Annotated in this window: 419 protein-coding genes, 8 tRNA genes, 4 pseudogenes and 1 riboswitch (2 of these 432 only partly in view); of the genes and pseudogenes, 181 read left to right on the plus strand and 250 right to left on the minus strand. The window is 60.6% G+C overall.

What is annotated here, in order from left to right:
• Positions 1-136 carry the 5' portion of a FliM/FliN family flagellar motor switch protein gene (locus tag BLL36_RS00265; RefSeq protein ID WP_076949495.1) on the minus strand. The gene continues 89 nt to the left of window position 1, outside the view, so the window shows 136 of its 225 coding nt (coding positions 1-136); the start codon lies at positions 134-136; its stop codon lies beyond the left edge, outside the window.
• A 15-nt stretch (positions 137-151) separates the two neighbouring features.
• Entirely contained in the window at positions 152-1,591 is a 1,440-nt protein-coding gene (sctC, locus tag BLL36_RS00270; RefSeq protein ID WP_076949983.1) for a type III secretion system outer membrane ring subunit SctC, read from the minus strand.
• A 273-nt stretch (positions 1,592-1,864) separates the two neighbouring features.
• On the opposite strand from sctC, the gene BLL36_RS00275 reads away from it, so the two are divergent.
• From BLL36_RS00275 to cobA, 5 genes are all read left to right on the plus strand, one after another.
• Complete coding sequence (locus BLL36_RS00275; protein ID WP_076949496.1) at positions 1,865-3,091, plus strand: CmpA/NrtA family ABC transporter substrate-binding protein; 1,227 nt, start codon at positions 1,865-1,867, stop codon at positions 3,089-3,091.
• Between the two features lie 13 nt (positions 3,092-3,104).
• Positions 3,105-3,680 (plus strand): ANTAR domain-containing response regulator, encoded by a 576-nt coding sequence (locus BLL36_RS00280; protein WP_076949497.1) that lies wholly within the window; start codon positions 3,105-3,107, stop codon positions 3,678-3,680.
• Between the two features lie 244 nt (positions 3,681-3,924).
• A complete protein-coding gene (locus BLL36_RS00285; protein ID WP_076949498.1) occupies positions 3,925-5,136 on the plus strand; it encodes a nitrate/nitrite transporter in 1,212 nt (403 codons plus the stop codon).
• Positions 5,136-6,806 (plus strand): bifunctional protein-serine/threonine kinase/phosphatase, encoded by a 1,671-nt coding sequence (locus BLL36_RS00290; RefSeq protein ID WP_076949499.1) that lies wholly within the window; start codon positions 5,136-5,138, stop codon positions 6,804-6,806. Before BLL36_RS00285 ends, BLL36_RS00290 begins: the two co-directional genes overlap by 1 nt.
• A gap of 26 nt (positions 6,807-6,832) precedes the next feature.
• Positions 6,833-7,576, plus strand: a complete 744-nt coding sequence (cobA, locus tag BLL36_RS00295; RefSeq protein ID WP_076949500.1) for a uroporphyrinogen-III C-methyltransferase — start codon at positions 6,833-6,835, stop codon at positions 7,574-7,576.
• Between the two features lie 331 nt (positions 7,577-7,907).
• Here the strand turns inward: cobA and BLL36_RS00300 are convergent, their stop codons facing one another.
• The 8 genes from BLL36_RS00300 to ppsA form a co-directional block, all read right to left on the minus strand.
• A complete protein-coding gene (locus BLL36_RS00300) occupies positions 7,908-8,888 on the minus strand; it encodes an OmpA family protein (RefSeq protein WP_076949501.1) in 981 nt (326 codons plus the stop codon).
• 107 nt (positions 8,889-8,995) lie between these two features.
• The gene (gene sigX / locus BLL36_RS00305; protein ID WP_076949502.1) at positions 8,996-9,586 is read right to left on the minus strand and encodes an RNA polymerase sigma factor SigX; all 591 of its coding nucleotides are present in this window, start codon (positions 9,584-9,586) and stop codon (positions 8,996-8,998) included.
• An 85-nt stretch (positions 9,587-9,671) separates the two neighbouring features.
• Complete coding sequence (locus BLL36_RS00310) at positions 9,672-10,496, minus strand: mechanosensitive ion channel family protein (protein ID WP_076949503.1); 825 nt, start codon at positions 10,494-10,496, stop codon at positions 9,672-9,674.
• Positions 10,497-10,498: 2 nt separating this feature from the next.
• Positions 10,499-10,744, minus strand: coding sequence for a hypothetical protein (locus BLL36_RS00315; protein WP_025854229.1), 246 nt, complete (start codon positions 10,742-10,744; stop codon positions 10,499-10,501).
• An 86-nt stretch (positions 10,745-10,830) separates the two neighbouring features.
• On the minus strand, positions 10,831-11,826 hold the full coding sequence (locus tag BLL36_RS00320) for a zinc transporter ZntB (protein ID WP_076949504.1): 996 nt from the start codon (positions 11,824-11,826) through the stop codon (positions 10,831-10,833).
• Between the two features lie 13 nt (positions 11,827-11,839).
• Positions 11,840-12,331, minus strand: a complete 492-nt coding sequence (gene rraA, locus BLL36_RS00325) for a ribonuclease E activity regulator RraA (protein ID WP_010208490.1) — start codon at positions 12,329-12,331, stop codon at positions 11,840-11,842.
• A 188-nt stretch (positions 12,332-12,519) separates the two neighbouring features.
• Entirely contained in the window at positions 12,520-13,509 is a 990-nt protein-coding gene (locus BLL36_RS00330) for an alpha/beta fold hydrolase (RefSeq protein WP_076949505.1), read from the minus strand.
• Between the two features lie 106 nt (positions 13,510-13,615).
• Positions 13,616-15,991 (minus strand): phosphoenolpyruvate synthase, encoded by a 2,376-nt coding sequence (ppsA, locus tag BLL36_RS00335; RefSeq protein WP_076949506.1) that lies wholly within the window; start codon positions 15,989-15,991, stop codon positions 13,616-13,618.
• Between the two features lie 178 nt (positions 15,992-16,169).
• Between ppsA and ppsR the strand changes: the two genes are divergently transcribed.
• Entirely contained in the window at positions 16,170-16,988 is an 819-nt protein-coding gene (ppsR, locus tag BLL36_RS00340) for a posphoenolpyruvate synthetase regulatory kinase/phosphorylase PpsR (RefSeq protein ID WP_076949507.1), read from the plus strand.
• A gap of 109 nt (positions 16,989-17,097) precedes the next feature.
• Here the strand turns inward: ppsR and BLL36_RS00345 are convergent, their stop codons facing one another.
• Positions 17,098-18,522: an aminotransferase-like domain-containing protein gene (locus BLL36_RS00345; protein ID WP_076949508.1), complete on the minus strand. Its 1,425-nt coding sequence runs from the start codon at positions 18,520-18,522 to the stop codon at positions 17,098-17,100.
• A gap of 160 nt (positions 18,523-18,682) precedes the next feature.
• Between BLL36_RS00345 and BLL36_RS00350 the strand changes: the two genes are divergently transcribed.
• The 5 genes from BLL36_RS00350 to BLL36_RS00370 are packed head-to-tail and all read left to right on the plus strand — an operon-like array spanning position 18,683 to position 24,166.
• Positions 18,683-19,576, plus strand: coding sequence for a DMT family transporter (locus BLL36_RS00350; RefSeq protein WP_162279255.1), 894 nt, complete (start codon positions 18,683-18,685; stop codon positions 19,574-19,576).
• A gap of 35 nt (positions 19,577-19,611) precedes the next feature.
• Positions 19,612-21,474: a molybdopterin-synthase adenylyltransferase MoeB gene (gene moeB, locus BLL36_RS00355; protein WP_076949510.1), complete on the plus strand. Its 1,863-nt coding sequence runs from the start codon at positions 19,612-19,614 to the stop codon at positions 21,472-21,474.
• 16 nt (positions 21,475-21,490) lie between these two features.
• Positions 21,491-22,405, plus strand: a complete 915-nt coding sequence (locus tag BLL36_RS00360) for a PLP-dependent cysteine synthase family protein (RefSeq protein ID WP_076949511.1) — start codon at positions 21,491-21,493, stop codon at positions 22,403-22,405.
• A gap of 37 nt (positions 22,406-22,442) precedes the next feature.
• Complete coding sequence (locus BLL36_RS00365; protein WP_076949512.1) at positions 22,443-23,435, plus strand: serine O-acetyltransferase; 993 nt, start codon at positions 22,443-22,445, stop codon at positions 23,433-23,435.
• Positions 23,436-23,437: 2 nt separating this feature from the next.
• Entirely contained in the window at positions 23,438-24,166 is a 729-nt protein-coding gene (locus BLL36_RS00370) for an alanyl-tRNA editing protein (protein ID WP_076949513.1), read from the plus strand.
• Between the two features lie 129 nt (positions 24,167-24,295).
• On the opposite strand, the gene prpD is transcribed toward BLL36_RS00370, so the two are convergent.
• The 6 genes from prpD to BLL36_RS00400 all read right to left on the minus strand — a co-directional run bounded on the left by prpD (position 24,296) and on the right by BLL36_RS00400 (position 32,851).
• Positions 24,296-25,780 (minus strand): 2-methylcitrate dehydratase, encoded by a 1,485-nt coding sequence (prpD, locus tag BLL36_RS00375; protein ID WP_076949514.1) that lies wholly within the window; start codon positions 25,778-25,780, stop codon positions 24,296-24,298.
• 204 nt (positions 25,781-25,984) lie between these two features.
• Positions 25,985-27,175: a 2-methylaconitate cis-trans isomerase PrpF gene (prpF, locus tag BLL36_RS00380; RefSeq protein WP_076949515.1), complete on the minus strand. Its 1,191-nt coding sequence runs from the start codon at positions 27,173-27,175 to the stop codon at positions 25,985-25,987.
• Positions 27,176-27,184: 9 nt separating this feature from the next.
• Positions 27,185-29,779, minus strand: a complete 2,595-nt coding sequence (acnD, locus tag BLL36_RS00385; RefSeq protein ID WP_076949516.1) for a Fe/S-dependent 2-methylisocitrate dehydratase AcnD — start codon at positions 29,777-29,779, stop codon at positions 27,185-27,187.
• 207 nt (positions 29,780-29,986) lie between these two features.
• Positions 29,987-31,114: a bifunctional 2-methylcitrate synthase/citrate synthase gene (prpC, locus tag BLL36_RS00390; RefSeq protein ID WP_076949517.1), complete on the minus strand. Its 1,128-nt coding sequence runs from the start codon at positions 31,112-31,114 to the stop codon at positions 29,987-29,989.
• Between the two features lie 133 nt (positions 31,115-31,247).
• Positions 31,248-32,141 (minus strand): methylisocitrate lyase, encoded by an 894-nt coding sequence (prpB, locus tag BLL36_RS00395; protein WP_076949518.1) that lies wholly within the window; start codon positions 32,139-32,141, stop codon positions 31,248-31,250.
• Positions 32,138-32,851 carry a GntR family transcriptional regulator gene (locus BLL36_RS00400; RefSeq protein WP_076949519.1) on the minus strand — a complete coding sequence of 238 codons (714 nt, stop codon included), beginning with the start codon at positions 32,849-32,851 and terminating at the stop codon, positions 32,138-32,140. Before BLL36_RS00400 ends, prpB begins: the two co-directional genes overlap by 4 nt.
• Positions 32,852-33,123: 272 nt before the next feature.
• Here BLL36_RS00400 and rloA point away from each other — a divergent pair, with 272 nt between their 5' ends.
• From rloA to BLL36_RS00430, 6 genes are all read left to right on the plus strand, one after another.
• Positions 33,124-33,657 carry a retropepsin-like aspartic peptidase RloA gene (rloA, locus tag BLL36_RS00405; protein WP_076949520.1) on the plus strand — a complete coding sequence of 178 codons (534 nt, stop codon included), beginning with the start codon at positions 33,124-33,126 and terminating at the stop codon, positions 33,655-33,657.
• A 5-nt stretch (positions 33,658-33,662) separates the two neighbouring features.
• The gene (gene rloB / locus BLL36_RS00410) at positions 33,663-35,192 is read left to right on the plus strand and encodes an osmotic stress tolerance membrane protein RloB (protein ID WP_076949521.1); all 1,530 of its coding nucleotides are present in this window, start codon (positions 33,663-33,665) and stop codon (positions 35,190-35,192) included.
• Positions 35,192-36,178 carry an alpha-L-glutamate ligase-like protein gene (locus BLL36_RS00415; RefSeq protein ID WP_076949522.1) on the plus strand — a complete coding sequence of 329 codons (987 nt, stop codon included), beginning with the start codon at positions 35,192-35,194 and terminating at the stop codon, positions 36,176-36,178. The genes rloB and BLL36_RS00415 overlap by 1 nt, the downstream gene beginning before the upstream one ends.
• Positions 36,179-36,387: 209 nt before the next feature.
• Complete coding sequence (gene pabB, locus BLL36_RS00420) at positions 36,388-37,731, plus strand: aminodeoxychorismate synthase component I (RefSeq protein WP_076949523.1); 1,344 nt, start codon at positions 36,388-36,390, stop codon at positions 37,729-37,731.
• 228 nt (positions 37,732-37,959) lie between these two features.
• Positions 37,960-38,262 carry a type II toxin-antitoxin system HigB family toxin gene (locus BLL36_RS00425; protein WP_076949524.1) on the plus strand — a complete coding sequence of 101 codons (303 nt, stop codon included), beginning with the start codon at positions 37,960-37,962 and terminating at the stop codon, positions 38,260-38,262.
• Complete coding sequence (locus BLL36_RS00430) at positions 38,262-38,618, plus strand: helix-turn-helix domain-containing protein (RefSeq protein WP_076949525.1); 357 nt, start codon at positions 38,262-38,264, stop codon at positions 38,616-38,618. Before BLL36_RS00425 ends, BLL36_RS00430 begins: the two co-directional genes overlap by 1 nt.
• A gap of 129 nt (positions 38,619-38,747) precedes the next feature.
• Here BLL36_RS00430 and thrH read toward each other — a convergent pair whose 3' ends face one another.
• Positions 38,748-39,365, minus strand: a complete 618-nt coding sequence (thrH, locus tag BLL36_RS00435; protein ID WP_076949526.1) for a bifunctional phosphoserine phosphatase/homoserine phosphotransferase ThrH — start codon at positions 39,363-39,365, stop codon at positions 38,748-38,750.
• Between the two features lie 154 nt (positions 39,366-39,519).
• On the opposite strand from thrH, the gene BLL36_RS00440 reads away from it, so the two are divergent.
• The 3 genes from BLL36_RS00440 (at position 39,520) to BLL36_RS00450 (ending at position 43,008) form a co-directional block, all read left to right on the plus strand.
• On the plus strand, positions 39,520-40,254 hold the full coding sequence (locus BLL36_RS00440; RefSeq protein WP_076949527.1) for a phosphoadenylyl-sulfate reductase: 735 nt from the start codon (positions 39,520-39,522) through the stop codon (positions 40,252-40,254).
• 481 nt (positions 40,255-40,735) lie between these two features.
• Positions 40,736-42,265, plus strand: coding sequence for an NCS1 family nucleobase:cation symporter-1 (locus BLL36_RS00445; RefSeq protein ID WP_076949528.1), 1,530 nt, complete (start codon positions 40,736-40,738; stop codon positions 42,263-42,265).
• 14 nt (positions 42,266-42,279) lie between these two features.
• Positions 42,280-43,008: an aspartate/glutamate racemase family protein gene (locus BLL36_RS00450; RefSeq protein WP_076949529.1), complete on the plus strand. Its 729-nt coding sequence runs from the start codon at positions 42,280-42,282 to the stop codon at positions 43,006-43,008.
• Positions 43,009-43,147: 139 nt separating this feature from the next.
• Here BLL36_RS00450 and BLL36_RS00455 read toward each other — a convergent pair whose 3' ends face one another.
• Positions 43,148-44,071 (minus strand): LysR family transcriptional regulator, encoded by a 924-nt coding sequence (locus BLL36_RS00455; RefSeq protein WP_076949530.1) that lies wholly within the window; start codon positions 44,069-44,071, stop codon positions 43,148-43,150.
• A gap of 126 nt (positions 44,072-44,197) precedes the next feature.
• Between BLL36_RS00455 and BLL36_RS00460 the strand changes: the two genes are divergently transcribed.
• Positions 44,198-44,944 (plus strand): 3-oxoacyl-ACP reductase family protein, encoded by a 747-nt coding sequence (locus BLL36_RS00460; protein WP_076949531.1) that lies wholly within the window; start codon positions 44,198-44,200, stop codon positions 44,942-44,944.
• A gap of 125 nt (positions 44,945-45,069) precedes the next feature.
• Here BLL36_RS00460 and BLL36_RS00465 read toward each other — a convergent pair whose 3' ends face one another.
• Positions 45,070-45,762, minus strand: coding sequence for an HAD-IA family hydrolase (locus tag BLL36_RS00465; protein WP_076949532.1), 693 nt, complete (start codon positions 45,760-45,762; stop codon positions 45,070-45,072).
• A 229-nt stretch (positions 45,763-45,991) separates the two neighbouring features.
• Here BLL36_RS00465 and BLL36_RS00470 point away from each other — a divergent pair, with 229 nt between their 5' ends.
• Positions 45,992-46,570, plus strand: coding sequence for a DUF4337 domain-containing protein (locus tag BLL36_RS00470; protein ID WP_076949533.1), 579 nt, complete (start codon positions 45,992-45,994; stop codon positions 46,568-46,570).
• A 213-nt stretch (positions 46,571-46,783) separates the two neighbouring features.
• Here BLL36_RS00470 and BLL36_RS00475 read toward each other — a convergent pair whose 3' ends face one another.
• Complete coding sequence (locus BLL36_RS00475; RefSeq protein WP_076949534.1) at positions 46,784-47,152, minus strand: hypothetical protein; 369 nt, start codon at positions 47,150-47,152, stop codon at positions 46,784-46,786.
• 213 nt (positions 47,153-47,365) lie between these two features.
• Here BLL36_RS00475 and BLL36_RS00480 point away from each other — a divergent pair, with 213 nt between their 5' ends.
• Together BLL36_RS00480 and BLL36_RS00485 are read left to right on the plus strand one after the other, a co-directional pair.
• Positions 47,366-47,701 (plus strand): hypothetical protein, encoded by a 336-nt coding sequence (locus BLL36_RS00480; RefSeq protein ID WP_076949535.1) that lies wholly within the window; start codon positions 47,366-47,368, stop codon positions 47,699-47,701.
• A gap of 456 nt (positions 47,702-48,157) precedes the next feature.
• Entirely contained in the window at positions 48,158-48,427 is a 270-nt protein-coding gene (locus tag BLL36_RS00485; RefSeq protein ID WP_076949536.1) for a short-chain dehydrogenase, read from the plus strand.
• An 84-nt stretch (positions 48,428-48,511) separates the two neighbouring features.
• Here BLL36_RS00485 and BLL36_RS00490 read toward each other — a convergent pair.
• A tRNA-Ser gene (locus BLL36_RS00490) sits at positions 48,512-48,601 on the minus strand.
• 338 nt (positions 48,602-48,939) lie between these two features.
• Here BLL36_RS00490 and BLL36_RS00495 point away from each other — a divergent pair.
• The 3 genes from BLL36_RS00495 to BLL36_RS00505 all read left to right on the plus strand — a co-directional run bounded on the left by BLL36_RS00495 (position 48,940) and on the right by BLL36_RS00505 (position 51,744).
• The gene (locus BLL36_RS00495; protein WP_076949537.1) at positions 48,940-49,632 is read left to right on the plus strand and encodes a crotonase/enoyl-CoA hydratase family protein; all 693 of its coding nucleotides are present in this window, start codon (positions 48,940-48,942) and stop codon (positions 49,630-49,632) included.
• 213 nt (positions 49,633-49,845) lie between these two features.
• The gene (locus tag BLL36_RS00500) at positions 49,846-50,568 is read left to right on the plus strand and encodes a 1-acylglycerol-3-phosphate O-acyltransferase (protein WP_076949538.1); all 723 of its coding nucleotides are present in this window, start codon (positions 49,846-49,848) and stop codon (positions 50,566-50,568) included.
• 204 nt (positions 50,569-50,772) lie between these two features.
• On the plus strand, positions 50,773-51,744 hold the full coding sequence (locus BLL36_RS00505) for a magnesium and cobalt transport protein CorA (RefSeq protein ID WP_076949539.1): 972 nt from the start codon (positions 50,773-50,775) through the stop codon (positions 51,742-51,744).
• Here BLL36_RS00505 and BLL36_RS00510 read toward each other — a convergent pair.
• A complete protein-coding gene (locus tag BLL36_RS00510; protein ID WP_076949540.1) occupies positions 51,741-52,466 on the minus strand; it encodes an amidotransferase in 726 nt (241 codons plus the stop codon). The genes BLL36_RS00505 and BLL36_RS00510 overlap by 4 nt on opposite strands.
• A gap of 696 nt (positions 52,467-53,162) precedes the next feature.
• Between BLL36_RS00510 and BLL36_RS00515 the strand changes: the two genes are divergently transcribed.
• On the plus strand, positions 53,163-53,969 hold the full coding sequence (locus tag BLL36_RS00515) for a c-type cytochrome (protein ID WP_076949541.1): 807 nt from the start codon (positions 53,163-53,165) through the stop codon (positions 53,967-53,969).
• Between the two features lie 121 nt (positions 53,970-54,090).
• Here the strand turns inward: BLL36_RS00515 and BLL36_RS00520 are convergent, their stop codons facing one another.
• The 14 genes from BLL36_RS00520 to BLL36_RS00585 form a co-directional block, all read right to left on the minus strand.
• Entirely contained in the window at positions 54,091-54,894 is an 804-nt protein-coding gene (locus BLL36_RS00520; protein WP_076949542.1) for a transglutaminase family protein, read from the minus strand.
• Positions 54,891-55,841, minus strand: coding sequence for an alpha-E domain-containing protein (locus BLL36_RS00525; RefSeq protein WP_076949543.1), 951 nt, complete (start codon positions 55,839-55,841; stop codon positions 54,891-54,893). The genes BLL36_RS00520 and BLL36_RS00525 overlap by 4 nt, the downstream gene beginning before the upstream one ends.
• Before the next feature lie 4 nt (positions 55,842-55,845).
• Entirely contained in the window at positions 55,846-57,255 is a 1,410-nt protein-coding gene (locus tag BLL36_RS00530) for a circularly permuted type 2 ATP-grasp protein (RefSeq protein ID WP_076949544.1), read from the minus strand.
• A gap of 458 nt (positions 57,256-57,713) precedes the next feature.
• The gene (locus tag BLL36_RS00535; protein ID WP_076949545.1) at positions 57,714-58,055 is read right to left on the minus strand and encodes a ribonuclease E inhibitor RraB; all 342 of its coding nucleotides are present in this window, start codon (positions 58,053-58,055) and stop codon (positions 57,714-57,716) included.
• Positions 58,056-58,269: 214 nt separating this feature from the next.
• Positions 58,270-58,530, minus strand: a complete 261-nt coding sequence (locus BLL36_RS00540; protein ID WP_076949546.1) for a hypothetical protein — start codon at positions 58,528-58,530, stop codon at positions 58,270-58,272.
• Between the two features lie 79 nt (positions 58,531-58,609).
• Positions 58,610-59,215, minus strand: coding sequence for an START domain-containing protein (locus tag BLL36_RS00545; protein ID WP_076949547.1), 606 nt, complete (start codon positions 59,213-59,215; stop codon positions 58,610-58,612).
• 41 nt (positions 59,216-59,256) lie between these two features.
• The gene (locus tag BLL36_RS00550) at positions 59,257-59,511 is read right to left on the minus strand and encodes a YkgJ family cysteine cluster protein (RefSeq protein ID WP_076949548.1); all 255 of its coding nucleotides are present in this window, start codon (positions 59,509-59,511) and stop codon (positions 59,257-59,259) included.
• 162 nt (positions 59,512-59,673) lie between these two features.
• Entirely contained in the window at positions 59,674-60,150 is a 477-nt protein-coding gene (locus BLL36_RS00555; protein WP_076949549.1) for a translation initiation factor 2, read from the minus strand.
• Between the two features lie 112 nt (positions 60,151-60,262).
• On the minus strand, positions 60,263-61,705 hold the full coding sequence (locus BLL36_RS00560) for an aminotransferase-like domain-containing protein (protein WP_076949550.1): 1,443 nt from the start codon (positions 61,703-61,705) through the stop codon (positions 60,263-60,265).
• Positions 61,706-61,873: 168 nt separating this feature from the next.
• The gene (locus tag BLL36_RS00565) at positions 61,874-62,722 is read right to left on the minus strand and encodes an OmpA family protein (RefSeq protein ID WP_076949551.1); all 849 of its coding nucleotides are present in this window, start codon (positions 62,720-62,722) and stop codon (positions 61,874-61,876) included.
• Entirely contained in the window at positions 62,719-63,081 is a 363-nt protein-coding gene (locus BLL36_RS00570) for a DUF4398 domain-containing protein (protein ID WP_076949552.1), read from the minus strand. The genes BLL36_RS00565 and BLL36_RS00570 overlap by 4 nt, the downstream gene beginning before the upstream one ends.
• 9 nt (positions 63,082-63,090) lie before the next feature.
• Positions 63,091-63,906: a substrate-binding periplasmic protein gene (locus BLL36_RS00575; RefSeq protein ID WP_076949553.1), complete on the minus strand. Its 816-nt coding sequence runs from the start codon at positions 63,904-63,906 to the stop codon at positions 63,091-63,093.
• A gap of 76 nt (positions 63,907-63,982) precedes the next feature.
• A complete protein-coding gene (locus BLL36_RS00580) occupies positions 63,983-64,912 on the minus strand; it encodes an electron transfer flavoprotein subunit alpha/FixB family protein (protein ID WP_076949554.1) in 930 nt (309 codons plus the stop codon).
• A 2-nt stretch (positions 64,913-64,914) separates the two neighbouring features.
• Positions 64,915-65,664 carry an electron transfer flavoprotein subunit beta/FixA family protein gene (locus BLL36_RS00585; protein WP_076949555.1) on the minus strand — a complete coding sequence of 250 codons (750 nt, stop codon included), beginning with the start codon at positions 65,662-65,664 and terminating at the stop codon, positions 64,915-64,917.
• Between the two features lie 517 nt (positions 65,665-66,181).
• Here BLL36_RS00585 and BLL36_RS00590 point away from each other — a divergent pair.
• Positions 66,182-67,846, plus strand: coding sequence for an electron transfer flavoprotein-ubiquinone oxidoreductase (locus tag BLL36_RS00590; RefSeq protein WP_076949556.1), 1,665 nt, complete (start codon positions 66,182-66,184; stop codon positions 67,844-67,846).
• Positions 67,847-68,024: 178 nt separating this feature from the next.
• Here BLL36_RS00590 and BLL36_RS00600 read toward each other — a convergent pair whose 3' ends face one another.
• On the minus strand, positions 68,025-68,918 hold the full coding sequence (locus BLL36_RS00600; RefSeq protein ID WP_076949557.1) for an AraC family transcriptional regulator: 894 nt from the start codon (positions 68,916-68,918) through the stop codon (positions 68,025-68,027).
• Between the two features lie 180 nt (positions 68,919-69,098).
• Here BLL36_RS00600 and BLL36_RS00605 point away from each other — a divergent pair, with 180 nt between their 5' ends.
• On the plus strand, positions 69,099-70,151 hold the full coding sequence (locus BLL36_RS00605) for an NAD(P)-dependent alcohol dehydrogenase (protein ID WP_076949558.1): 1,053 nt from the start codon (positions 69,099-69,101) through the stop codon (positions 70,149-70,151).
• On the opposite strand, the gene BLL36_RS00610 is transcribed toward BLL36_RS00605, so the two are convergent.
• The 6 genes from BLL36_RS00610 to BLL36_RS00640 form a co-directional block, all read right to left on the minus strand.
• Complete coding sequence (locus BLL36_RS00610) at positions 70,152-70,955, minus strand: IclR family transcriptional regulator (RefSeq protein WP_076949559.1); 804 nt, start codon at positions 70,953-70,955, stop codon at positions 70,152-70,154.
• 219 nt (positions 70,956-71,174) lie between these two features.
• Positions 71,175-72,140, minus strand: coding sequence for an L-arabinose ABC transporter permease AraH (gene araH, locus BLL36_RS00620; protein ID WP_076949984.1), 966 nt, complete (start codon positions 72,138-72,140; stop codon positions 71,175-71,177).
• A 17-nt stretch (positions 72,141-72,157) separates the two neighbouring features.
• Positions 72,158-73,657: an L-arabinose ABC transporter ATP-binding protein AraG gene (araG, locus tag BLL36_RS00625; RefSeq protein ID WP_076949561.1), complete on the minus strand. Its 1,500-nt coding sequence runs from the start codon at positions 73,655-73,657 to the stop codon at positions 72,158-72,160.
• The gene (locus BLL36_RS00630; RefSeq protein WP_076949562.1) at positions 73,654-74,634 is read right to left on the minus strand and encodes a substrate-binding domain-containing protein; all 981 of its coding nucleotides are present in this window, start codon (positions 74,632-74,634) and stop codon (positions 73,654-73,656) included. The genes araG and BLL36_RS00630 overlap by 4 nt, the downstream gene beginning before the upstream one ends.
• Before the next feature lie 35 nt (positions 74,635-74,669).
• Positions 74,670-75,491, minus strand: a complete 822-nt coding sequence (locus tag BLL36_RS00635; protein ID WP_076949563.1) for an SDR family oxidoreductase — start codon at positions 75,489-75,491, stop codon at positions 74,670-74,672.
• 268 nt (positions 75,492-75,759) lie between these two features.
• Complete coding sequence (locus tag BLL36_RS00640; protein WP_076949985.1) at positions 75,760-76,239, minus strand: GNAT family N-acetyltransferase; 480 nt, start codon at positions 76,237-76,239, stop codon at positions 75,760-75,762.
• 190 nt (positions 76,240-76,429) lie between these two features.
• Between BLL36_RS00640 and BLL36_RS00645 the strand changes: the two genes are divergently transcribed.
• The 4 genes from BLL36_RS00645 to BLL36_RS00660 all read left to right on the plus strand — a co-directional run bounded on the left by BLL36_RS00645 (position 76,430) and on the right by BLL36_RS00660 (position 78,805).
• Positions 76,430-77,626, plus strand: coding sequence for an MFS transporter (locus BLL36_RS00645; RefSeq protein WP_076949564.1), 1,197 nt, complete (start codon positions 76,430-76,432; stop codon positions 77,624-77,626).
• Positions 77,627-77,711: 85 nt separating this feature from the next.
• Positions 77,712-78,056, plus strand: a complete 345-nt coding sequence (locus BLL36_RS00650) for a hypothetical protein (protein WP_076949565.1) — start codon at positions 77,712-77,714, stop codon at positions 78,054-78,056.
• 51 nt (positions 78,057-78,107) lie between these two features.
• The gene (locus tag BLL36_RS00655; RefSeq protein ID WP_076949566.1) at positions 78,108-78,374 is read left to right on the plus strand and encodes a hypothetical protein; all 267 of its coding nucleotides are present in this window, start codon (positions 78,108-78,110) and stop codon (positions 78,372-78,374) included.
• A 50-nt stretch (positions 78,375-78,424) separates the two neighbouring features.
• The gene (locus tag BLL36_RS00660) at positions 78,425-78,805 is read left to right on the plus strand and encodes a Rho termination factor N-terminal domain-containing protein (protein ID WP_076949567.1); all 381 of its coding nucleotides are present in this window, start codon (positions 78,425-78,427) and stop codon (positions 78,803-78,805) included.
• Between the two features lie 112 nt (positions 78,806-78,917).
• On the opposite strand, the gene BLL36_RS00665 is transcribed toward BLL36_RS00660, so the two are convergent.
• The 20 genes from BLL36_RS00665 to BLL36_RS00760 all read right to left on the minus strand — a co-directional run bounded on the left by BLL36_RS00665 (position 78,918) and on the right by BLL36_RS00760 (position 96,562).
• On the minus strand, positions 78,918-79,835 hold the full coding sequence (locus BLL36_RS00665; protein ID WP_076949568.1) for a PfkB family carbohydrate kinase: 918 nt from the start codon (positions 79,833-79,835) through the stop codon (positions 78,918-78,920).
• Positions 79,828-81,294: a purine-cytosine permease family protein gene (locus BLL36_RS00670; protein ID WP_076949569.1), complete on the minus strand. Its 1,467-nt coding sequence runs from the start codon at positions 81,292-81,294 to the stop codon at positions 79,828-79,830. Before BLL36_RS00670 ends, BLL36_RS00665 begins: the two co-directional genes overlap by 8 nt.
• Before the next feature lie 85 nt (positions 81,295-81,379).
• Positions 81,380-82,381 carry an ADP-ribosylglycohydrolase family protein gene (locus BLL36_RS00675; RefSeq protein WP_076949570.1) on the minus strand — a complete coding sequence of 334 codons (1,002 nt, stop codon included), beginning with the start codon at positions 82,379-82,381 and terminating at the stop codon, positions 81,380-81,382.
• Positions 82,378-83,091, minus strand: a complete 714-nt coding sequence (locus BLL36_RS00680) for a GntR family transcriptional regulator (RefSeq protein WP_076949571.1) — start codon at positions 83,089-83,091, stop codon at positions 82,378-82,380. Before BLL36_RS00680 ends, BLL36_RS00675 begins: the two co-directional genes overlap by 4 nt.
• Before the next feature lie 70 nt (positions 83,092-83,161).
• Positions 83,162-83,722 carry a DUF1285 domain-containing protein gene (locus BLL36_RS00685; protein ID WP_076949572.1) on the minus strand — a complete coding sequence of 187 codons (561 nt, stop codon included), beginning with the start codon at positions 83,720-83,722 and terminating at the stop codon, positions 83,162-83,164.
• Between the two features lie 15 nt (positions 83,723-83,737).
• Positions 83,738-84,343: a DUF4823 domain-containing protein gene (locus tag BLL36_RS00690; protein ID WP_076949573.1), complete on the minus strand. Its 606-nt coding sequence runs from the start codon at positions 84,341-84,343 to the stop codon at positions 83,738-83,740.
• Between the two features lie 218 nt (positions 84,344-84,561).
• Positions 84,562-85,530 carry a GTP 3',8-cyclase MoaA gene (locus BLL36_RS00695; RefSeq protein WP_076949574.1) on the minus strand — a complete coding sequence of 323 codons (969 nt, stop codon included), beginning with the start codon at positions 85,528-85,530 and terminating at the stop codon, positions 84,562-84,564.
• Between the two features lie 116 nt (positions 85,531-85,646).
• A complete protein-coding gene (locus tag BLL36_RS00700; RefSeq protein WP_076949575.1) occupies positions 85,647-86,300 on the minus strand; it encodes a TetR/AcrR family transcriptional regulator in 654 nt (217 codons plus the stop codon).
• 444 nt (positions 86,301-86,744) lie between these two features.
• Complete coding sequence (locus BLL36_RS00705; RefSeq protein ID WP_076949576.1) at positions 86,745-87,530, minus strand: TatD family hydrolase; 786 nt, start codon at positions 87,528-87,530, stop codon at positions 86,745-86,747.
• 63 nt (positions 87,531-87,593) lie between these two features.
• Positions 87,594-88,583: a DNA polymerase III subunit delta' gene (locus tag BLL36_RS00710; protein ID WP_076949577.1), complete on the minus strand. Its 990-nt coding sequence runs from the start codon at positions 88,581-88,583 to the stop codon at positions 87,594-87,596.
• On the minus strand, positions 88,576-89,208 hold the full coding sequence (gene tmk / locus BLL36_RS00715; RefSeq protein ID WP_076949578.1) for a dTMP kinase: 633 nt from the start codon (positions 89,206-89,208) through the stop codon (positions 88,576-88,578). The genes BLL36_RS00710 and tmk overlap by 8 nt, the downstream gene beginning before the upstream one ends.
• A 17-nt stretch (positions 89,209-89,225) precedes the next feature.
• Positions 89,226-90,362 (minus strand): endolytic transglycosylase MltG, encoded by a 1,137-nt coding sequence (mltG, locus tag BLL36_RS00720; protein WP_076949579.1) that lies wholly within the window; start codon positions 90,360-90,362, stop codon positions 89,226-89,228.
• A gap of 1 nt (position 90,363) precedes the next feature.
• A complete protein-coding gene (gene pabC, locus BLL36_RS00725) occupies positions 90,364-91,179 on the minus strand; it encodes an aminodeoxychorismate lyase (RefSeq protein ID WP_076949580.1) in 816 nt (271 codons plus the stop codon).
• Entirely contained in the window at positions 91,179-92,423 is a 1,245-nt protein-coding gene (fabF, locus tag BLL36_RS00730; protein ID WP_076949986.1) for a beta-ketoacyl-ACP synthase II, read from the minus strand. Before fabF ends, pabC begins: the two co-directional genes overlap by 1 nt.
• A gap of 129 nt (positions 92,424-92,552) precedes the next feature.
• Positions 92,553-92,789 carry an acyl carrier protein gene (gene acpP, locus BLL36_RS00735; RefSeq protein ID WP_003175607.1) on the minus strand — a complete coding sequence of 79 codons (237 nt, stop codon included), beginning with the start codon at positions 92,787-92,789 and terminating at the stop codon, positions 92,553-92,555.
• Between the two features lie 191 nt (positions 92,790-92,980).
• Positions 92,981-93,724, minus strand: coding sequence for a 3-oxoacyl-ACP reductase FabG (gene fabG, locus BLL36_RS00740; RefSeq protein ID WP_076949581.1), 744 nt, complete (start codon positions 93,722-93,724; stop codon positions 92,981-92,983).
• Positions 93,725-93,755: 31 nt separating this feature from the next.
• On the minus strand, positions 93,756-94,694 hold the full coding sequence (gene fabD, locus BLL36_RS00745) for an ACP S-malonyltransferase (RefSeq protein WP_076949582.1): 939 nt from the start codon (positions 94,692-94,694) through the stop codon (positions 93,756-93,758).
• A gap of 126 nt (positions 94,695-94,820) precedes the next feature.
• On the minus strand, positions 94,821-95,831 hold the full coding sequence (gene plsX / locus BLL36_RS00750) for a phosphate acyltransferase PlsX (protein WP_076949583.1): 1,011 nt from the start codon (positions 95,829-95,831) through the stop codon (positions 94,821-94,823).
• Positions 95,832-95,835: 4 nt separating this feature from the next.
• Positions 95,836-96,018 carry a 50S ribosomal protein L32 gene (gene rpmF, locus BLL36_RS00755; protein WP_003179396.1) on the minus strand — a complete coding sequence of 61 codons (183 nt, stop codon included), beginning with the start codon at positions 96,016-96,018 and terminating at the stop codon, positions 95,836-95,838.
• A 13-nt stretch (positions 96,019-96,031) separates the two neighbouring features.
• On the minus strand, positions 96,032-96,562 hold the full coding sequence (locus BLL36_RS00760) for a YceD family protein (protein ID WP_076949584.1): 531 nt from the start codon (positions 96,560-96,562) through the stop codon (positions 96,032-96,034).
• Between the two features lie 105 nt (positions 96,563-96,667).
• Here BLL36_RS00760 and BLL36_RS00765 point away from each other — a divergent pair, with 105 nt between their 5' ends.
• Positions 96,668-97,246 (plus strand): Maf family protein, encoded by a 579-nt coding sequence (locus BLL36_RS00765; RefSeq protein WP_076949585.1) that lies wholly within the window; start codon positions 96,668-96,670, stop codon positions 97,244-97,246.
• Positions 97,247-97,377: 131 nt separating this feature from the next.
• On the opposite strand, the gene BLL36_RS00770 is transcribed toward BLL36_RS00765, so the two are convergent.
• From BLL36_RS00770 to rluC, 3 genes are read right to left on the minus strand one after another with little or no spacing between them, the layout of a single operon-like run.
• Positions 97,378-98,361, minus strand: a complete 984-nt coding sequence (locus tag BLL36_RS00770) for a S49 family peptidase (protein WP_076949586.1) — start codon at positions 98,359-98,361, stop codon at positions 97,378-97,380.
• A gap of 21 nt (positions 98,362-98,382) precedes the next feature.
• Positions 98,383-99,045, minus strand: coding sequence for an HAD-IA family hydrolase (locus BLL36_RS00775; RefSeq protein ID WP_076949587.1), 663 nt, complete (start codon positions 99,043-99,045; stop codon positions 98,383-98,385).
• Complete coding sequence (gene rluC, locus BLL36_RS00780; RefSeq protein ID WP_076949588.1) at positions 99,032-99,991, minus strand: 23S rRNA pseudouridine(955/2504/2580) synthase RluC; 960 nt, start codon at positions 99,989-99,991, stop codon at positions 99,032-99,034. The genes BLL36_RS00775 and rluC overlap by 14 nt, the downstream gene beginning before the upstream one ends.
• Positions 99,992-100,750: 759 nt before the next feature.
• Between rluC and rne the strand changes: the two genes are divergently transcribed.
• Positions 100,751-103,921, plus strand: coding sequence for a ribonuclease E (gene rne / locus BLL36_RS00790; protein WP_455566859.1), 3,171 nt, complete (start codon positions 100,751-100,753; stop codon positions 103,919-103,921).
• Between the two features lie 357 nt (positions 103,922-104,278).
• Here the strand turns inward: rne and BLL36_RS00795 are convergent, their stop codons facing one another.
• From BLL36_RS00795 to BLL36_RS00820, 6 genes are all read right to left on the minus strand, one after another.
• Positions 104,279-104,869 carry a nucleotidyltransferase family protein gene (locus tag BLL36_RS00795; protein ID WP_076949591.1) on the minus strand — a complete coding sequence of 197 codons (591 nt, stop codon included), beginning with the start codon at positions 104,867-104,869 and terminating at the stop codon, positions 104,279-104,281.
• Complete coding sequence (locus BLL36_RS00800; RefSeq protein WP_076949592.1) at positions 104,866-105,852, minus strand: XdhC family protein; 987 nt, start codon at positions 105,850-105,852, stop codon at positions 104,866-104,868. Before BLL36_RS00800 ends, BLL36_RS00795 begins: the two co-directional genes overlap by 4 nt.
• 140 nt (positions 105,853-105,992) lie before the next feature.
• Positions 105,993-107,324, minus strand: coding sequence for a dicarboxylate/amino acid:cation symporter (locus BLL36_RS00805; RefSeq protein ID WP_076949593.1), 1,332 nt, complete (start codon positions 107,322-107,324; stop codon positions 105,993-105,995).
• Between the two features lie 458 nt (positions 107,325-107,782).
• Positions 107,783-109,129 (minus strand): ATP-binding protein, encoded by a 1,347-nt coding sequence (locus tag BLL36_RS00810; protein WP_076949594.1) that lies wholly within the window; start codon positions 109,127-109,129, stop codon positions 107,783-107,785.
• Complete coding sequence (locus BLL36_RS00815; protein ID WP_076949595.1) at positions 109,126-109,803, minus strand: response regulator; 678 nt, start codon at positions 109,801-109,803, stop codon at positions 109,126-109,128. Before BLL36_RS00815 ends, BLL36_RS00810 begins: the two co-directional genes overlap by 4 nt.
• A gap of 18 nt (positions 109,804-109,821) precedes the next feature.
• Positions 109,822-110,130 carry a hypothetical protein gene (locus BLL36_RS00820; RefSeq protein ID WP_076949596.1) on the minus strand — a complete coding sequence of 103 codons (309 nt, stop codon included), beginning with the start codon at positions 110,128-110,130 and terminating at the stop codon, positions 109,822-109,824.
• A gap of 128 nt (positions 110,131-110,258) precedes the next feature.
• Here BLL36_RS00820 and BLL36_RS00825 point away from each other — a divergent pair, with 128 nt between their 5' ends.
• On the plus strand, positions 110,259-110,975 hold the full coding sequence (locus BLL36_RS00825; protein WP_076949597.1) for a 4'-phosphopantetheinyl transferase family protein: 717 nt from the start codon (positions 110,259-110,261) through the stop codon (positions 110,973-110,975).
• Positions 110,976-111,057: 82 nt separating this feature from the next.
• Here the strand turns inward: BLL36_RS00825 and BLL36_RS00830 are convergent, their stop codons facing one another.
• A complete protein-coding gene (locus BLL36_RS00830; RefSeq protein WP_076949598.1) occupies positions 111,058-112,668 on the minus strand; it encodes an ATP-binding protein in 1,611 nt (536 codons plus the stop codon).
• Positions 112,665-113,390, minus strand: coding sequence for a response regulator (locus tag BLL36_RS00835; protein ID WP_076949599.1), 726 nt, complete (start codon positions 113,388-113,390; stop codon positions 112,665-112,667). Before BLL36_RS00835 ends, BLL36_RS00830 begins: the two co-directional genes overlap by 4 nt.
• Before the next feature lie 683 nt (positions 113,391-114,073).
• Between BLL36_RS00835 and BLL36_RS00840 the strand changes: the two genes are divergently transcribed.
• The gene (locus BLL36_RS00840; RefSeq protein WP_076949600.1) at positions 114,074-116,971 is read left to right on the plus strand and encodes a ribonucleoside-diphosphate reductase subunit alpha; all 2,898 of its coding nucleotides are present in this window, start codon (positions 114,074-114,076) and stop codon (positions 116,969-116,971) included.
• An 89-nt stretch (positions 116,972-117,060) separates the two neighbouring features.
• Here BLL36_RS00840 and BLL36_RS00845 read toward each other — a convergent pair whose 3' ends face one another.
• The 7 genes from BLL36_RS00845 to BLL36_RS00875 all read right to left on the minus strand — a co-directional run bounded on the left by BLL36_RS00845 (position 117,061) and on the right by BLL36_RS00875 (position 123,327).
• Positions 117,061-118,110: a hypothetical protein gene (locus BLL36_RS00845; protein ID WP_076949601.1), complete on the minus strand. Its 1,050-nt coding sequence runs from the start codon at positions 118,108-118,110 to the stop codon at positions 117,061-117,063.
• Between the two features lie 173 nt (positions 118,111-118,283).
• Positions 118,284-119,591, minus strand: a complete 1,308-nt coding sequence (flgE, locus tag BLL36_RS00850) for a flagellar hook protein FlgE (RefSeq protein WP_076949602.1) — start codon at positions 119,589-119,591, stop codon at positions 118,284-118,286.
• Between the two features lie 31 nt (positions 119,592-119,622).
• Positions 119,623-120,348 carry a flagellar hook assembly protein FlgD gene (gene flgD / locus BLL36_RS00855; protein WP_076949603.1) on the minus strand — a complete coding sequence of 242 codons (726 nt, stop codon included), beginning with the start codon at positions 120,346-120,348 and terminating at the stop codon, positions 119,623-119,625.
• Between the two features lie 16 nt (positions 120,349-120,364).
• A complete protein-coding gene (flgC, locus tag BLL36_RS00860; RefSeq protein WP_076949604.1) occupies positions 120,365-120,808 on the minus strand; it encodes a flagellar basal body rod protein FlgC in 444 nt (147 codons plus the stop codon).
• Positions 120,809-120,811: 3 nt separating this feature from the next.
• The gene (flgB, locus tag BLL36_RS00865; RefSeq protein WP_049711905.1) at positions 120,812-121,219 is read right to left on the minus strand and encodes a flagellar basal body rod protein FlgB; all 408 of its coding nucleotides are present in this window, start codon (positions 121,217-121,219) and stop codon (positions 120,812-120,814) included.
• A gap of 302 nt (positions 121,220-121,521) precedes the next feature.
• Complete coding sequence (gene cheR, locus BLL36_RS00870; RefSeq protein WP_076949605.1) at positions 121,522-122,349, minus strand: protein-glutamate O-methyltransferase CheR; 828 nt, start codon at positions 122,347-122,349, stop codon at positions 121,522-121,524.
• A gap of 45 nt (positions 122,350-122,394) precedes the next feature.
• Positions 122,395-123,327, minus strand: coding sequence for a chemotaxis protein CheV (locus tag BLL36_RS00875; protein ID WP_076949606.1), 933 nt, complete (start codon positions 123,325-123,327; stop codon positions 122,395-122,397).
• Positions 123,328-123,409: 82 nt separating this feature from the next.
• Between BLL36_RS00875 and flgA the strand changes: the two genes are divergently transcribed.
• The 4 genes from flgA to BLL36_RS00895 all read left to right on the plus strand — a co-directional run bounded on the left by flgA (position 123,410) and on the right by BLL36_RS00895 (position 126,002).
• Positions 123,410-124,174, plus strand: coding sequence for a flagellar basal body P-ring formation chaperone FlgA (gene flgA, locus BLL36_RS00880; RefSeq protein ID WP_076949607.1), 765 nt, complete (start codon positions 123,410-123,412; stop codon positions 124,172-124,174).
• 141 nt (positions 124,175-124,315) lie between these two features.
• Complete coding sequence (gene flgM / locus BLL36_RS00885) at positions 124,316-124,636, plus strand: flagellar biosynthesis anti-sigma factor FlgM (RefSeq protein ID WP_076949987.1); 321 nt, start codon at positions 124,316-124,318, stop codon at positions 124,634-124,636.
• Positions 124,637-124,684: 48 nt separating this feature from the next.
• On the plus strand, positions 124,685-125,155 hold the full coding sequence (locus tag BLL36_RS00890; RefSeq protein WP_076949608.1) for a flagella synthesis protein FlgN: 471 nt from the start codon (positions 124,685-124,687) through the stop codon (positions 125,153-125,155).
• Between the two features lie 97 nt (positions 125,156-125,252).
• Positions 125,253-126,002, plus strand: coding sequence for a flagellar brake protein (locus BLL36_RS00895; RefSeq protein WP_076949609.1), 750 nt, complete (start codon positions 125,253-125,255; stop codon positions 126,000-126,002).
• A 57-nt stretch (positions 126,003-126,059) separates the two neighbouring features.
• On the opposite strand, the gene BLL36_RS00900 is transcribed toward BLL36_RS00895, so the two are convergent.
• Positions 126,060-127,445, minus strand: a complete 1,386-nt coding sequence (locus tag BLL36_RS00900) for an MFS transporter (RefSeq protein ID WP_076949610.1) — start codon at positions 127,443-127,445, stop codon at positions 126,060-126,062.
• A 267-nt stretch (positions 127,446-127,712) separates the two neighbouring features.
• Positions 127,713-127,789, minus strand: a tRNA-Arg gene (locus tag BLL36_RS00905).
• A gap of 325 nt (positions 127,790-128,114) precedes the next feature.
• Between BLL36_RS00905 and BLL36_RS00910 the strand changes: the two genes are divergently transcribed.
• From BLL36_RS00910 to BLL36_RS00920, 3 genes are all read left to right on the plus strand, one after another.
• Entirely contained in the window at positions 128,115-128,342 is a 228-nt protein-coding gene (locus BLL36_RS00910; RefSeq protein ID WP_076949611.1) for a hypothetical protein, read from the plus strand.
• 11 nt (positions 128,343-128,353) lie between these two features.
• Positions 128,354-128,533: a PA3371 family protein gene (locus BLL36_RS00915; RefSeq protein WP_076949612.1), complete on the plus strand. Its 180-nt coding sequence runs from the start codon at positions 128,354-128,356 to the stop codon at positions 128,531-128,533.
• A 380-nt stretch (positions 128,534-128,913) separates the two neighbouring features.
• Positions 128,914-129,240 carry an Arc family DNA-binding protein gene (locus tag BLL36_RS00920; RefSeq protein ID WP_003193592.1) on the plus strand — a complete coding sequence of 109 codons (327 nt, stop codon included), beginning with the start codon at positions 128,914-128,916 and terminating at the stop codon, positions 129,238-129,240.
• Between the two features lie 190 nt (positions 129,241-129,430).
• On the opposite strand, the gene mgtE is transcribed toward BLL36_RS00920, so the two are convergent.
• The 8 genes from mgtE to ltaE form a co-directional block, all read right to left on the minus strand.
• Positions 129,431-130,873: a magnesium transporter gene (gene mgtE, locus BLL36_RS00925; RefSeq protein ID WP_076949613.1), complete on the minus strand. Its 1,443-nt coding sequence runs from the start codon at positions 130,871-130,873 to the stop codon at positions 129,431-129,433.
• A gap of 340 nt (positions 130,874-131,213) precedes the next feature.
• Positions 131,214-131,290 (minus strand) — tRNA-Arg (locus tag BLL36_RS00930).
• 72 nt (positions 131,291-131,362) lie between these two features.
• A tRNA-Arg gene (locus BLL36_RS00935) sits at positions 131,363-131,439 on the minus strand.
• A 108-nt stretch (positions 131,440-131,547) separates the two neighbouring features.
• Positions 131,548-131,638: transfer RNA gene (locus BLL36_RS00940), tRNA-Ser, on the minus strand.
• A 62-nt stretch (positions 131,639-131,700) separates the two neighbouring features.
• The gene (csrA, locus tag BLL36_RS00945; RefSeq protein ID WP_003175645.1) at positions 131,701-131,889 is read right to left on the minus strand and encodes a carbon storage regulator CsrA; all 189 of its coding nucleotides are present in this window, start codon (positions 131,887-131,889) and stop codon (positions 131,701-131,703) included.
• A 174-nt stretch (positions 131,890-132,063) separates the two neighbouring features.
• On the minus strand, positions 132,064-133,305 hold the full coding sequence (locus tag BLL36_RS00950; RefSeq protein WP_010208327.1) for an aspartate kinase: 1,242 nt from the start codon (positions 133,303-133,305) through the stop codon (positions 132,064-132,066).
• 95 nt (positions 133,306-133,400) lie between these two features.
• Complete coding sequence (alaS, locus tag BLL36_RS00955; RefSeq protein WP_076949614.1) at positions 133,401-136,019, minus strand: alanine--tRNA ligase; 2,619 nt, start codon at positions 136,017-136,019, stop codon at positions 133,401-133,403.
• A 146-nt stretch (positions 136,020-136,165) separates the two neighbouring features.
• Positions 136,166-137,170, minus strand: a complete 1,005-nt coding sequence (gene ltaE, locus BLL36_RS00960) for a low-specificity L-threonine aldolase (protein ID WP_076949615.1) — start codon at positions 137,168-137,170, stop codon at positions 136,166-136,168.
• Positions 137,171-137,361: 191 nt separating this feature from the next.
• Positions 137,362-137,531, plus strand: a riboswitch (FMN riboswitch).
• A gap of 96 nt (positions 137,532-137,627) precedes the next feature.
• On the opposite strand from ltaE, the gene BLL36_RS00965 reads away from it, so the two are divergent.
• Positions 137,628-138,137, plus strand: coding sequence for a 6,7-dimethyl-8-ribityllumazine synthase (locus BLL36_RS00965; protein WP_065874001.1), 510 nt, complete (start codon positions 137,628-137,630; stop codon positions 138,135-138,137).
• A 145-nt stretch (positions 138,138-138,282) separates the two neighbouring features.
• Here BLL36_RS00965 and astE read toward each other — a convergent pair whose 3' ends face one another.
• From astE to BLL36_RS01000, 7 genes are all read right to left on the minus strand, one after another.
• Positions 138,283-139,287, minus strand: a complete 1,005-nt coding sequence (gene astE, locus BLL36_RS00970) for a succinylglutamate desuccinylase (RefSeq protein WP_076949616.1) — start codon at positions 139,285-139,287, stop codon at positions 138,283-138,285.
• 11 nt (positions 139,288-139,298) lie between these two features.
• A complete protein-coding gene (locus BLL36_RS00975; RefSeq protein ID WP_076949617.1) occupies positions 139,299-139,586 on the minus strand; it encodes a topoisomerase II in 288 nt (95 codons plus the stop codon).
• Between the two features lie 26 nt (positions 139,587-139,612).
• Positions 139,613-140,959, minus strand: coding sequence for an N-succinylarginine dihydrolase (astB, locus tag BLL36_RS00980; protein WP_076949618.1), 1,347 nt, complete (start codon positions 140,957-140,959; stop codon positions 139,613-139,615).
• Positions 140,960-141,143: 184 nt separating this feature from the next.
• The gene (gene astD, locus BLL36_RS00985) at positions 141,144-142,613 is read right to left on the minus strand and encodes a succinylglutamate-semialdehyde dehydrogenase (protein WP_162279256.1); all 1,470 of its coding nucleotides are present in this window, start codon (positions 142,611-142,613) and stop codon (positions 141,144-141,146) included.
• Complete coding sequence (astA, locus tag BLL36_RS00990; RefSeq protein WP_076949620.1) at positions 142,610-143,635, minus strand: arginine N-succinyltransferase; 1,026 nt, start codon at positions 143,633-143,635, stop codon at positions 142,610-142,612. Before astA ends, astD begins: the two co-directional genes overlap by 4 nt.
• Before the next feature lie 50 nt (positions 143,636-143,685).
• Positions 143,686-144,705 carry an arginine/ornithine succinyltransferase subunit alpha gene (gene aruF, locus BLL36_RS00995; RefSeq protein ID WP_076949621.1) on the minus strand — a complete coding sequence of 340 codons (1,020 nt, stop codon included), beginning with the start codon at positions 144,703-144,705 and terminating at the stop codon, positions 143,686-143,688.
• A 198-nt stretch (positions 144,706-144,903) separates the two neighbouring features.
• Positions 144,904-146,124: an aspartate aminotransferase family protein gene (locus tag BLL36_RS01000; protein WP_076949622.1), complete on the minus strand. Its 1,221-nt coding sequence runs from the start codon at positions 146,122-146,124 to the stop codon at positions 144,904-144,906.
• 290 nt (positions 146,125-146,414) lie between these two features.
• Between BLL36_RS01000 and BLL36_RS01005 the strand changes: the two genes are divergently transcribed.
• On the plus strand, positions 146,415-152,285 hold the full coding sequence (locus BLL36_RS01005) for a dermonecrotic toxin domain-containing protein (protein WP_083735247.1): 5,871 nt from the start codon (positions 146,415-146,417) through the stop codon (positions 152,283-152,285).
• Between the two features lie 2 nt (positions 152,286-152,287).
• Here the strand turns inward: BLL36_RS01005 and BLL36_RS01010 are convergent, their stop codons facing one another.
• From BLL36_RS01010 to acs, 7 genes are all read right to left on the minus strand, one after another.
• A complete protein-coding gene (locus tag BLL36_RS01010; protein ID WP_076949624.1) occupies positions 152,288-153,268 on the minus strand; it encodes a GlxA family transcriptional regulator in 981 nt (326 codons plus the stop codon).
• A 249-nt stretch (positions 153,269-153,517) separates the two neighbouring features.
• Positions 153,518-154,282 (minus strand): ABC transporter ATP-binding protein, encoded by a 765-nt coding sequence (locus BLL36_RS01015; protein WP_076949625.1) that lies wholly within the window; start codon positions 154,280-154,282, stop codon positions 153,518-153,520.
• A gap of 27 nt (positions 154,283-154,309) precedes the next feature.
• Complete coding sequence (locus BLL36_RS01020) at positions 154,310-155,422, minus strand: succinylglutamate desuccinylase/aspartoacylase family protein (RefSeq protein ID WP_076949626.1); 1,113 nt, start codon at positions 155,420-155,422, stop codon at positions 154,310-154,312.
• 1 nt (position 155,423) lies between these two features.
• Positions 155,424-156,122, minus strand: coding sequence for an ABC transporter permease (locus tag BLL36_RS01025; protein ID WP_076949627.1), 699 nt, complete (start codon positions 156,120-156,122; stop codon positions 155,424-155,426).
• Positions 156,119-156,808, minus strand: a complete 690-nt coding sequence (locus BLL36_RS01030) for an ABC transporter permease (protein WP_057723729.1) — start codon at positions 156,806-156,808, stop codon at positions 156,119-156,121. Before BLL36_RS01030 ends, BLL36_RS01025 begins: the two co-directional genes overlap by 4 nt.
• Positions 156,809-156,901: 93 nt before the next feature.
• A complete protein-coding gene (locus BLL36_RS01035) occupies positions 156,902-157,687 on the minus strand; it encodes an ABC transporter substrate-binding protein (protein WP_076949628.1) in 786 nt (261 codons plus the stop codon).
• An 884-nt stretch (positions 157,688-158,571) separates the two neighbouring features.
• Complete coding sequence (gene acs / locus BLL36_RS01040) at positions 158,572-160,527, minus strand: acetate--CoA ligase (RefSeq protein ID WP_076949629.1); 1,956 nt, start codon at positions 160,525-160,527, stop codon at positions 158,572-158,574.
• Between the two features lie 400 nt (positions 160,528-160,927).
• Here acs and BLL36_RS01045 point away from each other — a divergent pair, with 400 nt between their 5' ends.
• Positions 160,928-161,197, plus strand: a complete 270-nt coding sequence (locus tag BLL36_RS01045; protein WP_076949630.1) for a DUF2790 domain-containing protein — start codon at positions 160,928-160,930, stop codon at positions 161,195-161,197.
• Between the two features lie 192 nt (positions 161,198-161,389).
• Here BLL36_RS01045 and BLL36_RS01050 read toward each other — a convergent pair whose 3' ends face one another.
• Both BLL36_RS01050 and vapB read right to left on the minus strand, forming a co-directional pair.
• A complete protein-coding gene (locus BLL36_RS01050; protein WP_076949631.1) occupies positions 161,390-161,803 on the minus strand; it encodes a type II toxin-antitoxin system VapC family toxin in 414 nt (137 codons plus the stop codon).
• On the minus strand, positions 161,800-162,030 hold the full coding sequence (gene vapB / locus BLL36_RS01055) for a type II toxin-antitoxin system VapB family antitoxin (RefSeq protein ID WP_076949632.1): 231 nt from the start codon (positions 162,028-162,030) through the stop codon (positions 161,800-161,802). Before vapB ends, BLL36_RS01050 begins: the two co-directional genes overlap by 4 nt.
• 480 nt (positions 162,031-162,510) lie before the next feature.
• Here vapB and BLL36_RS01060 point away from each other — a divergent pair, with 480 nt between their 5' ends.
• Positions 162,511-163,761 (plus strand): ribonucleotide-diphosphate reductase subunit beta, encoded by a 1,251-nt coding sequence (locus BLL36_RS01060; protein ID WP_076949633.1) that lies wholly within the window; start codon positions 162,511-162,513, stop codon positions 163,759-163,761.
• A gap of 163 nt (positions 163,762-163,924) precedes the next feature.
• On the opposite strand, the gene BLL36_RS01065 is transcribed toward BLL36_RS01060, so the two are convergent.
• The 5 genes from BLL36_RS01065 to BLL36_RS01080 all read right to left on the minus strand — a co-directional run bounded on the left by BLL36_RS01065 (position 163,925) and on the right by BLL36_RS01080 (position 170,873).
• Entirely contained in the window at positions 163,925-164,947 is a 1,023-nt protein-coding gene (locus BLL36_RS01065; protein WP_130925945.1) for a PD-(D/E)XK motif protein, read from the minus strand.
• The gene (locus BLL36_RS01070) at positions 164,938-167,604 is read right to left on the minus strand and encodes a Z1 domain-containing protein (protein WP_076949635.1); all 2,667 of its coding nucleotides are present in this window, start codon (positions 167,602-167,604) and stop codon (positions 164,938-164,940) included. Before BLL36_RS01070 ends, BLL36_RS01065 begins: the two co-directional genes overlap by 10 nt.
• A 5-nt stretch (positions 167,605-167,609) precedes the next feature.
• Positions 167,610-168,245, minus strand: coding sequence for a hypothetical protein (locus BLL36_RS30245; RefSeq protein ID WP_130925946.1), 636 nt, complete (start codon positions 168,243-168,245; stop codon positions 167,610-167,612).
• Positions 168,246-168,319: 74 nt separating this feature from the next.
• Entirely contained in the window at positions 168,320-168,970 is a 651-nt protein-coding gene (locus BLL36_RS01075; RefSeq protein WP_076949636.1) for an ATP-binding protein, read from the minus strand.
• Between the two features lie 244 nt (positions 168,971-169,214).
• Positions 169,215-170,873: a DNA cytosine methyltransferase gene (locus BLL36_RS01080; RefSeq protein ID WP_076949637.1), complete on the minus strand. Its 1,659-nt coding sequence runs from the start codon at positions 170,871-170,873 to the stop codon at positions 169,215-169,217.
• A 29-nt stretch (positions 170,874-170,902) separates the two neighbouring features.
• Between BLL36_RS01080 and BLL36_RS01085 the strand changes: the two genes are divergently transcribed.
• From BLL36_RS01085 to BLL36_RS01095, 3 genes are all read left to right on the plus strand, one after another.
• Entirely contained in the window at positions 170,903-171,322 is a 420-nt protein-coding gene (locus tag BLL36_RS01085) for a very short patch repair endonuclease (protein ID WP_076949638.1), read from the plus strand.
• Between the two features lie 362 nt (positions 171,323-171,684).
• Positions 171,685-172,209: a BRO-N domain-containing protein gene (locus BLL36_RS01090; RefSeq protein WP_076949639.1), complete on the plus strand. Its 525-nt coding sequence runs from the start codon at positions 171,685-171,687 to the stop codon at positions 172,207-172,209.
• 275 nt (positions 172,210-172,484) lie between these two features.
• Complete coding sequence (locus tag BLL36_RS01095) at positions 172,485-173,132, plus strand: HAD-IB family hydrolase (protein WP_076949640.1); 648 nt, start codon at positions 172,485-172,487, stop codon at positions 173,130-173,132.
• A gap of 257 nt (positions 173,133-173,389) precedes the next feature.
• Here the strand turns inward: BLL36_RS01095 and BLL36_RS31210 are convergent.
• Positions 173,390-173,561: pseudogene (locus BLL36_RS31210) on the minus strand (Fic family protein); the annotation flags it as partial.
• A 326-nt stretch (positions 173,562-173,887) separates the two neighbouring features.
• On the opposite strand from BLL36_RS31210, the gene BLL36_RS01100 reads away from it, so the two are divergent.
• From BLL36_RS01100 to BLL36_RS01115, 4 genes are all read left to right on the plus strand, one after another.
• Positions 173,888-174,835, plus strand: a complete 948-nt coding sequence (locus tag BLL36_RS01100; RefSeq protein ID WP_076949641.1) for a hypothetical protein — start codon at positions 173,888-173,890, stop codon at positions 174,833-174,835.
• A 160-nt stretch (positions 174,836-174,995) separates the two neighbouring features.
• Positions 174,996-175,316: a helix-turn-helix domain-containing protein gene (locus BLL36_RS01105; RefSeq protein ID WP_076949642.1), complete on the plus strand. Its 321-nt coding sequence runs from the start codon at positions 174,996-174,998 to the stop codon at positions 175,314-175,316.
• Between the two features lie 68 nt (positions 175,317-175,384).
• The gene (locus tag BLL36_RS01110) at positions 175,385-175,726 is read left to right on the plus strand and encodes a type II toxin-antitoxin system RelE/ParE family toxin (RefSeq protein ID WP_267903510.1); all 342 of its coding nucleotides are present in this window, start codon (positions 175,385-175,387) and stop codon (positions 175,724-175,726) included.
• On the plus strand, positions 175,701-176,039 hold the full coding sequence (locus BLL36_RS01115) for a helix-turn-helix domain-containing protein (protein ID WP_076949644.1): 339 nt from the start codon (positions 175,701-175,703) through the stop codon (positions 176,037-176,039). Before BLL36_RS01110 ends, BLL36_RS01115 begins: the two co-directional genes overlap by 26 nt.
• Before the next feature lie 13 nt (positions 176,040-176,052).
• Here the strand turns inward: BLL36_RS01115 and BLL36_RS01120 are convergent, their stop codons facing one another.
• From BLL36_RS01120 to BLL36_RS01135, 4 genes are all read right to left on the minus strand, one after another.
• On the minus strand, positions 176,053-176,598 hold the full coding sequence (locus tag BLL36_RS01120) for an AAA family ATPase (protein WP_076949645.1): 546 nt from the start codon (positions 176,596-176,598) through the stop codon (positions 176,053-176,055).
• A 22-nt stretch (positions 176,599-176,620) separates the two neighbouring features.
• Positions 176,621-178,123 (minus strand): amidase family protein, encoded by a 1,503-nt coding sequence (locus BLL36_RS01125; protein ID WP_076949646.1) that lies wholly within the window; start codon positions 178,121-178,123, stop codon positions 176,621-176,623.
• Between the two features lie 97 nt (positions 178,124-178,220).
• Positions 178,221-179,144, minus strand: coding sequence for a hypothetical protein (locus tag BLL36_RS31215; protein WP_231998924.1), 924 nt, complete (start codon positions 179,142-179,144; stop codon positions 178,221-178,223).
• Positions 179,107-180,156 carry an MBL fold metallo-hydrolase gene (locus tag BLL36_RS01135; RefSeq protein ID WP_076949648.1) on the minus strand — a complete coding sequence of 350 codons (1,050 nt, stop codon included), beginning with the start codon at positions 180,154-180,156 and terminating at the stop codon, positions 179,107-179,109. The genes BLL36_RS31215 and BLL36_RS01135 overlap by 38 nt, the downstream gene beginning before the upstream one ends.
• Before the next feature lie 122 nt (positions 180,157-180,278).
• Here BLL36_RS01135 and BLL36_RS01140 point away from each other — a divergent pair, with 122 nt between their 5' ends.
• Together BLL36_RS01140 and BLL36_RS01145 are read left to right on the plus strand one after the other, a co-directional pair.
• Positions 180,279-180,905: a TetR/AcrR family transcriptional regulator gene (locus BLL36_RS01140; RefSeq protein WP_076949649.1), complete on the plus strand. Its 627-nt coding sequence runs from the start codon at positions 180,279-180,281 to the stop codon at positions 180,903-180,905.
• Between the two features lie 283 nt (positions 180,906-181,188).
• Positions 181,189-182,508 (plus strand): methyl-accepting chemotaxis protein, encoded by a 1,320-nt coding sequence (locus BLL36_RS01145; RefSeq protein WP_076949650.1) that lies wholly within the window; start codon positions 181,189-181,191, stop codon positions 182,506-182,508.
• Between the two features lie 173 nt (positions 182,509-182,681).
• On the opposite strand, the gene BLL36_RS01150 is transcribed toward BLL36_RS01145, so the two are convergent.
• Positions 182,682-183,587: a LysR family transcriptional regulator gene (locus BLL36_RS01150; protein WP_076949651.1), complete on the minus strand. Its 906-nt coding sequence runs from the start codon at positions 183,585-183,587 to the stop codon at positions 182,682-182,684.
• An 80-nt stretch (positions 183,588-183,667) separates the two neighbouring features.
• Here BLL36_RS01150 and BLL36_RS01155 point away from each other — a divergent pair, with 80 nt between their 5' ends.
• Complete coding sequence (locus BLL36_RS01155; RefSeq protein WP_076949652.1) at positions 183,668-184,369, plus strand: CTP synthase C-terminal region-related (seleno)protein; 702 nt, start codon at positions 183,668-183,670, stop codon at positions 184,367-184,369.
• Positions 184,366-184,686 carry an antibiotic biosynthesis monooxygenase family protein gene (locus BLL36_RS01160; protein ID WP_076949653.1) on the plus strand — a complete coding sequence of 107 codons (321 nt, stop codon included), beginning with the start codon at positions 184,366-184,368 and terminating at the stop codon, positions 184,684-184,686. The genes BLL36_RS01155 and BLL36_RS01160 overlap by 4 nt, the downstream gene beginning before the upstream one ends.
• 136 nt (positions 184,687-184,822) lie before the next feature.
• Here BLL36_RS01160 and BLL36_RS01165 read toward each other — a convergent pair whose 3' ends face one another.
• Positions 184,823-185,146: a DUF2025 family protein gene (locus tag BLL36_RS01165; protein WP_076949654.1), complete on the minus strand. Its 324-nt coding sequence runs from the start codon at positions 185,144-185,146 to the stop codon at positions 184,823-184,825.
• Positions 185,147-185,380: 234 nt separating this feature from the next.
• Between BLL36_RS01165 and BLL36_RS01170 the strand changes: the two genes are divergently transcribed.
• Both BLL36_RS01170 and BLL36_RS01175 read left to right on the plus strand, forming a co-directional pair.
• The gene (locus BLL36_RS01170; RefSeq protein ID WP_076949655.1) at positions 185,381-186,508 is read left to right on the plus strand and encodes a glycerophosphodiester phosphodiesterase family protein; all 1,128 of its coding nucleotides are present in this window, start codon (positions 185,381-185,383) and stop codon (positions 186,506-186,508) included.
• Between the two features lie 98 nt (positions 186,509-186,606).
• Positions 186,607-186,915, plus strand: a complete 309-nt coding sequence (locus BLL36_RS01175; protein ID WP_057723750.1) for a PepSY domain-containing protein — start codon at positions 186,607-186,609, stop codon at positions 186,913-186,915.
• Positions 186,916-186,981: 66 nt separating this feature from the next.
• Here BLL36_RS01175 and BLL36_RS01180 read toward each other — a convergent pair whose 3' ends face one another.
• Positions 186,982-188,655, minus strand: coding sequence for a methyl-accepting chemotaxis protein (locus tag BLL36_RS01180; protein WP_394329466.1), 1,674 nt, complete (start codon positions 188,653-188,655; stop codon positions 186,982-186,984).
• Between the two features lie 212 nt (positions 188,656-188,867).
• On the opposite strand from BLL36_RS01180, the gene BLL36_RS01185 reads away from it, so the two are divergent.
• A complete protein-coding gene (locus tag BLL36_RS01185) occupies positions 188,868-189,887 on the plus strand; it encodes a transporter (RefSeq protein ID WP_076949657.1) in 1,020 nt (339 codons plus the stop codon).
• Between the two features lie 228 nt (positions 189,888-190,115).
• On the plus strand, positions 190,116-191,732 hold the full coding sequence (locus BLL36_RS01190) for an inorganic phosphate transporter (RefSeq protein WP_076949658.1): 1,617 nt from the start codon (positions 190,116-190,118) through the stop codon (positions 191,730-191,732).
• 123 nt (positions 191,733-191,855) lie between these two features.
• Here BLL36_RS01190 and BLL36_RS01195 read toward each other — a convergent pair whose 3' ends face one another.
• The 3 genes from BLL36_RS01195 to BLL36_RS01205 are packed head-to-tail and all read right to left on the minus strand — an operon-like array spanning position 191,856 to position 194,519.
• Positions 191,856-192,830, minus strand: a complete 975-nt coding sequence (locus BLL36_RS01195) for a 5-oxoprolinase subunit C family protein (protein WP_076949659.1) — start codon at positions 192,828-192,830, stop codon at positions 191,856-191,858.
• Complete coding sequence (locus BLL36_RS01200; RefSeq protein WP_076949660.1) at positions 192,827-193,705, minus strand: 5-oxoprolinase subunit B family protein; 879 nt, start codon at positions 193,703-193,705, stop codon at positions 192,827-192,829. Before BLL36_RS01200 ends, BLL36_RS01195 begins: the two co-directional genes overlap by 4 nt.
• A gap of 55 nt (positions 193,706-193,760) precedes the next feature.
• Positions 193,761-194,519, minus strand: a complete 759-nt coding sequence (locus BLL36_RS01205) for a 5-oxoprolinase subunit PxpA (RefSeq protein ID WP_076949661.1) — start codon at positions 194,517-194,519, stop codon at positions 193,761-193,763.
• A 112-nt stretch (positions 194,520-194,631) separates the two neighbouring features.
• Between BLL36_RS01205 and BLL36_RS01210 the strand changes: the two genes are divergently transcribed.
• The gene (locus BLL36_RS01210) at positions 194,632-195,549 is read left to right on the plus strand and encodes a LysR family transcriptional regulator (RefSeq protein WP_076949662.1); all 918 of its coding nucleotides are present in this window, start codon (positions 194,632-194,634) and stop codon (positions 195,547-195,549) included.
• On the opposite strand, the gene BLL36_RS01215 is transcribed toward BLL36_RS01210, so the two are convergent.
• Positions 195,546-196,442 carry a LysR family transcriptional regulator gene (locus tag BLL36_RS01215; RefSeq protein WP_076949663.1) on the minus strand — a complete coding sequence of 299 codons (897 nt, stop codon included), beginning with the start codon at positions 196,440-196,442 and terminating at the stop codon, positions 195,546-195,548. The two genes, BLL36_RS01210 and BLL36_RS01215, sit on opposite strands and share 4 nt — an antisense overlap.
• Before the next feature lie 106 nt (positions 196,443-196,548).
• Between BLL36_RS01215 and BLL36_RS01220 the strand changes: the two genes are divergently transcribed.
• On the plus strand, positions 196,549-197,307 hold the full coding sequence (locus tag BLL36_RS01220; RefSeq protein ID WP_076949664.1) for an SDR family NAD(P)-dependent oxidoreductase: 759 nt from the start codon (positions 196,549-196,551) through the stop codon (positions 197,305-197,307).
• Here BLL36_RS01220 and BLL36_RS01225 read toward each other — a convergent pair.
• On the minus strand, positions 197,206-197,718 hold the full coding sequence (locus BLL36_RS01225) for a multidrug/biocide efflux PACE transporter (protein WP_076949665.1): 513 nt from the start codon (positions 197,716-197,718) through the stop codon (positions 197,206-197,208). The genes BLL36_RS01220 and BLL36_RS01225 overlap by 102 nt on opposite strands.
• Before the next feature lie 88 nt (positions 197,719-197,806).
• On the opposite strand from BLL36_RS01225, the gene BLL36_RS01230 reads away from it, so the two are divergent.
• On the plus strand, positions 197,807-198,661 hold the full coding sequence (locus tag BLL36_RS01230; protein WP_076949666.1) for a LysR family transcriptional regulator: 855 nt from the start codon (positions 197,807-197,809) through the stop codon (positions 198,659-198,661).
• Between the two features lie 173 nt (positions 198,662-198,834).
• On the opposite strand, the gene BLL36_RS01235 is transcribed toward BLL36_RS01230, so the two are convergent.
• From BLL36_RS01235 to BLL36_RS01250, 4 genes are read right to left on the minus strand one after another with little or no spacing between them, the layout of a single operon-like run.
• Positions 198,835-200,058 (minus strand): RNA polymerase sigma factor, encoded by a 1,224-nt coding sequence (locus BLL36_RS01235; RefSeq protein WP_076949667.1) that lies wholly within the window; start codon positions 200,056-200,058, stop codon positions 198,835-198,837.
• Positions 200,055-200,534, minus strand: a complete 480-nt coding sequence (locus tag BLL36_RS01240; protein ID WP_076949668.1) for an SRPBCC family protein — start codon at positions 200,532-200,534, stop codon at positions 200,055-200,057. The genes BLL36_RS01235 and BLL36_RS01240 overlap by 4 nt, the downstream gene beginning before the upstream one ends.
• Before the next feature lie 34 nt (positions 200,535-200,568).
• Positions 200,569-200,913: a YciI family protein gene (locus BLL36_RS01245; RefSeq protein ID WP_076949669.1), complete on the minus strand. Its 345-nt coding sequence runs from the start codon at positions 200,911-200,913 to the stop codon at positions 200,569-200,571.
• A gap of 42 nt (positions 200,914-200,955) precedes the next feature.
• Positions 200,956-201,375: a YybH family protein gene (locus tag BLL36_RS01250; protein WP_076949670.1), complete on the minus strand. Its 420-nt coding sequence runs from the start codon at positions 201,373-201,375 to the stop codon at positions 200,956-200,958.
• A gap of 155 nt (positions 201,376-201,530) precedes the next feature.
• Here BLL36_RS01250 and BLL36_RS01255 point away from each other — a divergent pair, with 155 nt between their 5' ends.
• Positions 201,531-202,031: a GNAT family N-acetyltransferase gene (locus tag BLL36_RS01255; RefSeq protein ID WP_076949671.1), complete on the plus strand. Its 501-nt coding sequence runs from the start codon at positions 201,531-201,533 to the stop codon at positions 202,029-202,031.
• Between the two features lie 58 nt (positions 202,032-202,089).
• Positions 202,090-202,344, plus strand: a complete 255-nt coding sequence (locus BLL36_RS01260; protein WP_076949672.1) for a helix-turn-helix transcriptional regulator — start codon at positions 202,090-202,092, stop codon at positions 202,342-202,344.
• Between the two features lie 57 nt (positions 202,345-202,401).
• On the opposite strand, the gene BLL36_RS01265 is transcribed toward BLL36_RS01260, so the two are convergent.
• A complete protein-coding gene (locus BLL36_RS01265; RefSeq protein WP_076949673.1) occupies positions 202,402-202,884 on the minus strand; it encodes a GyrI-like domain-containing protein in 483 nt (160 codons plus the stop codon).
• Positions 202,885-203,079: 195 nt separating this feature from the next.
• On the opposite strand from BLL36_RS01265, the gene alaC reads away from it, so the two are divergent.
• Positions 203,080-204,291, plus strand: coding sequence for an alanine transaminase (gene alaC / locus BLL36_RS01270; protein WP_076949674.1), 1,212 nt, complete (start codon positions 203,080-203,082; stop codon positions 204,289-204,291).
• A 152-nt stretch (positions 204,292-204,443) separates the two neighbouring features.
• On the opposite strand, the gene BLL36_RS01275 is transcribed toward alaC, so the two are convergent.
• Positions 204,444-205,796 (minus strand): GntP family permease, encoded by a 1,353-nt coding sequence (locus BLL36_RS01275; RefSeq protein ID WP_076949675.1) that lies wholly within the window; start codon positions 205,794-205,796, stop codon positions 204,444-204,446.
• A gap of 82 nt (positions 205,797-205,878) precedes the next feature.
• A complete protein-coding gene (locus BLL36_RS01280) occupies positions 205,879-206,412 on the minus strand; it encodes a gluconokinase (RefSeq protein WP_076949676.1) in 534 nt (177 codons plus the stop codon).
• 212 nt (positions 206,413-206,624) lie between these two features.
• Between BLL36_RS01280 and gntR the strand changes: the two genes are divergently transcribed.
• From gntR to BLL36_RS01315, 7 genes are all read left to right on the plus strand, one after another.
• Positions 206,625-207,656, plus strand: a complete 1,032-nt coding sequence (gene gntR / locus BLL36_RS01285) for an HTH-type transcriptional regulator GntR (protein ID WP_162279257.1) — start codon at positions 206,625-206,627, stop codon at positions 207,654-207,656.
• A 383-nt stretch (positions 207,657-208,039) separates the two neighbouring features.
• Positions 208,040-208,270, plus strand: a complete 231-nt coding sequence (locus BLL36_RS01290; protein ID WP_076949678.1) for a DUF6124 family protein — start codon at positions 208,040-208,042, stop codon at positions 208,268-208,270.
• A gap of 174 nt (positions 208,271-208,444) precedes the next feature.
• Positions 208,445-209,077, plus strand: coding sequence for a glutathione S-transferase family protein (locus BLL36_RS01295; RefSeq protein WP_076949679.1), 633 nt, complete (start codon positions 208,445-208,447; stop codon positions 209,075-209,077).
• Positions 209,078-209,093: 16 nt separating this feature from the next.
• Positions 209,094-209,831, plus strand: a complete 738-nt coding sequence (locus BLL36_RS01300; protein ID WP_076949680.1) for an NAD-dependent epimerase/dehydratase family protein — start codon at positions 209,094-209,096, stop codon at positions 209,829-209,831.
• A 140-nt stretch (positions 209,832-209,971) separates the two neighbouring features.
• On the plus strand, positions 209,972-211,387 hold the full coding sequence (locus BLL36_RS01305) for an MFS transporter (RefSeq protein ID WP_076949681.1): 1,416 nt from the start codon (positions 209,972-209,974) through the stop codon (positions 211,385-211,387).
• A gap of 133 nt (positions 211,388-211,520) precedes the next feature.
• Positions 211,521-212,012, plus strand: coding sequence for a hypothetical protein (locus BLL36_RS01310; RefSeq protein ID WP_076949682.1), 492 nt, complete (start codon positions 211,521-211,523; stop codon positions 212,010-212,012).
• Between the two features lie 431 nt (positions 212,013-212,443).
• Positions 212,444-212,866, plus strand: a complete 423-nt coding sequence (locus tag BLL36_RS01315) for a GNAT family N-acetyltransferase (protein WP_076949683.1) — start codon at positions 212,444-212,446, stop codon at positions 212,864-212,866.
• A 99-nt stretch (positions 212,867-212,965) separates the two neighbouring features.
• Here BLL36_RS01315 and def read toward each other — a convergent pair whose 3' ends face one another.
• The 3 genes from def to BLL36_RS01330 all read right to left on the minus strand — a co-directional run bounded on the left by def (position 212,966) and on the right by BLL36_RS01330 (position 214,820).
• Entirely contained in the window at positions 212,966-213,505 is a 540-nt protein-coding gene (gene def / locus BLL36_RS01320) for a peptide deformylase (protein WP_076949684.1), read from the minus strand.
• Positions 213,502-214,458: a YihY/virulence factor BrkB family protein gene (locus tag BLL36_RS01325; RefSeq protein ID WP_076949685.1), complete on the minus strand. Its 957-nt coding sequence runs from the start codon at positions 214,456-214,458 to the stop codon at positions 213,502-213,504. The genes def and BLL36_RS01325 overlap by 4 nt, the downstream gene beginning before the upstream one ends.
• A 176-nt stretch (positions 214,459-214,634) precedes the next feature.
• Positions 214,635-214,820, minus strand: a complete 186-nt coding sequence (locus BLL36_RS01330) for a CsbD family protein (protein ID WP_043051227.1) — start codon at positions 214,818-214,820, stop codon at positions 214,635-214,637.
• A gap of 201 nt (positions 214,821-215,021) precedes the next feature.
• On the opposite strand from BLL36_RS01330, the gene BLL36_RS01335 reads away from it, so the two are divergent.
• Positions 215,022-215,399, plus strand: coding sequence for a hypothetical protein (locus BLL36_RS01335; RefSeq protein ID WP_076949686.1), 378 nt, complete (start codon positions 215,022-215,024; stop codon positions 215,397-215,399).
• 171 nt (positions 215,400-215,570) lie between these two features.
• Here BLL36_RS01335 and fadD1 read toward each other — a convergent pair whose 3' ends face one another.
• Positions 215,571-217,262, minus strand: coding sequence for a long-chain-fatty-acid--CoA ligase FadD1 (gene fadD1, locus BLL36_RS01340; RefSeq protein WP_076949687.1), 1,692 nt, complete (start codon positions 217,260-217,262; stop codon positions 215,571-215,573).
• Positions 217,263-217,601: 339 nt separating this feature from the next.
• Complete coding sequence (fadD2, locus tag BLL36_RS01345) at positions 217,602-219,290, minus strand: long-chain-fatty-acid--CoA ligase FadD2 (protein ID WP_076949688.1); 1,689 nt, start codon at positions 219,288-219,290, stop codon at positions 217,602-217,604.
• A gap of 221 nt (positions 219,291-219,511) precedes the next feature.
• On the opposite strand from fadD2, the gene BLL36_RS01350 reads away from it, so the two are divergent.
• Both BLL36_RS01350 and BLL36_RS01355 read left to right on the plus strand, forming a co-directional pair.
• A complete protein-coding gene (locus tag BLL36_RS01350; RefSeq protein WP_076949689.1) occupies positions 219,512-220,456 on the plus strand; it encodes an alpha/beta hydrolase in 945 nt (314 codons plus the stop codon).
• A 56-nt stretch (positions 220,457-220,512) separates the two neighbouring features.
• Positions 220,513-220,983, plus strand: a complete 471-nt coding sequence (locus tag BLL36_RS01355; protein WP_003175719.1) for a MaoC family dehydratase — start codon at positions 220,513-220,515, stop codon at positions 220,981-220,983.
• Between the two features lie 145 nt (positions 220,984-221,128).
• On the opposite strand, the gene BLL36_RS01360 is transcribed toward BLL36_RS01355, so the two are convergent.
• Positions 221,129-221,596 carry a ferritin-like domain-containing protein gene (locus BLL36_RS01360; protein ID WP_034139096.1) on the minus strand — a complete coding sequence of 156 codons (468 nt, stop codon included), beginning with the start codon at positions 221,594-221,596 and terminating at the stop codon, positions 221,129-221,131.
• 204 nt (positions 221,597-221,800) lie between these two features.
• Here BLL36_RS01360 and BLL36_RS01365 point away from each other — a divergent pair, with 204 nt between their 5' ends.
• Together BLL36_RS01365 and BLL36_RS01370 are read left to right on the plus strand one after the other, a co-directional pair.
• Positions 221,801-222,037, plus strand: coding sequence for a DUF3820 family protein (locus tag BLL36_RS01365; RefSeq protein ID WP_076949988.1), 237 nt, complete (start codon positions 221,801-221,803; stop codon positions 222,035-222,037).
• 10 nt (positions 222,038-222,047) lie between these two features.
• Positions 222,048-223,223, plus strand: coding sequence for an aminotransferase class V-fold PLP-dependent enzyme (locus BLL36_RS01370; protein ID WP_076949690.1), 1,176 nt, complete (start codon positions 222,048-222,050; stop codon positions 223,221-223,223).
• Positions 223,224-223,425: 202 nt separating this feature from the next.
• Here BLL36_RS01370 and BLL36_RS01375 read toward each other — a convergent pair whose 3' ends face one another.
• From BLL36_RS01375 to zwf, 3 genes are read right to left on the minus strand one after another with little or no spacing between them, the layout of a single operon-like run.
• Complete coding sequence (locus BLL36_RS01375) at positions 223,426-224,091, minus strand: bifunctional 4-hydroxy-2-oxoglutarate aldolase/2-dehydro-3-deoxy-phosphogluconate aldolase (RefSeq protein WP_065949399.1); 666 nt, start codon at positions 224,089-224,091, stop codon at positions 223,426-223,428.
• 17 nt (positions 224,092-224,108) lie between these two features.
• Positions 224,109-224,822: a 6-phosphogluconolactonase gene (gene pgl, locus BLL36_RS01380; RefSeq protein WP_076949691.1), complete on the minus strand. Its 714-nt coding sequence runs from the start codon at positions 224,820-224,822 to the stop codon at positions 224,109-224,111.
• Positions 224,809-226,275 (minus strand): glucose-6-phosphate dehydrogenase, encoded by a 1,467-nt coding sequence (zwf, locus tag BLL36_RS01385; RefSeq protein ID WP_076949692.1) that lies wholly within the window; start codon positions 226,273-226,275, stop codon positions 224,809-224,811. The genes pgl and zwf overlap by 14 nt, the downstream gene beginning before the upstream one ends.
• Before the next feature lie 219 nt (positions 226,276-226,494).
• Between zwf and BLL36_RS01390 the strand changes: the two genes are divergently transcribed.
• A complete protein-coding gene (locus tag BLL36_RS01390) occupies positions 226,495-227,355 on the plus strand; it encodes a MurR/RpiR family transcriptional regulator (protein ID WP_170039859.1) in 861 nt (286 codons plus the stop codon).
• 166 nt (positions 227,356-227,521) lie between these two features.
• Here the strand turns inward: BLL36_RS01390 and BLL36_RS01395 are convergent, their stop codons facing one another.
• The 10 genes from BLL36_RS01395 to BLL36_RS01440 all read right to left on the minus strand — a co-directional run bounded on the left by BLL36_RS01395 (position 227,522) and on the right by BLL36_RS01440 (position 239,393).
• A complete protein-coding gene (locus BLL36_RS01395; protein ID WP_076949693.1) occupies positions 227,522-228,367 on the minus strand; it encodes a D-hexose-6-phosphate mutarotase in 846 nt (281 codons plus the stop codon).
• A gap of 134 nt (positions 228,368-228,501) precedes the next feature.
• Positions 228,502-229,848: a carbohydrate porin gene (locus tag BLL36_RS01400; protein ID WP_076949694.1), complete on the minus strand. Its 1,347-nt coding sequence runs from the start codon at positions 229,846-229,848 to the stop codon at positions 228,502-228,504.
• Between the two features lie 85 nt (positions 229,849-229,933).
• Entirely contained in the window at positions 229,934-231,094 is a 1,161-nt protein-coding gene (locus tag BLL36_RS01405) for an ABC transporter ATP-binding protein (RefSeq protein WP_076949695.1), read from the minus strand.
• A gap of 2 nt (positions 231,095-231,096) precedes the next feature.
• Positions 231,097-231,942 (minus strand): carbohydrate ABC transporter permease, encoded by an 846-nt coding sequence (locus tag BLL36_RS01410; protein ID WP_076949696.1) that lies wholly within the window; start codon positions 231,940-231,942, stop codon positions 231,097-231,099.
• A complete protein-coding gene (locus BLL36_RS01415) occupies positions 231,935-232,843 on the minus strand; it encodes a carbohydrate ABC transporter permease (protein ID WP_076949697.1) in 909 nt (302 codons plus the stop codon). Before BLL36_RS01415 ends, BLL36_RS01410 begins: the two co-directional genes overlap by 8 nt.
• A gap of 156 nt (positions 232,844-232,999) precedes the next feature.
• The gene (locus BLL36_RS01420) at positions 233,000-234,286 is read right to left on the minus strand and encodes an ABC transporter substrate-binding protein (protein ID WP_076949698.1); all 1,287 of its coding nucleotides are present in this window, start codon (positions 234,284-234,286) and stop codon (positions 233,000-233,002) included.
• Positions 234,287-234,390: 104 nt separating this feature from the next.
• Complete coding sequence (locus tag BLL36_RS01425; protein ID WP_076949699.1) at positions 234,391-235,650, minus strand: D-mannose isomerase; 1,260 nt, start codon at positions 235,648-235,650, stop codon at positions 234,391-234,393.
• An 847-nt stretch (positions 235,651-236,497) separates the two neighbouring features.
• Positions 236,498-237,334 (minus strand): ATPase, encoded by an 837-nt coding sequence (locus tag BLL36_RS01430; RefSeq protein ID WP_076949700.1) that lies wholly within the window; start codon positions 237,332-237,334, stop codon positions 236,498-236,500.
• A gap of 114 nt (positions 237,335-237,448) precedes the next feature.
• Complete coding sequence (locus BLL36_RS01435) at positions 237,449-238,447, minus strand: NAD-dependent epimerase/dehydratase family protein (RefSeq protein WP_076949701.1); 999 nt, start codon at positions 238,445-238,447, stop codon at positions 237,449-237,451.
• 52 nt (positions 238,448-238,499) lie between these two features.
• Positions 238,500-239,393 (minus strand): LysR family transcriptional regulator ArgP, encoded by an 894-nt coding sequence (locus BLL36_RS01440; RefSeq protein WP_076949702.1) that lies wholly within the window; start codon positions 239,391-239,393, stop codon positions 238,500-238,502.
• 91 nt (positions 239,394-239,484) lie between these two features.
• Between BLL36_RS01440 and BLL36_RS01445 the strand changes: the two genes are divergently transcribed.
• From BLL36_RS01445 to BLL36_RS01465, 5 genes are all read left to right on the plus strand, one after another.
• On the plus strand, positions 239,485-240,084 hold the full coding sequence (locus BLL36_RS01445) for a LysE/ArgO family amino acid transporter (RefSeq protein ID WP_076949703.1): 600 nt from the start codon (positions 239,485-239,487) through the stop codon (positions 240,082-240,084).
• A 178-nt stretch (positions 240,085-240,262) separates the two neighbouring features.
• Positions 240,263-240,859 carry a superoxide dismutase gene (locus BLL36_RS01450; protein WP_003212997.1) on the plus strand — a complete coding sequence of 199 codons (597 nt, stop codon included), beginning with the start codon at positions 240,263-240,265 and terminating at the stop codon, positions 240,857-240,859.
• 530 nt (positions 240,860-241,389) lie between these two features.
• Positions 241,390-243,441 carry a putative bifunctional diguanylate cyclase/phosphodiesterase gene (locus BLL36_RS01455; RefSeq protein WP_076949704.1) on the plus strand — a complete coding sequence of 684 codons (2,052 nt, stop codon included), beginning with the start codon at positions 241,390-241,392 and terminating at the stop codon, positions 243,439-243,441.
• A gap of 127 nt (positions 243,442-243,568) precedes the next feature.
• Complete coding sequence (locus tag BLL36_RS01460) at positions 243,569-244,912, plus strand: imelysin family protein (RefSeq protein WP_076949705.1); 1,344 nt, start codon at positions 243,569-243,571, stop codon at positions 244,910-244,912.
• A gap of 248 nt (positions 244,913-245,160) precedes the next feature.
• Positions 245,161-246,615 (plus strand): TrkH family potassium uptake protein, encoded by a 1,455-nt coding sequence (locus BLL36_RS01465; protein WP_076949706.1) that lies wholly within the window; start codon positions 245,161-245,163, stop codon positions 246,613-246,615.
• Here the strand turns inward: BLL36_RS01465 and BLL36_RS01470 are convergent.
• Positions 246,572-247,630, minus strand: a complete 1,059-nt coding sequence (locus BLL36_RS01470) for an AraC family transcriptional regulator (RefSeq protein WP_076949707.1) — start codon at positions 247,628-247,630, stop codon at positions 246,572-246,574. The two genes, BLL36_RS01465 and BLL36_RS01470, sit on opposite strands and share 44 nt — an antisense overlap.
• Positions 247,631-247,791: 161 nt before the next feature.
• Here BLL36_RS01470 and BLL36_RS01475 point away from each other — a divergent pair, with 161 nt between their 5' ends.
• The 3 genes from BLL36_RS01475 to BLL36_RS01480 all read left to right on the plus strand — a co-directional run bounded on the left by BLL36_RS01475 (position 247,792) and on the right by BLL36_RS01480 (position 249,884).
• Positions 247,792-248,103 (plus strand): DUF962 domain-containing protein, encoded by a 312-nt coding sequence (locus BLL36_RS01475; RefSeq protein ID WP_076949708.1) that lies wholly within the window; start codon positions 247,792-247,794, stop codon positions 248,101-248,103.
• 317 nt (positions 248,104-248,420) lie between these two features.
• Positions 248,421-248,591: a hypothetical protein gene (locus BLL36_RS30930; RefSeq protein ID WP_165448100.1), complete on the plus strand. Its 171-nt coding sequence runs from the start codon at positions 248,421-248,423 to the stop codon at positions 248,589-248,591.
• A gap of 96 nt (positions 248,592-248,687) precedes the next feature.
• On the plus strand, positions 248,688-249,884 hold the full coding sequence (locus BLL36_RS01480) for an MFS transporter (protein ID WP_076949709.1): 1,197 nt from the start codon (positions 248,688-248,690) through the stop codon (positions 249,882-249,884).
• Here the strand turns inward: BLL36_RS01480 and arfB are convergent.
• From arfB to BLL36_RS01495, 3 genes are all read right to left on the minus strand, one after another.
• Positions 249,881-250,294 (minus strand): alternative ribosome rescue aminoacyl-tRNA hydrolase ArfB, encoded by a 414-nt coding sequence (gene arfB / locus BLL36_RS01485; RefSeq protein WP_076949710.1) that lies wholly within the window; start codon positions 250,292-250,294, stop codon positions 249,881-249,883. The two genes, BLL36_RS01480 and arfB, sit on opposite strands and share 4 nt — an antisense overlap.
• 12 nt (positions 250,295-250,306) lie before the next feature.
• A complete protein-coding gene (locus tag BLL36_RS01490; RefSeq protein WP_076949711.1) occupies positions 250,307-250,990 on the minus strand; it encodes a pentapeptide repeat-containing protein in 684 nt (227 codons plus the stop codon).
• A gap of 97 nt (positions 250,991-251,087) precedes the next feature.
• Positions 251,088-252,509, minus strand: a complete 1,422-nt coding sequence (locus tag BLL36_RS01495) for an amino acid permease (RefSeq protein WP_076949712.1) — start codon at positions 252,507-252,509, stop codon at positions 251,088-251,090.
• 640 nt (positions 252,510-253,149) lie between these two features.
• Between BLL36_RS01495 and BLL36_RS30935 the strand changes: the two genes are divergently transcribed.
• Both BLL36_RS30935 and BLL36_RS01500 read left to right on the plus strand, forming a co-directional pair.
• Positions 253,150-253,287, plus strand: coding sequence for a hypothetical protein (locus tag BLL36_RS30935; protein ID WP_003175756.1), 138 nt, complete (start codon positions 253,150-253,152; stop codon positions 253,285-253,287).
• A 73-nt stretch (positions 253,288-253,360) separates the two neighbouring features.
• The gene (locus tag BLL36_RS01500; RefSeq protein ID WP_076949713.1) at positions 253,361-254,320 is read left to right on the plus strand and encodes a M29 family metallopeptidase; all 960 of its coding nucleotides are present in this window, start codon (positions 253,361-253,363) and stop codon (positions 254,318-254,320) included.
• A 204-nt stretch (positions 254,321-254,524) separates the two neighbouring features.
• Here the strand turns inward: BLL36_RS01500 and rluB are convergent, their stop codons facing one another.
• The 6 genes and pseudogenes from rluB to BLL36_RS01525 all read right to left on the minus strand — a co-directional run bounded on the left by rluB (position 254,525) and on the right by BLL36_RS01525 (position 259,295).
• Positions 254,525-255,736 carry a 23S rRNA pseudouridine(2605) synthase RluB gene (gene rluB / locus BLL36_RS01505; protein ID WP_076949714.1) on the minus strand — a complete coding sequence of 404 codons (1,212 nt, stop codon included), beginning with the start codon at positions 255,734-255,736 and terminating at the stop codon, positions 254,525-254,527.
• A 179-nt stretch (positions 255,737-255,915) separates the two neighbouring features.
• Positions 255,916-256,002: pseudogene (locus tag BLL36_RS31220) on the minus strand (outer membrane lipoprotein carrier protein LolA); the annotation flags it as partial.
• A 40-nt stretch (positions 256,003-256,042) separates the two neighbouring features.
• Entirely contained in the window at positions 256,043-256,957 is a 915-nt protein-coding gene (gene scpB, locus BLL36_RS01510; RefSeq protein ID WP_076949715.1) for an SMC-Scp complex subunit ScpB, read from the minus strand.
• Positions 256,958-256,969: 12 nt separating this feature from the next.
• A complete protein-coding gene (locus tag BLL36_RS01515) occupies positions 256,970-257,668 on the minus strand; it encodes a segregation and condensation protein A (RefSeq protein ID WP_178115112.1) in 699 nt (232 codons plus the stop codon).
• 120 nt (positions 257,669-257,788) lie between these two features.
• Positions 257,789-258,418: an L-threonylcarbamoyladenylate synthase gene (locus BLL36_RS01520; RefSeq protein WP_090220074.1), complete on the minus strand. Its 630-nt coding sequence runs from the start codon at positions 258,416-258,418 to the stop codon at positions 257,789-257,791.
• Between the two features lie 13 nt (positions 258,419-258,431).
• On the minus strand, positions 258,432-259,295 hold the full coding sequence (locus BLL36_RS01525; protein ID WP_076949718.1) for a PHP domain-containing protein: 864 nt from the start codon (positions 259,293-259,295) through the stop codon (positions 258,432-258,434).
• A gap of 87 nt (positions 259,296-259,382) precedes the next feature.
• On the opposite strand from BLL36_RS01525, the gene BLL36_RS01530 reads away from it, so the two are divergent.
• The 7 genes from BLL36_RS01530 (at position 259,383) to BLL36_RS01560 (ending at position 265,010) form a co-directional block, all read left to right on the plus strand.
• Positions 259,383-259,979: a septation protein A gene (locus tag BLL36_RS01530; protein WP_076949719.1), complete on the plus strand. Its 597-nt coding sequence runs from the start codon at positions 259,383-259,385 to the stop codon at positions 259,977-259,979.
• Between the two features lies 1 nt (position 259,980).
• Positions 259,981-260,280 carry a YciI family protein gene (locus BLL36_RS01535; protein ID WP_076949720.1) on the plus strand — a complete coding sequence of 100 codons (300 nt, stop codon included), beginning with the start codon at positions 259,981-259,983 and terminating at the stop codon, positions 260,278-260,280.
• Between the two features lie 106 nt (positions 260,281-260,386).
• Positions 260,387-260,794: a translation initiation factor 2 gene (locus BLL36_RS01540; protein ID WP_076949721.1), complete on the plus strand. Its 408-nt coding sequence runs from the start codon at positions 260,387-260,389 to the stop codon at positions 260,792-260,794.
• 7 nt (positions 260,795-260,801) lie between these two features.
• The gene (locus BLL36_RS01545) at positions 260,802-261,479 is read left to right on the plus strand and encodes a response regulator transcription factor (RefSeq protein ID WP_076949722.1); all 678 of its coding nucleotides are present in this window, start codon (positions 260,802-260,804) and stop codon (positions 261,477-261,479) included.
• A gap of 264 nt (positions 261,480-261,743) precedes the next feature.
• Positions 261,744-262,208 carry an LTXXQ domain protein gene (locus tag BLL36_RS01550; RefSeq protein WP_076949723.1) on the plus strand — a complete coding sequence of 155 codons (465 nt, stop codon included), beginning with the start codon at positions 261,744-261,746 and terminating at the stop codon, positions 262,206-262,208.
• A gap of 68 nt (positions 262,209-262,276) precedes the next feature.
• Positions 262,277-263,620: a sensor histidine kinase gene (locus BLL36_RS01555; RefSeq protein WP_076949724.1), complete on the plus strand. Its 1,344-nt coding sequence runs from the start codon at positions 262,277-262,279 to the stop codon at positions 263,618-263,620.
• Positions 263,621-263,660: 40 nt separating this feature from the next.
• A complete protein-coding gene (locus tag BLL36_RS01560; protein ID WP_076949725.1) occupies positions 263,661-265,010 on the plus strand; it encodes a CoA transferase in 1,350 nt (449 codons plus the stop codon).
• Positions 265,011-265,110: 100 nt separating this feature from the next.
• On the opposite strand, the gene arcD (BLL36_RS01565) is transcribed toward BLL36_RS01560, so the two are convergent.
• Complete coding sequence (gene arcD, locus BLL36_RS01565) at positions 265,111-266,538, minus strand: arginine-ornithine antiporter (protein WP_076949726.1); 1,428 nt, start codon at positions 266,536-266,538, stop codon at positions 265,111-265,113.
• 449 nt (positions 266,539-266,987) lie between these two features.
• Between arcD (BLL36_RS01565) and arcD (BLL36_RS01570) the strand changes: the two genes are divergently transcribed.
• From arcD (BLL36_RS01570) to BLL36_RS01625, 12 genes are all read left to right on the plus strand, one after another.
• Positions 266,988-268,415 carry an arginine-ornithine antiporter gene (arcD, locus tag BLL36_RS01570; RefSeq protein WP_076949727.1) on the plus strand — a complete coding sequence of 476 codons (1,428 nt, stop codon included), beginning with the start codon at positions 266,988-266,990 and terminating at the stop codon, positions 268,413-268,415.
• A gap of 20 nt (positions 268,416-268,435) precedes the next feature.
• On the plus strand, positions 268,436-269,692 hold the full coding sequence (arcA, locus tag BLL36_RS01575) for an arginine deiminase (RefSeq protein ID WP_076949728.1): 1,257 nt from the start codon (positions 268,436-268,438) through the stop codon (positions 269,690-269,692).
• A gap of 12 nt (positions 269,693-269,704) precedes the next feature.
• Positions 269,705-270,715, plus strand: coding sequence for an ornithine carbamoyltransferase (locus BLL36_RS01580; RefSeq protein WP_076949729.1), 1,011 nt, complete (start codon positions 269,705-269,707; stop codon positions 270,713-270,715).
• Between the two features lie 155 nt (positions 270,716-270,870).
• The gene (gene arcC, locus BLL36_RS01585; protein WP_076949730.1) at positions 270,871-271,800 is read left to right on the plus strand and encodes a carbamate kinase; all 930 of its coding nucleotides are present in this window, start codon (positions 270,871-270,873) and stop codon (positions 271,798-271,800) included.
• A gap of 18 nt (positions 271,801-271,818) precedes the next feature.
• Complete coding sequence (locus tag BLL36_RS01590) at positions 271,819-272,181, plus strand: DUF5064 family protein (RefSeq protein ID WP_076949731.1); 363 nt, start codon at positions 271,819-271,821, stop codon at positions 272,179-272,181.
• A gap of 162 nt (positions 272,182-272,343) precedes the next feature.
• Entirely contained in the window at positions 272,344-273,852 is a 1,509-nt protein-coding gene (locus BLL36_RS01595) for a sigma-54-dependent transcriptional regulator (RefSeq protein WP_076949732.1), read from the plus strand.
• A 415-nt stretch (positions 273,853-274,267) separates the two neighbouring features.
• Positions 274,268-274,651, plus strand: coding sequence for a glycine cleavage system protein GcvH (gene gcvH, locus BLL36_RS01600; protein ID WP_076949733.1), 384 nt, complete (start codon positions 274,268-274,270; stop codon positions 274,649-274,651).
• Positions 274,652-274,661: 10 nt separating this feature from the next.
• On the plus strand, positions 274,662-277,499 hold the full coding sequence (gene gcvP / locus BLL36_RS01605; protein ID WP_076949734.1) for an aminomethyl-transferring glycine dehydrogenase: 2,838 nt from the start codon (positions 274,662-274,664) through the stop codon (positions 277,497-277,499).
• 186 nt (positions 277,500-277,685) lie between these two features.
• Positions 277,686-279,062: an L-serine ammonia-lyase gene (locus BLL36_RS01610; protein ID WP_076949735.1), complete on the plus strand. Its 1,377-nt coding sequence runs from the start codon at positions 277,686-277,688 to the stop codon at positions 279,060-279,062.
• Positions 279,063-279,101: 39 nt separating this feature from the next.
• The gene (gcvT, locus tag BLL36_RS01615) at positions 279,102-280,226 is read left to right on the plus strand and encodes a glycine cleavage system aminomethyltransferase GcvT (protein WP_076949736.1); all 1,125 of its coding nucleotides are present in this window, start codon (positions 279,102-279,104) and stop codon (positions 280,224-280,226) included.
• A 393-nt stretch (positions 280,227-280,619) separates the two neighbouring features.
• Entirely contained in the window at positions 280,620-280,832 is a 213-nt protein-coding gene (locus BLL36_RS01620; protein WP_014339904.1) for a cold-shock protein, read from the plus strand.
• A gap of 95 nt (positions 280,833-280,927) precedes the next feature.
• Positions 280,928-281,416 carry an RDD family protein gene (locus BLL36_RS01625; RefSeq protein ID WP_076949737.1) on the plus strand — a complete coding sequence of 163 codons (489 nt, stop codon included), beginning with the start codon at positions 280,928-280,930 and terminating at the stop codon, positions 281,414-281,416.
• Between the two features lie 134 nt (positions 281,417-281,550).
• Here the strand turns inward: BLL36_RS01625 and nadA are convergent, their stop codons facing one another.
• Both nadA and BLL36_RS01635 read right to left on the minus strand, forming a co-directional pair.
• Positions 281,551-282,609, minus strand: a complete 1,059-nt coding sequence (nadA, locus tag BLL36_RS01630; RefSeq protein ID WP_076949738.1) for a quinolinate synthase NadA — start codon at positions 282,607-282,609, stop codon at positions 281,551-281,553.
• Positions 282,610-282,848: 239 nt separating this feature from the next.
• Entirely contained in the window at positions 282,849-284,426 is a 1,578-nt protein-coding gene (locus tag BLL36_RS01635; protein WP_231998925.1) for a lactate dehydrogenase, read from the minus strand.
• A 182-nt stretch (positions 284,427-284,608) separates the two neighbouring features.
• On the opposite strand from BLL36_RS01635, the gene BLL36_RS01640 reads away from it, so the two are divergent.
• Together BLL36_RS01640 and BLL36_RS01645 are read left to right on the plus strand one after the other, a co-directional pair.
• Positions 284,609-285,013, plus strand: a complete 405-nt coding sequence (locus BLL36_RS01640) for an antitoxin Xre-like helix-turn-helix domain-containing protein (RefSeq protein WP_076949739.1) — start codon at positions 284,609-284,611, stop codon at positions 285,011-285,013.
• Complete coding sequence (locus BLL36_RS01645) at positions 285,007-285,699, plus strand: RES family NAD+ phosphorylase (protein WP_076949740.1); 693 nt, start codon at positions 285,007-285,009, stop codon at positions 285,697-285,699. Before BLL36_RS01640 ends, BLL36_RS01645 begins: the two co-directional genes overlap by 7 nt.
• Before the next feature lie 119 nt (positions 285,700-285,818).
• Here BLL36_RS01645 and BLL36_RS01650 read toward each other — a convergent pair.
• From BLL36_RS01650 to BLL36_RS01735, 18 genes are all read right to left on the minus strand, one after another.
• Positions 285,819-285,894 (minus strand) — tRNA-Lys (locus tag BLL36_RS01650).
• Between the two features lie 63 nt (positions 285,895-285,957).
• Positions 285,958-286,632, minus strand: a complete 675-nt coding sequence (gene queC / locus BLL36_RS01655) for a 7-cyano-7-deazaguanine synthase QueC (RefSeq protein ID WP_162279238.1) — start codon at positions 286,630-286,632, stop codon at positions 285,958-285,960.
• Positions 286,633-286,648: 16 nt separating this feature from the next.
• The gene (gene queE / locus BLL36_RS01660; RefSeq protein WP_065873595.1) at positions 286,649-287,296 is read right to left on the minus strand and encodes a 7-carboxy-7-deazaguanine synthase QueE; all 648 of its coding nucleotides are present in this window, start codon (positions 287,294-287,296) and stop codon (positions 286,649-286,651) included.
• 164 nt (positions 287,297-287,460) lie between these two features.
• Positions 287,461-288,294, minus strand: coding sequence for a tol-pal system protein YbgF (gene ybgF / locus BLL36_RS01665; RefSeq protein ID WP_076949742.1), 834 nt, complete (start codon positions 288,292-288,294; stop codon positions 287,461-287,463).
• A 6-nt stretch (positions 288,295-288,300) separates the two neighbouring features.
• Entirely contained in the window at positions 288,301-288,801 is a 501-nt protein-coding gene (gene pal, locus BLL36_RS01670) for a peptidoglycan-associated lipoprotein Pal (protein WP_003209827.1), read from the minus strand.
• 55 nt (positions 288,802-288,856) lie between these two features.
• Complete coding sequence (gene tolB, locus BLL36_RS01675) at positions 288,857-290,137, minus strand: Tol-Pal system beta propeller repeat protein TolB (RefSeq protein WP_178115237.1); 1,281 nt, start codon at positions 290,135-290,137, stop codon at positions 288,857-288,859.
• A gap of 17 nt (positions 290,138-290,154) precedes the next feature.
• A complete protein-coding gene (gene tolA, locus BLL36_RS01680) occupies positions 290,155-291,228 on the minus strand; it encodes a cell envelope integrity protein TolA (RefSeq protein ID WP_076949744.1) in 1,074 nt (357 codons plus the stop codon).
• Positions 291,228-291,680, minus strand: coding sequence for a protein TolR (gene tolR / locus BLL36_RS01685; protein WP_162279258.1), 453 nt, complete (start codon positions 291,678-291,680; stop codon positions 291,228-291,230). The genes tolA and tolR overlap by 1 nt, the downstream gene beginning before the upstream one ends.
• Positions 291,681-291,703: 23 nt before the next feature.
• Complete coding sequence (gene tolQ / locus BLL36_RS01690; protein WP_076949746.1) at positions 291,704-292,399, minus strand: protein TolQ; 696 nt, start codon at positions 292,397-292,399, stop codon at positions 291,704-291,706.
• A 1-nt stretch (position 292,400) separates the two neighbouring features.
• Complete coding sequence (ybgC, locus tag BLL36_RS01695; protein WP_076949747.1) at positions 292,401-292,856, minus strand: tol-pal system-associated acyl-CoA thioesterase; 456 nt, start codon at positions 292,854-292,856, stop codon at positions 292,401-292,403.
• A 247-nt stretch (positions 292,857-293,103) separates the two neighbouring features.
• Positions 293,104-294,162 carry a Holliday junction branch migration DNA helicase RuvB gene (ruvB, locus tag BLL36_RS01700; protein ID WP_015885611.1) on the minus strand — a complete coding sequence of 353 codons (1,059 nt, stop codon included), beginning with the start codon at positions 294,160-294,162 and terminating at the stop codon, positions 293,104-293,106.
• Positions 294,163-294,774: a Holliday junction branch migration protein RuvA gene (gene ruvA / locus BLL36_RS01705; protein ID WP_003175802.1), complete on the minus strand. Its 612-nt coding sequence runs from the start codon at positions 294,772-294,774 to the stop codon at positions 294,163-294,165.
• A gap of 68 nt (positions 294,775-294,842) precedes the next feature.
• Entirely contained in the window at positions 294,843-295,367 is a 525-nt protein-coding gene (gene ruvC / locus BLL36_RS01710) for a crossover junction endodeoxyribonuclease RuvC (RefSeq protein WP_076949748.1), read from the minus strand.
• A 141-nt stretch (positions 295,368-295,508) separates the two neighbouring features.
• A complete protein-coding gene (locus BLL36_RS01715; RefSeq protein WP_076949749.1) occupies positions 295,509-296,255 on the minus strand; it encodes a YebC/PmpR family DNA-binding transcriptional regulator in 747 nt (248 codons plus the stop codon).
• Between the two features lie 134 nt (positions 296,256-296,389).
• Complete coding sequence (gene aspS / locus BLL36_RS01720; RefSeq protein WP_076949750.1) at positions 296,390-298,165, minus strand: aspartate--tRNA ligase; 1,776 nt, start codon at positions 298,163-298,165, stop codon at positions 296,390-296,392.
• Positions 298,166-298,273: 108 nt separating this feature from the next.
• Positions 298,274-298,495: an FmdB family zinc ribbon protein gene (locus BLL36_RS01725; RefSeq protein ID WP_016975453.1), complete on the minus strand. Its 222-nt coding sequence runs from the start codon at positions 298,493-298,495 to the stop codon at positions 298,274-298,276.
• 165 nt (positions 298,496-298,660) lie between these two features.
• Positions 298,661-299,005, minus strand: coding sequence for a ribbon-helix-helix domain-containing protein (locus BLL36_RS01730; protein ID WP_076949751.1), 345 nt, complete (start codon positions 299,003-299,005; stop codon positions 298,661-298,663).
• Between the two features lie 180 nt (positions 299,006-299,185).
• Positions 299,186-299,659, minus strand: coding sequence for a Dps family protein (locus BLL36_RS01735; protein WP_076949752.1), 474 nt, complete (start codon positions 299,657-299,659; stop codon positions 299,186-299,188).
• 393 nt (positions 299,660-300,052) lie between these two features.
• Here BLL36_RS01735 and BLL36_RS31450 point away from each other — a divergent pair, with 393 nt between their 5' ends.
• Positions 300,053-300,655: a cold-shock protein gene (locus tag BLL36_RS31450; RefSeq protein WP_076949753.1), complete on the plus strand. Its 603-nt coding sequence runs from the start codon at positions 300,053-300,055 to the stop codon at positions 300,653-300,655.
• 77 nt (positions 300,656-300,732) lie between these two features.
• Here the strand turns inward: BLL36_RS31450 and BLL36_RS01745 are convergent, their stop codons facing one another.
• The 3 genes from BLL36_RS01745 to BLL36_RS30940 all read right to left on the minus strand — a co-directional run bounded on the left by BLL36_RS01745 (position 300,733) and on the right by BLL36_RS30940 (position 301,952).
• Positions 300,733-300,939 (minus strand): SlyX family protein, encoded by a 207-nt coding sequence (locus tag BLL36_RS01745; protein WP_076949754.1) that lies wholly within the window; start codon positions 300,937-300,939, stop codon positions 300,733-300,735.
• A 3-nt stretch (positions 300,940-300,942) separates the two neighbouring features.
• Positions 300,943-301,368, minus strand: a complete 426-nt coding sequence (locus BLL36_RS01750) for an HIT domain-containing protein (RefSeq protein ID WP_076949990.1) — start codon at positions 301,366-301,368, stop codon at positions 300,943-300,945.
• Positions 301,369-301,805: 437 nt separating this feature from the next.
• Complete coding sequence (locus BLL36_RS30940; protein ID WP_162279239.1) at positions 301,806-301,952, minus strand: hypothetical protein; 147 nt, start codon at positions 301,950-301,952, stop codon at positions 301,806-301,808.
• A gap of 286 nt (positions 301,953-302,238) precedes the next feature.
• On the opposite strand from BLL36_RS30940, the gene BLL36_RS01755 reads away from it, so the two are divergent.
• Positions 302,239-303,564, plus strand: a complete 1,326-nt coding sequence (locus BLL36_RS01755) for an OprD family porin (RefSeq protein ID WP_076949755.1) — start codon at positions 302,239-302,241, stop codon at positions 303,562-303,564.
• A 185-nt stretch (positions 303,565-303,749) separates the two neighbouring features.
• Here the strand turns inward: BLL36_RS01755 and BLL36_RS01760 are convergent, their stop codons facing one another.
• Together BLL36_RS01760 and BLL36_RS01765 are read right to left on the minus strand one after the other, a co-directional pair.
• On the minus strand, positions 303,750-304,592 hold the full coding sequence (locus tag BLL36_RS01760; protein WP_076949756.1) for a mechanosensitive ion channel family protein: 843 nt from the start codon (positions 304,590-304,592) through the stop codon (positions 303,750-303,752).
• Between the two features lie 135 nt (positions 304,593-304,727).
• Positions 304,728-305,213 (minus strand): YajQ family cyclic di-GMP-binding protein, encoded by a 486-nt coding sequence (locus tag BLL36_RS01765; RefSeq protein ID WP_076949757.1) that lies wholly within the window; start codon positions 305,211-305,213, stop codon positions 304,728-304,730.
• 123 nt (positions 305,214-305,336) lie between these two features.
• Between BLL36_RS01765 and BLL36_RS01770 the strand changes: the two genes are divergently transcribed.
• The 3 genes from BLL36_RS01770 to BLL36_RS01780 are packed head-to-tail and all read left to right on the plus strand — an operon-like array spanning position 305,337 to position 308,917.
• Positions 305,337-306,254 (plus strand): putative 2-dehydropantoate 2-reductase, encoded by a 918-nt coding sequence (locus BLL36_RS01770; RefSeq protein WP_076949758.1) that lies wholly within the window; start codon positions 305,337-305,339, stop codon positions 306,252-306,254.
• Between the two features lie 45 nt (positions 306,255-306,299).
• Positions 306,300-308,336, plus strand: coding sequence for a sensor histidine kinase (locus BLL36_RS01775; RefSeq protein ID WP_076949759.1), 2,037 nt, complete (start codon positions 306,300-306,302; stop codon positions 308,334-308,336).
• A 2-nt stretch (positions 308,337-308,338) separates the two neighbouring features.
• Entirely contained in the window at positions 308,339-308,917 is a 579-nt protein-coding gene (locus BLL36_RS01780) for a cob(I)yrinic acid a,c-diamide adenosyltransferase (RefSeq protein WP_076949760.1), read from the plus strand.
• A 698-nt stretch (positions 308,918-309,615) separates the two neighbouring features.
• On the opposite strand, the gene BLL36_RS01785 is transcribed toward BLL36_RS01780, so the two are convergent.
• The 3 genes from BLL36_RS01785 to secA all read right to left on the minus strand — a co-directional run bounded on the left by BLL36_RS01785 (position 309,616) and on the right by secA (position 314,776).
• The gene (locus BLL36_RS01785; RefSeq protein ID WP_076949761.1) at positions 309,616-310,560 is read right to left on the minus strand and encodes a Nudix family hydrolase; all 945 of its coding nucleotides are present in this window, start codon (positions 310,558-310,560) and stop codon (positions 309,616-309,618) included.
• A gap of 140 nt (positions 310,561-310,700) precedes the next feature.
• Positions 310,701-311,918 (minus strand): bifunctional glutamate N-acetyltransferase/amino-acid acetyltransferase ArgJ, encoded by a 1,218-nt coding sequence (gene argJ, locus BLL36_RS01790; RefSeq protein ID WP_076949762.1) that lies wholly within the window; start codon positions 311,916-311,918, stop codon positions 310,701-310,703.
• Positions 311,919-312,040: 122 nt separating this feature from the next.
• The gene (gene secA, locus BLL36_RS01795) at positions 312,041-314,776 is read right to left on the minus strand and encodes a preprotein translocase subunit SecA (RefSeq protein ID WP_076949763.1); all 2,736 of its coding nucleotides are present in this window, start codon (positions 314,774-314,776) and stop codon (positions 312,041-312,043) included.
• 305 nt (positions 314,777-315,081) lie between these two features.
• Here secA and BLL36_RS01800 point away from each other — a divergent pair, with 305 nt between their 5' ends.
• Positions 315,082-315,537: a DUF721 domain-containing protein gene (locus BLL36_RS01800; protein WP_076949764.1), complete on the plus strand. Its 456-nt coding sequence runs from the start codon at positions 315,082-315,084 to the stop codon at positions 315,535-315,537.
• Between the two features lie 4 nt (positions 315,538-315,541).
• Here the strand turns inward: BLL36_RS01800 and BLL36_RS01805 are convergent, their stop codons facing one another.
• Entirely contained in the window at positions 315,542-317,020 is a 1,479-nt protein-coding gene (locus BLL36_RS01805; RefSeq protein ID WP_076949991.1) for a helicase HerA-like domain-containing protein, read from the minus strand.
• A gap of 204 nt (positions 317,021-317,224) precedes the next feature.
• On the opposite strand from BLL36_RS01805, the pseudogene BLL36_RS31575 reads away from it, so the two are divergent.
• The 5 genes and pseudogenes from BLL36_RS31575 to BLL36_RS01825 form a co-directional block, all read left to right on the plus strand.
• Positions 317,225-318,256, plus strand: a pseudogene (locus BLL36_RS31575) (cache domain-containing protein); the annotation flags it as partial.
• 93 nt (positions 318,257-318,349) lie between these two features.
• Complete coding sequence (locus BLL36_RS31580; RefSeq protein WP_370879639.1) at positions 318,350-319,114, plus strand: methyl-accepting chemotaxis protein; 765 nt, start codon at positions 318,350-318,352, stop codon at positions 319,112-319,114.
• A gap of 137 nt (positions 319,115-319,251) precedes the next feature.
• On the plus strand, positions 319,252-320,373 hold the full coding sequence (locus BLL36_RS01815) for a glycosyltransferase family 4 protein (RefSeq protein WP_076949766.1): 1,122 nt from the start codon (positions 319,252-319,254) through the stop codon (positions 320,371-320,373).
• The gene (locus tag BLL36_RS01820) at positions 320,366-321,109 is read left to right on the plus strand and encodes a DUF2334 domain-containing protein (RefSeq protein WP_076949767.1); all 744 of its coding nucleotides are present in this window, start codon (positions 320,366-320,368) and stop codon (positions 321,107-321,109) included. Before BLL36_RS01815 ends, BLL36_RS01820 begins: the two co-directional genes overlap by 8 nt.
• Positions 321,106-322,224 carry a lysylphosphatidylglycerol synthase transmembrane domain-containing protein gene (locus BLL36_RS01825; protein WP_076949768.1) on the plus strand — a complete coding sequence of 373 codons (1,119 nt, stop codon included), beginning with the start codon at positions 321,106-321,108 and terminating at the stop codon, positions 322,222-322,224. The genes BLL36_RS01820 and BLL36_RS01825 overlap by 4 nt, the downstream gene beginning before the upstream one ends.
• A gap of 126 nt (positions 322,225-322,350) precedes the next feature.
• Here BLL36_RS01825 and purU read toward each other — a convergent pair whose 3' ends face one another.
• Positions 322,351-323,199, minus strand: a complete 849-nt coding sequence (purU, locus tag BLL36_RS01830) for a formyltetrahydrofolate deformylase (protein WP_076949769.1) — start codon at positions 323,197-323,199, stop codon at positions 322,351-322,353.
• Positions 323,200-323,549: 350 nt separating this feature from the next.
• On the opposite strand from purU, the gene mvaT reads away from it, so the two are divergent.
• A complete protein-coding gene (gene mvaT, locus BLL36_RS01835; RefSeq protein WP_005790963.1) occupies positions 323,550-323,924 on the plus strand; it encodes a histone-like nucleoid-structuring protein MvaT in 375 nt (124 codons plus the stop codon).
• 91 nt (positions 323,925-324,015) lie between these two features.
• Here mvaT and sbcB read toward each other — a convergent pair whose 3' ends face one another.
• Positions 324,016-325,443, minus strand: coding sequence for an exodeoxyribonuclease I (sbcB, locus tag BLL36_RS01840; protein ID WP_076949770.1), 1,428 nt, complete (start codon positions 325,441-325,443; stop codon positions 324,016-324,018).
• Positions 325,444-325,609: 166 nt separating this feature from the next.
• Here sbcB and BLL36_RS01845 point away from each other — a divergent pair, with 166 nt between their 5' ends.
• The 6 genes from BLL36_RS01845 to BLL36_RS01870 are packed head-to-tail and all read left to right on the plus strand — an operon-like array spanning position 325,610 to position 332,292.
• Positions 325,610-326,302, plus strand: a complete 693-nt coding sequence (locus tag BLL36_RS01845; RefSeq protein WP_076949771.1) for an RDD family protein — start codon at positions 325,610-325,612, stop codon at positions 326,300-326,302.
• Positions 326,299-327,279 (plus strand): stage II sporulation protein M, encoded by a 981-nt coding sequence (locus BLL36_RS01850; RefSeq protein ID WP_076949772.1) that lies wholly within the window; start codon positions 326,299-326,301, stop codon positions 327,277-327,279. The genes BLL36_RS01845 and BLL36_RS01850 overlap by 4 nt, the downstream gene beginning before the upstream one ends.
• Positions 327,266-328,795 (plus strand): DUF4129 domain-containing protein, encoded by a 1,530-nt coding sequence (locus BLL36_RS01855; RefSeq protein WP_076949773.1) that lies wholly within the window; start codon positions 327,266-327,268, stop codon positions 328,793-328,795. Before BLL36_RS01850 ends, BLL36_RS01855 begins: the two co-directional genes overlap by 14 nt.
• Entirely contained in the window at positions 328,792-329,961 is a 1,170-nt protein-coding gene (locus tag BLL36_RS01860; protein WP_076949774.1) for a DUF4350 domain-containing protein, read from the plus strand. The genes BLL36_RS01855 and BLL36_RS01860 overlap by 4 nt, the downstream gene beginning before the upstream one ends.
• A complete protein-coding gene (locus BLL36_RS01865) occupies positions 329,958-330,953 on the plus strand; it encodes an AAA family ATPase (protein ID WP_076949775.1) in 996 nt (331 codons plus the stop codon). The genes BLL36_RS01860 and BLL36_RS01865 overlap by 4 nt, the downstream gene beginning before the upstream one ends.
• A gap of 7 nt (positions 330,954-330,960) precedes the next feature.
• Positions 330,961-332,292: a DUF58 domain-containing protein gene (locus tag BLL36_RS01870; RefSeq protein ID WP_076949776.1), complete on the plus strand. Its 1,332-nt coding sequence runs from the start codon at positions 330,961-330,963 to the stop codon at positions 332,290-332,292.
• A gap of 69 nt (positions 332,293-332,361) precedes the next feature.
• On the opposite strand, the gene BLL36_RS01875 is transcribed toward BLL36_RS01870, so the two are convergent.
• Together BLL36_RS01875 and BLL36_RS01880 are read right to left on the minus strand one after the other, a co-directional pair.
• A complete protein-coding gene (locus tag BLL36_RS01875) occupies positions 332,362-332,721 on the minus strand; it encodes a PilZ domain-containing protein (RefSeq protein WP_076949777.1) in 360 nt (119 codons plus the stop codon).
• Between the two features lie 228 nt (positions 332,722-332,949).
• Positions 332,950-333,324, minus strand: coding sequence for a tol-pal system YbgF family protein (locus BLL36_RS01880; protein ID WP_076949778.1), 375 nt, complete (start codon positions 333,322-333,324; stop codon positions 332,950-332,952).
• A gap of 173 nt (positions 333,325-333,497) precedes the next feature.
• On the opposite strand from BLL36_RS01880, the gene pyk reads away from it, so the two are divergent.
• A complete protein-coding gene (gene pyk / locus BLL36_RS01885; protein ID WP_076949779.1) occupies positions 333,498-334,949 on the plus strand; it encodes a pyruvate kinase in 1,452 nt (483 codons plus the stop codon).
• Positions 334,950-335,706: 757 nt separating this feature from the next.
• Here pyk and BLL36_RS01890 read toward each other — a convergent pair.
• Positions 335,707-336,456, minus strand: a complete 750-nt coding sequence (locus BLL36_RS01890) for an enoyl-CoA hydratase-related protein (RefSeq protein WP_076949780.1) — start codon at positions 336,454-336,456, stop codon at positions 335,707-335,709.
• Positions 336,457-336,486: 30 nt separating this feature from the next.
• The gene (locus BLL36_RS01895; protein WP_076949781.1) at positions 336,487-337,419 is read right to left on the minus strand and encodes an iron-sulfur-binding ferredoxin reductase; all 933 of its coding nucleotides are present in this window, start codon (positions 337,417-337,419) and stop codon (positions 336,487-336,489) included.
• Between the two features lie 207 nt (positions 337,420-337,626).
• On the opposite strand from BLL36_RS01895, the gene BLL36_RS01900 reads away from it, so the two are divergent.
• The 5 genes from BLL36_RS01900 (at position 337,627) to BLL36_RS01925 (ending at position 345,122) form a co-directional block, all read left to right on the plus strand.
• On the plus strand, positions 337,627-339,150 hold the full coding sequence (locus tag BLL36_RS01900) for a fumarate hydratase (RefSeq protein ID WP_076949782.1): 1,524 nt from the start codon (positions 337,627-337,629) through the stop codon (positions 339,148-339,150).
• A gap of 471 nt (positions 339,151-339,621) precedes the next feature.
• Entirely contained in the window at positions 339,622-341,388 is a 1,767-nt protein-coding gene (locus tag BLL36_RS01905; RefSeq protein ID WP_076949783.1) for an ATP-binding protein, read from the plus strand.
• Complete coding sequence (locus tag BLL36_RS01910; protein ID WP_076949784.1) at positions 341,382-342,707, plus strand: sigma-54-dependent transcriptional regulator; 1,326 nt, start codon at positions 341,382-341,384, stop codon at positions 342,705-342,707. The genes BLL36_RS01905 and BLL36_RS01910 overlap by 7 nt, the downstream gene beginning before the upstream one ends.
• Before the next feature lie 287 nt (positions 342,708-342,994).
• Positions 342,995-344,314 carry an MFS transporter gene (locus tag BLL36_RS01915; RefSeq protein WP_076949785.1) on the plus strand — a complete coding sequence of 440 codons (1,320 nt, stop codon included), beginning with the start codon at positions 342,995-342,997 and terminating at the stop codon, positions 344,312-344,314.
• 175 nt (positions 344,315-344,489) lie between these two features.
• A complete protein-coding gene (locus tag BLL36_RS01925; protein WP_076949787.1) occupies positions 344,490-345,122 on the plus strand; it encodes a flavin reductase family protein in 633 nt (210 codons plus the stop codon).
• Between the two features lie 123 nt (positions 345,123-345,245).
• Here BLL36_RS01925 and BLL36_RS01930 read toward each other — a convergent pair whose 3' ends face one another.
• Together BLL36_RS01930 and BLL36_RS01935 are read right to left on the minus strand one after the other, a co-directional pair.
• On the minus strand, positions 345,246-345,521 hold the full coding sequence (locus BLL36_RS01930) for a hypothetical protein (RefSeq protein WP_076949788.1): 276 nt from the start codon (positions 345,519-345,521) through the stop codon (positions 345,246-345,248).
• An 8-nt stretch (positions 345,522-345,529) separates the two neighbouring features.
• Positions 345,530-345,871 (minus strand): putative quinol monooxygenase, encoded by a 342-nt coding sequence (locus BLL36_RS01935; RefSeq protein WP_076949789.1) that lies wholly within the window; start codon positions 345,869-345,871, stop codon positions 345,530-345,532.
• A gap of 327 nt (positions 345,872-346,198) precedes the next feature.
• Here BLL36_RS01935 and BLL36_RS01940 point away from each other — a divergent pair, with 327 nt between their 5' ends.
• Positions 346,199-347,128 (plus strand): AraC family transcriptional regulator, encoded by a 930-nt coding sequence (locus tag BLL36_RS01940; protein ID WP_076949790.1) that lies wholly within the window; start codon positions 346,199-346,201, stop codon positions 347,126-347,128.
• Positions 347,129-347,170: 42 nt separating this feature from the next.
• Here BLL36_RS01940 and BLL36_RS01945 read toward each other — a convergent pair whose 3' ends face one another.
• The 4 genes from BLL36_RS01945 to edd form a co-directional block, all read right to left on the minus strand.
• Entirely contained in the window at positions 347,171-348,598 is a 1,428-nt protein-coding gene (locus BLL36_RS01945) for an ATP-binding protein (protein WP_197678487.1), read from the minus strand.
• A 31-nt stretch (positions 348,599-348,629) separates the two neighbouring features.
• Positions 348,630-349,364 (minus strand): response regulator, encoded by a 735-nt coding sequence (locus BLL36_RS01950; protein WP_015885655.1) that lies wholly within the window; start codon positions 349,362-349,364, stop codon positions 348,630-348,632.
• 136 nt (positions 349,365-349,500) lie between these two features.
• A complete protein-coding gene (locus BLL36_RS01955; protein ID WP_076949792.1) occupies positions 349,501-350,457 on the minus strand; it encodes a glucokinase in 957 nt (318 codons plus the stop codon).
• Positions 350,454-352,280: a phosphogluconate dehydratase gene (gene edd / locus BLL36_RS01960; protein WP_076949793.1), complete on the minus strand. Its 1,827-nt coding sequence runs from the start codon at positions 352,278-352,280 to the stop codon at positions 350,454-350,456. Before edd ends, BLL36_RS01955 begins: the two co-directional genes overlap by 4 nt.
• A gap of 221 nt (positions 352,281-352,501) precedes the next feature.
• Here edd and gap point away from each other — a divergent pair, with 221 nt between their 5' ends.
• The 8 genes and pseudogenes from gap (at position 352,502) to BLL36_RS31590 (ending at position 361,641) form a co-directional block, all read left to right on the plus strand.
• Positions 352,502-353,503: a type I glyceraldehyde-3-phosphate dehydrogenase gene (gene gap, locus BLL36_RS01965; RefSeq protein ID WP_076949794.1), complete on the plus strand. Its 1,002-nt coding sequence runs from the start codon at positions 352,502-352,504 to the stop codon at positions 353,501-353,503.
• Between the two features lie 201 nt (positions 353,504-353,704).
• On the plus strand, positions 353,705-354,223 hold the full coding sequence (locus BLL36_RS01970) for an RNA polymerase sigma factor (protein WP_076949795.1): 519 nt from the start codon (positions 353,705-353,707) through the stop codon (positions 354,221-354,223).
• Between the two features lie 75 nt (positions 354,224-354,298).
• Complete coding sequence (locus BLL36_RS01975) at positions 354,299-355,267, plus strand: FecR family protein (RefSeq protein ID WP_076949796.1); 969 nt, start codon at positions 354,299-354,301, stop codon at positions 355,265-355,267.
• A 115-nt stretch (positions 355,268-355,382) separates the two neighbouring features.
• Positions 355,383-357,947, plus strand: a complete 2,565-nt coding sequence (locus BLL36_RS01980; RefSeq protein WP_076949797.1) for a TonB-dependent receptor — start codon at positions 355,383-355,385, stop codon at positions 357,945-357,947.
• 133 nt (positions 357,948-358,080) lie between these two features.
• On the plus strand, positions 358,081-358,689 hold the full coding sequence (locus BLL36_RS01985; protein ID WP_076949798.1) for a biliverdin-producing heme oxygenase: 609 nt from the start codon (positions 358,081-358,083) through the stop codon (positions 358,687-358,689).
• 274 nt (positions 358,690-358,963) lie between these two features.
• A complete protein-coding gene (locus BLL36_RS01990) occupies positions 358,964-359,365 on the plus strand; it encodes a YbaN family protein (protein ID WP_076949799.1) in 402 nt (133 codons plus the stop codon).
• Positions 359,366-359,643: 278 nt separating this feature from the next.
• A pseudogene (locus tag BLL36_RS31585) lies at positions 359,644-360,783 on the plus strand (PDC sensor domain-containing protein); the annotation flags it as partial.
• 102 nt (positions 360,784-360,885) lie between these two features.
• Positions 360,886-361,641: a methyl-accepting chemotaxis protein gene (locus BLL36_RS31590; protein ID WP_394329467.1), complete on the plus strand. Its 756-nt coding sequence runs from the start codon at positions 360,886-360,888 to the stop codon at positions 361,639-361,641.
• 129 nt (positions 361,642-361,770) lie between these two features.
• On the opposite strand, the gene BLL36_RS02000 is transcribed toward BLL36_RS31590, so the two are convergent.
• Positions 361,771-362,334 carry an NAD(P)H nitroreductase gene (locus tag BLL36_RS02000; protein ID WP_076949801.1) on the minus strand — a complete coding sequence of 188 codons (564 nt, stop codon included), beginning with the start codon at positions 362,332-362,334 and terminating at the stop codon, positions 361,771-361,773.
• Positions 362,335-362,472: 138 nt separating this feature from the next.
• Between BLL36_RS02000 and BLL36_RS02005 the strand changes: the two genes are divergently transcribed.
• From BLL36_RS02005 to BLL36_RS02025, 5 genes are all read left to right on the plus strand, one after another.
• Complete coding sequence (locus BLL36_RS02005) at positions 362,473-363,912, plus strand: di-heme oxidoreductase family protein (protein ID WP_076949802.1); 1,440 nt, start codon at positions 362,473-362,475, stop codon at positions 363,910-363,912.
• 31 nt (positions 363,913-363,943) lie between these two features.
• Entirely contained in the window at positions 363,944-365,008 is a 1,065-nt protein-coding gene (locus BLL36_RS02010; RefSeq protein WP_076949803.1) for an imelysin family protein, read from the plus strand.
• 2 nt (positions 365,009-365,010) lie between these two features.
• Complete coding sequence (locus BLL36_RS02015; RefSeq protein WP_076949992.1) at positions 365,011-366,108, plus strand: DUF1513 domain-containing protein; 1,098 nt, start codon at positions 365,011-365,013, stop codon at positions 366,106-366,108.
• A gap of 220 nt (positions 366,109-366,328) precedes the next feature.
• The gene (locus BLL36_RS02020) at positions 366,329-367,486 is read left to right on the plus strand and encodes an efflux RND transporter periplasmic adaptor subunit (protein ID WP_076949804.1); all 1,158 of its coding nucleotides are present in this window, start codon (positions 366,329-366,331) and stop codon (positions 367,484-367,486) included.
• On the plus strand, positions 367,483-370,560 hold the full coding sequence (locus tag BLL36_RS02025; RefSeq protein WP_076949805.1) for a multidrug efflux RND transporter permease subunit: 3,078 nt from the start codon (positions 367,483-367,485) through the stop codon (positions 370,558-370,560). The genes BLL36_RS02020 and BLL36_RS02025 overlap by 4 nt, the downstream gene beginning before the upstream one ends.
• Before the next feature lie 71 nt (positions 370,561-370,631).
• Here BLL36_RS02025 and BLL36_RS02030 read toward each other — a convergent pair whose 3' ends face one another.
• From BLL36_RS02030 to BLL36_RS02075, 10 genes are all read right to left on the minus strand, one after another.
• On the minus strand, positions 370,632-370,859 hold the full coding sequence (locus tag BLL36_RS02030) for a hypothetical protein (RefSeq protein WP_076949806.1): 228 nt from the start codon (positions 370,857-370,859) through the stop codon (positions 370,632-370,634).
• Positions 370,856-371,575, minus strand: coding sequence for a lipopolysaccharide kinase InaA family protein (locus BLL36_RS02035; RefSeq protein ID WP_076949807.1), 720 nt, complete (start codon positions 371,573-371,575; stop codon positions 370,856-370,858). The genes BLL36_RS02030 and BLL36_RS02035 overlap by 4 nt, the downstream gene beginning before the upstream one ends.
• A gap of 4 nt (positions 371,576-371,579) precedes the next feature.
• A complete protein-coding gene (locus tag BLL36_RS02040; protein WP_076949808.1) occupies positions 371,580-372,260 on the minus strand; it encodes a class I SAM-dependent methyltransferase in 681 nt (226 codons plus the stop codon).
• 190 nt (positions 372,261-372,450) lie between these two features.
• Positions 372,451-373,731: a sensor histidine kinase gene (locus BLL36_RS02045; protein ID WP_076949809.1), complete on the minus strand. Its 1,281-nt coding sequence runs from the start codon at positions 373,729-373,731 to the stop codon at positions 372,451-372,453.
• Positions 373,721-374,404 carry a two-component system response regulator ColR gene (colR, locus tag BLL36_RS02050; RefSeq protein ID WP_026136965.1) on the minus strand — a complete coding sequence of 228 codons (684 nt, stop codon included), beginning with the start codon at positions 374,402-374,404 and terminating at the stop codon, positions 373,721-373,723. Before colR ends, BLL36_RS02045 begins: the two co-directional genes overlap by 11 nt.
• Positions 374,405-374,826: 422 nt before the next feature.
• Positions 374,827-376,473 carry a chaperonin GroEL gene (gene groL / locus BLL36_RS02055; RefSeq protein WP_076949810.1) on the minus strand — a complete coding sequence of 549 codons (1,647 nt, stop codon included), beginning with the start codon at positions 376,471-376,473 and terminating at the stop codon, positions 374,827-374,829.
• Between the two features lie 50 nt (positions 376,474-376,523).
• Positions 376,524-376,817 carry a co-chaperone GroES gene (locus tag BLL36_RS02060; RefSeq protein WP_057723898.1) on the minus strand — a complete coding sequence of 98 codons (294 nt, stop codon included), beginning with the start codon at positions 376,815-376,817 and terminating at the stop codon, positions 376,524-376,526.
• A gap of 247 nt (positions 376,818-377,064) precedes the next feature.
• On the minus strand, positions 377,065-377,541 hold the full coding sequence (locus BLL36_RS02065) for an FxsA family protein (protein ID WP_076949811.1): 477 nt from the start codon (positions 377,539-377,541) through the stop codon (positions 377,065-377,067).
• Positions 377,542-377,607: 66 nt separating this feature from the next.
• Complete coding sequence (locus BLL36_RS02070) at positions 377,608-378,339, minus strand: HugZ family pyridoxamine 5'-phosphate oxidase (protein ID WP_076949812.1); 732 nt, start codon at positions 378,337-378,339, stop codon at positions 377,608-377,610.
• A gap of 106 nt (positions 378,340-378,445) precedes the next feature.
• Positions 378,446-379,453 carry a DUF481 domain-containing protein gene (locus BLL36_RS02075; RefSeq protein ID WP_076949813.1) on the minus strand — a complete coding sequence of 336 codons (1,008 nt, stop codon included), beginning with the start codon at positions 379,451-379,453 and terminating at the stop codon, positions 378,446-378,448.
• A 188-nt stretch (positions 379,454-379,641) separates the two neighbouring features.
• Between BLL36_RS02075 and BLL36_RS02080 the strand changes: the two genes are divergently transcribed.
• The 4 genes from BLL36_RS02080 to BLL36_RS02095 all read left to right on the plus strand — a co-directional run bounded on the left by BLL36_RS02080 (position 379,642) and on the right by BLL36_RS02095 (position 384,994).
• On the plus strand, positions 379,642-379,956 hold the full coding sequence (locus BLL36_RS02080) for an MGMT family protein (protein WP_394329468.1): 315 nt from the start codon (positions 379,642-379,644) through the stop codon (positions 379,954-379,956).
• A 43-nt stretch (positions 379,957-379,999) separates the two neighbouring features.
• Positions 380,000-381,532 (plus strand): AmpG family muropeptide MFS transporter, encoded by a 1,533-nt coding sequence (locus BLL36_RS02085; RefSeq protein ID WP_076949815.1) that lies wholly within the window; start codon positions 380,000-380,002, stop codon positions 381,530-381,532.
• Positions 381,533-382,304: 772 nt separating this feature from the next.
• Positions 382,305-384,020: a proline--tRNA ligase gene (locus tag BLL36_RS02090; RefSeq protein WP_076949816.1), complete on the plus strand. Its 1,716-nt coding sequence runs from the start codon at positions 382,305-382,307 to the stop codon at positions 384,018-384,020.
• 20 nt (positions 384,021-384,040) lie between these two features.
• On the plus strand, positions 384,041-384,994 hold the full coding sequence (locus BLL36_RS02095; RefSeq protein ID WP_076949817.1) for a hypothetical protein: 954 nt from the start codon (positions 384,041-384,043) through the stop codon (positions 384,992-384,994).
• 133 nt (positions 384,995-385,127) lie between these two features.
• On the opposite strand, the gene dinB is transcribed toward BLL36_RS02095, so the two are convergent.
• Entirely contained in the window at positions 385,128-386,186 is a 1,059-nt protein-coding gene (gene dinB / locus BLL36_RS02100; RefSeq protein ID WP_076949818.1) for a DNA polymerase IV, read from the minus strand.
• 278 nt (positions 386,187-386,464) lie between these two features.
• On the opposite strand from dinB, the gene BLL36_RS02105 reads away from it, so the two are divergent.
• The 4 genes from BLL36_RS02105 (at position 386,465) to BLL36_RS02120 (ending at position 391,088) form a co-directional block, all read left to right on the plus strand.
• Positions 386,465-386,541 (plus strand) — tRNA-Met (locus BLL36_RS02105).
• Between the two features lie 268 nt (positions 386,542-386,809).
• A tRNA-Met gene (locus BLL36_RS02110) sits at positions 386,810-386,886 on the plus strand.
• A gap of 279 nt (positions 386,887-387,165) precedes the next feature.
• Positions 387,166-389,808, plus strand: coding sequence for a bifunctional lysylphosphatidylglycerol flippase/synthetase MprF (gene mprF / locus BLL36_RS02115; protein ID WP_076949819.1), 2,643 nt, complete (start codon positions 387,166-387,168; stop codon positions 389,806-389,808).
• Positions 389,808-391,088: a virulence factor family protein gene (locus tag BLL36_RS02120; RefSeq protein WP_076949820.1), complete on the plus strand. Its 1,281-nt coding sequence runs from the start codon at positions 389,808-389,810 to the stop codon at positions 391,086-391,088. Before mprF ends, BLL36_RS02120 begins: the two co-directional genes overlap by 1 nt.
• A 148-nt stretch (positions 391,089-391,236) precedes the next feature.
• On the opposite strand, the gene recJ is transcribed toward BLL36_RS02120, so the two are convergent.
• Complete coding sequence (gene recJ / locus BLL36_RS02125) at positions 391,237-392,946, minus strand: single-stranded-DNA-specific exonuclease RecJ (protein ID WP_076949821.1); 1,710 nt, start codon at positions 392,944-392,946, stop codon at positions 391,237-391,239.
• Positions 392,947-393,119: 173 nt separating this feature from the next.
• Positions 393,120-393,662, minus strand: coding sequence for a YaeQ family protein (locus BLL36_RS02130; RefSeq protein WP_076949822.1), 543 nt, complete (start codon positions 393,660-393,662; stop codon positions 393,120-393,122).
• A gap of 148 nt (positions 393,663-393,810) precedes the next feature.
• Between BLL36_RS02130 and BLL36_RS02135 the strand changes: the two genes are divergently transcribed.
• Positions 393,811-395,010 (plus strand): CaiB/BaiF CoA transferase family protein, encoded by a 1,200-nt coding sequence (locus tag BLL36_RS02135; RefSeq protein WP_076949823.1) that lies wholly within the window; start codon positions 393,811-393,813, stop codon positions 395,008-395,010.
• 186 nt (positions 395,011-395,196) lie between these two features.
• Here BLL36_RS02135 and BLL36_RS02140 read toward each other — a convergent pair whose 3' ends face one another.
• A complete protein-coding gene (locus BLL36_RS02140; RefSeq protein WP_076949824.1) occupies positions 395,197-395,481 on the minus strand; it encodes a DUF3509 domain-containing protein in 285 nt (94 codons plus the stop codon).
• A gap of 313 nt (positions 395,482-395,794) precedes the next feature.
• On the opposite strand from BLL36_RS02140, the gene BLL36_RS02145 reads away from it, so the two are divergent.
• On the plus strand, positions 395,795-395,995 hold the full coding sequence (locus tag BLL36_RS02145; protein ID WP_057723913.1) for a hypothetical protein: 201 nt from the start codon (positions 395,795-395,797) through the stop codon (positions 395,993-395,995).
• Positions 395,996-396,078: 83 nt separating this feature from the next.
• On the opposite strand, the gene thrC is transcribed toward BLL36_RS02145, so the two are convergent.
• The 4 genes from thrC to xerD form a co-directional block, all read right to left on the minus strand.
• Positions 396,079-397,488 carry a threonine synthase gene (thrC, locus tag BLL36_RS02150; protein WP_076949825.1) on the minus strand — a complete coding sequence of 470 codons (1,410 nt, stop codon included), beginning with the start codon at positions 397,486-397,488 and terminating at the stop codon, positions 396,079-396,081.
• A 66-nt stretch (positions 397,489-397,554) separates the two neighbouring features.
• Positions 397,555-398,859, minus strand: coding sequence for a homoserine dehydrogenase (locus tag BLL36_RS02155; RefSeq protein WP_076949826.1), 1,305 nt, complete (start codon positions 398,857-398,859; stop codon positions 397,555-397,557).
• 128 nt (positions 398,860-398,987) lie between these two features.
• Positions 398,988-399,719 carry a thioredoxin fold domain-containing protein gene (locus tag BLL36_RS02160; protein ID WP_076949827.1) on the minus strand — a complete coding sequence of 244 codons (732 nt, stop codon included), beginning with the start codon at positions 399,717-399,719 and terminating at the stop codon, positions 398,988-398,990.
• Between the two features lie 141 nt (positions 399,720-399,860).
• Positions 399,861-400,757, minus strand: a complete 897-nt coding sequence (gene xerD / locus BLL36_RS02165) for a site-specific tyrosine recombinase XerD (protein WP_076949828.1) — start codon at positions 400,755-400,757, stop codon at positions 399,861-399,863.
• 107 nt (positions 400,758-400,864) lie between these two features.
• Between xerD and BLL36_RS02170 the strand changes: the two genes are divergently transcribed.
• Positions 400,865-402,679: a cation:proton antiporter gene (locus BLL36_RS02170; protein ID WP_076949829.1), complete on the plus strand. Its 1,815-nt coding sequence runs from the start codon at positions 400,865-400,867 to the stop codon at positions 402,677-402,679.
• A gap of 57 nt (positions 402,680-402,736) precedes the next feature.
• Here BLL36_RS02170 and rplS read toward each other — a convergent pair whose 3' ends face one another.
• From rplS to ffh, 5 genes are all read right to left on the minus strand, one after another.
• The gene (rplS, locus tag BLL36_RS02175) at positions 402,737-403,087 is read right to left on the minus strand and encodes a 50S ribosomal protein L19 (protein WP_003175895.1); all 351 of its coding nucleotides are present in this window, start codon (positions 403,085-403,087) and stop codon (positions 402,737-402,739) included.
• A gap of 45 nt (positions 403,088-403,132) precedes the next feature.
• Positions 403,133-403,906, minus strand: coding sequence for a tRNA (guanosine(37)-N1)-methyltransferase TrmD (trmD, locus tag BLL36_RS02180; protein WP_197678437.1), 774 nt, complete (start codon positions 403,904-403,906; stop codon positions 403,133-403,135).
• Positions 403,888-404,424, minus strand: coding sequence for a ribosome maturation factor RimM (gene rimM, locus BLL36_RS02185; protein ID WP_076949830.1), 537 nt, complete (start codon positions 404,422-404,424; stop codon positions 403,888-403,890). Before rimM ends, trmD begins: the two co-directional genes overlap by 19 nt.
• 5 nt (positions 404,425-404,429) lie before the next feature.
• Positions 404,430-404,681, minus strand: coding sequence for a 30S ribosomal protein S16 (gene rpsP, locus BLL36_RS02190; RefSeq protein WP_003175899.1), 252 nt, complete (start codon positions 404,679-404,681; stop codon positions 404,430-404,432).
• 251 nt (positions 404,682-404,932) lie between these two features.
• Positions 404,933-406,309 (minus strand): signal recognition particle protein, encoded by a 1,377-nt coding sequence (gene ffh / locus BLL36_RS02195; protein ID WP_076949831.1) that lies wholly within the window; start codon positions 406,307-406,309, stop codon positions 404,933-404,935.
• 234 nt (positions 406,310-406,543) lie between these two features.
• On the opposite strand from ffh, the gene BLL36_RS02200 reads away from it, so the two are divergent.
• From BLL36_RS02200 to BLL36_RS02215, 3 genes are all read left to right on the plus strand, one after another.
• Positions 406,544-407,356 carry a cytochrome C assembly family protein gene (locus BLL36_RS02200; protein WP_076949832.1) on the plus strand — a complete coding sequence of 271 codons (813 nt, stop codon included), beginning with the start codon at positions 406,544-406,546 and terminating at the stop codon, positions 407,354-407,356.
• Positions 407,357-407,368: 12 nt separating this feature from the next.
• Positions 407,369-408,607: a transporter associated domain-containing protein gene (locus tag BLL36_RS02205; RefSeq protein WP_076949833.1), complete on the plus strand. Its 1,239-nt coding sequence runs from the start codon at positions 407,369-407,371 to the stop codon at positions 408,605-408,607.
• Between the two features lie 275 nt (positions 408,608-408,882).
• Positions 408,883-410,193: an MFS transporter gene (locus BLL36_RS02215; protein ID WP_076949835.1), complete on the plus strand. Its 1,311-nt coding sequence runs from the start codon at positions 408,883-408,885 to the stop codon at positions 410,191-410,193.
• 94 nt (positions 410,194-410,287) lie between these two features.
• Here the strand turns inward: BLL36_RS02215 and purT are convergent, their stop codons facing one another.
• From purT to BLL36_RS02240, 5 genes are all read right to left on the minus strand, one after another.
• Positions 410,288-411,469: a formate-dependent phosphoribosylglycinamide formyltransferase gene (gene purT / locus BLL36_RS02220; protein ID WP_076949836.1), complete on the minus strand. Its 1,182-nt coding sequence runs from the start codon at positions 411,467-411,469 to the stop codon at positions 410,288-410,290.
• A 69-nt stretch (positions 411,470-411,538) separates the two neighbouring features.
• Positions 411,539-412,006 (minus strand): VUT family protein, encoded by a 468-nt coding sequence (locus tag BLL36_RS02225; RefSeq protein WP_076949837.1) that lies wholly within the window; start codon positions 412,004-412,006, stop codon positions 411,539-411,541.
• A 152-nt stretch (positions 412,007-412,158) separates the two neighbouring features.
• On the minus strand, positions 412,159-412,374 hold the full coding sequence (locus BLL36_RS02230) for a DUF1289 domain-containing protein (protein WP_076949838.1): 216 nt from the start codon (positions 412,372-412,374) through the stop codon (positions 412,159-412,161).
• On the minus strand, positions 412,371-412,895 hold the full coding sequence (locus tag BLL36_RS02235) for a gamma carbonic anhydrase family protein (protein WP_076949839.1): 525 nt from the start codon (positions 412,893-412,895) through the stop codon (positions 412,371-412,373). The genes BLL36_RS02230 and BLL36_RS02235 overlap by 4 nt, the downstream gene beginning before the upstream one ends.
• 36 nt (positions 412,896-412,931) lie before the next feature.
• Positions 412,932-413,534 carry a CoA pyrophosphatase gene (locus tag BLL36_RS02240; protein WP_076949840.1) on the minus strand — a complete coding sequence of 201 codons (603 nt, stop codon included), beginning with the start codon at positions 413,532-413,534 and terminating at the stop codon, positions 412,932-412,934.
• A gap of 146 nt (positions 413,535-413,680) precedes the next feature.
• On the opposite strand from BLL36_RS02240, the gene BLL36_RS02245 reads away from it, so the two are divergent.
• From BLL36_RS02245 to nagE, 7 genes are all read left to right on the plus strand, one after another.
• On the plus strand, positions 413,681-414,229 hold the full coding sequence (locus BLL36_RS02245) for an NUDIX hydrolase (RefSeq protein WP_076949841.1): 549 nt from the start codon (positions 413,681-413,683) through the stop codon (positions 414,227-414,229).
• Positions 414,230-414,249: 20 nt separating this feature from the next.
• Entirely contained in the window at positions 414,250-414,753 is a 504-nt protein-coding gene (locus BLL36_RS02250; RefSeq protein ID WP_076949842.1) for a L,D-transpeptidase family protein, read from the plus strand.
• A 263-nt stretch (positions 414,754-415,016) separates the two neighbouring features.
• Entirely contained in the window at positions 415,017-415,775 is a 759-nt protein-coding gene (locus BLL36_RS02255; protein ID WP_076949843.1) for a GntR family transcriptional regulator, read from the plus strand.
• A gap of 10 nt (positions 415,776-415,785) precedes the next feature.
• The gene (gene nagA, locus BLL36_RS02260) at positions 415,786-416,892 is read left to right on the plus strand and encodes an N-acetylglucosamine-6-phosphate deacetylase (RefSeq protein ID WP_076949844.1); all 1,107 of its coding nucleotides are present in this window, start codon (positions 415,786-415,788) and stop codon (positions 416,890-416,892) included.
• Entirely contained in the window at positions 416,885-417,895 is a 1,011-nt protein-coding gene (locus BLL36_RS02265; protein ID WP_076949845.1) for an SIS domain-containing protein, read from the plus strand. The genes nagA and BLL36_RS02265 overlap by 8 nt, the downstream gene beginning before the upstream one ends.
• 36 nt (positions 417,896-417,931) lie before the next feature.
• Complete coding sequence (ptsP, locus tag BLL36_RS02270) at positions 417,932-420,442, plus strand: phosphoenolpyruvate--protein phosphotransferase (RefSeq protein ID WP_076949846.1); 2,511 nt, start codon at positions 417,932-417,934, stop codon at positions 420,440-420,442.
• 26 nt (positions 420,443-420,468) lie between these two features.
• Positions 420,469-422,166 carry an N-acetylglucosamine-specific PTS transporter subunit IIBC gene (gene nagE / locus BLL36_RS02275; protein WP_076949847.1) on the plus strand — a complete coding sequence of 566 codons (1,698 nt, stop codon included), beginning with the start codon at positions 420,469-420,471 and terminating at the stop codon, positions 422,164-422,166.
• 111 nt (positions 422,167-422,277) lie between these two features.
• On the opposite strand, the gene BLL36_RS02280 is transcribed toward nagE, so the two are convergent.
• The 6 genes from BLL36_RS02280 to purL form a co-directional block, all read right to left on the minus strand.
• Complete coding sequence (locus BLL36_RS02280) at positions 422,278-422,547, minus strand: DUF6124 family protein (protein WP_076949848.1); 270 nt, start codon at positions 422,545-422,547, stop codon at positions 422,278-422,280.
• 356 nt (positions 422,548-422,903) lie between these two features.
• Positions 422,904-423,191, minus strand: a complete 288-nt coding sequence (locus BLL36_RS02285) for a HigA family addiction module antitoxin (RefSeq protein ID WP_057013199.1) — start codon at positions 423,189-423,191, stop codon at positions 422,904-422,906.
• Between the two features lie 13 nt (positions 423,192-423,204).
• Complete coding sequence (locus BLL36_RS02290; protein WP_076949849.1) at positions 423,205-423,483, minus strand: type II toxin-antitoxin system RelE/ParE family toxin; 279 nt, start codon at positions 423,481-423,483, stop codon at positions 423,205-423,207.
• A 346-nt stretch (positions 423,484-423,829) separates the two neighbouring features.
• Positions 423,830-424,282: a hypothetical protein gene (locus BLL36_RS02295; protein WP_076949850.1), complete on the minus strand. Its 453-nt coding sequence runs from the start codon at positions 424,280-424,282 to the stop codon at positions 423,830-423,832.
• A 297-nt stretch (positions 424,283-424,579) separates the two neighbouring features.
• The gene (locus BLL36_RS02300) at positions 424,580-424,891 is read right to left on the minus strand and encodes a hypothetical protein (RefSeq protein ID WP_057723934.1); all 312 of its coding nucleotides are present in this window, start codon (positions 424,889-424,891) and stop codon (positions 424,580-424,582) included.
• A 4-nt stretch (positions 424,892-424,895) separates the two neighbouring features.
• Positions 424,896-428,792, minus strand: a complete 3,897-nt coding sequence (gene purL, locus BLL36_RS02305; RefSeq protein WP_076949851.1) for a phosphoribosylformylglycinamidine synthase — start codon at positions 428,790-428,792, stop codon at positions 424,896-424,898.
• 286 nt (positions 428,793-429,078) lie between these two features.
• Between purL and mltF the strand changes: the two genes are divergently transcribed.
• Positions 429,079-430,539 (plus strand): membrane-bound lytic murein transglycosylase MltF, encoded by a 1,461-nt coding sequence (gene mltF / locus BLL36_RS02310; RefSeq protein WP_076949852.1) that lies wholly within the window; start codon positions 429,079-429,081, stop codon positions 430,537-430,539.
• 134 nt (positions 430,540-430,673) lie between these two features.
• Here the strand turns inward: mltF and BLL36_RS02315 are convergent, their stop codons facing one another.
• The 5 genes from BLL36_RS02315 to treP form a co-directional block, all read right to left on the minus strand.
• On the minus strand, positions 430,674-430,946 hold the full coding sequence (locus tag BLL36_RS02315; RefSeq protein WP_076949853.1) for a PTS transporter subunit EIIB: 273 nt from the start codon (positions 430,944-430,946) through the stop codon (positions 430,674-430,676).
• 2 nt (positions 430,947-430,948) lie between these two features.
• Entirely contained in the window at positions 430,949-433,465 is a 2,517-nt protein-coding gene (ptsP, locus tag BLL36_RS02320; protein WP_076949854.1) for a phosphoenolpyruvate--protein phosphotransferase, read from the minus strand.
• Positions 433,466-433,649: 184 nt separating this feature from the next.
• On the minus strand, positions 433,650-434,870 hold the full coding sequence (locus BLL36_RS02325; RefSeq protein WP_076949855.1) for a maltoporin: 1,221 nt from the start codon (positions 434,868-434,870) through the stop codon (positions 433,650-433,652).
• A 68-nt stretch (positions 434,871-434,938) separates the two neighbouring features.
• The gene (treC, locus tag BLL36_RS02330) at positions 434,939-436,585 is read right to left on the minus strand and encodes an alpha,alpha-phosphotrehalase (RefSeq protein WP_076949856.1); all 1,647 of its coding nucleotides are present in this window, start codon (positions 436,583-436,585) and stop codon (positions 434,939-434,941) included.
• Positions 436,586-436,706: 121 nt separating this feature from the next.
• Positions 436,707-438,149, minus strand: coding sequence for a PTS system trehalose-specific EIIBC component (treP, locus tag BLL36_RS02335; protein WP_076949857.1), 1,443 nt, complete (start codon positions 438,147-438,149; stop codon positions 436,707-436,709).
• Positions 438,150-438,401: 252 nt separating this feature from the next.
• On the opposite strand from treP, the gene treR reads away from it, so the two are divergent.
• The 3 genes from treR to BLL36_RS02350 all read left to right on the plus strand — a co-directional run bounded on the left by treR (position 438,402) and on the right by BLL36_RS02350 (position 442,943).
• Positions 438,402-439,106, plus strand: a complete 705-nt coding sequence (gene treR, locus BLL36_RS02340) for a trehalose operon repressor (protein WP_076949858.1) — start codon at positions 438,402-438,404, stop codon at positions 439,104-439,106.
• Positions 439,107-439,331: 225 nt separating this feature from the next.
• Complete coding sequence (locus tag BLL36_RS02345) at positions 439,332-440,171, plus strand: alpha/beta hydrolase (protein ID WP_076949994.1); 840 nt, start codon at positions 439,332-439,334, stop codon at positions 440,169-440,171.
• Between the two features lie 468 nt (positions 440,172-440,639).
• A complete protein-coding gene (locus BLL36_RS02350; protein WP_076949859.1) occupies positions 440,640-442,943 on the plus strand; it encodes an autotransporter family protein in 2,304 nt (767 codons plus the stop codon).
• Between the two features lie 87 nt (positions 442,944-443,030).
• Here BLL36_RS02350 and guaA read toward each other — a convergent pair whose 3' ends face one another.
• The 4 genes from guaA to BLL36_RS02370 form a co-directional block, all read right to left on the minus strand.
• Positions 443,031-444,608 (minus strand): glutamine-hydrolyzing GMP synthase, encoded by a 1,578-nt coding sequence (guaA, locus tag BLL36_RS02355; protein WP_076949860.1) that lies wholly within the window; start codon positions 444,606-444,608, stop codon positions 443,031-443,033.
• An 81-nt stretch (positions 444,609-444,689) separates the two neighbouring features.
• Complete coding sequence (guaB, locus tag BLL36_RS02360) at positions 444,690-446,159, minus strand: IMP dehydrogenase (protein WP_015885726.1); 1,470 nt, start codon at positions 446,157-446,159, stop codon at positions 444,690-444,692.
• A gap of 248 nt (positions 446,160-446,407) precedes the next feature.
• A complete protein-coding gene (locus tag BLL36_RS02365; protein ID WP_076949861.1) occupies positions 446,408-446,956 on the minus strand; it encodes a sugar ABC transporter ATPase in 549 nt (182 codons plus the stop codon).
• A gap of 137 nt (positions 446,957-447,093) precedes the next feature.
• Positions 447,094-447,861 carry a sulfite exporter TauE/SafE family protein gene (locus tag BLL36_RS02370; protein ID WP_076949862.1) on the minus strand — a complete coding sequence of 256 codons (768 nt, stop codon included), beginning with the start codon at positions 447,859-447,861 and terminating at the stop codon, positions 447,094-447,096.
• Between the two features lie 99 nt (positions 447,862-447,960).
• On the opposite strand from BLL36_RS02370, the gene BLL36_RS02375 reads away from it, so the two are divergent.
• The 4 genes from BLL36_RS02375 (at position 447,961) to leuA (ending at position 453,174) form a co-directional block, all read left to right on the plus strand.
• Entirely contained in the window at positions 447,961-448,851 is an 891-nt protein-coding gene (locus tag BLL36_RS02375; RefSeq protein ID WP_076949863.1) for a LysR family transcriptional regulator, read from the plus strand.
• 10 nt (positions 448,852-448,861) lie between these two features.
• Complete coding sequence (xseA, locus tag BLL36_RS02380) at positions 448,862-450,241, plus strand: exodeoxyribonuclease VII large subunit (RefSeq protein ID WP_076949864.1); 1,380 nt, start codon at positions 448,862-448,864, stop codon at positions 450,239-450,241.
• Positions 450,242-450,244: 3 nt separating this feature from the next.
• Entirely contained in the window at positions 450,245-451,066 is an 822-nt protein-coding gene (locus BLL36_RS02385; RefSeq protein ID WP_076949865.1) for a M23 family metallopeptidase, read from the plus strand.
• A 428-nt stretch (positions 451,067-451,494) separates the two neighbouring features.
• Positions 451,495-453,174, plus strand: a complete 1,680-nt coding sequence (gene leuA, locus BLL36_RS02395; RefSeq protein ID WP_076949866.1) for a 2-isopropylmalate synthase — start codon at positions 451,495-451,497, stop codon at positions 453,172-453,174.
• 164 nt (positions 453,175-453,338) lie between these two features.
• On the opposite strand, the gene BLL36_RS02400 is transcribed toward leuA, so the two are convergent.
• Together BLL36_RS02400 and BLL36_RS02405 are read right to left on the minus strand one after the other, a co-directional pair.
• Positions 453,339-454,130, minus strand: coding sequence for an amidohydrolase (locus tag BLL36_RS02400; RefSeq protein ID WP_076949867.1), 792 nt, complete (start codon positions 454,128-454,130; stop codon positions 453,339-453,341).
• Positions 454,118-454,421: the 3' end of a pyridoxal phosphate-dependent aminotransferase gene (locus tag BLL36_RS02405; protein WP_076949868.1), read on the minus strand. 845 nt of this gene lie beyond the right edge of the window; only the last 304 of its 1,149 coding nucleotides appear in the window; its start codon lies beyond the right edge, outside the window; the stop codon is at positions 454,118-454,120. Before BLL36_RS02405 ends, BLL36_RS02400 begins: the two co-directional genes overlap by 13 nt.

The raw sequence follows: 454,421 nt of genomic DNA on the forward strand, positions 1-454,421 counted from the left end.
CCAGTAATTGCCCGTTCACCCGAACTTCCACGCAATGGATTATCTGTGGCGTCAACGGCAACACCTTTCCGGGCGCAAAGGCTGCCAGGCGCCTGCGGCTGATCAGTTGTTCCTGTAGAAGAATTTCCAGATGCATGGGTTAACGCCTTGTTTACGGTGGGAGATCGTGTTCCGGACGTACAAACGCACGTTGCACTCGCTCGTATTGCGCAGCCGTCAAGGGTGGCGGCCCTGCGTCCTGGTCCTGTCCCTTCAATTCGCTGCCCACCGCCCTGGCCTGGATCACAAACAGACGCACCTGAGCCGGACGTCCAGCCCCCCGTCCTTCAGGCTCCCGTGGAAACGCGCCCAGCCATAGGCGCCTGCCTTGCGGTACACGCACCACGCTGTTGATGCCCACTCGCCCCACCGCCGCGCTTTTTTCGCGACGCCCCGCCTCGGTTATCTGGCGGCCTTCTTCAACCTCAAGGCGCATCTCGACCTGGTTGGCCTCGACAAAACGCGGCAGTACGCTGACCTGGGTGCCATAACGCAGCGGTTTCCAGTCAGCCTGGTCGCCTCCGGGCGGTGGCAGATAGAACGTGTGGCTATCCTGGAAAACCGCCGGCACATTTTCCTGCGTGAGGATTACCGGCAAGGTCGTCACCCTCGCGCGTCGACGACGCTCCAATGCGCCGATCCTGGCCATCAGGTGGCTGTCATCCAGCGGGGCCAGGACTCGCGTGGCCGTCATCTGCACGTCCCCATCCTCGTTCAGGCCCAGTTTTTTCAGTTCGTCGCGTTCTACATCCACCAGCCACAACGAGACCTCGATCGCACGCTTGGGCAGGTCGAGTTCCGCCACCAGTTTCTGTAGGAAGCTCACCTGCGCCGGCTTGCCCTTGATCAGCAGACTGTTGCTATCCGGGTAGGCGATCACGCCAAGGCTTTTGTCGGCCAGCAACCCCTTATGTTCATTGGCCAGCAGGGTCTCGATCATCGAGGCCATCCCCGGAACGGTAACCGGGCTGTCGCTTGTGCCGTACTGGCGGTCCGTCACGTCGGTGTTGAGCACCTGGACCACGCCGAAAGCCTGCGCCCCTATCCGTAATTCGGCCCGTTGGCGGTCCATCAACTGGGCCAGGCGCAGCACCTGGTCGACATAGTTGGGTGGGCCAGACACATAGAATGTGCGTCCGCCGCTTTCACGCAGCGGATAGCGTGACTCATCCAGGCCCGAGCGGCGCATGAGCGCGCGCAGCCTGTCGACGGTTATATGCCGCAATGTCACCGCTGAGCTTTTCGCCTCGCTCGCGTCATACACATAGAGCGCTTGACCGTCGCTGTACCAGATCAACCCCTGTTGCATAGCGAGCGTCTCCAGGGCCTGTTGCGGGGCATCGAAGTCGAGCGCAACGCTGAGTCGCTTGCGGGCCACTTCGCGGCTCACAACGATAGCCAACCCCAGGGGTTCCGAGAGTGCGGTAAACACGGTGTGCAGGCTTTCGTCCTGTGCCAGGTAAAGCTCGCCCCAGGCAAGCGCACTCCCCGATACCAGCGCGGCAAACAGCGCAGCAAGAAAAAGCCGGCGGCACAGCCAGAGGCAGGGCATCGTTGCAAGGAAGTCGGCGTACACCGTGGGGTTTCCTGGGCGGTCGGGCAGTAAGAGTGCGGCCATACTGAAAGGCCGCCCGGTTTCAATCTTGATGGAAAGTTGACGGCCATTCAGGCCTTGCCACCCGTGGCATGTGCCTTGCTATGAACTCTGTATCAGAGCACGCACCAACGGCGGAGCGGGCTACGGACAAAGGCGTCGTTACCCGCATTGGCCTACAGCGCCATCTGAGGGAACGACGCTTTTTTTTGAAAGAAAAGGTAGGTGTTGATGAACGATTCGGTTGGCAACAGCCCGATGAACGACCCGCTGGCTTGGGTCAACGGCAGTGATGCCCCGGAAAAGAGCAGCCTGGACCTTGGCTTCATGGCCTTGAGCGACTGCGCCTCGCTGGTCGTGGCCGCCACCCAGGGCTTCGCGCAACCCCATGGCCTGACCTTGAACCTCAAGCGCCAGTCGTCCTGGGCCAACCTGCGCGACAAACTGGTCAGTGGTGAACTGGATGCCGCCCACAGCCTGTACGGGCTGATCTATGCCGTGCACCTGGGCATCGGCGGCGTCGCGCCCATCGACATGGCTGTACTGATGGGGCTCAACCAGAACGGCCAGAGCATCAACCTGTCGCACGGTCTGCAGCAACAAGGGGTGATCACTCCTGAGGCACTGGACCGCCACGTGCACCAAAGCCGAACAAAACTGACCTTCGCTCAAACCTTTCCCACAGGCACCCACGCCATGTGGCTGTATTACTGGCTGGCAAGCCAAGGCATCCACCCGTTGCAGGATGTGGACAGCGTAGTGGTCCCGCCGCCGCAAATGGTTGCGCACCTGCAAGCCGGGCGCATCGACGGGTTTTGCGTCGGTGAACCCTGGAGCGCCAGCGCGGTGCGGCAAAACCAGGGGTTTACCTTGGCGACGACCCAGGCGATCTGGCCGAACCATCCGGAGAAGGTACTCGGCTGCACCCAGGCGTTCGTGGAGCAGTATCCCAACACCGCGCGGATACTGGTGATGGCCATCCTGGAAGCCAGTCGGTTTATCGAGCAAAGCCGCGAAAACCGCCGCTCCACAGCACAGTTGCTCAGTGGCCGCGAGTACCTCGACGCCCCGCTCGACTGCATCGAGCCGCGCCTGCTGGGCGCCTACGACGACGGCCTGGGCAACCAGTGGCAGGACCCCCACGCCCTGCGTTTTTTCGCCGGTGGCGAGGTGAACCTGCCCTACCTGTCCGACGGCATGTGGTTCATGACCCAGTTTCGGCGCTGGGGCCTCTTGCGCGAAGACCCGGACTACCTCGGCGTCGCGCGTCAGGTGCAGCAATTGGCGTTGTATCGCCAGGCAGCCGACGCGCTGGGTATCCCGGCCATAAACCAGGACATGCGCAGCAGCCAGTTGATCGACGGCAAGACCTGGGACGGTTGCGACCCTGCCGGTTATGCCCGAAGCTTCCGCCTGCACGCCCTGGCCGATACCACTCACCGCCAAGCCTGGCGCTGACAGGAGGACCTCCATGCTGCGAATCCTGCTGATCAATGACACCCCGCGCAAGGTCGGGCGCCTGCGCACGGCACTGGTCGAGGCGGGCTTTGAGGTGATCGATGAGTCCGGCTTGATCATTGACCTGCCCGCACGCGTCGAAACGGTGCGCCCGGACGTGATCCTGATCGATACCGAGTCACCGGGGCGCGATGTGATGGAGCAAGTGGTCCTGGTCAGCCGCGACCAACCCCGGCCCATCGTGATGTTCACCGATGAGCACGACCCGGACGTGATGCGCCAGGCGATCAAATCCGGGGTCAGCGCCTACATCGTCGAAGGCATCCAGGCCCAGCGCCTGCAACCGATCCTGGATGTGGCCATGGCCCGCTTCGAAAGCGACCAGGCCTTGCGCGCCCAGCTTCAGGCCCGAGACCAGCAACTGGCCGAGCGCAAGCGCATCGAGCTGGCCAAGGGCATGTTGATGAAAATGAAAGCCTGCAATGAAGAAGAGGCCTACACCCTGATGCGCCGCCAGGCCATGAGCCGCCAGCAGAAACTGATTCAGGTGGCGGAGCAGATTATCGCCATGAGCGAATTGCTTGGCTGATGATCGTTCCCACGCTCCCGCGTGGGAATGCCGCCTGGGACGCTCCGCGTCGCGCCCTCCACCTTATTGGCTCAGCTTTTGCTAAGTAAACATCACAGGTAGCCAACGGCGGTTGCCCCTCCACGACAAAGACGTCGCACACCCGGTTTGCCCTCGCGAACCCGGTGGCGGCGTTTTTTCGTTTTGGCCCCAGTCAGTGGGGCCCCCCGGCCTTCTTACAAGACCCCAACCGTTGAGGTGCGTGATGAAATCAAGCTTCTGGAAATCCGGGCACACCCCGACCCTGTTTGCCGCGTTCCTGTATTTCGACCTGAGCTTCATGGTCTGGTACCTGCTGGGCCCGCTGGCGATACAAATCGCCGCCGATCTGCACCTGACCACCCAGCAGCGCGGGTTGATGGTGGCGACGCCTATCCTCGCCGGTGCGATATTGCGCTTCCTGATGGGCATGCTGGCCGACAAGCTGTCGCCCAAGACCGCTGGGCTGATCGGCCAGGTGATCGTGATTTGCGCGCTGTTCGGCGCCTGGAAACTGGGGATTCACACTTACGAGCAAGCCTTGCTGCTGGGCCTGTTCCTCGGCATGGCCGGCGCATCGTTCGCCGTCGCGCTGCCGCTGGCATCCCAGTGGTACCCGGCCGAACACCAGGGCAAGGCGATGGGCATCGCCGGCGCGGGGAACTCCGGCACCGTGTTTGCCGCGTTGCTGGCGCCTGTATTGGCGGCCGCATTCGGTTGGAGCAACGTGTTCGGCTTTGCGCTGATCCCGCTGGTGCTGACCCTGATCGTGTTTGCCTGGCTGGCGCGCAATGCCCCTGAACGGCCAAAAGCCAAATCCATGGCCGACTATTTCAAAGCCTTGGGCGACCGTGACAGCTGGTGGTTCATGCTCTTCTACAGCGTGACCTTCGGCGGCTTCATCGGCCTGGCAAGCGCCCTGCCCGGTTACTTCAACGACCAGTACGGCCTGAGCCCGGTGACCGCCGGCTACTACACTGCCGCCTGTGTGTTCGGCGGCAGCCTGATGCGTCCCTTGGGCGGCGCGCTGGCAGACCGCTTCGGCGGGATCCGTACGTTGCTGGGCATGTACAGCGTGGCAGCGATCTGCATTGCTGCGGTGGGTTTCAACCTGCCGAGTTCATACGCCGCGCTGGCCTTGTTCGTCTGCACCATGCTCGGCCTGGGTGCCGGCAATGGCGCGGTATTCCAACTGGTGCCCCAGCGTTTCCGTCGCGAAATTGGCGTGATGACCGGCCTGATCGGCATGGCCGGCGGTATTGGCGGCTTCGCCCTGGCGGCGGGCATGGGGGCGATCAAGCAAAGCACCGGCAGCTATCAAATGGCGCTCTGGCTGTTTGCCAGCCTTTGTGTGCTGGCCTGGTTCGGCCTGCATGGCGTGAAGCGCCGCTGGAGAACCACCTGGGGCTCGGCTGCCGTGACGGCTGCGCGGGTCTGATGAGCCTGCAACTGAGCGTCGCCCAGGCCAGCGCCATCGGCCCGCGCACGGAAAACCAGGACGCGCTGCGGGTCGTCACACCCGTGGCCGAACTGGCGGCAAGCAAAGGTTACCTGTGCGCCATGGCGGACGGCGTGAGCCAGTGCGCCGACGGTGGCCTGGCTGCGCGCTCGACCTTGCAGGCCCTGGCCCTGGATTACTACGCCACGCCGCAAACCTGGGGCGTGGCCCAGGCCCTGGAACGTTTGCTGCTGGCACAAAATCGCTGGCTGCAGGCCAACGGTGGGGGCCAACCCTTGCTCACCACCCTTAGCGCGCTGGTGTTTCGCGGCCAGCGTTTTACCCTGGCGCATGTCGGCGATTGCCGCGCCTATCGCTGGTTCGATGACCAATTGCAGCGCATCAGTGAAGACCACGTGTGGGAGCAACCGGGCATGCAGCATGTGCTCAAGCGCGCACTCGGCCTGGATCAGCACCTGGTGGTGGATTTTCTGGATGGCCAATTACGCGAAGGCGAATGTTTCCTGCTGCTCAGTGACGGTGTGTGGGCCACCCTTGGCGACCACAGCATCCGTGGGATTTTGCGCGAACAAACGGACTTGGCGCTGGCGGTCAACACGCTGGTAAGCGCCGCACACCTGGCCGGCAGCCAGGACAATGCCAGCGCCCTGCTCATACGCGTCGACACGCTTGGCGCCGCCACGCTCGGCGATGCCTTGGTGCAGCTGCAACAATGGCCGTTGCCACCGCTGCTCAAAGCCGGGCAACACTTTGAAGGCTGGCAGGTGGAAAGCGTTCTGGCGCAAAGCCGACAGTCGTTACTGTATCGGGTGCGCGACGCCCAGCAACAATCCTGGCTGCTGAAAACCCTGCCGTTGAGCCACGACGACGACCGCGAAGCCGGCCAGGCGTTGCTGTCGGAGGAATGGTTTCTACGCCGGGTTGCCGGGCGGGCGTTTCCTGAAGTGCATGTCGGCAGCGGTCGCCAGCATTTGTACTACGTGATGCGTGAGTACGCCGGCCAGACCCTGGCCGAACTGTTCGAGCGTGGAGGTCCGTTGTCCCTGGCGCAATGGCAGTCGGTGGCCGAACGCTTGCTAAGGGCGGTGGGCATGCTGCATCGGCGGCAGATCCTGCACCGCGATATCAAGCCGGAAAACCTGTTGCTGGGCGACGATGGCGAATTGCGGGTGCTGGATTTCGGCCTGGCGTACTGCCCAGGCTTGTCGCAGGACCGCGATCATGAACTGCCAGGCACGCCGAGTTTTATCGCACCCGAGGCGTTCAATGGCGACCGTCCTACAGCCCAGCAGGATCTATATAGCGTCGGCGTTACCTTGTATTACCTGCTGACAGGGCATTACCCCTACGGTGAAATCGAGGCTTTCCAACGGCCGAGGTTCACCCAACCTGTCAGCGCCAGCCGTTATCGCCCCGATCTGCCGGACTGGCTGCCGCTCAGCCTGGAGCGCGCCGTGGCCGCACAGCCTGGGCATCGCTATGAGACCGCCGAAGAATGGCTGCTTGTGCTTGAACAGGCTGACCGGCAGGAGCTGAGCGTGCGCCCCAGACCGCTATTGGAGCGTGAACCCCTGAAGGTCTGGCGCGCGCTGGGGTTGATCTCGATGCTGATCAACCTGGCGCTGTTGTACTTACTTTTTCACAGCTGACGTCATCCCTGGACGAGGAAAAACCCATGAACGCAAAAGTCTGGCTGGTAGGTGCAGGTCCTGGCGACCCGGAGCTGCTGACCCTCAAGGCTGTACGCGCCCTGCGCGAAGCCGACGTGGTGCTGATCGACGACCTGGTCAACCCGGCAGTGCTGGAACACTGCGTTGAAGCGCGGGTGATCACCGTGGGTAAACGCGGCGGCTGTCGCTCGACCCCGCAGGATTTTATCCACCGCTTGATGCTGCGTTATGCGCGCCAGGGCAAGTGCGTGGCGCGCCTCAAAGGCGGTGACCCGTGCATTTTCGGGCGTGGTGGCGAAGAGGCGATGTGGTTGCGCGAACGGGGCGTCGAGGTGGAGTTGGTCAACGGGATTACCGCCGGGCTGGCGGGGGCTACCAATTGCGCTGTGCCGCTGACCCTGCGCGGGGTAAGTCGTGGCGTGACGCTGGTCACGGCGCATACCCAGGACGACAGCAGCCTCAACTGGCGCGCGCTTGCAGAGGGCGGGACGACCCTGGTGGTGTACATGGGGGTGGCGAAACTGGAGGAAATTCGCCAGCAATTGCTGGACGGCGGGATGGCGGCGGACATGCCGGTGGCGATGATCGAAAATGCGTCTTTGCCGCAGCAGAGGGAATGCCGTAGCGAGCTGTCGCGCCTGTACGAAGATGCGCAGGCGTTTGCCTTGAAGAGCCCGGCCATCCTGGTGATCGGTCGCGTCGCCGCGCCTGGACAGGTCGCCTGCCTGGCGCAAGCCGTCAGTGCCTGAGGCACAGATATCTACACAACTCTGTAGTGAGCGGGCTTGTCGAATCGTCGCACCGCCCGCGCTGGGTGGCGAAGCCGCCCCAGTAAAGACACCGCCGAGTTCCAGATAAAACCGAGTCGCCTGGTTTGGGGCGGCTTCGCCACCCAGCGCGGGCGGTGCGACGATTCGACAAGCCCGCTCACTACAAATGCTCCTGCATCGCAGGCAAGCCAGCGCCCGCAGATAAGCCGATCGGCGCAATGCCACACACCAATCAATGCATGCACCTTGAGGCAAATCCCAGGCGAAAAAAAGCCCGGCCTGAGCCGGGCTTTTTTCTACTACTCAGTAATTACTGAGCTTGAGCTTCAACCGACGCTTCTACGCGACGGTTAACAGCACGACCAGCTTCAGTTGCGTTGTCAGCAACTGGGCGGGATTCGCCGTAACCTACTGCGGTTACACGGCTTGGAGCAACGCCGTCTTTAACCAGGACTTGCTTGACAGCGTCAGCACGACGCTGGGACAGCTTCTGGTTGTAAGCGTCTGGACCTACGGAGTCAGTGTGACCAGCAACTTCTACGTTGGTAGCTGGGTACTGAGCCATGAAGTCGGCCAGGTTTTTCACGTCGCCGTAGCTGTTAGGCTTAACAACGGCCTTGTCGAAGTCGAACTTAACGTCCAGCTCAACACGTACAACCTGAGCAACTGGAGCTTCTGGCTCTGGAGTTGGCTCTGGAGCTGGTGCTGGGGTAGGAGCTGGAGCAGCTGCGCCAGCGTTACCGCCGAAGTTCACGCCCAGGCCGACCAGTGCGGAGTAGTCCCACTTGCCGTTGTCCAGACCGTAGTCAGCTTCAACACCGGCACGAGCGTACAGGTTGTTGGTGAAGTAGTACTTCACGCCAGTACCGACGGTAGCGAAAGTGGTCTGATCGCGACCGCTGTGGCCGTCAGCAATAACGTTGGTACGGCTCTGGTGACCGAAACCGCCTTCTACGTATGGACGCAGGCTGTCTACGCCAGCTTGACCGAAGTGATACTGGGCAACGAGGCTGCCGGTATCGCCTTTGATCTTCTGGTTACCAGTACCGTCGTTCGAACGGGTGTGGTTGGTTTTGTCGTAGGACAGGTTCAAGGACAGGTCGTCGGTCAGGAAGTAACCGATGCGAGCGCCAGGATTGAAGCCGTCTTCGATGTGCTTGACGCTATCGTTGTACTGCTTCTTGTAGAACAGCTCGCCTTCAACTGCGCCTTGGCCTTGTGCCAGAACGCCGAAAGAAGTAGCGGCAATAAGAGAACCAATGGCCAAGCCCAAGGTGTTTTTCAGTTTCATCCGTTAAATCCCCATCTGGTGATTGTAAAGCAGTCCCACAAACCGGGGGACAACTCGGCGACAAGTCTAACAGAACTTGCCTACACGTAAGAGATATTTGCCACGCACTAAGTTTCAGTCTCGCCCGCAAATTTCTCACGTAATTTATCTAGAGCACGCTTGTAACGCATTTTTGTAGCACTCAAACCCATGTGCATGATGTCAGCGATTTCCTGAAATTCCAGCTCTGCGACAAATCGTAGCACCAGAATCTCGCGGTCAATCGGGTTCACATACACCAGCCAGCGATCAAGCCCGCCCTTGTCCTCGGGTGCCGGCGCCTTTTCTTCAGACGCCTCCTCAAGGGGGTCCAGACTCAAAGCGTCCATCAAGCGACGCTTTCGCCGTTCCTTGCGATACTGCGTGATGCACTCGTTGTACGTGATGCTGTAGAGCCAGGTCTTGAACTTCGATTTGCCCTCGAAGTTCTTCAGGCCGTACAACACCTTGAGCATCACTTCCTGACAGACATCGTCCGCATCTCTATCGTTCCCTAAATACCTTGAACAAACGTTGAACAGAGTGCGTTGATACCTGCGCATCAATTCTTCATACGCGCGAGTGACGTGAAACAGCTCCGTGTGTGCGCGCGCGACCAACTCCTCATCAGAGAGTTCACGGGGGTCATAGCGCGTGGACAGCGTTTGGGCTTTATTCAAAACAAGTCGTGCCGACAGTCAGGTCAATGTCCGCCACAGCCCGGTCAGCCGGGCTCGCGGCGGCGTACATTAGCAGGGTGCCGGGTTAGCGGCTACTGACCTGCTGCTCGAGGAGAATCCGATTGGACAGCGACACCAGGTCGCCGTCATCGGTCAGCACCGTCGTCTTGACCGTGCCGATCTCCTCGATTTGCCCTTCGACCTCGCCCACACGCACCTGCTGCCCCACCTGGTACAGCTCACGCACATAGATTCCCGCAAGAATCTGACCGGCAATTTCCCGGCTTCCCAAGCCCATGGCCAGCGCAACTGCCAGACCAACGGTAATCAAAACGATGACAATCACATGGTTGAGCAGGTCAGTCTTGACCTCCAACTGGCTGATCGCGACCGAAATACTGATGATAATGACCAGCCCCTGGGCAATACGTCCCAGGCCGGCGGCATAGTCCAGCCCCACACCTTCGGCGGCGCCACGCACCAGGCCATTGGCCAGTTGCGCCAGCAAAACACCTACCAGCAGTATCAGCGCGCCGCCGAAAACCTTCGGCAAATACAGCGCCAGCATGTCGAGCGTAGCTGAAACTCGCTCAAGTCCAAGGGATTGAGCCGCCGAAACCAGAAAAATCAGCAAAACAAACCAATAAACGATCTTGCCGATCAATGTCGAGATCGGCACTTGCAGCCCCACCCGCCCCAGCAGTTTGGTCAGGCCGGTGCCTGCCATCAAACGGTCAAGGCCCAGCTTGGCCAGCAATTTGGACAGCAGGGTGTCGAGCAGCTTGGCCACGACAAAGCCCAACAGCACCAGTACCAGGGCACCAAACAGGTTGGGAATGAAATTCGCCACCTTGGTCCACAATGCGGTCATCGCGGTGACCAGGCTCTGGGTCCAGAGATCAAGTTCCATATTCAATCAGCCTTATCAGCAGTGCGAGCAAGAGGTTTACGACGGGAAACAGGCGATACGTGGGCTGAACCGTTGTTCAGGGCCATCATCAGCGCCGGCACCCAGCGGCCGAGCAGACCGAACAGGTCTCCCGCCCCCACCTGACGGTTGGCGGTTTTCAATACGCGGCCCAGGCAGGCATCGTCGTCGCGGTTGGACGGCGAAGCATTGAGCATGTCACGCAAAGACTGTTCGAACGGATCGTGCATAAAGACCTCTCGCAAGTGATTTAAAAGACGAGGGTAAAATTCTTCGGGTCACATGGTGCCCTTCCTACGTTCAGCTCATATTCAGCTCAAACCCAGCGCAAGCGTCGAAACAGCCACCATTGCCCAAGCGCCACCGAGACCATCAACAGGCATGCGATCATGAATCCATAGGGGCTGTCGGAGAACGGAATGCCCCCCACATTTATACCCAGCAGGCCGGTGAGAAAGCTCATCGGCAGAAAGATGCCGGTGATGATCCCGAAGCGGTACATGGTGCGGTTCATGCGCACGCTCAAGCGCCGGTCTTCGGCCTCAAGCACAAGCCCTACGCGCTCTCGGGTCAATTCGAGCTCTTCCAGGTAGCGGGTCAGGCTGTTGTTCAATTCGTTCCAGTAATCGGCGGCGTCGTCACAGAACCACGGCAACTTGATTCGCGTGAGTTGGGCAAAAATATCGCGCTGCGGCGCGAGGAATCGCTTCAGCCCGGCCGCTCGTCGACGGATCTGCAGAATGCTGCCGTGTTCCGGGGTGTACCGTTCGTCGGTATCGAGTTTTTCTTCTTCGGCATCGACGATTTCAGACAGGTCGGAGACCAGATCCTGCACTTTATTGGTCAGGTACTGCGCCATATAAAGGATGAGTTCAGACGCGGTTTTGGGCCCCTTGCCGTCTGCCAGTTGCACCAGCAACTCATCGGTGGCGCGCAACGGGCGCAACCGCAGGGAGATCACACGGCTGGCCGCGGCGAAGATGCGCACGGAAACCATGTCTTCCGGTTCTGCTCCCGGGTTGAGGTTGACCCCGCGCAGAAACAGCAGCAACTGCGACTCCGGCAACGGCAACAGACGCGGCCGGGTGTTCTCCTCCAGCAACAGGTCGCAGGCGAACTCGCTCAACCCGCTGGATTTGCGCAGCCAGGTCTGGGTTTGCGGGTGGCTGCGATCCCAATGCAGCCACAGGCTCTCCTGGGGTTGCAGCTGCAATTCATCGAGTTCAGTCCGGGCAATCGAACGCGCGCCGCCTTTACCGTCCAGCACCAGGGCATGCACCAGCCCCCATTGCGCGTTTTCTTCCTCGAACATCCTCACCCCTGTCTTATTCAGGCATTTTCAACGGGCTTGGCGAGACGATCACGCCATTGTTGTCGGCGTAGATGTACTCACCTGGCCGGAACGTCACGCCGGCAAAGGTGACCACTACGTTCAGGTCGCCGATACCCCGTTTGTCGGTCTTCATCGGGTGACTGGCCAAGGCCTGCACCCCCAGGTCGGTCTGGGCGATCACGTCGACGTCACGGATGCAGCCGTAGATCACCAGCCCTTCCCAACCGTTTTTTGCCGCTTTCTCGGCGATCATGTCACCCAGCAGCGCGCGGCGCAGGGAGCCACCGCCGTCGACCACCAGCACTTTGCCGGCGCCAGGCTGGTCGGCCTGCTCCTTGACCAGGGAATTATCTTCGAAGCATTTGATGGTGACGATTTCGCCACCGAAGGAATCCCGGCCGCCGAAATTGCTGAACATCGGCTCCAGCACCTGCACCAGATCCGGGTAGGCGTCGCACAGGTCGGGGGTCACGTAATGGTTCATTGAAAAATTCCTTTCTGTCAAAGAGGTGTCTTTCGAAAGAAGCGCCCGCCAGGGCAGGTGCGAAACATCCCATCCGCTGCGCCGCAACGCAAGAGCGACGAAGCGACTGAATATGACCAGAAGCGTTTAACGCGTCATAGCTTAGCCGCAACCACACAGGAGCGAAACGCCCCTGGTAGAGCGCTGCCTCAAACCGTGGCCAACACCTCGGCCGGCGCGGCGAACAGCGGTGTGAGCGGATCGTTCAGCCAATTCGCCACCAATGGCCACACCTCGGCCTGGGCGGCTTTGCTGACCAGCATTTCAACGTGCCCGAAATCCCCGGTGAAGCCCTGTTGGCGGCCCAGGCACAGGTACTGGCGATGCTCGGAACCCACCTGTTCGAATAATTTGCGACACGCCCAGTCGGGGTCTTGATGATCGCCGGCGGCACTGACGGCCAGCAGCGGCACCTCGACCTCGGCCAAGCCCTTCCACCAATCGTGCTTACCTTCTCCAAAGCGGCCAAACAGGCCATTCCAGCGCATCGCTTCGATCAACACGCCCGCCGGTTCGTCCTCCGGGCCGCGCTTGAAACGCGAGCCGGACAGCTCGCCGAAACGTTTCAACAGCAAGCGCCCCGTCCATTCCACCGGTGGCAGTTTCAACGGCCAATGGGTGCGGCTGACCTGGCAGCCAAACAGCGCCACGGAAGCCACCGCCGGCGCACCAAGGTGGCGCCCACCCAAGGCTGCGGCCAGGCTTATGCCCCCCAGGGAATGACCGATCCAGTGTGGAATTTGCGCACTTTGTTCGCGCACAAACGCGCCAATGGCCGGTAAATCATAACGAGCGTAATCGGCCACACGGTTGCGGACGTAGTCGTGATTGCGCTTGGACAGGCCATGACCGCGCATTTCCGGGATCCATACATCAAACCCCAGGCGCGCCAGGTAAGCCCCCAGGCCGATGCCCTTGGGTGAGTACCAGAAGCGCCGATTGGAAAAACTGCCATGCAACAGAATAACCGGGATGCCGCGGTTTTCCGGGACATCGGCCAGGCCCAGACGGGTAACCGCCAGCTCGACGGTGCCGTCGGGGCTGTTGCCGGGTTTGAGGCGGTACACATCTTCACTCAAGTCGCCACGACGTTCAGCGCTGATCAGGGCGACGGGAAACAGGTTGCTGCTGCTTTGCATAATGCTCTTGCACAAAAAAGGGCGGCGTCCGCGAGGATTCCCGCCCTGTACAGATAAGAATGCCGGCCACCCTCAATGGGTGGCCGGCACTTTTGACGTAGCGGCTTTACGCGGACGCTTGGCCTTCCGCCAGGAAGAACCAGGTTTCCAGCACGGAATCGGGGTTCAGCGAGACGCTTTCGATGCCCTGTTCCATCAGCCATTTGGCCAGGTCCGGGTGATCGGAAGGGCCTTGGCCACAGATACCGATGTACTTGCCAGCCTTGTTACAGGCCTGAATCGCGTTGGCCAGCAGCTTCTTGACCGCCGGATTTCGCTCGTCGAACAGGTGCGCGATGATCCCGGAGTCGCGGTCCAGGCCCAGGGTCAGCTGGGTCAGGTCGTTGGAGCCGATGGAGAAACCGTCGAAGAACTCCAGGAATTCTTCGGCCAGGATCGCGTTGGACGGCAGTTCGCACATCATGATGACGCGCAGACCGTTTTCGCCACGGGACAGGCCGTTTTCCGCCAGCAGGTCGACGACCTGGCTCGCTTCGCCCAGGGTGCGCACGAACGGCACCATGATCTCGACGTTGGTCAGGCCCATCTCGTTGCGCACGCGCTTGAGGGCGCGGCACTCGAGCTCGAAGCAGTCACGGAACGCTTCGCTGATGTAGCGCGAGGCGCCACGGAAGCCCAGCATCGGGTTTTCTTCTTCCGGTTCGTAGAGCTTGCCGCCGATCAGGTTGGCGTATTCGTTGGACTTGAAGTCCGACAGGCGCACGATGACCTTTTTCGGGTAGAACGCCGCCGCCAGGGTGCTGATGCCTTCCACCAGCTTCTCGACATAGAAGCCCACCGGGTCGTTGTAGCCGGCGATGCGCTTGTCGACGCTTTCCTTGATGTCCAGCGGCAGGCCGTCGTAGTTCAACAGGGCCTTGGGGTGCACGCCGATCATGCGGTTGATGATGAACTCCAGGCGGGCAAGGCCCACGCCGGCGTTCGGCAACTGTGCGAAGTCAAAGGCGCGGTCCGGGTTGCCGACGTTCATCATGATCTTGAACGGCAGGTCGGGCATCGCGTCGATGGAGTTTTGCTTGATGTCGAAGCCCAGCTCACCTTCAAAGATGAAACCGGTATCACCTTCGGCGCAGGAAACCGTCACGCCCTGGCCGTCCTTGAGCAGTTGGGTGGCATTGCCGCAGCCCACCACCGCAGGAATCCCCAGTTCACGGGCGATGATCGCCGCGTGGCAGGTACGCCCGCCACGGTTGGTGACGATGGCGCTGGCGCGTTTCATCACCGGCTCCCAGTCCGGGTCGGTCATGTCGGAAACCAGTACGTCGCCTGGCTGGACTTTGTCCATTTCCGACACGTCCTTGATGATCCGCACCTTGCCCGCGCCGATGCGCTGGCCGATGGCACGGCCTTCCACCAGCACGGTACCGGTCTCTTTCAGCAGGTAGCGTTCCATGACGTTGGCCGAGGTGCGGCTCTTAACCGTCTCCGGACGAGCCTGCACGATGTACAGCTTGCCGTCGTCACCGTCCTTGGCCCATTCGATGTCCATCGGGCACTTATAGTGCTTTTCGATGATCATCGCTTGCTTGGCCAGTTCGCTGACTTCCGCGTCGCTCAGGCAGAAACGCGCGCGCTCGGCCTTGTCGACCTCGACGGTCTTGACCGAACGACCGGCCTTGGCCTCGTCGCCGTAGATCATCTTGATCGCCTTGCTGCCCAGGTTGCGGCGCAGGATGGCCGGGCGGCCGGCTTCAAGGGTGTGCTTGTGGACGTAGAATTCGTCCGGGTTGACCGCGCCTTGTACGACGGTTTCGCCCAGGCCGTAGGCACCGGTGATAAACACCACGTCACGGAAGCCCGATTCGGTGTCGAGGGTGAACATCACACCGGCGGTGCCGGTTTCCGAACGCACCATGCGCTGCACACCGGCGGACAGGGCCACCAGCTTGTGGTCGAACCCTTGGTGTACGCGGTAGGAAATCGCGCGGTCGTTGAACAGCGAGGCGAATACTTCCTTGGCCGCGCGGATCACGTTTTCCACGCCGCGGATGTTCAGGAAGGTTTCTTGCTGGCCGGCGAAGGAGGCGTCCGGCAGGTCTTCGGCGGTGGCCGAGGAACGCACGGCGACGGCCATGTCCGGGTTGCCGGCCGACAGGGTAGCGAAGGCGGTACGGATTTCTTCGTTGAGCTTTTCGGGGAACTCGGCTTCCATGATCCATTGACGGATCTGGGCGCCGGTTTTGGCCAGGGCATTGACGTCATCGACGTCCAGGGCATCCAGCGCAGCGTGGATCTGGTCGTTGAGGCCGCTCAGCTCGAGGAAGTCACGGTAAGCCTGGGCCGTGGTGGCGAAACCACCGGGCACCGACACACCAGCGCCTGCAAGATTACTGATCATCTCGCCGAGGGATGCGTTCTTGCCCCCTACGTGCTCTACATCATGGACGCCGAGCTTATCGAGGGAAACTACGTACTCTACCAAGGTGATCTCTCCACTTTCTGTGTTGGAAAAGCTCAGGACGCCGGCTGCTCAGTAGGAGCTTACGCCAGCGCTTGTGGCCTGGACCTGGAAAATAAGTGAGAATGCGGCCCACTGCGGGACGGCAAAATCGCGCCTATCATATCCAAGATTCGCCATCAGGCTAAGGCCCAGGGCTCAAATGAAACGATCTGCTTTCTTTATCTCCGACGGCACCGGCATCACAGCCGAAACACTGGGTCAAAGCCTGCTCGCGCAGTTCGAAAACATTACCTTCGCCAAATTCACGCGGCCCTATATCGACAGCGTGGATAAAGCGCGGGCCATGGTACAACAAATCAATCTGGCGGCTGAAAAAGACGGCTTCCGGCCGATCATTTTCGACACCATCGTCAACCAGGACATTCGTGAGATTCTCGCAACCTCGAATGGTTTCATGATTGATATCTTCTCGACCTTCCTGGCTCCGCTGGAGCAAGAGTTGAGCGAGCACTCCTCGTATTCGGTCGGGAAGTCCCATTCCATCGGCCACAACTCCAACTATATGGAGCGTATCGAGGCGGTGAACTTCGCCCTCGACAACGACGACGGCGCCCGCACCCACTACTACGACAAGGCCGATCTGATATTGGTGGGCGTGTCCCGCTGCGGCAAGACCCCGACGTGCCTGTACATGGCCATGCAGTTCGGCATCCGCGCGGCCAACTACCCGCTGACCGAAGACGACATGGAGCACCTGACGCTGCCAGCCGCCCTGCGCGCGCACTCCAACAAGCTGTTCGGCCTGACCATCGACCCCGACCGGCTGACCGCGATCCGCAACGAACGCAAGCCCAACAGCCGCTATTCCAGCTATGCACAGTGTGAGTTCGAAGTACGGGAAGTAGAAAATCTATTCCGTCGCGAGAATATTGCGCACATTAATTCCACGCATTTTTCGGTGGAAGAGATTTCGGCGAAGATTTTGGTGGAGAAAGGCGTGGAGCGCAGGTTCAAGTAGTTGTGTTGTTAGAACTGGCCCCATCGCAGGCAAGCCAGCTCCCACACTTGAGGGTGTTCACAAATCAAATGTGGGAGCTGGCTTGCCTGCGATGAACGATAACGCGGTCTCACAAGTGAAACCGCCCCCCGCCCTGCCCCAGCGCCGTCGCCAGCGCATCAAACCCCGCCCGCAATAGCTGATCGTCCCCCGAGGTGTTGCAGATACTCGCCCGAATAAACTGCGGCACGGCCGTCTGCCCTACGGCGAATGCCTCGGCGGTGGCGATCAGGTAGTTGTTCTGCTTGAGCTCCGCCTCGATTTCCGATGCACGCCACGGCTCCGGCACTTCGATCCAGAAATGCGGGCTGTTGGGATGGGTGCGGTATGCCAGGCCGGCCAACAGGTCGCGCACCAAGTCTTTGCGGCGGCTGATCTCGTTGATCTGCTGGCGCAGCAGGTATTGCGCCGTGCCGTTTTCGATCCATTGGGTGGCCAGTTCAAGGGTGACCGGCGTGGCCATCCAGCAGGTCGAACGCAAGGCCGCCGATATACGGCTGACCAGCGCCGGCGGCGCGTGAACATAGCCCACACGCAGCCCGGCGGACACCGCTTTGCTCAGGCTGCTGATCAAAATCGTACGCTCGGGGGCGAAATGGCTGAGGGGCGGCGGCCGGTCTTCGACCAGCACACCGTGAGCCTCGTCTTCAAGAATCAGCAGGTTGTGTTCGCGGCACACTTTGGCCAACGCTTCGCGCCGTGCCACCGAGAGCACCGCCGTCGTCGGGTTCTGGATGGTCGGCGTGCAATACAGCGCTGAAATACGGTGATTACGACAGACTTCATCCAACGCACCCGGCAGCACACCTTCCTCGTCCATTTCCAGGCCGATCAGCCGGATACCCAACATACGCGCGGCGGTAATCAAACCCGGATACGTCAGCTGTTCGGTGACCACCGTATCGCCCGCCCTTAACAGCGCCATCATCGAGCACAGCAAACCATGCTGTCCGCCATTGACGCAGATGACTTGCTCGGGGATCGGATGAAAATCACGCTGCACCAGCCATTGCGCGCCGGCTTCACGGTAGCGCGGCAGGCCGGCGTCCGGGGTGTAGGCGCTGATGTCCTGAAGGAACTTGGCGTTGGTCGACAAGGTTTGGAAGCTCTGGGCCAGAAACACCGTCTCCTGCCCCGGAATATGCATGTTGCGGCTCATGTCGAAGTACTGGCGCGGTTCTTCGCTGAAGTTGCGGAAACCTTCATCGCGCTGGCGCTCCATCCCACGCTTGCGCACGAATGTGCCGTCACCTACCCGAGCCACAACCAGCCCCAAGCGTTCCAGCTCTCCGTAGGCCCGACTGATAGTGCCGATGGTGACGCCAAGATTGTCGGAAAGCACCCGATGGGGTGGCAGTTTTCGTCCCGGTTCAATCAAGCCTTCAAGGATGCCCCGTTCCATGACATCGGACAGGCGCTTGTACTTCACGCCCTGCCCGCTGGACAACCCCTCACGCATAATTGACACCATGTCAATATTTGTTTTGACAGTCATCTTTGGCCCTAATAGTGTGCTTTTACGGGTTCAATCGCCGGATTTTACAACTCATTACAAGCTCAATATAGAGTTCAATTCAGGCCCAGGGAAGCAATAAACGATGCCAATGTCCGCCGTTCTCGAAAATTCAGCCAAGACAAAAACTCAAAAACAGTGGCTGGCCGGCCTGGTTACCAGCGTGATGTTCCTGATTGTGTGCCTGAGCTGGGGCACCACCTGGCTGGGGATCAAGATTGCCGTGGAGAGCGTGCCGCCGCTGACGTCCGCCGGCCTGCGCTTCCTGATCGCCTTTCCGCTGTTCCTGTGTTTTGCGATGGTGCGTCGCGAGCCGATCCTGTTTCCGCGCGAGAGTCGCTGGTTCTTCGTGTTCGTGACCCTGTCCTACTTCAGCGTTCCCTATTACCTGCTCAACTACGGCGAGATGCATGTCTCGTCCGGCCTCACCGCCCTGCTGTTCAGCTGCATGCCGGTATTCATCCTGATCTTTTCCGCGCTGTTCCTGCGCGAACGCATCTACTTTTCCCAGGTGGTCGGTATCGGTATCGGTTTCGGCAGCCTCTACATGATCATCAAGAGCCAGGGCCTGCACCTGGACCATGCCGAGTTCTTCGGGGTACTGGCGATCCTGACGGCCGCGATCATGCATGCCCTGTGCTACGTGATCACCAAGCAGAAAGGCAGCGCCATCAGCGTGATCACCTACAACACCCTGCCCATCGGCATCGCCGGGCTGATGCTGTTCGTCGCCGGGCTGTGGTTCGAAGCCCCCACCTTCGCAGACATCACCCTGCGCTCCTGGAGCGCGCTGGTGTATCTGGGGCTGGTGGCCTCGGTGGGCGGGTTCATCGTGTATTTCATGCTGCTCAAGCGTTTGAGCCTGATCATCCTGTCGTTCGTATTCATCATCTTTCCGGTGTTCGCGGTGATCATCGGCGCCTGGTACGAAGGCCTATCGATTTCCCGCGACCTGATGCTGTACTCGGCCATCCTGCTGGCCGGTTTTGCGATCACCAAGTTGCCGGTTGAAAAACTCCTGGCCAAGAAAAATTGACCCTTCCGACTATCCAACAGCAACGCGAGAGAAACATGGACGTGCTCCGCCCTACCGCCCTGGAACAGATCTACGCCCACGCCAGCCGCAGTTACCCCGAGGAATGCTGTGGTTTCGTCTTCGCCGACGGCAGTGTGTACTTGGGCAGCAATATCCAGAATGAGCTGCACCGCAAGAACCCGCAGATGTATCCGCGCAGCGCGGCCAACGGCTACACCTTCTCGGTGGCCGACACCCTGCTGCTGAACAAGGCGTTTCGCAGCGACAACCCGGTGGTGGTGATCTACCACTCCCATCCGGATGTCGGTGCCTACTTCAGCGACGAAGACCAGGACAAGGCGCTGTTCATGGGCGAACCGATCTACCCCGTCAGCTACCTGGTCGTCGACGTCCGCCAGGGCCAGGCCCTCGGCGCCAAGCTGTTTGCCTGGGATGGCAAGCATTTCGCCCTTAAACCTTTCAACGACCTGCACACGGAGTTGTCCATGAACGCTGTTTCTTTCCCCGACATTCTGGTTCGTGTGGCCAAGCTGCCGGGATCGACCCTAGAGGGCGCCGGATCGACATTGCGCGAAGTCATTGAAAACCTCTGCACTGGCCACCCGCAACTGCGCCCGCATCTGTTCCACGAAAACAACAACCAGCTCAAGGAACACTTCCTGTTTACCGCCGGGGAAGAGCTGGTTGATGCCGATGAACCACTGCCGGAAAACGCCCGGATCGAAGTGCTGCTGGCCACGTCCGGCGGCATGGATGTCGACAGCCTGAGCAATGAAGAAGTACAGCGCTACGTGCGCCACATCACCCTGCCGGGCGTCGGTCGCGAAGGCCAGTTGAACCTGAAGAAAGCCAAGGTGCTGATCATCGGCACCGGCGGCCTGGGTTCGCCGATCAGCCTCTACCTGGCGGCAGCCGGCATCGGCACCCTGGGGCTGGTGGACTTCGATGTGGTGGAAAGCAGCAACCTGCAACGCCAGATCGTGCATGGCAACAGTACGTTGGGCATGCCGAAAGTCGAATCCGCCAAGCGGCGACTGCAGGACCTCAACCGCCATATCCAGATCAACGCCCACGACACCGCCCTGACGGCCGACAACGCCCTGGAATTGGTGGGCGCCTACGACCTGGTGATCGATGGCACCGACAATTTCGACACCCGCTACCTCGTCAACGATGCCTGCGTGCAACTGGGCAAGCCTTTGGTGTACGGCGCCATCTACCGCTTCGATGGGCAGATCAGCGTGCTCAACTATAAAGGTGGCCCGTGCTACCGCTGCCTGTTCCCCAGCGCGCCGCCCGCCGAACTGGCACCCAACTGCAGCGCCGGTGGCGTGATCGGCGTGTTGCCCGGTGTGGTCGGGATGATCCAGGCGACCGAGGCCATCAAGCTGTTGATTGGCATTGGCGAACCGTTGTCCGGCCGCCTGATGCGCTTCGATGCGCTGGCCATGAAGTTCAGCGAGATCCGCTTCAAGCGTCGCACCGATTGCCCGTGCTGTTCCGAGTTGCGCCACAGCGAAACCCAGGCCCCGACCGTCTGCGCCGATGCAGTCCCCAGCCAGCCCGCCTTGGCCGAAGAACGCTACATCAAGCCCCGCGTGCTCAAGCAGGTACTTGAACACCCAAGCAGCGCCGACGTGCTGCTGGACGTGCGCGACGCCAGCGAACTGGAGGTGTGCAAGTTGCCGGGCGTGGTGCATATCCCCCTGGCCGATCTGGACGGGCAACTCGACCGCCTCAGCCGGGACAATACCCACTACCTGATCTGCTACGCCGGGACCCGCGCCGAGCAGGCCGCCAGCACCCTGCTGGCGGCCGGTTTCGCCAACACCAAAGTCCTGCAGGGCGGCATGAAACATTGGGTTCGCGACGTCGAACCCGACATGCCGTTGTATTGAGCCGAGGATTCAAGTGATGTTGCATAACTCCATTCTCGACGTAATAGGCCACACGCCCATCGTGCGCCTGGCACAGTTTTCCGAAGACCTTGGCATCGAGGTCTACGCCAAGCTGGAATCGCTCAACCCCGGCGGCAGCCACAAGGCGCGCATCGCCTTGGGCATGATCCTCGATGCCGAGCGCCGTGGCGTGCTCATCCGTGATTCCGGGCAGACCATCATTGAGCCCAGCGGCGGCAACACCGGCATCGGCCTGGTGATGGCCGGCAATGTGCTGGGCTACAAGGTCGTGCTGGTGATTCCCGACAACTACAGCCCGGAAAAACAGAAGCTGCTGCGCCTGTACGGCGCCAAGGTGGTGCTGTCGGACAGCCGCCTGGGCAATAATTCCCACGGCGAAAAGTGCATGGAACTGCAGCTGGAAAACCCCAGCTACGTGATGCTCAACCAACAGCGCAACGGCGCCAACCCACAGACCCATCGCGACACCACCGCGCCGGAAATCCTGCGGGATTTCGGTGATTTGCGCGCTGACTACTTCGTCAGCGGCATCGGCACCGGCGGGCACATCACCGGCATCGGCGAAACCCTCAAGGCCGCCTGGCCGCAACTGCGCGTGATGGGCGTGGAGCCGGAAGAATGCGACCTGCTCAAGGACCAGCACGCGCCGCATCATATCCAGGGCCTGTCGATCGGCCTGATCCCGAGCATCCTGAACCTGGCGGTGATCGACGGCATGCTCAAGGTTTCACGCCAGGACTGCATCGACATGATGAAACGCATCATGCGTACCGACGCCATCAGCCTGGGACTGTCTTCCGCCGCCAACATGGCAGCCATCGCCCAGCTCGCCCCCGAACTGCCGCCCGAAACGGTGGTGCTGACCATGGTTTACGACAATGCCGACAGCTACCTGCCCAGTTTCGAATAACCGGTTTTCCAACCATCCAGAACGCGGGGGTGCCTCCATGGGCGGCTTTATCGACATGCAACAGCTGCACGATGAGTTGCTTACCCACCTCATCAAGACCCTCACGCCTGAACAAATGAAACAGTTGGAACCGCACCTGGCATCGCTGATCCAGAATGCCGCCCAGGCGGTGGCCGAGGACCTGATCGCCTATGCCTACCGCGATCCGGCCTCCCGCGGGCGCGGCGAGCTGATCCTGGAGTCCTACGCCTCGTTCAAGGCGGTGCTGTATTACCGCCTGGCGCATCAGGTATGGCATTTTCCGGACCAGACCAACGGCGTGTTTTCCCGCATCGCCCTCAAGCTCAGCAACCAGGGCAAGGTGCTGTCCGGCGCCGAGATCCATCCGGCGGCGCGTATCGGTCGGCGCTTCGTCCTCGACCACGGCTACGGCACGGTGATCGGCGAAACCTGCGAGATCGGCAACGACTGTTACATCCTTTGCGGCGTCACCCTGGGCGCCCGCGGCATCGCCAACAACCCCGATGGCAAGCGCCACCCGCGCCTGGGCAACAACGTCGAGGTCGGCTCCGGGGCTCGCGTGCTGGGCTATGTGCTGATTGGCGACAACGTGTTTATCAGCCCCTCGTGCGTGATTACCCAGGACGTGCCCGCCGGCACCAAAGTGAAGGTGGTGAACCAGATCCAGCTGCAAAAAAATGATGAGTCGGACAGCAGCAATTACCTCGGTGCCTTCGCCCTGGACGAGCGGCTGCACGTGGTTGGCGAGATCAATGCCAGCCACAAGGTCACGGTGCTGGACGCCGACTTCCACCCTCTGCAAGGGCTGATGCTGGAACCGACGGCGAAAGAGCGTCATCACCTGCAATTTCGCCTGCACCGTGTCGAGTCGGGTCACCACTTGCCGCGCCTGCCGCTGAACCTGAAAGTCTGCGGCCCGGAATTTGAAATCACCCTGCTCTCTCCCCCTGGCTTGAGCGCAATGGTGCGCTCCCTGCTGCAAGCCAGCCCACTGATCGTCGGAGGTTGAACATGTCTGTGCATACCATGGAAACCCTGGCGCTGTTCGACAGCGCGCCCTACCAGAATGCCTTCAGCGCCCGGGTGATTGCCGTCAGCGAACACGGCGTGGCCCTGGAGCACACGCTGTTCTATCCCACCGGCGGCGGGCAACCGGGCGATACCGGGCACCTCACATTGGCCGACGGTACGCGGGTCGAAGTGACCGGCACGGTGCGCGACCCGGTGCTGCGCTCGATCATCTGGCACCAGGTGGAACACTGTCCCGAGCAGTTGAAGGCTGGGGTGCAAGTGGACGCCGGCCTCGACTGGGACCGGCGCTACCAACACATGAAAATGCACACCTGCCTGCACCTGCTGTGTTCGATCATCGATGCACCGGTCACGGGATGCAGCATCAGCGCAGACAAAGGCCGCCTGGATTTCGACCTGCCGGAAATGACCCTGGATAAAGACAGCATCACTCGCGATCTCAACGCGCTGATCGAACAGGCGCACGCGGTGAAAACCTTGTCGATGCCGGCCTCGGAGTACGCCACCTTGCTGCAGATCACCCGTACCCAAGCGGTGGCCCCGCCGGTGGTTCAAGGCTCGGTGCGGGTGATTGAAATCGCCGGTATTGATATCCAGCCGTGTGGGGGTACCCATGTGATCAATACCGAGGAAATCGGCCGGGTGTTCTGCGAGAAGATCGAGAAGAAGAGCAAGCATAACCGCCGGGTGATTTTGCGGTTTGGGTAAAGCCTCAAGGTTGAGCAGAGTTAACTGTGGGAGCTGGCTTGCCTGCGATGGCGGTCTGTCAGTCACATCACTGCCAACTGACCCACCGCTATCGCAGGCAAGCCAGCTCCCACATTGCCCTCATTGTTTTCACATTGTGAACAGGTCCATGAACCGGTTCACGGGGGTGGCCTCGAGCCGTGCCTGATCTTTGCACAAGGCGAAAATCTGCTCACTGCGCTGCGCGGTAAACCGCGTCGCCAGGTTGGCCTTGAACTTGTCTTCGAGCAAGGGAATGCCTTCCACTCGGCGGCGGCGATGACCAATCGGGTATTCCACCGCCACCTGCTCGGTACAGCTGCCGTCCGCGAAGAACACCTGCACTGCGTTGGCGATGGAACGCTTGTCGGCCTCCAGGTATTCGCGGCTGTAGCGCGGGTCTTCGACGATGACCATTTTGTCGCGCAATTGATCGATGATCGGGTGCGCGGCGTGGAATTCATCTTCGTACTGCTCGGCAACCAGGTTGCCGAATGCCAGCGGCACTGCAGTCATGTATTGCAGGCAGTGGTCGCGGTCCGCGGCATTGGCCAATGGGCCGACCTTGGAAATGATGCGAATCGCCGATTCATGGGTGGTGATGACGATGCGCTCGATTTCATGCAGGCGATCCTTCACCAGGGGGTGCAAGGTCACCGCCGCTTCGCAGGCGGTTTGTGCGTGGAACTCGGCAGGGAAGCTGATCTTGAACAGCACGTTTTCCATCACATAAGTGCCGTAGGGCTGGGACAGGCTGAACGCGCGCTGGTCCTGCGGCTTGAGCGCCAGATCGTTGTTGGTGTGGCTGAACAGCACATCGTAAAAGCCCCACTGCGGCGCACTCAGCACACCCGGAATGCCCATCTCACCACGCAACGCGATATCCGCCAGGCGCACGCCCCGGCTCGACGCATCCCCCGCCGCCCAGGATTTGCGCGAACCGGCATTCGGCGCATGCCGATAGGTGCGTAATGCCTGGCCATCGACAAACGCATGGGACAAGGCCGCGAGCAACTGTTCACGGTTGGCGCCCATCAGCTTGGCGGTAACGGCGGTGGAGGCAACCTTGACCAGCAGCACATGGTCGAGGCCGACGCGGTTGAACGAATTTTCCAGGGCAAGCACACCCTGGATTTCGTGGGCCATGATCATCGCGTCCAGCACCGCGCGTACCGTCAGCGGCGCTTCGCCATGGGCGACGCGCTTTTGCGACAGGTGATCGGCCACCGCGAGGATGCCACCGAGGTTATCCGAGGGATGACCCCATTCGGCGGCGAGCCAGGTGTCGTTGTAGTCGAGCCAACGCACGATGCAGCCGATGTCCCACGCCGCCTTGACCGGGTCCAACCGAAAGGAGGTACCCGGCACCCGCGCGCCGAACGGCACCACCGTGCCCTCGACGATCGGCCCCAGGTGCTTGGTGCACTCGGGAAAGCGCAGGGCAAGCAGGCCGCAGCCCAGGGTATCCATCAGGCAGTTGCGGGCGGTGTCGAGTGCGGCCTGGGAATCGATGCGGTAAGTGAGGACGTAGTCGGCAATGTCTTGCAGGACCTGGTCGTAGTCGGGGCGGTTGTTGAGGTCGACGTTGGCGCTCATGGCGGTACTCCAAAAAATGGGTTGGGGTCAGTCCTCGGGCTCACGGTTGATCAAGTTATGGCCGGTCTGTTTGCCGGCCTTGGAATGAGATCCCCCTGTGGGAGCGGGCTTGCCCGCGATAGCAATTTGTCAGTTGATAAAGATGTCGACTGACACGCCGTCATCGCGGGCAAGCCCGCTCCCACAGGGGTTCAGGGCAGGTCGCTAGAAAGAGTCGCCGGGGATGCGTACGAAGCCTTCCATCAACACTCGTGCGCTGCGGCTCATGATGGCTTTTTTCACCACCCACTCGCCGTTCACCTGGGTAGCCTCGGCGCCGACGCGCAAGGTGCCGGAGGGATGTCCGAAACGTACGGCGTTACGCTCCACACCACCGGCCGCCAGGTTGACCAAGGTCCCGGAAATCGCCGCCGCCGTGCCGATCGCTACCGCCGCCGTGCCCATCATCGCGTGGTGCAGCTTGCCCATGGACAGCGCGCGCACCAACAGGTCCACATCGGCAGCCTTGATCGGCTTGCCGCTGGACGCCACGTAATCGGCAGGCTTGGCCACAAACGCCACTTTCGGCGTGTGCTGGCGCTGGGCGGCTTCGTCGAGGTGCTTGATCAGGCCCATGCGTAAAGCGCCATGGGCCCGCACGGTTTCGAACATCGCCAGGGCCTTGGGGTCGCTGTTGATCGCGCCTTGCAGCTCGGTGCCGGTGTAGCCGAGGTCCTGGGCATTGATGAAAATCGTCGGAATGCCGGCATTGATCAGCGTAGCCTTGAAGGTGCCGACACCCGGCACTTCCAGCTCATCGATCAGGTTGCCGGTGGGAAACATCGAGCCACCGCCGCCCTCTTCTTCCGCCGCCGGGTCCATGAATTCAAGCTGCACTTCGGCGGCCGGGAAGGTCACGCCGTCCAGCTCGAAATCGCCGGTTTCCTGCACCGCGCCGTCGGTGATCGGCACGTGGGCGATGATGGTCTTGCCGATGTTCGCCTGCCATACCCGCACCACGGCCACGCCGTCACGCGGCACGCGCGCGGCGTCGACCAGCCCCGCGCTGATCGCGAACGCGCCGACCGCCGCCGACAGGTTGCCGCAGTTGCCGCTCCAGTCGACGAAGGGCTTGTCGATGGAGACCTGGCCAAACAGGTAATCTACGTCGTGGCCAGCGCGGGTGCTCTTGGCGAGGATCACGGTTTTGCTGGTGCTCGACGTGGCGCCGCCCATGCCGTCGATCTGCTTGTCGTAGGGATCGGGGCTACCGATTACCCGCAGCAGCAGGGCGTCGCGCGCGGTGCCCGGTACCTGCGCCGCTTCGGGCAGGTCCGTGAGGCTGAAAAATACGCCTTTGCTGGTGCCGCCACGCATATAGGTGGCGGGGATCTTGATTTGCGCTACATGTGCCATGGTTACCTCTCAGGCGGTCGCCGCCGATTCCAGGAAGTCCTGGGCAAAACGCTGCAATACGCCGCCCGCCTCGTAGATCGACACTTCTTCGGCGGTGTCCAGGCGGCAGGTCACCGGCACTTCGACACGTTCGCCATTCTTGCGGTTGATCACCAATGTCAGGGTGGCACGCGGGGTGCGCTCGCCGATCACGTCATAGGTCTCGCTGCCGTCGATCTGCAAGGTCTTGCGATCGGTGCCCGGCAGAAACTCCAGCGGCAACACGCCCATGCCCACCAGGTTGGTGCGATGGATACGCTCGAAGCCTTCGGCGGCAATCGCTTCGACACCGGCCAGGCGCACGCCCTTGGCCGCCCAGTCGCGTGACGAACCCTGGCCGTAGTCGGCGCCGGCGATGATGATCAGCGGCTGCTTGCGCTCCATGTAGGTTTCGATGGCCTCCCACATGCGCGTGACCTGGCCTTCCGGCTCGATGCGCGCCAGGGAGCCCTGCTTGACCTTGCCGTTTTCCACCACCATTTCGTTGAACAGTTTCGGGTTGGCAAAGGTCGCGCGCTGCGCGGTCAGATGGTCGCCACGGTGGGTCGCATAGGAATTGAAATCGACTTCCGGCAAGCCCATTTTCGCCAGGTATTCGCCAGCGGCGCTGTCGAGCATGATCGCGTTGGACGGCGACAGGTGATCAGTGGTGATGTTGTCCGGCAGCACCGCCAGCGGGCGCATGCCCTTGAGCGGGCGCGCACCGGCCAGTGCGCCTTCCCAGTACGGCGGGCGGCGGATGTAGGTGCTCTGCGGGCGCCAGTCGTACAGCGGCGCGACTTTGGGGCCGGTGTCTTCGTGGATCGCGAACATCGGGATATACACCGCGCGAAACTGCTCCGGCTTGACCGAGGCCTTGACCACGGCGTCGATCTCTTCGTCGCTGGGCCAGATGTCCTGCAGGCGGATCTCCTTGCCGTCGGCGTCGAGGCCAAGCACGTCCTTTTCGATGTCGAAACGGATGGTGCCGGCAATCGCATAGGCCACGACCAACGGCGGCGACGCGAGGAAGGCTTGCTTGGCGTACGGGTGAATCCGCCCGTCGAAGTTGCGGTTGCCCGAGAGCACGGCAGTGGCGTACAGGTCGCGGTCGATGATTTCCTGCTGGATCACCGGGTCCAGCGCGCCGGACATGCCGTTGCAGGTGGTGCAGGCAAACGCGACCACGCCAAAGCCGAGTTTTTCCAGCTCATGGCCCAGGCCGGCTTCTTCCAGGTACATCGCCACGGTTTTCGAGCCCGGCGCCAGGGACGATTTGACCCACGGCTTGCGCGTCAGCCCCAGTTTGTTCGCGTTGCGCGCCAGCAGCCCTGCGGCAATCACATTGCGCGGGTTGCTGGTGTTGGTGCAACTGGTGATGGCGGCGATGATCACCGCGCCGTCGGGCATTTGCCCCGGCACGTCATCCCACTGGCCGCTGATGCCTTTGGACGCCAGGTCGCGGGTGGCGACGCGGGCGTGCGGGTTGCTCGGGCCTGCCATGTTGCGCACGACGCTCGACAAGTCGAAGGTGAGGCCGCGCTCGTATTGCGCGCCCTTGAGGTCATCGGCCCACAGCCCGGTGTGGCGTGCGTATTGTTCGACCAGGGCGACTTGTTCGTCTTCGCGGCCGGTGAGCTTGAGGTAGGCGATGGTTTGCTGATCAATGTAGAACATTGCCGCCGTGGCGCCGTATTCCGGGGCCATGTTGGAGATGGTCGCGCGGTCGCCGAGGGTCAGGTTCGAGGCGCCTTCGCCAAAGAACTCCAGCCACGCGCCGACGACTTTCTGCTGGCGCAAGAACTCGGTCAGCGCCAGCACCATATCCGTGGCCGTGATGCCCGGTTGCAGCTTGCCGGTAAGCTCCACGCCGACGCTTTCCGGCAGGCGCATCCACGAGGCGCGGCCGAGCATGACGCTCTCGGCTTCCAGGCCGCCGACACCGATGGCGATCACGCCCAGGGCATCCACGTGCGGGGTATGGCTGTCGGTGCCGACGCAGGTATCCGGGAAGGCCACGCCGTCGCGCACCTGAATCACCGGGGACATTTTCTCCAGGTTGATCTGGTGCATGATGCCGTTGCCTGGCGGGATCACATCGACGTTCTTGAATGCCTTTTTGGTCCACTCGATAAAGTGAAAGCGGTCTTCGTTGCGACGGTCTTCGATGACGCGGTTCTTTTCGAACGCGTCCGGGTCGAAACCACCGGCTTCGACGGCCAGGGAATGATCGACGATCAATTGGGTCGGCACCACCGGGTTGACCTGCGCCGGGTCGCCGCCTTGCAAGGCGATGGCATCGCGCAGGCCGGCGAGGTCGACCAGGGCGGTCTGGCCGAGGATGTCGTGGCAAACCACGCGCGCCGGGAACCAGGGGAAATCGAGGTCGCGCTTGCGTTCGATCAGTTGGCTCAAGGATGCGTTGAGGGTGGCCGGGTCGCAGCGCCGCACCAGGTTTTCGGCGAGTACGCGGGAGGTGTATGGCAAGGTGGCGTAGGCGCCGGGGGTGATGGCTTCGACCGCCGCGCGGGCATCGAAGTAATCCAGGCGGCTGCCGGGGAGCGGTTTGCGAAATTCAGTGTTCATCGTCGGGACTCGGTCACGGTGGTTAGACGGCACGAACCTGTGGCACTCGGCTGGATGAACGCAGTCCCTGTGGGAGCCGGGCTTGCCCGCGATAGCGATGTAACTGCCGACAGATGTGTTGAATGTCAGTCAGTCATCGCGGGCAAGCCCGGCTCCAACAGAGATCCGGTTCCAACCATGAAATCCGGTGCCTCAGGTTCATCCCATTCAGCGACGTTCGATTGGCACGAACTTGCGCTGTTCGACGCCGGTGTACTCGGCGCTTGGGCGGATGATGCGGTTGTTGGCGCGCTGTTCGAACACGTGCGCGGCCCAGCCAGTAAGCCGCGAGCACACGAAGATCGGGGTGAACAGCTTGGTCGGGATGCCCATGAAGTGGTACGCCGAGGCATGGTAGAAATCAGCGTTGGGGAACAGCTTCTTCTGCTCCCACATGGTCTTGTCGATGGCTTCGGAAACCGCGAACAACACCTTATCGCCCACTTCATCGGCGAGTTTTTTCGACCAGCCCTTGATCACCTCATTGCGCGGGTCGCTGTCTTTGTAGATCGCGTGGCCGAAGCCCATGATCTTGTCCTTGCGCGCGAGCATGCCGAGGGTGCCTTCGACGGCTTCTTCAGCCGAACCGAAACGCTCGATCATTTCCATCGCCGCTTCGTTGGCGCCGCCGTGCAGCGGGCCGCGCAGGGAGCCGATGGCGGCGGTTACGCAGGAATACAGGTCGGACAGGGTCGACGCACACACCCGCGCGGTGAAGGTGGAGGCGTTGAATTCGTGCTCGGCGTAGAGGATCAGCGACACGTTCATGACCTTCTCATGCAGCTCGCTCGGCTTTTTGCCGTGCAGCAGGTGCAGGAAGTGAGCGCCGATGGACGGTTCGTCGGTCACGCAATCGATACGCTGGCCGTCGTGGCTGAAGCGGTACCAGTAGCACATGATCGCCGGGAACGCGGCAAGCAGGCGGTCGGTGACATCGCGCTGCACGCTGAAGTCTTTCTCGGGTTCGATATTGCCCAGGAACGAGCAACCGGTGCGCATCACGTCCATCGGGTGGGCGTCGGCGGGGATGCGTTCCAGCACTTCTTTCAGCGCCTGTGGCAGGTCGCGCAGCTTGCCCAGCTTCTTGCTGTAGTCCGCAAGCTCGGCCTGGGTCGGCAGTTCGCCGTACAGCAGCAGGTAGGCAACTTCTTCGAACTGCGCATCGGCGGCCAGTTCGCGTACGTCGTAGCCGCGATAGGTCAGGCCGGCACCGGCCTGGCCCACGGTGGACAGCGCAGTCTGCCCGGCGACCTGGCCACGCAGGCCGGCGCCACTCAATACTTTTGCTTCAGCCATGGTTTTTCTCCAATTTTGTAGTTGTTCAGGGAGCCACCTGTGGGAGCGGGCTTGCCCGCGATGACTGACTGCCAGCCAACATTGCTATCGACTGACACACCGCTATCGCGGGCAAGCCCGCTCCCACAGGGGGTTATTTCTTTGCCGCGAACAATGCGTCGAGCTTCTGCTCGAAGGTGTGGTAGTCGATGCGATCGTAAAGCTCCATGCGGGTTTGCATGGTGTCGATCACGTTTTGCTGGGTGCCGTCGCGACGGATCGCGGTGTAGACGTTTTCGGCCGCCTTGTTCATGGCGCGGAAGGCCGAGAGCGGGTACAGCACGATGGAAACATCGGCAGATTTCAACTGTTCGGTGGTGAACAGCGGCGTGGCGCCGAATTCAGTGATATTGGCCAGGATCGGCGCTTTCACGCGGGAGGCGAACAGCTTGTACATCTCCAATTCAGTAATCGCCTCCGGGAACACCATGTCGGCGCCGGCCTCGATGCACGCAGCGGCCCGTTCCAGCGCGGACTCCAGGCCTTCGACGGCCAGGGCATCGGTGCGCGCCATGATCACGAAGCTGTCATCGGTGCGCGCGTCCACGGCGGCCTTGATGCGGTCGACCATTTCCTGCTGCGACACGATTTCCTTGTTCGGGCGATGACCGCAGCGCTTGGCGCCGACCTGGTCTTCAATGTGGATGGCCGCCGCGCCGAACTTGATCATCGACTTGACGGTACGCGCCACGTTGAACGCCGAGGAACCGAAACCGGTGTCGACGTCCACCAGCAGCGGCAGGTCGCACACGTCGGTGATGCGGCGTACGTCAGTCAATACGTCATCCAGGCCGGTGATGCCCAGGTCCGGCACGCCCAGGGAGCCGGCGGCCACCCCACCACCGGACAGGTAGATCGCCTTGAAACCGGCGCGCTGGGCCAGCAAGGCGTGGTTGGCATTGATCGCGCCGACGACCTGCAAGGGCTGTTCGCTGGCGACCGCGTCACGGAAACGCTGGCCTGGGGTGCTGTTGTTGTAATGACTCATGACTCACCTCGTGATGAAGGAGCGCCGCCTGGGAAGTGACGGGCAATGTTGCGTTTGGAAGCGCCGATATGCCGGCGCATCAACAGTTCGGCCAGTTCACCGTCACGATCGGCAATCGCGTCGAGAATGCGGTGGTGCTCGGCAAAGGCCTGGCGTGGACGGTTGGGCGTGGCGGAGAACTGGATGCGGTACATACGCACCAATTGATACAGCTCGCCGCAGAGCATCTGGGTCAGGGTACGGTTGCCGGCGCCCTGGATGATCCGGTAATGAAAGTCGAAGTCGCCTTCCTGCTGGTAATAGCCGAGCCCGGCCTGGAACGCTTCGTCGCGTTCGTGGGTGTGCAGCACCTGGCGCAGTTCTTCGATTTGCGCGTCGGTCATGCGTTCGGCGGCCAGGCGGCACGCCATGCCTTCAAGGGATTCACGGATTTCGTAGAGTTCGACCAGTTCGGCGTGGCTCAACGAAACCACTCGCGCACCGACGTGAGGCACGCGGACCAACAGGCGCTGGCCTTCCAGGCGGTGGATCGCTTCGCGCAACGGGCCGCGACTGATGCCATAGGTGCGCGCCAGCTCCGGTTCGGAAATCTTGCTGCCGGGGGCGATCTCACCCTTGACGATCGCGGCCTGGATCCGCCTGAAGACGTTCTCGGACATGGTCTGGGAATCGTCGTGCGCCATCCCTGGGGATTCCAGCTGGTCCAGCATATTGTCGACACCTTTAAAAGCAATGCCGCAAAAACTAGCCAATAAGCCCCTATTAGTCAAAGAATAAATCCACATTGTCGACAATCGTCTAATAACACTTGCTGTGTGCGTCAGCGGCATGGCCGCCTGCCAGCGCTGGCGCCAAAAAAGCATCATGTTAGAATGCCCGCCGCATTTGCCTGACATCACTAGATGAAACGGCGCACGAAGGAGCTTGCGCAGTAATGCCGGTCGCCTTGAATCACACATCGCACTGCACCGCATCAGGATTTATGAGACTCAAGCCCCTCCCCCTGTTTTGTCTACTATTGCTGCCTGGCCTTGGCGCTGCCGCCGAGAAGACCGTGTATGGCCTCAACGAATACGCCCAGTTGGCCGGGATTGACCTGGAAGTCGCCGCCAAACTGGACACCGGCGCCAAGACCGCGTCCCTCAGCGCCCGTGATATCAAGCGCTTCAAGCGCAACGGCGAATCCTGGGTGCGCTTCTACCTGGCCATCGACACCGCCCATTCCCACCCCATCGAACGTCCCCTGGCGCGCGTAAGCAAGATCAAGCGCCGCGCCGGCGACTACGACCCCGATGAGGACAAGAACTACACCGCCCGTCCGGTGATTGCCCTGGATATCTGCATGGGCACTGCTTTACGCAGCATCGAAGTGAACTTGACTGACCGCAGCGCCTTCCAATACCCGCTGCTGATCGGCTCCGAAGCATTGAAACGCTTTGATGCGCTGGTCGACCCCAGTCTTAAATACGCAGCAGGCAAACCTGCCTGTGTCGCCGACGCTCATACCGCCGAGTAACTCCCATGCGCTCTCTCACTATGCACCTGAAAATCCTGATCGCCGTCCTGGTGGCACTGGGCATTTCGATCACGGCCTATCAGATTTTCGCGCTGGGCATCCCGGTCACGGAAGACGCGATGGAAGACCTGTGGAACATCGACGCCAAAGTCGAGTTCGTCGCCAACGCCAAGGACCCGGTCAAGGTGCAGATGTTCGTGCCGCCGCTGAACCGCGACTACGTCAGCCTCAATGAAAGTTTCATTTCCAACAACTACGGGGTCAGCGTCAACCGCCTCGACGGCAATCGCAAGGTCACTTGGTCGGCACGCCGCGCCAAGGGCACGCAAACCCTGTATTACCGCCTGGTGCTGACCAAGCGCGAGGGCGAGAAGAGCAAGGTCAAGGGCCCGATCTTCCGTGACAGCATCGCCGTGGAAGGCCCGGAAAAAATCGCCGCCGAAGCCTTGCTCGCGCCGATCCGCCAGCACTCGGCCGACGTCGAGACCTTTATCAGCGAAGCCATCAAGCGCACCAATAACCTCAACGACGACAACGTCAAGCTGCTGCTGGCCGGCGACACGTCCACCGCGCACAAGGCCAAGATCATCGAGCTGGTGCTCTCCATCGGCCACGTCCCGGTGGAGCGCGTGCACACCCTGCGCCTGGAGGCGAACCAGCCGCAAACCCCGGAACTCTGGCTGCGCAGCTTCAATGGCAATGACTGGCTGTATTTCAACCCCGAAACCGGTGAGCAAGGCCTGCCCGCCGACCGCCTGCTGTGGTGGATCGGCGATGAAAACCTGATCACCGTCGACGGCGGCAAGAAAGCCACTGTCACCTTCAGCCTCGACAACAGCCGCATGAACGCCCTGCGCCTGGCCAAGCTGACGGACGAGAGCACCGACTCCAACTTCCTCGGCTACTCGCTGTACAACCTGCCGCTGCAAACCCAGCAGACGTTCATGATCATGGTGATGATCCCGATCGGCGTGCTGGTCATCCTGATCCTGCGCAACCTGATCGGCCTGCAGACGCTGGGCACGTTCACGCCGGTACTGGTGGCGCTGGCGTTCCGCGAAACCCAACTGGGCTTCGGCATCGCGTTGTTCACCATCATCACGGCGCTGGGGCTGTCGTTGCGCTCCTACCTGGAGCATCTGAAGCTGCAGATGCTGCCGAGGCTGTCGGTGGTGCTGACGTTCGTGGTGGTGCTGATCGCGGCGATCAGCCTGTTCAGCCACAAGCTGGGCCTGGAGCGCGGCTTGTCGGTGGCGCTGTTCCCGATGGTGATCCTGACCATGACCATCGAACGCCTGTCGATCACCTGGGAGGAACGCGGCGCCACCCATGCGCTGAAAGTGGCGGTGGGTACGCTGTTCGCCGCGTCCCTGGCGCACCTGATCATGAGCGTGCCGGAACTGGTGTACTTCGTGTTTACCTTCCCGGCGATCCTGTTGATTCTGGTGGGCTTCATGCTGGCCATGGGTCGCTATCGCGGTTACCGCCTGACCGAGCTGGTGCGGTTCAAGGCCTTCTTGAAGGCTGACCAGTAATGTTCGGCCTCTGGAAGACCTGGAAAGCCCTGGAAGCGCGGGGGATCATGGGCATCAACCGGCGTAATGCCGACTACGTGCTTAAGTACAACAAGCGCAGCCTGTACCCGATCGTGGATGACAAGATCATCACCAAGGAACGCGCGATTGCCGCCGGCATCCACGTGCCGGAAATGTATGGCGTGATCTCCACCGAGAAGGAAATCGACAAGCTCGACGCGATCATCGGCGGGCGCAGCGACTTCGTGATCAAGCCGGCCCAGGGCGCCGGCGGTGACGGCATCCTGGTGGTGGCGGATCGTTTCGAGGGGCGCTATCGCACGGTGTCCGGCAAGATCATCAGCCATGAAGAGATCGAGCATCAGATCTCCAGCATCCTCACCGGCCTGTATTCCCTGGGCGGCCACCGCGACCGCGCGCTGATCGAGTACCGCGTGGTGCCCGACCAGATCTTCAAGAGCATCAGCTACGAAGGCGTGCCGGATATCCGCATCATCGTGTTGATGGGCTACCCGGTGATGGCGATGCTGCGGTTGCCGACACGGCAGTCCGGCGGCAAGGCCAACCTGCACCAGGGCGCCATCGGCGTCGGTGTCGACCTGGCCACCGGCCTGACCCTGCGCGGCACCTGGCTGAACAACATCATCACCAAACACCCCGACACCACCAATGCGGTGGATGGTGTGCAGTTGCCCAACTGGGACGGTTTCATGAAGCTCGCAGCCGGTTGCTATGAGCTGTGCGGGTTGGGCTATATCGGCGTGGACATGGTGCTGGACCAGGAGAAAGGCCCGCTGATCCTGGAGCTGAATGCGCGGCCGGGGCTGAATATCCAGATTGCCAACGACTGCGGCTTGACCCTGCGCACCCACGCGGTCGAGGCGCGGCTGGAAGCGCTGAAGGCAGCCGGTGTGACGGAAACGCCGGAAGAGCGGGTGGAATTCGTGCAGGCAATGTTTGGGCATATTCCGCCGGTGGAAGGCTGAATACCGCGTTGACCGCATCGCAGGCAAGCCAGCTCCCACATTGGAATGCGGTCAACCTGTGGGAGCTGGCTTGCCTGCGATAGCTGTGTGACAGACAACACAGCGATCAAGCCAGACCCTCTATCTGCCTATACCCGACATCCCCCTAGGACCAAATGCTACAGCGGACTACAATCCCCTCCCCCGAGCCAACAGCTGATCCACCCCGCATGTCGACCTGCTCCGTACACCCACTGCCCTACCGGGCCAACCCCGCCGAGTACTTTGCGGCGATTCGCCATGCGCCCGGCGCGGTGCTGCTGGACAGCGGCCGTCCGGCGGCCGAACGCGGGCGGTATGACCTGCTCAGCGCCTGGCCCCAGGCGACGTTGACGGTTTCGCCCGACGAAGGCGGCGATGATTTCCTGCAACGCTTGCGCAAAAACCTCAAGCAGCTGGGTGAAGCGGTTCTACCGCAGGGTTATGAGCTGCCGTTTGCCGGGGGCTTGATCGGTTACCTGAGCTACGATTTCGGCCGACACCTGGAACAGATGCCGCACCTGGCCGCAGACGACCTGCACCTGCCGGATGCGCGCTTCGGGCTGTATGCCTGGGCGTTGATCAGCGACCACCAGGCGCAGACCAGCCAACTGGTGTTCCACCCCACGCTGGCCGACAGCGAACGGCAACGCTTGATCGCCGTGTTCAGCACTGAACCCCTCGAAACGCCCGCGCCTTTCAAACTCCAAGGCCCCATGGCCCCGGACCTCACCGCCCAGGCTTACCGCCAGGCCATCGCGCGCATCCACGCCTACATCCAGGCCGGCGACTGCTACCAGGTCAACTTCGCCCAGCGCTTTCGCGCGCCGTGCAGCGGTGATCCCTGGGCGGCTTATTGCGCCCTGCGCGAAGCCTGCCCGACGCCCTTTTCCGGCTTCCAGAGCCTGCCGGACGACGGCGCGGTGCTGAGCCTGTCGCCCGAGCGTTTCGTTCATATCAGCGAACGCCGCGTCGAAACCCGCCCGATCAAAGGCACGCGTCCCCGTGGCTTGACACCTGAAGAAGACGCCGCCAACGCCGCCGAACTGCTGGCCAGCCCCAAGGATCGCGCCGAAAACCTGATGATCGTCGACCTGCTGCGCAACGACCTCGGCCGCACCTGCCGCACCGGCTCGGTGAGCGTGCCGGAACTGTTCAGCCTGGAAAGCTACCCCAACGTGCACCACCTGGTGAGCAGCGTCATCGGCCAATTGGCCGACGGCAAAGACGCCCTCGACCTGATCGCCGGCAGCTTCCCCGGCGGCTCCATCACCGGCGCGCCGAAGATCCGCGCGATGCAGATCATCGACGAACTGGAGCCGACCCGACGCGGCTTGTATTGCGGTTCGCTGCTGTACCTGGACGTGCGGGGGGAGATGGACAGTTCCATCGCCATTCGCAGTTTGCTGGTGAAGGACGGGCAGGTCTGCTGCTGGGGCGGCGGCGGGATTGTCGCCGATTCACAGTGGGAGGCGGAATATCAAGAGTCGCTGACGAAGGTGCGGGTGTTGTTACAAACTTTGGAAAGTCTGTAGCGCTCAGCCCGCCTTGGGCTTGGACGTAGTGCCACACAGCAGGACAAGATCTGAATCAGAACGACTGTGGACGGGAGCATGACCCGGGCGATAGCGTCCAACTCCGACCGCCCACCAGCCGTTTGTGAGGGATCACATGAAGCGTCTGCTTACTCGTCAGAATTTATTTCCGAGATTGCATCTCAACCCAAGCACACCTATCATCTCCCAAATTGGGAGGTCATAGCGATGCGAATAATCGCTCTGTCTACCCTACGAATATTCTGGAAGAGCCATCCGGCTTGTTTAGATACCAAAACGCCACTAGTCGAGCTTTATCGCCATATGGAAAAGGCCGATTACCCGTCACCGCAATTGCTCAAGGCAGAGCTGAGAGCGGCAAGCATTCTCAAAGGTAGCCGGGTTGTGTTCAACGTGGGCGGCAATAAATATCGAGTGATCATGGCGATCGACTATCAGCGACAGCTTGGGTTCATACGTTTCGTGGGGACTCATGCGCAGTATGATCAGATCAACGCGGAGACCGTGTGATGAACATCAAACCTATACATTCCCATGAGGATCTAGCCGCGGCGCTTGCGCGTGTGGAACAGCTATGGGGAGCGCAAATCGGCTCACCCGAGGGGGACGAGCTGGAGATCCTCGCCATTCTCATCGAGAAGTACGAGGCCGAGCATTATCCAATGCCACCTTCTGATCCCGTGGAGGCGATTAAATTTCGGATGGAACAACTGGGCATGACTGCCCGTGATCTGGAGCCTTTTATCGGCACCAGTGGGAGGGTTTCAGAAGTGCTGAACCATAAGCGCAAGTTGAGTCTGTCGATGATCAAGCGTTTGCATGAAGGCTTGCGCATTCCTTATGAGAGCTTGCTGGCAGGGGTGTAGCGCGAAGATGTGCAGTGCCTGTGCGGGCCCCTTCGCGAGCAAGCCCGCTCCCACATTTTTGATGTGTGAATACCGTCAAATGTGGGAGCTGGCTTGCCTGCGAAGAGGCCATCAGCCGCGCGGATTGACCTACAGGCTCAACTCTCGATTCGATGCCTTGATGAACTCGCTCTTCAAATCCTCGAATGTATGCACCGCCGGGAATTGCGGGAACTCACGAATCACATTCTCAGGCGCGTGAAACAGGATCCCACGGTCGGCCTCGCCCAGCATGGTGGTGTCGTTGTAGGAATCGCCGGCGGCGATCACGCGGTAGTACAGGCTCTTGAAGGCCAGTACCGACTGGCGCTTGGGGTCTTTCTGGCGCAGTTGGTAACTGACCACGCGGTCGGTTTGATCAGTGATCAGGCGGTGGCACAGCAGGGTCGGGAAACCCAGTTGGCGCATCAGCGGCTGGGAGAACTCATAGAACGTATCCGACAGGATCACCACCTGGAAGCGCTCGCGCAGCCAGTTGACGAATTCGATGGCGCCGTCCAGCGGTTTGAGGGTGGCGATCACTGCCTGGATGTCGGCGAGCTTGAGCCCATGCTCATCGAGGATACGCAGGCGCTGCTGCATCAGCACGTCGTAGTCGGGAATGTCCCGGGTAGTGGCGCGCAGGGATTCAATACCGGTTTTTTCGGCGAAGGCGATCCAGATTTCCGGGACCAGTACCCCTTCCAGGTCGAGACAGGCAATTTCCACAAGACACTCCCGTTTTAGATGTTGTTTGGTTGAGCGAGAAAAAGGACTGCCGAACTCTAGCGATTCAAGCTCGCCGCCGCAACGCAGGGCGGTTTTTGATACCATCACCCCCCTAGAGAGCGCTCAGCGCCACTGACCTGTAGGAACCGTCCTGATGAACCAAGCCTTCGACGTCGTTGAACTCGCCACGACTTACGCCAACAAATCCGCCCAGGATATTCTCAAGCTGGCGTTCAGCCAGTTCGGTGATGACCTGTGGATTTCCTTCAGCGGCGCCGAGGACGTGGTGCTGGTAGACATGGCCTGGAAGCTGAACAAAAACGTCAAGGTATTCAGTCTCGACACCGGCCGCCTGCACCCGGAGACCTACCGGTTCATCGAGCAGGTGCGGGACTTCTACAAGATCGACATCGAACTGATCTCGCCAGACCAGAGCAAGCTGGAACCCTTCGTCAAGGAGAAAGGCCTGTTCAGTTTCTACCGCGACGGCCACGGCGAATGCTGCGGCATCCGCAAGATCGAGCCGTTGCGCCGCAAACTCTCCGGCGTGAAAGCCTGGGCCACCGGCCAACGCCGCGACCAGAGCCCGGGTACCCGCAGCCAGGTCGCCGTGCTGGAAATCGACACGGCATTCTCGACGCCGGAACGCACCTTGTACAAGTTCAACCCGCTGGCGCAGATGACCAGCGAGGAAGTCTGGGGTTACATCCGCATGCTGGAGCTGCCGTATAACAGCCTGCATGAGCGTGGGTTTATCAGCATTGGTTGCGAGCCTTGCACGCGACCGGTGTTGCCGAACCAGCATGAGCGCGAGGGACGGTGGTGGTGGGAAGAGGCTACGCAGAAGGAATGCGGGCTGCATGCGGGGAATATTATCAGTAAGGCCTGAGGGTTGATGCGGTAACAATGTGAAAACAATGTGGGAGCCGGGCTTGCCCGCGATGGCGGCGGGTCAGTCGACTTTTTCTTGACTGACACTCCGCCATCGCGGGCAAGCCCGGCTCCCACATTTTGTTTTGTGTTCGGGCTTTAAATGTACACATAGGTGTAACCGTCGGTGCCATTTATGTGTGCAATCCTTCTGAAAACGCACCAAAACGTAACACTTCCCTCCTCGCATTTGTTGTTCTTCTAAATCTGTCCTTTTCCTTCGAAAAATAAATAGCTGTTCGAACGGTCAATTTATATCGCTTTTAATTCAGCTATTTATTGAGATCTGCGGCAATAAGGAAATTAGCCAGGGTTTTCATAGATCTAAAGCTGGCACGCATGTGGCTTAAGGTGGAATACGCTTTGTATACAATAAATACAAAACCTACATACACTTTGCCATCTGCGGCCTGGCTGCAGATGTGCTGGAGCCTGCCGGAATGCGTACAACCCTCTCGAATGACATCGCACTGGACCTGCCCTCCGCGGCCCTGAACCCCCAGGCCGCCAGCCCCGGACCGTTGGTGCTCAGCCCGCGCCTGCATAACAAGGACCTGGCGCCCACCAAGGTCGAAGGTCGACGCTGGGGGCGCTACAGCATCTTTGCGTTGTGGACCAATGACGTGCACAACATCGCCAACTACTCGTTTGCCATCGGCCTGTATGCATTGGGCCTGGGCGGCTGGCAGATCCTGTTGTCCCTCGGGATCGGCGCGGCGCTGGTGTACTTCTTCATGAACCTGTCGGGCTACATGGGGCAAAAGACCGGCGTGCCGTTCCCGGTGATCAGCCGCATCAGTTTCGGCATCCATGGCGCGCAGATTCCGGCGCTGATCCGTGCGGTCATCGCGATTGCCTGGTTCGGTATCCAGACCTACCTGGCCTCGGTGGTTTTCCGCGTGTTACTGACTGCGATTCATCCAGGCTTTGCCGACTATGACCACAACTCGATCCTCGGCCTGTCGTCCCTCGGCTGGGCATGTTTTGTGGTGATCTGGCTGGTGCAATTGGTGATCCTGGCCTACGGCATGGAGATGGTGCGGCGCTACGAAGGCTTCGCCGGCCCGGTGATCCTGCTCACCGTGGCGTCATTGGCCGGTTGGATGTACTTCCAGGCCGGCGGCAACATCGCCTGGTCGATCCGCGACCCCCTGAGCGGTGGCGAGATGTGGCGCAACATCTTTGCCGGCGGTGCGCTGTGGTTGTCGATCTACGGCACGCTGATCCTCAACTTCTGCGACTTCGCCCGCTCCTCGCCGTGCCGCAAGACCATACAAGTCGGTAACTTCTGGGGCCTGCCGGTAAACATCCTGGTGTTCGCCGCAATCACCGTGCTGCTGTGCGGTGGGCAATTCCAACTCAATGGCCGGGTGATCGAAAGCCCGACCGAGATCATTGCCGCCATCCCCAACACGTTCTTCCTGGTACTGGGCTGCCTGGCGTTCCTGATTGTCACCGTGGCGGTGAATATCATGGCCAACTTCGTCGCGCCGGCCTTTGTGCTGAGCAACCTGGCGCCCAAGTACCTGAACTTCCGCCGCGCCGGTTTGATCAGCGCCGCCGTGGCCGTGCTGATCCTGCCGTGGAACCTCTATAACAGCCCGCTGGTGATCGTGTATTTCCTCTCCGGCCTGGGCGCGCTGCTGGGGCCGTTGTACGGGGTGATCATGGTGGATTACTGGTTGATCCGTAAGAGCCGGATCGATGTGCCGCAGTTGTACAGCGAAGACCCGAACGGCATTTATTACTACAGCCGTGGGGTCAATCTGCGTGCGGTGGCGGCCTTTATTCCCGCGGCGCTGATCGCGATCCTGCTGGCCCTGTTGCCTGGGTTCGCCAGCGTCTCGCCCTTTTCCTGGTTGTTTGGCGCCGGTATTGCAGGGCTGCTGTACGGGCTGATTGCCAAGCGCCAGCCGTTCTACGCCGATGTGAGCGGCGAAAGCATTGCAGTCGATAACGTCAGTCATTAATCAAAGGACATTCCATGCGTATCCTCGTGGTCAACGTCAACACCACCGAATCCATCACCGAAACCATCGCCCAGCAGGCGCGCGCCGTGGCCGCGCCGGGCACCGAGATCGTCGGGCTCACGCCTTACTTCGGCGCAGAGTCGGTGGAGGGCAATTTTGAAAGTTACCTGGCCGCCATCGCCGTGATGGACCGGGTGATGGCTTATGACCAGCCGTTCGATGCGGTGATCCAGGCCGGCTACGGCGAGCACGGCCGCGAGGGCCTGCAGGAATTATTGAACGTGCCGGTGGTGGATATCACTGAGGCGGCCGCCAGCACCGCGATGTTCCTGGGGCACGCCTATTCGGTGGTGACCACCCTGGACCGGACGGTGCCGTTGATTGAAGACCGCCTGAAACTCGCAGGCCTGTACCAGCGCTGCGCCTCGGTGCGCGCCAGTGGGATGGCGGTGCTGGAGCTGGAAGACAATCCGCTGGCCGCGATGGAGGCCATCGTGCGCCAGGCCGAGCTGGCCATCAGCGAGGACAAAGCCGAGGTGATCTGCCTGGGGTGTGGCGGCATGGCCGGGCTGGATGAGCAGATTCGCCAGCGCACCGGGGTGCCGGTGGTGGATGGGGTGACGGCGGCGGTGACGATTGCTGAGGCGCTGGTGCGGCTGGGGTTGTCGACTTCTAAAGTCAGGACTTATGCGATGCCAAGGCCGAAGAAGGTGATTGGTTGGCCTGGTCATTTAGGTCGGTAGACCGAGGTGCCTTCATCGCAGGCAAGCCAGCTCCCACAGTTGATCGCATTCCAATTTGGGAGCTGCCTCTCAGGGGAGTCCGCATTCCAATGTGGGAGCTGGCTTGCCTGCGATGGCCGCGCCTCGGTTTGACGGTTGATCAAACAGCACTGAAGCGCTGGCTCAGTTGATGCTCGGCAAACTGCTCGATGATGAAATCCACAAACGCTCGGGTCTTGCCAGGCAGCAGTTTGTGTTCGGCGTAATAAATCGAGATGTTGCCGTCGTCGACGTACCAGTCGGGCAGCACCCGCACCACCGCGCCGCTGTCGAGGAACGGCACGGCCATGGGCATGCTCACCAGGGCAATGCCCAGGCCCTGGGCGCTGGCGCAGCAGGCGGCTTCGGAATCGCTCATGGTCATGCCTGGCTTGAGCATCAAGGGCCTGTGTTCACGCTCGGCACTGGTCAACTGCCAGGAGCGAATGCGCCCGGTTTGTGGCGAGCGGATCAGGATGCCCAGGCAGCGCGCCAGATCCTCGGGAGCCAATACCGGCGGGCGCTGCGCCAGATAATCCGGCGAGGCCACCAATACTCGGTGCGCCGGCGTGAGCTTACGGGCCACGACGCCCTGGGGCAGCTCAAAGCCACCGCCGATGGCCGCATCGAACCCTTGGCCGATCAGGTCGACCTGACGGTTATCGAAATGCCAGTCCGGGCTGATATCCGGAAAATGGCGCATGAACTCCCCCAGCAGCGGCACCACATACCGATTGCCAAACACCGTGCCCATGCTGACTTTGAGCGTGCCCACCGGCCGCCCTTCGGCGCTGGCCAGGTTGGCGACGGCATTCTGGATCGTGGTGAGGCTGGCGCTGACTTCTTCAAGAAACCGTTTGCCGGCCTCGGTCAGCGTCAGCCGCCGGGTGCTGCGCTGGAACAGGCGTACACCCAGACGCGCTTCCAGCTTGGCGACGCTTTTTCCTACCGCTGCCGGAGTGAGGCTCAAGTGCCGCGCAGCTTCGGCAAAGCTGCCCCCTTCGGCGCTGCGCACAAAGCATTCGATACTGCCAAAGCTTTCCATAACGGCCCACTCTAAACTTTTGGTTTACACAGACTATAGCAATCACGGTCTACTTGAGAGGGCCTGTGAGGTTGATACTCGGTTCCAACAACAAGGCAACCTGCCTTGCACCACTTGGAGATCGACATGACCACACACAACCTCAGCGGCAAAGTCGCCTTGATTCAAGGCGGCTCCCGCGGCATCGGCGCCGCCATCGTCAAGCGCCTCGCAGCACAAGGTGCGGCGGTTGCCTTTACCTACGTCAGCTCGGCCGCCAAGGCTGAAGAACTGCAAAACAGCGTGATCCGCGACGGCGGCAAAGCCCTGGCGATTCACGCCGACAGCGCCAATGCCGACGCAATCCGCAACGCGGTCAACGCCACCGTCGAGGCCTTCGGGCGCCTGGATATCCTGGTCAACAACGCTGGCGTGCTGGCCATCGCGCCGCTGGACGATTTCAAGCTGGAGGATTTCGACCAGACTCTGGCGATCAACGTCCGCAGTGTGTTCATCGCCACACAGGAAGCGGCCAGGCATATGGGTGAAGGTGGCCGGGTGATCAATATCGGCAGCACCAACGCCGAACGCATGCCGTTTGGCGGTGGCGGGCCGTACGCGATGAGCAAGGCGGCGCTGGTGGGCTTGACCAAAGGCTTGGCGCGAGACCTGGGACCTCGGGGCATCACTATCAATAATGTGCAGCCAGGACCGGTAGATACCGATATGAACCCGGCGAACAGTGAGTTTGCCGAGAGTCTGATGGGGTTGATGGCAGTGGGGCGGTATGGGCAGGTGGAGGAAATTGCGAGTTTTGTGGCTTACCTGGCGGGGCCGGAGGCTGGGTATATCACTGGGGCGAGTTTGACTATTGATGGTGGGTTCAGCGCCTGAGGTCTGGGCACTGCAAGAGCCAATGTGGGGGCTGGCCTGCGATGGCGGAGTGTCAGCCACTGGATATGTCGACTGATACACCGCATTCGCAGGCAAGCCAGCTCCCACAGTTTGACTGCGTTGGTTCAGGGGAGAGGGGGTAGGCCGTAGGCGGCGAGGTCGAAGTCGGCGAGTTTGCGGATGATCTGGTCTGCGTGATGGTATTTGCTGTCGGCCATGGCCTCGTCGGGTACGGCGATGGCGGTCATGCCAGCTGCTTTGGCGGCGGTGACGCCGAAGGGCGAGTCTTCGAAGACCAGGCAATCCTCGGGTGCAACGCCCAGGCGACGCGCGGCGGTGAGGAAGATGTCCGGCGCGGGTTTGGCGGCGCCAACTTCCGGGTCGTCAGCGGTGACGATGGTATCGAACAGACCAAACCATTCGCGGTGCAACGTGGTCTTGTGGCCGAACGAGTTACGCGAGGAACTGGTGCCCACGGCAATCGGGATATTGTGCGCCTTCAAGTGACGTACCAACGCTTCGGCGCCTGGCATGCCCAAGGCCTTGGGGAAGCGCTCGCTCATCAGCGGTTCGCGGATCTCGAGAAACTCGGCCGGGGTGATCGGCAAGTCCAGCGCCTTGACCACGTAGTCGGCCAGATCCTGGGCGCCACGCCCGATGATGTGCTGCTTGATGCTCCAGTCGTAGGTACGGCCGTAACGCTCAGCGATGATTTTTGTGACTTCGGTGTAGATGCCTTCCGTATCCAGCAACAACCCGTCCATATCGAAAATCACGGCCTTGATCGGACCGACTGCAGTACGCGATGGTGCATTCATCACTACAAAACCCTGGGAGAAGGACTAAAAGGATTCAGCACAATAACGGGCCAGGTCAGGTGCAAGCAACCTGCGCGCAACCATCGACGCTTACACATGGCAACAGCGCTGCAAAGCAAAGGCCACGCAATTGGAGTTGTAAGACGGGCTGATCCGACGTTACGTACAGGCTTGAGACAGCTTTGCTGGTGAAGAATCAGACTCCCTCAGTCCCTTCATAGACGCCCCCATGTCCGAAGCCTTCGAAGTCCCCAGCCCCCACGAAAAACACCTCGAACACACCACCGAACATGCCCATGGCCGCGGCGACAATTTCGCCAGCCGCATCGCCGTGATGACCGCCCTCATGGCCACCCTCGGCGCCATGCTCAGCTACCAGGCCGGCTCCAGCGAAAGCGAAGCGGCGATGGACAAGAACAACGCCGCCATCTTCAAGACAGAAGCCGCCAACCAATGGAATTACTACCAGGCCAAATCCAGCCGGCAAAACCTCGCGGAGCTGGCCACGCACATCCCTGGCGTGGACGCCGCGCACTACAAGGATGAGATCGAGCGCTACAAGAGCCAGAAGGAAGACGTGCGCAAGCAGGCCGAGAAGCTTGAAGCCACGTCAAAGCAATGGGATGAACAGTCGGAGCAGGCCTTGCATCAGCACCATCGCTGGGCCCAGGCGATGACCGCGATTCAAATCGCGATTTCGTTGGCGGCGATTACGTTACTGACCAGAAGGGAGTGGCTCAAGCGCCTGTCCTATACGGCAGCGGGCGCGGCAGTGGTACTGGGCAGCCTGGCCTGGCTGCACATCTGACCCGCCGCCGCCAAAGATGGAAGGATATACACACAACGTTCCAAAGCTGGCGCCCCTTCCCTGTGGCGAGCGGGCTTGCCCCGCGTTGGGCTGCGCAGCAGCCCCAAAACCAGACACCGGGGAATGTCTGATACTCCGCATTCGTCTTCCTTGGGGCCGCTTCGCAGCCCAGCGCGGGACAAGCCCGCTCACTACAAAAAGACTTCAGCTGACTCAGGCCTGATTCGCCGCCCGGCTATGGTGGAAGTACAGATAAGCCAACCCGACCGGCGCAATGAAAATCGCCATGCTCCAGCACATTGCCATGGTGAACAGCTTGACGGTCAGCATCATGATCGCGTTCACAAAGAACACGTTATTGCCAAAAATGTACCCCATGATGCTTTCGTAAACGAAGCGCGCGTAGGGGTAAAGCAGACTGCTGACCACACAAAAAAAGAGCGTGCCCAGCGGGAACACACCGGTTTTCGATTGGGTCAGCGCGGTAAAGATCAGCACGGGAAAAATCAGCCCGAACAGGAAATTGCGAATGTAGTACTGGGCAGAAAGCCCGCCGAACGTCTTGCGAAGCACCGGGTGCATTTAGATCCCTCTGAATGGCGTATTGGAAAGGCGGCGACCTTAGCAAGTCCTGGAATTCATCGCCAGCGTTTATGAGCGCTTTGCCATCACCTCGCTCTAGTGACAAGCCTGGATTGAACCGTACCGCGCCGATTATTTTCAATCTGTTACAAGAGCGATTAAAGTGCAGCCCCCGAGAATTGAATCTCGGGCTTTATTCCATGGAGTTATTCAGTGAAATACGTCAGTAAAACAGTCGCGGCAGCAGTGCTCGGTTTCACCCTTGCAGGCTGCACCGGCACCGCCATCAAATCCCCGCAATACGACAGCAGCCAATACACCGTGCTGGGTCACAGCGAAGCCAGCGCCACCGGCATCATGCTCTTCGGCGTTATCCCGATCGGCCAGAACAGCCGTTTCGTCCGCGCCCAGAACGAGGCCATCAAGGCCAAAGGCGGCGACGCTCTGATCAACACGCAGATCCAGGAAAAATGGTTCTGGGCCTGGGTGCTGAGCGGTTACACCACCAAGATTTCGGGTGATGTGGTTAAGTTGAAAACTGCGCAGTAAAAAGCGGCATGCATCAAAAACCACCGGGCATTGCCCGGTGTTTTTGTATGTGGGATTAAGTGAGTTCGGATATTTGAGCCGGCTGACTATGCATTGAAAGCCCAGGCCACCGCAAAGCACAGGCATGAAGGCTCGACAGATTATTTTGGGCAACGTCCTACAAGCGACTCGGAACCAGCGCTCTCCCGTTTCAAAATGCCCAAGCCTATAGTCGCTCGGTCGCCCATATGGTGACCGGGTTTGGCGACCCGACTACAAGACGGCAGAAGCCTCCCGGCAGATTTGCGGGATGCCCCTGCACGCAATAAGCTGCTCAATGGTAGCTGTGCGTGGGAGACCTTCGGTCTGCCGGTCTTTGTCCGTTCTTGTCCCGGTTCGCCAACCTGCGTACAGCTGCCACCTTTTGTTTGGCGACAAATGCGTGGCTCACATTCTCTAAGTGAACGGACTTAACGCATGAACCAATACGTAGCACTTACCAGCAACGACAGCACCACTCCAGCACTTTTCGTCGATACAACCGTACCACTGGAAATCCTCCTAGACGCCGCGAGCTATCGACTTCGCGCGGTTACCCAAGTCCTGGAGAACCTCGCATTACGTAGTGAAATCAGTAGTGACTCCGTAGTGCTTAGTGATTTCGCGCTGCTCTGCTCACTTCCACTGCGCGATGGATGCGATTTGCTGGATGTCATTGGGCGACGGATGGATATGCCAAGCGCGTGATTTGATAAAGGTAAGATTTTCAAACCCATAAACTACAAAACCCCTGGCTTCTCTCGAAACCAGGGGTTTTGTTTACATCAAATTTGGCGGTGAAGGAGAGATTCGAACTCTCGATACAATTTCTTGTATACACACTTTCCAGGCGTGCTCCTTAAGCCACTCGGACACTTCACCGTATCTCGTCAAACCAGTTCAGTCTGTCGAGGCGCGCTAATGTAGTCGAAAGCCTTTCTGATGGCAAAGGTTTTTTTCAGAATATTCATGCGGTTAGCCGGTAAACCATTCTGCGCCCGGCGAGGGACGGTGATTGTGCCATTCTCAGGCATCGGCTATGTGCGTCTGGGCCGGCGGTTGCCCCCTGCCCCTGGCATTTGCACAGGCTGCACGGGGCAAAAGCATGACTGGCCAGTCAGTCATAGCGCTTTACCGGGGCGGGCGTGGTGGGTAACGTCTGCTGCATGCACTTCTATTATTAAAAGCCTTCTATAACAAATCCTACAAGGATCCGCGTCATGAGTGAGTTGATTGCCTACCACCTCGAAGACGGTATTGCGACCCTGACCCTGAGCAACGGCAAGGTGAACGCCATTTCTCCGGCGGTGGTCAGCGCGTTTAATGAAGCGCTGGATCAGGCGGAGAAGGACCGGGCGGTGGTGGTGATCACCGGTACGCCGGGGATTCTGTCGGGTGGTTATGACTTAAAGGTGATGACCGCCGGACCCAAGGAAGCCATCGGCCTGGTGACGTCTGGCTCGACGTTGGCGCGTCGTCTGTTGTCGCACCCGTTCCCGGTGATTGTGGCGTGCCCTGGGCATGCGGTGGCCAAGGGCGCGTTCTTGCTGTTGTCGGCCGATTATCGGATTGGCGTGGAAGGCCCGTTCAGCATTGGGCTCAATGAGGTGGCGATCGGCATGACCATGCACCACGCCGGTATCGAGCTGGCGCGGGATCGCTTGCGCAAGTCGGCGTTTCATCGTTCGGTCATTAATGCCGAGATGTTTGACCCGCAAGGTGCGCTGCAAGCCGGCTTCCTCGACAAGGTGGTGGCGCCCGAGGAATTGCACGCAGCAGCGCTCGAAGCAGCGCGCCAGTTGAAGAAGCTGAATATGAACGCGCACAAACACACCAAGTTGAAGGTGCGTAAGGCGCTGCTGGAAGCATTGGACGAAGCAATCATCCAGGACCAGAGCCATAACCTGATCTGAGTTGCCTGCCCCTGCTGCGCCAAAGCCCGGCCTTGAGTCGGGCTTTTTCTTACAACCAAATCTGAAATATCTCTAGCGCTCTAGCCCGCACTTGCGGGAACTTATTGAAACATGTGCTTAAACATCGCCTATCTCCTACCTCTTAAGGGGCAATTGCCGAATTCAGTGCACGTCCGTACACTGCGCCACCTTTTGTCCGGATAGGCCGTGTCGATGCTTTTTCTGTTGCGTATGTCGTTGATGGGCCTGCACTTTATGATCGCCGGTGTGCTGGGCGTGCTGATCGGCCTGTGCCGGCCGTTCAATCCGGATAATAGCCGTCTGTGTGCCCGCCTCTACGCGCTGCCGGCGATGCGGCTGTTGGGGCTGAATGTGAAGGCCGAGGTGGACTCGCTGCGCAACAAACCAGGTACCTGCGTGGTTATCGCCAATCATCAGTCCAACTATGACCTGTTTGTGCTGGGCAACGTGGTGCCCCATCGCACTGTGTGCATCGCCAAGAAGAGCTTGAAATGGGTGCCGCTGTTCGGGCAGTTGTTCTGGCTGGCGGGCAATGTGCTGATTGACCGTGGCAATGCGCATAAGGCACGCCGTGCGATGCTCACCACGACCCACACGTTGCAAAACAAAGACACGTCAATCTGGGTGTTCCCCGAGGGCACGCGCAACCTCGGCAAGGGTTTACTGCCGTTCAAGAAAGGCGCGTTCCATATGGCGATTGCGGCGGGGGTGCCAATCGTGCAGGTGTGTGTCAGCAATTACGTGACCCACATGCAGCTCAACCGCTGGAACAGCGGTGATGTGCTCATACGCTCGTTGCCGCCGATTCCTACAACGGGCCTGACCTCGGATGACATCCCTCAACTGATGCAAACCTGTCAGACACAGATGCAAACCTGTATCGCGCAGTTGGACCGTGAGGTCCGGTCTGCCTGAAACGATTGTTCCCACGCTCCGCGTGGTAACACAGCCTGGGGCGCTCCGCGTCCCGTCATGCGCATGCGCTCTCAGGACTTGCGCAAGTGACGCGGAGCGTCACGGGAGGCATTCCCACGCGGAGCGTGGGAACGATCAACAACGGAACGCCATTCACGCTAAGCTGCCCAACACCTGTCCTCCCCCTTAGAAGCGATCAGCACCATGGGTAGAGTTGTTGCGGCCGCCGTCTACAGCGCCGGTAAGAAAGTCACCGATATCACCCTCGACGAAGGGGCGGCCTGGGCCGCCAAACCCGGCCACTTTGTGTGGATCGGCCTGGAAGAGCCCGACGCCCAGGAGCTGAACAACCTGCAACGCCAGTTCAACCTGCACGAACTGGCGATTGAAGACGCAATGGAAAAGCACAGCCGCCCGAAGCTTGAAACCTTCGGCGACGCGCTGTTTATCGTCACCTACTCACCGGTGCGCGAGAACGGCAAGCTGGAGTTTATCGAAACCCATATCTTTGCCGGCAACGGCTATATCATCACCGCGCGCAATGGTCACTCAGCGTCCTACGGTTTTGTGCGCCAGCGCTGTGAGGCGAGGCCGCTTCTGCTGGAGCATGGGGAAGATTTCGTACTCTATGCGCTGCTGGATTTCGTCACCGAGAACTACCAGCCGGTGAGCGAAGCGATCCATGCCGAGATTGATGAGCTGGAGCGTAACGTGCTGTGCAGTTCGCTGAGCGAACGCGACATCCAGAAGATCCACGGCCTGCGTCGCGACGTACTGCGCCTCAAGCGTTATGTGGCGCCGATGGTGGAGATCAGCCAGGAGCTGCAGAAGCTGAGCTTCCCGTTTATCGACAAGAACATGCGCCCGTACTTCCGTGACGTGCAGATCCACGTAACGCGACAGATGGAAGACCTCACCACCCTGCGCGATATCGCCAGCCAGACCATCGAGATCGGTGTGTTACTGGAGGCTTCGCGCCAGAGCGTGGTACAGCGCAAGTTCGCCGCGTGGGCGGCGATTCTGGCGTTCCCCACCGCGGTGGCGGGGATTTATGGGATGAACTTCCAGAACATGCCCGAGCTGCAATGGCATTACGGCTATTTTGCGGTGCTCGGGTTTATCGCGACGGGTTGCACCGCCCTATGGGGCAGTTTCAAGCGTTCGGGTTGGCTTTAAACACGGGCCTCGGGTTTGTGGGCCACGAAACGCATCATCCATTCCGCCACGGTTGCACCGTGGTGGTCGCGCTCCAGGCTGGCCACGCCGTTCGTGTAGACCTTCTCGCCCAGAGTTGTCTGAAGAATCTCCAGCAGTTCGCGGGAATAATCGTGGACAAATTCCGGGTGGCCCTGGAAGCACAGCACCTGATCACCGATGTGGTACGCGGCGAACGGGCAAAATTCGCTGGACGCGATGACCGTGGCGTTTGCTGGCAGCGAGGTCACTTGGTCCTGGTGGCTGATCAGTAGCGTCAGTTCCGGCACCTCGGGGCTCATCCACGGCGCCTTGGCATCAAGCGTGTAATCGTGGATGCCCATGCCCCAGCCTTTGCTGGCGCGCTCGGCCTTGCCGCCGAGCAGCAACGCCAACAGCTGATGGCCGAAGCAGATGCCCAGCAACTTGTCGCCGCGCTCATAGCGCTCGAGCAGATAGGTCTTGAGGGTCTGGATCCACGGGTCCGTACCAAAGGAGTCGGCCTTGCTGCCGGTCACCAGGTATGCGTCAAACACCTCATCGTCCGGTGGATATTCGCCCTGCACCACGTTGTACACGACAAACTCGGCGTCGATCGGCTGCTTGGCGAACAGGCGCTTGAACATCTGCCCGTACCCTTGGTATTGATCGATCAAGCCTGGACGCAGGATATCGGTTTCCAGGATACAGACGCGTAGCGACATAAAAAATACCTGACACGGTGATGGGAATATTGCACACCCCAGAGCCTGCCTTGAAACACACCTTCAAGGCAAGCCCCGCTCTCTTTAAGGCCGATTGACACGGTTTCAATGGCGAATGCGCTCATTGCTTTTGACCCCCACGCTCGGACGAACGGTAGCCACCTAAGCTAATTAGCGGATTAATCGTTTTAGCTGTCTAGCCAAGGCATTGGCGCCAATATGGCGATATGCCTCATGCCGTTTTAAGCTCAAAATCTGCTTAGCTGATATGAAATGAGTCTAAGCCACGCAGAACGAGGGCTCTAAGGTTCAATCAGTAGGAGGTTGCTGCCGGGTTTTGCTGGAGCAACGGTAAGAAAAGCGACACGTCATCTTGCCATACTGGAAATAACACCGGCACGTATTTGACGCTCAGGAATAACAACAAAAGGCAGTCAGCCATGTTCAAACATTCGAAAGTACGTCAGGCGGGACTTATTCTGTTCGCCACCACACTGATTCTGATCTTGCCCAATTTGACCAAGGTCATTGGGTGACGCCTCACCCCTCACATTCCGTGCCTGCACAGCGCCAGGTATGCAGCTTTTGGCAGCACCTGCCCGGGACATTGCGCATAGCGGTCCTGCAGGGGCTGTCTTTTTACGCGCCGATTTCGGCTATCGTGAGCGCCATCGCCACTAACACCGGGCCTCCCTCTTGAAATGCTTTCTCGTTCTTCTCGGCTTGCTGATCGCCCTGCCCGTATCGGCGGCGCAGTTAACCCTCGAACTCGACCACGCCAGCAAGACCTGGCAAACCGAGGACCTGCTCAAGCACCCGCAAGCGCAAACGGTGCAAATCGTTGATGACGTTTCCTACAAGCGCACCATGACCTATCAGGCCGTGCCGCTGGCCGTACTCTTACCGGGATTAACCGCTGAGAGCCACCTGCAGGCCGTTGCCCTTGATGGTTTCGCCGCCGAACTGACGGCGGCGCCGCTGCTGCAACAACACGGCGCTCGCGCCTGGCTGGCAGTGGAAGATCCTGCTCAGCCATGGCCTGCGCTGGCAGACGGCAAACCGAGTGCCGGGCCGTTCTACCTGGTGTGGACCGACCCGCAAGCGGGGCATATCAGCCCTGAGCAGTGGCCATTCCAGATCGCCCGCATCAAGCAATTGAAGACAGTGGCCGAGCGCTTTCCGGCGTTATTGCCCGACCCGAAACTGGCGGCCGATGACCCGATCAACCAAGGGTTCGTGCTGTTTCAAAAGAATTGCCTGGCCTGTCACCGCCTCAATGGCGCCGGCGATGCGCAGGTAGGACCGGACCTCAATATCCCCTACAGCCCCACCGAATATTTCGGCGGCGACTTCCTCAAGCGTTACATCCGTGACCCGCAAAGCGTGCGGCATTGGCCACAGGCCAAGATGCCAGCGTTCACCGCCAGTGTGTTGCCGGACGATGAGCTGGAGTTGCTGGTGGGGTATTTAAAGCATATGGCCAAGCGTAAACAACAACCCTGACCCCATCACAATCCCCTGTGGGAGCTGGCTTGCCTGCGATAGCGGACTGTAAGTCGACTTATAAGTAGCTGACCCACCGCAATCGCAGGCAAGCCAGCTCCCACATTGGTACAGGTGTTGTCTATTGCTGTTGCACTGAAACCACCGGCGTCGGCGCCACAGACACCTTGGCATGCATCTGCTCATGCCCACCGCCACGGCGCATGCCGCGTACCGGGCAGGCATCGAGGTAATCCAACCCCACCGCCAGTTTCAGATGCCGCTCCGGGCGCGCCAGCTGGTTGGTCACGTCAAAGCTGTACCAGGCGTCATCCAGCCAGGCTTCGGCCCAGGCGTGACTGGCCAGGTGCGTGCTGTCCTCGGTGTACAAATAACCCGACACATACCGCGCTGGAATGCCCAGGCTGCGCGCGCAGGCCAGGAACGCATGGGTGTGGTCCTGGCACACGCCCGCACGGCCGGCGAAGGCCTGGGCGGCGCAGGTGTCGACTTCGGTCGCGCCGGGCGTGTAGACCATCACCTGGTTGAGCGCATGCATCAGGTCGATCAGCGCGGTGCGGTCGCGACGCTGATGACAATTCTGCGCGGCAAAACCGCGCAGAGCGTCGTCGGGCTCGGTCAAGCGGGTGCAACGCAGGAACGGAAACGCCGATTGGCTCTCGTGTTCGGCCTCGCGCAATTCGTCGATATCCACCAGGCCACGGGCGCCGATGACGATGGCGTCGTGGGGCTCGTCCAAGGTCAGCACATGCAGGATATTGCCGAACGGGTCCACTTGGGCGCGCACCGGGCGCGGCAGGTCAAGCTGCCAGCTGAGTACATGCTGGCGCTCGCTGTCGTGGGGCGTCAGGCGCAGGTACTGGATGCTGGCGCGCACCTGGTCTTCATAGCGGTAGGTGGTTTCGTGGCTGATGGAGAGTCTCATGCGGCCTCCAGGTAGGATGCGTAGATGGCGTCGCCCAACTGGCGGACCAAGGGGATAAAGTCGGTCAGCCAGGCATGCAGGCCTTCCTCGAGGATTTCATCGATGGCGGTGAAGCGCAGGCGCGCGTCCATTTCGGCGGCCAGGCGCTGGGCCGGTCGACCGTTGAGGCCAGGCAGGCTGGCGAGAATCTGGTCGATCTCTTCACTGCACGCGCGCAGTGAGCGCGGTACGTCGGCGCGCAACAGCAACAACTCCGCCACTTGCCGGGCGCCGGGGGCATCGCGGTAGATCTCGGTGTAGGCCTCGAACGACGACAATGCGCGCAGCAAGGCGCTCCATTGGTAGTAGGCGTGGGCGGTGCCATCGGTGACGGCTTCGGCACGATCGCCGGCCATTTCGTAACGCGCATCCAGCAGGCGCAAGGTGTTGTCGGCGCGTTCGATAAAGGTGCCCAGCCGAATAAACCGGAACGCGTCGTTGCGCATGATGGTGCCGTAGGTGGCGCCGCGAAACAGATGGGAACGTTCCTTGACCCACTCGCAAAACCGGCTCATGCCATAACGGCTAAGCCCTTGCTGAGCAATGTCACGAATATCCAGCCAAGTCGCGTTGATGTTTTCCCACATGTCGGCGGTAATTCGCCCACGTACCGCATGGGCGCTGGACCGCGCAGCGCCCAGACAACTGTAGATACTCGCGGGGTTGGCGGCATCCAGCGCGAAAAAATGCAACAGGCGTTCGGCGTGCAACTCGCCGTGGCGCTCGTGGTAATCCTCCAGGGTGCCGGTGATCAACAGCGGCATGGCCAGTTCATGCAGGCCATCGCCCCGCCCATCCTGGGGCATCAGCGACAGCGAATAGCTGACATCGAGCATGCGCGCAAGGTTTTCCGCGCGTTCCAGGTAGCGTGACATCCAGTACAGATCCGAGGCAGTTCTACTCAGCATGGCATCAGTCCTCGACCACCCAGGTGTCTTTGGTGCCGCCACCCTGGGATGAGTTGACCACCAGCGAGCCCTCGCGCAACGCCACGCGGGTCAAGCCGCCTGGCACCACACGGGTTTCCTTGCCGGACAGTACAAACGGGCGCAGGTCGATATGGCGCGGCGCGATGCCGTTTTCGACAAAGGTCGGGCAGGTGGATAAACACAGGGTTGGCTGAGCGATGTAAGCGTGGGGCTTGGCCTTGATTCGCGCGCGGAACGCTTCGATTTCCGCCGCCGTGGACGCCGGCCCTACGAGCATGCCGTAGCCGCCGGAGCCCTGGGTTTCCTTCACCACCAGATCCGGCAGGTTGGCCAAAACGTGGGACAACTCATCAGGCTTGCGGCATTGGAAGGTTGGAACGTTCTTCAAGACAGGTTCTTCATCCAGGTAAAAACGGATCATCTCGGTGACGAAGGGATACACCGACTTGTCATCCGCCACCCCGGTGCCGATAGCGTTGGCCAGCACCACATTGCCGCAGCGATATGCCGCGAGCAGGCCGGGCACGCCGAGCATGGAGTCCGGGTTGAAGGCCAGCGGATCGAGGAACGCATCGTCGAGACGCCGGTAGATCACGTCCACGGCCTGCGGACCGTCGGTAGTGCGCATGAACACGCGGTCGTCGCGCACGAACAGGTCAGCGCCTTCCACCAGTTCCACGCCCATCTCCCGGGCGAGAAACGCATGCTCGAAAAATGCGCTGTTGAAGCGACCCGGGGTCAGTACGACCACGCTGGGGTTATCCAGCGGGCTGGAGCTTTTCAGGGTGTCGAGCAGCAGGTTGGGATAGTGGTCGATGGGCGCAATGCGTTGGGCGGCGAACAGTTCGGGGAACAGGCGCATCATCATCTTGCGGTCTTCGAGCATATAGCTGACGCCGCTGGGCGTACGCAGGTTGTCTTCCAGCACGTAGTACGTGCCGTCGCCATCGCGTACGAGGTCCACTCCGGAAACGTGGGAATACAGATCGCGGTGCAGGTTCAAGCCCTGCATGGCCAGTTGGTATTGTTCGTTGGCCAGCACCTGTTCCGCAGGAATGATCCCGGCCTTGATGATGCGTTGTTCGTGATAGAGGTCGGCGAGAAACATGTTCAGCGCCTTGACCCGCTGGATGCAGCCACGCTCGACTACTCGCCATTCGCTGGCGGGGATGCTGCGCGGGATGGTGTCGAAGGGAATCAGGCGCTCGGTGCCCTGCTCGTCGCCGTAGAGGGTGAAGGTGATGCCAGCGCGGTGGAACAGCAAATCGGCTTCGCGCCGGCGCTGGGCCAGCAGCTCGGCGGGGGTGTCGGCCAACCAACGGGCGAACTCGCGATAATGAGGCCGGACCTGTCCTGCCCCATCGTACATTTCATCGTAATAAGTGCGGATCATGCCGTACTCCTTGTCACCCGGACGCAAGAACCATCGCAAGGCCCGTGCCAGCGGCATAAACACTTAAATATCAGTGAGTTGAATAACCACCGGAATCTGGTCGCACCGTCCTGGTGCGCAGAATGCCCGGTGTACTGCCCCACGCTTCATCGCAATGCGGGCTTTGACTATCAACAGCATAGCCAGAGTTGATTTCACTGCCCGGCCAAGCCTGCAGATAATCACCACCATCAGCTGAACAGGACGCGTCCTACAGCTAAACCCTTTGCGCCATCGGTAACGTAGTGCTTCGTGTACCGACCGACCTCCCGGTCTTCCCTTTCGGCCACCCTGCTCGGGTGGCCTTTTTTTTGGTGCAAAAAAGGGCGACGCTAGTTCCGTAAATTTTCCGGCGCCACAAACAAAATCGGCCGACCCAAAGGCCAGCCGATACGCTGTGTTTCTCATACTACTGGCTGCTACATGGGTAACCCACGCACCTCCTGCTTCACGCCCCATCCTTCGATGATCCCGCCCAGCGGCTCGACCACCGCCTCAAAGTCTTGCTCGAAGTCTCCTATGCCGTCGTAGGTTGCAGACATGATTTTGCTCAGTTCCAGGTACCAGGCCCCATCGTCGCGCACACTGACCTGGGCATTCAGGGATTCCCCACGAAACTCACCCGCAGCCCTGCGCGCCCGTTCTTCATCCGGGAAAATGGCGTAGAACTCGATGGGGTGAAAACGCGAGAAATCGAAGCCGCCTTCTTTCATGCGGCGCAGAACGTTGGTGCTGATGTCTTCTTGATAGGCTGTGCTCATGAAAAGTGCTCCTCGAATTGATGGATAGACTTTCCGTGCTCCCCTGGCCCGCGCCGTACCGGCGCGGGAGCTACGGCAAATAAAAGCACCGCAGGAAAACAAGCATGTAGCTGACAAGACCAGACCTTTAGCGATTCATTCGCTGATCTCAGTTGCAGAGTAGCGCGAAGCTACCACCTCCACCAGAGGCGCTTGAAGGGCATACAGGAAATGTTCAGGCGGCGGGTTCGACCTTGAGGTCTTTGATACCATTTTGATCATGCAGGCTCTTGACCGTGGGATCGGGCACACGATCGGCAAGATCGTTAAGGTCCAGCTTTTCCAACACCGGCGACACACGCACTCGCACCAATTGTGCGGCTTCTTCCAGCGTCGGCTCATGCTCGCAATCGAATTGCTCGACTACCGGCTCACCACGGTCATTGATGAAAGAAATATTCCACTTCGGCATCGGTGCCTCCTCGATAAAACCCATGTGTGGGCTCACATCTATCTGGACCTTGAGGGTTCGGCAAACGTTCCGCTCAAGGCTGAAGGCACCGGATTAACCGCGGTTATTTTTCAGCGTGATCTTTCAAGGCTTTCAAGGTGTTGAACGGCGCCTCCACCACGAACTTGTTGGCCAGCCATGACGGCACGCTGCCACCTGGCTCGGTGTGCACCTGATAGGTCACTTCAGTCTGATCGGCGCCCTTGGGGACCAGCTTCCAGAAACCCTCGACCTGAGCGACACGCACATAGCCTTTTTCTTCGGGCTTGTAGGTAGGCACGCCCTGCAAGGTGCGGGTGACGCTGCCATCGGCATTTTTGGTGGTGGTGACATGGATGTACGAGTCACGATCGGTCACCGGGAACGGCGCCTTGAATTGCGTGTAGGTCCAGGCTTCGTCGCCTTTGCTGTCGACCAGTTTCTGGGATTTGCACTCGTGAATCCAGGCGCAGGCACCCGCCACGTCTTCCTGCAAGGCAACAATTTTGGCCACAGGCGCCTTGATCAGGGTCACACCGCGATACGCCTTGTACTTGGAGCCGGCCACTTCGCTCAGGGATACCTTGATACCGTCTTCGTCCTTGGCGACTTGCCAATCCTCTGCCTGGGCAGCAGCCGCAAACACCAGCGTAAAACCACACAGCACAGCCATTCGTTTCAGCGAACCCATGGGTGTATTCCTTATTGTTGAAGTTCGGGTAGTAAAGCCCATCACGCCGCCGTCATCTGCTCCCACCAGCCGATCAACCGGATCGCATCGGCCTGGTCGGTACCGCAGACTTCGATATCCGCCTTGAACTCGCCGCACACCGCCGGTCGCTCGGGCTGCCCGAACAGCAGGCACAGCTGTTCGACCGACAGGTGCAGGCAGCGAACGCCAGCCGGTTTGCCCTGTGGCATTCCCGGCAAAGGCGAGCTGATGGAGGGGGCGATGCAGCAGGCGCCACAGCCTTCACGGCAATTCATGATCAGCAGGTTCTCGACGACTCAAAGGGGATGGCCGGGCTAGAGTACGCCCTTAAACAGCCGTTTTAAAATGGTCTAACAGGGGTTTTTCGCTGAAATCAGAAGTGACCGGCCAGTCTCCGACACATGGTCGTGAGCCTGCATCACCTTTGCCGCAAACATTTACTGCTTGAACTCGAATTCCAGCGCTGCACCTTCCACATCACGCCGTTCTTCGTTGCGCAATTGCAGCTTCATTTCATTGCTCAGCAGACGGCCGTTGATCTGGAACGCGCTGTTGTCAGTGGGCTTCTCGCCAAACATGGGCGGCAGCAAGGGAACGCTCTTGGGTTTGGGCACGGTGCCAATCGGCTGCAAATGCCTGACCATGTCCGACGGCAGGGACAGATCCAACTGTGCCGGTGGCAATTGTGTCTGCGCCACTTCACGGGCCGACTTGGACTTACGGGCAGCCCGTTTCTTGGCTTTGGCGGTTTGCTTCTTCACGGCAGGCGCTTTGCTGGCGGGGACCGTCTTTTTCGCGGCGTTCTGTTCAGCGGCGGGCTTGGAATCGCTCACAGGTGGCGCCGCCAGCGCTGTGCCGACGTTGCACAGGCCTAACAAGCCAATCACCAGAACAGCGCGAAAAATAGAGGTCATATTGCCTACAGCATTTACGGCAGATGCCCATATGCTCGCTTGTTGTGCACGCCATGACAAGCGCAGTGATCAGCGTGCTATAGGATTTTTCCCTCTGACGTTCCAATTACACCTAGAGCGCAGCCGCCGCCGTTTCCTGGCAGAGCTGGCTGGCCAGCATCCCCAGGGTCATCAGCGCGCGCTCTGCCTCGCGGTTCCACGGTGTGCCGCAGTTGAGGCGAATGCAGTGGTTGAACTGCTCGGTGTTACTGAAGATCAACCCCGGCGCAATGCTGATGCCCTGTTGCAGTGCGCGTACGTGCAGTTCCTGGGTATTGACCCGTCCGGGCAAACTGACCCACAGGATAAAGCCGCCGGTCGGACGGGTCATCTGCGTGCCTTCCGGGAAATATTGCTGCACCGCCAGCTGGAAAGCGCTGAGGTTCTTGCGGTATTCCTGGCGGATATAGCGCAAGTGCCGATCGTAGCCGCCGTTTTCCAGGTAAGCCGCGACGCCCATCTGGGTGACGCTGCACGCCGAATGGGTGCTGAACATCTGCAGGCGCTGGATCTCCTGCTGGTACTTGCCGGCGATCATCCAGCCGATGCGCACGCCTGGGGACAATGTCTTGGAAAAGCTTGAGCAATAGATGACCCGGTCCAGACGGTCATAGGCTTTCAGGGCCTTGGTACGGCCGAGTTCGAACATCAACTCGCCGTAGATATCGTCCTCGACAATCTGGATATCGAAATCAGAGGCCAGGCGCAGCAACTGTTTCTGCCGCTCCTCGGGCATGGTGCCGCCCAGCGGATTGCTCAGGCGCGTGGTCAGCACCAGCGCCTTGATCGACCATTGGTTGGCCGCCAGTTGCAGGGCTTCCAGGCTCATGCCGGTGGATGGATCGCTGGGAATCTCGATGACCTTCAGGCCCAGCAGATCGGCCAATTGCAGCAGGCCGTAATAGGTTGGTGACTCTGCGGCAATCAGGTCGCCGGGCCGCGTCAACACCCGCAGCGACATCTGCAGTGCATCGACGCAACCGTGGGTGATTACCACCTCGGAAGGGTCCACCACCACGCCCGCATCGCGCATGCGGATCGCCACCTGGCGGCGCAGCGGTTCGAAACCGGGGCTGAACATGTAGCTGAACGCCCGTGGGCTCTGGAAACGCGTGACCTTGGCCAATTGCTGGTGCAGCGCACGCACCGGCAAGTAGTCCACGCTGGGCACGGCGGCGCCCAACGGGAATACGCCTTCGCGGCGCGATTCGCCCAACACCTGCTGGATGATGCTGCTGCGCGTGACCAACCCGGGGCGCTCGACCCGTGCGATGTCCGGCGTCGGCGCGGTGAGCGCGGGCGTCTGGTGCACGTAATAGCCGGACTGCGGTCGCGCCCGGATCAGCCCCTGGTCCTCGAGATTGGCGTAGGCCTGCAACACCGTCGCGTGGCTCACGTTCAACTGGGAGCTCATCTTGCGCACCGAAGGCACGCGCTCGCCCGGTTGATAGACACCGCGCCGGATGTCCTCAGCCAGTTGCTGGGCGATACGTTGGTAAAGCAACAGATTGGTCATGACGCAGCACTCGATTCCACGGGTATTTTATTTTTGTGTGAAACATACCGGCACAGTTTAGAAGTGTACGGGAACAGTTGCCACAATAGTCGAGCGCGGGCGGGAGTGACAGTAAAAACTGTAGCCCTGCAGAGAATGGCTTATTGATAGTTTTGGGTGTATGCATAATCAATGTGGGAGCGGGCTTGCTCGCGAAAGCGGTGGTTCAGTTGGAGTATCCTTGACTGATTCGTCAGAGAACACAATTTCCACGCGGCGGTTCTGTGCCCTGCCCCGTTCGGACGCATTGGCCTCCACCGGGTACTGATCGCCATAACCTTCGACCTGGATACGTTTTTCGTCGATCCCCAGGTCCTCCAGCACATCCGCCACCGACTGCGCGCGGTCGCGGGACAGTTTGAGGTTTTCGCGCTCACCGCCGGTATTGTCGGCATACCCCTCGATGCGCACCACGCGCTTGGGGTTGAGCTGCAGGAACTGTACGATTTTCAGCACGGTGCGGTTGGCCGAGTTTTTCAGCTCCGCTTCGCCCGTATCGAACAGCACGTCGCCCAGGGTCATCACCAGGCCGCGATCGGTCTGGGTGGTGGTCAGGCTGGCGATCTGCTCCTCGAGCCATTTGCCCTGCTGCTGCACACTGATCAGCTTGCTTTCACGCAGGGCCAGTTGCAGGCGCTGGCGTTCCAGTTCGAGCTTGGCGCCGCGCTCTTCATTGAGTGCCTGCTCGGTGTGCTCACGGGCGATGGCACTGTAGCGCTGGCTCAGGTAGGCGTAATGCACCACGTCTGCGCCGCTGCCCCAGTAGCTGGACAAGCGGTCGGCGCGGGCCAGGGACTCACCGGCGCGGATCACATCCTTGGGGGCAATGCGCAACACGTTGGCGTCTTCCTTGACCTTCTGGAAGTCGCTGCCCGCCTGCTGCAGGGCCTGCTCGCCACTTGGATGGCTGGCGCAACCGCCCAGCACCGCACTGCCCAGCAACACGGCACAACCCAAACCACGGATCATCGGGCTCATTGTGCTTCCCCCAACTGCAATTGCTTGCGCAGGCGCGTGATGCGAGTGTTGAGCACGTTGAGTTGTTCCTGGCTCTTGCGGGTCAGCACTTGGGCTTCGGCCAGGCGCGCATCCAGCTCGGCTTGTTCGGCCTGCATGCGCGCGTCCTTGTAGGACTGGTCGGCCATGTCGGCCTGGGCCTGGGCGAATTTGTCCGCGGCCAGTTTCAGTTCAGGTGAATCGTCCTTGCTGGCACCCACCGCGCCGGCTTGTTCCAAGGCTTGCTGGGTGAGGCGCATTTGTTCATTCGGCGCAGGATCGGCTGCACATCCCGCCAGAGCGACAACGGCGAGGGCCGCGAAAAGAGGTCGAAGAGTCACTGAAAATTCCTACTTTGTTTGGGTGCCGACGGGCTGCTGCAATTGTGCTTTCCAGCGCTCCAGATTGCGCTGCAGCGCGGTTTGCGCCACACCGGACGTCTGCAATTCTGTCATCTTTTTAGCGAGCTGTCCGCGCAACCACGGATCATTGCAGGCCGAGTTGTGGGAAATCGCCAGGTACAGGCCCGGCTGATCGATGGGCACCTCGCGGGCGATCAGGTCATTGCTCATGCCCAAGGTCTGCGCCATGGCCATGCCGGAATACCGCCCGGCCAACACGTAGTCCACCTCCCCCAGCAACAGTTTCTGGAACGCCGGGGTCAAGCTGGGAAAGCGCTGCAGCGTCAGTTGCTGGCCGGCGAAGGCTTCAAATTCGCGGGTCAGGCGCGCGCGCTCCGACAGGGCGCCCTTAAGGCCATGCAGATCGGCAGCCGTGGCGTAGACCAGCGTCGAATCCTTGCGCGTCCAGACGAGATAGTCGGTTTGCACCAGCGCCGGGTGGATGTAGTCGAGGGTTTCCAGCTCGCCGACGGTCAGCGGTGCATCGGCGAGGATATCCATGCGCCCAGTGCGCACTTCTTCCAAGGCCAGGGAGCGCTTGCCGCCGTAAAGCAGGTCGATTTTCAACCCGAGGTCCTTGGCCACCTGCTGCAACACATCGGCGGTGGCGCCGATCAAGTGCGTGGGGTCTTGCGGGTCGCGCCAGAGCAAGGGCGGTGCGTCCGGGCTGCCGGTGATCACCAGGCGCTCGCACTTGCCGGCGGCCAGCGACAGCGTCGGCAGCAACATAAGGCCCAACAGCAGGGTCAAGGGGCGCAGGTCCATGGCAAGGTGCTCCAACAAAAGTCCAAAAAAAAGCCCGGTCACAAGGGCCGGGCTCTTTATAAGTGAAGCGGCTGGATTAGACCAGCTTCTCCAACTCAGGTACGGCTTCGAACAAGTCCGCCACCAGGCCGTAATCGGCCACCTGGAAGATCGGTGCTTCTTCGTCCTTGTTGATCGCAACGATCACCTTGGAGTCTTTCATACCGGCCAAATGCTGGATCGCGCCGGAGATACCGACGGCGATGTACAACTGTGGCGCGACGATCTTGCCGGTCTGGCCGACCTGCATATCGTTGGGTACAAAACCTGCGTCGACCGCCGCGCGGGAAGCGCCGACCGCCGCGCCCAGCTTGTCGGCCAGGGCGTACAGGTGCTTGAAGTTGTCACCGTTCTGCATGCCACGGCCGCCCGAAACGACGATCTTGGCAGCGGTCAGCTCAGGACGGTCCGACTTGGCCAGCTCTTCGCCAACAAAGCTGGAGGTGCCAGCGTCGTGGGCGGCAGCGACGGCTTCAACGGTAGCCGAGCCACCCTCGGCGGCAACCGGGTCGAAACCGGTGGCGCGTACGGTGATGACCTTGACCGAAGCATTGGACTGTACGGTCGCGATGGCGTTACCGGCGTAGATCGGGCGCTTGAAGGTGTCGGCGTTCTCTACCGAGATGATCTCGGAGATCTGGTCAACGTCCAGCTGCGCGGCAACGCGCGGCAGGATGTTTTTGCCGTTGGAGGTGGCGGCCGCCAGGATGTGGCTGTAGCCCTTGCCCAGCTCGGCTACCAGCGGTGCAACGTTTTCCGGCAACTGATGCGCGTAAGCGGCATTGTCAGCGTTCAGGACTTTGCTGACGCCGGCGATTTTCGCGGCGGCTTCAGCCACCGGGCCAGCGCCCTGACCTGCAACCAGCACGTGAATGTCGCCGCCGATTTTTGCAGCGGCAGCCACGGTGTTCAGCGTAGCCGGAGCCAGCGCCTTGTTGTCGTGTTCCGCGATTACGAGGATAGCCATGATCAGATCACCTTCGCTTCGTTTTTCAGTTTCTCGACCAGTTCAGCCACCGACTTGACCTTGATGCCTGCGCTGCGAGCAGCCGGCGCTTCAACCTTGACGGTCTTGTTGGTGGAGGCGGTGGAAACGCCCAAAGCTTCTGGAGTCAGCGACTCGAGCGGCTTCTTCTTGGCTTTCATGATGTTTGGCAGGGACGCATAGCGCGGCTCGTTCAAACGCAGGTCGGTGGTGACGATGGCCGGCAGTTTCAACGAAACGGTCTGTGCGCCGCCGTCGATTTCGCGGGTGACCGCAACCGTGTCGCCGCTCACTTCCACTTTGGAAGCGAAGGTGCCCTGGCCGTAACCGGTCAGTGCAGCCAGCATCTGGCCAGTCTGGTTGTTGTCGCTGTCGATGGCCTGTTTGCCAAGGATCACCAACTGAGGCTGTTCCTTGTCGACAACAGCCTTGAGCAACTTGGCCACAGCCAGGGAGGTCAGGTCTTCAGCGGATTCAACCAGGATGGCGCGGTCGGCGCCCAATGCCAGGGCGGTACGCAGCTGCTCTTGAGCAGTGGTAGGGCCGATGGACACCACGACGATTTCAGTCGCCACGCCTTTCTCTTTCAGGCGTACGGCTTCTTCCACGGCGATTTCGCAGAAAGGGTTCATCGACATCTTGACGTTAGCGAGATCGACGCCGGAATTGTCCGCCTTGACGCGAACTTTCACGTTGTAATCGACAACGCGTTTGACAGCTACAAGAACCTTCATGGATTCCTCGTTACTCTCCGGTGAAAAGAAAGTCGCCTAGGCGAACCTGGCGGTTGATGCTCATCGGCACACAAGGGCACCTCCAAAAACCTCGGCGAGTGACACAGCGCGGGGCAGATGACCGTTCGTCAGTAGTGACCGAGAGGTCATTCGTTATCGCAGCGTGTAAACTGCGCGCCATTGCTAGCGCGCGCAGCACCCGCCTTGCTTTTGGACGTGCTCTTGAAACCTGCAGTCTGCCTACGGTAAGCGCAAAACCGACCGTATATTGACCGGAACGCCTATTCTGGTCAATACGGCAAAATAGCCAGTCATAAGCCGCACCACTTTGATTTACCTAGCCTGCGGGCAATTCAAACAAACGTTTGTATTGGACGCTGGCAGTGGTGTAGATATAATGCGCCACCTAGAGAGAAAGGTGAGTCATCCCCTGCTATTTGGCACAGTGATGATGGACCCGACACCGAACCTCCACCCATTAGAAAAAGCCTGTTGAGCCTTGAGTAGGAGATAGCCTGTGGAACGCGAATACATGGAATTCGACGTGGTCATCGTCGGCGCTGGCCCGGCTGGCCTGTCCGCCGCCTGCCGGCTGAAGCAGAAGGCCGCCGAAGCCGGTAAGGAAATCAGCGTCTGCGTGGTCGAGAAAGGCTCAGAAGTCGGCGCGCATATCCTTTCCGGTGCCGTGTTCGAACCACGCGCCCTGAACGAACTGTTCCCGGACTGGAAAGCCCTCGGCGCCCCGCTCAACACCCCCGTGGTGCGCGATGACATCTATGTACTGCGCAGCAGTGATGCATCCACCAAGGTGCCCGACTTCTTTGTGCCCAAGACCATGCACAACGAAGGCAACTACATCATCTCCCTGGGTAACCTATGCCGCTGGCTGGCCCAGCAGGCCGAGAACCTGGGTGTGGAAGTCTACCCAGGCTTCGCCGCCCAGGAAGCACTGTTCGACGAGAACGGCGTAGTGCGCGGAATCATCACCGGCGACCTCGGCGTCGACCGTGAAGGCAAGCCCAAAGAAGGCGTCTACACCCCAGGCATGGAACTGCGCGGCAAATACACGCTGTTTGCCGAAGGCTGCCGTGGTCATATCGGCAAGCAGCTGATCAAGCGCTTCAACCTGGACAGCGACGCCGACACCCAGCACTACGGGATCGGCCTCAAGGAAATCTGGGAAATCGACCCCGCCAAGCATCAACCAGGCCTGGTGGTGCACACCGCCGGCTGGCCGCTGGACATCATGGGCAACGAGAACACCGGTGGCTCGTTCCTTTATCACCTGGAAAACAACCAGGTGGTCGTGGGCCTGATCGTCGACCTGTCCTACCGCAACACCTTCCTGTCGCCGTTCGACGAATTCCAGCGCCTCAAGCATCACCCGGTGCTGGCCCAATACCTGGAAGGCGGCAAGCGCATCAGCTACGGTGCCCGCGCCTTGGCCAAGGGCGGCATCAATTCGCTGCCGAAGATGGTGTTCAAAGGCGGCGCGTTGATCGGCTGCGACCTGGGCACCATGAACGTGGCCAAGATCAAAGGCAGCCACACCGCGATGAAGTCCGGCATGCTCGCGGCCGATGCCGTGGCCGAGCGCCTGTTGGCGCAGTCCGAAGGTGGCGACGAGTTGACCAACTACGTTGAGGGCTTCAAAGCCAGCTGGCTTTACGAAGAGCTGTTCGCCAGCCGTAACTTCGGCGCGGCGATGCACAAGTTCGGTCCGATCCTCGGCGCCGGCTTCAACTGGTTCGACCAGAACATCCTCGGCGGCAAGATGCCGTTCACCCTGCACGACACCAAGCCGGACTACGCCTGCCTGAAGCTGGCCAAAGACAGCAAGAAGATCGACTACCCCAAACCCGACGGCAAGCTGAGCTTCGACAAGCTGAGCTCGGTGTTCATCTCCGGTACCAACCACGAAGAAGAGCAACCGTGCCACTTGAAACTCAAGGACCCGAGCATCCCGATCGGCACCAACCTGCCGCTCTACGATGAACCGGCACAACGCTACTGCCCGGCCGGCGTGTATGAAGTGGTGACCAAGGAAGACGGCGAGAAGCGCTTCCAGATCAACGCCCAGAACTGCGTGCACTGCAAGACCTGTGACATCAAGGACCCTTCGCAGAACATTACCTGGATCACGCCGGAAGGCGCAGGTGGCCCGACTTACCCGAATATGTAAGGCGGTTGCTTGACCAAAAAAGGCTCCCGGACCGGGAGCCTTTTTTATGGTCAACACAAATCAAATGTGGGAGCTGGCTTGCCTGCGATGGCATCACTGCGGTGTGCCTGATATACCGAGTCGCCTGCATCGCAGGCAAGCCAGCTCCCACAGTTGGATTGCGCTCTGTCTGGAATTTCTATGCAACCCGCTCTTCGCCAGGGTTGCGCTCGAAGTAGCGCTTGTATTCGCGGCTGAACTGCGACGTACTCTGGTACCCCACACTGTGCGCCGCCTGCGCCACGCCCATGCCTTCCACCAGCAGCAACTGCTGGGCCTTGAGCAGGCGCAGGCGCTTGAGGTACTGCACTGGCGACAACAGCGTGCAACGCTTGAAGTGCTCATGAAACGTCGACGCACTCATATGCGCATAACCGGCCAATGTCTCGATATTCAGCGGCTCGGCGTAATGGGCATGCAGGTGATTCAACGAAGTGGCAATCCGCGAAAACTGCCCCTGTTGCTCCACCAGTGCGCGCAGCACGTCGGCTTGCGGCCCGCGCAACGCGGTGAAGAGCAATTCGCGTACCCGCGCCGGGCCCAGGATCCGGCTTTCCAGCGGATCGTGCAGGCACTGCAACAGCCGCTCGACACAACCGCGCATGGCATCATCGAGCACCACCGAACTCATCGACGCCAGGGTCTGCGCCGTCGGCGGTGGCCCGGCCTGAATGCCCATGGCCATCACCAATTCGCCCAGCACCACGCGATCAATCCCCACCGTCACGCCCAGCAGCGGTGCATCGGGCGCCATGGCAAAGGTCTCGCACTCGAACGGCACCGGCATTGCCTGGATCAGGTAATGCCCGGCGCCATACTCCAACGTACGTGGGCCCAGGTAGGCGACTTTGCTGCCCTGGGCCACGAACATCAGGCTCGGTTCGTAGATCTGCGGCCCACGCGCCACGTCGCAACTGGCGCGCAGCACCTGCACACCGGGCAGGTGGGTGGGCGAAAAACCGTCGCGGGGCGTAAGCCCTTCTATCAAGGCAACCAGCGTGGCGTTGGCGTCGAGATGGCGGGTCAACATCATGGCAAAAAACTTCGCTGAAAAGGGATGAGAGCATCATCGCAGGTCCGGGGACACAAAAATCCAAACAAGGGGCACTCCCGGACGAATAGGCATGAGACTCGGAGCAATCACCATGGCCGCCTCCAGAGGCGGCGCGGAAAATGGCCCACCTCACTTTTCATCGTTTTCGCGAGGTTTTCCATGTACACCGCCATCGGTTACGCCGCCCAGTCGGCCACCACTCCCCTCGCCCCCATGTCGTTCCAGCGCCGCAGCCCGCGCGTCGATGACGTTGCGATCGAGATCCTCTACTGCGGCGTGTGCCACTCCGATATCCACCAGGCACGCAACGAATGGGGCATCGCCGTGTACCCGCTGATGCCGGGCCACGAGATTGTCGGCAAGGTCACCGCCGTCGGCGCCAACGTCACCGCACACAAGGTCGGCGATCTGGTGGGCGTGGGCTGCATGGTCGATTCGTGCCGTCATTGCGACGCGTGCAAATCGGACCTGGAGCAATACTGCCTCGAAGGGCCGACCATGACCTACGCCACCCCGGACCGGGTCGACGGCAGCAACACCATGGGCGGTTATTCCGACAGCATCGTGGTCAGTGAACACTTCGTGGTGAAGATCCCGGCCGCGCTCGACCTGGCCAGCGCCGCGCCGATCCTGTGCGCCGGCATCACCACCTACTCGCCGCTCAAGCATTACGGCGTGAAGGCCGGCGATAAGGTCGGGGTGCTGGGCATGGGCGGCCTGGGACATATGGGCATCAAGTTCGCCAAGGCCATGGGCGCCGAAGTGACGCTGTTCACGCGCTCGGCGAGCAAGGCCGAAGAAGGCCGCCGCCAAGGCGCCGACCACGTGATCGTGTCCACCGACGCCGAACAGATGAAAGCCGCCGCCGGGCACTTCGATTTCTTGCTGGACACCATCCCGGTGCAGCACGACCTGAACCCCTATCTCGATGTACTGCGCTTTGACGGCGTGCATATCCTGGTCGGGCTGATCGAACCGGTGGATCCGCCCGTCAACGCCGCCAAGCTGGTGCTGGGGCGTAAAGTGCTGGCCGGCTCGCTGATCGGCGGCATTGCCGAAACCCAGGAAGTCCTGGATTTCTGCGCAGAGCATGGCATCACCTGCGATATCGAAATGCTCGACATCCGCCAGATCAACGAGGCCTACGCCCGCATGATCGCCGGTGATGTGAAGTACCGCTTCGTCATCGACATGGCGACCCTGAAGGCCTGATCAGGCCTTCGCGCCCAACTCCGCCGAGAGCCGTGCTGCGACCTGTTTGATCACAGGGATCAGCTCGGCCATTTTTTCCAGCGGCATGTAGGGCACGGTACTGGCGATGCTGATGCCGGCGACAATACGCCGGCTGGCATCGCGTACCGGTGCCGCCACGCAACGGATCGACGGTTCGTTGTCTTCCAGGTCGAACGCGTAACCGCCTCCCACGTATTCACGCATGCGCTGCTCGAACTGTGCCCAGGATTGCTCCGGGTGCTGCGGCCACTGCAGGTTTTTGCCACCCTGCGGCAAGCTGGTTTCGTAGAGGCGCCGCCATTCCTCGGCCGAATCGTCCAGCAACATCGCTTTGCCAACCCCGGTGCGTGCCAGCGGCATGCGATGACCGACCCGCGAACGCATTTCCGGGCCATAGCGGCCAGGGTTCTTGTGCAGGTAAAGCACGTCGTCGTATTCGCGGATGGCCAGGTGGATGGTGTCGCCGGTCAGCGCCGACAGTTCATCCAGATACGGGATGGCCAGGGTCACCAACGGCAGCTCTTCGCGCGCCTGGAAACCCAGCTCGATCAACTTGGGCCCCAACAGGTAACCGACCTGCGGCACCACGCGCAGGTAACGCTCCTCCACCAGGCAACTGGCCAGGCGGTGGGTGGTGCTGCGGGTGGTGCCGATGCGCTTGGCGATCTCTTTCAGATCCCGCGCGCCAGCCGCCACCGCCTGCACCACGCCCAGGCCACGCAGCAGGGTCTGGGTGCCGGTGGGGGCAGCGTCTTTGGCGGGGGTGTGGGGGGTTTCCTGCATGGCGGACCTATTGGGAAAGTACGAAAACGGCGCCATTATGGCAAATGCTGAACCTCAGCACAGTGGAGATCCAAATGTGGGAGCGGGCTTTCTGTGGGAGCTGGCTTGCCTGCGATGCAGACGACTCGGTCTCTCAGTCAGACCGCGGTGATGCTATCGCAGGCAAGCCAGCTCCCACAAAAAGGCAGCACACACTTGCTGATCTTCACATGGCAGGACTTAGCGTTGCTTCATACGGTCAATGATCACCGCCAGCAACAGGATCGAACCCCGGATCACATACTGGTAAAAGGTGTCGATGTTCTTCAGGTTCATCGCATTCTCGATGATCGCCAGGATCAACACGCCGGCAATCACATGGCGGATCATGCCGATGCCGCCACTCAACGACACCCCACCCAGCACGCAGGCCGAGATGACCGTCAGCTCGAAGCCCTGGCCAATCATCGGCTGGCCCGAGGTCATGCGCGAGGCGAGGATCACCCCGGCCAGGGCGCCGATCAAACCGTGCACGGCGAAGATGATGATCTTGGTGCGGTCAACGTTCACCCCGGCCAGCAACGCCGCCTCCTGGTTACCGCCGATGGCCATGGTGTTACGCCCGTACGTGGTGTAGTTGAGCAACCAGCCGAAAAACACAAAGCACAGCACAGTGATGATGATCGGTACCGGCACGCCCAGCAGTTGGCCGTTGCCGAAGACGAAGAAGTCCTCGTTCATCACCCCCACCGCCTTGCCGTTGGAGAAGATGTAGGCCAGGCCGCGCACGATCTGCATGGTCGCCAAGGTTGCAATCAACGCGTTGATGCGCAGCTTGGCGATCACGATACCGTTGATCAGCCCCACCACCAGGCCCATGGCCAACGCGGCCGAAACGCCGAGGACCACGCTGTCGGTGTCGCGAATCACGATGCCCGCCACCACCCCGGCACAGGCAATCACTGAACCGACCGACAGGTCGAAGTGCCCCGACGCCAGGCAGAACAACATGGTGCACGCGGCAATGCCCACGGTGGAAATCGCCAGGCCCAGCCCGCGCATGTTCAGCGGTGAGAGGAAGTTGTCGATAAACAGCGCACTGAGCGCGAAAATCCCCAGGGCAGCCAACAGCATCACCCAATCATCGAGGAACTTGCGCTGGTTGAACGCCGGCCAGAAGCCCTTTGCAGTTTTTACCTCAGACATCATTCACCTCGAATTCTTCAAGCCCGCGAACGCGGGAGAGCCAGTTGCAACAGCCGTGCTTCATCCGCCTGGTCGCGCGTCACTTCGCCGGTCAGGGCGCCCTCGCTCATCACCAGGATGCGGTCGGAAATGCCCATCACTTCCATCAGGTCGCTGGACACCACGATCACCGCGATGCCGCTGGCCGCCAGGTTGTGGATGATCTGGTAGATCTCCGACTTGGCGCCGATATCGATGCCACGGGTCGGCTCATCCAGCAGCAACACTTTCATTGGCATCGACAGCCAACGACCGAGAATGGCCTTCTGCTGATTGCCGCCCGAGAGGTACATGATTTTCTGTTCGGCATTCGGTGTCTTGACTTTCATGGCGCTGATTTGCTGGTCGGCGTTGCGCTTTTCCCAGCCGTCGCGCAGCAACCAACCGAACGCGGAATGCGCGCCGCGTGCGCTGATATTGATGTTCTCGGCCACACTGGACAGCGGGATGATGCCCTCCTTCTTGCGGTCTTCCGGGCACAGCAGCACGCCGGCGGCGATGGCGTCGCGGGGTGAGCGCAGCTGCAGGCTTTCGCCGCACAGCTCAAGCTGTCCTGCCGTGGTACGCGCCAATCCGCTCAGCAGCCGAAACAGCTCGGTTCGCCCCGCGCCCACCAACCCGAACAAGCCGAGAATCTCGCCTTTATGGACCTGGAAACTGACCGGCTCACGCAGGCCCGGGCCGAGCAGCCCCTGGACTTCAAGCGCGACCGCGCCCCGCTCACGCGGCCGGTAGTCGTAGATATCCTGGATATCGCGACCGACCATGCACGTCACCAGCTGGTCATGGGTCAGCGCGCTCATGTCCTCGAATGTGCGCACATAGCGCCCGTCCTTGAACACCGTAACGGCGTTGCAGATGCGGAACACTTCTTCCATGCGGTGCGACACATACAGCACCACTTTGCCCTCGTCGCGCAGGCGCGTGATGATCGCCATCAAGCGGTCGATCTCGCGCGCCGACAGGCTGCTGGTGGGTTCGTCGAAGGCGATCACATGGGCGCCACGGGACAGCGCCTTGGCGATTTCCACCAGTTGGCGCTGGCCGAGGGAAAGCCGACCAAGCTTTTCGTCGGGATCAATTTCATCGGCCAAGCCCTTGAGGCACGCCAGCGCCTGCTTGCGCAACTGGCTGCGATTGACCACGCCGAAGCGCGACGGCAAGTGCCCGAGGAACAGGTTCTCGGCCACGGTCATTTCCGGCACCAGGTGCAGCTCCTGGTGGATCACCGCGACGCCGCTGGCGATGCTGTCAGCAGCGCACTTGAACGCCATGGTCTGCTCGCCGATCTGCAGCGAGCCACTGCTCGGGATGTAGGCCCCGCCGAGTATCTTCAGCAGGGTCGACTTGCCCGCGCCGTTCTCGCCCATCAACGCGTGCACCTCACGCGGCCGTGCTTCAAAGCTGATCTGCGCCAGGGCTTTCACACCGGGAAACTCCTTGCCGATGCCGTTGAAACGCAAGGCCGCGCCGGTCATTTCCACAGCCCGATTTTAGTCAGCTCTTCCTGGAAGTTGGCGCGGGTGATCAGGGTCACTTCGTCCATGGCGGTGTACTTGGCGGGTTCCTTGCCGGTGGTGACCCACTCGTACATCGCCAGCGCCGTGTTGTAGCCCTCGATGTGCGGACTGGGCAGCATCGAGCCGAAGAACCCACTGTCGGCTTTCTTCAGTTCGCCAATGGCGTCGGTGCCATTGATGCCAATGCCGATCACGTTGGCCGCCTTGAAGCCGGCGCTTTCGGTGGCACGCACGCCGCCGAGCACGGTGTTGTCGTTCATGCCGCCGATGATCAGGTTTTTCGCGCCGCTGGGCAGCTTGACCAGGGCCGAGTTGGTGGCGTCCATGCTGCCCGGCACGTCGAGGGTTTTAAGCGCGGCGGTAAGGATGTGGTCCTTGGGAATGCCGGCTTCTTCCAGGGATTTGATCGAGCCGTCGGTGCGCTTCTTGCCGGTGTCGAGTTCGTTGTAGGTATTGATCACGGCATAGGTGTCCTTCCAGTCCCAACCGCGTTTCTTCGCTTCGGCGGCCATGGCGGCGCCCTGCTTCTGGCCCACTTGAAACGCGGCCATGCCCAGGTACGGCACGTCTTCCATGAAGTTGCCCTTGGCGTCGACGAAGCGGTCATCTACCGCCATGACTTTCAAGCCGTTGACCTTGGCCTTGGCAACGATGGCCGGGCCGAGGGACACGTCCGGCGGGCAGATCACGAAGCCCTTGGCGCCGTTGGCGGCCAGGCTGTCGATGGCCGAAAGGGTTTTTTCGCCATCCGGCACGGCGATCTTGATCACGGTGAAGCCGTGTTCCTTGCCGGCTTTTTCGGCAAAGGCCCATTCGGTCTGGAACCAGGGTTCTTCGGCCTGCTTGACCAGAAAACCGATTTTCACTTCTTCAGCAAGTGCCACACCGCTGAATGCCATCGCCAGCGCCACCGCGCCTAGAGTCTTCTTGAACATGAGCTACCTCTTGTTGTTATTCAGAGCTGCAGGTTTTAGTCGTGGTACATCACAGACCGCCCGCCATCGATCATCAGGCAGGTGGCATTGATAAAGGGCGCCTCGTCGGTCGCCAGGAACAGTGCAGTCATCGCCACTTCGACCGGCTGGCCGATGCGCTTGGGCGGGTGCAGGTCGAACGCGCGCTGGCGTTCGGCCTGAGGGTCGGGGAAAGCGTTCCAATAGTCGACGTTGAGCTGGGTTTCGATATAGCCCGGCGCAATGGCATTCACGCGGATGCCTTTGGACGCGTACTCGATGCCGAGGGCACGGGTGAGGCCAAGCAAACCGTGCTTGGCCACCGGATAAGGAAAACAGCCGGGGATGATGTGGCTGGAATGGGTGGAAGCAATGTTGATGATGTTGCCGATGCCCTGCTCGATCATGTGCGGCAGCACCGTGCGGCAGCCGAACCAGGCGCCGTCGAGGTCGATGGCGAAGCAGCGTCGCCAGTCTTCATCGGTCATTTGCAGCGGGTCGCGGAACACGTTGACGCCGGCGCAGTTGACCAGCACATCCACACGGCCAAAGCTTTCAATCGCCAGATTGACCAGCGCCTGCCATTGCTCTTTGGACGTGATATCGACGGACTGCGCGTAGATATCGGCACCGCGTTCGCGCCAATGGGCGGCGACGCGCTCAACCTTCTCGGCCTGGATATCGGCAATGATCAACCGCGCCTGCTGGGCCTGGAAACACGCGACGATAGCCTCGCCAATACCCTGGGCGGCGCCGGTGATGATCACGACCTTGCCTTTAAGCCGTTCACCGTAAGTGGGCTCGGGCACGGCGGGGAGTGACAACGGTTGTGCCTGCATCGCTTCACCTGTTTTATTTTTGGCAGTGAGTGCTGATGCAGGCGACTATAAACCCATCATTTGAAATATCTCAATATATAAATTTGCATCCCATATTGTGAGCAGACTTCAAAGGGTAATGTGGAGCAGGCTTTGTGTGGGAGCTGGCTTGCCTGCGATACAGACACCTCGGTTCTTCAGTTACACCGAGGGGATGCCATCGCAGGCAAGCCAGCTCCCACACAAGCCCGCTCCCACAGGAGACTTTCGCTGGTTTCAGGAATGTGCTTCAGCCGAGGGCAAAATCGCGCAGCGCATCGCCTTCCATGCGATAACGCACCCACTCCTCCTGCGGCTGGGCGCCGATGGATTTGTAGAAGGCAATCGCCGGCTCGTTCCAGTCGAGCACGCTCCACTCAAAACGCCCGCAACCGTTATCGAAGGCGATCTTCGCCAGGTGGCGCAGCAGCTTCTTGCCTGCCCCGCCGCCGCGTTGTTCCGGGTTGATGTAGAGGTCTTCCAGGTACAGGCAGTTGCTGCCCAACCACGTGGAATAACTGAAAAAGAATACCGCGAACCCAATCGGCACGCCGTCCCGCGAACAGATCAGGCCATGGGCGGTAGCGCCTTCGCCGAACAGGCTGCGCTCGATATCCACCACGCTGGCGATCACTTCATGCCGCGCCTTCTCGTACTCGGCCAGTTCAGTGATGAACGTCAGGATCTGCGCAGCATCGCTGGGCACGGCAGGGCGAATCTCGATGGTCATGGGCGAACCTTGGGCAATGTCAAAGCCCACATATTAAGGCGCTTTTGTGACTGATTGCAGTGCAATTTCATCATGCCCAGGGGCGTCACTCCGTCAGCGGGTAACGCTGGCACCACCAACCACGCAACAATCCGCAGCAGCGCGCATGCTAAAAAGCCAGGCATCACATCAACGACTTCCAGGCCGCCCCATGCATTCAAAATCCCCGGTGAGCACACACCTGTTCGCCCTGTTTTGCCTTGCCAGTTTTCTGCTGTCGTTGTCTTACGGCTCGACCTTTCTACTGTCGCTACTGATTCATACACGCGGTGGCAATGAGCACGATGCGGGCAGTGTGATTTCCACGGCGATGCTGAGCACCTTTGTGGCCGTGGTGGTCTCCGGCCATTTATCCGATGCGCTGGGCGCGGCGCGGGCGATTGCCGGCATGGGCCTGCTGTTGGTGGTGGCGTGCCTGGGCTTTGCGCTGACACCTGGGTTCGGCCAGGGGCTGATGGTGTTTGGCCTGGCCCTGGGCTTGGGTTGGGGCGTGTTCTACACCTTGGGGCCGATCATCGTGACCCTATTAGTGGAGCCGCGGCACCGCGCCAAGTACTTTGCGCTGCTGTCAGGCAGCATGATGAGTGGCATCGGTGCCGGCCCACTGCTGGGGCGGGCGGCAAACGCGTTGGGCTTGCCGCTGACGACCGCCTTCCACATCGCCGCCGTTGCGAGCCTGGTCGCAGTGGTGATGTTCTGGCGCCTGGGCCCCCGTCTCAAGCAGCAAGGCAATGCACCGGTGGCGAAGATCTCCTGGGCGGCTACCCGCCAGGTACTGTCTTCCAAAGCCGCGTTCGCGATCTTGATGGTGGGCCTGGGCGGCTGTGTATTCGGTGGACTGTCATCGTTTCAGACCAGCTACGCGGCGGCGCAGTCGTTGGACTATTCGTTGTTCTTCCTGGGCTTCCTGAGCGCGGCGATCAGCAGTCGTTTATTGATTGCCGGGTTTGTGGTCAAGCGCGATGCCTATATGACGGCGTGTGTGTTGTCGGGGCTGATGCTGGTCTCGGTGCTGATGTTTGCCTTCACGGTGTCGGGAACCTTCAGTTATCTGCTCGCGGCGATCACCCTGGGCGTGGGCTACGGCCTGACATACTCGGTGATCAACGGGCTGGTGGCCAATGAAGCCCCGGCCGGCACTACGTCCCAGGCATTGCTGCTGTTCAGCTTGGCGTATTTCGTCGGCGTGTTTGGGTTCCCGCTGTTGGCGGGACACATCATCGTCGCTTATGGCCTGCCGTCACTGCTGCTGAGCCTGGTGGCGGTGGCAGTGTTCAACTGGTTGATCACCGTCGCACGGCTGATCTGGCGTCGGGCATCGACACATAAAATCTTACAGCTGCCATAGGACCGTTCGTCGCCACCCCGGCACAAACGGTAAATCGAGGCTGACCAATAGAGGGTAAGGACATTAATCATATGGAGACACCCTCATGAAAAATTCCAAGTTTGCCGCCCTCGCCCTCACGGGACTGCTATCTGCCGCGTCGCTGAGCGCCTTTGCCGCTGATTCTTCCACCGGCAAGACCGACCCGGTTGGCAGCCCGCCGAGCCCTGCCACCCAGGAATCCCAGGACTCGATGGGCACCGGTCTCGACACCAATGGTGGCGCCATCATCGATAACGGTGCCGACCCACGCACCCGTGGCCAGGACACCCAGCGCCAGGCACCCTCCGCCGTCGGCAACGGCAAGATGGGCCCAGGCGTCAACCAGCCCGGCGTCAACAAAGGTGACGACTCAAACGTTCCGGGCGCGCCAAAACAACCTGCGCCTTGAGCCATCAGACGCAAGACGAACACCCGATCATTGACTAATGAAGAGGTACGCATGAACGTCGATAGAAACCTTGAAAAAGAAGTCCTCACCCGCCTGCTGCACGCTCATCCGCAAGGCCTGGGCAAGGAGGTGCTGGACAACTACCGCGGCGAAAAGGAGGTGGCCAGTGTCTTGGCGTTCCTGCAGGACCGCGGGCTGATCAGGGACGGGAATGTGGCCACTGACGACGCCGGTGAATATTCGTTGAACCTGCCCATCAAGCTGACGTCGTCTGGCGTGGATGAGGCGCGCAAGCTGGAGGGCGAAAGCGCTCATTAATTCATTTGTCAGGTCTGGCCCCGCTGTAAGGGGCCGGAAGGAGTATCGCGATGCCTCGTGGAAGCAAAGCCAAATACACCGCCGAACAGAAACGCCAGGCCGCTCGTATCGAAGAAAGTTACGAGCACAAAGGCGTGGCCAAGGATGAAGCCGAAGCCCGCGCCTGGGCCACCGTCAACAAGCAGTCCGGCGGCGGCGAAAAGGCCGGTGGTTCGGGCCAGCGCAAGGCGCCTGCCAGCAAAGCCACGGACAGGCATGAATCGGCCAAGCGCGCCGCCGCCAGCCGTGAGGGAAAACCACGCAGCAGCGGTGCTTCGCTGGGGACCCAGACCAAGGAGAGTTTGCTTAAGGAAGCACGGGCCAAGGATATTCCGGGGCGGTCCAGCATGCGCAAGGACGAGCTCATCGAAGCGCTGAAGAAAGCCGGGTAACCAAATAACCCTGTGGGAGCGGGCTTGCCCGCGATGGCGGAGTATCAGCCACCTTACCCGGTACTGACCCACCGCTATCGCGGGCAAGCCCGCTCCCACATTTGGATTGTGTTTAATCAGCCACAAGGGCATCGACTTCAGTGGCGCCCGGTGAAGTCGCGGGGCCCCAGCGCGTCACCGCCAGAGCCGCGGCCGCATTCGCTCGACGTGCTGCCGCAACCGGACTCAAGCCACTCGCCAAGCCCGCCACAAACACGCCCGCATGCGCATCCCCCGCACCATTGCTGTCCACCGCCTGCACCTTGAAGCCGGGCACGTGCTCAACCGCACCCGCACGCCCTACCCAGCAGCCATTGGGCCCATCGCGAACCACCAGCAAGGTCTCGGCGGCCAGATGTCGGCCCAGTTCGGGCAGCGCGCTGGCGATATCCCCAGCGCCAGTAAATGCCAGGGCTTCGGGGCCATTGCTGGTCCAGATGTCGATACGTGGCAGTAACGCGCGCATCAAGGCCGAGTCCGGCGCCTTCACCAGCGGGCCGGGGTCGAACACCACCGCAATCTCGCGGGGCAGCGCCAGCAACCAGTCGATCAGCGGCTGCGCCTTGCCCTCCAGCAGCAAGCTGTAGCCGCTGACATACACATAATCGTCAACCTTTGGCGACACGGTGGCCAAGTCCTCGGCACTCAACTCACCCTCGGCGCCGATGTGGGATATGAAGGTGCGCTCGGTGCTGGCTTCGGTCAGGGACACACACAAACCGGTGTCCTTGCCATCGCTCGCCGCCAGCGCCATTTCAATGCCCTCGGCCTGCATCGCCGCACGCGCCAGGTCGCCGAAGCGGCCGTTGCCGTGACGGCCCAGATAAACCACCGGCAGGCCATTGCGTCGCGCGGCCGCCATCACATTGAAGCCCCCGCCGGTCTCGAAGCTGGCCGATCGCGCCAGCACGTCGCCGCCCGTCGCGGGCAAGGTATCGAGGGCCATGACCAGGTCGACGATGACCTGGCCGGTGTGCAGCAATCTAGACATCAGCGCGCTCAACCGAGGCTGGGCGACGGTCCGAAGCGCCGCCCAACACTGCATAAATCCCGCCGGCCACCAGGAACGTGACAATCCAGCCCAGGCCATTGTGGCCCAGCCAGGAGTCGGACAACGGCCCGGCGAACCAGATGTTCTCGGCGGTGGTGCCGATGGTGGTGAAGCTGAACCCCAGCACGATCGCCAGCGCCCAGGCGCCGAATGCACGCCACTCCACGCCACCGCGATACCAATAGGCGCTGCTCGGGCTTACGTCCAGCAAGTCCTTGGGACTGTAGTAGTGACGATGCATCAGGTCGACCACAAAGATGCCGACCCACGCCGTGATCGGCACCGCCAGCAACGAGATGAAGGTGATGAACGGGCCGTAGAAGCTGTCGGCGATCAGCATGAAGTAAATCGAGCCGGCGAAGATCGCCACGATGTCGACGATCACCGCATGCACGCGCTTGACCTTCAAACCGAGGGTCAAGGTGGTAAGGCCGGCCGAATACACCGACAGGTTGTTGGACAATAGCAACCCGCCAAAGGCGGTGATCAGGTACGGCACGGCCATCCAGGTCGGCAGCATGTCGCGGATCGCGATGATCGGGTCGGTGGCCGAGGCCAGGTCGTTATTACCCACCGACAGCAGGCCGCCGAGGGTGATCAGCAACACCAGCGGAATGCCCGCGCCAAACGCAGCGGACGCCACCAGGCGCGCCGCCTTGACACTGCGGTGCTGGTAGCGCGACATGTCGGCACCGGCATTGGCCCAGCCGATACCGGTGCCGGCGGCCATGGTGCCAACGCCGATGATCATCGCACTCAGCGGTGCCGGCGTGGCGTTGAACACGGCGCTCCAGTCGATGGTGGCGCAGAGAAAGCCCCCGACCAGAATGTTCAACGCGCCAAACACGTAGGTCGCCCACTTCTGGATCACCAGCAGGGTGGCATGGCCCAGGCCCGAAACGGCCAGGGTCAGCAACACGAAAATGGCGATGAACAGCAGCGTGAGCCCCGGGGCGCTTTTGGCCTCGACCGCCGTACCGAACAGGATCGAACACAGCGACAGCAGCACAAAGGCCGCCGTGGTGGTGTTGACGGTTTCCCACCCCAGGCGCGACATCAGCGACACCAGCGTGGGGCCGATATTGCCGCGCACGCCGAAGATCGCGCGCGACAACGTCAGGCTCGGCGCGCGGCCGCGACGACCCGCGATGGAGATGATGCCCACCACCGCAAAGGAGCCGGCGGCGCCGAGAATCGCCACGATGACCGCCTGCCAGATCGCCAGGCCGCGAAACGCGACCAGTGTCGCCCCGAGCGGCAAGCCGAGGATGCTGATATTGGCGGCGAACCACACCCAGAACAGTTGCAGCGGATGGCCGTTGCACTCGCCTTCGGGAACCGGTTCGATGCCGCGTGTTTCCAATTGCCCGGCGCTTTGGCCGGAAGAGGTGCTGCTCATGTGGGGGTGCTCCTGGTGCCTGTATTGTTGTGGTTGTTGGCAAATACTTCCTGACTCGACTCGGTCAATGTGGGAGCTGTGGTGCTTATCGAATTTTGAGCAGGCCCTGAACCAGCAACTCCAGATCCAGGCCATTGACCTGCTTGACCTGCTCGATCATCCCCTGCGGCCAGCACTGCATGCCCAGGCACGCACCCAGCATCGCGCCGAGAATCGCGGCGATGGTGTCGGTGTCGCCACCCAGACTGGCGGCCACACACAGCGCCTCGAAAGCATCCAGCTCACCCACCGCCACTTGCTGGGCCAGGGCAAACGACACCACCACCGACTCCTGGGAAGCCACGGAAGTGCCGATCAATTCATACAGCAGGTCAGCGAACAGGGCCTTGTCGCCGCTGCCGACGCTCAAGGTCCGTGCCCAACTGATACGCGTGGAGATTCGCCCGCCAGCTATCCAATGGCCGTGGCCTTCCGCCTGTTGGGCAAGTTGGGTACCGATGTTCAGCGCTTCGCCCAGGTCGACGCCATTAATGCCGGCCGACACCACCGCCGCCACCGCCGCCGCGCTGGAGATGCCCAGTGAGGTGTTATGGGTGACCTGGCAGGCCTGGATCACCGCCTGGATAAACCGCACCGGGTCGCTGACATCGGCCGCGATCCCCACCGGCGTGATACGCATCGCTGCGCCATTGGTGGTGCCATAGCGCCCGGACTCTTCCGGCGTATGGCCAGCAAGGATCATGTCGATCGCACGCTTGGTGGAAGGGCCGAGCAAATCCTGCGAGCCCTTGGCGCGCATCACTGCTTCCCAGTCGATCAGGCGCTGGGCCAGCACGGCGGGTTCGATCGTGCCCTGGCCTTCGACCAGCAACTCGCCCACCAGGATCGCCTGCTCGGTGTCATCGGTGATGGAACCGGCGGGCATGTTCGGCGCAATGGGCTGGTCGGCGTCGGCTGCTTCCAGGCCAGTGATGGCACCGAAACGTGCCCGCACCTGCTCGCGGCTCAAGGATTGGGTCGGCATGCCCAGGGCATCGCCCAGGGCCAGGCCGTAGAAGGCGCCGAGGGCGCGATCGTGGGAAGTCATTTCGAATGTCCAAATTGAAGGTGCAGGCGAAAATGCAGCGGGTCGAGCAAGCTTTCGACGTATTCCATGAAACGTTCGCGACGGTCGTAGGTGGTGCGCGACGCTTTCAGGAACACCGTGCCCGCCGGGCGACCCAGCAGTTCGGCGTCTTCATCGCTGAGAGGCTCGGCGCCGATCCATTGGTCGCCTTCGGCGCCTATGTAACCGTAGGCCGCCAGGGTAATGGTCAGAGAGTTATCGATCAGGCCGACTTTCGGCAAGCTGTCCAGCCCGCCGGAGGCCGGCATCAGCGAGCGTTCCAGGGACACGGCGGTGCCATCGGTGGTACGGCGACGGCGGTCGAGAGCGATGAACTGGTCGCTGCCGAAACGGCTGAACAGGTCCGGGCGAGTCACGGCTTCCAGGCGCAGGATATCGGTGTTCACCCGTGCGCCGGTGTCGGCCAGGGCCTGGGCCCAGCCGCTGCGCTGGTCGAGCACCATGCCGTCAAAGGTGACGATGGAGCCGACGCCGCTCTGGGTTGCGATGTAGTGGCGTCGCTTGAGTTCAGCCAGGGCTTCACGCAGGGTACCGCGGCTGACCGCGAACTCTTCGGCCAACTGGTGCTCGCCCGGCAGCAGGAAGCCATCGGCCATCACCCCACCCTCGATACGGCGGATGAGTTCGTCGACGACGCGTTTTTTCTTATCAAATCGGACATGTCTAATCATGTACAAATTGATAACCGAAAGCGCGCGATCACGGCAAGCGAATTATTTCAATCGGATGAAAAAACCGGCCTCAGGGCTCCAGGCCAATACGGAAAAATTCCCCGGCACTCCAGACACCCAGCCAGTTCTGACCGTTGAATGGACGGCTCACCGCCAGTTCCACCAATTGATAGAACACGTTGCGATGTACCAGGGCTTCAAGGTTGGTGCGCACCCGCAGGTACGGCGAAGGTTCCTGGGTGACGGGATCGATCACCACCCGTAACGGGTGTTCGATGTCGGCGTCGACCTGTTCGTCGACATTGGTGGTAAAGCGCAGCACCTGGCTTTCGCCCTGCCCTTCGACCTCCAGGGTGACCGCCACGAACGGCGCGTCATCGACGCGAATGCCGACCTTTTCCACCGGTGTGACCAGGAAATAATCATCGCCATCGCGGCGGATGATGTTGGAAAACAGCTTGACCATCGGCTTGCGCCCGATCGGCGTGCCTTGGTAGAACCAGGTGCCGTCGCGGGCAATGCGCATGTCGATGTCGCCGCAGAAATCCGGGTTCCACAAGTGCACCGGTGCCGGTCCCTTGCCTTTGGGCAGTTGGGCCAGCAGGTCGTTGGCCTTGGCGGAATCGGTCATGGGCTTCTCCGTTCTTTACTGATTACTCATGCCCAGCAAGCCTCGGGCGTATTGGGCCAGGGGGCGAGCAATCAGGTCTTCTGGCTTGTTGTCGTGAAACGTCAGTAAACCGCCACGACTGCGAATACGTGCGGTATCAATTAAATACTGGGTGCTGGTCTCGATCAACATGATCTGGATAACGCCGTTGTCCAGGCCGAGGCGGTCCAGGGCCTCCTGGTCGGCCCATTCATCCGCATTGCCGATACGGTCATCGGCCTTGGCGAAGCGGCAGTACAGCAAGTAGTGCGCACCGGCTGCGCGGGCCTCGGACATCGCCTGCTCCAGGCTTTGCGGCTGACGGGCGCGGCGTACCATGGGGAAATATTCGACGAAGCCGTTGAAGGCTTCTTCAGCCACCACATTCGGGCGTGGATAGGCACTGCCCGGTGGCACGAAGGCGCCCTGGGCGATGAAGATAAAGGAGTCCGGCTGTACGCGAATCGAGGCGGTACGACGGGTATCGCTGTGGTCCAGCAAGCCGGCATCGCTCATCTGATAGCGGGTGCCTTCGGCCATATCGCTGACGGTCATGCAACCACTCAGCGTCAACGACGCCAGCAACAAAACCAGACTACGCATCCTAATCCTCCAGAGGCCGGTGACGGAAAACCGGCGAATGGGCGTGAGATGCAGGTTTTGCGCCAGCTCAAGGGCAACACATAGCAAATGTGGGAGCTGGCTTGCCTGCGATGCAGGCAACTCGGTACATCAGGCACACCCAGTTGATGCTATCGCAGCGGTGCGGCGATCCGACAAGCCAGCTCCCACATTGGATGTGTATCGATCAGGAAATAGTTTCAACCGCCGATGATCTTCATGATGGTGGCTCCGCCCGAGAACGCCACTTCCTGCTTGTCGCCCAAGGCTTTCATCAACAAGCCTTGCAGCGCCGGCAGTGCTTGGTGGCGCGGCTTGTCCAGCAGGTCGCCGACATAGTGGCGGTTGCTCGACGACAGGCAGCCATGCAACCAGCCGGTGGACGACAAGCGCAACCGCGAGCAGGTACGGCAGAACGGCACGCTTTCGTTGGCGATCACGCCGAAGAAGCCCTTGCCTGGCACTTCATAGCGCACCGCGGTGGCGTCCACGGGGGCATTGGCCTGCAGGTATTCATGCTGTTCGCCGATGAGGCCCAGCAGTTGCTGCAAGCTGACGAATTGCTGCAGGAACGCGTTGGAATCCTTGGCCAGGTGGCCCATGCGCATCAGTTCGATAAAACGCAACTCGTAGCCACGTTCCAGGCAGTAATCAAGCAGCGGCATGACCTGATCGAGATTCTGGCCGCGCAGCGGCACCATGTTGACCTTGATCTTGATCCCTGCGGCGCGGGCCTGGTCCATGCCATCGAGCACGGTCGCCAGGTCGCCGCCACGGGCGATGCTGCGGAAGGCGTCGGGGTTCAGGGTATCGAGGGAGACGTTGATGCGCTTGATGCCGGCATCCACCAGCAACGGCAGTCTGCGCGCCAGCAGCTGGCCGTTGGTGGTCAGGCTGATATCACTGAGGCCCATCTGCCCGACGGCGCCCATGAAGGCTTCCAGTTTGGGGCTGACCAGCGGCTCACCGCCGGTGATGCGCAGGCGGTCTATGCCTGCGGCCTCAATCAGGTAAGCCACGCCCCGCGCCATGGCCTCGGCCGAGAGTTCGTCCTGGGCAGCCACCAGCCGCTTGCCGTTAGGCACGCAATAGGTACACGCGTAGTTGCAGGCTGAGGTCAGGCTGATCCGCAAATTGCGAAAACGCCTGCCTTGACGATCAACGATCATGGATCACTCCGGCAGAGGATAAAACGGGGCGCACTAAAAGCTGACTGATAACTCAGCTTTTAGCAAGCGTCCTTGCCTGAGTATATTCCTGGGGTACTGCGCGTGGCAGCAAATCATTACGTGGAGGGCGATTCGACGGCCGGCGGTTCGGAGCTGTGCTTGCGCTTGTTGCCCATGCGCACGCCAATATCCATCAGGAATTGGAAGAAACCTTCCTGATCTTCCAGCACATTACTCCAGAACGGCGAGTGGTACAGCGCCACGGCGCCGTGTACCAGGGCCCAGGCGGCGCAATAGTGGAAATACGGCGGCACGTCTTCGAGCTTGCCTTCGCTGATGCGGCCCTTGATCAGCAAGGTCAGGCGTTCGAAGTTCGAGGCGCGGATCTTGTGCAACTCCTCGACCATTTCCGGCACTTGATGGCCCTTGACCACCTTTTCTTCCAGGCGGTCGAACAGGCGGTAGCGCTGCGGATCGCGCATGCGGAACTCGAAATAGGCGCGGGACAGGGCTTCCTTGTCCTTGTCCACATCGGCCGAATGCAGCAGTTCGTTCAAGTCGCGCTCGTAGTCGAGCATCAGGCGCAGGTAGATCTCGGCCTTGGACTTGAAGTGCTTGTAGATCGTGCCTTTGCCGATACCCACGGCATCCGCGATCATCTCGACGGTGACGCTGTCTTCACCTTGTTCGAGGAACAGCTTGAGCGCGGTGTCGAGAATTTCCTGCTCACGGCGGCGAAACTCACGGACCTTACGGGGTTCTTTGTGCATGAGGAAGAGGTCTGCAAAGGTCGAAATAGGAAGGGTTGCGCAGGCCACGGACACGCGGCGATACGATTTACCCGCTGCGAGGGATTATCCCGACTGAACGGTCGTTGGGCAATGTCTATGTGAACCCGCGACCCACTTTACTTTCAACACGCCAACGTTTTCGCTGATATCAGTCAGAAATAATACGCAACAACCGCACCTGTGTACCTGCCTGATGAGAACTCAAGGGAAGTACCCGTATTCCAAATCTGTTTAAAAAACGACCAATTGCGACTGGACTGAACCGGATACTGATCAATACTTCAAAGGTCGGCGTGACATCTCCCCCAAGTGAAACGCCGACCTGGGTACCAACGGACCGCGTGCCCTTGTTTTACTCCTAATGGTCTTAACCCGGATTCACCCCCCAGAACCCGGGTTTTTTTTGCCTGCGATTTGCTCGCGTCAGCCAGCTACATGCGCCAGCGGGAACAGTCGCTTGAAGTTCTCCGTGGTCTGTTCGGCAAAACGCTCGTAGGATTCACCGCGCAGCATCGCCAGGTAATCCGCCACATCGCGCACATACTCCGGCAGGTTCGGCTTGCCACGATGAGGAATGGGCGCCAGGTACGGCGAATCGGTTTCCACCAGCAGGCGGTCGGCCGGCACCTGGCGCGCGACGTCGCGCAGGGCGTCGGCGTTGCGGAAGGTGACGATGCCCGACAGGGAAATGTAGAACCCCAGGTCCAGGGCCGCCCTGGCCATGTCCCAGTCCTCGGTAAAGCAGTGCAACACGCCGGCCTGGGGCAACGCGGCTTCACGCAGCAGGGTCAGGGTATCGGCGCGGGCGCCACGGGTGTGGACGATCACCGGTTTGCCGGTCTGCCGGGCGGCTTGCAGGTGCAGGCGGAAGGAAGCCTGCTGCAGCTCGGCGGCTTCGGGTTCGTAGTGGTAATCCAGGCCGGTTTCGCCGATAGCCACCACGCGCGGGTGGTTGAGTTCGGCCAGCAGCCAATCCAGGGCTGGGGCCTCACCCGGCTTGAGGTCAAGCGGGTGGATGCCCACCGAACAATCCACATCGGCATAGCGATCAGCCAGGGCTTTGACGTCGGCCGCGTTTTCGGCACTGACACCAATGCACAGGAAGTGCCCTACCCCGCGTTGACGCGCAGCGTCGAGGGCAGCGTCAAGGGAGCCGTCGTGCTGGGCAAGGTCGAGGCGATCAAGATGGCAATGGGAATCTACGAGCATAGGGGGTCTACAACTTCAGTCACAAAAGTGTCTGGCCAACGATACACCCGTCGGCCACGGAATTTAACGCCGGCCGAGCAAGCCAACCCACTGCACCAGCAGCGCTTCAAGTAACAGCACGCGGTTGAGGTTGGCCTTGCCGAGCACCTTCTGGCGTTGGGCGAGGATCCAGTCCTGGATAGTCAGCACCTTGTCCTGAGCGCTTTTTTGCGCGAGGTACTGCACCACTTTGCGCATGTCCGGCAGGCCCAGGCCGTTTTCGTCCTGAGTCAGCTGGTAGCGCAGGATCAAGCTCGACCAGTCACAGAACCAGTCGAACAGCAGCAACAGGGGAATGTCCTTCCAGGCGCTTTCAGCCAACTGGGTGGCGGAGACTTCCTGCTTGATCAATTTCTTTACGCCATCCACTACCAGCGCCCGCTGCTCGCGCACGCCCTGGGCGTGCAGCTTGACCGCAGCCAGCGGCGAACCCGCCGCCAGCGTCAGCAACTCGACCCGTTCTTCCTGGCCGCACTCCGGCAACGCCTGCGCCAACCACTCAAGGCTCATGGCCTCGCTCGGCAATGGGCACGCCTGCTGTACGCAGCGGCTGCGGATGGTCGGCAACAAACGGCTGGACTGGTGGCTGACCAGCAGCAACACGGTATCGCCGGACGGTTCCTCCAGGCTCTTGAGCAAGGCGTTGGCGGCGTTGATGTTCATCGCCTCCACCGGCTCGATCAACACCACCTTGCGCCCGCCCATCTGCGCCGTCTGCACCACGAAGCTGACGAGGTCGCGCACTTGGTCGACCTTGATCGCCTTGTCGGCTTCCTCGGGTTCGAGCAGGTAGTTATCCGGGTGGCTGCCGGCCTTGAGCAACAGGCAGGATTTGCATGCGCCGCAGGCTTCCAGATTGACAGGGTGCCGGCACAACAGGCTGGCCATCAAGCGCTCGGCGAGCGCGCGCTTGCCGATGCCGATCGGGCCATGCAGCAAATAGGCGTGGGCGTGCTGGGCACGCCCGGCCAGTTGTTGCCACAGGCTGTCTTGCCATGGGTAGGCTTCAGCCACGGGCGCGCTCCAGCAGGTCCGGCAACAGCGCATCGATGGCGTGCTGCACATGGGCCAGCGGTTGGGCGGCGTCCAGCAGGAAATAACGCGCAGGCTCGGCGGCGGCACGCTTGAGGAACGCCGTGCGTACGGCGTCGAAGAAGGCCTGGCCTTCCAGTTCGAAACGGTCGAGACGACCTCGGGCACTGGCACGGGCCAGGCCCACTTCCACCGGCAGGTCGAATACCAATGTCAGGTCTGGACGCAGGTCGCCCTGGACGAAGGTTTCCAAGGCAGCGATGCGCGCCAGGGACAGGCCTCGCCCCCCGCCCTGGTAGGCGTAGGTGGAGTCGGTAAACCGGTCGCAGATCACCACGGCACCGCGCGCCAAGGCCGGGCGAATCACCTCGGCCAGGTGCTGGGCACGAGCGGCGAACACCAACAGCAACTCGGTGTCCGGGTTCATCTGCTCTTCCCCCGGCGCCAGCAGCACTTCGCGGATACGCTCGGCCAGCGGCGTGCCACCGGGCTCGCGGGTCAACACCACTTCGATGCCTTGGGTGCGCAAGCGCTCGGCCAGGTAATCGCGGTTGGTGCTTTTGCCGGCGCCTTCGGGGCCTTCCAGAGTTATAAACAAGCCAGTCACGGGCAGTCCTTAGTCAATTATTGCGAGTTTTGCGGCGCGGCGGTGTCCGGCACAGGTTCGGCCTGCGTATCAGCTGGCACAGGTTCGGCTGGCGGCGCGGGTTCTTCCAAGGGCTTCACCGCCTGTGCCGGGCTGGAGCGGTAATCGGCGCGGCGCTTGAGCTGGAACTCGCGCACGGCGGCATTATGCGCATCCAGGTCGTCGGAGAAAATATGGCTGCCATCGCCCCGGGCAACAAAATACAGGCTGCTGCCCGCGACCGGGTTCAGCGCGGCGTGGATCGCCTCGCGGCCGACCATGGCGATGGGTGTCGGCGGCAGCCCTGCAACCATGTAGGTGTTGTAGGGGTTGGCTTCCTTGAGGTGAGCACGGGTCAACTTGCCGTTGTAGCGCTCGCCCAGGCCGTAGATGACGGTCGGGTCGGTCTGCAACAGCATGCCGACCTTCAAGCGCCGCACGAATACCCCGGCGATCTGCCCGCGCTCTTCGGGCACGCCGGTCTCTTTCTCCACCAGGGAGGCCATGATCAATGCTTGATAGGGGTCGGTGTACGGCACATCGGCGGCGCGCTTGCTCCACTCTTGGGCGAGTACATCGTCCAGGCGGCTGTAGGCTTTTTTCAGGAATTCGACGTCGGTCATGCCACGCACGAAGCGGTAGGTATCGGGAAAGAACCGACCCTCGGGGAACACGCCCGGATGACCAAGCTTGTCCATCACTTCGCTGTCGCTCAGGCCCGAGAGGGTCTGCACGATCTTTTCATGCTTGGCCAGCGCTGAGCGCACCTGGCGAAAATTCCAGCCTTCGACCAGGGTCAGGCTGTATTGCACCACTTCGCCACGCTGCCACAGGCCGATCAGGCCCTGCGCGGTCATGCCGGGGGTCATGCGGTATTCGCCGCTGTGCAAGGGCTGGCCGTCGAGGTTGAAGCGCCAGTACAGGCGCAACCAGAAGGCGCCTTCCAGCACGCCGTCCGCTTCCAGGCGATTGAAGGTGCCGGTCGGGGTCGCCCCGGCCGGAACGTCGAGCAATTGCTCCTGGGTCAGGTTCAAGGGCTGCTTCAAGGCAGAATCGAACTTCCAGGCGCCGTAGCCCAACAGCAACGCCGCCGAGAACAGACAGATCAGCAGCAGTACAACCAGTTTTCGTATCAACTCAAATATCCAATAGCGCGCGAACAATGCCCTGCAGTTTACGGGTGAGCGGGCCAACCGGCCAGCTCATCGCAGCGTACCCACGCACCGGCCAGATGCCATACACGCTGTTGCAGACGAAGACTTCGTCGGCCTGCTGCAGCTGTTCAAGATTGATGTCGGCCACGGCCACCGGGAGGCTCAGCGTTTGGGCCTGGGCCAGGATCTCGGCACGCATCACCCCGGCAACGCCGCAACGCGTCAGATCAGCGGTTAGTAACAAGCCGTTGCGCACCAGGAACAGGTTGCTGAACACGCCTTCGATGACGCGTCCGGACAGATCCAGCATCAAGCCTTCTGCATGCTCGGCGTCCTGCCACTCGGCGCGGGCGATCACCTGCTCCAGGCGATTGAGGTGCTTGAGGCCGGCCAGCAGCGGCTGCTCGGCCAAACGGGTAGCGCATGGAAACAAGCGGATGCCGTCGGTTCCATGGGCGTTGGGATAGGTAGCAGGCGGATTGCCCTGCAAGATACGGCGCACGGGCGCGCCGGGGTTGACGCCATACCCACGCAGGCTGTCGCCGCGAGTGAGGATCAACTTGAGAACGCCGTCGCCCAGGGCGGCGGCATAGGCCAGCACTTCGCTGCGGACCAGCACGTGATCCACAACCAACGCGAGCCGCCTGCAGCCCTCTTCGAGGCGCTGCAGGTGACGGTCGAGCAGCAGGGGCTGCCCGGCCTTGACGGCGATGGTCTCGAACAGCCCATCACCGTACGCCAGGCCACGGTCTTTCAGGGGCACGCTGTCCGCTGGCTGACCGTTGACCCAGCTCTCCATCACTCGGCGAACCGGCGGAACACCAGGGAACCGTTGGTACCGCCAAAACCGAACGAGTTGGAGATCACCACGTCGATCGGCATCGGCTGCGCTTCATGAGGCACGAAGTTCAGGTCGCAGCCTTCGTCCGGTTCATCGAGGTTGATGGTCGGCGGAGCGACCTGATCCTTGATCGCCATGACGCTGAAGATCGCCTCGACCGCGCCCGCAGCACCCAGCAAATGGCCGGTCATGGACTTGGTGGAGCTGACCGCCAGCTTGTAGGCATGCTCGCCGAACACCGACTTGATGGCTTCGGCTTCCGCCAAATCGCCGGTCGGGGTCGATGTGCCATGGGCGTTGATGTACTTCACCTGGTCCGCATTGACCTTCGCATCACGCAAGGCGTTGGTGATGCAGCGCGCGGCACCCGCACCGTCGGACGGTGGCGAGGTCATATGGTAGGCGTCGCCGCTCATGCCAAAGCCGATCAGCTCGGCGTAGATGGTGGCGCCACGCGCCTTGGCGTGCTCCAGCTCTTCCAGCACCAGAGCACCAGCGCCGTCGGACAGCACGAAGCCATCACGGCCCTTGTCCCAGGGACGGCTGGCACGGGTCGGCTCGTCGTTGCGGGTCGACAGCGCACGGGACGCGCCGAAGCCGCCCATGCCAAGCCCGCAGGCCGCCATTTCGGCGCCGCCGGCGATCATCACGTCGGCTTCGTCATAGGCGATGTTGCGCGCCGCCATGCCGATGCAGTGCGTGCCGGTGGTGCAGGCCGTGGCAATCGCATAGTTGGGCCCCTGTGCGCCCAAGTGGATGGACAGGAAACCGGAAATCATGTTGATGATCGAGCCCGGCACGAAGAACGGTGAAATTCGACGGGGGCCGGAATCGTGCAACGTGCGGCTGGTCTCTTCGATATTGGTCAAACCGCCAATACCCGACCCCATGGCCACGCCGATGCGTTCACGGTTGGCGTCGGTGACTTCCAGGCCGGCGTTGCGCACCGCCTGAAAACCGGCTGCCAGGCCGTATTGAATGAACAGGTCGAGCTTGCGGGACTCCTTGATCGAGAGATATTCCTCGACATTGAAGCCCTTTACCGAGCCGCCAAAACGGGTGGAATAGGCAGAAAGGTCCGTGTGTTCGATCAGACCAATACCACTGCGGCCAGCCAGAATGCCCTGCCAACTGCTTGGCACATCCGTGCCCAGTGGCGACAACATACCCATACCGGTGACTACGACGCGTCTACGCGACACAGCACTCTCCTTTTTCTTGATGACGACACTGTGCATCAGAACCGACTTTTCATCAGTGCTTAAAGAAAAAACCGCACGCCGTTACAGCAGTGCGGTTTTTCCCTGACAGCAAGCGACGACTACAAACTATTACGCCTGGTGGCTAGTAACGTAGTCGATGGCAGCTTGAACAGTAGTGATTTTTTCAGCTTCTTCGTCCGGGATTTCGGTCTCGAATTCCTCTTCCAGAGCCATCACCAGCTCAACGGTGTCAAGGGAATCGGCACCCAGGTCTTCTACGAAGGAAGCCGTGTTGACCACTTCTTCTTCCTTAACGCCCAGTTGCTCGGCGACGATTTTCTTGACGCGCTCTTCGATGGTGCTCATACCTTGTTTAACTCCTAATGGACAAATTCAGGCAGCTGGCCAGTGGGTAAGTGTATAGAAAGCCATTTCAGCTTTTCAACTGAAAGCTTCACCCTGTACCCGGTCGGCCACCTGCCTATAAATTAAGTTGCAGCTTTATAACGGATTTTAGACAGCTCGTAAGACATTTTTTTGAAGCGATCCGTCACAATTTAACTCATGTACATCCCGCCGTTCACCGGGATTGTAGCCCCAGTCACGTATGCCGCACCGTCGGATGCCAGGAAAGCGACCACATTCGCGATCTCTTGAGCCTGGCCCAGGCGGCCCAGCGGAATCTGCGTCAGCAAGGCTTCACGCTGTGCTTCAGGCAGTTCGCGGGTCATATCGGTGTCGATGAACCCTGGGGCCACCGAATTGACCGTAATCGACCGCGAACCGACTTCACGCGCCAATGCACGGCTGAAACCTTCCAGACCGGCCTTGGCCGAAGCGTAGTTTACTTGGCCTGCGTTGCCCATGGCACCCACTACGGAGCCAATATTGATAATTCGCCCCCAACGCGCCTTGGTCATGCCACGCAAAACGCCCTTGGACAGGCGAAACAGACTGTTCAAGTTGGTATCGACCACGTCGTACCACTCGTCGTCTTTCATGCGCATCATCAGGTTATCGCGGGTGATACCGGCGTTATTCACCAGAATCGCCGGTGCACCGAACTGCGCAGTGATGGCGGCCAGTACCGCGGCCACGGACTCATCGCTGGTCACGTTCAGCTCAAGGCCGGTACCTTGCACGCCGTTTTCCTTCAGGGTCGCGGCGATACGCTCGGCGCCCGAGGCAGAGGTGGCGGTGCCGATCACCACGGCACCCTGACGGCCCAGCTCCAGGGCGATGGCCTGGCCAATGCCACGGCTGGCGCCGGTAACCAGTGCAACTTTACCTTGCAGACTCATGCAGGCTTCTCCTAAGTTCGGAAATTAAGGCTCAGGCCAGGGCTGCGCGAGCGGCAGCAAAGGCGTCAGGTGTATTGAGGTTGGCCGTCGACACGCCGTCGGCGCAGCGCTTGTTCAAGCCGGCCAGGACCTTGCCCGGGCCGCACTCGACCAATTCGGTGGCGCCATTGGCGGCCAGGGTCTGCACCGATTCAACCCAGCGTACGGGCTTGTAGAGCTGCTCCAGCAGGTCGCGCTTGAGGGTGTCGAGTTCGGCGGCCACGGCGGCGCTGACGTTCTGCACCAGCGGGATCTGCGGCGCCTGCCAGTTGATGGCGGCGATGGACTCGGCAAAACGCTCGGCCGCCGGACGCATCAGCTCGCAGTGCGATGGCACGCTTACCGGCAACGGCAGCGCACGCTTGGCGCCACGCGCCTTGCAGCCTTCAATGGCGCGTTCGACCGCCGCCTTGGCACCCGCGATGACCACTTGGCCAGGGGAGTTGAAATTCACCGCGCTGACCACTTCGCCCTGTGCGGCTTCGGCACAGGCTTCGATGACCACGGCATCGTCCAGGCCGAGGATAGCGGCCATGCCGCCCTGCCCGGCCGGAACGGCTTCCTGCATCAATTGGCCACGACGTTCAACCAGCTTGACCGCCTCACCGAGGGTCAGGCTGCCCGCCGCCACCAGGGCGCTGTACTCGCCCAGGCTGTGACCGGCAACGAATGCCGGGCGCGCGCCGCCTTCAGCCAGCCACAAGCGCCACAGGGCGATCGAAGCGGTCAGGATGGCCGGTTGGGTCTTGTCGGTTTGATTGAGTTGCTCTTCCGGCCCCTGCTGGGTCAGCGCCCACAGGTCGTAACCCAGGGCATCGGAAGCTTCCTTGAAGGTGTCCAGGATCAGCGGATATTGCGCGCCCAGCTCGGCCAACATGCCGAGGGACTGCGAACCCTGCCCTGGAAAGACGAATGCGAGGGATGTAGACATGTAACAAGCCCCTAATGATCTGGTCGTCAAAAATGCGCACGCCTACGGTGGGCGCGCACGAAACTGACAGATTGGATGGTCAATTGAACTGGCCGGTCACATTTAAGCACTCCCGGGCCGATTCGCCTAAGGCAACAGGTCCTCGAGACGGCCGCGCAAGCGTTGCGGCAGGTTTTCCTGGATCTCGATCACGGCCCGCGCAATCGCGCTCTGAAAGCCCTCGACGCCTGCCGAGCCATGGCTTTTTACGACGATGCCCTGTAGCCCCAGAAAACTCGCGCCGTTGTGACGCGCAGGAGCCAGGTCGGCCTGCAGGCGGCGCATCAACGGCAGCGCCAGGGCGCCGACCAGGCGCGACGCCAGGTTCTGCTTGAACAAGGCTTCGATACGCGTGGCAATCATGGTCGCCAGACCTTCGCTGGACTTGAGCAGGATATTGCCGACAAACCCGTCGCACACCACCACATCGGCTTCGCCACGGTACAACCCGTCACCTTCGACAAAACCGATGTAGTTCAAGCCCCGCGCGCCCTGTAACAACGTAGCGGCAAGCTTGACCTGCTGATTACCCTTGATGTCTTCGGTGCCAATGTTCAGCAAGGCCACCCTGGGGCGGGCCACGCCCAGTGCTTCGGCGGCCACGGAGCCCATCACGGCGAACTGGTACAGGTGCTCGGCACTGCAATCGACGTTCGCGCCCAGGTCCAGCAACTGGCAGTAGCCTTTCTGCGTCGGAATCGCCGCCACCATCGCCGGCCGGTCAATGCCCGGCAAGGTCTTGAGCACAAACCGCGACAACGCCATCAAGGCCCCGGTATTACCGGCACTGACACAGGCCTGCACCTTGCCGTCGCGCAACAGCTCCAGGGCCACCCGCATCGAAGAGTCAGGCTTGCCGCGCAGTGCTGCCGCCGGCTTTTCATCCATGGTGATGGTTTCGCTGGCCGGCGTAATCGTCAGGCGCGCGCGATCCACCGCCGGATGGCTGGCAATCAATGCTTCAAGTAAGGAGGGTTGACCGACAAGGGTCAGGTGCAGCGAGGGTGTTGCAGACAGGCTGGCAATGCAGGCCTGAACAATGCTGCGGGGACCGAAGTCCCCGCCCATTGCGTCTATCGCGATGACTAGAGCAGACAAGTGATTACTCGTCAGCGCCCTTGTCGATCACTTTACGGCCACGGTATACGCCTTCTGGCGATACGTGGTGACGCAGGTGAACTTCACCGGTGGTCTTTTCCACGGACAGGGTGCTAGCCTCGAGAGCGTCGTGCGAACGGCGCATGTCACGGGCGGAGCGGGATTTTTTGTTCTGCTGAACAGCCATAATTGATTAACTCCTAAACGTTTGGGTCACGCTTTAACTGCGCCAATACACTGAACGGGTTGGACCGCGTTACCTCGTCCTCGCTCGGTTCGGGCTCGTCATCGAGGCCCGCCGGCTGCTGGCATTCTTCCGGATGATGAGCAGGCACAATGGGCAAGGCGAGCAAAAGCTCCTCCTCGATCAGTGCATGCAGATCCAAAGGATCTTCGCCCAGTTCCAGCACGTCATAACCTTTCGGCAACGACTGGGTATTCGCACCCTCCTTCACCACGGCATAACTGCACTCGCTGTGGATCGGCAGGGTGACCAGCTCAAGACAACGCTGGCAAACCATTTTGACTTCGGTGTCGATAAGGCTGTGGATCACCACAGATTTACGTTCATCTCGTTCAAAAACGAATTTGGCCTGGACCACACCGACAGTGTCGGAAAGCGAGTCGCAGAGTCTCTCCAAATCGGCCAGCGGCAATTCACCTTGAAGGGAAGTGCCACGATCAGCCAATTTGCGCGGGTCAACGTGAGGTGGAATCGGGTCATTCAACATAGGCGCAGCATTATAGGGATGCACCCGGCCATGTCAAAGGAAATTCAGCCCTGTGCGTCAGCCGGTCGCCCCGCTAGAATCCGTGGCCGCCCAGAGGAGACGCCCATGCTGCCTTTATTACTCGCATCCAGCTCGGTTTATCGCCGGGAATTGCTCAGCCGCCTGCACCTGCCGTTCATCTGTAGCTCGCCGGATATCGACGAAAGCCATCGCGAAAATGAATCCGCCGTGGAGCTGGTCAAGCGCCTGGCCGAACAGAAGGCACGGGCCTTGGCTGCCAGCCATCCGGGGCACCTGATCATCGGTTCAGACCAGGTCGCCGCGCTGGAAGGCCGCATTATCGGCAAGCCCCACACCTTCGAGAACGCCCGCGAACAGCTGTTGGCCGCCAGCGGCAAGCGCGTGAGCTTCCTCACCGGGTTGGCACTGCTGAACAGCGAGACGGGGCGCTGCCAGGTCGATTGCGTTCCTTTTACCGTGCACATGCGCGAGCTGGACATGGAACGCATCGAACGCTACCTGCGGATCGAGCAACCGTACGACTGCGCTGGCAGTTTCAAGGCTGAAGGACTGGGGGTGAGCATGTTCCAGAGCACCGAAGGGCCTGACGCCACCAGCCTTGTCGGCCTGCCGCTGATTCGCTTGGTGGACATGCTGCTGGCTGAAGGCGTGCAGATTCCTTAATCCCACCACAAAACCAATTGTGGGAGCTGGCTTGCCTGCGATAGCGGTGGATCAGTCGATATAGATGTCGACGGGTCCACCGCTATCGCGGGCAAGCCCGCTCCCACAGTTGGAACGATGCGCTTATCAGATCAGCGCAAGGTCGGCCCCTGGAAGCCCATGTACAACGCCAACTTCTCGGCCACGCTGGCGCCAAGCTTCTTGGAGAACCGATCAAACGGCGATTCCTCAACCGTGAAATCCACCAACTCCTTCTCGCCAATCACATCCCGCGCCACCGAGCTGGCACTGCCCAACGCGTCGACCAAGCCCAGCGGCAACGCCTGCTCGCCGGTCCAGACCAGCCCGGAGAACAGTTCCGGATGGTCTTTATCCTTCAGGCGATCACCGCGCCCCTGCTTCACGCTGGCAATGAACTGGCGATGGGTGGTGTCGAGCACGCCCTGCCAGAACTGGGTCTCATCGGCCTTCTGCGGCTGGAACGGGTCAAGGAACGCCTTGTGCTCGCCCGAGGTGTAGATGCGCCGCTCCACGCCCAGCTTCTCCATGGTGCCGACAAAACCGTAACCGGCCGCCGTCACGCCAATGGAACCGACCAGGCTGGCCTTGTCGGCGTAGATCTGGTCTGCGGCGCTGGCAATGTAATAGGCACCCGAGGCGCCCAGGTCGGCAATCACCGCGTACAGCTTGATATCCGGGTACAGGCCGCGCAGGCGGCGAATTTCGTCGTACACATAACCCGACTGCACCGGGCTGCCGCCCGGGCTGTTGATGCGCAGGATCACGCCCTTGACCTTGGGGTCTTCAAACGCCGCCCGCAGGCTGCTGACGATGTTGTCGGCACTGGCAGGCTCCTTGTCGGCGATCACGCCGCGCACTTCGATCAACGCGGTATAACCGGCGCCACGGGTCGCGCTTTTTTCCATGTCCATCAGCGGGCTGAACAGCACCAGCATGGCGATCAGCCAGGTAAACGTCAGCAGCTTGAAGAAAATCCCCCAACGCCGTGCACGACGCTGCTCCTGGACACTGGCCAGGAGGGTTTTCTCCAGCAGCTTCCAGCTCTTGTCATCACCGCTGTCAGCCTTTTCGGGCGCTTTCCACTCGTCACTCATGCCATCAACCCCAGCAAAGACTTATAAAGCCCGGCCGAGCCAGGCCTGCAATTCGGAAAAATGATCAATCGTCAGCCTGGGCTCATAGCATTGCAAGGCCTCGGCAGACTGGGCGCCATAGCTGACCGCCACGCTGTCCATGCCTGCATTGCGCGCCATCATCAGGTCAAAGGAAGCATCGCCCACCATCAAGGCCTGGCGCGGCGATACACCGCAGTGCGCCAGGATCTGCTCCAGCATCAGAGGGTGCGGCTTGCTGGCAGTTTCATCGGCGGCACGGGTGATGTCGAAATAATCTTCCCACCCATGAGCCTTGAGCACCCGGTCCAGCCCGCGACGGGCCTTGCCGGTGGCGACCGCCAGGTGATAGCCCTCGGCACGAAACGCCTCCAGGGATTGCACCACACCCTCGAACAGCGGCGAGGGCTCAGCTTCCAGGGCGATGTAGTGATCGGCGTAGTGCTCACGGAACGCGACCAGCCCGGCGTCACTGATCTCGGGGTACAAGGTACGGATCGCCTCAGGCAGGCCCAAGCCAATGATGCCCTTGACCGCCAGGTCGCTGCACAGGTCGAAACCCGAGCGGGTCGAGGCCATGTGCATCGATTCGACAATGCGGCCAATGGAGTTGGCCAGTGTCCCGTCCCAGTCGAAAATCAGCAGTTTGTAATCAAGGTGCGACACTCAAGCGCTCCACGGTCTTGGCCCACATTTCATCGACCGGTGCCTGCAGCTTCAGTTCGCCGCCATCGGGCAGCGGCACGGTAAGCATGTAGGCGTGCAGGAACAGGCGCTTGCCGCCCAGGTCGCGGATCTCCTTGGAGAAATCCTCATCGCCGTATTTGGTATCGCCCGCAATGCTGTGGCCCGCGTGCAGGGTGTGCACGCGAATCTGGTGGGTGCGCCCCGTGACAGGCTTGGCCTCCACCATCGTGGCGAAGTCACCGAAACGACGCAGCACCTTGAACAGCGTCAAGGCCTCCTTGCCCTCCTCGTCCACTTCGACCATGCGCTCGCCGGAACGCAGGTTGCTCTTCTGCAATGGCGCACGCACGCTTTTGATCGAGCTGGCCCAGTTGCCGCGCACCAGCGCCATGTAGCGCTTGTCGACACCATCGCCGCGCAGGGCGGTGTGCAGGTGGCGCAGCATGCTGCGTTTCTTGGCGATCATCAGCAGCCCGGACGTGTCGCGGTCCAGGCGATGGACCAGCTCCAGCTCCTTGGCATCGGGGCGCAACTGCCGGAAGGCTTCGATCACGCCGAACGTCAGGCCGCTGCCGCCGTGAACGGCAATCCCGCAGGGCTTGTTGATCACGATGAGTTTGTTATCTTCGAACACGATCGACGCTTCCAGGCGCTGCAACAGGCCCTGGGCCAATGGCACGGGCTCGTCGCGCTCAGGCACGCGCACCGGCGGCACACGGACGATATCGCCCGCCTGCAGCTTGTACTCGGGCTTGATCCGGCCCTTGTTCACCCGCACTTCGCCTTTACGCAAGATGCGGTAGATCAAGGTCTTGGGCACGCCTTTGAGCCTGGCCAGGAGAAAATTATCGATGCGTTGGCCGGCATATTCCGGCGAGACCTCGAGCAGCTGGACGCTGGGGGTCTGGGGGGCGGTAGTGGTCATGGCGGCGATGATAACAATTTTTTATGGAATTGAAGCACTTAATCATTGCTGCTATAGTCGCGAACGCCGCCAAAAGCGGCCTGGACAGAGGACTTGCGGCAAACTGCCGGCCCTGACCATCGCAATTCATCAGGACGCGAGGCCGTCCTACGGGGTGTTCGCCACCTTGGAAGGCTCAGGATTGTAACGAGCGCAGGTGACATGAGGCCTGAAGCGAGTGCGATACGCAGGGTGAATACTCGCGTGTTGCGCCGATATTTACGGCCAGTTCACAAAGTGCAGTCAGTCTTGAGCCACACCACGGCGAATGCTTCGGAAACAACGCCTGTTAAGAGCCGGGTGAGAGCGCAATCGCCCACACCCGGTCTTGTTTAGCCATGAGCGTGGACTCCCCATTGGAGAACACGGTAAATGCCAACCCGCTGCGGATTCTGCGCGCGGCAGCACCCGAATTATCAGGGATACGTGTAGGGTGGAGATGCACAACCGTCGGACCGTGTAGCACTAGGCTTATATTTAGACGCTTCATCTCGTCCACAGTCGCCGGTTGATTCCTCCTCCTGACCTTAGCTTTTGTTGAAGTGGTGCCTTTGTCACCACCGCTAACAAGCAGGACGCGTCCGTCGCGATACCGGCCCAATTGGCCTGTTATTGCTGGACACTGGAGTGGCCAACCACTCTTGACGCACCTGACACCGACCGTGAGAAGTCGTGTGTGCCGAACGCCGTTTCCGGCAGCCCGGAAACCGACGGTACAACATGAAAAGAATGCTGATTAACGCAACTCAACCCGAAGAGTTGCGTGTTGCGCTGGTAGATGGCCAACGCCTCTACGACCTGGACATCGAGTCCGGTGCACGCGAGCAAAAGAAGGCCAACATCTATAAAGGCCGGATTACTCGCATCGAACCAAGCCTTGAGGCTGCCTTTGTCGATTTCGGCTCCGAGCGCCACGGCTTCCTGCCCCTCAAGGAAATCTCCCGCGAGTACTTCAAGAAAGCCCCTGAAGGCCGCGTCAACATCAAGGACGTCCTGAGCGAAGGCCAGGAAGTCATCGTCCAGGTCGAAAAAGAAGAACGTGGCAACAAGGGCGCCGCCCTGACCACCTTCATCAGCCTCGCCGGCCGCTACCTGGTCCTGATGCCGAACAACCCACGTGCCGGCGGAATTTCCCGCCGCATCGAAGGCGAAGAGCGCAATGAACTGCGCGAAGCGCTGAACGGCCTGGTCGCCCCCGCCGACATGGGCCTGATCGTTCGCACTGCAGGCCTTGGCCGCAGCAGCGAAGAAATGCAGTGGGACCTCGATTACCTGCTGCAACTGTGGACCGCCATCAAGGAAGCGTCCCTGGATCGTTCCGCGCCGTTCCTGATCTACCAGGAAAGCAACGTGATCATCCGCGCGATCCGCGATTACCTGCGCCAGGACATCGGCGAAGTGCTGATCGACAGCGTTGAAGCCCAGGACGAAGCCCTGACCTTCATCCGCCAGGTGATGCCGCAGTACGCCAGCAAGATCAAGCTGTACGAAGACAGCGTTCCGCTGTTCAACCGTTTCCAGATCGAAAGCCAGATCGAGACCGCTTTCCAGCGCGTGGTCGAACTGCCTTCCGGCGGCTCCATCGTGATCGACCCGACCGAAGCCCTGGTGTCCATCGACATCAACTCGGCGCGTGCGACCAAAGGCAGCGACATCGAAGAAACCGCCCTGCAGACCAACCTGGAAGCGGCTGAAGAAATCGCCCGCCAGCTGCGCCTGCGTGACATCGGCGGCCTGATCGTGATCGACTTCATCGACATGACCCCCGCCAAGAACCAGCGCGCCGTGGAAGAGAAAGTCCGCGAATGCCTGGAAGCCGACCGTGCCCGCGTGCAAGTCGGCCGTATCTCGCGCTTCGGCCTGCTGGAAATGTCCCGTCAGCGCCTGCGTCCATCCCTGGGCGAAAGCAGCGGCATCGTCTGCCCGCGCTGCAACGGCACCGGCATCATCCGTGACGTTGAATCGCTGTCGCTCGCGATCCTGCGCCTGATCGAAGAAGAAGCCTTGAAAGACCGCACCGCCGAAGTCCGCGCGCAAGTGCCGATCCCGGTTGCCGCGTTCCTGCTCAACGAAAAACGCAACTCGATCACCAAGATCGAACTGCGCACCCGTGCCCGTATCGTCATCCTGCCGAACGATCACCTCGAAACGCCGCACTTCGAAGTGCAGCGCCTGCGCGATGACAGCCCGGAAGCCCACAGTGGCCAGTCCAGCTACGAAATCGCCGCGGCCGCCGCTGAAGTGGAAGAAGTCCAGCCAGCAGCCGCTGCGACCCGCACCCTGGTCCGCCAGGAAGCTGCCGTGAAGACCGCGCCGGCCCGCGCCAACGCACCGATGCCGGTTGAAGCCGCCGCTCCGGTTGCCGCACCGGTCGCGATGCCTGAGCCAAGCCTGTTCAAAGGCCTGGTGAAGTCCCTGGTCAGCCTGTTCGCCACCAAGGAAGAGCCTGCTGCTCCGGTCGTGGTTGAAAAACCTGCCTCCGAGCGCCCGGCACGCAACGAAGAACGTCGCAACGGTCGCCAGCAGAGCCGCAACCGCAACGGCCGTCGTGATGAAGAGCGCAAGCCGCGCGAAGAACGTGCGCCGCGTGAAGAGCGCGCACCACGTGAAGAACGCGCACCTCGCGAAGCCCGTGAAGAAACCCCGACCGTAGCCCGTGAAGAACGTGCACCGCGTGAAGAGCGCGCACCACGCACCCCACGTGCTCCGCGTGAAGACCGCAAGCCACGTGGCGAGCGTGAAGAGCGTGTGCGCGAACTGCGCGAGCCGCTGGACGCCGCCCCAGCCGTTGCCGGTGCCGCCGTTGCTGCAGAAGAACGTCCGGCTCGCCAGCCGCGTGAAGAACGTGCGCCACGTGAAGAACGTCAACCTCGCGCTCCGCGTGAAGAGCGTCAACCACGTGCCGAACAAACCGCTGCGGCCAGCGAAGAAGAAGAGCTGTTGACCGGCGAAGAGCAACTGCAGGAAGACGGTCAGGACAACGCCGAAGGCGATCGTCCACGCCGCCGCTCCCGTGGCCAGCGTCGTCGCAGCAACCGTCGTGAGCGTCAGCGTGATGCCAACGGCAACGTGATCGAAGGCTCGGAAGAAGCCGGCGAACACGCTGAAGCAACCAGCAACGAACCGACTGGCGCCGAACTGGCTGCCGGCCTGGCCGTTACTCCTGCCGTCGCCAGCACGGTCATCAGCGCACCGGCTGAAGCCCAGGCTCACGAGCAGGCTGAACGCGCTACTGCGGCTGTTGAAGAAACCGCTGTTGTGCAAGCACCTGCCGCCGACGCCCCTGTAGCTGAAACGCCGGCTGTTGAAGCGCCTGTCGTTGAAGCCCCAGTGGTTGAAGCACCAGTTGTCGAAGCGACTACCCCGATCGAAGCGCCAGTCGTTCCGGAAGTGGAAGTTGCACAGGCGCCGCACGCCCAGCCGGAAGTTGAAGTGGCCGCTGCAGAACCCGCCACCGTGGTTGAGCCTGAGCCAGTGGTTGAAGCACCGGTTGTCGAAGCCGTCCCGGAAGTGCGTCACGCTTTTGAAGAAAAGCGCGAAGAACAGACCGCCTTCCAATGGACTGCCGAGCCTGCCGCTGCGGTTGAAGCGCCCGCCCCTGCCCCAGTGGTAGAGGAAGCGCCGGCACCGGTTGCCGAGGTCGAGGCTGTCGAGCCTGCCCCGGTGGTTGAACCCGCTCCGGTCGTAGAACCTGCGCCCGTTGTCGAAGCGCCGGTGGAAGCCGAAGTGGTTGCGCCAGTGGTTGAGGCCGCACCGGCCAGCGCCCTGACCGAAAACGGCCGCGCGCCGAACGACCCACGTGAAGTGCGTCGTCGTCGCAAGGAAGCTGAGGCTGCTGCTGCGGCGGCTGCGGCACGGGAAGCAGAGCACGAGACCAAACCGCTCGCCTGATTCCAACCGCTGTAAAAAAGCCCCGCCTGAGTGATCAGGCGGGGCTTTTTATTGCGGTCGAGAACAGTGACCTCCAGCTTGAATGCATGCAACTGTGTGAGCGGGCTTGCCTGCGATAGCCTTAGGTATCTACACACCCTTCAAAGGCTGAAAAATCTCTGCGTAGTGAGCGGGCTTGCCCCGCGCTGGGCTGCGAAGCGGCCCCAATAAAGCCACCGCGGAGTCCAGATAGAATTAGGTCGCCTGGTTTGGGGCGGCTTCGCAGCCCAGCGCGGGGCAAGCCCGCTCACTACAAAGATGTGTATGCGATAGCGGCAACTGATCCACCGCTATCGCAGGCAAGCCAGCTCCCACAAGTTAGAGTGGCGCGAAATTCAAGGACTGTGGCACGTCCACATCCCACAACACACCAGGATCATCTACCTGCACTTCGCACACCGCCACCTGGGTAAACAAAGGCTTGGCCCCACGGTCACCGGTCAACGCCATCAACCCCGGCCCATACGCTCGGCCAAACGCCACAGGATGACCATACCGACCCTCCTGCACCGGTACGCTGATGCCACCGTCCTCCAACCCATCGATCACCCGCTCAATGCTGGATAACTGAATAAACGGCATATCCCCGAGTACAACCAGCCAACCGTCCGCAGAGCCGCTGGCGGCCACCGCTGCCGCAATACTCTCGCCCATACCGGCCGAGCGTAGCAGCAGCACTTCGCAGCCATACGCCCTGGCCAACCGAATGACTTCCGTTCGCTCCGGTGATGTCACCACCCAACGCCTTGCGATGCACACCGGCAGGTTCACCAGCACCTGCTCGATTACCGGCCGAATCACGCCATCCAGGCCGACACAATCAGCCAACAACTTATCCCGATCTGCCCCCGCTTCGGCGCGGAAACGGCTGCCCTTTCCCGCCGCCAATACAATCGCCGTCACTGTCACTCGGCCACCACCGGCAACGGTTTCTTCTGCATCGGCGCCACACCATTCTTGATCGCGACAATTTCCGCCATCAGCGACAGTGCAATTTCCGACGGGGTATGGCTGCCGATATGCAGACCGATCGGCCCGTGCAGGCGCGCAATCGCCTGCGCCGACAGCCCCAGCGCCGCGAGGTTTTCCCGGCGTTTCTGGCTGTTGACCCTGGAACCGAGCGCACCGATGTAGAACGCGCTGGAATTAAGCGCCGTCAGTAGCGCCATATCGTCCAGGCGCGGGTCATGGGTGAGGCAGACAATGGCCGTGCGCTCATCGGTCTGGATGTTCAGCACCGCTTCATCGGGCATGCCGGGTACAAAACGGCCGTGCTGTTCTTCCCAGCCGTAGACGAACTCTTCGCGTGGGTCGCAGATCAGCACTTCGAAATCCAGCAAGCGCGCCATTTCGGCCACGTAGCGCGACAGCTGCCCGGCGCCGATCAGCAGCAGGCGCCAGCGTGGGCCGTAAATCGCGCGCAAGCGCTCGCCATCAAAGGTCACCACGTCGGTCTTGCTCGCGCTGCTCAAGGTGACTTCGCCGCTGGCCAGGTCCAGCTCACGCGCGACGATCTGGTGAGCTTCACAGCGCGCCAGCAACTCCGTGACCCACGCCCACTCATCCACCCGCTCTTCAGTCAGGCGCAGCGTGCCGCCACATGGCAGGCCAAAACGCGCAGCCTCATCACGGGTGACGCCGTAGGTCACCAACTGCACCGGCGACCCATCTTCAGGCAAGCGGCCATCCTGCAGTCGCGCGATCAAGTCATCCTCGATGCAACCGCCCGACACCGAGCCGATCACCACCCCGTCGTCGCGCAAGGCCAACATCGCCCCCGGTGGGCGCGGCGCGCTGCCCCAGGTCTGCACCACGCTGTACAACACCACGCGATGCCCGGCGCGGCGCCATTCGAGCACGCTACGCAGGACATTCAGATCCACACTGTCCACACAACCTCCTGCAAGCGTTTCAACCGATTCACTTACTGTAAAACAAAAGCCACTGACGTGATGTGCCGGAAACGCAAACGCCCCGAACCAGTCGGGGCGTTTGTGTGTTGCTGACGGCGTTAGTTCACGCCATCTGCCACTTACTTGACCACAGGTGCCGGGCCTTCGGCCACACCCAGGTCATCGATTTCGCGGGTTTCCGAAATACCGGTACCGCCGGACGCCAGCTCGCTCTGCAGCTTGTCGGTATCCAGTTCCTTGACCCACTTTGCCACAACGAGGGTGGCAACGGCGTTACCCACCAGGTTGGTCAATGCGCGGGCTTCGGACATGAAGCGGTCGATACCCAGGATCAGCGCCAGGCCGGCAACCGGCAGGTGCCCAACAGCGGACAGGGTTGCAGCCAGTACGATGAAACCACTACCGGTCACGCCTGCAGCGCCTTTGGAGGACAGCAACAGCACCAGCAGCAAGGTGATCTGGTGGGTGATGTCCATGTGGGTGTCGGTCGCCTGGGCGATGAACACGGCCGCCATGGTCAGGTAGATCGACGTACCGTCCAGGTTGAACGAGTAGCCAGTCGGGATCACCAGGCCAACCACGGATTTCTTCGCGCCCAGACGCTCCATCTTGATCAGCATGCGCGGCAGTGCCGACTCGGAAGACGACGTACCCAGCACGATCAGCAGCTCTTCACGGATGTAGCGGATCAGTTTGATCACGCTGAAGCCGTGGGCGCGGCAGATACCGCCCAGCACCACCAGCACGAACAGCAGGCAGGTGATGTAGAAGCAGATCATCAACTGGCCCAGTTGCACCAGCGAACCCACACCGTAGGCACCGATGGTGAACGCCATGGCGCCCAGGGCACCGATAGGCGCGAGCTTCATGATCATGTTGATGATGTTGAACATCACGTGGGCGAAGCGGTCGATGAAGTCCAGCACCGGCTTGCCGTAGGCACCCAGGCGATGCAGGGCGAAACCGAAGATCACCGAGAACATCAGCACTTGCAGGATGTCGCCGTTGGCGAAGGCGCCGACGATGGTGTTCGGGATGACGTTGAGGATAAAGCCGACGATGCTCTGGTCCTTACCGGCGGTGACGTAGGCCGCTACTTTGGAAGCGTCCAGCGTCGCCACGTCGATGTGCATGCCGGCGCCCGGTTGCACGACGTTGACCACGATCAGGCCGATCAGCAACGCAATGGTGGAAACGACTTCGAAGTACAGCAGCGCGTAGCCGCCGGTCTTGCCGACCGATTTCATGCTCTGCATGCCAGCGATGCCGCTGACAACGGTGCAGAAGATGATCGGGGCGATGACCATTTTGATCAGTTTGATAAACCCGTCACCCAGTGGCTTGAGGGCCACGCCGGTCTGCGGGTAGAAGTGACCGAGCAAGATGCCGATTACGATTGCAACGATCACCTGGAAATACAGGGATTTATAGATTGGCTGACGAGTCGTCATTGCAAAGTTCCTCAATCGTCCCGTGTGGCAAATATCCGCCATTGCCCACGACACTTGAATTGCGAACCCTCCTGCACTGGAGGGATTTGTTGTTTGCGAGACCGGTAGGGCCAGGCCTGCGCTGTAATCCTTATCGCAAGCGCCGTGCCACTTTGCTGAAAAACGCTGCAGGCCTTTAGACATCAGGGCTTGCGACATCCGCGCCCACTCCACAGCATCAATTCAAGTGGCGGTTTTCCGCCGCCACGCCCAATCTCGTCCTACAATTTGGCGGATATCCGCCTTGTGACCCTCTCCAGGGATTGGAGTTTTTCCAAACCCTTGGCATTTGGCGCAGGAGCAATGAAGATGCAGTGCTGGGCGGGCCTCATCGCGGGCAAGCCCGGCTCCCACATTTGGAATGCATTTCAACTGTGGGAGCTGGCTTGCCTGCGATGGGGCCAGTACTGCCAGGAAAATCAAACGGCCGGAAAATGAATCTTGAACGCCGCCCCGCCCAACGGTGAATCCACCAAAGTCAGCCGCGCGCCGTAGCTTTCAATGATGTCCTTGACCACCGCCAACCCGATCCCCTGCCCCGGATGCTGGCGGTCCAGCCGTTCGCCCCGTTGCAGGATCCGCGCACGCTGGTCCGGCGGTACACCCGGCCCATCATCTTCTATACACAGCTCACTGCCTTCCTCGCTCTGCACCAGGCTGATACGCACTTCGCTCAAGCACAGGCGATAGGCGTTTTCCAGCAGGTTGCCGAGCAACTCGAGCAAGGCGCCTTTCTCGATGGGCACGTCGCAGTCTTCCGGCAGCTCGTAGGACACCCTGACGCGCTTGTCGCGATAGACCTTGTCCAGCGTGTCGCACAGGCTTTTCAGCACCGGAGCCAGGCGCACCTGGTGGCGCACCAGGCCGCTCTTGCGCAGGCTGGCGCGTTGCAACTGGTAGCTGATCTGCTGGCTCATGCGCTCGATCTGTGACTGCAGCACCCAAGCCTGGTCGCGGTCTTCGGGGCGCTGGGCCATGTCTTCGCTCACGCCCTGCAATACCGCCAGCGGGGTTTTCAGGCTGTGGGCCAGGTCGTCGAGGGAATCGCGGTAACGCGCCCGCTGTTCACGCTCGCTGTGCAGCAAGCGGTTGAGGGAGCCGGTGAGGCGCAGCAGTTCGCGCGGGTGTTGTTCGGAGAGGCTCTCGCGGGTGCCGCCTTCGATCTGGTCGAGTTCCTGGCTCAGCCGGCGCAGGGCTTGCAGGCCCCAGGTCAAGCCCAGCCAGAGCAGGGTCAGCAACACCAGCAGCGCCGCGCCGAAACCCAGGTAGAGGTTTTCGCGCAGGCCTTCGAGGGTCAACTGGTATTCGCGCACCGGTTGCAGGGCCACGATGCTGAACGCGGCACTCTTGCCGCCCAGCAGCCTGACCTCAACGTCATACACGAAGAATTCCTGGCCATCGGCTTCGCGAATCCGCGCAAATTCATTGCCGCGCCCGTCGTAGCGCGGTTTGTAGTTGATGTTTTCTTCCTTGGTCGCCCGCGAGCGCCAGACCAGGTGGCCTTCGCGGTCATAGATGTAGCCGAGCAGGCGGCTGTCGGTGAGGTTGAAGCGTTCGTCCGGCAGCTGCGCGGGCATTTGCAGGTGGTTATTCTCCACCCGTGCGGCGGAAATCAGCGTGGTGACGTCCGAGGCCAGGCGCTGCTCGATGGAATCCTGCAACGCCAGGCTGAACGCGCCCTGCATGGCCGGCAACAAGCCCAGCATGAACAGCACGGCCAGAGTGGCGGCCGCCAGCATCAAGCGCACGCGTAACGAGCGAATCAACGGCAGCGCTCATTGAACAGATAGCCCAGGCCACGCACGGTGTCGATCGGCTTGAACCCGGCCGGGCCTTCCAGCTTGCGGCGCAGGCGGCCGACCAGCACTTCGATGACATTCGGGTCGCGCTCGTCGTCGTCGGGGTAGAGCTGTTCCATCAAGCGGTCCTTGGGGACCACCTGCTGGTGATGGCGCATCAAATATTCAAGGATGCGGTATTCATAGGCCGTCAACGCCAGCGGCTGTTCGTCGAGGGACGCCTGCTTGCGGTTGAGGTCCAGCAACAAGGGCCCGGCGACGATGGTCGACTGGGTAAAGCCACTGGAGCGGCGCAGCAAGGCGTTCATCCGCGCCTCCAGCTCTTCGAACTGGAACGGCTTGACCACGTAGTCATCGGCGCCGGCGGCCAAGCCTTCGACCTTGTCCTGCCAGTTGCCACGGGCCGTGAGGATCAGGATCGGGAAGGCCTTGGCCTGGGTGCGCAGCTGGCGGATCAGATCGAGGCCACCCATGCCGGGCAGGCCCAGGTCGATGATCGCCAGGTCGTGGTTGAACTGGCCGGTCTGGTACAGCGCCTCTTCGGCATTGGCGACGGCTTCGACCACATGGCCGCTGTCGGTCAGGCGGGTAAACAGGTGATGACGCAGCAGCGCCTCATCTTCCACCACCAGCAATTTCATAAGGCTCTCCAAGGCAAATCAACTGTCCGACAGAGGGATATCATAGCGGCCCTGCAGCTCTTGCGGGCGCAGTTTAATGCCATTGAACTGGCCACTCAGGTGTTCATAGCCGGCGCGGTAACCCGGCTGCGGGGTTGCCAGGCCCAGGGACTGGCCCCAGGGCGTGGCTTGGCTGCCAGCGTCTTCGAAACTCACGCGCTGGATCAGGCTGCTGGTTTTCCTGGTTTTCTCCCTGCCGAACTCGGCGAACCCACCCTCAGAGGCCTGGGCTCCGGCGGTGGCACTGAGCAGGGTCAAGGCCAGTATCAGCTTTTTGATCGCAGTCATGGTGTGTTACCTCATACGCGTTTTGGCTGTTGCGATCAGCCTACGCAAACGCCCCTGAACTGCCCCTGAACAAGCGCCGAACCGCTACGGGCTATGCGCGGCAACCGCAACTGGGCAAAATACCGCCCATGAATTCCCTGCCCGCTTGCTGTACCCCGCTTGACGCCCACTGGCCGCTGCCCGAACCCTTGCCCGGTACGGTGTTTTTCAGCACGCGTTTTGACCCGGCCTTGTTAGCGACGGGCGATTTCCAGCGCAGCGCCGTGCCGCCGCCGGCCAGCATCCAGCGCTCAGTGGCCAAGCGCCAGGCCGAGTTTCTGGCCGGCCGGCTCTGCGCGCGCGCTGCGCTGCAACAGCTCGATCATCTCGACTGCATCCCCGCCATCGGCGACGACCGTGCGCCGGTGTGGCCAGCGTCTGTCAGTGGTTCGATCACCCACAGCACCGGGCATGCCGCGGCGATTGTCGGGCGCAAGGCGCAATGGCGCGGGTTGGGCATGGACCTGGAGAATCTGCTGTCACTGGAGCGGGCCGAGCGCTTGGCCGGGGAGATTCTGACCGCTGATGAATTGCAGCGCATGGGTGCGCTGGACCGCGAACAGATCGCCCTGGTGGTGACGCTGACGTTTTCGGCCAAGGAGAGCCTGTTCAAGGCGCTGTATCCGATCGTGGGCAAGCGCTTTTACTTTGAGCATGCCGAGGTGTTGGAGTGGTCAGAGGCCGGGCATATAAGGCTGCGGTTGCTGACGGACCTGTCCAGCGAATGGTGTCATGGCAAGGAACTGGTGGGGCAGTTTGCGGTGGATGGGGGGCAGTTGTTGAGCCTGGTGGCTGTTGGCGCCTGATCGATAGTTATCGCAGGCAAGCCAGCTCCCACCTTGGAATGCATTTCAAATGTGGGAGTCGGGCTTGCCCGCGATGGCGATGTCAGGGTTTACCCTGCTCCCTGGGCCAGCTCAGGCTGAAGCACGCGCCACCCAGATTATTGCTCTTGCCGATCAGCGCCCGCCCGCCGTGCCAGTAGATGATCCGCCGCACGATCGACAACCCCAGGCCATGCCCACCCGAGGCGCGCGTGCGGCTGTCGTCCAGGCGCAGGAACGGCGTGAAGATGCGTTCCCAGGCGCCTTCCGGTACACCCGGGCCGTCGTCTTCCACATCGATGCGGCAACGCACCTGGCCCACCTGATAACTGATCAAGACCCGCCCCTGGGCGTGGCGCATGGCATTGCTTACCAGGTTCTGCAGGGCACGGTGCAGGTAACGCGGTTCGGCGTCGACCCAGGCGTCGTCCCAATGCGCCGAAGACAGGCAGATACCTCGGGCCACCTCTATCTGCGCACGCAGTGGCGATAATTCGCCGATCACCTGATCAAGCAGGGCATTGAGGTCGACCCGCTGGAAATTCAGCGCCGGCGAGCCTTGTTCCAGGCGCGCGTAAGTGAGCATTTCGTCAACCAGGCCATCGAGGTCCTGGATATCGCTGTCCATGCCTTCCAGGTATTTGCGCCGCGCCTCGGCGGTGGTGGCATCGCCGACCATCTCCAGGCCGAAACGCAGGCGCGCCACCGGCGTGCGCAGTTCGTGGGACACCGCGCGCACCAGTTCGCGCTGGATCGCCAGCAACTGCTGCAGGTGCTCGGCCATGCCATTGAACGCTGCGGCCAGGCGCCCTACCGAGTCGGCGCCGCGGGCCGGTACGCGAACTTCCAGGTTACCCTGGGCGATGCGGGTGGCGGCGGCTTCCAGGCCCTTCAAGCGGCGCTCCAGCTGACGCACCAACAGATAGACGATCAACCCGATCAGGGTCAGCCCGATCAAGGCAATCAGGATCAGCCAGTGCGCCGGGTAAGGGTTCATCTGATACAGCGGGCCGATTTCCAGCACCCACGGCGTACCGACCATGCCGGCAAACACACGGATGGAATCGCCGCCCTTGCCCAGGGCCATCACCGTATCGCCTTCCGATACACGGCGGCGCTGGTCTTCGTCCATATCGGCCTGGTCGAGCGTCATCAGGTGCATATCGAAGCCAAACCCCTTGGCCTCTTTTATATCCGCCAGGCGCTGTGGCTGCTCGGCCACCGGGAAGCGCACCAGTTCGTCGGCGAGCAAATAGATCGTCGCCCGCGCCAGCTGTTCGCTGATCTGCTGCACTTCGCCCTCGAGCACAAGCGGCTCCTGGCCACCGACCCAGCGCAGTACCCGCGCCGCATGAGGCCCGGTCTGCTCAACCAGTACCTGGCCGCGTTGCAGGCGATTGCGCTGGCTCAGGTCCAGCGGCGTATCGGCGAGGGCGCGCAATGCCAGCGGAATGCCCAGCAACCGCTCCCACACGGCCAGGGCACGCTGGCGTTCGATGGGGCTCATGGGTTGCAAGTTGTCGCCCATCAAGGCAAAGGTGCCGTGGGCCAGGCGCTCGCGGTATTGGCCGCTGCGCACTTCGTTGAGCAGGTGCAACGCCAGCACGCCGAGCAGTGCCACGAGGATCAACGCGGCGCACATGCCGCCGTAGATACGCAGGAAGATCGAGTTCACAACGGCATGTCGGCGCAGGCTTCGGGGACGAACAGGTAGCCTTTGCTGCGGATGGTCTTGATCAGGCGCGGGTGGATCGGGTCATCGCCGATTTTCGGGCGAATCCGTGAGATGCGCACGTCGATGGAGCGGTCCTGGCCGTCATAGCCGATGCCGCGCAGGGCGATGAAGATCTCTTCGCGGGACAGGATCCGCCCGGCATTCGCCACCAGCAGCCACAGCAAGTCGAATTCGGCGCTGGTCAGTTCGATACCGGCACTGTTCAGCCAGGCCTCGCGCAGGGCGTTGTCCACCACCAGGGGGCCGAACTGCAGGCGGCGCTGATTCTCCACGGCCACAGGTTCCGCCGGTTCACTGCGCCGCAGCAAGGCCTGGATGCGCGCCAGCAGCAAACGCGGGCGCACGGGTTTGCACACATAGTCGTCGGCGCCCATGTCCAGGCCCAGCACCTGGTCCATGTCGTCGGTGCGCGCGGTGAGCATCAGGATCACACCGTCATAGCGCTCGCGCACTTTGCGGCAAATGCTCAAGCCGTCTTCGCCGGGCAGCATCAGGTCGAGGATCACCAGGTCCGGCTGCTCGGCAATGATGCGCGCCGCCGCCAGCGCGCCGTCGCCTTCCACCGAGACCTGCAGGCCGTGGCTCTGCAGGTATTCGCAGGTCAGTTCGGCCAGTCGCTGGTCGTCCTCGACTATCAGTATTTGCCAGGCTTCCTGCTCCATGCGCTACCTCATTGTTATTGGAAAATGGTCAGGCCGGCGCAGTTTCAAATGTGGGAGCGGGCTTGCTCGCGAAAGCGGTGGATCAGTTAGCACACCTATAACTGACACACCGCTTTCGCGAGCAAGCCCGCTCCCACATTAGATATCCACCGGCCATACCCTGATTGTCATGTTTTGAGGGCATAACAGTGGCTGATTGTAGCCATGCTCCAACCCTCAAGCACAAGCCGGGAAATGCATTCGGTGAACGCGTTTTTATGTGATAGGGTTCGCGCCCTTCGAAAATGGCCAGGTTGTTTTTGGTTCGAAACATTTAATGACAAACGGTGCAATACCGCTGCAATGCGGCCTACACGCCTGTTCGGCCTTTCTTACACATTTTACCCACAGCGTTATCCACAGGTTACTCCGTTGCTAACCCCTCGAAAACGCATTATCTTGTACCTCGGCGCTCAAGTAGACCCTACATGTAGGGTTTTCAACCAAAGCGTCCAACCACACAAGTGGCTCGAAACTCAAGCGTTTTATTGCTTGCGCAGCGTTGAACAAACAGATTTTTCAGTAGACCAAACCGCTCACGCGGATGGCAGCTGTTCTCCATCCCCGACATGGAAAACGGTACGGGTGTTGCAGGAAAAAACCTGACACTCGCAATCAAATATAGAACGTGGAGACAACCCCCCATGCAAACCGACACAACTCGCGAGAACCCGCAAGGCTCCGTGCCGCAGGCCGCTGATTCGAACCAGGATCTGGCCGCCACCGCACCTGGCCAATTGCGCGTGATCAAGCGTAACGGCACTGTCGTTCCTTACACCGATGACAAAATTACCGTCGCCATCACCAAAGCGTTTCTTGCAGTTGAAGGCGGCACCGCTGCCGCTTCGTCGCGCATCCACGACACCGTTGCCCGCCTGACCGAACAAGTCACCGCCACCTTCAAGCGTCGCATGCCTTCGGGCGGCACCATCCACATCGAAGAAATCCAGGACCAGGTCGAACTGGCCCTGATGCGTGCCGGCGAACAGAAAGTCGCCCGCGACTACGTGATCTACCGTGATTCGCGCGCCAAGGAGCGTGCCGTGCGCACCCCGGCCGAAGAGGCTGCCGTGCAGGCTCACCCTTCGATCCGCATCACCCTGGCCGACGGCAGCTTCGCGCCGCTGGACCTGGGCCGCCTGAACACCATCATCACCGAGGCCTGCGAAGGCCTGGAAGAAGTCGACGGCGACCTGATCCAGCGCGAAACCCTGAAGAACCTGTACGACGGCGTGGCCCTCACCGACGTCAACACCGCCCTGGTGATGACCGCCCGTACCCTGGTTGAACGCGAGCCGAACTACTCGTTCGTGACCGCACGCCTGCTGATGGACACCCTGCGCGCCGAAGGCCTGGGCTTCCTGGGCGTGGCCGACAGCGCCACCCACCACGAGATGGCCGACCTGTACGCCAAGGCCCTGCCGGCCTACATCGCCAAGGGCATCGAATTCGAATTGTTGAACCCGATCCTGGCCACCTTCGACCTGGAAAAACTCGGCAAGGCGATCAACCACGAGCGCGACCAGCAGTTCACCTACCTGGGCCTGCAGACCCTGTACGACCGTTACTTCATCCACAAGGACGGTATCCGCTTCGAACTGCCGCAAGTGTTCTTCATGCGCGTGGCCATGGGCCTGGCGATTGAAGAGAAGCACAAGGAAGACCGTGCGATCGAGTTCTACAACCTGTTGTCGTCCTTCGACTACATGTCGTCGACCCCGACCCTGTTCAACGCCGGCACCCTGCGTCCACAGCTGTCGAGCTGCTACCTGACCACCGTGCCGGATGACCTGTCGGGCATCTACCACGCGATCCACGACAACGCCATGTTGTCCAAATTCGCCGGCGGCCTGGGCAACGACTGGACCCCGGTGCGTGCACTGGGTTCGTACATCAAGGGCACCAATGGTAAATCCCAGGGCGTTGTGCCGTTCCTGAAAGTCGTGAACGACACCGCCGTAGCCGTGAACCAGGGTGGCAAGCGCAAAGGCGCCGTGTGCGCCTACCTGGAAACCTGGCACATGGACATTGAAGAGTTCATCGAGCTGCGCAAGAACACCGGTGATGACCGTCGTCGTACCCACGACATGAACACCGCCAACTGGATCCCGGACCTGTTCATGAAGCGCGTCTTCGATGACGGCCAGTGGACCCTGTTCTCGCCTTCCGAAGTACCGGACCTGCACGACCTGACCGGCAAAGCCTTCGAGGAACGCTACGAGTACTACGAAGCCCTGGCCCAGTACCCTGGCAAGATCAAGCTGTCCAAGACCATCCAGGCCAAAGACTTGTGGCGCAAGATGCTCTCGATGCTGTTCGAAACCGGCCACCCATGGCTGACCTTCAAGGACCCGTGCAACCTGCGCAGCCCGCAGCAGCACGTGGGCGTGGTCCACAGCTCGAACCTGTGCACCGAGATCACCTTGAACACCAACAAGGACGAGATCGCCGTTTGCAACCTGGGCTCGATCAACCTGCCGAACCACATCGTCAACGGCAAGCTGGATACCGCCAAGCTGGAACGTACCGTCAACACCGCCGTACGCATGCTCGATAACGTGATCGACATCAACTACTACTCGGTGCCGCAGGCGCAGAACTCCAACTTCAAGCACCGTCCGGTCGGCCTGGGCATCATGGGCTTCCAGGACGCCTTGTACCTGCAGCACATCCCTTACGGTTCGGATGCTGCGGTCGAGTTCGCCGACAAGTCCATGGAAGCGGTGAGCTACTACGCGATCCAGGCTTCCTGCGACCTGGCCGACGAGCGCGGCGCCTACGAGACGTTCCAGGGTTCGCTGTGGTCCAAGGGCATCCTGCCGCTGGACTCGCAACAGATCCTGATCGAACAGCGTGGCCAGAAGTACATCGACGTTGACCTGAACGAGTCCCTGGACTGGGCGCCGGTACGTGCCCGTGTGCAGAAAGGTATTCGTAACTCCAACATCATGGCCATCGCACCGACCGCGACCATCGCCAACATCACCGGCGTATCGCAGTCGATCGAACCGACCTACCAGAACCTGTATGTGAAATCGAACCTGTCGGGCGAATTCACCGTGATCAACCCGTACCTGGTTCGCGACCTCAAGGCCCGCGGCCTGTGGGACTCGGTCATGATCAACGACCTGAAGTACTACGACGGTTCCGTGCAGCAGATCGAGCGCATCCCGCAGGAGCTCAAGGAGCTCTACGCGACCGCTTTCGAAGTGGACACCAAGTGGATCGTTGACGCGGCCAGCCGTCGCCAGAAGTGGATCGACCAGGCGCAGTCGCTGAACCTCTACATTGCCGGCGCTTCGGGCAAGAAGCTCGACGTGACCTACCGCATGGCCTGGTACCGTGGCCTGAAAACCACGTACTACCTCCGTGCCCTGGCCGCGACAAGCACCGAGAAGTCGACCATCAACACCGGCAAGCTGAACGCGGTTTCCAGCGGCGGCAACCACGGTGATGATTCGGTACTCGCCGCTCCAGCCGGCCCGGCACCCGTGCCTAAGGCTTGTGCGATCGATGAGCCGGATTGCGAAGCTTGCCAATAAGCTGAGCCGGTTCCGGGGTTAAGCGCCTTGGAGTGAAACCCCCGATCAGTCCTGGATACAGTTGGATTGATCGGGGGTTTTGTTTTGTCTCAAGTACCAAACAATACGGTCGCAGTACCTGATCCAGGCGTGCCACCTCGCTGCCCCCAAAGCTCTATGCGCCCATCCAGGACGGCCATGGAATGCCCTCCATATTCCACTGTCCCCACTTTGCTTCGTCGTAAATCAGCATCCGTGGCTGCCCGGATATTATTCTTCAAGCCCAAGCGAACTAGACCCTCCCGGCTATACTCACCATCGTTGAGAGAAAGCATTGCGTTATAAAAGCTCTGCCCTCGAAGCCCATCGTTTCCTTCCTTTTGCACACGCTTGACACTCGCGGCATACATAAAATTGGCGTCCGTCAGCATGGAGGGATCGTCACCTTTGAAACGAGCGTATTGCGCCGCCATTTTTAATTCGTTTTTGGAAACGTGGACCGAAAAATTATCCCGCATCACTACGTCCCACCCGTCACCTGCCTCCTTGACGCTTTTAAAGACATCGGTAGGTTTCTGACCGAAGTGCATCATCGCCGCCTTGATTGCCGAAACAGTCACGCAATTTCCAACATCGCCTTGGCTGAAACCACTCCAGATGTTGTTCGGTTTTTTTCCAGGATTACTGCTGTCAACTTTGTAATCGTAGTGCTTGGCCCCTTCGGTAAGCGGCCGGTTGCTCATCGGCTCACTTGGGCCGAAATCTGCTGGGTTGACCGAGCCTCCCCTCCTGCCTCCACCCCCGCCCCCTGGTGGCATGGGCGGAGAAGGCGGGGAAGGTGGGTCCTCATCTGGAAACAACTCCGGAAACAGAGCCTTCAACAATGCCAGCCAAGCCTGGTCCGCGTCTTTCTTGAGCTGCTCAAGGATCTCCTTGAATTTCTCGTCCCCCAGCTTCTCACGCAGTGCATTGAGCTTGTCACGCGTATCTTGAACTGTCTGGGTCTTGCCCGTTTGCTGCGCATCGAGAAGCTCGTTGAGCAGGGTTTTGACTGCTGCCTTCTGCGCGTCAGGCGCTATCGGTGTTGATTCAACCCGCGCCAAGCGAGGCGCAAATCCCCCACGAACAGTATCGGCTGTGTAAACAGCTGAACTCCGCATACCTGCCTCCTTTGATGGGTGAACCTCCTGGGCTCTGGTCCGATCAGTGGCAAGACAGGTGCGGGGCGTTCCTCGCCAAACAATTCAGCGCGTAACCTTATGGGTCGGCGGATATTTTCTGACGCGCACAAAAAACCCCTCTTACGAGGGGTTCCTTGTGAAGCGCCGATGCATCACGTCATCTGAATGATGGTCTGCATGATGGTGCTCTGGGTGGAGATGGTCTTGGCGTTCGCCTGGTAGTTGCTCTGGGCCTTGATCAGGTCCACCAACTCGTTGGTCAGGTTGACGTTGGAGTTCTCCAGGGAGTTGGCCACGATCGAGCCCAGGGTACCGGCTTGCGGGGTGTCGTAACCCGGCTGGCCCGAAGCGAAGGTCTCTCTCCAGGTGGTGCCGCCCGATGGCTGCAGGCCTTGCTCGTTGTTGAAGCTGGCCAGGGAGATCTGGCCGATGGCCTTGCTCTGCTGGTTGCTGAACGTTGCGAACAGTACACCGCTGCCGTCGATTTTCAGGCCGGTGATCTGGCCGGTGGCGTAGCCATCGGTGACCGGTGGGTTGCGGTAGCTGGCCGAGTTGTACTGGGTGATATTGGCCATGTTGACGGCAATGCCACCAGTGTTGGCGGCAGCGCCGTTGTCGGTCCAAACGCCATTGACCATGGCACCCGGCTTCCAGTCAGCGATGGTCAGGGTGGTGTTGGAGGCGGTAGCCGGCGGCGTTGTGATCGTAGAAAGTTTGCCTGCGGTATCGAATGTCAGCAGCTTTCCTACAGGCGGCGTGGCAGCCAGCGTCGAACCATCCGGGTTGCGTCCGTCGATCGTGGTGTAGGACATCCACTTGTTGGAGTCGGTCTTCACCATGTACTGGACCATCGAGTGCGCGTTGCCCTGGGTATCGTACAAGGTGGTGCTGTATTGCGTGGTAAAGGTGCTGGTGTCGGACGGGTCGAACGGCTTGGTGGTCTGGTTGATCGCCGGTTCCGAAGAGTTCAGGTTACTGGTGGAATCCACCTTGCTGGACGCCTTCGGCGGCAGGTTCGACAGATTCAGTTGCAGGTCGACGAGGCCGCCCTTGGTGACCTTGCCGTTCTCATCCGCCGCGTAGCCTTGCAGGCGCGAGGTCCCGGTGTTGTTGGTGATGTAGCCGTCCTTGTCGGCACGGAAAGCGCCGCTGCGGGTGTATTCCAGCGAACCGTCACTGCCCTTCTGCACGAAGAAACCACCGCCCTGGATCGCCATGTCCAGCACGCCGCCGCTGCCATTGACGTCACCCTGGGTGAACTGCTGGGACACGGCCGCCAGGTTCACACCGTTGCCGATGCTGTTCTGGCCGGTGCCCAATTTGGAGGCGGCGTAGATGTCGGCGAATTCCGCGCGGGACGACTTGAAGCCAGTGGTCGCGACGTTGGCGATGTTGTTGCCGGTCACGTCCAGTTGTTTGTTGGCCGCATAGAGGCCGCTAAGGCCGATGTTAAAAGACATGTTTCTCTCCCTCTGCCGTAGTTAGCCGGCTCTATGTACCGATAGTCTGAATTTGCGACAGCTTGACGCTGCCCATGCCGCCTGCAAGGTTCAACAGCATTTCGCCGCCGGTCTTGCTCAGGGTCACGCTCGTTACCGTCGCCGGCAGCGAAGTGGCCAGGGCAACGGCGTCGCCCTTATCGTTCTTGGTGGTGGCATTGAAGGTGTAGGTGCCCGCGGGAGCAACCTCGCCCTTTTCGTTCTTGCCGTCCCAGATAAAGTCCGAGTTGCCCGCGTTCTGGTCGACCAGTTCGAGGGTGCGCACCACATTGCCGTCTTTGTCGGTGATCTTGATGGACACGTTGCCGGTCGCCGCCGGGACTGCCACCGAACCGGTCATGCTCTTGCTGGTATCCACCAGTGTCTTGTCGGTCTGGGTGATAATCGAACGTCCGACCAGCGACGACGCCTGCAGCGCTTGCGAAGAACTGAAGTTGCTCGAGATGTTATTAACCGAGTCGTTCAGGGTGTTGATGCCTTCCAGGCTGCTGAATTGCGCCAGCTGGGCCACGAACGCGCCGTTGTCTTGCGGCGACAGCGGGTTCTGGTTTTTCAGCTGGGTCACAAGCAGCTGCAGGAACGCGTCCTTGCCCAGCGACTGGCTGCCCGTCGCCGTCTTGGTGGCGTCGCCGACGCCGCTGTTAGTCGTGGCAGTCTTGACCTTGTTGTTGAAAAGGTCCTGGACTGCCGTGTTGTTTGAAGTATCAACGATGGCCATTATTTGGCGCCCCTTATCACTGACCCAGGGTCAGGACCTTCTGCATCATGGTTTTGGCGGTATTCATCATTTCCGCGTTGGTCTGGAACGAGCGGCTGGCGGAAATCATGTCGGCCATTTCCTCGACCACGTTGACGTTGGGGTAGTAGACATAGCCCTTTTCGTTCGCGGCGGGATGGTTGGGTTCGTAGCGGGCTTCGAGGTTACTCTGGTCTTCAACCACGCCGAGTACCTGCACGCCGGAGCCTGCGGCGCCCTGATCCTGGAACAGCGAATCGCTGCCGCCGTTCTGGCCGCCCTGGAACATGGTGGCGAACACCGGGTGACGGGCGCGGTAGGTCTGGTCAATGCTCGAAGACACGGTCTCGGCGTTGGCGATGTTACTGGCGACGGTGTTCAAGCGCGTGGTCTGCGCGCTCATGCCACTGCCGGCAATATTGAAAACACTGGACAGGGACATGGCTTATTCTCCACGCAGGGCTGACATCAGCCCTTTGAATTTGCTGTTGAGCAGGGTAAAGCTGGCTTGGAAGTTCACCGAGTTCTCGGCGTAAGCCGATTGCTCCAGCTGGGCGTCGACGGTGTTCTGGTCGATCGACGGCTGCATCGGCGTGCGATACAGCAGCGACTCGTCACCATTGCTCAGGCCTTGCGCTTCGATATGACGGTTGTTGGTCATGTTCAAGGCGAAGGTGCCATTCTTGGTCTTGTCCTGCTGTGCGGCGAGCACGGCGGAGAAGTCCAGGTCCCGAGCCTTGTAGTTCGGGGTGTCGGCATTGGCAATGTTGTTGGCCAGGACTTCGGCGCGCTGGGCGCGGAAGCCCAGGGCTTGTTCGTGGATACCGAGCGCTTTATCGAAGCTGATGCTCATGGCGGAAACCTTTAGGCTGACCTGCTGTTCGTTAACAGGGTTATAGCAAGGCGCATGCCAATTCTGAGAGAGCCCGTATTCCGGGGCTATGCGGGGAGATTGCCGGCGGCGATGCCAGAAAAGCGGCAAAGGGTTTCCGCGTGGCGCCAGTAAAGCGGCAATGGAGAGTTGCCGCTATTGGGGAAATTGCCGCAAAAAAAGTGGGAGCGGGCTTGCTCGCGAATGCGGTGTGTCAGTCAACTTATCTATGACTGATCCACCGCATTCGCGAGCAAGCCCGCTCCCACATTTAGATTTGCATACTATTTAGCCTGGTAAATGATCCCAGGGCTGCACTGCACCATCTGGTAATGGTCCGGCAAACCGTTCAGCGCTTCGGAAGCACCGAGGAACAGGTAACCGCCGCGCTTGAGCGTGCCGTGGATGCGCAGCAGGATGTCTTTCTTCACCTCGGCCGAGAAGTAGATCAGCACGTTACGGCAGAACACCATGTCGAACTTGCCCAGGCTGGCGTAGCTGTCGAGCAGGTTGAAGGAGCGAAACTCCACACGGCTCTTGATCGGCGCCTTGATCGCCCAGCGCCCCGCCCCTTTCGGATCGAAGTAACGCTGCAGGCGCTCCTGGGACAAACCGCGGCCCAAGGCCAGGCTGTCGTACTCACCGGTCTTGCAATTGGTGAGCATGGTCCCGGACAAGTCGGTGGCCACGATTTGCGCCCCGGCCTTCAACTGGCCCATGTTGGTCCGCTCGAACTCATCGATCGACATGGAAATCGAGTACGGTTCCTGCCCCGAGGAACATGCGGCCGACCAGATGCGCAGGCGCTGGCCCGGGCTGGCCTTGATGGCTTCCGGCAGCACTTTGCTCTTGAGCACCTCGAAGGGGTAGGTGTCGCGAAACCACAAGGTTTCGTTGGTGGTCATGGCATCGACCACCATCTCCTTGAGACCGCTGCGTGGCTGGCCCTGGATCCGCTGAACCAATTCGCTGAGGGACTTGATGCCCTGCTGCTCCATCAGTTTATTGAGACGGCTGGAAACCAGGTATTGCTTGTTTTCACCGAGCAATATGCCACAGGCTTTTTCCAGGAATACCCGGAACTGTTCAAAATCCAAATTACCTGTAGACACTGATACCGCCTCTAAAAAAACGTGTGACCGCCAGGGGAAAAAACCCTAGCTGTGATCTGCTGCCTTGATCCGATCAACGACCCGGGATGCCAGGTCATCAGGACGGAATTTGGCCAGGAAGTCATCGGCACCGACCTTCTTGACCATCGCCTGGTTGAATACACCCGACAATGAAGTATGCAGGATGATATGCAATTTTTGCATGCGCGGGTCGCTGCGTATCTCGGCCGTGAGGGTGTAGCCGTCCATTTCCGGCATCTCGATGTCGGAAATCATCATCAAGAATTCTTCTTCGGGCTTCTTGCCTTCATCGACCAATTTGCGCAGGTAATCCAGCGCCTGACGGCCATCATTGAGGGCCACCACCTCCACGCCGACCGTTTGCAGGCAACGCGTCACCTGCTTACGCGCCACCGAGGAGTCGTCCACCGTCAGTACGCGCAGGGAGATTGCCTTGTGCGCCGTGTCGGCATCGACCACACCGACCGAGATCGTTTCCGACGTTGGCGCCACTTCGGCCAGAATTTTCTCGACGTCGATGATTTCCACCAACTGGTTATCAACCCGCGTCACGGCCGTGAGGTAGTGATCGCGGCCAGTGCCCTTGGGTGGCGGATGGATCTCTTCCCAGTTCATGTTGACGATGCGTTCCACCGAGCGCACCAGGAAACCCTGGGTCTTGGTGTTGTACTCGGTAATGATCACGAACGGGTTCTCGCGGTCCTGCAAACCCGCCGAACCGGTGGCCAGGGCCAGGTCAAGAATCGGGATCGTCGCGCCACGGATACTGGCAACGCCACATACCACCGGACTGGACTTGGGCATGATCGTCAGCTTGGGGCATTGCAACACTTCCCGCACCTTGAACACGTTGATGCCATATAGCTGCTTGCCATCGAGGCGAAAAAGCAACAACTCCAGGCGATTCTGCCCTACCAGCTGTGTGCGCTGGTTTACTGAATCCATTACTCCTGCCATGCCCAGACTCCTACGCTAAAACCTTTGGGGGTGCGACGCGCACCCAACACGAAACGGCACGAGCTTTGCTATTTACTAGATCATGGATATTAAAACGACGGTTTCCCGACGCCCCACCCTGATACGGTTTTGCAGATGCCTCTGCGTACCGCTGGCGCTGCTTGCCTTGGGCCTGGGCGCCACGGCCCGCGCTGATAACGTCACACTGCCTGATGTACTTATCGGCGTCACTCAGGGCTTTCTTGAGTTCACTGTAGAAGATTATCTGGCGACCACACAGACGCCGGGGCGTTATGAAATCCAGGTCAGCCAGTTGGACCCGCGCCTGCGCATGCCAATGTGCGACAAGGAATTGACAGCCACCCTGGAAAGTCCCGCCCAGCCCATCGGCCGCGTGACGGTCAAGGTGCGCTGCGAAGGCGCCTCGCCCTGGACCGTGTTCGTGCCGGCCCAGGTCAAGTTGTTCCGCGATGTGGTGGTGGTTGCGCGCCCGCTCAAGCGCACCGGCATCATCGGTTTTGAGGACGTCGTGTTGCGCGAACGGGACATCAGCATGATCAGCCAGGGCTACCTGACTTCCGTTGATCAGGCCGTCGGGCAGAAACTGACCCGACCAGTGGTCACCGACCAAGTGATTACCCTGGTACATCTTGAGCAGGCCGAAGTGATTCGCAAGGGTGACCAGGTGGTGATTTCCGCCAGCAGTGGCGGGTTGAACGTAAAAATGCCGGGTGAAGCGCTGGCCAACGGTGGCATGAGCGAGCAGATCCGGGTCAAGAACCTCAACTCCAACCGCGTGATCAAGGCGCGGGTCACAGCCCCAGGGCAAGTGGAGGTCGCTTTATAGATCACTGGTACAGGACGCCGGCATTTCCTACACTGTGCACGAGAAGTCCCGTGTGGAGATTTATTGTCATTCGCGCCTAAAGTTTGTTTGGGTATGGCCGAAAACATGGCAAGCGTCCAAATACCCAGAGGTTTTTTGATCATGGTCATCGATTTCAGCCGTTTAAATAACACCCCGACGACGTCAGGCACTGCGCGTACTACCGGCAAGGAAAACGTAGAAGCCAAGGCCCCGCCACTGCCCGCCAAGGCAGAACAGGCGAGCGCCAGCCAGAGCGGGGAGTCCGTACACCTGAGCAATGAGGCTCAACAGTTGCAGAAGGTCACTGACTCGCTGCGCGATCAACCGGTGGTCAATAAAGCCCGTGTGGCCGAATTGAAACAGGCAATCGCCGATGGCAGCTATAAAGTCGACAGCAACCGTGTAGCCAGCAAGCTGCTCAATTTCGAAGCCGAGCGCTAGGCAAAGGCCTGCGCCGGGCTTTTGGACGCTTAAACCCCAAGGCCAGCCATGCATCACGACGAAAATCTGCTTCAACTGATCCTTGATGATCTTGAGCCGACGCAACAACTGCTCGAGTTGCTCAAGGAAGAATCCCTGGCGCTCTACGGCCGGGACATGCCGCTGCTGGAAGAAATTCTGGCGCGCAAGCAGTCGCTGATTGTCCTGCTGGAACAGCACGGCAAAAAACGCAGCCAGATCCTTATCAGCCTGGGCCTGCCGGCTGACCATGACGGCCTGGCGCAACTGGCCAGCCACTCCTCGGTCGGCGATCAATTGCTCGCCCAGAGTAAAGAACTCAATCAACTGCTCAGCCAGTGCCAGGAAGCCAACCTGCTCAACGGCCAGTCGATCCAGCTTCAACAAGCTACGACCGCCAACCAGTTGCGCATACTTCACGGCGGCGAGCCTCCAGCGCTCTACAACGCGCAGGGTTCCACCTCGCGCCTGGTCAAGCCAAGCACCCGCAGCCAAGCCTGACGCGGGTTTTACAGCGTGGCCTATCCAAGGCGCGCCACATACTGGCAGAATGCCTGCTCTCGCGTGTAGTCGTATTTTGTCTGGAGATGGAAGAACCGTGTTCAACGCCCTTAATGCGGAAGATGCCCCGCAGCCCCCCAAGGTCCTCACCACGCCTCTGGAAATCGCCAGCACCTTGCGGATGCTGCAAGAAAGTCACGACCCGCTGATCATCACCTTCCACGAACGCAGCCAGCGCTTCCAGAGCTATTTGGTGGACGTGGACCGTGACGGCCACAAGCTGATTCTGGATGAGATGATTCCCCGCGACGGTGAACGCCATCTCGAAAGCGGCGAACCCTTTCGCATCGAAGGTTTCCACGACGGCGTGCGTGTCGCCTGGGAAAGCAAAGGCACCCTCACCGTCAGCGAAAAAGACGGCCACCGTGTCTACACCGGCAGCATGCCTGACGAGGTGGTCTACCATCAGCGTCGCAATGCCTTCCGCGCCGCCCTGAAGCTGGCGCAACTGATCAACATCGAACTCGATGGCGAGAAGCTCCAGCTGCCTGTGCGCGGCAAACTCCTGGATATTTCCGCCACCGGTTGCAAACTGCGCTTTGAGGGGGACATTTCCGAGCGCCTGCAGCTGGGCCAGGTCTACGAGCGCTTCATGGCCGCCCTGCCCTTTGGCAGCATGACCACCTCGGTCGAGCTGCGCTACCTGCACTTCGAAGAACGGATCAACATTACCTTCGCCGGCGTGCGCTTTCACAACATGAGCGGCCTGGTGCAGCGTCAAGTCGAACGTTTTGTCTACCAGCTGCAACGCGAAGCGCGGCGCTTCGACAAAGACGACGATTTTTAACCTGAAATCGCGATAAAAAAACGGGCGGTTCCTGATGGGAACCGCCCGTTTTTGCGTTCAGGGGCGCGCCCTGCTCAAGTCATGCGGATGCTCTTCGGGACCCAGCGGCTCCGGCGGCCCTTCGAAGGGCGGCTCATCGGTCGATGGCTGCGCATCGTCTTGCGGTTCCGGGTCGGGCACGCTCACCTGCATCTGCTCCTGCACCACCTGCTCGTCTACCCGTGGATCGAGCGCAGCCACCAACGGCGAACTGGACATGCTGTCGGGCATTGCCACGTGATGCAGCGGCGCGTCTTCCACCTGATGCAGGTTGGTGACGGCTTTGGGGCGGATTCGCCATACCAGGATCAGCGCGCACAGGCTGAAAAACGCATACAGCATCTGGTTGCCGAAGAGCTTCATGATTACCCCGGCCAGCAGCGGCCCGATGCTGGCGCCGATGCCATAGGTCACCAACAGCATGGCCGTCAGCGATACCCGGCGATCACCTTCCACATGGTCGTTGGAGAACGCCACGGCCAGCGGGTACAGGCAGAATTGCACCAGCGAACATAGGAAGCCCGCCACGAACAGCACCTCCAGCGGCACGTGGGTCATGATCGCCAGGGGCAGTGCCGCCACGGCCAGGCACAAGGCAAAGCAGCGGATCAACAGCGCTCGGTCATACCGGTCCGATAACCAGCCCAACGGCCACTGCACCAACAGGCCGGCAAAAATGCAGCTACCCATGAACAAACCGACCTGCTCGGTCGTCAGCCCTTGCTGGGACGCATACAGCGGCGCCAGGCCGTAGAATGAGCCGACGATCAACCCGGCCCCCAGCACCGTACTCAGCGACTGCGGCACGCGCTTGATAAAGAAGCGCGGTTCCATCGGCGCAGGATGCAGCGCCGCCGGGTGAATGCGCCGGGTCATTGCCACCGGCACAAGGCACAGGGCAAAGCACAGCGCTACCAGCATCAACAGCTCGAGGCCAAGCTGGGGATGCAGCACCAGGATCAATTGCCCCAGCACCAGGCCGAGGTAGGACGCGATCATGTACAGGCTGAACACCACGCCACGCTGCTTGGCGTCCGCCTGCTCATTGAGCCAGCTTTCGATGACCATGTACTGGCACATCATCCCCAGGCCCACGATCACCCGCAACACGATCCAGGCTGGCAGCCAGTCGACCAGGCCGTGGCCCAGCACCGCCGCGCCGACGATGCCGGCACAAGTGGCGTAGGCCCGGATGTGCCCGACCCGAGCAATCAGGCGGTGCCCGATCTTGCCACCCAGCACCAAACCAAAGTAGTTGGCGGCCATCAGCGCACCCACCCACAGGCTGTCGACATTGTCGGCCGCCAGGCGCAAAGCCAGGTAAGTGCTGAGCAGGCCGGAGCCGATCAACATCATCAAGGACGCGAAATAAAGGGCTCGAAAAGATTTCCAGATCTGGCGCATCGGCGTTCCGAGCGGCTCCTTGCGGTAAGAATCAGGGCTATCGGCATGATAGTCCGCGGTAGTCAGTTCCGGACAGGCGGTTTGCGCCGTTCCGGGGATTATTTTGCCTACAGCTCAGACGCTGCCCGGCTGCTTGCAAGGTACATGGATTGCGATAAATACACTGCGCACGTGCTGTGAACCCTGAACATCGGCAAGGTTCGACCCGAGTGTGAAAAGCGCGCACAAAAAAGCCCTGCCAGAAGGTCTGGGCAGGGCTTTTGGATCTGGTGTCCCAGGGCCGGTTCGAACGGCCAACCTTCCCCTTAGGAGGGGGATGCTCTATCCAATTGAGCTACTGGGACAAGTGACAGCCGCGGCGCCAAGTGCGCGGCGACGGACGGCGTGCATGTTAACGGCCAAGGTGGGTTTTGTCATGTCGTCCTTAGGCTTTTTGAATGTAGGCCGCTCCCTGCACAAGCGAGCATGGTTTGGCCCCGCAAATACTGGCGCTTGAGACCGTCGTGCAAAATGCACTGCTGCACGACACCCGCATTGCAAATTGCAACCTTCCGGTCATTCATACAACCATTAAGCCATTGATTTTATTGGTTTATTACCTTGGCACGACAACTGCAATACTTCTCCTACAAATCCAGCCAGCCACGACGTTAAGCGGAGAACATGACCATGAACAGTGCCTTTCTGTTAGCCCTCAACACCGTAGCCCTGGCTGCATTGGTAACCTTTCACTTTCAATCGTCCGGCAATAACGATCCTGCGCAGCTCAGCCAGGCGGTGCCACACCACTTGCAGCAGCGTCCGCAACTAGCGGTGATGACGCCAAACGCACAGCTGCCGGTACGTGTGACCCAAGGCACTCAGCAAGCGCCTGCATCCGAACACTGGGTTTTCTGAGGAAGTTGGTGATGAGCAAATTTGCCTGGCTGTTTATGTGCCTGACCGCGTTCACCGGTCTTCTGGGTTTGAACGCTGAGTCGCAAGACGGCCAGACCACCGCATTTATCGCCAGCGGCGTATTTGCCAGCCTGTTCCTGCTGACCCTGATCATGGGTCGTCGCTTCAAGTTCGACCCCATCCTGCGCTGAACCCCCTCCGCTACCTTATGTCGCCTCGCCCTCGCTAATCGGCAAATTGCCACTAGTCTTAAAGCTAGGGGCAAAAGGCCACTTTGCGATAGGATGTGCGGCCTCAAACCCTGTGGTGGCCTGGACTTGCGAGAAGTTCCCTCAGGGAATCGCGCGTAGCCCGGTTTTCCAACCAGTCCGCAAAAATGCAAATGAGTGCTGGCATAAAGCCTTTAGTCAGTTCAATATTTGTCACAGAATTGACGCCAAGGAACTGGCAAATCTGAGGCATGATGCGGCCTCTTTGCAATTCGGGTTGAACTTTGGTCGTGAGTCTTGTCTTAACACTCATCTTGCGGCCAATTCCAGAAACCGCTCCCCTGAACTAACCGGTTAAATATATGCGCCCATTGAAACAGGCAATTTATTCCAGCCGTACGGCTGACAAGTTCGTCGTACGTCTGCCAGACGGAATGCGGGAACGCATTGCCGAGGTGGCTCGCAATCATCACCGCAGCATGAACTCCGAAATCATCGCGCGCCTGGAACAAAGCCTCATTCAGGAAGGTGCCTTGGGCGAAGAGTTGAGCATGCGCCTGGACAGCCCCGAGCTGTCGCTGCACGAACGCGAACTGCTGCAGCGTTTTCGTCAGCTCTCCCACCGTCAGCAAAATGCTCTCGTCTCGCTTATCGCGCATGACGTCGAGGCGGCCGCAGAAGCCAATTGATTCGCGACTGAAAGCCGAAGCCAGCTAAATGCTGGCTTTTTTTTGCGTGGAATTTGAGGGGGCAGCCGTAGGAGCGAGCTTGCTCGCGAAAAACTTGAGTGCGCGGCAGGCAGTCAGGGTTTACGCGTTATCGTTGACGATCTTCGCTGGCAAGCCAGCTCCTACAGGGGAGCCGGCCAGCGTGCAGGGTTTAGAGCAGGAAGATGGTAGCCAGGCCCAGGAAGATGAAAAAGCCACCACTGTCGGTCATGGCGGTGATCATCACGCTGGCACCCATGGCAGGGTCACGCCCAATGCGGGCCAGGGTCATCGGGATCAACACGCCCATCAGCGCCGCCAGCAGCAGGTTGAGGGTCATGGCGGCCGTCATGACCACGCCGAGTGACCAGCTGCCATACAACAAATAGGCCACCACGCCGATCACCCCACCCCAGACCAGGCCATTGATAAGGCCCACGGCCAGCTCTTTGCGCAGCAGGCGCGAGGAGTTGGCGGTACTCACCTGATCCAGCGCCATGGCGCGCACAATCATGGTGATGGTCTGGTTACCGGAGTTACCGCCAATACCGGCCACGATCGGCATCAACGCCGCCAGGGCGACCAGTTTCTCGATCGAGCCTTCAAACAAGCCGATCACCCGGGAAGCGATAAACGCGGTAATCAGGTTGACCGCCAGCCAGGCCCAGCGGTTACGCAGCGAACGCCAGACGGATGCGAAAATATCTTCCTCTTCACGCAGACCCGCCATGTTGAGGACTTCGGTTTCACTCTCTTCACGAATCAGGTCGACGATTTCATCGATGGTCAAACGGCCAATCAATTTGCCGTTCTTGTCCACCACCGGCGCCGAGATCAAGTCATAACGCTCGAATGCCTGCGCGGCATCGTAGGCGTCTTCATCCGGATGGAAACTCACGGTGTCGCTGGCCATCAGGTCCGCAACTTTCTTGTCCGGGTCGTTGACCAGCAGGCGCTTGATCGGCAGGACGCCCTTCAGGATGCCTTCGTAATCGACCACGAACAGCTTGTCGGTATGGCCGGGCAGCTCCTTGAGACGACGCAGGTAACGCAGGACCACTTCCAGGCTGACATCTTCGCGGATGGTGACCATCTCGAAGTCCATCAGCGCGCCGACCTGATCGTCGTCGTACGACAACGCCGAGCGCACGCGCTCACGCTGCTGAGTGTCCAGCGCTTCCATCAGCTCATGGACAACATCACGGGGCAGTTCAGGCGCCAGGTCGGCCAGTTCGTCGGCGTCCATCTCCTTGGCGGCGGCCAGGAGCTCATGATCGTCCATGTCGGCGATCAGGGTTTCACGGACCGAGTCGGATACTTCAAGCAGGATATCGCCGTCACGGTCGGCCTTGACCAACTGCCAGAGGGCCAGTCGATCATCCAGCGGCAAGGCTTCGAGAATATAGGCGACGTCGGCGGAGTGCAGGTCATCGAGCTTGCGTTGCAGCTCAACGAGGTTTTGCCGGTGAACCAGGTTTTCGACCAGGTTGTTATTCGGGCCTTCCTGGCGATGCGTGAGGTCTTCGACCACGCGCTGGCGCTGCAGCAACTCGATGACTTGAGCCAGGCGATCCTGCAGGCTTTCTTGTGTTTTCTTTACTTCTACTTCGGTCATAGGCGAACTCCACTCCCAGCAGCGGGGCACGCCGGAAGGATCAATCAGTCAATTCATGATTGGTAAAACGGGGTACTGAGCAGCTACTGGGTAAGTCCATGGAGGTATTCCACAAGCCCCGGCGGGGCTGACGGGCGCAATGATACACCGCCCGGCCACTTTAAACGTCAAAAAACTGGAAAGAACAAGCGCTTGCGAGCCAATGCTGAGCAATGGCTGCATCTATGAACTGCGACGACGCAGCGGGGAGGGAAAACACATGGGAGCGCGCGCAAAAGAGAAAATCCTACACAAACTCCAGACGGCAAAAAGCCCGCACTTGGCGGGCTTTTTGTTTGTATGGTGCACTCGACAGGATTCGAACCTGTGACCGCTCGGTTCGTAGCCGAGTACTCTATCCAGCTGAGCTACGAGTGCAGATTGTGTTTTTAGACCAGATCACAACTGGTTGTAACCGAATCACCTGCATCACTGCAACTGACTCTTAAATGGTGCACTCGACAGGATTCGAACCTGTGACCGCTCGGTTCGTAGCCGAGTACTCTATCCAGCTGAGCTACGAGTGCATTTGTTGCCGCGCATTATAGGCCGTTCAATCTCTATGTAAAGCTATTTTTTCGAGCAATTTCAATAACTTACCGAAAAAACCAGATTGCAACGTACTAAGCAAATAATGGCGGAGAACGGGGGATTCGAACCCCCGACACCCTTTTGAGGTGTACTCCCTTAGCAGGGGAGCGCCTTCGGCCACTCGGCCAGCTCTCCGCAACACGGGGCGTATATTAACCACGTTCATCCCCGTTTGCAAACATAAAAAACGATAAAAATTAAAGGCTTGGTTCTTCGTCCTTCTCTTTCTTGATCCGCAGGTAAATTTCCTCGCGGTGCACCGCCACCTCTTTCGGAGCGTTAACCCCGATACGTACTTGATTGCCTTTGACGCCGAGCACGGTCACGGTGATTTCGCCATCACCGATAATCAGGCTTTCTGCGCACCGACGAGTCAGAATCAGCATACCTTTCTCCTCACGCATTTCATTTCAGGAACAACAGTCTGCAAAAAACGGCTTTCGACCTACAGCCAAAAGGCCATAGCCCTACCCGCCCAAGTATTGTCGAGCGCGCGTAAAAGAACATGCGCCCTACAAAAAAAGGAAAGGCGCGGTAAACCGCGCCTTCCTGGCACTGCCTTACTCGCCCTGTCGGGCCGGAGCGTCCAGCTCAAAAGCGGTATGCAACGCGCGTACTGCCAGCTCCAGATACTTCTCTTCGATGACCACCGAGACTTTGATTTCCGACGTGGAGATCATCTGGATATTGATGCTTTCCTTGGCCAGGGCCTCGAACATGCGGCTGGCAACGCCGGCATGGGAACGCATGCCCACGCCCACGATCGACACCTTGGCAATCTTGGTGTCGCCCACCACTTCCCGCGCGCCGATTTCCTTGGCAGTGTTCTGCAGGATCCGTTCTGCCGCATCGTACTCGTTACGGTGCACGGTGAAGGTAAAATCGGTGGTGTTATCGTGCGACACGTTCTGCACGATCATGTCGACTTCGATGTTCGCGCCGCTGATAGGGCCCAGGATCTTGAATGCCACGCCCGGGGTGTCTGGCACGCCACGGATAGTCAGCTTGGCTTCATCACGGTTGAAAGCGATACCGGAAATGATCGGCTGTTCCATGGATTCCTCTTCATCAATAGTAATGAGGGTGCCCGGACCCTCTTTGAAGCTGTGCAATACGCGCAGCGGAACGTTGTACTTGCCGGCGAACTCCACCGCGCGGATCTGCAACACCTTGGAACCGAGGCTGGCCATTTCCAGCATCTCTTCAAAAGTGATCTTGTCCAGGCGCTGGGCCACAGACACTACACGCGGATCGGTAGTGTAGACGCCATCCACATCGGTGTAGATCTGGCATTCGTCCGCTTTCAGCGCCGCTGCCAGCGCCACGCCGGTGGTGTCAGAACCGCCACGCCCGAGGGTGGTGATGTTGCCTTGCTCGTCCACGCCCTGGAAGCCCGCTACAACTACCACGCGGCCTGCTTTGAGATCCGTACGGATTTTCTGATCATCGATCTGCAGGATACGCGCCTTGGTATGCGCGCTGTCGGTGAGGATGCGCACCTGGCTGCCCGTGTAGGACACCGCCGGCACACCGCGCTTGTTCAGCGCCATGGCCAGCAAGGCAATGGTCACCTGTTCGCCGGTGGACACGATCACATCCAGCTCACGCGGCAGCGGCTGTTGATCACCACTGATTGCCTTGGCCAGGTCGATCAGGCGATTGGTCTCGCCGCTCATGGCTGACAGCACCACCACCAGATCGTCGCCGGCATCGCGGAATTTCTTAACCTTGTCGGCCACCTGCTCGATTCTTTCAACAGAGCCGACCGAGGTACCTCCAAATTTCTGTACGATCAAAGCCATTTCTAAGCCGCCTCAGCCCGTAAAGGGGCGCCTGATAACCAATCAACCAGCACCGAACCTGCCCGCGACTGGACCACGGGCCGGTTAACAGTGCCTTAAATACCTGCCTCGACAAACGGCACGGTCAGGGCCAGGGCTGCGTCCAGGGCGCCGGCGTCTACACCACCGCCTTGCGCCATGTCCGGACGACCACCGCCCTTCCCGCCCACTGCCGCGGCGGCTTGCTTCATCAAATCACCAGCCTTGAGTTGGCCAGTCAGGTCCTTGGTTACACCGGCAACCAGAACGACCTTATCCTCATGGACACTGCCGAGCAGGATCACTGCGCGGCCGAGCTTGTTCTTCAACTGATCGACCAAGGCTAACAGCGCCTTGCCGTCCTGACCGTCCAGGCGTGCGGCTAAGACCTTCACATCCTTGACGTCCACCGCGGCAGACGACAGATCGTCGCCCGCGGCGCTGGCCGCCTTGGCTTGCAACTGCTCCAGCTGTTTCTCCAGGGCACGGTTGCGCTCCAGCACGGCGGACAGCTTGTCGATCAGGTTGTCGCGGCTGCCCTTGACCAGGCTGGCCGCCTCCTTGAGTTGTTCTTCCGCCGCATTGAGGTAGGCCAGGGCCGCAGCGCCGGTTACTGCCTCGATACGCCGCACACCGGACGCCACGCCACCTTCGCTGATGATTTTCAGCAGGGCGATGTCGCCGGTACGGTTGGCGTGGATACCGCCGCACAGCTCCACCGAGAAACTGCCGCCCATGCTCAGTACGCGTACGTTGTCGCCATACTTCTCGCCGAACAGCGCCATGGCGCCCTTGGCCTTGGCGGTCTCGATATCGGTTTCTTCGGTTTCCACCGGGGTGTTCTTGCGAATTTCTGCGTTGACGATATCTTCCAGCGCCTTGATCTGCTCGGGCTTGATCGCCTCAAAGTGGCTGAAGTCGAAGCGCAGGCGCTGGCTGTCCACCAACGACCCCTTCTGCTGGACGTGTTCGCCCAGTACCTGGCGCAGTGCAGCGTGCAGCAAGTGGGTGGCCGAGTGGTTCAGCGCGGTGGCATGGCGCACCTCGGCGTCCACCTGGGTCTCCACCGGCGCACCGACGGTCAGGCTGCCCGACGCCAACACGCCGTGGTGCAGGAACGCGCCGCCGGTTTTGGTGGTGTCACGCACATCAAAACGACCGGAAGCCGCCTTGAGGAAACCGCAGTCGCCAATCTGGCCACCGGATTCGGCATAGAACGGGGTCTGGTCCAGGACCACCACACCGTCATCGCCTTCATTCAAGACGTCGACCGACTGGCCTTCCTTATAAAGCGCAACCACTTTGGCCGAACCGCCGGTGGCCTTATAGCCGGTGAATTCGGTGGCCACGTCGACCTTGACCAGCGTGTTGTAGTCCAGGCCAAAAGCGCTGGCGGAACGCGCACGCACGCGTTGGGCTTCCATCTCGCGCTCGAAACCGGCCTCATCGATGGTCAGCTCGCGCTCACGGGCGATGTCGGCGGTCAGGTCCATCGGGAAACCGTAGGTGTCGTAGAGCTTGAACACTACGTCACCCGGCACCACGGTGCCTTTGAGCTCGGCCAGGTCCTGCTCCAGAATTTTCAGGCCGTGTTCCAGGGTCTTGGAGAACTGCTCTTCCTCGGCCTTGAGCACGCGCTCGATGTTGCCCTGTTGCTGCTTGAGTTCCGGGAAGGCGTCGCCCATCTCGGCCACCAGCGCGGCCACGATCTTGTAGAAGAAGCTGCCGGTGGCGCCCAGCTTGTTACCGTGACGGCAGGCGCGACGGATGATGCGGCGCAGCACATAGCCACGGCCTTCGTTGGACGGCAGCACGCCGTCGGCGATCAGGAAGCCGCAGGAGCGGATGTGGTCCGACACCACCTTGAGCGAAGACTGGCTTTCGTTGGCGCAGCCAATGGCCGCCGCCGAGGCGCTCAACAGGTTGGTGAACAGGTCGATTTCATAGTTGGAATGAACGTGCTGCATCACCGCACTGATCCGCTCCAGGCCCATGCCGGTGTCGACCGACGGCGCCGGCAGCGGATGCAACACGCCATCGGCGGTGCGGTTGAACTGCATGAACACGTTGTTCCAGATCTCGATGTAACGGTCACCGTCTTCTTCCGGCGAGCCTGGCGGGCCACCCCAGATATCGTCGCCGTGATCATAGAAAATCTCGGTGCACGGGCCGCACGGGCCGGTATCGCCCATGGTCCAGAAGTTATCCGACGCGTAGGGCGCACCTTTGTTGTCGCCGATACGGATCATGCGCTCGGCAGGTACACCGATTTGCTGGGTCCAGATGTCATACGCTTCGTCGTCCGTGGCGTACACGGTGACCCAGAGTTTTTCCTTGGGCAGCTTCAGCACGCCGGTGAGGAAGGTCCAGGCGAACGTGATCGCGTCTTTCTTGAAATAGTCACCGAAGCTGAAGTTACCCAGCATTTCGAAAAATGTGTGGTGGCGGGCGGTGTAACCGACGTTTTCCAGGTCACTGTTCTTGCCGCCGGCGCGTACGCACTTCTGGCTGCTGGTGGCGCGGGTGTAGGCGCGCTTTTCCTGGCCCAGGAAGCAGTCCTTGAACTGGTTCATCCCCGCGTTAGTGAACAGCAGGGTAGGGTCATTGCCTGGGATCAAGGAGCTGGAGGCGACACGGGTGTGACCTTGCTCTTCGAAGAAGCGAAGGAAGGCTTCACGGATTTCTGCGCTTTTCATTAGGTTCTTCCACGGAGGCTGCGGCCAAAGGCCAGTGCGCAACATCATCAGACGGAGCGACGGCAAAGGGCCGCATTATATCGGCCCTTTGCCGGTGGTACAGCGTGTTTATACGATTGAAACGTTCAATTGGACGGTCTGCACGGTCATTTACGCGAAAACTCGACGAATGCCTGCACCACTTGCTCAATCTGCGCCCGGCTCACATCCATGTGCGTGACCATGCGCAGGCGTGGCGCAACGCTCAACTTGATCGCGCGCTCGGCGGCGAAGGTCTTCAAGGCATCGGCCCGATCACCGATCTGCACATAGACCATGTTGGTCTGCACCGGCTCGACTTCATAGCCGGCCTGGCGCAGCTCATCGCCCAGCCACTGCGCATTGGCATGGTCGTCGGCCAGGCGCTGGACCTGGTGATCCAGCGCGTAAAGCCCCGCCGCCGCGAGGGAGCCAGCCTGGCGCATGCCACCACCGACCATCTTGCGCAGGCGCCGGGCCTTGGCGATCAGCGCCGTGGAACCGCACAACACCGAGCCAATCGGCGCGCCGAGGCCTTTGGACAGGCACACCGACACCGAATCAAAGTGCCGCGCTATCTCGCGCGCATCCACGCCCAGCTTGACCGCTGCGTTGTAGAGCCGCGCGCCATCCAGATGCAGGGCCAGGCCATGTTCACGGGTAAACGCCCGCGCCTGGGCCAGGTAATCCAGCGGCAATACCTTGCCTTGCATGGTGTTTTCCAGCGCCAGCAAACGGCTGCGGGCAAAATGGAAATCGTCCGGCTTGATGGCCGCCAGTACCTGGTCCAGGTCAAGGGAACCGTCCGCCTGCACCTCCAGCGGCTGCGGCTGGATCGAACCCAGCACCGCTGCACCACCGCCTTCGTATTTGTAGGTGTGGGCCTGCTGGCCGACGATGTATTCCTCGCCGCGTTCACAATGGGCCATCAACGCCAACAGGTTGCTCATGGTACCGGTGGGCACGAACAGCGCGGCGGCAAAGCCCAGGCGCCTGGCCAGTTCGGCTTCCAGGCGATTGACGCTGGGGTCCTCGCCATACACGTCATCGCCGCTGGCGGCCGTGGCCATTGCGTCGCGCATGCCGGGAGTGGGTTGGGTCACGGTGTCGCTGCGCAGGTCAATCACGGACATGAATCAAGCCTCTGGCGATTTGGATAAGTGCCTCATGGAGATGATTACTGCGGGCAAAACCACGGAATATCAAGCCCCGGCTGCATTCAATCGAATACCAACCAAACAAACCGATATAGCTTATCGATAGAGCGCTCGTGCAGTTTTCGAAAAACCGTGTTAAAAACGCTTCGCCACCAGGGTTCTGGCGGCAACGTTCTCAGGGCGGGGTGCAATTCCCCACCGGCGGTAATTACACGCAATGTGTATAGCCCGCGAGCGCTTGGCGCCTCGAACTGCTCACGCAGGACGGCGACAAGGTCAGCAGACCCGGTGTGATCCCGGGGCCGACGGTCATAGTCCGGATGAAGAGAGAACGGGATTGGCACCTAAGGGCCGCGCACCTCGTGTGCTTGCGTACTCTTAAATCCCATTCGATTCATAACGCCCTGTTTTTTTCTTAAACAGGAGTCAGAACATGCAACCCACCGCAATCGACAGCAAGAGCAAAAACCACCACGGCGAGCGCGTCGCGTTTATCCAGGCCTGCTGGCACAAGGATATTGTCGACCAATCCCGTAAAGGCTTCCTCGCCGAAATGATCGCCCAGGGCTACCAGGAATCGGACATCGATTTCTTCGAAGTCGGCGGTGCCTTTGAAATGCCCCTGCACGCCAAGCTGCTGGCCAAGACCGGCCGTTACGCCGGTATCGTCGCCGCCGCGCTGGTGGTGGATGGCGGGATCTACCGTCACGAGTTCGTCGCCCAGTCGGTGGTCAGCGGCCTGATGCAGGTGCAGTTGGAGACTGAAGTGCCGGTGTTCTCGGTATCGTTGACGCCGCATCACTTCCATGCCGGGACCGAGCATCACACCTTTTTCTACGAGCACTTCGTGCACAAGGGCCAGGAAGCAGCGCGCACCTGCGCCGATACGCTGCACAAGGTCCGTGCGATCCGTCGCAGCGAGCCGCGTGCTGTAGCGGTATAAGCAACACCGCACACCCAAATGTGGGAACAGGCTTGTGTGGGAGCTGGCTTGCCTGCGATGCGGGCACCTCGGTCTATCAGTCACACCGAGGTGATGCTATCGCAGGCAAGCCAGCTCCCACATTGGTCCCGGTAAGCCTCAAGATCTAAGCCAAGCCCGCATCCGTGGTCGGCACGATCAATATTCCCGCGCGCAAACCGTTCTTCACCTTCGGGTTGGGGAAGATGATACGTGCGCCCTCTTCTTCGATGACCCAGCGGGTCTTGGCCACGTCTTCGGCCAGCAGATAACCCTTTTCCAATTCCGAAAAGTTCTCGACGTCCGCCGGCAGGTGCAGCAGGAAGGCGTCACTGTGCTTGATCACTTCACGCGCCACGGCGAACAGCTGCATACCGTCAAGGCTGTCGGTCTCGGGCTCGGTGCCTTCGATGATCTGCTTGAGGCGCAGCTCCAGGCGTGAAACATCCACCCCCTCGTTGTGCCCGAACGGCCGCGCCTTGCCCAGTTCCAGGGTGAAGGCCTCAGCCTCCAGCTGTTCGTAGGTAAACGCGGTGAAGGTGATCGACGCTTTGTTCTGCAACAGCACCGCTTGCATGCCGGCGGCGTGCAGGCGCGCCAGTTCACGACGTGAGTGCTGGCGGCCTTCCTTCCACGGGTACAGCGCAAACTGCTCGATCTTAGAGCCGCGAATGGCCGTGTGCAGGTCGTAATGCAGGCGCGAACGATCAGGCTGGTTGAAGAAACTGCGGGCCAATTGCTCAAGCTCGGCGGCACGCATGGCTTCGGGGCCGATGTTTTTTTCGTGACGGCCGTTGAACAGCCGGTTGATGTCCAGCTCGAGGTAGCGCTCGCCGCGGCGCATGGCCTCGGGGTTGCCGAACAGGAACAGAATACGGGCGCGAGGCTTGATCTCCCCACGGGCGATGCCATGCAACAGGCGGTCGAGCAGTTCGATCGGCGCCGTTTCGTTGCCATGGATGCCGGACGACAGCAGCAGGTCGCTGCCATTGTCCCGGGCCTGCGGCGGACGCACTTCAAGCGCGCCCTCGCTGAGCCAGCGCATCTGCACGCCGTCGACAGTCAGTTGAATTTTTTGCGCCGGTTCGCGACCGGCGAGGGTCAGTTCAAGCAATTTGCCGAGGGCGAGCATACGCAGCTTCCTTAGTGGTTGCAGCCTGGGCCGTGGACGTGATCGTCGTCATCACCTTCAACCTCGGCCGGTTCCATTTCCAGTTGCAGGCTCATCAGGTTGGTGGCCAGTGGGCGCATCAGCAGGTTGGCGTACTCGGCGTCGCCTTCTTCCACGTCCACACCGATCAGCAGTTGGCCACGGCCGTCGTGCTGGATCCAGATCTCCTTGCCCTGCCAGACCACGGCGACGCGGGTGCAGGAGGTTTCCAGCTGGGTGCCGTCGGTGTCTTCAAGGATCAGTTTCAGGGTGTCGGTCATAAATAAAATATCTCAGCCACGTGGCGTTAATTGATCTGGAAAGGATAAACCGAGCCCAGTTTAAGGATTTGCGTCAGTTCATCCAATGCCGTGCGGCACTCAAGCAGCAATTGCGGGTCAGCCAGGTCGGTTTCGCGCAGGCTGTCGCGGTAGTGCTTGTCGACCCATTGGGTCAGGGTGTCGTACAACGGCGCGGTCATGATAACGCCTGGGTTCACCGCCGCCAGTTCCGTTTCGTTCAGCGCCACGCGCAAGCGCAGGCACGCCGGGCCACCGCCGTTCTGCATGCTCTGCTTGAGGTCGAAGACTTTCACTTCGCGGATCAAGCCGCCGGCAGCGGTCAGGCCTTGCAGGTAGTTCCACACGCGCTGGTTGGCGCGGCATTCTTCCGGCACGATCAGCAGCATCGAGCCATCAGGGCGCGTCAGCAACTGGCTGTTGAACAGGTAGGAACGCACCGCGTCCTCGACGCTGACCAAGGCGCGCGGCACGCAGACGGCCTGGAAGTTGCCGCCCAGCTTGCCCAGTTTGCCCTGCAACTCGGCGAGCATCTGTTCGGTATTGAGGAACGCGTCCTCGTGATAGAACAGCACTTCGCCGTTGCCCACCGCGATCACGTCGTTGTGGAACACACCGGCATCGATCACTGCCGGGTTCTGCTGGGCGTAGACCACGCCGTCGTCCTTCAGGCCGTGCAGACGCGCAACGGCCTGGGACGCTTCGAGGGTCTGGCGCGCCGGGTACTTCTGCGGCGCTGGGTAACGGGGGTCGAATGCGCTGCGGCCGAACACGAAAAATTCAACGCCCGCCTCGCCGTATTCACGGCAGAAACGCGTGTGGTTGGCCGCGCCCTCGTCGCCGAACTGCGCCACCGCCGGCAAGGCGGCGTGGTGGGCGAAGTGTCTGGCGTCGGCAAACATCGCCCCGAGCACGCGGCTGGTGGTCGGATGTTCGATGCTGCGGTGGTATTTGCAGTTGAGGTTGGCGGCGGTGAAATGCACGCGGCCGTCTGCCGTGTCGGCGCTGGGGCTGACGGTGGCGGCATTGGCGACCCACATGCTCGAGGCGGAGCAGCTGGCAACCAGCAACGGCATGGCGTGCCTGGCCGCTTGCTCGATCACCTGGGCGTCGGTGCCGCTGAAACCAAGGGTGCGCAAGGCAGCCACATCAGGACGTTCCTGGGGCGCCAGAATCCCTTGCACGAAGCCCATGTCCATCAGGGCCTTCATTTTCTGCAGGCCCTGCAACGCCGCTTCCCTGGGGTTGGAATGCTGCTGGCTGTTGCTCTGGGAGGCGACGTTGCCAAAGGACAACCCGCCGTAGTTATGGGTCGGCCCCACTAGACCGTCAAAATTGACTTCATAGGATTTCATCGGCGAGGCTCCACGAACATCTGTTTTTATAGGCTTCAAATTACTTGAATACACCATTGGTCACTGTGGGAGCTGGCTTGCCTGCGATGCAGGCGACTCGGTCTGTCAGTCAGACCGAGGTGATGCCATCGCAGGCAAGCCAGCTCCCACACAAGCCAGCTCCCACATTAGATCGGTGTCACTCTCACTTGAGCGTAATACCCGGGGTCAGTGTGGCTGGCACCACCAAACTCGGGGTCTCCAGCGACGCCACCGGATACGCGCAATAATCCGCCGCGTAATAAGCACTGGCGCGGTGGTTGCCCGAGGCCCCTACCCCGCCAAACGGCGCGGTGCTGGCGGCGCCGGTCAGCTGTTTGTTCCAGTTGACGATACCGGCGCGGCTTTCCAGCCAGAACTGCTGGTAGCGCGCTTCGGAATCCGACAGCAGCCCCGCGGCCAAGCCGTATTGAGTGTTGTTGGCCTCGGCGATCGCCGCTGCAAAATCCGCGTAGCGGATCACCTGCAACAGCGGGCCGAACAACTCTTCGTCTTCGCGCTCGGTCACGGCGGTCACGTCGATGATGCCAGGCGTCAGTAACGCGGCCTGGTGCCGGGGCTGAGTCATTTCCAGCAGCGCTACGGCGCCATTGGCCAACATCAATTCCTGGGCGTCCATCAAGGCCTTGGCGGCGCCGAGGGAGATCACCGAGCCCATGAACGGCGGCGGTTGCTGGTCGAACGCGCCCACTTCAATCGTCGCGCTCACCGCCACCAGGCGCGCCAGCAAGGCATCGCCCCAAGCGCCTTCCGGTACCAGCAGGCGGCGTGCGCAGGTGCAGCGCTGGCCAGCGGAGATAAATGCCGACTGGATGATGGTGTACACGGCCGCATCCACATCAGCGACTTCGTCGACCACCAGCGGGTTGTTGCCGCCCATTTCCAGGGCCAGGATCTTGTCCGGACGCCCGGAAAACTGCTGGTGCAGATGATTGCCGGTGCGGCTGGAACCGGTGAAAAACAAACCGTCGATACCAGGGTTGGCCGCCAGGGCGATGCCGGTTTCCCGCGCGCCTTGCAGCAGGTTCAACACACCTGCCGGCAAACCGGCGTCGATCCAGCACTGTACGGTCAGCTCGGCGACTTTCGGCGTGAGTTCGCTCGGCTTGAACAGCACGGTGTTACCCGCGAGCAGCGCCGGGACGATATGCCCGTTCGGCAAATGGCCAGGAAAGTTGTAAGGGCCGAACACCGCCACCACACCGTGGGGCTTGTGGCGCAATACCGCGGTGGCATCGCCCAGGGGGCCGCTCTTTTCGCCGGTGCGTTCGCGGTAGCTTTGCACCGAGATGGCGATCTTGTTGGCCATGCTGGTGACTTCGGTGGCCGATTCCCACAGCGGCTTGCCGGTTTCCTCACCGATGCAACGGGCGATTTCATCGGCGCGTTTTTTCAGGACAGCGGCGAAGGTTTCCAGCACGCCGATGCGATCTTCCAACGAACGTCGAGCCCAAGCGGGGAACGCCTGGCGCGCGGCCTGCACGGCAGACTCGACCTGCTCGGCCGTGGCGCTGTTGCCGGCCCACAGCACTTGCTGGGTCACCGGGTTACGCGATTCAAACAGTTCACCCTGGCCGGCCAGCCAGCTACCTGCGATATACAACGAATTCATTATTTCGACTCCCGAGCTGCGGACAACGGTACGGCGCGCACTTGATCGCCAACCACCAACTGGAGGCGCTTGGCCGTCTGAGGATCGACCACCAGCGTACCTGCGGCCAGGCGGGCCGGTGCGGCCGTGATGCGGCAGTCTTCGCGCTTGCGGTTATGGATCAGGAACGGCGTGGCGTCGTCCCCTGGCGTGCCGATGGCGAGCACCAGCGACTGGCTGTCGCGCACCGCACGGATCTTGCTGGTTTCGCATTCCACCGCAGGGCCCGCATCGAAAATATCGACATAGCCCTGGTAGCTGAAGCCTTCGCTCTTGAGCATGCTCAGCGCCGGTTCGGTATCCGGATGCACCTTGCCGATCACGTTGCGCGCGTCTTCGGAGAGGAAGCAGCTGTACAGCGGAAACTTCGGCATCAGCTCAGCGATAAACGCCTTGTTGCCCACGCCGGTGAGGTAGTCGGCCTGGCTGAATTCCATCTTGAAGAAATGCCGACCCAGGCTTTCCCAGAACGGCGAACGCCCGGCGTCGTTGGACACACCGCGCATCTCGGCGATGATCTTGTTGCCAAACAGTTGCGGGAATTCGGCGATGAACAACATCCGCGCCTTGGCCAGCATGCGGCCATTGAGGCCGGTGCGGTAATCGGCGTGCAGGAACAACGAGCACAGTTCGGAGTTGCCGGTGAGGTCGTTGGCCAGGAACAGCGTCGGGATCTCGCGGTAGATATTCAGCTCCTGGGAGGCGCTGACGGTCAGGCCGACCCGGAAGTTGTACCACGGCTCACGCAGGCCGACCGCGCCGGCAATCGCGGAAATGCCCACCACCCGGCCTTCGTCGTTTTCCAGCACGAACAGGTAGTCGGCATCGCCCCGCCCGGCGTCGCCGCGAAAGGTTTTTTCGGCCCAGCCCACGCGGTGGGTCAGGCGTTCCTCGTTGGCCGGCAAGGTGGTGAGGCCGGTGCCGGTGCTGCGCGCCAGGTCGATCAGGGCCGGTAAATCGCTGCTGCGTACGGGACGAACAATCATGCTATCTCCTCAAACGGGCCGCCTGCTCCAGGCCACCCGCAAAACTCTGCTTAAACCGCAACCAGGCGCACGCTGGCACCTTCGCCGACGCCCAGCGCTTCGGCCGCGTCCAGGTCCAGGGTCACCGGTTTGCCGGGCGCATAATCGAGCTCCAGCATCACCGCTCGGTAATCCTGCAACTGCGCGTTGCTCACCAGGTACTGGCGACCGACACCCTTGACCATCTCGCCGATCTTCACCGGCACCACGCGGCTCTGGGCAATCGAGCGAATGCCCGAGACCCGTGCGTGCAGCGTCGGGCCGCCGTCGAAGATGTCGATGTAATGGTCGGTCTCGAAGCCTTCGCGCATCAGGATGTCGAAGGTGATCTGCGCACGCGGGTGCACCTGGCCCATCGCCTCTTGGGCGGCGTCCGGCAGCAGCGGCACGTAGATCGGGTAATGCGGCATCAGCTCGGCGAGGAAGGTACGGCTTTTCAACCCGCACAGGCGCTCGGCGGCGGCGTAGTTGAGGTCGAAGAAGTTGCGGCCAATGGCGTCCCAGAACGGCGAATCACCGTTCTCGTCGCTGTAGCCGACGATCTCGGTCACCACCGAATCGGCAAAGCGCTCGGGGTGGCTGGCGACGAACAGCAGGCGGCCACGGGAATTGAGTTCCGACCACGGCGAACCGACCAGCGCCGGCTTCACGTAGAAACTGGTGAGCAGGCTGTTGCCGGTGAGGTCGTGGCACTGGGAAAGCACATGGATCTTGTTGTGGATCTTCAGCTCGCGGGAGGCGTGCACGAAGGTCTCGTTACGAAAACTGTAGAACGGCTCCGAGTAACCGGCCGACGCGACGATGGCCGAGCAGCCGGCGAGTTTGCCGGTGTCAGTGTCTTCGAGCACGAAGAAATAGCTTTCTTCGCCGTTGAAACTGACCTCGGCCGCAAACGACGCTTCGCTGGCGGCGATCTTGTCGCTCAGGCGTTCCACGTCGTCCGGCAAGGAGGTGACACCAATCGGGCTGTCCGCAGCCAGACGCTGTACCTCGCCCAGATCAGCCATTTGCGCGGGGCGCATCACCAGCATGGTGTCACTCCTTAACTCGAAAACTTCATAGAGAAAATGTCCTGCGCCCCATCGGGACTCACCCGAAGACCAGTGTGGGAGCGGGCTTGCCCGCGATAGCGGTGGGTCAGTCGATGTTGGGGTGACTGAACCACTGCCATCGCAGGCAAGCCAGCTCCCACATTTTGATCTGCGGTGCGGCAGATAAATGTGTCGCTATCAGGCTTGCGTCAACGTCTTCACAGCCCGTTCAAAACGATCCAGGCCTTCGTTGATGTCCGCCTCTTCCACCACCAGGCTCGGGGCGAAACGCACCACGTCCGGGCCGGCTTGCAGGATCATCAGGTTTTCTTTCTCGGCGGCGTTGAATACATCCTTGGCCTTGCCTTTGAATGCATCGCTCAGCACGCAGCCGATCAACAGGCCCAGGCCACGCACTTCGGTGAAAATGCCGTATTGCTTGCCGATCTGCTCCAGGCGCGCCTTGAACAGGTCGTGCTTGGCGTTCACGCCGGCCAGGACTTCAGGGGTGTTGACCACGTCGATCACCGCCTCGGCCACCGCGCACGCCAGCGGGTTGCCGCCGTAAGTGGTGCCGTGGGTGCCGACCACCAGATGCTTGGCCAACGCTTCGGTGGTGAGCATCGCCGCGATCGGGAAACCGCCGCCCAGGCTCTTGGCGCTGGTGAGGATGTCGGGCGTCACGCCGTAATGCTGATAGGCGAACAGATGGCCGCTGCGGCCCATGCCGGTCTGCACTTCGTCAAACACCAGCAGCGCGTCGTTGGCGTCGCACAGTTCGCGGGCACCTTGCAGGTAGGCCAGCTCGGCCGGCAGCACGCCGCCCTCGCCCTGGATCGGTTCGAGCACCACGGCGCAGGTCTTGTCCGACACGGCAGCTTTCAGCGCCGCCAGGTCGTTATAAGGAACGTGGGTAATGCCGGTGATTTTAGGGCCGAAACCATCGGAGTACTTGGACTGGCCACCGACGTTGACGGTGAACAGGGTACGGCCGTGGAAGCTGTTCAGCGCGGCGATGATTTCGTACTTCTCGGTGCCGAAACGGTCGAACGCCACGCGACGGGCCAGCTTGAACGCCGCCTCGTTGGCCTCGGCGCCGGAGTTGCAGAAGAACACGCGCTCGGCAAAGGTGGCGTCGATCAGCTTATGGGCCAGGCGCAAGGCCGGCTCATTGGTGAAAACGTTGGAGACGTGCCACAGCTTGTTGGCCTGCTCTGTCAATGCACCGACCAGCGCCGGGTGGGCGTGACCCAATACGTTGACCGCGATGCCGCCGGCAAAGTCGATCAGCTCGCGGCCGGCCTGGTCCCATACGCGGGAACCTGCGCCACGCACAGGGATGAACGCGGCAGGGGCGTAGTTAGGCACCATGACCTGGTCGAAATCGGCACGTTGCACCGGGGCTTGCTCAACGGACATCGGAGTCTCCTGAAGAGGAACGTCCGCCTGGAACTGGCGGACGATGCAGGGATTGTAAGGACAGTTTTCAGCGCGGCCTTGCCGCCAAGCGACAACTTCTTATAGCGCCAACCCCCGTTTTACGCGGGTTTACGCCAATGCGACAAATAGCGTCGCAATGGCGCAGTTTAAACTGCCCGAGGTTTTTACGGCAGGGCCAATACGCCCGGCACACGCCCTAACTATCTAGAGCCGCACACGTGAAACGCGCTGATCTACTCCTGTGCTTTATGCCACTGACGAGTTTCAGCATGACTACCCACCAACCCGACAGCCATTACCGGCCCCTCACAAACGCCATTCCGGCCTGGCTGGGCAAGGCCAGTCCCGCCAAACGCCAGGCCTTTGCCGCCGCCACGCCTACCCCGCTGCCCCCCGCGTCCGCCGCCCAACGCGCCGAATTCAAGCGCTTGAGCGGCGTGCACTGGGCCGCGCAGAACGCCGTGGACAACGCGCTCAAGCAGGTGCGGGACGCCAGGACATTCGCCCGAACGATTCTGGAAGACGCGTTAATCAATCAGTTTGGCGTGGACCTCGACGCCCAGCGCACCTGCCTGCGCCTGTACATCCCGCAAAACCTGCCCTGGCTACCGATTGCCTCCGGCGCGGCGCGCACCTTGACCCTTTCGCTGCTGGACGCGGCACTGGTCAACTTCGACCATGAACAGACCCTGGACAATGCGTTCGAGCCCGCCTCCACCTTTATCACCGAGCCGGATGCCAACGACCAGTTCGTCACCCTGCCAGCGATCCGCGAAAAAATCAGTGTCGCGCGCTTCGCCAGGCTGTGCCGCGAACTGGATATCGGCGCGCGCTACCAGCGCTACCTGAAGGACGCGCTGGGCTTGAACGAGCCGGTGGCCGGCGCGGCCTTGCAATTGAAAGTCGAGGCCAGCCAAAAGGCCGCCTTGCGCAGCGCCTTGCACCTGGCGCAGTTGCGTGGGGACATCCAGCCCGACTTCGCCCAGGCCGTCACCGCGCTGATGGACGGCCGCTCGGCGCCGCGGCTCGGCGACCAAACAATACGTCTGCAGACCCTGAGCGTGATGCAAGCCCCATTGACCGGCATCCTGTTATTCGCCGCCGACCTGGAACAGGCACGCGCCATCCCGCGCCTGGTCGCCTATATCCCCGACGACCCGCACGCACCGCTCAAGGAATATTTCTCGCCGCTGGCCTTCAAGCAGGCCCTGACGCAACGGTTGCGAGACGCTGACTATCAGGCGTTCTTCAGCCGTTTTGTCGCCCATGAACACCGTGGTTTGTTTTTTTCCGGCCTGAGCCAGCGCCTGGCGCGCATCAAATGGAACCCACCACAGCGCGGCAGCGGCCTGGCGCCTTGGCGCAAAACGCCGACCGACGATCCCAAGCTGCAATTTGCGGCCACGCCACTGTCAGGCGATGTGTGGCAGGCGCTCTATCAACAGCAGGTGAACAAGATCCTCAACGACGCCCGCACCACCGCCGTGCCCACCGCCGACGTGGACCTGAAAGCCCGCTGGGCGCTGTGGGATTCCTTCGTCAATGTGGCGTCATCCATTCTCAATGCGGCGCTGTTTGTGGTGGCGCCGTTCATCCCCGGCCTGGGCGAGCTGATGCTGGGCTACATGGCCTACCAACTGCTGGACGACGTGTTCGAGGGCATTGTCGACTGGGCTGAAGGCTTGCCCCAGGAAGCATTCGGCCACTTGATGAGTGTGCTGCAGGCGCTGGTGCAGGTGGGCACATTCGCGGCGGGCGGCACGATAGGCGCGGCCGAACTGCGCAAGGTTTTGCCACAGCCAGTGCTGGATTTCATCGACCGCCATAAACCCGTGACGCTCGCGGACGGCGCCACGCGCTACTGGAAACCGGACCTTGCGCCTTACCGGCAGAACCTCGACCTGCCAGCGAACCTGGGCATCGATCACCTGGGCCTGCACCAGGTTCGCGGCGAATCGATCCTGCCACTGGACGGGCATTTCTACGCAGTGCAACGTCAAGTTGACGGCGCTGGCTACGCGATCAAGCACCCCACCCGTAGCGACGCCTACAGGCCCAGGTTGCGGCATAACGGCGCGGGCAGTTGGCACACTGAACTGGAGCATCCGCTGCAGTGGGATCGCCGCACGCTGTTGCAGCGCATCGGGCATCGTGCCGAGGGCCTCGGCGCGGCCGACCGCGAACTGGCCCTGAGCCTCAGCGACGTGCCCGAAGGCGCGCTGCGCAAGATGCACTTCAACAGCGAGCCGCTGCCGCCACTGCTGGACGACAGCCTGGCGCGCCTGCGCATCGACCGCTCGATCCAGGCCCTGATCGATCGCCTCAACAGCGATGACCCGGCGCAATACGGCCAGGTCGATCCTCAGGACCAACTGCAATTGCTCACCGCCTTTGGCGACTGGCCCCACGCCCGTGGCCTGCGCTTTTTGAATGCCGCCGGCGAAACCACCTGGGCCTTTGGCGACCAGGACGCCCCGGTCGTGCAGATCCATGAAGCCCAATTGACTAACGGCGAGCTGCTCAAGACCGTACTCGAAAGCCTGAGCGAAGAAGAGATCCGCAGCCACTTCGGCGAACGCGCCAGCGACCCGCAGCTCAGCCTGACCACCCGCGTCAAACACCTGCGCAAGCGCCTGGCACGGATCGCCGAGCGCAATCGCGCCCCGTTGTTCGATTCCCGCTATGGCCTGCTGCAACAGAGCGAAGCGCCGGCCGTGCGGCAACTGCTGGACAGCGTCCCCACCCTGCCAGCGCGCTGCGCCGAGCGCCTGATCGACCACGCCAGCGGCGAAGAGCTGCAAGCCCTGGAAGAACGTCACACGCCCCAGCGCCTGGCCGAGCAAGCCGAAGCCGCGCTGGATGCGCTGCGCCTCAATCGCGCTTATGAAGGCCTGCACCTGGACGCGGTACAGAGCCTGGACAGCGACCGACTGGCGCTCAACAGCCTGAGAATCCAGCCGGGCTGGTCGGACCAGATCCGACTGGAACTCAAACATCACTCGCCCGACGGCCCGACATGGCACCGCATCGGCGCTGAAGATGCGCCGCTGCAGCGTAGCCTGGTGCGCACCGAAACCGGCCGCTATGCGCCCCACGACGCCAAGGGCGCGCTGTCCGGCGAGACCGACCTGTACAGCGCCATTCTCGGCGCCCTGCCCGACGCTCAGCGTGAAGCGCTGAACATCCAGATTCATCAGGGCCTCGAGCTGCGGCGGCTTCTGCGCCAACAGGCGCTGCCGCGCGCCGAACTGCGCCAAGTGCTCGATGCCGGTACGCCGCCCGAACCTGCGCGCAAGACCTTGCGCCTGCTGGGCCATGACGCGGGGTTTCACGCCCTGTCGCCAGGTCAGGTTCTACTGGAACGGGCGCAGCAGCTGTTTCCCGGCCTTGGCGAACCGCAACTCAACGATTTGCTGTCACACCTGCATACCCAGCCAGGCGGCGCCGCAAACCAACTGGCCGCGCTGGCCGGGGAATACCAACAACTGGAGAGCCAGCTCAGCATCTGGCAAAACGAAGTGCAGACCCACCACCCACGCTCCGGCGCGCTGCTGACCATTCGCCAGCGTCGTTACGAGCAACAGAACCGTCGCCTGGTCAGCGATCAGCTCAAGCGTTGCTGGCGCCGCGAAACCGACATCGACGACTATTACGAGGACTCCAATCGCGACGGCCACAGGCTGCGGCTGGGTTATCCGATCACCGGCGCGTTGCCTCCCTTGGCGGCGAATTTCGACCATGTGACCTTCCTGTCCCTTACCGGCAGTGTCGATACCCACGGCGCACAGGCGTTCCTCGCGCAGTTCACGCGGTTGCGCCATCTGGAAGTCAAAGGTATTCCCCTGGACGACATCCCCCCGTCTATCAACAGCCAGAGCGCCTTGACCCATCTGATCTTGAGCAACTGCCAGATCCGCCTCACCGAGGCGAGCCACGCCCGGCTGGCCGCCATGAGCCGACTGAAGGCACTGGCGCTGCATCGCAACCCGTTGGGTCGTGCGCCCAGTGTGCAAGGCATGCCGCACCTGAACGCCCTGGACCTGTCGGAAACCGGCATCAGTCAATTGCCCGCCGGTATCCTCAATCGGCCGGAACTGCTGGCCGCATCGCTGGAGGGCAACCAGATTACCGAGTTGCCCGAAGCACTGTTCGAACTGCCCGCCGAGACCAGTAAACGGTTCGATCTCAGTGACAACCCGCTGTCGCCAGCGACCCTTGAACGCGTCAAGCGCTACTTTCAGCAGCATGACACCTACTGGGAAATCGACGCCCCGGCCGCTGACGTGCGCGACGCCAACCTGCTGTTCCCGGCCCTGGACCGCGATAAACTGAATCGTCTGGTCTACGCCCTGCCCGGTGACCTGGAGGCGGGCCGTCGCGAGATAGCGCGCCTGGTGATGGAACTGGACACCCTGCAACAGGAACTGGACCAATGGGCGCAGGGCGAGTCCCTGACGGGCAACGAGCGCGGGCGCAGGCTGGCCCTGCGGCGCTTGCTGGAGACCAGCTGGCGGCGCTACCCGCAGCCGAACACCCATTACTTCCACGCGCTCACCGTCCCCCGCTCGCTGATCGGTGAACTGCCGATACTGAGTGCGCGGTTCAATCACATCACCTCGTTGCTCGTGGAGGGTGACGGAACAGCCGTGGACCTGGACGGGTTCCTGCGCAGTTTCCCGGCGCTGCAGACTCTGGAAATGAGCCACACCGCGCTCGGCGACATCCCGCCGAGCGCGCTGAGCATGCCGCGGTTGACCGTCATGGTCCTGCCGCGCTGTTCGATCACCCTGAGCGCCGCCAGCAGCCGTGGCCTGGAGCGCATGGGCCACCTGCAATACCTGGACCTCAGCCACAACCCGCTCGGCCAACTGCCTGACTTCAGCCAGGTGCCGGGCCTGGCCAGCGTGCTGCTCAAGAACACCGGCCTGCACGAACTGCCCGCAGGCCTGCTCGGCGACTTCCCACGGCGCGAAGTCGACCTCAGCGACAACGCGCTGCAAACCCTGCCCCCGGCGCTGTTCAGCCTGCCGGCAGCGAATACCCATGCGCTGAATCTGGCCGGCAACCCCTTGTCGCGGGCCAGCCTGGAACAGATCAAAAGCCACTACGGCCAGACGCTCCAGTACTTCAACGTCCAGGCCCCGCAGCCCGAACGCCTCCGCGCACAGGCCTTGTACCCAAGCCTTGAGGATCACGAAGCCGACCGTTTTGTGTTCAGCCTGCCCGGTGGCCTGGATGACGTTGCCCCGACCCTGGCACGCCTGGAGGCGGAATATCGGCAACTGAGCACCGACCTGCAGCAGTGGGCGCTCAATGTTCCCGAGCGCCATCCGGTACTCGACGTGCCCCTGGACGAACCCATGCGGGCCCGCGAACAACTGGCGCGCGATCAGTTCAAAAGCCTGCTGGAACAAGCCTGGCGCCGCGAAAGCCCCGAGGACGAGGAAAGCCTCGACGACCAGTTTACCCATGCGCTGACCCTTGACGTGCCGATCCTGGGCGCACTGCCCGAACTGAGCGCAAGGCTGGACCACGTGACCTCGTTCGACCTGCGCGGCGGCGGCACGGTGACGGCCGTCGACGGCACCCTGCAATGTTTTCCCAAGCTGCAAACCCTGATCATCAACCAGTGCGTGCTGCACGACCTGCCCCAAGCGATCTTCAGCATGCCGAAGCTGGCGAACCTGGATTTGTCGCAGTGCGATATCCGCCTCACCGCCGCCGGCGCGCGCAGCTTCAGCGACTTGCCGGCGCTGGAGTTCCTGGAATTGAGCCATAACCCGCTGGGCAACGCGCCCGACGTCAGTGGCCTGAACCTGCTGGCGTCGCTGCACCTGCACAACTGTGAGCTGCGCGACCCGCCGAACGCGGTATTCCGGCTGCCGGAGCTGTACACACTGGACCTGAGCAACAACCAGATCCGCGAGATACCCGCCGACCTGCTGGACCGATCCACGACCTACCAGGACGATTCAGACCTGAGCGGTAACCCGTGGTCCGCGCGCAGCCTGGGTTATCTGCGCCAGTACTACCTGCGCACCGGCGTGGATTTCCAGGTGCCGGAGGCGACGGTGGATGCCGAGGGCGAAGCGTTGCAGCCGCCGTTGCCGGAGCCGGAGCCGGAGCCGATGGAGGAGTAAGCTCAACCGCGCTCGGACGGCACCGAAGACAATTCGAACGGGCTGCTGCTGCGGCGCTGGTTGCGGTCTTCACGGGGCGTGGCGCCGAAGAAGTTGCGGTAGGCGCTGGAGAAATGCGGCCCCGAGGAGAAGCCGCACGACAGGCCGATCTGGATGATCGACTTGCTGGTTTGCATGAGCATCTGGCGCGCCTTGTTCAGGCGCAGCTCCAGGTAGTACTGGCTGGGAACGCGGTTGAGGTATTGCTTGAAGATGCGCTCGAGTTGTCGTCGCGACACGCACACGTGCTGGGCGATTTCGTCGGTGGTCAGCGGTTCTTCGATGTTGGCTTCCATCAGCAACACCGCCTGGGTCAGCTTGGGATGGCTGGAGCCCAGGCGGTTTTGCAGCGGAATGCGTTGGCGTTCGCCGCCTTCGCGGATGCGTTCGACTACCAGTTCTTCCGATACCGCTCCGGCCAGTTCAGCACCGTGGTCACGGGCCAGCACCGCCAGCAGCAGGTCGAGCACCGACATGCCGCCACACGCGGTGAGGCGGTCGCGGTCCCAGTCGAACAGGTGGCTGGTGGCGATGACCTTGGGGAAGCGCTCGGCGAAATCGTCCTGCCAGCGCCAGTGCACGGCGGCGCGGTAGCCGTCGAGCAGGCCGAGCTGGGCCAGCGGGTAGACCCCGGCCGACAAGCCGCCGATCACACAGCCTGCGCGCACCAGTTGCTTGAGGGCGGAGCTTAATTGGGAAGCGATGACGGTCGGCGGTTCGTCCGCCAGCAGGAACAGCTTCTGGAAACCTTCGAGTTTGCCGGCCCATGGCTCACCCGGCAGTTGCCAAGCGCCTTCCATTACAGGCTCGGCTTGCAGGAACGACAACTCGTAGATCACGTCCGGATGCACCCGCTGGGCAACGCGCAAGGCCTCCTCAGCCAGCGCAAGCGTCAGTGCCTTTGTGCTGGGCCAGATCAGGAAACCAATTTTGTGGGCGGTCATGGAGTGCTATCCGAAGCGAGGAACGGTAATGAAGACAAAGGCCAATGCTAGCTGGTAAACCCACACAAATCTCAAAAGCTGATGAAGATCCAACTGTGGGAGCGGGCTTGCCTGCGATAGCGGTGGGTCAGTAAATACATCTGCTGCTGATGCACCGCTATCGCAGGCAAGCCAGCTCCCACAGGGGATTGTGGCTAGCCATCAAGATTGTGAAGAATGCCCTATATCAGTGCACAACAGCAGTCTTGATTATTTCAAGCTGCCCGACAAAAACTGCTGCAAACGCTCGGACTGCGGGTTCACCAGCACTTCCCGCGGGTTGCCGCGTTCTTCGACGATGCCTTTGTGCAAGAACACCAACTGGTTCGACACTTCACGGGCAAAGCCCATTTCGTGGGTCACCACCACCATGGTGCGGCCTTCCAGGGCCAGGTCCTGCATCACCTTGAGCACTTCGCCGACCAGTTCCGGGTCGAGTGCCGAGGTTGGCTCGTCGAACAGCATCACCTCAGGTTCCATCGCCAGGGCACGGGCAATCGCTACGCGCTGCTGCTCACCGCCGGACATGTGCCCGGGGAACGCATCCTTGCGATGGCCCACGCCGACCTTGGCCAGGTAGTGCTCGGCCTTGTCGCGGGCTTCTTTTTTCGGCATGCCCAGCACGTGCACCGGGGCTTCCATCACGTTTTCCAACGCAGTCATGTGCGACCACAGGTTGAAATGCTGGAACACCATGGACAGGCGCGAACGCATGCGCTGCAACTGCTTGGGGTCGGCGGCCTTCATGGCGCCGTCCTTGTTGGCCACCAGTTTCAGCTCTTCGTTGTTGAGCAGGATCTTGCCGGCGTGGGGCTGCTCCAGCAGGTTGATGCAGCGCAAAAAGGTGCTTTTGCCCGAACCGCTGGAACCGATGATGCTGATCACATCACCGGCCGCGGCGGCCAGGGACACGCCTTTGAGCACTTCATGACTGCCATAGCGTTTATGCAGGTCTTGGACTTCAAGCTTGTACATGCGGTCGGTTCTCACAAAAACAGGTGGTCAGTCGTTGAGCAAGCGCCCGTGACGCAGCGCTTCGCGCCCCGCCACCTTGGCCAGCCAGAAACCCGCTTGGGCATAACGTAGCCGTTCAACGGCAAACAACACCCCCGAGGTGCCCGCGCAAAGGGTGCTTACGCGGTCTTCCAGAGGGTCAATCACTTCAAAAATCGGCTCGCCCTTCTCGACCCGGTCACCGGCTTTACGCAGGTAACTGATCACCCCGGCGTGGGGCGCGAACAACAATTCGGTGCCCTCAAAAGGCAGGCCTTCACACGGCTCGTGCTGGGGCGCAGGCCATTCGCCCTTGATCAGGCCTTGCTCGGCAAGAAACGCCAGGATGCCTTCGGCATGGAAGATCGCCTCGTCACGGCCGGTGTCGGCCTGGCCACCCAACTCCAGCGTCGTCGCCAGGCAGGCCAGCGGGACCTGCGCCTCTGGGAACGTGCGCGACAAACGCAGCCACGGCAAGGAGCAGGCTTCATCGAACGAGCTGCCGCCGGAGTCTTCCGCGAGCAGGCCGACTTTCACATTCAGATGCGCCGACAGCGAACGCCACTGCGGCCAGTGCTGGGGCAGCGCATACATGTGCAGCGCGGCTTCGGCGTCGCAGTGCAGGTCAAGGACGATATCGGCCGTGCAGGCGTGGCTCAGCAAGATGCGCTGCATGCCTTGCAACTGGCTGCTCGGCGCGGGCAATGCGCTGAGCACACCGCTCATCGCTTGGCGGATCATGCGCACATTGGCGTGGGGGTCATCGCCGAGTTTGCCTTTGAGCAACTCGGCAGCCGGCTCGCTCAACTCCACGAAGTCGCGGTTGAAGTTCTTGCCGCTACCGACCTCGAAACGTCCCTGGTGGCTGCCTTGCAGCAACTGGCCCAGGCCCATCGGGTTGGCCACCGGCACCAACTCGATCACGCCGTTAAGGGCGCCTTGCTGCTCCAGCTCGGCGAGACGCTTTTTCAGCTCCCACGCCGCGCGCATGCCGGGCAGTTCATCGGCATGCAGGCTGGCCTGGATATACGCCTTGCGCTCGCCCTTGCCGAAACGGAACACGCTCAGTTGGCGCTCGCAGCCCAGGTGACCCCAGGGCAACAGGTGATCGATACGTTGCATATCAGTGCTTCCTTGGCGCCAGGTAGCTCAGCCAGCGGCGCTCGGCCAACTTGAACAGGCGTACCAGGATAAAGGTCAGGCACAGGTAGAACGCGCCGGCGGTGATATAGGCTTCGAACGGCAGGTAGAACTGCGCGTTCACCGTGCGCGCGGCACCGGTGATGTCGATCAAAGTGACGATGGAGGCCAGGCTGGTGGTCTGCAGCATCATGATCACTTCGTTGCTGTACTGCGGCAGCGCGCGGCGCAGGGCCGACGGCAGCAGAATGCGGCGGTACAGCTTGTAGCGCGACATGCCCATGGCCTTGGCCGCTTCGATCTCGCCATTGGGCGTGGCTTTGAGGCTGCCGGCGATGATCTCGGCGGTGTAGGCGCTGGTGTTGATCGCAAACGCCAGGCACGCGCAGAACGTGGCGCTGGACAGCAGCGGCCACATGAAGCTTTCGCGCACGGTTTCGAACTGCGCCAGGCCGTAGTAGATCAGGAACAGCTGCACCAGCATCGGCGTGCCGCGGATCACGTAGGTGTAGAGCCAGGCCGCGCCGTTGACGATCGGCTGCTTGGACACGCGCATCAAGCCCAGGGGCAAGGCGGCGAGCAGGCCGAAGAACAACGAGATGGCGAGCAGTTTCAGGGTGGTCAGCAAGCCGCCGAGGTACAGCGGCATGGCCTCCCAGATGACGTTGTAGTCGAAGATCATAGATCAGCCGCCCTTACGCCTACCGAGTAGCGCTTCTCGAGGTAGCGCAGCGCCAGCAACGACACGCTGGTGATCACCAAGTACATCGCCGCCACTGCGAGGAAGAAGGTAAAAGGCTCGCGGGTGGCGTCGGCCGCCTGCTTGGCCTTGAACATCATGTCTTGCAGGCCCACCACCGAAATCAGCGCGGTGGCCTTGGTCAGTACCAGCCAGTTGTTGGTAAAACCGGGGATCGCCAGCCGGATCATCTGCGGCACCATCACCCGGAAAAACACCTGGAAACCGCTCATGCCATACGCAAGGCCGGCTTCGGCCTGGCCCTTGGGGATGGCCATGAAGGCGCCGCGGAAGGTTTCCGACAGGTAGGCGCCAAAGATGAAACCCAGGGTGCCGATACCGGCGGCCAAGGGGTTCAAGTCGATATAGTCGTCGTAGCCGAGCATCGGCGCGACGCGGTTGAGCAGGTCCTGACCGCCGTAGAAAATCAGCAGGATCAGCACCAAGTCGGGGATCCCGCGGATCACCGTGGAGTACAAGTCACCCAGCCAGGCCAACCAGCGCACCGGCGACAGGCGCAACGCGACCCCGATCAGACCCAGAACAATGGCCAAGGCCATGGACGACAAGGCGAGCTGAAGCGTCAACCATGCGCCATCGAGGATGACGGCCCCGTAGCCTTTCAACATGATTCAGGTCCTCGAAAAGGGGGGATGAAAAAATGGCGCAAACTTCAGAGTGTTCTGTTGCTTGCGCCATTTCGGACAGACAGCTGCGACGGTTTACTTGGCGTCAGCGCCGTAAATGTCGAAGTTGAAGTACTTGTCCTGGATCGTTTTGTACTTGCCGTTGGCACGGATCGCCGCGATGGCCGCGTTGATGCGCTCCAGGTTTTCCTTGTCGCCTTTGCGTACGGCGATGCCGATGCCGTCGCCGAAGTATTTGGCGTCGGTGAAGGCCGGGCCGGTGAACGCGTAACCTTTGCCGGCCGGGGTGTCGAGGAAACCTTCCTGCAACAGGGTGGCGTCCGCTACGGTGCCGTCGAGGCGACCGGCTTCCACGTCCAGGTAGATTTCGTTCTGCGAGCTGTAAGGCACGACGGTGGCGCCTTTAGGGGCCAGGACTTCCTTGGCGAAACGGTCGTGGATCGAACCGCGCTGCACGCCGATTTTCTTGCCTTTCAACTCATCCAGGCTGTCGCTGACCGCCGTGCCTTCCTTCATCACCAGGCGCGCCGGAGTCAGGTAGTAGCGGTTGGTGAAGTCCACGGACTTCTTGCGGTCGTCAGTGATGGACATGGACGACAGGATCGCGTCGATCTTGCGCACTTTGAGCGCCGGGATCAGGCCGTCGAATTCCTGCTCGACCCAGGTGCACTTGACCTGCATTTCTTCGCACAGCGCATTGCCGATGTCGTAGTCAAAACCGACGATGCTGCCGTCCGGCGCCTTCGAGGCAAACGGAGGGTAGGCCGCTTCGATACCAATTTTCAGCGGCTTGCCTTCGGCAAAAGCCTGCATGGACAGCACGGACAGCGCCAGGGCGCCCAACAGCACAAGTTTCTTCATCTTGGGACTCCATCGGTATAGGGCAAAACAGCAGTATGAGCCATGGCCCACGATGCGGCGAAGGTGAAACCGAATAGCAGTGCTGCGTCCCACACCAGATCAGCCTGGAGACGACGAGCGAGTGATCGGCATTCTAACGACAGGCCGGAAGCCGATATTTCCTCAATGCGACAACAATTTACAGATGCACCGAGAAAGCGGTTCCAGCTCATTGACAGCCTCTGGATTTTATGCAGAGACAAAAGACATTCAACCTGTAGATGCTGCAAATTGCGGGCCTATTATTCGCAAACCCTTCTGGGACGGCAAGTGGGGCGTTTAATCTTATTTCCCAGGTTGTTTAAACCGCAGCTGTAAGGCGCCCAGACGTAGCACATTGCCCCAAGCCTGGGCAGCGGGTTACACATTTGGCCAAGGCGGTAACATTCAGAAACTTCCGGCGAGAGAAACCGATATTTATTCGGCTGGTGGCTGTACCACCGATGCTCGCCATGAAATGCAATCCAACCTGTGGGAGCTGGCTTGCCTGCGATAGCGGCGGGTCAGTCAGCCGGTCTGTGACTGATACACCGCCATCGCAGCATAGGTATCTCACATTTCTGTAGTGAGCGGGCTTGTCCCGCGCTGGGCTGCGAAGCGGCCCCAAACCAGGCGAATTGCGTTTATCTGAAACTGCGCGGTGTCTATTGGGGCGGCTTCGCCACCCAGCGCGGGACAAGCCCGCTCACTACAAGGAGATTTGTCAGCGTTTGAAAGTTGTGTAAATACCTATGGCCATCGCAGGCAAGCCAGCTCCCACATTTGATCTTCATTGCTTTCAAGATTCCCATAAAAAAGCCCCACCCGGCTCACACCGAATGGGGCTTTTTCCCACCTACCTCGCCTTACGCGACGTTCATGGTCTTGTGCGTCTCAATCAAATGCGCCACCACCCCCGGATCGGCCAGGGTGGAGATATCTCCCAACCCGTCATATTCCGCCGTGGCAATCTTGCGCAGAATCCGCCGCATGATTTTACCCGAGCGCGTCTTCGGCAAGCCCGGCGCCCACTGGATCACGTCCGGCGAAGCAATCGGCCCGATCTCTTTACGCACCCAGTTCTTCAACTCCAGGCGCAACTGCTCGCTGGGCTCTTCGCCGCCGATCAAGGTGACGTAGACATAAATCCCCTGCCCCTTGATGTCGTGCGGCACACCCACCACCGCCGCTTCCGCGACTTTCGGGTGGGCGACCATGGCGCTTTCGATCTCGGCGGTGCCCATGCGGTGGCCGGACACGTTGAGCACGTCATCCACGCGCCCGGTGATCCAGTAGTAACCGTCTTCGTCGCGGCGCGCACCGTCACCGGTGAAATACATGCCACGGAAGGTCTTGAAGTAGGTGTCGACGAAGCGGTCATGGTCGCCAAACAGCGTACGCGCCTGGCCCGGCCACGAATCGAGGATCACCAGGTTGCCTTCGGCCGCGCCTTCGATCAGGTTGCCCAGGTTGTCCACCAGCGCCGGCACCACACCAAAGAACGGCCGCGCCGCCGAACCCGGCTTGAGCGCATGGGCGCCCGGCAGCGGGCTCATCATGTTGCCGCCGGTTTCGGTCTGCCACCAGGTGTCGACAATCGGGCAACGGGATTGGCCGACGTTCTTGTAGTACCAGTCCCAGGCTTCCGGGTTGATCGGCTCGCCCACCGAACCCAGCAGGCGCAGGCTGCTGCCGTCGGCGCCTTCGCAGGCGGCGGTGCCGGAAGCCATCATCGCGCGGATCGCGGTCGGCGCGGTGTAGAGGACGTTGACCTTGTGCTTGTCAACGATCTTCGCCACCCGCGTGATATCCGGGTAGTTCGGCACGCCTTCGAACAGCAAGGTGGTCGCGCCATTCGCCAGCGGGCCGTAGACGATATAAGTGTGGCCGGTGACCCAGCCGACGTCGGCGGTGCACCAGTAGACTTCGCCAGGGCGGTAGTCGAACACGCGCTCATGGGTCAGGGCCGCATACAGCAGGTAGCCGCCGGTGGTGTGCTGCACGCCTTTAGGCTTGCCGGTGGAGCCGGAGGTATAGAGGATGAACAGCGCTTCTTCGGCGCCCATCTCTTTGGGCGCACACACGGTGCCCGCCACTTTCATCAGGTCTTCGTACCAGATGTCGCGATGCTGGTTCCACTTGATCGTGCCATTGGTGCGCTTGCACACGATGACCTTCTGGATGCTGCTGGTTTCCGGGTTGGTCAGTGCGTCGTCGACGTTGGCCTTGAGCGGAATTTTCTTACCGGCGCGGACGCCTTCGTCAGCGGTGATCACCACCTTCGACTTACAGTCGATGATGCGACCGGCCAGGGCTTCCGGCGAGAAACCACCGAACACCACCGAGTGAATAGCACCGATGCGGGTACACGCCAGCATGGCGACCACGGCTTCGGGGATCATCGGCATATAGATAGTCACTACATCGCCGCGGTGCACATCCTGGCCACGCAGGGCGTTGGCGAACTTGCAGACCTGTTCATGCAGCTCGCGGTAGGTGATGTTGCGGCTCTCGGCAGGGTCATCGCCCTCCCAGATGATCGCAATCTGGTCGCCACGCTCGGCGAGGTGACGGTCCAGGCAGTTGTAGGAAACGTTCAAGGTGCCATCGGCGAACCACTTGATGTCGACATGGTGATCGTCGAACGAGGTCTGCTTCACCGTGGTGAAAGGCTTGATCCAGTCGAGACGCTTGGCTTGCTCGCGCCAGAAACCATCGGGGTTGACCACCGATTGCTGGTACATCGCCTTGTAGGTCGCCTCGTCGGTCAGCGTGTTGGCTGCTACTTCGGGGCGGACGGGGTACAGGGAAGCCGCACTCATCTTTCTTACCTCGGTGACAATAGTTGTTGTTGTATGGCCCCTGTTGTAGCCGGGGTGGGCCTATAGAACCATTCGACGATGGTAGTAACAAGACCCTACAAATTACCCTGCCATGCCCGACCACCGCTCTGGCCCGCGGCCTGTGGCGCTTTGTGGGCAGGTGAAAAAACCTTCATCGGCCGATTGTTACAAAAACCGCCAAAAGTGTTTATCAAAACCACGGGTATATGAATAGACCCCAGGCGCCTAAAATCAACTCCGCCCACCAAGGCACTGTGATTAACACCGTAACAGCCCCCACGAAGGCAACGTTAATCCGAACTTCCCAACTCTCAAGTTACACACGTGGCCTCACAAGGGCCCCGTGACCCCTTTCGCCCTGAAGAAGGTAAATAGAGAAATGAAAGCTTTAGCAGTTTTGGCCCTCAGCAGCCTGTGCGCCACCGCCGCCCTGGCCGACGAGGCCCCGACCGAGCTGGCCGGCCGCAACGCGCCGATTGTCGAGGACTACACCTACAGCACCCACTTGGACGTCGCCAAAGTATTGTCCATGAGCGACATACCGCAAGTGTGCGAAGTTGTACCGGTGAAGATGGAATATGAAGACTCGCAAGGTCAGCGTCATATTCTTAATTATCATGTGATGGGCAATGGTTGTTCTAACGGGTAATAACTTGGTTATTTAGCTTCAACCCGGATCTTGGTCGCCGCAGGAAATCGTTCTTGCGGCCAAGAACCCACTCGACCGCCACGCGGATCAAACTGGGTAGCTGGCCTGTCGACCACTTTCTGACACCCCGCCATTCAAGTGTGGGAGCTGGCTTGCCTGCGATGGCGGTTTCAGCCATACCATTCGCTCGTGTTAGTGAACCCAATCCTCGTAAGACAACCCCGACACGCGACTGAACTCCCGAATGTTGTTGGTCACCAACGTACACCCCGAAGCAATTGCATGCCCTGCAATCGCAGTATCATTTTGGCCGATGATCGACCCTTGCTCGGTTAGGCTTCGTTTTACTTCAACCGTCGCGTCCACCGCCGCCACGCCCCACGGCAGCACTTCATCGAGTCGCTTCACAAACTCATCGACTAACGTCTTGTGTTTGGGCGATGCCTTTTTCCCAATCTGTCCATATCGCATTTCGGCATAAGTAATGGCCGAAATCACGATTCGATTGCTCCTCGCAACCTCCGATGCCAGTCGCTCAAGCACACACTCGGGCCGCTCACGCATGATGAACGAGCAAATGCAGGTATCCAGCATGTATGTCGTCACAGATTGAACCTGCCTTCATCGCCAACAACGTCCTGACGCTCCTGAAGAAAATCTTCGTCCGCCTTGGGCAACTCACGCAGCGACCCCCAGCTAGGCCGGACAGGTCGCAATGTGATCGTATCTCCATTGCGGGTGATTTCGAGCTCGCCGACTCCCTCGTAGGCCATGTCGTTTGGAAATCGAATAGCCTGATTCTTTCCGTTTTTAAAAATTGAGACTGTGCGCATGATTCAACTCCTACCTATGCCTGACATATGCAATGTAGGGATACGTAGAAGCCTATGCAAGGCATATGGCAATTTGCCGACGATCGGACATGTGTGCCAGTTGCTAAAAAAACCTGCGGCAGCAACACCCCGTAAACTCTCGCTCCGGCTCAAAAAGCAACCTTTCTGTCTCCGGTCCGTGACCATCCGCCACAACACAAAGCCAATTTTTTCCCTATAATGCGCGAGTAAATCGGGCCTGCAATATCCCTTTACACGGGGACGAAGAGCCAGACCTGAGGCCACCGCCGGAGCCTGCACCACCCGCTCCGCCCCTCAAGCCTCATGCAGCACCCGTTACCCCATTACGTTTATTTGCCTGCGCGAGCTGCTGCAACAAACGATTCCTTAAGATCCACCGCGGCCCTTGGGGCCGTGTGAACACCCAACCATCCGGTTTCACACGGGCACCTTGAGCCCTCACGCAGGAGACGACATGTCATGCTGAGCTGGGACGAATTCGACAAAGAAGAAGAAGGCGAAGTAGCCACCAAAGGCGCCAACGCCGGCCACGCCACCGAAGCCAACATGGACCGCCTCGACGGAGCCGGCGCCGCCGCCGCCATCGAAGCCCGCGCCGTCACCGCAAATGACTCCGCCGCCATCGCGCGCGCCAAGGCCGAGCTGGACAAGCTCGACGTCGCCGAAGGCCTCGCCGAACTCGAAGGCGCCTCCGCCCGCGTCGCCGTCGACGAAAAGCGCATGATCAACTGCCGCGCCGACCTCAACCAGCTCGTGCCCTTCAAGTACGACTGGGCCTGGCAAAAGTACCTCGACGGCTGCGCCAATCACTGGATGCCGCAAGAGGTCAACATGACCGCCGACATCGCCCTGTGGAAAGACCCCGAAGGCCTGACCGACGACGAACGCCGCATCGTCATGCGCAACCTCGGCTTCTTCTCCACCGCCGACTCCCTGGTCGCCAACAACCTGGTGCTGGCCGTCTACCGCCTGATCACCAACCCGGAGTGCCGCCAGTACATCCTGCGCCAGGCCTTCGAAGAAGCGATCCACACCCACGCCTACCAGTACTGCATCGAATCGTTGGCCATGGATGAAGGCGAGATCTTCAACATGTACCACGAGATTCCATCGGTCGCTAAAAAAGCGGCCTGGGGCCTGAAGTACACCCGCTCGATCTCCGATCCGAAGTTCGAAACCGGCACCGTCGACACCGACAAAGAGTTGCTGCGCAACCTGGTCGCCTACTACTGCGTGTTGGAAGGCATCTTCTTCTATTGCGGCTTCACCCAGATCCTGTCCATGGGCCGCCGCAACAAAATGACCGGCGTGGCCGAGCAGTTCCAGTACATCCTGCGTGATGAGTCGATGCACCTGAACTTCGGTATCGATGTGATCAACCAGATCAAAATCGAAAACCCGCACTTGTGGGATGCCGAGATGAAGGAAGAAGCGACCCAGATGATTTTGCAGGGTACGCAGCTGGAGATTGAATATGCGCGGGATACCATGCCGCGTGGGGTGCTGGGGATGAATGCGGCGATGATGGAGGATTACCTCAAGTTCATCGCCAACCGTCGCCTGTCGCAGATTGGTCTTAAAGAAGAGTATCCAGGGACGACCAACCCGTTCCCTTGGATGAGCGAGATCATGGACTTGAAGAAAGAGAAGAACTTCTTCGAAACCCGTGTAATCGAGTACCAGACCGGCGGCGCGTTGAGCTGGGATTAACTCTCAAGCCAAGTAACATTAAAAAGCCCTGACTTGTTCGGGGCTTTCTGACTTAACTTACCACCAGAAAAAATGCGCGGAACAGAAAATCAAACTCTTCCACACTCAATAATATTCACTAACAAAAAACATATACACCGCCACCCAACGAGACCAATGAAATCTACTTCTCCAAAAAATCAACTAACAAGGTCTTCGCTGACGCTGGATTATTGGCAACTCGCCACTTAGCTGCACCAGCAAGGTTAAGGTCATATTTAACAGACCCAACCCCAGCAGGGACGCCGTCTATAAACGATGTGGCCGTAATGCGTGGAAACCCCTCAGCGACTCTAAATAACTCTTCAGATCTAATTCTAAGAGATAGTTTTCTATATTCAAACTCACATACCGAGTCATAACCGGCACCGTACAGCAATGACTCAAACCTCGATAGCATTAAAAGATCGTCATTAAGAAAGCTGCGGACTTTGTTGACCAAATCGGGCAGTGACTCCTTCCCACTCCCCTCTTCTCTAACAACCAAGCTAAAAAGGAACAGCGATCCTCCTGCGGGTTCCAAAAGTTGATCAACCCCATTTATGACGTGTGAAGCGCTTTCTTTAGACGAGGTTTTTACCTCAATTCCAACACCCAAAACCTCAAAATCATTTCGTGCACCCAAAGGGCCTCGCCACATGTCAATTGATTTTGAAAAGCCTATACTTGGTATCAACCAATTGAGCAAAAACCAAAGCTCACCAAACAATCCAATCTGCTGTTCCCTAGAAAGTAAGTCCTGTTTTGCTCCAGCCCAGAATCGCCTCCATTTTTCCAAAACATTTTGAACTATACGAACGCACCCAATACTCGCACCTGAATTAAGCGCTTCAGAAATCTCTGTTACAGCGACATCTAGAGCGGCATAACCCTGTGGATCAAGACAGATCACCTCTACGAAATTTCGGATTTCACCATCATCAACCTTCATCTCTACGACACGCACAGCTATACCAACACTAATACGCTCGGAGAGCTCACAGGGCTCACCGTGCGGAATAGCAACAAGGACGTATCTCTTACGAGATGAGTCAATAGCTATGAATACATCTTTGCGAACATCCGGATTAGCCAGACGAACTGATAACTTTTCCTCAGCTACCGGTGTGAGATCCAACAAATCCCAGCGAAGACTCATTAGATGCATGGACGCCACCGCGCAGATCCTTCCAAATAAGCCTCAGAAGGTCCATCTGTCTTAGTCTTGGGGAATGAAATAGCCAAGCCGATAAGATCACGAGCGAGTGAATTAGACGGGTCTTTATATAATGACTCACGGCCCTTCGCCAGCGCGGCCGGATCATGCCCCGATTTTTTACTTATTGGATATATCAACAACAGGGCTTTTTGAGAAGACCGTGAATAACGTGCAGCTCTATTTCTATCTCTATGTTCACCGCTAGCCATTTTCGCATCCGCAGCGATCACCTCCAAATCCGTAAGACCGATTGCTTCGTCACCTGGAGTGGTTATAACGCCTAGAGAATTTGTCCCTCTAATTCTAGTTCGACTGATATTCCATACAGCAGGCTCATCGTTCGGCAACCAACTAGCACGGCCTAACTCCTTATCTTCTTCATCTCGGCCTCTAACCGCTACAGTCCAACTGACCAGATCGCCGGAAAGGTTTTGCCTTTCAATCCATGCAGCAATCAATTCTGAAGAAAAGCTGCTAACTTCAATATCCGTAGAAAACCCACGAATAAATTTAACTATCTCTGCGGCGGACACTTCGGACCAGACGGGGCCAAATTTAGTTTTTTTATCGCTACCGCCCAGTCGCTGCAGAAAACTTTTTGTTGCTTGTCGGTTTTCCTCGCAAATTAAAGCCAATCGAGCTTCATCTTGCAGTGGAAACTTGAATGTTTGCTCAAGTTGTAGCGAATAAGATTGACTTATAATAGTAGCGACGCCTGTTCGCCTCTTTAGCGCACTAGTCACCTGCATTGAAGGATGCTGTAAAATTCGCATTCCGAGCTCAGAAGGCTTAAGCCCAGGTATTTGCTCATATACCTGCATATCTTGACGCAACCTATACTCAACTAGAGCCAAATCTGTAAACCAGCCAGCCAGTTCGCTGGTCGTATATATACGGGTGAGATCTTCATATCCAGCACGATATCCGTACCAGCGAGCCATCTGGAGTAAAGTATCGTACTGTGGAGAACGGCGTGCAAAAAAACTAACTAAAAGCCCTTCCAAAGTAAGGCCACGCGCAAGACGGTTACCGCCCACCGCAATAGCCTTTAAGCTTGGCTCACGCTCAAAATCTAAAACCTCACCAGTATCGCTATTAATCTCACGGACTACGACAGCCTCCATGAATGGGCCTATGAAAGGCTCAATGTCCATAAAGGTATCTACCGGTGCATCTGGGATGCCAGAACTAGTAGGGATAAAATCTTCTTCCCATAAAACTTTTAACCCCTCACGAATCCCACCATTTCTGTCATAACGCCATAAATCTTTAATCTCCCGGAACCTATTTTCAATGAGTTTTTTGGTAGGAGCTTGGTCCGCAATCCGCTGACTAGTATGAACAAGCATTGTACTAGGAGCATCGCCCTTACCCCGCTTCGCACGCGCCGCACCACCTAGAACAAATGCGAACAGTGATAGATTTAACGACGCTGGCAGTAAGTTATCTTGCAGCAGAGATACAACCTCTTTCGCTGGAATAATACGCACAACATCTAAACCAGATACACTTTCATTACCGTTGGAATCGAAACGCCCAAAAAACTCTTCGGTACCAAAATAACCGGGAGGTTTTGGAAGATCTATAAAAAAGTCTTTTGGATAGAGGTCAGACCCAACCGCACCATCATAGGTATTATGAGGAATTAATATGTTAGCAAAAGGAGTTGCTGTATAGGCCACATAGGCACGCCGTGAAAATATGCTAATCAAGGACCTTATAAGGCCATTTATAACTGCTGGGGCTTCGTAATCCGGATTATCCGCATCGAATGCAGCTTGGGTTTGGTAACTACCTCGAGTATCTACACTCGCTTGATCCGCTTCATCATCAATAAATAATGCGGGCAAAGTTAGACGAACTTCAGGGGGTGCTGAATCAAACCAAGCTTTCAATCGACGCAGCACCGCCCCATTTTTCTTTATAACAAGTAATACTGGCTGAGATCCCTGCAACGCAGCATGATTAGCGCGACCTATTGAAAAATCGCCATCCAGATCATCACTTGTAAATTGATGCCACTGCCGCCCTACCGGAGGCAAACGGACCGCTCCGCGCGGATTTGTAGGGTAACCCGTCAGCTCGCGGTTAAGTCGTAACTGCGTCTGTCGACGAAGCCCATTATCTATACCGGAAAAAACGACGATCAAACGATAGCCAGCATCTGCTGCTTTAGCTATGACTGCTGTAAAATTTGCGGTCTTCCCACTTTGTACATAACCGAGTACTAAACCTCGGATATCAAACTCTGCCGTGGATGGCGGTTTTAGCTCGCGAAGAATACGATCAGATGCGTCATCCAGAGAAAGGACCGTATCTTTCGACCACCCCTTATATCCAAGCAAGTACGATCGCAGTGTTTTCCAATAATACCACTCACTACGATCAACACTTAACAACCAGTCATGTAATTCTTCAGTTGAAGAAATAACCCGAGCACGCTCAAAAGTTTTATTTGACTCTTCTTCAAGCCTGTTAGCAACCCACTCTCGGAGCTCCGCAGGGATAAGCTGATTAGACAAAACATCATCCTTGGAATGCCCCAAATCCAAGAGGAACCTTGCGGTACGTAATGCTTGATCCTGCAGTGTAGAAATCTGAGACATATGCGCTACTCCAACAATGTGGCTTTTGCTCGGGCGAAAACTTTCCTAACTACAGGTAACTCTTCAGGCAAAGCGACCTTCTCAAGCAATAGCTCCACATGCTCAAAGTTCAACTCTTTGGACTCATTCGAACCAGTATTACTGTTCGAATGATCAGGAGCGTACTGTGAGCCAGGAAAAACATCGCTGCTATCCTCTCGCACAACTTTAGGTTTCTTCCCCTCGCGGCCTCCTTCCGCTCCAGAACCGCTTCCCTTTAAAGACTTTTCACTAGAGCGGTACGTCTTATTTGCTAAGGTAATGACGGGACTGATCGCTTGCGCCAGTGCTTCCTTAATTGAAGAAGGGAGACTCACACGCATTTTCGGAACATTTATTTTAAATTCTTCATCCAAGCGAGGACTGAAAGACAGAGCAACTCTTGCTAACTTATGATGCTCATCTAAAGTCCTAAGATTACTCCACCCCCCGCTTTGGATCATTCTATCAGCGCGATATATATAAAAACCTTGTTGGCGGTTCCACTTATTAGGCCCTGATGCTCTATTAAAAGCGTCAGGAGTAGAAAACTGAGACTGCGAGGGCAGAACATATGGCTCAACTACTATGTCGGATTTTCCGCTCTCCATTTCCACACGCATTACAACCTGTTCCAAGCTCTGTGTTTGCGTCTCTCCACGTGCAAACGGGTCCCACGGCACAATTTTATTATCATTTATATAAATAGACAGTTTTTACCGCGAACCTCTCCAGCTAAAAACCTGTGAAAAACCATCGCAACATGCTTTTCCACTTCCCTACACATACTCGCGAGTTGCTTTCTAGCAAACTCACCATCCGGATGTTTATAATCTAGAATTCTATCTATTCTTTCCCAAACTATAACCGAGCCCGGCGCCTCTTTGAGGTACTCTCGAGCTTTAACTTGCAAATCGGCGGTTCTTACCTGCAATATTTCCCATTTATTCGTAGCATCTACGTGATCAAGATCCCAACAGTAAGCACTTATATCTGCGCGTTTTTCATTATGCCTAGAAGCGACTGTCAAGCGTAAGCATTGGCTAAGCGAAGCTGTTTTCAGACCTAGCCCGAACTTACCTAAGTCTTCGCTTTCATAATCTCTCTCGGACCCAAAACGCAGAGCTTCGCGTATCTGCGAAGCCGACATTCCTAGCCCGTTATCAGAAATCATTACAGAAGAGTTCTCGCCATTCCATTCAATATGAATACGAATAGTATTAGCCTTTGCCTCAATCGAGTTATCGATGAGATCAGCAACTGCGGCAGAAAATTCGTATCCCATATCTCTAAGAGACCTAATAAGCCGCTTCGCACTGGGTATAACTTCCCACGTGTTGGTACCCATAAAGCTCCTTGATCTCATCGATCATCTCAATTGCTTCTCACGTACCAGATTCAAACCCAGCACGAATATGTCCTCAGCGCGCCGAGCCAAGTGCCAAAAAAGCTAAGCATGGCGATGCGCCATCCATATTGAATCATTCTGCGATAAAAGAAAAGCCCCGTCTACCCCGGGGCTGGGCATCCTAAATTAGTGCATTTTGAAACTTATGCGTTTTTTGGCATTGTTATCTGCGCAATAGCGCACTTTAAGCTTCAAATAACCGTTCCTGTATCCGAGGCATTAGTCTTGAGCGTTTTGCTTTCGTTCCACTTCCAATTATCCTAGCTACAATTTCCGCTATTTGACGAGCCAGCATAGGAGGAACAGCGTTTCCAACCTGATGAAATTGCTCAGTTCTATTTCCTAGGAAAAAATAATTATCTGGGAACGTTTGAAGCCTAGCAGCTTCTCGCACAGTCAGGCTACGACACTGCCTTGAATCGTAGTGTATAAAATAATGACCATCTTTTGCGATATGACTAGTGATGGTTGTCGAAGGCAAATGATGCATTTGGACTCGAAAGCGATCGCTAAATTTGCCCGTTTCCCAATTCTTGTGATTAGGTGCCAACCCAGCGAGATTGAAGTCCCCGTGACCTTTAGGTGACTTGTAATGGGCGTCGGCAAACTGTGACGCATACACATATCGACGAAGATCTGATGCCATATGCCCCCTAGCTTCGTGATTTAGCCAATATCTTAGCCGAGGATCTTGGTACCATTCATCTAGATATGTTCCGGTAATCCCAGTCCATTTTTCTCTTTTTAAGACACGCAACCCTCCGGGATGCAGTTCCTCGCCATCAAATAAATTTGAAAAAGACCGGGCTAGGATGCCAATCCTTTCGCTAAATAGTATTGAGTTTTTATCACAAATCGAACTTGTGCTCTTCAACTCAGCGTGCATATCTTGCAGTTGAGCCTTAACGGTGTCCGCCCAAGCATAGGAGGTATCAAGCGATTTTGTGAGAGTGCTTCTGAGAGGTGGCAAAGTGCCTATTACCTCTTTAACTGTGACGCGTTTTGATCCGAGGGTTAACTTATGATCTTCATCAGGGTCAAAAAACTCCTCTGCCACTCCTAAGAGGATAACTCTATGGCGAGCTTGAGGGATGCCAAACTCCTCCGCACGAATAATGTAATGATTGGGATCTATGCTATTGGGACTTGCTCCACTCTCATAGACATCATCATCTACTAAAGAGCAAATCCTATATCTTCGACCGCTATCCTGCTCACCTAACGCAACATCTGGCGCAGTTAGATCGCTGAGAATTTTAGGAAACATCCGTTCACCCCCAACTTTTGAAGATAGTATTCCTTTAACATTCTCCATTACGAAAATTGCGGGCTTTTTTCGCTGAATTATTCTTAAATATTCACGATATAAAAAGTGCCTATGATCATCCTCTGCGCGATAATCCAACTTCCCGCGATTCCTCGCCCGACCAACGACTGAATAAGCCTGGCATGGTGGACCGCCTATTAAAACCCATGGTTTACTTTCATCCAAGCGCTCTTCCAATATTCTATCTAAACGTGCATTCCCCTCTTCACTCCCTAGCTCAATAAGCTGTGCTTCTCCATCGGCGTGTTTCCAAGCATCTAAACTTCTTTCTGTATAAGGCTTATCCAAACTTGCAGTTTCACAAAAATCATAATAATCACCTAATGCCTCTGGTTGATTTTTTTTAAGAAACCGGTAAAAGGCCCTTAGCCGCAGAGTTGCCCTCGCGGCTGGGTCCATCTCAGCTGATACTTTTATTTCAAAACTTTTTCCATCATTGTATGACGAGAAGCCTTCTCCTAAGCCTCCTGGGCCGGCGAAGAGATCAACAATTTGGATATGGGCGCTATGACTCATGAAACCACGCTGCTTTGAGAAATGACGAAATGGACGTCGTCGACCGAGTAACAAGATCCCGCATGATGAGCGGAATTAAAGGCAAGCACACCAAGCCTGAGCTTACCGTACGGAAATTTTTACACGCGCAAGGCTATCGTTTTCGCCTCCATCGCGCAGATCTGCCAGGCAAGCCTGACATTGTACTGCCCCGATATAGAACATGCATTTTTGTTCAAGGCTGCTTTTGGCATCAGCACCCTGGTTGCAAATATGCGCACACTCCCAAAAGCAATCAAGATTTCTGGCTTCCAAAGCTCGCAAAAAACGTTGAACGAGATCAGATATCCGAACGAAAGCTAAAAGAGATGGGATGGCAAGTAGTGATTATCTGGGAATGCGACACAAAAAACAGAGAAATCTTACAAGCCCGGATCAGAGAAGCATTAGGCCCCTCCATTTCAGCATAAGCCTTATGGATTGAAGAGTTGACCGTTCGGCTCAAAGCTTTTAGCCTTCCAATTCGGCGCCTAAGAAACGCCTCAACCAGAGCGGTCCTCCGCACCCGACAGCCATGCGGCTTTTTTTCGCCAGCGGTTTCTCCACGCCTGTGAAAAATCCCCGTTATGTCGGGAGTGGGCGAATACAAGACCCGAAAGGGGAATATGTCCGGCCCGTCTCTGGTGGGTTTCTTAGCTCCCGACACCCATAACGCATGCCCTAAGAAAGCAACCAGAGGTAACGGAAATGCCTGGATACTTTGCATCCCCTGCGAAGGACGTTCGCAGCACCTGCACCATTTCTCAAACACGCTCCGATCCGGAGGTGTGTCATGCATGAACCTACCGTCTTCACTCGCCACAACCTGCATTTGCACGCGCTGCTCCTTGAGAACCAGCCCTGGTTCTGCGCCCGCGACCTCGGGCGCCTGACCGGTCTTTACCTGGACGAGCGCAAGGTCAGCAAGCTCGATGAGGATCAACGGCAAACGCTGGAAATTCGCTATCACGGTCAGCCTGAGAATATGCTGATGATCAGCGAGTCCGGCGTGTATGCATTACTGGTGTATCACTATGCACCTGGGCATCGCCTGCTGCGGGAATGGTTGACCCATCAGGTCGTGCCGACTTTGCGAGATGGACAATTATCACGATCCACAGACCGTCCGATGCTGAGTTTGCTGGATTGGCCGGAGATGTCGCTGAGCCTGCTGCATTGGCAGGATGAAGGCTGGATCCGGCTACGGGATATGCCGTATCTATTGCTCAACAGAACCCGTCGACGCGTTCCGCCGAGCAAAACCTGGCTGCAAAAGGTAGCGGAATATTTCCAGTCTGCGGGTCATTCGACACGCTGAATCTCGCAGGTAGTTCCGTCCGGGCTGGCGTTCGGGCGGACCACCAATACGCTCTTCCTGGTCCGCGCTGTAACAATGCCGGAGACCTTCCGACATTCATTCCTATGCCCGACCGGGTAAACTCCCTTGGGTGATCGCCAGCAAAAGAACAACAGCAGTCCCCTGACCGATCTGAATTGCATAACTGTTATCAGCCTGAACCCACGTAGTGGAGACCAGTCTCAACGTTATGAAATCCCGCTCTACCTGATCAAGGACCACCCGTGAACCCAGACATGCTCGAAGCCGGCCCCGTTGACGCCAAAGTACTTTCCGTCTTTGACTTCGACGGCACCCTCACCCACCACGACAGTTTCGTGCCCTTCCTCAAGTTTGCTTTTGGCACTGGCGCGTTTTACGGCCGGATGGTGAAGCTGGCGGTGCCGGGGCTGCGTTTTCTGGTGCGGCAGATCAGCCGGGATGAGTTGAAGGCGCAGTTGATCCGCACCTTTATGACCGGGGTGGAGAAGGCGTGGGTGCAGCAGAAGGCCGAGGAGTATTGCCAGCGCAATTGGGCGCGGTTGATGCGCCCGGCGGGCGTGTTGTCGGTGGAGCAGGAGTTGGGCTCGGGGGCGGTGGTGACGCTGTGTTCGGCGTCGCCGGCGCTGGTGTTGCAGCCGTTTGCCGATCGGCTGGGGATCCGCTTGATCGGGACTGAGCTTGAAGTGGTGGACGGGGTGCTGACCGGTAAGCTCACGGGGAATAATTGCCGTTGCGAGAACAAGGTGCTGCGGCTCGAGGCGGTGTATGGGGACCTGGGGGAGTATAGGCTCAGGGCCTGGGGCGATACGCGCGGGGATCGGGAGTTGCTGGCGGCGGCGCAGGATGCGCATTTTCGGCATTTTCATGCGAAGAAGAAAAAGCGGGCTCGGTTGCAGCGGTGATGCGGGGCATGGGGATCGGCGGGGACACCGAGGCGATCCCTTCGCAGCCTCGCTGGGGCTCGAGAGCTCCCACAGTTTGAGCGGTGTCACGCGGCATAGTGTGTTTGTGGGGCTGTCCCGATCACTCGTCGCCGCTATCCGACTCTCGTTCTTCAAACGCAGATCGCACTGCTTCCACAACCCGTTCGGCCAAGGGCGCTGCGTCCAACTGCGGATAGGCTTTCTTCAGTTTCCCCGATACCTGCCAGCCATTTTCCTTTAGTGCTCAACGGATCCTCGATTATGGCCACAGTACTTGGCGATCACATGGGCAAACCGTTGGATTCTGTCGGCTTTGTCGGCCTCCCTCTCGATCAGAAAGCTGGCACGCGACTCTTTGAACGTCAGCCAACTGGCCGTACGCATCAGGATATCGGGGCCAAAGGTATTGGGTGTTCGCGAAAACGCTAATGCACACTCAAATTTGTTAACGAATCCACTTTTTCGGTGAAAACGCTAACGACCCGTACGAAGGCGATACGGGTTTATGGGCCCGACAGGAAACCGAGGCGATCCCTTCGCAGCCTCGCTGGGGCTCGACAGCTCCCACATTTGAACGGTGTTAAGGCTTCTGAGCGGGCGCCGCGTGGCTGTGAACCCGCCCCCACCAGCACCACTGCTCTAATGCGGGAGCTGTTTGCCTGCTCCCACATTTGATCTTTGTACCTACGGATATTTGCGTAATATCCAGCTAAACATCTCACGGACCCGAGCCCATGAAATTCGACACGGCCTACAGCCTGAGTCTCGATGACAAGCTGTCGATCTACGAAGTACGCGAGCTGAATTTCGACGAAACCGTCGATTTCGATTCCGACCAGGACAGCTTCCTCTGCCCCAACGATGCATGCCGCGCTGCGTTCGATACAGGCAACGCGCTGAGCACGTTCAATGCAAAAAACGTCAATTACCTGCGCACGCCGCACTTCAAGAACAAGACCACGACCCGGCATATCGACGGTTGCCGCTACGCCAGCACCCATAAGACGGCGACCGGTGAAAGTGACGACGATCGCGAAGAAAATTTCCCATCGGAATGGGTATTGACCCGCCGGCAGTACCCACGCAAACCGGCACTTACCGGTGTAGACGCCAGCGTCCCACAGGACCCAGCGAAAGTACCTTCAAACCGTACCACCACATCCCACGGCACCAACGACAGCAGCCCAGACAAAACCAGCGTCTTCGCCCACCCGGTGGAGTGCTTCGTGTCCAACATCGACGACAAGGACAAGCTCAAGCGCATGCCCTTGAAGATCGGCGAACACACCGCGACCTACTGGACGTTTTTCAAAAAGATCGAATACCTGCAAGACAACAAGGGCCTGATCTACTGGGGCAAGATCAAAGAGATCAAGGACTACACCAGCAGCTTTCGCATCGACTTCGAAAAGAAGGTATGGCTCAACAAAAAGCCCTACTCGGTCAACGTCTACCTGAGCAAGAAACTCATCGAGAACTACCGCAAGCGCAAGGCGTTCCTGGAGCAGATCAAGGCCGCGGTGGACAGTGAACGGGCGCTGTATTGCTTCTTTTACGGCGTGACGCCGGAGCTGAAACAGGTGCCCAGCAAGAAAAACCCCGAACAGACGTTTGGGGTATTCAGTGCGAATATCGAGAATCTGGACCACCTGATCATCCGGGAGGCGCCGGGGGTGCAATAGAGGCAGCCTTGTAGCGTCACGGCCAGCATCTAGCAAATCGCGAGCCCTTGCAGGGGAAACGGTCAGAGCCCCGCCATTAAAATCCAGTTGATGAGCGGTCAAAACAACTGTACAAAAACACAGTATAGTTAGCCCTCCCCGTCGAACCCTGGAGAAAACCATGTCCTCTCTGGCAATGAGCTCTTTCGTAGAACAGCAGATCGTCCTGCATCAATTCACCGCCAAGCACAGCGTGCAAGCCCGCGCGATGCTGGGCTGGAGCCGGGAAGACCTGGCCATCCAGGCCGGCGTGGCGGTGGAGGCGGTTCAACAGTTTGAAAGCCAACGCGACGTGGGGGATGAAACCCGCTTGGCATTGGCGTTTCGGCTGGAGGCTGAAGGGCTGGTGTTTTTCCCGGGGTTTGCGCCGGGGTGGGGGATGAGTGTGAGAGGAGCGTTGTCCGAGTCATCCACGCAATTGGCGTATCAGACGGTAGAGTAAATTTTCAAACTGCATTCACGATTATCCCTATTTAGGTATATTCTCTGATGAGTCCATGAAAGCCACTCCTGTGGGTGGGCGCAAGCAAAAAAGATCTGCAATTGATGCCCTGTTCCGTTCAAGACGTATTTGGCTTCGCACTGCACCTTGCTCAGGAGGGTAGCAGGCACCCCCAGGCCAAGGCGTTGAAAGGGTTTGGCGGTAATGCAGTTTTGGAGATTGTCGAGGATTTCGACGGCAACACTTATCGAGGGGTTTACACCGTTCGGTTTGGCTCCGCTGTCTACGTCCTTCATTGCTTTCAGAAGAAGTCGACAAAAGGCATTGCAACAACGCAGCACGATATACAACTGATCAAACAGCGACTCAAGGCGGCGCAGGATCATGCAAAAGCATCACAAGGCGATTGAAATCGAAGCAAGCAGCGGCAATGTCTATGAGGATATTGGTCAGCCTGACGCCAGCGAAATGCAGGTCAAGGCACAGCTCGCAGCAAAGATCGGTGAAATTCTCAAAACACGCAATTTCACCCAGTCTCAGGCTTCGGTGATCCTTGGCCTGTCGCAACCCAAGGTTTCTGAGATGCTTCGAGGAAAGTTCAGAGGCATCAGTGAGGCCAAGATGCTTGAGTGCTTATCGCTATTAGGTCGTGATGTGCAAATCGTTATAAGTGCAGCACCCGCTTGTCGCGTTCAAGGACGTATTGAAGTGCTGTTTGCTTGATCAACTCCCCGCATTAATCACTGATTTTTCCTAACAGCTGACTCACCAACCCCTCAACCGAATGGTGCGTAGAGTCCAACCGTATCACCGGGCAGGTCAGTGTTTTCAACCAGGTTTCGTGCCTGCGCAGACTGCGTAGGCTGTGGTTGCCGCCGTCGTAGCGCGCAGCCCAGGCCAGAAAGGCGACGCTGTTTTCATGCCGGTTGCCGCCTGGCAGGACTTCATCGCCATAGCGCTGAAGTTCCCGCAGGCGCAGGCGGTGCAGGCGTACTTCCAGGTCCAGGCGCAGGAACACTGCATGGGTGAACAGCGGAATCATCGGGTCGCCCCAACCACACAGTGAACCGGACAGCACCCAGCCTTCTAGGCCGCAGGTTTGTTCTTGTAGCAAGCGAATCCGTTCATCCTTGGCGCGTGGGACGGTAAAAGGCGCTGCAGTCTGTTGCCAGTAGAAGTCGTCGGAATCGAAACAGGCGACGTTCAGGCGCTCGGCCAGTGCCTTGCCCAAGGTGGTCGTACCGGCGCCGGCGGCACCGAGGATGTGGATTCTGTAGGTCATTGTTCAAGTGTAAACCGTGACGTCAAAGCGCGGGCTTGATCGCAACCTCGGCTGCCTGCTCATACCCATGGGCCACCGCCAGCAAGGTAGGTTCGGCCCAACGGGTGCCGAAGAAGTAGGCGCTGGTCGGTACACCGTCCTCATCCTTACCGGAAGGTACGGCAATCCCCGGGTAACCCGCCGCTGCGACGCCAAAGTAACTGTTGGTGTCGAAATCCGACACCATGGCGTCAAGGTTTTCTGACTGGATCGGCTCGTCAATGGAGTTGCGGAAATCCTGGATGAGCGTGTCCCAAAGTGGCTTGCTTTGCTCCGGTGTCAGCGTAGAGCCGCTGATCTCCTTGAGTACCGGCTGATGATCCTCCACAGTGCCATCACGGTCTTCATTGAACTTGATCAGCTCGGTCAGTGATTTGACCGGCAACCCCGATCGCTTGCCCAGGTAACCATTCAACTCCTCTTTCACATCCGACAGCAGCAACTCGTCGTATCGCGAAGCATCGGCCAGGCGCAGGTTGACCGGCACCAAAACCGCACCCTGCTCACGCAGCACCTCAAGTGTCCGGTTGAATTGCGGACTGTTCTCGACCGACAGAGATTCGCCGTTTGCCGAAAACGTCGCAGGATAGCCAATACGCTTGCCTTTCAAGGCGCCGGGAACCAGTAGCGCGGTGTAATCGATGCCTTGGGGCGCACCCACGCTCGCTGGATCCTGAGGATCGCTGCCCGACATGGCATTGAGCATCAGCGCAACATCGAACACCGAGCGAGCCATCGGCCCCGGTGTGTCCTGCCGCTGGCTCGCGGGAATAATCCCGTTGCGGTCCAGCAGGCCCACGCTGGGCTTGAGACCAACAACGCCGTTACGCGCTGCGGGCACGATGATCGATCCACTGGTCTCCGCCCCCACCGCCAAGGGAGCCAAACCTGCAGCCACTGCTGCGGCGGAACCGGAACTGGAACCGCCAACGTCGGCCTCCGGTTGATGCGGGTTAAGGGTTTGCCCGCCCCGACTGCTCCAGCCATCAGGACCACCACGAAACCCGGCCAGTTCAGTCATATTGGTTTTGCCCAGAATCACCGCGCCTTGCTGGATCAGGTAGTCAACCAACGGGGCATTCTTGCCGGCAGATGTACCTACCAGCCCAAACGCGCCCGCGCTGGTTTGCATGCCGGCGGTTTCGATCGTGTCCTTTAGCAGGATGGGAATGCCATGCAGTGGCCCGCGCACCTTGCCGCTGGCTCGCTCGCGGTCCAACTCTCGCGCGGTCGCAAGCGCCTCAGGGTTCAGTTCGATGACGGAGCGCAATTGCGGATCCACTTTGCGGATCCGTTCCTGCAAGTAAGTGACCAGGTCCGCCGAGGTCAGCCCGCCCGGCCGGGACATTTGCGCGCCCAGCTCTTTGACACTGAGGTACTCGGTACCTGGGGGGACGGGCGTTGAAGCGACGGAGGAATAGTCACCATTGAAGGACTGTACGAATTGCCGGACGAGGGAGCCCATTCCATATGCGATACCTAACATAAGACCTCTTGAGGAGTAAGAAATGACGAAGGATCGACGTTGATCCGTGGGCCAGTCTAAAAACTCCTCTTCTCCCAGGCTGCGCGACACGGGCCACTCACGGTGTGGGATAGTTCAACGCAGCGGGTGGCTTCTGGTGTGGCCCCATCAACCGATGAACGCTTCGATATTCCTGCACCAGACTTGCCAGCCAGTCCTTCGCCCATCGTGCGCCGTAGAACCAAAGCGTCGCGCCATCCTCGAGTGGCTCGCCAACCCCCGGACAGTCGCTTGCGCAGGCGCCATGGAAGGCACTGCTGCGGCTGTCGGACACCAAGGCGTCCAATCGATATTCACGCGCAAGCTCATCGATTTCATTACGGGCATGAGGGGTGTGATTGGCCCGATGCGCATGCACCGGTACCAGCTCAGCGCCCGCTCGGCGCAGGACATCCAGCGCTCTCAGAAAAGACGGATTGTGTTCGATCATCTCCTGTTCCTGAGCATCCACAAACCGCTCGGCAAACCCCACGCGCCTGCCGCGTACTGCGTGAGAGCCCGTAAAGGAGGTGTTGTTTTGGACCAGGGGGACTTCCACCATCACCGGGCCTGACGGATCGACGCCACCCAGGGCAATCAGTGACAGCGATGGATCGCGCAGGGGTTTGAGGGGAAGCCCTGGGGCATCGTATCCCGGAATCGGGACGCTCGTTTCCGGTTTGCCAGGCGTGTGGGGATCGACACCAAATGCGATAGCCCTGGGGCTCGCAGGGTCGCTGGACATCGCTGCCAGACCTGACAGCGCAGCGAGTACAGAGGCAGGTTCGCCCGCAGGGCAAGGGATCCCGGCTCGCCAATATTTCGTACATTTACTTTCCATAAAACCCTGTGCCACGGCCAATGATTTTCCGGGGATCATCGCACCCTTGCCTGGCGCCTGTCGCAGCTCTGAAACAGCTTGAAAACTCCTTTTTCCGACGCCGTTTTTTCCGACGCCGCTCCCGTCAGTTGGCGAGGTGTTCCTGCGCGCCTTGGGTTTCAACCTCCAGCCACCACGCATACCCACGTTCAGGTTGGGTCAAACTGAACGCCTGCCCCATCGGCGGTGTGGTGATCGACACGTTGCGCTCCCAGGCCAGGGCCATGATGCGGTCGAACGGCTCATGCCAGGAATGGAACGCCAGGTCGAAGGTGCCGTTGTGAATCGGCAGCAACCAGCGACCCTTGAGGTCGATATGGGCCTGCAGGGTTTGCTCCGGCTGCATGTGCACATGGGGCCAATCGACGTTGTAAGCACCTGTTTCCATCAGGGTCAGATCAAACGGGCCGTACTGTTCGCCAATGCGCTTGAAGCCATCGAAGTAGCCGGTGTCGCCGCTGAAAAAAATCCGGCGGGCGCCATCGATCATCACCCAGGAACACCACAGGGTCTGGTTGGCGTCAAACAGGCCGCGCCCGGAAAAATGTTGCGCAGGCGTGGCGACAAAGCGAATGCCATCCACCTCCGTACCCTGCCACCAATCCAACTGGCGGACTTTGCCGGCCTCCACCCCCCACTTTATCAGGAGGTCGCCCACACCCAGTGGCGCAAGGAAATAGCGGGTCTTCTCGGCCAATAGGATGACTGCCGCGCGGTCAAGGTGGTCGTAGTGGTTGTGGGAAAGAATCACCGCTTCCAACGGTGGCAACGCTTCAATACTGATGGGCGGCGCATGGAAACGTTTGGGGCCGGCCCAACTGAACGGTGACGCACGCTCGGCGAACACCGGGTCGGTCAGCCAGAATTTGCCGCGCATTTTCAGCAAAATGGTGGAATGCCCGAGGCGAAACACGCTGTGATCCGGGGCCGCCAGCAACTGCTCGCGGGTCAGCGCCTGCACTGGAATCTGCCCCACCGGTCGCGTGCTGCGCGGCTTGTTGAACAGCATGTTCCAGAAAATACGCAAGGTCTTGCCGAAACCACCCTGCGGCACGGGGGCATCGTTGTGGAAGTGCCCCTGGGCCTGCTTGGGCGCCGCTGGCGAAGCATCGACACGGGATGAGATCGTGGCCATTACCGGGTGACTCCTACGGATCGCTGATAAACTACACTGCACAGTGTAGTTTCAAGATTGCAACAAAACCCGCAGCAAGTAAACTACCGAGTGTAATTTCCTCGAAGAGCCGAACGCCACCCATGACTGTCCCTCAACGCCTCACCGACCGTAAACGCGAAGCTATCGTGGCAGCCGCCATCGCCGAGTTTCGTGAAAACGGTTTCGAGGTCACCAGCATGGACAAGATCGCCGCCACCGCCGGCGTTTCCAAGCGCACGGTGTACAACCACTTCCCCAGCAAGGAAGAGCTGTTCGCCGAAATCCTCCATCAACTTTGGGCCAGCAGCGTCGCGCAACTCGACGTCACCTACGCCAGCGACCGCCCGCTGCGCGAACAATTGCGCGGTTTGCTGGAAGCGAAGATGCAGATGATGGCGGATGCCAATTTCCTCGACCTGGCCCGGGTCGCCATCGCCGCCACCATTCATTCGCCGGAACGTGCGCAAGACATGGTCAGCCGCCTGAGCCAGCGCGAAGAAGGCTTCACCCAATGGGTACGCGCCGCCCAGGCAGATGGCCGGCTCAACTGCGCCGACCCGGCCTTTGCCGCGCACCAGATACAGAGCCTGCTCAAGGCTTTCGCCTTCTGGCCGCAGATCACACTGGGCCAACCGGTGCTCGACGCCGCCAGCCAGGCCAGCGTGATCGAGTCAGCCATTGACCTGTTCCTGGCCGGCTACGAAATCCCGCCCAATCGCCCTCATTAATCCCCGCGCCCTCGGCCGCGCCAGCAGCCTCATCGACCTGGCAAATATGCCAACTCTGCAGCAAATAAAAATCAAAATGCCACCATTGGTCGTCTAGCCAAAAAAGGACCTGCCCCTTGGGCGAACTTCTTGTCAGGCTGATCACTCTGAACCCGTTGTTCCATCCCCCCTCTGTCAGTGCAAGGAAGCTGACAATGAGCTAGTCAACCGTATGGCGGATACCTTACGGGGGCAGGCGCATACCCACGGAAACCCTAGAAGGCTGCTTGCCCGAGCATCGAATATGTTATTCACCGCCCATAAAAAAACCGTCAACACTCTGCAACACACCATCGCGCAACAGGCCAGCCTGCTGGACGCCATCGAGCGCTCCATGGCAGTGATCGAATTCGATCTGTCCGGCAACGTGTTGCGGGCCAACGCCAACTTCCTCCAGACCATGGGCTACCGCGCCGAGCAGGTCCAAGGCCAGCCCCATCGGATGTTCTGTACGCCCGCGTTCGCCCGTAGCGCGCAGTACAGCCAGCTATGGTCGAACCTGCGCAATGGCCAATTCCAGTCCGGTACCTTTGAACGGGTGGCCGGCGACGGCCAGTCGGTGTGGCTGGAAGCCAGCTACAACCCGGTGCGTGATGACGCGGGCCAAGTGACCAAAGTGGTGAAGTACGCGATGGACGTCACCCCGCGCCTGCAGGCCGAAAGCGAAGCCAATGCCAAGTTGGAAGCCATTGGCCGTGCCATGGCGGTGATCGAGTTCAACCTCGACGGCACCATCATCACCGCCAACGCCAATTTCCTGCAGCGCATGGGTTACAGCCTGGCGCAGATCCAGGGCCAGCATCACCGCCTGTTCTGCACCGCCGAGGTGGCCAACAGCTCGGCCTACAGTGATTTCTGGCAGCGCCTGAACCAGGGCGAGTTGTTCAGCGGCCAGTTCGAACGCGTGGACAAACACGGCCACACCGTATGGCTCGAAGCCAACTACAACCCGGTCTACGACGCCAGCGGGCGCCTATGCAAAGTGGTCAAGTTCGCTTCGGACGTCACTGCCATGGTGCAACAACACAGCGCCGACGCCGCCAGTGCCGCCCAGGCGTACCACATTTCCCTGAACACCCGGGACATCGCCGAAAAAGGTGCCGAGGTGATCCAGCAAACGGCCAGCGGCATGCGCGACATTGCCGCCGACATCGACGGTTCCTCGCAACTGATCGCCAAGCTGGGCGAGCGTTCGCAGCAGATCACCACCATCGTCAACACCATCCGCGGCATTGCCGACCAGACCAACCTGCTGGCACTCAACGCCGCCATCGAGGCCGCGCGTGCCGGCGAACAAGGTCGCGGGTTTGCCGTGGTGGCGGATGAAGTACGGCAACTAGCGGCGCGCACCAGCGGTTCGACGGCGGAGATTTCCAGCATGATCGCGATGATCCAGGACGAAACCCGCCAGGCCATCCACAGCATGGACGGCACCCGCGACCGTGCGGCGCTGGGTGTCGACCTGGCCAACCGTGCCGGCGCAGCGATCCTGCAGATTCGCGAAGGCACCAGCCAAGCCGTGCAGGCAGTGAGTGCGTTTGCCAACGAGCGGGGCGGCAGCTGACCTATCTTGATGCCCAATCTTCATGCTTGCTGGCTGACAGGACCTGTAGTGAGCGGGCTTGTCCCGCGCTGGGTGGCGAAGCCGCCCCAAACCAGGCGACCTGATTTATCCTGAGACTCGGTGGTGTCTTTGTTGGGGCGGCTTCGCCACCCAGCGCGGGGCAAGCCCGCTCACTACAAGGCGAAGGCCGCGCAATGATCAGACTTTATCTGCACATGCCTGCCCAACTCATCGAACAGCGTCACCACCGAACGCAACGCACGGCAATCGGGACGCGTGAGCAACCATAATGCCGTGTCGTACCCCGCCAACGCAGGGCCCAGCGGTTGCAGGCCGGCCTCCAGCAGAAAGTCCGGCAATGCCGCCACGCCCAGCCCGGCGCGCACTAATTCAGTCACCGACAACAGGCTGTTGCAACGATAGCTGAGGCGCACGCCGGGCAGGTGCTCACGGCGCCAGGCGACCGTGGGGTGGTCGGGCAGGAAATCATCCGGGGCGATCCAGGGCAGGTCTGCCAACGCGCGTCCCTGGTGCTGGCGGGCGAAATCCGGGCTCGCACAGACCTGATAGGCCACGCGCCCGAGGCAACGGCCAACCAGATGCTCCGGCGGCGTGCGGGTCAGGCGCAGGGCGATATCCGCGTCGCGACGGCTGAGGTTGGCGAAATCATTCGACGTGCTCAGTTCAAGGGTCAGCGCCGGGTAGTGCGGCATGAACTGGGCCAGCGCCGGCAGCAACACGCCTTGCAGGACCGAATCGGTGCAGGTCAGGCGCACCGTGCCGTTGATCACTTCTGCGCCCTGCTCCACCCCCATACGCGCCGCTTCCAGGGCTTGTTCGGCGCGTTCCGCCTGCTCTGCCAGGTTGCTGGCCAGGCTGGTGGGCAGGTAGCCGGCGCGGCTTTTTTCAAACAGCGTCTGGCCCAGCGCCGCTTCCAGTCGCCGCACCGCGCGAAACACCGTGGACACATCCACCCGCAATAATGCCGCAGCCCGCGCCAGGGTGCCGCCGCGCACCAGGGCCAGGATCAGCGACAGGTCAGGGTAGTCAATTGAATAGTGCGTGGCTGCATTGAGCATGTGGGCAAACGCCAATATTGATTGCGTGGACGCCAATCTATAATGCGCCCCAGGACACCACAAGCGAAGGGATGTACACGATGAAAACCACGCCTCTGCACCTCGCCCTGATCGGCGATTACAACCCGGATGTGATCGCCCACCAGGCGATTCCCGTAGCGCTGCAACAAGCGGCCGATGCGTTGGGTTTGACTGTTCATGTGCAATGGCTGGACACGGATGCCATGCCGGCAACCCTCCACGGCTTCGACGGTTTCTGGTGCGTGCCCGCCAGCCCCTACCGCGACACCGACGGCGCCCTGCGGGCGATCCGTTTTGCCCGCGAGCAAGGGCGACCGTTCCTCGGCACCTGCGGCGGGTTTCAACACGCGGTATTGGAATATGCGCGCAACGTGCTGGGCTGGGCCGACGCCGAACATGGCGAACTCGCTCCAGAGTCCAAGCGCGCAGTGATCGCGCCGCTCAGTTGCGCGCTGGTGGAAGCCATCGACACCCTACGCCTGGTGCCCTACACCCGCATCGCCGAAGCCTACGGCCGCCTTGACGCGCAGGAAGGCTATCGATGCCGCTACGGCGTGAACCCTGAATTCCTCGATGCCCTGCTGGAAGGCGACCTGAACCCCAGCGGTCACGATTCGGCAGGCGACCTGCGCGCGGTGGAATTGCTCAACCATCCGTTCTTCGTCGCCACGCTGTTCCAGCCCGAACGCGCCGCGTTGAAGGGCGTCACTCCGCCCTTGGCGCTGGCCCTGCTCAAAGCCTGCCAGGCGGTGTCGGCATGATTGCCAACACGCCCGCCCCGCCTTACTACGCGGTGATTTTCAGCTCACAGCGCACCGAGGGCGATCAAGGTTACGGCCAGGCTGCCAAGCGCATGCTGGAACTGGCGCGCGAACAACCGGGGTTTCTCGGCGTGGAATCGGCACGGGAAGACGGCCTGGGGATCACCGTGTCGTACTGGGAAAGTGAGGCGGCGATCCTGGCCTGGAAGCAGCAGGCCGAGCATCGAGCGGTGCGTGAACAAGGGCGTGCCAGTTGGTACTCGGCCTTCCACACTCGGGTGTGCAAAGTCGAACGGGCCTACGCATTCGAAACCTGAAATGCTTACCCCTGTGGGAGCGGGCTTGCTCGCGAATGCGGTGTGTCAGCCACTGAATATTTGTCTGAAATACCGCATTCGCGAGCAAGCCCGCTCCCACAGTTTGGATCTCCACAGATCAGAAATTTGTATCGATTCAGCTCACCAGACTGCGCAACGCACTGATCTGGGGAATTTCCACTCGCCTCATGTAAACCCGCAGCGGCTCGGTAATGTTGATACGGTCGTCGATATTCTGGTCCAGCAACAACTGGATGCGTTCGCGGGACAGGGTCATGGTCTGCTCCGGGCCCGGCAACCAAACGAATTCCGCAGTAGGGATGATGCCGTCATCGGCCACGTCCATGCCAAATGCGTCTTCGCTGAAACGCACAATATAGTGGCCGGTCTTGCGGTTGAGGCCGACAAAACCGTGGAGGTGGTCGGCGGCCTGGCAGATAAGCTCGGAGGTGATGCGCATGGTAAACCTCACTGAAAAGTCCTACAGGGACTGGAAAGATGGTTTACACGCGTGGCGGAAAGTACCGCCCTCTGACGGGGCAGCTAGAGGCAAGAGTACTGCAATGGGTCCCCAGAAAACCCGATTTTTTTTTGCCCGCGCGCACGTTAATGTCGGTTTGGTGATAGCGCCTTACGCAATCAATTGTTAAAAAGGAGGCCTTCTCAAAGCTACCTTCATGAAAGGACTTCGCATATGCCTGCCACGTTTACCAAGAGCGCCCTGCTGCTGGCCCTGATGCTCGGCCTTGGCCAGGCACAGGCTGCCGACCCGATCAGCCCGGCTGAATTGGCGACCAGCGAAGGCATCCCCTACCCTGCCGTGATCGCCCACCGTGGCGCTTCCTACGATGCCCCCGAGTCCACCGCGGCGGCCTACAAGATCGCGCGTGACCTGGGCGCCGACTACCTGGAACTGGACCTGCAGCGCAGCAAGGACGGCGTATTGTTCGCCCTGCACGACAACAATCTGCAGCGCACCACCGACGTGGCCACCAAGTTCCCCGACCGCAAGGACGCCCCGGCCAACGAGTTCACCTGGAAAGAACTGCAAACCCTCGACGCCGGCAGCTGGTTCAACGCCGCCTACCCGGACCGCGCGCGCCCAGGCTTTATCGGCCTGAAGATCCTGAGCCTGGACGACATCATCAAGATCGCCGAAGGCAACCCGCAGCACAAACCCGGCCTGTACATCGAAACCAAGGAGCCCAAGCAATTCCCGGGCATCGAAGCCGACCTGAAGAACAAGCTGCTGGATAAAGGCTGGCTGAGTTCCGCCGGTTCCAAGCTGGGCAAGAGCAACACCGGCGTCGGCCAGGGCAAGGGCCGCGTGGTGCTGCAAACCTTCGAAGTGGCCAGCCTCAAAGAGCTGCAGAAAGAAATGCCCAACACCCCGAAAATCCTGCTGTTGTGGGTGGGTGAAGGCAGCATCGAACCCAAGTCCAAGGTGACCTTCGCCGAATCCGGCGAACCGACCAAGGCCGCCTACTACGCCAAGCAAGAGCCGAAGGATGCCGCCGAGTTCGAAAAATGGGTCGACCAGGCCAAAAGCCTCGGCGCCATCGGCACCGGCCCATCGGCTGAGCTGACCGACCACGGCGACCAGAGCTACACCGACCTGGTGAAGCCTGAAATGAACAAGCTGACCCACGACAAAGGCCTGCTGGTGCACGTCTATACCGTGGATGAGCCGGTCGATTTCGACAAAGTGATGAAGGCCGGCGTCGACGGCATCTTCACCAACCGCGCCGCCGAACTGCTGAAGTTCTACAAGCGCTGGCCGTCGTCCAGCGTGCAGGACCTGCTGAACGACTATAAGTACTGATCGGGCAAGCATTGGTGTCAGTGCGCCATTAAGGATGAGTTAAGTTGCGCCGGTTAATCTGGCGCCACTTAAACAGCTCAACCAGAAGGACACACACCATGAAAACCTTGACCGCTTTGTTCGCTGCCACCGCCCTGACCCTGACCGCCGGCCTGGCCCAGGCGGATGTTCGTCCGGATCAGATTGACGGCCTGCTCAAGTCCGGCGCCGTGATGCCTTTCGAGAAACTCAACGCTGCCGCCGTAGCCAAACATGCTGGCGCCACCATCAACGACACCGAGCTGGACCACAACAACAGCGGCGTGCTGGTCTACGAAGTCGACCTGACCGACACCGCCGGCAAGAACTATGAAGTGAAGCTCGACGCCAAGACCGGCGCCGTGCTGGAAGACAAGCTGGACACTTGATCCGGACTGTAAAAAAACGCCAACTTAGTTGGCGTTTTTTTTACCCAAGTACGCGGGTCTTGACGGTCAGGCGCCCAATCGCGCCGTCACTTCATTCAACTCGGCCGACAACCCGCGCAGATTCTGGCTTGCCGATTCGGTGCGCTTGACGTTATCGAGGTTGGCCGTGGCCACGGTCGTGATCTGGGTGATGTTGCGCGAGATATCCTCGGCCACCGACGTCTGTTCCTCGGCTGCCGTGGCGATTTGGCGATTCATGTCGCGGATCGCCTCCACCGCCTGGGTTATATGCGTGAGCATGGCGCCGGCCTGCGTCACTTTTTGCACACTGTCATCGCTGCACGATTGCCCGCTCACAATGGCTTCGGCCGCATTCACCGCGCCGGTTTGCACGGCCTCGATAATCCCGTTGATCTCGATGATCGACGCCGCCGTGCGTTGCGCCAGGCTGCGCACTTCATCAGCCACCACCGCAAAACCGCGGCCGGCTTCGCCTGCGCGGGCCGCTTCGATAGCGGCGTTGAGCGCCAGCAGGTTGGTCTGTTCGGCGATCCCGCGAATCACTTCCAGCACCTTGCCGATGCGCACGCTGTCGGTTTCCAGACGGCGGATGATAGTACCGGTGTTGAGGATTTCGTTGCGCATCTGGCCGATGGTGGCGATGGTCAATTGCATCACTTCACCGCCTTCGCGGGCTGAATGATCCGCCTCATCGGCAGCGCGCGAGGCACTGGCGGCATGGCGCGCAACTTCCTGGGCGGTGGCCGACATTTCGGCCATGGCCGTGGCCACTTGGTCGGTGCGGTTGAATTGTTCCTGGGTACCGGTGGCCATCTGCCCGGCGATCGAGTTGAGTTCGCCGCTGGCGCTGACCAGGTCGGTGGCGCTGCGCTGCAAGCGGTTGAAGGTCTCGGCAAGGAAATCGCGCAAGGTATTGGCGGCAGCGGCCAGATGGCCCAGCTCATCCTGACGGCGGCTGGCCACACGTTCGGCGAAGCGGCCGTGGCTCAATTGTGTGACGTAGTCGATCAAGCCACGGATCGGCAGGATCAGGTTGCGGTTGATCAACCACAGGCTGAACAGGCCAATCACCACGCCGGACAGCAGCATGATTGCCAGGCCCAGCATTACCGTGCGCTCGGCATAGGCGCTGATGCTCAGCGATTGTTGATTGCCTTGGGCGCGCAGGTCATTGACCAGCGCGCTCATCTGCTCACTGGCGGCACGGTCCACGCCCTTGACCGCAGCGTCGCCGGCCGCCGCATCGCCTCCCGCCGCCACATACGCGTCGCGGCCCTTCTGGTAGGCGGCGCCGAGTTGCTGGTGCTCCTGGCGCAGGGTGTCGATGCGCCGGCTCAAGGCCGGATCATCGCCGGTGTGGGTCACCAAACGCGCGAGGATGCCTTGTACATCGCGTTGCCGGTCCTGGAACTGGCTCCAGTATTTCTCCAGATCCTGAGGTTGCTTGCCACGCAACAGAACGTTTTTCCATTCCTGCACCTGCACCTTGAATTGCAGGTTGGCTTCGTCAATCAGCTGGGACGTGCGAAGGGGCCCTTCAAGCAGGCTGCGATAACTGTGCACGCCATCGGAGAGGAAGTTGAAACACGCCAGAGCAATCAACAGTATCGCCAGCAAGCTGCCGCCGAGCAGCGACAGGATTTGTGCTCTCAAAGAGGTTCGCAAAACATTCATTGGGAAAGTCTCAATACAGGTAAGTGGCGTCTGCACGCCGGACATCCCTGTCGACAAAAGCACCGCCTGTCCGCAGCGGTTGTTATGCTCTGAATCGGCCGGAATAGAGCCTTCTTGACCGAGCACAGACGAACGGTCAATAAACTGTCATCCAACCGAAATAAATTCAAAATCGTCATAAAAATGTCAAATTTGCCTGCAATGATTCGCCACGCGACCTGTGAAACGTCCTACAGGCCTTTTCTTTGCGAGCCGCCATGAACCACAGCATCGACCACAGCCATCAGGACTCAGACCTGTTTGGCCTGCTTTACGGTTTCCGTTTTCGCCCAGGTGAAAAAGGCGAACAGATAGACTCGGCCACGGCGCTGCAGGCCCTGCAACAGCCGGGCGATCCGGAAGAGTTCTTATGGCTGCACCTGAACCTGGCCCACGCTGCGTGCGAGCGCTGGATGCAGGCGCACCTGGACCTGCCGGAAGAGTTCTTCGAAGCCTTGCATGAAGGCTCGCGCTCCACCCGCATCGAACACGTCGACTCGGCCTTGCTGGCGGTGGTCAACGATGTGGTGTTCAACTTCAGCAGCATGGTGTCGTCGGACATTTCCACGCTGTGGGTGTGCGCCCGCAGCCGCCTGTTGATCAGTGCGCGCCTGCAACCTTTGCACTCGGTGGACAAGCTGCGTTCGTCGGTCAAGGCCGGCGAGAGTTTCCGCTCGCCACTGGCCTTGCTGGTGCACCTGCTGCGCGACCAGGGTGAAGTACTGACCCAGATCGTGCGCAAGACCAGCATCAGCGTTGACCATATCGAAGACCAACTGCTGTCCTCACGCTTGTCCACCAACCGCGCCGAACTGGGCGCGGCGCGCCGGGTGCTGGTGCGCCTGCAACGCTTGCTGGCGCTGGAGCCGGGCTCGCTGCTGCGCCTGCTCAACCGTCCGCCGCAGTGGCTGCAAAAGGAAGACGTGAAGGAGTTGCGCAAGTCCACCGAAGAGTTTGCGCTGGTGATCAACGACCTGACGGCGCTGGGCGAACGCATCAAGCTGTTGCAGGAAGAGATCGCCGCCAACCTCAACGAGCAAAGCAGCCGCACGCTGTTTACCCTCACCGTGGTCACGGTGCTGGCGCTGCCGATCAACATCATCGCCGGTTTTTTCGGCATGAACGTGGGCGGCGTACCGCTTTCCCAGGACCCGGAAGGGTTCTGGATATTGGTGGCGTTGGTGGCAACGTTTACCTTGATTGCCGGGCGTTGGGCCTTCCGCAAGTTCTCGACTTGAAATAATGATCAACTGTGGGAGCTGGCTTGCCTGCGATAGCGGTGTATCAGGCCCTGCAGGGGGGACTGACAAATAGCTATCGCAGGCAAGCCAGCTCCCACATTCGTTTTGTAGTGCCTACTGGACCAGCGGCATAACCAATCCCGCCAAACACTGACCTGCCGCAGCATCTCTGTAACATTCTGCAATGAATATGAACGACATCCTCATCACACTGGATGCCCCGGCATGGCCACCCCTTCCCTGACTGCCTCCCCTCATACCTCATCCGCAAGCCCCCAAACCAGGCTCGACAAGAAACCCGGCCTGGTGACGGTGATCATCTTCTTCGCCGTGCTCGCCATGGGCCTGTTGTTCACCGCCTACAGCCTGATGCATGACATGCGCGAAATGGGCGCCCAAGTCACCACCTGGACGCCGTTCCTGCTGCTGGGCGTGGCGCTGTTGATTGCCTTGGGCTTCGAATTCGTCAACGGTTTCCACGACACCGCCAACGCCGTGGCGACGGTGATCTACACCAACTCGCTGCCGCCGCATTTTGCGGTGGTGTGGTCGGGCTTTTTCAACTTTCTCGGGGTGCTGCTTTCCAGCGGTGCGGTGGCGTTCGGCATCATTGCCTTGTTGCCGGTCGAGCTGATTCTGCAGGTGGGTTCATCGGCGGGGTTTGCGATGATCTTCGCGCTGCTGATCGCCGCGATCCTGTGGAACCTCGGCACCTGGTGGCTGGGTTTGCCGGCCTCCTCTTCCCACACCCTGATCGGCTCGATCATCGGCGTCGGCGTGGCGAATGCCTTGATGCACGGGCGTGACGGTACCAGCGGCGTGGATTGGAGCCAGGCGCTCAAGATCGGTTACGCGCTGCTGCTGTCGCCGCTGATCGGTTTTGCCTTTGCGGCGATGCTGTTGCTGGCGCTGCGGGCCTTCGTCAAGAACCGCGCGTTGTATAAGGCACCCAAAGGCGACGCCCCGCCTCCGTGGTGGATCCGCGGCATGCTGATTGCCACCTGCACCGGTGTGTCCTTCGCCCACGGTTCCAACGATGGGCAGAAAGGCATGGGCCTGATCATGCTGATCCTGGTCGGGACCCTGCCGATGGCCTACGCGCTGAACCGCACCATGCCGGCCGAACAGTCGTTGCAGTTTGCCGCGGTGGCTGAAGTCACCCAAGTGGCCCTGGTGAAAAGCGCACCGCAGCTGCTGGCGGGCGACCCGCGACCGGTCCTTTCGGCCTATGTGCGCACCAAGGAACCCACGGCGGAACTGGTGCCGGCCCTCGCCGCCCTCACCGGGCATATCGGTGAGGAGGTCAAAGGCTACGGCTCCCTGGCCAAAGTGCCCGCCGAGGCCGTCGGCAACGTGCGTAACGACATGTACCTGACCAGCGAAACCATCCGCCTGATGGACAAGGGCAAGGTGGGTAACTTCGATGCCGATACCCAAGGCAAGCTGCAACTGTTCAAGCAGCAGATCGACGACGCCACACGCTTTATTCCGCTGTGGGTGAAGATCGCCGTGGCGATCGCCCTGGGCCTGGGCACCATGGTGGGTTGGAAGCGCATCGTGGTGACCGTGGGTGAAAAAATCGGCAAGACGCACCTGACCTACGCCCAGGGCGCCTCGGCCGAAATGGTCGCGATGCTGACCATTGGCGCGGCGGATATGTATGGGTTGCCGGTGTCGACCACCCATGTGTTGTCCTCCGGTGTGGCGGGGACGATGGTGGCCAATGGCGGTGGCTTGCAGATGAAGACCATCCGTAACTTGCTGATGGCGTGGGTGTTGACATTACCAGCCGCCATCCTACTGTCGGGCAGCTTGTACTGGCTGTTCACCCAACTCTTCTGACACACCACCGGACAAAACTGTGGGAGCTGGCTTGCCTGCGATAGCGGTATATCAGGCCCTGCAAGGGGGACTGACAAATAGCTATCGCAGGCAAGCCAGCTCCCACATGGGTGTTGCATCCATTCAGTGGATGAAGAGTCCAGCCATTGCCTTGAGGCGCTTCTTGTACACCCGCCGCGCCTCCAACGCCTCTTCCAGCGTCACCGCCACAAACCCCGCCCGCTGGTTCGGCTGCATCTGCCCGATCAGGTCCAGGTCGGCACTGATCACCGTGCCGATCATCGCGTAGCCGCCACCCGAGACCGCGTCCCGGTGCAGCACAATCGGCTCCAGACCCGCCGGTACCTGGATCGAACCAATCGGGTAGCAACTGTCGACGATGTTCGACGGGTCCGATCCTGCGCCAAACGGCTGCTCACGCGGCTGGAAGCCCAGCGCACTGCCGCCCTTGAACCGATAGCCAATGCGGTCGGCCTCGGAGCCTACCGTCCACGGCTCGGCAAAAAAACTGCGTTTGGCCGCCTCCGTCAGCCGCTCGTAATACAGCCCAGGCACCACGCGCAGGGTCACATCACCGCCCACCGAGCGGCGCAACGCCATCGGCAGGCTGTTGCCCGCGCGGCCCGTGTCGCTGGCCTCACCGATGGGCAATAGATCGCCCTCCTGCAAGCGCCGACCGTGGAACCCACCGAGCGCGCCGAGGGTGTAGGTCGAGCGGCTGCCGAGTACCAGCGGCACGTCGATACCACCGGCCACCGCCAGGTAGGTCCGCGCGCCGGCCCTGGGGAATTCAAAGCGCAACACCTGCCCGGCGCGCACGTGGAAGGCGGTGTCCTGATGCACCACGTCGCCGTCCAGGCGCGGCGACATCAGCGCGCCGCTGAGCGCCACCAAGGCATCCTGTTGAAACTCCAGTTCGGGGCCAATCAATGTGCATTCCAGCCCCGCCGCGTCCAGCGGGTTACCCACCAGGTGGTTGGCCGCGCTCAATGCGTACTGGTCCAGCGCACCCGACGGCGGGATGCCCAAGTGGTAATAGCCTTCGCGGCCAAGGTCTTGCACAGAGGTGGCCAGGCCGGGTTTGAGGACCTTGATCATGCCAGCGCCTCCTGCAGGGTTTTCGGATAACCCACGGGGTCGACGAGAAAGGCATCGAGGGAAAATTCCACCGGGCGGATGCGCAGATCGAAACGTCCTGCGTCCACGTCGGCGACGGCCAGGTCGTAGGCATCGCGCTCGATCGGTTTGAACTGCACGATATCGCCGGGGCGGAAGAACACCATGTGTTCCTTGAGGTAGGCCAGTTGCTGCGCCGGGTCGTAGATCGGCGCCGGGGTCACGCCGAACATCTGGTAACCACCGGCACCGCGCACCGAATAAATGCAGCCAAAACAGCCGCCGTGGCCGAGGGTGAGTTTCGGCGTGTCGGTGCGCGGGCGCAGGTATTTGGGTACCTGCAATTGGCGCTCGCGTTCGACCATCTGGAACATGAACGGCAATCCCGCGACAAAGCCGACCATCGACACAAACCACGGCGCGCCACTGTGGGCGGCGATAAACGCGTCGACATCGGCCAGGCCATTGATGCGGGCGGCATACTCCAGGTCTGTGCCGCTGGGATCCTGGTGACGGTCGCGAAAACGCATGAGGGTTTCGTGCGTCCACGGGTCGTTGTAGAGCACCGGGATTTCGATAATGCGCGTGTGCAAGGTGCGTTCGGCCACGGCCTGGGCTTCGGCGGTCTGCACCGCATCCAGCAGCGCATGGGGCGCGATGCGGTCGGGGTCGAAGCGGATCTGGAACGACGCGTTGGCCAGGCACACATCCAGCACGCCCTCCAGCGCCAGGCGCTCCACGGCGCGGGTCACCGCCATGCCTTTGAAAAAGGCCTCCAGGGACATGCTCTCGCTGACCTCGGCAAACAGGTGTTCATCACCGCCGAAGCTGTAGCGGATGGGGGACGTTTCAGCCATGTCTGTTCCTCTTGGAATCATTGTAGAAAGGCAGGCAAAAAATGATGGATCGATCTTATTGGGGTGTCCTGACCACGATTCCCGCCTGGTCCAGCGCTTCACGGGTGGCTTCCACCAGCTCCAACGCACCGGGCGTGTCGCTGTGCAGGCAGATGGAATCGAACTGGATAAACAGGTCTTCGCCTTCCACGGTACGCACAAGCCCGCGCTGGCAGGCTCGCAAGACGCGCGCCGCCACCGTCGCGGGGTCCAGTGCGCGCACGTTGCGGGTAAATACGATGGAACCGGTGAGGTCGTACTCGCGGTCGGCATAGAACTCGCGCACCACCGGCTGCCCCAGCTCCTTGGCGACACGCCAGATTACCGAGTTGGGCATGCAGTACAGCAACAGCGTCGGCTCGACGAGTTGCAGGTTTTGCACCAACAGCCGCGCCGCTTCTTCGTCGCGGGCCAGGTGCATATACAGCGCGCCATGGGGCTTGATGTGTTGCAGGGGCACGCCCTGGGCACGGGCGATTTCACGCAGGGCGCCGAGCTGGTAAAGGATGTCGTCCACCAGTTCCCGGGCCGGCGCGTTGATGTGGCGACGACCAAAGCCGACCAGGTCCCGGAACCCCGGATGCGCACCGATGGCCACGCCCAATTGCTTGGCGCGCTCGACCGTGCGACGCATGGTGCCGGGGTCGCCGGCGTGGAAGCCGGTGGCGATATTGGCCGAACTGATATAGGCCATCAGCTCTGCGTCAACGCCATCACCAATGGTCCAGGGGCCGAAGCCTTCGCCCATGTCTGAGTTGAAATCCACTGCCTGCATTGAAGTCGCTCCGCCTGGGTGATGCAGGAAAAGTAGGCTGCGGCTTGACCCCTTGGGAAGATCTATTATCAGATGACCCATCTTCTGAAAATCAGATAGCCCGGAGCGGCAGATGTCCCTGACCTTGCGCCAAGTCCGTTATTTCGTCGCCACCGCCGAGATCGGCCAGATTTCCCAGGCGGCCATCCACCTGAACATCTCCCAGTCAGCAGTGACCACGGCGATCAAGGAGCTGGAGGCGATGCTCGGCGTACAACTGTTTGTGCGCTCGGCCCAGGGCATGAACCTGACCGACGCCGGCAGGCATTTTCTCAACCGGGCCTATGTGATCCTGCGCAGCGTCGATGACGCGCTCAACAGCCCGCTGCCCGACTACCGCGCCCGCGGCGTGTTGCGTCTGGCCGCCAGCTACACGGTGCTCGGCTACTTCCTGCCCCACCATTTGCAGCGCCTGGAACACTGGCACCCGGATGTGACCATCGAAGTGTTCGAGCAAGAGCGCCAGGCCATCGAGCAAGGTTTGCTCGACGGCCAGCTCGACATGGCAGTGGTGCTCACCGCCAACCTCACCCACCCGGCGATCGTCTCGGAAATCCTGTTCAATTCCGAACGCCGCCTGTGGCTGCCCAGCCATCACCCCTTGTGCGAGCGCGGCGCGGTGAGCCTGGCCGATGTGGCCCAGGAACCCTATATCCTGCTCACCGTCGACGAAGCCGAACACAGTGCCATGCGCTATTGGGAACAGGCCGGGCAAACGCCCAAGGTGCGCTTGCGCACCAGTTCGGTGGAAGCCGTGCGCAGCATGGTCGCCAATGGCAGTGGCGTGGCGATCCTGTCAGACCTGGTGCACCGCCCCTGGTCCCTGGAAGGCAAGCGCATTGAAACTCTGACCGTCACCGACCCGGTCACGCCAATGAGCGTGGGGCTGGCCTGGCACCGTGAGCGTGCGTTCACCCCGGCGATGCAGGCGGTGCGCGATTACTTCCACGACGCCTTCCTCGCGCCGCAGCAATTGTCGGCGCGGCGCTAGAGCTGGGATTGCAACGTCGCGGCGAGCCAATCCATGAACACCCGCACCCGCAACGGTAAATGCCGTTGACCGGCGTAGAGCAGCGACACATCCAACGGCGGTGCCGGGTAATCCGGCAATACCGCCACCAGCTCACCGCTGGCCAATAACCCGCGAATGCCCAGCAACGGCACTTGGGTGATACCGAACCCGCCCAGGCACGCGGCCTGGTAGGCATCGGTGCTGTTCACGGTGACACGCCCCGCCATCGCCACCCGCTGCACTTTGTTGCCATGCTGGTATTCGAAACCCGCCGACCGCGCGCCCAACGGCCGCACGTAGTGCACCAACTGATGCTGCGCCAGGTCGGCCAGCGTCTCGGGGCGGCCGTAGCGCTGGAGGTACCCGGCGCTGACGCAGTTAACCATCGGCATGCTGCACACCCGCCGCGCCACCACCGTTTGGTCAGGCTGGGCGCCGACCCGCAATACGCAGTCAAACCCTTCGGCGATCAGGTCCACCTGACGGTCGGAGCTGCTGATTTCCAGGGCGATCAGCGGGTGCGCCTCCATGAACGGCGGCAGGCGCGGCAGGATCAGTTCGCGCGCCATCACGTTGGGCATGTCCACGCGAATGCGCCCGTTCAGTTGCGCTTCATCCTGACGAAACAAACCTTCCAGTTCCTCCATGTGCGCCAGCAGATCCTTGCTGCGCTCGTACAACACGCGGCCGTCCTGGGTCGCCTGCACCGTGCGCGTGGTGCGCTGCAACAGCCGCGCGCCGAGCAGTTCTTCCAGCGCCTGCACATGCTCGGAAACCGTGGAGCGCGGCAGGCCCAGGCTGTCGCTGGCGGCGGTGAAACTCGACAGTTCGGTGACACGCACGAAGGTGCGCAACAGCTCAAGCTTGTTCATGGGATTGTTCGCCTTATCCGGCCAGTGATTCCGATATAGCGCTGTTTATCACGCCTGGGTCGGACAAATACACTCGTTTCACTATCACTCACCGGAGGCATCCACCATGACCCGTAAAATCGCACTGATCACCGGCGCCAGCCGCGGCCTGGGCAAGAGCGCCGCGCTGCACCTGGCGGCCCAAGGCGTCGACATCATCGGCACCTACCACAGCAAGGCGGATGAAGCGCAGGCGGTTGTCGCGCAGATCGAGCAACTCGGTGGCCGCGCCGCGATGTTGAAGCTGGACGTGGGCCAGAGCGCAACCTTCGGTGACTTCGCCCATGAGGTTACCGGCGTGCTCAAGGACGTGTTCGCACAGGAGCACTTCGATTTCCTGGTCAACAACGCCGGCATCGGTATTCACGCCAGTTTCGCCGAGACCACCGAGGCCCAGTTCGACCACTTGGTGGCGGTTCACTTCAAGGGGCCATTTTTCCTTACCCAGACACTGCTGCCGTTGATCCGCGACGCGGGGCGTATCCTCAACATTTCCAGCGGCCTGGCGCGCTTCAGCCTGCCCGGTTATTCGGCTTACGCGGCGATGAAAGGCGCGATGGAAGTGCTGACCCGCTACCAGGCCAGAGAGCTTGGCGCGCGCGGCATCAGCGTCAACATCCTCGCCCCCGGTGCCATCGAAACCGATTTCGGCGGCGGCGCCGTACGCGACAATGCGGCCCTCAACGGCATGGTCGCCAACAACACCGCCCTGGGCCGCGCCGGCTTACCGGACGATATCGGCGGCGCCATCGCCAGCGTGTTGGCCGACGCCAGCCATTGGATCACCGGGCAGCGGATCGAAGCGTCGGGTGGCATGTTTCTGTAAAAGCCGTTCACGCAGCACGTCATAACCCCAGTGGTAGACATAGGTGTACGGCAGGAAGAACAGCAACACGCCGATGTCGAGGATGAACGCCTGCAACAGGCTGATGTTCAACCACGCCGCAATCAACGGCACGCACACCAGGATCAGGCCGCCTTCGAACAGCAGCGCATGCAACGTGCGCGTCCAGCCGTTGGTGGCCAGGTGCAGGCGCGTCTTGAGACGGTCGAACAGGCCGTTGAAGATCACGTTCCAGGTCAGCGCCAGCAGGCTGATCGCCAGGGTGACCAGGCCCATCTCCATCGCGGGTTTGTCCATGATCCACGCCAGCATCGGGGTGCAGATCAACAAGGCGAGCGCCTCGAAGCCGATAGCTTGGCAAACACGTTCTTTTGTCGATTTGAGCGGATTCATGACGAGGCTCCATGGGTGATGACGGTTGCCATCATTACCCTGCCCATCGATACTTCATAATTAATAACCATCGACCAAGGCGATAGTCATGGCCTCCCACGAAGTGCTGCAGGCGTTTGTCCAGGCCGCCACCCAAGGCTCGTTTTCGGCGGCGGCGCGCAAGCTGGGCAAGAGCCAATCCACCGTCAGCGCGGCGGTGGCAAGCCTGGAGATTGACCTGGATGTGGCGCTGTTCGACCGCAGCAGCCGCAAGCCGACGCTGACCCCGGCCGGCCATGTGTTGCTGCAACGCGCCGAGCAGGTGCTGGAGGCCAACAGTCGCCTTGAATTGGCGGCAAGCCAGTTGTCCCACGGGTTGGAGCCGAAGCTGAGTATCGCCATGTCGGATACCTACCAGTCCGACCGTTTCGAAAGCACCCTCAGCGCCTTTGAACAGCGCTACCCGGACCTTGAACTCGAGTGCCTGATCGCCGAATGCGATGACTTGATCGCCCTGGTGCAAAGCGGCCGCGCGCAGATCGCCTTTATCGAACAGCAGGCCGATTACCCGCCGGACTTGACCAGCTCGCCCGTCGAGGAGCGCACTGAAATCGCCCTGTTCGTGGCCCCGGGGCATCCGCTCGCCGGCCTGCGCAACATCACCGCGCAGGCTTTGCAGCAGCACCGTGAATTGCGCCTGGCCAGCATTCTCAACCCGAATGAAACCCGCGCCACCGGCCGCGTATGGTCGGCGCCCAGTTACCTGATGCTGCTGGAGATGGCGCAATTGGGCTTCGGTTGGGCGCCGATCCCGCGCTGGCTGGTCGAACGGTTTGGCGGCGACCGCCTGGTGGAGCTCAAGGCCCGCGGCTGGCCACGTGCGGTGGCGGTGGATGCGTTGTGGTCACGCCAAAAGCCACCGGGCCCGGCGGGGAGTTGGTTGTTGGGTGCGATGCTGGAGTGATCGCCTCGGGCCAATGAAGATCAAAAAAATGTGGGAGCGGGCTTGCTCGCGAAGAACTCCTGGCCACCGCGCTTATCCAGGATGCGCGCGTTATCGTTGACGTTTTTCGCGAGCAAGCTCGCTCCTACGGAGGCCCCAGTCAGGGATCTGGGGGCTCCCACATTTTTTGAACGCTAGTGTTTGGGGGATTCGAGTTCGGCGAGGCGGCGTTCGAGGAAGCGTTTTTCCGGGGTTTGCCGGGTCAACGACAAGGCTTTTGCGTAGGCGGCGCGCGCCTCTTCGGTACGCCCCAGTTGCCGGCAAAACTCTCCCCGTGCCGAATGCGCCAAGTGGTAATCCAGCAACTCGCCGCGCGCCAGAATCCCCTCTATTGCCTGTAATCCCGCCAGCGGTCCGTCGCGCATGGCCACCGCTACGGCCCGGTTCAGTTCGATCACCGCTGACGGCATTGTTCTGAGCAACGCGTCGTAGAGCCCGACAATCTGCGGCCAGTCTGTCTCGTCTGCACGCGTGGCTTCGGCATGCACCGCCGCAATGGCCGCCTGCAGGCTATAGGGACCAAAACGCCGTGTGCGCAGCGCCTGCTCCACCAACGCGCAGCCTTCGGTGATCAAGGACGCATCCCACAGCGAACGGTCTTGCTCATCCAGCAGCACCAGCTCTCCTCCGGCCGAAGTGCGCGCCGGGCGGCGGGATTGGTGCAGCAACATCAACGCCAGCAGGCCCATGACTTCGGGCTCGGGCAACAACTCCAGCAGCAAACGCCCCAGACGGATGGCTTCGCGCGTCAATGCCTCACGGGTCAGGTCGGCGCCCATGGACGCCGAATAGCCTTCATTGAACACCAGGTAAATCACCCACAACACACTGTCCAAACGCTCGGGCAGTTCATCGCGGGACGGCACTTGATAGGGGATTTTCGCCTCGCGTATCTTGCCCTTGGCCCGCACGATACGCTGGGCGATGGTGGCCGGTGTAGATAAAAACGCCCGGGCGATTTCCTCGGTGGTGAGGTCGCAGATCTCGCGCAACGTCAACGCCGCCTGGGCATCGGCGGCCAACGCCGGATGGCAGCAGGTGAAAATCAGGCGCAGGCGGTCGTCTTCCACGTCTTCATCGCTCCAGTCAGCCGTTTCCAGCGCGTCGGCCTGTTCCTGCAACAGCGGCGTAAACCGCGCCTGGCGGCGCAAACGGTCGATAGCCTTAAAGCGCCCGGTCGAGACCAGCCAGGCGCGCGGATTATCCGGCACGCCGTCCAGCGGCCAACGCTGCAGCGCGACGAAAAACGCCTCGTGCAGAGCTTCCTCGGCCAGGTCGAAATCGCCGAGCACGCGAATCAGCGTCGCGAGTACCCGGCGTGATTCGCTGCGGTAGAGCGCCTCGACCGTCAGGGTCAATCGTGCATGCCCTGGGTCACCAGCGTTACCAGCCTATCCAGGCTCTGACCCCAACCATCGTGAAAGCCCATGGCTTCGTGGGCGTGTTTGTCCTCGGCGCTCCAGTGCATGGCGCGTGCGGTGTAGAGGGTCTTGTCGCCCTCGACTGTCTGCAGGGTGACTTCGGCGGTCATGAACGGCTTGCCTGATGGAATCCAACCCGCAGTGAAGGCGTCGGTAAACACTAGCCGTCGTGGCGCGTCGATTTCCAGGAATACGCCCTGGGTCGGGTATTCAGCGCCGTCCGGCGCACGCATAAGCGTGCGAAACAGGCCACCGACCCACAGGTTCATTTCGCACTCAGGGGTGGTCATGCCGTGGGGGCCCCACCATTGCTGGAGCAAGGCGGGCTCGGTCCAGGCGCGGAACACCCGGCTGCGTGGCGCGTCGATCACGCGGCTGATGGACAATTCAAACTCGGCAGGTTGCGTAGGCATGGGGTAAACCTCTTGAGTCTTAGGGTTGTTATGTTCAGAGATTCAGTTCGCGCACCGGGCGCACTTCCACACTGCCGACCCGAGCCGCCGGAATGCCGGCGGCCACTTGGATAGCCTCATTCAAGTCGCGGGCCTCGATCAGGTAGAAACCGGCGAGTTGCTCCTTGGTTTCGGCAAACGGCCCGTCGGTGATCGACACCTTGCCGTTGCGCATGCGCACGGTGGTAGCGGTGGTCACCGACTCCAGCGCTTCGGCGGCAAGCATGCGGCCGCTGCCGTGCACCGCCTCGGCATAGGCGTGGCATTCCGGGTCCTTGGGGCTGTCGGGCAGGCTGTGCAGCAATGCTTCAGCGCTGTAGACCAGGCACAGATATTTCATGGCGTTCTCCGGTTTCGGACGACTGACTATAGTCTTCAGCGCTCAAGGTTTCAGGTCGAACAGACCGGCGCCGGTTTCCATGTCGAACGGTGCAGACCAATGTTCATGCACCACTTTCCACTGGCCATTGATGCATTGATAGCCGGCGCTGACGCGCATCCAGCAGGTTTTGAGCACGCCGTCCGGCCCGGTGCCACCGCAGTGAGCGAGCCAATGGGCGAAAGCGATCTCGTCTGCGGCGACTATGTGCAATTGGTGAAAATCAAACACGCCGGGGCCCGGGCAGAACGCCATGCAGGCTTTCCAGTGCGCTTGGTAAGCCGCCTTGCCTTTGAATTGGAGGGCGTTGACCGCGTCGAACGCGACGATATCGTCGGCATAGAAGCTGACGATTTTCTCGACATCCTTAGCGCTGACGGCTTGTTTCCATTGCTCGATCAGGGTGTTGATGGCAGTGCTCATGGCGATACTCCTGGGGTTCTTCTGGAGGAAAATACGGAAGACACCCTTAGTCGAATGGCACTACGGCAAATCGACACACCACTGAAAAATAATTCCGCCCCCGGCAAACCCGCTAGAATCCACGCCCTCTTTGCAGGATTTCGGACACGCCCCCGATGGAAACCCGCCTCGTTCCCTATGAGACGCTCAGCCTCGTACAGAAACAGCAACTCGACACCCTGCAAGTGCATCCCGAGCAACTGCCGTACTCCGGTGATATTTATTGCGCGCTGAACAGCCTGCTGGTCAACCCCAACCCCGCCGGCATCAAAGGCTTCGCCCTGCTCGCCGACGATCTGCCCGTGGCCTTCCTGCTGCTCAAACGCCCGCCTTGCCTGCCCCATTGGGCGGATGAACACAGCGCCACCTTGCACGCCTTGCAGGTGGATCGGCATCAGCAAGGCCGCGGCTTCGGCAAGGCCTGCCTGCAGGCGTTGCCCGCGGCGGCATTGCAAGCGTGGCCGCAGATCAAGGCGCTGGAATTGTCGGTGGACGCGGACAATGTGGCCGCGATGAGGTTGTATCTAGGGGCTGGATGGGTGGATAGCGGCGAGGCTTACAGGGGACGGGTTGGGTATGAGCGCAGGCTAAGGTGGACATTTACCAGTGAGGCTTGACGCTCACCCAATGTAACGTAAACATAACATCTCAAAGACAATGTAATGGTTATGTGACATGGATGCTTCGCTCATCATGCTGAGACTCGCAAAGCAGATTCGGGGAAAGCGGCTCCGCCAGGGCTATAAACAATCAGATCTGGCCAAACTGGCGGGCGTTACGCGTCAGAAAATTATCGAGATTGAGCAAGGCAGTATGTCCGTTTCGATGGGCGCCTACGCTCGGGTAATGGCTGCTTTGAACTGTGAAATGGAACTGGTAGCAGCGCGCCTCCCCGTGCTTGAGGAACTCGAAGACATTTTCAAGGATTAAGCGCTGTTTGCGGAACCGGCGCGTCGCTTGGTGCTCGCCGGTTCCTGCAGCACTGAGTCAGCCCCTTTCGCCCACCGGCACCCAAACCTCCACCGTCCCCGTGCCCTTGCGCCCATCGAAATCCGCGCTGTAGCGCTCGAAATCCGCGCCCATCACCTTGTAGCCCGAATGCGGCAGCCACTCGAACATGATGCGTTCGTACGTCTGCGCTAGCTGCTGCACGGGCCCGTAATGGGGGAACACGGCGTAGTTGAGCGGCGGAATTTCGATAGACTCGAAATTGCTGGGTACGTCGGCTTTGGTGGGTACCTCTACCCCGGCGATGTAGTCGAATTCGCCCTGCCTGGGGTTATGGCAAACGCCATACGTCACACCGCCAACGCGCTTCTTGATGTCCTTGATGCACGTGTCGAACAACTCCCACAGTTTAGGGATATCGCCCACGGTAGCCTTTGAATAACGCCCCTGTACGCCGGCGATCACCATGGCCTTGCCGGCTTCCATGCGTGGCTCCAGCGGTTGTTTTGTCTGCTGATCCATACGAACAGTCTCCTTCTTATGAGGGCACAAACCCGCATCGAGTATAGGGGCATATCCGCGCTGCACTCCATGCAGAAAATTTTCCTACGCATCTGGACAACTGGCCATCATCGACCGTATTGTCTGCCCCGCAGGCCACCGCAGTGGCCAACGTCGCTCGGACGGTTCCGGGCGCTTACGTACTTCGAGGCAACAATGGCCGAACAAGGTTCGCCGCGCCGCTTTGCGCGCATCGATCGACTCCCCCCTTATGTATTCAATATCACTGCCGAGCTGAAGATGGCTGCGCGTCGGCGCGGCGAAGACATCATTGACTTGAGCATGGGCAACCCCGACGGCGCCACGCCGCCGCATATTGTCGAAAAACTTGTGCAAGTCGCCCAGCGTGAGGACACCCACGGCTATTCCACCTCCAAAGGCATTCCGCGGCTGCGCCGGGCGATTTCGCGCTGGTACAAGGACCGCTACGAAGTGGATATCGACCCGGAAACCGAAGCCATCGTGACCATCGGTTCCAAGGAAGGCCTGGCGCACTTGATGCTGGCCACCCTGGATCAGGGCGACACGGTGCTGGTGCCCAACCCCAGCTACCCGATTCATATCTACGGTGCAGTGATTGCCGGCGCCCAGGTGCGTTCGGTGCCGCTGGTGCCGGGCGTGGATTTCTTCGCCGAACTGGAACGCGCGATTCGCGGCTCGATCCCCAAGCCGAAGATGATGATCCTCGGTTTCCCGTCCAACCCCACCGCGCAGTGCGTGGAGCTGGATTTCTTCGAACGCGTGATCGCGCTGGCCAAGCAATACGATGTGCTGGTGATCCACGACCTGGCCTACGCCGACATCGTGTACGACGGCTGGAAAGCGCCATCCATCATGCAAGTGCCGGGCGCCAAGGACATCGCGGTGGAGTTTTTCACCCTGTCCAAGAGCTACAACATGGCCGGCTGGCGCATCGGCTTCATGGTGGGCAACCCGGAACTGGTCAACGCCCTGGCGCGGATCAAGAGTTACCACGACTACGGCACCTTCACCCCGTTGCAGGTGGCGGCAATTGCGGCGCTCGAAGGCGACCAGCAGTGTGTGAAAGACATCGCCGAGCAATACCGCCAGCGCCGCAATGTGCTGGTCAAGGGCCTGCATGAGCTGGGCTGGATGGTCGAGAACCCGAAGGCGTCGATGTACGTGTGGGCCAAGATTCCCGAAGCGTACGCCGCCATGGGCTCGCTGGAATTTGCCAAGAAGCTGCTGCTGGAAGCCAAGGTGTGCGTGTCGCCGGGGATCGGCTTTGGAGAGTATGGCGATGACCATGTGCGCTTTGCGCTGATCGAAAACCAGGACCGGATTCGCCAGGCGGTGCGCGGAATTCGCGGGATGTTCAGGGCGGATGGGTTGGTCACCAAGGCCTGACCTGATCCACCTGCAGAAACCCAATCAATGTGGGAGCTGGCTTGCCTGCGATGCAGACACCTCGGTATGTCAGTTAGACCGAGGTGATGCTATCGCAGGCAAGCCAGCTCCCACATTTTGATTGGGTTCCCAGATCGGGTGTGCGATGTGGGTTAAACCACCAACGACAGCAACATGATAAAGATCAGCGCCACGATCGACAGAATCGTCTCCATCGCCGTCCACGTCTTGAACGTCTCGGCCACGGTCATGTTGAAGTACTGCTTCACCAGCCAGAACCCGGCATCGTTGACGTGCGACAAAATCAACGAACCCGCCCCCGTCGCCAGCACCAGCAGTTCACGGTTGACCCCCGGAATCATCCCCACCACCGGCACCACGATGCCTGCGCCAGTGATGGTCGCCACGGTGGCTGAACCGGTGGCCACGCGAATCACCGCCGCCACCAGCCACGCCAGCAAAATCGGATTGATCTGCGCGTTCACCGCCATGTGGCCGATCACGTCGCCCACGCCGCTGGTCACCAGCATCTGCTTGAAGCCGCCACCGGCACCGATGATCAGGATGATCGCCGCGGTCGGCGCCAGGCTGGCGTCGAGCAGCTTGAGGATCTGTTTGGAGTGGATACCCTGGCGATGGCCAAAGGTGTACAGCGACAGCAGCAAGGCCAGCAGCAAGGCGCTGATCGGGTGACCGATCATGTCCATCCAGTTGCGCACCACGTGGCCTTCGGCAAAGGCGATGTCGGCGAAGGTCTTGAGCAACATCAGGAACACCGGCAGCAGCACGGTGACCAGGGTGATGCCAAAGCTTGGCAGCGATTTGTTATCGGTCTCGCGGGCCAGTTGGTCGACCAGTTCCTGGGACGGGTTGCCCGGGATGTACTTGGCAATGAAGGTACCGAAGATCGGACCGGCGATGATGGCGGTCGGCAGGGCGACGATCAGGCCGTACAAAATGGTCTTGCCGATGTCCGCGCCAAACACGCCGATGGCCAGCAGCGGGCCCGGGTGCGGTGGCACCAGGCCGTGCACCGCCGACAGGCCGGCCAGCAACGGAATGCCGATCTTGATCAGCGACACGCCGGTGCGGCGCGCGACGATGAACACCAGCGGGATCAGCAGCACGAAGCCGATTTCGAAGAACAGCGGGATGCCCACCAGGAAGGCGGCGAACATCATCGCCCACTGGACTTTTTCCTTGCCGAAGGCGCGGATCAGCGTTTGCGCGATCTGATCGGCACCGCCGGATTCGGCCATCATCTTGCCGAGCATGGTGCCCAGCGCGAGGATGATGCCGACAAAGCCGAGCACCCCGCCGAAGCCGTCCTGGAACGCCTTGATGATTTTTTCCACGGGCATGCCCGAGGTCAGGCCGAGGAAGCCGGCCGCAATGATCAATGCAATGAACGGGTGCACCTTGAACTTGGTGATCAGAACGATCAGCCCAATGATGGTAACCACTGCATCTAGCAGCAGATAAGACTCGTGGGACATGCCAAACATGGGGGTCTCTCCTGTTTGTTGTTGTTATTAAAGCGGGTGTTGAATTTCCTGCCGGGGACAGCGCTATCTTTCGGGCAAAAAATTATCGGGTTGGTTCAAAACCGTGCTGCAGCCACCAGGCGTTGGTTTGCTCGGCCAGTTCCTCGACGCTGTCTTCGCTGGCGTTGAGCGCCAGGGTCAGCGGCTCGCCCTTGGGCGATTCCAGGGTAGCGAACTGGCTGTCGATCAGGCTGGCCGGCATGAAATGGCCGGGGCGATGGGACACGCGGTCGGCGGCGACTTCGCGGGTCAGCTCCAGGAAGATAAAGCCCAGGCCCGGTGCGGCTTCGCGCAGGTGGTCGCGGTATTTCTTCTTGAGGGCTGAGCAGGTAAGTACGGGGTGCTCGCCCGCCTTGAGCGAACGGCGCAGTTCATCGCAGAGGATGTCGAGCCAGCCGGCGCGGTCGTCGTCGTTGAGGGGGTGGCCGGCGCTCATCTTTTCGATGTTCGCGGCAGGGTGAAAGCTGTCGCCTTCGATGGCGGTGGCGCCGTTCAGACGGCACAGGGCCTCGCTGACGCTGGTTTTGCCACAGCCGGCAACACCCATGATGACCAGGGCAGTAACAGGTTGACTCATAAACACCTCAGGACGCAGATAGCGCTACCTTTGCACAGTGTAAGGCTAGTGCAAAAACAGGCTTTTCCCGCGCCGTCTTGTCTTTTTTTATGGAGTGACGCGTGCATCCGCTCCAATCATTTGAACGGGATCAGGCAACCCGACGTTCAAGCATTTGCAGCCGTTTGGAGACAGCGCTACCTTAGTGCCTCGATTTTTGTTTGGCAAGCCGCCTGATGACCTCCAAGAACGATAAAAATACTCGCACCACCGGTCGCCCCACCCTCAATGAAGTCGCACGCCTGGCCGGCGTCAGCCCCATCACTGCCTCCCGCGCCTTGCGCGGCATCAGCACCGTGGCCACGGAGCTTGTGGAAAAAGTGCAGCTCGCCGCCGCCGAACTCAACTACGTGGTCAACCCCGCCGCCCGCGCGCTGGCCTCGGCCCAGAGCCATTCGGTGGTGGTGTTGGTGCCGTCGTTGTCCAACCTGCTGTTCATCGAAACCCTCGAAGCGATCCACCAGGTGCTGCGGCCCAAGGGCTTTGAAGTGCTGATCGGCAACTTTCACTATTCGCGCGATGAAGAAGAGAACCTGCTGCGCAATTACATGGCCTACCAGCCACGCGGGTTGCTGCTGACCGGGTTTGATCGCACCGAAAGCGCCCGACGGATGGTCGAGGCGAGCAATGTGCCGTGCGTTTACATGATGGACCTGGACCCCAATGCCGGCGTGAACTGCGTGGGCTTTTCGCAGTTGGCGGCGGGTGAGACGGCGGCTGCGCATCTGTTGTCCCGTGGGCGCAAGCGCCTGGCGTATATCGGCGCACAGCTGGATCAGCGCACCTTGTTGCGTGGCGAAGGATTCCGCCGAGCGCTGCAACAGGCTGGAATGTACGACCCGGCGCTGGAGTTGCTCACGCCGCGCCCGTCTTCCGTAGGCCTGGGGGGCGAATTGTTCCTGCAATTGCTGGCGGCGCATCCGGATGTGGATGCAATTTTCTTCGGCAACGATGACTTGGCCCAGGGTGCACTGCTCGAAGCCCTTCGCCATGGCATCCAAGTGCCGGAGCGCGTGGCGGTGCTGGGCTTCAATGACTTGCCGGCGTCGTCGTTCATGGTGCCGCGCCTGAGCAGCATCAGCACGCCGCGCGAAGCGATTGGCCGGCGTGCGGCGGAGCATCTGTTGACGATGATGGCGGGTAACAAGATCGCCAAGCCGGTGGTGGATATGGGGTTCGAGTTGCAGGTGCGGGAGAGCACCTGACCGTCAAGCGGAACACAATCGCAGGCAAGCCAGCTCCCACAGGTTTACCGTGCCAGCTCGACATGTAGGACGCGCTGTAGGACGCGGCTGACATTGCAGCAAGCGCCTTGCCCGGTTACCTACGCTTACGTCAGAATCCGCTGGCTTGTGCGCCTGGGGGTGGGTCTCTAAGGTTGGCCGGTCGCTGAATTTCTCGGTGATCGGGTTTAGTAGCCCGGCTTCCCACACAAGATGCATGAGCCTGTCGATGCTTGATGGTGGCTGTGCGCAGGGCGCCTTCGGGTGCGCCGGGTTTGTGTGGGATACCGGTCTACTAACCTGCGTACAGCTGCCACCCTCGTTTAGTAGCGATGAGGTATCAGCCCAAATCAGGTACTTCAACAATGCAAAGCATCCCCACGCATACCCTCTTCACTGTCATCCCCGGCTCCTCTACCGAAACCCTGCTGATCAACAGCTACGAAACCGTCTGCTCCGTCAGTACCTTGTTGCTCGACCTGTCCGAAGACCTCGCCGGACAACAACGCGATGTTGCCCTGGCTATTCATCAGCTAAGCGAGCTGAGTGTATTGCTGGTAGGCAAAGCGATGGACCAGCACACCCCACGCTGCTAAAGCCGAGCACGGTCAGTGTGGGAGCTGGCTTGCCTGCGATGGCAGTGGGACAGACAATGATGTGTTGCCTGATACACCGCTATCGCAGGCAAGCCAGCTCCCACATTCTACTCTGCTCGCTTAACCACCACGGTGCCTGCTAGATTGGCTGCTCTCAAATGCCAGGAAAGCACCATGGGACACTCACTGAAAATCTTGGGCCGCGCCTCTTCCATCAATGTGCGCAAAGTCCTCTGGACCTGCCAGGAACTGGGCATCGACTACGTGCGCGAAGACTGGGGCATCGGCTTCAAGCCCACCCAGTCCGCCGAATTCCTCGCACTGAACCCCAATGCCCAGGTGCCGGTGCTGATCGACGACCATGGCGTGCTCTGGGAGTCCAACACCATCTGCCGCTACCTCGTCGGCCTCTACCAACGTCACGACTTGCTGCCCGTCGAGCCGGCGCCACGCGCGCAGGTCGAGCAATGGATGGACTGGCAAGCCACCGAACTCAATCGCGCCTGGGGCGACGCCTTCCCGGCGTTGGTGCGCAACAACCCCGACGGCCTGGACGCAGCGCAAATAGCCGCCGCCGTGCAGGTCTGGAACGACAAGATGGGCATCCTGGAACAGCAGCTTGCGCGCACCGGCGCCTATGTGGCCGGCGATGAATTCACCCTCGCCGACATCCTGATCGGCCTCTCGGTGCACCGCTGGCAGATGACTCCGATGCAGCGCCCGCCCTACCCGGCCGTTGCAGCGTATTACCAGCGCTTGAGCCAGCACAAAGGCTTCCAGACCTTCGCCCTCGACGGTCACAACTGACAACAAGGAATACACCGTGAAAGGACTCAACGTACTGCTCACCGGCGCCTGCGGCAGAATCGGCAAGACGTTTTTCGAAGCCTCGAAAGACCGCTACCGCTTCACCCTCACCGACCGTATCGCGCCGGGCTTCGAGGTGGGCGAGCACCGCTTCGTGCACGCCGACCTTAGCGATAAATCATGCCTGGGTGCCCTGCTCGACGGCATCGACGTGATCGTGCACCTGTCGGGCATTCCCCACGCCAGCGCCTCGTTCGACGAATTACTGCCCAACAACATCCTCGCCACCACTTACCTGTTCGAAGCCGCCGTGGCGGCGGGTGTAAAACGCCTGGTGTTCGCCAGCAGCGCGCAAACCATCGAAGGCTACCCGGTGGACCGGCAAATCACGCCCGGCATGCAGGTCATGCCCGCCAACCTGTACGGCGTGAGCAAATGCTACGGCGAGGCGCTGTGCGGTTTCTATGCGGCAAAAACCGCGCTGTCGACGATTGCGCTGCGCATCGGCGCCTTCGAACTCCCCGAGACCCACGACCTTAACAACGCCCGCGACCTCAGCGCCTGGCTCAGCCCACGGGATGCGGTGCAATTGCTGCAACGTTCGGTGGAGGCCGAGGGCGTGAAACACCTGATCGCCCATGGCATCTCCAACAACCGCTTCAAGCGCCTGGACTTGAGCGAAACCACGCGGGTGCTGGGTTATCAACCGGTTGACGATGCTTTCGAGTGTTTCAAGATTCCCATCACTTATTAACCGCTGCGCCATAAAACGTTGGAATAAAAAGACTTTGCGCAATAAATCGGTGAATAGGCAGCCAGACATACTCGATTTCACAAGCATCGATTTCCGTTAGCCCGCTAAGATTCCAGGCAACTGCCCCTGGAATCGCCCCTATGTCCACGATTACCCACGCTGCCACGGACGGCCTCGACCCGATCCGTGCCGCCCATATCAGCGCACGCATCGACCGCCTGCCCGCCGTTGCTACGGTCTGGCGCCTGGTGGCGCTCCTATCGATTGGCGGCTTTTTCGAGCTGTATGACCTGTTCCAGACCGCCTATATCAGCCCTGGCCTGATCAGCGACGGAATTTTCCACACCGGCAGCCAAGGTGTGTTTGGCTTCTCCGACCAGGCTGCGTTCGCCTCGGCGACCTTCCTGGGCCTGTTCCTCGGCGCCAGCCTGCTCAGCCCCATCGCCGACCGCTTCGGGCGCCGGGCGATCTTCACCTTCGCGCTGATCTGGTACACCGTCGCCACGGTGCTGATGGGCATCCAGACGTCCGCCCTGGGCATCATCTGCATGCGCTTTCTGGTGGGCATCGGGCTAGGCATCGAACTGGTCACCATCGACGCCTACCTCTCGGAACTGGTGCCCAAGCGCATGCGCAGTTCGGCGTTTGCCTTTGCGTTTTTTATCCAGTTTCTATCGGTGCCGACGGTGGCGTTGATGTCGTGGTGGCTGGTGCCGCAGGCGCCGTTCGGGGTCTCGGGCTGGCGTTGGGTGGTGCTAAGCAGCGCGGTGTTTGCGCTGTTTATCTGGCAACTGCGCAAGCGCCTGCCGGAATCACCGCGCTGGCTCGCGCAAAAAGGCCGTTTCGAGCAAGCCGATGCGATCATGGACAGCCTGGAGGCACGCTGCCTGAAGGATCACGGCAAGCCCTTGGATGCCCCCGAACCCGAAGCCGTCAGCGTGCAGGGCAGTGGCCGTTTTGCCGATATCTGGCAACCGCCCTACCGCCGCCGCGCGTTGATGCTGATCGTGTTTCATGTGTTCCAGGCCATCGGCTTTTTCGGCTTCGGCAACTGGCTGCCGGCGCTCCTGTCGGGCCAGGGGGTGAGCGTGACCCACAGCTTGCTCTACGCGTTCATCATCACCCTCGCCTACCCGCTGGGGCCGCTGCTGTTTGTGAAAGTGACCAATCGTTTTGAGAACAAATGGCAAATCGTCGGCTCGGCCCTGGGCGCGGTGATCTTCGGCAGCCTGTTTGCCCTGCAAACCACGGCGGTGGGCCTGGTGTTTTGCGGGGTGATGATCACCTTCTGCAACGCCTGGCTGAGTTTCAGTTATCACTCGTATCAAAGTGAACTGTTCCCCACCAATATCCGCGCAAGGGCGGTAGGCTTCTGCTATTCATTCAGCCGCTTGTCCACGGTGTTCAGCAGCCTGTTGATCGGCTTTATCCTCGAACACCTGGGCACGCCGGGCGTGTTGGCGTTCATTGCCAGCAGTATGTTGATCGTGATGATCACCATCAGTTGGTTCGGGCCGCGTACGCGTAACCTGGCGCTGGAAAATATTGCCCATTGACGGCAATGGTTGACCGCATGCGCGACACTATTTGCCGCGACGGCCACACCATCCTCAATAAAACCGGGCACTTTGCACACGGCACGCTATTTGCTCCACCTGTGGCACCAAACATATTCCCAGGTGACCGATCATGCTGGTTAACAACAACACCCAAGCCGTGTCGACCGTTCAACAGATCAAGCGGCCCGACATGGATCCGGCCAACGCCGCCGCCAGCGCGCTGTACAGCGGTGCCTTGCAAGCGGCGCAGCAAAGCACGATCGTACCGGCCGCGCAGAAGGATCTGGACAAGGCCACCGACCGCATCGACGAAGCCTTCGCCAAAACCCGCGTGCAATTGCAGACCAGCACTGCGGATGTGCCGGCGACCAGTGCCACGTCTTCGGCGCGCGCTGAGTTCACCGACTACATGAGCAAATCCCCGGGCGAACGCATCCGTGAGCAATTGCTCAAGGAACAGGGGCTGACCGAGGCGGATGTGCAGAACATGTCCCAGGAAAAGCAGGACGCGATTTCCAAACAGGTGGCCGAGCGGTTGAAGCAGCAGCAAGAGCAGCAGGTCGCCGCGAAAACCGTTGACCCGCAGGCGCAGGCGGTGAAAGAAACCCTGGCCGCGATCTAAGGCTCAGCGCTGATCAAATGTCCAAACTTGGTTTTTGTGGGAGCTGGCTTGCCTGCGATGACATCACCTCGGTACAACCGAAATACCGAGGCGTCTGCATCGCAGGCAAGCCAGCTCCCACATTGACTGGGTTACCAGATTGGCTGCAACTGCGAGGCCACTGGTCCCGTCAGCATCGTTATAAAACGCTGAAGGGGAACGGTCAGGGGGCTCAGTGCCCGAACAGGCCTGCCTCGGATTTCTTGGTCTTTTTGTCGGCGCGTTTTTCATCGGCGGTCTTTGCCGGTTTTTTCTTCGCGGCTTTCTTTGAATCCATACCTTTGGCCATGATGCGTACTCCACTAACGGGGATGAAGCACAGGGTATAACACCTATCGCCTGGCTCAAGGCGCTTATAATCTGCCCCCCTTGATAAAGCCTGCTTGAATACCATGCCTGAATTGAACCTCGAACCGCTGGCAGAGCCCCTGTGGCCGCTGCTGAACAAGTTTTACCGCAGCCATAATTCGTCGATGAAGGCGCTCAAGGGCGGGCGTTTGTGGGTGGCGCGGGTGGATGGGATTGTGGCGGGGGTGTGCCTGACGCCGGTGGTGGGTGGGCAGTGGTTGACCGGAGTGTTTGTTGACCCGGCTTACCGCGGTCAGGGCTTGGCGTCGCGGTTGATTGGCGAGGCGGTAGCCGATGTTGACGGCACGGTATGGCTGCTGTGCCACCCTGGCCTGGAAGGGTTGTACCGGCGCATGGGGTTCTCCCAGGACACCGTGTTGCCGCAATCCCTCAGCGAGCGGCTGGTGCGTTACAGGCGTAATAAGCCGATGATTGCGATGGGTTTGGATGCCCTGCCTGAACGCTGAACCCTGTGGGAGCTGGCTTGCCTGCGATGGCGGCGTGTCAGTCACTACTGGTTTTTCTGAACCACCGCCATCGCAGGCAAGCCAGCTCCCACATTATTGTTATTCGTCTACTGCGGGATCCAGCTCCGGAAACATCACCTCGATAAACCCGAATTTGCTGAAATCGGTAATCCGCGACGGGTACAGCCGGCCGATCAAATGATCGCATTCGTGCTGCACCACCCGCGCGTGGAAGCCATCGGCGAAACGCACGATAGGTTCGCCCTTCGGATCGAAGCCTTCGTAACGAATCTGCTGGTAACGGTCCACGGCACCGCGCAAACCGGGCACGGACAGGCAACCTTCGTAACCCTCTTCCAGCACCGGGCTCAGTGGCGTGATCAGCGGGTTGATCAGGATAGTCTGCGGCACCGGCGGCGCATCGGGGTAGCGTTCGCTGGCCTCGAAACCAAAGATCACCAATTGCAGGTCAACACCGATCTGCGGCGCGGCCAGGCCAACGCCGCCCACGTGCTCCATGGTCTGGAACATGTCATCGATCAATTGCCACAGCTCGGGGCTGTCGAACATTTCGGGCGGAACCGGTGGCGCGATACGCAGCAGGCGTTCATCGCCCATTTTCAGGATTTCACGAATCATCGGTCAGGCTCGGAGGGGTTGGTCTTCAGGGAATGGTCTCGGGCCAGGCCGGAGACATGCTGCTTTTCTATGGGCTCAGGGTCATCGATGTGCTTGTCACCTGCGTCTTTGCCTTCGGCCGACATGTGTTCGATCACCGCATTCATTTCCGCGCCCAGCAACAGCACGGCGGCAGAAATATAGAAGTACAGGAGCAGCACAATGATTGCGCCGATACTGCCATACATGGCGTTGTAGTCGGCAAAGGTCTTGACGTAGTAGCCAAAACCCAGGGACGCGACGATCCAGACCACCACCGCCAGCACCGAACCAGGGGTGATGAAGCGGAACTCCTGCTCGACGTCCGGCATCACGTAGTACATGAGGGCCACGGCAAACATCAGCAGGATCACGATCAACGGCCAGCGCACGATGGTCCACACGGTGACCATGAATTCCTGCATGCCGATCTGCGCGGCGATCCACTCCATCACCTGCGGGCCAAGCACCATCAGCGCAGCGGCGGCCAGCAACATGCCGGCGATGCCGACCGTGTAGAAAATCGACAGCGGAAAGCGCTTCCAGATCGGCCGGCCTTCGACCACGTCGTAAGCGGCATTCATCGCGCTCATCATCAGGCGCACGCCGGCCGACGCCGTCCATAATGCAATCACGATACCCACCGACAGCAAGCCACCCTTGGACTGCTGCAACTGGTCAATCACCGGGTTGACCTGCTCCAGGGCCTGGGGCGGCAACACCAGCTCGGACTGCATCCGCAACCAGCTGAAGAAGTCCGGCAAGTGCAGGAAACCGATCAGCGCAATCAGGAACAGCAGGAAAGGAAACAGCGAGAACAGCATCTGGTAGGCCAGCGCCGAGGCATAGGTGGGCATTTCGTCATCGACGAATTCCTTGACGGTGCGCACCAGCACCTTATGCAGCTTCAGACCAGCGAGTACGGGGAAAATCATAGCGTCTCCTTTCGCCGCAAAGGTTGAGTTGGGGCGACTCAGGGGCCGTTTTCTACATCAAAGTAGCCCATTTGGCGACTTTGAAACAATTGCGAAAGTTTAGTTGCACAAACGGATATAAAAACGGCCATCCGTGGATGGCCGTCGGGCTGCTGGGGTGAGCCAGCCGAAGCGCCTTATTCGGTCGCTTTCTTGACTGCATCCTTGGTCTTGCCAACGGCTTGCTGCGCTTCGCCTTTCTTTTCCTGGACTACGCCTTCAGCACGCAGTTTGTCGTTATCCGTGGCTTTACCGACACCTTGCTTGACGTTACCGACGGCTTCGTTCGCCATGCCTTTTACCTTATCGGAAGTGCTGCCCATGGTATTACTCCTGATAACAATCAAATGGTTTTGGTCACTACGTAGCGGTTGACCTGAAGCGAAGCGCCAGAGTTTCAATTATTTTCAAGGGGAGCATTTCATCGTCAGCGGCAGTTTGGGCTTTATGTTTTGCGGCCAACCCACGAGAATGCCCGGCACATTCAGGCTATAACGCTGAATAACAGATCCCGTAGGAAGGTTATGAAACTCAATAAAGCACAGGCCATCGCCCGCAGAAACACCGAACTGGGCGGTGCCGTACTCGGCGTCAACAACTGCCACTTCACCGACCTGGACCCCAAACGCAACATCTGGTGGTTCGACCTGCCGCTGGGTCGTATTGCCGTGGGCCAGTTCGAATGGATCCATCTGCTGATGCACAACGCCGAGGCCGACCAGTTGCTGCACCTGAAAGTGCCGACGGCGTTCCTGCGTGAGAACCTCGAAGGGCTGGTGGTGCGCAATGCGGGCAAGCGCAAGCCTGAGATCACACTGGAGCTGAGCGCCGACAAGGATTCGTTCCTCAAGGATGTGCGCCCGGCCGGGGCCGGGATCAACTTCGCGCAGTTCTCCCAGTAACCACTCGGTCAAACCTGTGGGAGCGGGCTTGCTCGCGAATGCGGTGTATCAGCTTGCATATGCATTGACTGACACTCCGCTTTCGCGAGCAAGCCCGCTCCCACAGTGGATTGCATTTCAAGCCAGTATCTTCAGTGCCAAAAAAACCCGCTTTCGCGGGTTTTTTATGGGTCACTTTTTAAGACCAAGCTTCTTCAGTTCTTCATCGCGCAACTCACGCCTCAGGATCTTGCCCACGTTCGTGGTCGGCAATGCATCACGGAACTCCACCGCCTTGGGCACCTTGTAGGCCGTGACGTTGGCACGCATATGCTCCATCACCTGCTCCTTGGTCAGGGTGGCGCCCGGCTTAACCACGATGAACAGCTTGATGTGTTCGCCGGACTTCTCGTCCGGCACGCCGATGGCGGCGCACTGCAGCACGCCCGGCAGGCCTGCCAGCACGTCTTCCAGTTCGTTGGGGTACACGTTGAAGCCCGAGACCAGGATCATGTCTTTCTTGCGGTCGACAATGCGCATGTAGCCATCGGGCTGGATGATCGCGATGTCGCCGGTCTTCAGCCAGCCTTCGCTGTCGAGCATCTCGTCGGTGGCGTCCTGGCGCTGCCAGTAGCCCTTCATCACCTGCGGGCCCTTCACGCACAGCTCGCCGGTTTCGCCCAGCGCGAGTTCGGTGCCGTCGTCGGCGATGACTTTGCACACGGTGGACGGTACCGGAATGCCGATGGTGCCGAGCTGGATGTGCTGGATCGGGTTCACGGTGGCCACCGGGCTGGTTTCGGTCATGCCGTAGCCTTCGCAGATACCGCAACCGGTCACGGCTTTCCAGCGCTCGGCCGCCGCCAGTTGCAGGGCCATGCCGCCCGACAGCGTGACTTTGAGGGCGGAGAAGTCCAGCTTGCGGAACGCCTCGTTATTGCACAGCGCCACGAACAAGGTGTTCAAGCCGACAAAGCCGCTGAACTTCCACTTCGACAGCTCCTTGACCATCGCCGGCAGGTCGCGCGGGTTGCTGATCAGGATGTTGTGGTTGCCGATCAACATCATCGCCATGCAGTGAAAGGTGAACGCATAGATGTGGTAAAGCGGCAGCGGCGTGATGAGGATCTCGCACCCTTCATTGAGGTTCGACCCCATCAGCGCCTTGCATTGCAGCATGTTGGCGACCAGGTTGCGGTGGGTGAGCATCGCGCCCTTGGCCACGCCGGTGGTGCCGCCGGTATATTGCAACACGGCAACATCGCTGCTGGCCGGGCTGACCTCGTTGACCGCCTGGCCATGGCCCTTGGCGAGTACATCGTTGAACTTGATCGCCTTGGGCAAGTGGTACGCCGGGACCATTTTCTTCACGTACTTGATAACGCTGTTGATCAGCAGGCGCTTGAGCGGCGGCAACAGGTCGGCAACTTCAGTGACGATCACATGCTTGACGGCGGTCTTGGGCACGACCTTTTCCGCCAGGTGCGCCATGTTGGCCAGGCACACCAGGGCCTTGGCCCCGGAATCGTTGAACTGGTGTTCCATTTCCCGCGCGGTGTACAGCGGGTTGGTATTGACCACGATGAGGCCGGCACGAATGGCACCGAACACGGCGACCGGGTATTGCAGGACGTTGGGCAGTTGCACGGCGATGCGATCGCCGGGCTGCAGGTCGGTGTGCTGTTGCAGGTACGCGGCGAAGGCGCCGGACAATTCGTACAGCTCACCGTAGGTGAGCGTCTTGCCCAGGTTGCTGAAAGCCGGTTTGTTGGCGAAGCGCTGGCAGGATTGCTTCAATACCGCCTGAATATTCGGATACTCGTCTGGATTGATTTGTGCAGCAATCCCGGCGGGGTACTTATCCTTCCAAAAGTCTTCGTTCATGGAAAGCCCACTCCTCAGCGACGTCAGCGACGCGAATTCATCATCGCATTTGATGCGATTATTATTGGTGTATGTTTTTTTTAGGTGAATCCGGCGCTTTCAAGCAGGCCGAGACGTCACAAAGCGCGCCGAGAGTAGCAGCTTTGCCAAGGGCCGCCTAGAGCCAAACGAGTGCCTTACAGTCATAAACACGACTGTCCTACAATATTTGGTCACGCTTTAAATCAAGGCGAAATAACCCAGGAAAACGCTCTGGAATAGGCCTTTCAGGGTGACATAGAAACAAATGTGGGAGCAGACAAGCCAGCTCCCACAGTTTGATTGCGGTTCAACTCAGTGTCAGGCGATGTCGCGAAGCTCCCGCCGCAAGATTTTCCCCACCGGCGTCATCGGCAACGAATCGCGCAACACAATATGCTTGGGCACCTTGTACCCGGTGAAATTGGCTTTGCAGTACGCCTTCAACTCTTCCAGGCTGACGCCCTGCTCACGGGCCACCACAAAGAGCTTCACCGCCTCCCCCGTCCGTTCATCCGGCACGCCGATCACCGCGCAGTTGGCCACCGCCGGGTGCGCCATCACCACGTCTTCGATTTCGTTGGGGTACACGTTGAAACCCGAGACGATGATCAGGTCTTTCTTGCGGTCGACAATGCGTATAAAACCGTCCTCATCGATCACCGCGATGTCGCCGGTCTTCAGCCACCCTTCGGCATCCAGCGCCTCGGCGGTGGCGGCGGGCTGCTGCCAGTAGCCCTTCATCACCTGGGGGCCCTTGATGCACAGTTCGCCGCGCTCGCCCAAGGCCAACTCGACGCCTTGATCATCAATCACCTTCATCGCCGTGGCCGGTACCGGAATGCCCACGGTGCCCAGTCTGGATTTGTTGCCGTAGGGGTTGGTGCTGGCCACCGGCGAGGTTTCCGTCAGGCCATAACCTTCGCCAATCGCGCAGCCGGTCATCTGCTGCCAGCGCTCGGCCGTGGCCTTGATCAGCGCAGTGCCGCCGGAGTTGGTGAGCTTGAGGTGGGAGAAATCCAGGGTCTTGAAGTCGGGGTGGTCCATCAGCGCCACAAACAGCGTGTTAAGCCCCAGCAGCCCGGTAAAGCGCCATTTTTTCAGTTCCTTGATGAACCCGCCGATGTCCCGCGGGTTGGTGATCAGCACGTTGTGGTTGCCGGAGACCATCATGCACATGCAATTGGCGGTGAACGCATAGATGTGGTACAGCGGCAGCGGCGCGATCATCACCTCCTGCCCTTCCTTGATCAGCGGGTGGCCGTCTTCGCCGGTCTGGGCCATGCACGCGCGCGCCTGCTGCATGTTCGCCACCAGGTTGCCGTGGGTGAGCATCGCGCCCTTGGCCAAACCGGTGGTGCCGCCGGTGTATTGCAGCACGGCAATGTCGTCGAGGCTCACCGGATGGCGGGTCACGCCCAGGCCCGCGCCCATGCGCAGCGCGCGCTTGAACGACACCGCGCGCGGCAGGCTGTAGGCCGGGACCATTTTCTTCACCTTGTCGACCAGGGTGTTGACCAGCCAGCCCTTGGCGGCAGGCATGAAGTCGCCCATCCTGGCTTCGATCAGGTAGTCGATCTCGGTGTCGGTGCAGACTTCCTGCACCCGCGAACCGAACAGGTTGAGGTAGACCAGCGCGCGCACGCCGGCGTCCTTGAACTGGTGACGCATCTCGCGCGGGGTGTAAAGCGGGTTGGTATTGACCACGATCAGCCCGGCGCGCAAGGCGCCGAACACGGCAATCGGGTAATGCAGGACGTTGGGCATCTGCACCGCGATGCGGTCGCCCGGCTTGAGGTCGGTGTGCTGCTGCAGGTACCCGGCGAACGCCGCGCTCTGGCGTTCAAGCTCGGCGTAGGTCAGGGTGATCCCCATGTTGCTGAATGCCGGACGGTCGGCAAAAGCCTTGCAGGAGCGCTCGAAGACTTCGACCACCGACTTGTAGGCCGTAAGGTCGATGTCATTGGGAACGCCCGCTGCGCGTTTGTCATTCCAGAAATCAGGTTGCATTATTCTTGTCCTCTTACCTGAGTGTGTCCGGCCGCTTTTGTGCTGCAACAAGAAGCGGAGCTTCGAGGACGTTAGCAGCTATGGCCAAACAGGCAAATACAGGAAATAGCGTCATTTGTTGTGTGAATCTCCCTACAAGGGCCTGCACTGATCAGGCGTTGACCGTGGGATGAGCGATACACTGCAAGGACGCCGAGCAGATCTTGAGCAAAGGAGCCGCCATGAACCACAGTACTTTCTGGCTGACCGCGAATGACCGCAGCCGCCTGTACGTCAACCAGTGGATGCCCGACGGCCCGGCCAAGGCAGTGTTGATGCTGTCCCACGGCATGGCCGAGCACAGCGGGCGCTATGCGCGCCTGGCCGCAGCCTTGTGCGCCGCCGGCTACGGCCTGTATGCGCTGGACCAGCGCGGCCATGGCCGCACCGCCGATGAAGGCACCCTGGGCCTGTACGCCGAGAAGGATGGCTGGAACAAAGTAGTGGGCGACCTGGCCAGCCTCAACCAGCACATCGGCCAGCAACGGCCGGGGCTGCCGATCTTCCTGCTGGGCCACAGCATGGGCAGCTACATCGCCCAGGCGTACCTGCTGCATCACAGCGCCAGCCTGAATGGAGCGATTCTCAGCGGTTCGAATTTCCAGCCGGTGGCGTTGTACCGCGCAGCGCGGGTGATCGCGCGGGCCGAACGGTTGCGCCAGGGGTTGCGTGGGCGCAGCGCGCTGATCGAGTTCCTGTCGTTTGGCTCATTCAACAAGGCGTTCAAACCCAACCGCACCGCGTTTGACTGGCTTAGCCGCGACCCGGTGGAAGTCGACCGGTACATCAACGACCCGCTGTGCGGTTTCCGCTGCACCAACCAACTGTGGGTCGACCTGCTCGGCGGCTTGCAGCAAATCAGCAAAGCGTCCAATCTCGCGCAGATCGACCCGGGCCTGCCGATCCTGGTGATGGGCGGCGAATGTGATCCGGTGAGTGAGGGCAAGCGTCTCAACAGCCTGGCCCATGCGCTGCGTGAAGCCGGCTGCCAGCACCTGCAACTGACTGTCTACCCGCAGGCGCGCCATGAAGTGTTCAATGAAACCAACCGCGATCAAGTCACGGCGGACGTGCTGATGTGGCTCGACCAGGCGCTGACCCTGCGCAGGCCGGCCCATTGTGAATAACATTCCTTTAAAATCAGCTATTTAAATTACCGATTAGCCACAGGATGCACTTTTAGATGACCCAGGTAACCAACACCCCGTACGAAGCCCTCGAAGTCGGCCAGACCGCCAGCTACAGCAAGACCGTCGAAGAGCGCGACATTCAGCTGTTCGCCGCGATGTCCGGCGACCACAACCCGGTGCACCTGGATGCCGAGTATGCCAAGGCGACCATGTTCAAGGAGCGTATCGCCCACGGCATGTTCAGCGGTGCGCTGATCAGCGCGGCGGTAGCGTGCGAGTTGCCTGGGCCGGGCACGATCTATATTGGTCAGCAGATGAGTTTCCAGAAGCCGGTAAAGATCGGCGATACCTTGACCGTACGCCTGGAAATCCTGGAGAAGCTGCCCAAATTTCGCGTGCGCATTGCCACTCGCGTGTTCAACCAGCGTGATGAATTGGTGGTGGATGGTGAAGCGGAGATTCTTGCGCCGCGTAAGCAGCAGGTGGTGACGTTGACGGAGTTGCCGCCGATCAGCATTGGCTGAGTTCGACCTTCAACAGTATGCAATACCAATGTGGGAGGGGGCTTGCCCCCGATTGCAGTGTGTCAGTCATTGAGATGTCGACTGATTCACCGCTATCGGGGGCAAGCCCCCTCCCACAGTTTTTACACCATCTACAGCACAGGGCTTACGACTGAGCGCGAGCCTGGTTACGCAGCGCTTTCACCTGGTCGTGGTTGCGTTGCACGCCATGGTACTGACGCTCAACCAGGTCACGAATGCCCAGCAGGTTGTGCTTGTTGATCTTTTCGATCGCTTCACGATAAGCCTTCAGGGCGTGGTCTTCACCGCGCTCGGCTTCGTTCAGCACCGCTTCTTCGTCTTTACCGGTGACCATCGACTTCACGTCGACCCAGCCACGGTGCAGGGCGCCGGCCATGCTGCCGGAATCTTCCGGATCGCCACCCAGTGCACGCACGGCGGTTTTCAGCTCGGCGGCAGCGGTAGCGCAATCGGCGGAACGCTTGGCGAACAGTGCCTTCAGTTCAGGGTGCTTGATGTCTTCAGCGCACTCTTTAAAACCCTTTTGACCATCGATACTGGTCTCGATCAGGTCGTTAAGTACGGAGATCGATTCTTTGTTGATGTCAGTCATTTTCAATTCCTTATGGGTTTTGAGGAAGGTTGCCTTAATGATTGCAGCGCTCGTGCCAGCTTTTCAAAAATACAAATATCTTTAAATTTCAGTTAGTTACAAATAATTGAACCATCTGTATGTGCGTTATTTGCATGATCTGTCATTTGGCCTTCATGCAGAATGCCTGTATTTTCGAAGACCTCGCCTTCACTGCCCGACGCCATGAACCCCGAAAAACTCGAACTGCTGATCACCCGCCAAATGCCCTTTGGCAAATACAAGGGACGAATCATCGCCGACCTGCCCGGCCCCTACCTGAACTGGTTCGCCCGTGAAGGTTTCCCCCACGGTGAACTGGGCGGTCTGCTGGCCTTGATGCAGGAAATCGACAGCAATGGCCTGTCTGAATTGCTGGAACCGCTACGCGCCAAACACGGCAAACCCGCCCCGCGTCATTGAGAGCCCCCCTATGCCAAGGAATGCAGATAACGAAGCCCATTGGCAGGCCATCGCCCAGCGCTATGACCTGGAGCCCGGCCCGATCAACCTGGAAAACGGTTACTTCGGGCGCATGAGCCGTGCGGTACAGGCCCAGTACCTGGAGCAGGTTGCGTTTATCAACCGCAGTAACGCCGTGCATGTGCGCCAGCGCTTTGAACAAGGTGAAAACGTCGAGATCCGGCGCCAACTCGCCGAGTTGATCGAGGTCGACCCGGCGTCGGTGGCCTTCACCCGCAACGCCACCGAAGCCCTGCAATCGCTGATTCGCAACTACAACCGCCTGCAACCGGGCGACCAGGTGCTGATCAGCGACCTGGAGTACGACACGGTCAAAGGGGCGATGCGTTGGCTGGCGGGCTATCGCGGCGTGGAGGTGATCGAACTGTCCCACGCGCATCCGGCCAGTTTCGACAGCCTGGTGCAGACCTATCGCAACGCTTTCGCTCAATACCCGCGTTTAAAGCTGATGGCTCTCACCCACGTGACCCACCGCACAGGGCTGGTAATGCCCGTTGCGGCGATTGCCGAGGCCGCGCGCGAACATGGCATCGATGTGATCCTCGACGGCGCCCACGCGCTGGGCCAGATCGAGTTCAACCTGGCCGAGCTTGGCATTCAGTTCGCCGGTTTCAACCTGCACAAATGGATCGGCGCACCGCTGACCCTGGGCTTTCTATACATCGCCCCGCAGCGCCTGGGCGATATCGACCCGGACATGGGCGAGTTCCACTACCCCGTCACCGATGTGCGTGCGCGCACCTCCTACAGCACGCCGAACTTTCCGGCGCTGATGACCTTGCCATTGGTGTTTGAGGAACATCGGGAACTGGGTGGCGCGGCGGCCAAGGGTGCGCGGGTCAATTATTTGCGCGACAAGTGGGTGAGCCAGGTGCGGGCGTTGCCGGGGATTGAGGTGCTGACGCCGGATGATCCCAGGCTGTATTGCGGGATTACGGCGTTCAAGTTCACAGGGCGCGATCAGCAGGTGATGGTGGACCGGTTGTTGAACGAGCACGGCTTGTTTACCACGACCCGCACGGGGGCGGCATTTGGCACCTGCATCCGGGTGACACCGGGGTTGGTGACCTCGGCGGCGGATATTGATGTGCTGGTCGCGGCCATTACCCAGTTAAACACCGATTAAACAAGTGGGAGCTGGCTTGCCTGCGATAGCGGTGTATCAGTGAAATATGTATCAACTGACAGAATGCAATCGCAGGCAAGCCAGCTCCCACATTGGAACATCGGTGTTACGCAGGTTTCACCAGGCAAAAAAAAGCGGTACACCGACCAAGTGCACCGCAAAAATGCCGTTAAGCACAGCAACAACGATTCGGTAAATCAGATCAGTCCAGCAGTGCCAGCGCCTCGGCGGTGACTTCCTGGATACGCGCCCAGTCGCCGTTCCTGACCCACTCAGGGTCGAGCATCCAGCTACCGCCCACGCACATCACGTTTTTCAACGCCATGTAGCTCTTGATATTGGCCGGGCCAACGCCGCCGGTTGGGCAGAATTTCACTTCGCCGAACGGGCCGCCCAAGGCTTTGATGGCTGCGACGCCGCCGCTGACTTCAGCCGGGAACAGCTTGAAGCGGCGATAGCCCAGACCGTAGCCTTCCATGATGCCGGAGGCATTGCTGATGCCCGGCAGCAGCGGAATCGGGCTGTGCACCGAGGCTTCCAGCAGGTCGCGAGTGATGCCAGGGGTGACGATAAATTGCGAGCCCGCGACTTCCGCCGCTTCGAGCATGTGACGGTCCAGCACGGTGCCCGCGCCGGTGCACAGTTCAGGACGCTGCTCGCGCAGCACCTGGATGGCCTTGAGACCGAACTCGGAACGCAGGGTCACTTCCAGTGCGGTCAAACCGCCGGCTGCCAGGGCGTCGGCGAGCGGCAGGATGTCCTGTTCGCGGGCGATGGTGATCACCGGCAGGATCCGCGCCTTGGCGCAGAGGCTGTCGATCAGGGCAACTTTATCCGCCATGGACACGGTCGGTTGAGGGCTTTTCATAGCGGCTGATCCTTGGCTCATGGGCACCAGTAAATCTCTAATGTAGGTTGCAGAAACGCGCGAATGGGCATGGCGGCGACATCGTCACTGGCCAGCGCGGCGTTCAAGGTGGTCAGTTTCGAACTGCCGGAAATCGACAGGACGGTGTAGTTGGCCGTGGCCAGCAGGGCGCGACTCATGGTCAGGCGCTGGTGCGGCACGGTCGGCGCCAGCATCGGCCAGCAACGGCGGGTACCGTCGGCCTGCAAGGCTTCAGCCAGGTTCGGGCTGTCGGGAAACAGCGATGCGGTGTGGCCGTCATCACCCATGCCCAGCACCAGCACATCAATGGCCGGCAGTTCAGCCAGCAGGCGATCGGCCTGCTCGGCAGCGTCTTCAAGGTTGGCCGCGGCGCTGTACAGGCTCAAGAATTTCGCCTTGGCCGCCGGACCTTGCAGCAAGTGTTGCTTCAACAGGCCGGCATTGCTGTCGGCGTGCTCCACCGGCACCCAGCGCTCATCGGCCAGGGTGATGGTGACCTTGGACCAGTCCAGCCCCTGCTTGGCCAGGTGCTGGAAAAACGCCACGGGGCTGCGGCCACCGGACACCACCAGGGTGGCCTCGCCACGGGCACTGATGGCCCCGCGCAATTGCTCAGCCACGTCGCTGGCCAGGCCCTGCGCCAGCAGCGCGGGCGTAGGGTACTCATGGGCAGTCACGCCCTGAGGCAGTTTCAATTCAGATATCGCCATACCACGACCTCCCATCCCGCGTGATCAGTGCAATCGAGCTCATCGGCCCCCAGGACCCGGCCGCATACGGCTTGGGCGCATCCCCGGATTTTTTCCACCCGGCGATCAACTGGTCACACCACTTCCACGCGGCTTCGATTTCATCTTTACGGACAAACAGGTTCTGGTTGCCGTGCATCACTTCCAGCAGCAAGCGCTCGTAGGCATCCGGGATGCGCGCACTGCGGTAGGTGTCGGAAAAATTCAGTTGCAGTGGCCCGCTGCGCAGTTGCATGCCCTTGTCCAGGCCCTGCTCCTTGGTCATTACCCGCAAGGAAATACCTTCGTCCGGCTGCAGGCGAATGATCAGTTTGTTGCTGATCTGCAGGCGCTGCTCGGGGGCGAAGATGTAGTGGGACGGTTCCTTGAAGTGGATGACGATCTGCGACAGCTTTTGCGGCATGCGCTTGCCGGTGCGCAGGTAGAACGGCACCCCCGCCCAACGCCAGTTGCGGATATCGGCACGCAGGGCGACGAAGGTTTCGGTGTCGCTCTGGGTGTTGGAGTTCTCTTCTTCCAGGTAACCCGGCACCGGCTTGCCGGCGCTGTAGCCGGCGATGTACTGGCCGCGCACGACCTGGGTGGTCAGGCCATCCGGGCTGATCGGCGCCAGGGCCTTGAGCACCTTGACCTTCTCGTCGCGGATGCTGTCGGCGGACAGGTCGGCCGGCGGGTCCATCGCGATCAGGCAAAGCAGTTGCAGCAGGTGATTCTGGATCATGTCCCGCAGTTGGCCGGCCTTGTCGAAGTAGCCCCAACGGCCTTCGATACCGACTTGCTCGGCCACGGTGATTTCCACGTGGGAGATGTAATTCTGGTTCCACTGGGTTTCGAACAGGCTGTTGGCGAACCGCAGTGCGATCAGGTTCTGCACCGTTTCCTTGCCCAGGTAATGGTCGATGCGGTAGGTGCGGTTCTCCGGGAAAAACTGCGCCACGGCATCGTTGACCTTGCGCGAGGATTCCAGGTCCGAACCGATGGGTTTTTCCAGCACCACACGGGTGTTCTCGGCCAGGCCGACCTTGGACAGGTTCTCGCAGATCGCGCCGTACACGGCGGCAGGCGTGGCGAAATAGGCAATCAGGCATTGCTCGGTGCCGGCGATTTCGGCCAGGGCCACGTAGTCGTCGGCCTTCATGAAATCGACGTGCACATAGGTCAGGCGCGCCAGGAACCGCTGGGCGATGGTTTCGTCCAGTTCCTTGCCCACGTAGGTGCGCAGGGCTTGCTCGATGTGGGCCAGATGCTGCTGCTCGGAACCGGCTTCGCGGGCCAGGGCCAGGATGCGCGTGTCGTCGTGCAGGAGCGCGGCGCCATCGAGGTGATAGAGGGCAGGAAATAACTTGCGCAGCGCCAGATCACCCAAGGCGCCAAACAGGGCAAAGGTGCAGGGTTCTACGGTTATCGAAGGCATGATGTTTGTTCTTTTATCAAGTTAAGCTACAAATACCTTTTTTCAAGGTATCACTCAAGGAAAAATGTAGTAATAACCACAACATTTTCCCGAAATACGCATTCCGAGTGGTGGTGTTCAGCTACCCTCAGTAGGATAGGCCACCGCAAAAGACCATTCATCGATTGGTTGCCACCTTTTATTTGCATCGTCGCCCGAAGGAAAGACTGAATGGACCGCGTGCGAAATCTTCTGGAACAGATCCGGAACCGCCTCGAAGAATTGAACAAGGCCGAGAAAAAAGTCGCAGAGGTCATCCTGCTCAATCCGCAGCAGGCGACCCGCTTCTCCATTGCCGCCCTCGCCCAGGCCGCGTCGGTCAGTGAACCGACGGTCAACCGCTTCTGCCGTTCGTTCGGCGTCAGTGGTTACCCTGAACTTAAATTGCAGTTGGCGCAAAGCCTGGCCAGCGGTGCGGCGTATGTCAGCCGCGCGGTGGAGGCCGATGATAACCCCGAGGCCTACACCCAGAAGATCTTCGGCAGCGCCATCGCCTCCCTGGACAGCGCCTGCCAGGCGCTGGACCCGGCCCTCATCAGCAAGGCCGTGGATTTGTTGATCCAGGCGCGGCAGATCCACTTCTTCGGCCTGGGCGCTTCGGCGCCGGTGGCGATGGATGCGCTGCACAAGTTTTTCCGTTTCAACCTGGCGGTGACCGCCCATGCCGACGTGCTGATGCAGCGCATGATCGCGTCGGTGGCGCATACGGGCGAGCTGTTCGTGATCATTTCCTACACCGGGCGTACCCGTGAGCTGGTGGAAGTGGCGCGTATCGCACGGGAAAACGGCGCCTCGGTACTGGGCGTGACCGCCGAGAATTCGCCGCTGGCCAAGGCCAGCACCGTGAGCCTGAATATTCCGCTGCCGGAGGACACCGACATCTACATGCCGATGACCTCGCGGATCATCCAGTTGACGGTGCTGGATGTGCTGGCGACCGGCATGACTTTGCGCCGCGGGGTGGATTTCCAGCCGCATTTGCGCAAGATCAAAGAGAGCTTGAATGACAGCCGGTATCCGGTGGGGGATGAGTTCAACTGAGGCTGAGATCGCCTTGTAGTGAGCGGGCTTGCCCCGCGCTGGGGGGCGAAGCCGCCCTAAAACCTGCCACTGTGTTCTAACTGATACGGCGCGGCGGACTTATTGGGGCGGCTTCGCCCCCCAGCGCGGGGCAAGCCCGCTCACTACAGGCAAAAGTGCCAGAGCGTTAAGCTCCAGCCCGAGCCTGCAGACTCAGGTGCGCCCTCTCCCCCGGCGCCAGGCTCGCCCCCGCCATCGCCGCCTCCACACACACAAACCCCGACGCCTCGTTGAAGCTCACCCCCAACAACGGCCGGCTGCCGGGGTGCCATACCACCGTGTCGGCAGTCTCGCCCGTATCGATGCACAGTTCCCGCTGCCAGGCGTGATCCTTGAGCTGCAATTCGCCGTCATGCTGGAACACCCGCTGGCAGCCGCCGTCCACGCGCAGTTCGCCTTCCTGCTGGCAAACCTGGCGGCTGAGCTGGTCGTAACCCTGCGCGCCGTCGAGCCCAGACAGCGCTACCTCATCAACGTGACCAATACGCCAATAGGCGTGCAAAGCATGGCTCAACTGGCAGGGCAGCTCATCCTGATGCTCGGTGCTCAGGCGCAGTTCCAGGGTTTCGCCCAGGTGCGCATGCAGGTCCACCTGCCAGTCGCACAACTGCAACTGCCAGTGCAGGCGCACACCGTCGTCGTCAGTGCTGCTGTGCAGCAGTTTCCAATCGATCAGCCGTGCCCAGCCATGGGAAGGCCACGCATTTTCGCTCGGGTGGCGGCCATACCACGGCCAGCACACCGGCACACCGCCACGGATGGCGCCGACTTGCGGCCATTTGGCTGCACACCACAGCCAGGGTTTCTGGCCACGGGGCTGGAAGTGCAACAGCTGTGCGCCCTGGCGACTGAACACCGCCTGGCACAGCGGATGATCGATCACCAGCACGTCACGCAGCTGAAAGCGCTCCCAGGCGAACACCGGACGCTCGCGCAAGGATTTGAAAAAGCGTTGCAGCGGTTGCTCATGCATGTGCCACCGTCCTGAAAATCATGTCGCTCAAACCTTGGGGAAACCTGTGGGGGCTGGAGTGCTCCCAAAAAAAAGCGGATAGCCATGGCTATCCGCAAAATGCGCACAGAGAGAAGGAGCTTATCGCAACAGCGTTAGAACGTAGACTGGATTTTCAGGCCAGCCACCAGCGCGTTGTCGACTTTATCCACGCCGCCAGGTTGCACGACGTATTGCAGGTTGGGACGCACGGTCAGCCAGTTGGTGACGTGGAAGCCGTAGTTGATTTCGAAGTTGTACTCGGTTTCACGGATCGGCGTGTACAGCGGGTTGTCGTAGTCGCTGACGCCGTTGGCGACGTTGCGCAGTTCCGAATCTTCCTTCACGTCCTTGTTGACGTGCAGGCGCGCGGCACCAATGCCGACGTCATCTTTTGGACGCGCATCGAATGGGCCTTTGTACACCAGCATGATCGACTGATAGTTGTCGACCAGGTTGGTTTCCTTGTCGTGGAACGTGGCGTTGGCGGCGATGTTCAGGCCACGCGTAGCGTCGCCGTTGTGCGTGGTGAGTTGCTGCTGCGCAACGAACCAGTAGCCTTTCTTGCTGCTGCGGGTACGGTAAGCCGCGCCGGTGGTGGCCGCATCGTTGCCGTTGATGTCTTCACGGACATCGGAAGCATCGGCGGCGCTTTTGTAGTAACCCACGCGGTATTCGCCCGGCAGGTTATTCACCTTCGGCGACCAGACCAATTCCACCGGGATCACGGTGCCCTTGGTGCCACTGCCGCTGAGTTTGAAGCCGTTGCCGTGCTCCAGCTGCGATGGGTTCTGGTTGTACGCACCGATTTGCGCATACAGCTCAGGCGTGATGTTGTACTTCACGCGGATGGCTGCCTGGCTGACCGGCCAGTTGTACCAGGTGTTCACGTAGTTACCGACCTGCGAGCCGCAGAACGACAGGTTCTGGAAATCGCACGGGAAGGTGTTGAAGTCTTCGCCTTCACCGAAGTAACCGAGCTTCACATCCAGCTTGTTGTCGAACATCTGGTGCTGGATCCAGAACTGGGTCAGACGCACCATGTGGCCACGGCCGTAGACTTCCATGGACGAACTCAACGTGCCGGCACGTGGGTCGCCAATGCGGTCGTTGGAGATGTTCTGGCCATTACGGTTGGTGAACTGGATCTTGGCCTGGGTGTTGTCCCAGCCCCACAGTTTTTGCAGGTCAAGCGCAACGCCCAGACCGAACTGGTCAGCATAGCGACCGGTCTTGTCGTTGTTGTAGCCGCCGTGGGCGTTGTAGCCCATCTCCCCTACATAATCGGCCTTGATGTCGATACCCTGCTCGATCAGCTTGGTACGCTCACCACCCCAATCGCCGGTCATCCACTTCGAATCAGCACTGAATGCATCGGCCGCCATCGCATTGGCGGACAGAACCAGGGCTGCTGCAGCTGTCATTTGACAGATCAGCCGAGTGTTGTTGTGTTGCTTTTTCATCCCTACATCCTCGTCTTTATTGTTATTAAACTGTTTTTATCTAACGTGGTTTACTTTTTTTAACTGAAACAACAACTTATCTGCTTCAACGGCCTTTGAATTGGGCCACGTTGTCGGCATGCCCCTGTGCGGGCAATGAGGAAGCAGTGCCCAGTCGCTCGCCTGTGTTGGCGTCGAACAGCAGTACCTTGGAAGGATCCAATTGCAAGGTCAGCGTCTCGCCCACTTGCGGCGCCACGTCGGGCGCCAGGCGGCAGCATACCTTGGTGTCATTGAGCTGCACGAACACCAGGGTGTCCGGGCCGGTCGGCTCGGTGACCTGGACTTCGGCGCGAATGGCCGAGGCACTGTTGCCCTCGCCCGCCGCCAGCATGATTTGCTCCGGACGCAGGCCCAGGATCACGTCGCGGTCTTCAAGCCCAGCGTCGCTCACGTTCAGCACCAGCTCGCAACGGGCCTGGCCGCTGTCGAGCAGGGCCACCAGGCGGCCGTCCTTGCGTTGCAGGCGCAAGGGCACGAAGTTCATCGGCGGCGAGCCAATGAAGCTCGCCACGAACTGGTTGGCCGGGTTGTTGTAGATCTCTTTCGGCGTGCCGAACTGCTGGATGATGCCGTCCTTCATCACCGCGACTTTGTCGCCCAGGGTCATCGCTTCGATCTGGTCGTGGGTCACGTAAACCGTGGTGGTCTTGAGACGCTGGTGCATCAGTTTCATTTCGGTGCGCATCTCGACGCGCAGCTTGGCGTCAAGGTTCGACAGCGGTTCGTCGAACAGGTAGATCTTGGGGCGACGCGCCAGGGCACGGCCCATCGCGACACGCTGTTGCTGGCCGCCGGAGAGCTGGCCTGGCTTGCGGTTGAGCAGGTGCTCGATCTGCAGCAGCTTGGCCACGCGCGCCACTTCGGCGTCGATGTCGGCCTGGGGCATCTTGCGGATCTTGAGGCCGAACTCGATGTTCTCGCGCACGCTCATGGTCGGGTACAGCGCGTAGGACTGGAACACCATGGCGATGTCGCGATCCTTGGGGCTCATGCCGCTCACATCCTGGTCACCGATCATGATCGCGCCGCCGGTGATGGTCTCAAGGCCGGCGATGCAATTCATCAGCGTGGATTTGCCGCAACCCGAAGGGCCGACCAGGATCAGGAATTCGCCTTCCTTGATCGACAGTTCGATGTTCTTCAAGGTGTCGGGCAGGCCGGCGCCATAGGTCTTGTTTACATTGCGAAGTTCAAGCGTAGCCATGATTACCCCTTGACCGCGCCGGCCGTGAGGCCGCGCACGAAATACTTGCCTGCGATCACATAGACCAGCAGGGTCGGCAGCCCGGCGATCATCGCCGCCGCCATATCCACGTTATATTCCTTGGCCCCGGTGCTGGTATTGACCAGGTTGTTCAGCGCCACCGTGATGGGCTGCGAATCGCCACTGGAGAACACCACGCCGAACAGGAAGTCGTTCCAGATCTGGGTGAACTGCCAGATCAGGCAGACCATGATGATCGGCGTCGACATCGGCAGAATGATCTGACGGAAAATGGTGAAGAAGCCCGCACCGTCCAGGCGAGCCGCCTTGATCAGCGCATCCGGAATGCTCACGTAGTAGTTACGGAAGAACAGCGTGGTGAACGCAAGGCCATAGACCACGTGGACAAATACCAGGCCGGTGGTGGTGCTGGCCAGGCCCATCTTGCCCAGGGTGAACGACGCGGGCAGCAATACGGTCTGGAACGGCAGGAAGCAGCCGAACAACAGCAAACCGAAGAACAGTTGCGAACCACGGAAGCGCCAGAACGACAGTACATAGCCATTCAACGCACCAATAGCGGTGGAAATCAGCACCGCCGGAACGGTGATCTTGATCGAGTTCCAGAAATAGCCATCCACAGTGGCCCAGGCCTTGACCCAACCGATGCCGGTGACCACGGTCGGCCAGCTCAGCAGGTTGCCGGTACTGATGTCTTCCGGGGTCTTGAAGCTGGTGAGCAGCATCACCACCAGCGGCACCAGGTACAGCAGCACGGCGAAGATCAGCACCGCGTAGATCGCGATGCGACTCAGGCTGATGGCAGGTTTGGAGGCGAGACTAGTCATTACGTTTGGTCCTCAGCTCGGAGTAGAGGTAAGGCACGATGATCGCGAGGATCGCACCGAGCATCAGGATTGCACTGGCCGAACCCATGCCCATCTGGCCACGGCTGAAGGTGAACGAGTACATGAACATTGCAGGCAGGTCGGACGAATAGCCCGGACCGCCGGCCGTCATCGCCGCCACCAGGTCGAAGCTCTTGATCGCAATGTGCGCAAGGATCATCACCGCACTGAAGAACACCGGACGCAGGCTTGGCAGCACCACGCTCCAGTAGATGCGCGGCAGGCTCGCGCCGTCGATCTGCGCGGCGCGGATGATCGATTGGTCAACGCCACGCAGGCCGGCGAGGAACATTGCCATGATAAAACCGGAGGCTTGCCACACGGCAGCAATCACCAGGCAGTAGACCACGCGGTCGGGGTCGATCAGCCAGTCGAGGCGAAAGCCTTCCCAGCCCCAGTCACGCAGGAGTTTGTCCAGGCCCATGCCCGGGTTGAGCAGCCATTTCCAGGCGGTACCGGTGACGATCATCGAGAGCGCCATCGGGTACAGGTAAATGGTGCGGATAAAGCCTTCGCGACGGATTTTCTGGTCGAGGAAGATCGCCAGTGTCACGCCGATGACCAGGGTGATGCCGATAAACATCCCGCCGAAAACAGCCAGGTTCTTGCTCGCTACCCACCAGCGGTCGTTGTCGAACAACCGCGCGTATTGCGCAAGGCCTGCCCATTTGTAGGTGGGCAGGAACGTGGAATTGGTGAACGACAGAACGAACGTCCACAGGATGTAGCCGTAGAAGCCCACCAACACGATGAACATGCTGGGCGCCAGCACCAGTTTGGGTAGCCAGCGCTGCAGTGCATCGAACGGCGAGGCTTTGCTGAACACAGCAACAGAACTCATGGGAAAATCCAGTACAGGGAAAAGGACTAACAGGTGAACCGAACCCTGTAGGAGCGAGCTTGCTCGCGAAGGACTTCAACGATAGCGCGTGCATACAGGATGAACGCGGTGACCTTGAGTTTTTCGCGAGCAAGCTCGCTCCTACAGATAGCAGCGTTACTTGGCAGACTTGATCGCAGCGCCAAGCTTCTTGGCGGTGTCGGCCGGGTCGGCTTTCGGGTCGTTGATGAAGTTGGTCACGACATCAAAGAATGCACCTTGCACCGCCAGGGTCGTGGCCATGTTGTGCGCCATGCTTGGCTGCAGGCCGCCGGTCTTGGCATCTGCCAGGAAATCCTTGGCGGCGGTCTGGGCGCAGGAGTCGAAACCGAGCTTGTCCATTTCGTTGAGCATGTCGGTACGAACAGGGATCGAGCCCTTGTTGATACTGAACACCTTCTGGAAGTTTTCACCCAGCACGACTTTGGCAATGTCCTGCTGGCCGGCCGCAGTGCCTTTGTCTTTCTGCTTGAACACCGCCAGGGAGTCGATGTTGTAGGTGAAGGCCTTGTCGGTGCCTGGGAAGGCTACGCACTCGTAGTCCTTGCCGGCGACTTTCTTGGCGGCGGTCCATTCGGACTTGGCCCAGTCACCCATGATCTGCATGCCGGCCTTGCCATTGATGACTTTGCCGGCTTCCAGGTTCCAGTCCTGGCCTTTGCCGTCGACGTCCATGTAGGTCGCGACTTTCTTCAGTTCGGTCAGCGACTTGACCATTTCCGGGCCGGTCAGCGCAGCGTTATCCAGGTCGACCAGGGCTTTCTTGTAGCCATCGGCACCCATCACCGACAGTACGACGGCTTCGAAGACGGTGCTGTCCTGCCAAGGCTGGCCACCGTGGGCGAGCGGAATAAAGCCGGCGGCCTTGAGCTTGTCGCCCGCTGCGTAGAATTCTTCGAGGGTGGTCGGGTTCTTGGTGATACCGGCCTTCTTGAAAACTTGCGGGTTGATCCACAACCAGTTCACGCGGTGGATGTTGACCGGTACGGCGACGTAGTCACCTTCGTACTTCACGGTGTCGGAGACTTTCTTGTCGAGCAGGGAGTCCCATTTTTCGTCTTTGGCGACAGACTTCAGCACGTCAGTGTCGAGCAGGCCGGTGGACGCCCATTCCTGAATGTCGGGGCCCTTGATCTGGGCAACGCCGGGTGGGTTGCCGGCGACCGCGCGGCTTTTCAGCACGGTCATGGCGGTGGCGCCACCGCCACCGGCGACGGCCCCGTCTTTCCAGGTGAAACCGTCTTTTTCAACTTGGGCCTTCAGGACATCTACAGCCGCTTTTTCGCCGCCCGAGGTCCACCAATGCACAACTTCAACCGTACCCTTGGAGTCGGCGGCAAATGCACTGAGAGGAAACAACGAGGCAACGGAAATAGCTACGGCGAGGCGATTAATCGCGTTCATCTGAATACCTTTTCTTGTTGTTATGCATGCAAGTCTTAGGCTTGCGCTGCACGGAGTTTAAACATGGATTTTTTTGGCGCAGGTAACAAAGGGATGCTCAAATGTCACCAACTGGTGACATAGCGCCCCGCCCCGATTGCACTGGCCAGGCTTGGCGCCAACGGCAGCGCAGGCAGCAATACCGCTTGCCAGGCATGGTACAGGTCGGGTTTGCCGCCCCAGATCTTGCTGCTGGGCCTGTTGTACGGGCTGAGTTCGTGGTGCCAGCTGCCATGGACCCGGTCGATGAAGTGGGTTTCGCAAAACTCCCAGAAACGCCGGTACCAGGTTTCGTAGTGCAGTTCGCCCGTGCGCTTGAGCAAGGCCTGGGCAGCGGCGCTGGCTTCGGCATGGGTCCAGTGCAGGCGTTCGCGCACTACCGGGTGGTGGTTCCAGTCCAGGGTGTAGACGATGCCGGGAGCACCATCCACCGACCAGGCGTATTCGCAGGCGCTGGCGAACAGGCCTTTGGCATCGGTGACCAACCATGGCGGCGTGACCAGCCCGGCTTGCAGGCGCGCCGCTTCCAGATGCAACACCAGCCGCGCCCATTCGAAGCCGTGGCCGGGCGTGATGCCGTAAGGGCGAAAGCCGTCGGCGGGGTTGTCTTCGTTGTAACCGGGCAAGGGTTTCCAGTGCGCGTCGAAATGCTCGATCACCATGAACTGGTTGCCGACGGCGTGAGTGTGGATGACCCGCTCGACAATACGCAGCGCGCGGTCGAGCCAGCGCGTGTCGCCGGTCACATCGGCCAGGGCGAGGAAGGCTTCGGTGGCGTGCATGTTGCTGTTGGCGCCGCGATAGGCTTCGACACCGCTCCAGTCCTGGGCGAACGACTCGAGCATCACGCCCTCTTCCTCGCTCCAGAAAAACTGGTCGATGACATGGATCGCGTCGTTCAGCAGGTTTTGCGCACCGGGCGCGCCGGCTACGACCGCCGAGCTGGCGGCCAGGGCAACAAAGGCGTGCAGGTAGGCAGCCTTGCCACGGTCGCCATCGATGGCCTGGGGCGCGGCGAACCAGCCACCGTGCTCATTGTCACGCAGCGGGCCACTGAGGGCGGCGACACCGTGCGCCACCAGGTCGGCATACCCCGGCAAGCCCAGGGCGTGGGCCATGGCGAAGCTGTGGGTCATGCGGGCGGTGTTCATGGTTTCGGCATGGGCGTCGGCCGGCAGTTGGCCTTTGTCGTCCAGGTTGCCAAAGCCGTCGGGCAGTCTAGACGCCTTGGCAAAGGCCAGCAGGCGCTGACCTTCCGCGGCAAGCCAGGCGTGATGGGCAGGCGCGTTCAGCCAACTGCTGGCAGGCAGTGGTTGCATGGTCATGGTTAGCCCTTTTTGTTTTTTGTGGGATGACCGAAGTCTAAACAAGGGCGCGGTCAGGTCATGTAACGAAGGGGATTGGAAATGTCACCAAGCGGTGACATTCACACAGGCAGCACAATCCAACGCCTGACCCTATCAAACTGTGGGAGCTGGCTTGCCTGCGATAGCGGTGGGTCAGTTGGCAGTGATGCATCTGAAAGACCGCTATCGCAGCATGGGTATCTACACAACTTTCAGTTGACCAATCTCCCTGTGGGAGCTGTCGAGCCCCGGCGAGGCTGCGAAAGCGGTGGGTCAGGCGAAAATGCCAGCAGTGCCGCCGCCTTCGCAGCCTCGCCGGGGCTCGACAGCTCCCACATTTTGAACCGAGTTCAACATGAATACCGGTCGGCTCTAAGGCCGCCGCGCTTTGTTTTTGATCTTGATCTGAGGCGCCCCGTCAACCACGCTGGCCGTAATTCGATATTGATTTGGGGGGTAAACCGGCAGGACGCCGGTTTAGCCGCCCCGCGCCATGGATGGCGCGTGGCGGCGGCCCCCCAAATCAATGTCGGATTACGGGCATGCCGAGCCTAGGCGAGGCACCGAGTGGTGGGGAGCGTTTTTGGTTACTTTTTGCGCTCTTCAAAAAGTGACCCGCCGTAAGGACGGAACCCTAAGCCGCCGTTACCGCAGCAACGGATATGTACTCGGTCAAACCCAAAAAAACGGTCGGCTCGAAGGCCGCCAATCAAGCTCCTCGCCACACACCGTTGAAAGTTGTGTAGATACCCATGGCTATCGCAGGCAAGCCAGCTCCCACAGTTTTAATCGGTTTATGCCTGATGAACCTCGCTCCCCCTAACGGTTACTGCTGCCCATTCGCCGGCGCATTGAGCCGCTGGTTCAGGTACTGCACCTGGCTCTGCAACGTGGTGATATTGCGTGTGGTCTGGATGCGGAACACGTCGAACTCCTTGTTGGTCGGCGCATCGCTGTTGGCCGGCTGGTTGTCCTGGGCGCTCTTGAGTACCACCAGGTCCTGCTCGATACGTGCAATGGCCGCGCTCGGGTTGCCCTGTTTCTTCAAGGCGGCCACGTCAGCGGAAAGCTCCTTGATTTCGGCGTCGCGCCTGCCCGCATCGCCTTGTGCCGCCTTAAGCGTCGCCACAGCGTCGGTCAGGGCCTGGACCTGGCCTTGCAGCTTGCTGTTGGCGTTGGACAGTTCGGTGGTGCTGGCGGTCATCTGGGCCAGGCGCTTGTCCAGCTCGGTGGCTTGGCCGGCCACGCCGACCTGCTGTTTACCCTGCTCCAGCAACTGGCTTTCCAGTTGCTTGATCTGCTGCTTCAGCGCTTCGCTGCCGTTGTTGACGCTGGCCTCACTGGCCACCACCTTGCCGGAAATATCCTGCAGGCGCCCCGCCGCTTCTTCGCTGATGCGCGCAAAGCTTTCCTGGGTGGCGACCAGTTGCTGGCCCATCAGGGAGATCTGCTGGAAGCTCCACCAGGCCAGGCCTGCGAAGGCGATCAGCAGTGCGCCGACCAAGGCCCACAGCGGCCCGGTGCTGGCACTCTTGACCTTGACCACCTTGGGCGTGCGCGAACGCACCGAGGTGGCCGGGCTCAGTTCGAAATCATCGTCATCCCCGACATCCGCCCGCAGGCTGGGAACGTTGTCGAAGTCGTCTTTAGCATCGTTGCGCATGAATCAACCCTGAATCGGTGAAGTGGCGAGCGACCGGAGTATAAACCGCGTTCCCGGCGCACTGATCGACCCGGAACACCGAAATCGGTTCCCGAAGTGTTGCCTGTTGTGTGCTTACTTGAACCCCGGAGCCTGGGCCTTCCACCAGGCGCAAAACTCGTCGAGGGCGGTCCACAGGCTGACCTTGGGCTCGTAGTCCAGATAATGCCTGGCCCGGCTGATGTCTAGGGTGAAATCTTTGTTCATCACTTGCATGCCCAGGCGCGACAACGCGGGCTCCGGACGACCGGGCCACATCGCGCAAAAGGCTTCGTTGAGCGCCGCCACGCTGTAGGACAAACCGTAGGACCGATAGCGCGTCACCTGAGGCAGTTCCATTTGGCGCATCACGTAGTTCACCACATCCCACACGGGCACCGGCGCGCCGTTGCTGATGTTGTAGGCCTTGCCCAGTGCCGAACCGGTGGCGAGCAAGCTGCTCAGCAGCGCTTCGTTGAGGTTGTGCACACTGGTAAAGTCCACCTTGTTGAGGCCGTCGCCAACGATCGCCAGGCGGTTCTTGCGCTGCATGTTCAGCAAGCGCGGGAAAATGCTCATGTCGCCGGCGCCCGTAACGAAGCGAGGGCGCAGGGCCAGCACTTGGAGACCGAACTCCTGGGCACCGAACACTTTTTGCTCGGCCAGGTATTTGGTGGCGGCATAGGGGTGCTTGAAGCGCTTGGGCACTTGCTCTTCGGTCAGCCCCAGGTGATCGCGGCCGTCGAAGTAGATTGAGGGCGAGGACAGGTGCACCAATCGGCCGACGCGCTGTTTGAGGCAGGCTTCGACGACATTTTCGGTGACCAGCACGTTGCCCTGGTGGAAGTCCTGGTAACGCCCCCACAACCCGACGGCACCGGCGCAATGCACCACGGCTTCGACGTCGCGGCACAGGTCGCGCACCAGGGCCGCGTCATTCAAATCACCCTGGATAAACTCGGCACCGCGCCTGACCAGGTGCTCCACACCTTCGGCACGTCGCCCGTTGACCCGCACGTCCAGGCCCTGCTCCAGGGCGAAACGCGCGAAGCGCCCGCCAATGAAGCCGCTTGCGCCGGTGACCAGAATCTTCATGTATTACCCCGTGTCCTTTGTTTTTTCATCGCTGTTGCCTTGACGCGCGCCATCACTCCAACGGCACCAACCATTGACCACATGCCTGGGCCAGATGGTCGGTCAACAGGCCCAGCAATTGCCCGCCACTGCGCCAATGATGCCAGTACAACGGCACATCGATGGGCTTATCTGGCAATAACTCGACCAATACGCCCTTTTCCAGCTGGTCGCGCACTTGCAATTCCGGCACCAGGCCCCAGCCCAGGCCCGCTTCCGTCAGGCGGATGAAGCCTTCGGACGATGGGCATAAATGGTGCTCGAAACCGCCGTCCACGCCGAGGGATGCCAGGTAACGGTGTTGCAGAAAATCATCCGGGCCGAAGACCAATGCCGGGGTGCGCGCCAATTGGTCGGCGCGCACGCCCTGTGGAAAGTGGCGGGCGATAAACGCCGGGCTGGCCAGTGCGCGATAGCGCATAGCGCCCAGCAACAGGCTGCGGGCGCCGGCCACCGGGCGTTCGCTGGCGCAGATACAGGCCGCCACCTCGCCGGCGCGCATGCGCTTGAGGCCCACGGTCTGGTCCTCCACCACCAGATCCAGCAGCAGATGCTGCTCGGCGCAAAAGTCGCTGACCGCCTCGGCCCACCAAGTGGCCAGGCTGTCAGCGTTCAACGCGATGCGCAGGCGCTCGGGCATGCCCTCCTCGTCCAGCGCCGGCACCTGGCTTTGCAGGTCGCGCTCCAGCAGGCGCACCTGTTGCACATGGTTGAGCAGGCGCCGGCCGATGTCGGTCGGCGTCGGCGGCGTGGCCCGTACCAGCACCGGCTGGCCGATACGCGCCTCCAGCAACTTGATGCGCTGGGAAATCGCCGATTGCGAGAGCCCCAGCACTTGGGCGGCGCGCTCGAAACCTGCCTGTTCCACCACCGCCGCCAGGGCAGAAAGCAATTTATAGTCGAACATCAGTTTCTCTAATGGGTGATCAGCAATATTGGTTTTTCTTATACAGCCTCGACCCGGAGAATAGCCAGCATCGTTAAGAGGGTCGTGAATTATGTGGCAAAGTTATATGAACGGATTGCTGGTGGCGCTCGGCCTGATCATGGCCATCGGCACGCAAAACGCCTTTGTGCTGGCGCAGAGCCTGCGTCGTGAACATCACCTGCCCGTGGCGGCGCTGTGCGTGATCTGCGATGCATTGCTGGTGGCCGCCGGCGTCTTCGGGCTGGCCACGGTGCTGGCCCACAGCCCGATCCTGCTGGGGATAGCGCGTTGGGGTGGCGCTGCGTTCTTGCTGGGGTATGGCGTGTCGGCCTTGCGTCGAGCCTGTTCGAAACAGAGCCTGGGCCAGGGCGACAACGTCAAAATGCGCTCACTGCGCGCCGTACTGCTCAGCGCCTTGGCAGTCACCTTGCTCAACCCTCATGTGTACCTGGACACGGTACTGCTGATCGGCTCGCTGGGTGCCCAGCAAACCGAACCCGGCGCCTATGTGGCCGGTGCCGCCAGTGCTTCGTTCCTGTGGTTCATGACCCTGGCACTGGGCGCGGCATGGCTGGCGCCGTGGCTGGCACGCCCGGCGACGTGGCGCCTGCTGGACCTGCTGGTGGCAGTGATGATGTTCAGCGTGGCCTACCAGTTGATCAGCGCCTGAGCAATATTCCAAAACGCTCTGGAACCTCTATCCCACACAGTTGTTGCGTGGTTTTGCCGCACCCCCGGTGCTATGATCCGGACCCTGCGCCGCAAAGAGTACAAACTCCCCGGCGCTTGTTTGGCCGCCCGTGATCGGCCTTGCGCTCACCGCAACTGACCTGATTAGGAGAATCATCATGGCTTTCGAATTGCCGCCGCTGCCCTACGCACACGATGCCCTGCAGCCGCACATCTCCAAGGAAACCTTGGAATACCACCACGACAAGCACCACAACACCTATGTCGTGAACCTGAACAACCTGGTGCCTGGCACCGAGTTCGAAGGCAAGACCCTGGAAGAGATCGTCAAATCTTCTTCGGGCGGCATCTTCAACAACGCCGCTCAGGTCTGGAACCACACTTTCTACTGGAACTGCCTGGCGCCAAACGCCGGCGGCCAACCTACCGGCGCACTGGCCGAGGCGATCAACGCTGCGTTCGGTTCGTTCGACAAGTTCAAGGAAGAGTTCACCAAGACGTCCGTCGGCACCTTCGGTTCCGGCTGGGGCTGGCTGGTGAAAAAGGCTGACGGATCCCTGGCCCTGGCCAGCACCATCGGCGCCGGCAACCCGCTGACCAGCGGCGACACCCCGCTGCTGACCTGCGACGTGTGGGAACATGCCTACTACATCGACTACCGCAACGTGCGTCCAAAATATGTGGAAGCGTTCTGGAACCTGGTCAACTGGAAGTTCGTGGCTGAGCAGTTCGAAGGTAAAACCTTCACTGCCTAAGCAGCGCTTGCAGTAGAAAGGGCCCGGCGATTGCCGGGCTTTTTTGTGGGCGGTAGACAGTGGACCTTTTTGGAACAATGGAACCTGCATAGTGGAATCGGCCACCCACTCAGTGAGAGGAATAACCCTCTCATCCCATGCAGGAGAAACAACTATGGATCCAATGTCGGCAGTGACGGGCCTACTCTCGGCAGCGATGCCACTGGCCACAAAAGCCTTAGAAATAGGCGCGGACCTGATCAAGGAAATGATGAAAGGCCAAGGGAAGCCGGGTGACACTGGGGAAAATAAGGCCCCGTCAACGATCGAGTTTTAATCAGTCACCGCTCAACCCATTCGTGCCGTGCCGAACACGTCCCCCACCCGCGAATGGCGCAAAAGGGCGGCGGATAGCATCCGCCACCCTCCGCCCCTCTTCCTTGTTAAGCGTCGCAACGCCTCCTGCCGCAATGTTCCTTTGACTGCCCTCACGGGATTGCCAATACTCATGGCATATTGAAGGCCACCCGCATGAGACAAGGAACGCCCCTTTGAAGCTGGAACTCAAACACAGCTTGTCGGTGAAGTTGCTACGGGTTGTGCTGCTTTCGGCATTGATCGTGGGCGTAGCGCTGAGCGTGGCGCAGATTGTTTACGATGCGTACAAGACGCGCCAGGCGGTGGCCGATGATGCCCAGCGCATCCTTGACATGTTTCGCGACCCTTCGACCCAGGCCGTCTACAGCCTGGACCGCGAGATGGGCATGCAAGTCATTGAAGGCCTGTTCCAGGATGAAGCCGTGCGCATGGCGTCCATCGGCCACCCCGCCGAAACCATGCTGGCCGAAAAGAGCCGCGCCTTGCAGCATGCCCCCAGCCGCTGGCTGACCGACCTGATTCTTGGCCGGGAACGCACCTTTACCACCCCTCTGGTCGGCAAGGGCCCCTACAGCGAGTACTACGGCGACCTGAGCATCACCCTCGACACGGCCACCTATGGGCAGGGCTTTATCGTCAATTCGGTGATCATCTTTGTCTCCGGCGTACTGCGCGCGCTGGCGCTCGGCCTGGTGCTGTACCTGGTCTATCACTGGCTGCTGACCAAGCCGCTGTCACGGATCATCGAGCACCTGACGTCGATCAACCCGGACCGACCCAGCGAACACAAGATTCCGCAGCTCAAGGGCCATGAGCGCAACGAGCTGGGCCTGTGGATCAATACCGCCAACCAGTTGCTCGAATCCATCGAGCGCAATACCCACCTGCGCCACGAAGCCGAAAACAGCCTGCTGCGCATGGCCCAGTACGATTTCCTGACCGGTCTGCCGAACCGCCAGAAACTGCAGGAGCAACTGGACAAGATCCTCAGCGACGCCGGCCGCCGGCAACGCCGTGTGGCGGTGTTGTGCGTGGGGCTGGATGACTTCAAAAGCGTCAACGAACAGTTCACCTATCAGGCGGGCGACAAACTGCTGCTGGCCCTGGCCGACCGCCTGCGTGCGCACAGCGGCCGCCTCGGCGCGCTGGCCCGGTTGGGCGGCGACCAGTTCGCCCTGGTGCAGGCCGATATCGACCAGCCCTACGAAGCTGCCGAACTGGCGCAAAGCATCCTCGACGACCTGGAAGCGGAGTTTGCCCTCGACCACGAAGGCATTCGCCTGCGCGCCACCATCGGTATCACCCTGTTCCCGGAAGACGGCGACAGCACTGAAAAGCTGCTGCAAAAAGCCGAACAGACCATGACCCTGGCCAAGACCCGTTCGCGCAACCGCTATCAGTTCTACATCGCCAGCGTCGACAGCGAAATGCGCCGCCGCCGCGAGCTGGAAAAAGACCTGCGCGAGGCGCTCAGCCGCGACCAGTTCCATTTGGTCTACCAACCGCAGATCAGCTACCGCGACCACCGCGTGGTCGGTGTCGAAGCGTTGATCCGCTGGCAGCACCCGGAGCACGGCCTGGTGCCACCGGACCTGTTTATCCCGCTGGCCGAGCAGAACGGCACCATTATCCCGATTGGCGAATGGGTGCTCGACCAGGCCTGCCGCCAGCTGCGTGAATGGCACGACCAGGGCTTTACCGACCTGCGCATGGCGGTCAACCTGTCCACCGTGCAGTTGCACCACACCGAGTTGCCACGGGTGGTCAATAACCTGATGCAGATCTACCGCCTGCCGCCGCGCAGCCTTGAACTGGAAGTCACCGAGACTGGCCTGATGGAAGACATCAGCACCGCCGCCCAGCACCTGCTGAGCCTGCGCCGTTCCGGGGCGCTGATTGCGATTGACGACTTCGGCACCGGCTATTCATCCCTCAGCTACCTGAAAAGCCTGCCCCTGGACAAGATCAAGATCGACAAGAGCTTCGTCCAGGACCTGCAGGATGACGACGACGATGCGACCATCGTGCGCGCGATCATTCAACTGGGCAAAAGCCTGGGCATGCAGGTGATCGCCGAAGGCGTGGAAACCGCAGAGCAGGAGGCCTACATCATCTCTGAAGGCTGTCATGAAGGTCAGGGTTACCACTACAGCAAACCCTTGCCGGCGCGGGAGTTGGCGGCTTTTCTGAAGCAGTCGGAGCGCAATAACGCTGCGATTCTCTGACACGGCAAGACGATACTGAATATTTCCCGCGTATAACCCTTTACACAAAATGCAAATCTTTCGCATTATGTCGCAGCTTTTTGCGCTCCCCGCGCGCCCCATCAACAACCGAAGCAGGATGTTCGCCATGATTCGTATGCCCCTGGCCACCGCCAGTCTGCTGGCCATTGCCATTTCTCTCGCCGGTTGCGGCGAAGGTAAAGACAAGGCCGCAGCGCCCCAGGCGCCGACCCCGGCTGCCAGCACTACCGCTCCAGCGGCTGCCGCCCCTGCCGGCCAGGTCGACGAAGCGGCCGCCAAGGCCGTGGTCGCGCATTACGCAGACATGGTGTTCGCGGTCTACAGCGACGCCGAGTCCACCGCAAAAACCCTGCAGACCGCCATCGACACCTTCCTCGCGAACCCGAACGACCAGACGCTCAAAGCCGCTCGTACCGCCTGGATCGCCGCCCGCGTGCCGTATCTGCAGAGTGAAGTGTTCCGCTTCGGCAACACCATCATCGACGACTGGGAAGGCCAGGTGAACGCCTGGCCACTGGACGAAGGCCTGATCGACTACACCGACAAATCCTACGAGCACGCCCTGGGTAACCCAGGCGCTACTGCCAATATCATCGCCAATACCCAGATCCAGGTCGGCGAAGACAAGGTCGACGTGAAGGAAATCACCCCGGAAAAACTCGCCAGCCTCAATGAGCTGGGCGGTTCCGAGGCGAACGTCGCCACCGGCTACCACGCCATCGAATTCCTGCTGTGGGGCCAGGACCTCAACGGTACCGGCCCGGGCGCCGGCAACCGCCCTGCGTCGGACTACCTGACCGGCGACGGCGCCACTGGCGGCCACAACGAACGCCGCCGCACCTACCTGCGGGCCGTGACGCAACTGCTGGTCAGCGACCTGGAAGAAATGGTCGGCAACTGGAAACCCAACGTCGAAGACAACTACCGCGCCACCCTGGAGGCAGAACCTGCCACCGACGGCCTGCGCAAAATGCTGTTCGGCATGGGCAGCCTGTCCCTGGGTGAACTGGCCGGTGAGCGCATGAAGGTTTCCCTGGAGGCCAACTCGCCGGAAGACGAGCAGGACTGCTTCAGTGACAACACTCACTACTCGCACTTCTACGACGCCAAGGGCATTCGCAACGTCTACCTGGGCGAGTACACCCGCGTCGACGGTACCAAAATGACCGGCGCCAGCCTGTCGTCCCTGGTAGCCAAGGCCGATCCGGCTGCCGATACCGCATTGAAAGCGGACCTGGCGGCGACCGAAGCGAAGATCCAGGTCATGGTTGACCATGCCAGCAAGGGCGAGCACTACGACCAGTTGATCGCTGCCGGTAACGACGCCGGCAACCAGATCGTGCGTGACGCCATCGCTGCGCTGGTCAAGCAGACCGGCTCGATCGAAGCGGCCGCGGGCAAGCTGGGCATCAGCGACCTGAACCCGGACAGCGCTGATCACGAGTTCTGATCCGAGCGGTGTTGAACAAGGCGACCTGCGGGTCGCCTTTTTTTGTGCAGTCCATCTACCACCCCTTAACCCTGTGGGAGCTGGCTTGCCTGCGATAGCGGTGTGTCAGTCACATCCTCATCTACTGACCCACCGCTATCGCAGGCAAGCCAGCTCCCACATTTGGGCTGCGTCGCTTCGGACGCCCCGGTTTACAAGCCCTGAACCGCAGGTAGAATGGCGCCACTCCCCACACCCGAGCTCACTTCATGGCGTTGCCGACCCTACGCATCATCGGTTTCATCATCGGCATCTTCCTGATCACGCTCGCGATCGCCATGGTCGTGCCCATGGCGACCCTGGTGATCTTCGAACGCACCAGTGACCTGCCCTCTTTCCTGTGGGCCAGCATGATCACCTTTATTGCGGGCCTGGCCCTGGTGATCCCCGGTCGCCCCGAGCATGTGCACTTGCGCCCGCGGGACATGTACCTGCTGACCGTTACCAGCTGGGTGGTGGTGTGCATCTTTGCCGCGCTGCCGTTTCTGTTGACCCAGCACATCAGCTACACCGATTCGTTCTTTGAAAGCATGTCCGGCATCACCGCCACCGGTTCCACGGTGTTGAGCGGCCTGGATGCCATGTCGCCCGGCATCCTGATGTGGCGCTCGCTGCTGCACTGGCTGGGTGGCATCGGCTTTATCGGCATGGCGGTGGCGATCCTGCCGCTGCTGCGCATCGGTGGCATGCGCCTGTTCCAGACCGAATCCTCGGACCGCTCGGAAAAGGTCATGCCCCGCTCGCACATGGTGGCGCGGCTGATCGTGGCGGCCTACGTGGGCATTACCATCCTCGGCAGCCTGGCGTTCTGGTGGGCCGGGATGGGCCTGTTCGATGCGATCAACCATGCGATGTCGGCCATTTCCACCGGCGGTTTTTCCACCTCCGATGAATCCCTGGCGCACTGGAAGCAGCCGGCGGTGCACTGGGTCGCGGTGGTGGTGATGATCCTCGGCAGCTTGCCGTTTACCCTGTACGTGGCGACGTTGCGCGGCAACCGCAAGGCGTTGATCAAGGACCAACAAGTGCAGGGCTTGCTCGGCTTGTTGCTGGTGACCTGGCTGGTACTCGGCACCTGGTACTGGTGGACCACCAACCTGCATTGGCTGGACGCCCTGCGGCATGTCGCCTTGAACGTTACCTCGGTGGTCACCACCACCGGCTTTGCTCTGGGGGACTACAGCCTGTGGGGCAACTTCTCACTGATGCTGTTCTTTTACCTGGGCTTTATCGGTGGCTGCTCGGGTTCCACAGCGGGCGGGATCAAGATCTTCCGCTTCCAGGTCGCCTACATCCTGCTCAAGGCCAACTTGAACCAGCTGATTCACCCGCGCGCGGTGATCAAGCAAAAGTACAACGGCCACCGCCTCGATGAAGAGATCGTGCGTTCCATCCTGACCTTTTCGTTTTTCTTCGCCATCACCATCTGCGCCATCGCCCTGGCCCTGTCGCTGCTGGGCCTGGACTGGATGACTGCGCTGACCGGCGCCGCCAGTACCGTCTCCGGCGTGGGCCCGGGCCTGGGTGAAACCATTGGCCCGGCGGGTAACTTCGCCAGCCTGCCGGATGCGGCCAAGTGGATCCTGTCGCTCGGCATGCTGCTGGGCCGACTGGAGATCATTACGGTCTTTGTGTTGTGCATTCCGGCGTTTTGGCGCCACTGAGCGTCGACACTTGCAGCAACCGCGTCCGGTACTCGCCGGGCGTGGTATCGAACCAGCGACGAAACGCGCGGAAGAAGTTGCTCGGGTCGGCAAACCCCAACAGGTAGGCAATTTCCAGCAGGGTCATGCTGGGCTGCGCCAGGTATTGCTCGGCCAGTTCGCGACGGGTGTCGTCGAGCAGGGCCTGGAAGCTGGTGCCTTCTTCCTGCAGACGCCGCTGCAGCGTGCGCTGGGACAGGTGTAACGAGCGGGCCACCACTTCACGCTTGGGCTCGCCCTGGGGCAACAGGCGGCACAGCACTTGTCGCGCCTTGTGGGTCACGCGGCTTTCCGAGAAGCGCGCCAGGTACTCACCGGCAAACCGGTCATGCAGCAGCGCCATGGCTTCGTTCGCGGTGGGCAGTGGCGCGTCCATGTCGGCCCGTTCGAAAATCAGTGCATCATAGGGCCCGTTGAACTCCAGGGGCGCGTGGAAGGCTTGTTTGTAGGGCGACAGGTCCGTCGGCTGATCGCCTTGCAACACCACTTTGCGCGGCTGCAGCGCACGGCCGGTCAGCCAGCCGCAGAGCGCCAGGGCACAGGCCAGCGAGGCTTCGGCGCTTTGCCGGGTGGTCGGCAGGTGGTCACCGTGCACCGTCAGGATCAACGCATAGCCTTCGGGGATCAGTCTGAAACTCAAGTCGGCACTTTCGGCAATGATGCGCTGGTAGCGCACCAGGCGCATAAAGCCCTCGGCAAGGGTATTACTGGACATCAGTGCATAGCCGGCCACATGAAACGATGCCGGGCGCACCACTTTGCCCATGTTCAGGCCGATCGCCGGGTTGCCCGAAAGCTCCACCGCCCGCTGCCACAGGCGGGTCATGGCGTCTTGCGGGAACCGCGCGTCGGGATCGCTCAGGGCAATGTAGTCCAGGCCGAGTTGCTTGAACAAGGCGCGGCAATCCAGGCCGTCCATTTCCAATGCCTTGACTATCCCCATCGCCCAGCTTGCAGACGTTGTTCGTTCGCTCATGGCGTCTTCTTAAATAATGCAGGCTTAACGGCAGCCAGGAGGCCAAGGATATTAAAGTGGCGCCTATTGTCACTGGCTGTTACCACTGATCACTCTAGACTCAAATAAGCTCCCCGCCGAATATCTGTTCGAGCGGCATAACAATCAAAGGGTCGGCCACCGTGGAAAACGTCAAGCAATTCAACAGTTTTGCCGAATTTTACCCGCATTACCTGCGCGAACATGGCAACAGCACCTGCCGGCGCCTGCACTTCATCGGCACCACGCTGGTGATCGGCATCCTGGCATATGCCATCGGCAGGGGTTCGCTGGGTTTACTGATTGCGGTGCCGATCGCCGGCTACAGTTTTGCCTGGATCGGCCACTTCTTCTTCGAAAAGAATCGCCCGGCGACGTTCAAGCACCCGTTCTACAGTTTGCTGGGGGATTTTGTGATGTACCGCGACATGATTCTGGGCAAGGTGCCGTTCTAGTCCTGTCGATATAAAAGTCTATTTGTCATTTACAGTGCTGTATCCTGCCAAGGCTTTTTGAGAGCGCGCAATCACCTGCGATTGAAAAAACAGACCTTGCGAGGAGCGACGACGATGCACGAGATACCTAATCTCCCCTTCCCAAGCCTGCACCCTACAGAGCAGCCAACACCGCAGCAGGCCAGCGACACGCAGCCTGAAGCCAAAGAAGCAAAACCAGTCGACAGCGAAAGCCAGGACTGACGTCGTACCAGACCGTGTGGAAAGCGCAGCTTTGAGCGCTTTCCACACTGCCTGAACAATTCGAGATCCCTGCAATGACCGATACCCCAGATACCGCCGTACTCGACGCCGCCCTGCAGATGGTCGAGGTCTGGAACCGCCTCGGCGCGGACAAACAAGCCGTGTTGCTCAAGCGCTTCGGTACCCAGGAAAACGCCTTGGCTGCCCTGGTCACCACTCAATTGCTGGCTCCTGCCAAGTCCTGACACCTGATGTTTTGCGTTTTACCCGCCCTGCTCGGGCTAAAGCAGCGGTATCATTAGCAGCCTATCTTTACCTGCTGCGACAGTGGACCTTTCCCCATGCCAGATACCCAGCGCCCCATGGCGGTCACGCTGCAAGTTGTTTCCATCGTGTTGTTCACCTTTATCGGCTACCTGAATATCGGCATTCCGCTGGCCGTATTGCCCGGCTATGTCCATAGCGAACTGGGCTTCGGCGCGGTGATTGCGGGCTTGGTGATCAGCGTGCAATACCTGGCCACCCTGCTGAGCCGGCCCTATGCGGGCAAGCTTATCGATACCCTGGGCAGCAAGCGTGCGGTGCTGATTGGTTTGGCCGGCTGTGGCCTGAGTGGCGTATTCATGCTGCTCGCCGCCTGGTTTTCCAGTCTGCCGGCCTTGAGCCTGGGCAGCCTGCTGATCGGACGCCTGGTCCTGGGCAGCGCTGAAAGCCTGGTGGGCTCGGGCGCCATCGGCTGGGGCATCGGCCGGGTCGGTGCAGCCAATACCGCCAAGGTCATCTCCTGGAACGGTATCGCCAGCTACGGCGCCTTGGCGATCGGCGCGCCCCTGGGCGTGCTGATGGTGAGAAACTTCGGGCTGTGGAGCATGGGCGTCAGCATCATCCTGCTGGCAATCGTGGGCCTGTGGCTGGCCTGGAACAAGGTCGCCGCGCCGATCGTGGCGGGCGTGCGCCTGCCGTTCATGAATGTCCTCGGTCGTGTACTGCCCCATGGCTGCGCGCTCGCCTTAGGCTCCATCGGCTTTGGCACCATCGCCACCTTTATCACCCTGTATTACACCACCCAGCATTGGGATAACGCGGTGTGGGCGCTGAGCCTGTTCGGTGCCAGTTTTATCGGCGCGCGCCTGCTGTTCGGCAACCTGATCAACCGTATCGGCGGCTTTCGCGTGGCGATCGCCTGCCTGTCGGTGGAAATTCTAGGGCTGCTGCTGTTGTGGCTGGCGCCGGATGCCAACCTGGCGCTGGCGGGCGCAGCGTTGAGCGGGTTTGGCTTTTCCCTGGTATTTCCAGCGCTGGGGGTGGAAGCGGTCAACCTGGTACCCGCCTCCAGCCGCGGTTCGGCGGTGGGGGCTTACTCGCTGTTTATCGACCTGTCGCTGGGCATCACCGGCCCGCTCGCCGGTGCCGTGGCGGCAGGCTTCGGCTTTGCCTCGATCTTCCTGTTCGCCGCCCTCGCCGCCTTGGGCGGTTTGCTGCTGAGCCTGTACCTGTACCGCCAGGCGCCCAAGGCCCGTGAAGCACGCGACGCCTAGAAGTCGACCTTGCCGCGCCCGGCCTTGATGCTGCCACGCTTGGTCTTGGATTCCAGGCGACGCTTTTTCGAGCCCAGGGTCGGCTTGGTCGGGCGGCGTTTCTTCTCCACCTTGGTGGCACTGAGGATCAATTCCACCAGGCGCTCCAGGGCATCGGCGCGGTTCTGCTCCTGCGTGCGGTACTGCTGGGCCTTGAGCACCAGCACGCCCTCGCTGGTAATGCGACTGTCGCGCAGCGCCAGCAACCGCTCCTTGTAGAATTCGGGCAGCGATGACGCCGGGATATCAAAACGCAGGTGCACGGCGCTCGACACCTTGTTGACGTTCTGCCCACCGGCGCCCTGGGCGCGAATGGCGGTCAGCTCGATTTCAGCGTCGGGCAGGTGGACGTTGTTGGAAATCAGCAGCATCAATCAAACATCCTAGGCAACGGACAAGCCCAACTCGGACAACAACAGCGACGCCTGGGCTTTGGAAATCACGGCGCCTTTGAACAGTTTGGCATCATTGAGGCGAAACCCGCTCAAATCCGCACCACGCAAGTCGGCACCCGCGAAATTTGCACCATTGACACGCGCGTGGGCGAGGCTGCAGTCGATCAGTTCGGATTTGCGAAAGTCGGCGTCCGATAGGTCGCTATCAGAGAAATCCAGATTATTCAGCACTGTGCGGGCAAAGGACAGTCCAGACAAAAATGCGCTGTTAAGCCGCGTTTCGCTGAAGCTCAAGCCCAGGGATGCGCAATGGGTGAAGTTGGCGCCGGTCAACTTGCAATGTTCAAAGTTCGCCTGGGACAGCTTGCCGCGCTGCCAACGGGTGTTGTTCAGGTCGCAACCGTGAAACTGCGCTTCCAGCAGGTTTGCCGCTTCGAAAATGGCGAAGCTGGCGCGGCAGCTTTTCCACTGAGTACCTTCCAGTCGAGAACCGAGGAAGGAGGTCTGGACGAGGGTGCAGCGCTCGAACACCCAGTGGTCCAGCGCCATGCGTGACAGATCGGCGCCACTCAAATCCACTCCGATCAGGCGCAAGGGGCCGCTGTGCCGGTCGATCAGGTCTTGCAGCTCATGGCGCTGTAACGCGCCGCCGTCAATGTCGGTGTGTTGCATGGAACCTCCGGCACGCTCGAAAACGAGGCGCGATTTTAACCTGCTTACGCCCACAAAAAACCCGGCAAGACGCCGGGTTTCTGTATGGGGAAAGGTCCTACTCCAGAACCGGACCTGTGGCCCCCACAGCAGCCCGGGCCGCGCGCTTGTTCTTCAGCCAGTAACACACCGCCATAAACGCCACCCACACCGGAATCGCATACACCGACACCTGGATCCCCGGAATCATCAGCATGATCACTAGGATAAACACCACGAACGCCAGGCACACATAGTTACCGTACGGGTACCACAGCGCCTTGAACAACGGCACCTGGCCGGTGCGGTTCATGTGCTGGCGGAACTTGAAGTGGGAAAAGCTGATCATCGCCCAGTTGATCACCAGCGTGGCCACCACCAGGGACATCAGCAACTCCAGCGCATGTTGCGGGATCAGGTAGTTCATCAGCACGGCAACCAGGGTGACCGCGGCCGAGGCCAGGATGGCGCGCACCGGCACGCCGCGCTTGTCGATCTTCGCCAGGGCTTCGGGCGCGTCGCCCTGCTCGGCCATGCCCAGCAGCATGCGGCTGTTGCAGTAGGTGCCGCTGTTGTATACCGACAGCGCCGCTGTGAGCACCACGAAGTTGAGGATATGCGCGGCGGTATTGCTGCCCAGCATCGAGAACACCTGCACGAACGGGCTGCCGCTGTAGGCATCGCCGGAGGCGTTGAGGGTGGTCAGCAAACTGTCCCAGGGCGTCAGCGACAACAGCACCACCAGCGCACCGATGTAGAAGATCAGGATGCGGTAAATCACCTGGTTGATCGCTTTCGGGATCACGGTGCGCGGCTGATCCGCTTCAGCAGCGGTAAAGCCGAGCATTTCCAGGCCGCCGAAAGAGAACATGATGATCGCCATGGCCATCACCAACCCACCGATGCCGTGAGGGAAGAAGCCGCCGTGTTCCCACAGGTTGGTCACCGAAGCCTGTGGCCCGCCGCTGCCGCTGACCAGCATGTAGCTGCCCAGGGCGATCATGCCGACAATCGCCACCACCTTGATAATGGCAAACCAGAACTCGGCTTCACCAAAGACTTTGACGTTGGCCAGGTTGATCAGGTTGATCAGCACGAAGAACGCCGCGGCCGAGACCCAGGTCGGAATCTCCGGCCACCAGTAATGCACGTATTTGCCGACGGCCGTCAGTTCGGACATGCCCACCAGGATGTACAGGATCCAGCAGTTCCAGCCCGACAGGAAGCCGGCGAAACCGCCCCAATATTTGTGGGCAAAATGGCTGAAGGAACCGGCGACCGGCTCTTCGACGATCATTTCGCCGAGCTGGCGCATGATCATGAAGGCAATGAAGCCGCAGATGGCATAGCCCAGGATCATCGACGGGCCAGCGGATTTAAGCACCCCGGCCGAACCGAGGAACAGGCCGGTGCCGATGGCGCCACCCAAGGCGATCAATTGGATATGCCGGTTTTTCAGGCCGCGTTTCAGCTCGCCTGAAGAGGAAGGGGAAACACTCATGAAAAGGCTCTCACGCAAGGTTTGATGATGTCGAATGCAGGTTGCTGCCTTGAATTACCGACTCAAGCAGCGCCGCTCAAACCCCAGCGCGGGCACCAGGAGTACAGCGTCGTTCTAACGGTCATGCGTCACCTGTTTGTTTTTATCTGTGACGAAATCGAACCCGTCCGGCTCGTGGCCAGGCGGAGTGATCAGGGTGGGTAAACCCCGAGGTCTTGGCCCTCTGCGTGGTTACGCAAGGCGGTCACAGTAAAACGCGGCGCATTGTACACCGCTCGGCAGGTTGTGGCCGAGCCCGCACGGCGTGCGCGCCCCATCTGTCAGCAAATCCTTACACCGCCGGACAGCCCCATGTTGTCGCCATTTACTCGTAAATCAATCGTTACAGAGCGGAAAATTAACGTTACAGCTGTGATCTGGATAAAAATTGACGCTCGTCGATGACCTCCGCCATCGGCCGCGTCAGCGCTCTGTTTTTACTCAAAAAAAACTCAAACGTGAAAAACAGAACAAAAAATTCAAATGAAACCGTGTCAATAAAAATTTTGCATTTTGAAACACTCTCTCCTAGGTTCTTTCCACTTGCCTACGAAGCCCGCAGGCAAGCCGTTCTCAAACAACGTCCTCTAGGAGATACACCATGCAAGCACTGGAAAACGACCTGGAAACCGAACTGCAACTCGACGATTGGTTTGAAGCGCCGACCCATGAGGCCGCCGTTGAAATGATGCAAGCCGATGCCGTTGTGCCGTTCGGCACCGCGATGTGGCCATTCTAAAAACCGGCACGCATTCGGCAGGTGCTGTGCACGGCACCTGCCCCCTTACCCAAGGCACACAAGGAACCACGTCATGGACAAGGCCCGCGCCGTCGAACACTTTCTCTACTACCTTGCGCATCACCCGGCCCTCAATGGCCTCAGCCGCCCCACCGTGCTGCTGGGCCATACCGAGCGCTACGACGCCATCGCCCAGACGATCACCCACAGCAGCGCCGCCCGTTTCAACTTCCAGGTGCAGCGCCTGGACCTTGCCGCCAGCGACACCCTGGCCGAGGCCATCGAAGCCTGCGACCTGTACCTGTTTCTCTACGACTCCTCGACCTTGCCCAACCCCCGCGCCGAAGGCCCGGACTTTATCCGTGCCCTGCAAGGCGTGATGGCCGAGCACTGGAAAAAATCCCTGCTGTTCAAGGATTACGGCGACTATTTCTACGACACCTTCAGCGTCGAGCCGCAGCGCATCGCTGACCTCAACGCCACGCTGATCCGGCGCATGTCCCAGGCTAATGTGCTGAGCTTTACCGACAAGCATGGGTCGCGGCTGGAAGCGCCGATGAGCAGCATCAAGAAGTGGACCAATATCAACGGCGTCGGCAATCATGACCTGGCGCCTGGCGAAATCGCGACCCACAGCGAAGCCATCAATGGCCAGGTGCGGTTTGTCGGCACCTTTTTGAGCACCATTCCGTTCGCGCGCAAATACGGCGTGCTGCAATCACCGCTGGAGCTGTGGATCGAGAACTCCACCGTCTGCAGCGTGGCCAGCGATGTGCCGGGGCTGGCGGATGATTTCAACAAGTACTTGAATGCCAACCCGTCCAACCGGCGCGTGGAAGAATTGGGGATCGGCACCAATGAAGGGGTGAAGGATTTGTATGCGCGCAATGCCGGGTTTGAAGAGCGCCATTGCGGGTTGCACCTGGGCTTGGGTGGCGGGCAGAAAGGCAGTCATCATCTGGACCTGATCTTTGCCAGTGGGGTGTTGGCGCTGGACGACAAGCCGGTGTTTGATGGCACCTTTGCGTTTTGAAACGCTGATTCGAATCAATGAAAATCCCCTGTGGGAGCGGGCTTGTGTGGGAGCTGGCTTGCCTGCGATGGCATCAACTCGGTGTGCCTGAAGTACCGGGGTGTCTGCATCGCAGGCAAGCCAGCTCCCACATTCTTGACCGTATTTCAGATCAAAAAAAAACGCCAACCCTGAGGTTGGCGTTTTTGTGCAGTGCCTAAAACATCACTGCGGCTTCTTGCGACCAAACCCCGGACGCTGACCGGAACCGGCCGGCGCGCCACGGCGCTTGCCCGACGGCTCGTCGGCGACCAGTTTCGGGCCAGGGCGCTTGTTCGCCGCCGGCTTGGCTGGACGCTTGGTGCTGGCGCTGTCGGCGGGGCGATCGCCTTCACCACGGTTGCTGCGACCACCCGACGGGGCTGGACGCGGCGCGCGTGGCGCACGCTCGCCTTCCTGGCGCGATGGCGCGGTTGGGCGACGCTCGCCTTCGATCTGCGGCTCACGGGAGATACGCCCGCCCGTTGCCGGTGCATTCAGCGCCGGGCGCAGGGTGCGGGCAACACGTTCGGTGCGCGGCACAGGGCGCGACGACTTACGCTGCATACGCTCAAGCTTGTCTTTGCTCTTGGCGTTCATCTGCGGCATCGCCACCGGGGCCAGGCCAACTTCGGCGCTGAGGATGTCGACTTCGTACTGGCTCATTTCGCGCCAGCGGCCCATCGGCAGGTCGGAGTTCAGGAACACCGGACCGAAACGCACGCGCTTCAGGCGGCTGACCACCAGGCCCTGGGATTCCCACAGGCGACGCACTTCACGGTTGCGGCCTTCCATCACCACGCAGTGGTACCAGTGGTTGAACCCTTCGCCACCCGGAGCCTGCTTGATGTCGGTGAACTTGGCCGGGCCATCTTCGAGGACAACACCGGCTTTCAAGCGCTCGATCATCTCGTCATCGACTTCGCCACGCACACGCACGGCGTATTCGCGGTCCATCTCGTAGGACGGGTGCATCAGGCGGTTGGCCAGCTCACCGTCGGTGGTGAACATCAGCAAGCCGGTGGTGTTGATGTCGAGACGACCGATGTTGATCCAGCGGCCTTCTTTGGGCTTGGGCATCTTGTCGAACACGGTTGGACGGCCTTCAGGGTCGTCACGGGTGCAGATCTCACCATCGGGCTTGTTGTACATGATGACGCGGCGCACCGATTCGGCGGCCTCTTCACGCTTGATGACCTTGCCATCAATGGTGATTGCATCGTGCAGGTCGACGCGCTGGCCGAGGGTGGCCTCGACGCCGTTGACCTTGATGCGCTTCTGGGTGATCCAGGCTTCGACGTCGCGGCGCGAGCCCACGCCGATACGCGCCAGCACCTTTTGCAGTTTTTCGCCTGCTGGGCCGATTTCCTGGCTGTCGTTCTGGTCTTTGTCGTTCATCTTAAGCACCTCCCGGTGGGTCGATTCAGGCGTGGCCTGAAGAGTGTTGAAAGCGGGGCTTTGGCCGAATAGGTCGGCAAAGGGTCGCGAATCATACGCGCATGGCGCGCGTTGCGCATCAGAGACTAGTCGATAACGCCCAAGTCATTTGCTTTTCCGCCGACCGGTGGCGCCGAGGGTGTAGGAGCGAGCTTGCTCGCGAAAAACCTGAGGGCGCCGTTGGGTGTCAGGTTTCCAGCGTTTTCGTTGACGACCTTCGCGAGCAAGCTCGCTCCTACAAGAGGACTGCGTGGACACCGTATTGGGTCAATCTTCGAACTGGCGGCGTTCGTTTTCGATGGCTTCGGCCAGGGCGCGGGCTTCGTCTTCTTCGTCGCTCAGCGGTGGCTGTTCGAGGGCGGCGACAGCGGCCAGGAGTTTCTCGCGGGCATCGGCGACACCGAGGATGTCTTCTTCGACTTCAGGCTCGGGCTCAACGTCCACCTGGGTAGGCGGCTCAGCCGCACCATCACGCAGCAAATCATCGAAGTCAGTCTTGATGCCCTGCTCCATGTCGTCCAGTTCCAGCAACAGCGTATGGAAACTGGTCTCGTCCTTGGGCTCTTCCGGCTCGGCGCTGGCGTCGGCCAGCTCCTGCAAGCCCGCCGGGACGGGCGCGTCATCAAAGTCCAGCACCGGCTCGGCTTCCATTTCGCGCAGCTCGGCCAGCGGCGGCAAGTCGTCAAGGTTTTTCAGGTTGAAGTGGTCGAGGAACACCTTGGTAGTGGCAAACATCGCCGGTTTGCCGGGCACATCACGGTAACCGACGATGCGGATCCACTCGCGTTCCAGCAAGGTCTTGACGATATGGCTGTTGACCGCCACGCCGCGCACGTCCTCGATCTCGCCACGGGTAATCGGCTGGCGATAGGCAATCAGGGCCATGGTCTCCAGCATTGCCCGTGAATAGCGCTGCGGGCGTTCTTCCCACAAGCGGCCGACCCACGGGGAAAACTTCTCACGAATCTGCAGACGATAACCTGACGCCACTTCGCGCAATTCAAAAGCGCGGCCCTCGCAGGACTTGCGCAGGATCTCCAGCGCCTTCTTGAATACCGGCGGCTCAGGGCGCTCGGCCTCTTCAAAGAGTTCGAACAGGCGTTCCAAAGATTGCGGTTTACCCGAGGCCAGGAGAAAAGCCTCCAGCAATGGGGCCAGTTCGCGGGGTTCAGTCAGATTCATCGATTCAGCTCGTTATTCGGCTCGCGCCCGCACGTGGATAGCCGCAAAGGGCTCATTCTGCACCAGCTCGACCAAGGATTCCTTCACCAACTCAAGGATCGCCATAAACGTAACCACCACTCCCAGGCGCCCTTCTTCGGCGGTGAACAGCTCGACAAACGGCACAAACCCACCGCCTTTGAGGCGCTCCAGTACGTCGCTCATGCGCTCGCGCGTCGACAGCGCCTCGCGACTGACCTGATGGTGTTCAAACATGTCACCACGGCGCAGCACCTCGGCCATGGACATCAGCAATTCTTCCAGGCTCACGTCCGGCAGCAACTTGCGCGCGCGGGCTTCGGGCGCGTCGAGCTTAGGCACGACCACGTCACGGCCGACCCGGCTCAAGCCGTCGATGCCTTCGGCGGCGGCCTTGAAGCGTTCGTACTCTTGCAGACGGCGGATCAGCTCGGCACGCGGATCGTCTTCTTCGGCCTCGACCGTTTCCGAGCGCGGCAACAGCATGCGCGACTTGATCTCGGCAAGCATGGCGGCCATCACCAGGTACTCGGCGGCCAGTTCCAGGCGCACCGACTGCATCAGCTCGACATAGCCCATGTACTGGCGGGTGATTTCCGCCACCGGGATGTCGAGGATATTAATGTTCTGTTTGCGGATCAGGTACAGCAGCAAGTCCAACGGACCTTCGAAGGCTTCCAGGAAGACTTCCAACGCATCCGGCGGAATATACAGGTCCAGGGGCATTTCCAGCACGGCCTGGCCGTACACCATGGCAAACGGCAGTTCCTGCTGGGCGCCCGCCTGGCTGTCGACGGTCTCCACGACCGACATTCAGGCCTCGACCATGAACGGCGCCGGGTCACCGCAACCCACGCGGATCACTTCGGGTTCGCCGTCGGCCAGGTTGATCACGGTAGAGGCTTTGCCGCCGCCGAAGCCGCCGTCGATGATCAGGTCGACCTGTTTTTCCAGCAACTGGCGCATTTCGTACGGGTCTTCCAGCGGCTCGGTATCGCCCGGCATGATCAGCGACACGCTCATCAGCGGCTCACCCAACTCGGCGAGCAGCGCCAGGGCGATGGGATGCTCCGGCACCCGCAGGCCGATGGTGCGCTTCTTCGGGTGCAGCAGCAGGCGCGGCACTTCGCGGGTGGCGTTGAGAATGAAGGTGTAGGGCCCAGGCGTGTGGGCCTTGAGCAGGCGGAAGGTGCCGGTGTCGACCTTGGCGAACAGGCCCAACTGGGACAAGTCGCTGCAGATCAGCGCGAAGTTATGATTCTTATCCAGCTCACGCAGGCGTCTGACCCGCTCCACGGCGCTTTTGTCGCCGATCTGGCAACCGATGGCGTAGGACGAATCCGTTGGATAGATCACCACGCCACCGGCGCGAATGATCTCGACGGCCTGCTTTATCAGGCGTGCCTGGGGGTTTTCCGGATGAATCTGGAAGAATTGACTCACGTGCTCTACCTGTTCAGACGGTGGCAATAATGGGGTCATGCTTGAATCGCCCCCACAACAGCGGCAAATCTTCCGGGACCTGGCGATACTCGCCGATCTCGGACCAGCCGCCTGGGCCATGAAAATCACTGCCGGCACTGACCAGCAGACCAAATTCGCGGGCAAGAATCGCCAGGCTGCCGACCTGATCGGCGGGTTGATGCCCGTTGACCACTTCAATCGCGTGGCCACCCGCTCCAATATAGTCGCCGATCAGCTTGCGACGCTTGCTGCGGGTGAAATCGTAATGCCAGGGGTGCGCCAGGCTGACCCAGGCCCCGGCGGCGCGCAGGGTTGCGACGGTGTCTTCCAGGGTCGGCCAGTGCTGCTTCACATCCCCCAACTTGCCCGCGCCCAGCCATTTGCGGAAGGCTTCGGCGCGGTCTTTGACAAAACCTTCACGCACCATCCAGTCGGCAAAGTGCGGCCGGGCCGGAGCATTGCCGCTGTCGCCCAGTTCCTGCTGGATGGCGCGGGCGCCGTCGAGGGCGCCAGGCATGCCCTTAAGGCTGAGTTTGCGGCTTATTTCTTCGGACCGCAGCCAGCGGCCATCGTGCAATTGGGCAATGGCCTGCACCAGCGGCGGGGCTGTCTGGTCGAAACCGTAGCCGAGCACATGAATGGTGGCGCCGCCCCAGGTGCAGGACAATTCCACGCCGTTGACCAGCTGCATGCCCAACGCCTGCGCGGCTTCGCGGGCTTCATCGAGGCCTTCGAGGGTGTCGTGGTCGGTCAACGCCAGGACTCGCACGCCTTTTTCAAACGCACGCGCAACCAGTACCGCGGGCGCCAGGGCGCCGTCGGAGGCCGTGCTGTGGCAGTGCAAATCAACATTCACGGAAGTGTGTAACCTCAAGTCAGCTGGCGCTTTCGCTACCAAGGATGTTTGTTATTATGCCGCCACATCCAGCTTCTGGCTCTTACTGTGAAACAATTCATCGACTTCATCCCGCTGTTGCTGTTTTTCATCGTTTACAAACTCGACCCCAGGGTCATCGATCTGGCCGGCCACGAGCTGACATTCGGGGGCATCTACAGCGCCACCGCCGTGCTTATCATCAGCTCCGTGGTGGTCTACGGCGCCATCTTCATCTCCCAGCGCAAGCTGGAAAAAAGCCAATGGCTGACGCTCATCGCGTGCCTGGTCTTCGGCAGCCTCACCCTGGCCTTCCACAGTGAAACCTTCCTTAAATGGAAAGCCCCGGTGGTGAACTGGCTGTTCGCCCTGGCGTTCATCGGCAGCCACTTCATTGGCGACCGCCTGCTGATCAAGCGGATCATGGGGCATGCGCTGACCCTGCCTGAGCCGGTCTGGGTACGTTTGAACCTGGCCTGGATCGTGTTTTTCCTGTTCTGCGGTGCCGCCAACCTGTTCGTCGCGTTCACCTTCCAGGATTACTGGGTCGACTTCAAAGTCTTCGGCAGCCTGGGCATGACCGTGCTGTTCCTGGTTGCCCAGGGTATCTACCTGTCGCGCCACCTGCATGACACCGATCCCGCATCGCCTAAAACCGAGGACTGACATGCTCTACGCCATCATTGCCACCGACGTCGCCGACTCGCTGGAAAAACGCCTTTCCGTGCGCCCGGCTCATGTCGAGCGCCTCAAACAGCTGCAAGCCGAAGGCCGTATCGTGCTGGCCGGCCCGCATCCTGCGGTGGACAGCATCGACCCGGGCGATGCCGGTTTCACCGGTAGCCTGATCGTGGCCGAGTTCGCTTCCCTGGCCGATGCCCAGGCCTGGGCCAAGGCTGACCCCTATGTGGTGGCCGGGGTTTACGCTGACGTAGTGGTCAAACCGTTCAAGCAAGTCCTGCCTTGACCCGGGCCGCGCCGAACCATTTCGGTCCGGCGCGCTCCTAATTGCTCATTATTCCCGGTAACCTGCCGACAACGTTCTGAATATTCGTGTGGAATCAGGAGTTCCGATGCGCTTACGTCAGTTGTGTCTGTTGGCAGTGGTAATGATCGGGGCTACGGCCCACGCTGAAGAAACCTCGAACACCGGCAGTTCCACGCCCCTGTCCTTGAGTGTCGGCGCCCAGATCACCGAATTGCAGCAACGGTTGAAAGAAAGCGAACGCCAGCGTGAAGCGTTGAGCCAACAACTGCAAAGTGCGGACGCTGCCCGCGAAAGCACCCAGTTGAGTCGCCTTCGCCAAGAGAACCAACGCCTGGCCCAGCAACTCAAAGAGACCCAGGGCGGTGCCCTGACCCGATGGCTGACCGAGCAACAACAATGGTTCGTCACCGGTGGGGCCGTCGCACTGATCGCCCTGCTGTGCGGGATCTTCGCCAGCGGTGGGCACCGTCGCCGTCGACAATGGCTAAATTGAGTGAGTCATGAGCGAGCTGTTACTGATAGATGATGACCAGGAGCTCTGCGAGCTGCTGACCAGTTGGTTGAGCCAGGAAGGCTTCCAGGTACGTGCCTGCCACGACGGCTTGAGCGCTCGCAAAGCCTTGGCCGACAGCGCCCCGGCAGCGGTGGTGCTTGACGTGATGCTGCCCGACGGCAGTGGCCTTGAGCTGCTCAAGCAACTGCGCAGCGACCACCCGGAGTTGCCGGTGCTGATGCTTTCGGCACGCGGCGAACCGCTGGACCGTATCCTCGGCCTGGAACTGGGCGCCGACGATTACCTGGCCAAGCCCTGCGACCCACGCGAACTCACCGCCCGCCTGCGCGCGGTGTTGCGCCGCAGCCATCCGGCGGCCGTGTCCAGCCAGCTCGAACTGGGTGACCTGTGCTTCAGCCCGGTGCGTGGCGTGGTCAGCATCGACGAACAGGAATTCGCCCTCACCGTCTCCGAAAGCCGTCTGCTCGAAGCTCTGCTTCGCCAGCCTGGCGAGCCCCTGGACAAACAGGAACTGGCGCAGATCGCCCTGGGCCGCAAGCTGACCCTCTATGATCGCAGCCTGGACATGCACGTCAGCAACCTGCGCAAAAAGATCGGCCCGCACCCGGACGGCCGGCCACGGATCGTGGCGTTGCGCAGCCGTGGTTACTACTACAGCCTCTAAACATCACTCTATTCTCTGTGGAAGCTGGCGGGTGTGGGAGCTGGCTTGCCTGCGATGGCAGCAACTGGCTGTGCCTGGTGTACCGAGTTGTCTGCATCGCAGGCAAGCCAGCTCCCACACTTGATCTCGTCAGCTCCAACAGTTTTGTCAGCCTCAATTAAAACCCTCTTTACCCAAGCTTTACGCTCCCCTGACCGCCGCTGACCTTGATCTCCTTAATCTACTCACATCCGGACTCACCGGAACAGAGACAGGAGATTCACCATGCGCAAGACCCTTATCGCTTTGATGTTCGCCGCCGCCCTGCCCACCGTTGCCATGGCGGCAATGCCAGAAGGCCCAGGCCCGATGGGCGGCCCGGAAGGTCATATGATGGGTGGCCCCGGCCACGGCGCTGAACACGGTCCGCGTGGCAAAGGCGGTCCGTTCCGTGACCTGGACCTGACCCGCGAACAGCATCTGCAGATCGACCGCCTGATGCGCGAGCAGATGCAAGGGCGCAAAGAGCTGGTCAAGAAGTACCTGGACAAACTGCCGGCCGCCGATCAGAAAGCCATGCAGGATGAAAGGGACGCCAGCCGCAAGAAAACCCAGGCCGACATTCGCGCCGTGCTCAAGCCTGATCAACAGAAGCAGTTCGACGAGATCGTCAAGAAGCAGGAACAACGCCGTGCCGAATGGAAGGAATTCCAGGCCTGGAAAGCGCAGCAGCCGCAAAAAGCGCAATAATGCCCTCGCGTTGACACTCCCAGCCCAGTGGCCCCCGCCGCTGGGCTTTTCCTGTTTGAGGGTTTCCTGTGCGTTCATTGTTCTGGCGTATCCTGGCCAGCTTCTGGCTGGCCATCGCCTTGGTTGCCGGGCTGTCGATCCTGCTTGGCCACATGCTCAATCAGGATGCCTGGATTCTCAGCCGCCACCCCGGCCTCAACAACCTGGCACAGGAGTGGACCCAGCTCTACGAAGCCCAGGGTGAAGATGCCGCCCAGGAGTTGCTGCAACAGCGCAAGCGCCAATACCATATTGACGTGCAAGTGCTCAACGAAAGCGGCGATCCGGTGGTGCGCGGCACCTTCCCGCGCCGCGCCGCGGCCTTTGAAGCCAGGCAGAACGACAGCAAGGACGGCCACTTGCCCTGGCGCCGCCTGACCGCCGAGTACACCAGCGAGAAAACCGGCGACACCTACCTGCTGATCTACCGCATCCCTCACCCCGAACTTGACGAATGGCACCGCAGCAGCCTGACCTGGCCGCTGAGCGCCTTGGCGATCGCGCTGGTGGTGCTGACCCTGTTCAGCCTGATCGTCACCTTGTCGATTACCCGTCCATTGAGCCGCCTGCGGGGCGCCGTGCATGACCTCGGCCAGGCGACTTACCAGCAAAACAGCCTGGCGCGCCTGGCCAACCGCCGCGATGAATTCGGCGTGCTCGCCACCGATTTCAATCGCATGGGCGCGCGACTGCAAAGCCTGATCGCCAGCCAGCGCCAGTTGCTGCGCGATGTATCCCACGAGCTGCGCTCGCCCCTGGCGCGGCTGCGTATCGCCCTGGCCCTGGCCGAGCGCGCCAGCCCCGAAGAGCGGGACAAACTCTGGCCGCGCCTGACCCGCGAATGTGATCGCCTGGAGGCATTGATCAGCGAAATCCTGGTGCTGGCCCGCGTCGATGCCGACAACGCCAGCGCCGAAGAGATCGACCTCGCCCCCTTGCTCAAGACTTTGCAAAAGGACGCCCAGCTCGGCGCGCCGGACCAGGTGGTGCAATTGGCTATCGACCCTGGCCTGCACCTCAAGGGCTGGCCGACCATGATCGAGCGCGCGGTGGACAACTTGCTGCGCAATGCCCAACGCTTCAACCCCCAGAGCCAGGCGATTGAACTCAAGGCCCAGCGCCTGGGCGAACGCATCCTGATCAGCGTGCGCGACCACGGCCCCGGCGTGGAAGCCGAGCACCTGGCCCAATTGGGCGAACCGTTCTACCGCGCCCCCGGCCAGACCGCACAAGGCCACGGCCTGGGCCTGGCGATTGCGCGCCGCGCCGCCGAGCGCCACGGCGGCAACCTGATCCTGGCCAACCATGCCGAGGGCGGGTTTATCGCCAGCCTCGAACTGCCGCTGGAACCTGGGGTTGTCACACCGGGCTGATCATCTCTTATAGTGGCCGTTCTCTTACGGAGGGCCTTCGATGACCGACCTGCTGACTCCCATCCAAGCCGCACTGGATCTGCCGCAAACGCCGCTGTCCTTCAATGAAGCCGGTGCCCTGCCCTCGGCATTCGCCGTCACCGACCTGGCCAGCGCCAGCATCGGTGCGGCCGGCCAGGCGGTGGCCGAGCTGATCCGGCAACAGACCGGGCGCCTGCCCGGCGTCAGTGTGAACCGGCGTCTGGCGTCCTTCTGGTTCTCTTCCTCGATTCGCCCGGTGAGCTGGCACGTACCACCCCTTTGGGACCCGGTGGCTGGCGACTACGCCAGCGCCGATAACTGGATTCGTCTGCATACCAATGCGCCCCATCACCGTGCCGCCGCTGAACGGGTGTTGGGCAAGGCCGCCGACCGTGCCGCAATGGCAGCCAGGGTCGCCCCGTGGAAGGCCGCTGAACTGGAGCAGGCGATTGTCGATGAGGGTGGTTGCGCGGCGCAGATGCGTTCATGGCAAGCCTGGCAAACTCATCCGCAAGGGTTGGCGGTGAACGCTGAAGCGTTGGTGCACCGTGAGACCTTTGCACCCACCGCTGACAAGCCCTGGCTGGGTTCCGGCGCTCGACCGCTGGCGGCCATCAAGGTGCTGGACCTGACCCGCGTGTTGGCCGGGCCCGTGGCCAGTCGCTTTCTCGCAGGCTTGGGCGCAGATGTGCTGCGCATCGACTCGCCCACCTGGAACGAACCGGGCGTGGTGCCGGAAATGACCCTGGGCAAACGCTGCGCCCGCCTTGACCTGAAACGCCCCGAAGGCCGTCAGGTTTTCGAAAGCCTGCTCAGGGACGCCGACATCCTGTTCCACGGCTACCGCGCCGATGCCCTTAAACAACTGGGCTATACCGCCGGCGAGCTGCAAACGCTCGCCCCCGGCCTGATCGACGTGAGCCTCAACGCCTATGGATGGAGCGGCCCGTGGCGCAATCGCCGGGGTTTCGACAGCCTGGTGCAGATGAGCAGCGGGATTGCCGACGCGGGCAGGGCCTGGAAACAGGCGGATCAGCCGGTGCCGCTGCCGGTGCAGGCGCTGGACCACGCCACCGGGTATTTGATGGCGGCCAGTGCGATTCAAGCGTTGAGCGAACGGTTGAGGTCCGGGCGTGGTGGTTCGGCGCGGTTGTCGCTGGCACGTACGGCGAAGTTATTGGTGGATGTGGGGCAAGTGCCGGAGCAGCCGGCGTTGCGGGCCGAAGAAGCGGGTGATCTAGGCCTGGTGGTGGAACAGACAGCCTGGGGACAGGCGCATCGGCTGCTGGCGCCGCTGACTATCAGCGGCACGCCGTTGCAGTGGGATTTGCCGGCAGGGGAACTGGGTTCACACCGGCCGCAGTGGTGAACCGGCCACCGCTTTCGCAGGCAAGCCAGCTCCCACCTTTGACCGCATTCCAACTGTGGGAGCGGGCTTGCCCGCGATGACGCAAGCACAGCCACCCCAATCAAAGCGACAACACCCCGCTATACAACCCATAGGCCGCCAGCCCTGCGCCAGCGATCACGCAGCTGAAAATGCCCTTTTCCACGTGGGTAAACAAAGGCTGACCCTGTTCTCGCTTGGCGAGGGCAAACAGGATCACGCCCGGCGCATAAAGCAACGCCGACAGCAGCAGGTACTTCAGGCCCCCGGCGTAGAGCAGCCACACGGCGTAGCCGAGGGCAATGAGGCCCACCAGCAGGTCTTTCATGCGCTGGCCGTGAGCACTTTCGTAGGTTTCACCGCGCCCGCTCAACAACACGGCATAGGCCGCCGACCACAGGTAGGGCACCAGGATCATCGAGGACGCCAGGTAGATCAGTGTGGTGTAGGTGCTGTGGGAAAACAGCGTGATCACCAGGAAGACCTGGATCATCACATTGGTCAGCCAGAGCGCGTTGACCGGCACCTGGTTGGCGTTCTCCTTTTTCAGGAACGCCGGCATGGTCTTGTCCTGGGCGGTGGCGTAGAGGATTTCCGCACAGAGCAGCGCCCAGGACAGCAAGGCGCCGAGCAACGAGACCGCCAGGCCGATGCTGATTGCCATCGCCCCCCATGGCCCGACGATATGCTCCAGCACACCGGCCAGGGACGGGTTCTGCAATTGCGCGAGCTCCGGCTGGCTCATGATCCCCAGCGACAGCACATTCACCAGCACCAGCAGTGCCAGTACGCCGAGAAAGCCGATGACCGTGGCGCGGCCGACGTCCGAGCGTTTCTCGGCCCGCGCCGAGTAAACGCTGGCACCCTCGATCCCGATAAACACAAACACAGTGACCAGCATCATGTTGCGCACCTGGTCCACCACGCTGCCGATCTGCGGGTTGCCCAGGCCCCAGATATCCCGGGTAAAAATATCCGCCTTGAACGCCACGGCCGCGATCGCGATAAACATCAGCAGCGGCACGATCTTGGCCACGGTGGTGACCTGGTTGATGAACGCCGCCTCCTTGATCCCGCGCAGAACCAGAAAATGCACAGCCCACAGCAACAACGACGCACAGCCGATGGCCACCGGCGTATTGCCCTGGCCGAACACCGGGAAAAAGTAACCGAGGGTGCTGAACAGCAACACGAAGTAACCGACGTTGCCCATCCACGCGCTGATCCAATAACCCCAGGCCGACGAGAACCCCATGTAGTCGCCGAAACCCGCCTTGGCGTAGGCGTATACCCCAGAATCCAGCTCGGGTTTGCGGTTGGCCAGGGTCTGGAACACGAACGCCAGGGTCAGCATGCCAACCGCAGTAATCGCCCAGCCGATCAATACCGCCCCCACCTCGGCGCGGGCGGCCATGTTTTGCGGCAAGGAAAAAATCCCGCCGCCAATCATCGACCCCACCACCAGGGCGATCAGGGCGCTGAGTCGAAGTTTTTGGGCCGGTTGGGACATGGACACTCCTGAAAAATAATACCGTGAGCAAACATCCGCGCACGCGCTTTAAATAACTTGTGAAGTGTAACGTTTATTAGCGATGGCGATAAAAGAGATAGGCTCATACCCCAATGACATGACCGTTATACAAGTTTAGGCCTATTTAGATTTTAAATACTGCAGGTGCCTTAAGGTTTTAGGGTGTTTTGCCAAAAACGGCTTTCAATAAAGTTTGCGCATCTTGGAAAAGGGGCTAGCGTCAAACGTCCACGGCATTGACTAAATGATTAATCAATAAGCGAAACGGCTCTGAAAAGCGCTTTTTCCGAGGATTCTATCGCCCGTAAGTTTCCACTCCAAGTCGTTAATTCACAATGGAATGTGCCAATGAAGTGATCTGAGTCAGCTGTTTGATTAGCGCACGGAATTATTCTGTGGTCTCTGTTCTCCTGCATTGGAGTTATGCGATGTCTGATTCTCCCGGAAAACTTCGATTAGGTGCACTGGTTGCACTCGTCGTGGGCTCGATGATTGGCGGCGGGATCTTCTCACTGCCGCAAAACATGGCCGCCAGCGCCGATGTCGGTGCGGTATTGATCGGCTGGGTAATTACCGCCATCGGCATGTTGACCCTCGCGTTTGTGTTCCAGACCCTCGCCAACCGCAAACCCGACCTCGACGGCGGCGTCTATGCCTACGCCAAGGCCGGCTTCGGCGACTACATGGGTTTTTCGTCGGCCTGGGGTTACTGGATCAGTGCCTGGCTGGGCAACGTCGGTTACTTCGTATTGCTGTTCAGCACCCTCGGTTATTTCTTTCCGATCTTCGGCGAAGGCAATACGCCGGCGGCCGTGATCGGCGCGTCGGTGCTGCTGTGGGCCGTGCATTTCCTGGTGCTGCGCGGCATCAAGGAAGCGGCGTTCATCAACCTGGTGACCACCGTCGCCAAGGTGGTGCCGCTGGTGCTGTTCGTGCTGATTGCCGTGTTCGCATTCAAGCTGGAGATCTTCACCGCTGATATCTGGGGCGTGAAAAACCCGGACCTGGGCAGCGTGATGAATCAGGTGCGCAACATGATGCTGGTCACCGTGTGGGTGTTCATCGGTATCGAAGGCGCGAGCATCTTCTCGTCCCGCGCGGAAAAACGTTCCGACGTCGGCAAGGCCACGGTGATCGGTTTTATCACGGTGCTGCTGTTCCTGATGCTGGTGAACGTGCTGTCCCTGGGGATCATGACCCAACCGGAATTGGCCAAGCTGCAGAACCCGTCGATGGCCGCCGTGCTGGAACACGTAGTGGGCCACTGGGGCGCGGTGCTGATCAGCGTCGGTTTGATCATCTCGCTGCTCGGCGCGTTGCTGTCATGGGTGCTGCTGTGCGCGGAGATCATGTTCGCCGCCGCCAAGGACCACACCATGCCGGCATTCCTGCGCAAGGAAAACGCCAACCACGTGCCGGTCAACGCGCTGTGGCTGACCAACGCGATGGTCCAAGTGTTCCTGGTGATCACATTGTTTTCCGCCAGCACCTACCTGTCGCTGATCTATCTCGCCACCTCGATGATCCTGGTGCCTTACCTGTGGTCGGCGGCCTATGCCGTGCTACTGGCGGTACGCGGCGAGACCTACGAAAACGCCCTCAAGGAACGCCGCAAAGACCTGTTCATCGGCGCCGTCGCCCTGATCTACGCGATCTGGCTGCTCTACGCCGGCGGCACCAAATACCTGCTGCTCTCCGCCCTGCTCTACGCCCCCGGCGCGATCCTGTTCGCCAAGGCCAAGCGTGAACTGGGCAAACCCATCTTCACCAATGTCGAGAAGCTGATTTTCGCCGCAGTGGTCGTAGGCGCCCTGGTGGCGGCCTATGGGCTCTACGACGGCTTCCTGACCCTGTAATTCTGACTGGAGAATCTGTAATGACCACGGAAAAAGTGAAGTACGGCGTACATTCCGAAGCCGGCAAACTGCGCAAAGTCATGGTGTGCTCCCCAGGCTTGGCCCATCAGCGGCTGACGCCGAACAATTGCGACGAACTGCTGTTCGATGATGTGCTGTGGGTGGCCCAGGCCAAGCGCGACCATTTCGACTTTGTGACCAAGATGCGCGAGCGGGACATTGATGTGCTGGAAATGCACAACCTGCTGACCGATATCGTCGCCATCCCCGAAGCCCTGGACTGGATCCTGGCCCGCAAGATCACCGCCAATACGGTGGGCCTGGGCCTGGTCGATGAGGTCAACTCCTGGCTGCGCAGCCTGGAGCCGCGCAAGATCACCGAATTCCTGATCGGCGGCGTGTCGGCCGATGACTTGCCGAGCAGTTTCGGTGGCCGCACCATCGAAATGTTCCGCGAGTTTCTTGGCCATTCGAGCTTCATTCTGCCGCCGCTGCCCAATACCCAGTTCACCCGCGACACCACCTGCTGGATCTACGGCGGCGTGACGCTCAACCCGATGTACTGGCCGGCGCGCCGCCAGGAAACCCTGCTGGCCAGCGCCATCTATAAGTTCCACCCCGAGTTCACCAACGCGGACTTCCAGATCTGGTACGGCGACCCCGACCAGGAACACGGCGCCGCCACGCTGGAAGGCGGTGACGTGATGCCTATCGGCAATGGCGTGGTGTTGATCGGCATGGGCGAACGCTCGTCCCATCAGGCTATCGGCCAACTGGCGCGCAACCTGTTCAAGAACAAGGCGGTGGAACGGGTGATCGTCGCCGGCCTGCCGAAATCCCGTGCGGCGATGCACCTGGACACCGTGTTCAGCTTTTGCGACCGCGACCTGGTCACGGTCTTCCCCGAAGTGGTCAACCAGATCGTGCCCTTCACCCTGCGCCCTGACGAGAGCAAGCCGCACGGTATCGATATCCAGCGCGAGACCACCAACTTCCTCGACACCGTCGCCGCAGCGCTCAACCTCAAGGCCCTGCGCGTGGTCGAGACCGGCGGCAACAGCTTCGCCGCCGAGCGCGAACAATGGGATGACGGCAACAACGTGGTGGCCGTGGAGCCAGGCGTGGTGATCGGTTACGACCGCAACACCTACACCAACACCCTGCTGCGCAAGGCCGGCGTGGAAGTCATCACCATCAGCGCCGGTGAACTCGGCCGCGGCCGTGGCGGCGGCCACTGCATGACCTGCCCGATCATCCGCGACCCTATCGACTATTAAGGAGATTCCCTCATGGCTTTCAATATGCGCAACCGCAGCCTGCTGTCGCTGATGCACCACACCACCCGCGAGCTGCACTACCTGCTGGACCTGTCCCGCGACCTCAAGCGCGCCAAGTACACCGGCACCGAGCGTCCGCATCTGCAGGGCAAGAACATCGCGCTGATCTTCGAAAAAACTTCGACCCGCACCCGTTGCGCGTTCGAAGTCGCCGCCCATGACCAGGGCGCCCACGTCACCTACATCGACCCGGTGTCGTCGCAGATCGGCCACAAGGAAAGCATGAAAGACACCGCCCGCGTACTCGGGCGCATGTTCGATGCCATCGAGTACCGTGGCTTCGAGCAGGAGATCGTCGAAGAGCTGGCCAAGTTCGCCGGTGTACCGGTGTTCAACGGCCTGACCGCCGAGTTCCACCCGACGCAAATGATCGCCGACACCCTGACCATGCGCGAACACAGCGACAAGCCGCTGCATGACATCAGCTACGCCTATCTCGGTGACGCGCGCTACAACATGGGCAACTCGTTGCTGATGATCGGCGCCAAACTCGGCATGGACGTGCGCATCGGCGCGCCAAAAGCCCTGTGGCCCCACGACGATTTCATCAAGCAATGCCAGGCCTTCGCCGAGGAGAGCGGCGCGCGCATCACCATCACCGAAGACCCGGCCGAGGCGGTCAAGGGTGTCGACTTCATCCACACCGATATCTGGGTGTCGATGGGTGAGCCGGTGGAAGCGTGGGACGAGCGCATCGAGCAACTGCTGCCGTACCAGGTCAACGCCAAGATGATGAAAGCCTCGGGCAACCCGCGCGTGAAATTCATGCACTGCCTGCCGGCGTTCCATAACAGCGAAACCAAGGTGGGCAAGGACATCGCCGCACGCTATCCGAACCTGGCCAATGGCGTGGAAGTGACCGAGGAAGTGTTCGAGTCGCCGGCCAACATCGCCTTCGAGCAGGCGGAAAACCGCATGCATACGATCAAGGCGATTCTGGTGTCGGCGTTGGCGGATATCTAAGCGGTCACCTTGGCAATGCGATCACTGTGGGAGCCGGGCTTGCCCGCGATGCAGGCACCTCGGTTTATCAGGTAGACCGAGGCGATGCCATCGCAGGCAAGCCAGCTCCCACATTGACCGCGTTCCTTCATCAGGATTTTCAGAAGGATTTCTTTATGCGCATCGTCGTAGCCCTGGGCGGCAACGCCCTTCTGCGCCGTGGTGAACCCATGACGGCGGACAACCAACGGGCCAATATCCGCATCGCTACCGAACAGATCGCCAGGATCCACGCCGGCAACGAGTTGGTGATCGCCCACGGCAACGGCCCGCAGGTCGGCCTGCTGTCGTTGCAGGCGGCGGCCTACACCAGCGTTTCACCCTACCCGCTGGACGTGCTGGGCGCCGAAACCGAAGGCATGATCGGCTACATCATCGAACAGGAACTGGGCAACTTGCTGGACTTCGAAGTGCCCTTCGCCACCTTGCTGACCCAGGTCGAAGTGGACGCCAAGGACCCGGCGTTCCAGAACCCGACCAAACCTATCGGCCCGGTGTATGCCAAGGCCGAAGCCGAAAAACTCGCCGCCGAAAAAGGCTGGGCCATCGCGCCGGACGGCGACAAATACCGCCGCGTGGTCGCCAGCCCACGCCCCAAGCGCATCTTTGAAATCCGCCCGATCCAATGGTTGCTGGAAAAAGGCAGCATCGTGATCTGCGCCGGCGGCGGCGGCATTCCAACGATGTATGGCGAAGACGGCAAGCTGCAGGGCATCGAAGCGGTGATCGACAAAGACCTGTGCTCGTCCTTGCTGGCCGCGCAACTGGACGCCGATCTGCTGGTGATCGCCACTGACGTCAATGCCGCCTTCATCGACTACGGCAAGCCCACCCAGAAAGCCATCGGCCAGGCCCACCCTGACGAAATCGAAAAGCTCGGCTTCGCCGCCGGTTCCATGGGCCCCAAGGTGCAAGCGGCCTGCGAGTTCGCCCGCCAGACTGGCAAAACCGCCGTCATCGGTTCACTCTCGGACATCGAAGCCATCGTCCAGGGCAGCGCCGGCACCCGTATCAGCACGGCAAGACCTGGCATCACCTATCTGTGAAGTAGAGGAGATACGCCTATGGCCACGTTTGAACCGGGGCACCTGCACGTCGAGCGTCACGCGCTCAACGAGCATGACTACAGCTACAACCTGCACATCGACTACGAAGTCAGCCAGGACCCAAAGGAAGGCAAGGGCATGCTGTTCAAACTGCACGGTTCGGTGCAGGGCAAGGACCTCAAGGAGGAGTTCTTCCTGCCCAAGGACCAGGCGTTCGACTTTGCGCGGCATGCGATGAACATCGCGCAAAAATACGGCATGCCGAAGATGGCCGTGTTGAATGGCTCGATGCACAAGCAGTACGACTTGATGTTCGAGGATGTGCGGCATCAGTTGGATGTGAAATCAGGCGACCCGATCAAGCCTGAACACCTGCAATAGCAACATGCATACCCCTGTGGGAGCTGGCTTGCCTGCGATGGCGGTGTGTCAGCCACACATAAGTTGGCTGACACACCGCCATCGCAGGCAAGCCAGCTCCCACATTTTGATCTGCATCGTCTCCAAGGCATACTTGCCGCCTCGTTTTCCAGAATCGTCTCCATGCGTATCCACGTCAGCTTCATCGACCGCGTCGGCATCACCCAGGAAGTCCTGGCCTTGCTCGGTGGGCGCAATCTCAACCTGGATGCCGTGGAGATGGTGCCGCCCAACGTCTATATCGACGCCCCGACCCTGAGTGCCCAAGTGCTGGAAGAGCTGCGCGACGCGCTGTTCAGCGTGCACGGCGTACAGGCGGTGACCGTGGTCGACATCCTCCCCGGCCAGCGCCGCCACCTGCAACTCGACGCCCTGCTGGCCGCCATGACCGACCCGGTGCTGGCGCTGGACAGCGCGGGCACGATCCTGTTGGCCAACCCCGCATTGATTGCCCTGTATGGTCGCGAACCGGCCGGAGAGAGCATCAGCGCACTGTTCAACGACCCGGCGCTGTTGGACGCCTTGCTCGAACACGGCTTTCGCCTGCCGTTGCGCGAGATCAGCGTCAACGGCCAGACCTTGCTGCTGGACGCCACGCCCATCACCGACGCCGGCGCCCTGCTGACCCTTTACCAACCCAACCGCATCGGCGAGCAACTGTCGGCACTGCACCACGACCATGCCGAAGGGTTTGACGCGTTGCTCGGCGAATCCCCGGCCATTCGCACGCTCAAGGCGCGCGCGCAGCGCGTGGCGGCGTTGGATGCGCCGCTGCTGATCCAGGGCGAAACCGGCACTGGCAAGGAATTGGTGGCGCGTGCCTGCCATGCGATCAGCGCACGCCACAGCGCACCGTTCCTTGCCTTGAACTGCGCGGCGCTGCCGGAAAACCTCGCCGAGAGCGAACTGTTCGGTTATGCCCCCGGCGCCTTTACCGGTGCGCAACGCGGGGGCAAGCCGGGGCTGATGGAACTGGCCAACCAGGGCACGGTGTTTCTCGATGAGATCGGTGAGATGTCGCCGTACCTGCAAGCCAAGCTGCTGCGTTTTCTCAATGACGGCAGCTTCCGTCGGGTCGGTGGCGACCGTGAAGTGAAGGTCAATGTGCGCATCCTCAGCGCCACGCACCGTGACCTGGAAAAAATGGTCAGCGAGGGCACCTTCCGCGAAGACCTGTTCTACCGCCTCAACGTGCTCAACGTCGAAGTGCCGCCGCTGCGCGAACGCGGCCAGGACATCCTGTTGCTGGCGCGCTACTTCATGCAGCAGGCCTGCGCGCAGATCCAGCGCCCCGTCTGCCGCCTGGCGCCCGGCACGTACCCGGCGCTATTGGGCAACCGTTGGCCGGGCAACGTACGCCAACTGCAAAACGTGATTTTTCGCGCCGCCGCCATCTGTGAAAGCAGCCTGGTGGACATCGGTGACCTGGACATCGCCGGTACGTCGGTGGCGCGCCAGGGTGACGGCGATGTCGACAGCCTGGAACAGGCCATGGAAGATTTCGAACGCAGCCTGCTGGAAAAACTCTACGCCAGTTATCCCTCGACCCGCCAATTGGCGAGCCGGCTGCAAACCTCCCATACGGCGATTGCTCACCGCCTGCGCAAATACGGCATCCCCAACAAGCCCTGAATACACAGAGAACAAACTGTGGGAGCGGGCTTGTGTGGGAGCTGGCTTGCCTGCGATAGCGGTGGATCAGTCAGCCCACTGTGCCTGATAGACCGCCATCGCAGGCAAGCCAGCTCCCACATGACCACAATGCAAATTTTGGTCTGGGAACGACATCCAGTGTACTGAAAGCGCTACAGTGTAACGATATCGCTACATCGCTGCTTTTTACGCGCCATGCAAGGCTTTGATCCACATAGGCTTTTTTTCGCGCGCCCATCTGTAGCGAAATCGCTACAGCCAAATCCAGCAGGTTTATGCCGGATTTTCATAACCTGTTGTTTTAAAACGACTTAATCGTGTTGGCCGCGATATTGCTAAGCAACTCCCCATTCCAATCCCGTCCACCAGATCATTCTGGCCCTGAGGAGTTTGCATGAGCGAGTTGCGTTTCACTGAAGATCACGAATGGCTGCGCGCCGAAGCTGACGGCAGCGTCACCGTGGGTATCACCGCTTTCGCGCAGAATGCGCTGGGTGATGTGGTGTTCGTGCAACTGCCCGAGCTGCAGGCCTACGCCAAGGGCGCCGAGGCCTCCACCGTGGAATCGGTCAAGGCCGCCAGCGGCGTGTACATGCCTCTGGACGGTGAAGTGCTCGAAGTAAACGAAAAGCTCGATGGCAGCCCGGAACTGGTCAACGAAGACCCGATGGGCGAAGGTTGGTTCTTCCGCTTTAAACCGGCCGATGCCGCAGCGGTCGCTAAACTGTTGGATCAGGACGCGTACGACCGCCTGATCAAAGCCAACGCCGAAGCCTGAGGAGCGCGCCATGACGATCAATTTGAGCACTGCCAACGAGTTCATCGCCCGCCACATCGGCCCGCGCCAGGAAGATGAGCAGCATATGCTGGCCAGCCTGGGCTTTGACTCCCTCGAAGCCCTGAGCGCCAGCGTGATCCCGGAAAGCATCAAGGGCACCAGCGTGCTCGGCCTGGAGGACGGCCTGAGCGAAGCCGAGGCCCTGGCCAAGATCAAGGCCATCGCCGCCAGGAACCAACTGTTCAAGACTTACATCGGCCAGGGCTACTACAACTGCCATACGCCGTCGCCGATCCTGCGCAACCTGCTGGAAAACCCCGCCTGGTACACCGCGTACACCCCGTACCAGCCAGAAATTTCCCAGGGCCGCCTGGAAGCGCTGCTGAATTTCCAGACCCTGATCAGCAACCTCACCGGCTTGCCGATCGCCAACGCCTCCCTGCTCGACGAAGCCACCGCCGCCGCCGAAGCCATGACGTTCTGCAAGCGCCTGAGCAAGAACAAGGGCAGCAACGCCTTCTTCGCTTCGATCCACAGCCACCCGCAAACCCTCGACGTGCTGCGCACCCGCGCCGAGCCCCTGGGTATCGAGGTGGTCGTGGGCGATGAGCGCGAACTGACCGACGCCAGCCCATTCTTCGGCGCCCTGCTGCAATACCCGGCCAGCAACGGTGACGTGTTTGATTATCGCGAACTGACCGAGCGCTTCCACACCGCCAATGCGCTGGTCGCTGTTGCCGCCGACCTGCTCGCCCTGACCCTGCTGACCCCGCCGGGAGAGTTCGGCGCCGACGTGGCCATCGGTAGCGCGCAACGCTTCGGCGTGCCGCTGGGCTTTGGTGGCCCGCACGCGGCGTACTTCTCTACCAAGGATGCGTTCAAGCGCGACATGCCGGGCCGCCTGGTCGGTGTGTCCGTGGACCGTTTCGGCAAGCCGGCCCTGCGCCTGGCCATGCAGACCCGCGAGCAACATATCCGCCGCGAGAAAGCCACCAGCAACATCTGCACCGCGCAGGTGCTGCTGGCCAACATCGCCAGCATGTACGCCGTGTACCATGGCCCCAAAGGCCTGACCCAGATCGCCCAACGCGTGCACCAGCTGACCGCGATCCTGGCCAAGGGCCTGGTTGCCCTGGGCGTGAAGGTCGAGCAACACCATTTCTTCGACACCCTGACCCTCAACACCGGCGCCGGCACCGCCGCCCTGCACGACAAGGCTCGCGCCCAGCGCATCAACCTGCGCGTGGTGGACGCCGAGCGCGTTGGCCTGTCAGTCGACGAAACCACCTCCCAGGCCGATATCGAAGCCTTGTGGGCGATCTTCGCCGACGGCAAGCCCCTGCCCGCCTTCGCCGCCACCGAAAGCACCCTGCCGGCCGCGCTGCTGCGCCAGTCGCCGATCCTCAGCCACCCGGTGTTCAACCGTTATCACTCCGAAACCGAGCTGATGCGCTACCTGCGTAAGCTGGCCGACAAGGACCTGGCGCTGGACCGCACCATGATCCCGCTGGGCTCGTGCACCATGAAGCTCAACGCCGCCAGCGAAATGATCCCGGTGACCTGGGCCGAGTTCGGCGCCCTGCACCCGTTCGCCCCGGCGGAGCAGAGCGCCGGCTACCTGGAGCTGACCTCCGACCTGGAAGCCATGCTCTGCGCAGCCACCGGTTACGACGCTATTTCCCTGCAGCCGAACGCCGGTTCCCAGGGCGAATACGCCGGCCTGTTGGCTATTCGTGCGTACCACCAGAGCCGTGGCGATGCGCGTCGCGACATCTGCCTGATCCCATCGTCGGCCCACGGCACCAACCCCGCCACCGCCAACATGGCGGGCATGCGTGTGGTCGTCACCGCCTGCGACGCCCGCGGCAACGTCGACATCGAAGACCTGCGCGCCAAGGCCATCGAGCACCGCGATCACCTCGCCGCGCTGATGATCACCTACCCTTCCACCCACGGCGTGTTCGAAGAAGGCATCCGCGACATCTGCGCGATCATCCACGACAACGGCGGCCAGGTGTACATCGACGGCGCCAACATGAACGCTATGGTCGGCCTGTGCGCACCGGGCAAGTTCGGCGGCGACGTGTCCCACCTGAACCTGCACAAGACCTTCTGCATCCCCCACGGCGGTGGCGGCCCGGGCGTTGGCCCGATTGGCGTCAAGTCGCACCTCACGCCGTTCCTGCCGGGCCATGCGGCCATGGCGCGCAAGGAAGGCGCGGTGTGCGCGGCGCCGTTCGGCAGCGCGAGCATCCTGCCGATCACCTGGATGTACATCAGCATGATGGGCGGCGCGGGCCTCAAGCGCGCTTCGCAACTGGCGATCCTGAACGCCAACTACATCTCCCGTCGCCTGGAAGAGCATTACCCGGTGCTCTACACCGGCAGCAACGGCCTGGTGGCGCACGAATGCATCCTGGATCTGCGCCCGCTCAAAGACAGCAGCGGCATCAGCGTGGATGACGTAGCCAAGCGACTGATCGACTTTGGCTTCCATGCACCGACCATGTCGTTCCCGGTGGCCGGCACCTTGATGATCGAGCCGACCGAAAGCGAATCCAAGGAAGAACTGGACCGCTTCTGCGACGCCATGATCGCGATCCGCGAAGAGATCCGCGCGGTGGAGAACGGCACGCTGGACAAGGACGACAACCCGCTCAAGAACGCCCCGCACACCGCGGCGGAACTGGTGGGTGAATGGACGCACCCGTACAGCCGCGAACAGGCCGTGTACCCGGTGGCCTCGTTGGTCGAAGGCAAGTACTGGCCGCCGGTGGGTCGGGTCGACAACGTGTTTGGTGATCGCAACCTGGTGTGTGCGTGCCCGTCGATCGAGAGTTACGCCTGATCTGACTGGCGAAACTCGGTCAATGGTAGCTGGCTTGTGTGGGAGCTGGCTTGCCTGCGATACAAGCACCTCGGTCTGACAGGTAGACCAAGGTGATGCTATCGCAGGCAAGCCAGCCTCCCACATAAACCTCTTGCAGGTGTACCGAGTACACCCGATAAATAATAAGAAACCGGAGAACAACTCATGTCGTTAAGCGTGTTCGACCTGTTCAAGATTGGCATCGGCCCCTCCAGTTCCCACACCGTCGGCCCGATGCGCGCGGCCGCTCGATTCGTCGAAGGCCTCAAGCGTGACAACCTGCTGAGCGCCACCACCAGCATCAAGGTAGAACTCTACGGTTCGCTCGGCGCCACCGGCAAAGGCCACGGCAGCGACAAAGCCGTGCTGCTGGGCCTGGAAGGCGAACACCCTGACACCGTCAATACCGAAACCGTGGCCACGCGCCTGGCGCAGATGCGCAAGGACGGCCGCCTGAACCTGCTCGGTGAACACAGCATTGCGTTCAACGAGAAAGAACACTTGGCGATGATTCGCAAACCCCTCGCCTATCACCCCAACGGCATGATCTTTCGTGCCTTCGACGCCGCCCATATCCAGATCCGCAGTCGCGAGTACTACTCGGTCGGCGGCGGGTTTGTGGTGGATGAAGACGCCGCCGGCGCCGACCGAATCGTCGAAGACGCCACGCCACTGACCTTCCCGTTCAAGCATGCCAAGGACTTGCTCGGCCATTGCACCACTTACGGGCTGTCCATCAGCCAAGTGATGCTGACCAATGAAAGCGCCTGGCGCCCAGAAGCGGAAACCCGTGCCGGGCTGCTGAAAATCTGGCGGGTGATGCAGGACTGCGTCGACGCCGGTTGCCGCAATGAAGGGATTTTGCCGGGAGGGCTGAAGGTCAAGCGGCGCGCAGCCGCCTTGCATCGCCAGCTGTGCAAACACCCGGAGTCGGCGCTGCGCGATCCGTTGTCGGTGCTCGACTGGGTCAACCTCTACGCCCTGGCGGTCAACGAAGAAAACGCCAACGGCGGGCGCGTGGTCACGGCGCCCACCAACGGTGCGGCCGGGATTGTGCCGGCCGTGCTGCATTACTACATGCGCTTTATCCCCGGCGCGAATGAAGACGGCGTCGTGCGCTTTCTGCTCACCGCCGCCGCCATCGGCATTCTGTACAAGGAAAACGCCTCGATCTCCGGCGCCGAAGTCGGCTGCCAGGGCGAAGTCGGCGTGGCTTGTTCCATGGCCGCTGGTGCGCTGTGCGAAGTCTTGGGCGGGACGGTTTCCCAGGTGGAAAACGCCGCCGAGATCGGCATGGAGCACAACCTCGGCCTGACCTGCGACCCGATTGGCGGGTTGGTCCAGGTGCCCTGCATCGAGCGCAATGCCATGGGCTCGGTCAAGGCCATCAATGCGGTGCGCATGGCGTTGCGTGGCGATGGGCAGCACTTCGTTTCCCTCGACAAGGTGATCCGCACCATGCGCCAGACCGGCGCCGACATGAAAAGCAAATACAAGGAAACCGCCCGTGGCGGTTTGGCGGTCAACATTATCGAGTGCTGAGGCCCAACGGCGCGCCAGCACGTTTTTCAGGAGCTGAATATGTCCACCGAAACCCTGTTGAAAACCCCACTGCACGCCCTGCACCTCGAGCTCGGCGCGCGCATGGTGCCCTTCGCCGGCTACGACATGCCGGTGCAATACCCGCTGGGTGTGATGAAAGAACACCAACACACCCGTGATCAGGCCGGGTTGTTCGACGTGTCCCACATGGGCCAGATCCGCCTCACCGGCGCCAATGCCGCCAAGGCCCTGGAAACCCTGGTGCCGGTCGACATCATCGACCTGCCGGTGGGCATGCAGCGCTATGCGATGTTCACCAATGACCAGGGCGGTATTCTCGATGACCTGATGGTGGCCAACCTGGGTAACGATGAGCTGTTCCTGGTGGTCAACGCCGCCTGCAAGGACCAGGACCTGGCGCACCTGCACCAGCATATCGGCGACCAGTGCGGCATTGAGCCGCTGTTTGAAGAACGTGCACTGCTGGCCTTGCAAGGCCCGGCGGCAGTAAAGGTGCTGGCGCGCCTGGCCCCGGAAGTCACCAGGATGACGTTCATGCAGTTCACCACCCTGCGCCTGCTGGGCGTGGACTGCTACGTCAGCCGTTCCGGCTACACCGGTGAAGACGGTTTTGAAATTTCCGTGCCCGCCGCCAACGCCGAAAGTCTGGCCCGCAGCTTGCTGGCCGAGACCGAAGTGCAGGCCATCGGCCTGGGTGCCCGCGACTCGCTGCGCCTGGAAGCCGGCCTGTGCCTGTACGGCCATGACATGAACACCGACACCACGCCGATTGAAGCCAGCCTGTTGTGGGCGATCTCCAAGGCCCGTCGCGCCGACGGTGCGCGTGCCGGTGGCTTCCCGGGTGCAGACAAGATCTTCACCCAGCAACAAACCGGTGTGAGCCGCAAACGCGTAGGCCTGTTGCCACAGGAACGCACGCCTGTGCGTGAAGGCGCGGAGATTGTCGACGCAGATGGCACCGTGATAGGCAGCGTCTGCAGCGGTGGCTTCGGTCCGTCCCTGGGTGGACCGCTGGCCATGGGTTACCTCGACAGTGCATTTATCGCACTGGACACTGAAGTTTCTGCGCTGGTGCGTGGGAAAAAGGTGCCGCTGCGTGTAAGTAAAATGCCATTTGTACCGCAACGTTACTACCGCGGCTGATTGGCTGTTTCTATAAGTAACGCGGTTGCGTTGACGTGCACTAATCTGTAACGCAACCGCCATAAAACAGTGCACTAGCGATAGTCTTTATTTAAGAGCCTGGCTATAACAAGTGATCGACTCTATCGAATAAGCCGACCCCGAATTTATTCACCTAATTGCAATCTTCCCCAGCAAAACCGGCGCATTTGCAGGGCTTGTTTTTTCTGCGTTAGTTGGCGTAGAGTTTGCCCACTGTGTTTGCATGGGTCGCTTGGAACCTGGACCTGGGCAGTAGCTGAAGTAGTAGTGCTACAACCCGTTCGACGTCTCTTACTTTCCTGCAACCCAGCCCAGTACTCTTTCATGTGAAAGGGGCTGTCATTAATTTTTAGCGTCAAAGGAAAGAAGAAAATGGCTGATCGTCAGAGCGGTACCGTCAAGTGGTTTAACGACGAGAAAGGGTTTGGTTTTATCACGCCAGAAAGCGGTCCGGATCTGTTCGTGCATTTCCGCGCTATTCAGGGCAACGGCTTCAAGAGCCTGAAAGAAGGCCAGAAAGTGACATTCGTTGCTGTGCAAGGCCAGAAAGGCATGCAGGCTGACGAAGTACAAGCAGAAGGCTGATCCCTCCTGCGACAAAAAGCCCCTGATGGTGACATCAGGGGCTTTTTTATGTGCGATTGCTCGTAAAATGGCTTTTTTTACAAGAGCGCCCTGCCATGTCCAAACCCCTGTTGAGCCCCCAAGGCGAATTCCCCGCCGTTGGCCTGGGCCGTCGCCTGGCAGCAATGTTCTATGACTTCCTGTTGTGCACCGCCCTGCTGATCGTCACCGCCTTCATCTACAAGCTGATCTGGATCGCGTTCGTGGGCGAAGCCAGGATGCGCACCCTCACCGAATCCGGTGCGCTGGACGGCGATCCGTTGCTGTCGACGATTCTGCTGTTTGTACTGTTTGGCTTCTTCGCCAAGTTCTGGACCCATTCCGGGCAGACCCTGGGCATGCAGGTGTGGGGCGTGCGCGTACAGAACGCCGATGGCTCGCGGATCAGCCTGTGGCAGGCGCTGTTGCGCTTTGTGGTGTCGATTGCGTCGTGGTTGTGCGTGGGGCTGGGGTTTATCTGGTCGCTGTTTGATAAGCGCAAACGCAGCTGGCATGACATCTATTCGGATACGCAGCTGGTGCGGATTCCGAAGCAGAAGAAGTAGCACGGAACGCTGAAGAACCATTGTGGGAGCTGGCTTGCCTGCGATGGCGGTCTTCCAGCCAAAGTACCCGGTGCTGACTCACCGCAGTCGCAGGCAAGCCAGCTCCCACATTTTGATCAGTGTTCAGCCTCGGATCAGGCGTTGCCGGCCAGTTTGAGGCGCGCTGCCTGGGTGAAGTCGAGCATGCGCTTGAGCGGGCGCACCGCGTGGGGAATCACCGACGGCTCGACGAAGATCTCGTTGCTGCCTTCGCGCAGGCACTGCAGCGTGCGCTCCAGCGTATTCATCGCCATCCACGGGCAATGCGCGCAACTGCGGCACGCGGCGCCGTTGCCGGCGGTAGGTGCTTCGACAAAGACCTTGTCCGGGCACAACTGCTGCATCTTGTAAAAGATGCCACGGTCGGTGGCGACGATAAAGGTCTTGTTCGGCAGGCGCTGGGCGGCCGCAATCAGTTGGCTGGTCGACCCCACGGCGTCGGCCAGTTCGATCACCGCCGTCGGCGACTCCGGGTGCACCAGGATGGCTGCGTCCGGGTACAGCGCCTTCATGTCTTCGAGCTGCTTGGACTTGAACTCTTCGTGGACGATGCAGGCACCGTCCCACAGCAGCATGTCGGCGCCGGTCTGGCGCTGGATGTAAGTCCCCAGGTGCTTGTCCGGGCCCCAGATGATCGTCTCGCCGTTGTCCATCAGGCTCTCGACGATTTCCAGGGCGCAGCTGGAGGTCACCACCCAGTCCGCCCGCGCCTTGACCGCAGCCGACGTGTTGGCATACACCACCACGGTGCGCTCGGGATGCTGATCGCAGAACGCCGAGAACTCATCCACCGGGCAACCCAGGTCCAGGGAGCACGTGGCTTCAAGGGTAGGCATGAGGATGCGTTTGTCGGGCGTGAGGATCTTGGCGGTCTCGCCCATGAAACGCACTCCGGCGACCAACACGGTCTTGGCCGGGTGGGCGGCGCCGAAACGGGCCATTTCCAGGGAGTCGGAGACACAGCCGCCGGTCTCTTCGGCCAAGGCCTGAATCACCGGGTCACAGTAGAAGTGGGCAACCAACACCGCGTCCTGGGCTTTGAGCTCAGCGGCGATGGCTGCACGCAGGCTTGCCTCTTCATCGGCGCTGAGGGCCTTGGGCTGCTTGGCGTCGAGGTGGGCTTGAACCAGAAGGCGTTCGGAAATTTGCGTCATGTTCGCAAGACCTGCAGGCGCAGTAAGCGCGAAAGTCGAGTGTACCACCGGCTCTGGTGCCCTTCGGGCGCCGCCGGATGAAGTGGTTGTGTTCATCAAGCACGGGTTCAGGTGAAGCTGCGCAAGGCTACAGAATATCCAAGGGTTTCAAAAGCCTAATCTGGCATTCGCCGGTGCGCCTGTCGGGCAAAAAAACGGGGAACCCCACGGCTGGGGTTCCCCGTTTTTTTTAGCCTGCGTCAGCGCACCAACGCGGACGGATCTTCCTGCAGTATTACCGAAGCCTGCAGGTTGGCCAGCGCGTCTTTCAGACTGGACGTCTCCAGCGCGTCCTCGGACTTCTCGCTCTCCTTGGCCGCGTATTCGAGCAGCACCAGGTAATCGCGCTTGACCGAGGCCTGCGCGGGCACGAAGGTTTCGTCCACCCGCTTGCCCATCACGTACTTTTGCGTACGGGTGTTCTGACTGGCCTCTTGCGATACGGAAGCGTCGGTCAGCATGCCGTCCTTGTACCCAAGCGTAGCCAAACTGCTGGCCTTGTCCTGTACCTGCACATAGAGGTAATTCTGCGATTCAGCGCTGCCATCCAGGGCCGGGGCCTTTTCCCCCCTTAGGCCTTTATGGAAACTGGCGGAGAGGCTCGATTGCTGAACCTGGCTGATGCTGCGGTCCAAGGTGCTGGTGCCGCCGACGCGAGTCTTTTGCGAGACTTCATAAGCAAAACCGTCGACCTCGGACGGTCGCATCGGGTTGGTCGACTCACTGGCCTGCTTGAGCGACGCCTTGAAGTCCGCCAAGCCGGTCTGCATGTTCTGATCCGTGGGGTTGCGCGTCAGCGCTTGCGGCAACGACGCGCCCTGTGGATAACTGGCGTTCATGGCACTGAAGGCGTCTTTGAACATCGCCATCAGTTCCGGTTTGGCGTTGCCGCGCTCCTGTGCCCGTTCAAATTGGGCCAGGTAGCTTTTCAGCGCCTTGGCCTGTTGCTTGGCGTCACCCAGGATTGCGCTGTTTTGCAGATCGACGGCCAGGTCCAGTTGGCCCAGCGCGCCACTCAAGCGCGTGGTGCGGCTTTGAGTGTCGGCGTGAAAGGCCAGGCTCAAGCCCTGGCCATCCAGTGTCTTGAGCTTGACGCTGAGGTCCACTGAGGCCAGCAGCCTGGAATCAAACTGCGTAAGCTGGCTCAGGTCGAGCTTGGGCGGCGTTGCTGTCAAACCATCCACGCTGGCCTGGAAAGCACTCCCCAATTTGCCTACTGCTTCGAGTTCCGAATCGCTCAACGTGCCGCCATCCACGGTGGCCTGCACGCCCAGACCCTCGGACTGGCTGGAAAGGCTGAACGTGACGGTCTTGCCACTGGCGGTCTTGATGCTGAGGCTCACCAGGTTGTCGGCCTTGCTATGCAGCAGGCTTTGATCGGCCTTGATCTCACCGGCGTTTTGCGCCCGGTCGGCACTTGCGTACATCACCGATTGTGAAAAACCCGCCCCGCCACCCTTGACGAATTGCGCGATCAGGCCGGTGCCGATGCCATTAAAACGCTTGGCCGTGGACAGTGAGTTGAAATTGGCGTCGAGGGTTTTACTCAGCTCAGTCTGGCTATCGCTCTCCCAGGCACGCACGGTTTCCTGACCAGGGAATTGCCCATGGCGGGAATAGGTATTGGCGAGCGTATCGGAGACGTCGTTGCCCAGGCTGACTACCGAAGAAGGCCGCGTGATGCTGGCGTCTGCATTTGGCGCTAGTGTGGAGGTCGGCGCCTCAGTCGGACGAAAGATAAGTAGCTGGGTGGCGCCTATAGGCGAAAGCGTCGTCATGACGATCCCTGTCTTGAGCTGAACAATGCTTAATCTAACCAAGACTTCACTCAATTGACAGTACGTAAATAGCAAAAAGCCATGCATCGAAGATGCCGTTGGTCAGAGCCAGGCAGATTTGCATCCATAGATGCAATTGATCTATATTTGATTCCACAGACGCATATCAGAGGAGTCCAGCAATGACAGCCGTTTCCCAAGCGCAGGCTTTCACCAAAGATCAATGCGTAACCGGTCTTCGCGCAGCAGTGGGCATCCTCGAAAAATGGCAGGCATCGAGCGATCAGGCTTGCCGTGTCCTGCGCATTTCCCGCAGCACCTTCACCCGAGCCAAACAGGGCGATACAGCTTGGTCGGTGAGCCTGGACGCGGATCAGATGCAGCGCATCAGTCTCGTACTCAACATCCACGCAGCACTGCGCCTGGTTTTTGATAACCCCGAAAACGTCTATGGATTTGCGTCGATGGCGAACGACAACAGTTTCTTCAACGGCCGCACGCCGCTTGAAGTCATGGCGCAGGGGGACATGATTTCCCTGTATGAAACGTATCGCCGGATCGATGTCTTGCGTGGAGCGCAATGGTAATGCTGGCACGCCTGGTTGATCTGCCGGGTGGGCAGGTACAAGCCTATCGCTTGGTCAACTCCAAGTTTCCGCCAATCGCCTTGTTTGATGATGTCGCCGATGCGGACGAATTCGAAACCCTCTACCACATCCAGGCGCTGACCAACCCCAGGCTGAAAAACGAAGTGGGGCGCATCGAGCTGATACCCCGCAAGGACATTCCGTTTGGTATTTCGGGCTGCTCTTATGCAACGGCGCCCTTCACCCACGTCAACCCCGAAGGTTCCCGCTTCAGTGATGGCAGCTTCGGCGTGCTGTACCTGGCCGCCACCATGGAGACCGCGCTTGCGGAGGTGCACCATCATCAAGAGAAATACTGGCAAAAGGTCCGCGGGCTCAATTACGAGCGCTTCGTTTTTCGAGGCCTGACCTGCACCTTCGCGCAACGCCTGATGAAAGACGTGACCTCGCTGCCGATGATCGACCCTCTGTATGACCCTGACGACTACGCCCACGCCCGTGCGCTGGGGCGGGCGGTGAAGGAAGCCGGCTGCCCCGGCCTTCGCTACAACTCGGTGCGTTTGCCTGGCAATCATTGCTGGGCGCTGATGACCCCAAGACCGGTCTCTTCGATCATCCAGACGGCCCACTATGAAATGGTCTGGAATGGCCATCTGTCCAGCGTGAACAAGATCAGCGAAGCCTGACCCGAGGCAATGGATGCGCCGCAGGGTTGTTGCGCGTCGACGGTGCCAAATCCCAGGCAAAAAAAAACCCGGAAATCCTCACTTGCGTGGGCCTTCCGGATTTTCTAAACCGCCAAAAATGGTGGGTCGTGTGGGATTCGAACCTACGACCAATTGGTTAAAAGCCAACTGCTCTACCAACTGAGCTAACGACCCGCTGTGTGGTGGCGCGTATAATACTGATTTCTAAGGATTATTCAACACCTTATTTGAAATAAATCAGAAATAACGCGTTGGGTCAGTGATTCCGGCCGCTTGGAAGCCTTCTGCACGCAGCCGGCAGCTGTCGCATTTCCCACAAGCACGGCCGTCATCGTCTGCCAGGTAGCAGGAAACAGTCAGCGAATAATCAACGCCAAGTCCTACGCCTGCCTTGACGATATCGGCTTTGCTCAGGTTTTGCAGCGGCGCCAGGATGCGGAAGCCTTGCCCCTCTACGCCGGCTTTTGTCGCCAGGTTGGCCATGCGTTCGAACGACTCGACGAACTCCGGACGGCAGTCCGGGTAGCCGGAATAATCCACTGCGTTCACGCCAATAAAGATATCGCGAGCGTTGAGCACTTCCGCCCAACCCAGGGCCAGGGACAGGAATACGGTGTTACGTGCAGGCACGTAGGTCACCGGGATCCCTTCGCTGGGCGCCTGCGGTACGTCGATGCTGCTGTCGGTCAGCGCGGAGCCGCCGATACCGTTGAGGTTGAGGCCAATCACCTTGTGCTCGACCACACCCATGTCACGGGCGACACGGGCGGCGGCGCTCAACTCGGCACGATGCCGTTGGCCGTAGTCGAAACTCATGGTGTAGCAGCTATAGCCTTCAGCCTGCGCCATAGCCACCACCGTGGCGGAGTCGAGGCCGCCGGACAGCAGGATTACCGCACGTTTTTGGTTCATCGTGTGTTCAGTCATATCAGCGCCCTGGCTCGTCGTTCCAAAGGTATTTATGCAGCTGCAATTGCAGGCGCACCGGTAGATTGTCCGCCACCACCCAATCGGCGAGGTCGCGTGCGTTCAAGTCATGGTGGCTCGGCGAAAACAGGACTTCGCCTGCACGGCGATCCAGGCCATATTGGATCAGCTTGGAATTTGCCCAGTCGTAGTCGTCACGGGAACAGATGACGAACTTGACCTGGTCATTGGCCGTCAGCAGGTCGATGTTCTCGTAGCGGTTGCGGTGCGCTTCCTTGGAGCCTGGGGTCTTGAGGTCGACCACGCGGCTGACGCGTGGGTCCACCGCAGAGATATCCAAGGCGCCGCTGGTCTCGAGCGAGACTTCGTAGCCGGCGTCGCACAGCTGCTTGAGCAAAGGGATAGCATTGGGCTGGGCCAGCGGCTCACCGCCGGTCACGCAGACGTAGCGCGGCTTGTAGCCGGCAACCTGCTCCAGGATGTCATCAAGGGTGCGCACCGTGCCGCCACTGAAGGCGTAGGCGCTGTCACAGTATTGGCAACGCAAGGGGCAACCGGTCAGGCGCACAAAAACGGTGGGCAGCCCAGCCGTCCGCGTTTCACCCTGCAACGAGTAAAAAACTTCGGTAATACGTAATGTGTCTTGCATAATCGCCACGGGCGTAACAGCTAAACAGGCTGTCCGCCTCCGTCAGGCACTTCAAGAGACCCCGCCAACGCGCAGGCCCCAAAAAGCGTGTTTCATAAAAGGGCGTGGATTCTAACGAAAAAACCCGCGACAGGCGCGGGTTTCTTCTAAACGGATTGCATCGCTTACAAGCGCTGCAGGTCCCGTTGGGCCAACTGGGCAGCGGAAGTACCCGGATATTGGGCCACCACCTGCTGCAGAATGCCTTTCACCTTGTCGGTATGACCCAGGCGGCGCTCTACATCAGCGAGCTTGTACAGCGAATCCGGTACCTTGGCGTGCTTGGGGTACAGCTGGCTGACCTTGGCGAACGCCTGGCCCGCCCCCTGCAGGTCACCCTTTGCCAGGTTGACTTCGCCCAGCCAGTATTGGGCGTTGCCCGCGTACTGGCTGTTCGGGTACTTGCGCAGGAAAGCGGTAAAGGCCTGGCTGGCCTTATCGAAATCCTTGGCCTTGATCAGGTCGAAAGCTGCATCGTAATACAGCTTTTCCTTGGCCGGATCGCCCGGTTCACTGCTCGCCGCAGGGGCTTGGCTGGCAGCCGCGCCCGCTGCTGCACCGCCGGCAGCAGCGCTTGGCGCGCCACCGGCAGAAGAATTATCAGGAGTTGCGGCAGGTGTAACGCCGGCTCCAATACGTCGATCAAGATCCTGGTATCGCTCCAGGCCTTCTTGCTTCAGCTGGTTCACTTGATTCTGCAGTACTTCAATTGCGCCCTGTTGCTGCGCCAATTGATCCTGCATGCGTTGCAGCTGGTTGAACAGTTCGCCCTGTGCCGAGGGAGCGGACGTAGCCGCTCCCCCCGCATAGGCGCCGTTCGTGCCATAACCTGCTGGCGGATAGCTGCTCCCGCTATTGTTATAGCCCGAGTTGCTATCCGTTACAGGAACCGCAGCCCACACCGCAAGCGGTGCGAGGCTGAGAGCCAATACAGTCAGAGCACGACGGCACGTTCGCATGACGAATTACTTACGCAGTTCGACGCGACGGTTTTGAGCCCAGGACTGCTCGTCGTGGCCAGTAGCAACTGGACGCTCTTTACCGTAGGAAACCAGTTCCAGTTGGCCTGGAGCAACACCTTGCAGTACCAGGTAGCGCTGAACGGCTTTCGCACGACGCTCGCCCAGTGCCATGTTGTACTCACGAGTACCACGTTCGTCGGTGTTACCTTCCAGAACAACGCGAGCGCCGTTAGCTTTCAGGTCTTTCGCGTGAACGTCCAGAGCGCGCATGGCTTCTGGTTTCAGGTCCGAACTGTCGTATTCGAAGTAGAAAGTGGTGATAGCGCGCAGAGCAGCTTCTTCGCTCAGGGAGCCGTCAACCGCACCAGTGTTAGCGCCGTAACCAGCGTTTGGATCAACAGCTGCGCCTTCACCGGCATTGTCGCCGCCTTTAGACGAGCAACCAACGGCTACGGACAGAGCCAGAGCCAGAGCAGCAAACTTACCAAACTTCAGCATTTCCATCGTGAAACTCCTAATGAACCCCAGTGTGTTAAGTACTTCTTTTTGTAGCGCCGCGTCAGTTCAGGTAAGGGGACCAGGATGGTTCTCTGACTTCGCCTTGTGCGGTAGGAAGTGGGAGCCTTACGCGTCCATTGATGGACACGAGCATCAAGACTCCCCGGCCCTGCTGGCGGGTGGCGTAGATTACCATGGTGCCGTTGGGCGCAACAGTAGCTGACTCATCAAGGTTGGTATCTGTAAGGATTTTTACGGTTCCGCGCTGCAAATCCTGGGCCGCAACCCGGAAATTAGTGAAACCATCCTGACGGTGAATCATCACCAACGTCTTTTCATCAGCCGAAAGCTTCGGATTGGCGTTGTAGTTGCCAATAAACGTCACGCGTTCCGCACCACCACCGCCCACGTTCGCCTTGTAGACCTGTGGCTTGCCGCCACGGTCGGACGTGAAGTAGATGGTTGAACCGTCTTTACCCCAAAACGGTTCGGTATTGATGCCAGGGCCGCTGGTAACACGGCTGATCTGGCGCGAAGCCATGTTCATCACGTAGATGTCCGGGTTGCCGTCCTTGGACAGCACGAACGCCAGGCGCGAACCATCCGGCGACCAGGCAGGCGCGCCGTTGAGGCCTTCGAAGTTGGTGATCTGCTCACGACGGCCCGTATCGATATGCTGGACGAAGATGCGTGGACGACGCTGCTCGAAAGACACGTAGGCGATACGCTTGCCGTCCGGCGCAAAGCGCGGCGACAGGATGGGCTCACGCGATTGCAGCAACGTCACCGCGCGCGCACCGTCGTAGTCCGAACGCTGCAGCGTGTAGCGAGTGTTGTCTACGGAGAAACGTTCAGCCGTCACATACAGCAGACGCGTCGAGAAAGCACCCTTGATACCGGTGAGTTTTTCAAACGACTGGTCCGAAATGTAGTGGGCCATGTCCCGCAGTTGTTCGGCGGTGCCGGAGACACTGCCGGTCAAAACCTGCTGCTCGGTGGCCACGTTGAACAAGGTGTAGGTGATCTGCAGGCGACCGCCGGCCGGCGTGATGTTACCGACCATCAGGTACTGCGCGCCCACCGCTTTCCAGTCACGGAACACGACTTCGCTGGCCTGGTTGGGCTGGCTGATCATGTTGCCTTTCGGAATCGGTGCGTAGTAACCGGAGTTGCGCAGGTCGTCGCTGACGATCTGGGCCATGTCGTCCGGCAGCACGCTGCCGCCCTGCCAGCCGAACGGCACTACCGCAATCGGGGTGGCCCGGTCGCTGCCGCTGGTGACCAGGATGTTCTTTTCATCCGCCGCCGCTATCCCTGCCATACAGCAAATAACGACAAGCATTCCTCGAAGAAGGTTTCTCACAAGGCTAGATCCTCAGGTGTGAATGTCATCTTGAATGAACGATAGGGAGCGAAGTCGCTTGGTTTCATTCCCTGCATCTCGGTCAACCGGCCAATGTTCTTGACCGCTGCAACCGCCGAACTGTCGAACGAACCGTCACCACTGGACTTGGCCACGCTGACCGAGGTCACCGTACCGTCCGGCAACATGCCGATCTGCAGCACTACTGTCATGCCTTTGCGTGCCGAAGGTGGACGTGTCCAACCTTCCGCTGCCCGCGCCCGAATCAGGTCGTCGAAACTGCCCGCTACTTCATCGCCCTGCTCGTCGGCCAAGGCTTGCTGACGCTGAGGCGTGTCGGAAAGCAAGTCTGCCAAGGCCTGGGCCTTCTTCTCTTCGGCGGATTTGCGCGCTGCTTCCTGGGCCTTTTTCTTGGAGGCGTCGGCGGCAGCTTTCTTCTTCGCGTCTTCGGCGATTTTCTTCTTCGCCTCGTCTGCTTCAGCTTTTTTCTTGGCGTCTTCGGCGGCTTTCTTCTTCGCGTCTTCGACTATTTTCTTCTTGGCGTCTTCAGCGGCCTTTTTCTTGGCCTCTTCTTCGGCAGCTTTCTTGGCTTCTTCTTCAGATTTCTTCTTGGCTATATCAGCCAATTGTTTCTCTTCGGCTTTTTTAGCTTCGGCAGCCTTCTCGGACTTCTTGGCTTCATCAGCCTTTTTCGCCTCGTCGGCCTTCTTCGCTTCGTCAGCCTTTTTCGATTCCTCGGCCTTTTGAGCCGCCTCTTCTTTCTTTTGTTCCGCAGCAGCCTTCACCGCTTCCTGCTCGACCTTCTTCTGTTCCATCTGTTCGACTTCAGTCTGGCGCGCAGCCGACTTCTGGGCCTCACCCGCAATCTTCTGATTGGTCTGGGTGGTGGCCTGACTTTTCGATTTCAGCTGATACAGGGTCGCCTGCACGATCGGCTTGGCTGGCGGCAGGTCCGGGGTCATGGCAAAGCTGACGAACAGCATGCCAAACACCAGGACGTGCAGGGCAATTGCCCAGACGCTAGGCCAGAAGAAGCTTTCCGAGGCGGACGGCTCTCGCTGTTGGTGCATCAGGGCGCCTCGGTAATCAGGCCAACGTTACCCACGCCGGCCTTCTGCAGCCCGCCCATGGCGCCCATGACGGAACCGTAGTCGACCGATTTGTCACCGCGGATGAACACCTGGGTGTGCTTGCCGCCTTCGGTGCCGGAGCGGATGATCTTGGTCACGGCATCGGTCATCTGCGGCAAGGTCATGGCCTTGTCCTGCTGTTTCTGGGTATCGACTTCGCTGCCAAGGTTCCAGTAATAGGTCTTGTCAGCCTTGATCGAAATGGTCAGGACCTGGGTGTTGTTGTCCTGCGGCAAGGCTTCGCTGGAAACCTTGGGCAGATCAACTTTCACGCCCTGATTGAGCATCGGCGCGGTCACCATGAAGATGACAAGCAGTACCAGCATCACGTCGATGTAGGGCACTACGTTCATCTCGGCGACCGGCTTGCGCTTTTTGCGAGCTCGAGCGATTAAAGCCATTGGGAATTACCTGCTTATTCTTCGCTGGTGTGCACTTTACGGTGCAGGATCGCCTGGAATTCATCGGCGAAGGTGTAGTAACGGCTGATCAACGTTTCGCTGGTTGCGGCAAAACGGTTGTAGGCAATTACTGCGGGGATAGCAGCGAACAGGCCGATCGCGGTGGCGATCAGGGCTTCGGCAATACCCGGGGCCACGGTGGCGAGGGTGGCTTGCTGGGCCTGGGCCAGGCCACGGAAGGAGTTCATGATCCCCCACACGGTACCGAACAGGCCGATGTACGGGCTCACGGAACCGACGGTGGCGAGGAACGGCAGGCTCTGCTCAAGTTTCTCTTCTTCGCGGGAGATGGCGACGCGCATGGCGCGGGCTACACCTTCCATCACCGCTTCCGGATCGACGCCTGGCTGCTGGCGCAGACGGGAGAACTCCTTGAAGCCGGCACGGAAGATCTGCTCGACGCCCGAATCCGGGTCGGGGTTGCTGCCGGCCTGGCGATACAGCTTGGACAGGTCGATACCCGACCAGAAGCGCTCTTCAAAGCTCTCCAGGGCACGTCGACCGGCACGCAGCAGGTTGCTGCGCTGAAAAATCATGACCCAAGAGGTAACCGATGCGGCTACCAGGGTCAGCATCACCAGTTGAACCACGATACTGGCATTGCTGACCAGGCTCCACATGGAGGAATGGTCGACGACGGTAGGTTCCACGCTAAATCTCCTGCTTTGATTGTTTACCCGCGCCGCTTACGTCGGCAAAGGCCGCACGTAAAGCTTCGGGAATGGCCCGGGGTTTCAAGCTATTGGCGCGCACACAGGCCACCAGGAACTGCCCCTCACAGAGCAGCGTTGCATCCGTTGCCCGCCTGACCTGCTGCTTGAAACGCAGGCTGACACGGTTCAATTCAATTACTTCAGCGCTTACCAACAGCTCGTCGTCCAGCCGCGCCGGCGCGTGATACCGCGCCTCGCTGGAGTGCACGACGAATAACAGGTCCTCCCCTGCCAGCTCGGATTGGGCAAAGCCCAGTTCCCGTAGCCGCTCGGTTCGAGCCCGCTCCATGAACTTGAGGTAATTGACGTAATACACGATGCCGCCGGCATCGGTGTCCTCGTAATAAACGCGACAGCGATGTGCGAACGACTGATCCCCGTTTTGCGCGCGCATACTCTAGTGCTTACTCCTCAGGTTGCCAATCCGGCTGGGCAACTGTTTTTGCATTCTCGAAGACATTTCCTACGACTGAATGACGACGCCAGACACTGGGACAGCACAAACCTCAGATAAATCATCCCACGTGGCAAATACCCTGTAGGAGCGAGCTTGCTCGCGAAGCACCTGAGCGCGCCGCGTACAACCAAACACACTGCGTCATCGTTGACGTTTTTCGCGAGCAAGCTCGCTCCTACATTTTTTAATCGTCCACTGCATCGAGGAATTCGTCTACCACGGGCATCTCACCCAATCGTGACGGAATATTTAACCCGAAGTGCAGGTAGGCATGGCGCGTGACCACCCGGCCCCTGGGGGTGCGCATGATGTAGCCCTGCTGGATCAGGTACGGCTCCAGCACATCCTCGATGGTATGGCGCTCCTCGCTGATGGCTGCCGCCAAACTGTCGACGCCCACCGGGCCACCGTCGAACTTCTCGATCATGGTCAAGAGCAGGCGCCGATCCTGGTGATCGAAGCCATGCTCATCCACGTCCAGCAGGTTCAGGGCCAGGTCGGCCACGGCCTTGGTGATATGCCCCTTGGCCCGCACTTCGGCGAAGTCGCGCACACGCCGCAGCAGGCGGTTGGCAATCCGCGGCGTACCGCGGGCGCGACGGGCGATTTCAAACGCGCCTTCCGGGTCCAGGGGCAAGCCGAGAATGCCCGCCGAACGACTGACGATGGTCGCAAGGTCTGCCGTGCTATAGAACTCCAGACGTTGAACAATGCCGAAACGGTCTCGCAGCGGGTTGGTCAACATGCCCGCGCGCGTCGTGGCGCCCACCAACGTGAACGGCGGCAGGTCGAGCTTGATCGAGCGGGCCGCCGGGCCTTCGCCGATCATGATGTCGAGCTGGAAGTCTTCCATCGCCGGGTACAACACTTCCTCGACGATCGGCGAGAGCCGGTGGATTTCATCGATGAACAGCACGTCGTGGGGCTCGAGGTTGGTCAGCAACGCCGCCAAGTCACCGGGGCGTTCCAGCACCGGGCCGGAGGTGGACTTGATCGACACGCCCATTTCCTGGGCAATGATGTTGGCCAGGGTGGTCTTGCCCAGGCCCGGCGGGCCGAAGATCAGCGTGTGATCCAGGGACTCGCTGCGCCCGCGCGCGGCCTGGATGAACAACTCCATCTGCTCGCGCACGGTGGGCTGGCCAATGTAGTCGGCCAGGCTCAGGGGCCGGATGGCGCGGTCCTGGACTTCTTCACGGTCACGCGGGCCGGTGGCCGCGATCAGACGATCTGCTTCAATCACTTAAATCATTCCCTTCAGGGCGCGGCGGATCATGTCTTCACTGCTCAGGTTTTTGTCCTTGATGGCCGATACGGCCTTGCTCGCTTCCTGCGGCTTGTAGCCCAGGGAGATCAACGCACTGACCGCATCGCTCTCGGCGCTGGCGACCTGGCCCGCCGGCATATCCGGCTGGTTCGGCACCAGGGCAAACATGCTCGGCACCACTTCCCAGGCCTTGAAGCGGTCCTTGAGTTCCACCAGCAGGCGCTCGGCGGTCTTCTTGCCGACGCCCGGCACCTTGGTCAGCGCCGAGGTATCCTGGGCCGACACGGCCCGCACCAGCTCATCCACTTCCAGGCTCGACATCAAGGCCAGGGCCAGTTTCGGCCCTACGCCATTGAGGCGGATCAGCTCGCGAAAGAAGTCGCGGTCGCGCTTGCCAATGAAGCCATAGAGTAGTTGCGCGTCTTCGCGCACCACCAGATGGGTGTGCAGTGTTATCGGCTCGCCGACCGACGGTAGGCGATACAAGGTGGTCATGGGCACTTCCAGCTCATACCCCAACCCATTTACATCCAGAATCAGGTGCGGCGGCTGTTTCTCAGCCAGGGTGCCGCGCAAGCGTCCAATCACGGTTCAGATCCTTAAAGCTTGGGGGTCAGAACAGGGCCTGACCGGAAATAACGATTGCGCTGATGCTATCAGAGACGCAGGCGCCCGCCACGACTGCGTGCCGTGCCGAGGCCGTGGGGCAGCAGGCTGGAACGGGTGTGCGCATGGCAAATGGCGATGGCCAGAGCGTCGGAGGCGTCGATCTGCGGTTTTGACGTGAGCTTGAGCATGTGCATGACCATCATCTGCACCTGCTCTTTATTCGCCGCACCCGTGCCGACCACCGCCTGCTTGACCTGGGTCGCGGTGTATTCGGCGATTTCCATGCCCTCCTCCGCGCCGGCGACAATGGCGGCGCCACGGGCCTGGCCAAGCTTCAAGGCCGAGTCGGCATTCTTGGCCATGAACACCTTTTCGATGCCCATGGTGATCGGCCCATAGGTCTGGATCACTTCACGCACGCCGCGATAGACGATCTGCAGGCGCTCGGCCAACTCGCCCGCACCGGTGCGTATGCAGCCCGAGGCGACGTAGATGCAGCCGCGCGGGGTCTGTTGCACCACGCCAAAACCGGTGATGCGCGAACCGGGGTCGATACCTAGGATTAAAGTCATAACGCCTGCAAGAAGGGTGGAGACACATAAAACCCTGTGGGAGCTGGCTTGCCTGCGATAGCGGTGTGTCAGTGAAAAAATCTATTTCTGATACACCGCTATCGCAGGCAAGCCAGCTCCCACATTGGATCTCTATTGCGCTTAAGAGAGTTGCTCGGCTACGGATTCCGGGATATCGGCATTGGAATACACGTTCTGCACATCATCCAGGTCTTCAAGCATATCCAACAGCTTCAACACCTTCTGCGCACCGTCCAGGTCCAACTCGGCACTGGTGGTCGGCAGCATCACGATTTCCGCGTCGGTGCCCTTGAACCCAGCAGCCTCAAGGGCGTTACGCACGGCATAAAAGCTGGCGAACGAGGTAAACACATCGACGGAGCCGTCTTCGTTGGTCACCACGTCGTCGGCATCGGCCTCCATCGCCGCTTCCATCAGCGCGTCTTCATCGGTGCCCGGCGCGAAGGATATCTGCCCCTTGCGTTCGAACAGGTAGGCCACCGAACCATCGGTGCCGAGGTTGCCGCCGCACTTGCTGAACGCATGGCGAACGGCCGCTGCGGTACGGTTGCGGTTGTCGGTCATGCATTCGACCATCACCGCCACGCCGCCCGGGCCGTAGCCTTCGTAGGTCAGCTCGACCATGTCATCGGTATCGGCGGCGCCGGCGCCACGGGCCACGGCACGGTCGATGATGTCGCGGCTCATGTTGGCGCCAAGCGCCTTGTCCAGCGCCAGGCGCAGACGCGGGTTGGAACCCGGGTCACCACCGCCCTGGCGGGCTGCGACGGTCAGCTCGCGGATCCACTTGGTGAAGATCTTGCCTTTCTTGGCATCCTGACGCTCTTTGCGGTGCTTGATGTTCGCCCACTTGGAATGGCCAGCCATTACACAACTCCGAATTCTGTAGAAACCGTATCAATCCCGCAGGGCAGGATTTCCCTCTTTTAAACGCAAAGGCGCATCCGAAGATGCGCCTTTTTGACTGCGTACAAACCTTATCGCGCTTTCACGCCGCAGCCTTACTCAGCCTTCGGCGTTTCGCGCAGGCGGATGTGCAGTTCACGCAATGCCTTGGCATCCACCACACCTGGAGCCTGGGTCATCACGTCCGCAGCACTCTGGGTTTTCGGGAAGGCGATCACTTCGCGGATCGACTGGGCGCCGGTCATCAGCATCACCAGACGGTCCAGGCCGAACGCCAGGCCACCGTGGGGCGGCGCGCCGTATTTCAGGGCGTCGAGCAGGAAGCCGAACTTCTCTTCCTGTTCCGCTTCGTTGATGCCCAACAGACGGAAGACCGCTTGCTGCATCTCTTTGCGGTGGATACGAATCGAACCGCCGCCCAGCTCGGTGCCGTTGAGCACCATGTCGTAGGCACGGGATAGTGCGCCTGCCGGGTTGGCTTCGAGCTCGGCCGGCGAGCACTTCGGCGCGGTGAACGGATGGTGCAAGGCGCTGAAGCTGCCGTCGTCGTTCTCTTCGAACATCGGGAAGTCGACGACCCACATCGGCGCCCACTCGCAGGTCAGCAGGTTCAGGTCGTGACCAAGCTTGATGCGCAGCGCGCCCAGGGCTTCGCTGACGATCTTGGCCTTGTCGGCGCCGAAGAACACGATATCGCCATCGACCGCACCGACGCGATCGAGGATCGTGTTCAGGTTGGCTTCGGGGATGTTTTTCACGATCGGCGACTGCAGGCCGTCAACGCCATTGGCGCGCTCGTTGACCTTGATGTACGCCAGGCCCTTGGCACCGTAGATGCCGACGAACTTGGTGTAGTCGTCGATCTGCTTGCGCGGCATGCTCGCGCCGCCAGGCACGCGCAGGGCGGCGATGCGGCATTTCGGGTCGTTGGCCGGGCCACTGAACACCTTGAAGTCGACGTCCTTGAGCTGATCGGCCACGTCCACCAGTTCCAGCGGGTTACGCAGGTCCGGCTTGTCGGAACCGTAGCGGCGCATGGCTTCTTCGAAGGTCATGTGCGGGAAGTCGCCGAACTCCAGGTCCAGCACTTCCTTGAACAGGTTGCGGATCATTTTCTCGGTGAGGCCCATAATCTCTTTTTCATCGAGGAAGCTGGTCTCGATGTCGATCTGGGTGAATTCCGGCTGGCGGTCGGCGCGCAGGTCTTCGTCACGGAAGCACTTGGCGATCTGGTAGTAACGGTCGAAGCCGGCCACCATCAGCAGTTGCTTGAACAGCTGCGGCGATTGCGGCAAGGCGAAGAAACTGCCTGGGTGGGTACGGCTAGGCACCAGGTAGTCACGCGCGCCTTCCGGGGTGGCGCGGGTCAGGATCGGGGTTTCAACGTCGAGGAAGCCATTCTCGTCGAGGAAGCGGCGGATGCTGGTGGTCATGCGCGAACGCAGGCGCAGCTTCTCGGCCATTTCCGGACGACGCAGGTCCAGGAAGCGATAGCGCAGGCGGGTTTCTTCGCCTACGTCGGAGTATTCGTTGAGCGGGAACGGCGGGGTTTCCGACTCGTTCAGCACTTCCAGCTCGTAGCCCAGCACTTCGATGCCGCCGGATGCCATGTTCTTGTTCACGGCACCGGCCGGACGCAGGCGTACCTTGCCGGTGATCTTCACCACGTATTCGCTGCGCACGCGGTCGGCGGCGGCGAAGCTCTCGGCGCGATCCGGGTCGAACACCACCTGGGCCAGACCGTCACGATCACGGATATCGAGGAAGATCACCCCGCCGTGGTCGCGGCGACGGTGAACCCATCCGCAAAGGGTGATTTCCTGACCTTCCAGGGTCTCGTTCAGTTGGCCGCAATAGTGGCTGCGCATCATGGTCGTGGTTTCACTTCTCGTAATTCGAAATTCGGTGGCAGGCCTGCCGCGTCACCGTACATTAAAGCAGGGGACGGATAATGCAGGAGCCTGCGCGTAGAGTTCAACTCAGTCTGCTTTGTCGCCGCCCGCCAGGTTCTTCTTCGAGCCGGTCTTGAAGTCGGTCTCGTACCAGCCGCTGCCACTCAGGCGAAAGCCCGGCATGGACAGCATCTTCTTGAGCTGCGGTGCCTGGCAGGCTGGGCAATCGACCAGCGGCGCTGCGCTGATCTTCTGGATGGCTTCCAATTGATGACCACAGGAAGCGCATTGATAGTCGTACATGGGCATGGCGATGTCTCGGCGATCAGATCGTAACTGCGTGCGCCACGCCTGCCCTTGGTCCGCGGCATGCGTAGCAAAGCGCGGGATTATATCTGGTAAATCGAGGCAGTGCAGCCGGCTTTCTGCCCGGGGCCCACGCCACGTGCGCGGGCCTGGGTATGCCACCGGCGACTATCCCGGTGAACATGACGGTTCAAAGCGCCCTTTCAAGACGTGAACCACACAGACCACCCTGACCAACCCACTGAAGTTCTTCACTCCGCCATAGCGCAGGTGCACTTCCCGATCGACATAAGACAGCAACGCACTGACTGAACAGGCATTGATTTTGGCTATTTCCGTGAGGATATTCCAATAGATCTGTTCCAGGCGCAGGCAAGTGGAAAACCCGTTGAGCCTCACCGACCGCGACAATGGCTTGGCCAACCCCATGTCGAACCCTTTTGCAAAGGGATCGTCCTTTACTTTGTGAAAACCACCGGTTTCCACCGCTCCGTTACCTACTGCGCGTGACATACACCTGACACTCCATTGCCAAACAGCCGCCCGTGGATTGTCCCACCGGGCAATGTCCCTATGGAACAGCAGTGCGAGAGCGGCAGCCAGAAGACGCGGAGTTGAAAGGCGTAGGACAACGCCAGGAAATGCGCGGAAACAAGCGAGCGGCGCCAGGACGGCGCCACTCTTGGCCTGCGTTTATTGGTTTTCGAGGAGCGAACGCAGCATCCACGCGGTTTTCTCGTGGACCTGCATACGCTGGGTCAGCAGATCGGCCGTCGGCTCATCGCTGACCTTGTCGAGCAGCGGGAAGATGCCGCGTGCGGTGCGGGTGACCGCTTCCTGGCCTTCGACCAGTTGCTTGATCATGTCCTCAGCGCTCGGCACGCCTGGCTCTTCCTTGATCGAGGAAAGGCGAGCATAGATCGAATAGGCACCGGGCGCGGGGAAACCCAGGGCACGGATACGCTCGGCAATGGAGTCCACCGCCAGGGCCAGTTCGTTGTATTGCTCCTCGAACATCAGGTGCAGCGTACGGAACATGGGGCCCGTAACGTTCCAATGGAAGTTGTGGGTCTTCAGGTACAGTACGTAGGTATCGGAGAGCAGTCGCGAAAGCCCGTCGACGATGGATTTACGATCTTCTTCACTGATACCGATATCGATTGCCATGGTTATCCCCTTCAATTGACATGTATGCATTGATCAAGCGCAGGCCCACTCTAGCAAGAGTGCCGCCGATGCGCAGCCCGGCGCGGCAAATCGTCCCGGCGCGGCCGCTTCTGCCCAAGCGGGCAATAACCCCGCACGCCGCTTGAAAAGCCCGCACCTGTCTAGGACACGCGTTTTACGCAGAAATGCCGTGGCTCTCGCAATACCCCGAAATGCTTGATTTGAGTAGGCACAGCCTTTGCTGTTAAATAGGCGGCGTGTCGTCGCCGTTACTTTCCGTGGCAGCGGCATAGGCTGATACCCCGCGCACGTGCCCAACGCCTCCCATTGTTCAGAAGCGAACCGTGCCAGTCAGCTCTTCCTTGTGATCCATCTTAACGTGAGTTAATCAAAATGTTGAAAATCGTCCACCTGCTAACGGGCGTTGCAGCGTTGCTGCTGTCCTTTATACCGAGCCTGCAACAGGGAAGTCCTCCCTACCTGGAACAACACGACGCTCTGTACCTGGCCTTGTTCGGCCTTCTTAACCTGACGCTGGCACCGGTGATCCCTTACTGGAACAAAGGCACACGTCACCAACTGCAAAACCTGGTCAGCGCACTGCTGGTGCTGACTGTTGTTGTTCAAACCCTCACCCTCCTGGCACCCATGCCTGAAGTCGGCGGCCACCCGGCCATCCTGCTCAGCCTGGTGATTGCTGTGGTCGCCATCGTTCTTCACCTGGCCATCAGCTTCTACCGTTCGTCACCTGCGACTTCGTCGCAAAGCTACGACATGACCAACCGGGATACCGGTACCGTCAAGTGGTTCAACACGTCCAAGGGCTTCGGCTTTATTTCCCGCGATTCGGGCGACGATATCTTCGTCCACTTCCGGGCCATCCGTGGCGAAGGCCATCGCGTCCTGGTGGAAGGCCAGCGCGTGGAGTTCTCCGTCATGAATCGCGACAAAGGCCTGCAAGCCGAAGACGTGATCGCTGCACTGCCGCGTCGCTGATACCCGCGCTCGCAGCCTAAAAAAAACCGCGATCCAGCGTTGCTGGGTCGCGGTTTTTTATGCGCGGCTATAAACCGTCAATAGTGGGGCGGCGGTGCTTCTTCTTCAGCCGTTTCGAATTGACCGCCCATTTCTTCCTGGCGCTTGAGCAGCGCAGTCATCTGCAATTGCAGGCGCTCTACCGCACGCTGTTGAGTGACGAGGATGTCATTGAGGGTCTCGATAGTGTCGTCCTGGAAGGCCAGGCGGCTTTCCAGGTCGGTGACGCGGTCTTGCAGGTCCATGATTCAACCCTGGGTAAAAATGAAATCGGCAGGCAACAGTTCACGCAGACGGGCGCGAATAGCGGCCACTTGTTCATCCGTATAAGACTGCGCCGGATGCTTGCCCCATACCGGCGCCGGCCAAGCGGCATCGTCGCGCTTGCGCACGATCACATGCACGTGCAACTGGCTGACCACATTGCCCAAGGCGCCAATGTTCATCTTGTCGGCGCACAGGCCTTCATTGAGCAACTGGGCCAAGGCAGTGGTTTCTTGCCACAAGCGCTGCTGGTCGGTGACATCCAGCTGAAACACTTCGCTGATACCGTTGATTCGCGGCACCAGGATGAACCACGGGTAATTCGAGTCGTTGGACAGCAGCAGACGGCAGAGGGGGAAGTCCCCGATCGCCAGCGTGTCTTGTTGAAGGCGTTGATCTAAAGCGAACACCGCGGGCACTCCGTTCGGCAGGTCAGGTTCAAGCTGCAGCATACCTGCGATTGGCAGATGCTTCACGCAGGGCGACCGCTACCCAGGCGAGGCGCGGCGAAAAAACGCACCATTTCGAGACAAACGAATATTTCGGCTACGCTCAATCACCAGACTTGGGGCAAACAGCCGAAGGTTGGTCAAACCATCGCGACGAAACCCGCGACACAGAGGCCTCACGAAATGAGGCATTGGGCCATCAATGAGGCTCTGGAGCGGCAAGGGTACTGCACCAAAATGACCCACATGTGCCTCTTGGAGATCCGTTAATACCCACTGGCCGGGGTGGACCGGTAACGTTTTGCCCGGTTCAAGGATTCAGGTACCACCAGACAGAGAAGGAAAGCGTGCATGGGACCCAAACCAATCGGCGTAAAAACCCCGTGCTTATGCGGTTTTCACGAATCCACGACGAATTTCACGAAAAAATGACATTCAGTTTGCGCTTTGGGCACGCTTGCTGCATTCATCTCTGCAGCGTCGGCAACGGCACCGGAAGGAAGCAGGTGTTTCGCGATGAAAAACAGCAGCGGTTCAATGCGCACCAAGGAAGATTTCAAACGTTGGAAGTAACGTTTTTTTGCGTTCTTTTAACGCTATCGAAAACAGTATTGAAGTTGTCAGCCTCGGTACAGTGAGGCTGTGAATTTGCGACATGGATATAGCAATCTACGACAAGCTCGTAAAGAAGCTGAAAGGAAAGTTGAGCACGTATCGCCAATATTGTCAGCGTGATATAACTTTGCGCCGACACAATAAAGAAAGAGCCGCCCAGACAAAAATACAGGTGGGACGGCAGTACTCTTCCTAAAACCAAAGGAGCAAATCACGATGCGCGTGATGAAGTGGAGCATGATCGCCCTGGCTGTCTCGGCAGCAGGCACCTCGCAGTTCGCAATGGCGTCCTCTCAGGACGACTCCAAGGGTTTCCTCGAAGACCAAAGCCTCACGGCCAAGACTCGCATGGAATACATGAACCGTGATTACAAGAACGGCGCGAGCAACCCTTCTTCGGGCACAAGCGGCTATCGCCAAGATACCGGTGTCAGTGAGTTGCTCCAGTATAAGTCCGGCTTCACGCAAGGCACCGTTGGCGTCGGCCTTGACGCATTCGTCATGGGCTCGGCCAAGCTGGACGGCGGTTCGGGCCGTCGCGGTAATGGTCTTTTCGCCAATGACAGTGATGGCAACCCTGAAAAGACCCAGTCCAAGGGCGGCGCAGCCATCAAGTTCCGTCTTTCGGATACCGTGCTGAAATACGGTCAACAAACCGTCGCCAGCCCTGTGTTCTCGACTGACGATAGTCGCCTGCTGCCTGAAATCGCAACAGGCACTTCGATTACATCCACTGAAATCAAAGGGTTGGAGCTGAGTGCAGGCCGCTTCACCGCGCTGAGCAAGCAAACCGGCATGGGTCGCGACAGCATCGGCGGCGTTTCGGACGGTTTCGATAACGGCAAAGGTCTTACCGCAGCCAACATTTTCGGCGCGACGTACGCGTTCACCGAGGGCTTCACCGGTACTTTCGCAGCTTCCGACGTTGATCAATATTTCAAGAAACAATACGTCAACCTGAACTACACCCTACCGATGAGCGATACCCAGTCGTTGAATTTCGACTTTAACGGGTACCGTACACGAGGCGACAAGCGCGGCGACCTGGTCGACATGATCGGCGACGGCACCACCGGGGTCGACAACAACGTGTGGAGCTTGCAAGCCGCTTATAGCGTCGGCGCTCACAAGTTTACCATCGCCCACCAACGCTCCACCGGTGACAATGGCTATTACTACGGCGTCGATGGTAACGGCACGATTTTCCTTGCCAACTCCATCCAGATTTCCGACTTTGTAGGCAGGGAAGAACGCTCCTGGCAAGCTCGCTACGACATCAACATGACGTCTTACGGCGTTCCTGGGTTGAGCTTCATGACCCGCTACGTCAAAGGCGACAACATCAAGACCAACGGTCTGGGCGAAGGCAAGGAAAACGAATGGAACGCCGAGTCCAAATACGTGATGCAAAGCGGCCCAGCCAAGGACTTGTCGTTCCGTCTGCGCTTCGCCATGTATCGCTCTAACGGCGCCTACAGTGGCTACTCGGCAGACAACAATGATACCCGTTTGATCGTCGAATACCCGCTGAGCATCCTGTAATAACCGCGTCTTCCAACTCGGTTAATACCAATATAAAACCGCGTACCTGAACAGGTACGCGGTTTTTTTATTACAACGGAATGATAGTTTTATCGTCTCGACTAAATAGCTAGCGAACTATCTTTCTCATTTATCATTTCAAAGCTGACCGACCGGCCAAGCGTAACCCACAAAGTTATTGTTAATCATTTAGAAGAATTCTCCTGCATGACTCGAATAACCCGCTGCGGAAATGGAATATCAATTCCCGCTGCTTTTAAACGATCGCGCGCCAGTTCATTGAACATGAACACCACATCCCAATAATCCGGAGTGTTGGTCCAGCAACGCAGGGAAACGGTGATAGAGCTATCACCCAAGGTAGACACCACAGCCGCTGGCGCCGGATCGGCCAGCACGCGCGGATCTTTCGCCAGCTCCAGCAGCACCTCACGTGCTTTCTGCAAATCAGCCTCGTAATCCACCCCTACATCAAACACCACCTTACGCGTCGGCTGGCGGTTGGTATTGGTGATGATGCCGTTGGACAGGATGCCGTTAGGCACGATCACGGTCTTGTTGTCGCCGGTACGCAGCACGGTATGGAAAATCTGGATGCTGTCGACGGTGCCCGAGGTGCCCTGGGCTTCGATCCAGTCACCAATGCGGAACGGACGGAACAGCAGGATCAGCACGCCGCCGGCGAAGTTGGCCAGGCTGCCTTGCAAGGCCAGGCCGATGGCCAGGGTCGCGGCACCAATCGCGGCGACGAACGAGGTGGTCGCCACGCCGATCATCGAGGCCACACTGACGATCAGCATCACTTTGAGCGCGATGTTCGCCAGGCTGGTGATGAAATGCTGCAGCGCCAGGTCCGCGTTACGCAGGGCCAGCAAGCGTCCCACGCGATGGGTGAACACGTTGATCAGCCACCAGCCAATGGCCAGGGTGACCACAGCGAGCAATACCCGGCTGCCGTATTCCATGATCATCGGGATCCACGACTGTGAGGTCTTGATCAAGTGATCCATTTCAGCGTTCAAATCCATGTAGCTTCTCCTGTGTAGCGGATGTACGGCTTATTGACTGCCTGAAAACGCAAATGAGCCCCGTAGGGCTCAAGTGCAGGCGCGGATCCTGGGGCGTCGGACGTCAAAAACGCCCTCAGGTTCCGCAACGTGCCATCAGTCGCGGAAGTTATTGAACTGCAGCGGCATGTCGAACGTCTTGGCGCGCAGGGCCGCGATGGCTTCTTGCAGGTCGTCACGCTTCTTGCCAGTGATACGCACCTGCTCACCCTGGATGGCGGCCTGGACTTTGAGCTTGGCATCCTTGATGTGAGCGACGATTTTCTTCGCCAGCTCCTTGTCGATGCCTTCCTTGAGCACGGCTTCCTGCTTCATCAGCTTGCCGGAAGCGTAGGCGTCCTTGATTTCAAGGCACTGCGCGTCAATCTTGCGTTTGACCAGCGACAGCTTGAGGATCTCGATCATCGCTTCCAGCTGGAAATCGGCTTCAGCGGTCAGGTTGACGGTAAGTTCCTTTTCCTTGAATTCGAAGCTGCCCTTGCCTTTCAAGTCATAGCGGCGGTCCAGTTCCTTGACGGCGTTCTCGACGGCGTTGGTGACTTCGTGTTTGTCCAGTTCGGATACCACGTCGAACGAAGGCATGTCATTTCTCCAATATAAGGGGCGGGCTCAGTAGAGATGGAGCGCGCCCGAGCTAAAATGCCGGGGCATTATAGCGGTTCTTTCGCCCCGTTCACTGTGAGCGACCCTACGGAGCACAAACTGATGTCGACCACCTGGCATATTCTCGGCGCCGGCAGCCTGGGCACCCTCTGGGCCACTCGCCTGGCGCGCGCCGGCGTGCCCGTGCGGTTGATCCTGCGCGATAAAACACGCTTGGCCAGCTATCAGGCAGGCAACGGGCTGACGCTGGTGGAACAGGGCGTCGAGCACACCTACAAGGTATTCGGTGAAACGCCCGACAGTCCGGAACCGATTCATCGCCTGCTGGTGGCATGCAAAGCCTACGACGCCCAAAGCGCCGTCGCACAACTGCAGCACCGGCTGGCAGCCAATGCCGAACTCATTTTGTTGCAGAACGGCCTTGGCAGCCAGGACGCTGTCGCCGCGCAGTTGCCCCAGGCTCGCTGCATCTTTGCCTCCAGTACCGAAGGCGCCTTTCGCGACGGCGATTGGCGCGTGGTATTCGCCGGTCACGGTTACACCTGGCTCGGAGATGCAAGCCACCCTACCCCGCCGCTTTGGCTGGATGACCTGCACGCCGCTGGCATCCCCCACGATTGGAGCACCGAGATCCTCACGCGGTTATGGCGCAAACTGGCGCTCAATTGCGCCATCAACCCGCTGACCGTGCTGTATCAGTGCCGTAATGGCGAACTGCAGGCCCATCACTGCGAAGTCGCCACCCTCTGCGCTGAACTCGGTGAACTGCTGGAATGCTGCGGCCAGCCAGCGGCCGCGCTGGATCTGCAACACGAAGTGCAACGGGTGATCCAGGCCACGGCCGCCAACTACTCCTCCATGTACCAGGACGTCGCCGCCGGGCGCCGTACCGAAATCAGCTACCTGTTGGGCTATGCTTGCCAGGCGGCCACCCGCCACCGATTGAACCTGCCGCACCTGCAACAACTGCAAGCGCGCCTGGTCGAACAGTTGCTTGTGCGCCGATTGCCCCGCGACTGAACCACGCGCTACCCTGCCCGCTGTCTTTTACCTGGGAAAACCCTGATGCCGCTGCGCCAGCGTCTTGAAAACCTACCGGTCGGGCAAAAACTGCTGGCTGCCTTGCTGGTGCTGTTGACCACCGTGTTGCTGGTGGCCAACCTGACCTTTATCAGCGCCGCCTATTGGATCTCCCAGGAAAGCATGGCCCCCCAGGCCTTGCAGGCCATCGGTCGCCTGGTGTCCAACCCCGGCCTGGCCGCCGAGGCCCTCGAATCGCCCGCCAAAGCCAACGCCCTGCTCAATGAGCTGACCAGTTATTCACCCCTGCGCGCCGCCGCCCTGTACGACGGCCAAGGCAATCGCCTGGCGCAGATGCAATCCGGCGACCGTCTGCACCTGCCGGACAACTATCGGCATATCGAAGCCTGGCGCGTCACCGAGTTTCGCAACAACCAGATCATTGCCCTGCCCCGCGCAGGCCAGCCGCCCGGGCATTTGCTGCTGGTGGCCAGCAGTGAATTGCCGATGGCGTTTTATACCGGCACGCTGACCGCCAGCCTGGGCATCCTGATTTTCAGCGTGTTGTTGTGGCTGGTCATTGCCCGCCAGATCAAACGCCTGATTACCCGACCGATCCACGAACTGGAAGAACTGTCGCGCCAGGTCACCCGCGAAGAGAACTACGCCCTGCGCGCCGGCCGTGGCAACCACGATGAAATCGGCAGCCTGGCCGAGGCCTTCAACACCATGCTGTCACGCATCGAAGCCCGCGAGCAGCAACTCAAGCGTGCGCGGGACGATTCCCAGGCCGCCTATGACCAGGCACAGGGTTTGGCTGAAGAGACGCGCCACACCAACCGCAAGCTGGAACTGGAAGTGCAGGTGCGCAGCAAGATCGAGAAAAAACTCACCGGTTTCCAGAATTACCTGAACAGCATCATCGACTCGATGCCCTCGGCGCTCATCGCCCTGGATGAACAGCTTTACGTCACCCAGTGGAACCAGGAAGCCAGCGCCCTCTCCGGGACGCGCCTGGACGAAGCCTTGAACCAGCCGATCTATCTGGCATTCCAGCCGCTCAAACCGTACCTGCCGCAAATCCGGGCAGCGGTCGAGCAACACACCGTGGAGCGAATCGAGCGGGTCACCTGGTTCAAGGACGACGAACCCAAACATTATGCCCTGACGTTCTACCCCCTGATGGGCGGTGCCGGGCGCGGCGTGGTGATCCGGATCGACGACATCACCCAGCGTTTATCGCTGGAAGAAATGATGGTGCAGTCGGAGAAAATGCTCTCCGTGGGTGGCCTGGCCGCCGGCATGGCCCATGAGATCAACAACCCGTTGGGGGCGATCCTGCACAACGTGCAGAATATCCGCCGCCGCCTGTCGCCTGACTTGCCCAGGAACCTGGAGTACGCCGAACAGGCGGGCATCGAACTGGCCACGGTCAACCGCTACCTCGAAGGCCGGGAAGTCCCGCAACTGCTCGACGGCATCCAGCAGGCCGGGGCGCGGGCGGCGAAGATCGTCACCCATATGCTCAGCTTCAGTCGCCGCAGCAACCGGCAAATGGCGCCTTGCGATTTACCGGCACTGATCGACCAGGCGGTGGAGATCGCCGGTAACGACTTCGACCTGGCCATTGGCTTCGACTTCAAGGGCCAGGCGATCATCCGCCAGTTCGACCCACAACTGGGCCCGGTACCCGGCACCGCCAACGAGCTGGAACAGGTGCTGCTCAACCTGCTGAAAAACGCCGCCCAGGCCATTCACCTACGTGAAGACGGCAGCGAGCCGGGGCGCATTATCCTGCGCACCCGCCTCAACCCGCCGTGGGCAGAGATTCAAGTGGAAGACAACGGCATCGGCATGAGCGAGAACGTGCGCAAGCGGACCTTCGAGCCGTTCTTCACCACCAAGGAAATCGGCCAGGGCACCGGGCTTGGGCTGTCGGTGTCGTATTTCATCATCACCAATAACCACAAGGGCCAGATGGAAGTGCACTCCACCCTCGGCCAGGGCACGTGCTTCACCCTGCGCCTGCCCTTGGCCGGCAGCCAACTGCCGCCTTACGAATCGAACCAACTGGAGCAATGACCATGGGCTTTCGCCTGTCGAAGATCTACACCCGCACCGGCGACACAGGCGAAACCGGCCTGGGCGACGGCCGCCGCGTGCCCAAGGACCATCCACGCGTGGAGGCGATTGGCGAAGTGGACACGCTGAACAGTCAGCTCGGATTGCTGCTGGCGTATCTCGAGGCACTGGGCGGACAGCATCCGGGGTTGCAGGACGTGGTCGAGGTACTGACACCTTGCCAGCATCGGTTGTTTGACCTGGGCGGCGAGCTGGCGATGCCGGAGTACAAGGCGTTGAACGCGGCCGAAGTGGACCGGCTGGAAGCGGCCATCGACCGCTGGAACGAGGAGGTCGGGCCCCTGGAGAATTTCATCCTGCCGGGAGGTTCGGCGTTGATCGCCCAAGCCCATGTGTGTCGCAGCCTGGCGCGCAGTGCGGAGCGGCGCTGTCAGCAGCTGAATGCGCTGGAACCGCTGGAAGGCGTAGGGTTGGCGTATATCAATCGGTTGTCGGATTTGCTGTTTGTGGCGGCCAGGGTGATTGCCAGGCGCCAGGGGGTTGCCGAGGTGTTGTGGCAGGCGGCGGCGAAGCCACACTGATAATTATTGGGTGACTGGCCTGGCCTCTTCGCAGGCAAGCCAGCTCCCACATTTTGAATGTGTTCACAGATCAAAATTGTGGGAGCTGGCTTGCCTGCGATGAGCATGGGTATCTACACAACTTTCAGTTGACCAATCTCCCTGTGGGAGCTGTCGAGCTTTAGCGAGGCTGCGAAAGCGGTGGGTCAGGCGACCAAAATGCCAGCAGTGCCGCCGCCTTCGCAGCCTCGCTGGGGCTCGACAGCTCCCACATTTTGAACCGAGTTCGACATGAATATCGGTCGGCTCTAAGGCCGCCGCGCTTTGTTTTTGATCTTGATCTGAGGCGCCCCGTTAACCACGCTGGCCGTAATTCGATATTGATTTGGGGGGTAAACCGGCAGGACGCCGGTTTAGCCGCCCCGCGCCATGGATGGCGCGTGGCGGCGGCCCCCCAAATCAATGTCGGATTACGGGCATGCCGAGCCTAGGCGAGGCACCGAGTGGTGGGGCGAAGCGTTTTTGGTTACTTTTTGCGCTCTTCAAAAAGTGACCCGCCGTAAGGGCGGAACCCTAAGCCGCCGTTACCGCAGCAACGGATATGTACTCGGTCAAACCCCAAAAAACGGTCGGCTCGAAGGCCGCCAAGCAAGCTCCTCGCCACACACCGTTGAAAGTTGTGCAGATACCCATGCTGCGATGAGGCCCTCAGAACACCATCAACCCTGCGGCCAAAACGCCCGAATCCCTGCCACACCCTGAGCCCCGGCTTCCCAAGCTTTCTCCCGCTCAGCCGGCCCAACCCCGCCCAGCAGAAACACCGGCTTGCTGAATCCGCTGATCAACTGCGCCGCCTGCTCCCAGCCCAACGGCTGTGCGTCGGGGTGAGTCTGAGTCGGTTGCACCGGCGACAGCGTGACAAAATCCACATCCATCAACTCAGCCAGCGCCAACTCCTCGGCGTTGTGGCACGACGCCGCCAGCCAGCGCTCCTTCGGCAACGGCCGCCCCTGGCTGGCATGTTTACGCAATTGCGCCGCGGTCATGTGCCAGCCGGCTGCGGGAAAATCGCCCAACCATTCGAACGGCCCCTTGAGCATCAATTGAGCCTTGCCCGCGCACAGGCCTACCGCATCCACCGCGAGGTCACGGTATTTGGGGTCATAACCATTAGGCGCGCGCAGTTGGACCAACTTGATGCCGCCAGCAATGGCCTTTTGGATGCCGCGCAACAGTGCAGGGGTTTCCAGTTCGCCAGGGGTAATCAGGTAGTCGGCAGGCAAGCGCGCAGCGGCGACGATCGGCGCATTGGCCGCCGGAAACGCGTAGCTGAGCAGGTCCCGTGGGGCAACCCATGCCAGCGGTTGCCCTTCGACGCCCTGGGGCTCGCCGGTAAAGGCCGAGACCTCCCAGACATCCAGTAACACCTGCTTGTCGGGGTAGTCATGCTGCACCTTGATCAGCGGCCGCGCCGTGGTGACCTGGATACCCAACTCCTCCTGCAATTCGCGGGACAGCGCGTTGGCGACCGACTCACCGGCCTCCACCTTGCCGCCGGGAAATTCCCAGAGGCCGCCCTGGTGCTGGGTATCGGCGCGGCGCGCCAACAGGATCCTGCCGTCGACACCGCGGATCACCGCTGCTGCTACATGCACTCGTTTCACGCCGCCTTTCCTCTCGTGTTGCCTCTGTAGGAGCGAGCTTGCTCGCGAAGAACGTCAACGATAACGCGCACATTCAGGACAAACGCGGTGGCATTGAGTTTTTCGCGAGCAAGCTCGCTCCTACAAGGGGACGTTCATTTTCAGGTACGGTATTCCGCGTTGATCTTCACGTACTCGTGGGACAGGTCGGTGGTCCAGATGGTTTCGCTGCACTCGCCGCGACCCAGTTCGATGCGGATAGTGATTTCTTCCTGCTGCATCACCGCCGAGCCCTGGGCTTCGGTGTAGGACTCGGCGCGGGCGCCACGGCTGGCGATGCACACGTCGCCAAGGAACACGTCGATCTTGCTCACGTCCAGGTCCGGCACGCCGGCACGGCCAACGGCGGCCAGGATACGGCCCCAGTTCGGGTCGGAGGCGAACAGCGCGGTCTTGATCAGCGGCGAGTGGGCCACGGTGTAGCCGACATCCAGGCAATCCTGATGGTTCGCGCCGCCGTTGACTTCTACCGTGACAAACTTGGTCGCCCCTTCGCCGTCGCGCACGATGGCCTGGGCCACGTCCATGCACACTTCAAACACCGCCTGCTTCAGTGCAGCAAACAGCGGCCCGCTCGCTTCGGTAATTTCCGGCAGGTTGGCCTGGCCGGTGGCGATCAACATGCAGCAGTCGTTGGTGGAGGTGTCACCATCAATGGTGATGCGGTTGAACGACTTGTTGGCGCCGTCCAGGATCAGGCTGTGCAACACATCGCGGGAGACTTTGGCGTCGGTGGCGATGTAGCCGAGCATGGTCGCCATGTTCGGACGGATCATGCCCGCGCCCTTGCTGATGCCGGTCACGGTGACCGTCACACCGTCGTGCACGAACTGACGGCTCGCGCCTTTGGGCAGGGTGTCGGTGGTCATGATGCCGGTGGCGGCTGCCGCCCAGTTATCCACAGACAGGTCATCCAGCGCGGCTTGCAGCGCGCCTTCGATTTTTTCCACGGGCAGCGGTTCACCGATCACACCGGTGGAATACGGCAGCACTTGGCTGGCGTCGACCCCGGTCAACTGGGCCAGCTTGGCGCAGGTGCGTGCGGCGGCCACCAGGCCTGGCTCGCCGGTGCCGGCGTTGGCATTGCCGGTGTTGGTCAGCAGGTAACGGATAGCGCCGGCCACGCGTTGCTTGGCCAGGATCACCGGCGCGGCGCAGAACGCATTGAGGGTGAACACGCCCGCGACAGTCGAGCCTTCGGCACAGCGCATCACCACTACGTCCTTGCGCCCCGGGCGCTTGATGCCGGCCGAGGCGATACCGAGTTCAAAACCGGCAACCGGGTGCAACGTGGGCAAAGGACCAAGACCAACAGCCATGAATGCGCTCCTTAAAAATGGGTGATGTCTGTGCCGTCGTGATCGACGGGAAATTAATGGCAAAACGCCGCGACGGCAGAGGCCGGTCGCGGCGCAGGGTGTTGCAGCGTCAGGTGCAGATCCTATTCGATCTGGCCGTGGCAGTGTTTGAACTTCTTGCCCGAACCGCACCAGCACAGCTCGTTGCGGCCCAGTTTCTGATCGTTGCGCACCGGGGTTTGAGCCAGGGCCACATCGACCTCTTCACCCAACACCTCAGGCGCATCCAGGCCCGGCGCTTCGTCATGCTGGAACTGCATGCGCGCAGCCAGTGCCTCGGCTTCCTGACGCAGGCGAGCTTCCTCCTCGATCGGGTCTTCGCGACGCACCTGAACGTGGGACAGCACGCGGATCGAATCGCGCTTGATCGAATCCAGCAACTCGGAGAACAGCGTGAACGACTCGCGCTTGTACTCCTGCTTCGGGTTCTTCTGGGCGTAGCCACGCAGGTGGATGCCGTGACGCAGGTGGTCCATGGTCGACAGGTGGTCTTTCCACAGGTCGTCCAGCACGCGCAGTACGATTTGCTTCTCGAAGGTGCGCAGGGCTTCGGCACTCGCCTGCTCTTCTTTCTCGTTGTACGCGGCCAGCAGCTCGGTCATCAGCTTCTCGCGCAGCGTTTCTTCGTACAGGTGGTCGTCTTCGTCGAGCCACTGCTGAACCGGCAGGTCGACACCGAAGTCGTTCTTCAACGCCGCTTCCAGACCGGCAACATCCCACTGTTCCGGCAAGGACTGTGGCGGGATATGCGCGCTGACGGTGGCGTTGAGCACGTCCTGGCGGAAGTCGGCAATGGTCTCGCCAATGTTGTCGGCGGCCAGCAACGTGTTACGCATGTGATAGATCACTTTACGCTGTTCGTTGTTGACGTCATCGAACTCGAGCAGCTGCTTGCGAATGTCGAAGTTGCGGCCTTCGACCTTGCGCTGTGCCTTCTCGATGGCGTTGGTCACCATGCGGTGCTCGATCGCTTCGCCGGACTGCATGCCCAGGGCCTTCATGAAGTTCTTCACGCGGTCCGAGGCGAAGATGCGCATCAGGCTGTCTTCCAGGGACAGGTAGAAACGGCTCGAACCGGCGTCACCCTGACGGCCGGCACGACCACGCAACTGGTTGTCGATACGGCGCGATTCGTGACGCTCGGAGGCGATCACCTGCAAACCGCCGGATTCCAGCACGGCCTGGTGGCGCTTCTGCCAGTCGGCCTTGATCTGGGCGATCTGCTCGGGCGTCGGGTTGTCCAGCGAAGCCACTTCCACTTCCCAGTTGCCGCCCAACAGGATGTCGGTACCACGACCGGCCATGTTGGTGGCGATGGTCAGCGCGCCTGGGCGACCGGCCTGGGCAATGATCTCGGCTTCTTTTTCGTGGAACTTGGCGTTGAGCACCTTGTGCTCGATGCCTTCCTTGTTGAGCAGGTTGGACACGTGCTCGGACGTCTCGATGGTGGCGGTACCCACCAGGATCGGACGGCCCTTGGACATGCCGTCCTTGATGTCGTTGATGATCGCCGCATACTTCTCTTCGGCGGTCAGGAACACCAGGTCGTTGTAGTCTTTACGCGCCAGCGGTTTGTTCGGCGGGATGACCACCACCGACAGACCGTAGATCTGGTGGAATTCGAACGCTTCGGTGTCGGCCGTACCGGTCATGCCGGACAGCTTGTTGTACAGACGGAAGTAGTTCTGGAAGGTGGTGGACGCCAACGTCTGGCTTTCGGCCTGGATGTTGAGCATCTCCTTGGCTTCGATGGCCTGGTGCAGGCCTTCGGACAAGCGACGCCCCGGCATGGTACGGCCGGTGTGTTCGTCAACCAGCACGACCTGGCCGTCCTGCACGATGTATTCGACGTTGCGGTGGAACAATTTGTGCGCGCGCAGGCCGGCATACACGTGGGTCAGCAGGCCCAGGTTGTGCGCCGAGTAAAGGCTTTCGCCCTCGGCCAGCAGGCCGATCTGGGTCAGCATATCCTCGACGAACTGGTGACCGGCTTCGTTGAGCTCGACCTGTCGGGTCTTCTCGTCGATGGTGAAGTGACCCTCTTTGGTCACCACGCCTTCCACTTCTTCGATGTGCTGCTCCAGACGCGGGATCAACTTGTTGATCTCGGTGTACAGGCGCGAACTGTCTTCGGCCTGGCCGGAAATGATCAGCGGGGTACGGGCTTCGTCGATGAGGATGGAGTCGACTTCGTCGATCACGGCAAAGTTGAGTTCGCGCTGGAATTTTTCTTCCATGCTGAACGCCATGTTGTCGCGCAGGTAGTCGAAACCGAATTCGTTGTTGGTGCCGTAGGTGATGTCGGCGGCGTAGGCGGCGCGTTTTTCCTCAGGCGGCTGGAACGGCGTGACCACACCCACGGTAAGACCGAGGAATTCATACAACGGGCGCATCCAGTTGGCGTCCCGGCGAGCCAGGTAGTCGTTCACCGTCACAACGTGCACGCCCTTGCCGGACAGTGCGTTGAGGTAAACGCCCAGGGTGGCCACCAGGGTCTTGCCTTCACCGGTACGCATTTCGGCGATCATGCCTTCATGCAAGGTCATGCCGCCGATCAACTGGACATCGAAGTGGCGCATGCCCATGACGCGCTTGCCAGCTTCACGGGCGACCGCGAAGGCTTCGGGAAGCAGCTTGTCGAGGGTTTCACCTTTGGCTATGCGGGCCTTGAACTCTTCGGTCTTGGCGCGCAATTGCTCGTCCGAAAGGGCAACCATCTGCTCTTCGAAGGCATTGACCAGCTGCACCGTCTTGAGCATGCGTTTGACTTCGCGCTCATTCTTGCTTCCAAAAAGTTTCTTTAACAAAGGCGCAAACATATCGGCAGGTTCTTCCACACATAGGGATGGAGGGCGCACCGTGAGTGGCCCGAGCAGCCCTCACGGCCGCATGCGAACGCGCATTCTACCCGGAATCGTGGGTGAGGAAAGTGGCGTTGTTCCCCGATGCTGGCATGGCGCTGTGAGAGGGCTTGTTTAAAATAAGGGCTTTTGCCGGAACTTCAACCCACGCAGGCGAGAAGTTAGCGATTGATTTCACGACGAAAACCCCACGAAAGCAGCGACTGGGGGCATCCAGGCGCTTTCTGCTAAGATGGCCGCTCTGTTACTGAAGGTGTCCAATCATGGCATTTCGCCCCCTGACAGCCCGCGCGCCCAGCGTGTTGCTTCGCGATGCCAAGCCGCTCAAAGCCATCTTTGGCCATGCGCAACGCTTGGGCCATCTGCAACGCCTGCTCGAAAGCCAACTGCAGCCTGCCGCGCGAGAACACTGCCGCGTGGCGTCCTGGCGTGAAGGCAACCTGCTGCTGATTGTCACGGACGGCCATTGGGCAACGCGTTTGCGCTATCAGCAAAAACGCCTGCAACGTCAATTGATGGCCTTTGATGAATTCGCCGGTTTGACGCGCATCCAGTTCAAGGTGCAACCGCCCACCACCCTGCCTGGGGTGGTGGAGCATACCCATGATCTGTCGGTGAATGCGGCCGAAACCATTCAGGCAACGGCCGAGGGCATCAGCAACCCAGGCTTGCGCGCGGCGCTTGAACGGCTGGCGGCCCACGCCAGGCCCAAGTCCTGATCGGCTACTTACGCTTGCTGCCGCCCAATAACGACCCCAGCAACCCCCGCACCAATTGCCGCCCCATCTGATTGGCGGCTTGCTGCATTGCCGATTTGAGCGCCTTGCCTGCCGTTGTGCCGAGGAATGCCCCGGCTCTATCGGTGAAGCTCGGCTCGTCGGCGGTTGGCTTGCCTTCCTCGGTCGGCCCCAACTCCTTGCGTGCCATCAGCACTTCGTAAGCAGATTCACGATCGATCGGTTTGTCGTAACGGCCCTTCAAGGGTGAGCTGGCCATCAGGGCAGCGCGTTCTGCGGCGCTGAGCGGCCCGATTCGCGATTGTGGCGGTGCGACCAGGACGCGCTGGACCACTTCCGGCGTGCCTTTTTCCTGCAAGGTACCGACCAACGCCTCACCGGTGCCCAGCTCGGTCAATACCGACAAGGCATCAAACGCCGGGTTTGGCCGAAAACCGTCCGCTACGGCGCGCAGGGATTTCTGTTCTTTGGTGGTGAACGCCCGCAGGCCATGCTGGATGCGCAGGCCGAGCTGGGCAAGCACGCTGTCCGGCAGGTCGCCTGGCGATTGGGTGACAAAATACACGCCAACGCCTTTGGAACGAATCAGCCGCACCACCTGCTCCAGTCGCTCCTGCAACGCCTTGGGCGTATCGGCAAACAGCAAATGCGCCTCATCGAAAAACAGCGCCAGCAGGGGTTTGTCGGCGTCACCGCGCTCGGGCAGTTGCTCAAACAATTCCGCGAGCAGCCACAACAGGAACGTCGCGTACACCTTCGGCGCTTCATGCACCAGGCGGCTGGCGTCCAGCAGGTGGATGCGCCCACGTCCGTCAGCGTTGGGCTGCAGGATGTCTTCCAACTGCAGGGCCGGCTCGCCAAACAACGCCTCGGCGCCCTGCTGCTCCAGCACCGCCAGGCGTCGCAACAGAGCCTGGCTGGAACCTGTGGTCATCAGCGCCGCGTCTTCGCCCAGCAGCTGCGGGTGATAGCGCAGATGGTTGAGCAATGCCTTGAGGTCCTTAAGGTCCAGCAGCAACAGGCCTTCGCGATCCGCCACCTTGAAGGCGGCGTAAAGCGCCGACTGCTGGCTATCGGTGAGCTCCAACAGGCTGCCCAGCAGCAACGGCCCCATTTCGCTGATGGTGGTGCGCAACGGATGACCGGACTGCCCGTGGATGTCCCACAGCGTGACCGGATAAGCCTTGGCCGTGTAGTTGAGGAAAGGCATGCCGGCGATCCGCTCCGCGACTTTGCCTTGGGGGTCCGCCGCCGCACCGAGGCCGCACAGGTCGCCCTTGATGTCGGCGGCAAACACGGCCACGCCCGCATCACTGAAGGCTTCGGCCAGGCGTTGCAACGTGACGGTCTTGCCCGTGCCGGTGGCGCCGGCGACCAGCCCGTGACGGTTGGCCAGGCGCATGGCCTGGGCGATGGGCTGGCCGCTAAGGTCGGCGCCGATAAGCAGTTGCGTGGAGTCAGGCATTTCGTCACCCATGGTTAATCTTTAGTGTCGCCAGGTCGATACAAGCCTATGTGAATCCCACAAAACCGAAAACCCGGTCAGACGGTTCCTACCGGGACCCACAGAGCCGTCACCAGAAGTATCACACCTTTTTCAACGTTGCCATTTTGCGCCTCCCATAAGGACGCGCTTCGGATATCAAGACCTTAGCGGACCCTACGAGCCATGAATAAAAATCTGCGCTTCAGCCATAAAATCCTGCTTGCAGCCTCCCTTATCGTCATCGCCGCATTCGCGCTGTTTACCCTCTATAACGACTACCTGCAACGCAACGCCATTCGCGACGACCTCAACAGCTACCTGCACGAGATGGGCGATGTCACCGCCGGCAGTATTCAGACCTGGCTGAACGGCCGCATCGTACTGGTGGAAAACGCCGCGCAGAACATCGCCATCAACCCGGAACCCGGGGTGGTGGCCAGCCTGCTGGAACAGAAAACCCTGACGTCCTCCTTCATGGCGACCTACGTCGGCGACAGCCAGGGCGCGTTTACCATCCGCCCCGACACCAAGATGCCGGACGGCTTCGACCCGCGTGTACGGCCTTGGTACAAAGGCGCCCAGAGCAGCAACGGCTCAACCCTGACCGAACCCTACGTCGACGCAGCCACCGGGCAATTGATCATTTCCATCGCCACCCCCAGTACCAAGGGCGGCCAGGCTGTCGGCGTGGTGGGCGGCGACCTCAGCCTGCAGACGCTGGTCGACAAAATCGGCGCCTTGAATTTCGGCGGCATGGGCTATGCGTTTCTGGTCAGCGCCGACGGCAAGGTGCTGGTGCACCCGGACAAGAACCTGGTGATGAAGACGCTCGCCGACGTTTATCCGGGAAATACACCGAAAATCAGCGCCGACTTCAGTGAAGTCGAGGCCAATGGCAAGACCAATATCGTCACCTTCACACCGATCAAAGGCCTGCCTTCGGTGAACTGGTACTTGGGCGTTTCCGTGGATAAGGCCGATGCCTTCGCCATGCTCAGCGAATTTCGCACCTCGGCGGTGATTGCCACCGTGATTGCCGTGGCAATCATCATCGCGCTGCTCGGCATGCTGATCCGCGTACTCCTGCAACCGCTGCACCTAATGACGCGCGCCATGCAGGACATCGCCGACGGCGAGGGCGACCTCACGCGGCGCCTGACCATCCAGAACCATGACGAATTCGGCACACTGGGTGACGCGTTCAACCGCTTTGTGGAGCGCATTCACACGTCTATCCGCGAAGTGTCATCCGCCACCGAGCAGGTCAACGAAGTGGCCTTGCGCGTGGTCAGTGCCTCCAATTCATCGATGGTCAACTCCGACGAGCAGGCCAACCGCACCAACAGCGTCGCGGCAGCGATCAACGAACTGGGCGCGGCTGCCCAGGAAATCGCGCGCAATGCGGCGCAGGCGTCGAGCCAGGCCAGCGACGCGCGTCACCTCGCCGAGGACGGTCAACAGGTGGTCGAGCGCAACATCAAGGCGATGACCGAGCTGTCTGCGATGATCAGCGCCTCGAGCAGCAATATCGAAGCCCTTAACAGCAAAACCGTGAACATCGGCCAGATCCTCGAGGTCATCACCAGCATCTCGCAACAAACCAACCTGCTGGCGCTCAACGCGGCGATTGAAGCGGCTCGCGCCGGGGAAGCCGGACGTGGGTTTGCGGTGGTCGCGGATGAGGTGCGTAACCTGGCGCATCGCACCCAGGAGTCGGCGCAGCAAGTGCAGAAGATGATCGAGGAGCTGCAAGTCGGCGCCCGGGACTCGGTGAGCACCATGAGCGAAAGCCAGCGCCACAGCCACGACAGCGTGGAAATCGCCAACCTGGCCGGCGAACGCCTGAACAGCGTGACCCAGCGCATCGGCGAGATCGATGGCATGAACCAGTCGGTCGCCACCGCCACCGAGGAACAGACCTCGGTGGTGGAGTCGATCAACATGGACATCACCGAGATCAACACCCTCAACCAGGAAGGCGTGGAAAACCTGCAATCGACCCTGCGCGCTTGCGCCGATCTGGAGCAACAGGCCGCGCGTCTGAAGCAGTTGGTCGGCAGTTTCCGGATCTGATCAATCCGCAACACCCTGTGGGAGCACCCCTGCTCCCACATTCTATAGCCGTGCTTGAACACCGCCGTACGCCACCAACCCAACCGAACATCTATCCTTGCCTAAGGTCCACGTAAGGAGAGCAATGGATCGGAGGGATGTTCATCGTGCATATCGCTGACATAACCATGTTCTACGCCCCCGCCAGCGGTGGTGTACGGACCTATCTGGACGCCAAGCACCGGCGGCTGGCGCTCAAGCCCGGTATTCGCCACAGCCTGCTGATACCCGGCGCCCACTTGGGCGAGCAGGACGGGGTGTACACCGTACCGGCCCCCCCGCTGCCGTTCGGCAAAGGCTATCGATTCCCGCTGCGCCTGGCGCCATGGCGAAATGTCCTGCACGAATTGCAGCCCGATCTTATCGAGGTGGGCGATCCTTACCTCACCGCCTGGGCGGCGCTGGATGCCAGGCGCCAACGGGATGTACCGGTCATCGGCTTTTATCACTCCGACCTGCCGCTGCTGGTGAGCAACCGCATGGGGCCTTGGTTTACCCCCAACGTTGAAGCCTATGTCAGCAAACTTTACAAGAATTTTGACCGGGTACTGGCGCCCAGCCAAGTCATGGCCGACAAGCTCACCGGGCTTGGGGTAAAAAACGTCTTCGCCCAGCCGTTGGGGGTCGATCTGCAAACCTTCACGCCGCACGCACGAGACCCCGGTTTGCGCGCGGAACTGGGTATAGACGAAGAGACACGTCTATTGATCTTCGCCGGACGCGGCTCAAAAGAGAAGAACCTGCCGGTGCTGCTCAACTGCATGAAACGGCTGGGGGATGGCTACCACTTGCTCCTGGTGGGCTCCGGCATGCCCGCCAGCGTACCGGACAACGTGACCGTAATTGACGAGTTCCGCCCCGCCGAGCATGTCGCGCGGTTGATGGCCAGTGCCGATGCGCTGCTGCATGGCGGCGACCAGGAAACCTTCGGCCTGGTCATCCTGGAAGCCATGGCCTGCGGCATACCGGTGGTCGCGGTGGCCGCCGGTGCCTTCACTGAGATTGTCGATGAGCGCTGCGGCCTGCTGTGCGCGCCAAACGACCCCAAGGCGATGGCCGATGCCGTGCGCGAGTTGTTCAGCGCCGACAGCCGCCGCCTGGGGGCGCAAGCGCGGCAGCATGTAGAGCGCCATTACGCATGGGACACCGTGGTCGATAGCCTGCTCGGCCATTATCACGCGGTCGTAGGCACCCACAAGCCGATGCTTGCCCATGGTTGAACGCTCGGTGTTGCTGGTATTGCACGACGTGGCGCCGCACAACTGGGCCGACTATCGGCCCTTTGTCGAAGCCGTGGACAAGCTGGGCAATGTTCCAATCACCTGGCTGGTGGTACCGGATTTTCATCATCATGATGCGCTGCCCGTCGACGGGGATTTCCGGCAACTGCTGGACAGCCGTGTCGCCAGGGGCGATGAGTTGGCCTTGCACGGCTACTTCCACAGCGACGACCAACCGGCGCCGCGCACGCCAAAAGACTGGTTCATGCGCCGTGTCTATACCCACGAAGGCGAGTTCTACCAATTGTCAGAGGCCCAGGCACGGGCGCGCCTGAGCGCCGGCATCGACGTCTTCCAGCGCAACGGCTGGCCCCTTCACGGTTTCGTCGCCCCCGCCTGGTTGATGAGCCAGGGCACCCGCGACGCCTTGCGTCAGTTGCCGCTCAGCTATACCAGCGACCCGCAGCATCTGTATCGGCTTCCCGACTTCAGCCGGGTCGACGCACCGGGCCTGGTGTGGAGCGCCCGCAGTGCCTGGCGTCGAGGCCTGTCCAAAGTCATCAGCGACCGCCGCGAACAACGCTGGCGCAGCGCCCCGGTCATTCGGCTGGGGCTGCACCCGGTGGACATGCGCCACGACTTTTCCCGCCGCTATTGGCTTGAAACGCTGCACCGCTTGCTGGACGCCGGCCGTACGCCGCAAACCAAGGCGGCCTGGCTGGCATCGCAAACATGAGCCGGTTGCTTTGGCTGCTGCTGGCATTGCTGGTGGCGCTGGTCGTTCCGGTATGGCTGGGCGGCGGTGAAACCCTTATGCGCCTGGCGCAGTTCCCCCGGCAATTGTTACTGGCGATGTTCGCCATGATCGTGCTGTGCTGGGTCATCAATAGCCTGCGCCTGCGCCTGTTGCTGGGCGAGCACAGCGGGCAACTGACCCGGCGCAAATGCCTGGGCGTGGTGATGTCCACCGAATTTGCCCAGTGCGCCACGCCGGGCGGCAGTGGCGGCCCGCTGACGCTGATGGCCTTGCTGGCGCGCCACGGCATACGGCCGGCCCAGGGCAGCGCGGTGTTTGCCATGGACCAGTTGAGCGACCTGCTGTTTTTTCTCTGCGCGTTGATGGGCATTGCGCTGTACGCCCTGTTCCACTCCCTGAACCCGCGGTTGGAGTGGCTTCTGGAGTTCAGTGCGGTGTCGATGGTGGGCGGGCTCGTGTGTTGCGTGTTGCTGGTGCGCTTTCACCGCAAGGTCATCCGCCTGAACGGCGCGCTGCTTAGAAGGCTGCGGGTACGCACCCGTCTGCGCCGACGATGGGCACGCAGGCTCCTGCATTTTCTTGCGGCATTCAGCGACACATTGAAATTGCCGTGGCTGACATTGATCGGCGTGTTCGTTCTCACGAGCCTGCACTGGCTATTACGCTACAGCGTGCTGTACCTGGCGTTGCGCGGGCTGGGCGCGGACCTGCAATGGGCGTGGAGCTTCCTGATCCAGATGCTGTCGTTGACGGCCGGGCAATTCAGCCTGTTGCCGGGCGGGGCCGGGGCTGCGGAGTTGACCTCGGCAGCGCTGCTGGCACCCATGGTGGGCAAGTCAACCGCAGCGGCGGCCATTCTGATCTGGCGGGCGGTGACCTATTACTTCTACCTGCTGTGCGGGGGGCCGGTATTCCTGCTGATGGTCGGCAAACCGCTGCTCAAGCGTCTTTTCCAGAAGGCTCGCAAGGCTCAGGCGGCACCTCAGGCCTGTGCAACTGCTCCCACAACCGGGCAGCCCCCGGAAAGTCAGTGCCATCCTCGACACCCAACGCATCCGGGTCATAGCGACTCAGACAGCCTTCGCCCACGGTAGCAGGCGCCCTGGACGTGGCTTTATCGAGCGGGTCGGTCATGGGTGTGTCCTGAAAGTGCAGTCATAAAAAAGGGCCTGCAACGATTTAACGCCCAGGCCCTTCATTCTTCAATCACCACAGGTCGATCAGAACACGACCGTCTTGTTGCCGTGTACCAGCACGCGGTCTTCCAGATGGTAACGCAGGCCACGGGCCAGGACCATTTTCTCGACGTCACGACCGAAACGCACCATGTCCTCGATGCTGTCGCTGTGGCTGACACGCACCACGTCCTGCTCGATGATCGGGCCGGCGTCCAGCTCTTCGGTGACGTAGTGGCAGGTCGCGCCGATCAACTTCACACCGCGCAGGGAAGCCTGATGGTAAGGCTTGGCGCCCACAAACGACGGCAGGAAGCTGTGGTGAATGTTGATCACCTTGCCGGCGTATTCGCGGCACAGTTCCGGCGGCAGGATCTGCATGTAGCGCGCCAGCACGACCACGTCGGCTTCATGCTGCTTGACCAGGCGCGACACCTCGGCGAACGCCGGCTGCTTGTCCTGCGGGTTGACCGGTACGTGGTAATACGGGATGCCGTGCCACTCGACCATGCTGCGCAGGTCATCATGGTTGGAGATCACACAGGCGATTTCGCAGTCCAGCTCGTCGCTGTGCCAGCGATGCAGCAGATCCGCCAGGCAATGGGATTCGCGGCTGGCCATCAACACCACGCGTTTTTTCTGCTCGGTGTCGGTAATGTGCCAGGTCATCGAAAACTCTTCGGCGATCGGCGCGAAGGCCTCGCGGAAGGCCTCGAGGCCGAAGGGCAGCGAATCGGCACGGATCTCGTGACGCATGAAGAACCAACCGCTGAGATTGTCCGAGTGATGACTCGCCTCGGTGATCCAACCGTTGTGAGAGGCCAGAAAGTTACTGACTTTGGCAACGATGCCGACCCGGTCCGGGCAAGCAATCACCAGCCGAAAAGTGCGCATTAGGGGGAAACTCCAGAACTTCGCAAAGGCCGCCATTCTAGCGATTGCGCAGCAAAACTGCAGTATTCGTTAACGTTTATTCTGATCACCGGCTTGGCCTTTGCCCCTTAATGGCCTAGGGTTTTACCACCCGCCTATGAATTTACTGCGTCACCCTGTGGGTGTTTCGCGGTTTTCAAGGAAATTATCTTAAGGTTCGTGCCCTGGTAATTAACTCGAATGGACAGCAAGGCTACAAACATTCAAAGTAATTCACATAAATACGACCTTAAATGTTTACTTGCGCAAACCGCGTGACTATTATTGGGCCACTATCCCTGTCAACAGCGCTCTACATTAAGGTAGTCCACATGTCTCTGATCAACGAATACCGTGCCACCGAAGAAGCTATCAAAGAGCTGCAAGCCCGTTTGAAGAACCTGTCCCAAGACGACAAACTGCAAACCGAGCTGGAATTCGAAGGCAAATTGCGCACCCTGATGGGTGAATACTCCAAATCCCTGCGTGACATCATCGCGCTGCTGGATCCAGAGTCGAAAGTTAAGGCACCGCGCGGCGCTGTAAAAACGACTGGCACCAAGCGTGCTCGCAAGGTCAAGCAATACAAAAACCCGCACAACGGCGAAGTGATTGAAACCAAAGGTGGCAACCACAAAACCCTCAAAGAGTGGAAAGCCAAGTGGGGCGGCGACGTAGTTGAAGGCTGGGCTACCCTGCTGGGTTAAACCCTTGCCAGGCTTGCGCCTGCTACGCATCACATTAAAAACGCCAGCATGCTGGCGTTTTTTATTGCCCGCGAAGTGTGTGCAAACACGCTTACAGATTCATTCTGGCGGCCAATGAGTCCGCGTATACCTGCCATTGCTCAAGCACCTGCGCCTGAAACGGCGTAGCAGTAACGGCAAACTCCTGTCGAGCCAGTTTAAATGCCGCAAGGGTATTGGGTGCGCCCCACTCAGGGTTTGACAAACGTTCCTGACAGAAAAGTTTCCAGCGTTGTTGTTCTTCACTGTTCAAGGTATTGGGGAAGTTACGCGCTCGGTAGCGAAACAATAATTCGGGCAACCGGTGATCATCAAAAGGCCACTGCTGGCTTGCTAATTGCGCAGGCTCCGCCACCCGGACTTGTTCACATAAACGTCGATCACGATCGCCGATAAAACCATCGTAAAGCTGTTGCTCAGGGTCTGAACTCGGCGCGAAATCTTCCTCGGCGTAAATGAATGCCAACTTATCGCGCCAAAGTTCCTGTGCGTCAGTTAGCCGCAGCGCCCGTTCCTGATAAACGCTCATGTCCAAGTGCAGACGCTCACGGTCCTCTGCCCGCAGCACATTCAAGGGAGCAACCACCGGGCAACGGTTGATATGCACCAACTTGAGCGGTACCGGCAACTCGCCCTCGGCAAGATCGTCACGACGCGTATAGAGACGCTGGCGCAATGCAGCGGCATCAAGGTCGAGCAAACCCTGGGGATCAAGCCCCAGGTCGCAGACGATCAACGCATTACGATTGCGTGGGTGCCATGCCAGTGGCAGCACGACGCCCAGGTAATGACGCTCGGCGGAGAAACGCCCGGAGATATGCACCATCGGTTGCAGCAAGCGCACCTGGTCCATCACCCGCTGCTTGCTGCGCAATTGAAACAGCCATTCATACAACTTGGGCTGTTTTTCACGAACCAATCGAGCCAAGGCAATCGTGGCGCGGACGTCGGACAACGCCTCGTGAGCCTGACCATGGTCAATGCCGTTGGCTTGGGTCAGGCGCTCCAGCTTCAACGTGACGCGCCCGTCCTGCTGCGGCCATTCAATACCCTCGGGGCGCAGCGCGTAGGCGGTGCGGACCACATCGATCAAATCCCAGCGGCTGTTACCGCCCTGCCATTCGCGCGCGTATGGGTCGAAAAAATTGCGATACAGGCTGTAGCGCGTCATTTCGTCGTCAAACCGCAAGGTGTTGTAACCGGCACCGCAGGTGCCCGGGGCCGCCAGTTCGGCATGGACCCTGGTCATGAAATCGGCTTCGGCGAGACCTTTTTCCGCGAGTGTGGCGGGGGTGATACCGGTAATTGCGCACGCAACCGGATGAGGCAGGATATCGTCGCCTGGCTGGCAATAGAGATTGACCGGCGCGCCGATCTCGTTGAGTTCAAGGTCCGTGCGAATGCCGGCTACCTGGAGCGGACGATCACTGCGCGGGTTGATGCCGGTCGTTTCATAGTCGTACCAGAAAATGGAGGTCACGGGCTGTTCCTGTACTGAAGAACGACAAAGTCTAGGCGCTGAACGACGTCCACGACCAGCACCAAATACACTGTACAAACATCCAGCAAACTCTTGAGGAGTTGCTTCCATCGTCGACACTGCTAGCATCCGTGTCTCCAGCCACTCTGCACTGCCAAGGATCGCGATGCCCTCAGCCCCATTGGACACCCGCTACCAGATCGAAACCCCGGAGGGTATCGACCTGCCCCTGCGCCCCGCCGGCCTGGTACCCCGCGCGCTGGCGTTTGCCTTCGACCTGGGCGCGCGCGGGGTGGTCATGGGCATCCTGCTGGTGCCATTGGCCTTGCTTGGCAATATCGGTATCGGCCTGGGTTCGCTGCTGCTGTTCCTGATCAGTTGGTGGTACATGGTGCTGTTCGAGGTGCTCAACCAGGGGTGCTCGCCCGGCAAACAGGTCATGGGGCTGCGTGTTGTACAAGACGACGGCACCCCGATTGGCTGGTCCGCGTCATTGATCCGTAACCTGCTGCGGTTTGTGGACATGCTTCCATTCGGCTACTTCCTCGGTGCAATCAGTTGCCTGCAGCACCCTCACTTCAAGCGTCTGGGCGACGTTGCCGCCGGCACATTGGTGATCTATCGGGAGCAGCCGCTGGTGCGCCCCCAGGTTCCCAAAGCGGCGGCCTTGCGCCTGCCCTTCGCCCTGGAGTTGAGTGAGCAACGGGCCATCCTTGGCTTTGCCGAGCGCCAGGGTGAACTGTCCAGCGAGCGCGTTCACGAGCTGGCGTCGATTCTCGCCGCTCCCTTGCAGGTATCCCCGGCCCGCGCCGTGGAGCAGCTCAACGGCGTGGCCCGTGGCCTGTTGGGGCCGACATGAAGCAGAGCCTTTTCGAAAGCCGCCACCAGCCGCAATGGCAGGTTTTTGCCGAACACCTGAAACAGTTGGAGCAAGGCCAGGCAAAAGCCAGTGACATAACTGACTTCCCCCATCAGTACCGACGCCTGTGCCAGCACCTGGCCCTGGCCCAGGAACGCGGCTATAGCAGCTACTTGGTCGACCCCCTGCAACAGCTGGCGCTGCGCGGCCATCAACAGCTCTACCGCCATCGCAGCCAATTGGCGGCAAATGTGCTGGGTTTTGTACTGGCCGATTTCCCCCGCCTGGTGCGGGAACAATGGCGTTTCGTCCTCGTAGCCAGCCTGCTGTTCTTCGGCAGCCTGGTGGGCATCGCCCTGCTGGTCTATCTGTTTCCAGACCTTATCTACGCCATCGTCAGCCCCCAGCAGGTGGCCGAGATGCAGGGCATGTATGACCCCGACGCCAGCCGCCTGGGCCGCGCCGCCGAGCGCGCATCGAGCGAAGACTGGATGATGTTCGGCTACTACGTGATGCACAACACCGGCATCGCGTTCCAGACCTTTGCCGCGGGCTTGCTGTTCGGCCTGGGCAGTGTGTTCTTCCTGATTTTCAACGGCCTGGTCATTGGTGCGGTCTCCGGGCACCTGACCGAAATAGGTTATGGGCAGACCTTCTGGTCATTCGTCATCGGACATGGTGCGTTCGAACTGACGGCAATTGCCCTCGCCGGTGCCGCGGGCTTGCAACTGGGCTGGGGGCTGATCGCTCCCGGGCAATTGACTCGTGGCGAATCCCTGCGGCTGGCGGCACGCAAGAGCGTGCAAATGTTGTGCGGTGCCATGATCTTCCTGCTGATCGCCGCCTTTATCGAGGCTTATTGGTCATCCATCACCGTGATAGCACCTTGGATCAAATACCTGGTGGGCGCCGCGCTGTGGCTGCTGGTGGGCGCATACCTGAGTCTTGCCGGAAGGAATCACCATGCGCCTCAGTGACGCCAGCGTGGTAATACGCCCACGTACTGCCTGGGAAGCCATGGACCTTGGGGTATTGATGGCCCGCCAATACCGTTTGCTCCTGATGGGCAGTTGGGCATTGGTGTCCCTGCCAGTCTTCGCCTTACTCACTGCATTGCTGTGGAAGTACCCATCCACCGCCATTTTTGTGTTCTGGTGGCTCAAGCCGGCCTTTGACCGCCTGCCGCTGTATATCCTGTCCAAGGCCCTGTTTGGCGAAACACCCGGCATCAAGCAAACGGTGCGTGCATGGCCAAGCCTGCTCAAAGGCCAGTTGCTGGCCAGCCTGACCTGGCGGCGACTCAGCCTGAGCCGCAGCTTTGTCATGCCGGTAAGCCAACTTGAGGGTCTGGATGGCCCGGCACGGCAAAAACGCCTCGGTGTGCTGCAGCAACGTAACGCCGGCGCGGCGCGCTGGCTGACGATCGTCGGCATGCACCTGGAAATGGGGCTGTGGTTGGGTTGCATGGCGCTGTTCTATCTATTTATCCCGCAGAACGTCGAGATGGATTGGGACTGGCAAAGCCTGGCATTGGCGGCAAGCTCGGAAGGACTCTGGCTTGAACACCTGAGCAACGCCTTCTATGCCTTGATCCTGGTATTCTGGGAGCCGATCTATGTCGCCTGTGGCTTCAGCCTTTACCTTAACCGCCGCACCGTGCTGGAGGCCTGGGACCTGGAGCTGGTGTTCCGTCGCCTTCGGCAACGCCTCAGCAGTGTCGCTGCGCTGTTGTTGCTGGTGATCGGCTTGACGCTGTCGCCATTCAGCGCGCCCGCTATGGCCGAAGCTTCAGGCTCTCACCAGCCACTGAGTACCCAGAGCGCGAACCAATCCATCAGGTCGCTGCTGGACAACCCCCCTTTCAAGAACCCGGAAACCGTCACGCGTTACCGCTTTGGTGAAGAAAAGCCTACGGCTAAAAACAAGGCTGTCAGCGACGGTAAACTTCCGGACTGGCTCAAGGCGCTGCTCGACAACCTCAACAGCAACATTTTCAAATCTATCGCCCAGGGCCTGGAGGTGCTGTTATGGGGCATCCTGATCGGCGCCTTGATCATGCTGGCGTGGCGTTATCGCGATTGGGCGCGCACCTTTGTCAGCCGGCGCGGGCCGCGCAAGCCTAAAGTCGTCAAACCAATACCCACACAATTGTTCGGCCTCGAACTGGGCGCCGAAACATTGCCCGACGATGTTGCCACCGCCGCCGAGCACCTGTGGAGCACCCAACCAAGGGAAGCCCTCGGCCTGCTGTACCGCGGCCTCCTCAGCCGCTTGCTGCATGATTTTAAGCTGCCGCTGAAAAGCGCTGACACCGAAGGCCAGGTGCTGGAGCGCGTTCACCTGTTGCAGCACGCGCAACTGCTGGCGTTCAGCGACGAATTGACCCGGCATTGGCAAAACCTCGCCTACGGTCATCGCCTACCGCCCCTCTCGGCCCAGCAAAAACTGTGCGGCGATTGGCGCAGCCTGTTCAGCTCAGGGGGCAGCCAATGAACCGGCCATTATTGTGGGTGGGGCTATTGCTGGCATGCCTGCTGGCGGCGGGGGGTTATTACGCAGGGAGCAAAGCGGTTCCCTACGATGAAGTGGTGGACCGCGGCCCCTCTCCGGAGGCGCTGGCCAACCCTTACCTGGCGGCCGAGCACTTTCTGCGCCAACAAGGCTTGGCCGTGGCCCATGCCAATAGCCTGGAACGCCTGGCTACGCTGCCCGCCAAGGGCAACAGCCTGCTGATGCTTGGCGAGCGCAGCAGTCTTACGCCACGCCAAGTAGAGCAACTGCTGGCCTGGACCCGATCCGGGGGTCATCTGTTGCTGGTGGCCGAGGCCCTGTGGGATGACGAGGCAGGCAAAAGCGGTGACCTGCTGCTTGATCGCTTGCATATCCACCAGACCTGGAGTGATGAGCCTGAAGAGCCCGCCCCTGCCAGTAAAAAGCCTCCTGGAAAGAAAGCGCCGGACCTCACCAAGCTGTACGTCGATAATGAAACCGCACCGGCTTATTTCAGTTTCGACACAGACTTCAACCTCACCGACCCCAGGCATCTGGCGCAGTTTTCTGCCAACAGCGCGCAGTCGAGCCACCTGATGCAACTCAACCTGGGGCAAGGCCGCGTCACGGTGATCACCGACAGCGACCTGTGGAAGACTCCGGACATCGGTAAACACGACAATGCCTGGTTGCTCTGGTACCTGAGCCAGGGCACGGACGTGACCTTACTGTTCAACAATGATTTCGATGACCTGTTCACCCTGCTGATGCGCTATTTCCCACAGGCCCTGGTGGCATTCGTCGCCTTGATAGCCTTGGCGCTCTGGCAGGCCGCCATGCGCCAAGGCCCGATCCGCGCTCCGGCATCCCCTGCACGCCGCCAATTGCAGGAACACCTCAAGGCCAGCGCCGACTTCCTGCTGCGCCGCAGCGGCCAGGGCACGCTGCTGCAAGCCTTGCAGCACGATATCCTGCGCGCGGCCCGGCGCCGTCATCCCGGTTTTGAGCACCTCGACAACGCAGATCAGCGCCGGGTGCTTGAGCACCTGACGCGCCAACCTTCTCACGTCATCAGCCAGGCCCTTGGCCCACTCCCGGAAAAACGGCTTTCCAGCGCCGATTTCAGCCGGCAGGTGGCGTGCCTGCAAACCCTCAGGAATGCCTTATGAGCGAACTACCCAGCGCCACCGCCTTGAGCAGCGAAACCCTGCAACGCGCCAGCGCCCAAGCCCAGGCCCTGCGCACTGAATTGCGCAAGGCGGTGATTGGCCAGGAGCAGGTAATCGATGATGTCCTGACCGCATTGATTGCCGGCGGCCATGTGTTGCTGGAAGGCGTGCCGGGGCTGGGCAAGACCTTGCTGGTGCGCGCCCTGGCACGTTGCTTCGATGGCGATTTCGCGCGCATCCAGTTTACCCCGGACCTGATGCCGAGCGATGTCACCGGCCACGCCGTATACGACCTGCACACCGAACAGTTCAAACTGCGCAAAGGCCCGGTGTTCACCCACTTGCTGCTGGCCGACGAAATCAACCGCGCTCCGGCCAAGACCCAGGCGGCCTTGCTCGAGGCCATGCAGGAGCGGCAAGTTACCCTTGAAGGCGAGGCGCTGCCCATCAGCCAGCCGTTCATGGTGCTGGCCACCCAGAACCCCATCGAACAGGAAGGCACTTACCCTCTGCCGGAAGCGGAACTGGATCGTTTCATGCTCAAGGTGCGCATGGATTACCCCGACGCACAGCAGGAACTGGAGATGGTGCGCGAGGTAACGCGCTCATCCCGGGCCGACATGCTGGATGTACACCCGTTGCGCACGGTGTTGCAGGCCGCGGATGTGCTGCAGTTGCAGCAGATCGCGAGCGAATTGGCCCTCGACGAACAAGTACTCGACTACGCCGTGCGCCTGGCGCGTGCCACCCGTAGCTGGCCGGGACTGGCCATCGGCGCCGGCCCGCGCGCGTCCATCGCCCTGGTGCGTGGCGCGCGTGCCCGCGCCTTGCTGCGCGCAGGTGAATTCGTCACCCCGGACGACATCAAGGGATGCGCCCTGGCGGTATTACGTCACCGGGTGCGTATCGCACCAGAGTTGGATATCGACGGGCTGGAGGTCGACCAGGTGCTTAAGCAACTGCTCGATCAAATTCCGGCACCTCGGCAATGACCCGCCCATGAAACCGACCCGCCTGCTGTTGAATTGGCTCGGCGTATTGCTGGGGTTGAACATCCTGCTGGGCACTGCGGCTGCGTTGCAGCTCAAGGTGCCCGACACCTTGCATTCGGTCGCATGGGGACTGCTCCTGGCACTGTTGCTGCTGGCCACGCTGGATGCGCTGCGCCTGCGTCGCCGTCCGTCGCCCCGAGTGCAGCGGCAGGTGCCGGGCAGCCTGGCGCTGGGGCGTTGGGGCGAAGTACGCCTGGCCTTGGAGCATGACTTCCTGCAGCCGCTGACAATGCAGGTGTTCGATCACGTGCCCGACGGGTTAACAGTAGAGAACATGCCCCAGCCCATTGACCTGCGCCCCGGTGAACGCAGTGAGCTGGGCTATCGCGTTCGCCCCCTGCGGCGCGGGCATTTCAGTTTCAGCCGCTGCGAAATCTACCTGCCCAGCCCAATGGGGCTGTGGTCAGCGCGGCGCTTTATCGAAGCGAACGACGCCACCCGCGTCTACCCGGATTTCGCCCGGTTGTATGGCGCGCAGCTGCTGGGCGTGGACAACTGGCTGAGCCAACTGGGCGTGCGTCAGCGCCAACGACGAGGCCTGGGGCTGGAGTTTCATCAACTGCGCGAGTTTCGCGAGGGTGACAGCCTTCGGCAGATCGATTGGAAGGCTACCGCGCGGCAGCGCACGCCCATCGCGCGTGAGTACCAGGATGAGCGCGACCAGCAGATCGTGTTCATGCTCGATTGCGGCCGCCGCATGCGCAGCCAGGATGACGAGCTGTCCCATTTTGACCACGCCCTCAATGCCTGCCTGCTGCTCAGCTACGTCGCCTTGCGTGAAGGCGATGCGGTGGGGCTGTGCACCTTTGCTGGTGACCAGCCCCGCTACGTGGCGCCGGTGAAGGGGAGCAGCCAGTTGAACCTGTTGCTCAACGCGGTATATGACCTGGACACTACCCGACGCACCGCCGACTATCAGGCGGCGGCAAGCCAGTTGTTGGCCCGACAGAAGCGCCGAGCGTTGGTGGTCGTGGTCACCAACCTGCGGGATGAGGACGACGAGGCACTGCTGACGGCCGTCAAGCGCATCAGCCGCCAACATAGGGTGCTGGTGGCCAGCCTCCGCGAGGAAGTAGTCGATCAACTGCGCCAGGTCCCCGTGCAAACCTTGGCGGAAGCCTTGGCCTACAGCGGCACCATCGATTACTTGAATACCCGCAACCAACTGCACGACCGTCTCAGCGCGCAAGGCCTGTCGGTACTCGACACCCTGCCGTCCGAACTGGGGCCGGCCTTGGTGACACGCTACCTGGGTTGGAAGAAAGCCGGTGCAATCTAAGAAAGCCCTGCGCAAGAAACCCACGGTTACGGCAGGGCCGACCCCACCGAAACCGGGTCGCCAATGCGCCTAAGCCGACGCCTGCAACGGATCAAAACTGAAGTAATGCAGCAAGACGCTGACCAATTGTCCATATTCCTCAGGGGCCTGGAGCACCCTGAAGCCGGAGTCGTAATGTTGGGGGTTGATGTCCTCGTGGCTCCAGAGACAGGTTGCCGTGAGGTCAATCGGATTCCAGGTGCCGTCAGCCGCAGGAATCTTCACACGCAGCTCGAAGTCCACATCGACCATCATGGGCAGCTGGCTGATTAACATCAGCCCGTCTTCCGAGACGTTGCCCAGGAACCCGATGGGTTTATCAGTAAGGCGGTTAAACACTTGCAGAAAACAAGGTAGCTGATGCCGCTCGATCCGTCGGTCGGTAAACATAGTGAAATCGCCATCCAATGGCCATGACTGCGGCCGTGCCAGTGATTCGGAACGAGCCAAAAACCGCTCGCTCTCCCTGGACTTCGGTGCGCACACAATCAACGTTGTGCCGCCAGACAGCCGCCGAGTCCGGGCTCTACATCCGTTTGCAGATAAAACTTGTACAAACGGACATTCAAAGGATAGCCCAAGACTGGCAGGGGGCCAGCTATGAAACGACGAATAGCATCACAAGGACGCCGGGCGTGGCTGAGCGACCTTTAAACCGGGGTAGTGCCCTAACTGTTGCAAGGTGTCCAGCCTCGCGCGAGCGCGGTAGGCGTACTCACTCGACGGGTATTGATTGATGATGAACTGATAGGTCTGCGCCGCATCGACGAACAGCTTTTGCCGCTCCAGGCACTGCCCGCGCAACATCGAGACTTCCGGCTGCACGTAGCGCCGGGTGCGACTTTTACGGTCGACCTGGGACAATTCCAGGGTAACGCGCTCGCAATCGCCGATCGTGTAGGCGCGATAGGCATTGTTCAAATGGTGGTCCATCGACCAGCGGGTGCAGCCGACAACACTGACGGCCAGGGCAGCAATGAGCAAAATTCGCATGAGGGTTCTCCTGTCTTGTGCAGTGTATCGACCCCTCGTCGAAAATCTTCAAGGATGTTCGTATTCAGCCGCAACGAAAACAAGTCAATCGTCGATAAGTAGTGCAAACGAACAATGACTACAACGAAAGAGCATAGTAGCCTTCCTCAGCGCTTGAACTCAGGAGTCTGTGCATGTCCGTCCGTCGCACCAAAATCGTCGCCACCCTTGGCCCGGCCAGCAACTCGCCGGAAGTCCTCGAACAGCTGATTCTGGCTGGTTTGGACGTAGCCCGTCTGAACTTCTCCCACGGCACCCCGGACGAGCACAAGGCTCGCGCCAAGCTGGTGCGTGACCTGGCCGCCAAGCACGGCCGCTTCGTGGCATTGCTGGGTGACCTGCAAGGCCCGAAAATCCGCATCGCCAAATTCGCCAACAAGCGGATCGAGCTGAAGATCGGTGACAAGTTCACCTTCTCTACCAGCCACCCATTGACCGAGGGCACCCAGGACGTCGTTGGCATCGACTACCCGGACCTGGTGAAAGATTGCGGCGTTGGTGACGAACTGCTGCTGGACGATGGCCGCGTGGTCATGCGTGTCGATACCGCAACCCCGACTGAGCTCAATTGCACCGTGCTCATCGGCGGCCCGCTGTCCGACCACAAGGGCATCAACCGTCGTGGTGGTGGCCTGACGGCACCGGCCCTGACCGAAAAAGACAAGGCCGACATCAAGCTCGCCGCCGAAATGGAAGTGGACTACCTCGCCGTGTCCTTCCCGCGCGACGCCGCCGACATGGAGTACGCCCGTAAACTGCGCGACGAAGCCGGCGGTACTGCCTGGCTGGTGGCGAAGATCGAACGTGCCGAGGCCGTGGCTAACGACGAAACCCTCGACGGCCTGATCAAGGCTTCCGACGCGGTGATGGTTGCCCGTGGCGACCTGGGCGTGGAAATCGGTGACGCCGAGCTGATCGGCATCCAGAAAAAAATCATCCTGCACGCACGCCGTCATAACAAAGCGGTGATCGTGGCGACCCAGATGATGGAGTCGATGATCCAGAACCCGATGCCGACCCGCGCCGAAGTGTCCGACGTGGCCAACGCCGTGCTCGACTACACCGACGCCGTGATGCTCTCGGCTGAAAGTGCTGCGGGGCCGTATCCACTGGAAGCCGTGCAAGCCATGGCGCGTATCTGCCTTGGCGCCGAAAAGCACCCGACCAGCAAGACCTCCAGCCATCGCATCGGCAAAGAGTTCGAAAGCTGTGACCAGAGTATCGCCCTGGCCGCCATGTACACCGCGAACCACTTCCCGGGCGTGAAGGCGATCATTGCCTTGACCGAAAGTGGCTACACGCCGTTGATCATGTCGCGCATTCGCTCCTCGGTGCCGATCTACGCGTTCTCCCCGCACCGCGAAACCCAGGCCCGTGCGGCCATGTTCCGTGGGGTGTACACCGTACCGTTCGACCCGGCTTCGTTGCCGCCACATGAAGTGAGCCAGGCTGCCATCGACGAGCTGATCAAACGCGGTGTCGTGGAGAAAGGCGACTGGGTCATCCTGACCAAGGGCGACAGCTACCACACCATCGGCGGCACCAACGGCATGAAGATCCTGCACGTTGGCGATCCAATGGTCTAAGTGACAGGCTGAAAAACAAAAGCCCCGCCCTGTGAATGGCGGGGCTTTTGCATTTCATGGCGGGTTGATGGGTTGAAGGTGAAGCCCCCATCGCAGCATGGGTATCTACACAACTTTCAGTTGAGCAATCTCCCTGTGGGAGCTGTCGAGCTTTAGCGAGGCTGCGAAAGCGGTGGCTCAGGCGAAAAAAATGCCAGCAGTGCCGCCGCCTTCGCAGCCTCGCTGGGGCTCGACAGCTCCCACATTTTGAACCGAGTTCGACATGAATACCGGTCGGCTCTAAGGCCGCCGCGCTTTGTTTTTGATCTTGATCTGAGGCGCCCCGTCAACCACGCTGGCCGTAATTCGATATTGATTTGGGGGGTAAACCGGCAGGACGCCGGTTTAGCCGCCCCGCGCCATGGATGGCGCGTGGCGGCGGCCCCCCAAATCAATGTCGGATTACGGGCATGCCGAGCCTAGGCGAGGCACCGAGTGGTGGGGCGATGCGTTTTTGGTTACTTTTTGCGCTCTTCAAAAAGTGACCCGCCGTAAGGGCGGAACCCTAAGCCGCCGTTACCGCAGCAACGGATATGTACTCGGTCAAACCCCAAAAAACGGTCGGCTCGAAGGCCGCCAAGCAAGCTCCTCGCCACACACCGTTGAAAGTTGTGTAGATACCCATGCCCATCGCGGGCAAGCCCGGCTCCCACAGTTGACCGCATTTCAATGTGGGAGCTGGCTTGCCTGCGATAGCGTCAGTCCAGCCACCCGCATTTCAGCGCCGAGTAATAAACGCCGACATCGCCGCAATCGCCTCCGGCGATCTCAACCGCTGGGTAAACAACGCCCCCTCCTCCTCGATCACTTGCCGCAATTGCTCTCGATCCACACTCCTCATCAACTGCTTGGTCACCTGCACGGCCCCCGGCGCCAGCGTCTCGAAGCGTTCAGCCATTTCCCGCGCCTTGGCCAGCGCCGCCTCGCCACTGCCCAGCGCCTCGGTAGCGATCCCCCAGGCCGCCGCCTGCTCGCCGCTGAACCCCTCGCCCAGCAGCAACAACTCAGACGCTTTGGCATGCCCCAATAATCTCGGCAGGATCAGGCTCGAACCAAACTCCGGACACAGCCCAAGATTGACGAACGGCATGCGCAACCGCGCATCTCGGCTGACGTACACCAGGTCACAATGCAGCAGCAAGGTCGTGCCGATACCCACCGCCGCGCCCGCCACGGCGGCGATCACCGGCTTGCGGCAGTTAAGCAGGCTTTTCATGAAGTGAAAGGGCGGGCTGTCGAGATCGCTCGGTGGCTGCTGGAGAAAATCGCCGATGTCGTTGCCCGCCGTGAAACAGTCACTGCTGCCGTGAAGCAGCACGCAGCGGATATTCGCATCCGCGTCGGCCTGCTCCAAGGCCTCGGCCAGTTGCGTGTACATGGCGCGAGTCAGCGCGTTCTTCTTGTCGGGGCGATTGAGCTGCAGGGTCAACAGCCCACGTTCGCGTTGCTGCAAAATGGCGTCGGTCATGGCAAATCTCGCGGCGGTAGCGTTCAGCGCTCAACTACGGGACAGGAACACATCGGCCAGCAGTTGATTGCGCGGCAGCCCCGCCAGGAACAGGCGCTTGGAAAACACTTCGACACTGGCAGGGTGGCCGCAGAGTAAAGCCAGGGTTTGCCGCGAGACAAGCCGCAGTTGCGCCAATGCCTGGGCCGACTCGGCCGCCGTCCACAACTCCACCGACAGGTTTGGATGCTGTGCGGCCAGCGCCGCCAAGGGCTCGGCCAGGTAATGCGCGTCGGCATCATGGGCCAGGTGAATCAGGCGAATATCGCCTTGGTGATCCTGGCGCAACGCCTCGCGCAACACGCCCCACAACGGACCCAACCCGGTGCCGGACGCCAGCAGCCAGAGCGGTCGGGATTGCCAGTCCGGGTCGTATTGCAGCGCACCGCCGCGCAGCTCGCCCAGACGCAAAGAGTCGCCGACCTGCAACTGCCGGGCAAGGTCACTGAATTCCCCGGGCTGGCGGCAATCGAGATGGAACTCCAGGAACGGGTCTTCCTGAGGCAGACTGGCCAGGGAATACGGCCTTGCCACCTGCCCCGCCCACAACACCAAGTGCTGCCCGGCGCGGTAACGCAGGCCGCGTTGCGGTTGCAGGCGCAGGCGCAGCACATGGGGGTGCAGCCAATCGGCACCGACCACCTGTGCGGGCAACCCGTCATGGAGCGGATCAAAGGTTTCAACCTTCAGATCCCCGGCGACCTGGCACTGACACGCCAGGCGCCAGCCATCCTGACGCTGCGCCGGGCTCAGGGCATCCGGCTGCTTGTCCTCGACATCACCTTGGCAACGCACCAGACAGGCATGGCAACTGCCGGCACGGCAGCTGTAGGGCACGGCCACGCCCGCCTGGTTCAAGGCGTCCAGCAGGTTGCTGCCGGCAGCTACCGACCAGTGGCGTTCGCCGACGTGCAGTTCAGGCATATAAAGTCTCAGTCATTGCGATGATCCGTAACGATAACGCAGTTTGACCATGGTCGGGTGTATCGGCCACCGTGCCGGGTTATACTGCCGCGCCTTTTTAGCGTCGCGCCTGCACCACCTGGCGTGCCTTGGAAAGGTGGGCTCAGCCGACCGATGCCACACTGAGCCCACCTTTATTGAATGTTCCCTTATAGAGGAGCGCGACTCATGACCGTGATCAAGCAAGACGACCTGATTCAGAGCGTTGCCGACGCCCTGCAATTCATTTCCTACTACCACCCCGTTGATTTCATCCAGGCCATGCACGAAGCCTACCTGCGCGAAGAATCGCCGGCGGCCCGTGACTCCATCGCCCAGATCCTGATCAACTCGCGCATGTGCGCCACCGGCCATCGCCCGATCTGCCAGGACACCGGTATCGTCACCGTGTTCGTGCGCGTGGGCATGGACGTACGTTGGGATGGCGCCACCATGGGCCTGGACGACATGATCAACGAAGGCGTGCGTCGCGCCTACAACCTGCCGGAAAACGTCCTGCGTGCCTCCATCCTCGCCGACCCGGCCGGTGCGCGCAGGAACACCAAGGACAACACCCCGGCGGTCATCCACTACTCCATCGTCCCAGGTAACACCGTGGAAGTGGACGTGGCGGCCAAGGGTGGCGGTTCCGAGAACAAGTCGAAAATGGCCATGCTCAATCCGTCCGACTCGATCGTCGACTGGGTGCTCAAGACCGTCCCGACCATGGGCGCCGGCTGGTGCCCGCCCGGCATGCTGGGCATCGGCATCGGCGGCACCGCCGAGAAAGCCGCGGTGATGGCCAAGGAAGTGCTGATGGAATCCATCGACATCCACGAGCTGATCAAGCGCGGCCCCTCCAACCGTATCGAAGAGATGCGCCTGGAGCTGTTCGAGAAGGTCAATCAGTTGGGCATCGGCGCACAGGGCCTGGGCGGCCTGACCACCGTGCTCGATGTGAAGATCATGGACTACCCGACCCACGCCGCTTCCTTGCCGGTGTGCATGATCCCCAACTGCGCCGCCACCCGTCATGCGCACTTCGTGCTCGACGGTTCGGGCCCGGCGTCGCTGGAAGCGCCACCGCTGGACGCCTACCCGGAAATCGTCTGGGAAGCCGGCCCATCGGCCCGTCGCGTCAACCTCGATACCCTGACCCCGGAAGACGTGCAGAGCTGGAAGCCGGGCGAAACCGTGTTGCTCAACGGCAAGATGCTCACCGGTCGCGACGCCGCGCACAAGCGCATGGTCGAGATGCTGAACAAGGGCGAAACCCTGCCGGTGGACCTCAAGGGGCGTTTCATCTACTACGTCGGCCCGGTTGATCCGGTGCGTGAAGAAGTGGTTGGCCCGGCCGGCCCGACCACCGCGACGCGGATGGACAAGTTCACCCGTCAGATCCTCGAGCAAACCGGCCTGCTGGGCATGATCGGCAAATCCGAACGCGGCCCGACTGCGATCGAAGCGATCAAGGACCACAAGGCCGTGTACCTGATGGCCGTCGGCGGCGCCGCTTACCTGGTGGCGCAAGCCATCAAGCAATCACGCGTTGTCGCGTTTGCCGAGCTGGGCATGGAAGCGATCTACGAGTTCGACGTCAAAGACATGCCGGTTACCGTTGCGGTAGACAGCAAGGGCGAGTCTGTCCACATCACCGGTCCTGCCATCTGGCAGAAGAAGATCAGTGAAAGCCTGGCGGTGGAAGTGCAGTAAGCGCTTCCCTGCAAGGACAAGGCGATTGCGGCCCCATGGCCCGGTCGCCTTTTTTGTGCCTGAAGAGAATGTCATGGCAGACTCGGTTAGGTGGGAGCTGGCTTGCCTGCGATGGCCATGGTTATCTACACAACTTTGTAGTGAGCGGGCTCGTCCCGCGCTGGGCTGCGAAGCGGCCCCAAACCAGGCGAATTGCGTTTATCTGAAACTGCGCGGTGTCTTTATTGGGGCGGCTTCGCCACCCAGCGCGGGACGAGCCCGCTCACTACAGGGAGATTTGTCAGCCGTTGAAAGTTGTGTAGATACCCATGCTGCGATGGCATCACCTCGGTGCAACAGAAAAACCGAGGCGCCTGCATCGCAGCGGTGCGGCGATCCGACAAGCCATCTCCCACATGACCGGGTTCGCCACAAGATTCGAGCGGGTCATGCTATGGTGCTCTCCCCTTCCCCGCGCCTGCCCATCACCGTATGATCGTGATCCCTCGCCCCCTGCGCCTGACCTTCTATTGCCTGCTGATCATCGCCGGTACCGTGCTGGCAGCCGCCCTGGCCACGCGCCATGCCGAACGCCAGGCCCTGGTGGACGACGCCGCCCGCGCCAATCAGCAGCTGGCGCTGTACGCCAACTCGCTGCACACCCTGATCGAACGCTACCGCGCCCTGCCCGCCGTACTGGCGCTGGACTCGGAGATGATCAATGCCTTGAAAGGCCCGCTGGATGCCGCCACCCAGGACCTGCTCAACCGCAAGCTGGAACGCATCAACGCCGCCGCACAGTCTTCCACCCTGGAGTTGATGGACCGCACCGGCCTGGCCGTAGCGGCCAGTAACTGGAACTTGCCCAGCAGTTATGTGGGGCACAACTACGCGTTCCGTCCGTATTTCAGCCAGACCTTGAGCCAGGGCACCGGGCGGTTTTATGCGGTGGGTGTGACCACCGGCATTCCGGGGTATTTCCTGTCCAGCGCGGTGGTGGATGAGCATGAGCAGTTCCTCGGTGCCATGGTGGTCAAGCTGGAGTTCCCCGAGCTTGAACGCGAGTGGGCCCAGGGCAACGACCTGCTGCTGGTCAGCGATGCGCGTGGCATCGTATTTATCGCCAATCAGCCCGGCTGGCGTTATCGCAACCTGCGGCCGTTGTCGGCCGACGACCTGGCCGAACTCAAGGCTACCCGCCAATACGACAAAAAACACCTGCAGGCGCTGGAGATGCAGGCGCTGCAACGCTTTGACGAAAACAGCAACCTGATGCGCGTCAACGGCCCGGATGGCAACGCCAATTACATCTGGGAATCCCTGCCGTTAAAGGCTGAAGGCTGGACCCTGCACCTGCTGCGCAAACCGCAGTTTGCCTTCGAGGACCAACGCAACGCCGGCCTGGCCGCCGCCGGCTCCTGGCTGGCGCTGGTGTTCCTGGTGCTGTTCCTGACCCAACGCTGGCGCCTGGCCCGCTTGCGTCAGCGCAGCCGCGAAGAGCTTGAGCAACTGGTGGAAGAGCGTACCCAGGCACTGCGCACCGCCCAGGACGGCCTGGTGCAATCGGCCAAGCTGGCGGCGCTGGGGCAAATGTCGGCCGCCCTCGCCCACGAGATCAATCAACCGCTCACGGCGCAGCGCATGCAGCTCGCCACCTTGCGCCTGCTGCTGGATCACGGCCGCGTCGACGACGCCTACAAGGCCATCACGCCACTGGACGAGATGCTCACCCGCATGGCCGCGCTGACCGGCCATCTCAAGACCTTCGCGCGCAAAAGCCCGAGTGGCCTGCGCGAGCGTCTGGATTTGGCCACGGTGGTCGACCAGTCCCTGCAGCTGCTCGATGCACGCCTGCGCGATGAAGCCATCGGCGTTGTGCTCGACCTGACCCGCCCCGCCTGGGTACGCGGTGACGCGATCCGCCTGGAGCAGGTGCTGATCAACCTGCTGCGCAACGCGCTCGACGCCATGGCCGACAAGCCGCGCAAACGCCTGGAGATCCGCCTGCATGCCGATGAACAGCTGTGGCAACTCAGCGTCAGCGACAGCGGCGGCGGGATTGCCGACGAACACCTCAACAGTGTGTTCGACCCGTTCTTCACCACCAAGCCCGTGGGTGATGGGCTAGGCCTGGGGCTGGCGGTGTCCTACGCTATCGTGCACGAATTGGGCGGTCGCCTGATCGCCGGCAACCGCGGGGACGGCGCGCAATTCACCTTGACCCTGCCTATTGCGCTGGAGACGCCCGACCTATGTTGAACGCGGTGATTGTGGTCGATGACGAAGCCAGCATCCGCACGGCCGTCGAACAGTGGCTGAGCTTGTCGGGGTTCGCGGTGCAGTTGTTCAGCCGTGCCGAGGAATGCCTGGCACAACTGCCCATGGACTTTCCCGGCGTCATCCTGAGCGACGTGCGCATGCCGGGGCTGAGCGGCCTGGAGCTGCTGGCCGAAGTGCAGCGCCGCGATGCGGATTTGCCGGTGATTTTGCTGACGGGCCACGGCGATGTGCCAATGGCGGTTGAAGCCATGCGCGACGGTGCCTATGACTTCCTGGAAAAACCCTTCAGCCCCGACGCCTTGCTCAACAGCCTGCGCCGCGCGCTGGACAAGCGCGGGCTGGTCCTGGAAAACCGTCGCCTGCACCAACAGGCCGACCATCGCGCGCAGTTGGACTCGACCCTTCTGGGGGTGTCGCGAGCGCTGCAGACCCTGCGCCGTCAGGTCCTGGAATTGGCGGGCTTGCCGGTCAACGTGCTGATTCGTGGCGAGACCGGCAGCGGCAAGGAGCTGGTCGCCCGTTGCCTGCATGACTTCGGCCCACGGGCGAAGAAACACTTTGTGGCGCTCAACTGCGCGGCGATCCCCGAGCAACTGTTTGAAGCCGAGCTGTTCGGCCACGAAAGCGGCGCGTTTACCGGCGCCCAGGGCAAGCGCATCGGCAAACTGGAATACGCCCACGGCGGCACGCTGTTCCTCGATGAAATCGAAAGCATGCCGCTGGCCCAGCAAGTGAAGCTGCTGCGCGTATTGCAGGAACAGAAACTGGAGCGACTGGGCTCCAACCAGAGCATCCACGTGGACCTGCGCATCATCGCCGCCACCAAGCCGGACCTGCTGGACGAGGCCCGCGCCGGTCGCTTTCGTGAAGACCTGGCCTACCGCTTGAACGTCGCGCAATTGCGCCTGCCGCCCTTGCGCGAGCGCCGCGAAGACATCCCGCTGCTGTTCGACCACTTTGCACAGAGCGCTGCCGAGCGCCTGGGTCGCAGCGTCGAGCCCTTGAGCGGGGCGCAACTGGGGCGGCTGCTCAGCCATGACTGGCCGGGCAACGTGCGTGAGCTGGCCAACGTCGCCGAGCGCCAGGTACTCGGCCTTGGCGAACCGGAGCCGGAGGGCGTCGAGGCCGGACAATCCCTGGCAGCGCAGCAGGAAGCGTTCGAAGCGCATTGCCTCAAAGCCGCGCTGGCTCGGCACAAAGGCGATATCAAGGCGGTGCTGACCGAGCTGCAACTGCCGCGCCGCACGCTGAATGAAAAAATGCAGCGGCATGGTCTCGTCCGAGACACCTTCCTGTAGGAGCGAGCTTGCTCGCGAAAAACTCAAGAACACCGCGTGCTTCCAGGGCGAGCCCGTTAGCGTTGAAGTTCTTCGCGAGCAAGCTCGCTCCTACAGGGATTATGCATGCCGCGACGATGAGCGGATTTCCGCTCATCACCCGATAACCATCGGCAACTTTCCGCTTAAAAAAATCCTGTAACCCTTCTATTCCGGGCCTTTAGCCACCTGGCACAGCTCCTGCTACAGCCCAAGCCAGGCAGTGCTCAAGCACGCTCCACAAAAACAATTAGATGAAGGATCCTTCAATGGATAACTCCAACTCCCTGCCTCTGGGGTCGGCGGCTGCGCCGGCAAAAGCGCGCACTACTTCCAGCCGGATCAAATCGATCTTCAGTGGATCGGTCGGCAACATGGTCGAGTGGTACGACTGGTATGTCTACGCCGCCTTCTCGCTGTATTTCGCCAAGGCCTTTTTTCCCAAAGGCGACACCACCGCTCAATTGCTCAACACCGCCGCGATCTTCGCCGTGGGCTTCCTGATGCGCCCGATCGGTGGCTGGCTGATGGGCCTGTATGCCGATAAGGTCGGGCGTAAAAAGGCGCTGATGGCCTCGGTCTACCTGATGTGCTTCGGTTCGCTGCTGATTGCCCTGAGCCCAGGCTACGAAATCATTGGTATCGGTGCGCCGATCCTGCTGGTGTTTGCGCGCTTGCTGCAAGGTCTGTCGGTCGGAGGCGAGTACGGTACCTCCGCCACTTACCTCAGTGAAATGGCGACCAAGGAACGCCGTGGTTTCTATTCCAGCTTCCAGTACGTGACCCTGATCTCCGGCCAGCTCATCGCGCTGGCCGTGCTGATCGTGCTGCAGCAAACCCTGACCACCGAACAGCTGTACGCCTGGGGCTGGCGCATCCCGTTCGCCATCGGTGCCCTGTGCGCCGTGGTCGCGCTGTACCTGCGTCGCGGCATGGAAGAAACCGAGTCGTTCACCAAGAAGGAAAAAGCCAAGGAAAGCGCGATGCGCACCTTGATGCGCCACCCCAAGGAGCTGATGACCGTGGTCGGCCTGACCATGGGCGGTACCCTGGCCTTCTACACCTACACCACGTACATGCAGAAATATCTGGTGAACACCGTCGGCATGAGCATTTCCGACTCCACCACCATCTCGGCGGCGACACTGTTCCTGTTCATGTGCCTGCAGCCGATTGTCGGCGGGCTGTCGGATAAAGTCGGCCGTCGGCCGATCCTGATCGCCTTCGGTATCCTCGGCACGCTGTTCACCGTGCCGATCCTTACCACCCTGCATACCATCCAGAGCTGGTGGGGCGCGTTCTTCCTGATCATGGCCGCGCTGATCATCGTCAGCGGCTATACCTCGATCAACGCGGTGGTGAAAGCCGAGCTGTTCCCGACCGAAATCCGTGCGTTGGGTGTAGGCCTGCCGTATGCCCTGACCGTATCGATCTTCGGCGGCACCGCTGAATACATCGCGCTGTGGTTCAAGAGCATCGGCATGGAAACCGGCTACTACTGGTATGTGACCGCGTGTATCGCGGTGTCGCTGGTGGTGTATGTGACCATGAAGGACACGCGCAAACATTCGCGGATCACCACGGACTAAAAGTTCGAGAGGGAGAAATACCCAGCTTGTGTGGGAGCCGGGCTTGCCCGCGATAGCATCACCTCGATTTTCCAGTTAAACCGAGGTGATGCCATCGCAGGCAAGCCAGCTCCCACACAAGCCCGCTCCCACATTGGATATGATTACTCCCCCGAATTGAGAGCAGACCAGGCCCATGTCCGACGATATCCACTTCTACGAACCCGCCAACGGCCACGGCCTGCCCCATGACCCGTTCAACGCCATCGTCGGTCCCCGGCCGATCGGCTGGATCTCTTCGCACGACAGCGAGGGCCGCCTGAACCTGGCGCCCTACAGCTTCTTCAATGCGTTCAACTACATTCCGCCGATCATCGGGTTTTCCAGTGTCGGGCGCAAAGACAGCCTGAACAACATCGAACAGACCGGCGAGTTTGTGTGGAACCTGGCCACCCGCCCGCTGGCCGAGCAGATGAACCAGAGCTGCGCGGCCGTATCGCCAGAGGTGAATGAATTCGAGTTGGCCGGCCTGACGCCGGTGGCCTCGAAGATCATTGGCGTACCGCGAGTGGGCGAAAGCCCGGTGTCGTTCGAGTGCAAGGTGACGCAGATCATCCAGCTGCAACGTGCCGACAAAGCGCTGGTGCCAAGCTGGCTGGTGCTCGGCGAGGTGGTCGCGGTGCATATTGCCAAGTGGCTGCTCAAGGATGGCATCTACGACACTGCCGCCGCCGAGCCGATCCTGCGTGGCGGCGGCCCGGCGGATTACTTCCAGCTGGGGCCTGAGGCGCTGTTCAAGATGTATCGACCAGGCGCCACCAAACCCTGACTGCAATGTGACCAAAACTGTGGGAGCTGGCTTGCCTGCGATAGCATCAGCTCGGTTTGTCTGAACCACCGAGGTGCCTGTATCGCAGGCAAGCCAGCTCCCACATTTGATCTACAGCGTTCTCTAGCCGGCAGCGTTCCAGGTCAACTGACCCTCTTCGTCCACATCGACCAGTCGCTCCAGCTCGACAGCAGCCGCATCATCGGCAGCGGACGCGGTCTTGAACTTCTGACCGTCAAGGATCTTGTGAAACCGCGGTGCGCCCATGCCATCCAGGGTCTTGACGGCGACAGCAGCGCTGTAGCCATCCTCCCCCGGTACTACGGCGGAAACGACTTCGTGGTGGGCAAATTGTTTACGTGCCATGTTGCAGGTCCTGGCCAATGGAAAGTCGGCCATTCTAAACCCTAACCGGCGAGTTGCAGGTACTCGCCATAGGCATGGGCGGCGGATGCATCGGTGAACGTCTGGAAATCCATGCTGCGCACCACCATGTCGTTCAGAAGCTCGGTAAAGATCATCAGGGCGGGCGAGCTGAAGTAGGCGCTCATCGCCTGCTCGCTGCTCCACAAACCTGTGACCAACCACACGTCAGGGTCGACCTGGGAATGCTGCAACGAGAATTGCAGGCAACCCTGAGCCTGACGGCCCGGTTCGATCAAACTGCTCAAGCGTGCACCGAGTTCGGTGCTGCACCCGGTGCGGGCGCGGATAAAGGCCATATGGCTCGCGGGAATGGGGGTGGACATGTTCGACTCTCCCGTTGAGAAGTGATGCTCGGCAAGCACTGTGGGGGTGTGTTGCCACAGGATCAACGATAACGGCGTGGGTCGGGGCGCGGTTAGTCGATTCCTGCCGGCTTATTGCACAATCCTGCGAGAAGCGTAGAGAAGACGTTTGGCAGCCGGTTTTATTCCAAGGGCCAACGCCTTGTTTCAGGGAGATGACAGGCGTCGCGATTGCCTGATTCACGATAGGTCGCAGGATCAGGCAAGGATTGTGCAGAATCGACGTAACACTGTTTGAAAAGCCGCCGCTAAGCTGAACCCATCGAAGTAGCCAGCAGAGGACGCTCCATGCCTTCGCCCGACCCTAAAGCCATCCCCCTCGATGCCGAGATGGAGAAGCAGCGCGCCGAACTCGCCAGCATCGTGCAACGGCATACCTGGGAGGATGGTTCCTACGGTACGGCCATCACCGCGTTATTTCTGAACCGCCACAACACACCGCGCGACTTCATGCCGGTGCTGGTCGAGCCTGCCCTGTGCATTCTTGCCAACGGCAGCAAGGAAGTGCGCCTGGCCGACGAGATCTTCGCCTACGATCCGCTCAATTACCTGGTGTTCTCGGTGGCGATGCCGGTGGCCGGGCGGGTCATCGAGGCTACGCCGGAAAACCCCAACCTGTCAGTGCGCATCAATATCGACCCGGCCCAGCTCACCGCGCTGATTGCCGAGGCCGGGCCCATGGGCGTGCCGTCGCGCCCGACCTCGCGGGGCATGTACGTCGACCGCATCGACCATCAACTGCTCGACGCCGTGCTGCGCCTGGCGCGTCTGCTGGATACACCCAAAGACATCGCCATGCTCGCGCCGCTGATCAACCGCGAGATCCTCTACCGCTTGCTACGGGGCCCGCAGGGTTATCGGCTGTATGAAATCGCCGTGGCCAACAGCCAGAGTCATCGGGTCAGCCAGGCGATCACATGGTTGAACCGCAACTATGAGCAACCGCTGCGCATTGATGACCTGGCCAAGGAAGTGAACCTGAGCGTCTCGACCTTGCACCACCGCTTCAAGGCGATCACCGCCATGAGTCCGCTGCAGTATCAGAAGCAACTGCGCTTGCAGGAAGCGCGCCGGTTGATGATTGCCGAAGGATTGGAAGCATCGGCGGCGGGGTATCGGGTGGGGTATGAAAGCCCGTCGCAGTTCAGTCGGGAGTACAGCCGGTTGTTCGGGGCGCCGCCCCTGAGAGACCTGGCCCGGTTGCGCCAAAGCATCTGACCCGACAGGGATCAAAATAGGTGAGCTGCCCGTGTGGTGTATTCAGTCCAAGCCGCGCGGCAGTTGCAACGTCACCCGCAACCCACCCTCGCGCAAATTCTGCAAACTCACTTCACCGCCATGGCTATGGGCAATGTTGCGCGCGATCCCCAGCCCCAGGCCATAGCCCTGTTGCTGCCCCGCCAGGCGGAAGTGCGGTTCGAACACCTGCTCCAGACGCTGCTCCGGAACCCCAGGCCCTTCGTCATCCACGTGCAGGACGAATTGCGCGCCGTCATCCTCGATGTGCAGATGAGCGTTCTGCCCGTACTTCAACGCATTGTCGATCAGGTTGCCGATGCAACGCTTGAGCGCCAGCGGTTTACCCGGGTATGCGCTCAATGCACGGCCGTACTGGGTGACGCGGCCATTGCCATTGGGCGCCACGTAAGGTTCCACCAGGCAGTCGAGCACATGATTGAGGTCCACCGGTTCGATGTTCTCGTGAATATCCGTATCTTTCACGCACTGCAGCGCGCCTTTGACCAGCAACTCCAGCTCATCCAGGTCACGGCCGAACTTGGTTTGCAGGTTTTCGTCTTCGAGCAGTTCCACGCGCAGGCGCAGGCGGGTGATCGGGGTGCGCAAGTCGTGGGAAATGGCGCTGAACAATTGGCTGCGTTCCGTGAGGTAACGGCTGATGCGCTCTCGCATGGCATTGAACGCACGGCCCACTTCCACCACTTCACTGCCGCCGCCTTCAGCGACCGGTTCCACATCGGCGCCCAGGGACATGTCCCGCGCCGCCCGCGCCAGGCGCTTGAGGGGCCGACTCTGCCAGTGCACCAGCAAACCGATAAACAGCAACAGGAAACCGCTGGTCAGCACGATGAACCACACTTGCTGGGACGGCAGCCCCTGTTCTTCGAGGCTGGTGTAGGGCTCGGGCAACAGCGAGGCGATATACAGCCATTCGCCAGGCGCAAGCTGGATCTGGGTGACCAGCACCGGCGGGTTCACCGGCTCCAGGGTCAGCGCGTAATGGGCCCAGGAACGCGGCAGCTCATCGAGCTTCAGGCCGGCATTGAAAATGCGCAGGTCTTCGGCGCTGACAAACTCCACCGAGATAAGCACATCGGCCCCCAGGGTCTGACGCAGCACTTCGTCCACCACATCGAGCACCGCTTGTTTGCGCGGCGTTTGCGGCAGTATTTGCATGTCCAGTGGCCGGTCGTTCAGGGTGACGACGAAACGCGTGCCGCCCATGCTGCGTAACTGGTCGAGGACCAACGGGCGATACGCCACGGGCAACGAACGGAAATAACTTGCGCTGGCGGTCATCGAATGCGCCAGGCTGCGGGCGCTGGTGACCAGGCCTTCGAGCTGGGTGGCACGCAATTGCGAGACCCAGATCACGCTGGACAGCGCCTGGGCGAACAACACGGCCAGTAGGGTCAGCAGCAGCATGCGACCCAGCAGTGAGCGCGGCACGGGGAAACGTCGACGGCGTTCGGTTACCTGTTCAATGGGCATTGCCGGCAACCACGCTGGCTGCCAGTTGATAACCGCTGCCGCGCACGGTGCGGATCAGCCTCGGTGGTTTTTCGGTGTCGCGCAGGCGCTGGCGCAAGCGGCTGACGGCCATGTCGACGATACGGTCCAGCGGCATCAGGTCGCGCCCCCGGGTGGCGTTGCCAATGGTGTCGCGGTCAAGGATCTGTTGCGGGTGGTCGAGAAACAATTTGAGCAGGGCAAAGTCGGCGCCGGAGAGGATGACTTCTTCGCCATCCACATGAAACAGACGGTGGCTGATCATGTCCAGGCGCCATTCATCAAACACCAGCACGTCGCCACCACTGCTGCGCTCCTGGCCAAACTGGCAACGGCGCAACAACGCCTTGATCCGCGCCTGCAACTCACGCGGGCTGAAGGGCTTGCCGATATAGTCGTCGGCGCCCAGTTCCAGGCCGATCACACGGTCGGCCTCATCGGAGCTGGCGGTGAGCATGATGATCGGCACCTGCGCCTGGCGCGGGTGCTGGCGGATCCAGCGGCAGAGGCTGAAGCCGTCTTCGTCCGGCAGCATCACATCGAGGATGACCAGGTCGCAGGGCGCCTCGTTCATCGCCTGGCGGAACCCGGCGCCATCCGGCACGCCACGCACCTGGAAACCGGCGCGACTGAGGTAGGTTTGCAGCAATTCGCGGATTTCCTGGTCGTCGTCGACGAGGAGAATCGATTTACTGATTACGCTCACGGGGTCCTCCTTGTTGTTATGGCCAAGCTTAAGTCATTTGTTGCCCTTGAGGGACTCATCGCAGGCAAGCCAGCTCCCACATTGAAACGCATTCCTCTGTGGGAGCCGGGCTTGCCCGCGATGGCGTCATCACGGCTTACGCAAATGCCTGCTCCAAAGCCACACCCGCCCCAGTCAACCCCGAATACGGCGCGGTCACCAGCCACACCGGGATGCCCTTGAAGTAGTCGCTCATGCAGCCTTTGTCGGCAAAGCTTCTGGTAAACCCGCTGGTGATAAAGAAGTCGGCAAACCTCGGAATCACCCCGCCCACGATGTACACACCGCCGCGGCCACCAGTGGTCAGCACATTGTTGCCCGCCACCCGGCCCAGCCAGATGCTGAACTGGTCCAGTACTTCCATCGCCACCGGGTCGCCGGCCAGGCCCGCTGCCGTAATGGCCTCGGGCGTTTCCAGCACCGGCGCATGGCCATCGACCGCGCAGATCGCCCGGTAGAGGCGTGGCAACCCGCCACCGCTCAAGGCGGTTTCAGCGCTGACATGCCCGATCTCGCTGTAAATATGCTGCCACAGCTGGGTTTCCCGAGGGCTGCTCAGGGGCAGGTCGACATGTCCGCCCTCCCCTGGCAACGCGGCAAAGCGCCCCGCGCCCAGGTCCAGCAAGGTGCCAACGCCCAGGCCAGTACCCGGGCCGATCACCACGGCCGGCCGCAGGGGCTCCGGCGTGCCTTCGCAGACCACGCGGAATTCGTCGGGCTTGAGCTGGGTCATGCCCAGGGCCATGGCCGAGAAATCATTGATCAGCAGCAGTTCATCCACCTGCAATGTCTGGCAAAACGCAGTCTTGCTCAAGCGCCAGTGATTGTTGGTGAATTTAAATTCATCCCCGCTCACCGGCCCCGCCACCGACAGGCAGACAGCGCCGATGTCGCCGATGTGCAGGCCTTCCTCTTTGAGGTAGACCTTGATCGCGTCCTCAGGGCTGGAATGATCCGCCGTAGCCTGCACTCGGATCGAGTGCAGTGCCTGATCGCGCCACAACGCAAAACGCGCGTTGGTCCCCCCGATATCACCGACCAGCGCTAACTTCACTTAAGCGTCTCCAAAGCACAGGTAAAGGCGCTGGCGCCCTGCTCTGCGGAGCTGGCGGCCAGGCGCATAAATGCAAACAGCTCGCGACCGGCGCCCACGTTATTGCCCAACAGGCCAGTGGCAGGCGTGCGCGCTGCAAATTCTTCGGCGTCCACCTTAAGCTCCAAGGTGCCCTTCACGCCATCCACGCGAATGATATCGCCATCGCGTACCCGCGCCAGTGGCCCGCCGCTCTGGGCTTCGGGGTTGACGTGAATCGCGGCGGGGATCTTACCCGACGCGCCGGACATACGCCCGTCCGTTACCAAGGCAACCTTGAAGCCACGGTCCTGCAACACGCCGAGGAACGGTGTCATCTTGTGCAATTCCGGCATGCCATTGGAGCGCGGGCCCTGGAAGCGCATCACCGCGACAAAGTCTTTTTCCAGCTGGCCGGCCTTGAACGCATCGGCCAGGTCCTGTTGATCCTGAAACACCACCGCAGGCGCTTCGACGACCTGGTGCTCCGGGGCTACCGCCGACACTTTCATCACGCCGCGCCCCAGGTTGCCTTCCATCACGCGCAAGCCGCCTTCCGGGGAAAACGCACGGGCCACGGGGCGCAGGATGGTTTCGTCGAGGCTCTCGATGGGACCGTCGCGCCAGATCAGCTCGCCGTCGACCAAAAACGGTTCCTGGACATAACGGCTCAGGCCCTTGCCGGCCACGGTGTTGACGTCTTCATGGAGCAGCCCGGCTTCGAGCAACTCGCGGATCAGGAACGACATGCCGCCCGCCGCCTGGAAGTGGTTGATGTCGGCCTTGCCGTTTGGATACACGTGGGACAGGGTCGGCACCACCTCGGAGAGGTCGGCCATGTCGTCCCATGTAAGGATAATGCCCGCCGACATAGCGATGGCCGGCATGTGCAGCGTGTGATTGGTGGAACCGCCAGTGGCGTTAAGCGCAACAATGGCGTTGACGATGGATTTCTCGTCGACGATCTCGCCGATCGGCGTGAAGTTACCGTTGGCCTTGGTCAGGCGCGTGACCTGGTGCGCGGCTTCGCGGGTCAGCGCATCACGCAGAGGCGTGTAGGGGTTGACGAAGGAGGCGCCCGGCAAGTGCAGGCCCATCACTTCCATCAGCAACTGGTTGGTGTTGGCGGTGCCGTAGAAAGTACAGGTGCCGGGGCTGTGGTAGGACTTCATCTCCGATTCCAGCAGCTCTTCGCGGCTGGCCTTGCCTTCGGCGTAGCGCTGGCGCACGTCGGCCTTCTGCTTGTTGGAAATGCCCGACGGCATCGGCCCGCCCGGTACAAAGATCATCGGCAGGTGGCCGTAGCGCAGCGCGCCCATCATCAGGCCGGGGACGATCTTGTCGCAGATGCCCAGCATCAGCGCGGCGTCGAACATGTTGTGGGACAGCGCTACCGCCGTGGACATGGCAATGACTTCACGGCTGAGCAGGCTGAGCTCCATGCCGGGCTCGCCCTGGGTCACACCGTCGCACATGGCCGGGGTGCCGCCGGCGAACTGGCCGACCGAGCCGACTTCGCGCAGGGCTTTCTTGATTTGTTCCGGGAAGTGTTCATACGGCTGATGCGCCGAGAGCATGTCGTTATATGAAGAAACAATTGCCACGTTGGCGGCATTCATCATGCGCAGACTATTTTTATCTTCAGTGCCACAACCGGCCACGCCGTGGGCGAAGTTGGCGCACTGCAGCTTGCCGCGCATCGGACCGTCGCTGGCTGCGCCGCGAATGAGTGCAAGGTAAGCCTCGCGGGTGGCGCGGCTGCGGGCGATAAGCCGTTCGGTGACCTCAAGGACGCGGGGATGCATGTGTAGAACTCCAGGCTAACGGATGTGGCGACCTGAGTGTCTATGCTGATCAAACGCCCGCAGCACATGGGATGGCAGGGAGTCGTTTGGATCATCGGACCAGTTGATTCAGGTCACTCGTTGTAGATTGAACAAAATATTGCCACTAAAAAGGCTTGTTTTCTATTTTTATGCGAATAATCTTGTAATTCTTACAACAAATCGACGATAGGCGCTTTCCAATGACTCTTCGTATCGCAATCAATGGTTTTGGCCGTATCGGCCGTAATGTCCTGCGCGCACTGTATACCCAAGGCTACCGCCAGGATTTGCAGATCGTCGCCATCAACGATCTGGGCGACAGTTCGATCAATGCCCACCTGCTCAAATACGACACCGTGCATGGCACTTTCGACGCAGAGGTCGCCCACGATCAGGAAAGCCTGACCGTCAATGGTGACCGGATTGCCGTCAGCGCCATTCGCAACCCCGCCGACCTGCCATGGGCCGCGCACAATATCGACGTGGTGTTCGAATGCACCGGCCTGTTCACCGACCGCGACAAGGCGGCCGCCCATATCAGCGCCGGCGCGCGCAAGGTGATCATCTCGGCACCGGCCAAGGGCGCGGACGCCACCGTGGTCTATGGCGTAAACCATGACATTCTGCGTCAATCCCACCAGATCATCTCCAACGCCTCGTGCACCACCAACTGCCTGGCGCCGGTTGCCCAGGTGCTGCACCGCGAGCTGGGCATCGAAAGCGGCCTGATGACCACCATTCACGCCTACACCAACGACCAGAACCTGACCGACGTCTATCACACCGACCCGTACCGTGCGCGTTCGGCGACCCAGAACATGATCCCGAGCAAAACCGGCGCCGCTGAAGCGGTGGGCCTGGTCCTGCCGGAACTGGCGGGCAAGCTGACAGGCATGGCCGTGCGCGTGCCGGTGATCAACGTGTCGCTGGTAGACCTTACCGTGCAATTGAAGAAGGAAGCCACGGCAGAGGAAGTCAACGCGCTGCTCAAGGACGCCAGCCAGCATTCGAAGATCCTCGGCTACAACACCCTGCCGCTGGTTTCCAGCGACTTCAACCACAACCCGCTGTCGTCGATCTTCGATGCCAACCACACCAAGGTCAGCGGCAAATTGCTGAAGGTGCTGGCCTGGTACGACAACGAATGGGGCTTCTCCAACCGTATGCTGGATAACTGCCTGGCGCTCTGCAACGCCGAATAATTGGACATGCAGATCCCCTGTGGGAGCTGGCTTGCCTGCGATTGCATCACCTCGGTCTGGCTGAAAGACCGAGTCGTCTGCATCGCGGGCAAGCCCGGCTCCCACAGAAGCTCGATAGCATAGGTTGCATCTCAAAGTGCCACTTGCCATTTCAGTTGATGATAAGCATTATCATTAACTGCAAACCGGTCTGGTATCTCTGTGAGCCAATCTCGCTTCAACCACGTCTTTCTCACCCAACGGGTGATTCTGCTTCGTACCCTGCAGCGCATGGTGAATAACCACAGCACCGCTGAGGACCTGTTGCAGGAAACCTACCTGCGCGTCACCCGGGCCCTGAGCGAGCGGCCGATCGATCACCTTGAACCCTTCGTTTATCAGACCGCGCGCAACCTGGCGCTGGATCATCTGCGCGCGCGCAGGATCCAGGCCCGTACGTTGCAGGAAGATGTACCGCTGGACGTCCTGCAAAGCGTCGTAGCTCCCATCAGTACGCCCGAAGATGCCACCCAGGCCGAGCAACTGCTCGAGCACCTGAGTGTCAGCCTCGGCCAGTTGAGCCCGCGTCAGCAGCAGATCTTCATCCTCAGTCGCCTGCACGGTTGCAGCTATCAGGAGATCGCCGATCAGTTGCACGTGTCCTTGAGCACCGTGCAAAAGGAACTGAAATTGATCATGGCCATCTGTGTAGGTGTGGCCGAGCGACTGGATCGGCCTTAAGCTGCACCCGACTGAAGTGTCGACACAAGCTGTGGGAAACGATGAATAGAACGTGGCGAAGACCCGAGGCACACCGTGACGGACCCGAATAAACTGCGCCCCCATGAGCTGGCTCATGAGGTGTTGCAAGACGCGGCTATGGACCAGGCCCTCGATTGGCTGATCGCCTTGCAATGCCCGCAGCCCGGCCAGCAGGCCGAGTTTGAAGCCTGGCTGGCCGGTGATCCAACCCACGCCCAGGCGTTCGCCAAAGCCCAGGCCGCCTGGGGTGGCGCGCCGGTGCACAGTGCCGCCGTTGCCTTGGCGGCGCCGCGCAAGCCCAGCGCCTGGCGCCGGATCAAGCCGCATTGGAAACCGCTGGCCACGGCCGCCGTGCTGCTGATCGGCCTGTTCAGCTTCAGCAACCTGCCGGTGCGCCTGCAAGCCGACCACCTTACCGTGGTGGGCGAACGCCAGCGCCTGCAACTGGACGACGGCTCCAAGGTGCTGCTGAACACCAACTCGGCGTTCTCCAGCACCATCCAGGACCACCAGCGCATCGCCCGCCTCTACCAGGGCGAAGCGTTCTTCGAAATAGCCCCAGGCCACGGCCTGCCCCTGGAAATCGACGCCGGCCCGGTGCGCGCCAGTGTGCGCGATACCGCCTTTGCCGTGCGCTACCTCGACGGTGAAGCCCAGGTGCAAGTGCAGCGCGGCGATGTCGACCTGAGCAACAACGTGAACGATGCCCGTGTGCGCCTGAGCGCGGGTGAAAGTATCCGCATCGGGCCCAAGGGCTTCGGCCAGCCTGCCAAGCTGGATGCCAACAAAGACCTGGCCTGGGTGCAAGGTCGGCTGGTCTTCGAAAACTGCCCAATGGGCGAAGTGCTCGCCGAGCTGCGGCGCTACTACCCCGGCTGGATCGTCAGCACCAACGACAGGCTCGCCAGCGTGGCCGTCACCGGCAATTACCGGCTCGACCAACCGCTGGACGTGGTGCGCTCCCTGGCGCATATCACCTCGGCCAAGCTGTCGGAATATCCGGCGCTGGTCATCTTGAACTAAATGAGAATTATTTTTACTCGATAGCAGGCGGCGGTACGTCTCGTCTTAGTCAATGCAACTGATTCCTATTTGGTCAGTGCGCAACTATAAGATTCGTACCCCCGGAGCGCTCTCGATGTCCCCTTGTTTCAACCGCCGGTCTTCTTCGCCCGTCCTGTCCTTGCTGACCGCCGCCCTCCTGCTGGCCGGCGTGCCGGTGATGACCGCCAGCGCCGCCGAACCTGCGTCCCGCAGCCACGGCAACTACACCTTCAGCATCGAGCAGCAGCCACTGGTTTCGGCACTCAATGCCTTTACCACGGTAACCGGCTGGCAAATCGGCCTGCCGGCGGAACTGGGCCAGGGCGTGTCGTCGCCCGGCGTACGCGGCCCGCTGTCACCGGAAAAAGCCCTGGACCGGCTGTTGGTGGGGACCAACCTGAGCTACCGCAAACTGGGCAATAACAACATCGTCCTGGAAAAACGCACAGCGGGCAGCACCCTCAACCTGCAACAGGTGACCATCAGCGCCACCCGCAACGAGCAGGACGTGAGCAGCGTACCGAGCACCGTCAGCGTGCAGGAACGCGAAGCACTCGACCGCCAGAACGTGAATACCCTTCGTGAACTGGTGCGCTATGAACCCAACGTCTCGGTAGGCGGCGCCGGGGGCCGCTCGAGCAATGCGGGCTACAACATTCGCGGCATCGATGGCGACCGCATCCTCACCCAGGTGGATGGCGTGGAAGTGCCGGACAACTTCTTCAACGGCCCCTATGCCAAGACCCGCCGCAACTACGTCGACCCGGAAATCGTCAAGCGCGTGGAGATCCTGCGCGGCCCGGCCTCGGCGCTGTACGGCAGCAGCGCCATCGGCGGCGCCGTCAGCTATTTCACCCTCGACCCGGATGACATCATCAAGCCCGACCAAGACTACGGCGCCCGCCTGAAGACCGGCTACAGCTCCGCCGACGAGAGCTGGCTGACCTCCGGCACCGTCGCCGGTCGTGTACAGGACTTCGACGGCTTGCTGCACCTGAGCCAGCGCAATGGCCACGAAATGGAGTCCTACGACGGCAACAACGCCACCGGCCTGGCGCGCACCGGCGCCAACCCGGAAGAGGCACGCACCACCAACGTGCTGGCCAAACTGGGTTGGAACTATGGCGATGACAATCGCCTGGGCCTGACGTACGAGAAGTACAAGGATGATCGCGACGTCAACCTGAAGAGTGCCGTGGGCGGGCCGTTCACCGGCGGGCGCGGCTTCAACTTCTACCGTGCGCGGTCCGGCAACGACACCATCACCCGCGAGCGTTTCGGTATCGAAAACCGCTTCGCCCTGGACTCGCCGATTGCCGATCAGATCAAGACCAGCCTCAACTACCAGATCGCCAAGACCGACCAGTCCACCGCCGAAATCTACCAGCCGTCCCGCCGTGTCTTGCGCACCCGCGAAACCCTGTATGAAGAAAAACAGTGGGTCTTCGATGCCCAGCTGAACAAGGCCTTCAACATCGGCGACACCGATCACCAGGTGACTTACGGCACCACTCTCAAGCAGCAGAAAGTCACCGGCTCCCGCGAAGGCGCCGCCACCTGCCTGGCTGTCGGCAGCGGTTGCACGGCCATCGGCGCACCCAGCCCATCGGCCGGTGACAGCGTGAGGAAGGCCAGCGATTTCCCGGATCCGACCATCAACACTTACTCGCTGTTCGCACAGGACCAGATCGCCTGGGGCAAATGGACATTCCTGCCCGCCGTGCGCTATGACTACACCCAACTCAAGCCCAAGTTGACCGAAGAGTTCCTCAACACCGTCGACCCGACGCGGATCTACGCCCACAGCGACAAGGAAAAAACCTGGCACCGTGTGACGCCCAAGTTCGGCCTGACCTACGCGCTGACCGATCACTACACCTGGTTTGGCCAGTACGCTGAAGGCTTCCGCACCCCCTCCGCCAAAGCCTTGTACGGGCGTTTTGAGAACCTGCAGCAGGGTTACACCGTGGAACCCAACCCGGACCTCAAGCCGGAAAGCAGCAAGGGCGTGGAAACAGGGATTCGCGGCAACTTCGATTCCGGTTCGTTTGATATCGCCGTGTTCTACAACAAATACCGCAACTTCATCGACGAGGACGCCTCCGTCGCCGGCGGTACCTCACAGCAATTCGAAGCCAACAACATCAAGCACGCCACCATCAAGGGGATCGAAGCCAAAGGTCGCCTGAACCTTGACGCGTTCGGCGCGCCGCAAGGCCTGTACAGCCAGGGTTCGATTGGCTACACCTATGGCCGCAACGACGACAATGGCGAAGCGCTCAACAGCGTCAACCCGCTCAAGGGCGTATTCGGCCTGGGCTACGACCAGGACAACTATGGTGGCCTGCTGAGCTGGACCCTGGTGAAAAAACAGGATCGCGTCGACAGCACCACCTTCCATGCGCCTGACGGCAGCACTACGGGTCCGTTCAAAACCCCGGGCTTCGGCGTTCTCGACCTGACCGCCTTCTACAAAGTCACCAACGATGTGACCGTCAACGGTGGCCTCTACAACCTGACCGACAAAAAGTATTGGAACTGGGATGACGTGCGCAGCTACGACGGCGTCGGCGAAGCCGGTGTGACCTCGCCGGCCAACCTCGACCGCTTGACCCAGCCGGGGCGCAACTTCGCGATCAACGTGATCTGGGATATCTGAGCCGCCCCACTCACCTCGTCGAAATCTCATCGGCGAGGTGAGGATTTTTTACTGTGCCGCGTCTTCTTGTTCGTCTAGTTGATAACAGCTCTCTTTCGGGCACCCAGGCGCTTCCCTTCTCAAGGATTTTTTCATGACCGCTTCCCCTACCCCAGAACGCCCAAGCCTACGCTCCCAGCGCCTGAACCAGATCACCCATGAGCCACACACCAAGCTCGACGCATTGGTCAAGGCCCACGCCCCCTTCGAAACCCAGGCCAACTTCGCGCGCTTCGTCGTGGCGCAGTACCTGTTCCAGTCGGAACTGGTAGCGCTGTACAACGATGCCGAGCTGAACCAGATCGTGCCGGACCTGGCCGAGCGCTGCCGCGCCGAAGCCGCCAGGCTGGACCTGGCCGACCTGGACACCGATGTTCCGGCACCGGTCGCCGGCGCCGTGAAGCACCCCGGCAAGGCCGAAGCCCTGGGCTGGCTGTTCGTGTCGGAAGGTTCCAAACTGGGTGCAGCGTTCCTGATCAAGCGCGCCGTGGGCCTGGGCCTGAGCGAAACCTTCGGCGCCCGCCACCTGGGCGAGCCGGCGGGTGGTCGCGCCGAAGGCTGGAAACGCTTCACCCGCACCCTCGACGCTCTGGAATTCAGCGCCGAGGAAGAAGCCGCAGCGGAAAAAGGCGCGATCGACGCGTTTGTACGCTTCACCGTATTGCTGGAACAGGCGTACGCTAGCGCGCCTGAACTGGCCTGACCCTTGGTTGGAATGCGATAAAAAATGTGGGAGCGGCGGTGCGACTTGCTCGCGAATACGGCCTGTAGTGAGCGGGCTTGCCCCGCGCTGGGCTGCGAAGCGGCCCAATAAAAACACCGCCGTCCTTTCAGGTAGAACCGAGTTGCCTGGTTGGGGCCGCTTCGCAGCCCAGCGCGGGGCAAGCCCGCTCACTACACACTGCATTCGCGAGCAAGCCCGCTCCCACACTAGATCTCATTTCATAATTGATTTTCTGTGATACCCCGACCTATCTATGACCGGCAAACCCCAACCCACCTCGAAAATCGCGCAACTCCTCTTCGGCCTGCTGGCCTACGTCAGCCTGGGCATCGGGCTGGTGGCGATTGTCATACCGGGTTTACCCACCACCGAGTTCATCCTGCTGGCCGCCTGGGCCGCCACCAAAAGCTCGCCACGCCTTAGTGCCTGGCTGGAAAACCACCGGCTGTTCGGGCCGATCCTGTCCAACTGGCGCAATGGCAGGATCATCGCCCGCCGGGCCAAGGTCAGCGCCACGTTGAGCATGCTGCTGTGCGCCATCCTGATGCTGGTGATGCTCGACCACGGCTGGCCGATCTACCTGGCGATTGCCGGGATGAGCCTGGGCAACCTGTGGATCTGGTCACGCCCGGAACGGCTTGCAGCACCCGTATAACGCCGCGCGTAGCGTTTTCCTACCACTCATCGCCTGCCTCTCATGAATTGATTTAAGACGCCGATGTTTCAGGCATGGCGTCGAATGGACTTGGCCCTGCCTGCCTGCATTTTCACCTGTCCATTCGCGAGTGACCTATGTTCGACACCCTCTCCATCCGCCTGAAAATCGTGCTGCTGTCCGGGCTGTGCCTGTTGGGTGTGATCGCGCTGATCATCAGCATCAACCTGTACGAAACAAATCAGAACGACCATCTGATCAGTGATTCAAGCTCGCGAATGCTCACCAGCAGTGTCGAGAACCTGCTGCAATCCAAAGCCGCCGAACAAGCGGTGCAGCTACAGAAAACCTTTGGCGAAAACCTGCTGGTGGTGACCGCCCTTGCCGATCAAGTCAAGCACTTGCGCAACCTGGCCGCCAAGCGCTCGCTGGAACCGGGCGCCTTGCGTGAAGAACTCAACCAGAGCCTTAAGACCACCTTTGAACGCAACAGCAAGGTGCTGGGCGTCTGGCTGTCATTCGAGCCCAACGGCCTGGATGGCAAGGACAGCGAATTCATCGACGACAAGGCTCGCGCGTCCAACGAAAAAGGCCGCTTCTCCAGCTACTGGAGCCGCGCCGGCGGCCAAGGCCAGAACACCATCATGGTCGAAGAAGACCTGACCAAGACCACCCTCAACCTTAGCGGTACGCCCTACAACATCTGGTACACCTGCCCGCGGGATACGCGCAGCGTTTGTTTGCTCGACCCGTACGAAGACACGGTGGGCGGCACGCCGGTACTGATGACGACTATTTCCTTGCCATTGATCGTGGACGGCAAGGTTATTGGTGTGGTCGGTCTTGATATCGCCCTCAACAGCCTGCAAGCCCTCACCGATGCCGCGCAAAAAACCTTGTTCGACGGCGCCACACACCTGGAGATCATCTCCAGTACCGGCCTGATTGCCGCCTACAGCGGTGAGCCGGCCAAGGTGGGCAAGAACCTGATCGACATCCTCGGTGCCGAGGGCAAGGAAATCGTGCAACTGCTGGCCAGTGACAGCTACGTCAACCGGGAACAGGGGGATACGATCCGCGCGGTTTACCCGGTCAAGCCCATCGCCGATGCAAAGGCCTGGGGCGTGGTGATCAAACTGCCCAAACACGTGATGCTCGCCGATGCCTTGAAGCTGCAAGGCCTGCTCGACGAAGCCCAGGCCAGCGGCACCCTGAAAGCCTTGCTGGTGGGCGCCGGCGCAGGTTTGCTTGGTTTGTTGCTGATCTGGCTGACCGCCACCGGCGTGACCCGCCCCATCAACAGCGTGGCCGCCATGCTCAAGGACATCGCCAGCGGCGACGGCGACCTTACCCAGCGCCTGGCCTACGCCAAAAAGGATGAGCTGGGCGAACTGGTCAACTGGTTCAACCGCTTCCTCGACAAGCTGCAACCGACCATCGCGCAGATCAAGCAAAGCATCACCGACGCCCGTGGCACCGCTGACCAGTCATCGGCCATCGCGCGCCAGACCAGCGAAGGCATGCAAGTGCAGTTCCGCGAAATCGACCAGGTGGCCACCGCCTCCAATGAAATGAGCGCCACCGCGCACGATGTGGCCAACAGCGCCTCCAACGCCGCCAGCGCGGCACGCGGTGCCGACCAGTCGGCGCGTGAAGGCATGTCGATCATCGAGAAAAGCACCCGCGACATCACCACCCTGGCCGAAGAAGTCAGCAAGGCCGTGGGCGAAGTCGAAGCCCTGGCGGTCAACAGCGAGCAGATCGGCTCAGTGCTGGAAGTGATTCGCAGCATCGCCGAGCAGACCAACCTGCTGGCGCTCAACGCCGCCATCGAAGCGGCGCGCGCCGGAGAAAGCGGGCGAGGATTTGCCGTGGTTGCCGACGAAGTGCGCAACCTGGCCAAGCGTACCCAGGATTCGGTGGAAGAAATTCGCCTGGTAATCGAACGCATCCAGAGCGCCACGCGAGGCGTAGTGGCAACCATGCATTCGAGCCAGAGCCAGGCCCAGAGCAACGCCGGGCAGATCCACCAAGCGGTGCAGGCCCTGGGCAAGATCAGCGAGGCCGTCACTGTGATCAGCGACATGAACCTGCAGATCGCCAGCGCCGCCGAGCAACAGAGCGCGGTGGCCGAAGAGGTCAACCGCAACGTCTCGGCGATCCGCACCGTGACCGAAACCCTCACCGGCCAAGCCACCGAGTCGGCGGCTATCAGCAGCCAACTCAATGCATTGGCCAGCCAGCAGATGAAGTTGATGGATCAGTTCAAGGTGTAAACCGATCCCTCGGACCCTAGAGATCCCCTGTGGGAGCCGGGCTTGCCCGCGATGCAGACGACTCGGTTTCCCTGAGGGTCCGAGTCGAGACTATCGCAGGCAAGCCAGCTCCCACAGGATTGTGGTGGTTTAAACGCCGGGCCAGGCTTGCACGAAGGGCGTCAGGTCTTCCTTCGGCGCCGTACGCGGCGGGTTCTGCGGCGTGCCCAGGTAGAGGAAGCCAATCACTTCCTCGCCCGCCGTGAGCCCAAGGCCCTTGGCGACGTGGGCCGAATAGGACAATTCGCCGGTGCGCCACACCGCGCCAATCCCCTGTGCATAAGCCGCCAACAGGATGCCATGGGCCGCGCAGGCGGCGGCCAGCAGTTGCTCGGATTTCGGCACCTTGAAATGCTCCTGCAGACGGGCAATCACCACCACCACAAGCGGCGCGCGCAACGGACCGTTCTGCGCCTTGTCGATGGCCGCTTGCGGTGCGTCGGCATCCTGCAGGCGGGCCGCTTCGGCCAGCAGCGTGCCCATCTGCTCGCGGGCAGCGCCTTCAACCGTGAGGAAGCGCCAAGGCCGCAATTGCCCGTGGTCGGGCGCACGCATGGCTGCGGCGAACAGCACGTCGCGCTGCTCCTGGGTCGGTGCCGGTTCCAGCAAGCGCGGCACGGAAACACGGTTGAGCAAAGCGTCGAGAGCCTGCATGGCCACCTCCAGAGAAAAATGTGCGGTCATTCTAGCGGGAATGAATCGGATTCGACCAAACGATAATTGCTCTTATTCATTGCGCCCCGCCCTGTTAAACTTTGCGCCCTCATTTTGTGTCTTCGCTCGGGAAACTCGATGTTCCGTTCGCTTTTTCGCCTGTACGCAGCACTGCTGGCCTTGAGCCTGGCTGCCTGCGATGACGCGCCTCGCTTCACCCAGGCCGAGCCCGGTGAATCGCGAGCGGGCGGCGCCGCGACGGTGAACAAGCGCGACCAGAACGCGTTTTCCCTGCCTTCGGCCAACCTGTCGCCCACGCGTCGCCTGGATTTCAGCGTGGGCAACAGCTTCTTTCGCAGCCCCTGGGTGATCGCGCCGTCCACCACCACGGCGCGTGATGGCCTGGGCCCGCTGTTCAACACCAATGCCTGCCAGAACTGCCATATAAAAGACGGTCGTGGCCACCCGCCGTTGCCCGACGCCCCCAATGCGGTGTCGATGCTGGTGCGCCTGTCGATCCCTGTGTCTGCCCAGGATCAGCCGGACTATGCGCGCCTCATCGAACAGACCGGCGTGGTGCCCGAACCGGTCTACGGCGGGCAACTGCAGGACATGGCGGTGCCCGGCGTCGCGCCCGAAGGCAAGGTGCGGGTCGACTACACCCCGGTCAACGTCACGTTCAAGGACGGCACGGTGGTGGAGTTGCGCAAGCCGGACCTGCAGATCACCCAGCTCAGCTACGGCCCGATGCAGCCGGACACACGCTTCTCGGCACGCATCGCCCCGCCGATGATCGGCCTGGGTTTGCTCGAAGCCATCAGCGACGCCGATATCCTGCGCAACACCGACCCGAAGACCGCCGCCAAGGGCGCCATCGTCGGCCGTGCCAACCAGGTGTGGGATGACGCCCAGCAGAAAACCGTGCTGGGGCGTTTCGGCTGGAAAGCCGGTCAGCCCAATCTCAATCAACAAAATGTTCACGCGTTTTCTGGTGATATGGGCCTCACCACATCTCTCAGGCCATTTGATGACTGCACCGACACCCAGGTCGCCTGCAAACAGGCAGCCAACGGCAATGGCCCGCAGGGCGAGCCGGAAGTCAGCGACAATATCCTGCGCCTGGTGCTGTTCTACACGCGTAACCTCGCTGTGCCGGTGCGCCGTGACGTCGACTCGCCGCAGGTGCTGGCCGGTAAGAACCTGTTCTATCAAGCGGGCTGCCAGGGCTGCCATACGCCGTCGTTCACCACGTCGGCCTCTGCCGCCGAACCTGAACTGGCCAACCAGGTGATCCGCCCCTACACCGACCTGCTGTTGCACGACATGGGCCCGGGCCTGGCCGACAACCGCACCGAATTCAAGGCCGGTGGCCGCGACTGGCGCACGCCGCCGTTGTGGGGCATCGGCCTGACGCAGACCGTCAGTGGCCACACCCAGTTCCTGCATGACGGCCGCGCCCGCAACCTGCTCGAAGCCGTGCTGTGGCATGGCGGTGAAGCACAGGCGGCGCAGCAGCATGTGTTGTCCTTCAATGCCGAGCAACGCGCTGCGTTGCTGGCGTTCCTGAATGCTCTATAAGCTTTGCCCCACTTACAGAAGGGAGCTCGACATGTTCCGTCCCAAGTTGTTGTTCACCAGCCTTGCCGCCCTTGCCCTGGGCGCCTGCTCGCCCCAGGACCCGCAAGCGGTGACCTCGGCGGCCATCGCCAAGCAAGTGATCCTGCCAACCTACAGCCGTTGGGTCGAAGCCGACCGCCAATTGGCCGTCAGCGCCCTGGCCTATTGCCAGGGCAAGGAAAGCCTGGACACTGCCCGCGCCGACTTCCTGCATGCGCAGAAAGCCTGGGCCGAACTGCAACCGCTGTTGATCGGCCCGCTGGCTGAAGGCAACCGTGCGTGGCAGGTGCAGTTCTGGCCGGACAAGAAGAACCTGGTCGGCCGCCAGGTCGAGCAACTGGTTGCCAGCCAGCCACAGATCGATGGCGCGGCCCTGGCCAAGTCCAGCGTCGTGGTGCAAGGCCTGTCGGCCTACGAGTACATTCTCTACGACGCCAAGACCGACCTCGCCGACGACGCCCAGAAAGCCCGTTACTGCCCGCTGCTGGTGGCCATCGGCGAGCGTCAGAAGGCCCTCGCCGAAGAGATCCTGGCCAGTTGGAACAGCACCGACGGCATGTTGGCGCAGATGACCAAGTTTCCGAACCAACGCTACGCCGATTCCCACGAAGCCATCGCCGATCTGCTACGCGTCCAGGTGACCGCCCTGGACACCCTGAAGAAAAAGCTCGGCACGCCGATGGGTCGCCAGACCAAGGGCATTGCGCAGCCGTTCCAGGCCGACGCATGGCGCAGCCAGTCGTCCCTGCAAAGCCTTGAGGCCAGCCTCGCCGCTGCCCAGACCGTGTGGGTCGGGGTCGACAACAAAGGTTTGCGCGGCCTGCTGCCGTCCGAGCAGAAGCCGCTGGCCGACAAGATCGACGCCGCCTATGCCGCATCCTTGAAACTGTTCGCCAGCAACCAGCGCACCCTCAATGAACTGCTGGCCGACGACGCCGGGCGCCAGCAGCTCAACGATATCTATGACAGCCTCAACGTTGTCCACCGCCTGCACGAAGGCGAGCTGGCCAAGGCGCTGGGCATCCAACTGGGCTTTAACGCCAACGACGGTGACTGATGATGCTCAGGCGACAGGTTTTGGCCGTTGGCAGCGTGCTGCTCAGCGCGCTCACGTTGGGTGGCTGGACGCTATTCAAAGGCAAATCCGCGGGCCCGCTGCTGCTGTCGGCGCGCGATGATGCAGACGGCAAGCACTACGCCGTGGGTTATCGCCTGGACGGCAAACAAGTGTTCGCCACCCAGGTCGGCCAGCGTTGCCACGACATCATCAACCACCCGACACTGCCGATTGCGCTGTTTGTAGCCCGTCGCCCGGGCACCGAGAGTTACCTGGTCGACCTGCGCAATGGCGCGCTGCTGCAAACCATCACCTCCAACGTCAATCGCCACTTCTACGGCCACGCGGTCATCCACAAGAGCGGTGACTGGCTGTACGCCACCGAAAACGACACGTCCGACCCCGGCCGTGGGCTGCTCGGCGTGTACCGGTTCGAAGGCGAACGGCTGGTGCATGACGGCGAAATCTCCACCCACGGCATTGGCCCGCACCAGGTGTCGTGGATGCCCGATGGCGAGACCCTGGTGGTAGCCAACGGCGGCATACGTACCGAAGCCGAAAGCCGCGTGGAGATGAACCTCGACGCCATGGAACCGAGCCTGGTACTGATGCACCGCGATGGCAGCCTGATCAGCAAGGAAACCCTGGGCCAGCAGATGAACAGCGTGCGCCATATGGGGATCGCCAGCGATGGCACCATCCTCACCGGCCAGCAATTCATGGGGCCGTCCCAGGAGCGCTCGGAGTTGCTGGCGATCAAACGTCCGGGCCAGCCGTTCGCGGCCTTCCCGGTGGCCGATGAACAATTGCAGGCCATGGGGCACTACACCGCCAGCGTCGCGGTGCACAGCGAACTGCGCCTGGTGGCGTTGACCGCGCCGCGGGGCAACCGCTTCTTCATCTGGGACATGGACAGCGGTGCGCTACGCCTGGATGCGCCCTTGCCTGATTGCGCCGGCGTGGGCGCAGTGGACGATGGGTTTGTCGTGACATCGGGCCAGGGCCGTTGCCGCTTCTACGATTGCCGCCAGAAACAGCTGGCAGCCGAACCGCTGGAGTTGCCGGCAGGGCTCTGGGATAACCATCTGCATCTGATCTGACGCTCAGGCGCTCTCCCCCCGTAACACTCGTACTGCCCCTACAAGACATACGGAAATGTCTTTCGCCCCGCGATCTGTATCCCTACAGAAACTCCCGACTTTACTGCTTATCCCTCCCTTCTTTCTCGTGAAAACTGCGGCGCTCATCGGGCCGCCGGACGGTCCTGCCTGTGCGCCCTTCATGCAGCGCCGCGCAACCTACCCCCATAAGGAACCAGCCATGCCGGGCCGTCGGATGATTACCATGCTCAGCATCGTCCTGTTAGTCGTACTGATGCTTGCCGGTTACAAAGCACTCTGGGTTTACCAACAACTGCAGATTCTGCATGCGCCGAAACCGCCCGTGAGCGTGGCGGTGTCCAGTGTTTTTGAAAAACGCTGGCAGCGCCAGTTGCCGGCGGCCGGCACGGTCAAAGCAGCGCAAGGGATCGATCTGAGTGTGCAAGTGCCCGGCGTCGTCACGCAGTTGCTCTTCGAGTCGGGACAAGCGGTCGAGGCAGGGCAACTGTTGCTGCAGCTTGAGCATCAGACCGAACAGGCCGAGCTGGACATGGCGCAGGCCGACCAAAGCCTGGCCCGGCAGAACTTGGCACGCGGCAAGGAACTGGTGGCGATCAACGCCATCTCCCGAGGCGAGTACGACCGGCTCAGTGCCGAGTTCAAGCGGCACAATGCTATTGTTGCGCAACGTCACGAAGCGCTGAAAAAGAAACACATCGTCGCCCCTTTCAGCGGCACCATTGGTATTCGCCAGGTCGACAGGGGTGACTTCCTGCAAAGTGGCACAGTGATCGCCAGCCTGCAGGACACCAGTAGCCTTTTCGTTGATTTCTATGTCCCCGAGCAAGCCGCGCAACTGATCAGGATCGGCCAGTCGGTTCAGGTCGGAGTCTCCGCACGCCCAGATGTTTTCAGCATCGCCAACGTCAGCGCGATCAACCCGATCGTTGATGACAGCACCCGAAATGTGTTGGTCCGCGCGACCCTGGCCAACCCACCCGAAAGCCTGCTGCCAGGCATGTTCGCCGACCTGCGGATACTGCTGGCTGACCCGGCATTGCGCACGGTAATCCCGGAAAGCGCGATTACGTTCAGTCCCTACGGCCAATACGTATACGTTGTGACACAACCCGACGACAGCGAGGGGCAGGCGCTGCATGAGGACGGTACGCCGGTCCTGATCGTCGAGCGCCGCCTGGTCCAGACCGGCGAGCGGCGTGATGGCCTTGTGGTGGTTGAACAAGGCCTGCATCAGGGTGAACAGATTGTCACTGCCGGCCAGAACAAGCTGGAGCATGGCACCTCGGTGCGCATCAGCATTGACAGGACTCAGCCAGGTGACCGGCCACTGCCGGCCCGTCGGGAGCATCAGGAATGACCTTCACCGACCTGTTCATCCGCCGCCCGGTACTTGCGCTGGTGGTGAGTCTGCTGATCGTGTTACTGGGCTTGCAGGCCTACGGGAAACTGCCACTGCGCCAATTCCCAACAATGGAAAGTGCGCTGATCACGGTGACCACGGTTTCCCCGGGTTCAAGTGCCGAAAGTGTTCAGAGCTACATCACCCAACCGCTGCAAAAGAGCCTGGCAAGCGCGCAAGGCATCGATTACATGAAGTCTTCCAGCCGCCAGAACATTTCGGTCATCTCGATCTACGGCCGAGTCGGTGCCGACAACGACAGCTTGTTCACCGACCTGCTGGCCAAGACCAATGAAGTCAGGAACCAGTTGCCTCGCGACATTGAAGAGCCGATTTTGAGCAAAGTCGCGGCGGACAATACCGCGCTGATGTACCTGAGTTTTTCCAGCGAAACCATGAACAATGCACAGATCACCGATTACCTGCGGCGTGTGGTCCAGCCTCGGCTGGTGACCCTGCCGGGGATGGCCGAAGCCCAGATCATCGGTAACCAGAGCTTCGCCATGCGCCTGTGGCTGGATCCGATAAAACTCGCCGGGTTTGGTTTGAGCGCCAGCGAGGTCGCGCAGGCAATCAAGCGCTACAACGTGCAACCCACCGCAGGTGATGTGACCGGTGAATGGGTGGTCACCAGCGTCCAGACCAACACCGAACTCCAATCGGTCGAGGGCTTCAGTGCGATCCCCCTGAAAACCAATGGCGACAGCCAGGTACGCCTGGGTGATGTGGCACGGGTGGAAATGGGCTCACAGAACTACGAGAGTTTCAGTACGTTCAACGGTGTGCCTGCTATCTATATCAGCATCAAGCCGACCCCCGAGGCCAACCCGCTGGAATTGGCCAGGCACGTTCGCGAACTGCTGCCGCAATTGCAATCGCAGGCCCCGCCCGGCCTGGACGTGAACGTTGCCTATGACTCGACGCTGTACATCAACGCCTCTATCGACCAAGTGCTGTCCAGCCTGATGGAGGCCGTGCTGATAGTCGTGCTGGTGGTGTTTTTATTTCTCGGTTCGTTGCGTTCGGTGATGATTCCGGTGATCACTATTCCACTGTCCTTGATCGGCACGCTGGTCTTCATGCAAGCAATGGGGTACTCCATCAATATCCTGACGCTGCTGGCCATGGTTCTGGCGATCGGCCTGGTCGTCGATGATGCCATCGTGGTAATGGAAAACATTCACCGGCATATCGAAAGGGGTCAGTCCCCCCTTGAAGCTGCAATCAGAGGCGCAAGGGAGATTTGTGCGCCAGTGGTGTCCATGACCATCGCACTGGCCGCGGTGTATACACCTATCGGTTTCCTGCAAGGTCTTACGGGTGCGTTGTTCAAGGAGTTCGCCCTGACGCTCGCCGGCGCCGTCGTGATTTCCGGTATCGTGGCGCTGACGCTGTCACCGATGATGTGCGCCGTGCTGCTGCGCCCAGGGGAACAGCCAAAAGGCCTGGCCCTGATCCTGGATTGTTTCTTCAATACATTGAAAAGCCGCTATCAGCGCCGCCTGCATCAGGTCATGAAGGCGCGCTCGGTGGTTCTGGTATTCGCCCTGCTCGTCCTCGGCCTGATTCCGGTGATGCTCATGTTCACCCTGTCGGAACTGGCCCCCGATGAGGACCAGGGCCTGATATTCATCCTTTCCAATGCGCCGCAGCCTACCAACCTTTCCTATCTGAATTCTTATACGCAAGACTTTATCGAGCCGTTCAAGACCCTGCCCGAATACCAGGCTTCATTCCAGATCAACGGCCTTGAAGGCGTGCATTCGGGGGTCGGGGGCTTTCTACTCAAACCCTGGAAAGAGCGTGATCGGACACAGGCGCAGGTCCTGGGGCCCTTACGCGAAAAACTCGACAGTATCCCCGGCCTTCAAGTCTTCGCCTTCAGCCTGCCCTCCCTGCCGGGAGGAGGCGAAGGGCTGCCGTTCGGGTTCGTGATCAGTTCCCAGCAAGACTATGAGTCGATGATGAGCGTGGCCGAACGCGTCAAACAGCGCGCGATCGACTCAGGGAAATTTGCCTACGTGGACATCGACCTGGCGTTCGACCGCCCCGAAGTGGTGATCGATATCGACCGGACCAAGGCCGCGCAAATGGGCGTATCCATGGAAGACCTGAGCCTGACGCTGGCAACCCTGCTGGCGGAAACGGAAATCAACCGGTTCAGTATCGAAGGCCAGCTCTACAGAGTGATTGCCCAGGTCGAGCGCACCTACCGGGACAGCCCGCAATGGTTGAGCCACTACGCCGTCAAAAACGCCAAGGGTCAACTGCTGCCTCTTTCGACGTTGATCAAGGTATCCAGCCAACGGGTGCGGCCACGGCAGTTGAATCAGTTCCAACAGCTCAACTCGGTCATCGTGTCCGGGTTTCCGATTGTGGGCATGAGCAATGCGCTGCAAACCCTGCAAACCATCGCCGAGGAGGAGGCGCCGCCCGGTTACACCTTCGATTACAGCAACGCTACCCGCCAGTTTGTTCAGGAGGGAAATGCGCTTTGGGGCTCTTTCGGCCTGGCATTGGCAATCATCGGCCTGGTGCTGGCGGCACAGTTTGGCAGCCTGCGCGACGCCATGGTGATACTGATGACGGTGCCGCTGTCGATATGTGGTGCATTGGTCGCGCTGTTCCTGGGCTGGTCGACCCTGAACATCTACACGCAGATCGGCCTGGTCACGTTAATCGGCCTGATCAGTAAGCACGGCATCCTCATCGTCGAATTCGCCAACCAACTGCGCGAGGAACAAGGCCTGTCACCCGGCGCCGCCGTCGAGGAGGCCGCCGCAATCCGCTTGCGACCTGTGCTGATGACGACCATGGCAACTGTATTGGGGGTGATTCCGCTGATTTTTTCCAGCGGAGCAGGCGCGGTCAGCCGGTTTGATATTGGCCTGGTGATCGCCACCGGCATGTCGATCGGGACGCTATTCACCTTGTTCGTCCTGCCCACTGTGTACACGGTGCTGACCAAGGCAGACCCTGCAGCCCAGACAGCCGGCAGCGCATCCCTGCCGCGACAATCCCCGCTTGAGTGATAAGCGGGTGCGATTTAGGTTCAAAAAAAAGGCCTCGCATGGCGAGGCCTTGTATTGTTGTCTGAACCGTTTCAACTCTGCGGCCTCATGCCTTGCGACATGCCGAACATGAACAGCAACAGGTCATGATCAGGCTTGACCGCCACACTTGCCTTGGCAACGCGCGGCAGGGGGCATTGCTCGCCACTGTGCGTTGCACTGAGCACCTGTGTGCGAGGCTGTTCCCACGCCGCCAGCGCCACGGCTGCAACGCCCAGCGCCCCGACCAGAAACAAACCTCGTGCTATTTCTAGCTTCATCTGCTTAAACCCTTGATAGCGCTGCCAAACGCCGTCTCGTAAAAGTAGCTGAGTTTTTGCCAGTCGGTATCGCTCCACGACGAATGGCGGCGCAATTGCAGCATGTCATGGGACGCTGCCCGATAAGCGGTCAGGCGCTGGCGGCATTTCTCGAAATCCAGCAGCGCCACTTGAACATTGGCCGAGTCACCTTCGCCCGTCACCCGTACGAAAATATGCTTGATGTACAGGCAACCATGCTGCCAGCGGCCTTTGTGCATGCGCGCCAGGGTGCCGGCCAATTCCTTGAGTACACGCTCGTGTACCCCCTCACCGTAGCGCTCACGGCCGCCGGCGGCGTACCAGTTTTCAATTTCATCGAAGCCGTCGAGGGCGGCTGTCACCAGCAGGGCCTGCCAGCGGTGCTCGGGGTCGCGGCGCGCTTCGCAGAACACCATCTCCGGGACGCGCACTTCCAACAGGCGCAGGCCTTTGATGGCGTCGCGCTCGCGTAACACGGTGGGGCGGCCGAAGGGGTGCAGCCAGCTGCGGTAGATATGTCCGGTCTGGCGCTTGCTGTAGAGCAAGCGTCCATTGGCGCTCATTACGCGCTGCACGCCACTTTCACCACCCCGCCGGCGGTTGGGCTCTTCAACCCACTCGCCTTGCTGACGCCAGAAATAATCGAATCTCTCTTCGGGCGCTACGTGACTGCCTGCTACGCACTCAACTGCCATCGTGTTACCTCTTGCGCAATACATACACCCGCCACATGGCGTACAGCGGTATGAAGTCCAGGGACTCCTGAACACGAAACCCGGCTTCCTCGAATTCCGCTTCGACAGTAGCAGCCGGTAACACAAATCTGTTTTGGTAACCTTCCTGCTCACCTTTCTTGCGACGCTGCCCTTCGAGACGCTTGCGTTTCCAGGCTTTGAAATTGCCGTCGACCCACAGCGAAATGATCACGCTGTCACGGGTAACGCGCTGAAACTCCCGCAATATCGCCAGCCGGTGCGCCGGGTCACCAATGTGGTGCAACAGGCGCATACAAAAAATGCTGTCGACCGAGTTATCCGGCAGCTCGATATCAAACGCAGATGTCTGCAAGGGTCGTACCCGTTTCACCACTTCGGCGGGCTGGGCGACCGACGCGACCTTCAACATGGATGCAGAGTTATCGGCACCGATAATCACACGGTTGGGTTTTTCGGCCAGCAGCGGCCAGAAACGCCCGGCTCCGCACGGCAGGTCAAGCACCAGGCCGGGCTCACCCGCCATCGCCAGCGCGCCACGGGCCAATTGCTCGTCGCGTTTGTGGGACAACCGGCGAGCCAGATTGTCCTGATGCTTGAGCAAATATTCGTGGGCATGCTCGTCGTCGTACTTGTCGGAAAATTCAAGTTTGATCGGGGTCGACATCTTGCAGATCTCCAGTTGCTGATGCCGACAACCTTAGGCAGCAGTCTGTGATCAAGAGGTCAACCCTTTGTGAAAAACTTGTCCTGTCCAATCCCCATACATTTCAAGACTTTACAGAGATAAGCAATAGCATGGGGCCATCTTCGCCGAATTGCGGGGACCTCTGGCAGGATAACGGCAGAGGGTGGAATCAGGCGCTGGCCTGACTCAATTGCACATGAAAGCGACAACCATTGGGCTCCATGGTGCTGAGGCTCACGCTCCAACCCTGGTTCTCGCAGATCCGCTGAACCAGCGACAGACCCAGGCCAAGGCCGTCCCCGCGCTTCTCGTTGCCGCGCACGAATGGCTCGAACATCGCTTCGCGTTTGTCCTCGGGTATGCCTACACCGGAGTCTTCCACCACAAATCCACTCGGCTCCAGGGTAAGCCGAATGAAGCCGTGCTCGGTGTAATGCAAGGCGTTGCGCAGCAGATTGCCCATGACGGCGTGCAGGAAGGTGGCGTTATAACGGGTATCCAACGGGTTGCCCGGCTGGTAGATCAGCTCCAGGCCCTTGCGCTCGATAGGTTCACGCCAGATACCGAGCAGGTCATCGGCCACCTGCTCCAGGGTAACCTGGGGCGACATGGTGCCGTCGTCATGCTCGGCGCGGGCCAGCATCAGGAAGGTCTGTACCAGTTCGCGCATTTCTTCGCAGGCACGGGCGATGCGCTCGACCTGATTACGCCCACGCTGATCGATCGCCGGGTTTTCCAGTAACAGTTCGCAGGAGCTGGCCAGTACCATCAAGGGCGTACGCAACTCGTGGCTGACGTCGCTGGTAAACAGCTGCTCACGGGACAGCGCCTGGCGCAGGCGCCCCAATGTGGCGTCGAATGCCACGGCCAGCTCTCCCACTTCATCCGCTGCGTAGTCCGGCGCCAACGGCGGTGCCAGGCCCAGCAACTGGTCACGGTGACGGACCTGGCGGGCCAGGCGCACGACCGGCGCCATCACTTTGCGCGCCAGCACCCAGCCAAGAAATACCGCCAGCGCCAGGCTGAGCACGAAGCCCACCATGACCACCGCAAACAGCACCCGCTCGCGCTCTTCGAAGTCGCTCTGATCCTGCAACAGCACGTAACGTCGGCCGTCGACCACTTCGACCATGGCGTGGTACGACAGCGATTCGCGAAACACTTCATGGAAGCCGGGCTCAAGGTGGCGCAGGTCCTTGGGCAACTCAAAGTCGCCAGGCCCGCCGCTGAAATAGAACAACTGGTCCGGCTCGGGCCGGTGCCGCCAGTCCTCGACCGTGTCCATCAGCAGCAGGCGTTGCAGGTCTCCGCCCAACCCTGCCGAAATCAGCTTCTCTTCGACCAGGTGCACGGTCGCGATGATGCCCATGGCGAAGGCCCCCGCCACCAATGCGCTCATCAACGCAAAGGCAATGATGATCCGCTGGGCAAGGCTCTGCTTAAACTCCATCACGACCCTCGGCCAGGCGATAACCAACGCCGTGCACCGTTTGCAGCAACGGCTTGGCGAACGGTTTATCGATCACTTGGCGCAGTTGGTGAACATGGCTGCGCAGGCTGTCGCTGTCCGGGCAGTCATCGCCCCACAACGCTTCTTCGAGAATCTCGCGGCGCAATACGTGAGGGCTCTTCTGCATCAGCACCGCCAAAAGCTTCAGGCCGACCGGGTTGAGCTTGAGCAGGCGACCTTCGCGGGTCACTTCCAGGGTATCGAGGTCGTAGCTCAGGTCGGCGACTTGCAGGGCGCGACGTCCGCCACCCTGGGCACGGCGCAGCACCGCCTCGATGCGCGCGGCCAGCTCCGACAGGGCAAACGGCTTGAGCAGGTAATCATCGGCGCCGGACTTGAAGCCCTGCAGCCGGTCATCCAGTTGGTCGCGGGCAGTCAGCATGATCACCGGCGTGTCGCGCCGCGCATCTTCGCGCAGCCGTTTGCACAGGGTGTAGCCATCGATGCCGGGGAGCATGATGTCGAGCACGATCAGGTCGTAATGCTCGGTGGCGGCCAGGTGCAAGCCCGACAAACCGTCCTGCGCACAGTCCACGGTGTAACCCTTCAACCCCAGGTAATCGGCCAGGTTGGCCAGAATATCGCGGTTGTCTTCAACCAATAAAATTCGCATGGGCAGTGTCTCCGTACGCGGTAACGGCCGTGATGGCTCGCGCAGCTTAAGGCCAAGCGGGGTTCAGGGATAGGCCGGGAAGGCTATCGATATAGGTTTTCAACCGATATTTCGATTGAACGAGATTTTCACTATACCTTCACAGATTTACCACGGTGGCGCATAGAAAATCGTCGCCTATTGCCCATTGATACGCCGCTCACGAATCCTTGTAGTGAGCGGGCTTGCCCCGCGCTGGGCTGCGAAGCGGCCCCAATAAAGCCACCGCCGAGCCCCAGGATAAATAGGGGCGCCTGAGTTAGGGCCGCTTCGCAGCCCAGCGCGGGGCAAGCCCGCTCACTACACCAGGCTTATTCGCGCCATTAAAAAGCCCCGCCTGCATCACTGCAGGCGGGGCTTTTCGGTACGGGGGTAAGGCTGGCTTACATCATGCCGCCCATGCCACCCATGCCGCCCATGTCTGGCATACCACCGCCAGAACCACCGTCTTTCTTCGGTGCTTCAGCGATCGCCGCTTCGGTGGTCAGGATCAGACCGCCGATGGAGGATGCCGCTTGCAACGCCGAACGAGTCACCTTGGTAGGGTCCAGGATGCCCATTTCGATCATGTCGCCGTATTCACCGGACGCAGCGTTGTAACCGTAGTTACCCTGGCCGCTCTTGACCTGGTTAACCACGACGCTTGGCTCGTCACCGGAGTTGGCAGCGATCTGACGCAGCGGTGCTTCAACAGCACGACGCAGCACAGCGATACCGACGTTCTGGTCGGCGTTGTCGCCGGTCAGGTTGGTCAGGGCTTCCAGAGCACGGATCAGCGCAACGCCACCGCCAGGTACCACGCCTTCTTCAACGGCTGCACGGGTTGCGTGCAGGGCGTCTTCAACGCGGGCCTTCTTCTCTTTCATTTCAACTTCGGAACCGGCGCCAACCTTGATTACTGCAACGCCGCCGGACAGCTTGGCCAGACGCTCTTGCAGTTTTTCACGGTCGTAGTCCGAGGAGGTCTCGGCAACCTGGGCACGGATCTGGGCGATACGCGATTCGATGTCGCCTTCAACGCCAGCACCGTCAACGATGATGGTGTTTTCCTTGGAGATGGTCACGCGCTTGGCGCTACCCAGGTTTTCCAGGGTGGCGCTTTCCAGGCTCAGGCCGATCTCTTCGGAGATAACGGTACCGCCGGTCAATACGGCGATGTCCTGCAGCATGGCCTTGCGACGATCGCCGAAGCCTGGAGCCTTGACGGCTGCGACTTTGACGATGCCACGCATGTTGTTCACAACCAGCGTCGCCAGGGCTTCGCCTTCAACGTCTTCGGAAACGATCAGCAGTGGGCGGCCGGCTTTGGCAACGGCTTCCAGTACTGGCAGCATTTCGCGGATGTTGGAGATTTTCTTGTCGACCAGCAGGATCAGCGGGCTGTCCAGCTCGGCAACCATGGTGTCCGGCTTGTTGACGAAGTACGGGGACAGGTAGCCACGGTCAAACTGCATGCCTTCTACAACCGACAGTTCGTTTTCCAGGCCCGAGCCTTCTTCAACGGTGATCACGCCTTCCTTGCCGACTTTTTCCATGGCTTCGGCAATGATGTCGCCGATGGAGCTGTCGGAGTTGGCGGAGATGGTGCCTACCTGAGCGATAGCCTTGGTGTCAGCGCATGGCTTGGACAGGTTTTTCAGCTCGGCAACGATGGCGATGGTCGCCTTGTCGATACCGCGCTTGAGGTCCATCGGGTTCATGCCGGCAGCGACGGCCTTGTAGCCTTCGTTGACGATGGCCTGGGCCAGAACGGTGGCGGTGGTGGTGCCGTCGCCTGCGTCATCGTTGGCACGGGAGGCAACGTCTTTGACCAGCTGCGCGCCCATGTTTTCGAAACGGTCTTCCAGTTCGATTTCTTTTGCTACCGAAACGCCGTCCTTGGTGATGGTCGGAGCGCCGAAGCTTTTCTCGATGATCACGTTACGGCCTTTAGGGCCCAGGGTCGCTTTTACCGCGTCAGCCAGGATGTTGACACCGGTGAGCATTTTCTTGCGGGCGGAATCGCCGAATTTAACTTCTTTAGCAGCCATGATCGATATTCCTTAAATACTTTGTAGTAACGGGAAAATGAGCGGGGAAATCAGTCTTCCAGAACGGCAAGAATCTCGTTCTCGCTCATTACCAGCAGGTCTTCGCCGTCGACTTTCACAGTGTTGCTGCCGGAGTAAGGGCCGAAAACAACCTTGTCACCCACTTTCACGGCCAGCGCACGTACTTCACCGTTTTCCAGAGCCTTGCCCGGACCCGCAGCCAGAATCACACCGTGGTTGGCTTTTTCAGCAGCCGAACCTGGCAGGACGATGCCGCCAGCGGTTTTCTTTTCTTCTTCACTGCGACGGATGACGACGCGGTCATGCAGAGGACGAAGCTTCATTGTCGATCTCTCCTAATTGTGTTTTTCATCGGCCGGTATCAATTCCGGCGGGTTAAATTCCGGCGGTGCCGGTCGCGGCTCGCGGGGCGAGACGCGGAAGTCTGTCTAGTGTCACCACCAGAAACCTTGCGGTGACCCTTACATAAGGGCGACGGCGGTGATTACAAGGGGCTGCGGATGAAAATTTTTGTGTCTGACACGGGGTAAATGCAGCACGGCACCCGAAGGTGCCGTGCAGGTGCAGCGTTTATTTGTTGTCGCGGTGTTCGAACTCGCCTTCGATCACATCCCCTTCTCGCCCCAACGGCTGGCGCGGAGCCGGACCGCCACGGGGTTGCAGGTCATCGGCGAAGGCACGCTGGCGAATTGCGGCCTCCTCGGCGCGCTGGCGCATCTTGCCCGCCAGCAGCTTGCGAGTGACCGGCAGCAACATCACCAGACCGACCACGTCACTGATAAAGCCCGGCAGGATCAACAGGCCACCGGCCAGGGCCATCATCAGGCCTTCAAGCATGGTCTGCGCGGGCAGCTCGCCACGGTTCAGGCTTTCACGGGCACGCAGCGCCGTGGTCAGGCCGGCGACGCGCAGCACCAGGACGCCGAGCATCGAGCCGAGAATGATCAACAGCAGGGCCGGGAAAAACCCGATCGCGCTGCTGACTTGAACGAATACGAACAGCTCCAACACCGGAAACAGCAGAAAGAGCAATAAAAAAGGGCGCATCAAATGGTTCCTCAACGCAAGAATGCCTTGCCAGTCCACCTTAGATGACGTCGCCATTTCGTGAATTCAAGCGTCAACGGCTTCTTTTTTCGGCCAAACCTCGGCGTGAGCCAATGAAACCAGGGCTTCGCGTACCTGTGTCGGGGTGTTGCAAGATTCTGCAAACGGCAACCAATGCAAGGACTGACCGATGCGCAGGTGCATGCCTTCGCTGTCGATACCGGCCAATTGCGCAGGCTGCGACGCAGGCAGGCCGGCCAACTCTACGTAATGGGCCAGGGCCTTGGCGTGATCGCTGTTCATGTGCTCGACCATGCTGCGCTCGGCCTTGCCCGCGAACGGGTTGGCCAGGGTCAACTGGTCGACCCAGTGGATTGCGCCAAAGCCGCCGATGTAACGGTGGCGCACCGGCTTGAGTACCCAGAAATCGAAGTCGTGGGCCTTGTGGTAGTTGGCCGAATCAGGGAAGTAGCGGTAATAACGCTCGGCCGCCGCCTCGATGGCAACGCCCTCCTCCAGTTTTTCGGCTTGCGCCAGGTAGGTCAGGCGCCCGACCGCCTGCACGTCATCCGCGCCCCGCTCACCTACCAGCAACGAGCACTTCGGGTCTTTTTGCAGGTTGTGGGTGTGCTGGGCGATACGGCTGATCAGGATCAACGGCTGGCCCTGCGCGTCGAGGCAGTACGGCACGACCGAACCGAACGGGAAGCCAGGCATGGCTTTGGAGTGTGTGGAGAGAGCCCCACGGTATTCCTTGAGCAACAGCTCTCGGGCGTTCTTGGCAACCTGTGCGCTCAACGTTTGACTCCTCGGGTATGCAGCCGCCCATGGCTTATGGGAATGGATCTCAACGCAAGGTAATCAATAACCGCAAAGGTTGCCAGGCAGGTTTTGTTCGCCGGTGTTACCAGGCCACGCCAAACCCTGCGGTGTAGCGCGTCTTGCTCAAGCTGCTGTCGGAGTCGCCGCTGATAACGTCGCGCTCGGCCTTGAGGTTGAGGGAGGCCCACTCGGTGACTTTGTAGCGCAGGCCCATTTCCGCATCCAGCGAATACGCCGACGGCCCGCCGATAGGCTTGCCGACTTCGCCGTCGGTGAAGAACTCGACGGTCTTGCCGATCAGGTAGCGGTTGTAGTTCCACTTCATGGCCAGGGAATAGAAATTGTCCTTGCCGCCATCGGCGTATTCGTAGTCGGTGCGGTTGACCAGCGAGCCGAGGGAAAAGGCGCCCAGCTCATCGTCCCAGAACTGATAGCCCGGGCCGGTACCGACGGTGCGCTGGCGGGCCAGGTCTTCGACCTTGTCGCGCTTGTAGGTCAAGCGCCCCTGCCAGAACCAATGTTCGGTCAGGAAGCGGTCCAGGTCGTATTCCAGGGCCCAGTTGTCGGTGGTGGTGACATCGTCCTGGAATTCGCGGTTGTATTCGCCCTGCCCGGTATGGCGCCATTGGCCATGACGCGCGGTGGTCTTGAAATCGACGTCGTAATCGTTGGTGTCTTTGTCGGCACGCTTGTAGTCCAGCGCCATGTCCACATTGCCTTTCCACACCAGGTCCGTGATCACAGGCTTTGGCTTGATGATCTGCTGGATGCTGGCCAGCTCGACGGTCTTGGGCGCTTCGCCATTGGCCAGTACCACTTTGCCGTCGTCCGCCGCTTGCAGCGATTTGGCCTTCTCGCCGGTGTAGGCGTCCTGCTTGACCAGCAGTTCCTGGTCGCTTTCCAGGGTTTTCACCTGCTTCCAGTCCACGGGAATCGCGCCCGCATAATCGGTCTGGATCAACAGCTTGCCGCCGTCGAAGACCTTGATCTTGCCGGTCAGGCGGTCACCGTTCTTCAACCAGACGGTATCGGCCAGCAAAGGCGTGGAGGCGCTGAAAACAGCGAGGCATAGCAGGGTTCTGGACAACATAAGCGGATTCGAGGCTCGAAGTTGGCGAAAAAGAAGGCATTATCGTGTCAGCTACGACTGACTCAAGGATTTATGTTCAGTTCAATTGTCGAGACCATGTTTACAGACGTTTCTTACAATAAGACAGACGATCTCAACGGATACCCACAGTGAATCAACCCGCCGAGTCCCCGCAAAGCCCCGCCGAAATGCGCCGCACCGCGCTTTACCTGACCTTGGCGCAAGTACCCGAAGGCTGCGTGGTGAGCTACGCCGAGCTGGCCCAACTAGCTGGCCTCGGTCGCGCGGCACGCTGGGTTGGCCGTACCCTGAGCCAACTCCCCGACGACACCAAATTACCCTGGCACCGCGTGCTGGGTGCCGGTGGTCGGATAAGTCTGCCGGTGGGCAGTGCCTCGGGTGACGAGCAACGCGCACGTTTGCGCGATGAAGGCGTCACAGTCCGCAATAATCGCGTGGATATTCAGCGCCATGGCTGGCGCCCGGTAGAGCACAGCGGTTAGAGTGCGCGCTTTGTTTCCGTGAATCTGAGGCAGACTCCAGCCCATGCCCCGTAAAACCTGGCGCGCCGCGCTCGCCGCCTATGCCAGCCCCTCGACGTTAGTGCTGTTGTTGCTCGGCTTTGCCGCCGGTTTGCCTTACATGTTGGTGTTCTCGACGCTCTCAGTGTGGTTGCGTGAAGCCGGTGTGGCGCGCGAGACCATCGGTTATGCGAGCCTGATCGGTCTGGCCTATGCCTTTAAATGGGTGTGGTCGCCGCTGCTCGACCAATGGCGCCTGCCACTGCTCGGTAAACTCGGACGCCGTCGCTCCTGGCTGGTACTGGCCCAGTCGCTGGTGATCCTCGGATTGATCGGCATGGGCTTTTGCGACCCGCAGAAACACTTGTCCTGGTTGATCGCTATCGCCGTGGTCGTCGCCTTCGCGTCCGCCACCCAGGACATCGCGGTTGATGCCTACCGCCTGGAAATCGCCGACGACAGCCGCCAGGCCGCCCTCGCCGCCAGCTATATGTCCGGTTATCGCATCGCCGCCCTGCTGGCTACCGCGGGCGCACTGTTTTTCGCCGAAGGGTTCGGTTCCACCGGCTTCAACTATAAACACTCGGCCTGGGCTGGCACCTACGTGCTGTTTGGCGTGCTGATGATCCCGGCGCTGCTGACTACCTTGTTCATGCGCGAACCCAATGTACCGCTGCGCACCCAGCTGCAGGCCGGGCGCTACAGCTTCGTGCATCAGCTCGCCTCGGTGTTTGTGCTGATCGTGTTGCTGGTGTCGGTTCCGGCGATGTTTACCCAGTTGTACAACACCGATTTCGCCAGCGTGGTGTTCCAGGGCGTAAGCCTGTGGGATTTGCTGATGGACGATCGCGCGTTCCTGCGTGCCATCCTCTATATAACCCTCACCGCGCTGTGCCTCTCGGCCATGGGCCGCCGAGGCCTGGCGCCGGTGCTCACGCCGGTCAACGACTTTATCCTGCGCTACCGCTGGCAGGCGTTGCTGCTGCTGGGGCTGATCGCCACCTATCGCATGTCCGACACGGTAATGGGCGTGATGGCCAACGTGTTCTACATCGACCAGGGCTTTACCAAGGACCAGATCGCCGGGGTCAGCAAGATCTTCGGCCTGATCATGACCCTGCTCGGCGCCGGCATGGGCGGCCTGTTGATCGTGCGGTTCGGCATTTTGCCGATCCTGTTTATCGGCGGAGTGTTCTCCGCCGGTACCAACCTGCTGTTCGTGGCGCTGGCCGACATGGGCCCCGACTTGCAGATGCTGATTTTCACGATTTCCCTGGATAACTTCAGCTCAGGGATGGCGACGTCGGCCTTCGTTGCCTACTTGTCGAGCCTGACCAACCTCAAGTTTTCCGCCACCCAATACGCCCTGCTCAGCTCGATCATGCTGCTGCTGCCGCGCCTGATCGGCGGGTATTCGGGGGTGATGGTGGAGAAGTTCGGGTATCACCATTTCTTCCTGATCACCTGCATGCTGGGCGTGCCGACGCTGCTGCTGATTGCGTTGCACTGGTATCAGGAGAATCGGCGGATTCGGTTGAATCCGCCTGAGGAAGACTGACCCAACTCGGTTCTGTGGGAGCTGGCTTGCCTGCGATGCGCATGGGTATCTACACAACTTTCAACGGTGTGTGGCGAGGAGCTTGCTTGGCGGCCTTCGGGCCGACCGTTTTTTGGGGTTTGACCGAGTACATATCCGTTGCTGCGGTAACGGCGGCTTAGGGTTCCGCCCTTACGGCGGGTCACTTTTTGAAGAGCGCAAAAAGTAACCCAAAACGCTTCGCCCCACCACTTGGTGCCTCGCCTAGGCTCGGCATGCCCGTAATCCGACATTGATTTGGGGGGCCGCCGCCACGCGCCATCCATGGCGCGGGGCGGCTAAACCGGCGTCCTGCCGGTTTACCCCCCAAATCAATATCGAATTACGGCCAGCGTGGTTGACGGGGCGCCTCAGATCAAGATCAAAAACAAAGCGCGGCGGCCTTAGAGCCGACCGATATTCATGTCGAACTCGGTTCAAAATGTGGGAGCTGTCGAGCCCCAGCGAGGCTGCGAAGGCGGCGGCACTGCTGGCATTTTTTTCGCCTGACCCACCGCTTTCGCAGCCTCGCAGATGCTCGACAGCTCCCACAGGGAGATTGGTCAACTGAAAGTTGTGTAGATACCCATGCTGCGATGCGGACGGCGCGGTGCATCTGTTGCACCGAGGCGATTTCATCGCAGGAAAGCCAGCTCCCACACAAAGCCCTGCACTTCTGACGCCTGTACTCCGACAGCAACCGCCCGTACAATCCCAAGTCATTTCAAGTCCAAGCAACCGACAACGGCCTACCATGCGTACCAGTCAATATTTGCTCGCCACACAGAAAGAAACGCCTTCCGACGCGGTCGTGATCAGCCATCAGTTGATGCTGCGCGCCGGCATGATCCGCAAGCTCGCTTCCGGCCTGTACACCTGGCTGCCCATGGGCTTGAAGGTGATGCGCAAGGTCGAAGCCATCGTTCGTGAAGAAATGAACGCCGCCGGCTCTCTGGAAGTGTTGATGCCGAGCACCCAACCGGCTGAGCTGTGGCAGGAATCCGGGCGCTGGGAAGAGTACGGCCCCGAGTTGCTGCGCTTCAAGGACCGTCACGGCCGCGATTTCTGCGCCGGCCCGACCCACGAAGAAGTGATCACCGACCTGATGCGCAACGAGCTGAGCAGCTACAAGCAGCTGCCGCTGAACCTGTATCAGATCCAGACCAAATTCCGTGACGAGATCCGCCCGCGCTTCGGTTTGATGCGCGGTCGCGAATTCATCATGAAAGATGCCTATTCGTTCCACCCTGACCAGGCATCGCTGCAGGTCACCTACGACCGCATGCACCAGGCCTACTGCAATGTATTCACGCGCCTGGGCCTGAAATTCCGCCCGGTTGAAGCGGACAACGGTTCCATCGGCGGCGCCGGCTCCCACGAATTCCACGTACTGGCCGAGTCCGGCGAAGACGACATCGTGTTCAGCAACGGTTCGGACTACGCGGCGAATATCGAAAAAGCCGAAGCCGTGCCACGGGAAACTTCGCGCCCTGCACCGGCCGAAGAACTGCGCCTGGTGGATACACCGGACACCAAGACCATCGCGGCCTTGGTGGAGAAATTCAATCTGCCGATTGAAAAGACCATCAAGACCCTGATTGTGCGCGCCGAAGAAGAAGGCAAGCTGATTGCGCTGGTGATCCGTGGCGACCACGAACTCAACGAAATCAAAGCCGCCCAGCAGCCTGGCGTGGCCAACCCGCTGGTGATGGCTACCGACGCCGAGCTGCGCGACGCCATTGGCGCCGGCGCCGGCTCGCTCGGCCCGCTGAACCTGCCGCTGCCGATCATCATCGACCGTTCGGTCGAACTGATGAGCGACTTCGCTATCGGCGCGAACATCGACGACAAGCACTACTTCGGCGTGAACTGGGAGCGCGACCTGCCGGTTCCGACCGTGGCCGACCTGCGTAACGTGGTGGCCGGCGACCCGAGCCCGGACGGCAAGGGCACGCTGGAAATCAAGCGCGGCATCGAAGTCGGGCACATCTTCCAGCTGGGCAACAAGTACAGCAAGGCGATGAAGTGCGAAGTGCTGGGCGAGAACGGCAAGCCGATCACCCTGGAAATGGGCTGCTACGGCATCGGCGTGTCCCGCGTGGTGGCCGCTGCCATCGAGCAGAACAACGACGAAAAAGGCATCATCTGGAGTGACGCGCTGGCGCCGTTCCAGGTCGCGCTGGTACCGCTGCGTTATGAAACCGAGCAAGTGCGCGAAGCCACCGACAAACTCTATGCCGAACTGACGGCGGCGGGTTTTGAAGTGTTGCTCGATGACCGGGACAAGAAAACCAGCCCGGGCATCAAGTTCGCCGACATGGAACTGATTGGCATCCCGCACCGGATCGTGGTCAGTGACCGCGGCCTGGCCGATGGCAATCTGGAATACAAGAGCCGGACCGAAGCCGAAGCTCAACCGTTGCCGGTGGCTGACGTGCTGTCTTTCCTTCAGGCGCGTATTCGTCGCTGAAAACCAGATCAAGAGAAGTCATGTTCAAGCGAAACACCAGAGCCCTGGGGGGCGCCGCCTTGTGCGGCGCCCTGCTGGTCAGCGGCTGCGCCAACCAGATGTCGCAACGCAGTGAGCACGAGGAGCGGGTCGAGCGTAAGTTGCTCGACCACAGCCTGCAGATCGATGTAGGCGAACCCAAAGTGCTGGAGCTGCCGCAACGCCGGGTTCGTATTCATGAGCAGAAGACCTTCGAGGTCACCGAATTCGAAGTCACCCGTCGCTACGACCGCTACACGCCCTACCAACCCTGGCGCAAGCTCTATGAGATGCCCTTGGGTGCGGTGGCGTTGGTGGCGGGCGCCGGTGCCAACGTGGCGAATATCTTCGCCCTCGGCAACCTGCCTACCAGCATGACCCACGATTGGCTGATCTACGGCGTGGACGGCCTCAACCCGTTCATGAACGTGCAGTCACACGGCCGTGCGCAGCAGAACCTGGCGGGTATCGATGAAGTCCAGCGCGACAAGCGTGTGGAGTATTCGAGCCTGCCGTGGAGCGAACGGCCGGTACAGGTCACCGCCGGCAAGCAGGTGCATGAGCTGACCACCGACCGCAACGGCGTGCTGCGCCTGAACCTGTTGGACAGCCCCTTTGCCGAGCAGGACCTGAACCGCGTCACCACTTTGAAGATCAGCGTGGAAGATGGCCAGGACGATGTGCATTCGGACTCGACCCTGGCGGTCAGCAACACCTTGCGTGGCAAGTTGCTGGAAGCCCACGGCCTGATCTACGACGACCTGGAAGACGACGAAGTCAGCCAGTGGGTGCACCGGGTCAAGCGCCTGTCGGAGCTGGGCCTGGAAGAAGAAGCCAGCGAACTGGAACAAAGCCTGATCGAACTGACCCGCAATGATCCGGAGTTGCAGCAGGAATTCCTGCAGGCGCTGACCAAGGATGCGGGGCGGCTCGTCGCGGACCCAGGTGCACGCTGAGACTTTGAAACTGCTGCACATTCAAATGTGGGAGCTGGCTTGCCTGCGATAGCGATGTATCAGTTAAAGCAGCAGTGACTGACACTCCGCTATCGCAGGCAAGCCAGCTCCCACATTTTTTTTGATCCAGTTTCTACCAGGAGAACTCGAGTTGTTCGTTGCCGCCACTCAAATCCAGCAACCGCACCCCAATCCCCAGCAACCGCACCGGCTTGCCGCCTCGGTTGAACGCCTGGGTCATCAACTGTTGATAACTTTCCAGGTCCCGCCCCGCCCCCGCCTGTTCCAGGGTGGTCTGGGTAAAGTCATGAAACTTCACTTTGACGAACGGCTTGCCCGCCCGGTAGCTGCTGTCGATACGCGCCATGCGCCCCGCCAGGGTGTCCATCAGTTCAGGGAGTTTGGCCAGGCAGCTTGAAAGATCTGGCAGGTCCACGTCGTAGGTGTTTTCCACACTGATCGATTGCCGGCGACTGTCGTTCTGCACCACGCGATCATCTATCCCACGGGCCAGGCTCCAGAGTCGCTCGCCAAAACTGCCGAATTCGCGCACCAGCGCCAGCTTGTTCCACTCGCGCAGTTGCAGGCAGTCTTCGATGCCCAGGCGCGCCAGTTTGTCAGCGGTCACCTTGCCGACCCCGTGTAACTTGCTGACCCGCAACTGCGAGACAAAATCTTCGACTTGGTCCGGGGTAATCACAAACAACCCGTTGGGCTTCTTCCAGTCGCTGGCGATCTTGGCCAGGAACTTGTTCGGCGCCACACCGGCGGACACGGTGATGTGCAGCTGGTTGGAGACGCGGCGGCGAATATCCTGGGCGATGCGCGTGGCACTGCCGCCAAAGTGCGGGCTGTCGGACACGTCCAGGTAGGCCTCATCCAGGGATAAAGGCTCGATCAGGTCGGTGTAGTCACGAAAGATCGTCTGGATTTCCTTCGACGCTTCTTTATAAGCATCCATGCGCGGCTTGACGATGGTCAGGTCCGGGCACAGCTTCAAGGCGTGGCGGGACGACATGGCCGAACGCACGCCATAGGCACGCGCCTCGTAGTTGCAGGTGGCGATCACCCCGCGCCGGTCCGCCGAGCCGCCCACCGCCAGCGGTTTTTGCGCCAGGCTCGGGTCATCGCGCATCTCGATAGCGGCATAGAAGCAATCACAGTCGACGTGGATGATTTTGCGCTGCGTCATATAAACGGGGTGTGAACCTACGGGTGGCCAGTATCGCATCCGTACCTGTATATAGCACCAGTAGTTTGAATCTTCCCTCTAAGCGGTAGGAAAAGTCTCTGATGAATTTATTTTCTCAATCGAATTTGGCGTTCCGATAGAGCTGAAACCCTTGGCCGTACTGGGCCGGCGGGCATCCGACAGCCTTTTTGGAGAGCTAACCGATTGAAGCACAAGCGCTTTTCTTTAATTCACGGGTTGACACACTCGCGTTCCTCTGTAGAATGCCGACACACAGACGCGGGATGGAGCAGTCTGGTAGCTCGTCGGGCTCATAACCCGAAGGTCGTCGGTTCAAATCCGGCTCCCGCAACCAAACATCAAAAAAGGCTACTCGAAAGAGTGGCCTTTTTTGTGCGCGTGTATTTTACCCCTCCCCTGTAGGAGCGAGCTTGCTCGCGAAAGGCGCCAACGATAACGCAGCGCTTCAGGTGGCCAGCAGTGTCCGGAAGTTTTCGCGAGCAAGCTCGCTCCTACAGGGACGGCGCCAAGGCTTTAACTTTTGGATAAATCACACTTATTTTACCCATTGGCCCATTAACGGTTGACACCTCGTCGCTGGACTGTAGAATGCCGGCCACAGACGCGGGATGGAGCAGTCTGGTAGCTCGTCGGGCTCATAACCCGAAGGTCGTCGGTTCAAATCCGGCTCCCGCAACCAAACATCAAGAAAGGCTACTCGAAAGAGTGGCCTTTTTTGTATCCGGTGAAAAAGTTCTTCTGAAACAATGGTATGGCATCTTTCATGAAACCCTGCGGGGTTTGTTGAGTCCATCACCCTGCGAGCTATGCTCAATGTTTTAGCGCTTCCCTCTACGACCAATGGCCGCTGTCGCCGCACCCGGCGATACGCGTTAATATTTGTAATTATTTTGTCCATAGGGATTGGTAACTTGGCTGGATACCTCCATCCTGTCGCGCACAATCCACGAGGTGATTGATGCGCGCCAACTCGTCTGAACCACAAGACACTGTCACAGCAGAACAACCGATCACACCCACTCGTTTGCGTTGGCTGGATCTGGTGAGCAAGTACCGGCAACCCATCGGGTTGGCCGTGACGTTATTGCTGTTTGCCATTGCCCTGATTGCCTGCCGACACCTGCTGTTGGAACTGGATCTTTACGCGCTGCACGATTCGATCCTGGAAGTGCCCAAGCCCGCCCTGCTCGGTGCCGTTGCCGCGGCGGTCGCCGGTTTCGTCATTCTGTTGGGCTACGAATTTTCGGGCGCGCGCTACGCGGGGGTAAAACTGCCCGCCAAGACCCTGGCACTGGGTGGCTTTACCGCATTCGCCATCGGCAATGCGATCGGCCTGTCGATGCTTTCCGGCGGTTCGGTGCGCTACCGTTTATATGCACGCCATGGCATCGGCGCCTCAGAAGTCGCGCACATGACGGTATTCGCCAGCCTGGCCCTGGGCTGCGCATTGCCGCCCCTGGCGGCATTGGCCACCTTGAGCAACTTGCCGGCCGCGTCCACTTACCTGCACTTACCGCAAAGCGTGCTCGGCGGCGTTGCCGGTGCCGTGCTGCTGCTGTCGGCGGCGCTGTGCATCGGCATTTACCGCCGTCGTCTGCCGGAGCAACCTTACCCGGATAACCTGCTGGTAAAAGCCGGCCGCCGCACCCTGCGCCTGCCCGGCCGTCGCCTGACCTTCCTGCAGTTGGTCATCACCGCGCTGGACGTGGCCGCTGCCGCCACCGTGCTTTATCTGCTGCTGCCGGAAGCACCGCCCTTCGGCCCCTTCCTGCTGGTGTACCTGCTGGCCTTGGCCGCCGGCGTGCTCAGCCATGTCCCCGGCGGCGTGGGCGTATTCGAAGCGATCCTGCTGGCGGCCTTCGCCGACAAACTGGGCGCCGCGCCATTGGCCGCCGCCCTGCTGCTGTACCGCATGATCTATGTGGTGCTGCCGCTGTTGATTGCCTGCGTGTTCCTGCTGGTCAACGAAGCGCAGCGTCTGTTCCAGACCCAGCAAAGTCTGCGGGTTGCCTCGGGGCTGGCGGCGCCAGTACTGGCCGTACTGGTTTTTTTGTCCGGCGTGGTCCTGCTGTTCTCTGGCGCCACGCCCGAAATCGACTCCCGTCTGGAAAACATCGGCTTTCTGATTCCCCACCGCCTGATTGATGCCTCACACTTTGGCGCCAGCCTGATCGGCGTACTGTGCCTATTGCTGGCCCAGGGTTTGCGTCGACGCCTGTCGGCCGCCTGGATGCTGACCATGGTGCTGCTGCTGGTGGGCGCACTGCTCTCGCTGCTCAAGGGTTTCGACTGGGAAGAAGCCAGCCTGATGACCATGACCGCGATCCTGCTGGCGATCTTCCGGCGCTCGTTCTACCGCGCCAGCCGCCTCACCGAATTGCCCTTCTCGCCGCTGTACCTGGTGGCCAGCGTGTGCGTGCTGGGGGCGTCGATCTGGCTGCTGCTGTTCGCCTATCAGGACGTACCTTACAGCCATCAACTGTGGTGGCAGTTCACCCTGGACGCCAATGCCCCACGCGGCCTGCGCTCGCTGCTGGGCGCCGCCGTGCTGCTGGTGATCGTGTCGCTGACCTGGCTGCTGCGCACCGCGCGTCCGGTGATCCACTTGCCGACACCCGACGAGCTGGAGCGCGCCACCAAGATCCTCATGGCCTCTTCCCAGCCCGACGGCGGCCTGGCGCTGACCGGCGACAAAGCGCTGCTGTTTCACCCCAATGATGAAGCTTTCCTCATGTACGCCCGCCGCGGGCGCAGCCTGGTAGCCTTGTACGACCCGATCGGCCCGACCCAGCCACGGGCCGAGATGATCTGGCAATTTCGCGACCTGTGCGACATCCACCACGCGCGCCCGGTGTTCTATCAGGTGCGCGCGGAGAACCTGCCGTATTACATGGACATCGGCCTCACCGCGATCAAGCTGGGCGAAGAGGCCCGCGTCAACCTGAAACGCTTTGACCTGGAAGCCAAGGGCAAAGAGATGAAGGACCTGCGCTACACCTGGAACCGTGGTACTCGCGATGGCCTGTCCCTGGAAATCCATGAGCCGGGCACGGCGCCGATGGACGAGCTCAAGGTGATCTCCGATGCCTGGCTGACCGGCAAGAACGTGCGGGAAAAAGGCTTTTCCCTGGGACGTTTCAGCGACGACTACCTCAAGCACTTTCGCATTGCGATCATCCGCTTCGAAGGACGCCCGGTGGCCTTCGCCAACTTGCTCGAGACCTATAACCACGACCTGGCCAGCCTCGACCTGATGCGCGCCCACCCCGACGCGCCCAAGCTGACCATGGAATTCATGATGGTCGGCCTGATTCAACATTATAAGAGTCACGGCTACGCCCGTTTCAGCCTCGGCATGGTGCCGTTGTCGGGCCTGCAACCGCGACGCGGCGCCCCGCTGACCCAACGCCTGGGCTCGATGGTGTTCCGCCGTGGCGAGCAACTGTATAACTTCCAAGGTCTGCGCCGCTTCAAAGATAAGTTCCAGCCCGACTGGGAACCCCGTTACATGGCCGTGCCCGCGGGACTTGACCCGCTGGTGGCACTGGCCGATACCGCCGCCCTGATCGCGGGCGGCTTGACTGGATTGGTGAAACGCTGATGATTCGACGTTCCTGGCGGTATGTGTTGGCCCTGATAGTGCTGCTGGCTTTGATCGCGGGTGGCGGCTTCTGGTACTGGAACCGCCCTGCCCCGCAGCCGGCCCTGGAGCAACTGCCCCAGGCCGACGGCTCGGTCATGACCCGTGTGACCCCCAACGGCACGCCCAAAGCCCGCGTGGCCGTGGCCGTGATGGCCGATGAACGCCTGACCGACAGCCAACTGATTGCACTGAGCCAAGGCGGCAAGGCGCAGATTGTCCAGGTGATCCTGCCCAAGGACGATTGCAAGCTGCAGGAACAGGCACTGCAAAGCGCGCTGGGCCAATTGAAAGGCCCGGCGACCCTGGTCAGCGGCATCGGCCCTGGCGCCGCGCTCGCCTGGCGCTGGCTCGCCAGCCAGAATGACGACAAGGCCAATGCCATCTCCGTCGGTTTCGCGTTGGTGCAGGAAGGTTGCAAGGACCCCCTGCCGAAAACCGCCGCACACGGCAATTGGCTGGTGGCCTGGAACGACAACCCTGACGATGAAAGCGCCAGTTTCGTACGCGACACACCACGCGCCACCACCAGCATCAGCGACTACGACATTCATTACCCGCAAGTGCTGAACAACGAGCTGCGCAAGCAACTGGTGGGTTCGGACAACGGCGGCCTGGCGATTCCGGTGGTTGAAGTACCGGCCGGCCAAGCCAATGACACCGTCACCCTGTTCCTTTCCGGTGATGGCGGCTGGCGTGACCTGGACCGCGATGTGGCCGCAGAAATGTCGAAGATCGGCTACCCGGTGGTGGGCATCGACACGCTACGTTATTACTGGCAGCACAAGACCCCGGAACAAAGCGCCAAGGACCTTACCGAGCTGATGCAGCACTACCGGCAGAAATGGGGCACCAAGCGCTTCGTGCTGACCGGTTACTCGTTCGGTGCCGATGTATTGCCGGCCATTTACAACCGCCTGCCGGCAAACGAGCAGCAACGCGTGGACGCAATCATCCTGCTGGCGTTCGCGCGCACCGGCAGCTTTGAAATCGAAGTGGAAGGCTGGCTGGGTAACGCCGGTAAAGAAGCCGCCACGGGCCCGGAAATGGCCAAGCTGCCGGCTGACAAAGTGGTGTGTATCTACGGCGCCGAAGAAGTCGACGAGAGCGGCTGCACGGACAAGACGGCGGTGGGCGAAGCGTTGAAGTTGCCAGGTGGGCATCACTTCGACGAGAACTACCCGGCGCTGGCCAAGCGCTTGGTGGATATCATCGTGAAGCATCAGGCCAAGGCCGAGTAATTCCGGGCTGCACGCAAGACATTATGTGTGCAGGCTTGTGTGGGAGCTGGCTTGCCTGCGATGGCATCGCCTAGGTGTGACTGATACACCGAGGTGATGCCATCGCAGGCAAGCCAGCTCCCACATTTGATTTGAGGTGTTGCTGAAATCAGCGCGGTTCGATGTGGGCAATCATCAGCTGCACGGTTTCATTGCCGCGAAACTCGTTCACATCCAGCTTGTAGGCCAACTCCACCCAACGCACCGTCGGGTTGGGCCAGACCTCACGGTCCACCCCAAACGCAATGCCATCGAGTTTCACCGACCCGCATTCGCTCTTGAGCACCACTTTCAGGTGCCGCTCGCCCACCACCCGCTGCTCCACCAGTTGGAACACGCCGTGAAACAGCGGCTCGGGAAAGTGCTGCCCCCAAGGGCCGGCGTGGCGCAATGCACGGGCCAGCTCCAGGTGAAACTCTTCCACCGCCAGGGTGCCGTCGGTCAGCAGCCGGCCGGTGAGATCCTCTTCGCACAGTTGCCGACGCACCTCGGCATCGAAGGCCTCGGCAAACAAGGGGAAGTTCTCTTCACGCAGTGTCAGCCCCGCCGCCATGGCGTGGCCGCCGTATTTGGCGATCAGGTCGGGATGCTGGCTGGCCACCACCGCCAGGGCGTCACGGATGTGAAAACCCTGCACAGAGCGCCCCGAGCCCTTGAGCAGGCCATCGCCGGCGTCGGCAAAGGCGATGGTCGGGCGGAAATAGCGCTCTTTCATGCGTGACGCCAGAATGCCGATCACGCCCTGGTGCCATTCCGGGTCGAACAGGCAGAGCCCGTAGGGCATCGACTCCACCGGCAAGTCCTTGAGCTGGGCCAGGGCTTCGCGCTGCATGCCCTGCTCGATGGATTTGCGGTCCTGGTTCATGCCGTCCAACTGCGCAGCCATTTCCCGCGCGGCGGCGACGTCGGTGGTGAGCAGGCATTCGATCCCCAGGCTCATGTCATCCAGGCGGCCGGCGGCGTTCAGGCGCGGCCCGAGGATAAAGCCCAGGTCGGTGGAGGTGATGCGTGCAGCGTCGCGCTTGGCCACTTCAAGGATCGCCTTGATGCCCGGCCGCGCACGTCCGGCCCGAATGCGCTCCAGGCCCTGATGCACCAGGATGCGGTTGTTGGCGTCCAACGGCACCACATCGGCAACGCTGCCCAGTGCGACCAGGTCGAGCAGTTCGCCGATGTTCGGCTGGGGGGTATTCGCGTACCAGCCCAAGCTGCGCAGGCGCGCGCGCAAGGCCATCAGTACGTAGAAGATCACGCCGACGCCGGCCAGGGCCTTGCTCGGAAACTCGCAGCCCGGCTGGTTCGGGTTGACAATCGCATCGGCCGCCGGCAATTCATCGCCGGGCAAATGGTGGTCGGTCACCAATACCTGCAGCCCCGCCGCTTTCGCCGCCGCCACGCCTTCGACGCTGGAGATGCCGTTGTCCACGGTAATCAACAACTGCGGCTCACGCTGCAGGGCCACGGCGACGATCTCCGGGGTCAGGCCGTAGCCGTACTCGAAGCGATTGGGCACCAGATAGTCGACATGGGCCGCGCCGAGCAAGCGCAGGCCCAGGGTCCCCACGGTGCTGGCGGTAGCACCGTCGGCGTCGAAGTCGCCGACGATGAGGATGCGCTGGCGCTGTTCCAGTGCCGTCACCAGCAGGTCCACCGCCGCGTCGATTCCCTTGAGCTGCTGATAGGGAATCAACCGCGCCAGGCTTTTATCCAGCTCAGCCTCGGACTGCACACCGCGCGCGGCATAAAGACGGGTCAACAGCGGTGGCAATTCACCAAGAAACGGCAGGACAGCGGGCAACGGGCGGGGATCGATACGCATGGGGTGACGGAAACTTCTCTACTGATACAACGGTTAAACAACAATCCTGCAAGCGGTACGGACCTGATGTGGGAGCTGGCTTGCCTGCGATGCGGACGGCTCGGCGGACCAGTTACACCGCAGCGATACAATCGCGGGCAAGCCCGCTCCCACACAAGCCGCTTCCCACACTTTTAATCGCGTCCGCCGACCAGCCACTGCAATTGCACTTCATGCTGGCCACGGTCGTCAGTCACGAAGATCGTGCCTTCGCTGATCATCACATCCCACTTGATCACGCGGGGCATGTCTTTGGCCAGAACCTCCAGGATCTCCTGCGGCACTGCGGCGATGTGCACGTTCTTCAGGTTATTCGCCACCGGCACCACCTTGCCTTCCCAGACACGCAGGCTGCCGTAGGCCAGCAGGCTGGTGCGTTCGGTGCGGCGCGAGCACCAGGTCAAGCGATCGGCATCGGGCTGGCCCACTTCGATCCAGTGCAACACGCGATCATCCAGGCTTTTTTCCCACAGGGCCGGTTCGTCTACATCTGACAGGCCACGGCCGAACGACAACTGCTCGTTGTACCAGAGGGCGTAGGCCAGCAGACGCACGGTCATGCGCTCTTCGGTTTCCGACGGGTGGCGGGCGATGGTCTGTTTGACGCTCTCGTACACCGAACGATCAAGGTCGGTGAGGTTGAGTTCGAATTTGTAGGTCGTGGACGGCTGGGCCATGAACGGGCTTCTAAAGACAGGGAAAGGCGGCCAGTCTAACCGATGGCGAGGCGATTCAACGAATCCTGCGCTGCATCAGGCTTATCCCTGAATGGCCTGCCTATGTTAAAAGGCATCACACCACCGCCCCGCGCAGACAAGGATCCCCATGTCGTTTAATGCCAAACCGCTTGCCGGCCTGAAAGTCATCGAACTCGGCACCCTGATCGCCGGCCCGTTCGCGTCACGGATCTGCGCCGAGTTCGGCGCCGAGGTCATCAAGGTCGAATCGCCGGACGGCGGCGACCCACTGCGCAAATGGCGCAAGCTGTACGAGGGCACTTCGCTGTGGTGGTTTGTGCAGGCGCGCAACAAGCAGTCGCTGACGCTGAACCTCAAGCACCCCGACGGCCTGGCCATCCTCAAGCAACTGCTGGCGGACGCCGACATCCTGATCGAAAATTTCCGCCCCGGCGTGCTGGAAAAGCTTGGCCTGAGCTGGGAAACCCTGCATGCGCTCAACCCAAAACTGGTGATGGTGCGCCTCTCCGGCTTCGGGCAGACCGGGCCGATGAAGGACCAGCCAGGGTTCGGCGCGGTGGGTGAATCCATGGGAGGCCTGCGCTACATCACCGGCTTCGAAGACCGCCCGCCGGTGCGCACCGGCATTTCCATCGGCGACTCGATCGCGGCATTGTGGGCCGTGATCGGCGCATTGATGGCGCTGCGTCATCGCGAGGTCAACGGCGGTCTGGGCCAGGTCGTGGATGTGGCGCTGTACGAAGCCATCTTTGCCATGATGGAAAGCATGATCCCCGAGTTTGACGTATTCGGCTTTATCCGCGAGCGCACCGGCAACATCATGCCGGGTATCACGCCCTCCTCGATCCACACCAGCGCCGATGGCAAGCATGTGCAGATCGGCGCCAACGGCGATGCGATCTTCAAGCGCTTCATGACAGCCATTGGCCGCGAAGACCTGGCCAACGACCCCGTGCTTGCCAGCAATGACGGGCGCGACAGTCGCCGTGATGAGCTGTACGGCGTGATTGATCGCTGGGTCAACTCACACACATTGGACCAAGTGATAGAGGCCCTGAACAAGGCCCAAGTGCCTGCCAGCCGGATCTACAGCGCCGAAGACATGCTGGGCGACCCGCAGTTTCTCGCCCGGGAAATGTTCCTCAAGGCCCAGCTTCCCGGCGGCAAGGAGTTCAAGATGCCCGGCATCGTCCCCAAGCTGTCGGACACGCCCGGCAGTTGCGAATGGGTCGGGCCGCAACTGGGCGAGCACAACAGCCTGGTGCTCGGTAAATTGGGGTACGACGCCGCAGCCATCACGCGGCTGCGCGAACAAGGCGCCATCTGACGCCAGGGCATGTGAGAAAACCCGGGCAAAAAGAAACCCCGAAGCGTGGGGAGACACTTCGGGGTTAAACGTGGCCTTACAATGACCAGTACAACAAGCCACAAGCACCGGAGCACAATGCTTGCTCTTGCTGTTACAACCTCTGACCGGCCACGTTATGGGAAGTTTCCACGCTTAAACAATTCTTCATGCGGCGACAGCACCGCGGGTCTGGGCGGCGCTACGCATAGCCGCGATGACCGAGGGTTCCAAGCGCCCTTCGGCAATTTTGATATCGCGCAACAGGCAGTCGACCACATCTACCAGCATGCGCTTGTCCATCAGTTGCGCACGGTCGACTTCACGTTCGACCACGATAGCGCCGGCAGGATTCTTCACGGTCACCAGGCACTCGTCCTGCACACCAGAGGTGGTCAGCGTAACCTGATAAGGGCTCAGTGCTTCTTCGAGCAATAGGCTGATACTTTCCATCTCGATCACCACTCAATAGTTCGGGAACAATCGTTTCAACGGGTGCTGCATCTATCCTAAGTGACTGGTTGTGACGTAGGAAAGTTCGCTTTTTCGTCTTTCAGGGGTTGTCGGGGGATGACGTATCCAGCATGCGCTTGCAACATGACAGGCAAAAAACGGCGGCACATAACTGCTTACGCAATGGGCTGCTGTTTTGGGGTTCGCCGGGCGCGCAAGCCGGGGGTGAATCCTATACTCGGTGAGCGCTGATCACTCTGCCGCGCGGGCAAGAGCGCATGTCAAAAGGCCCTTATTGCTTAGGATGAAGATGATGTTGGAACACAATGAACAACAGGCGTCGATCGAGAAAATTCACGCAGACATATCACGTATCTATGCCGAACAGCGCAAGTTCAATGCCGAGGTCCACAAAATAACCCGTGAGATCTTCTGGTACCCCGTGGGCATCGCGATAGGCTTCTTTACGGCTGTCGGTACGGTAATGGCGCTGGCACATAAGCTGCTCACATAGGCGAGATTCTTTCGGGCCCGCCAAATAAAAAACGCCGCTGACCCAAGGAAGGGAAAGCGGCGTTCTTGTCTACGCGGCCTGCCTTACAGCGGCTTGCCCCGGTTGCCATGCTGGCTCACGAACGCCTGCACAGCCTTCAGGTCATTGGCCAGCACCGTGCAGCGCTCTTCACGCTCGAACAGGTCCGCCAGGTGCTTGGGTAGCTCCAGCGCCTTGCCAACGCCCGCCTTCTGCACCGCTTCCGGGAATTTCACCGGGTGTGCGGTACCCAGGATCACCATCGGGATATCCAGGCTGCGACGGCATTCGCGGGCAGCCTTCACGCCGATAGCGGTGTGCGGGTCCAGCAGCTCGCCGGTCTGGGCGTAGACCTGCGCGATGGTTTCGCAGGTTTGCGCATCGTCCACGGCCAGGGAATCGAACAGCTTGCGGGTTTCGGTCCAGCGCTCTTGCTCAACGCTGAAACCGCCGCCGCGCTTGAAGGTGTTCATCAACTCGGCAATGGCCGCGCCGTTGCGACCGTGCATATCGAACAGCAGGCGTTCGAAGTTCGACGAGACCATGATGTCCATGGACGGCGACAGCGTGGCGTGCAGGGTTTCCTTGACGTAGCCGTTGCCGCTCATGAAGCGGTGCAGGATGTCATTGCGGTTGGTGGCCACGATCAACTGGTTGATCGGCAGGCCCATATTGCGCGCCAGGTAGCCGGCGAAAATGTCGCCGAAGTTGCCGGTCGGCACCGAGAACGACACCGAACGCGCCGGGCCGCCCAACTGCAGCGATGCGTGGAAGTAGTAGACGATCTGGGCCATGATCCGCGCCCAGTTGATCGAGTTCACCGCCACCAGGCGCGTGCCTTTGAGGAAGCTCTGGTCGGCGAAGCTGTTCTTGACCATTTCCTGGCAGTCATCGAAGTTGCCTTCGATGGCAATGTTGTGGATGTTCTCACCGAAGATGCTGGTCATCTGGCGACGCTGCACTTCGGACACACGCTGGTGCGGGTGCAGGATGAAGATGTCGACGTTTTCGCAGTGCTTGCAGCCTTCAATGGCGGCCGATCCGGTATCACCGGAAGTGGCGCCCATGATCACCACGCGTTCGCCGCGCTTTTCCAACACGTAGTCGAGCAGGCGACCGAGCAGTTGCAGGGCGAAATCCTTGAACGCCAGCGTCGGGCCGTGGAACAGTTCCAGCACCCACTCGTTGCCGTTCAGTTGGCGCAGGGGTGCGATGGCGCTGTGGGAAAACACGCCGTACGTTTCTTCGAGGATCTTCTTGAAATCCGCATCCGGAATGCTGCCGGTGACGAACGGGCGCATCACCCGGAACGCCAACTCGTGGTACGGCAGGCCGGCCCAGGAGGCGATTTCTTCCTGGGTGAAGCGTGGCAGGTTTTCCGGCACGTACAGGCCGCCGTCGGTAGCGAGGCCTGTGAGCAAGACGTCTTCAAAATTCAGGGCCGGTGCCTGGCCGCGGGTGCTGATATAACGCATGACTGGTTCCTCTAAACATTCCAGAACAGGGGCCGCCGAACGCACGGGGCCCCTTGGACAAATCGGTTAGTTCAAGTGTTCGACGCGAATCCGCACCACCGGGCCCACCACGCCCTGCAGGGCTTCAAGAGCGGCGATGGCATCGTTGATGTGCTGCTCGAGCACGCGGTGGGTCAGCAGGATCATCGGCACTTGGCCGTTTTGCTCCTCGACTTCCTTCTGCATGATCGATTCGATGTTGATCCCGCGCTCCGACAGGATGCTGGCCACCTGGGCCAACACGCCCGGGTGATCCTGGGCCTGGATGCGCAGGTAGTAGGCGCTTTCGCAGGCTTCGATCGGCAGGATCGGGTGGGCCGACAGCGAATCCGGCTGGAAGGCCAAGTGCGGTACGCGGTTTTCCGGGTCGCTGGTCATGGCGCGGACCACGTCCACCAGGTCGGCGATCACCGACGAAGCGGTCGGCTCCATGCCGGCGCCGGCGCCATAGAACAAGGTCGAACCGGCGGCGTCGCCATTGACCATCACCGCGTTCATCACGCCATTGACGTTGGCGATCAGGCGGTCGGCCGGAATCAGCGTCGGGTGCACGCGCAGCTCGATACCCGCTGGCGTGCTGCGTGCGACGCCCAGGTGCTTGATGCGGTAGCCCAAGGCTTCGGCGTAGTTCACGTCGGCGGTGGTCAGCTTGGTGATGCCTTCGGTGTAGGCCTTGTCGAACTGCAGCGGAATCCCGAAGGCGATGGACGCCAGGATGGTCAGCTTGTGGGCCGCGTCGATGCCTTCCACGTCAAAGGTCGGGTCGGCTTCGGCGTAGCCCAGGGCCTGGGCTTCGGCCAGCACGTCTTCGAAGGTACGGCCCTTCTCGCGCATTTCGGTCAGGATAAAGTTACCGGTGCCGTTGATGATGCCGGCGACCCAGTTGATACGGTTGGCGGACAGGCCTTCCCGGATCGCCTTGATCACCGGGATGCCACCGGCCACCGCCGCTTCGAACGCGACGATCACACCCTTTTCGCGCGCCTTGGCGAAGATCTCGTTGCCGTGCACGGCGATTAGCGCCTTGTTGGCGGTGACCACGTGCTTGCCGTTGTCGATGGCCTTGAGCACCAGCTCGCGGGCCACGGTGTAGCCGCCCACCAGCTCGATGACGATGTCGATCTCAGGGTTGGTGGCCACAGCGAAGACATCGTTGGTAATGGCAATACCGGTCGTTTCGAACTGAGGCTTTGGCGAACGCGTGGCAATTTGCGCCACTTCAATCCCACGGCCTGCGCGGCGGGAAATTTCCTCAGCGTTACGCTGAAGTACGTTGAGGGTACCGCCACCGACGGTCCCTAACCCACAGATGCCTACTTTGACCGGTTTCACTGAAAACTCCCCATGAAACGGCCGACGCTAGGTCGGCCGTGGAAAACAGCCGCACAACCGCGGCTTTCAATTAACGGCCCGTCGACTTGTCCACGGGCCATGATCGTCAAAGGTTCGACGATGCTGGTTTATTTGGCACTGAGCGCCAGTTTGGCAACTTGTGGCGCCGGCTGGTAGCCCGGAATGACCTGGCCGTCCGCCAAAACGATGGCCGGTGTGCCGTTCACGCCGATGGACTGGCCCAGGGCGAACTGCCGGGACACCGGGTTATCGCATTTGGCCGCCTTGATTTCCTTGCCATCAACCATCTTGTCCATGGCCGCTTTCTTGTCGGCCGAACACCACACGGCTTGCAGTTGCTCGTCACCCGGCGAACCGAGGCCCTGGCGCGGGAACGCGACGTAGCGCACTTCCACACCCAGCTTGTTCAGCGCAGGCACTTCGGCGTGCAGCTTGTGGCAGTACGGGCAGGTGGTGTCGGTGAACACGGTGATGTGGGTCTTGGTTTCGCCGATGGCCGGGTAAACCACGGTTTCAGCCACCGGAATACCGTTGATCAGCTTGGACACGCCCAGGCGCTCGGCTTTCTCGGTCAGGTTGACCGGCTTGCCGTCCTTCAACTGGAACAGGTAGCCCTGGACGATGTACTGGCCGTCGGCACTGGCGTACAGCACGCGACTGCCCTTGAGCTTGACTTCATACAGGCCGGCCATCGGGCTGGCGCTGATGCTTTCGATCGGCGTATCGAGTTGCAGGTTGGCCAGGCTCTTGCGGATGGTCTGCTCGGCAGCGTCATCGGCGACAACAAAGGTGGACACCAACGCAATGGCTGCGGCGGCAATAATCTGGGTCAAGCGCATGGGAACTCCTGAAGGCAGATGCAGGGACGGGTACAGAAACGCCGATTGGAAACTCGGGTGTGAACCATCGCCTTTGCTAACCGGCAAAGCCTACCACAGTTGGGCCACAGGGCAGCCGGTGGCTGGATAAATTGGCGACCTTCAACCGCGCGGGTGGTGCTTGGCGTGCATTTCCTGCAAACGCGCGCGCGCCACATGGGTGTAGATCTGGGTTGTGGATAAATCACTGTGGCCGAGCAGCATTTGCACCACGCGCAGGTCCGCGCCGTGGTTGAGCAAATGGGTGGCGAAGGCATGGCGCAACGTGTGGGGGGACAATGCCTTGCCGATCCCGGCGACCTTGGCCTGGTGCTTGATGCGGTGCCAGAACGTCTGCCGTGTCATCTGCTCCCCGCGCTGACTGGGGAACAGCACATCGCTGGGGCGCCCCCCAAGCAGCTCATGGCGGGCATCACGCATATAGCGCTCGACCCACACAATCGCCTCCTCGCCCATCGGCACCAGCCGCTCCTTGCTGCCCTTGCCCATCACCCGCAACACGCCTTGGCGCAGGTTGACTTGCTCCAGGGTCAGGCTGATCAGCTCGGTTACCCGCAGGCCGCAGGCGTACAGGACCTCCAGCATGGCGCGGTCACGCTGGCCGATGGGCTCACTGAGGTCGGGCGCTGCGAGCAAGGCCTCCACGTCACTTTCTGACAAAGACTTGGGAAGAGGCCTACCTAACTGTGGCATGTCGACTTGTAGAGTCGGGTCGACCGCTATCAGCTTTTCACGCAGCAGATAGCGATAAAAGCCACGCACCCCGGAGAGAAATCTCGCAGTTGAACGTGGCTTGTAGTTTTGCTCAAGGCGCCAGGCCAAGTGATCGAGGATCAGCTCGCGTCCGGCATTGATCAGCTCAAGGTTTTTCTCCTGCAGCCATCCGTTGAACAGGGCCAGGTCACTGCGATAAGCCTGGCGGGTGTTGTCCGACAGGCCCTTTTCCAGCCAGAGGGCATCGAGAAAGCGGTCGATAAGGAGGTGATCAATGGCAGGCATGGGCACTCAAGCGACGCGGCACGGGGCTTTGCGGCAATTAATGGGTGGACTGTGATTTAGGCTTGCTAGTCTTTCACAGCCCGCTATTTCAAGGAACAGGAGCTTTAATGAACGAACAACAGATTCTGTTGGCCTTTGGCGGCATCGGCGTAGCTGCACTGGCCTGCCAATGGCTGGCCTGGCGCCTGAAATTGCCGGCAATTCTGTTTCTGCTATTGAGCGGGATCCTGGCGGGGCCAGTATTGGGCTGGCTCGATCCACAGGAAATGTTCGGCCCCTTGCTGATGCCGCTGGTGTCGTTGGCGGTGGCGCTGATCCTGTTCGAGGGCAGCCTGACGCTGCACCTGTCGCAATGGAAGGAAATCGGCAGCGTGGTGCACCGCCTGGTGACCCTCGGCGCGCTTTCAACCTGGGCGGTCATCACCTTGGCAACCCACTGGCTGCTGGGTTTCGACTGGCTGCTGGCGCTGCTGTTCGGCACGCTGACATTGGTCACCGGCCCGACGGTCATTGTACCCATGCTGCGCGTGGTGCGCCCCAAGGCCTCCATCGCCAACATCCTGCGCTGGGAAGGTATCGTCATAGACCCTATCGGCGCGCTGTTGGCCGTCGTGGTCTACAGCTTCATTATCAGTCGCGCCTCTGGTGATGGCTTGAGCCAAAGCCTGTTGACCTTCGGCGGAGTCATCGTGTGCGGCAACCTGTTCGGGATCGCCGGCGGTTGGGTATTGGGGCAGGTCATGCGTCGGCAGTGGTTGCCGGAATACCTGCACAACCTGGCAGCCCTGGCGGGCGTGCTGGGGGTGTTCATCGTCTCCAACGAGGTCATTCATGAATCCGGCCTGCTGGCGGTGACCCTGATGGGTATGTGGATGGCCAATATGAAGGGCGTGGACGTGCGGCATATCCTGCACTTCAAGGAGAACCTCAGCGTTCTGTTGATTTCCGGGTTGTTTATCCTGCTGGCGGCGCGCCTGGACTTGAACGCCTTGATTGCCCTCGGGCCGTTCGTGCTGATCCTGCTCTTCGTCATTCAGTTCATCGCCCGGCCGCTCAACGTCGCGCTGTCGACCTTTGGCTCGAAACTGAACTGGCGGGAACGCGCCCTGCTGGCGTGGATTGCGCCGCGCGGGATTGTGGCCGCAGCCGTGTCGGCGATCTTTGCGATTCGCCTGGATGAGGCAGGCCATGAAGGTGCATTGCTGCTGGTGCCACTGACGTTCGCGGTGATTATCGGCACCGTGGTATTACAAAGCGCCACTGCGCGCCCCCTGGCCCGTCTGCTGAACGTTGCGGAGCCTGCGCCCAGCGGCTTTCTGATCGTCGGCGCGAACGGCCCGGCGCGCATCCTGGGCAAGGCCCTGCAGCAACTGGGCAGCCGCGTCCTGCTGACCGACTCGAGCTGGGAAAACATCCGCGCCAGTCGGATGGAAGGGCTACCGACCTATTTCGGCAACCCGGCCTCCCAGCATGCCGAGTCGCACCTGGATCTCGTCGGCCTCGGCCATTTGCTGGCGCTGTCTCCCTCCGGCGAGCTGAACACCTTGGCCGCCATGCGCTTTCGCCATGATTTCGGCCACCGGCTGTTTGCCCTGGCAAGCAGCCAGGAAAGCCGACGCACCGACAAGCACCGCGCCAGCGGCGAGCACCGCGGGCATCTGCTGGGCAGCCAACCGCTGAGCTACACCAAGCTTGCCAGCCTGCTGGGGCAAGGCGCCGAGTTGTACACCACCCACCTGACCGATGGGTTTGGCTGGAGCGACTATCAGGCACTGCACGGGGAACGGGCGATCCTGCTGTTTGCCCGCGACAGCAGCGGCTGGGTGCATGTGGTCACGCCAGAAAGCGATTTGAAACCGCTGGCGGGATGGACCTTACTGGCGGTCATCCAGCCGGGCCAGGCCCAGGAGCGCACCGCATAAATCGCAGGCACAAAAAAGCAGCCCGCAGGCTGCTTTTTTCTGCATCGGAAGCTGGACTTAAGCCAGTTTTTCCTTGATGCGAGCTGCTTTACCGGACAGGTCACGCAGGTAGTACAGCTTGGCTTTGCGTACGTCACCGCGACGTTTCACAGCCATGCTGTCGATCTGCGGGCTGTAGGTCTGGAAAGTACGCTCTACGCCAACACCGTTGGAGATTTTACGAACAGTGAAAGCACTGTTCACACCACGGTTACGCTTGGCGATTACCACGCCTTCGAACGCTTGCAGACGCGAACGGTCGCCTTCCTTCACTTTCACCTGAACGACAATGGTGTCGCCCGGGGCAAAGGTAGGGATCTCTTTGGTCATCTGCTCTGCTTCGAGTGCAAGGATGATTTTGTTAGTCATGCTGTGCTCCTAAGGTAAGTCAATGGACCTACCATCGATACGTTGTTAACTATCGTCCCGCGCGAGGATGTATTCCTCGAGCAGCTTCTTCTCTTCTCCAGAAAGCGAGCGGCTTTCCAGAAGATCGGCGCGTCGTTCATAGGTCCGACCAAGGGACTGCTGTAAACGCCAACGCCGGATGTGTGCGTGATTGCCACTTAGCAATACGTCGGGAACACGCTGATCCGCATACACCTCCGGTCGGGTGTAGTGCGGGCAATCCAGCAAACCATCCGTGAAGGAATCTTCCTCCGCGGAGTCCGCATGCCCTAAAGCTCCAGGCAGCAGTCGTGTAACCGCATCTATCAGGACCATTGCCGGCAGCTCGCCGCCAGACAATACATAGTCCCCAATCGACCACTCTTCATCGACATGAGCCTCAATAAAGCGCTCGTCAATGCCTTCATAACGACCGGCAATCAGGATCAGTGCATCCTCATTCGACAGTTCGCGAACCCCAGCCTGTTTCAGCTGGCGGCCTTGAGGGGACAGGTAAATCACCTTCGCCTTCTCCCCGGCGGCGGCCTTGGCCTGGGCCAACGCGTCTTCCAGGGGCTTGATCTTCATCACCATGCCCGGGCCACCGCCAAATGGGCGATCGTCCACAGTGTGATGTCGATCCGTCGTGTAGTCTCGCGGGTTCCAACAGGTGAGCTGCAACAGCCCCTGTTTCACCGCCCGACTGGTGATGCCGTACTCGCTGATGGCGGAAAACATCTCGGGAAACAAACTGATCACTTCAATGCGCAAATTAGCCACGCTTAGAAGTCCGCGTCCCATTCCACCTTCATCTCGCCCGCTTCCAGGTCAACAGCCAACACGCATTGCTTCGTATAAGGCAACAGGCGTTCGCGATCATCCAGGCTGCCAGCGCAAGGCTTGACCACCATTACATCATTGGCGCCGGTTTCCAGAAGATGATCGATTTTCCCGAACAGTTGCCCGAGTTGATCGATGACCTTCAGACCTTCCAGCTGGTACCAGTAGTACTCGCCGTCGGTCAATTCAGGGAACAGGTTGCGCGGCACGCAGATCTCATAACCAGCCAGAAGACGCGCTTCTTCACGATCATCGAGACCCTTGAGCTTTGCGACCAGGAACTTGTCGCTCCCGCGTCCACTGACCAGCTCGACCTGTTTCACACTACCCTCGCGCTTGAGCGTCCAGGTTTTGTACTGCAACAGGTTTTCAGTCGGATCAGTAAAGGAATACACCTTCACTTCGCCGCGAACGCCATGAACAGAGTAAATCTTGCCGATAACGATCAAATCATCAGCAACAGTTGGCGTCGCGTTCATATTGCTCAGGCTGCGGCCTTAGCCGAGTCCTTCAACAACTTTGCAACGCGCTCGGATGGCTGTGCACCCACGCTCAGCCAGTAGGCTACGCGCTCTTGGTTCACGGACAGACGAACTTCTTGACCACGAGCAACGGGGTTGAAGAAACCAACCTGTTCCTTGTGCGAACCGTCGCGCGGGTTGCGGCTGTCGGTTACGGTCAAGTGGTAAAACGGGCGCTTTTTGGAGCCGCCAAGGGCAAGACGGATTGTTAGCATGTGAACATCGTTCCTGTAGTCGGTGCTGCAAATCTAAATGCACAGCGGGCATAGGTGCCCGAAAGGCCGCATATTCTAAGGAATATCCGGACTTTTGCAAATGTCTTTTTCCGGCGCCCATGGGCATGCGGTTCAGATCTGCTATGGAGCCGTCGGTGAAAACGGCAGGTCAGCCCCCGCCAACGGCGGGTTTGCTGGAGATCCCACATCCCTGTGGGTCGGAGCGCAAGCCGGGCTTGCGCTCGAATACTTTACATCTTCGGCATGCCGCCGCCGGGCAACATACCGCCCATGCCGCGCATCATCTTGGCCATTCCGCCTTTTGTGGAGAACTTCTTCATCATCTTCTGCATCTGCTTGTGCTGCTTGATCAAGCGTCCGATGTCCTGCACTTGAGTGCCGGAGCCCATGGCGATCCGACGTTTGCGCGAACCGCTGATCAGCTCAGGGTCGCGACGCTCGGCCGGGGTCATGGAGTTGATGATGGCTTCCATCTGCTTGAATTGCTTCTCTGCCGCGCCTTGGGCGTTGCCCATTTGCGCCAGGTTCACACCGCCGATGTTCGGCAGCTTGTCCATCAAGCCGCCAAGACCGCCCATGTTCTTCATCTGTTGCAACTGGTCACGGAAGTCTTCGAGGTCGAAGCCCTTGCCCTTCTTCAGCTTCTTGGCCAGCTTGTCGGCCTTGTCCTTGTCGAGCGTGGCTTCGGCCTGTTCGATCAGACTGAGCACGTCGCCCATGCCGAGGATGCGCGAGGCGATACGCTCCGGGTGGAACGGCTCGAGCGCTTCGCTCTTCTCGCCCATGCCGATGAACTTGATCGGCTTGCCGGTGATGGCGCGTACCGACAGCGCGGCACCGCCACGGGCGTCGCCGTCGACCTTGGTGAGGATCACGCCGGTCAGCGGCAGTGCATCACCGAAGGCCTTGGCGGTGTTGGCCGCATCCTGGCCGGTCATGGCGTCGACCACGAACAGCGTCTCGACCGGGTTGATCGCGGCATGCAGCGCCTTGATCTCGCCCATCATCTCTTCATCGATGTGCAGGCGACCAGCGGTATCGACGATGACCACGTCGATGAACTTGAGCTTGGCTTCTTTAATCGCCGCGGTGGCGATGTCGACCGGCTTCTGGCTCAGGTCGGACGGGAAGAAAGTCACGCCCACTTCGCTGGCAAGCATTTCCAGCTGCTTGATGGCCGCCGGACGATAAACGTCGGCCGACACCACCATTACCGACTTCTTCTTGCGCTCTTTAAGGAAGCGCGCCAGCTTGCCGGCGGTGGTGGTCTTACCCGCGCCTTGCAGACCGGCCATCAATACGACGGCCGGCGGCACGGCGCTGAGGTTCAGATCTTCGTTGGCCGCGCCCATCAGGCTTTCGAGTTCGGCCTGGACGATCTTCACGAAGGCCTGGCCCGGGGTCAGGCTGCGGGACACTTCGGTGCCCACCGCGCGCTCTTTGACCGAGTTGACGAAGTCCTTCACCACCGGCAAGGCCACGTCGGCTTCCAGCAACGCCATGCGCACTTCACGCAGGGTGTCTTTAATATTGTCCTCGGTCAGCTTGGCCTTGCCGGTTACGTGGCGCAGCGTCTGCGAGAGACGGTCAGTCAGGTTTTCAAACATGCGCGATCCTTTCAGGCCCTATTCATCGAAATGCATTGGTAGACCGAGGTAATGGCGGCCCAGGCTGTGGTAAATCGCTATTAAACACAGCGCTCGGCGAGCCTGCGGCGTGGGCAGGTCGCGGATTATAGCGAAGACTGCGCCCATGCACACCCGCTGTCTGGCCCGGGAGTCTTTCGTGCAACGCCTGGGTATGCCAAACTCAGCGCCTTTCGGGCTTGCCTATCAGGATTTATGCTCCCTTTGTCACCCAGTTTGCTACCCAGCCTCGCCGCCGCCATTTTGTATGCCGCTGCGACTCTTTATCAGGGCACTCGTCTGGCCCAAGGCACCAAGGCGGACAAACGCCTGCTGGTCGGCCTGGGCGTCCTCGCCCTGCTGGCCCACGCCGCCAGCCTGTTTACGCACCTGATGACCCCGGTCGGCCTGGGCCTGGATTTTTTCAGCGCCGCCAGCCTGATTGCCGCCGCCGTCATCGCACTGACCCTGCTGGCCTGCTACCGCATTCCCGTCGAGAACCTGCTGGTGCTGCTGTTCCCGCTGGGCATGCTGACTGTGCTGCTGGCGCACTTCGCCCCCACCGGCACCGTGCAGGTGATCGATGAAGAGCCGGGCATCCTCGCGCATATCCTGCTGTCGATCCTGGCCTACGGGATGTTCACCATTGCGGTGTTCCAGGCGCTGCTCCTGCTGCTGCAGGACCACCAGCTCAAGCACAAGCATCCGTCCGGGCTGATCAAGAACTTCCCGCCGCTGCAAACCATGGAAAGCCTGCTGTTCGGTTTCCTGTGGGCCGGCTGGACGCTGCTCTCGCTGTCGCTGATCTCCGGCTGGCTGTTCGTCGAAAACCTGTTCGCCCAGCATCTGGTGCACAAAACCTTGCTGGCGTGCCTGGCCTGGGTGGTGTTCAGCGTACTGCTGTGGGGCCGCAACCGCCTCGGCTGGCGCGGGCACAAGGCGATACGCTGGACCCTGGCCGGCTTCTGCCTGCTGATGCTGGCCTATTTCGGCAGCAAGCTGGTCCGCGAATACATCCTGCATATCTGACGAGCAGCGATCATGGACAACTTGCCCCTGGAGCCGATGCTCGCCGTAATCGCCCTGCTGGTGTTATGGGCCGCGCTGTTTACCGCCATCGAAGCCGCACAGCAACACCTGCTGGCCCTGCGCCCTGGAACACGCCAGGGCGACAAGGCTGCCGCCCGCCTGAGTTTCCCGCGCCATAGCCTGATCCTGTGCAACAGCCTGTGCCGCGCCGCCGTGGTGATCCTTTGCACCCTGCTGGCGATTTATGCCTGGGCGCAGAACGGGCCGTGGCTGGGCTGGCTGATCTCCTGCGCACTCCTGCTGATACTCGCCGACTACCTGCCTCGCGCCCTCGCCGTGCGCCATCCGCAAGCGGTGCTGGGCTTTGGCAATACGCTGTTGGGCGTGCCATTGAAAATCCTCTACCCGCTGGCCTGGCTGCTCAATGGCATCAGCCTGTTACTGCTGCGCCCGTTCGCACGCACATCCGGCGTGGTGAAAAAGAGCGACGACCCGCTGCCCGACCACGACGACGAACCGGAACCCGAGGCCGACGAAGACCGTACCCCCGGCATGCCCGGCATCCACGCGCTGGACAACATCACGGTCAACGACATCCTGGTGCCGCGCAGCGAAGTCGACGGCATCAACCTGGACGACTCGGTCGAGGAGATCATCGAGCAACTGCGCACGTCCGAGCGTACGCGCCTGCCGGTGTTCCACAGCGACATCAACCAGGTCCAGGCGGTGCTCAACACCCGGCAGATCCAGCACTTGCTGGCCGATGCCAGCCTGACCAAGGAGGCCTTGCTCGCCGCCTGCCACGAGCCGTACTTCGTCCCGGAAAGCACGCCGCTGCAACTGCAACTGTTGAACTTCCACAAACAGCAGCGACGCCTGGGCATGGTGGTGGACGAGTACGGCGAAGTGCTGGGCATCGTGACCCTGGAAGACATCCTCGAAGAAATCGTCGGCGAATTCGAAAGCGAGCAGAGTGGCGACAATCCGCATATCGAGGCGCAGCCCGATGGCCGCTACATCATCGATGGCGCCGCCTCGATCCGTGACTTGAACAAAAGCCTCAACTGGCACCTGCCCAGCGACGGGCCCAAGACGCTCAATGGCCTGGTGACCGAGGCGCTGGAAACCATCCCCGATTGCGCGGTGTGCCTGAAGATCGGGCGCTACCGCCTGGAAATCCTCGAGACCGAGGACAACCGGGTGAGCAAGGTGTTGATCTGGCATACCAGCAGAATGCCCGTCGCCGCCTGAGTCAACTCGGTCAATGTGGGAGCTGGCTTGCCTGCGATGCCGGCGGCTCGGTCTTTCAGGTAACCCGAGGCGATCCCATCGCAGGCAAGCCAGCTCCCACATTGAACCGGTTTCAATTCAAGATCCCTGCGAGCCACTTGTTGTATCGCAAAACCCCTTCCTATAATCCCAGCGGCTCACCAGAGCCCCGCCCGACCGCGTGCTATCCGGCCCCATGGGTGTACGACCAATAATAATCCGCGTCCAAACGCGCAATGACCGTCAGGGATACCGCCATGAGCACCACCTATAACGAGGCCGCGCCCGCCGCCCCGACCAACTCGACGGCACGGGTCGCCACGGCGAGCATCGTCGGTACCGCCATCGAGTTCTACGACTTCTACATCTACGCCACGGCCGCTGCGCTGGTGATCGGCCCGGTGTTCTTCCCGCAATCGTCCGGCACCGCGCAGATGCTGGCATCGTTCCTGACCTTCGGTATCGCCTTTATCGCCCGTCCACTGGGCTCGGCGCTGTTCGGCCATTTTGGCGACCGCATCGGGCGTAAATCCACGCTGGTGGCGTCCTTGCTGCTGATGGGGGTGTGCACCACGCTGATCGGCTTGCTGCCGGGCTATGACAGTATCGGCGCCTGGGCGCCGATCCTGCTGTGTGTGCTGCGTTTCGGCCAGGGCCTGGGCCTCGGCGGGGAATGGGGCGGCGCTGCGCTGCTGGCCACCGAGAATGCACCCAAGGGCAAACGCGCCTGGTTCGGCATGTTCCCGCAGCTTGGTCCTTCGATTGGCTTTTTGGCGGCCAACGGCTTGTTCCTGATCCTGGCCATGAGCCTGAACGACGAGCAATTTCGCAGCTGGGGCTGGCGCATCCCGTTCATCCTCAGCGCAGCGCTGGTGATGGTTGGCCTGTATGCACGCCTGAAGTTGCATGAAACTCCGGTGTTCGCCAACGCCGTCGCGAAAGAAGCGCCGGTGAAAGTGCCCCTGTTCGAGCTGTTCAGCCAACATTGGTTGCCGGTATTGCTGGGCGCCCTGTCGATGGTGGTGTGCTATGCGCTGTTCTACATCACCACCGCATTTTCCCTGAGCTACGGCGTTTCAACCCTGGGCTACAGCCGCGAAACTTTCCTGGGCCTGCTGTGCTTTGCAGTGCTGTTCATGGGGCTGGCGACACCGCTGGCGGCCCTGGCCAGTGACCGCTGGGGACGCAGGCCGGTGCTGATCGTCGGTGCAGTCCTGGCGATTTTGTCGGGCTTTACCATGGAGCCGCTGCTGACCCACGGTTCGACCTGGGCCGTGGCATTGTTCCTGGCGCTGGAACTGTTCCTGATGGGCGTGACCTTCGCGCCGATGGGCGCCATGCTGCCGGAATTGTTCCCGACGCGCGTGCGTTATACCGGTGCTTCGGCAGCGTATAACCTGGGGGGAATCGTGGGGGCTTCAGCGGCACCGTTCTTCGCGACCAAGCTGGTGGCGATGGGTGGGCTGAGTTATGTCGGGGGGTATGTGTCGGCGGCGGCGTTGCTCAGCTTGATTGCGGTGCTGTGCCTGAAAGAGACGCGGGATAATGATTTGAACAAGGTCGCCTGATAGACCGCTATCGCGGGCAAGCCCGCTCCCACATTTGACTGTATTCACACCTCAAAATGTGGGAGCTGGCTTGCCTGCGATGGGCGCGCCTCGGTTACAGCTCTACTACGACAGCCTTGGAAGCACGGGTCGCCTTGGCCCGAGCCGCGTCAATCGACTCATCCCGCGCCAACGCCACACCCATCCGACGCTGGCCGTTCACTTCAGGCTTGCCAAACAGACGCAACGCCGTGTCCGGCTCGCTCAACGCCGCGCCGAGGTTGGCGAAGGCGGTCTGGGTCGACTGCCCTTCCACCAAAATAACCGCCGAAGCCGAAGGCCCGAACTGGCGGATCAATGGGATCGGCAGGCCGAGAATAGCCCGCGCATGCAGCGCAAACTGCGACAAGTCCTGGGAAATCAGAGTCACCAGGCCCGTGTCATGCGGGCGCGGCGAGACTTCGCTGAACCACACCTGGTCACCCTTGATGAACAGCTCCACGCCAAACAGACCACGACCACCCAGGGCCTCGGTCACCGCTTTGGCGACGCGCTCGGACTCGGCCAGGGCCACCGGGCTCATGGCCTGTGGCTGCCAGGATTCCTGGTAGTCGCCCTTTTCCTGGCGATGGCCAACCGGCGCGCAGAAGGTGGTGCCGCCAATGTGGCGCACGGTCAGCAGGGTGATTTCGTAGTCGAAATCGATAAAGCCTTCGATGATCACCCGGCCTTTACCGGCACGGCCGCCTTCCTGGGCGTAGTCCCAGGCTGCTTGCACGTCGTCAACGTTGCGCAGCAGGCTCTGGCCTTTGCCCGACGAACTCATCACCGGCTTGACCACACACGGGAAGCCCAGGTCCTGCACGGCCTTGCTGTAGTCTTCGAAGGTGTCGGCGAAGTGGTACGGCGAGGTCGGCAGGTCCAGCTCTTCGGCGGCCAGGCGACGGATGCCTTCACGGTTCATGGTCAGCGAGGTGGCGCGCGCGGTCGGGATCACGGTGAAGCCTTCGGCTTCCAACTCGACCAGCGTGGCGGTAGCGATGGCTTCGATTTCCGGCACGATGAAGTGCGGTTTTTCCGCTTCGATCACGGCACGCAGCGCGGCGCCGTCGAGCATGTTGATCACGTGGCTGCGGTGCGCCACCTGCATGGCCGGCGCGTTGGCGTAGCGATCCACGGCAATCACTTCAACGCCCAGGCGTTGCAGCTCGATTACCACTTCCTTGCCCAGCTCACCGCAGCCACACAGCAAAACGCGGGTCGCGGTTGGCGACAATGGAGTTCCGATTCGGGTCATCTCAGGTCCTCAGGGGAGCGGATCATGGGGAGAAAGGCCGGCATTTTACATGAACTGTAAAAATTGGCCTCAGTTGGCGACGGTCCGCTTGCGGATGCGCCAGGCCATGATCAGCCACACAGCCGTGACCCCGGCAAACTTAGACGCCAGGGCAGTGCCCACCACCGCCGGGGTCAGCGCGCCGATCAGGCCGAAGAAGATGAAGGTATCGAGGGGGATGCTCAGCGCCGAACTTATCCACAGGCGATCGTGGAGCGGTCGCTTGGTGATGCTGAACACCAGCCAGTCGATGCATTCGGACACCGCGAACGCCGTGGCGCTGGCCAGGGCGATGGAGGGGTCGGAGGTGATATACGACAGCACCAGCGCGGCCAGCATGGCGATGATCGCGCCGTGGCCGAAGCGGGTTTGCACCATGTCGCGCAGGATAAACACCAGGCCGCCCCAGGCGGACCAGATGACATCCAGGTGCGGGGCGGTGGAGAAGGCGAAATTGATCAGCACGACGCTGCTGATGTAGGCGATCAGGAAGAGCATGGGGGATGGACCTGTGGGTAATGCCGCACAGGGTACTTCACAATCAGAAATATGTCGTCCGGGAGGACCTCATCGCAGGCAAGCCAGCTCCCACATTTTGAATGCATTCACAAATCAAAGGTGGGAGCTGGCTTGCCTGCGATAGCAATGGCTCAGGCGCCAGATTTGCCGGGAGTCATCCACACCAACCCACCCGCCACCGCCCGCTCATGACACAACCCCAACACCACCCGGCGCTCGGCATTGTCCATGCGGCTCCAGCGCGTAATCTCGTCCACCGTGCGCTGGCAACCCGTGCAGATATCGTCATCGTCCAGCGCGCAAATACTCACGCAGGGCGACGCAACCGGGCGTTCAACCGCCGTCATTCTTCCTGCTCGACCAGGTCGCGCGCGTAGCGCTGCGAGTTATGCACATAGTGCGCGGCGCTGGCTTCGAGCATGCGCTTCTGCGCGTCGGTCAGTTCACGCACCACTTTGCCCGGCGAGCCCATCACCAGCGAACCGTCGGGAATTTCCTTGCCTTCGCCGATCAGCGAATTGGCGCCGATGATGCAATGTTTACCGATCTTCGCGCCGTTGAGGATCACCGCATTGATGCCGATCAGGCTGTAATCGCCCACCGTGCACCCATGCAACATGGCGTTATGGCCAATGGTCACGCCGGTGCCCAGGGTCAGCGGGTAACCCATGTCGGTGTGCATGACGCTGCCGTCCTGCACGTTGCTGTTCTTGCCGATCAGGATCAGTTCGTTGTCGCCACGCAATACCGCGTTGAACCAGACGTTGGCGCCCTCTTCCAGCCTGACCTTGCCCACCAGCGTGGCATTGGGGGCCACCCAGCTCTGTGGATGCGTCTCGACGCGGGCGTCGCCCAGGCGGTATTTCATGGTGTTCCCTCACGGCGTTGCCATTTAAACGATGGCTTAGATATTGATAGAACTCTTGGGCGGCTGGTGCAGGCTGATCTGGGCGTCGTCATAGAGCAGGTTGATCAGCTCGACGATCATGATCGCCGTCAGCCCCCAGATCTTGTATTCGCCGAACCGATAGCTGGGCACATACCAACTGCGGCCCTGGTAATCGATGCGGTGGGTATGTTCGCGCGGGTCCTGTCGGAAAAAGTCCAGAGGCACGCTGAAAACCGCGGCGATCTCGGCATCGTTGGCCAGGTACTCGACGTAATCGGGGATGACGCCGACGTAAGGCGTCACCCGAATGCCGTGCAGGGAGATCAAAGGGCTCAATGGGCCGATTACCTCGACCAGTCCGGGCGGCAGGCCGATTTCTTCTTCGGCCTCGCGCAGCGCGGTAAAGATTAAGTCCGGGTCTTCGGGATCGCGGCGCCCGCCGGGGAAGGCCACTTCGCCACCATGGGTCGACAGGCCGCTGGCGCGCAGGGTCAGGATCAGCTCAGGTTCGTCACTGCGGGTAATCGGCACCAGCACCGCGGCCTCGGGGAAACGTCCGTCGGTTTCCAGCGTGTGGGGGGTGTGATTGCTTACCCGGCGAAGTAGCTCGTCCAGCATGAGTCATCTCGGTCTGTTGGCTACCTTGCATCATGCACCAAAGCGGGCGGGTGCCCAAGCCCAAAACCGGCGTGGTGTCGCTAAACGACAACTTGCAGCGCCCTGCCCGCCGCGCCAAGATAGGCGCACTTTCCAGGAACCCCAGCATGAATTTCTGCAGCCAGTGCGGTAAACCGGTTACCCAGCGCATCCCCGAAGGCGACGGCCGTCTGCGCTTTGTGTGTGATCACTGTTCGACCATCCACTATCAGAACCCCAATATCGTCGCCGGCACCGTCCCGGTGTGGGACGGTAAAGTGCTGCTGTGCCGCCGCGCCATCGAGCCGCGCCTGGGCTACTGGACCTTGCCCGCAGGCTTTATGGAAAACGGCGAGACCGTCGAACAGGCCGCCCTGCGCGAAACCCTGGAAGAAGCCTGCGCCCGCGTGCAGAACCTGAGCATCTATACGCTGATCGACGTGCCGCACATCAACCAGGTGCATATCTTCTACCGCGCCGACCTGCTCGACCTGGATTTCGCCGCAGGCATAGAAAGCCTTGAGGTGCAGTTGTTCGACGAAGCCGACATCCCGTGGTCGGAGCTGGCTTTCCGCACGGTCGCGCGTACCCTGGAATACTTCTTCGCCGACCGCCGGCTTGGGTCATTCCCGGTGCGCAGCGAGGCCGTGCCGCCGCTTGGCAAGCCCGCCCCATGACACCACGGATACCGTTTTCAATGCGTTGGCTGCTTGCCCTGCTCTGCCTGTCGTTCGCCACGCTGGCCCCGGCCTCCACCCTGCAACCCCCGGGCGTCCTGCCTGTGGAAAAAGTCCTGGTGCTCAAGTCCGCTCATCAACTGCAGTTGATCAACGACGGCAAGCCCTTCAAGACCTACCGCATCTCCCTGGGCAAGAACCCCAAGGGCCACAAGCTGATCGAGGGCGACCGCCGCACGCCGGAAGGCCTGTATTGGATCGACTGGCGCAAGACCAGTGACCGCTTCAACCTGTCCATGCACATTTCCTACCCCAACATCAGCGATGCCGCCCGCGCCCGCCGCGAAGGGGTGAAGCCCGGCAGCATGATCATGATCCATGGTACTCCCGACACCGAGGATTACCCGGAGCAGTGGTTCCACACCCTGGACTGGACCGACGGTTGCATCGGCATGCGCAACGTGGATATGCGCGAAGTCTGGAATCTGGTCAAAGATGGCACCCTCATCGAGATTCGTCCGTAATCTCATACCGTTCGTAAAATAATTCGAAAATATTTGCTGCCCCGCCCGGTGCCCGCCGGTGAATACCAGTTCGCCCACGCGGGCTGCGCAGTTCTGCGCGCGCTAAAGACCTCTCTAATACCACTTGATACGAAGCCCCAATGCAGGGCCCATAAACCAGTGCTTGCACCGTTTTGGCCGCATTGACATGGTATTTAAGTGGTATTAATTTCCGGCCATTACCGGGCGACAACACTCCAATAACCGCATCGGAAACCTGACAGATGAACTCCATCCTGGCCCTGCGCCCTGACGACAAGCAATCCACGCCGCTGTACCTGCAATTGGCGCGCAAACTGGAAGCGGCGATCCACGCCGGCCAGTGGACATCCGAGCAGGCGCTGCCGTCGGAACGCGTCCTGAGCGAGCAACTGGGCATCTCGCGCGTCACCGCGCGCAAGGCGCTGGAAGTGTTGTTTGCCCAGGGGCTGATCCGCCGCAATCAAGGCTCCGGCACCTATATTTCGCCACGCCTGGAACAGCCGCTGTCGCGCCTGTCGGGGTTCAGCGAAATGCTGCGGCTCAAGGGCTTTGTGCCCAGCTCTCACTGGCTGGAGCGGGAAATCACCCAGCCGACCCACGAAGAACTGATTCGCCTGGGGTTGTCGCCCGCCGACAAAGTGGCGCGCCTCAAGCGCTTGCGCAAGGCCGATGACACGGTGATGGCGATTGAAATGACCACCCTGCCCGCCTCGGTGCTGCCGCATCCGCAAGCCATCGGCCACTCGCTGTACGAATACCTGGAAGGCATCGGCAAACCCGTGGTGCGCGCCTTGCAGCACATCCAGGCGATCAATGCCTCGGACGAGTTCGCCAGGCTGGTAGGCATCGCTCCCGGCACCGCGATGCTGCTGATGACCCGCGTGGGCTACACCGCCGACAACACGCCAATCGAAATCACCGACACCTACTGCCGCAACGACTACTACGACTTCGTCGCCGAGCTGCGCCGCGATGATTATTGCGCTGAACTGCGCCTCTAGAGAACTGCCCATGTCCGAAGACAACATCCTCACGCCCAACGGCTGGATTCGCGGCCGCCTGGTGCATGAGCACGGCAAGGTGACCGCCATTGAAGGCACGCCGTGCGACCCGGCCGACAACGATTTGCCCTACCTGCTGCCGGGCTTTATCGACCTGCATGTGCATGGCGGCGGCGGCAAGGACATCATGGAAGGCTTGGAGGCCTTCGAAACGATTACCCGCACCCATGTGCGTTTTGGTACCACCTCGTTGCTGGCCACGACGATGACCGCACCGGTGGACGAAATTTCCAGCGTGCTCGGCCAGCTCGGCAAATTTTGCAAGCAACGTCCTACAGGCAGCGCTCGGGTACTTGGCGTGCACCTGGAAGGGCCCTACATCAACCCCGGCAAACTCGGCGCCCAACCCAACTTCGCCCATACCGCGCTGATGGCGGAAGTGGAAGCCTACCTGCGCCTGGCGCCGATCCGCGTGATTACCATCGCCCCGGAAATCGCCGGCCACGATGCGCTGATCCGCGCCCTCAGCGAGCGCGGCGTGCGCATGCAGATCGGCCACACCCTCGGCAGCTATGAAGAAGGTGTCGCGGCCCTCGCCGCCGGGGCCACCAGCTTCACGCATCTGTACAACGCCATGAGCCCGCTGCATCACCGCGAGCCGGGCATCGTCGGCGCCGCGCTGGCCCATGCCAAGTACGCGGAATTGATCCCGGACTTGCTCCACGTACACCCCGGCGCCATGCGCGTGGCGCTGCGCGCGATTCCGTGCCTGTATTGCGTCACCGACTCCACCGCCGCCGCCGGCATGCCCGATGGCGAGTACAAGCTGGGCAGCCACACCGTGACCAAATGCCTGGGCGGCGTGCGCCTGGCCGACGGCACCCTGGCCGGCAGCACCCTGACCATGGACCAGGCGCTGCGCAACCTGGTGAAGATCGGCCTGCCCCTCAGCGAAGCCTCACAACGCCTGTCGCAATTTCCCGCCGATTACCTGGGCCTGGAAGAACGCGGCCGCCTGCAACCCGGCAGCTTTGCCGACTGCGTGCGCCTGGACCGCTCCCTGACACTCACCGACGTCATGGTCGAAGGAGAAACCATTGAGTTCAAGAATGCTTGAAGAGGCTCTGGCCTCCTGTGACGCCGTCGCGGCACAACTGCAGCGCCTGGACCCGGCCTTGCAGGAAATCGCCGGCCGCCTGCGCCGCCAGCCGCCGCACGTGGCGATGACCATCGCGCGGGGTAGCTCGGACCACGCCGCCAGCTACTTCGCCTACCTGGCCATGCAGCATGTGGGCATTCCGGTGGCGTCGTTGCCGATGTCGGTGGTGACCTTGTTGCAGGCGCCGATGAAAGTCAGCGGCCAGGTGGCGTTCGGGTTCTCCCAGTCGGGCCAGAGCCCGGACCTGGTCGACAGCCTGCGCCTGCTGCGCAAACGCGGCGCCTTGAGCATTTCACTGGTCAACGCTGAAGATTCGCCACTGCAAACCGCCTGTGAATTTCATGTGCCGCTGTGCGCCGGGCCGGAACTCAGCGTGGCCGCGACCAAAAGCTTTATCGCCACCCTCAGCGCCAGCGCGCAGTTGATTGGCCACTGGAACGAAGAGGCCGAGCTGCTGCAAGCCTGCCGCGCCCTGCCCGATGGCCTGCGCGAAGCCGCGCAGCAGGATTGGTCGCAGGCGGTTAACGCCCTGCGCGACTGCCGGCAATTGATGGTTATCGGCCGTGGCGCCGGTTTTGCCATCGCCCAGGAAGCCGCGCTCAAGCTCAAGGAAACCTCGGCGATCCAGGCCGAGGCCTTCAGCAGCGCCGAAGTGCGCCACGGTCCGATGGCCCTGATCGACAAGGATTACCCGCTGCTGGTATTCGCCCCACGCGGCGCCGAACAAGCCGGCCTGCTGACCCTCGCCGCCGACATGCGCCAGCGCGGCGCCCGCGTGCTGCTGGCCGCGCCGGACGACATCGCCGAACGCGAGCTGACCCTGAGCCGCGCCGAACACCCCAGCCTGGACCCGATCCTGGCGATCCAGAGTTTCTACGTCATGGCGGCAGGTCTGGCGGTCGCCCGGGGCATGAACCCGGACCAACCGCGCCACCTAAGCAAAGTCACTCGCACTCACTGAGTCGATTGCCGTGTTTTCCTGATGAGTACCGTGCCCATGTCTTACAACAATAATGCATTGACCCTTGGCGCCCCCTTAAGCGGGCCGGTGCTGACCCTGGGCCGTGTTCCCGACGAAGTGTTCGCCAGCGGAGCCATGGGCGACGGCATTGCCATCGACCCGCTGAATGACTGCCTGCACGCGCCGTGTGACGGGCTGATCATCCATGTCGCCCGCACCGGGCATGCGTTGACCATTCGTGCCGACAACGGTGCCGAGGTGCTGATGCATGTGGGCATCGACACGGTGGAACTCAATGGCGAAGGTTTTACCTTGCTAGTGAAAGACGGGACCCGCGTCAGCAAGGGCCAGCCGTTGGTGCAGTTCGATCTGGACCGTATCGCGCGCCAGTGCAAAAGCCTGGTCAGCCTGATCATCCTGACCAATGGCGAACGCTTTGAATTGCAGCCGCTCGCCGGGCAGACGGTCAAGCTCGGTGAACCGTTGCTGCAGATCGTGGCGCGCTCGCCCGCCTCGGCGCATGCGCCTGTGGATAACTCGGAGGAGGAAGCCAGCGCACAGGTACGTATCACTCATCGCGGCGGCTTGCATGCACGTCCGGCCGCATTGATCCGCAAGACCGCCCAGGGTTTCAGCAGCCAGGCGCAGCTGCAGTTTGGCGACAAGTCGGCCTCGTGCGACAGCCTGATTGGCTTGATGGGCCTGGGGATCGGCGAAGGTGATGAAGTGCGTGTGAGCTGTCGCGGCAACGATGCCGACGCGGCGCTGCAAGCATTGGTCGCGGCCTTGACTGCCGCCATCAAAGAACAACACCACGCACCGGCCGTCGTTGTTCCTCGCCAGGTCAGTACCGAAGTCGGCGTGCTGCAAGGTGTGTGCGCCGCGCCAGGACTGGCGTGCGGTCCGCTGTTTCGCTTGACGGGTATCGAACTGCCGGCCGACACCGGCAACCATTCTGCCGACGAACAACTGCAACGCCTGGACACAGCGCTGGAACAGGTGCGCAGCGAAATCCGCAAGACACTTGAACACGCTCGCCAGCGCAAAAACGTCGAGGAAGAGGACATCTTCGCAGCGCACCTCGCGCTATTGGAAGACCCGGCCCTGTTGGACGCGGCGACAGGCGCGATCGAAAAAGGCAGCGCGGCGACTCATGCCTGGCGCGATGCCATTCAAGCGCAGTGCGCAGTCTTGCTGGCCCTGGGCAAACCGCTGTTTGCCGAACGCTCCAATGACCTGCGTGATCTGCAACAGCGTGTGTTACGTGCGCTGCTGGGCGAAGCCTGGCACTTCGAATTGCCCGCAGGGGCGATCGTCAGCGCCCATGAATTGACCCCGTCCGATTTGCTGCAACTGAGCGCGCAAGAAGCCGCCGGTATCTGCATGGCCGAGGGCGGCGCGACTTCCCATGTAGCGATCCTGGCCCGTGGCAAAGGCTTGCCCTGCGTGGTTGCACTGGGCGCCGAAGTCCTGGATGTACCCCAAGGCCAGCGCGTCGTGCTGGACGCCGTCAACGGCCGGCTGGAACTGCAACCCAGCGACGCGCGTCACGCCGAGGTGCACCAGATTCGCGACGCGCAGAAATTGCGCCGCCAACAGCAACAGGCCCAAGCCCAAGCGCCGGCGTGCACCACCGATGGCGTGAACATCGACGTCGCCGCCAATGTCGCCTCCAGCGCCGAGGCCCAGCTGGCCTTTGAAAACGGCGCCGATGGCGTCGGCCTGCTGCGCACCGAATTCCTTTTCGTCGACCGCCGCACCGCGCCGGATGAACAGGAGCAGCGCCACGCCTATCAAGCCGTGCTGGATGCCATGGGCGACAAACCGGTGATCATCCGCACCATCGACGTGGGCGGCGACAAACAGCTCGATTACCTGCCACTGCCGGTGGAGGCCAACCCGGTGTTGGGCCTGCGCGGTATTCGCATGGCTCAGGTGCGTCCCGACCTGCTCGACCAGCAACTGCGCGCGTTGCTGCAAGTCTCCCCGTTGGAGCGTTGCCGCATCCTGTTGCCAATGGTCAGCGAAGTAGATGAATTGCTGCAGATCCGCCAGCGCCTGGATGAGCTTTGCGTGGAATTGGAACTGACGCAGCGTCCCGAACTGGGCGTGATGATCGAGGTGCCCGCCGCTGCGCTGATGGCCGAGCAGTTGGCCAAGCATGCGGACTTCCTGTCCATCGGCACCAATGACCTGTCCCAGTACACCCTGGCCATGGACCGCGACCACGCGGGCCTCGCCGCCCGCGTCGATGCGCTGCACCCGGCCTTGCTGCGGCTGATCGCGCAAACCTGCGCCGGCGCGGCGAAACACGGGCGCTGGGTCGGCGTGTGCGGCGCCCTCGCCTCCGACCCGCTGGCCACGCCGGTGCTGGTCGGCCTGGGGGTTACCGAGCTGTCGGTGAGCCCGCCGCAGATCGGCGAAATCAAGGACCGTGTCCGCCACCTGGACGCGGCGCACTGCCGGCAACTCAGCCAGGGCCTGCTCGATCTGAGCAGCGCCAAGGCGGTTCGCCAAGCCTGTCAACACCACTGGCCGCTGAGCTGAAAACAACAAGAATAGGGAGACACGCCATGTACCAACACTTTATCGAAGGCCTGCAACGCCTGGGCCGTGCACTGATGCTGCCGATTGCGATTTTGCCGATCGCCGGCCTGTTGCTGCGCCTGGGCGACACCGATCTGTTGAATATCGCGGTGATGCACGATGCCGGGCAGGCGATTTTCGCCAACCTCGCGCTGATCTTCGCCATCGGCATCGCCGTGGGTTTCGCCCGCGATAACAACGGCACGGCGGGCTTGGCTGGCGCGATTGGCTACCTGGTGATGATCTCCACGCTCAAGGTGATGGACACTTCCATCAACATGGGCATGCTCGCCGGGATCGCCAGCGGGTTGATGGCCGGCGGGCTGTACAACCGCTTCAAGGACATCAAGCTGCCGGAATACCTGGCGTTCTTCGGCGGGCGGCGGTTTGTGCCGATTGTCACCGGGTTTTCAGCGGTGGGTCTGGGTGTGATCTTTGGCCTGATCTGGCCGCCGATCCAGCAGGGCATCAACAGCTTCGGCGTGTTGCTGATGGAAAGCGGCAGCCTCGGCGCGTTCGTGTTTGGCGTGTTCAACCGCCTACTGATCGTCACTGGCTTGCACCACATCCTCAACAATATGGCGTGGTTCGTGTTCGGCACCTTCACCGACCCGGCAACCGGCGCGGTGGTGACGGGCGACCTGACCCGCTACTTCGCTGGCGACCCGAAAGGCGGCCAGTTCATGACCGGCATGTTCCCGGTGATGCTGTTCGGCCTGCCGGCTGCGTGTTTGGCGATGTACCGCAATGCCCTGCCGGAGCGGCGCAAAGTGATGGGCGGAATTTTCCTGTCGATGGCACTGACCTCGTTCTTGACCGGGGTGACGGAGCCGATCGAATTTGCGTTCATGTTTCTGGCACCATTTCTGTATCTCATCCATGCGGTGCTCACCGGCCTGTCGATGGCGGTCACCAATATGCTGAATATCCACTTGGGCTTTACCTTCTCCGGCGGGTTTATCGACATGGTGCTGGGCTGGGGTAAGTCGACCAATGGTTGGCTGGTGCTCCCGGTGGGGTTGGCGTATGCGCTGATCTATTACAGCGTGTTCAACTACTGCATTCGCCGGTTCAACCTCAAGACGCCGGGGCGTGAAGATATCCAGGTCGCGCAGGCTGAGGTGATGACGGATAACCAGCGAGCCACGGCTTATATCCAGGCGCTGGGCGGCGCGCAGAATCTGCTCAGTGTCGGCGCTTGCACTACGCGTCTGCGCTTGGACATGGTGGATCGTAACAAGGCGGTGGACGCGGAGTTGAAAGCGCTCGGCGCCATGGCCGTGGTTCGGCCGGGGAACGGCGGGAGTCTGCAGGTGGTAGTTGGCCCGATGGCGGACAGCATTGCTGATGAGATTCGCTTGGCGATGCCGTCGTTTGTTGCCAGCGCACCGGTGACGGCTGCGCCTGTGGATAAGCCGCTGACGGTGAATATGCAGGAAGCTGACAAATGGCTGAGCGCTTTGGGTGGTCGCGCGAATGTGCGCCAACTGGAAGCGGTGGCGATGACCCGGTTGCGGGTGGAATTGGGGGATAATTCGGTGTTATCTGAAATTGATCTGACCGCACTAGGATGCCAAGGGGTGAGCCAGCTTGAGAGCGGTGTTTGGCACCTGTTGATTGGTGACAAGGCGTCCGGGTTGGGTGAAGCGTTGGAGCGGTTGCTTACTCGTCCAGTCGACGCCTGATCGTTCCCACGCTCTGCGTGGGAATGCCGCCCCGGACGCTCCGCGTCCCGCCCTGCGCAAGGGTGACGCAGAGCGTCACGGGATGCATTCCCACGCGGAGCATGGGAACGATCAGTTGGCGGTGGGTGCTGAAACTTCGTGAAGGTCCAACACCCGATCCACCATCAACTGGATGCCCTCTACCATCCGATGAACCCCCAGCACGGCGTCGCGCTGGGGGCCGTCGATATCAAAAGCCAGGTTACTTGCCAGCGCCTGTACTGATGCCAGGTCCTGGGAGGCATTGGCGAGCAGGGTTTCGCTGTTCAGGTTGGGGAGCACGGTGAAAATTTGGTCGCTGGGTGGGGAATCAGATGGGGGATTTGGGCTGTCTTTGATCATTGCAAAATTCCTAACAAAAAGTGGGAGCTACCGACATCACTTGCAGATGATGGGTGGCAGCTGTGTACGGGCCTGCAAGACCGAGTTGTTAGGAACCCCGGCAGACCCGAGGGTCTCCCGCACACAGCCACCATGACTCGAACCACTTTATGAAAGCGGCATGATTATAGGCGTGCTGTTGAGCACTAACAAACTATCGGCGGGCTTGCAGTCCCGGTCACTGAATTGGCAGCGACTGGCGAAGGTTAGTTGTGCGAGTTCCGACGGACAACCTGAAAGGTTTGTCGGAAATCTCCGAGAGCTGTAGATCCAGCACACAACAAAAACCCACTCTATGCCGGGTTCTTTGATCTCATTTACTCAACCCGAGCAAACCGCTCAATAACAGGCTGTTCTCGATGTTCTGCCTGCCACAGGTCATAGCTGCTCTGCATCGATAGCCACATCTGGGCCTTGCTGATACCCGCGCGCTCAAGCCGTACCGCCAGATCAGGACTGACAGGCGCGTGCCCATGAAGAATTCTTGAAAAGGTCTCCCTGGCGAAACCCAAGCGTCGCGCCACTTCAGTGATAGTCATTCCAAGACCCGGAATAACATCTTCGAGCAGTATTTCCCCTGGATGAGGAGGATTGTGCATACCCATAAACAGACTCCTCTCAGTGGTAATCGAGATAGTCGACCAGCTCGACTTGATCACCATAAATGCGAAAAATGATGCGCCAGTTTCCACTGATGCTCACTGACCAATAGTCGACAAGATCCCCCTTCAGACGATGGAAGCGCCAACCCGGCAATTCCAGATCGCTCCAGTGACTCGCACTGTCTAAAATCAGCAGGACACGGCGCAGGCGATTCACATGGCTCGCGTTTATCCCTTTCGTTGAGCCCGTTTCATAAAAGACGCGAAGGCCTTTATGTTTCCAGCTAACGATCATGCCGCGATTGTGATGTGATGCATCACACTCTGCAACAGCCGCATATCGGTTCTGTTCGTCAGATTCATATCACCCCACCGCCGAGTAAATTCAAAGCAGGGAGGCTAGAGAGCCAGGTTCCGAGGGACAACCTGAAAGGGTTGTCGGAAAGTTCTGAGGCGCCTGTGCGGACGCCATCGCGGGCAAGCCCGCTCCCACCGTTGACAGCATTCCAAAGTTGGAACTCGATCAAATGTGGGAGCGGGCTTGCTCGCGAATAGGCCATCACAGACAACAAAAAACCCGCTGACCAAACTGGCCCGGCGGGTTTCCTGTTTCACACTCTCGTTATTTTTGTAATCTGCGTCTAGGCAGACGCCGTACGTTGTTCCGCTTCGTAATGGCGAGTCTGGAAGGGCATCAGCGCTTGAGCCTTCAACCCCAGCCCCTCACTCAGTCCCCAGGACACTGCCAGGTCATCACGACGACTGCGCAGCGCAACAGCGCCTTGTGGTTTCACGTCTTGCTTGGAAGCTGACGCTGAAAACTGCTCAAGCGCCTTCAACGCCTCCTTCACCCGACCATCTGGCGCACACGAAAAGCGTGTAAAGCGCTCAAGCAAATAACCTGCGCGACGAAGCTCCATCTCACTGGAGTGCTCCTCCAGAAACGCCATCACCTCGTCCAAAAGATTCGCATCCGAATACCACACAGCTTTCGCTGCACTGACAAGGGCATCGTCATCAGCCTGATTCAAAGGGCTTTTGACCAGTGTGTCCAAGGCGGACGAGAGGGCGGGATCGCTAAAAGGCTTCGCCATCTGCAGTCTCCAGATAATCGTGCAAGATATGATCATCCCGGTCACTGAACTGACAGCGACCGAAGAAGGCTATTGAGCCAGGTTCCGAGGGACAACCTGAAAGGCTTGTGGGAAAGTTCTGGGGCGCCTGTGCGGACGCCATCGCGGGCAAGCCCGCTCCCACAGTTAATGGCATTCCAAAGTTGGAACTCGGTCAAATGTGGGAGCCGGGCTTGCCCGCGATGAGGCCCTCGCAGCCAACAAAAAACCCGCCGGCCAAACTGGCCCGGCGGGTTTCTTGTTTCTACAGCGTGCGAATCAAAAATCCGCCAACTGCCACACCTCATACGCCGGTGTCTCATACGGGTGGCTCAGCTTCAAGGCAGCCACGACAGCCACAATCAACTCATCCGCCACCACCAGCTCAACCTTCCATTCCTCAACCACTTCAACCTGGCCGACCTGCCCGATAAACGGCTGACTGCCGTCCAACGCGCGGAATTGGCCCTGGCCCGGCACTTGCCAGGCGCAGTGGTCGTAGTTGCCGATGCGCCCGCCACCCGCTGCGAAGACGGCGGTTTTCACCGTCTCCACGTGGCTGTCGGGTACGAAGAAGGCGAGCTTGTACACGGCCTTAGTTCACCCACGCGCGCGCGTTGCGGAACATGCGCATCCAGGCGCCGTCTTCGTTCCACTCTTCCGGGCGCCACGAGTTCTGCACGGCGCGGAATACGCGCTCCGGGTGCGGCATCATGATGGTCACGCGGCCGTCGCGGCTGGTAAGGCCGGTGATCCCGCGCGGCGAGCCGTTCGGGTTGGCCGGGTAGCTCTCGGTGACCTTGCCGTGGTTATCGACAAAGCGCAGGGCCACAGTGCCGGACAAGTCGGCTTCGAGCAGCGCTTCTTCGCTGGCGAACTCGGCATGGCCTTCACCGTGGGCGATGGCGATCGGCATGCGCGAACCGGCCATGCCTTGCAGGAAGATCGAGTTGGATTCCTGCACCTGCACCATGGCCACGCGGGCTTCGAACTGCTCGGAACGGTTACGCACAAAGTGCGGCCAGAACTCACTGCCCGGGATCAGTTCGCTGAGGTTGGACATCATCTGGCAACCGTTGCACACACCCAGGGTGAAGCTGTCGTTACGTTCGAAGAAGCCCTGGAACGCATCGCGGGCACGGCTGTTGAACAGGGCCGACTTGGCCCAGCCTTCACCGGCACCCAGCACATCGCCGTAGGAGAAACCGCCGCAGGCCACCAGGCCTTTGAACTCATTGAGGTCAACGCGACCGGCGAGGATGTCGCTCATGTGCACGTCGATCGCATTGAAGCCGGCACGGTCAAACGCCGCCGCCATTTCGACCTGGCCGTTGACGCCCTGCTCACGCAGCACGGCAACTTGTGGGCGGACGCCCTTCTTGATGTAAGGCGCTGCGACGTCCTGGTTGACGTCGAAGCTGAGCATGGTGCTCAGGCCAGGGTTGTCTTCTTCCAGGATCGCGTCGAATTCCTGCTCGGCGCAGTCGACGTTGTCGCGCAGGCGCTGGATCTGGTAGCTGGTCTCGGCCCACTGGCGTTGCAGCAGACGGCGCTGGCCGGCGAACACGGTGTCGCCGTTGAAGGAGATGTTGACCTCACCGTTGTTGATCGGCTGACCGATCACCGCCACGCAGTCGTCCAGGCCGGCGGCGCTGAATTGGGCGAGTACGTCCGGGGTCGCGTCCTGGCGCACCTGGATCACGGCGCCCAACTCTTCGTTGAACAGGATGCCGTTGATCTCGGCGGCGTCCTCGGCAACGCTGTCGAGCACGATGTTCAGGCCGCAGTGACCGGCGAAGGCCATTTCGACCACGCTGGTCAGCAAACCACCGTCGGAACGGTCGTGGTAAGCCAGCAGGTGGCCGTCGGCGTTGAGGCCCTGGATCACGGCGAAGAAGGCCTTGAGGTCTTCGGCGTCGTCGACGTCCGGCGCGTGTTTGCCGAGCTTGCCGTGGGTTTGCGCCAGGATCGAGGCGCCCATGCGGTTCTGGCCACGGCCCAGGTCGATCAGGATCAGGTCGGTGGTGCCCTTGTCCATGCGCAGTTGCGGGGTCAGGGTCTGGCGGATATCGGTGACCGGCGCAAAACCGGTGACGATCAGCGACAGCGGCGAGGTGACGCTCTTGTCGGTGCCGTCTTCGTTCCAACGGGTGGCCATGGACATGGAGTCCTTGCCCACCGGAATGGTGATGCCCAGCTCAGGGCACAGCTCCATGCCGACAGCCTTGACGGTGTCGTACAGGCGCGCGTCTTCACCTGGGTGGCCAGCGGCCGACATCCAGTTGGCCGACAGTTTGATGTCGGACAGCTTGCCGATGCGCGACGCGGCGATGTTGGTGAGGGTTTCACCAATCGCCATGCGGCCCGACGCCGGGGCGTCCAGCAGGGCCAGCGGCGTACGCTCGCCCATGGCCATGGCTTCACCGGTGTAAACGTCGAAGCTGGTGGCGGTGACGGCAACGTCGGCCACCGGCACCTGCCACGGGCCGACCATTTGGTCACGGGCCACGAGGCCGGTGATGGTGCGGTCGCCGATGGTGATCAAAAAGCTTTTGCTCGCCACGGCCGGGTGGTGCAGCACGCGTTCAATGCTGTCGGCCAGTTCCAGGATGCTTGGGTCGAAATCATCACCCAGCTCGGCTTCACGTACCGCCGAACGGTGCATGCGCGGGGCTTTGCCCAGCAGCACTTCGAGCGGCATGTCCACCGGGCTGTTGCCGAAGTGGCTGTCGGTGACCGTCAATTGCGGCTCGGCAGTGGCTTCGCCAACTACTGCAAACGGGCAGCGCTCGCGTTCGCAGATGGCCTGGAAGCGTGCGAAATCTTCAGGGCCGACGGCCAGTACGTAGCGTTCCTGGGATTCGTTACTCCAGATTTCGTGCGGGGCCATGCCCGGCTCGTCGTTTGGAATGTTGCGCAGTTCGAAACGGCCACCACGCTCGCCATCGTTGACCAGTTCCGGGAAGGCGTTGGACAAACCGCCGGCGCCGACGTCGTGGATGAAGCTGATCGGGTTCTTGTCACCCAACTGCCAGCAACGGTCGATGACTTCCTGGCAGCGGCGCTCCATCTCCGGGTTTTCGCGCTGTACCGAAGCGAAGTCCAGGTCGGCCGAGCTGGTGCCGGTGGCCATGGAGGAGGCCGCGCCCCCGCCCAGGCCGATCAACATGGCCGGGCCGCCGAGCACGATCAGCTTGGAGCCGACCAGGATCTCGCCTTTCTTGACGTGTTCTTCACGGATGTTGCCCATGCCGCCGGCCAACATGATCGGCTTGTGGTAACCGCGTACTTCATCGCCACGCGGGGTGGTGATGGATTGTTCGAAGGTGCGGAAGTAGCCGGTCAGCGCCGGGCGCCCGAACTCGTTGTTGAACGCGGCGCCGCCCAGCGGGCCTTCGATCATGATGTCCAGCGCGGTGACGATGCGCTCGGGTTTGCCGTAGGGCACTTCCCACGGCTGTTCGAAACCCGGAATCTGCAGGTTGGACACGGTGAAACCGGTCAGGCCCGCCTTGGGCTTGGCGCCACGGCCGGTGGCGCCTTCGTCACGGATCTCGCCGCCGGAACCGGTGGCTGCGCCCGGGAACGGGGCAATCGCGGTCGGGTGGTTGTGGGTTTCGACCTTCATCAGGATGTGCACGGGCTCTTGCACCGCGCCGTACTGGCGGGTCTCAGGGTCCGGGAAGAAACGGCCGGCGACGCTGCCGACGATCACCGAGGCGTTGTCCTTATAAGCCGACAGAACGCCTTCGCTGTGCATCACGTAGGTGTTCTTGATCATGCCGAACAGGCTTTTTTCCTGGCTCTGGCCGTCGATGTCCCAACTGGCGTTGAAGATCTTGTGACGGCAGTGCTCGGAGTTCGCCTGGGCGAACATCATCAGTTCGATGTCGTGGGGGTTGCGCTTCAAGCCATTGAAGGCAGTGACCAGATAGTCGATCTCGTCTTCGGCCAGGGCCAGGCCCAGTTCGGTGTTGGCCTTCTCGAGGGCGGCGCGGCCACCGCCGAGCACGTCAATCGCGGTGAGCGGCTTGGGCTCGGCGTGACTGAACAGGCCGGCAGCCTGTTCCAGCTGGCTGACGATGATCTGGGTCATGCGGTCGTGCAGGCTGCTGGCGATCAGCTCGGCGTCGGCCTCGCTGAACTGGCCGGCGACGTAGAAGGCGATACCACGCTCCAGGCGCTGGATGCTCGCCAGGCCGCAGTTGCGGGCGATGTCGCTGGCCTTGCTCGACCACGGCGAGATGGTACCGAACCGTGGCAGAACCAGGAACAAGCGGCCGGTCGGCTCTTGAACGGGAACGCTCGGGCCGTACTTCAGAAGGCGTGCCAGCACTTGCTGTTCGTCGGCGGTCAACACGCCGTCCACGTCGGCGAAGTGAGCAAATTCAGCATACAGGCCTGTAACCGCTGGAACCTTTTGGCTCAGTTGCTCAAGGAGTTTGCTGTGGCGAAAGGCAGAAAGGGCAGGAGCGCCGCGCAGGATCAACATCTTCGGGACAGCCTCGGGAAGGGGTGTGCTTTGAGGCCGTGCATTCTAGCGTAAACCGCCGCCAACGGCACCCGAAACGCTACCGGTGGCCGCCGCCGGACGTCAGTTGGCCGGATTACACCTCGTTCAAAGGCCCATATGGGGCATTCCGCACAGTTATTTTAACCGTCACAATCGTGCGCCAAGCCGCGTTTCTGCGGGCTGCAGCACAGTTTTGCAGGCGCTAGCAGACAAGTCCCGCGCTGTCGAGATATGGCGCCGTGGGCCGTTTGCGTATACTGCGCAGATGTTCTCCCCAACTGCTTTGCGCCCGCGATGCGCCAAATGGCTCATCGCCACCGGACTCTTCCTGATGCTCAGCGCCTGTGTTGATAAACCCAGCACGCTCGAGCGAATCAAGGAGGATGGCGTATTGCGGGTGATCACCCGGAACAGTCCGGCTACGTATTTCCAGGACCGCAACGGTGAAACCGGTTTCGAATACGAACTGGTCAAGCGTTTTGCCGATGACCTGGGGGTAAAGCTTGAAATCGAGACCGCCGACAACCTCGACGACCTGTTCGGCCAGTTGGGCAAACCCAACGGCCCGGTTCTCGCAGCCGCCGGCCTGGTCAGCAGCGAACAGCGCCAGGCGCAGGTCCGTTTCTCGCACCCTTATCTGGAAGTGACCCCGCAGATCATCTACCGCAACGGCCAATCGCGCCCGACGAACGCGGCGGACCTGGTGAGCAAGAAGATCATGGTGCTCAAGGGCAGCACCCACGCCGAACAGTTGGCGGCGCTTAAAAAGCAGAATCCCGCGATTGAATACGAAGAATCCGATGCCGTTGAGGTGGTCGACCTGCTGCGCATGGTGGACGAAGGGCAAATCGACCTGACCCTGGTGGACTCCAACGAAGTGGCGATGAACCAGGTGTACTTCCCCAACGTGCGCGTGGCGTTCGACCTGGGCGACGCCAGCAACCAGAGCTGGGCCGTGGCGGCCGGTGAAGACAACAGCCTGCTCAACGAAATCAACAGTTACCTGGATAAAGTCGAGAAGAACGGCACGTTGCAGCGCCTGAAAGATCGCTATTACGGGCACGTCGATGTACTCGGCTATGTGGGCGCCTACACCTTCGCCCAGCACCTGCAGCAACGCTTGCCCAAATACGAGAAACACTTCCGCGCCTATGCCAAGGAAGAAAAGGTCGATTGGCGCCTGTTGGCCGCCATCGGTTACCAGGAATCGCTGTGGCAGCCGGCCGTCACCTCCAAGACCGGCGTGCGCGGCCTGATGATGCTGACCCAGAACACCGCCCAGGCAATGGGCGTGTCCAACCGTCTGGACCCCAAGCAAAGCATCATGGGCGGCGCCAAGTACCTGGCCAAGATCAAGGACGAACTGGACGACAGCATCAAGGAGCCGGATCGCACCTGGTTCGCCCTCGCCGCCTACAACGTCGGCACCGGCCACCTGGAAGACGCGCGCACCCTGGCCAAGCGTGAGGGCCTGAACCCGAACAAATGGCTGGACGTGAAGAAGATGCTGCCGCGCCTGTCGCAGAAGCAGTGGTACAGCAAGACCCGCTACGGCTATGCGCGCGGCGGCGAGCCGGTGCACTTTGTGGCGAACATCCGGCGGTACTACGACATCCTGACCTGGGTGACCCAGCCGCAGCTGGAGGGTAACCAAGTGGTCGAAGGCAACTTGCATGTGCCGGGGGTGGATAAGACCAAGCCGCCGGAAGATACCCCCCAGTTGTAAACGCGCTTTTTCATACACCACAAAACCCATGTGGGAGCTGGCTTGCCTGCGATACAGACACCTCGGTGTATTTGTCGCACCGAGGTGATGCTATCGCAGGCAAGCCAGCTCCCACAGTTTGATCTCCATTGGCTTTAGAGACCGGTGAGCAGATGCACTACCCCGCCCGTCAATACCATCATTCCCGGCACCCCCGCAGCCTTTAAGGCCACAGCATCACACTTCGCAACATCCAGCAATTGCACCCGCACCCGCGTCAGCGCCACACGCTGCTGCGACTTGAGGTTGCCCGCGCCGCCCAGCGCACTCAGCACATCCGCCGACAACACACCCGGCGCTGCTGCGGTTTCGGCGATCAAATCCGGGGTCAGCGCCTTCCAGAACGCCCTTTGCAATTTCTCGAACATGCTCAGTGCTCCACGACAGATAAGGTTTCAACGGTGGCGGCGTGGTACAGGCGCAAAGCCTCACGCACCTGACCGGCTTCTTCCAGGCCCAGTACCTGGCGGGCGATGACCCGGCAGTCGGCCAGGTTCAATTCACGCACGGTCGCCTTGATGGTGGGGATCAACGGCACGCTGACCGAGAGTTCATCCACCCCCAACCCGATCAACGCCGGTACCGCCAACGCCTCGGATGCCAACGCACCGCAGACGCCTACCCATTTGCCGTGGGCATGGGCGGCCTTGACGGTGGTGGCGATCAGCCGCAGCACCGCCGGGTGGAAGCTGTCGGCCTGGCTCGCCAGGCGCGGGTGGTCGCGGTCCATGGCCAGGGTGTATTGGGTCAGGTCGTTGGTGCCAATCGAGAAAAAATCCACATGGGGCGCGAAGACATCCGCCATCAACGCGGCAGACGGCACTTCAACCATGATGCCCAGCTTCGGCAACTCGGTGAGCCCGAGCGCCAGCGCCTCCTCTTCAAGCATTGCGCGCGCCAAGTGCAACTCCGACAGCAGGCTGACCATCGGCAACATGATATGCAGTCGCGCAAAACCGGCACTGGCAAGGATCGCGCGGAACTGTTCGCGCAGCAGTTGCGGGCGCTCCAGGCACAGGCGAATACCGCGCAGGCCGAGGAATGGGTTGGTCTCGGCGTCCATCGGCACATAGGCCAAGGGTTTGTCGCCACCGACATCCAGGGTGCGCACCACCAGGTTGCGCTCACCGCCCAGGGCGCAGGCGATTGCCGTGTAGGTCGCCGCTTGTTCGTCGGGGCTCGGCGCGCGGTTGCGGTCCAGGTAGAGAAACTCCGAACGCAACAGGCCGACGCCTGCGCCGCCAAGGCTCAACGACTGCTGCACTTCCTGCAACGAGGCAACGTTGGCGGTGACTTCAATGTGATGACCGTCGCGGGTGGTTGCCGGTAAGAACGCTTGCGCCACGTCGCGCTGGTGACGCAGCGCCTGTTGCTGGCGCGCCGCTTCCCGTTGCTCGATATCGGCCAGGTCCGGGTCCAGGTGCAACTCGCCTTTGTCGGCGTCCAGCAGCACCTGCTTGCCATTGGCCAAGTCCAGGACCTGGGCGGAAACCCCGCAAATAGCTGGCAGCCCGAGGGCGCGGGCCAGAATCGCGACGTGGCTGGTCGCGCCGCCGCCGACGGTGACAAACCCCAGCACCTTGCGTGTATCCAGGCCGGCGGTCTGCGAAGGCGTCAGTTGCTCGGCGATCAGTATCGCGCGCTCCGGCAAGTCCCAGGCACTGTCCGTAATACCCAGGATCAGTTTCAGCACGCGCTGGCCGACGTCAGCCAGGTCGGCCGCACGTTCGGCAAGCAACGCATTGCCCGAACCCTGGAACAGTTTGGCGGTGGCGACCGTGGCACGGTTCCAGGCAAAGGCGGCACTCTTGCCTTCCGCCAGCAGGCCATGGGCCTGGTCCAGCAAGGTCGGGTCTTCGAGCAATTGCTGGTGGGCACGGAAAATGTCCGCCTGGGCACCGCCAGCAGCCTTGTCTTGCAAGGCCTGCAGCGCTTCAGTTGCAGTCCGCAGGCCCCGCGCCAACGCGGCACGTTCAAACGCTTCGCCGGCCCCCGCTTCAGTGATATCCAGCTCGGGTTCGGTCACTTGAACGACCTGACCAAAGGCCGAACCCGGCGATGCACACACGCCGCGCAGCAACGTCGTCGACAACACCGTTGCGACCGGCTCCGCCGTGCGCGCCACCGCCTCGCCACAGCCGTCAGCCAACAAGGCAGCCAGCACGTTGATCGCCGCCTCGGCGTCTTCCCCCGCCGCACTCACTTGCAAGGAATCGCCCTGCACGGTTTGCAGCGCCATGATCGCCACCAGCGACTTGGCGTTGGCGCTCTGGGTTTGCTTGTGCAGGTAAATACTCGCCGTGAACCCCTTCGCCGCCTGGGCGAACACCCCCGCCGGGCGCGCGTGCAATCCGTTGGCGTTGGGCAGGGTCACAGGCCTGGAGAACAGCGCATCGCCCTCCTCTTCGTCCAGCGCTTCAACGGACAGTGCTGGGGATAACTGCATCAGTGGCTGACCGGTTTCTACAAGGTCAGTTGCCAGTACGGTAAACGGCTCGCCACTGACCACCAGCATCAGGGTCAGCAGGCTGCGCGCGTTGAGCGCCACGTAGTCGGCATCGAATTCGACCAGCGCTTGCCCGGCTTCCACCCGCTGGCCTTCCTGCACCCGCCGGGTGAAGCCCTGGCCCGCCAGGTTCACGGTGTCCAGGCCGATATGCAACAGCACCTGAACGCCGTTGTCGGCGGTGATGCTGAGCGCATGGCCACTATCCTGGATATTGCTGATCACCCCGGCCAGCGGCGCGCAGAGGGTCTGCGAGGTGGGGTCGATGCACAGGCCGTCACCGATCAGACGGCTGGAGAACACCGGGTCGGGCACCTTATCCAGCGCCAGCAGCACACCGGATAGAGGCGCCAGCAGTTCCAGGGGTTGAGTTGCGGTCATGGCTTCACCTGCTGTCTTGTTTTGTAAAAATCACTGGTCGGGGGACAAAGGCTTGATCCAGAGCGCCGCACCTGTGGGAGCTGGCTTGCCTGCGATAGCATCACCTCGGTACCACTGGGATACCGAGTCGCCTGCATCGCGGGCAAGCCCAGCTCCCACATAAGCGCGTCCACATTGGGCCCGGTTATTTCCACCAGTACTCGACTTGCACACCCACATTCGACCCATGCCGCGCCGTGCCGTAGGAGCCGGTGTCGGACAACGCCGACCCCGCCGCCAACTCATTCGCCGCGCGCTTGGCCGCTTCGTTCCAGGTCGCATAGGTGTAGTACAAGCGCACTTCCGGCCGCGCCCAGAATTCCGGGCCTTTGGGCGACCAGGTCGGGGCGAAGGTGAATTTGCTCAACTTGCGCGTGCCGCCGGTGGCGTCGACTTGGTCATGCCCAAGCTCGGCGACCAGTTTGAGCTGCTCGCTGATGGCATACGCCGGGCGCACACCAAGGGACATCCAAGTCTGGTCCCGACTGCCCGGACGAATGTCTTTCTGGTACACCGCCTCCACTTGCCCACCAAACCGCGGCGTCACCTGCCAGTCAAAAAACTCCACGGCGCGGTAACTTTTGCTGCTGCGCTCCAGGAAGGTATTGCCGGTGTAACCCAGACCGGTGCCGGGGCCTTCGCCGTACTGCAAGGCGAACTTGTTCTTGCCGCCGAGGAAGGGCTTTTGCTCATGCTGCGCGGTGAGTGCCCAGCCGCTGTTGGTGTCGCGTCCACCGGCTTTTTCGATGTAGCTCAAGCCCAGTTCCAACTCACCGCCGGGGTTGGTCTTGAAGCCCGCGACGTTGAAATCGTGACGGGTGGCGTATTCCTTCTGGTACAGGTTGTCCTTGCGGGAAATGGCATAGCTGTACTTGAGGTCGCCGATCAGCACATCCTCAATACCGCCGCCGGTGGCGCTCTGGTTCCAGTAGTAGAAGTCGGAGATGTGGATGTCGTTGCGTTTGTAGTAACGCCGCCCGGCCCACAGAGAGCCGCCATTGAGGCTGGGCAGGTTGGACCACTGCGCATACATCTGCGGCATGCGCGCGGCACCGTTGTTCTCGCCCTGAAACTTCAACTGGCGGTCGTACTTGTTATAGAGCGACGCCATGGCGTCGACGCTGAGCACCGAGCCGTCGTCGAAGGTCAGCAGGTCCTGGCGCAGTTCCAGCTCGCCGTACTGCTCGCATTCGTTGCCCAAACGGTATTTGGTTTGCGCCCCCGGCAGTTGGAAACACTGCTGCGGGCCGCTGCCGGTTGAAGTCCCCACACCGCTGCGCAAATACCCCGAAAATTCCAGGGCCTGAGCGCCCAACGGCAGGCTCAGGCAAGACGCAACGAGGCCCAGCTTTATTGTTGTTTTCATAAAGCACTCCGATTTTTTATTATGTTTTTCAAAGCGCCCCGTGCTCCCACACGGGGTTACAGCAGGTCTCAATCCTTGAGGTGCAGCACAAAGGATTCGTAAGGGCGCAGCGCCACCGTGCCCGTACGCACCGGGCAGTCGGGGTAGTTGCTGATCAGCAGGCGTTGCTCGCTTGCCGGGTTGATGACGCTGTGCGGCAGATGGATTTCACAGGGCGTGCCGTAGAAATTATTGAGCACCAGCAGGCGCTCGCCGTGACCTTCGCGCAGGTACGCCCAGACCTGCAGATGGTCCTGCAGCAGTGGCCGATAAACGCCTTCCTGGATCAGCGGTTCATGGCGGCGCAAGGCAATCAACGCGCGGTAGTGATACAGCACTGAATCCGGGTCATCCCGTTGCTGTTCGACGTTGATACTCGAGGCATTGGCCGCAATGCCGATCCAGGGTTCGCCGGTGCTGAAACCAGCGTTGGCCCCGGCATTCCACTGCATCGGCGTTCGCCCGTTGTCCCGCGACTTCTGCATGATCGCCGCCATGCTCGAGGCCTCGGATTCGCCCGCATCGCGCTTGAGGCGAAAGATGTTCAGGGTCTCCACATCGCGGTATTGCTCGATCCTGTCAAAGCCCGGATTGGTCATACCCAGCTCTTCGCCCTGGTATACAAACGGCGTGCCCTGGAGGAAGTGCAACGCGGTGGCGAGCATCTTGGCCGAGACCACGCGATGCTCACCGTCATTGCCGAAGCGCGAAACCACCCGCGGTTGGTCGTGGTTACACCAGAACAGCGCGTTCCAGCCGCCACCGGCTTGCATGCCCATTTGCCAGTCGGAGAAGATCCGCTTGAGTTGCAGGAAGTCGAAGTCGGCCTTCACCCATTTCTGCAGGTTCGGGTAGTCGACTTTCAAGTGATGAAAGTTGAAGGTCATCGACAGCTCTTTCGACGCCGGATTGGAGTAGCGGATGCAGTGCTCAAGGCGCGTGGACGACATCTCGCCGACGTTGATCAGGTCGTGGCCTTCGAAGACTTCGCGGTGCATCTCCTGCAGGTACGCATGCACGTTGGGGCCATCGGTGTAGAAACGGCGGCCGTCGCTGTTGTCTTCGGGGAAATCGGCGGGCTTGGAGATCAGGTTGATCACGTCCAGGCGGAAGCCGCCCACGCCCTTGTCGCGCCAGAAGCGCATCAGCTTGAACACCTCGGCGCGCACCTTGGGGTTGTCCCAATTGAGGTCGGCCTGGGTGTGGTCGAACAGGTGCAGGAAGTACTGGCCGGTTTGCGCCTCGTATTCCCAGGCCGAGCCGCCGAACTTGGACTTCCAGTTGTTCGGCTGGTCGCGCCAGATGTAAAAGTCGCGGTACGGGTTGTCGAGGCTGCTGCGCGCTTGCTGGAACCACTCGTGCTCAATGGACGTGTGGTTGACCACGATGTCGAGCATCAGCCTGATGCCACGCTTGGCCGCTTCGCTGATCAGCAGGTCGCAGTCGGCCATGGTCCCGTAGCTCGGGTCGATGGCGTAGTAGTCGCTGATGTCATAGCCGTTGTCGCGCTGCGGCGAGCGCAGGAACGGGGTGATCCACAGGCAATCCACGCCCAGCCATTGCAGGTAGTCGAGCTTGTCCACGATGCCCAGCAGGTCACCGGTGGCGTTACCCGCGTGGCTGTGGAAGCTTTTGGGGTAGATCTGGTAGATCACCGAATGTTGCCAGTTTTGCATGGGGGTTCCTTCAATAATTGTGTGCTGGCCTTGAGGGCCTCATCGCAGGCAAGCCAGCTCCCACACTTGAATGTGTTCACAAATCCAGGTGGGAGTCGGGCTTGCCCGCGATGGCGATCTATCAAGCGACGCGATAACCCGGCCGAACAATCTTCATGCTCAACCCACAGGTCAAAACAAACGGCACCACCATCGCGATGACCATGCCGATCACAAACACCGCGATGGATTGCGGCACGATCGAAATAAACCCAGGCAAGCCCCCGACGCCGATGGCCGACGCCTGCACCTTGTTCAGCGACAGGAAAACGCTGCCCAACGCCGAGCCAATCAGCGCCGCATAAAAGGGGAACTTGAAGCGCAGGTTCACCCCGAACATCGCCGGCTCCGTAATGCCGAAATACGCCGAGATCGCCGAAGTCGAGGCCATGCTTTTGTCCCGCGCATTGCGGCTGGTGTAGAACACCGCCAGCGCCGCGCTGCCCTGGGCCAGGTTGGACATGACGATCATCGGCCAGATAAAGGTGCCGCCCTGGGTCGAAATAAGCTGCAGGTCCACGGCAAGAAACATGTGATGCATGCCGGTGATCACCAGCGGCGCATAGAGCAGGCCGAACAGCGCCCCGCCGACCATCGGCGCCAGGTCAAACAGCGTGACCATGCCTTCAGTGATCAGGATGCCGAGGTGACGGGTCACCGGGCCGATGATCGCCAGGGCCAGTACACCGCTGACGACGATGGTGGTGATCGGCACGACAAGCAGTTGGATCGCGTTGGGCACCCTGGCCCGCAGCCATTTCTCGATCACGCTCATCACATAGGCCGCCATCAGGATCGGCAGGATCTGCCCCTGATAGCCGACCTTTTCGATCTGGAACCAGCCGAAAATATCGAAGTACGGCAGGCTCTGTCCGTCGAGGCCGGCCACGGCCTTGCCGTAGTTCCAGGCATTGAGCAGATCGGGGTGCACCAGCATCAGGCCCAGCACGATGCCGAGGATTTCACTGCCGCCAAAACGCTTGGCCGCCGACCACCCCACCAGCGCCGGCAGGAACACGAACGAGGTGTTGGCCATCAGGTTGATCAGGCTCCACAGGCCGTCCAGGTTTGGGTAGGCCTCCAGCAGCGTCAGGCCCTCGATGAACATGCCCTTGGCGCCCATCAGGTTGTTCACGCCCATCAACAGGCCGGCAATGATCAACGCGGGCAGGATCGGCATGAACACATCGGAAAACACCCGCACCAGCCGCTGCATGGCGTTGGTCTTATCGGCGCCTTTCTTCTTCACGTCGGCTATGGTGGCGGCGGCGAGGCCGGTCTGCTCGCGCAGGGCAGCGTAGACCTTTTCCACTTCGCCGGGGCCGATCACCACCTGGAACAGGCCGCCGGTAAAGAACGAACCCTTGACCAGGTCGACCTGGTTCAACGCGCTGCCATTGACCCGGCTCGGGTCCTTGAGCGCCAGGCGCAGGCGTGTCACGCAATGGGCAGCTTGCTCAACGTTGTCGCGGCCCCCGAGGTGCTCGAGGACCTCGCGGGCGATAGTCGGATAGTCGTGGCTCATGCTTGGTTTCCACTTTGATTTTTTTATTGGGGGCAGTCATTGGCAGCACGCCGAAAGCAAAAGTACTCGTACAGACGAGTTAAAGCAACAACTCGTCTGTACGAGTTACACATTGTTTAATTTTGCAGGCCGTCGAACCGCTGCAAGCCGCATGAATCAAAGGGTCTAATGGACAAACTTGCACGGTGCCACTAAGGTTCCTGCCTTGACCGCGCAGTACACCTTCATCACGCCGGGCACAGAGCCAACGCCATGAGCAAATACAACCAGATCTATACGGATCTGCTTGCCAGCATCACCACCGAACGCCTGCAACGTGGCACGCGCCTTCCCTCCGAAACCGAACTGATGGACAGCTACCAGGCCAGCCGCGGTACCGTGCGCCGCGCCATCGAGCAGTTGCAGGAGCGCGGCTTTGCGCAAAAGATCCACGGTAAGGGCACCTTCGTGTTGTCACCCAACCCGATTGAGTTCCAACTGGGCGGCATCGTCAGCTTCCACGAAACCCACGCCGACCTGGGCGACGACGTACACACCGAAGTGGTCGAATTCACCCAGTTGCCGCTCGAAGGCGCACTGCTGCAACACATCGAAGCCGAACCCGGCGCTCTGATCACGCGCATCAAGCGCGTGCGGCGTATCGGCGGCAAACGCGTGATCCTCGACATCAACCACTTCGTCGCCGACGTGATTCCCGGCCTGGACCGCGTGATTGCCGAACAATCGATCTACGCGTTTATCGAGCAGACCCTGCAATTGCAGATCAGCTACGCCCAGCGCACCATCGAAGCCCTGCCCCGCAGCAAGGACGACCAGGCACACCTGGACCTTGACGGGCAAAGCCATGTGATTGTGGTGAGTAACCAGACGTTCTTGCAGGATGGGCGGCAGTTCGAGTACACCGAGTCGCGGCATACATTGGATAAGTTTTACTTCTCGGATGTTGCACGGCGGTGAGGTCTGCGCGCTGGGTGAAGGGGCAAACGGCCATTAGCCGCTTTTGCTTCGGTTTTTTACCCAAAAAAATGCCAGTCGGCATCACTGACTGGCATTGGCTAACCCCCCTTGCTGTGCGGTCGGTCTGTGGCGGCAGCTCTTTTTGGAGCGCCCATGGTTTTTGCGTTGAGTAGTTACTTCCTCTGTCGTCGAACACTGACCGGCGTCTACAAAGCCTCGATAGTAATGGTCAGCGCGCTTCTCATCGCCTGCCAGTCGCCGCGCGAGGCACTGCAACAACTGGCTGACGAACACGGCCGACAGTTGGAGGTCCTGCCGGGGCATGCCTTCCCGCTCCTCATACTTGCGCCACGCACTGCAGAAAGGACGACGCGCCTGCGTGTCTACCTGGAAGGCGATGGCCATGCGTGGGCGACGGCCACCCAACCCAGCCTGGATCCGAGCCCGCACAATCTGTTAGTGCCCCGACTGGCGGTCGATGATCCAACACCGAATGCCTACCTGGCACGTCCCTGCCAGTTCCTGATGACCGCAGCCTGCCAACCAGCACTCTGGACCCATCGACGATTTTCCCAGGAAGTGGTCACCCGCCTCAGCCAGGGGCTGGACGAATTAAAAGGGCAATATGGCAACAGCGAATTCGAACTGGTGGGGTATTCAGGCGGAGCCGCTCTCGCCTTATTGTTGGCGGCGCAGCGCAGTGATGTTACCCAGGTACAAACCCTTGCCGGCAATCTCAGTCCGCGCCTGTGGGCGACGATGAAAGGGCTGTCGCCACTCGACGGTTCACTGGATCCGCTGGACTATCGTGATCGACTCGTCTTGATACCCCAGCGTCATATGATCGGGGAAGAGGACCTGATTATTCCAGCTGGTTTAGCTGCCAGCTACCAACAGGCGCTGGGCTCGCCCCTCTCCCAATGCGTCCATGTACCCGGAGCAGGCCATGACAGCGGGTGGGAAGCGGTGTGGAGCCGGTGGGTTAAAACGCCGCTGGCGCATGAGCGATCTGAAATCAACGGCGCGCCGGTCCGTTCAAAAACACCCGGGTGCCCTCCCCCGTAGAAAAAATGGGTATCCACTTTGAGGGCTTGCGAACATCTGTAGTGAGCGGGCTTGTCCCGCGCTGGGCTGCGAAGCAGCCCCAAACCAAGCGACCTGGATTCATCTGATACTCGGCGGGAGTCTCTAATGGAGGCGGCTTCGCCACCCAGCGCGGGACAAGCCCGCTCACTACAAAGTTGTGTAGAAACCTATCCCCTTAGTGCTTCACCAGGCGCGACCGCAACGCCACCCCTAAGTTCCGATTATTGCTGGATAACCCAATAAGGACTCAAAAAATAGCTGGAGCGTCGCATTTTTTGGCTGATTTTATGTCATTGGTCATTTTTATGATGAATTGCCCTACAAGCATCGTGTAAATTTCGGCGCGCTTGAATCAGCATTTCACTGACAAGCTGGCAGGGAAGCCAAAAAAAGACGCTGACGCGTAGGTAGTTCCCTGTCAGTTTTCTGCCCTGTAAGGATACTGCCATGAACATTTCCCACCTGCGCCGCTCGTTGTTGGCCCTGTCCGTCGCAACTGCCACTACCGCCGTGCATGCCGCCCCCGTGCCCGACCTCAACTACGACTTGAGCACAGGGGCATACCTCAGCTCCGGCGATGTCTTCAATAACGCTACCTTCACCGGCACGTCGCAAAACTCAGGTGTAGAGCTGCGCAATGTGACCCTGGCGGGCAACCTGGTCAACCAGGGCAAAATAAACCTGACGGCCGCGAACCCTACAGACTTTCCGTCCGGTATCGCCATGACCCTCAATTCCAACGTCGCTGGTGACCTGGTAAATAATGGCGACATTACGGTGAGCGGCAACTCCGTCGTCGGGTTGGATGTATATCTGGCGACCATCGCGGGTGAAGTGAACAACAACGGCAACATCACTGTGACTGGCGACAAAGCCGAAGGCATGCTGATCACCTCGACCCAGGCGCGCGTCAATAACTCGGGCACTATCACCGCGCGCGGCATCGACTCTATGGGTATCGATATCGAGGAAGCCCGCTTTACCGGTCAGATGACAGGCGCTCCCTTCACGAGCGATGTCAACAACAGCGGGACTATCTCCGCCGAAGGCATCGGTATCCGCTTTCGCAGTCTCGACACCTCCGGCGGTTCCAGCCTCTTTTCCATCAGGCAGACAGGCGGCCTGATCGAAGGCGGCACGGCAGCCATTTCGGCGGACGACAATTCCTCCCCTTCGTATTTCTACTGGCAAGGGGGGCAAGTAAAGGGTGATGTGCTGGGCCTGAGTGGTGTGCTGGTGCAAGGGGATGCGATGTTCGATGGCTCGACCATCCGCGCCGGTTTCGTCGATATCGACGGCGGCCGCCTGACGCTGCTTCGTCCGCAGACGACGATTGTGGGCGACCTCGACATGGACAGCGCCACTGCGCGCCTGCGCCTGCTGCTGGACAACAACACACTGCCCAACGCGCCGATCCTGAAAGTCACCGGCAATACCTACTTCTCTGCAGGCAGCCAGATCGAACTGCAGGCTCGTTCCGACGACTTCCGCACGCCAGCCCAGGGCACCCGCTACACCCTCATCAATTCCGGCACTTGGGAAGACCCGCAGAACCTGTCCGTGGTGTCCTCCTCGGCGCTGCTTGAGGTGAGGAACTTCGGCATCGAAGGCCAGGACGTGAAAGCACTGGTTGCCACCCGCAGCGATGAGGTAATCACACAGGACCTGCTGGGTGCGCGTGGTTCGCGCAACGCGGTGAACGCCATCAAGCCGTTCAAAAACACGGTCCTCGGCCAGATGGACGAAAGCGACCCGGTGTTCCAGCGTTTCGCCAACGCCGCCACCAGCGAAGACCTGGCCAAACTTGCCGAAACCCTGACTCCGGATGTCAGCCGTGGGGCGATCAACGCCGCCACCAACAGCCAAAACCTGGTCGCAAGTGCCATCAACCGCCGCGCCAGCAAGGCGCGTAGCGGCCTCTCCTCGGGTGACGTCCTGGCAGAACAAGGGGTATGGCTGCAAGCGCTGTCCAGCAATGCCAACCAGGACAGCCGCCACGGCATCGACGGCTATGACGCCAACACCAACGGCATCGCCGTGGGTGCCGATGGCAAGCTCAACACCGACACCACCGTGGGCCTGGCTTACAGCTACCTGACCAGCGACGTCAAATCCGACCTGGGCAACAAGACCGACGTCAGCGGCCATGCACTGACCCTGTACGGCAACTGGGCCCGTGACAACTTCTTCGTCGACACCTCGCTGATGTATGGCTGGAATGACAACGAGTCCAAACGCTACATCGCCGGCACCCGCGCCAAGGGCAACTACGACAGTGAAATCTTCGGCGTCAACGCACTGGCAGGCTACACCTTCCAGCTCGACAAGCAGTGGCTGCTGGAACCACAGGTCGGTGCGCGCTATGCCAACGTATCGATTGATTCGTACCGTGAAAAAGGCAGCTCGGCCGCCCTCAACGTCGGCAAGCAGCGCTATGAAACCGGCGAAATGGGCCTGGGCGCCCGTCTGGCGGCCGCTTTTGACGTAGGCGCGGGCAGCCTGGAACCCGAAGCCAAGCTGATGGCCTGGCACGATTTCATCGGCGACAAGGCCAGCACCACCTCCACCTTCGTACTCGGCGGCACCCCGTTCACCACCACAGGCGCAACACCCGCGCGCGACAGCTATGAGCTGGGACTGGGCGCGAACTACCGCGTGGGCGCGTGGACCGTGGGCGGTATGTACAACTACCTGACCAGCAGTGGTTTCGACGCGGACACCTTTACTGCGAATGTGCGTTACGATTTCTGATACGTCTTCGCCTAAAACAACAAAACCCGCCAAGGCGGGTTTTGTTATTTGAAGCGATCTCTTACCTATAGAACAGGTTGTTGAAGATCATTCCCACTCAATCGTCGCCGGCGGCTTGCTCGACACGTCATAAGTAACGCGCGAGATACCCTCAATCTCATTGATGATCCGCCCGCTGACCGTCTCCAGCAGTTCATACGGCAGATGCGCCCAACGCGCTGTCATGAAGTCGATGGTTTCCACCGCACGCAACGCCACAACCCACGCGTAACGACGGCCGTCACCCACAACGCCCACCGATTTCACCGGCTGGAACACTACGAAGGCCTGGCTGACCTTGTGGTACCAGTCGGCCTTGCGCAGTTCTTCGATGAAGATGTGGTCGGCGCGACGCAGCAGGTCGGCGTATTCCTTTTTCACTTCACCGAGGATGCGCACACCCAGACCCGGGCCCGGGAAGGGGTGGCGGTAGACCATGTCGTACGGCAGGCCGAGTTCCAGGCCCAGACGGCGGACTTCGTCCTTGAACAGTTCGCGCAGCGGTTCGACCAGCTTGAGGTTCATTTCCTCGGGCAAGCCGCCCACGTTGTGGTGGGACTTGATCACGTGGGCCTTGCCGCTCTTGGCGCCGGCCGATTCGATCACGTCGGGGTAGATGGTGCCTTGGGCTAGGTACTTGATGTTGTCCAGGTGTTTGGCCTGGGCATCGAATACGTCGATGAAGGTACGGCCGATGATCTTGCGCTTCTTCTCCGGGTCGGACTCGCCGGCCAGGTTGTCGAGGAACTGCTCTTCGGCGTTGGCGCGGATCACCTTGACGCCCATGTTCTCGGCGAACATGGCCATCACTTGCTCGCCTTCGTGCAGGCGCAGCAGGCCGTTGTCGACGAAGACGCAGGTCAGCTGGTCGCCGATGGCTTTGTGCAGCAGCGCGGCGACCACGGAGGAGTCGACGCCGCCGGACAGGCCGAGCAGCACGTTGTCGGTACCGACCTGGGCGCGGACGTTGGCGATGGCGTCTTCAGCGATTTTCGACGGGGTCCACAGGGCTTCACATTCGCAGATGTCGAGGATGAAGCGCGACAGGATGCGCCCGCCTTGCTTGGTGTGGGTCACTTCCGGGTGGAACTGCACGCCGTAGTAACGGCGCTCGTCGCTGAACATGCCGGCGATCGGGCAGCTCGGGGTGCTGGCCAGGATGTGGAAGTCCTGCGGCATCTTGGTGACCTTGTCACCGTGGCTCATCCACACGTCGAGGCCGAACAGGCCGTCGGCGTCGATGTGGTCTTCGATGCCGTCCAGCAGGCGGCTCTTGCCGACCACGTCGACACGGGCGTAACCGAATTCACGCAGTTCGGAACCTTCAACCTTGCCGCCCAGTTGTTCAGCCATGGTCTGCATGCCGTAGCAGATGCCGAAGACCGGCACGCCGAGGTCGAATACCGCTTGCGGGCAACGCGGGCTGTCGGCTTCGTGCACGGACTCGGGGCCACCGGCGAGGATGACGCCTTTGGGCGCGAATTCGCGAATCGCTTCGTCATCCATGTCGAACGGGTGCAGCTCGCAGTACACGCCGATTTCGCGCACGCGGCGGGCGATCAGTTGGGTGTACTGGGAACCGAAATCGAGGATCAGGATGCGGTGGGCGTGAATGTCGAGGGCCATGAAGTCAGTCTCGTCTAATGAATCAGAAACAACTCGGGGCTGAAAGAACAGCCCCGGTTACTTAACGTTTTGCTGGAAGCTTCAACCTACGCGGTAGTTTGGCGCTTCCTTGGTGATCTGCACGTCGTGGACATGGGATTCAGCCATGCCGGCGCCGGTGATCCGTACGAACTCTGGCTTGGTGCGCATTTCTTCGATGTCGGCGCTGCCGGTGTAGCCCATCGAGGAACGCAGGCCGCCCATCAGTTGGTGGATGATCGCGCTCAGGGTGCCCTTGTAGGGCACACGGCCTTCGATGCCTTCCGGGACGAGCTTCTCGGCGCCTGCCGAGGAGTCCTGGAAGTAACGGTCCGAAGAACCTTGCGCCTGGGACATCGCGCCCAGCGAACCCATGCCGCGGTAAGCCTTGTAGGAACGGCCCTGGAACAGTTCGATCTCGCCTGGCGCCTCTTCGGTACCGGCGAACATCGAGCCCATCATCACGCAGGAAGCACCGGCCACGATGGCCTTGGACAGGTCACCGGAGAAACGGATGCCGCCGTCGGCGATCAACGGCACGCCGGTGCCTTCAAGGGCTGCGGCGACGTTGGCGATGGCGCTGATTTGCGGCACGCCCACGCCGGCGACGATCCGCGTGGTGCAGATCGAGCCAGGGCCGATACCGACCTTGACCGCATCCGCGCCAGCTTCGGCCAGGGCCTTGGCGGCGGCGCCGGTGGCGATGTTGCCGCCGATCACTTGTACGTCAGGGAAGTTCTGCTTGACCCAGCGCACGCGGTCGATCACGCCTTTGGAATGACCGTGGGCGGTGTCGACCACCACCACGTCAACACCGGCAGCGACCAGGGCCGAAACGCGGTCGCCGGTGTCTTTGCCGGTACCGACGGCGGCGCCGACGCGCAGACGACCTTGGTCATCCTTGCTGGCCAGCGGGTAAGCCTTGGCTTTTTCGATGTCGTTGACGGTCATCATGCCCTTGAGCGCGAATTTGTCATCGACGATCAGCACGCGCTCGATGCGGTGCTTGTGCAGCAGCTCGCGCACATCGTTCTTGTCGGCGCCTTCCTTGACCGTGACCAGGCGCTCTTTAGGCGTCATCACTTCGCGGACGGTGACTTCAAGACGGTTCTCGAAACGCACGTCACGGGAGGTGACGATGCCGACCAGGTCGCCATCGTGCAGTACCGGAACGCCGGAGATATTGTGCAGGCGGGTCAATTCGAACAGGTCGCGTACGGTGGCGTCGGCTTCGATGGTGATTGGATCTTTCACCACACCGGCTTCGTAACGCTTGACCTTGCGCACTTCGGCAGCTTGCTGCTCGATGGTCATGTTCTTGTGGATGATGCCGATGCCGCCTTCCTGGGCCATGGCGATGGCCAGACGGGCTTCGGTGACGGTGTCCATGGCAGCGGAAACCAGGGGAATATTCAGCTCGATGCCACGGGTTAGGCGGGTCTTGAGACTGACTTCGTTAGGGAGCACCTCGGAATAACCGGGCACTAGGAGAATGTCGTCGAATGTCAGAGCTTCTTGGCTGATACGCAGCATCGCGGGGGCTCCCGAGCGGGAAAATGGAAGCGCGTCATTATACTCAGACACCCCTCAGGCCTCAATGTAAAACTCTGACATATTTGGGAATAGTGATAGATGGAGAAATCTGGCTCCACCTGATCGTTCCCGCGCTCTGCGTGGGAATGCATCCTGTGACGCTCCGCGTCAGGACTTTAAGGCGGGACGCAGAGCGTCCAAGGCGGCATTCCCACGCGGAGCGTGGGAACGATCACGGATAGGAGGGGTTACAGCTCGACTTTGACCCAGGCGATCTTCTGGTCCAGCCAGTCGGCAAATTCGTCGATAAAGCTCTGCTTGAACCCCGCCTCCGCCCAGTTGTTGAAGATAAATCCCAGGTTGGAAAACCCGCATTCCTGCAGGAACAGGAAGCCGTTGATGTCATCTTCATGCCCGCACAACGGGCAGGTGAAGTTGTCGGTGTGGCCGGGCATCCAGTCTTCCAGGCTGTCGAACAGCGCTTCGCCGACTTCTTTCAGGCATTCGGGGCAGCCGGCTTCTTCAAGAAAGCCCTTGGCGGGCGTGTAGATGCAGCGCTTGTAGATGATTTCCAGGCCATTGATCGGCTCGTTGAACGGCAACGCTTCGGGATGCAGCACCACCGCGCGGGCACCGTCGGCCAGGGCATAGCCCATGCGGTTGCCGGTGCGCCCGCAGGTGGTGAGTTCTTCCTTGACGATGTTCTTGCGCACCAACCAGCGCACGATCGCCCGGGCGCGGGGTTCGTGGACGGGCAAGGTGGAGATTTTCGGGACAAGGATGCTTTGGGAGTTCATGGGAGTCCTGCGGTGTGGCCACTGACGCCATCGCGGGCGAGCCCGGCTCCCACATTGGAATGGGATCAACTGTGGGAGCCGGGCTTGCCCGCGATAGGGCCTTGAAGGCTGGCAGCTTAATCCCTGAAAAAATCAGGTCAAGCACTCAAGTACCGCCCGATCAACGCAATCCCGCTCGCCAGCACCAACCAGGTCACCACCCTTACAAACGCCTCACGGGACATCCGCATCGTCAGCCCGCGCCCGCACCACAACCCCAGCGCCATCGCCGGCAACAGACAAACCGCCAGCATCAACAAGGGCAGATCCGCATACACCCCGGCGATAAGGAACAGGCTCAGGCGCACCACCGTGCTGCAACTGATCAGCGCACTCTGGGTGGCCCGCGCCGCGTCCTTGGGCAGACGGCTGTTCAGGTAGAGCGCATATAAAAAGCCGCCGCTGCCGAACAATGCGCCAAACAAGCCGCCGACCGTGCCCATGGGAATCGACCAGCCCGCCGCCAACTGCGTGGGCCGCGCCTTTACCGCCAGGCTGTAGATCGCGTAGGCGCTGATAAACAGGCCCATCAGCAACAGCAGCAGGTCCGAATGCAGGTTGAGCAGGAACACCACGCCCAATGTGCAGCCTATGGCCATGCACGGCAGTAATCGCAGCAGTTCCGCTTTGTTCACGTCCCGCCGCGATTGCAGCAGGTTGCCGAACGCCGCCACAAAATCCAGCAGCACCAGCAGCGGGATGATTTTCGACAGCGGCATGAACAGGATCAGCAGTGGTCCCGCCACCAAGGCGGTACCGAAGCCGGCGATGCCAAACACGATGTACGCCACGACAATGCCCAGGCCGATAATCAGCCAGTCCACACCGCCAAACGACCACTGACTCATCAGCTCAACCGGGCTCATTGGGCAATTCCTTATTCGAGAGCGCTTCACTTTAGCCAATGGCGAGTGATGCGACTAATATCTTCAAAGCCCTCGACCTATCTTGAAAAGGCATGACGCGTGATTTCCACCCGCCAACTGCGTTACTTCGTTGAAATCGTCGACAGCGGCAGCTTCAGTGCCGCCGCCGAACGCCTGTTCGTGGCGCAATCGGCCTTGAGTCGGCAGATCAAGGCCATGGAAACCCAACTGCAGACCGCACTGTTCGAACGCACCGCGCGCCAACCCCGGCTCACGGCGGCGGGTGAAGCGTTCTACCCGCGAGCACGCAACCTGCTGAGTGAGTTGCTCAAGGCGGGTGAAATGGCGACCCAAGTGGGCAACGGCGAACGGGGCACGCTGCGCCTGAGCCATTCGAGCACGGTGCCGATGAGCGGCCCGCTGCTGCAAGGCATCAGCACTTGGCTGGAGCGCAGCCCCGGGGTGTCGATGGATATCGCCAAGCTGTCCTCCGAAGCGCAGTTGGAAGACATCGCCGACGGCCGCCTGGACGTTGGGCTGCTGCGCCTGCCCGTGTTGCGTCAGCGTGACGGCGTGCGTGTGGTGCCTTTGTACAGCGAGCCGTTATGGCTGGCGGTGCCGCCCAACCATCCCTTGGTGGGCAGCAACACGCCAGTAGAATTGGCGCAGCTCAAGGACGAAGCGTTTATCTCCATTCCTCATCCCCAGCGCGGCGGCCTGAGTTATCTGTCAGCCGAGTTGTGCATGCGCGCGGGATTTTTTCCCAAGGCCGCGCGGGTAATGTCACGCAAGACCACCCAGCTGCAGCTGATCCAGGCCGGCTTCGGTATTGCCTTGTTACCAAAATCCATGCAGGACATTGCCCCGGCCAACCTGCATTTTTTGCCCCTGGCCGACCCGGACTGCCTCAGCACCGTGGCCCTGGCCTGCGCGCAGGCGCCGAGCGCGCTGGTGGAGCAGTTCTGTCAAACCTTGCACGAATGCCTATAAACTGCCGTCCATGATTAAAGATCCCTTTGCCCGACTGGGCCTGGACCGCGAAGTCCTGACTGTCAGCCAACTCAACGGCCGCGCGCGGGTGTTGCTCGAAGACGTGTTCACCAATATCTGGGTCGAAGGCGAGATCTCCAACCTCGCCCGCCCGGCTTCTGGCCACGTGTATTTCACCCTCAAGGACAGCGGCGCCCAGGTGCGTTGTGCACTGTTTCGCAACAATGCCGCGCGGGTACGCCAGGCGTTGAAGGACGGCCTGGCGGTAAAAGTGCGCGGCAAGGTCTCGCTGTTCGAAGGCCGTGGCGATTACCAACTGATCCTCGACACCGTGGAGCCGGCCGGTGACGGTGCGTTGCGCCTGGCTTTCGATGCGTTGAAGGAAAAGCTCAGCGCCGAAGGCCTGTTCAGCGCCGAGCGCAAGGTGCCGCTGCCGGCGCATCCTCGGCGCATTGGCATTATCAGTTCGCCGACCGGCGCGGTGATCCGCGACATCATCAGCGTGTTCCGCCGCCGTGCACCCAACATCGAACTGACGCTGATCCCCACCGCCGTGCAAGGTCGCGAAGCCATCACGCAGATCGTCCGTGCGCTGAAACTCGCCGACGCCCGCGGCTTCGACGCGCTGATCCTGGCCCGTGGCGGCGGTTCGCTGGAAGACCTCTGGTGCTTCAACGAAGAGGCGGTGGCGCGCGCGGTGGACGCCTGCGTCACGCCCATCGTCAGCGCCGTCGGGCATGAAACCGATGTATCAATCAGCGACTTCGTGGCGGACGTGCGCGCCCCTACCCCCTCCGCCGCCGCTGAATTGCTGGCACCGGACGCCAGCCACCTGGTGCGCCAGGTCGAGAACCTGCACCGCCGCCTGGTAATGCTGATGCGTAACCGCCTGCGCCATGACCGCCTGCGCCTGGAAGGCATGGCCCGGCGCCTGCGCCACCCCGGCGAACGTCTGCGCCAGCAGGCCCAGCGCCTGGACGACCTGGACATGCGCCTGCGCCGCGCGTTCGAGCGTGGCCTCAACACCCGTCGCGAACGCCTGATCCGCCTGGAGACCCGCCTCGCCGGCCAACATCCGGGCCGTCAACTGGCCCTGCTGCGCCAGCGTCTGGACAGCCTCGCCGAACGCCTGCCCCGTGCCATGCGCGAAGGCCTCAAGGCGCGGCGCCTGCAATTGCAGAGCCAGATGCAGACGCTGCACGTGGTCAGCCCACTGGCAACCCTGGGCCGTGGCTACAGCATCTTGCTGGACGAGCGCGGCCAGGCGATTCGCAATGCAGCGCAAACCCACACCGGCCAGCGCCTGACCGCGCGCCTCGGTGAAGGCCAATTGCAAGTGCGGGTGGAAGACAACCACCTGACACCTGTCACCCTTTCATTATTGGATTGATTGATGCCACGTTTCTTTAGCCTGCTGATGTTGTTTTGCCTTGCCTTCAACGCCCACGCCGACAGCTACATCACCCGCACCTTGAACAAACCGGTGCCGGGTGGCGTGGCCGTGGTTGAACTAGGGCCTGCGGCAGCGGCGCCCAAAGCCACCTATCAGGGCAAGCCCGTCCTGGTGGTGAAGGAGGCGGACACCTGGCTGGCGATCGTCGGCATCCCATTGACGGTCAAGCCGGGCAACGAGCGCATCAGCAGCGGTGGGCGTACCTTGCCGTTTATCGTCGGTTACAAAAAGTACCCGGAGCAACGCATCACCCTGAAAAACAAAAGCCAGGTGAACCCCGACCCGGCGCAGCTCAAGCGCATCGAGTCGGAGCTGGCGGTGCAGATCAAGGCCTACCGCAGTTTCAGCCCGAACCTGCCGAGCAACCTGGTGCTCGACAAACCGGTGAACGGGCCGCTGTCGAGCAAGTTTGGCGTGCGACGGTTCTTCAACGGTGAAGAGCGTAATCCCCATTCGGGCCTGGACTTCGCCGTGCCCGCCGGCACGCCGATCAAGACCCCGGCGAACGGTAAAGTGATTCTGGTGGGCAACTATTTCTTCAATGGCAACACGGTATTTGTCGACCACGGCCAGGGCTTTATCAGCATGTTCTGTCACATGTCGACGATCGACGTGAAAGTGGGCCAGCAACTGGCGCGCGGCGCAGTGGTGGGCAAGGTCGGCTCGACGGGCCGCGCAACCGGACCGCACATGCACTGGAATGTCAGCCTGAACGATGCGCGGGTTGATCCGGCGATCTTTATTGGCGCGTTCCAGCCTTGATATAAAGGGGCGAGGCGACGGCCCTCATCGCGGGCAAGCCCGTCTCCCACAGGTGAGCGCATTCCAAGTGTGGGAGCTGGCTTGCCTGCGATGGCGCCAGGCCAGTCACCTCAATTGCGTAGCTGATAAACACAACGCAAATAAAGCGCAAAAAACCCAGATTTTTGGCAAAAATATCTCGATTCCTACACCAATAACAGAAGTTATCTCAATTTTTATCCGCAGCTTGCCATCTTTCACCCCGGCGGTTAGGGTTGAGCTTATGAAAACCTCTCACACCCTCATTCAGCTCCGCCAGCACCGCAGCCTGTGCCTAGTCAGCGCACGACTGCCAGGCTGAATCGATCTGCCTCGTCTCTAGAAAACATCCCAAAAACAGTTCTACGGCAGGCCGCCTTTTCTCGGCCCCTACAACAAAGGATTTCCCGATGAGCATGCTCAAAGACCCGTCTTCGAAGTACCGCGCGTTTCCGACCATTGATATCCCGGACCGCACCTGGCCTTCGAAAACCATCACCACCGCGCCGATCTGGTGCAGTTCCGACCTGCGTGATGGCAACCAGTCGCTGATCGAGCCGATGGACGCGGCGAAAAAGCTGCGCTTCTGGAAGACGCTGGTGGCTGTGGGCGTCAAGGAAATCGAAGCCTCGTTCCCGGCCGCGTCGCAAACCGATTTCGACTTCGTGCGCACCCTGATCGAAGACAACCACATCCCCGAGGACACCACCATCCAGGTGCTGACCCAGGGCCGTGAAGACTTGATTGCGCGCACCTTCGAATCCCTGCGCGGCGCCAAGAAAGCCATCGTGCATTTGTACAATGCCACTTCGCCGTCGTTCCGCCGCATTGTGTTCAACCAGGACAAGGACGGCATCAAGGCCATCGCGGTCAACGCCGCCAAGCTGTTCGTCAAATATGCCGCGCAGCAGCCGGAAACCCAGTGGACCTTCGAATATTCCCCCGAGACCTTCAGTGCCACTGAGCTGGAGTTCGCCAAGGAAGTCTGTGATGCGGTGATCGAGGTGTGGAACCCGACGCCCGAGCACAAGATGATCCTCAACCTGCCGGCCACGGTGGAATGCGCCACGCCGAATATCTATGCCGACCAGATCGAGTGGTTCGGTCGCCATATCAACCGCCGTGACAGCGTGATCATCAGCCTGCACACCCACAACGACCGTGGCACCGGCGTGGCCGCTACCGAGCTGGGCCTGATGGCCGGCGCCGACCGCGTCGAAGGCTGCCTGTTCGGCAACGGCGAGCGTACCGGTAACGTCGACCTGGTCACCGTGGCCTTGAACATGTACACCCAGGGCCTCGACCCGCAGCTGGACTTCTCCGACATCGACGGCGTGCGCAAGGTCGTCGAGGAGTGCAACCAGATCCAGGTGCACCCACGTCACCCCTATGTCGGCGACCTGGTGCACACCGCGTTCTCCGGCTCTCACCAGGACGCGATCCGCAAGGGCTTCTCCCAGCAGAAAGACGATGCGTTATGGGAAGTACCGTACCTGCCGATCGACCCCGCCGACATCGGCCGCAGCTACGAAGCGGTGATCCGCGTGAACAGCCAGTCGGGCAAGGGCGGCATCGCCTACCTGCTCGAGCAGGAATACGACATCAGCTTGCCGCGCCGTATGCAGATCGAATTCAGCCAGGTGGTGCAGGCCGAGACCGACCGCGTCGGCCTGGAAATGACCGCGCCGCAGATCTACGCCTTGCTGCAGCGTGAGTACCTGCAAGCCAACACCCCGTACGCGCTGGTCAGCCACCGCTTGCAGGAAGAGAACGGCAACAGCTTTGTCGAGGTGGAAGTCTCGGGCAAGGGCCAGGGCGAAACCAACCTGCACTGGAAAGGCAAAGGCAACGGCGCGCTGGAAGCATTGGTGGCGGGCTTGCCGATTGGTGTGGAGATCATGGATTACAACGAACATGCGATTGGTGCGGGTACCAACGCTAAAGCGGCGGCGTACATCGAGTTGCGCGTGAATGGCGAGCGTCCGGTGCATGGCGTGGGTATCGATGAAAACATCACGACCGCGAGCTTCAAGGCGCTGTTCAGTGCGCTGAACCGCTCGTTGAGCCAACAGGAAGCGAAAGCGGCGTAACGGGCTGCTCAAATGTGGAAAGGCCTCTGGGTGAGAACTCAGGGGCCTTTTTTGTTGGCTGGGCGGGCCTCTTCGCGAGCAAGCCCGCTCCCACATTTTGACCGTATTCCTACAGGATAAACACGGTCGAATGTGGGAGCGAGCTTGCTCGCGATAGCGGTCTGTTAGACAAACTGAAAGCTATCGGCATCCAGGTTCGCCGGGAACTTGGCGCGATACGCCGCCAATTCGCCCGCATCCAGGTTCACCAGAAACACCCCATCCGCCTCCCCCGCGCTCAGCAAGGTCTCACCCTGAAAATCCAGCACTTGGCTGTCGCCGGTATAAGCGAATCCCTTCCCATCCGTGCCGACCCGATTCACCGCCGCCACATAACACAAATTCTCGATGGCCCGCGCCGGCAATAAGCGGTTCCAGTGCAACCGCCGCGCACCCGGCCAGTTGGCGGTATACAGCAACAGGTCGGTGTCCTGGGCATCGCGGCTCCACACCGGGAAGCGCAGGTCGTAGCAAATCAACGGACGGATACGCCAGCCCTTCAACTCAAACTGTACCTGGCGCTCGCCGGGGGTGTAGTGGTCGTGCTCACCCGCCATGCGGAACAGGTGGCGCTTGTCGTAATGCAACACTTCGCCATCGGGACGCGCCCACAGCAAGCGATTGCGGTGGCTGCCGTCAGCGGCCTGGATGATCACGCTGCCGGTGATCACCGCGTTGTACTTCGCCGCCTGGGCCTGGAGCCAGTGATGGGTGGGACCGTTCTCTGGCTCGGCGAGGCTGGCCGACTCCATGGAAAAGCCAGTGGTGAACATCTCGGGCAGTACGATCAGGTCGGCGCCCCTGGCCTGCTCCAGCAGCCGCTCGAAATGTTCGAGGTTAGCCTGGCGGTCGTGCCAGGCCAGGGTGGTCTGCACCAGGGCGATATTCAGGTTGGGCAAAGCGGTCAAATCACGCATAGTTTTTCGGCTGCCTGGCGCAGCGTGTCCTCGCGTTTGGCAAAGCACAGGCGCACCAGGCGCTGGCCTTGGGGTGGGTTGCGGTAGAACACCGAGATGGGAATCGACGCCACGCCGTGCTCGCGCGTCATCCATTCGGACATGGCGACATCATCCAGGTCCGGACGAATCCGGGAATAATCCACCAGCTGAAAGTAAGTCCCCGCCGATGGGCTGAAGTTGAACCGCGACGGCGCCAGCAACTGGCAGAACAGGTCGCGCTTGGCCTGGTAGAACGCCGGCAGCGCAACC

The sequence above is a fragment of the Pseudomonas cedrina subsp. cedrina genome, assembly GCF_001983175.1.
GTDB classification, from domain to species: domain Bacteria; phylum Pseudomonadota; class Gammaproteobacteria; order Pseudomonadales; family Pseudomonadaceae; genus Aquipseudomonas; species Aquipseudomonas cedrina.

What these genes read in the sequence shown, in the direction of transcription:
- sctC (WP_076949983.1), bottom strand. Translation starts at nt 1,591, where the DNA reads ATGCCCTGCCTCTGGCTGTGCCGCCGGCTTTTTCTTGCTGCGCTGTTT.
- BLL36_RS00275 (WP_076949496.1), top strand. Translation starts at nt 1,865, where the DNA reads ATGAACGATTCGGTTGGCAACAGCCCGATGAACGACCCGCTGGCTTGG.
- BLL36_RS00280 (WP_076949497.1), top strand. Translation starts at nt 3,105, where the DNA reads ATGCTGCGAATCCTGCTGATCAATGACACCCCGCGCAAGGTCGGGCGC.
- BLL36_RS00285 (WP_076949498.1), top strand. Translation starts at nt 3,925, where the DNA reads ATGAAATCAAGCTTCTGGAAATCCGGGCACACCCCGACCCTGTTTGCC.
- BLL36_RS00290 (WP_076949499.1), top strand. Translation starts at nt 5,136, where the DNA reads ATGAGCCTGCAACTGAGCGTCGCCCAGGCCAGCGCCATCGGCCCGCGC.
- cobA (WP_076949500.1), top strand. Translation starts at nt 6,833, where the DNA reads ATGAACGCAAAAGTCTGGCTGGTAGGTGCAGGTCCTGGCGACCCGGAG.
- BLL36_RS00300 (WP_076949501.1), bottom strand. Translation starts at nt 8,888, where the DNA reads ATGAAACTGAAAAACACCTTGGGCTTGGCCATTGGTTCTCTTATTGCC.
- BLL36_RS00310 (WP_076949503.1), bottom strand. Translation starts at nt 10,496, where the DNA reads ATGGAACTTGATCTCTGGACCCAGAGCCTGGTCACCGCGATGACCGCA.
- BLL36_RS00315 (WP_025854229.1), bottom strand. Translation starts at nt 10,744, where the DNA reads ATGCACGATCCGTTCGAACAGTCTTTGCGTGACATGCTCAATGCTTCG.
- BLL36_RS00320 (WP_076949504.1), bottom strand. Translation starts at nt 11,826, where the DNA reads ATGTTCGAGGAAGAAAACGCGCAATGGGGGCTGGTGCATGCCCTGGTG.
- rraA (WP_010208490.1), bottom strand. Translation starts at nt 12,331, where the DNA reads ATGAACCATTACGTGACCCCCGACCTGTGCGACGCCTACCCGGATCTG.
- BLL36_RS00330 (WP_076949505.1), bottom strand. Translation starts at nt 13,509, where the DNA reads ATGCAAAGCAGCAGCAACCTGTTTCCCGTCGCCCTGATCAGCGCTGAA.
- ppsR (WP_076949507.1), top strand. Translation starts at nt 16,170, where the DNA reads ATGAAACGATCTGCTTTCTTTATCTCCGACGGCACCGGCATCACAGCC.
- BLL36_RS00345 (WP_076949508.1), bottom strand. Translation starts at nt 18,522, where the DNA reads ATGACTGTCAAAACAAATATTGACATGGTGTCAATTATGCGTGAGGGG.
- moeB (WP_076949510.1), top strand. Translation starts at nt 19,612, where the DNA reads ATGGACGTGCTCCGCCCTACCGCCCTGGAACAGATCTACGCCCACGCC.
- BLL36_RS00360 (WP_076949511.1), top strand. Translation starts at nt 21,491, where the DNA reads ATGTTGCATAACTCCATTCTCGACGTAATAGGCCACACGCCCATCGTG.
- BLL36_RS00365 (WP_076949512.1), top strand. Translation starts at nt 22,443, where the DNA reads ATGGGCGGCTTTATCGACATGCAACAGCTGCACGATGAGTTGCTTACC.
- BLL36_RS00370 (WP_076949513.1), top strand. Translation starts at nt 23,438, where the DNA reads ATGTCTGTGCATACCATGGAAACCCTGGCGCTGTTCGACAGCGCGCCC.
- prpD (WP_076949514.1), bottom strand. Translation starts at nt 25,780, where the DNA reads ATGAGCGCCAACGTCGACCTCAACAACCGCCCCGACTACGACCAGGTC.
- prpF (WP_076949515.1), bottom strand. Translation starts at nt 27,175, where the DNA reads ATGGCACATGTAGCGCAAATCAAGATCCCCGCCACCTATATGCGTGGC.
- acnD (WP_076949516.1), bottom strand. Translation starts at nt 29,779, where the DNA reads ATGAACACTGAATTTCGCAAACCGCTCCCCGGCAGCCGCCTGGATTAC.
- prpC (WP_076949517.1), bottom strand. Translation starts at nt 31,114, where the DNA reads ATGGCTGAAGCAAAAGTATTGAGTGGCGCCGGCCTGCGTGGCCAGGTC.
- prpB (WP_076949518.1), bottom strand. Translation starts at nt 32,141, where the DNA reads ATGAGTCATTACAACAACAGCACCCCAGGCCAGCGTTTCCGTGACGCG.
- BLL36_RS00400 (WP_076949519.1), bottom strand. Translation starts at nt 32,851, where the DNA reads ATGCTGGACCAGCTGGAATCCCCAGGGATGGCGCACGACGATTCCCAG.
- rloA (WP_076949520.1), top strand. Translation starts at nt 33,124, where the DNA reads ATGAGACTCAAGCCCCTCCCCCTGTTTTGTCTACTATTGCTGCCTGGC.
- rloB (WP_076949521.1), top strand. Translation starts at nt 33,663, where the DNA reads ATGCGCTCTCTCACTATGCACCTGAAAATCCTGATCGCCGTCCTGGTG.
- BLL36_RS00415 (WP_076949522.1), top strand. Translation starts at nt 35,192, where the DNA reads ATGTTCGGCCTCTGGAAGACCTGGAAAGCCCTGGAAGCGCGGGGGATC.
- pabB (WP_076949523.1), top strand. Translation starts at nt 36,388, where the DNA reads ATGTCGACCTGCTCCGTACACCCACTGCCCTACCGGGCCAACCCCGCC.
- BLL36_RS00425 (WP_076949524.1), top strand. Translation starts at nt 37,960, where the DNA reads ATGCGAATAATCGCTCTGTCTACCCTACGAATATTCTGGAAGAGCCAT.
- BLL36_RS00430 (WP_076949525.1), top strand. Translation starts at nt 38,262, where the DNA reads ATGAACATCAAACCTATACATTCCCATGAGGATCTAGCCGCGGCGCTT.
- BLL36_RS00440 (WP_076949527.1), top strand. Translation starts at nt 39,520, where the DNA reads ATGAACCAAGCCTTCGACGTCGTTGAACTCGCCACGACTTACGCCAAC.
- BLL36_RS00445 (WP_076949528.1), top strand. Translation starts at nt 40,736, where the DNA reads ATGCGTACAACCCTCTCGAATGACATCGCACTGGACCTGCCCTCCGCG.
- BLL36_RS00450 (WP_076949529.1), top strand. Translation starts at nt 42,280, where the DNA reads ATGCGTATCCTCGTGGTCAACGTCAACACCACCGAATCCATCACCGAA.
- BLL36_RS00455 (WP_076949530.1), bottom strand. Translation starts at nt 44,071, where the DNA reads ATGGAAAGCTTTGGCAGTATCGAATGCTTTGTGCGCAGCGCCGAAGGG.
- BLL36_RS00460 (WP_076949531.1), top strand. Translation starts at nt 44,198, where the DNA reads ATGACCACACACAACCTCAGCGGCAAAGTCGCCTTGATTCAAGGCGGC.
- BLL36_RS00465 (WP_076949532.1), bottom strand. Translation starts at nt 45,762, where the DNA reads ATGAATGCACCATCGCGTACTGCAGTCGGTCCGATCAAGGCCGTGATT.
- BLL36_RS00470 (WP_076949533.1), top strand. Translation starts at nt 45,992, where the DNA reads ATGTCCGAAGCCTTCGAAGTCCCCAGCCCCCACGAAAAACACCTCGAA.
- BLL36_RS00475 (WP_076949534.1), bottom strand. Translation starts at nt 47,152, where the DNA reads ATGCACCCGGTGCTTCGCAAGACGTTCGGCGGGCTTTCTGCCCAGTAC.
- BLL36_RS00485 (WP_076949536.1), top strand. Translation starts at nt 48,158, where the DNA reads ATGAACCAATACGTAGCACTTACCAGCAACGACAGCACCACTCCAGCA.
- BLL36_RS00495 (WP_076949537.1), top strand. Translation starts at nt 48,940, where the DNA reads ATGAGTGAGTTGATTGCCTACCACCTCGAAGACGGTATTGCGACCCTG.
- BLL36_RS00500 (WP_076949538.1), top strand. Translation starts at nt 49,846, where the DNA reads ATGCTTTTTCTGTTGCGTATGTCGTTGATGGGCCTGCACTTTATGATC.
- BLL36_RS00505 (WP_076949539.1), top strand. Translation starts at nt 50,773, where the DNA reads ATGGGTAGAGTTGTTGCGGCCGCCGTCTACAGCGCCGGTAAGAAAGTC.
- BLL36_RS00510 (WP_076949540.1), bottom strand. Translation starts at nt 52,466, where the DNA reads ATGTCGCTACGCGTCTGTATCCTGGAAACCGATATCCTGCGTCCAGGC.
- BLL36_RS00520 (WP_076949542.1), bottom strand. Translation starts at nt 54,894, where the DNA reads ATGAGACTCTCCATCAGCCACGAAACCACCTACCGCTATGAAGACCAG.
- BLL36_RS00525 (WP_076949543.1), bottom strand. Translation starts at nt 55,841, where the DNA reads ATGCTGAGTAGAACTGCCTCGGATCTGTACTGGATGTCACGCTACCTG.
- BLL36_RS00530 (WP_076949544.1), bottom strand. Translation starts at nt 57,255, where the DNA reads ATGATCCGCACTTATTACGATGAAATGTACGATGGGGCAGGACAGGTC.
- BLL36_RS00535 (WP_076949545.1), bottom strand. Translation starts at nt 58,055, where the DNA reads ATGAGCACAGCCTATCAAGAAGACATCAGCACCAACGTTCTGCGCCGC.
- BLL36_RS00540 (WP_076949546.1), bottom strand. Translation starts at nt 58,530, where the DNA reads ATGGGTTTTATCGAGGAGGCACCGATGCCGAAGTGGAATATTTCTTTC.
- BLL36_RS00545 (WP_076949547.1), bottom strand. Translation starts at nt 59,215, where the DNA reads ATGGGTTCGCTGAAACGAATGGCTGTGCTGTGTGGTTTTACGCTGGTG.
- BLL36_RS00550 (WP_076949548.1), bottom strand. Translation starts at nt 59,511, where the DNA reads ATGAATTGCCGTGAAGGCTGTGGCGCCTGCTGCATCGCCCCCTCCATC.
- BLL36_RS00555 (WP_076949549.1), bottom strand. Translation starts at nt 60,150, where the DNA reads ATGACCTCTATTTTTCGCGCTGTTCTGGTGATTGGCTTGTTAGGCCTG.
- BLL36_RS00560 (WP_076949550.1), bottom strand. Translation starts at nt 61,705, where the DNA reads ATGACCAATCTGTTGCTTTACCAACGTATCGCCCAGCAACTGGCTGAG.
- BLL36_RS00565 (WP_076949551.1), bottom strand. Translation starts at nt 62,722, where the DNA reads ATGAGCCCGATGATCCGTGGTTTGGGTTGTGCCGTGTTGCTGGGCAGT.
- BLL36_RS00575 (WP_076949553.1), bottom strand. Translation starts at nt 63,906, where the DNA reads ATGGACCTGCGCCCCTTGACCCTGCTGTTGGGCCTTATGTTGCTGCCG.
- BLL36_RS00580 (WP_076949554.1), bottom strand. Translation starts at nt 64,912, where the DNA reads ATGGCTATCCTCGTAATCGCGGAACACGACAACAAGGCGCTGGCTCCG.
- BLL36_RS00585 (WP_076949555.1), bottom strand. Translation starts at nt 65,664, where the DNA reads ATGAAGGTTCTTGTAGCTGTCAAACGCGTTGTCGATTACAACGTGAAA.
- BLL36_RS00600 (WP_076949557.1), bottom strand. Translation starts at nt 68,918, where the DNA reads ATGATGTTGACCCGCCATCTCGACGCCAACGCCACGCTGGTTGCCTTG.
- BLL36_RS00605 (WP_076949558.1), top strand. Translation starts at nt 69,099, where the DNA reads ATGTACACCGCCATCGGTTACGCCGCCCAGTCGGCCACCACTCCCCTC.
- BLL36_RS00610 (WP_076949559.1), bottom strand. Translation starts at nt 70,955, where the DNA reads ATGCAGGAAACCCCCCACACCCCCGCCAAAGACGCTGCCCCCACCGGC.
- araH (WP_076949984.1), bottom strand. Translation starts at nt 72,140, where the DNA reads ATGTCTGAGGTAAAAACTGCAAAGGGCTTCTGGCCGGCGTTCAACCAG.
- araG (WP_076949561.1), bottom strand. Translation starts at nt 73,657, where the DNA reads ATGACCGGCGCGGCCTTGCGTTTCAACGGCATCGGCAAGGAGTTTCCC.
- BLL36_RS00630 (WP_076949562.1), bottom strand. Translation starts at nt 74,634, where the DNA reads ATGTTCAAGAAGACTCTAGGCGCGGTGGCGCTGGCGATGGCATTCAGC.
- BLL36_RS00635 (WP_076949563.1), bottom strand. Translation starts at nt 75,491, where the DNA reads ATGCAGGCACAACCGTTGTCACTCCCCGCCGTGCCCGAGCCCACTTAC.
- BLL36_RS00640 (WP_076949985.1), bottom strand. Translation starts at nt 76,239, where the DNA reads ATGACCATCGAGATTCGCCCTGCCGTGCCCAGCGATGCTGCGCAGATC.
- BLL36_RS00645 (WP_076949564.1), top strand. Translation starts at nt 76,430, where the DNA reads ATGCATTCAAAATCCCCGGTGAGCACACACCTGTTCGCCCTGTTTTGC.
- BLL36_RS00650 (WP_076949565.1), top strand. Translation starts at nt 77,712, where the DNA reads ATGAAAAATTCCAAGTTTGCCGCCCTCGCCCTCACGGGACTGCTATCT.
- BLL36_RS00655 (WP_076949566.1), top strand. Translation starts at nt 78,108, where the DNA reads ATGAACGTCGATAGAAACCTTGAAAAAGAAGTCCTCACCCGCCTGCTG.
- BLL36_RS00660 (WP_076949567.1), top strand. Translation starts at nt 78,425, where the DNA reads ATGCCTCGTGGAAGCAAAGCCAAATACACCGCCGAACAGAAACGCCAG.
- BLL36_RS00665 (WP_076949568.1), bottom strand. Translation starts at nt 79,835, where the DNA reads ATGTCTAGATTGCTGCACACCGGCCAGGTCATCGTCGACCTGGTCATG.
- BLL36_RS00670 (WP_076949569.1), bottom strand. Translation starts at nt 81,294, where the DNA reads ATGAGCAGCACCTCTTCCGGCCAAAGCGCCGGGCAATTGGAAACACGC.
- BLL36_RS00675 (WP_076949570.1), bottom strand. Translation starts at nt 82,381, where the DNA reads ATGACTTCCCACGATCGCGCCCTCGGCGCCTTCTACGGCCTGGCCCTG.
- BLL36_RS00680 (WP_076949571.1), bottom strand. Translation starts at nt 83,091, where the DNA reads ATGATTAGACATGTCCGATTTGATAAGAAAAAACGCGTCGTCGACGAA.
- BLL36_RS00685 (WP_076949572.1), bottom strand. Translation starts at nt 83,722, where the DNA reads ATGACCGATTCCGCCAAGGCCAACGACCTGCTGGCCCAACTGCCCAAA.
- BLL36_RS00690 (WP_076949573.1), bottom strand. Translation starts at nt 84,343, where the DNA reads ATGCGTAGTCTGGTTTTGTTGCTGGCGTCGTTGACGCTGAGTGGTTGC.
- BLL36_RS00695 (WP_076949574.1), bottom strand. Translation starts at nt 85,530, where the DNA reads ATGATCGTTGATCGTCAAGGCAGGCGTTTTCGCAATTTGCGGATCAGC.
- BLL36_RS00700 (WP_076949575.1), bottom strand. Translation starts at nt 86,300, where the DNA reads ATGCACAAAGAACCCCGTAAGGTCCGTGAGTTTCGCCGCCGTGAGCAG.
- BLL36_RS00705 (WP_076949576.1), bottom strand. Translation starts at nt 87,530, where the DNA reads ATGCTCGTAGATTCCCATTGCCATCTTGATCGCCTCGACCTTGCCCAG.
- pabC (WP_076949580.1), bottom strand. Translation starts at nt 91,179, where the DNA reads ATGGAGAGCTGGGTCAACGGTCAGCCAGCGGACAGCGTGCCCCTGAAA.
- acpP (WP_003175607.1), bottom strand. Translation starts at nt 92,789, where the DNA reads ATGAGCACCATCGAAGAGCGCGTCAAGAAAATCGTCGCCGAGCAACTG.
- fabG (WP_076949581.1), bottom strand. Translation starts at nt 93,724, where the DNA reads ATGAGTCTGCAAGGTAAAGTTGCACTGGTTACCGGCGCCAGCCGTGGC.
- fabD (WP_076949582.1), bottom strand. Translation starts at nt 94,694, where the DNA reads ATGTCTACATCCCTCGCATTCGTCTTTCCAGGGCAGGGTTCGCAGTCC.
- rpmF (WP_003179396.1), bottom strand. Translation starts at nt 96,018, where the DNA reads ATGGCTGTTCAGCAGAACAAAAAATCCCGCTCCGCCCGTGACATGCGC.
- BLL36_RS00760 (WP_076949584.1), bottom strand. Translation starts at nt 96,562, where the DNA reads ATGTTGAATGACCCGATTCCACCTCACGTTGACCCGCGCAAATTGGCT.
- BLL36_RS00765 (WP_076949585.1), top strand. Translation starts at nt 96,668, where the DNA reads ATGCTGCCTTTATTACTCGCATCCAGCTCGGTTTATCGCCGGGAATTG.
- BLL36_RS00770 (WP_076949586.1), bottom strand. Translation starts at nt 98,361, where the DNA reads ATGAGTGACGAGTGGAAAGCGCCCGAAAAGGCTGACAGCGGTGATGAC.
- rluC (WP_076949588.1), bottom strand. Translation starts at nt 99,991, where the DNA reads ATGACCACTACCGCCCCCCAGACCCCCAGCGTCCAGCTGCTCGAGGTC.
- rne (WP_455566859.1), top strand. Translation starts at nt 100,751, where the DNA reads ATGAAAAGAATGCTGATTAACGCAACTCAACCCGAAGAGTTGCGTGTT.
- BLL36_RS00805 (WP_076949593.1), bottom strand. Translation starts at nt 107,324, where the DNA reads ATGACGACTCGTCAGCCAATCTATAAATCCCTGTATTTCCAGGTGATC.
- BLL36_RS00815 (WP_076949595.1), bottom strand. Translation starts at nt 109,803, where the DNA reads ATGAAATTGCTGGTGGTGGAAGATGAGGCGCTGCTGCGTCATCACCTG.
- BLL36_RS00820 (WP_076949596.1), bottom strand. Translation starts at nt 110,130, where the DNA reads ATGACTGCGATCAAAAAGCTGATACTGGCCTTGACCCTGCTCAGTGCC.
- BLL36_RS00825 (WP_076949597.1), top strand. Translation starts at nt 110,259, where the DNA reads ATGAATTCCCTGCCCGCTTGCTGTACCCCGCTTGACGCCCACTGGCCG.
- BLL36_RS00835 (WP_076949599.1), bottom strand. Translation starts at nt 113,390, where the DNA reads ATGGAGCAGGAAGCCTGGCAAATACTGATAGTCGAGGACGACCAGCGA.
- BLL36_RS00840 (WP_076949600.1), top strand. Translation starts at nt 114,074, where the DNA reads ATGCAAACCGACACAACTCGCGAGAACCCGCAAGGCTCCGTGCCGCAG.
- BLL36_RS00845 (WP_076949601.1), bottom strand. Translation starts at nt 118,110, where the DNA reads ATGCGGAGTTCAGCTGTTTACACAGCCGATACTGTTCGTGGGGGATTT.
- flgE (WP_076949602.1), bottom strand. Translation starts at nt 119,591, where the DNA reads ATGTCTTTTAACATCGGCCTTAGCGGCCTCTATGCGGCCAACAAACAA.
- flgD (WP_076949603.1), bottom strand. Translation starts at nt 120,348, where the DNA reads ATGGCCATCGTTGATACTTCAAACAACACGGCAGTCCAGGACCTTTTC.
- flgC (WP_076949604.1), bottom strand. Translation starts at nt 120,808, where the DNA reads ATGTCCCTGTCCAGTGTTTTCAATATTGCCGGCAGTGGCATGAGCGCG.
- flgB (WP_049711905.1), bottom strand. Translation starts at nt 121,219, where the DNA reads ATGAGCATCAGCTTCGATAAAGCGCTCGGTATCCACGAACAAGCCCTG.
- BLL36_RS00875 (WP_076949606.1), bottom strand. Translation starts at nt 123,327, where the DNA reads ATGGCAGGAGTAATGGATTCAGTAAACCAGCGCACACAGCTGGTAGGG.
- flgA (WP_076949607.1), top strand. Translation starts at nt 123,410, where the DNA reads ATGGATATTAAAACGACGGTTTCCCGACGCCCCACCCTGATACGGTTT.
- flgM (WP_076949987.1), top strand. Translation starts at nt 124,316, where the DNA reads ATGGTCATCGATTTCAGCCGTTTAAATAACACCCCGACGACGTCAGGC.
- BLL36_RS00890 (WP_076949608.1), top strand. Translation starts at nt 124,685, where the DNA reads ATGCATCACGACGAAAATCTGCTTCAACTGATCCTTGATGATCTTGAG.
- BLL36_RS00900 (WP_076949610.1), bottom strand. Translation starts at nt 127,445, where the DNA reads ATGCGCCAGATCTGGAAATCTTTTCGAGCCCTTTATTTCGCGTCCTTG.
- BLL36_RS00910 (WP_076949611.1), top strand. Translation starts at nt 128,115, where the DNA reads ATGAACAGTGCCTTTCTGTTAGCCCTCAACACCGTAGCCCTGGCTGCA.
- BLL36_RS00915 (WP_076949612.1), top strand. Translation starts at nt 128,354, where the DNA reads ATGAGCAAATTTGCCTGGCTGTTTATGTGCCTGACCGCGTTCACCGGT.
- BLL36_RS00920 (WP_003193592.1), top strand. Translation starts at nt 128,914, where the DNA reads ATGCGCCCATTGAAACAGGCAATTTATTCCAGCCGTACGGCTGACAAG.
- mgtE (WP_076949613.1), bottom strand. Translation starts at nt 130,873, where the DNA reads ATGACCGAAGTAGAAGTAAAGAAAACACAAGAAAGCCTGCAGGATCGC.
- csrA (WP_003175645.1), bottom strand. Translation starts at nt 131,889, where the DNA reads ATGCTGATTCTGACTCGTCGGTGCGCAGAAAGCCTGATTATCGGTGAT.
- BLL36_RS00950 (WP_010208327.1), bottom strand. Translation starts at nt 133,305, where the DNA reads ATGGCTTTGATCGTACAGAAATTTGGAGGTACCTCGGTCGGCTCTGTT.
- alaS (WP_076949614.1), bottom strand. Translation starts at nt 136,019, where the DNA reads ATGAAAAGCGCAGAAATCCGTGAAGCCTTCCTTCGCTTCTTCGAAGAG.
- ltaE (WP_076949615.1), bottom strand. Translation starts at nt 137,170, where the DNA reads ATGTCCGTGATTGACCTGCGCAGCGACACCGTGACCCAACCCACTCCC.
- BLL36_RS00965 (WP_065874001.1), top strand. Translation starts at nt 137,628, where the DNA reads ATGCAACCCACCGCAATCGACAGCAAGAGCAAAAACCACCACGGCGAG.
- astE (WP_076949616.1), bottom strand. Translation starts at nt 139,287, where the DNA reads ATGCTCGCCCTCGGCAAATTGCTTGAACTGACCCTCGCCGGTCGCGAA.
- BLL36_RS00975 (WP_076949617.1), bottom strand. Translation starts at nt 139,586, where the DNA reads ATGACCGACACCCTGAAACTGATCCTTGAAGACACCGACGGCACCCAG.
- astB (WP_076949618.1), bottom strand. Translation starts at nt 140,959, where the DNA reads ATGAAATCCTATGAAGTCAATTTTGACGGTCTAGTGGGGCCGACCCAT.
- astA (WP_076949620.1), bottom strand. Translation starts at nt 143,635, where the DNA reads ATGATTGTTCGTCCCGTACGCAGCAGCGATTTACCGGCCCTGATCGAC.
- aruF (WP_076949621.1), bottom strand. Translation starts at nt 144,705, where the DNA reads ATGCTGGTGATGCGCCCCGCGCAAATGGCTGATCTGGGCGAGGTACAG.
- BLL36_RS01000 (WP_076949622.1), bottom strand. Translation starts at nt 146,124, where the DNA reads ATGTCCGTTGAGCAAGCCCCGGTGCAACGTGCCGATTTCGACCAGGTC.
- BLL36_RS01005 (WP_083735247.1), top strand. Translation starts at nt 146,415, where the DNA reads ATGACTACCCACCAACCCGACAGCCATTACCGGCCCCTCACAAACGCC.
- BLL36_RS01010 (WP_076949624.1), bottom strand. Translation starts at nt 153,268, where the DNA reads ATGACCGCCCACAAAATTGGTTTCCTGATCTGGCCCAGCACAAAGGCA.
- BLL36_RS01015 (WP_076949625.1), bottom strand. Translation starts at nt 154,282, where the DNA reads ATGTACAAGCTTGAAGTCCAAGACCTGCATAAACGCTATGGCAGTCAT.
- BLL36_RS01020 (WP_076949626.1), bottom strand. Translation starts at nt 155,422, where the DNA reads ATGCAACGTATCGATCACCTGTTGCCCTGGGGTCACCTGGGCTGCGAG.
- BLL36_RS01025 (WP_076949627.1), bottom strand. Translation starts at nt 156,122, where the DNA reads ATGATCTTCGACTACAACGTCATCTGGGAGGCCATGCCGCTGTACCTC.
- BLL36_RS01030 (WP_057723729.1), bottom strand. Translation starts at nt 156,808, where the DNA reads ATGTTGAAAGGCTACGGGGCCGTCATCCTCGATGGCGCATGGTTGACG.
- BLL36_RS01035 (WP_076949628.1), bottom strand. Translation starts at nt 157,687, where the DNA reads ATGAAGAAACTTGTGCTGTTGGGCGCCCTGGCGCTGTCCGTGCTGTCC.
- acs (WP_076949629.1), bottom strand. Translation starts at nt 160,527, where the DNA reads ATGAGTGCGGCTTCCCTGTACCCCGTCCGCCCCGAAGTAGCAGCCAAC.
- BLL36_RS01045 (WP_076949630.1), top strand. Translation starts at nt 160,928, where the DNA reads ATGAAAGCTTTAGCAGTTTTGGCCCTCAGCAGCCTGTGCGCCACCGCC.
- vapB (WP_076949632.1), bottom strand. Translation starts at nt 162,030, where the DNA reads ATGCGCACAGTCTCAATTTTTAAAAACGGAAAGAATCAGGCTATTCGA.
- BLL36_RS01060 (WP_076949633.1), top strand. Translation starts at nt 162,511, where the DNA reads ATGCTGAGCTGGGACGAATTCGACAAAGAAGAAGAAGGCGAAGTAGCC.
- BLL36_RS01065 (WP_130925945.1), bottom strand. Translation starts at nt 164,947, where the DNA reads ATGCATCTAATGAGTCTTCGCTGGGATTTGTTGGATCTCACACCGGTA.
- BLL36_RS01070 (WP_076949635.1), bottom strand. Translation starts at nt 167,604, where the DNA reads ATGTCTCAGATTTCTACACTGCAGGATCAAGCATTACGTACCGCAAGG.
- BLL36_RS30245 (WP_130925946.1), bottom strand. Translation starts at nt 168,245, where the DNA reads ATGCGTGTGGAAATGGAGAGCGGAAAATCCGACATAGTAGTTGAGCCA.
- BLL36_RS01075 (WP_076949636.1), bottom strand. Translation starts at nt 168,970, where the DNA reads ATGGGTACCAACACGTGGGAAGTTATACCCAGTGCGAAGCGGCTTATT.
- BLL36_RS01080 (WP_076949637.1), bottom strand. Translation starts at nt 170,873, where the DNA reads ATGAGTCATAGCGCCCATATCCAAATTGTTGATCTCTTCGCCGGCCCA.
- BLL36_RS01085 (WP_076949638.1), top strand. Translation starts at nt 170,903, where the DNA reads ATGGACGTCGTCGACCGAGTAACAAGATCCCGCATGATGAGCGGAATT.
- BLL36_RS01090 (WP_076949639.1), top strand. Translation starts at nt 171,685, where the DNA reads ATGCATGAACCTACCGTCTTCACTCGCCACAACCTGCATTTGCACGCG.
- BLL36_RS01095 (WP_076949640.1), top strand. Translation starts at nt 172,485, where the DNA reads ATGCTCGAAGCCGGCCCCGTTGACGCCAAAGTACTTTCCGTCTTTGAC.
- BLL36_RS01100 (WP_076949641.1), top strand. Translation starts at nt 173,888, where the DNA reads ATGAAATTCGACACGGCCTACAGCCTGAGTCTCGATGACAAGCTGTCG.
- BLL36_RS01105 (WP_076949642.1), top strand. Translation starts at nt 174,996, where the DNA reads ATGTCCTCTCTGGCAATGAGCTCTTTCGTAGAACAGCAGATCGTCCTG.
- BLL36_RS01115 (WP_076949644.1), top strand. Translation starts at nt 175,701, where the DNA reads ATGCAAAAGCATCACAAGGCGATTGAAATCGAAGCAAGCAGCGGCAAT.
- BLL36_RS01120 (WP_076949645.1), bottom strand. Translation starts at nt 176,598, where the DNA reads ATGACCTACAGAATCCACATCCTCGGTGCCGCCGGCGCCGGTACGACC.
- BLL36_RS01125 (WP_076949646.1), bottom strand. Translation starts at nt 178,123, where the DNA reads ATGTTAGGTATCGCATATGGAATGGGCTCCCTCGTCCGGCAATTCGTA.
- BLL36_RS01135 (WP_076949648.1), bottom strand. Translation starts at nt 180,156, where the DNA reads ATGGCCACGATCTCATCCCGTGTCGATGCTTCGCCAGCGGCGCCCAAG.
- BLL36_RS01140 (WP_076949649.1), top strand. Translation starts at nt 180,279, where the DNA reads ATGACTGTCCCTCAACGCCTCACCGACCGTAAACGCGAAGCTATCGTG.
- BLL36_RS01145 (WP_076949650.1), top strand. Translation starts at nt 181,189, where the DNA reads ATGTTATTCACCGCCCATAAAAAAACCGTCAACACTCTGCAACACACC.
- BLL36_RS01150 (WP_076949651.1), bottom strand. Translation starts at nt 183,587, where the DNA reads ATGCTCAATGCAGCCACGCACTATTCAATTGACTACCCTGACCTGTCG.
- BLL36_RS01155 (WP_076949652.1), top strand. Translation starts at nt 183,668, where the DNA reads ATGAAAACCACGCCTCTGCACCTCGCCCTGATCGGCGATTACAACCCG.
- BLL36_RS01160 (WP_076949653.1), top strand. Translation starts at nt 184,366, where the DNA reads ATGATTGCCAACACGCCCGCCCCGCCTTACTACGCGGTGATTTTCAGC.
- BLL36_RS01165 (WP_076949654.1), bottom strand. Translation starts at nt 185,146, where the DNA reads ATGCGCATCACCTCCGAGCTTATCTGCCAGGCCGCCGACCACCTCCAC.
- BLL36_RS01170 (WP_076949655.1), top strand. Translation starts at nt 185,381, where the DNA reads ATGCCTGCCACGTTTACCAAGAGCGCCCTGCTGCTGGCCCTGATGCTC.
- BLL36_RS01175 (WP_057723750.1), top strand. Translation starts at nt 186,607, where the DNA reads ATGAAAACCTTGACCGCTTTGTTCGCTGCCACCGCCCTGACCCTGACC.
- BLL36_RS01180 (WP_394329466.1), bottom strand. Translation starts at nt 188,655, where the DNA reads ATGTCCGGCGTGCAGACGCCACTTACCTGTATTGAGACTTTCCCAATG.
- BLL36_RS01185 (WP_076949657.1), top strand. Translation starts at nt 188,868, where the DNA reads ATGAACCACAGCATCGACCACAGCCATCAGGACTCAGACCTGTTTGGC.
- BLL36_RS01190 (WP_076949658.1), top strand. Translation starts at nt 190,116, where the DNA reads ATGGCCACCCCTTCCCTGACTGCCTCCCCTCATACCTCATCCGCAAGC.
- BLL36_RS01195 (WP_076949659.1), bottom strand. Translation starts at nt 192,830, where the DNA reads ATGATCAAGGTCCTCAAACCCGGCCTGGCCACCTCTGTGCAAGACCTT.
- BLL36_RS01200 (WP_076949660.1), bottom strand. Translation starts at nt 193,705, where the DNA reads ATGGCTGAAACGTCCCCCATCCGCTACAGCTTCGGCGGTGATGAACAC.
- BLL36_RS01205 (WP_076949661.1), bottom strand. Translation starts at nt 194,519, where the DNA reads ATGCAGGCAGTGGATTTCAACTCAGACATGGGCGAAGGCTTCGGCCCC.
- BLL36_RS01210 (WP_076949662.1), top strand. Translation starts at nt 194,632, where the DNA reads ATGTCCCTGACCTTGCGCCAAGTCCGTTATTTCGTCGCCACCGCCGAG.
- BLL36_RS01215 (WP_076949663.1), bottom strand. Translation starts at nt 196,442, where the DNA reads ATGAACAAGCTTGAGCTGTTGCGCACCTTCGTGCGTGTCACCGAACTG.
- BLL36_RS01220 (WP_076949664.1), top strand. Translation starts at nt 196,549, where the DNA reads ATGACCCGTAAAATCGCACTGATCACCGGCGCCAGCCGCGGCCTGGGC.
- BLL36_RS01225 (WP_076949665.1), bottom strand. Translation starts at nt 197,718, where the DNA reads ATGAATCCGCTCAAATCGACAAAAGAACGTGTTTGCCAAGCTATCGGC.
- BLL36_RS01230 (WP_076949666.1), top strand. Translation starts at nt 197,807, where the DNA reads ATGGCCTCCCACGAAGTGCTGCAGGCGTTTGTCCAGGCCGCCACCCAA.
- BLL36_RS01240 (WP_076949668.1), bottom strand. Translation starts at nt 200,534, where the DNA reads ATGCCTACGCAACCTGCCGAGTTTGAATTGTCCATCAGCCGCGTGATC.
- BLL36_RS01245 (WP_076949669.1), bottom strand. Translation starts at nt 200,913, where the DNA reads ATGAAATATCTGTGCCTGGTCTACAGCGCTGAAGCATTGCTGCACAGC.
- BLL36_RS01250 (WP_076949670.1), bottom strand. Translation starts at nt 201,375, where the DNA reads ATGAGCACTGCCATCAACACCCTGATCGAGCAATGGAAACAAGCCGTC.
- BLL36_RS01255 (WP_076949671.1), top strand. Translation starts at nt 201,531, where the DNA reads ATGGAAACCCGCCTCGTTCCCTATGAGACGCTCAGCCTCGTACAGAAA.
- BLL36_RS01260 (WP_076949672.1), top strand. Translation starts at nt 202,090, where the DNA reads ATGGATGCTTCGCTCATCATGCTGAGACTCGCAAAGCAGATTCGGGGA.
- BLL36_RS01265 (WP_076949673.1), bottom strand. Translation starts at nt 202,884, where the DNA reads ATGGATCAGCAGACAAAACAACCGCTGGAGCCACGCATGGAAGCCGGC.
- alaC (WP_076949674.1), top strand. Translation starts at nt 203,080, where the DNA reads ATGGCCGAACAAGGTTCGCCGCGCCGCTTTGCGCGCATCGATCGACTC.
- BLL36_RS01275 (WP_076949675.1), bottom strand. Translation starts at nt 205,796, where the DNA reads ATGTTTGGCATGTCCCACGAGTCTTATCTGCTGCTAGATGCAGTGGTT.
- BLL36_RS01280 (WP_076949676.1), bottom strand. Translation starts at nt 206,412, where the DNA reads ATGAGTCAACCTGTTACTGCCCTGGTCATCATGGGTGTTGCCGGCTGT.
- BLL36_RS01290 (WP_076949678.1), top strand. Translation starts at nt 208,040, where the DNA reads ATGCAAAGCATCCCCACGCATACCCTCTTCACTGTCATCCCCGGCTCC.
- BLL36_RS01295 (WP_076949679.1), top strand. Translation starts at nt 208,445, where the DNA reads ATGGGACACTCACTGAAAATCTTGGGCCGCGCCTCTTCCATCAATGTG.
- BLL36_RS01305 (WP_076949681.1), top strand. Translation starts at nt 209,972, where the DNA reads ATGTCCACGATTACCCACGCTGCCACGGACGGCCTCGACCCGATCCGT.
- BLL36_RS01310 (WP_076949682.1), top strand. Translation starts at nt 211,521, where the DNA reads ATGCTGGTTAACAACAACACCCAAGCCGTGTCGACCGTTCAACAGATC.
- BLL36_RS01315 (WP_076949683.1), top strand. Translation starts at nt 212,444, where the DNA reads ATGCCTGAATTGAACCTCGAACCGCTGGCAGAGCCCCTGTGGCCGCTG.
- def (WP_076949684.1), bottom strand. Translation starts at nt 213,505, where the DNA reads ATGATTCGTGAAATCCTGAAAATGGGCGATGAACGCCTGCTGCGTATC.
- BLL36_RS01325 (WP_076949685.1), bottom strand. Translation starts at nt 214,458, where the DNA reads ATGATTTTCCCCGTACTCGCTGGTCTGAAGCTGCATAAGGTGCTGGTG.
- BLL36_RS01330 (WP_043051227.1), bottom strand. Translation starts at nt 214,820, where the DNA reads ATGGGCAGCACTTCCGATAAGGTAAAAGGCATGGCGAACGAAGCCGTC.
- BLL36_RS01335 (WP_076949686.1), top strand. Translation starts at nt 215,022, where the DNA reads ATGAAACTCAATAAAGCACAGGCCATCGCCCGCAGAAACACCGAACTG.
- fadD1 (WP_076949687.1), bottom strand. Translation starts at nt 217,262, where the DNA reads ATGAACGAAGACTTTTGGAAGGATAAGTACCCCGCCGGGATTGCTGCA.
- fadD2 (WP_076949688.1), bottom strand. Translation starts at nt 219,290, where the DNA reads ATGCAACCTGATTTCTGGAATGACAAACGCGCAGCGGGCGTTCCCAAT.
- BLL36_RS01350 (WP_076949689.1), top strand. Translation starts at nt 219,512, where the DNA reads ATGAACCACAGTACTTTCTGGCTGACCGCGAATGACCGCAGCCGCCTG.
- BLL36_RS01355 (WP_003175719.1), top strand. Translation starts at nt 220,513, where the DNA reads ATGACCCAGGTAACCAACACCCCGTACGAAGCCCTCGAAGTCGGCCAG.
- BLL36_RS01360 (WP_034139096.1), bottom strand. Translation starts at nt 221,596, where the DNA reads ATGACTGACATCAACAAAGAATCGATCTCCGTACTTAACGACCTGATC.
- BLL36_RS01365 (WP_076949988.1), top strand. Translation starts at nt 221,801, where the DNA reads ATGAACCCCGAAAAACTCGAACTGCTGATCACCCGCCAAATGCCCTTT.
- BLL36_RS01370 (WP_076949690.1), top strand. Translation starts at nt 222,048, where the DNA reads ATGCCAAGGAATGCAGATAACGAAGCCCATTGGCAGGCCATCGCCCAG.
- BLL36_RS01375 (WP_065949399.1), bottom strand. Translation starts at nt 224,091, where the DNA reads ATGAAAAGCCCTCAACCGACCGTGTCCATGGCGGATAAAGTTGCCCTG.
- pgl (WP_076949691.1), bottom strand. Translation starts at nt 224,822, where the DNA reads ATGGCGATATCTGAATTGAAACTGCCTCAGGGCGTGACTGCCCATGAG.
- zwf (WP_076949692.1), bottom strand. Translation starts at nt 226,275, where the DNA reads ATGCCTTCGATAACCGTAGAACCCTGCACCTTTGCCCTGTTTGGCGCC.
- BLL36_RS01395 (WP_076949693.1), bottom strand. Translation starts at nt 228,367, where the DNA reads ATGCATGAGCAACCGCTGCAACGCTTTTTCAAATCCTTGCGCGAGCGT.
- BLL36_RS01400 (WP_076949694.1), bottom strand. Translation starts at nt 229,848, where the DNA reads ATGAAAAAGCAACACAACAACACTCGGCTGATCTGTCAAATGACAGCT.
- BLL36_RS01405 (WP_076949695.1), bottom strand. Translation starts at nt 231,094, where the DNA reads ATGGCTACGCTTGAACTTCGCAATGTAAACAAGACCTATGGCGCCGGC.
- BLL36_RS01410 (WP_076949696.1), bottom strand. Translation starts at nt 231,942, where the DNA reads ATGACTAGTCTCGCCTCCAAACCTGCCATCAGCCTGAGTCGCATCGCG.
- BLL36_RS01415 (WP_076949697.1), bottom strand. Translation starts at nt 232,843, where the DNA reads ATGAGTTCTGTTGCTGTGTTCAGCAAAGCCTCGCCGTTCGATGCACTG.
- BLL36_RS01420 (WP_076949698.1), bottom strand. Translation starts at nt 234,286, where the DNA reads ATGAACGCGATTAATCGCCTCGCCGTAGCTATTTCCGTTGCCTCGTTG.
- BLL36_RS01425 (WP_076949699.1), bottom strand. Translation starts at nt 235,650, where the DNA reads ATGACCATGCAACCACTGCCTGCCAGCAGTTGGCTGAACGCGCCTGCC.
- BLL36_RS01430 (WP_076949700.1), bottom strand. Translation starts at nt 237,334, where the DNA reads ATGCGCAACGATGCTAAAGACGACTTCGACAACGTTCCCAGCCTGCGG.
- BLL36_RS01435 (WP_076949701.1), bottom strand. Translation starts at nt 238,447, where the DNA reads ATGAAGATTCTGGTCACCGGCGCAAGCGGCTTCATTGGCGGGCGCTTC.
- BLL36_RS01440 (WP_076949702.1), bottom strand. Translation starts at nt 239,393, where the DNA reads ATGTTCGACTATAAATTGCTTTCTGCCCTGGCGGCGGTGGTGGAACAG.
- BLL36_RS01445 (WP_076949703.1), top strand. Translation starts at nt 239,485, where the DNA reads ATGTGGCAAAGTTATATGAACGGATTGCTGGTGGCGCTCGGCCTGATC.
- BLL36_RS01450 (WP_003212997.1), top strand. Translation starts at nt 240,263, where the DNA reads ATGGCTTTCGAATTGCCGCCGCTGCCCTACGCACACGATGCCCTGCAG.
- BLL36_RS01460 (WP_076949705.1), top strand. Translation starts at nt 243,569, where the DNA reads ATGATTCGTATGCCCCTGGCCACCGCCAGTCTGCTGGCCATTGCCATT.
- BLL36_RS01465 (WP_076949706.1), top strand. Translation starts at nt 245,161, where the DNA reads ATGGCGTTGCCGACCCTACGCATCATCGGTTTCATCATCGGCATCTTC.
- BLL36_RS01470 (WP_076949707.1), bottom strand. Translation starts at nt 247,630, where the DNA reads ATGAGCGAACGAACAACGTCTGCAAGCTGGGCGATGGGGATAGTCAAG.
- BLL36_RS30930 (WP_165448100.1), top strand. Translation starts at nt 248,421, where the DNA reads ATGACCGATACCCCAGATACCGCCGTACTCGACGCCGCCCTGCAGATG.
- BLL36_RS01480 (WP_076949709.1), top strand. Translation starts at nt 248,688, where the DNA reads ATGCCAGATACCCAGCGCCCCATGGCGGTCACGCTGCAAGTTGTTTCC.
- arfB (WP_076949710.1), bottom strand. Translation starts at nt 250,294, where the DNA reads ATGCTGCTGATTTCCAACAACGTCCACCTGCCCGACGCTGAAATCGAG.
- BLL36_RS01490 (WP_076949711.1), bottom strand. Translation starts at nt 250,990, where the DNA reads ATGCAACACACCGACATTGACGGCGGCGCGTTACAGCGCCATGAGCTG.
- BLL36_RS01495 (WP_076949712.1), bottom strand. Translation starts at nt 252,509, where the DNA reads ATGAGTGTTTCCCCTTCCTCTTCAGGCGAGCTGAAACGCGGCCTGAAA.
- BLL36_RS30935 (WP_003175756.1), top strand. Translation starts at nt 253,150, where the DNA reads ATGCAAGCACTGGAAAACGACCTGGAAACCGAACTGCAACTCGACGAT.
- BLL36_RS01500 (WP_076949713.1), top strand. Translation starts at nt 253,361, where the DNA reads ATGGACAAGGCCCGCGCCGTCGAACACTTTCTCTACTACCTTGCGCAT.
- rluB (WP_076949714.1), bottom strand. Translation starts at nt 255,736, where the DNA reads ATGAACGACAAAGACCAGAACGACAGCCAGGAAATCGGCCCAGCAGGC.
- scpB (WP_076949715.1), bottom strand. Translation starts at nt 256,957, where the DNA reads ATGAATCTGACTGAACCCCGCGAACTGGCCCCATTGCTGGAGGCTTTT.
- BLL36_RS01535 (WP_076949720.1), top strand. Translation starts at nt 259,981, where the DNA reads ATGCTCTACGCCATCATTGCCACCGACGTCGCCGACTCGCTGGAAAAA.
- BLL36_RS01540 (WP_076949721.1), top strand. Translation starts at nt 260,387, where the DNA reads ATGCGCTTACGTCAGTTGTGTCTGTTGGCAGTGGTAATGATCGGGGCT.
- BLL36_RS01545 (WP_076949722.1), top strand. Translation starts at nt 260,802, where the DNA reads ATGAGCGAGCTGTTACTGATAGATGATGACCAGGAGCTCTGCGAGCTG.
- BLL36_RS01550 (WP_076949723.1), top strand. Translation starts at nt 261,744, where the DNA reads ATGCGCAAGACCCTTATCGCTTTGATGTTCGCCGCCGCCCTGCCCACC.
- BLL36_RS01560 (WP_076949725.1), top strand. Translation starts at nt 263,661, where the DNA reads ATGACCGACCTGCTGACTCCCATCCAAGCCGCACTGGATCTGCCGCAA.
- arcD (WP_076949726.1), bottom strand. Translation starts at nt 266,538, where the DNA reads ATGTCCCAACCGGCCCAAAAACTTCGACTCAGCGCCCTGATCGCCCTG.
- arcD (WP_076949727.1), top strand. Translation starts at nt 266,988, where the DNA reads ATGTCTGATTCTCCCGGAAAACTTCGATTAGGTGCACTGGTTGCACTC.
- arcA (WP_076949728.1), top strand. Translation starts at nt 268,436, where the DNA reads ATGACCACGGAAAAAGTGAAGTACGGCGTACATTCCGAAGCCGGCAAA.
- BLL36_RS01580 (WP_076949729.1), top strand. Translation starts at nt 269,705, where the DNA reads ATGGCTTTCAATATGCGCAACCGCAGCCTGCTGTCGCTGATGCACCAC.
- arcC (WP_076949730.1), top strand. Translation starts at nt 270,871, where the DNA reads ATGCGCATCGTCGTAGCCCTGGGCGGCAACGCCCTTCTGCGCCGTGGT.
- BLL36_RS01590 (WP_076949731.1), top strand. Translation starts at nt 271,819, where the DNA reads ATGGCCACGTTTGAACCGGGGCACCTGCACGTCGAGCGTCACGCGCTC.
- BLL36_RS01595 (WP_076949732.1), top strand. Translation starts at nt 272,344, where the DNA reads ATGCGTATCCACGTCAGCTTCATCGACCGCGTCGGCATCACCCAGGAA.
- gcvH (WP_076949733.1), top strand. Translation starts at nt 274,268, where the DNA reads ATGAGCGAGTTGCGTTTCACTGAAGATCACGAATGGCTGCGCGCCGAA.
- gcvP (WP_076949734.1), top strand. Translation starts at nt 274,662, where the DNA reads ATGACGATCAATTTGAGCACTGCCAACGAGTTCATCGCCCGCCACATC.
- BLL36_RS01610 (WP_076949735.1), top strand. Translation starts at nt 277,686, where the DNA reads ATGTCGTTAAGCGTGTTCGACCTGTTCAAGATTGGCATCGGCCCCTCC.
- gcvT (WP_076949736.1), top strand. Translation starts at nt 279,102, where the DNA reads ATGTCCACCGAAACCCTGTTGAAAACCCCACTGCACGCCCTGCACCTC.
- BLL36_RS01620 (WP_014339904.1), top strand. Translation starts at nt 280,620, where the DNA reads ATGGCTGATCGTCAGAGCGGTACCGTCAAGTGGTTTAACGACGAGAAA.
- BLL36_RS01625 (WP_076949737.1), top strand. Translation starts at nt 280,928, where the DNA reads ATGTCCAAACCCCTGTTGAGCCCCCAAGGCGAATTCCCCGCCGTTGGC.
- nadA (WP_076949738.1), bottom strand. Translation starts at nt 282,609, where the DNA reads ATGACGCAAATTTCCGAACGCCTTCTGGTTCAAGCCCACCTCGACGCC.
- BLL36_RS01635 (WP_231998925.1), bottom strand. Translation starts at nt 284,426, where the DNA reads ATGACGACGCTTTCGCCTATAGGCGCCACCCAGCTACTTATCTTTCGT.
- BLL36_RS01640 (WP_076949739.1), top strand. Translation starts at nt 284,609, where the DNA reads ATGACAGCCGTTTCCCAAGCGCAGGCTTTCACCAAAGATCAATGCGTA.
- BLL36_RS01645 (WP_076949740.1), top strand. Translation starts at nt 285,007, where the DNA reads ATGGTAATGCTGGCACGCCTGGTTGATCTGCCGGGTGGGCAGGTACAA.
- queC (WP_162279238.1), bottom strand. Translation starts at nt 286,632, where the DNA reads ATGAACCAAAAACGTGCGGTAATCCTGCTGTCCGGCGGCCTCGACTCC.
- queE (WP_065873595.1), bottom strand. Translation starts at nt 287,296, where the DNA reads ATGCAAGACACATTACGTATTACCGAAGTTTTTTACTCGTTGCAGGGT.
- ybgF (WP_076949742.1), bottom strand. Translation starts at nt 288,294, where the DNA reads ATGCGAACGTGCCGTCGTGCTCTGACTGTATTGGCTCTCAGCCTCGCA.
- pal (WP_003209827.1), bottom strand. Translation starts at nt 288,801, where the DNA reads ATGGAAATGCTGAAGTTTGGTAAGTTTGCTGCTCTGGCTCTGGCTCTG.
- tolB (WP_178115237.1), bottom strand. Translation starts at nt 290,137, where the DNA reads ATGCTTGTCGTTATTTGCTGTATGGCAGGGATAGCGGCGGCGGATGAA.
- tolA (WP_076949744.1), bottom strand. Translation starts at nt 291,228, where the DNA reads ATGCACCAACAGCGAGAGCCGTCCGCCTCGGAAAGCTTCTTCTGGCCT.
- ybgC (WP_076949747.1), bottom strand. Translation starts at nt 292,856, where the DNA reads ATGCGCGCGCAAAACGGGGATCAGTCGTTCGCACATCGCTGTCGCGTT.
- ruvC (WP_076949748.1), bottom strand. Translation starts at nt 295,367, where the DNA reads ATGACTTTAATCCTAGGTATCGACCCCGGTTCGCGCATCACCGGTTTT.
- BLL36_RS01715 (WP_076949749.1), bottom strand. Translation starts at nt 296,255, where the DNA reads ATGGCTGGCCATTCCAAGTGGGCGAACATCAAGCACCGCAAAGAGCGT.
- aspS (WP_076949750.1), bottom strand. Translation starts at nt 298,165, where the DNA reads ATGATGCGCAGCCACTATTGCGGCCAACTGAACGAGACCCTGGAAGGT.
- BLL36_RS01725 (WP_016975453.1), bottom strand. Translation starts at nt 298,495, where the DNA reads ATGCCCATGTACGACTATCAATGCGCTTCCTGTGGTCATCAATTGGAA.
- BLL36_RS01730 (WP_076949751.1), bottom strand. Translation starts at nt 299,005, where the DNA reads ATGTCACGCGCAGTAGGTAACGGAGCGGTGGAAACCGGTGGTTTTCAC.
- BLL36_RS01735 (WP_076949752.1), bottom strand. Translation starts at nt 299,659, where the DNA reads ATGGCAATCGATATCGGTATCAGTGAAGAAGATCGTAAATCCATCGTC.
- BLL36_RS31450 (WP_076949753.1), top strand. Translation starts at nt 300,053, where the DNA reads ATGTTGAAAATCGTCCACCTGCTAACGGGCGTTGCAGCGTTGCTGCTG.
- BLL36_RS01745 (WP_076949754.1), bottom strand. Translation starts at nt 300,939, where the DNA reads ATGGACCTGCAAGACCGCGTCACCGACCTGGAAAGCCGCCTGGCCTTC.
- BLL36_RS01755 (WP_076949755.1), top strand. Translation starts at nt 302,239, where the DNA reads ATGCGCGTGATGAAGTGGAGCATGATCGCCCTGGCTGTCTCGGCAGCA.
- BLL36_RS01760 (WP_076949756.1), bottom strand. Translation starts at nt 304,592, where the DNA reads ATGGATTTGAACGCTGAAATGGATCACTTGATCAAGACCTCACAGTCG.
- BLL36_RS01765 (WP_076949757.1), bottom strand. Translation starts at nt 305,213, where the DNA reads ATGCCTTCGTTCGACGTGGTATCCGAACTGGACAAACACGAAGTCACC.
- BLL36_RS01770 (WP_076949758.1), top strand. Translation starts at nt 305,337, where the DNA reads ATGTCGACCACCTGGCATATTCTCGGCGCCGGCAGCCTGGGCACCCTC.
- BLL36_RS01775 (WP_076949759.1), top strand. Translation starts at nt 306,300, where the DNA reads ATGCCGCTGCGCCAGCGTCTTGAAAACCTACCGGTCGGGCAAAAACTG.
- BLL36_RS01780 (WP_076949760.1), top strand. Translation starts at nt 308,339, where the DNA reads ATGGGCTTTCGCCTGTCGAAGATCTACACCCGCACCGGCGACACAGGC.
- argJ (WP_076949762.1), bottom strand. Translation starts at nt 311,918, where the DNA reads ATGGCTGTTGGTCTTGGTCCTTTGCCCACGTTGCACCCGGTTGCCGGT.
- secA (WP_076949763.1), bottom strand. Translation starts at nt 314,776, where the DNA reads ATGTTTGCGCCTTTGTTAAAGAAACTTTTTGGAAGCAAGAATGAGCGC.
- BLL36_RS01800 (WP_076949764.1), top strand. Translation starts at nt 315,082, where the DNA reads ATGGCATTTCGCCCCCTGACAGCCCGCGCGCCCAGCGTGTTGCTTCGC.
- BLL36_RS01805 (WP_076949991.1), bottom strand. Translation starts at nt 317,020, where the DNA reads ATGCCTGACTCCACGCAACTGCTTATCGGCGCCGACCTTAGCGGCCAG.
- BLL36_RS31580 (WP_370879639.1), top strand. Translation starts at nt 318,350, where the DNA reads ATGGTCAACTCCGACGAGCAGGCCAACCGCACCAACAGCGTCGCGGCA.
- BLL36_RS01815 (WP_076949766.1), top strand. Translation starts at nt 319,252, where the DNA reads ATGTTCATCGTGCATATCGCTGACATAACCATGTTCTACGCCCCCGCC.
- BLL36_RS01820 (WP_076949767.1), top strand. Translation starts at nt 320,366, where the DNA reads ATGGTTGAACGCTCGGTGTTGCTGGTATTGCACGACGTGGCGCCGCAC.
- BLL36_RS01825 (WP_076949768.1), top strand. Translation starts at nt 321,106, where the DNA reads ATGAGCCGGTTGCTTTGGCTGCTGCTGGCATTGCTGGTGGCGCTGGTC.
- purU (WP_076949769.1), bottom strand. Translation starts at nt 323,199, where the DNA reads ATGCGCACTTTTCGGCTGGTGATTGCTTGCCCGGACCGGGTCGGCATC.
- mvaT (WP_005790963.1), top strand. Translation starts at nt 323,550, where the DNA reads ATGTCTCTGATCAACGAATACCGTGCCACCGAAGAAGCTATCAAAGAG.
- BLL36_RS01845 (WP_076949771.1), top strand. Translation starts at nt 325,610, where the DNA reads ATGCCCTCAGCCCCATTGGACACCCGCTACCAGATCGAAACCCCGGAG.
- BLL36_RS01850 (WP_076949772.1), top strand. Translation starts at nt 326,299, where the DNA reads ATGAAGCAGAGCCTTTTCGAAAGCCGCCACCAGCCGCAATGGCAGGTT.
- BLL36_RS01855 (WP_076949773.1), top strand. Translation starts at nt 327,266, where the DNA reads ATGCGCCTCAGTGACGCCAGCGTGGTAATACGCCCACGTACTGCCTGG.
- BLL36_RS01860 (WP_076949774.1), top strand. Translation starts at nt 328,792, where the DNA reads ATGAACCGGCCATTATTGTGGGTGGGGCTATTGCTGGCATGCCTGCTG.
- BLL36_RS01865 (WP_076949775.1), top strand. Translation starts at nt 329,958, where the DNA reads ATGAGCGAACTACCCAGCGCCACCGCCTTGAGCAGCGAAACCCTGCAA.
- BLL36_RS01870 (WP_076949776.1), top strand. Translation starts at nt 330,961, where the DNA reads ATGAAACCGACCCGCCTGCTGTTGAATTGGCTCGGCGTATTGCTGGGG.
- BLL36_RS01875 (WP_076949777.1), bottom strand. Translation starts at nt 332,721, where the DNA reads ATGTTTACCGACCGACGGATCGAGCGGCATCAGCTACCTTGTTTTCTG.
- BLL36_RS01880 (WP_076949778.1), bottom strand. Translation starts at nt 333,324, where the DNA reads ATGCGAATTTTGCTCATTGCTGCCCTGGCCGTCAGTGTTGTCGGCTGC.
- pyk (WP_076949779.1), top strand. Translation starts at nt 333,498, where the DNA reads ATGTCCGTCCGTCGCACCAAAATCGTCGCCACCCTTGGCCCGGCCAGC.
- BLL36_RS01890 (WP_076949780.1), bottom strand. Translation starts at nt 336,456, where the DNA reads ATGACCGACGCCATTTTGCAGCAACGCGAACGTGGGCTGTTGACCCTG.
- BLL36_RS01895 (WP_076949781.1), bottom strand. Translation starts at nt 337,419, where the DNA reads ATGCCTGAACTGCACGTCGGCGAACGCCACTGGTCGGTAGCTGCCGGC.
- BLL36_RS01900 (WP_076949782.1), top strand. Translation starts at nt 337,627, where the DNA reads ATGACCGTGATCAAGCAAGACGACCTGATTCAGAGCGTTGCCGACGCC.
- BLL36_RS01905 (WP_076949783.1), top strand. Translation starts at nt 339,622, where the DNA reads ATGATCGTGATCCCTCGCCCCCTGCGCCTGACCTTCTATTGCCTGCTG.
- BLL36_RS01910 (WP_076949784.1), top strand. Translation starts at nt 341,382, where the DNA reads ATGTTGAACGCGGTGATTGTGGTCGATGACGAAGCCAGCATCCGCACG.
- BLL36_RS01915 (WP_076949785.1), top strand. Translation starts at nt 342,995, where the DNA reads ATGGATAACTCCAACTCCCTGCCTCTGGGGTCGGCGGCTGCGCCGGCA.
- BLL36_RS01925 (WP_076949787.1), top strand. Translation starts at nt 344,490, where the DNA reads ATGTCCGACGATATCCACTTCTACGAACCCGCCAACGGCCACGGCCTG.
- BLL36_RS01930 (WP_076949788.1), bottom strand. Translation starts at nt 345,521, where the DNA reads ATGGCCGACTTTCCATTGGCCAGGACCTGCAACATGGCACGTAAACAA.
- BLL36_RS01935 (WP_076949789.1), bottom strand. Translation starts at nt 345,871, where the DNA reads ATGTCCACCCCCATTCCCGCGAGCCATATGGCCTTTATCCGCGCCCGC.
- BLL36_RS01940 (WP_076949790.1), top strand. Translation starts at nt 346,199, where the DNA reads ATGCCTTCGCCCGACCCTAAAGCCATCCCCCTCGATGCCGAGATGGAG.
- edd (WP_076949793.1), bottom strand. Translation starts at nt 352,280, where the DNA reads ATGCATCCCCGCGTCCTTGAGGTCACCGAACGGCTTATCGCCCGCAGC.
- gap (WP_076949794.1), top strand. Translation starts at nt 352,502, where the DNA reads ATGACTCTTCGTATCGCAATCAATGGTTTTGGCCGTATCGGCCGTAAT.
- BLL36_RS01980 (WP_076949797.1), top strand. Translation starts at nt 355,383, where the DNA reads ATGTCCCCTTGTTTCAACCGCCGGTCTTCTTCGCCCGTCCTGTCCTTG.
- BLL36_RS01985 (WP_076949798.1), top strand. Translation starts at nt 358,081, where the DNA reads ATGACCGCTTCCCCTACCCCAGAACGCCCAAGCCTACGCTCCCAGCGC.
- BLL36_RS01990 (WP_076949799.1), top strand. Translation starts at nt 358,964, where the DNA reads ATGACCGGCAAACCCCAACCCACCTCGAAAATCGCGCAACTCCTCTTC.
- BLL36_RS31590 (WP_394329467.1), top strand. Translation starts at nt 360,886, where the DNA reads ATGCAAGTGCAGTTCCGCGAAATCGACCAGGTGGCCACCGCCTCCAAT.
- BLL36_RS02000 (WP_076949801.1), bottom strand. Translation starts at nt 362,334, where the DNA reads ATGCAGGCTCTCGACGCTTTGCTCAACCGTGTTTCCGTGCCGCGCTTG.
- BLL36_RS02005 (WP_076949802.1), top strand. Translation starts at nt 362,473, where the DNA reads ATGTTCCGTTCGCTTTTTCGCCTGTACGCAGCACTGCTGGCCTTGAGC.
- BLL36_RS02010 (WP_076949803.1), top strand. Translation starts at nt 363,944, where the DNA reads ATGTTCCGTCCCAAGTTGTTGTTCACCAGCCTTGCCGCCCTTGCCCTG.
- BLL36_RS02015 (WP_076949992.1), top strand. Translation starts at nt 365,011, where the DNA reads ATGCTCAGGCGACAGGTTTTGGCCGTTGGCAGCGTGCTGCTCAGCGCG.
- BLL36_RS02020 (WP_076949804.1), top strand. Translation starts at nt 366,329, where the DNA reads ATGCCGGGCCGTCGGATGATTACCATGCTCAGCATCGTCCTGTTAGTC.
- BLL36_RS02025 (WP_076949805.1), top strand. Translation starts at nt 367,483, where the DNA reads ATGACCTTCACCGACCTGTTCATCCGCCGCCCGGTACTTGCGCTGGTG.
- BLL36_RS02030 (WP_076949806.1), bottom strand. Translation starts at nt 370,859, where the DNA reads ATGAAGCTAGAAATAGCACGAGGTTTGTTTCTGGTCGGGGCGCTGGGC.
- BLL36_RS02035 (WP_076949807.1), bottom strand. Translation starts at nt 371,575, where the DNA reads ATGGCAGTTGAGTGCGTAGCAGGCAGTCACGTAGCGCCCGAAGAGAGA.
- BLL36_RS02040 (WP_076949808.1), bottom strand. Translation starts at nt 372,260, where the DNA reads ATGTCGACCCCGATCAAACTTGAATTTTCCGACAAGTACGACGACGAG.
- BLL36_RS02045 (WP_076949809.1), bottom strand. Translation starts at nt 373,731, where the DNA reads ATGGAGTTTAAGCAGAGCCTTGCCCAGCGGATCATCATTGCCTTTGCG.
- colR (WP_026136965.1), bottom strand. Translation starts at nt 374,404, where the DNA reads ATGCGAATTTTATTGGTTGAAGACAACCGCGATATTCTGGCCAACCTG.
- groL (WP_076949810.1), bottom strand. Translation starts at nt 376,473, where the DNA reads ATGGCTGCTAAAGAAGTTAAATTCGGCGATTCCGCCCGCAAGAAAATG.
- BLL36_RS02060 (WP_057723898.1), bottom strand. Translation starts at nt 376,817, where the DNA reads ATGAAGCTTCGTCCTCTGCATGACCGCGTCGTCATCCGTCGCAGTGAA.
- BLL36_RS02065 (WP_076949811.1), bottom strand. Translation starts at nt 377,541, where the DNA reads ATGCGCCCTTTTTTATTGCTCTTTCTGCTGTTTCCGGTGTTGGAGCTG.
- BLL36_RS02075 (WP_076949813.1), bottom strand. Translation starts at nt 379,453, where the DNA reads ATGTTGTCCAGAACCCTGCTATGCCTCGCTGTTTTCAGCGCCTCCACG.
- BLL36_RS02080 (WP_394329468.1), top strand. Translation starts at nt 379,642, where the DNA reads ATGCGCCGCACCGCGCTTTACCTGACCTTGGCGCAAGTACCCGAAGGC.
- BLL36_RS02085 (WP_076949815.1), top strand. Translation starts at nt 380,000, where the DNA reads ATGCCCCGTAAAACCTGGCGCGCCGCGCTCGCCGCCTATGCCAGCCCC.
- BLL36_RS02090 (WP_076949816.1), top strand. Translation starts at nt 382,305, where the DNA reads ATGCGTACCAGTCAATATTTGCTCGCCACACAGAAAGAAACGCCTTCC.
- BLL36_RS02095 (WP_076949817.1), top strand. Translation starts at nt 384,041, where the DNA reads ATGTTCAAGCGAAACACCAGAGCCCTGGGGGGCGCCGCCTTGTGCGGC.
- dinB (WP_076949818.1), bottom strand. Translation starts at nt 386,186, where the DNA reads ATGACGCAGCGCAAAATCATCCACGTCGACTGTGATTGCTTCTATGCC.
- mprF (WP_076949819.1), top strand. Translation starts at nt 387,166, where the DNA reads ATGCGCGCCAACTCGTCTGAACCACAAGACACTGTCACAGCAGAACAA.
- BLL36_RS02120 (WP_076949820.1), top strand. Translation starts at nt 389,808, where the DNA reads ATGATTCGACGTTCCTGGCGGTATGTGTTGGCCCTGATAGTGCTGCTG.
- recJ (WP_076949821.1), bottom strand. Translation starts at nt 392,946, where the DNA reads ATGCGTATCGATCCCCGCCCGTTGCCCGCTGTCCTGCCGTTTCTTGGT.
- BLL36_RS02130 (WP_076949822.1), bottom strand. Translation starts at nt 393,662, where the DNA reads ATGGCCCAGCCGTCCACGACCTACAAATTCGAACTCAACCTCACCGAC.
- BLL36_RS02135 (WP_076949823.1), top strand. Translation starts at nt 393,811, where the DNA reads ATGTCGTTTAATGCCAAACCGCTTGCCGGCCTGAAAGTCATCGAACTC.
- BLL36_RS02140 (WP_076949824.1), bottom strand. Translation starts at nt 395,481, where the DNA reads ATGGAAAGTATCAGCCTATTGCTCGAAGAAGCACTGAGCCCTTATCAG.
- BLL36_RS02145 (WP_057723913.1), top strand. Translation starts at nt 395,795, where the DNA reads ATGTTGGAACACAATGAACAACAGGCGTCGATCGAGAAAATTCACGCA.
- thrC (WP_076949825.1), bottom strand. Translation starts at nt 397,488, where the DNA reads ATGCGTTATATCAGCACCCGCGGCCAGGCACCGGCCCTGAATTTTGAA.
- BLL36_RS02160 (WP_076949827.1), bottom strand. Translation starts at nt 399,719, where the DNA reads ATGCGCTTGACCCAGATTATTGCCGCCGCAGCCATTGCGTTGGTGTCC.
- xerD (WP_076949828.1), bottom strand. Translation starts at nt 400,757, where the DNA reads ATGCCTGCCATTGATCACCTCCTTATCGACCGCTTTCTCGATGCCCTC.
- BLL36_RS02170 (WP_076949829.1), top strand. Translation starts at nt 400,865, where the DNA reads ATGAACGAACAACAGATTCTGTTGGCCTTTGGCGGCATCGGCGTAGCT.
- rplS (WP_003175895.1), bottom strand. Translation starts at nt 403,087, where the DNA reads ATGACTAACAAAATCATCCTTGCACTCGAAGCAGAGCAGATGACCAAA.
- trmD (WP_197678437.1), bottom strand. Translation starts at nt 403,906, where the DNA reads ATGGGACGCGGACTTCTAAGCGTGGCTAATTTGCGCATTGAAGTGATC.
- rimM (WP_076949830.1), bottom strand. Translation starts at nt 404,424, where the DNA reads ATGAACGCGACGCCAACTGTTGCTGATGATTTGATCGTTATCGGCAAG.
- rpsP (WP_003175899.1), bottom strand. Translation starts at nt 404,681, where the DNA reads ATGCTAACAATCCGTCTTGCCCTTGGCGGCTCCAAAAAGCGCCCGTTT.
- ffh (WP_076949831.1), bottom strand. Translation starts at nt 406,309, where the DNA reads ATGTTTGAAAACCTGACTGACCGTCTCTCGCAGACGCTGCGCCACGTA.
- BLL36_RS02200 (WP_076949832.1), top strand. Translation starts at nt 406,544, where the DNA reads ATGCTCCCTTTGTCACCCAGTTTGCTACCCAGCCTCGCCGCCGCCATT.
- BLL36_RS02205 (WP_076949833.1), top strand. Translation starts at nt 407,369, where the DNA reads ATGGACAACTTGCCCCTGGAGCCGATGCTCGCCGTAATCGCCCTGCTG.
- BLL36_RS02215 (WP_076949835.1), top strand. Translation starts at nt 408,883, where the DNA reads ATGAGCACCACCTATAACGAGGCCGCGCCCGCCGCCCCGACCAACTCG.
- purT (WP_076949836.1), bottom strand. Translation starts at nt 411,469, where the DNA reads ATGACCCGAATCGGAACTCCATTGTCGCCAACCGCGACCCGCGTTTTG.
- BLL36_RS02225 (WP_076949837.1), bottom strand. Translation starts at nt 412,006, where the DNA reads ATGCTCTTCCTGATCGCCTACATCAGCAGCGTCGTGCTGATCAATTTC.
- BLL36_RS02230 (WP_076949838.1), bottom strand. Translation starts at nt 412,374, where the DNA reads ATGACGGCGGTTGAACGCCCGGTTGCGTCGCCCTGCGTGAGTATTTGC.
- BLL36_RS02235 (WP_076949839.1), bottom strand. Translation starts at nt 412,895, where the DNA reads ATGAAATACCGCCTGGGCGACGCCCGCGTCGAGACGCATCCACAGAGC.
- BLL36_RS02240 (WP_076949840.1), bottom strand. Translation starts at nt 413,534, where the DNA reads ATGCTGGACGAGCTACTTCGCCGGGTAAGCAATCACACCCCCCACACG.
- BLL36_RS02245 (WP_076949841.1), top strand. Translation starts at nt 413,681, where the DNA reads ATGAATTTCTGCAGCCAGTGCGGTAAACCGGTTACCCAGCGCATCCCC.
- BLL36_RS02250 (WP_076949842.1), top strand. Translation starts at nt 414,250, where the DNA reads ATGCGTTGGCTGCTTGCCCTGCTCTGCCTGTCGTTCGCCACGCTGGCC.
- BLL36_RS02255 (WP_076949843.1), top strand. Translation starts at nt 415,017, where the DNA reads ATGAACTCCATCCTGGCCCTGCGCCCTGACGACAAGCAATCCACGCCG.
- nagA (WP_076949844.1), top strand. Translation starts at nt 415,786, where the DNA reads ATGTCCGAAGACAACATCCTCACGCCCAACGGCTGGATTCGCGGCCGC.
- BLL36_RS02265 (WP_076949845.1), top strand. Translation starts at nt 416,885, where the DNA reads ATGCTTGAAGAGGCTCTGGCCTCCTGTGACGCCGTCGCGGCACAACTG.
- ptsP (WP_076949846.1), top strand. Translation starts at nt 417,932, where the DNA reads ATGTCTTACAACAATAATGCATTGACCCTTGGCGCCCCCTTAAGCGGG.
- nagE (WP_076949847.1), top strand. Translation starts at nt 420,469, where the DNA reads ATGTACCAACACTTTATCGAAGGCCTGCAACGCCTGGGCCGTGCACTG.
- BLL36_RS02280 (WP_076949848.1), bottom strand. Translation starts at nt 422,547, where the DNA reads ATGATCAAAGACAGCCCAAATCCCCCATCTGATTCCCCACCCAGCGAC.
- BLL36_RS02285 (WP_057013199.1), bottom strand. Translation starts at nt 423,191, where the DNA reads ATGGGTATGCACAATCCTCCTCATCCAGGGGAAATACTGCTCGAAGAT.
- BLL36_RS02290 (WP_076949849.1), bottom strand. Translation starts at nt 423,483, where the DNA reads ATGATCGTTAGCTGGAAACATAAAGGCCTTCGCGTCTTTTATGAAACG.
- BLL36_RS02295 (WP_076949850.1), bottom strand. Translation starts at nt 424,282, where the DNA reads ATGGCGAAGCCTTTTAGCGATCCCGCCCTCTCGTCCGCCTTGGACACA.
- purL (WP_076949851.1), bottom strand. Translation starts at nt 428,792, where the DNA reads ATGTTGATCCTGCGCGGCGCTCCTGCCCTTTCTGCCTTTCGCCACAGC.
- mltF (WP_076949852.1), top strand. Translation starts at nt 429,079, where the DNA reads ATGTTCTCCCCAACTGCTTTGCGCCCGCGATGCGCCAAATGGCTCATC.
- BLL36_RS02315 (WP_076949853.1), bottom strand. Translation starts at nt 430,946, where the DNA reads ATGTTCGAGAAATTGCAAAGGGCGTTCTGGAAGGCGCTGACCCCGGAT.
- ptsP (WP_076949854.1), bottom strand. Translation starts at nt 433,465, where the DNA reads ATGACCGCAACTCAACCCCTGGAACTGCTGGCGCCTCTATCCGGTGTG.
- BLL36_RS02325 (WP_076949855.1), bottom strand. Translation starts at nt 434,870, where the DNA reads ATGAAAACAACAATAAAGCTGGGCCTCGTTGCGTCTTGCCTGAGCCTG.
- treC (WP_076949856.1), bottom strand. Translation starts at nt 436,585, where the DNA reads ATGCAAAACTGGCAACATTCGGTGATCTACCAGATCTACCCCAAAAGC.
- treP (WP_076949857.1), bottom strand. Translation starts at nt 438,149, where the DNA reads ATGAGCCACGACTATCCGACTATCGCCCGCGAGGTCCTCGAGCACCTC.
- treR (WP_076949858.1), top strand. Translation starts at nt 438,402, where the DNA reads ATGAGCAAATACAACCAGATCTATACGGATCTGCTTGCCAGCATCACC.
- BLL36_RS02345 (WP_076949994.1), top strand. Translation starts at nt 439,332, where the DNA reads ATGGTCAGCGCGCTTCTCATCGCCTGCCAGTCGCCGCGCGAGGCACTG.
- BLL36_RS02350 (WP_076949859.1), top strand. Translation starts at nt 440,640, where the DNA reads ATGAACATTTCCCACCTGCGCCGCTCGTTGTTGGCCCTGTCCGTCGCA.
- guaA (WP_076949860.1), bottom strand. Translation starts at nt 444,608, where the DNA reads ATGGCCCTCGACATTCACGCCCACCGCATCCTGATCCTCGATTTCGGT.
- guaB (WP_015885726.1), bottom strand. Translation starts at nt 446,159, where the DNA reads ATGCTGCGTATCAGCCAAGAAGCTCTGACATTCGACGACATTCTCCTA.
- BLL36_RS02365 (WP_076949861.1), bottom strand. Translation starts at nt 446,956, where the DNA reads ATGAACTCCCAAAGCATCCTTGTCCCGAAAATCTCCACCTTGCCCGTC.
- BLL36_RS02370 (WP_076949862.1), bottom strand. Translation starts at nt 447,861, where the DNA reads ATGAGCCCGGTTGAGCTGATGAGTCAGTGGTCGTTTGGCGGTGTGGAC.
- xseA (WP_076949864.1), top strand. Translation starts at nt 448,862, where the DNA reads ATGATTAAAGATCCCTTTGCCCGACTGGGCCTGGACCGCGAAGTCCTG.
- BLL36_RS02385 (WP_076949865.1), top strand. Translation starts at nt 450,245, where the DNA reads ATGCCACGTTTCTTTAGCCTGCTGATGTTGTTTTGCCTTGCCTTCAAC.
- leuA (WP_076949866.1), top strand. Translation starts at nt 451,495, where the DNA reads ATGAGCATGCTCAAAGACCCGTCTTCGAAGTACCGCGCGTTTCCGACC.
- BLL36_RS02400 (WP_076949867.1), bottom strand. Translation starts at nt 454,130, where the DNA reads ATGCGTGATTTGACCGCTTTGCCCAACCTGAATATCGCCCTGGTGCAG.